The organism is Mesorhizobium sp. ANAO-SY3R2 (assembly GCF_042466635.1).
Taxonomy (GTDB): domain Bacteria; phylum Pseudomonadota; class Alphaproteobacteria; order Rhizobiales; family Rhizobiaceae; genus Aminobacter.
The window spans coordinates 3384488-3805000 of the sequence record NZ_CP159955.1 but is presented as its reverse complement, the minus strand read 5'-3'; the positions used below and the strand labels follow the sequence as shown (position 1 = coordinate 3805000).

Here is a 420513-nt window from a genome sequence, read left to right as displayed (position 1 = left end):
GGATAGGTGGTAGGCTTTGAAGCCAGGGCGCCAGCCTTGGTGGAGCCACCCTTGAAATACCACCCTTATCTCTATGGATGTCTAACCGCGGCCCGTTATCCGGGTCCGGGACAATGTATGGTGGGTAGTTTGACTGGGGCGGTCGCCTCCTAAAGAGTAACGGAGGCGCGCGATGGTGGGCTCAGAACGGTCGGAAATCGTTCGCTGAGTGCAATGGCATAAGCCTGCCTGACTGCGAGACTGACAAGTCGAGCAGAGACGAAAGTCGGTCATAGTGATCCGGTGGTCCCGTGTGGAAGGGCCATCGCTCAACGGATAAAAGGTACGCCGGGGATAACAGGCTGATGACCCCCAAGAGTCCATATCGACGGGGTTGTTTGGCACCTCGATGTCGACTCATCGCATCCTGGGGCTGGAGCAGGTCCCAAGGGTATGGCTGTTCGCCATTTAAAGCGGTACGTGAGTTGGGTTCAGAACGTCGTGAGACAGTTCGGTCCCTATCTGCCGTGGGTGTAGGAATATTGAAAGGATCTGTCCCTAGTACGAGAGGACCGGGATGGACGGATCTCTGGTGGACCTGTTGTGGCGCCAGCCGCATAGCAGGGTAGCTATATCCGGACGGGATAACCGCTGAAGGCATCTAAGCGGGAAACCCACCTTAAAACGAGTATTCCCTGAGAACCGTGGAAGACGACCACGTTGATAGGCCGGGTGTGGAAGCGCAGCAATGTGTGAAGCTTACCGGTACTAATAGTTCGATAGGCTTGATCGTTCTCATTCCTAATGTTCATCGCAGCGCGATCCGCAAGGATCGTCGCAAGTGAACGGCACAGACAAAGACCAGCGAATGGCCCGAGAGGCCCCGAATAGATCCCTATTCGCTACTCTCTATTCCCTATTCGCTCAAGAAAGCTTCTCGAAACAACGTGCGTTTTGCCGACCTGGTGGTTATGGCGGAGCGGCTGCACCCGATCCCATTCCGAACTCGGCCGTGAAACGCTCCAGCGCTGATGGTACTTCGTCTCAAGACGCGGGAGAGTAAGTCGCTGCCAGGTCTGCCAAGCGCACGTTGAAAATCTTCTCGGAACGAAACAAGGCCCGCCAGCGGGTTTGTGGGCCGCCAGTCTCGTCAAAGATTGGGCGGCTCTTTCAATTGGCGAAAACCTCGCAATCATGTGGGCAAATGCCTACATCAAAGCAGGCGAAAGCCGGCAGACTTCGCAGGCCAAAACCTGCACATCGGTGGCGCGGGGTGGAGCAGCCCGGTAGCTCGTCAGGCTCATAACCTGAAGGTCACAGGTTCAAATCCTGTCCCCGCAACCAAATCAACAAAAGGCCCGCAGCAAGCGGGCCTTTTGCGTTTCCGCCGACCGTTTGGGCTATCGGCCGACCGCTGGCGCTGCACCTCGATCCCCAGTCGCCGCCCCCAAGCAGCCCAAGCCGAAAAAGCCGGACAAAAAAGCCAAAGCCTGGCCCACCCAAACAAATACAAAAACAGCCCGTCGGCAGAAATGCCGACGGGCTGCTTGAGCTTTGGGCACACGGGCACGGCTGCGAATCCGGCCACTTCAGCCGCCAGCAACAAGGGACATTGAGCTGCCATGGCGGCGAATTCGCCCTCATGCGCCGAATTAAAGCTTGGTAACCCGGCTTCGTCCGTCTCGTCCTCGGCGCTCGGTTTCCCTACATGTCCATATGGGTCGCTTGTGTCTTGTTCGACGGGGCGCCCGAAGACGGGTGAATGCCGCGCGCTGCGGGCGCTCAGAAGCGGTGCCGGTCGTTGGCGTCGCTCGGCATGAAGCCATTTTGCCGCCGGGGTCGAACGGTGGTGGTTACGCGGCGACGTCTTGTTGCGTAGCACGGCGGGCAAAAAGTCCGTCCCGGTCTCGACATGGAGCAGCCGCATGAGGACGTTCCGGCCCGCTATATTGGTTCCAGTCGCGCTTGTCGCGGGAGCCGTGCTGTTTTTGGCTCCGGGCCTCGGCGACCGGGTCCGGCGCGAGGTCACCGAGGCGATGGCAAATGTCGGGGCTACGCCCGGCACGAGCCGCCGTTCGGGTGCCGGCCAAAGACCTGCAGCAGTGCCGATTGCAGTGTCCGTGGCGACGGTGCAGAGCGGCTCTTTCCCGGTGATCACCCGTATTTTCGGCAACGTCCTGTCCCCGGCGGTGGTCCAGGTCGGTGCGCGCATCTCCAGCCAGGTCACGTCCGTCCACGTCAATGACGGCCAGATGGTGCAGGCAGGCGATCTGTTGATTTCGCTTGACGACCGGGCCCTGCGCGCCCAGCTGGCCCGTGACCAGGCGATCCTGGCCAAGGACAGCGCCTTGGTTGTCAGCACGACTGCGGATCTCAATCGCGCCAGGGACTTGGTCACCAAGCAGGCCGGCACACGCCAGGCCTATGACGCAGCACTTGCCGCCATGCAGGGGGCGGAGGCTACAGTCGAAGGCGACAAGGCGACCATCGAAGCCGACGAGGTGCAACTCGGTTTCACCCAGATCGCAGCCCCCATCTCGGGCCGGCTGGGTGCGGTGCAGGTCGCTGTCGGCGACCTCGTCGGCGGTTCCGCCTTTGTTGCGGGCTCCGCAAACAGCCTGGTTTCGATCACCCAGGTCGATCCCATCGACGTGGTCTTCCGGCTGCCCGAGGCGGACCTTCCCATCTTCAAGCGCTTGCTCGACACCGGAAAACCGCCGACGGTGAGGGCACTGAACAGCTCGACCGCCGAGGTACTGGCCACCGGGGTGCTCAGCTTCATCGATTCCACCGTCGACACGACTTCCGGCACGATCGCCATGCGCGCCACCTTTGCCAACAGCGCGCTCGTCCTGTGGCCGGGGCAATATGTCGACGTCGAGATCGAGCAGAGCCCGTTGAATGGTGCTGCCATCATTCCCACCGTCGCGCTGCAGCCGGGTCAGGCCGGTCAGTTCGTCTATCTGGTTCGAGCGGACAATACGATCGAGGCGCGTCCGGTGAAGGTAGCCATGACCGAGGGTGCCAACGCGGCCATTGCCGAGGGGCTGGAGCCCGGAGATCGCGTGGTCACCGAAGGACAGCTGCAGCTCAAGCCCGGTATCGCGGTAAGGCCAACCCTGGCCGGTTCGGACGCGCAGGCAGCCTCAGCATCGCAACCGCCTTCCCTGAACATGCCTGGAAGTTCCGTGGAGAAGACCGGACCATAGCAGGACAACGGCGATGAACATCTCGGAATTCTGCATCCGCCGGCCCATCGCAACGCTATTGATGTCGCTGTCGTTGGTCATCGCCGGGCTCTTCGCCTACAGCCGCTTGCCGGTGGCGGCACTGCCGCGCGCCGATTTTCCCGTCATCACCGTTTCGGCGTCCTTGCCCGGTGCATCGCCCGACACGATGGCCACCTCCGTCGCCACCCCGCTGATCAAGCAGTTCGCCACCATCTCGGGCATCGACAGCATCGCCACCACCAACTCGCTTGGCACCACCTCGATCTCGATCCAGTTTGCGCTCGACCGCAACATCGACGCCGCTGCCGCAGACGTGCAGGCGGCGATCGCACGCTCGGCGCGCGCCTTGCCCAACGACCTGCCGTCGCCGCCGAGCTATCGCAAGGTCAACCCGGCCGATGCACCGATCCTGCTGCTGGCGCTGAAAAGCGACATTGTGCCGATGACCGACCTCGACGCCTTTGCCCAGCAGGTCATCTCACCGTCGCTGTCGACGCTCGACGGTGTCGCCCAGGTGATGATCTTCGGCACCCAGCAATTTGCCGTGCGCATCCAGATCGACGCCGATGCGCTGGCAGCGAAGGGCATTTCGACCGGCCAGCTCGCCGATGCGATTGCCGGCGCCAACGCCAATTCGCCGGTGGGCACCCTGCAGGGCAATCAGCAGCAGTTGACCATCGTCGCCAATACCCAGCTGAACAACGCCGCCGACTTCTCCAAGCTCATCATCTCCAGCAAGGGCGGCAAGCCGGTCCGGCTCGGCGACGTCACGCGGGTCATCGATTCGGTCGTCAACCTGCAGACGGCGAGTTGGTATGACGGCGCGCGCGCCATCATCCTCGCGATCCAGCGTCAGCCCGACGCCAACACGGTCGCCGTGGTCGACCGGGTGCAGGCAATGCTGCCGACTTTCCGCAGCGCCCTGCCGGCCGCGGCGTCGCTTGAGACGCTCAACGATCGCGCCGCCTCGGTCCGCTCGGCCCTGCATGATGTGCAGGTCACCCTCGCCCTGACGATCGCGCTCGTCATCCTGGTGATCTTCCTCTTCCTGCGCCGTGTGTGGGCGACGGTGATTCCGGGGCTGGCCGTGCCGATCTCGCTGATCGCCACCTTCGGTGTCATGTATCTGCTTGGCTTTTCCATCGACAACATCTCGCTGATGGCGCTGACCCTGTCTGTCGGCCTGGTGGTCGACGACGCCATCGTCATGCTCGAGAACATCGTTCGTCATATCGAGGAGGACGGCCTGAGCCCGTTCGAGGCGGCACTCAAGGGCTCGCGCGAGATCGGCTTCACCATCATTGCGATTTCGTTGTCGCTGGTCGCAGTCTTCATTCCCGTGCTGCTCATGGGCGGCGTGATCGGCAAGATTTTCTACGAGTTCGCCGTGGTCGTGGTCGTCGCCATCCTGGCGTCTACCTTCGTGTCGCTGACGCTGACGCCGATGCTCGCCTCGCGGCTTCCGATCGGCTCGCAAGCCGAGGGCGCTATGGGCCGCACACTCGAGCGCGGCTTTGACGCGGTGCTTCGGGGCTATGACCGGCTGCTCCGGCTATGCTTCCGCTTCCATGCGGTGATCTTCGCGATCTTCCTGGGCTCGATCGCCCTGACCGCCTACCAGCTCAGCACCATGCCCAAGGGCTTCTTCCCGCTCGAGGATATCGGCCAGCTGCAGGTGACCACGCTGGCCCGCCAGGACATTTCCTACGACGCGATGGTCGGTTTGCAGGCCAAGGTCGCTGATGTTTTCGCCAGGTCGCCCTATGTCGCCCATGTCGCGAGCACGGTGGGCAGCGGCGGCGGCGGATCGAGCGCCATGAACTCGGCTCGTCTCTTCGTCGAGCTGAAACCCAAGACCGCGAGGCCGCCCCTGCAGCAGGTTCTGGCGGAGCTGCGGCCGCAACTGGCCGCTGTCGCCGGCATCCAAACCTTCATGGCTCCGGTCCAGAACCTGACGGTCGGCGCCCGCGGGTCGGCCAGCCAATACCAGCTGGTCGTCCAGGGTCTCAACGAAGGCGAAATGAACCAGTGGGCGCAGAAGCTGTACGAGGCCATGTCCGCGGACAAGGCCTATTTCACCGACGTCAGCACCGACCTGCAGATCAACGCCCAGCAGGCGAACCTCGTCGTCGACCGCGACAAGGCGGCATCGCTAGGCGTCACCGCCGACGTGCTGCGCGCCACGCTTTATGGCGGCTTCGGCACCCAGCAGGTCTCGACCATCTTCACGCCGAGCGACAGCTACGAAGTGATCATGGAGCTCGACCCCAACATCGACTGGACGCCGGAGCGCCTGGCGCGGATCCAGGTTGCTGGGGCCAACGGCGCGCTGATCCCGCTGGGCGCGTTTGCCCATGTGGAAAGGAATGTCGGCGCGCTCACCGTCAACCAGCTCGGCCAGCTGCCGTCGGTGACGATTTCCTACAATTTGCCGGCCGGTGTGGCGCTTGGCGACACCATCACCCAGATCGACAGGCTCAAGGCCGAGATCGGCATGCCTGCAAACATTTCAACCAGGTTCTACGGCACGGCCAAGACCTTCCAGGACGCTGCCGCCAACCAGGGTCTGCTGATCCTGGCCGCCATCCTGACCATATATGTCGTGCTCGGCATGCTCTATGAGAGCCTCATCCACCCGCTGACGATCCTCTCGGGCCTGCCGGCGGCGGCGGTAGGCGCACTTCTGGCACTGTCGCTGCTCGGCTTCGACCTGTCGGTCATCGCCGTCATCGGGCTTCTGATGCTGATCGGCATCGTCAAGAAGAATGCCATCATGATGATCGACGTGGCGTTGACGCTGCAGCGCGACGGCATGGCCCCGGCACAGGCGATCCACAAGGCCTGTCTCATGCGCTTCCGCCCGATCATGATGACGACCTTGGCAGCCCTGATGAGCGCCTTGCCGATCGCGCTCGGATCGGGCGCCAGCGCCGAGCTGCGCCAGCCATTGGGTATCGCAGTCGTCGGCGGGCTTGTGGTGTCACAGACGCTGACGCTGTTCATCACGCCCGTGCTCTATATCTATCTGGATCGGCTGGGTGCAGGCCTGCGGCGGCTGTTTTTCGGCCGCCGCAAGAACGAAAAAGCGCCCGCCGAGGGCGGGCGCAAGCTCGAGGTCGTGAAGAAGGCCGCCGAATGACCCGAAGGTTCCGGCGACATGGTGCCTAGGCGTAGCGCGACAGCGCGAGGTCGGCGACGTCGATCTCCGGGCGGGTGCCGCCGATCATGTCGGCCAGCACGCGGCCCGAGCCGCAGGCCATGGTCCAGCCCAGCGTGCCGTGTCCGGTGTTGAGATAGAAGTTGTCGAAGTTGGCGCGGCCGACCACCGGCGTGCCATCCGGCGTCATCGGACGCAGTCCGCTCCAGAACGTCGCCCGGCTGTGGTCGGCGGCTCCGCCGAACAGGTCCTCGACGGAGAATTGCAGCGTTGCCTTGCGCGATTCCGGTAGGGCGGTGCTGAAGCCGGCGATCTCGGCCATGCCACCGACACGGATGCGGTCGCCGAGGCGGGTGATGGCGATCTTGTAGGTGTCGTCCATGATGGTGGAGACCGGCGCGCGCGTCTCGTCGACGATCGGCACGGTGATCGAGTAGCCCTTGACCGGGTAGACCGGCACCTTCAGACCGAGCGGCTTGACGAATTCAGGCATGAAGCTGCCGAGCGCGCCGACGAAGATGTCGGCCTCGACCTCGCCTTGCGAGGTGCGGACGGCGACGATGCGCTTGCCTTCCTGGCGCAGGCCTTCGAGCTTGACCCCGAAGCGGAACTCGACGCCCAGGCCCTCGGCGAGCTTTGCCAGTTCGTTGGTGAACTTGAAGCAGTCGCCGGTCTCGTCATTGGGCAGGCGCAGGCCGCCCGCGATCTTCTCGCGCACCGGCGCCAGGCCGGGCTCGGCAGCGATGCAGCCGGCAGCGTCGAGCACTTCATAGGCCACGCCGTCGCTCTGCAGCACCTCGATGTCCTTGGCCATGCCGTCGAGCTGCTTCTGGTAGCGGAACAGCTGCAGCGTGCCTTGCGTGCGGTGGTCGTACTGGATGCCGGTGTCGTCGCGCAGCGAAATCAGGCAGTCGCGGCTGTATTCGGCGAGCCGCACCATGCGGCTCTTGTTCAGCGCATAGCGCGCCGAGGTGCAGTTGCGCAGCATCGACGCCACCCAGCGCCAGGTCGCGATGTCGAGCATCGGCTGGATGATGAGGGGCGCGTGCTTCATGAACACCCACTTCATCGCCTTCTGCGGGATGCCGGGTGCGGCCCAGGGCGAGGCATAGCCGGGCGAGATCTCGCCGGCATTGGCGTAGCTGGTCTCCAGTGCCGGCCCCGACTGGCGGTCGAGCACGGTGACCTTGTGGCCGGCCTTGGCCAGGTAGTAGGCGGAAGTGACGCCGATGACGCCGGCACCGAGAATGACTATGCGCATGATGGCCTCTGTCAGGAATTGCGTGCTGCGGCTTCGGGGCGGCGGTACTGGCGATTGTAGCGCCGACCGAGGCTCGTCAGGATTTCGTAGGAGATCGTGCCGGCGTCGGCCGCGATCGTTTCAAGCGTCTGGTGCGGGCCGATCAGCTCGACCATGCTGCCGAGCTTGAGCGCGTCGGCGGGCAGGGCGCTGACGTCGAGGATGATGCTGTCCATCGATACGCGGCCGACGATCGGCAGGCGCACGCCGCCGAACCAGGCCGCGCCCGAATTGCTGAGATGGCGCGGCAGCCCGTCGGCATAGCCGGCGGCGATGGTGGCAAGCCGCATCTCCTGCGGGGCGACAAAGCTTGCGCCATATCCGATCTCGGCGCCAGCCGGCACGGTGCGGGTCTGCACTACGCCGACCTCGAGCTTGACCACTGCCTGCATCGGGTTGTCGCCGTCGGCCAGCGGCGCGCCGCCATAGAGCGCGATACCCGGCCGTGCCAGATCGCCGCGATACTCCTCGCCGAGAAAGATCCCGGCGGAATTGGCGAATGACAGCTTGGCGTCGGCGAAGCGCTCGCGGATGGCGACCATCCGCTCCAGCTGGCGTTCGTTGGCCGCATGCTCCGGCTCGTCGCCGCAGGCGAGGTGGCTCATGACAATGTCGACATGGACGCCGGTCAGCCGATCCGGCTCGGCCAGCAACGTGTCGATGTCCTCAGGCTGCAGGCCCAGGCGCGACATGCCGGTGTCGAACTGGATTGCCGCCGGCAGCGTGGCGTTGCGCGCCTTGGCGGTTGCCGACCAGTTGGCGACCTGTTCCAGCGAATTCAGCACCGGGACGACGCCGAGCTCGGCGCAGTCTGCCTCGCTGCCGGGCAGCAAGCCGTTGAGCACGAAGATGCGCGCGTCGGCGCCAAGGTGCGGCCTGAGCCGGATCGCCTCGATGAAATGTGCGACGAAGAAATCGCGGCATCCGGCGTCATAGAGTGCGGGCGCCACCTGTGCGGCACCGAGGCCGTAGGCGTCGGCCTTGACCACCGCGGCCGCCTTGGCCGGGGCGGTCCGCTGGCACAGCTGTTCGTAATTGGCGACGAGGGCCACAAGATCGATGGTGAGCGTCCCGCAAGCCACGCGGCTTTCGATCTCGTTTCGCACGTTAACGCCCATGTTCAGGACCCGTCCTTGCCAATTCCCTGAAGATATCGCAACGATTGACGAAAATCTTGCCAATCTTCGGTAGTTCGTGCGAACAACGGCAAGTTGGCAGAATTTTGAACGACATTTTGGAAGGATGTGCGATGTCCGCCCTGGACGCAATCGATCGTGCCATCGTCCGCGCCCTGCGCGCCAATGCCCGCGTCAGCAATGCCAAGCTGGCGGCAGAGGTCGGGCTGTCGCCTTCGGCCTGTCTGCGGCGGGTGCAATTGCTCGAGCAGCAGGGCGTCATCAGGGGCTACACGGCGATCGTCGGCAGCGCGGTTGCCGATGAGGGCATCGCCGTCATCGTCCAGATCACGCTGGAGCGGCAGACCGAGGAATATTTCAACCGCTTCGAACTGGCGGTGCGGCGCCACCCGGAAATCAAGGAATGCTACCTGATGACCGGCGGCTCGGACTATTTCCTGCGCGTCGAGGTCGAAAGTGCCGCCGATTTCGAGCGCGTCCACAAGGATATCCTGTCGGCGCTGCCGGGCCTTGCCCGCATCCATTCGAGCTTTTCGATCCGCAACGTGCTTCAGGCGCGCCGGCCCAAAGCATGATCCCGCAAAGTGGATGCCGCTTTTCGGAAAAGATCATGCTTCGACGACCAGATAGAGCGACTTGATTGGCGCTCAGGCCGGCTTCAGCGCTCGTTGGCTGCGCCAGCGCATGAAACCGACCAGCCCTGCGATGCAGAGCGTGCCGACGATCATCAGGAAAGCGGCGGCGGCGACCGCCGGGGAAATGTTCTCGCGGATCGAGGCAAACATCTGCCGCGCCAGCGTGCGCTGGTTCGGCCCGGCGACGAACAGCGTCAGCACCACCTCGTCGAGCGAGGTGGCGAAGGCGAACACCGCGCCCGTCAGCATGCCCGGCATGATGATCGGCAGGGTCACGCGGCGGAATACCCGGGTCGGCGTTGCCCCCAGGCTGCTGGCCGCCCTTTCCAGCCATGGATCCATGGCGGCGAGCGAGCCCGAGACGCTGACGATGACGAAGGGAATGCACAGCACCGAATGGGCGACCATCACGCCGAGATAGGAATTGGCGAGGCCGATCCGGCCGTAGAGCATCTGCATGCCGACGCCGAGCACCACCGCCGGCACCACCATCGGCATCAGGAAGGTGGTGCGGATGGCGTTGCCGAAGGGCAACTGGCTGTTGCGCAGTCCCAGTGCCGCCAGCGTGCCGAGCACGGTGGCGATGATGGTCGCACCCGAGCCGATGATCAGGCTGTTGATGATCGAGCGCCGCCAGACCTCGTTGGTCTGCAACTCGCTGAACCAGCGCGAGGAGAAGGATTCGATCGGGTAGTTGAGGAAGATGCTCGAATTGAAGGCGAGCGGCAGGATCGCTGCGATCGGCGCCAGCAGGAAGAACACCACCGCAGCCCCGAAGACGATCTGGGCGGTGCGCAGGGCAGGGCTGGGGCGGCTGCTCATGTCGACACCATGGTCGGCGACCGCGAAAGCCTGCCGTAGACGAGATAGAGCACGGTGGTGACGGCGAGCAGAATCAGGCCGAGCGCGCCGGCCATGCCCCAGTTCGCCGTGCCGGTGGCGAAGAAGGCGATGACCGAGCTGATCATCTGGTCGTTCGGACCGCCCACCAGTGCGGGCGTGATGTAGTAGCCAAGCGCTACCATGAAGACCAGCAGCGAGCCCGACATCAGGCCGGGGAAGGCGAGCGGCAGCAGCACGTGGCGGAACGCCTTGAGCCGCGAGGCGCCGAGCGAAGCCGCTGCCGGCATCAAATTGGCCGGAATGGTCAGCAACCCGCTGTAGATCGGCAGGACCATGAACGGCAAAAGCACGTGGGTCATGGCGATCACCACGCCGGTGCGGTTGAAGATCAGCGGCAGCGGCTGACTGATCAGGCCGATCCGCTGCAGCGCCTCGTTGATCAGGCCCTCGTTCTGCAACAGGATGAACCAGGCGGCGGTGCGCACCAGCAGCGACGTCCACAAGGGCAGCAGCACCGCAATCAGCAGCATCGCGCGCACCCAGCCCGAGGCCGAGGCGGCGATCAGCGCATAGGGCAGGCCGATCGCCGCGCACAGGATCGTCACCGAGGCTGCGATCATGAAGGTGCGCAGCATGATCTGGCGGTTGGCCGAGGCGGAGGCGTCGACGGCGGCGATCTCGCCCTTGGCGTCGCGCTCGAGGTCGGCGGCGGCAAGCAGGTAGCGGTCGGTGTAGAGCGGCATCGCCGCCTTCATCGCCTGCCAGTATCTGGCCTCGCCCCAGCGCGGGTCGATGGCCGCGAGTTCCACCGGCTGGCCCTCGGGCGCCGCCTTGACGGCGTTTGCCGTGCGCGACATCAGCGAGCGGAAGCCGGACAATTCGCTGTTGAGCCGCCGCACTGCGTCGCCGAAGGCAAGCTGGTCGACCGGCTGGCGCAGGTCGGCGACCAGTGCCGCCTGCATCTCCGGGGTCGGCGGGCTCGCCCCGTCCCAATGGGCCACTGCGGCCGCCGTCTCGGGCATGACGCCGCGCACCGTGCCGTCGGTCACCGATGCCATCATCATCGTTGCCAGCGGCCAGAAGAAGAAGATGACCAGGAAGGCGACCAGCGGCGTGATCAGCCCGAGGGCGGTCAGTCTTGCGCGCAGGGCCGAGGACATCATGGCTCCATCACCATGCATTCGTCGGGTTCGAAGGCGGCAAACGCTTCCGTCCCCACCGGCCAGGCACGCGTCCTGCGCTCAAGCTTGGCGACCATGTCGACGCCGCTGCCGGAGAGGCGCACGCGCAGATGGTCGCCCTGGTAGACCGTGTCGAGCACCTTGACCGGAATGGCATTCGCCGCATCGCCGGTGTCGGTGAGCCGCACGCGCTCGGGGCGCACGGAGGCCAGTACATCGTCGCCGGCGGCGAATTCGGCCGGCGCGCTGGCTTCGACGATCGGCCCGTGGGCGAGCTTGACCTTCGCCCTGGCCCCGTCGCGGGACTCCACCTTGCCGGCAAACAGGTTGGTTTCGCCGATGAACTCGGCGACGAAGCGCGTCTTCGGCTGGTCATAGATCGCCTCGGGCGCCGCCAGCTGCTCGATCCGGCCGGCATTGAACACGGCGATGCGGTTCGACATCGTCAGCGCCTCGCCCTGGTCGTGGGTGACGAAGACGATGGTCAGGCCGAGCCGGCGGTGGAGTTCGCGTAGCTCGAACTGCATGTGCTCGCGCAACTGCTTGTCGAGCGCGCCGAGCGGCTCGTCCATCAGCACCACGCTGGGCTCGAACACCAAAGCGCGCGTCAGCGCCACGCGCTGCTGCTGGCCGCCCGACAGCTGCGCCGGCTTGCGGTCCTTGATCTGGGCGAGCTTGACCATGTCGAGGGCACGCTTCACCCGCTCGGCTACATCGGCCTTCGGCACGCCGCGCATCGCCAGCGGAAAGGCGACGTTCTCGGCCACCGTCATGTGCGGAAACAGCGCGTAGTTCTGGAACACCACGCCCATGTTGCGCCGATGCGCGGGCAGGTGGTCGATGCGCTTGCCTTCGAGCTTGATTGCGCCGCTGGTCGGCTCGATGAAGCCGGCCAGCATCATCAGGATCGTGGTCTTGCCCGATCCCGACGGGCCGAGCAGGCTCATGAACTCGCCCTTTTCGATGATGAGATCGAGTTCGTCGACGACCTTCAGCAGGCCAAAGGATTTCGAGATGCGTTCGAGATTGATGAAAGCAGACAAATGTCCCTCGCGGCAGGCGTTGACCCTTCCATCGGCGGAAGCCGGGACGCACTAAAGCACGATCCGGAACAATGGGCACCGGGTTTTTGGCGGCAATCATGCCGCAGGCCTCGACCGATAGTCGCCGTCGGATCGGTGGTGCGGGTGTTGCGGGAGCCCACGGCTACGCGGGCCCCCGCTTGACGGATTACTGCGCCAGCCAGGCGTTGAACCGGCCGGTCAGTTCCTCGATATTGTCGACCCAGAATGCGCCGTCGAGCGCGACCGTGTCCACCATATTGGCTTCCGACGTCGGCAGGTCGGCGGCGAGGTTGGCGGGCACCGCCGCTGCGGCTTCCTTCTGCGGCAGGCCGTAGGCTATGTATTCCGGCAGCTTCGACTGGTTCTCGGGCGCGCTGGCAAAGGCGATGAAGTCCATCGCGTCGGCTTTGTTGGGGCTGTTGCGCAGCACCACCCAGCTGTCGATGGCGTAGATGCTGCCCGGCCAGACCACCTTGAAGTGCTTGCCTTCGGACTTGTTGATGCCGGAGATGCGGCCGTTATAGGCGGTCGTCATCACCACTTCGCCCGAGGCGAGCAGTTGTAGCGGCTGGGCGCCGGCTTCCCACCAGACGACGTCCTTCTTGATCTCGTCGAGCTTCTTGAAGGCGCGGTCGACGCCCTCGGGCGTGCGCAGCACGTTGTAGACTTCGGCCGGCTTGACGCCGTCGGCCATCAGCGCGAATTCGAGCGAATATTTCGGGCCGCGGCGCAGGCCGCGCTTGCCGGGGAATTTCTGGGTGTCCCAGAAATCGGCCCAGGATGTCGGCACGGTGTCCTTCAGCTTGTCGCCGTCATAGCTCAGCATCGTCGACCAGACGATGGCGCCGACGCCGCAGTCATGCGCGCCCGCCGCCAGGAACTTGTCCTTGCCGCCGAGCTTGTCCCAGTCGATCTTCTCGTAGAAGCCATCGGTGCAGCCGAGTTCCAACTCCTCCGTCTCGACCTGGACGACGTCCCAGTTCGGTTCGCCGGCCTTCACCTTGGCCGCGATCACGCCGATGCCGCCGTCCCAGCTCTCGTCGAGCACCGGCTTGCCCAGCTTCTTGGCGAAGGGCTCGAAATAGATTTTCTTCTGTGCGTCCTGGTAGTTGCCGCCCCAGGAAACGACGGTCAGGTCGCGCGCCGCAGCCGTTCCCACTGCCAGCGAGAGCGCCAGACCCGCTGCGCCGAGTGTGCTGATTGTCCTCTTGAAAGTCATGTTCTTATTCCTTGTTCCACCTCTGGACCGGATTAGAAGAGCACAACTGAGGTTGGGGCAACAGGGGTGATGCCGTTGGGGCAGGCGGCGGTTAATATATCGACCAGCCTGTCACGGCCGAGCGGCGCGCTCAGTAGGTCGGCGGCGTCACCGCGCTGATGATCTGGCTCGGCTCGTCGCTGACGCTTCGGAAGCGATGCGGAGCGCGGCTGTCGAAATAGTAGCCGTCGCCGGGCTTGAGCACGCGGCGTTCGTCGCCGACCGTGATCTCGACGGCGCCCGACATGACGAAGCCCGCCTCCTGTGCCTGGTGGCTGAAGGCCTCGCCGGTGTCGGCGCCCGGGGCATAGGTCTCGTGCAGCATCAGGATGGTGCGGTTGGGGAAGTTGACGCCCAGCATCCGGTAGGAAATCGAGTCGTAGTTGCCGATCTCGATGCAGTCGCGCGCCGTGTAGAAGGGCGACGATGGCACCAGCGACGTGAGCCCGGAGAAGAAGCCGGTCAGCGTCGTGCCGAGCGCGTCGAGGATGGCGCTCAGCGTGTCGACGGAGGGGCTGATGCGGTCGCGCTCGATCAGCGAAATGGTCGAATGCGAGATGCCCGACCGCGCCGCCAGTTCCCTGATGCCGAGATGGCGGCGGCGGCGGAGTTCGCGAAGATGTTCTCCGATTTGCGACATTATGGCTCCCTTTCGGTGGGGATGGTAGCACTCGCTGGTTAGAATACTAGACAGGCCCTGCCGCTTTGATTGTCTGGGGCAGCGCACTCCGCCACTCTCAGCTGGAATCCATCATTTAAAGCGGAAGCAAGATGACCCTTTCCCCCGAACTCGCCGCGCGCATCCATCACCTCAAGGCGCCGAGCCCCGCCGCCGTCGCCGACACCGGAGAGATCGAACGCACGGTCAAGGATGTTCTCGCCGGCGTGCGCGACTGCGGCGACGAAGCGCTGCGCGAATACAGCCGCATGTTCGACCGCGCCGAGGTCGAAAACTTCGAGGTCTCCATGGCCGAGCGAGAAGCCGCAGTCGCCGCACTCGACCCGCAGACCGCCGCCGACACGCGTTTTGCCATCGAGCGGGTGCGTGCCTTCGCCGAGGCGCAGCTGGCGACGATGCTGCCGCTCGAGGTCGAGCCTCTGCCGGGCCTGCATCTCGGCCACCGCGTCATCCCCATTGCCCGCATCGGCGCCTATGTGCCGGGCGGGCGCTATCCGCTGCTGTCGGCCCCGGTCATGACCATCGTGCCAGCCAAGGTCGCCGGCTGCGACGAGGTCATTGCCTGCCTGCCGCCGAATGCCCATCAGGCGATGATCGCCGGCTGCCATCTCTCGGGTGCCGACCGCATTTTCCGTGTCGGCGGCGCCCAGGCGATTGCCGCCATGGCTTATGGCACCGAGACCATCCCCGCCGTGGACAAGATCGTTGGGCCCGGAAATGCCTATGTCAACGAGGCCAAGCGCCAGGTGTTCGGCCCTGTTGGCATCGACCAGCTCGCAGGTCCAAGCGAGATCTTCGTCGTTGCGGATTCTTCCGGCGATGCCGCGATGATCGCCACCGATCTGCTCGCCCAGGCCGAGCACGACGTGCGCACCCGCGTCGGCCTGATCACCACCGACGCAAAACTCGCCCATGACACCCTGGTCGAGATCGAGCGCCAGCTCGCCGGCCTGCCCACCGCCAATGTCGCCGCTCCCGCCTGGCGCGACTATGGCCAGATCGTCGTCTGCGTGGATGAAGAGGCGATGATCGCCTATTCCGACTTCATCGCCGCCGAGCATCTGCAGGTCCACACCGTCGACCCGCAGGCAACGGCCAGGAAGCTGCGCAACTATGGCTCGCTGTTCATCGGCACCATGGCGAGCGTGGTCTATTCCGACAAATGCTGCGGCACCAACCACACTTTGCCGACCATGGGGGCTGGCCGCTACACCGGCGGGCTGTGGGTCGGCTCATACGTCAAGGTCTGCACCCACCAGTGGCTCGAACGTGCCGGCGTCGAGGCGGTCGCCCCGCCGGCGATCCGTCAGAGCGCCAGCGAAGGTCTTGAGGGGCACCGGCGCGCGGCGGCGTTGCGCATGGAGCGGATGCAGCTCGGCTGAACCTGGATAGGGGATGGGGACGGCAGAAGGGGCGCCACCGAGCGCCCCTTCTTGCGTTGTCAGTCTGTTCGGGCCCGGAATGTCAGCTCAGACGTGCTGGCCGCCATTGATGTGGATCTCGGCGCCGGTGACGTAGGACGCCTGGCCCGAGCACAGGAAATAGATGATGTCGGCGACCTCTGACGTCGATCCCAGCCGGCGCATCGGGATCTGCTCGACGATCTTGTCGGTGCCCGGCGACAGGATCGCCGTGTCGATCTCGCCGGGGGCAATGGCGTTGACGCGGATGCCGTGCGGCCCGAAGTCGGCCGCCATCTCGCGCGTCAGCGCGCCGAGTGCCGCCTTTGAGGTGGCATAGGCCGTGCCGGCGAAGGGATGGACGCGGGTACCGGCGATCGAGGTAACGTTGACCACCGAGCCCTTTGCCGCCGCCAGTTCCTTGAACAGGCCGCGCGCCAACATGATCGGGGCGAGGAAATTGACCTGGAACACGTCGCGCCACACATGCATCGGCGTGTCGATCGAGTTCATGCGGCCGCCGCCCTGGTGCTTGGGCGAAATGCCGGCATTGTTGACCAGCGCATGCAGCATGCCGCCGTCCTTTTCCAGGCGCTGGCGGATTTCCGAGACGGCGCTGCCGACGTCGCCCTGGTCGGCGAGGTCGACCTTGATGTGATCCTCGGGGCCGGCGGGCCAGGGGCAATCGTCGGAGAAGGCCTGGCGCGAGCAGGTGATGACGCGCCAGCCCTCGCGCGAGAAGCGCTTGACGGTCGCATGGCCGATGCCCCGGCTCGCGCCGGTCAGCACGATAGTCTTTCGCGGTTCGTTATTGTCGGCCATCGGATCCTCGCTCGGGTTGACCCGTATGTAGCGGATGCCTCCTCCCATTGCGAGGGGGCGCGACGAATGGCTCCGGCGCTCAGCCGCGCTCGGATGCTGCCTCGCGGATGGTCTTGAGCAGGATCGAGAACGGCGCCGAAGGCTGCGTGTCGGTACGCATCGTCAGCCCCACCGGCCCGCGCGTGTCGCTGGTGTCGATCGGCAACATCTTCAGCGTGCCGGCCGCAATCTCGTCGCTGACCACGCCATGCGAGATGATCCACACCGCATCGCTCTGGCGCACAAAGGCGCGGCCGAAGGAATCCGAAACGGTCTCGATCTCGGTCGGGATCGAGGCCACGCCGTTGGTGATGAAGAAGCGCTCGACGAAGGGCCGGATGATCGAGCCGCGCGTCGGCATGAGCAGCGGAAATTCGCTCAGCCGTTCGAACACGTCCTCTTGCGCCCCGAGCAGCGGGTGGCCTGGTCGCACCACGAAAACGACCTGCTCGGAATAGAGATGCTCGAAGAAGAATCCGGTCATCTTCTCAGGTGCGGCGAGTCGGCCGACGACGAGGTCGAGTTCACCCAAGCGCAACTGTTCGAGCAGAACGGCGTTCTCGCCGGTGACGATCTTGATCGTGCTGCCGGTGTCCTCTTCGAGAAACAGGCCCATGGCGCGTGGCATGATATGTGCTGAAACCGTCGGCAGCGCCCCGATGCGGATCGGCGGCCCGCTTTCGGCGCGCGCATTGGCGACCGAGTCGATGCCTTGGCGGAGTGCGGTGATCGCCATGCCGGCATGCTGCATGAAGATTTCGCCCGAACGCGTGATCTTGATGCCGCGTCCGTCGCGTTCGAACACGGTGACGCCGAGTGCTTCTTCCAGCTCGCGGATCGTCTTGGTCACCGCCGGCTGGCTGACGTTCAAAAGCCCGGCCGCCTTGACCACGCTTTTCTGGCGCGCGACTTCTAGGAAAGTCTGAAGATGGCGGAACCGGACGCGGCTTTCGATCATGCTTTCTCATAACCCAGCAGTTAAGAGAAAGCCACAAAATATCATTTTACCAAACCAAACATCTATTCCACTCTGACATCGAGGAGAAACACAGTGCAGTTCATCGACATCGGCGGCGTCACGCTGCACTACCAGCTTATCGGCGGCCCCGCAGACAAGCCGGTCATCGTCTTCGCCAATTCCCTCGGCACCGATTTCCGCATCTGGCGCGACGTGATCGTCCGGCTTGCCGGCGATTTTCCCGTCGTGACCTACGACAAGCGCGGTCACGGCCTGTCGGACGTGGGCGCGGCACCCTATTCGATGGACGACCATGTCGGCGATCTCGAAGGGCTGCTCGACCATCTCAAGGTCAAGAACGCCATCGTCTGTGGCCTGTCGGTTGGTGGGCTGATCGCGCAGGGGCTCTATGCCAGGCGTCCCGATCTGGTGCGCGGGCTCATCCTTTGCGACACCGCCCACAAAATCGGCACGACGGAATCCTGGAATGCCCGCATCGCCACCGTCGAGAAGGATGGCATCGCCTCGATTGCCGACGGCGTTCTCAAGCTGTGGTTCACGCCCGAATTCCACGCCAAGCGCGGGACCGATCTCGCCGGCTATCGCAACATGCTCGCGCGCCAGCCGGTCGAAGGTTACGCCGGCACCTGTGCTGCCCTACGCGACGCCGACTATACCGAGGCGGCGAAGGCAATCGCGGTCCCCACGCTTTGCGTCGTCGGCGACCAGGACGGCTCGACCCCGCTGGCGCTGGTGCGTTCCATGGCCGACCTCATCCCCGGCTCGCGTTTCAAGATCATCGACGGCGCCGGCCATATCCCTTGCGTCGAGCAGCCCGAAGCGCTGGTCGAACTTATCAGGCGCTTCATTGCCCGCCTTCCATCTGGAGTGAACTGACATGAATGCATCGGCGCCAGCCTCGTCCCGGTATCGCGAAGGTCTCGCCGTCCGGCGCTCCGTGCTCGGCGACGCTCATGTCGACCGTGCGCAGGGCGCCTCCACCGATTTCGACCAGCCGTTCCAGGAGCTGATCACCGAAGCCGCCTGGGGCACGGTGTGGGCGCGTCCGGGCTGGACCAAGCGCGAGCGCTCGATGGTGACGCTGGCGCTTCTGGCCGCTCTCGGCCACGACGAGGAGGTGGCGATGCATGTGCGCGCCACCGCCAATACAGGGGCAACGCGGGAGGACATCTGCGAGGCCTTCCTGCATGTGGCGATCTATGCCGGCGTGCCGGCGGCCAACCAGGCCATCAAGATTGCCAAGCAGGTCTTTGCGCAAATGGACGAGGAGGCAAGCAAGTCCGATGCCCGCTGATCTTTTCAACCGCAAGCCCGAGACCGGCGCCTTCTTCCAGCGCGACCGCGACTGGCATCCGCCGGCATTTACGCCGACCTACAAGACCTCGGTGCTGCGCTCGCCGCAGAAGGCGCTGCTGTCGCTCGACAACACGATCTCCGAGATCACCGGCCCGGTCTTCGGCCACAACATGCTGGGCGAGCTCGACAACGACCTGATCCACAATTTCGCCAAGCCGGGCGAGAGCGCTATCGGCGAGCGCATCATTGTCTACGGCCGTGTTCTCGACGAGCGCGGCAAGGGCGTGTCGGGCGCACTGCTCGAATTCTGGCAGGCCAATGCCGGCGGTCGCTACCGCCACAAGAAGGAAGGCTACATCGCCGCCCTCGACCCGAATTTCGGTGGCTGCGGCCGCACGATCACCGACGAGGACGGCAATTATGCCTTCCGCACCATCAAGCCGGGCCCCTATCCCTGGCCGAACGGCGTCAATGACTGGCGCCCCGCCCATATTCACTTCTCGGTCTTCGGCCACGGCTTCGCCCAGCGGCTGATTACCCAGATGTATTTCGAGGGCGACCCGCTGATCTGGAAGTGCCCGATCGTCAAGACCATCCCCGACAGGGCGGCCGTCGAGACGCTGGTTGCGGCCCTCGACATGCATTCGACGATCCCGATGGATTCGCTCGCCTACAAGTTCGACATCGTGCTGCGTGGCCGCCGCTCGTCGCTGTTCGAAAACCGCATGGAGGGCAACTGATGGTCCAGTCCCTGAACCGCCTCAAGGAAAGCCCATCGCAGACCGCGGGCCCCTACGTCCATATCGGCCTTACGCCCAATTTCTGCGGCATCCCCGGCGTCTACGACCGGGATCTCGGCACGGAAATGGTCAACGACAAGACCAAGGGCCAGCGCATCACCGTCAAGGCCCGGGTGCTCGACGGCACCGGCACGCCGCTCAAGGACGCGCTGATCGAGATCTGGCAGGCAGATAGCGACGGGCTCTACAATTCGCCGTCGGAACTGCGCGGTACCGCAGACCCCAACTTCACCGGCTGGGGGCGCAAGCCGACCGACATGGTTTCGGGCGAATGCGTCTTCGAGACGATCAAGCCGGGCCGCGCGCCGTTCAAGGACGGCCGGCTGATGGCGCCGCACATCACCTTCTGGATCGTCGCGCGCGGCATCAACCTCGGCCTGCAGACCCGCATGTATTTCGGCGACGAGGAACAGGCCAATGCCGAGGATCCGGTGCTCGCCCGCATCGAGCACCGCCTGCGCGTGCCGACCCTGATCGCCGAAGCCAGGGGGGATGGCACCTACCTCTTCGACATCCACCTCCAGGGTGAAAACGAAACGGTGTTTTTTGACATCTGAGCCATGACAGTTTCGCCATTCGATCACCCTTATCTGTCAGTCCTGCTCGGTGACGAGGAGACCGCGCGCCAGTTTTCCGTCGAGGCGGAAGTGGCGGCGATGCTTGCCTTCGAGTGCGCGCTCGCCGAGGCCGAGGCGGACGAGGGCGTGATCGCTGTCGACGCGGCACGGGCCATCGCTGCGGTACTGACCTCGTTTGAGCCCGACATGGCCGCACTCGCGGCGGGGGTCGCGCGCGACGGCGTCGTCGTGCCGGAACTGGTGCGCCAGCTGCGTGCCGCCGTCGGCGCGCTACATGGCGGGGCCGTGCATTTCGGTGCCACCAGCCAGGACGTCATCGACACGGCGCTGGTGCTGCGGCTGAGGCCCGTCCTCGACCGGCTCGACGTGCTGCTGGCACAGTTGGTCGCAGCACTGGCCGGTCTCGAAGACCGCTTCGGCGCCAATCCTCTGATGGGCCGCACACGTATGCAGGCGGCCATCGAAATCACCGTCGCCGATCGCATCTGCGCCTGGCGCGGACCGCTCGAACGGCACCGCGCCCGCCTTGCCGTGCTGCGGCCCGAGCTTCTGGTCGTGCAGTTCGGCGGTGCGGCCGGAACGCTGGAAAAGCTGGACGACAAGGCGGCAAGCGTGCGTAGCGCGTTGGCTGAAAAGCTCGGTTTGGGCGACGCACCACAATGGCAGAGCCAGCGCGACCGGCTCGCCGACTTCGCCAGCCTGCTTTCGCTGATTACCGGCAGCCTCGGAAAGTTCGGCCAGGACGTGGCACTGATGGCGCAGGACGGCTCCGAGATCGCGCTCGCCGGCGGTGGCGGTTCGTCGGCCATGCCGCACAAGCAGAACCCGGTGGCGGCCGAAGTGCTGGTCACGCTGGCGCGCTTCAACGCCACGCAACTCTCGGGAATGCACCAGGCGCTGGTCCACGAACAGGAACGTTCGGGCTCGGCCTGGACGCTCGAATGGCTGTTGCTGCCGCAAATGGCGGTGGCGGCAGCGGCATCACTCAGGCAGGCGAACGCGCTTGCCGCCCAGATCGCAAGCATAGGCGCTCGACCAGGCCTCTAGCCCGAGCGCAGACAACCAGGTGTCCAGACTGATTGCCGGCCAGGGATGGCCGCGCGACGACGTATGGGTATCGCGCCAAGAAGGATAAGAAATGCGCACGCAAGTGGTCATCATCGGCTCCGGCCCCTCGGGCCTGCTGCTCGGGCAGTTGCTCGCCAACAACGGCATCGACAACGTCATCCTCGAACGTGTCGACCGCGACTACGTGCTTGGCCGCGTCCGCGCCGGCGTGCTTGAGCAGGGCATGGTCGACCTTCTCGATGAAGCCGGCGCCGGCGCCCGCATGCATGCCGAGGGCCTGCCGCATGAAGGCATTTCGCTCGCCTTCGACGGTCGTCTTCACCGCATCGATCTTGCGGCCCTGACCGGCGGCAAGCGCGTCATGGTCTACGGCCAGACCGAAGTCACGCACGACCTGATGGACAAGCGCCAGGCGGCCGGCCTGACCACCGTCTACGAGGCCAAGAATGTACAGCCGCACGGCTTCGACCGTGACGCGCCCTATGTCACCTACGAGAAGGACGGCATTGCCCATCGCATCGATTGTGACTTCATCGCCGGTTGCGACGGTTTCCATGGCGTCAGCCGCAAGTCCGTGCCCGAGGGCGCGATCAAGACCTATGAGCGCGCCTATCCCTTCGGCTGGCTCGGCATCCTCGCCGAGGTGCCGCCGGCCGATCACGAGCTGATCTACGCCAACCACCCCCGCGGCTTCGCACTGTGCTCGATGCGCTCGACCCATCGCAGCCGCTACTACGTGCAGTGCCCGCTCGACGACAAGGTCGAGGACTGGAGCGACGAGCGCTTCTGGGATGAGTTGCGCCGCCGCCTGCCGCCGGAGGCCGCCGCACGGGTCGTCACCGGTCCGTCCTTCGAAAAGTCGATCGCGCCGTTGCGCTCCTTCGTCGCCGAACCGATGCGCTTCGGCCGCATGTTCCTTGTCGGCGACGCCGCCCACATCGTGCCGCCCACCGGCGCCAAGGGTCTCAATCTTGCCGCCAGCGACGTGCGCTATCTGTTCTGGGGCCTGCGCGAGTTCTACCAGGACAAGTCCAGGGTCGGCATCGATGCTTATTCGGCGCGCGCCCTTTCGCGCGTCTGGAAGGCGGTGCGGTTCTCGTGGTGGATGACCACCATGCTGCACCGCTTCCCCGACACCGACGATTTCGGCCAGCGCATCCAGGAGGCCGAACTCGACTATCTCGTCCACTCCGAGGCGGCATCGGCCTCGCTGGCAGAGAATTACGTCGGGTTGTCCTATTGATCAGGTAACAATCGCGCAAGGCGCATATCCGCTTGGTTATAGATTGCGCGATTCTTTTCATTTTACATTACCGTTTCGGGCATGACACTTGGCACAATACCGATAGACCGACGCGCTTTTGCCGCGCCGGTTCGGCCACACGGAGGAAACATGAAGAAGTCCCTTTTGACCGCGCTTGCGGTGCTCGCACTGTCCGGAACGGCCCTTGCCGATACCATCAAGGTCGGCGTCGTCGGCCCGTTCTCCGGCCCGTTCGCCATCCAGGGCAAGAATTTCAAGGCCGGCATCGACGCGTGGATGGCGCTGAACGGCTCGAAGGTCGGCGACAGCGACATCGAGATCGTCTACCGCGACGTGCCGCAGGCCGATCCGGCCCAGTCCAAGGCGCTGGCCCAGGAACTGGTGGTCAAGGAAGGCGTGCAGTATCTCGCCGGCTTCTACTTCACCCCCGACGCGATGGCCGTCACCCCGCTGCTCGAGCAGGCCAACGTGCCGCTGGTCGTCATGAACGCCGCCACCTCGGCCATCGTCACCAAGAGCCCGCTGGTCGTGCGCACCTCCTTCACCACCTGGCAGACGTCGGCCCCGATGGCCAAGGTCGCCAAGGAGCGCGGCATCAAGAAGGTCATCACCGTGGTCTCCGACTATGGTCCGGGCGTCGATTCCGAGAACGCCTTCAAGACCACCTTCGCAGCCGAAGGCGGCGAGGTCGTCGATTCCATCCGCATGCCGCTGTCGACCAACGACTTCAGCCCGATCATGCAGCGCGTCAAGGATTCCGGCGCCGATGCCGTCTTCGCCTTCCTGCCGTCCGGCCCGACGACGCTGGGCTTCGTCAAGGCCTACAACGACAACGGCCTGGCCAAAGCAGGCGTCCAGTTCCTGGCGCCCGGCGATCTGACCCAGGAATCCGACCTGCCCGCACTCGGCCAGGCGGCCGAAGGCCTGCTGACGACGTTCCACTATGCCGTCTCGCACGACTCGGCCGAGAACAAGAAGTTCGTCGAGGCTGCGCAGAAGGCGATCGGCAACCCGGCCGAACTGTCCTTCCCCTCGGTCGGCGCCTATGATGGCATGCACGTCATCTACAAGATGATCGAGGCGACCGGCGGCAAGCAGGACGCGCAGAAGGCGGTCGATGCGGTCAAGGGCCTTGCCTGGGAAAGCCCGCGCGGTCCCGTGTCCATCGATGCCGAAAGCCGCCACATGACGCAGAACATCTATCTGCGCGAGGTCGCAAAGGCCGCTGATGGCGCCTACTACAACAAGGAAATCGCTACCTTCGAGAAGCAGGGCGACCCCGGCCTTGCCGCAGTGAAGTAACAGCGCTACGCCAACGACAGAGCCCGGATGCCGCAAGGCATCCGGGCAACTGCTGGATAAAACGATGCAAACCGTTCTCAGTGTTGGGATCGACGCGCTTGCCTACGGCATGGTGCTGTTCGTCATCTCGATCGGCCTTTCGGTGACCATGGGCCTGATGCGCGTGGTCAACCTCGCCCATGGCGCCTTCGCCATGATCGGCGGCTATATCGCCTCCTATGCCGCGCAGACGCTTGGCCTCGGCTATGCCGTTGCCGTGCTGGTCGCGGTCGTCGGCACCATCCTGATCGCCATTCCGGTCGAGCGTTTCCTCTACCGCCGCATCTATGGCGCGCCGGAGCTGACGCAGGTACTGATGACCATCGGCATCACCTTCTGCGTTATCGGCATCGCCAACTATGTATTTGGCCCGACGCTGAAGACTATCCCGCTGCCCGATACGCTTCGCGGCCCGGTCGATCTCGGCTTCCGCTCGATCGCCGCCCACAAGCTGTTTGCCATCGCCTGCGGTGTCGTCGTTGCCGGAGCGCTCTGGTACCTGATCGAAAAGACCTCGTTCGGCGTCAAGCTGCGCGCCTCGGTCGACAATGCCGCCATGGCCGCCTCGCTCGGCGTGCGCACCAAGATCGTCTATGCGGTGAGCTTTGCGGTTGCTGTCGGCCTTGCCGCGTTCGGCGGCATCGTCGGCGCGGAACTGCTGCCGATCGAGCCTTATTACGCACTGCGCTACATGGTCACCTTCCTGGTCGTCGTCTCGGTCGGCGGGGCGGGCTCCATCCCCGGCGCGCTGCTCGCCTGCCTGCTGCTCGGCGCCATCGACACCACTGGCCGCTACCTGTTGCCGGAATATGGCGAGTTCTTCTTCTACCTCGCCGTCATCGCAATCGTCTGCGTCTTCCCGCGCGGCCTCCTGGGCAGGAGCAAGTAGATGGCTGCCATCGAACACACCTCCGTCGCCAGGCCGGCGACCGCGCGCCCCAACTGGCTCATGCGCGACCTGATCGGCCTCGTTGCGATCCTGGCGGTCGCGGCAATCGGCTACTTCCTGTTTCCCAACAACCTGGCGCTGCTGACGCGCATCCTCGGCGTAGCCCTTCTGGTGCTGTCGATCGACCTCGTGACCGGCTTCTGCGGCATAGCCACGCTCGGCCATGCGGCACTGTTCGGCGCTGGCGCCTATGCGGCCGGCATCGCGGCCGTCCACTTCGGCATCACAGATCCGCTGCTGATGGTCGTCATCGGTGCGGTCGGCGGCGCCGTCGCCGGCATCGTCTCGGGCGCCGTCATCCTGCGCGGCCACGGGCTTGCCCAGCTGGTGCTGTCCATTGCCGTCGTCCACCTGTTCCACGAGGCGGCCAACAAGGCTTCAGCTTATACCGGCGGCAGCGATGGTCTGTCGGGCATCTCGCCCGATCCGATCTTCGGCATCTTTGCCTTCGACCTGTGGGGCCGCACCGCCTACGGCTTTGCCGTGGCGCTGATCGTGGTCGTCTTCATCCTTTTGCGCCTGCTCACCCGCTCGCCCTTTGGCATGCTGTGCCGCGGCATCAAGGAAGACCCCATCCGCATCCGCGCCATGGGGGCTTCGGTGCAGGGCACGCTGCTCAAGATGTATGTCATCTCGGGTGCGGTCGCCGGCGTCGGTGGTGCGCTCAACGCCATCTCGACCCAGGTCGTCGGCCTCGACTCGCTCAGCTTCACGCTTTCGGCCGAGTCGCTGGTCATGCTCGTCCTCGGCGGCACGGGTTCGCTCTACGGCGCCCTCATCGGTACCGTCAGCTTCATGTGGTTCGAGGACTTCGTTTCGGCGGCCAATCCGTTCCATTGGCTAACCATCGTCGGTGCGCTGCTGATCGCCGTTGTGCTGTTTGCCCCGCGCGGCCTCTACGGCACGGCGCTTGTGCTTCTCGATCGTTTCAAGGGTGCCGGCAAATGAGCGCGGTCTTCCAGGTCGAAAACCTCAAAAAATCTTTCGGCGGCCTCGCCGTCACGCAGGACGTGTCGATCACCATGAGCCCGGGCGACCGCGTCGCCCTGATCGGGCCGAATGGCGCCGGCAAGACCACCTTCGTCAATCTGGTCACCGGCCATCTCGAGCCGGATTCCGGCAAGGTCATTCTCGGCGGCAACGACGTCACCGCGCTTGGGCCGACGCCGCGCGTCCGCCAGGGGCTGGTCCGCTCGTTCCAGGTGACGCGGCTGTTCCCCGACATGACGCCGGAAGAGCATCTGGCGCTGGCCGTCATGCAGCGCACCGGCCGCACCGGCCGCATCTTCGGCCACTACCAGGCGATGCCCGACGTCATGGCCGAGGTGGCCGAGCTCATGCACACGCTCGGCCTCGACCATATCGCTACGCGCAAGGTCTCGGAGATCGCCTATGGCCAGCAGCGCCTGCTGGAGATCGCGCTTGCGTTGGCGCTGAAGCCGAAAGTGCTGCTGCTCGACGAGCCGGCGGCCGGCGTGCCGCAGAGCGATACCCCGCGCATCGAGGCGGCCCTTGCCGGCCTGCCATCCGACCTCGCCGTGCTGATGATCGAGCACGACATGGATCTCGTTTTCCGCTTCGCCAAGCGCGTCATCGTGCTCGCCGCAGGCGCCATCATCTTCGACGGCTCGCCTGCCGATGTCACCAAGGACGCGCGTGTGCGTGAAGCCTATCTCGGAAGCTACGCCAATGACCGCAGCGCCGCTTGAAATCTCCGACCTGAGCGCCGGCTACGGGCCGACGCGCGTGCTGGAGAACGTCTCGCTCTCCGTGCCCGCCGGCTCGCGCCTCGCCGTGCTTGGCCGCAACGGCATGGGCAAGACGACGCTGCTCGCCACCATCGCCGGCCAGACCAAGCGCTATGGCGGTTCGATCCGCCTCGGCGGCACCGACATGAGCAGCATGGAAAGCTCGTCGCGCGCACGCAGCGGCCTCGGTTACGTGCCGCAGGCGCGCTGCATCTTTCCTTCGCTGACGGTCGAGGAAAACCTCTTCGTCGGCCTCAAGGACCGCGACCGCGCGGCGATCGAGGAAGCCTACGACATGTTCCCGCGCCTCAAGGAGCGCCGGAAGAATCTGGGTTCGCAGCTCTCGGGCGGCGAACAGCAGATGCTGTCAACCGCGCGCACCATTTTGGGCAAGCCGACCGTGCTTTTGCTCGACGAGCCGTTGGAGGGGCTGGCGCCTGTGATTTGCGAAGAGCTGATGGAGGTGTTCTCCAGGCTCGCCTCGGGCGGCGAGATGACCGTCGTGCTGGTCGAGCAGCGCATCCAGAGCGCGCTCGATTTCGCCGACCATGCGATCATCCTCGAACGCGGCCGCATTGCCTGGTCGGGCACGCCTGCGGAGCTTTCTGCCCAACCTGATGTGGTCGAAAAACTGCTCGGAGTTGGCGGCCTGCACTGAGGCCGCCCGGTCACGCGGCGACACGTTCGCGTGACCGGGCCTGACCACTTTCCCAACGGGCCTGCATAGACGCGTGACATCAAGCAGTTAGGAGCTCCGCCTTGGGCGTGCCATGCGTTGTCGGTCAGGGAACCTGTCCGATTCCCATGCGTTGTCTATGGTGGTCACAGTTGGGAGGACACCATGGAACGCATGCCTTTTGATACTGCAGTCATGATCCGCCTTGGTGCCGGAAGCACCAAGCGCGAGGTCACTTCGGTCAAGGGCGCATATGAGGCGCTGGTCGACTGGCCGCATGCCAAGCGCAGCGGGCCGCTATATCGCGAGGCCGTCAGCGTCGTTTCCGCAGCCCTTGCCGGCACCCGTTCGGCCGATGCGGCGCGCAAGGCATTGATCGCCGCCGCCGACGAGATCGGCATCCTGGCCAGCTGATTTTTCCCGATCCTTACCCTGGCTGATGTCGCGTCACTACCCCGCCAGCGCCTGTTCGAGATCGGCGATCAGGTCGTCGCCGTCCTCGATGCCGGCCGACAGCCGCACCAGCGCGTCCGAGATGCCGATCGACGTCCGCTTGGCCGGCGGGATCGAGCCATGCGTCATCAGTGCCGGATGCTCGATCAGGCTTTCGACGCCGCCAAGGCTCTCGGCCAGCGTGAACAGCTGCGTCCGCTCGAGGAAGCGTTTGGTGCCGGCGAGGTCGCGGTCGAGTTCGACTGAAATCATGCCGCCGAAGGCATGCATCTGCGCCTTGGCAATGGCATGCTGCGGATGGCTTTCCAACCCGGGATAGATCACCCGCAGCACATCCTTGCGCGCCTCCAGCCAGCGCGCGATCTTCAAGCCGTTCTGCGAATGCCGCTCCATCCTGAGGGCCAGCGTTTTCAGCCCGCGCAGGGCCAAAAAGCTGTCGAACGGCCCTGATATCGCGCCGATGGCGTTCTGCAGGAACTTCAGTCGGTCGGCGAGATCCTTGTCGTCGCCGACCACCACGCAACCCCCCACCATGTCCGAGTGGCCGTTGAGGTACTTGGTCGTCGAATGCACGACGAGGTCGATGCCAAGTTCCAGCGGCCGCTGGATATACGGGCTGCAGAAGGTGTTGTCGGCGACAGAAAGGATGCCCTTGCGCTGGGCAAGGGCTGCCACGGCTGCGAGATCGACGACCCGCAGCAGCGGGTTGGTCGGTGACTCGACCCACAGCATCCTGGTCTCGGGCCGGATCGCCGCTTCGACGGCCGCGAGATCGGTGAAGTCGACGAATGTCACGTGGAGCCCAGCCGAGCGCTTGCGTACCCGCTCGAGCAGCCGAAACGTGCCGCCATAGATGTCGTCGGTGGCGACGATATGGGCGCCGGCGTCGAGCAGTTCGAACACGGTTGCGATCGCCGCCAGCCCCGAGGCGAAGGCGAAGCCGGCGGAGCCGCTTTCGAGGTCGGCGATGGCTCGCTCGAAGGCAAAGCGCGTCGGGTTCTGGCTGCGGGCATATTCAAAGCCCTTGTGGACGCCTGGGCTCTGCTGGCCGTAGGTCGAGGTGGCGTAGATCGGCACCATCACGGCCCCGGTCGTCGGGTCGAGGCTCTGGCCGCCATGGATGGTGCGCGTCGAAAATGCCAGCCGGTTCGGGGAGGTATTGGTCATCTTGCCCTTCTCAGGTGGTTGATGAGGTCGACACGGGTGATCAGCCCGATGAACTCGTCGCCGTCGAAGATGATCGCCACCTCGTTGCGCTCGAAGACCGGCAGGAGCGCGTCGAGCGTCTGGCTGGCCTGCAGCGTGTGCAGGTCCCTGGCCATGGCTGTGGCCACCGGTGCGTTGAAGCGCTCCCAGCGCCCGTCATAGGGCCCTTCGACAACGGCCAGGATGTCGCTTTCGTCGACGATGCCGACCAGCCTGCCCTGGTCGAGCACCGGCAGCTGCGACAGGTCCCCGCGCCGCATCCGGCCATAGGCGGTGAGCAGGCTGTCGCCGGGCCCGACGAACACGGTCGCGCCTTCGCGGTGCGAGCGCGCCACAAGGTCGCTCAGGTCGCCGTGCTGCTCCTTCTCGGCCAGCCCCTGTTCGGCCAGCCAGTAGTCGTCGAACACTTTTGACAGGTACTTGTTGCCGCTGTCGCAGACGAAGGTCACGACCCGCTTCGGCACCTTCTGCTCGCGGCAGTAGCGCAGTGCGGCCGAAAGCAGCGTGCCTGACGAGGATCCGGCAAGGATGCCTTCCTTGGCGAGGAGATCGCGCACCGCCAGCATGCTCGCCTTGTCGTTGACCGAATAGGCCTTCTTGACCAGCGACAGGTCGCAATTCGGCGGCACGAAGTCCTCGCCGATGCCTTCAACGGTCCAGCTTCCGGCCTCTTCCATCTTGCCGGTCTTGACCAGCGGCGCCAGCACCGAGCCGACCGGATCGGCCAGCACCATCTCGGTCTTCGGCGAGACCCTGGCGAAGAAGCGCCCCAGTCCGGTCAGCGTCCCGCCCGAGCCGACGCCCACCACCACGGCATCGACGTCGCCACCAAGCTGCTCCCAGATCTCCGGCCCGGTCGTCATCTCGTGTGCGGCGGGGTTGGCCGGATTGGCGAACTGGTTGGCGTAGAACGAACCGGGGACTTCGTTGGCGATCCGCTCGGCCATGTCCTGATAGTATTCGGGGTGGCCCTTGCCGACGTCGGAGCGCGTCAGCCTCACCTCCGCGCCCAGCGCGCGAAGATGCTGGATCTTCTCGCGCGACATCTTGTCGGGCACCACCAGAATGATGTGGTAGCCCTTGGGGATACCGACCTGGGCCAGGCCGAGCCCGGTGTTGCCGGCAGTCGCCTCGACGATGGTGCCGCCCAGCTTGAGCTTGCCGTCGCGCTCGGCCGCCGCGATCATCGACAACGCGATGCGGTCCTTGATCGAGCCACCGGGATTCTGGCTCTCCAGCTTGATGAACAGTCGGCACGGCCCGGTGTCGAACTTGGTCAGCTCGACGACGGGCGTTTCGCCGATCAGGTCGAGCATCGATTTGAAGGGCGGGTTGAGGCGGGCCATGGCGGCGTCTCCCTTCGCTGTCAGCGAGCATATCCCATGACGGAGGAACAGGCACCTGCCTGCTCATTCCAGCGGCCAGCCGGGGGCGGCTGGCCATCGTCGCGGCATTTACCGGCGGCGAGCCGCCCGAACCAAGCACGGGCGTTCCAATTGGGGCGATGACACAGGAAGGAAATTCCCGGACGCATAAAATGGTTCCGCCCGCCGGATCGGCGGATCCGGCGGGCGGCAATTCTTTGCAATGGCGGGCGCGGGCGTCGCCGCGCGATGTCGCGTTATTCGAAGTCGCCGAGGTCGCGCACAGCGCCGCGGTCAGCCGAGGTGGCAAACGCCGCATAGGCCTTCAGCGCCTTGGTCACCTTGCGCTTGCGCAGTTCGGCTGGCTTCCAGCCCTTGGCGTCCTGTTCTGCACGGCGCGTGGCCAGTTCGGCCTCGTCGACGCGCAGGCTGATCGTGCGGTTGGGGATGTCGATGTCGATGATGTCGCCATCGCGCACCAGCCCGATCGTGCCGCCATTCGCCGCTTCCGGCGAAACGTGGCCGATCGACAGGCCCGAGGTGCCGCCCGAGAAGCGGCCGTCGGTCAGCAGCGCGCAGGCCTTGCCCAGACCCTTCGACTTCAGGTAGCTGGTCGGATAGAGCATTTCCTGCATGCCGGGGCCGCCCTTGGGGCCCTCATAGCGGATCACCACCACGTCGCCGGCCTTCACCTCGTTGGCGAGGATCGCCTTCACCGAGGCGTCCTGGCTCTCGAACACCTTGGCCGGACCGGAGAACTTCAGGATCGACTCGTCGACGCCGGCGGTCTTCACCACGCAGCCGTCGAGTGCGATGTTGCCCTTGAGCACGGCAAGGCCGCCGTCCTTGGAGAAGGGGTGCTCGGCCGAGCGGATGACGCCCTTTTCGCGGTCGAGGTCGAGTTCGTCCCAGCGCCGGTCCTGGCTGAAGGCAACCTGCGTCGGCACGCCGCCGGGGGCTGCGAGGAAGAAGTCGCGCACGGTCTGGCTCTTGGTGCGCGAGATGTCCCAATGGTCGAGCGCTTCGCCGAGCGTTGCGGTGTGCACGGTGGGCAGGTCGCGGTTGAGCAGGCCGGCCTTGTCGAGCTGGCCGAGGATTGCAAAGATGCCGCCGGCGCGGTGCACGTCTTCCATGTGCACGTCGGCCTTGGCGGGCGCCACCTTGCACAGCACCGGCACCTTGCGCGACAGCGCGTCGATGTCGTCCTGGTCGAAGTCGATCTCGCCTTCATGGGCGGAGGCCAGGATGTGCAGCACGGTGTTGGTCGACCCGCCCATGGCGATATCGAGCGCCATAGCGTTCTCGAACGCCCCCTTGCTGGCGATGTTGCGCGGCAGAACGCTTTCGTCGTCCTGCTCGTAGTAACGCTGGGCGAGGTCGACGATGAGATGGCCGGCCTCCACGAACAGCCGCTTGCGGTCGGCGTGGGTCGCCAGCGTCGAGCCGTTGCCGGGCAGCGACAGGCCGAGCGCCTCGGTCAGGCAGTTCATCGAGTTGGCGGTGAACATGCCCGAGCACGAGCCGCAGGTCGGGCAGGCCGAGCGCTCGATGATCTTGACGTCCTCGTCCGAAACCTTGTCGTCGGCCGCCGCCACCATGGCGTCGACCAGGTCGAGGGCGACGTTCTTGCCGCCGAGCACCACCTTGCCGGCTTCCATCGGGCCGCCCGAGACGAACACCGCGGGGATGTTGAGGCGCATCGCGGCCATCAGCATGCCGGGCGTGATCTTGTCGCAGTTGGAGATGCAGACCATGGCGTCGGCGCAGTGCGCGTTGACCATGTACTCGACGCTGTCGGCGATGATCTCGCGGCTCGGCAGCGAATAGAGCATGCCGTCATGGCCCATGGCGATGCCGTCGTCGACGGCGATGGTGTTGAACTCCTTGGCCACGCCGCCGGCCGCCTCGATCTCGCGGGCGACCAGCTGGCCGAGATCCTTGAGATGGACGTGTCCGGGCACGAACTGGGTGAAGGAGTTGACCACGGCGATGATCGGCTTGCCGAAGTCGGTGTCCTTCATGCCGGTGGCGCGCCAAAGGCCACGCGCGCCCGCCATGTTGCGGCCGTGGGTGGTGGTGCGCGAACGATAAGCAGGCATGGCGGCTCTCTCATACGATAGATGGCTAGGCAGATGGCTCGGTCAGGGATTGAGCCACTATCGCCCTTGCGTCAACCATTTTTCGCCCCAGTGGCCGGCTGGCATGCCGTTTAGGGAAGCCTGCCATGCGCTGAACGCAGCGCAAGCACCTTCCTAGCCCTTGGAGCTTGCGGCTTTCCTGGTCTTGCGCCCGCGCCTGAGTTCGGCGACGCCGACCGTCAGCCCCATAGCCAGAGCCATGGTGGCTGAGAGCGAACGGAAACCGCCGAAATCCGCTTCCGCCACCTCGAACCAGACCTTGGCGAACTGCGCCAGGGGCGAAAACGCGCTGTCGGTGATGGCGACGACCGGGACGTTGTTTGCCGAAAGTACCCGCGCCTCCTCGACCGTCGCCGAGGCATAGGGCGAAAAGCTGATGGCGATGACGGCGTCCTTCGGCGTGGCAAAGGAGATGATCTCCGGACTCAGCCCCGAGGCGGATTCGATCAACTGGCTGCGCACGCCGAGCTTGCCCAGCGCATAGGCGATGTAGCTGGCGACCGGATAGGAGCGGCGGCGGGCAAGGATATAGATCGTCTCGGCGCCATTGAGCAGTTCGACCGCCCTGTCGAGTGTCCCGTCGTCGAGATTGCGCGACATCACGTCCAGCGACTTGCTGGCGGCGGCCAGGAAGCCGTCGACAATGCGCCGGTTGCTGGTGCCTTCCTCGCCATCGCCGCGCACCACCGTCAGCCGCTCCTCATAGGAGGTCGTGCGCTCCCTGAGCCGTTCGCGGAACACCTGTTGCAGGCTGGTGAAGCCGTCATAGCCGAGATGCTGGGCAAAGCGGATCAGCGTCGAAGGCTGCACTCCGGCCGACGTCGCTATGCTGGCGGCGGTGCCGAAGGCGATCTCGTCGGGATTGTCGAGCGCATAGGCGGCGACCTGCGCGATGCGCTTGGGCAGGCTTTGGCGGCGATCGAGGATCAACGCCCGCAAGGCCTCGAAGTCGCGCGGCAAGTCCTCCGACATCGTCTCTGCCATCTGGTTCATTCCGTCTCCGCCTGATGCAACATATCGCTGCCGCGCCCGCCTGTCCAAATAAAATGAACTGAATGTTCCATTCTCGTGAAAATTCGACTATTCAGTCCGTCTGCGATGGTGCGGCTTATATAAACCGGGAGAGCGTGAAGTGACAGGTGTGGGACTTATCGGAACCGGTTTCATGGGCAAGTGCCATGCGCTCGCCTGGAACTCCGTCGCCACGGTGTTCGGCGATGTGCCGCGGCCGCGTCTCGTCCATCTTGGCGAAGCCAATGCCGATTTGGCCGCGCAGCGCGCATCGGAACTCGGCTTCGAGAAGGCGTCGGGCGACTGGCGTGCTGTTGTCGCCGACCCCGAGGTCGAGATCGTCTCGCTGACCACGCCCAACCAGTTCCATCCGGAGATGGCGATTGCCATCCTCGAGGCGGGAAAACACCTGTGGTGCGAAAAGCCGATGGCGCCGACGCTCGCCGAGGCGGAAGCCATGGCGGCTGCGGCGAGCCGGTCGGGCAAGGTCGCGGTGCTCGGCTACAACTACATCCAGAGCCCGGCGATCCGCCATATCCGCCAGTTGCTCGACGAAAAGATCATCGGCGAGGTCAACCATCTCCGTGTCGAGATGGACGAGGACTTCATGGCCGATCCCGACGCCCCCTTCTTCTGGAAGCACGAGACGACGTCGGGCTACGGCGCGCTCGACGATTTCGCGGTCCACCCGCTGTCGATGATTTCCGCCCTGTTCGGCCGCGTCGAGAGTGTCATGTGCGACATGGCAAAGCCCTATGCCGACCGGCAGGTAACGGGCGGCGGCCGCCGCGCGGTCGAGACCTGGGACATCGCCTCGAGCCTCATCCGCCTCGAAAACGGCGTCTCCGGCACGCTTCTGGTCAACCGCTCGGCCTGGGGCCGCAAGGGCCGCATCCAGGTCCAGATCTTCGGCTCCAAGGGCTCCATCGTCTTCGACCAGGAACGCTTCAACGAAATCCAGCTTTACGTCACCTCCGACCGGCCGACCGAACAGGGCTTTCGCACCATTTTGGCCGCGCCCCATCACAGCCCTTACGAAAAATTCATCCCCGCACCCGGCCACGGGCTGGGCTTCAACGACCTCAAGACCATCGAGTGCCGGGAACTGCTCGCCCGCATCGCCGGCGCGCCCGCCCGCGTCATCGACTTCGATGAGGGCCTCGAGATCGAGCGCACCGTGCATGCGATGGCAAGATCGTTTGCGGAACAGAAGTGGGTGAGGGTGAGGTAGGGGTCGCGTGCGGAGCCGATCGCGCTGGCGCGGCTCTGTCGCTGCGTCGGTGAACGCCGGATGCGCAAATTTTTCCATGGACCCCTCCTGTCGCAAAACCGCCAAGGAAGCATCACGTTAAGCTTCATTCCGGCGAAGCAAGGGCCGAGATGCTCGCACTTGGCGACCGAATGTGACAGGAAGCTTCATTCAATTGCGGCAGGTGCAAGCTGAACTGTACTACTTGTTGACACCTGAGATCGCAGCTGTATCCAGTCCAACTAAACAGATTCGACTTGCTTTCGTCTGAGGGGAAAACATGGAACATCTTGCCGTTGCCTCGGCTGTCATGGTCTTGGCTGCCGGGTCGGCTTTTGCGCAGGACGCAAGGCAGGCCGCTGTCGACTGGTCTGGCGCTTATGTCGGCGCCTTTGCTGGTGGCGCCAATGGCGATGCGACATATACCAACGTCCCCGTTGGCGTTCCCGATGTGGGCGCAATCGACGGCGGCCTTGCTGGCCTGAAAGCCGGCTATCGCTACCAGTACGGCGCGGCGGTCGTGGGCGTGTCGGTCGACGGAGCCTTGGGCAACGTCAAGGGTATGACGAGCGGCTTCAATCGCGGCCTGTTCAATGTGGATTGGCTGGCAACCGCCAACGCCCAGCTCGGATTGGCGTTCGGTCGTGCGCTGGTCTACGGCACTGCCGGCGGGGCGCTGGTCGGTATCCAGCATGACTACGACTCGGGCTCGTCCCTTGACGTCTCCTACCCCCGCCGCACGCACTCCGGTTATGCCATCGGCGGCGGCGCGGAATATGCGTTCGCGGAAAAGGCCTCGATCAGCTTCGAAGTCCGCCACTTTGTACTTGAGCCGCAGACCTTCCCGCATGTGGCCAACGTGCTGGCTCACACCGTCGATGCCGATTTCACGACCGGCACCATCGGGCTGAACGTCAGGTTCTAGAACGCCTGACCCGGAAGCTCTGTGCCGGCGGTCATGGCTCGCGCCATTTCGCCGGCAAATCGTTCCAATTTTAATCTTATCTTATTGTTAATACTTATCTTTCCTTCACTGCCCCTCTTCACGCTGATTCATGCCCCACCACTCATGATTCGCGAGGAGGCGTATGATGGAAAAGCGTTACGAACTGGTCCTGGACCCGTCCGATCTGTGGACTGTCTGGGATAGCAAGACCGAGGAACCGGCCATGCTCGGTTTTGCCCCGCTCATGGGCCTGACCAAGCCCGAGGCATCGATCGCCTGCGCCCTGCTCAACGACATCGACGAGAAAAGGACCAAGGCTAGGTCAGGTCGCGACCAGAGCGCGGCCTGACCGGCCGGGCTGCCGCCGTGATAGCGTGCAGCCCAGCATCGATATTGCCTCGGCCCGGCCGCGCCTGATATTGCGGCCGGGCCGCCCCCGCGGCGGAAAAGGCCCGGAACGACCTGATGACCAAGCTTCCCGACCTGCCGGTGACGGCGGTCCTGCCGCGACTCGCCGAGACCCTCATGTCGGGCAACAGCGCCGTGCTGGTCGCCCCGCCCGGTGCCGGCAAGACGACGCTGGTGCCGCTGGCCCTGCTCGACGCACCATGGCGCGGCGACGGCAGGATCATCCTGCTCGAGCCGCGTAGGCTTGCCGCCCGCGCCGCTGCCCGCCGCATGGCGTCCCTGCTCGGCGAGGAGCCGGGCGGTGTCGTCGGCTATGCCATGCGCATGGAAAACAAGGTCAGCGCGCGGACAAAAATCCTCGTCGTCACCGAGGGCGTGCTGGCCCGCATGATCCTCGACGACCCCGAACTGCCCGGCGTCGCTGCCGTGCTGTTCGACGAGTTCCATGAACGCTCGCTCGACGGCGACTTTGGGCTGGCGCTGGCGCTCGACGTGCAGGGCGCGTTGCGCCCGGATCTGCGGCTCGTGGTGATGTCGGCGACGCTCGACGGCGCGCGCGTCGCAAAACTGCTCGACGGGGCTGAAGTCATCGAAAGCCAAGGCCGCAGCTTCCCCGTCGACATCCGCTATGACGAACGCCCGGCCGGCATTGCCATCGAGGATGCCATGGCCAGGGCGATCCGCGCAGCCCTTGCCGACGAAACCGGCAGCGTGCTGGCCTTCCTGCCCGGCCAGCGCGAGATCGAGCGCACCGCCGAGCGCCTCGACGGGCGCGTTGGTGCAGATACCGACATCGTGCCGCTTTACGGCATGCTCGACGGCAAGGCGCAGGACGCCGCGATCAAGCCGGCGCCATCAGGCCGCCGCAAGGTCGTGCTGGCCACCTCCATCGCCGAGACCTCGATCACCATCGACGGCGTCCGCGTCGTCATCGATTCCGGCCTGTCGCGGCAGCCCAGGTACGAGCCGGCGAGCGGGTTGACCCGGCTGGAGACGGTGCGCGCCTCGCGCGCCGCCGCCGACCAGCGCGCCGGCCGTGCCGGCCGCACCAGCCCCGGCGTAGCCGTCCGCCTGTGGCGCGCCGAGCAGACGGCAGCCCTTCCCGCATTCTCGCCGCCCGAGATAACAGAGGCCGACCTGTCCGGCTTCGTGCTCGACTGCGCCGCCTTCGGCGTTGCCGACCCGACCACGCTTGCCTTCCTCGACCCGCCGCCCGCACCGGCTCTGGCCGAGGCGAAAGCACTTCTCGTTGAACTCGACGCCATCGATGCCGACGGCCGCCTGACCCCCTCCGGTCAGGCGATGCGCAAGCTCGCGCTGCCGGTCCGTCTCGCCCACATGGTCGCGGAAGCCGCGCGGCAGGGGGCGGCACTTGAGGCAGCGCAGCTCGCCGTGCTGATGACCGAGCGCGGTCTCGGCGGCGACAGCGCCGACCTCGAACGCCGGCTGCAGCGCTTCCGCTCGGAGCGCTCGCCGCGTGCCACTGCGGCGCGGCAACTGGCCGAGAGGCTGGCGCGGCAAGCCAGCAACGGCAGGCAAGCCGAGGCCGACCCGGCCACCCCCGGCGCGCTGCTGCTTCTCGCCTGGCCCGACCGTGTCGCCAAGGCGCGCGGCGAGCGTGGCCGTTTCGTGCTGGCCAATGGCAGCGGGGCAGCACTCGACGCCGCCGATCCGCTCGCCGGCGAACCGTTTCTCGTTGTGGCCGACCTGCAGGGCAAGGCGCAGAGCGCCCGCATCGCGTCCGCCGCCGCAGTCTCGGAGGCCGATATCCGCACTGCTCTCGCAAGCCACCTCGAGCGCCGGACCGAAGCGAGCTTCGACAGGGAAAAGCGCTCGGTGCGCGTGCGCGAAACCGTCCGGCTTGGTGCCATCACCCTGTCCGAGCGCATGCTGCCGGCGCCGAAGGGCGACGAGGCCGACCGCGCCATCATCGAAGCACTGCGCGCCCATGGACTCGGCCTGCTCGACTGGGGCAAGGAGGCGGAGACGCTGCGCCAGCGGCTCACTTGGCTGCATCGCGGCCTGGGCGAGCCCTGGCCCGACATGTCCGACGAGGCCTTGCTCGCCCACCTAGAGGACTGGCTGTTGCCGTTCCTGCGCGGCGAGGCGTCCTTCGCCCGCATCGACAATGGTGTGCTCCACGATGGCCTGATGTCGCTGGTGCCGCACGACCTGCAACGCAAGATCGGCTCGCTTGCGCCGACACATTTCACGGCACCCTCCGGCAGCCATGTACCGATCCGCTACGACGGCGAATGGCCGGTGCTGGCGGTCCGCGTGCAGGAGCTGTTCGGCATGGACAAGCATCCGTCCATTGCCGGTGGCACCGTGCCGCTCACCCTCGAATTGCTGTCGCCGGCGCACCGGCCGATCCAGACCACGCGCGACCTGCCCGGTTTCTGGCGCGGTTCTTGGGCCGACGTGCGCTCCGACATGCGCGGCCGCTACCCCCGGCATGTCTGGCCCGACAATCCGCTGGAAGCCCAGGCCACCGCCCGCGCCAAGCCGCGCGGCACTTAACGCTTGGCGCAGCGCCGCTTGCGGCGCATATAGCGAAAATGACCTCCTCGATGCGCATGCCCGACCTCCAGCACAGCCACCGGCTTCGTCTCAACACGCTGATCCGCCTGCGCTGGCTGGCCATCGTCGGCCAGAGCATCTCGGTGGTCGTGGTCGCCTACTGGCTGGAGTTCCCGATGCCGGTCGGCGTGTGTTTCGCGCTGATCGCCAGTTCGGCCTGGCTCAACCTGTTCCTTGCCTTCCGCTATCCGGCCACCCACCGGCTCAATCCCTTCGCCGCCTTCGGCATCCTCACCTTCGACAGCCTGCAGCTTGCCGGACTGTTGTTCATGACCGGCGGGCTCACCAATCCGTTCTCGCTGCTGATGACAGTTCCCGTTGTCATCTCGGCCACCTCGCTGCCCTTGCGGCTCACCGCGCTGCTCGCCGGCCTGGTCATCGTCATGGTCAGCCTGCTTGCCTTCTTCCACCTGCCGCTTCCCTGGTACAAGGGCATGGCGCTGGCGATGCCGTTCATCTACACATCGGGCATCTGGATCGCGGTATGCTGCTCAATCGCGTTCACCGCCATGTATGCCTTCCGTGTCGCCGACGAGGCGCGGCTGCTCGCCAACGCGCTCGCAGCCACCGAGCTGGTGCTGCAGCGCGAGCAGCATTTGTCGGCGCTCGACGGCCTTGCCGCCGCGGCCGCCCATGAGCTCGGCACGCCACTCGCCACCATCACCCTGGTCGCCAAGGAGATGGAGCGGGCGCTGGGCAGCGATCCCAGATTCGGCGAGGATGTCACCTTGCTGCGCAGCCAGAGCGAACGCTGCCGCGAGATCCTCAAGCGTCTCACCAGCCTATCGTCGGAAGGCGAGGAGCATCTCGCCCGCCTGCCGCTGACCTCGCTGATCGAGGAGGTCGTCGCGCCCCATCGCGATTTCGGCATTTCCATCAAGCTGGATCCGGGCGTGCGCATCGGCCCCGAGCCGGTCGGCCACCGCAATCCGGGCGTCATCTACGGTCTCGGCAACCTCGTCGAGAACGCCGTCGACTTCGCCCGCAGCAGCGTCTCCGTCCGCTGGAGCTGGGACGACGAAACCGTCGCCTTCAGCGTGCTCGACGATGGTCCCGGCTTCCCAGCCGATATCCTCGACCGCATCGGCGAGCCCTATATGTCTACACGGCAGGGCGCCGAGCCGGGTGGTGGTCTGGGCCTTGGCCTGTTCATCGCCAAGACGCTGCTCGAGCGCTCCGGCGCCGAGATCAGCTTCAGCAATGCCAGCGGACCGGGCGAGGGCGCCGTCGTCGAGATCACTTGGCCGCGCGCCATCTTCCTCAATCCGGTGCCCAGCGGCACGACGATGTTCGACACGGCATGAACAATTGAACGGCGTGCCCACGCTTGCGCCATTGGACATCGCCGCCGAGCACCTATATCTGCTTGGAAAACCACAAGAACGCTGGGCTCAACGATAAAAAGGATCGAACGATGACCACCCAGGACATGGCAGGCGGGCTGCCTGGCGAAGACCACTCACTGCTGCTCGTCGATGATGACAAGCCGTTCCTGACGCGCCTTGCGCGGGCCATGGAAACCCGCGGTTTCGTCGTCGATACCGCCGAGAGCGTCGAGGAGGCCGTCGCCAAGGTGCGTGCCAATCCGCCCGCCTACGCCGTGGTCGACATGCGCCTTGGCGACGGCAATGGCCTCGATGTCGTCTTGGCCATCCGCGAGCACCGCGAAGATACCCGCACCGTCATCCTCACCGGCTACGGCAACATCGCCACCGCCGTTACCGCAGTGAAGCTCGGCGCCATCGACTATCTGTCCAAGCCCGCCGACGCCGACGACGTCTATGCCGCCCTCACCAACTCGACCGGCGAGCGCGCAGCACCCCCGGAAAACCCGATGTCGGCCGATCGCGTCCGCTGGGAGCATATCCAGCGCGTCTACGAGATGTGCGAGCGCAACGTGTCGGAGACCGCGCGTCGCCTCAACATGCACCGCCGCACGCTGCAGCGCATCCTCGCCAAGCGGGCGCCGAGATAAGCGAATAGCGAGTAGTGAGTAGCGAATAGTGGGCGGCGCTTGATCTTCAGGCGCCGTTTCTCTTTCTACTATTCCCTATTCCCTATTCCCTATTCCCTATTCCCTATTCCCTATTCCCTATTCCCTATTCCCTTACTCACTCTCCCCCTCCAGCGCCGGCACCGAAACGCCGGCCAGTTCAGCCGCCAGCAGGCGGGCCGCACCCGCACGCGCGATGCGCAGCATCAGTGCCTTGCGCGTCGCCGCTGCCATCCGGTGCTCCGGCGCCTCGCGCATGATCTCCGCGCCATAGCCGTCCGAAAGGATGAAGCCGCATTCCTCTGGGAAGATTTCGGCGGGAACCTCCGGGTGCGTTGCAAAGAAAAAGCGGTCCGAATGCAGCCGGTAGTCAGGCCATTTGCGGTCGACGCGAAAATCCTCGATCGACGACTTGATCTCGATGATCCAGATGTCGCCCTGCCGCGTCAGCGCCACGAGGTCGGCCCGGCGCCCCGTCGCCAGCGACAGTTCGGGCAGAACATGGGCGCCCATCTGCATCAGCAGGCGCTGCACCCCGCGCCGCACCATCATGGCGCGATCGGACTGGCGACCGTCGACGAGCGGATTGGATTGAACAGGTGAAATGATCGGCATGGACCAATCATTGCATCATTTGTTCACGTTTTGAACCCGCAATCTGGCATTATTCCAGGCGGCCCTCGCGCCACCTCTCCGCGTTGAGCTTTGTCGCCTTTCCCGCGATGCGTGTTGCCAAAATGCCATACCCACCAGCCTATGTGGCCCGAGGCCGGCTTTGCGTCGCCCCGCCCCTTGGCAAGCAAAATGGCCGACCCGTAAACATGGTGGCGAAAATGAGGCCGAATCGGCCCGGACGTCGCTCTTGCTCGGGAACATCTCATGCGCTTGAAGTCCTATGCCATCGTCGCCGCGCTGGCGCTCACCACCGCACTGGCGGGCTGCTCGACGGACGGCGTGTCGCGCATGTTCTCCAACGACTACGGCACCCGCGCCGATGCCGGTTACCAGCTTCCGACCATTCCGATCAGCAAGGTCCCGCGCAAGTACCACCGGCAGCTGGTCCGCTACGAGACCAGCGAGAAGCCGGGCACGATCGTCGTCGATACCAAGGAAAAGTTCCTCTATCTCGTCGAGCCCGAGGGCAAGGCGATGCGCTACGGCATCGGCGTCGGCCGCGAGGGCTTCGAGTGGCAGGGCACGGCGCGCGTCGCGCTCAAGCGCGAGTGGCCGACCTGGACGCCTCCGGGCGAAATGATCAAGCGGCAGCCCGAGCTCGCCAAATATGCCAAGGGCATGGAACCGGGTCTGACCAACCCGCTCGGCGCCCGCGCCCTCTATCTGTTCAACAAGGGCGGCGACTCGGGCTATCGCCTGCACGGCACGCCGGAATGGAACTCCATCGGCAAGGCCATGTCGTCCGGCTGCATCCGGCTGATGAACCAGGACATCGTCGATCTGTACAACCGCGTCGAAGTCGGCGCCAAGGTCATCGTCCAATAGAGCGCCGTGCGTCCGAATGGACGCACAAAGGACGCTCTAACCATTGAATCTGCGCGAACCGTCCAGGCAACACGGACGTCGCAAACAAAAAACCGGGCGCTTTGGCCCGGTTTTTTGTTTTTTTAGTCCGACTATGAAGCGGAAAGCCGCGTCAGGTGGTCGTCGGTGTAGAGCCCGCGAAGAGCCTCAGGAAACCTGTTCGACCTGCTGCACTTCGGGCACGAAATGGCGCAAAAGGTTCTGGATGCCGTGCTTCAGCGTCGCCGTCGACGACGGGCAGCCGGCGCAGGCGCCCTTCATGTGCAGGAACACCGTGCCGTTCTCGTAGCCGCGGAAGGTGATGTCGCCGCCGTCCTGGGCAACGGCGGGACGAACGCGCGTGTCGAGCAGTTCCTTGATCGTCACGACGATTTCGGCGTCGGCCTGGTCGTAGAACTCGTCGGCGTCGTCATGATGGCCTTCCGAGCCCTTGCCTTCGGCCGCCATGACGGGCGCACCCGACATGAAATGTTCCATGATCGAGCCGAGAATCGCCGGCTTGAGGTGCTGCCAGTCCGGGCCGTCCTTGGACACGGTGATGAAGTCGTAGCCGAAGAACACGCCGGTCACGCCGGGAATGTCGAACAGCCGGCCGGCCAGCGGCGAGGCAGTACGCGCGCTGTCGGCGTCGCGGAAATCGGCGGTGCCTTCCCGCAGGACTTCCTTGCCGGGGAGGAATTTCAGCGTCGCCGGATTGGGGGTCGCTTCGGTCTGGATGAACATGGCATGTCTCCGCGCCCGTTCAAGGCGGGCGGATAGATTGGAATAATTCTAAGTAGGCTCAATTTCGGGTACATTCAAGCGAAAGCCCGCTTCCCGCAGTCCGCCTGGCGAATGAATTTTCTCAGGCCAGGCTGGCGATGTCCTCGTCGGACAGGTTCTGCGGCACCACCGTCACCGGGATCGGGAAAGCTGCTGCCTTGCCGGCGATCGAGGCGACCAGCGGGCCGGGGCCCTCCTTGCCGGCGCCTGCGGCCAGCACCAGGATGGCGATGTCCTGGTCGTCTTCGATCAGTTTGTGGATCTGGTCGGCAGGCCGGCCCTCGCGCACCACCAGCTCCGGCTCGATGCCGAGCGTCTCGCGCACCTTGGTCGCCTGGGTGTCGAGCGCGGCATTGGCAGTTGCGGTGGCTTCCTCGCGCATGATCTTCTCGACGCCGAGCCAGTGCTGGAAGTCGTCGGGCTCGATGACGTAGAGCAGCACCAGCACGCCATTGGTCGACTTGGCGCGCTTCGAGGCATAGGCGACGGCCCGCTCGCATTCGGGCGTTTCGTCGATGATCGCCAGGAACTTGCGCCGGTGCCCGGCTTCCTTGCTGAGGCGTTTGGAGACCATTTCCTACCCTGGTGCGTGTGGCATTTCAGTCTGCAATTTGCCACCGCCGCTTGCCGCCTGCAAGCAGGCCGGTAGCGAAGCCGGCGCAAGATTCGCCAAAGGCAATGACTTTGGCGAAGCCATCATGCGCCGGTGCAAGGGGCAGTCGCGCTCCAGTTCAGTCGCCCAGCAGGCCGATGATGTTGCGCACGTCCTTCATCGTGCCCTCGGCAATGGTACGGGCCCGGTCGCCGCCGTCGCGCAGCACGCTGTCGATGTAGCCGGGATCGGCCATCAGGCGGCGCATCTCGCCGGCGATCGGCGCGAGCTTGTCGACCGCGAGATCGGCAAGGGCCGGCTTGAACACCGAGAACTGCTGGCCGGCGAACTGGCGCAGCACCTCTTCCTTGGTGATGTCGGCGAGGCCGGCATAGATGCCGACGAGGTTTTCCGCCTCGGGACGCTCCGCGAGGCCGTCGAGTTCGCTCGGCAGCGGCGCCGGATCGGTCTTTGCCTTGCGGATCTTCTTCGAGATCGTGTCGGCGTCGTCGGTCAGGTTGATGCGCGACAGGTCGGATGGATCCGACTTCGACATCTTCTTCGAGCCGTCGCGCAGGCTCATGATGCGCGCCGCCGGCCCGCCGATCAGCGGCTCGGTGATCGGGAAATAGCCGTTGACCGTTTCCTCGCCCACCTGCATCTCCACGCCGATGCCGAGATCGGCGATGCGGGCGGAAAAGTCGTTGTTGAACTTCTGGGCAATGTCGCGCGTCAGTTCCAGATGCTGCTTCTGGTCGTCGCCGACGGGCACATGGGTGGCGCGGTAGAGCAGGATGTCGGCCGCCATCAGGCTCGGATAGGCAAGCAGGCCCAGCGAAGCGTTCTCGCGGTCCTTGCCGGCCTTGTCCTTGAACTGCGTCATGCGGTTCATCCAGCCGATGCGCGCCACGCAGTTGAAGATCCAGGCCAGCTCGGCATGCTGCAGCACGCGGGCCTGGTTGAAGACGATGTGCTTCTTGGGATCGATGCCGGCCGCCAGGAAGGTTGCGGTGATCGAGCGCGTCTGGCCCTCGAGGTCGTCATGGACGAGCTGGGCTGTCAGCGAATGCAGGTCGACGACGCAATAGATGCATTCGTTGGTTTCCTGCAGGGCGACGAACTTGCGGATGGCGCCGAGATAGTTGCCGAGGTGGAGATTGCCGGTCGGCTGGACGCCGGAGAAGACGAGAGGCTTGAAGGCGGTCATGATTGATCCCGTGGCTTGTGGAGGGCCGTTTCGCGCGCGGCGAAATGCGAGAGGCGCTTATGAACGAGGCCGCGGATCGTCGCAAGAGCCAATGAAAGGCACCTTTTGCCGGCCCCTCATTGAACCCTATAACGCTCTGCGTTATACGTTGGCCATGATCCTGGGCTTCGCCGATGCCGAGACCGAGAAGATTTGGCACGGCCAGCGAAGTCGCAAGCTGCCGTCCGATATCCAGGACAAATGCCTCGTCAAGCTGCGTATGCTCAACAGCGCACGCAAGCTTGACGACCTGAAGGTTCCGCCCGGCAACCGGCTGGAGGCATTGAAGGGAGAGCGGAAGGGGCAATTCTCGATCAGGATCAACGACCAGTGGCGCATTTTTTTCCGCTGGTCCGACGGAGCGGCAACCGATGTCGAAATTACAGATTACCACTGAAGAACTTCACAACCCGCATGCGGGTGAGATCATGGCCTCTGAGTTCATGGAGCCGCTTGGATTGAGCCAGAACGCCTTGGCGCGTGCCATCGGCGTGTCGCCGCGGCGCATCAACGAGATCGTGCTCGGCAAGCGCGCCATCACCGCCGACACGGACCTGCGGCTGGCGCGCTATTTCGGCGTGTCGGAGGGCTTTTTCCTCGGTCTCCAGATGGATTTCGAGCTGCTCGAGCGCAAGCGTGTATTGGGCGATGAACTGAACAAGATCGTTCCGCGCGCGGCCTGATCACTCCTCGACCGGCATCGGCGTGCCTTTCCGCCTGATGTTGCGCCTGATCATGCCGATGTCGGCGCCTCCGATAGCGAAGGCGACGGCGAAATAGACGACCACCGCACCGCTCACCAGCACGGCAAGTGCTGCTGCCTGGGTGTAGAAGGGGGCCGCCGAGCCGAGCCAGGGCTCGGCCTTGGCTGCGGCGAACCACAGCCCGCCGGCCATCACGGCGGAGGCGATCACCAGTCGCGGCGTGCGCTTGAGCAGCCCGGCGTCGCGGTCCCAGTGGCCGCGCCGGATCAGCGTTCCCAAAAGCAGGGCTGCGTTGATCCAGCCGGCGATCGCCGAAGCGGTGGCAATGCCGGGCGCGCCCATCGAGGGAAACAGCGTTAGCGCCACCGTGATGTTGACCGCCACCGAGGCTGCCGCAAAATACATCGGCGTGCGCGTGTCCTCGCGGGCGAAGAAGCCAGGGGTAAACGCCTTGATCAGCACGAAGGCCGGCAGGCCAAGGCCGAAGATCGACAGAATGGAGGCGACGACCACAGTGCTGTCAGCCGTGAACGCGCCGCGCTCATAGAGCACGCGGATGATCGGCTCCGAGATGACGAGCAGGGCGGCCGCTGCCGGCAGTGTCAAAAACAGCGTGAACTCGACCGAGCGGTTCTGCAAATTGGCGGCCTCGATCAGGTTGCCGGACTTCAGCGCCCGCGACAGTTCGGGCAGCAGCACGATGGCGACCGCGACGCCCACCACGCCCAGCGGCAGCTGGTAGATGCGGTCGGCCAGGTTGAGCGAGGAGACGGCACTTGCCTGGCCCGAGGCGATGGCCGTGCCGATCAGCGTGTTGATCTGGGTGATGCCGCCGGTGATCGCCGCGGGCAGGGCCAGCCACAAAAGTCGCTTGACGTTGGGCGTAAGCTTCGGCCGGCGGAAGCCGATCGCAATGCCGGCGTGGCGCACCGCGATCCAGACGATGCCGAGCTGCACCAGCCCCGCGGCCAGCACGCCCCAGGCCAGCGCATAGCCCACCGCCAGCCCGTCATGGCCACGGTACCAGGCATTGGCGAGCACTGCGACCAGGATGATGTTGAGGAACACGGGCGCGATCGCAGCCGCAAAATAGCGGCGCAGCGAGTTGAGCATGCCGCTCATCATCGCGGCCAGCGACATGCAGATCAGGTAGGGGAACATGATGGTGGCGAGCGCCACGGTCAGGTCGAATTTCTCGGGATCGGCGGCAAAGCCCGGTGCCACCACGAAGCGCACGATCAGCGGCATCGCCAGTTCCATGACGATGGTCAGCGCCAAAAGCGCGGTGAACAGGACGCCGAAAACCTCTTCCGAAAAGCGCTTGGCGCCTTCGACGCCGTTCGCTTCGATCTCCTTGGCAAACAGCGGCACGAAGGCGGCGTTGAACGCGCCTTCGGCGAACAGCCGGCGGAAGGTGTTGGGAAACTGGAACGCCGCATAGAAGGCGTCGGCGATCGGACCGGTGCCGAGGGCTGCGGCCATCAGCATCTCGCGGGCAAAGCCCAGCACCCGGCTCATCAGCGTGCCCGACGCGACCGTCGCGAATTTCTTGATCAGTGACATGGGGCGCGACAATGCCTTGGCGATTGGGACGAGATGATGGTCGGGCTCATTCCGCTGCCGCCGCCTTGGCCTTGCCGCGCTCGGGGACGGGGCCTTCGAGCGTGGCGATCAGCCGGGTGCGGATGCTGTCGAGCCGGGTGGGGTTTTCGATCTTCTGGCCGGTCAGGTCGGTCACGTAGAACGTATCGATGACCTTCTCGCCAAAGGTGGTGATATGCGCCGAGGCGATGTCGAGCGAAAGATCCGAAAGCGCGCCGGTGATCTCCGACAGCAGGCCTGGCCGGTCGAGGCCCTTGACCTCGACCACCGAGAAGCGGTTGGACAGCGTATTGCGGATTTCGGCGCGCGGCGGAATGCGGAAGGTCTTTTGGCCACGCTTGGGTTTGGTGCGCTTGGCGATCATTTCCGGCAGCCAGCTCCGCCCCGACAGCACGTCCTCGATCAGCCCGCCGACGCGTTCGGCCCGCCGGCGCTCATCCTCGTCGCGGTCGAATTCGCGGCCGATCAGGATGATGTCCAGCGCCCGCCCGTCGGAGGTGGTGAAGATCTGGGCGTCGACGATGTTGCCGCCGGCCGCGGCACATGCGCCGGCGATCACCGACAGCAGCCGCGGGTGGTCCTGCGCCAGCACGGTGATCTCGGTCACCGCCTCGAACTCGCGGGTGCGCACCATCGTCGCCAATGGCTTTTGGGCCTCGTCCGCGGCACGGATGAATTCGGCATGGCGCTTCTGGTCGTCGAGATCGACGGTCAGCAGGTAATTGTCATAATGCAGCTTGACGTACTGGCTGCGCGCCGCCTCCGGCCAGCTCGAAAGTGCCGCGACAAGCGTCTCGCGGGCCACCGCCGTGCGCTCGGCGCGCGACAGTTCCGAGAAGCCGCCGGTCAGCAGCAGCTCGGTCTCGAAGTAGAGCGTGCGTAGCAACTGGCCCTTCCAGCCGTTCCAGACGCCCGGCCCCACGCCGCGCGTGTCGCAGACCGTCAGGATCAGCAGAAGCTTCAGCCGTTCGACCGATTGCACCACGTCGGCAAAGTCGTCGATGGTCTTGCGGTCGTTGAGGTCGCGCGTCTGCGCCGTCATCGACATGACCAGATGGTTTTCCACCAGCCAGGCGACGGTTTCGGTATCGGCCGGCGAGAGCCCCATATGCGGGCAGATGCGGCGCGCGATCTTGGCGCCCGCTACCGAATGGTCCTCCGGACGCCCCTTGGCGATATCGTGCAGCAGCACCGCGACATAGAGCACCTCGCGCTGCTTCTTCAGGCTCCCGATCAGCGAGTGGCTGAGAGGATGGATCTTCTCGCCGTCGCCATGCTCGATCTCGGACAATACGCCGATGCACCGAAGCAGGTGCTCGTCCACCGTATAGTGGTGGTACATCGAGAACTGCATCATGGCGACGATCTTGCCGAAGTCGGGGATGAGCCGGCCGAGAAGCCCGGCCTCGTTCATGCGCCGCATGTTGAGTTCGGGATCGCGGTCCGAGGTCAGGATGTCGAGGAACAGCCGGTTGGCTTCCTGGTTGCGGCGCAGGCCCTTGTCGACCAGGCCGAGCGAGCGGGTCAAAAGCTTCAATGCATTGGGGTGCAGCTCCAGCCCGTGCAGGTCGGCGAACCAGAAGAAGCGCAGCATGTTCACCGGATCGCGCTCGAACACCTTGTCATCGGCGACGTTGATGCGCTGGTTGTCGATGATGAAGTCGCTGGTGCCGGCAAGCTTGCGCTTGCGCCGCGAAAAGCCCTGCAGCAGCCCGTGGAAGCCTGGCGCGTCCTTGGCCTGTTCCTCTTCAAGTGCTGCACAGAAGATGCGGGTCAGGTCGCCGACTTCCTTGGCGACCAGGAAGTAGTCCTTCATGAAGCGCTCGACCGCCGAAAGCCCGGGCTGGGTAGTGTAGCCCAGCCGCTCGGCGATTTCGCGCTGGATGTCGAAATGCAGCCGCTCCTCTGGCTTTCCAGTCAGGAAATGCATGTGGCAGCGCACTGCCCACAAGAAGTCCTCGGCCTCGACGAACTGGCCGTATTCACCCTCGGTGAACACGCCCTTGTCGATCAGCTCGGCGCCGGTGCGCACCCGGTAATAGTACTTGGCGATCCAGAACAGCGTGTGCAGGTCGCGCAGGCCGCCCTTGCCGTCCTTGATGTTGGGCTCGACCAGATAGCGGCTCTCGCCCGATTTGGCGTGGCGGGCGTCGCGCTCGGCCAGCTTGGCGTGGACATATTCGGGCCCGGTGTCCTTCACCAGCTCGTTGTCGAAGCGCTCGATCAGTTCGTCGCACAGCGTCTGCTCGCCCCAGATGAAGCGCGCCTCGAGGATCGCCGTGCGGATGGTGATGTCGGTGCGCGACAGCCTCAGGCACTCATCGATGTTGCGGGTGGCGTGGCCGACCTTCAGCCCCATGTCCCACAGCATGTAGAGCATGTATTCGACGATTTGCTCGCCCCAGGGCGTCTGCTTGTAGGGAAGCAGGAACAGAAGGTCGATGTCAGAGCCCGGCGCCAGCGTGCCGCGGCCATAGCCGCCGACGGCCACGACCGCCATACGCTCGGCCTGCGAGGGGTTCTTGGCCCGATAGACGTGGGTGACGGCGAAGTCGTAGAGGACCCGGATGATCTCGTCCATCAGGTGCGAAATCCGGGTGGCGCAGGCCGTGCCGCCCTCGTCCTCCATCAGCATTTTCTCGGCGATCTTCTTGCCGGCGGCGATGCGTTCCTTGAACAACTGCAGCGCCTTGGCGCGGATTTCCGGGTTGGAGCCGTCGCCGGTGTCTCCGGTCAGTGCCGTCAGTTCGCGGCGCAGTTCGTCTGCGTCGATCAGCATGTCGAGTTTGAGTGGAACGCTGTTCATGTGCCTCGGTCGGCCTCGCCCTTGAGGACGCGTCTATAGCGCGAAAAATTGGCCGTGGGTATGGCCGCGCGTTGCCCGAGTTGACGCTGATGCAGCGTGTTCGAGTCTCGATCCGGTGTACCCACAATGCTGGCTGCCTCTGGCCAGAAGCAGCCACCCTCTATAAAGGACTGCGAGCCTCTGGCTTGTCCGCGCACTGCATGGTGCCGCAGGCAAGTTGACCTGGATGCGGCAGGCCGCACAGGTCAGCAGCGGCATAGTGCATGACCCCGAAAATCAGAATCGCTTTTCGGAAAGGATCATGCACAAATCCAAAGTGTTACAGCGTCCTTTGCGCGTCCAAAAGGACGCGCGGCGCTGTAACGGTCGGTGCCTCCGCGTTAGCGGTCACTACTCCCCCAGCATGCCGGTAAGCGAGGCGCCTATGCAGTTGCAACAAGACGTGATCGAACAGGTGATCGCCGATATAGGCCGACTCGCCGCGCTTCGGGAGTTCGACATTCTCGATACGCCGCGCGAACTGGCTTTCGATCGCATATCGGAGCTGATCAAGCTCATTTTCGATGTCGAAATAGGCATCGTGTCCATGATCGATGCGCACCGGCAATGGTACAAGTCGGTGGTCGGTTTGCCGACTAGTGAAGCGTCGCTGGACGGAACGTTTTGTCGCTACACCCTGCAGCTTGGCCGCCCCGTGATCGTGCCCGACGCTGCCAAGGATCCCCGATTCTGCGACAACCCTCATGTTACCGACGGACCGCGTATTCGGTTTTATGCAGGTGCGCCAATAATCACAAACACCGGCGAGGTCATTGGCACGATTTGCGCGGTCGATGGGAGGGTCCGTGAGTTTGGGCCACGAGAAGAAGCAATCCTCGTCCATTTGGCTGCTCTGGTGATGCGCGAACTTGAACTGCGTCAGGAAACGGCCACTGACACACTAACCGGGGCGGGCAGCCGGAAGGCGTTCAAGGATGAAGCCAACAAACTTCTTGCGCTCGTGAGCCGCGACGGCATGCCCTTGAGTTGCATCGCCTTGGATGTAGATCACTTCAAGCGCATCAACGATACCTATGGACATGCGGCCGGAGATCAGGTGCTGACCGGCATCGTTCGCGGGCTCAAAGACGAATTGCGGCAGAGCGACTTTGTGGGCCGAGTAGGTGGCGAGGAGTTTGCCGTGCTGCTGCCGCAAACGGACCCGACAACTGCTGTTCTGGTCGCCGAGAAACTCCGTCAGCGCATCAAGGCGCTCCAGTTTCCAGGGAGCGATCTTCCCATAAAAGTCACCATCTCCCTAGGTGTCGCCAGCTACAATCAAGGCGACGATGTGGAGAGTCTTGTGGCGAGGGCAGACAAGGCACTCTATGAAGCCAAACGAACGGGCCGCGATCGCACATGCCGCTCTGACGGCCCGGCGGTTCCCATAAAGATCAACCGACGCAGGGTACTTCAGGCGGGTCAGATCATCTTCGACAATGGCAGGTCGGTGTACGACTGCACCATTCGGGCCTTCTGGGACAACGGAGCTGAAATCGCAGTGTCGCTTCCAACTGCTGTCCCGGATCAGTTCGAGCTGGTTATCAAAGATACCGCAGATCGACGCCATTGCAGATTGATTGGCCGCGCTGCCGGTTCCGTCGAGGCGGCTTTCTGAAAAGCCAGGAAGTGGATATGCGGTGATGTCGGTGGATCAGCAGCAGTCGTTGGTGGCGTTTGCGATGTAAAATCCGCGATTTTCCAGGCTATTGACCTTCCATGTACTGGAACCCCTAAGCTCGGCCGATCATGCAATTGCTGGATCCGGCCGATGAATGACCCGCACGATCCCCACGCCCATCACCACACCGCCACCCCGCCCGATGCCATGGAGCGCGACCCCGTCTGCGGCATGACGGTCGATCCCGCCGCCGGCAAGCCGCGGTTCGAACATGGCGGCCGCCTGTTCCATTTCTGCAGTGCCTCTTGCCGTGACAAGTTCAAGGCGGATCCGGAAAAGTACCTGGGCGACAGGCCCGCGGAAAAACCTGCGCCCAAGGGCACGCAATACACCTGCCCGATGCATCCCGAGATCATCCGCGATCAGCCGGGTTCATGCCCGATCTGCGGCATGGCGCTCGAACCGATGATGCCGACCGGCGAGGAAGGCCCCAGCCCCGAACTGGTCGATTTTGTCAGGCGCTTCTGGGTCAGCGCCGTCCTGTCCGTTCCGCTGCTGGTCCTCACCATGGGGCCGATGTTTGGTTTGCCGGTACGCGAGTGGATCGGCGAGCGCACCGCCGTCTGGCTCGAACTTGTGCTCGCCACGCCCGTCGTGCTGTGGGCGGCGCTACCGTTTTTCCGCCGTGGCTGGGAGTCGGTCCTCAACCGCAGCCCCAACATGTGGACGCTGATCTCGCTCGGCGTCGGCGCGGCCTATCTCTACTCCGTCGTCGCCACGCTGTTCCCGCATCTGTTTCCACACCAGTTTCGGGGGCATGGCGGTTCTGTGCCGGTCTACTTCGAAGCGGCAGCGGTCATCGTGGCGCTCGTCTTCCTCGGCCAGGTATTGGAACTGCGCGCCCGCGAGCGCACCGGCTCGGCCATCCGCGCGCTGCTCGACCTCGCGCCAAAAACCGCGCGCCGCATTGCCGCCGACGGGTCGGAGAGCGAAGTGCCGCTGGAGAGTGTGATCGCCGGCGACCGCCTGCGTATCCGTCCGGGCGACGCCGTGCCGGTTGATGGCATCGTCGAAGACGGCCGCTCTTCGGTCGATGAATCGCTGATCACAGGCGAGCCGGTGCCGGTCGAAAAGACCCAGGGCGACAAGCTTACCGGCGGCACGCTCAACAAGAACGGCACGCTCGTCATGCGCGCCGAAAGGGTGGGCGCTGACACCGTGCTGTCGCAGATCGTCGACATGGTCGCCAGGGCCCAGCGCAGCCGCGCGCCGATCCAGGGCCTCGCTGACCGCGTCTCGTTCTATTTCGTGCCGGCGGTGGTGCTGGTCGCCATTGTCGCCTTCATCGTCTGGGCGCTGGTCGGCCCCGAGCCGAGCATGGTCTTTGCCATCGTCTCGGCGGTGTCGGTGCTGATCATCGCCTGTCCCTGCGCGCTCGGCCTCGCCACCCCGATGTCGATCATGACCGCCACCGGCCGCGGTGCCCAGGCCGGCGTGCTGATCAAGGATGCCGAGGCGCTTGAGCGATTTTCCAAGGTCGGCACCCTGATCGTCGACAAGACCGGCACCCTGACCGAGGGCCGGCCGAAGCTGACCGACGTGGTCACCGCCGAAGGCATCGCCGAGAACGAGCTGCTGGCGCTCGCCGCCGGCCTCGAAAGGGGCTCGGAGCATCCGCTGGCCGAGGCAATCGTCGAAGGTGCCGCCGCCCGTGGCGTGACCGTGCCCGAGGTCGGCGATTTCGAGGCCGTCACCGGCAAGGGCGTCGCCGGCACTGTATCGGGGCGCAAGGTGGCGCTCGGCAACGCCGCCATGATGGTCGACCTCGGCCTCGACATCGCAGAGCTTTCCACCCGCGCCGACGCACTGCGCACCGACGGGAAGACGGCGATGTTCGTCGCCGTCGACGGCAAGCCGGCTGGCCTTGTCGCCGTCGCCGACCCGATCAAGGCTAACGCTGCCGAGGCGATCCGCGAGCTGCACGCGCATGGCCTGCGCATCGTCATGGCGACCGGCGACAACGAGCGCACCGCGCGTGCCGTCGCCCAGAAGCTCGGCATCGACGAGGTCCGCGCCGATATGCAGCCCGAGAGCAAGAAGATGCTGATCGACGAGCTCCGCGCCCGGGGCGAGGGTGTTGCCATGGCCGGCGACGGCGTCAACGACGCGCCCGCCCTTGCCGCCGCCGATGTCGGCATCGCCATGGGCACCGGCGCTGACGTCGCCATGGAAAGTGCCGGCATCACCCTGCTCAAGGGTGACCTCACCGGCATCGTGCGTGCCCGCAAGCTCGCCCAGGGGACCATGCGCAACATCAAGGAGAACCTGTTTTTCGCCTTCGTCTACAACGCGCTGGGTGTTCCGGTGGCAGCGGGCATCCTATATCCGGTCCTCGGCACGCTGTTGTCGCCGATGATTGCCGCCGCCGCGATGAGCCTGTCGTCGGTGTCGGTCATTGCCAATGCGCTGCGGCTCAGGACCATCAAGCTCTGAGCCGGAGCACGAGACTAGGAGTATCTGGATGAACCTGATGAAAAAGACCGTGCTGGCCCTGATGGCGGCGGGCATGCTCGTCGCCGTGCTGCTCGAAACCGCCCCGGCCCAGACCGACCACAGCGCCCACACCATGCCGGCACCGGCAGCCAGCGCCTCGGTCGAGGCCAACAAGGCGGCGATGGACAAGATGCATCAGGCGATGATGACGGTGGAATATTCCGGCGACGCCGACATCGACTTCGCCCGCGGCATGATCCCGCATCACCAGGCCGCCGTCGACATGGCCAAAATCGTGCTCAAGCACGGCAAGGATCCGGAAATGCGCAAGCTGGCCGAGGACGTGATCGCTGCCCAGGAAGCCGAGATCAACCAGATGGAAGCCTGGCTCGCCGCCCATCCGGCGAAGTGAGACAAACAGCCGTCAGGGAGAAAACCATGGCCGCATCGCCCGCAACGACCACGCTTCCCTCAGGCGAAGCCGTTCCGGTGCTCGGGCAGGGCACCTGGATGATGGGCGAGGATATCAGGCGTGCGGCCGACGAGGTCGCCGCCCTCCGGCTCGGTCTCGATCTTGGCGTCAGCCTGATCGACACCGCCGAAATGTATGGCGACGGCGGCGCCGAGCAGGTGGTGGCCGAGGCCATCACTGGGCGTCGCGACGAGGTTTTTTTGGTCTCCAAGGTGCTGCCCACCAACGCTACGCGCAGCGGCGTTCTCCGCGCCTGCGAGGCGAGCCTGAGACGGCTGCGCACCGACCGCATCGACCTCTATCTGCTGCATTGGCGCAGCAGTGTGCCCCTCGCCGAAACCATCGCCGCCTTCGAGGAGCTCCGCCAGGCCGGCAAGATCCGCCATTGGGGCGTCAGCAATTTCGACACCGACGACATGGACGAGCTCGCTGCCCTGCCGGCCGGCGCTGCCTGCCAGGCCAACCAGGTGCTCTACAATCTCACCCGCCGCGGCATCGAGTTCGACCTTTTGCCCTGGTGCCGGGCGCGAGGCATGCCGGTCATGGCCTATTCGCCGGTCGAGCAGGGGGCGTTGTCCAGCCACAAGGGCCTCGCCGCCATCGCCGCGCGCCACGATGCCACGCCGGCGCAAATCGCGCTCGCCTGGGTGCTGGCCCAGCGTGGTGTCATCGCCATCCCCAAGGCCACCAGCCTGGAGCATGTCCGCCAGAATGCCGCCGCGTGCGACATCCGCCTCGCTCCGGAAGACCTCGCCGAACTCGACCGCCTCTTCCCGCCGCCAGCGCGCAAACGCCCGCTGGAGACGACCTGAGCGCTAGTGCATGACCCCGAAAATCAGAACCGATTTTCGGAAAGGATCATGCACCAATTCAAAGTGCTACAGCGCTGCGCGTCCAAAAGGACGCGCAGCGCTGTAGCGAAGCGGCTCCCAGCTTTGCGGTCTCGCCTCAGAAGCGCTGGCTTGCGCCCAGCTTCGCCCCGACCGACTTGCCGCCCTCGCCCTCGAGGTTGAAGAGCAGCGCCGCGTCGATCGCCCAGCCATTGACGGCCTGCAGCGACAGGCCGCTCGACACCGAGCCGAACAGGCCCGCGCCGTCGAGGCCGGAGAAGCCGGCGGTTGCGCCCAGCTTTGGCGTGAGTGTCGAGCCGCTTTCCAGCGTGAACGACCGGGCGATCTCGGCGCCCAGGCTGACGCGCAGCTGCTCCTGCGCGAAGCCGTCGAGCTCGATCCGGTCGCCGGCGTCGTTCTCGACCGCGTAGTCCTCGACCTTCTCGGCGAAGTAGACCGCCCGCAGCCTTGGCGTCAGCACGGTAACGTCGTCGAGCTGCCATTGCCCGGTGATCGCGGTGTCGAAGAGTAAGCGCCTGGTGTCGAAGCTGCCGTCCCAGAATGGCGTGCCGATGTCGTTGGCAGAGCCGCCGTAGAGCAGGCTGGTGTCCCAGAACACGTGCCTACCGAGCTCGAACGAGGCGTAGGGGCCGACCAGCCAGCCATTGCCGGTCAGCTCGCCGTCCGCGTCGGTCGGGTCGGTCATGCGGTCATAGTGGAAGGACAGGCCGACCAGCGCCTTTTCGGAGACCAGATAGTCGGCGCCGACCGAGACCATGCCGAAGCTGCCCCACTTGCCGTCGCTGTCGTCGCGGCGATGCGCCAGAAACGCGCCGTCGACCCAGATGTTGAAGGGCGAAGCGGCTGCGCTCGCGTCGCCCGACTTGTCGCGGGCCGCCTGCATCTGCACCAGGCTGGTGGCGTAGCCAAGCGTCAGCCCGTCGGCCGACGGCGTCAGCCGGGCGCTGGCGGGCGCGGCGGACGTCGCCATGCGGCGGCGTTCCTTGAGGCTGGGCAGCGCGATGGTCGAGGCGATCATGTTCTGGCGCGATTGCACGAAGCCGCGCACCAGGCTGTCGGCGTCGTGGGCCACCCTGGCGGGGCCGAACGTGTAGGTGACGGCGCCGGTGCTGCTGCCCGCGGCGTTGATCAGGCGGAACCGGACACGGACCTGCCCGAAATAGGCCGGGTCGGGCGTGAACTTCAGATACCAACCGACCGGGGCGACCGGTCCGGCGGCGGCATAGTCGCCCTGGGTGATCTCGGCCCGGCCGGCATTGACCGGCTCCACCGAAACCAGCTCGGCATCATCGAACGGCCCGCCAGAGGCGCCGGCGTCGAGCCGCACGGGGGCCGGCGTCATTCCGCCGTCGGCCTCGATTTCCTGGTCCGGCACCACGGCTTGCCCGGCCGTCACCGCCAGCGTGTAGCCTGCAGCCACCGTATCGTTATTGGCGTCGGTGGCGGTGATGGTGAAGCTGGCGCTTTCGACCGTCGTCGGCGTGCCGGAAATTGCACCCGTCGCGGTATTCAGCGACAGGCCTGCCGGAAGCGTGCCGGTCACGGCGTAGCTGTAGGGCGCGGTGCCGCCGGAGGTGGAGACCGTCACGCCGGGATAGATGACACCTGTCGTGCCACCGGCCAGCGCGCCCGCTACAGGCGACAGCGTCAGAGCAGGCGCGGCGCGGGTGATCGTTAGCTGATAGGTTCTGGTGCTGCCGTCCTGGGCGGTCACGACGACCCATATCGTGTTGGCGCCGACAGCGAGCGAGATCGATCCCCCGACACCGGAAGCAGTAGCAGACCCGTTCACCGTGATCGTCGCGCTGGCGTCACTTAGTGTCGGCACGACAACGATGGCGGCAACGGTGTTTGCGACGGAAGTCGTATAGGCGAGCGTTCCGGGGGCGAAGGCTGGCGACAGCGTGCCGCTGCTTATGGTGAGGTTGGAAAGCGTGCCGTCAACATAGCGGTAGCCGGCCGACACCGTTGTGGTGCCTCCGCTGGTGGTCACGCTGACGCCGACCGCGCCGGCCAAGCCGGCCGGCGTGGTGGCGGTGATGGAGGTATCGCTGTTGACGATCACGCCGCTCGCGGGCTCGCTGCCGAACTGCACCGCCGTCGCGCCCGTGAAGTTGGTGCCCCCGATCGTGACGACTGTTCCGCCTGCGGCCGGCCCCATATGCGGATGGATTGCATTGATCATCGGCGGGCTGTTGACTGTCAGCGCGGCCGCGTCCGAGACGGCGCTGGACGTAGGCAAGCCGGTTCCGACACGATACACGACGACGCGGTACTGATAACCGTTCAATTCGATGGTCGCGCCGGTGATGCTCAGCGTCGCGCTGGTCGCGCCGGAATAGAGGGCGCCGTCACTGATGTTGATGAAGCCGGCGCCTTGGTCGACCTGCCACTGGTAGCCGGTGGCGTTTTCGGCCGTCACGCTGAAGCTGGCGGTGCCGCCGGCGGCAATGGTCGAGGAGGACGGCTGTGCGGTGATTGACGGCGGCGGCGGCGAGACGGTGATTGTCACCGTGGCGGGGGCCGATGTGCCGCCACCATTGGTCGCGGTGTAGGTGAAGCTGTCGGAGCCGGAATAGCCGGGATTCGGGGTATAGGTGATTGCCATGCCCGACAACACCGTAGCGCCATGGCCGGCGGCGCTGGCGACCGCGACCCAGGTCGGCGTCCCTCCGGAGATGTTGAGCGTGATCGCGTTGGCTGACGAGTTCGCCGCCACCGTCGCCGAGACATCGTTGGCCACCGGCGGCAGCGGCGCGGCGCGGGTGACTGTCAGCGTATAGATCCTGATGGTGGTGCCGTCCTGGGCGGTCACGGCGATCACGATCGTGTTGGCGCCGACATTCAAGGAGATCGTGCTGGCGTTGCCGGACGTGACTGCAGCGCCGTTCACCGTCATCGTCGCGCTGGCGTCATTTATTGTCGGCCTGACGTCGATGCTGGTCACGTTGCTTGCCACCGCAGCCGTGTAGCTTGTCGTGCCGGCTGCAAAACCAGGCGACAGCGTGCCGCTGCTTATCGTAAGATTGGCAAGCGTTGCGTCGCTTGCCAGCGTATAGGTGAAGCCGGACGTCAGCGTTGCACTGCCTCCGGGGGTGTTCACGCTGACATCGACACTTCCGGCGGCATGGGCGGGAATCGTGGCGGTGATGGTCGTGTCGTTGACAACGGTGAAGCTGCTCGCCGACGTTCCGCCAAAACGGACTGCACTAGCGCCTGTCAGGTTCGACCCCGAGAGCGTGACTGTCGTACCGCCGGCGGCATTGCCCGAGTTCGGGGCGGCGGACGTGAGCGTCGGCGCAGCCGCCGCGCGGGTCACCGTCACCGTATAGGTTTTGGTCGTCACACCGTCTGCGGCCTTTCCGATGATGGTGACCGTGTTGTCGCCGAAATTGAGAGAGGTGCTCCACGATGAGCCGCTTTTGCGTCCCCCCACGCCGCCAGCATGATAGGTCGCATCAGGATCCGAAGTGTCGGCGTTCATCCAGATGACGTTTGTCCCAGAGGGAACAGAAACGGAATACTCGGTTGTCTGCTTGTCAAAGGTTGGCGTCAGTGTGCCAACTCCGACCCAGATGTTGGAAAGCGTGGCGTCACTCGATAGCGCGGCATTGACCGTCAGCGCTGCCGAATTCGACGTGGCGTTGGGTGTAACTAAGCCGGTTGCGACGACGCGGTACAGATAGCCGTTCATGCCGGCGGTGGCGCCAGTGATGGTCAGGGTTGCCGTGGTCGCGCCGGAATAGGGGGCGCCGTTGCTGATGTCGATGAAGCCGGAGCCGGTATTCACCTGCCACTGGTAGCTGGTGGCGTTCGAGGCCGTCACGCTGAAGGTGGTGTTGGCGCCGGCGGCTGTCGTGGAATTCGATGGCTGCGCGGTGATCGAGGGGGGCGTGGCGGTGGCCGTGCAGGTGACGGTAGCGTGCACGGTTCCGCCAGTTGAACCGCTCCAGGCGTAGATGACGTAGCCGTCGTCATCCGCGGATACGACATGCGAGCCACTGAGGCTCAGTTCATCCCCCGGCACAGCCTTTTCTTCCAGTATGATGTCACTGGGATAGTTGGCGCCATTGTTTTTGTAGATTGCGAAGCCCGAGTTGTCGTTGGGGTTGGGGGCGCCGGCGCCAGACGTAGTAACCGTGTAGGTGATTTTCTCACCGGCCTGAACACTGATGCCGTCGAAAGGAGTGTCAGGGGCAGGGGCGGTATAGCGAAACTGGTTCCACAACTCGTCGCCATCCGTCAGCGTGACGCTGCCGCCCCACGTTGCATTGATTGCGCTGCACCCCGGGGATTGCGCCAGTGCCGGCTGGGTTTGCAATAGTGATCCGAGAGTAACAATCGCGCACAAGACCAGGAGGGTACTTGTTGCCCCGTAGCAAGCGCGCAGCCTGGCAGCCGCCTCACCCGCGCCACGGTACGCGAGCCAAAAGCCGTCGAGAATGGAATACATCGTTCCCCCTAAGCACCACGGGGAACGGTAGTCCCAATTGCATGCTGTACTGATTCTGCAGCGATTTCTGACTCGCTCTTGAGCAGTCCGCAAGTAGTCGGAGCGGTGTTTGGCCGAGCCGCTCGCGCTGGAACAAAGATACTTGCGGGGTTTTCCCGGACAGGTTGTCGCCCTTCCGGATCGTTCGCGTTTTTTCACGTGAGGAGAGGTGGGCGCAGTTGTGACCTGCCCCTTCTTTTGCGTTGCTGGTCAAGCCCGGCGCCCTCCCCGCGCGCGCGTCAGTCTTGCCGCCCGTTGCGGGCGGGCGAACGCCTCAGCCGCCGGCCAGCCCCTTCAGCCGGTAGAGCGCGTCGAGCGCCTCGCGCGGGCTCATCTCGTCGGGGCTGAGCCCCGCCAGCGCCTTGGCCAGCGCGTCGTTGGCCACGGGCTTTTCGGCCTCGCGCTTCACCGCGATCGAAAACAGCGGCAGGTCGTCGACCAGCCGGTCGGCCTTGCCCGAGGTCTCGCTTTCTTCCAGTTGGTGCAGCACTTCCTTCGCGCGCGCCACCACGGCGTCCGGCAGGCCGGCGAGGCGGGCCACCTGCACGCCATAGGAGCGGTCGGCGGCACCCTTGCCGACCTCGTGCAAAAACACCACTTCGCCTTCCCACTCCTTGACCCGCATCGTCACGTTGTGCAGCCGGCCGAGCTTTCCTGATAGCGCAGTGAGCTCGTGGAAGTGGGTGGCAAAAATCGCCCGGCAGCGGTTTTTCTCGTGCAGATATTCGACCGCCGCCCAGGCGATCGACAGGCCGTCGAAGGTCGCGGTGCCGCGGCCGATCTCGTCGAGGATGACCAGCGTCCGTTCGCCCGCCTGGTTGAGGATGGCGGCGGTCTCGACCATCTCGACCATGAAGGTCGAGCGCCCGCGGGCGAGGTCGTCGGAAGCGCCGACGCGGGAGAACAACCGGTCGACCACGCCGATATGGGCACTTTGGGCCGGTACGAAAGAACCCATCTGGGCGAGGATCGCAATCAGCGCGTTCTGGCGCAGGAAGGTCGACTTACCGCCCATGTTGGGGCCGGTCAGAAGCCAGATCGCGCCGTTCTTGTCGTTGCCGTCGGGCGACAGGTCGCAGTCGTTGGCGACGAAGGGCGCGGCCGCCGCGCGCCGCAGCGCCTGCTCGACAACGGGGTGGCGGCCTCCCGAAATCTCGAAGGCGAGGCTGGCGTCGACCTCAGGCCGGCACCAGGCCTCGTTCTGGGCCAGCACGCTAAGTGCTGCCGACACGTCGAGCACCGACAGCGCGTCCGCTCCCGCACGGATCGCCTGGGCATGGCTGACCGCCTCCGCCACCAGGGCTTCGAAGGCTGACAGTTCGATGGTCAGCGCCCGATCGGCGGCGTTGGCGATCTTGGTCTCGAGGCCTGCGAGTTCGGTGGTGGTGAAGCGCATCGCGCTCGCCATGGTCTGGCGATGGATGAAGCGCGCCTTGGCCTCGTCGGTGCCGTTCAGCACCGCCTGGTGGTTGGCCGTCACCTCGATGTAGTAGCCGAGCACGTTGTTGTGGCGGATCTTGAGCGAGCGGATGCCCGTCTCCTCGATGAGATCCCGTTCCATGCCGGCGATCACCCGGCGTGACTGGTCGCGCAGCGCCCGCATCTCGTCGAGCTCGCCATGGTAGCCCGTTCGGACAAAACCGCCGTCGCGCTTGAGCAGCGGCAGTTCTTCCCCGAGTGCTGTGTCGAGATGGTCGGCGAAGTCGGCAGGTAGCGCAGCGATCGCCGCCATGGCGGCACCCAGTTCCCTGGGCAGCGCCGCCCCGCCAAACAGCCCTGCAATGGTCCGCGCGGCGGCAAAGCCCGAGCGCAGCGCACCCAAGTCGCGCGGTCCGCCGCGGTTGAGCGCCAGCCGCGAAAGCGCCCGCGGCATGTCGGCGACGCCCTTGAGACTGAGCCTGAGCGCCTCGGTCAGCCTTGTCTCGCTCTGGAAGAACGACACCGCGTCGAGCCGGTTGGCAATCGCCTCCGGGTCGGTCAGCGGCGACATCAGCCGGTCGGCGAGCAGGCGCGCGCCGCCGCCGGTCACCGTGCGGTCGATGGCGCGGAACAGCGAGCCGTCGCGGCTACCCGAGAGCGTGCGCAAAAGTTCGAGATTGGCGCGCGTCGCCGGGTCGATGAACAGCGTCGCCCCTTCCTGCTCGCGCTCGGGATGGGCCAGCGGCGGCCGCTCGGCCTTCTGGGTCTTTTCGACATAGGCAATCGCCCCCGAAATCGCCGACAGCTCGGCGCGGGAAAACGCGCCAAAACTGTCCGGCGTCGCCACCTCGTAGAACCGGGCGATGCGCTGCGGGGCTGCGGTCGAGTCGAACAGGGAAGGCGGCTGCGGGCTGACGATGCGGCCGACCAGGTCGAAGGTCGGCCTGAGCTCCTCGTCATGGAAGGCCGGTTCGGCGACGATCAGCTCGCGCGGGTCGATGCGGAAGATGTCGGCGGCAAGCCGCTCGGGCGAAGTTTCCGCCACCCGGAACACGCCGGTCGAGATCTCGATCCAGGCGAGTGCCAGGGTCGCTTCGCCCGCGCCCTTGACCCGGCCCAGCGCCATCAGAAAATTCGATTCCTGCGGCGCCAGCAGCTTGTCTTCGGTGATCGTGCCGGGGGTGACGAGGCGCACCACGTCGCGCTTGACCACCGATTTCGAGCCGCGCTTCTTGGCCTCCGCCGGATCCTCGATCTGCTCGCACACCGCGACCCGATGGCCGAGGCCGATCAGCTTCTGCAGATAGTCGTCGGCCGCATGGATCGGCACGCCGCACATCGGGATGTCCTGGCCCTGATGCTTGCCGCGCTTGGTCAGCACGATGCCGAGCGCGCGGCTGGCGATCTCGGCGTCGTCGAAGAACAGCTCGTAGAAGTCGCCCATGCGGTAGAACAGCAGCGAATCCGGGTTCGCCGCCTTGATCTCGATATACTGCTCCATCATCGGCGTCGGCGCGGCCATGCCGGCCATGGCAACGGCGGCGCTGCGAGGGGTTTCGTCGTTCACAGGCTCTTCCGCTAAAAAGTGTTTCACCCCTGCTTGGCGGTTTACAGCGCCGATGTGTAGCCTTAATCCAAAACGCTCCACAAAAAGAAATTCTGATAGGGCAGGAACGCTTCTCATCATGGCCTCGAACAAGAAAACCGACAGCACCGGCCCCTCCGTCAGCGCCGAGGAAGCACTCGACTTCCACGCCATGGGCCGCCCGGGCAAGCTCGAGATCACACCGACCAAGCCGATGGCCACCCAGCGCGACCTGTCGCTTGCCTATTCGCCCGGCGTCGCCGTCCCCGTGCTGGCCATCGCCGAGGATCCTTCCCGCGCCTTCGACTACACCACGCGCGGCAACATGGTCGCCGTCATCTCCAACGGCACCGCGATCCTCGGCTTGGGCAATCTCGGCGCGCTCGCCTCCAAGCCCGTCATGGAAGGCAAGGCGGTGCTGTTCAAGCGCTTCGCCGACGTCGATTCCATCGACCTCGAGGTCGACACCGAGGACGCCGACGAGTTCATCAACTGCGTGCGCTTCCTGGGCCCCTCCTTCGGCGGCATCAATCTCGAGGACATCAAGGCGCCCGAATGTTTCATCATCGAGCAGAAGCTGCGCGAGCTGATGGACATCCCCGTCTTCCACGACGACCAGCACGGCACCGCCATCATCGCCGCCGCCGGCCTCATTAACGCGCTTGAAATCACCGGCCGCGACATGAAGACGACCAAGCTCGTCTGCAACGGCGCGGGCTCGGCCGGCATCGCCTGCATCGAGCTGATCAAGGCGATGGGTTTTTCGCCCGAGAACGTCACCCTGTGCGACACCAAGGGCGTGGTCTGGCAGGGCCGCACCGAGGGCATGAACCAGTGGAAGTCGGCGCACGCCGTCAAGACCGACGCCCGCAGCCTCGCCGACGCGATGGAAGGTGCCGACGTCTTCTTCGGCCTCTCCGCCAAGGGTGCGCTGACACCCGCCATGGTCCAGTCGATGGCCAAGAACCCGATCATCTTCGCCATGGCCAATCCCGATCCGGAGATCACGCCGGAGGAGGTCGCGGAGATCCGCACCGACGCCATCATGGCGACCGGCCGTTCGGACTATCCGAACCAGGTCAACAACGTGCTCGGCTTCCCCTACATTTTTCGCGGGGCGCTGGACGTCAGGGCGACAACCATCAATGACGACATGAAGATCGCCGCCGCCCACGCGCTGGCCGATCTCGCCCGCCAGGACGTGCCCGACGACGTCGCCGCCGCCTACCAGGGCAACCGGCCGAAATTCGGCCCCAACTACATCATCCCGGTGCCGTTCGACCCGCGCCTGATCGCGGCGATCCCGATCGCGGTGGCCAAGGCCGCGATGGAGAGCGGCGTCGCTCGCAAGCCGATCCTCGATCTCGACAAATACGCCAACGAGCTGTCGGCGCGACGCGACCCGCTGGCGTCCACGCTCCAGCGCATTTCCGATCGCGTGCGGCGCCAGCCCAAGCGCATCGTCTTCGCCGAGGGCGAGGAGGAGCAGGTCATGCGCGCCGCCGTCTCCTACGTCAACCAGAAGCTCGGCACCGCCATCCTGCTCGGCCGCGAGGAGCAGATCAAGGAGACCGCCCGCAACGCCGGCGTCGACCTCAACAAGCCGGGCATCGAGATCATCAATGCGCGCCTGTCGCGCCGCAACGCGATCTATGCCGACTATCTCTACGAGCGGCTGCAGCGCCAGGGCTTCCTCCAGCGCGACTGCCAGCGCCTGATCAACAACGACCGCAACCACTTCGCCGGCTGCATGGTGGCACTCGGCGACGCCGACGGCATGGTCACGGGCGTCACCCGCAACTATTCCACAGCACTCGAAGACGTCCGCCGCGTCATCGACGCCAAGCCCGGCCACCGCGTCATCGGCGTGTCGATCGTGCTGTCGCGCGGCCGCACCGTGATTGTCGCCGACACCGCCGTCCACGACATGCCGAACGCCGAGCAGATCGCCGACATCGCCGAGGAGGCCGCAGGCTATGCCCGCCGCATGGGCTACGAGCCGCGCGTGGCCATGCTCGCCTACTCGACCTTCGGCCACCCGGCCGGCGAGCGCTCCGAGCGTGTCCAGGAAGCGGTGAAAATCCTCGACAAGCGCCGTGTCGATTTCGAGTATGACGGCGAGATGGCGGCCGACGTCGCCCTCAACCCCAAGTTGATGGCGCGCTACCCGTTCTGCCGCCTCACCGGCCCGGCCAACGTGCTGGTCATGCCGGCCTTCCACTCGGCCTCGATCGCGACAAAGATGCTGCAGGAACTCGGCGGCTCCAACGTCATCGGGCCCCTCCTCGTCGGCCTCAACAAGTCGGTGCAGATCGTGCCGCTCAACGCCAAGGACTCCGACATCGTCAACATGGCGGCAATCGCGGCGTATAACGCGGGGACTTGAGAAGCGGTCGGCCTCGAGCTTGTCGAAGGGCCGATCAATCGACAACGATTTGTCGATTGAAGCTGCTCAAGGCCCGGAGCCATAGCGGAGGGCATAGCGCTGCCCTCGCTTCGGGAGTCGGCTAGGCGAAAGCGCCGAAGCTGCTGATCTCCCCCTTGTGGGGGAGATGCCCGGCAGGGCAGAGGGGGGTGGGAAGGAATGAGACGCCTCCGGCCCCTCCAATGAGCGCACCCGCTCCCGCGCGTCATCCCGGAAACCGGAGCGCAGCGCAGGTTATCCCGGACCCATTGGTCGGAAAATCGTCAGGCGCGGCCGGGTCCTCGCCTCGGCGCGCTTCATCGATGCCTTGCGAACCCGGACCCCGGCCGCGCCAGTCAATGGATCCCGGATAGGCTTCACTCCGCTCGCCTTCCGGGATGACGAAGGGCGGCGCCTGTCTGCTATGTGCAGGATTTGGCGTAGCGCCGAAGCTGCTCATCTCCACTGGTGGGGGGCGGCAGGACAGGTCATGCCGGCCGCGATCGCGACAAAGATGCTGCAGGAGCTCGACGGCGGCGCATGGCGCGGGAATGCGGTGGGGCGACGGACACCTCGGAGCTTAGCCGCAGTTCCTAAGATGAAGCCTATCTGACTTCACATCATTTTAAGGAAACGATCTAATTCGTCAATCGAAACTGCGCCGATGTATTTCTCGATCGCCTGCTTTCCATCATCGGTGGTCAAACCATGCTGCAAAATGAAGCTTTCCATCCGCTCGTCTAGAATCGTTATTGTGTTTGCTTCGATGTGGCAATTGAAGGTGTCAACTCCGGCAGTGGCAATCGCGATCTTATTTGGAGATAACGGAAACAATGCTATGTTGGCGGACTGCATTATGGCTTCCGACGCCTCTTCTAGGACATCCTTATGTTCGGCTGAGATCAGGATGTCATCCATATAGACGGACACAAGAAACCCCGCACCATTGAGCCTTTTCAGTTCGCTGCCGAGATGTGACTGCTCAAGTGAGAGCGTGGCAAGTACGGGGGACTGGCAGAAGCCGTACGGGAGCACTTTACCTGCGTTTCCCTCAACCACCACCGATTCCATTGCGATGTTGAATGCCCGTGGCGCTTTGAAGCCCACACTCCGCAAGCTGCGCGCGACGCGAGTTCGAGACACTTGACCAAAGAAATTGGTAATGTCGAATCGCGAGAAATATTTGCTTTTTTGGTGAAGCCTTAACGCGGCTACGTGGCCGCCTCTACGCTCCAAATGATAGAATATCTGATGCGGGTTGTACTTCTTAAGTACTTGCTTGATTATGGCTTTGCCGCGAATTGCCGAATTCTTCGTTTGAATATAGACGAACCGATCTGGCTTTAGTTCGTAGCGATATTCGTAGTTGTGAGTCGCCATGGGTAGAAGAGGACCTCATTCGCAAATTTCAGGACAGCGTACGAAATCATGATGATCCAGTAAACAGCCGGCCCAATCTTGCGAATGAGGCGAAGAACGTAAGTGGTAAGCATTGGCGCCTCCATTACATAGCTGACGGCCCTTCACTTGCGTGCAAGTCGTCTTCTAAGTCGATCCCCAGGGTTGCCCCAAGGTGCCGAAACATAAGGTCCCGCAAGATCCCATAAGGGGCCTCAAGGTGTTCCTACCGCCAGCTCACAGCCATATGGATGTCAGTAAGGATAGTTGCAAGTGCTGTAGCTGTGAGGGGAAGAAATTATTGCGCACCGCCTCAGTTTGAGGCCTGACAAGTGAAATATTCAAATATGCAAGCTTTCGTGCCCAACCTCACAGCGCCTATGTCACCATCTGTCAGCAATCCGCGTGGAGAAACCGCCCCGTTTTTCCACGCTTCCCAAACCTCCCGTATCATCATCCTCGCGATCTTCCACGGGACCCCGGCTGCGCACCGGGCATCGGGGGGAAGCGCCGGTGCCGGGCTGGCGGGAGGTCGGTTCTCCTGCTGGGTGTTTCACCCCCAAGCCCGGGCCTTGCGGCGGCTGGCGGCGGAAATGCCGAGGCGACTGAGCGGGGCAAGCAGCCGGGCGGGGCGCGAACGTCGCGCCACTAAAAGACTATCGGAAGGCACGGCCTCGCGCCCCGCTTCCCGGATTTTTTCACCACAATGGCCAGGCCGGAAACGGAGCGTGGCGATGGAGAAGCGCGCAGTTTTCCCTCGCGAGAAGGGCAGGTCGAGCGCTGCCGCATCGACCCCACCCGCGCCTTCGGCGCGACCTCCCCTCAAGGGGGAGGTGGGACGCCGCTTACAGCAACCCCGCCTGCTCGGCCTCGCGGCGCAGGTTCTGGCGCGGGCGCGGGCCGATCTGCTGGATCACGAGGCCTGCCGCCAGCGAGCCGAGGTCGCCGCACTCCTTGAGGGAGCGCCCCTGCGTGTAGCCGAAGAGAAAACCGGCGGCGTAGAGGTCGCCGGCACCGGTGGTGTCGACCAGCTCGGTTATCGCCGTCGCCTCGATCACCACGGTCTCGTCGCCGCGCACGATGACGGACCCCTTTTCCGAGCGGGTGACGGCGGCGAGCTTGCAATCCCTGCGGATCTGGGCCAGCGCCTCGTCGAATGACGAGGTTTCGTAGAGCGACTTGATCTCGTGGCTGTTGGCAAAGACGATGTCGACCGTGCCCGAGCGCATCAGCTCGAGGAATTCGGCGCGGTAGCGGTCGACGCAGAACGAGTCCGACAGCGTCATCGACACTTCGCGACCGGCGGCATGAGCATGGGAAGCCGTAAGCCGAATGGCTTCCTTGGCCAGCGGCGGGTCCCACAGATAGCCCTCGAAATAGGTGACCTTGGCGCCGCTCGCCTTGTCGGCTTCGACGTCGTCGGGCCCTAGCTCGACGCAGGCGCCGAGATAGGTGTTCATCGAGCGCTCGCCGTCGGGGGTGACGAAGATCATCGAGCGCGCCGTCGGCGGGGTGCTTTCGAGCGGCTTCGTGTCGAAGGCGACACCTTGCGCGCGGATGTCGTGGGTGAAGATTTTGCCAAGCTGGTCGCTGGAAACCTTGCCGAAATAGGCCGCACGGCCGCCGAAGGAGGCGATGCCCGCCGCCGTGTTGCCGGCCGAGCCGCCGGAGGCCTCGATCGCCGGGCCCATGCGCGAATAGAGCAGCTCGGCGCGCTCGGCGTCGATCAGGTTCATCGCGCCCTTGATGATGCCGTTGTCGGTCAAGAAGGCTTCATCGCATTGCGCGATGATGTCGACGATGGCGTTGCCGATGCACAGCACGTCATATTGGCTCATCAGGGTCTCCGCGGCGCATTGCCGTTACTGGTGCCGGTGGGGGCGGCAAAACCGTTTCGCTGTAGCGGCTCGCGCGGCATTTGCAAACCCGGCAATTTGTCTGGCCCTCCGCTTGAGGCCGCGTTGCGCGCTGCTTATCTCTTGGGTCGAACAGGATGGGAAAAAGATGATCATCGACGCCGCTCGCGCCGCCGCAAGCCAGCTCTTTTCGCCCGAGTTCCGGACGGTGTTCCTGAAAACGCTCGGGCTGACGCTGCTTGCGTTGATCGCCCTGTGGTTCGGCATCCGCGAGGTCTTCGACTGGCTGGCCATGCCGTGGATCGACGCTATGCTGCCCGGCCTGCCGGCCTGGACCGGCTGGCTCGGCCTGATTGCGGCCATCGTCGCCGGCGTCGGCCTGGCGCTTGGGCTTGCCTTGCTGATCGCGCCGGCCACGGCCATCGTCGCCGGCCTGTTTCTGGACGACGTCGCCGAGGTGGTCGAAAAGACCGGCTATCCCCATGACGAGCCGGGAAAGCCGGTGCCGGTGCTGCGCGCGATCGTTTTGGCCATAAAATTCTTCGGCATCGTGATCCTGGGCAACCTTTTGGCGCTGTTTTTGCTTTTGGTGCCGGGCGTCAACATCGCCGCCTTCTTCCTGGTCAACGGCTATCTGCTCGGCCGCGAGTTCTTCGAATTCGCCGCCATGCGCTTCCGCTCAGAACAGGCGGCGAAGGATTTGCGCCGCCGCAATGCCGGTACGGTCTTCCTCGCCGGGCTGGTCATTGCCGCCTTCCTCGCCGTGCCGATCCTCAACCTTCTGACCCCGCTCTTCGCCGCGGCGATGATGGTGCATCTGCACAAGGCGGTATCGGTGGCCGAATTGCGTCCGGCGGTGGCGCGGGCATGATTTCAGTGATGGGCGAGCGCCTGGTTCATTGGCTCCCAATACATTTTTGGCCAGCCGGCCTCGAGATCGGCCTGGGCTGATTTCGGATGGCCGTGCTGGTCGAAGCTGAGCCGGGTGCCGGTGCCGTCGGCTTCCAGTTCGAACCGGACAATCGAGTAGATGCCGGCCGGCCAGCTGCGCGCCCGCCATGCCTGGACGATGCGGCGGTTCGGCACCAGCTCGACGATGCGGGCCTCGATGTCGCCGCCGAACAGCGACGCCTCGCCGCCTTCATGCGGCGCGATATGGGCCGAGCGTCCGCCCGTCATGGCCTGAAAACGCGCCGCGTTGAGCAGCAGGTCGTAGATGTCCTTGGGCGTGCCCTTGAGATGCACTTGCTGGTGAATGGCCATGGTGACCTCCCTGGCGCGCGGTCCGCAGCATTCACCAATATTTTCGGCGCGTCCCGCCCGACCGTCAACGACAAGCTACGGCCTTGCTCCTGACAGACCGTTGTCAGAAGGCAGGAGTAGTCTGCCGCCTCGAATCGTCGGACATGCGGCGGGCACGAGACGAGGACGGACGACATGAACGACATGGCCACGCAGGCCGCACCGGCGCTCAAGGAGATTTTCGACAGGGCCCGGCTACAGCACATCGCCACCGAGATGGCGGCGATCTCGCCTGCCTTCGATGCTGGGCGGTTCATGGCGCTTGCCGCCGGAAACCTCGATGATCTCGGCATCATGCAGCGTCTGCGCCAGACGGCGGTGAGCCTGCACGGCGCGCTGCCCGAAAACTTCGAGAAGGCGATCGAGGCGCTGTATGAGCTCGCCCCGCGCATTGGCCATGGCTTCGCCTCGATCGTGCTGCCGGAATTCGTCGCGCTCTATGGCAAGGCGCACTTCGAGCTGTCGATGCAGGCGCTGAAGTTCTTCACCCGCTACGGCTCGGCGGAATTCGCCATCCGCCATTTCCTGGTCGAGGATTTCGAGCGCACGCTCGGTGTGATGCGCAGCTGGGCACATGACGACAACGAGCATGTGCGGCGGCTGGCGAGCGAGGGCTCGCGCCCGCGTCTGCCATGGTCGTTCCAGATGAAGCAACTGATCTTCGATCCCACACCGACGGCCCCGATCCTCGAGGCGCTTCGGAACGATCCGAGTCTTTATGTGCGCAAGTCGGTGGCCAACCACCTGAACGACATTTCCAAGGACCATCCCGAAAAGGTGGTCGACCGCATGTCATCCTGGAACCTCGACGACAAATACACTGCCTGGATCGTCAGGCATGCGCTGCGGACCCTGATCAAGAAGGGCGATGCAAGCGCGCTCGGGCTGATCGGCACGACCGGAAAACCGTTGGTGCGTGTCGAAGCCTTTGCCGTGACGCCGGCAGCCATAGTCCTCGGCGGCCAAATCACGCTCAAGGCGAGCATCGTCTCCACCGCCGAAGCGTCGCAAAAGCTGGTGGTCGACTACGCCGTTCACTACGTCAAGAAGGCCGGTGGCACGTCGAAGAAAGTCTTCAAGCTCAAGGAGATCACTTTGCCGCCCGGCGGTCAGAAGGAGCTTTCGATCAGCCAGGTGGTGCGCGACTTCACCACCCGCAAGCACTATCCCGGCCATCACCAGATCGAACTTATCGTTAATGGCGAGACCTTGGCCGGAGGCGGGTTCGAGTTGCGGGGGTAGCCGGGCGCTCAGCCTCTCCAATTCCTCGACAGGCGCGGCGTCGGCTGTTAGAAGCCCGCCATCAATAGGAATTCCTCCATGACCGAGACGATCCCCGAGGCGGTGGCGCGCCGCCGTACCTTCGCGATCATCGCGCACCCTGACGCCGGCAAGACGACGCTGACCGAAAAGCTGCTGTTGTTCGGCGGCGCGATCCAGCTTGCCGGCGAGGTCAAGGCCAAGAAGGACAAGATCCAGACGCGCTCCGACTGGATGAAGATCGAGCGCGAGCGCGGCATCTCGGTCGTCACCTCGGTGATGACCTTCGAATATGGCGACAACGTCTTCAACCTGCTCGATACGCCTGGTCACGAGGACTTTGCCGACGACACCTATCGGACGCTGTCGGCGGTCGACGCCGCCGTCATGGTCATCGACGCCGCCAAGGGTATCGAGCCGCGCACACTGAAGCTGTTCGAGGTCTGCCGCCTGCGCGACATCCCGATCATCACCTTCGTCAACAAGATGGACCGCGAGGCCCGCAACACCTTCGACATCCTCGACGAGATCGAGCAGAAGCTGGCGCTCGACACGGCTCCGATGACCTGGCCGATCGGCCAGGGCAAGACATTTGCCGGCACCTATCACCTCGCCCAGAACGCCGTGCGCCAAGGCGATGCGGAAAAGGAGCGCACGCCGGTCCACGGTCCCGACTCCAACCGCGCTGCGGGTCTTTTGCCCGACAACGACCGGCCGACCTTCATCGAGGAGCTGGAGCTGGCGCGCGAGGCCTGCCGGCCCTTCGATCTCGAAGCGTTCCGCGAAGGGCATCTCACGCCGGTCTATTTCGGCTCGGCGCTGCGGAACTTTGGTGTACGCGACCTGATCGAGGCGCTGGGCGATTTCGGTCCGGCGCCGCGCGCCCAGGAAGCGGACACCCGCAAGGTCGAGGCGACGGAAGAGAAGATGACGTCGTTCGTCTTCAAGATCCAGGCCAACATGGACCCCAACCACCGCGACCGAATCGCCTTCGTCCGCGTCTGTTCGGGCAAGCTCGAGCGCGGCATGAAGGTGAAGCTCGTGCGCACCGGCAAGCCGATGAGCCTGTCGGCGCCGCAGTTCTTCTTCGCCCGCTCGCGCATCACTGCCGACGAGGCCTTTGCCGGCGACGTGGTCGGCATCCCCAACCACGGCACGCTGCGCATTGGCGACACGCTGACCGAGGGCGAGGAGATCCTGTTCCGCGGCGTGCCCAATTTCGCGCCGGAAATCCTGCGCCGCGTCCGCCTCGGCGATGCGATGAAGGCCAAGAAGCTGAAAGAGGCCCTGCACCAGATGGCCGAAGAGGGCGTGGTCCAGCTGTTCCAACCGGAAGACGGCTCGCCGGCGATCGTCGGCGTTGTCGGCGCACTGCAGATCGACGTGCTCAAGGAGCGTCTGTCAGTCGAATACACGCTCCCGGTCGATTTCGAGATGTCACGCTTCTCGGTCTGCCGCTGGATCGATGCAGACGACAAGGCCGACCTGCAACGCTTCGTCGAGAGCCATCGCGGCGACATTGCCCGCGATCTCGACAACGACCCGGTGTTCCTCGCCCAGCACGAGTTCTCGCTGAACTACGAGGCTGAGCGCTGGAAGATGATCCGTTTCGCCGCGATCAAGGACTATCAGGTCCGCGACAAGGCCGCCTAGCAGCCCGACGCGACACTGTGGCAGCGCCTTTGCTGCCGACGGACCAGCAACTCGCCGGCATGGAGCTGGCGAGTTCGTGCATGACCCCGAACCGAAGGTCCGCGTGGCGAAAATCGGAAACGATTTTCGGAAAGGGACATGCACGAATACCAAGTGCTGCAGCGTTCCTGGCGCGTCCAAAAGAAAAGGCCGTGCGGCCGCCGTAGTTGCATGCGGCGCGGCCGGATTCTGCGCCGGCCTTCGGTGCCGATGGCGGCATGGCGCGGCAGTACAACGTCCATTGCTGACAACTCGTTTCTTACATTCGTTGGTTGCAATTCGCGCGAAACATGCCTAGCCCTTTTGGGGGAACGACTGTGCATTGTAGCGCGAGAATCGATTTGCGGCCTTCAGTTCGCCGTAGTGGAAATACTTGCGGCGGTGGAGGCGACGGGCGGAATTGGAAAGCAGGGGCACCCTTCCACTGGCAGAGGTGGAGGAGATTTGGTTGCGCGCGTGGGTCAATGAAGGGATCATCACGGCCCAGCAGTTCGAGGCGGATATGCGCCGGCGTCAAGAAGGCACTGCCGAGGAGCAATCCATGAATGCAACGAGTAAAGGCGCGAAACCACAGCCCACTTGATGGCCACGTCTTGCAGCTGTCGCAAGCCTATGCGGACCGGGTGACGCCGCTTCGCCGTTTTCGTTTCGTCATTCCGTCATGCAAATCGTTTATTTGCGTCCCGGTGGCGGCTGCCGGGGCCTTGCGCATCGACCCGAAAATCGGAATCGATTTTCGGTAGGCATGATGCGCAGATTCAAGAAGTTGGAGCGTCCTTCGTGCGTCCATTCGGACGCACGGCGCTCTAGCCTCTGCTATTGAGGAAATGACGACGCATGATGGTTTCAGCATTGATTGAGCGTGAATTGACCCTGACCGGCTCCCCCGTCCGCAACGGCGTGTTCGTCGCCGTGGTTGGCCCGAGCGGCGCCGGCAAGGACACGCTGATCGCTTACGTTCGCGAACGCCTCGGCGCTGGCGAGCATGTCGAGTTCGCTCGCCGCGTCATCACGCGAACCAGCGACGGCGCTACCGAGGACCATGACACGCTCGCCGACGCGGCCTTTGTCGAGGCCGAAGCTGCCGGTGCCTTTGCACTGTCATGGGAGGCGCATGGGCTGCGCTATGGTATTCCTGCCGCCGTCGACGACGCCATTTCGAACGGCCATGTCGTCGTTGCCAACACGTCGCGCGGCGTCATTCCCGCACTGCGCGAGCGTTATGCCAATGTCGCCGTGGTCGAAATCACCGCGGCGCCCGAGATTCTTGCCACCCGGCTTGCGGCGCGCGGCCGGGAATCGCGCGGCGAGGTGCTGGCGCGGTTGGCGCGCACTGCGCCGCAGGCGCTCAGCGGTCCCGGCCATGTCGTCATCGACAATAGCGGGGATGCGGAGGTTGCCGGCGAGCGCTTTCTGTCCGTCATCCGCAAGGCGATTGCCTATTCGGACGTCTCCGGCCTTGTTTGATCTTGCCTCGTAAGCGGTTGCTTACGCTCTTGTCGGGATGATGCGCAGCATGTGGTTGTCCCAGACATGCTGGGCATCTTCGGTTGCTGTGCCGTTGGGTACGACGATGCGGCCGGCGCCAGTGGAGGCGAGAAAGCCGCTATGGTCGGGTGCAAGCCCGCAGACCTCGACCAGTTCGTTCCTGGCTACCACCTTGCCGCTCTTCGCCTCGATCATCGCCCAGGCGTTGCCTTGCGGCGAGGAGACGGCGACCAGCCCGGCATCGCGGTTGGCTGCCACTGACCCGATATAGTTGCGGAAGCCGCCGAGGATGTCTTCGGGCATGTCGAGCAGTTCGAGCTCTTTGCCGCGCGCCGCACGGCCGACGAGCAGCGGCTTTTCCGTCGCCGGACCTTCGTGCTGGCAGCCGAACCAGACGGTTCCCTGGGCGTCGATATCCATGTGCCGGATCGACAGCTGGTGCAATTTTTCCGGCAGTTCGTGCTTTTCGATCAGATCGCCGGAAACGCGGTCGACCAGCACGAAGGACGGCTTCATGGTCGGCAGATTGAGCTTGGCGCGGCCGAAATCCGGGTGGGTTTCGATACCGCCATTGCAGATGGCCAGCGTTCTGCCGTCGCCGAGCAGGATCAGTTCGTGTGGGCCGACGCCGTGCGTCGGAAACTCGCCCACACGGCGAAAGCCGTCGCGGGCGTCATAGATGCCGACCATGCCGGCGGCATTGTCGAAATCGTTCTCGGTCGTATAGAGCAGCGTCCCGTCGGGCGAGAAGACGCCATGGCCGTAATAGTGCCGCCCGGCGATGCTCGGGATGGTGAGCGGCGCGTCCCTGCCGGTGTGATCGAAGACCAGCATGAAGGTGCCGGGCTGGCGGGCGAACACCACCGACTTGCGTGTGTTGGGATCGAAGGTGACGTCGTGGCCGCGCTCGGGCAATGCCACGCTGTGCAGGATCTTTCCCGCTTCGGACAGCACCGCCACGCCATATTCGCCCGTGCGCAATTGGTAAGCGGTAGCGAACATTGCGTCGGTGTCGAGCGCCAACGCGCGTTTGGCTGGCGCAAGCTGCATCAGGAAGGCAGCACCCGCGGCCTTGAGGAAATCGCGGCGGTCGAAAAGCGGCGTGCGCATGGCCGGGCCCTCAGTCGCCGTCCAAAGACGAAAAACCGGCGGTCAGGCCGAGCGCGCCGGCGAGCCGTGTGCCGAACAGTTCCGACAGGCTCGACGTGACGACGCCAAAATAGGAGAGCTTGCCGCGCTTGTCGGCGTCGGCCAGCGCGACGTCGATCGGGCCGGTGATCGCATTTGCGGTGTTCAGCGCGTTGGCGAATTCGAAGTCGATCGACTGGGCGATCCACTCGGAATCGGCCGGCAGCAGGGAGCCGAAATGCGAGGCGTCGAACAGCGCCTTCATGCCCGCAATGTTGCCGGCGAGCGAGGCGGCTGTGTCCTTTGAACGCCAGTAGAGAGCCTGCTTGGGCTTGTCGGAGGCGGCTTCCTTGCCGAGGAAGCCGTTGACGCGGACATCACGCACCAATTCGAGCCCGTTGACATAGACTTCCAGCAGTTCGGTTACCGCTTCGGTGGCATTGCGGTAGAGCGGGTTCTGCGAGCCGGGATGCTTCCACTGTTCCGCAAAGCCCTTGTCGCTATGCCACGCCGCATCGACCTCAGCGGCGATGATGCCGATGTTGCCGGAGATTGCCTTGCCATAGGCGCAGCGATAGGTGGCCGAGGCGTCTGCGAGTTCGTCGGCGCCGGCACCAAACAGCACGAACTCCAGGGCGCCCAGCCCTTGCATGGCGACGCTCTTTTCGGCGAGCTTCGTCGCATCGGTGGCCGTCGCGTCCTCGTCGGCGATGGCCGCCTGCACCTGCTTCAGGCCCGTGCCCTTTCGGTCTGGCCAAAACAGCATGCGCTCCAGCCGGTTGTGCTCGGTGATCGGCCCAAAGCGGATGATCTCGACCTCGGACCATGCCCTGGTTGTTTTCGCAAATGCCTCGCGAGCGGCTTCGAGATGCTCCGTCGACGGGGCAGCGCAGAGTTGGTCCATCGCTTCGCCCATCTCGCCAGATATCTCGACCATCTGGCGGTAGGCTGGGCGGATGAAACCGTCGATGGCGTTGGCGATGACCTTGTCCGAAGCCTCGTTGGCCGAGGCCGCCGATGCGGGCAGGGCCATGAAAAGCGCGAGAGATGCCGCAAGCACGGTTCTGGTCATCAGAGCGACTCCAGGAATTTGATCAAAGCATCGCGGTCGGAAGCTGGCAGCGCTGCGAAGCGGTCACGCGCGGCCAGCGCTTCGCCGCCGTGCCACAGGATGGCCTCGGTCAGGTTGCGCGCGCGGCCGTCATGCAGGAAGAAGGTGTGGCCGTTGACGGTCTGGGTCAGGCCTATGCCCCAGAGCGGCGGCGTACGCCATTCACGGCCGGTGGCGTCGCCGACCTGCTGGCCGTCGGCCAGTTCCTCGCCCATGTCGTGTAGCAGGAAGTCGGAGTAGGGCCAGATCAACTGGAAGGCCTGCGCCTTGTTGGGCGCGTCGCGGCGGGTGACGAATTTCGGCGTGTGGCAGAACGCGCAGCCGGCTTCATAGAACATCTGCTTGCCGTGCAGTACTTGCGGGTCATCGATGTCGCGGCGGGCGGGCACGGCGAGGTTCTGCGAGTAGAAGGTGACGAGATCCATGATCGGATCGGGCGCCTCGACCGGTCCGAGCCGCTCCTGCACGCCGTTGGGCATGGCGAGACAGTCGCCCTGCGCCTTGGTGCAATCGCCCCAGTGGTGCGGCACGTCGGGCGTCGAGATGCCGATGTCGCCGGCAAAGGCGTCGGCCGACTGCTGGCGGATCGAGGGCGTCTGGGCCTTCCAGCCGAAGCGGCCGAGGGTGAGTTCGCCGGTCTTGGCGTCGCGCACGATCGAAGCCTTGCCCGAAATGCCGTCGCCGTTCTTGTCGTCGGGGTCGGCGTTGGCGAGGATGTCGGCGGGATGGATCTGCTCGACCAGGCCGAGGCCGATCATCGGCGGCGTGACCCGCGGCGACAGCGTCATCTTCGGGTCCATCGGGCCGTAGCCAAGGTCGGCCACCGAATAGGATGGCCAGCGCAGCACCATGCCGGTTCCATCGGCCAGCTTGACGGGAACCTGCTGGTAGGAAATGACCATCCGGCCCTCGCCCCTGAGGCCGGGCACGGCGAGATCCTGGAACTGGCTGCCATAGACGGGGTCGGGGAAATTCAGCACTTTGCGGTCGGCAAGTGCTGCCTTTTCCTCGTCGGTTTCGGCCGGGCGCGCGAGCCTGAGGAACATCGAGGTTGCGTCGGCATTGCCTTCCGGCGGATGGCCGCGGCCGTCCTTGAGATGGCAGCTCTGGCAGGCTCGGGCGTTGAACAGCGGGCCAAGCCCGTCGGAGGCCTGGGTCGAGGACGGCGATGACACCCACAGCTTGCGGAACATGCCGTTGCCGAGCTTGAAGGTGCCTTCTTCTTCGAAGGTGATGTTGGCCGAGGATTGCGAGAACGCATCCTGGTTGACGCGCTTCTCCGAGGTTCCGGCGCCGCCCTGCATCAGTTCGAACTGCTCGGGCTTGCTGAAATCGGCGGTCGGCTTGACGATCCTTTCGACGCGCGCCTTGTCCTTGGGGATGAGGTCGGTGCGCTCGGTGGGCAGCGCAGGCGCATCGTTGGCCGCGGACGGGCCGGCCATGGCGAACAGCGCGAGATTTGCCAGAAGAAGTGCGCGAAGCGCCATGGCGCTTCGCGATGGTTTGCCTGGGGTATCGAGGGCGGGCCTACCCGCCAGGGCGCGGCGCGTCAGAAAAATGGTGCGCCGCATTCCGGCATGTCCTATTCGGCCTTGTCGGCTGCTTCGGCGTTGAGCTGGCCGTATTTCTCGTCGCCGATCTCTGCGAGCAATTGAAGCTGCGTCTCGAGGAAGTCGATATGGCCTTCCTCGTCGGCAAGCAATTCCTCGAAGAGCTTCATGGATACGTAGTCGCCGTGCTGCTGGCAGACCTCGCGCGACTTCTTGTAGGAAGTGCGCGCGTCATACTCGCCGGCGAGATCGCTTTCCAGCACTTCCTTGACGTTCTGGCCGATGCGCAGCGGGGCCAGCGACTGCAGGTTGGGATGGCCTTCGAGGAAGATGATGCGCGCCACCAGCTTGTCGGCGTGGCGCATTTCCTCGATCGATTCTTCGCGTTCCTTGCTGGCAAGCTTGCCGTAGCCCCAATCCTCGAGAAGGCGATAGTGCAGCCAATACTGGTTGACCGCGCCGAGTTCGAGGAAGAGGGCTTCGTTAAGCCGCTCGATGACCTGCTTTTCGCCTTTCATTGAATTTGCTCCCGAATTGGATTCGCAATTCCTTGACACGGTCCAAGTGTGAAACGAGATCGGCTTCGCTCGCCTCCGAACGAGCGTGATAGGCTTCGGTAACCCGAATGATCGTTTCGACCACATTTGGGAAGCAGCCGCAACAGCGCCCGCGCTTTTGAAGCGTATGATAGACCTTTGCCGGCACGATCAATGACCATGGATCCCGGTCGAGGAGTTCGATGATCGTGTCCTCGATCTCCTTTTGGGTAATCAAATTGCAGTGGCAGATCAGCATAGTTGGCTCAGAGGTGGCTGGCGGCGCGTTGCCCGCGCCGCGTGGCTGAGAATATCTAGGTGCGGCGCACCCTTACTGGAAGACTTTGTCGGGTGAATCGAGACTGTCCGAGCCTTCGAAGGCGATGGCGTCGAGCTTGAGCGCGGTAACGACACGCTCGATCGACTTGGTCTGGTCGACCAGCGCATCGATGGCAGCCTGGATGGCGGCGTTGCCTTCGGCATTGCCCTCGCCGATCTGCTGGTCATAGGCTTCGCCGCCGAGCGCGCGCGCCTGGATCGCCTCCAGCCTGGCGACTGTCGCGTCCAGTTTGCCGGAAAGCTCGGTGTCGAGCGCCGCGTCCGTTTCCTTGACCAGATCCGACACCGACGGGCCTTCGACGGTCGAACCGTCGATGCGCTTGTAGCTGCCGCGATAGGCGTTGCGGATGCCGACCGCGTCATTGAGGTGCGAGCTGTGGGTGTTGTCCGAGAAGCAGTCATGCTCCTCTTCCGGATCGTGCAGCAAAAGGCCGAGCTTCATGCGCTCGCCGGCCAGTTCGCCGTAAGACAGCGAGCCCATGCCGGTGAGGATGGTCGAGATGCCGGTCTTGGGATCACCGTCGACCAATGCCTTGCGAGCGGCGCCGTCCGCCTTCCAGTTGTTGACCATCTCCTCGAGGTCGGCGACCAGCAGGTCGGTTGCCGCATTGAGATACTGCCCGCGGCGGTCGCAATTGCCGCCGGTGCAGTTGGCGGTGTCGTAGTCGGTGTAGGGGCGGTTGCCGGCGCCCGGTCCGGTGCCGTTGAGGTCCTGGCCCCAGAGCAGGAATTCGATCGCATGGTAGCCGGTGGCGACGTTCGCCTCGATGCCGCCAGCCTCCTGCAGGGTGCCTGACAGGAACTCGGGGGTGATCTTCGAGGCATCGACCTTCTGGCCGTTGATCTCGATCGAGGGGTTGGCGATCACGTTGGCCGTGTAGAGCGCGTTCTCGTCGGATTCCGTGCCGTAGCTTTTGTCGACATAGTCGATCAGGCCTTCGTCGAGCGGCCAGGCATTCACGCGGCCTTCCCAGTCATCGACGATGGAATTGCCGAAGCGGTAGACTTCGGTCTGCTGGTAAGGGATGCGGGCAGCCTTCCAGGCTTCGCGGGCGGCAGCAAGCGTTTCCGCCGACGGCTTGGCAAGCAACGCCTCGACCGCCGCGTCGAGCGCCTTGGCCGTCGTCAGCGAGTCTTCATATTTGGCGAGTGCGATGTCGGCATAGGTGTAGATCACCGCCTTGGCGTCGGTCTCGGCCTTGGCCGGCAGCACGAAGGCCGCTGCGGTCAGCGCCGTCGTGGCGGCGATGGCGGCAAGCCTGTGCCGGGTAAGCGAGATGGATGCAGGCATTGATCGTCCCCTCAGTGGGTTGATAGGCGGCATGGCCGCGCCGAAAGCATGTGCGCCGTAAAGGATTTTCCGGGCCAGCGGCATAGGATCGAATGAAGGATCGTCGAGGCCTGGCCACCGCGCATGCGCGTCTTGCCGAGCCATTTGCGGCCCGAAGCGAAGATTTTGCGATTGTCCGCACCGTGGCGCGGCTTGGCAAAGGCAGGCACCCGGTAGGCTCCAATCGAAAGGGTTAAAGGCCCCGACATCAAAGACAGGCGCTGTGAAGCACGGGTCATAAAAGCGGTGCGATCCGAAAAGTCAACGCATTTCGAGTCAAAAACGTAGCGGGATCAATAGTTTAGAACTATTCTAAACTAGTTTTGTCCAGTTTAAGTCGCGCGATTCCGGCCAAGCCGTTGATTTGTCGAGGGGCGTTCAGGACATCGCCGGCAGGTCGCGCCATCGGGCTGCGACAAGCTGCGTCACCCAACGACCTGCGCTTTCCCGGCACGCTTGACAGGCCGGCCGCCGGCTGTCACCCAAAAATCCGGCCTTGGCCCCTTGTGGCCGAACGGACCAGCGGCCATTTCCCAAACACTTTCCAACAGCGAGGCGGGCATGAAGAACGGTGTGGTGATTGTCGGCGCGGGGCACGCCGGGGTGCAGGCGGCAGCCAGCCTGCGCGAGGAAGGCTATGACGGCCCGGTCATCCTGCTCGGCGACGAGAAGGAACTGCCCTATCACAAGCCGCCGCTGTCCAAGACCTTCATCAAGGACGTCGCCGCCCAGCCACAGCCGCTGCGCGGCGAAACCTTCTACACCGGCCATTCGATCGACTTCCGCCCGGGCTCGCTGGTCGAGAGCATCGACGTGCCGGCCCGGCGCCTGGCGCTGGCCGGCGGCGAAGACCTCGCCTACGACCACCTGATCCTCGCCACCGGCTCGCGCCCGCGCATCCTGCCGCTGCCGGGCACGGATCTGGCTGGCGTGCTGTCGCTGCGTTCAGTAGCCGACGCGCGCGCCATCCGCGAGCATAGTGCAGGGTGCGAGGATGTGGTGGTCATCGGTGGCGGCTTCATTGGCCTGGAGATCGCCGCCACGCTCGCAGCGGGCGGCCGGCGCGTGACGGTGGTCGAGGCACTCGACCGGCTTCTCGGGCGCGCAGTGGCGCCGCTGATCGCCGAACATGTGCGCAAGCGCCTGGAGGCGTCGGGCATCCGCATCCTGCTCAAGACGACGATCGAGCGCATCGAGGGGGACAACGGCCACGTCTCCGGCGCGCTGACGTCTGCGGGCGAAAGGCTGCCGGCGAAGATGGTCATCATCGGCATCGGCGTGGTGCCCAATGTCGAGCTGGCGCAAGCCGCTGACCTCGCCATCGCCAACGGCATCCGCGTCGACCAGCAGATGCGCAGCTCGGCGGCGGAAATCTTCGCCATCGGCGACAACGCCAGCTACCGCCATTGGCAGACCGGCGGCGACGTCAGGCTGGAATCGGTTCAGAACGCCACCGACCAGGCCAAGCTCGCCGCCCGCACCATTGTCGGTCGTGGCAGCGATTATGGCGCGGTGCCGTGGTTCTGGTCCGATATCGGCGACATGAAGCTGCAGATGGTAGGCCTCACTGCCGGCAGCGACCGCCAGATGCTGTCTGGCGACCCTGCTGACAACCGCTTCTCGGTCTATCACTTCATCGGCGAGCGGCTGGTGGCGATCGAATCCGTCAATCGCCCCGCCGACCACATGCTCGGCCGCAAGATGCTCGGCCTCGGCTTCTCGCCGACGCCGGAGCAGGTCGCCGGCGGCGCCGAGGCGCTGAAGGCGGCGCTGGCCGCCCTGCCGGCGGCTTAAGCCGCTCGCGCTTCGCGGATCGAGGCCTCGAGGATGTCGAGCGCCTCGGTCATGACGCTGTCCTGGATGGTGATCGGCGCCAGGAAGCGGATGACGTTGCCGTAGACGCCGCAGGTGAGCAGGATCAGGCCCTTGTCCAGCGCCTTGAGCCGCACGGCATTGGCGAAGTCCGCCGACGGCGCGTGGGTCTTGGCATCGTTGAACTCGACCGCGTTCATGAAGCCGGGGCCGCGGATGTCTGATATCTCCGGCACGTCGTCGCGCAGCGATTCCAGCCGCTGCTTGAGCCGGGCGCCTAGCTGGTTGGCGCGGTCGCACAGTTTTTCGTCCTCGATGACGTCGAGCACGGCGTGCGCCGCCGCCACGCCGATCGGGCTGCCGCCATAGGTGCCGCCGAGGCCGCCGGGATTGGGCGCATCCATGATCTCGGCGCGGCCAGTGACGGCGGCCAGCGGGAAGCCGCCGGCGAGGCTCTTGGCCATGGTGATCAGGTCGGGTGCGGCGTCGTGGTGGTCCATGGCAAACATCTTGCCGGTGCGGGCAAAGCCGGTCTGCACCTCGTCGGCGACGAGCAGGATGCCGTGCTGGTCGCAGATCTTGCGCAGCGCTGTCATGAAGTCGCGCGGCACCTCGTAGAAGCCGCCTTCGCCCTGCACCGGCTCGATGATGATCGCCGCAACCCGCGCCGGGTCGACATCGGCCTTGAACAGTCGGTCGAGGGCGGCCAGCGCATCGGCGGTGCTCACGCCATGCAGCGGCACCGGGAAGGGGGCGTGGAACACGTCGCCCGGCATCGCGCCGAAGCCCGCCTTGTAGGGCTGGACCTTGCCGGTCAGCGCCATGCCCATGAAGGTGCGGCCGTGGAAGCCGCCGGCAAAGGCGATCACCGCCTGGCGGCCGGTGGCGTGGCGGGCGATCTTGATGGCGTTTTCGACCGCCTCGGCGCCTGTCGTGACGAAGATCGTGCGCTTCTCGCCCTTCATCGGCGCAATCGCATTGAGCCGTTCGCCGAGCCGGACATAGCTCTCGTAGGGCACCACCTGGTGGCAGGTGTGGGTGAAGCGGTCGAGCTGGGCCTTCACCGCCTCGATGACGCGGGGGTGGCGATGGCCGGTGTTGACGACCGCGATGCCGGAGGAGAAGTCGATATAGCGCTTGCCCTCGACGTCCCAGATCTCGGAATTTTCGGCCCGCTCGGCATAGACCTGCGTCGTCATGCCGACGCCGCGGGCGATGGCGTGCATCTTGCGCTGTGAGAGTTCAGTGTTCTTCATCGGTGCTCCTCCTGTTGGGCAGGCCGGGACCTGGCGCCGCCGTTGCTTAATCTCTGCACCTCCCGAGCCATTTCACAAGCTGTCAGTAGCGTCGCAGGCTTTGGTCCTCGGAACGCGACAAAAAAATTGCGGTCGCGTGTCGGGGATGCACATATCTGCTCGTCCTAGTCATGAAGGAAACGACCGATGCTCTATGCGATCCTTTGCTACAACAACGAAGACGTGGTCTGCGCCTGGTCCAAGGAGCAGGACGACGAGGTGATGGCGCGTCTTGCCGTGGTCACCGACAAGCTTGCCAAGCAGGGCCGCCTCGGTCCGGTCGCCCGCCTGCTGCCGACGACGGCGGCCACCACCTTGCGCAAGAGCAAGGACGAGCCGCTGGTCATCGACGGCCCCTTCGCCGAAACCAAGGAGCAGTTTCTCGGTTTCTATGTCGTCGACTGCGCCTCGCTCGACGACGCGGTCAATGTCGCCAAAGAGCTGGCCGAGGCCAATCCCGGTGGCGGTTCCTACGAATTGCGCCCGATCGGCGCCTATTTTCCGTCGCGAGAAGTTGGATGACCGACCCGGCCTGGATGAACACGGCACTATCTTCGGCACGGCCTCAGGCCGTGGCGGCCCTGTTGCGCTATTTCCGCGACCTCGATACGGCGGAAGAAGCCTTCCAGGAGGCCTGCCTGCGGGCGCTGCGCAGCTGGCCGAAGAACGGACCGCCGCGTGATCCGGCCGCCTGGCTGATCTTTGTCGGCCGCAATTCCGGCATCGATGTCGCCCGCCGCCGGGCTAAGCAGGCGCCGATGCCGCCGGAGGAAATGGTTTCCGATCTCGAGGATATCGAGAGCGAGGTCGCCGAGCGGCTCGACGGCGCGCACTACCGCGACGATATCCTCAGGCTGCTGTTCATCTGCTGCCACCCCGACCTGCCGGCGACCCAGCAGATCGCACTTGCACTGCGCATCGTCTCGGGCATCCCGGTCAAGCAGATCGCGCGGGCCTTCCTGGTCGGCGAAAGCGCCATGGAACAGCGCATCACCCGCGCCAAGGCGCGCATCGCCAACGCCGACGTGCCGTTCGAGACGCCGGGCCCAGTCGAGCGGTCCGAACGGCTCGCCGCGGTGCTGGCCATGGTGTATCTCGTCTTCAACGAGGGCTATTCGGCAGGTGCGAAGGAGATATTGAACCGCGCGCCATTGTGCGAGGAGGCGATCCGGCTGGCGCGGCTCTTGCTGCGCCTGTTCCAGACCGAGCCGGAGGTGATGGGGCTGGCCGCACTGCTGCTGCTCCAGCATGCCCGCGCCGCCGCCCGCTTCGATGCCTTAGGCGAGATCGTGCTGATGGAGGATCAGGACCGCAGCCTGTGGAGCCAGCCGCTGATTGCGGAAGGGCTGGCGCTGATCGACAAGGCGATGCGCCATCGCCAGCCCGGTCCTTACCAGATCCAGGCGGCGATCGCCGCCCTCCATGCCCGTGCCGCCCGTCCCGAGGATACCGACTGGGCCGAGATCGACCTGCTTTATTCGGTGCTGGAATCGATGACGCCGTCGCCGGTGGTCACCCTCAACCGCGCCGTCGCCTTCGCCAAGCTGCGCGGGCCGGAAGCCGCACTCAAGCTGATCGAGCCGCTTGCGCCGAAGCTCGCGGGCTATTTCCACTTCTTCGGCGTCAAGGGTGGCCTCCTGATGCAACTCGGCCGCGACGAGGAGGCGCGCGAAGCCTTCGGCCGGGCGATTGCGCTCGCCAACACGGCGGCCGAGGCGGCCCATATCCGGATGCATCTCGACCGGCTCGGCGGCGAGCGCAGCGGCCTTTCGGCTTAGCTGCTCTCAGTCCGAGCAACGCCGCGGAAAGGTTCGGTTTGGCTTTGTCTGCTACCAGCGAAGCCAATATGGGAAGTGTCGATCGTCCCCCTCGCCGGTAGAAGGCGGCAGGGGCGTCTTCTTGTCGGCCGGCACGTCGACGACCTTGCGATAGAGGTGCCACGTCGCGTGGCCGAGCACCGGGATGACGATGGCGAGGCCCGCCAGGAACGGCAGCGACCCGATCAGCAGCGCGATCGCGACGATCAGGCCCCACAGCAGCATCGGCACCGGGTTGCTGCGTACTGCCCGCACCGAGGTCTCGATTGCGGCATAGGCACCGACATCGCAGTCGAGCAGCAGTGGAAAGGCGACGACAGTGGTGCAGAGCACCACCAGGGCGAACAGGAATCCGATCAGATTGCCGAGCACAATCAGCGTCCAGCCGCGCTGGGTGGTGAAGAGATCGCCGAAGAACGCTGCCGTCGACTGCGGGGCGCCCGGCCCGTAAAGCGAGGTGTAAAGCGCCTGCGCGACGAGGAGCCAGGCGACGAAAAGCACGAGCAGCATGATGCCGATGGCCACCATTGCCGGAATGGCCGGCGAATGCCTGACATCGAAGGCATGCCTCCAGGACGTGTCGAGGTTTTGCTCGCGCCGTCGGCTGATCTCGTACAGGCCGATGCCGGCGAATGGCCCTAGCAGGGCAAAGCCGGACATCAGCGGGAAAATGAGCTGCAGGGCGTTGCCGCCCGAAGTCCATGTTATCAGAAACACCCCCACGATCGGGTAGATCAGGCACAGGAAAACGTAATGCGACGGCTTGTCCCAAAAATCGTCGAAGCCACGTCGCAGGGCGTCAAACACATCCGCGACCGTTATCCGGCGGATGGCGGGATGCTCGAGCGTATTGGTGGCGCCTGCGTACACATGGAAGCTTGCCATGACCTCTCCTCCTTTGGAGTGGGTCGCGGTCCGGGCTTGGCATGAGTGGTCACGCCAAAACCGCGACCTTCACCACGCCAAATATAACGTGCTTCGAGCGATTTGACGACCCTGCCGAATGTGTTCGGGGGCCCACGCAAAGTCGTCGAACACTGTGGCCTTGCCCGTCGCGAAGCGCCGCATATCCGCATGCATCTCGACCGGCTCGGCGGCGAGGGCGCCGCGCGCAGCGGATTGTCGGCCTGATCAGTCGGAATAACGCCGCGGAAAAGTCGAGATCGCCCGGGCGGCGGTGACCGCACCGCGCGACAGGGCGCCGCCGAGCGTTCCGCCCTGGACCAGGGCGGCCAGGAAGGCTGCGTTGAAGGTGTCGCCGGCGCCGACGGTGTCGATCACCTCGACCTTCGGCGAGGAGGCGTGGAAGTGCTTGTCGGCGGTGTAGGCATGCGCGCCCTGCGCCCCGTCCTTGACCACCAGCGTATGGTCAGAGCCGACGCGCTCGACCAGCAGGGCGATGGCGGCCTCGAGATCGTCGGTGCCGGCGAGGCCGCGGGCCTCCTCGGCATTGATCAGCGAGATGTCGGCGGCACCAAGCCATTCGAACATCTGGCGCTTGTTGTCGTCGGTCCAGCCGACCGGAGGCCAGCCGGGATCGATGGCGGTGCGCCAGCCCTTCGCCGACAGGGTTTTTAGCAGCTTCACCGTTCCGGCTTCGATGCGAGGCAGCAGATGCCCGCCCGAGACGAGGGCGAAGGCGTTGTCGCCGGGCGCCGCCGGCAGGCGTTCGACCAGGTCTTCGAGGCTGGCCTTCTGCAGATGGCCGGGGGTGGTGAAGAAGACGCGGTCGCCACCCTTGTGCACAATGCCGACGGTCAGCGTCGTGTCGCAGGGCTCGACGATCCATTCGCTGGAACCCGCGTCGAACTGCCCGCTCAGCCATGCGCCGTTCGGGTCGTTGCCGACCGAGGCGATCATGCGGTGGGGCACGCCCATGCCGGTCAGCGCCAGCGCGGTGTTGCCGGCCGAGCCGCCGGGCCGCATTTCGGAACGGTCGACGACAACTTCGGTGCCGACGGCCGGCCAGCCATCGACTTCGCCGAGTACGAGGTCGACATTGACGTTGCCGAGGACGAGCAGTGTCGGAACGGTCATGAATTCTGCCTATACAATGGCAGCCGCTGCGACGATCGAAGCGGCTGCTTGTCAGTCTCTAGTGCATGCCCCCGAAAATCGGAAATCGATTTTCGGAAAGGATCATGCACAAAGTCAAAGTGTTACAGCGTCCTTAGCGCGTCCAAAAGGACGCGCGGCGCTGTATCAGGCGCTGACGCGCGCGACCACCGGCACATAGTTCTCGAGTTCCGGCGCCGGGAAGCTGACCGTGCCGTTGATCTCGGCCGAGCGATAGAGCCCCATCAGGATCTCGACCACCGCAAGCCCGTCGTCGAAAGTCTCGAGCGGACGTTCCCCCTTGCGGAAGCACTCCACCATGTGACGATTCTCGTCGGTATAGCCGTAGACGCCGGCTTCGTCTTCAAGAACCGGCATCAGACCTTGTTCGGCATTCTGCTTCTCGACCAGATCTTCGCCTTCCTCGCCCTTGACCTCGCGCGACATGAAGATCTTGAGGCCGGAGTTCAGCGAGTTGAACTCCATCGAATATTCCGGCCCGAGCAGTTCGAGCTGGATGCGCAGGCCCGCACCGACATAGGCCCAGGAGGTGGTGGCCTCGATCATCAGCTCGTTGCCGTCCTCGTCCTCCAGCAGCACGGTGCCGCGGGCAAAATCCTCTGACGGACGGTTGCGGTAGTCGACCTCGGCGCCGAAGCGCTTCTTCAATTGGTCGGCATAGTGGGGCCGCGTCCATTTGAGGTTGGCGACCGTGCCGTTGACCTGCTTGACGGTCAGTGACTTGCGGGCCGCACCTGGCTTGGTCAAAAGGTGGCGCGCTACCTCGACGCTGTGGCACATCATGTCGGAGAGCACGCCGCCACCCTGCTTGTCGCCCTGCCAGAACCACGGCTCGTGCGGGCCCGAATGCTCTTCCGCCGCGCGTGCCAGATAGGGCCGGCCGGTGGTCGAGGCGGCACGGCGCCAGATGATGTCCTTGCCGCGGATGACGGGCGTGCAGAACACCTGGTTTTCGAGATAGCCGTGGTTGAGCCCGGCGTCCTCGGCGAGGCTCAGCATCTCGCGCGCCTCGGCGATGGTGCGGGCAAGCGGCTTTTCGCAGGCGACCGCGATTACCTTGCTGCGCCCGGCCTTCACTTCGGCATGGATGGTGCGCATCACGTCGAGGCGGGTGTAGTTGGGCGAAAGAATCCAGATCGCGTCGACATCGTCGGCGTTGACGAGCGATTCCAGGCTGTCGTGGCTGGTGCATTGGCCGAGTTCGAACTCGGCAACGCGCGTGGCAAAGCGGGCGCGGTTTTCGGCTTTCCGGCTATAGACGCCCGTGACGTCGACGTTTCGCACGCCGAGCATGCCCTTGAGGTGAAATTCCGCGATGAAGCCGCTTCCGACGAAGCCGACGCGCAGCCGCTGTTTGGGCAATCCGGTCATGGTCGATCCCTCTCTCTTAGTCTTGAAGTTATTTCGGCGCTGGTGCGGTTGTGCCGCGAACCTTGAGCGTCGTCGGCATCATCACCGGCTGGCGCGGCGTGAGCCCGCCCGACATCATGTCGAGCAGCATGTTCATGGCGGCGCGGCCGATGTCTGTGCGCGGCTGGCTGACGGTGGTCAGCGGCGGGTAGAAGGCCTCGCTGAGAAACAGGTCGTCGAAGCCGACCACCGAGACCTGGCCCGGCACGTCGAGGCCGAGCCGGCGCAGTTCATGGATCACGCCGAAGGCCATCTCGTCGTTGGCGCAGAAGATCGCGGTCGGTGGTTCGGGCAGTGCGAACAGTGCCTGGCACAGGCGCTGGCCGGTGCGCAGCAAATAGTCACCGGTCTGCTCGTAGCCGTCGGGAATGGCGAGACCGGCAGCGGCCATCGCCTTGCGATAACCTTCACGGCGATGGATGCTCATGATCTCGGGCACCGGGCCGGAGATGTGGGCGATGCGGCTGTGGCCGAGACTGATCAGGTGCTCGATGGCATTGCGCGCAGCCCCCTCGTTGTCGATCATGACATGCGGGAAGCCGGCATTCTCGATCTCCTCCAGCGCGACCACGATCGGCGCGCCGCCGGCGATGGAGGCGAGGAAGCCCTCGCGCTCGGGCAGCTTGCCGGTCATCAGGATCATGCCGTCGGCATGGCCGTCGCGCAGCATGTCGAAATACTCGACCTCGCGGTCGGAGTCGTTTTCGGTGTTGCCCATCAGCACCGAGTAGCCGGCGGCGCGGGCGGTGGCTTCGACGCCCTTGAGGACCTCGAGATAGAACGGGTTGCCGACGTCGCGGACGACCATCAGCACGGCCATGGCGCGTTTGGTGCGCAGGTTCCGGGCGCTGACATTGGGCCGGTAGTTCAGTTCGCGCGCCACCTCGCGGATGCGGCTCAGCGTCGGCTCGGCCACCAGCCCGCTGTCGCTGAGCGCGCGCGATACCGTGGCCGCCGAAACGCCCAACCGCTCGGCGATGTCCTTGATCTTGGGACGCTCGTTCATCCGCGCATCGCCCGTCCGCGGCCGTAGAACAGCATCAGCAACAGCAGCGTGGCGCCGAACACCATCTGCCGCCCGGACTCGTCGATATGGACGGTGGTCAGGATGCCCTGCAGGATGACCAGCAGCAAAGCACCCGCCATGGTGCCGGTGTAGCCGCCCTTGCCGCCCGACAGCGGCGTGCCGCCGAACACCACGGCGATGATCGAGGCCAGCATGTATTGCTCGCCGACATTGGCGAAGGACGAGCCGGAATAGCCGAGCAGGCAGATGCCGGTGATCGACGCGAAGACGCCCGACAGCATGAACAGCGAGATGCGCATGCGCCTCACCGGTACGCCGGCCATGTAGGCGGCCTGCTCGTTGGAGCCGATGGCGTAGATGCGGTGACCGAATACGGTGCGGCGGAGCATGAAGGCCATGAGCAGGCCGATCGCCACCCACAGCCAGATGATGCCGGGCAGGCCGAACAGGAAGGGCTGGGTGACGAAGCGCGACAGGGCGGGGGCGGCGAAGCCCGAGGGAATGCCGTTGCGCACTACCACAAGAAGGCCCTGCAGCACGCCGAGCATGCCGAGTGTCATCACCAGCGGCGGGATGCGCAGAAGCGTGACGCCGAGGCCGTTGAACAGGCCGATCAAGGCACCCGCCGCCATGCTGGCGAGGATGGCGGGCAGGATGCCGCCGTCGGCGCCGTTCATGACGTTGCCGGCGATGATCGCCGACAGCGAGATCACGCCGCCGACCGACAGGTCGATGCCCTCGCGGCCGCCAAGGATGACGAGGTTCTGGCCTGCGGCGACGATGCCGAGCAGGGCGGCGACGATCAGCAGCCTGAGGATCTGCTGGGCCGAGGCGAAGCCCGGCGACAGCGCCTCGCCGAGCAGCAGCAGCGCAACGATCAGGATCAGCGCCACCACCAGCGGCTGCTTGAGGAAGGCGAGCAGGGGCGAGGGGGCGGCGGGGGTTGCCGGCGTCTGTGTCGTGGCGGTCATGCGCGGGCCCTCCGTCCGACCAGGACGCCGGCCATGAGCGCCACCAGGATGGCGAGGCCCTGGACCAGGTTCTGCCATTCCGACGGCGTGCCGACGAAGAAGACGAGCGAGTTGATGAGGCCGATGATCAGCGCGCCGATGACCGAGCCGACCACGGTGCCGAACCCGCCCGACAGTGCGCTGCCGCCGAGGACCACCGCGGCAATGGAGAACAGGGTCATCTTGCCGCCGACGAGTGGGTCGCCGCTGGCCGTGTCGCCGGTGATGCAGAAGGCGGCAAGGGCGGCAAACAAGCCGCACAGCGCATAGCCCTGGATGCGGATTTTTGTCACTGGGAGCCCGCTCTGGAACGCTGCCTGGGCGTCGTCGCCGACGGCGAGCAGTTGCGTGGAAAGCCTGATACGGGAGATGAGGTAGAGCACGATGGCGAGCAAGACGGCTGCATAGAAGACGAAGGGGATTTCGAAAAAGCGGCCGCCATAGGTGCGCCAGAAGGTGGCGGGCGCCGGCGTGCCGGCGACCGGCATGACGTAGAGCGCAACCCCGGTGAAGAAGATGCTGGTGGCAAAGGTCGCCACGATCGCCTGCAGCCTCAGTGCCGCGACCACGACGCCGTTGACGATGCCGCAGGCAAGGCCGGTGAGCAGGCCGACGCCGAGTGCGGCCACGACCGAGAAGCCGGTGCCGCCCATCTTCTCCATCATCACGACGATGACGACATTGACCAGCGACACGATGGTGCCGGCCGACAGGTCGATGTCGCCGGCATAGACGACATAGGTCTGGGCGATGGCGAGCAGCATCAGCGCGAGATAGGTCTTCACCAGGCCAGTGATGCCGACGAAGCTTACGCTGCGCGGCTGGTAGAAGCCGTTGAGCGCAAGCAGGATCAGCGCGATGACAAGTGCCGGCAGGAACGGATAGCGCTCGACGAGGCGCTTCAGCCCGCCGGGCTTAGGGGTGGAAAGGGTCGCGGCACTCATCACGCGGCCTCGTATGCTGCCTGGTAGAGATTGTAGCGCGTTCGGTCCGCGCCAGTGAGTTCGCGCCGCACCGAACCGCCGTTGAAGACGAGGATGCGGTCGGCATTGTTGAGCAGTTCGACGTCTTCCGAGGAATAGAGCACGATGCCCATGCCCTCGGCGGCGAGCTTGCGGATCAGCGCGAAGAGGTCGGCCTTGGCCGAGAGATCGATGCCCTTGGTCGGGTCGTCGAGCAACAGCACATCGGGACGGTCGATCAGCCAGCGCGCGATCACGATCTTCTGCTGGTTGCCGCCCGACAGCGAGTTGATCGGATGGGCAAGCCCGGCGAATTTGGTGTGCAGCGCCTCGAGCGCGGGCTTCACGCGTTCAGCCAATGCGGACGGGCGCGCCAGAAACAGCTTCTGCCTGAGATAGTGGATCGGGGTGACGTTCTCGAGGATCGGACGGCCGGAGATGACGCCGTCGCGGCCGCGGTCGCCCGAGACATAGGCAAGTCCGTGGCGGATTGCTGCGCGCGGGTTTTGGGCAGCGAAGGGTTTTCCGTTGAGGGTGATCGCGCCCGAGGCGAGCGGATTGACGCCGAAGATGGCGCGCAGCACCGCCGACTGGCCCTGTCCGTGCAGGCCGCCGAAACCGAGGATCTCGCCCTTGGCGACCTCGAAACCGACATTGGCGAAACCCTTGCCGGAGAGCCTGTCGACCGTGAGCACGGCGGCCCGGGCGCCGGTCGCAGCGAGCGGCGGCGCGCTGGAGGGGCCAGCAAGCTCGTCCTGTCCGCCGACCATCAGCCGGATGACGGCGGCGGGATCGGTGTCGGTGATGCGCCTGGTGCCGACCGTCTCGCCGTCGCGGATGACGGTGACGCGGTCGCCGATGGCAAAGATCTCGTCCATGCGGTGCGAGATGAAGATGATGCTGCGGCCCTCGGCCTTGAGGTCGCGGAGAATTTCGAAGAAGCGGTCGACCTGCGCCCGGTCGAGTGCCGAGGTCGGCTCGTCGAAGATGATCACCGGCGCCTCGGTGGCCAGCGCCTTCATGATCTCGACCAGCTGGCGCTGGTCGGCGCGCAGGTTCTCGACCGTGGTGTCGCCCGAAAAGCCTTCGCCGGCAACCTTGTCGAACAGGGAGATATAGCGCGTCGCATGGCGCTCCAGCGCCTGGCGGTCGACGAAGCCGCCGCGCGTCACCGGCATATCGGGCAGGCAGATGTTTTCGGCCACCGTGCGGTGTCCGGCGAGGCTGAGTTCCTGGTAGAAGATGCCGATGCCATGGTCGCGGGCCGAGCGCGGTCCGGTAATGGTGACGGGCTTGCCGTCGATCAATATCTCGCCGCCATCAGGGCGGACGGAGCCTGCCAGGATCTTGCACAGCGTGCTCTTGCCCGACCCGTTCGAGCCGATCAGCACATGCACCTCGCCGGCGTCGAACGAGAGGTCGCCGCGGCGTAGCGCTAGGGTGGCGCCGTAAGCCTTGCTTACGCCGCGGAGCTCAATTTTCGACATGGCGATGGCTTCCCTGGACTAGGTCGGTCCGGGGGCGCGGCCTGGTTCGGCACGCCCCCGGCTTGGGAAGAAGCTTACTTGAAGAGCTTCTGGGCGTCTTCGATGGAAAGCTGGCTGGTGTAGGAGAAGTAGCCCGGCTTGCCGTCCAGTTCCTTGGCGACCTGATCGACGTTCTTGGAGTCGATGAAGGGGATCGGCAGGTACATGGCGTTCTTGTACTGGCCCGCCGTTGCCGGCTCCTTCAGTTCCTTGCCCTCAAGCATCAGAACGGCGACGTTGAGGGCCGAGGCCATGACGCCGGGGGGGTTCACCGAAGCGCCCGAGTTCAGCTTGTCCTTGACCCAGATGTCGATGAAGTCCTTGCGGATTTCGCCGGTGGCGGCGATCGACGACTGCTTCTTGGCGTCGATGATCGACTTCCAGGCGCCGGCTGCCATGCCGTCCTGCACCCATACGCCGCTGATGTCGGGGTTGGTGGCCAGCAGGTTCTGCATTGCCTGCTGGCCCTGGGCCTGATCCCAGTTGGCGTTGACTTCGTTGACGATCTTGATGTCGGGATACTGGCCGAACACTTCCTTGTAGCCGGCGACGCGCATCTCGTTGGCCGGATGGCCGGCGACGCCGTTGATGGCAACGACATTGCCCTTGCCGCCGAGCGTCTCGGCCAGCCACTTGGCGCCTGCCGCACCCCATGCCTTCTGGTCGATACCGACATAGGTGGCGTCGGGCGAGGACACCTCGGCGTCGGTGGAGATCACCAGGATGCCGGCTTCCTTGGCCTGGGCGAAGACTGGATCGAAGGCGGTCGGGCTGTTGGGATTGATGATGATGGCGTTGACGCCTTCATTGATGAAGTTGCGGACATGCGCGATCTGGCCGGGCACGTCGACATTGGCGCTCTGCACCACGACCTCGACATTGACGCCCTTGTCCTTCCAGGCTGCCGCTGCGGCCTGCGCCTGCTCGATCATCTGCGTGCGCCACTCCGAGCCGACCCAACCGTTGGACAGGCCGATCTTGTAGTCGGCCGCCTGGGTCGAGAACGCCGACACGGCGAGCGCCGCGACGGTGGTGAGCGCCAATGCTGTAAACTTCCTCATGAATTCCTCCCGATGCAAAAACTGCTGCAACTGATGATAGGCAGAAGATGTAATCGATTTCAATCCGGATTTTTCAAGGGGTTGCGCAACACCGGAACACGTCAAGATGAGGTCCCCGATAGGGCCTGCGGCGTGAAGCTTCTCGACAATCGGGACGCTGCAGATTAGGCAGGCCGGAAAATCGCGCTGCCCCTGTTGAAAGGCCTGAACGTGAGCACCAAAACCCTGATCGCCCCGTCGGTCCTGTCGTCGGATTTCTCGAAGCTCGGCGAGGAGGTCGAGGCCATCGTCGCTGCCGGCGCCGACTGGATCCATCTCGACGTCATGGACGGCCATTTCGTCCCCAACATCACCTTCGGCCCGCCTGTCATCAAGGCGATCCGCGACCGCACCGACAAGGTGTTCGACTGCCACCTGATGATCGAGCCCGCCGATCCGTATCTCCAGGCGTTTGCAGATGCCGGCTGCGACATCATCACCGTGCATGCCGAGGCCGGCCCGCATCTCGACCGCTCGCTGCAGACGATCCGGAACCTTGGCAAGAAGGCCGGTGTGTCGCTCAACCCGTCGACGCCGGAATCGGTGATCGAATATGTGCTCGACCGTCTCGACCTGGTGCTGTTGATGACCGTCAACCCCGGCTTCGGCGGCCAGGCCTTCATCCCGGCTGTCATCGAGAAGGTGAAGCGCGTCAAGGCGATGATCGGCAATCGTCCGATCGACATCGAGATCGACGGCGGTGTGACGCCCGAGACGGCCCCGCTGGTCACCGCGGCCGGTGCCAATGTGCTGGTCGCCGGCAATGCCGTGTTCAAGGGCGGACCGTCGGCCTACGCCGCCAACATCGCAGCGATCCGGGCTGCTGCCGACAAGGCTGCGATCTGATCTAGAGAGAAAGCACCCCCACCCCTAACCCCTCCCCACAAGGGGGAGGGGGACTTTGTAGCGCTGTCGCCCAGCGCCGATCTTCGACGATTTTGGTGGCAACGACGGGGAAATCGTCCCCCTCCCCCTTGTGGGGAGGGGTAAGGGGTGGGGGTGCAAAGCTGGTTGAGCCCTGGGCCTGCCCCATAGCGGGCTAAGCGGAAAACACCCTGTTGCCGTCGATCCAGACGCCTGAAACGTCGAGCTTGTCCGTGAGCTGGACGATGTTGGCGACGGCGCCCTTTTGCAGGCGGCCGAGGCGATGGTCCTGGCCGACGGCTTCGGCAGGATAGAGCGAGGCCATGCGTAGCGCCTCGGCGAGCTCCAGCCCGATCTTCTCGTGCATGAAGCGCACCGCCGAGATCATGTCGAGATCGGCGCCGGCGAGCGTGCCGTCCTCCAGCGTCAGCCGGCCGTTCTCGCGCCTGATCGTGCGTCCGTTGAGCTGGAACGACTTGAGGTCGGTGCCGATCGTCGCCATGGCGTCGGTGACGAGGAAGATGCGCGCCGGTCCGGTCTTGGCCCTGAGCGCGATCGCCATCGTTGCCGGGTCGACATGGATGCCGTCGGCGATCAGCCCGGCCCATAGCGAGCTGGTGTCGACGGCAGCACCCGCCAGCCCCGGTTCGCGGTTGCCTATCTGGCTCATGGCATTGAACAGGTGGGTCGCCATCGACGCGCCGGCCTCGGCATATTCGCGCGCCACACGATAGCTGGCGTCGGTGTGGCCAAGGCTGACCACGATGCCGGCTTCCGAAAGCTTGCGGACCTGGGCCGGGGTGACAGATTCCGTCGCCACCGTCGTCAAAAGCACCGGCATCGCCTTGCGGGCTTCGATCAGCGCCGCCTCGTCGGCGTCGTCCATCGGCCGGATCAGCTTGGGGTCGTGCGCGCCCTTGCGGGCGAGCGCGAGATGCGGCCCCTCGAGATGCAGGCCGAGGAAGCCCGGAACCTTCCGCTTCGCAGCCTCGGCGCCGGCGGCGATGGTGGCGTGGGTGATCTCGCGCGTGTCGGTGATCAGCGTCGGCAGCACGGCGGTGGTGCCGAACGGCATCTGCGCCCGGCAGATCGTTTCCAGCGTCTCCACATCCGGTTTGTCGTTGAGCATCAGACCGCCGCCGCCATTGACCTGCAGGTCGATGAAGCCGGGGGCCAGGATGCCGCCGCCATCGGAGAGGCTGACGCCGGCCGGCACCGCCTTGCGCGCAACGATGCCCTCGACCAGCCCATCGGCGACGAGAAGGGCTGAATCCTCGTGCCACGCATCCCCGTCGAAGATCAGCGTGGCGGCTATGGCAAGACGGTCGCTCATATCGTTTCGGTCACTTTGCGCAGGTTGGGCGGGCTGTCGGGGTTGAGCCCTCGGTGGCGGGCGAAGGCCTCAACGAAGCCGTAGAAGGAGGCGATCAGCATCAGCGGGTCGGTCAGCGGATGGCCGGTGGCGACATGCGGAAGCATCTTGGCTTTCTTGGCCAGTGCCGAGGTGATGTGGATCGCCGCACCGCGCTCGGCCAGGCCGTCGGCGGCCTCTGCGATTGAGGGCTCGGAAGCGTCGCGGGCGGCAAGGGCCAGCACCGGGAAGCCGGGCCGCACCAGCGCCAGGGGCCCGTGCATGACTTCGGCAGCGCTATAGGATTCCGCGTGCATGGCGCAGGTTTCCTTGAACTTCAGCGCGGCCTCGTTGGCGATGGCGAAGGAGGGGCCACGGCCGAGGATGAACAGCGAGTTGCCGTCGGTCAGACTGTCGGCAATGCCCATCCAGTCGCAGTCGACCGCCTTGGCGAAATGACCGGGCAGCGCCTTGAGCGCGTCGAGCAGCTGGTCGTCGCCGGTCCAGTGGCCAAGCACGGCAAGGCCGGCCACCGCCGAGTTGACGAAGGTCTTGGTGGCGGCGACGCTCTTCTCCGCGCCGGCCAGGATGTCGATGGCGTGGTCTGAGGCGACCGCCAGCGGCGAGCCGGCGGTGTTGGTCAGCGCAATCGTCAGCGCGCCGCCTGATCGCGCGCCCTCGGCCATGGCGACGATGTCGGGGCTCTTGCCTGACTGCGAGATGGCGAGGCAGGCGGAATCGGCGAGCTTCAGCTTGGCGCCGTAGATCGATGAGATCGACGGGCCGATGGAGGCCACCGGAAGCCCGGCCGTCAGTTCGATCGCATATTTGAGGAAGGAGGCGGCGTGGTCGGAGGAGCCGCGGGCGACGGTGGTGACGAAACGCGGGGCAGCGCGCTTGAGATGCAGGCCGGTCTCGGCCAGTTCCTTGGCCGAGCCTTCGAGCAGGCGCGCCGCGGCTTCGGGGATTTCGGCGATTTCGCGCCGCATATGGGTAGTCGCGTTCAAGTATTCTCTCCTTCTTGCCCGTCCGGGCCGGGTAGTCTGAGTTCGGCGACGAAGTCATAGGCGTCGCCGCGATAGATCGACTTGGTGAACTCGATCACCTTGCCAGTGGCGAGGTACGAGATGCGCTCGATCTGCAGGCAGGCCGTGCCGAGCGGCACCTCGAGCAGCCGGGCGTCCGCCTCGCCGGGATTGATGGCGGAGATGCGCTGCACGGCCCGCACCGGCCGGTGGCCGGTCTCGCTCAAGGCCATATAGAGCGACGAGGTGACTTCGCGAGGGTCGGGCAGCACGGAAGCCGAAATTGTCGCGCGCTCGATGGCCAGCGGCGTGTCGTCGGCGATGCGCAGGCGGCTCAACCGCGAGACGAGTTCGCTCGAGGACAGCCCGAGGGCCATCATTTCGTCGGGGGAGGCGGTGTAGATGCCGCGGTCGAGCCATTGCGAACGGGCCGCCATGCCGCGCCGCGCCATGTCTTCGGTAAACGAGGTCAAGCGCGACAAGGATTGCTCGACGCGTTCGCGGCGCGGCGCAACGAAGGTGCCCGAGCCGTGCCGCTGCACCAGCACGCCCGATTTGACCAGGTCCTGTACGGCCTTGCGCACGGTGACGCGCGAGATATCGGCGCGAGCGGCGATCTCGCGCTCGGACGGCAGGGCGTCGCCGGGGCCGATCAGGCCGCGCCGGACCGCTTCCTCGATGTTCTTCTTGAGCTGGAGATAGAGCGGCGCGCCGGTCGGCGTGACGTCGCGCAGCGTCTCGAAAATGGCGCTGGCGGGGTCACTCATCGCCGCCCGCCTTGCCGAACCGCTTCGCCGCCATCATCACCGCGCCGCCGAGCGCGTCTTGCAGCGGGGCGTGGATGATTGTCCGATAACGCTCGGAAAGCAGCGGGGCGTAGAGGCCAGAAAGTCCGCCGAGCAGGCACAGCCACTCTGTCGCCGCCAGGTCGAAAACGCCAAGCGTTTCCTCGACATCGGCAACCGCCCGGTCGACGATCCTCCTGGCTACCGCATCGCCTCTCGCCGCGTGCTCGAAGACCAGAGGGGCGAAGGCACCGTAGTCGGCCGGCTTGGCGGTGGTGGTGAACTCGACCATCTCGCCTGGGTTGCCGTTGAAGCGTTCCAGCATGATACCGGCAAGCGGCGAGCCGGTGTGGATCTTGTCGTAGACGAGCAGCGTTTCCTGGAGCAGGTCGCGCCCGATGCGCGCGCCGCTGCCGAGATCGCCGATCTGGAAGCCCCAGCCGCCGATGTGCCGCAATTGCCCCTGCCGCCGCGCCAGATAGACGGAGCCTGTGCCGAGGGCGGCGATGGCGCCGTCATGCTCGCCGAGCGCGCCTTCGAGCGAGATCAGAGAATCGTTTTCGACTTCGCTCCGGGCGAAAGGCAGGGTGGCTTCCAGGCGCTGCTTGTAGTCGCCGACATTTGCACCCGCGAGGCCCAGCACAGCGGGCGTCGATGCCATCAGGGTTGGGTCGTGGCCGGCATCGATAAAGGCAAGGCGAGCCGCCTCGACAATGTTCTCGCTTGCGCCGGCAAGATCGGTGCGGATGTTGGCCGGTCCGCCACGGCCGCGGCCCAGTATCGCGCCGGTAGCGGTTGCCACTGCGGCCCGGCAACCAGTGCCGCCGCCATCTATCCCGAGCACAAGATCCACGACGTTTTCTCCTCGGCGGCGATAATACCAATAAAATACCAATAGCCAAGTGTTAAATTCCGGCCACTGGTATTGCGTGCTCGTTGAGTTGAATTTTAAGGATTTTTCGCAGCATCTTGCGTTGCGGTAGAGGAATTTGTTAACGGCGCTAGACAAGTGGTATTTTTTTGGTATCGTCAAAACAGGGAGAGATGGAATGGCGCCTAGGCGAACTGAAGCGGTGCACGAGGATGCCCAGGGCATTGATGCCAGGGCGCCGGAATCCGTTTTGCGCCTACTTGCCGACGCCCAGGTCGAGGCCGCCGGTGCCGTCCATGCCGCCATCCCCGAAATAGCCGAAGCCGCTGAGACGATTGCTGCCTGTCTCGCCGCGGGTGGGCGCCTCGCCTACGCCGCAGCCGGCAGTTCCGGCCTGATGGCGCTGGCCGACGCGCTCGAACTTCCCGGAACCTACGGCATTCCACGCGAGCGGGTGCATATCATGCTGGCGGGCGGTGCCGAGGCCCTGGTCAATCTGGCCGGTGCGCCGGAGGACGATGCCGGCCAGGCTGTGCGCGATGTCCAGGCTGCCGGGCTCGGCGCTGGTGATTGCCTGATCGCGATTTCCGCCAGCGGCTCGACGCCCTTTGCCATGGGTGCATTGGAAGAAGCCAGGCGCCGGGGCGCTGCCACCATTGCGATTGCCAACAATGCGGGTGCGCCGATGTTCGATATCGCCGATACTTCGGTGCTGCTGGCGACGCCGCCGGAGGTGGTTGCCGGCTCGACGCGCATGGGTGCCGGCACTGCGCAGAAGATCGCGCTCAACATGATGACGACCATGGCCGCGATCCATCTCGGCCATGTCCATGACGGCTACATGGTCAATCTTTTCGCCGACAACATCAAGCTGCGCGACCGCGCCGCGCGCATCGTCTCGGCCATCGCCGGCTGCGATGCGGCGACCGCCGAGGAGCTGCTCGAAAAGTGCGGCGGCGCAGTGAAGGTGGCGATCCTTTTGGCTGCAGGCGCAGCGAGCCCGGCGGCGGCAAATGAACTTCTAGAAGAGGCCGGCCAGAAATTGCGGCCGGCCCTTTCGAAGCTCGAGGGGAGCAGAGGCTCTCGTCAGTAGAGGCCCGAGAAGGTCAACAGGGAGAATGGAAATGAAACACAGGTTGCTTACTGGACTTCTGATGGCGTCCAGCATGCTCGGCACCGCCGGCATCGCGTTCGCCCAGGACGCCACGCTCACCATCGAGAGCTGGCGCAACGACGATCTCGCCATCTGGCAGGAAAAGCTGATCCCGGCGTTCGAAGCCAAGCACCCCGGCATCAAGGTGGTGTTCTCGCCGTCGGCGCCGACCGAATACAACGCCGCGCTCAACGCCAAGCTCGACGCAGGCTCGGCCGGCGACCTCATCACCTGCCGTCCGTTCGACGCCTCGCTTGAGCTCTACAAGAAGGGCCAGCTCGCCGACCTGACCAGCCTTTCCGGCATGGAGAACTTCTCCGACGTCGCCAAGTCGGCCTGGACGACCGACGACGGCAAGGCCAATTTCTGCGTGCCGATGGCTTCCGTCATCCATGGCTTCATCTACAACAAGGAAGCCTTCGAAAAGCTCAGCATCACGCCGCCGGCGACCGAAGAGGAGTTCTTCACCGCCCTCGACAAGATCAAGGCCGACGGCACCTACATCCCGATGGCGATGGGCACCAAGGACCTCTGGGAAGCCGCGACCATGGGTTACCAGAACATCGGGCCGACCTACTGGAAGGGCGAGGAAGGCCGTCTGGCGCTGATCAAGGGCGCGCAGAAGCTGACCGATGCCGACTGGGTTGCCCCGTTCGCCACACTCGCCAAGTGGAAGCCTTATCTCGGCGACGGCTTCGAGGCGCAGAGCTATCCGGACAGCCAGAACCTGTTCACGCTCGGCCGTGCGGCGATCTTCCCGGCCGGTTCGTGGGAAATCTCGGTGTTCAACACCCAGGCCCAGTTCAAGATGGGCGCCTTCCCGCCGCCGGTGCAGAAGGCCGGCGATACCTGCTACATCTCCGACCACAACGACATCGGCATCGGCCTCAATGCCAAGAGCAAGAACCCCGAGGCCGCCAAGACCTTCCTGACCTGGGTGGCTTCGCCCGAGTTCGCCTCCATCTACGCCAACGCGCTGCCGGGCTTCTTCAGCCTGAACTCGGCTGCGGTGAAGATGGAAGATCCGCTGGCGCAGGAGTTCGTCTCCTGGCGCGAGAAGTGCAAGCCGACGATCCGCTCGACCTACCAGATCCTGTCGCGCGGCACGCCGAACCTCGAAAACGAGACCTGGGTCAAGTCGGCCAACGTGATCAACGGCACGGAGACGCCGGAAGCCGCTGCGGCCGAGCTGCAGAAGGGCCTCGACAGCTGGTTCAAGCCGGCTAACTAAGACCTGACAAAGGGCGGCGGATCGGCTGTTGCGGCCGATCCGCCGCCCTTTGACTACCCGGCGATGTTCCGTCACCTTGCGGCATGGCCTTGCGGCTTGCGAAACCGGCTGCAGTGGTCGCGTGCGCGGCTATTCCGACAAGCACCGACAAGCCGACGTCAAACAGAAAAGAAGGTCGCGACCATGACCGCTGAGACCGACGACAAGAGACCGACGCGCTGGCACATCGCCGTTTTCCTGGCGCCGGCACTCTTGGTCTACACCGCAGTGATGATCCTGCCGCTGTTCGGCACGCTGCAGCTGTCGCTGTTCCGCAGCGTCGAAAACGTGCAGGTGTTCTCCGGCTTCGATAATTTCCGCACGCTGTTCGGTGATCCGCGCTGGGCGGCGTCGTTCTGGAACGCGCTCGGCAACAACACCTGGTTCTTCATCATCCACATGCTGGTGCAGAACCCCATCGGCATCCTGCTGGCCGCGCTGCTGTCGAGCCCCAAGCTGCGTTTCAGCGCGTTCTACCGCACGGCGATCTTCATTCCGACCATCCTGTCCTTCGTCATCGTCGGCTTCGCCTGGAAACTGATCCTGAGCCCGCTCTGGGGTGTTGCGCCCAACCTGCTCGACCTTGTCGGGCTGAAAAGCCTGTTCGTGCCCTGGCTCGGCAAGGAGGAATATGCGCTGACCACGCTCGGCCTGATCTCGGTCTGGCAGTTCGTCGGCATTCCGATGATGCTGATCTATGCGGCGATGCTGTCGATCCCCGACGAGGTCATCGAGGCGGCCGAATGCGACGGGGTGACCGGCATGTCGCAGTTCTGGAAGATCAAGCTGCCGCTGATCCTGCCGTCGATCGGCATCATTTCGGTCCTCACCTTCGTCGGCAACTTCAACGCCTTCGACCTGATCTATTCGGCGCAAGGCGCGCTAGCCGGCCCCAACTACGCCACCGACATCCTGGGCACGTTCCTCTATCGCACCTTCTTCGGCTTCCAGCTGCAGATCGGCGATCCCAACATGGGCGCCACCATCGCCTCGATGATGTTCTTCATCATCCTCGCCGGCGTCTGCGTCTACCTGTTCCTGATCCAGACGCGGCTGCGCCGCTACCAGTACTGAGGGTGTCATGAGCAAGGCCGCCTCCTCCCTGCCGCGCAGCATCGCCGCCCATGCGGTGCTTCTGACCTATACGGTCATCGCGCTGTTTCCGGTGATCCTGATCGTCGTCAACTCGTTCAAGTCGCGCAACGCCATCTTCCGTTCGCCGCTTGCGCTGCCGACGGCCGAGACCTTCGATCTCATCGGCTACAAGACGGTCATGGCCCAGGGCGACTTCATCCAGTATTTCCAGAACAGCCTGACCGTCACCGTCGTCTCGCTGTTTCTGGTGTTGCTGTTCGGCGCCATGGCGGCGTTTGCGCTGTCGGAGTACCGCTTCAAGGGCAACACCATGATGGGGCTCTACCTGGCGCTCGGCATCATGATCCCGATCCGCCTGGGCACCGTTGCCATCCTGCAGCTGATGGTGGCGTCGGGGCTGGTCAACACGCTGACGGCACTGATCCTGGTCTACACCGCGCAGGGCCTGCCGCTGGCGGTCTTCATCCTGTCCGAATTCATGAAGCAGGTGTCGGACGACCTCAAGAACGCCGGCCGCATCGACGGGCTCTCGGAATACCGCATCTTCTTCCGCCTGGTGCTGCCGCTGGTCCGCCCGGCCATGGCCACGGTTGCGGTGTTCACCATGATCCCGATCTGGAACGACTTGTGGTTCCCTCTCATCCTTGCGCCGTCGGAACAGACCAAGACGGTGACGCTCGGCGCCCAGGTGTTCATCGGCCAGTTCGTCACCAACTGGAACGCGGTGCTGGCAGCGCTTTCGCTCGCCATCCTGCCGGTTCTGGTCCTCTATCTCTTCTTCTCGCGGCAGCTCATCCGCGGCATCACTTCCGGAGCAGTCAAGTGACCACTGAAAAGCCCCTTCGCGTCGTCGTCGCCGGTCTCGGCAACATGGGCCGCAGCCATGCGCTGGCCTATCACAACAATCCCGGCTTCGAGATCGCGGCCCTCGTCAACCGCTCCGACGTGCCGCTGCCGGCGGAACTCGGCGGCTACGGCATCGGACGCTCGTTCGAGGACGCAATCCGCGAGCTCAAGCCCGACGTCGCCTCGATCAATACCTATTCCGACAGCCATGCCGACTTTGCGGTGATGGCGATGGAGGCCGGTTGCCACGTCTTCCTCGAAAAGCCGCTGGCGACCACGGTGGCGGACGCCGAGCGCGTCGTCGCCTGCGCCAAGGCCAACGGCCGCAAGCTGGTGATCGGCTACATCCTGCGCCATCACCCGTCCTGGATCAGGCTGATCGGCGAGTCTCGCGCACTCGGCGGGCCTTACGTCTTCCGCATGAACCTCAACCAGCAGTCGTCGGGCCACAAGTGGGAGACGCACAAGCAACTGATGAAGACGACCTCGCCGATCGTCGACTGCGGCGTGCATTATCTCGACGTGATGTGCCAGATCACGGACGCCGAGCCGGTCGAGGTGCGCGGCATGGGCTTGCGGCTCTCCGACGAGATCGACCCGGCGATGTACAATTACGGGCACCTGCAGGTGCTGTTCGCCGACGGATCGGTTGGCTGGTACGAGGCCGGCTGGGGCCCGATGATGTCGGAGACCGCCTTCTTCGTGAAGGACGTGATTTCGCCCAGGGGCAGCGTGTCGATCGTCGTCAACGAGGCGGCGACCAAATCCGACGACGTCGATGCCCACACCAAGACCAACATGATCCGCGTCCACCGCGCCGATACCGGGGCCGACGGCAATTTCCTTCACGCCGACGAGGATCTGTCGATGAAGGATGAGCCCGGCCATCAGGACCTCTGCGACCGCGAGCAGGCCTTCGTGCTGAAGGCGATCCGCGAGGACATCGACCTCGGCCGCCACATGGCGGATGCCGTCAAGTCGCTGCGCGTATGCCTGGCCGCCGACGAAAGCGTCCGCACTGGCCGCGCCGTCAAGCTCTAGGAGCATGATCCCGGAAGGTCGCGGACTTTCCGGCCAGGATCGTGCGTCAATGAAATCGAAGGGGAAGAGCCTGTGGGATCTCTCAAGATCGAAAACGTCAAGAAGTCCTTCGGCCCGGTCGAGGTGCTCAAGGGCATTGATCTCGACGTCAAGGACGGCGAATTCGTCGTTTTCGTCGGACCGTCCGGCTGCGGAAAGTCGACGCTTCTGCGCATCATCGCCGGCCTTGAGGACGCGAGCTCGGGCAATGTGCTGATCGACGGCCAAAGGGTCACCAATGCGCCGCCGGCCAAGCGCGGCATCGCCATGGTGTTCCAGACCTATGCGCTCTATCCGCATCTGACGGTGCGCGACAATATGGGCCTCGGCCTCAAGCAGGCTGGTGCGCCGGCCGCCGAGATCGACAAGCGCATCGCCGCCTCGTCGGCGATGCTGTCGCTGGAGCCCTATCTGAAGCGTCGTCCGGCTGAACTCTCCGGCGGCCAGCGCCAGCGCGTCGCCATCGGCCGTGCGCTGGTGCGCGAGCCGAAGCTTTTTCTTTTCGACGAGCCGTTGTCGAACCTCGACGCGGCACTGCGCGTCAATACAAGACTCGAGATCGCCCAACTGCATCACCGGCTGAAGGCGACAATGGTCTATGTCACCCACGACCAGGTCGAGGCGATGACGCTGGCCGACCGCATTGTGGTGCTGAACGGCGGCAAGGTCGAGCAGGTCGGCGCGCCGATGGAGCTCTACAACAAGCCGGCTAATCTTTTCGTTGCCGGCTTTATCGGCTCGCCCAAGATGAATTTCATCGATGGAGCCCGGCTCGGCGAAAGCGCAAAAACCGTCGGCGTGCGGCCCGAGCACATCTCGGTCAGCGACACCGCGGGCGCCTGGAAGGGCACGGTCATCCATGCCGAGCACCTTGGCGCCGACACCAACGTTTTCCTGGAGACGGAAAAGGCCGGACTGATCACCATCCGTTTGTTCGGCGAATACCAGACCGGGCCGGGTGCGACGCTTTTTGCGACGCCCGATCCGGCGCGCACCTACCGCTTCGGCGAGGATGGGCGAATTCTGCAGTAACACGGCAACGGAACTGCCCCCTCATCCGGCCGCTTCGCGACCACCTTCTCCCCGTGGGGGAGAAGAGGAAAGCGGCGACGCCCCAAATCTCCTCTCCCCTTGGGGAGAGGTCGGCCGAGCGAAGCGGAGGCCGGGTGAGGGGGTCATTTCTTCCTCAGCTGCGAGGTGGCAATCGCATCCACCCCACCATCTCCAATGACCACGCCGAACAACTCCGCCGCCTGCTCGCGTGAATAATAGCCCAGAGAAACATCGCGCAGCACCAGTTGCGGATCGCGTAAAAGCGGGTCGCCATAGCCGCCGCCGCCCGGTGTGCCGACCAGCACCCGGTCGCCGGCCTTCAGCGGGATGTCCTGTTCCTTCGACAGATGCGGTGGCACGTGCGGTTGCCCGTCGCGGAAGACGGTCACCGAGTTGACCGCGCCGTCGCGGCCGCCGAGCGCGCCTTGCGGGCCGAAGCGGCCGTGGTCCATGACGAAGGAGGCGCGGGCCTCGCCGCGCAAAAGCTCGATCTCGTAGGCGAGCCCAAAACCGCCGCGCTGTTTTCCTGCCCCGCCTGAGCCCTCGCGTAACGCATATTGGCGGTAGAGCACCGGAAACGCCTGCTCCATGATCTCGACCGGCGGCGATTTCGAGATGCCGATGGTCGAGCAGCCGTTGGAGAGCCCGTCATGGCCGGCGTTGCCGCCATAGCCGCCGCCGGAGATCTGGTACATGACGTAGTCGCGGCCGCGCACCGGATCGTTGCCGCCGAGCGCGAAATTGCCGCTCGAGCCGGCGGGTGCCGCCGTCACCTTGTCGGGTGCAGCCTGCACCATCGCGGCAAACACGGCTTCGGCGATGCGCTGCGACACCTCTGCGGCGCAGCCCGAGACGGGTCGCGGGTATTTTGCGTCGAGGAAGGTGCCTTCCGGTCGCCGGACCATCAGCGGCTCGAAGGCCCCTGCACTGATAGGCACGTCGGGAAAGATGTGGCGCATGGCGAGGTAGACGGCCGAGAGCGTCGTCGCCAGCACGCTGTTCATCGGCCCGGCGCAGGGTTTTGACGAACCGGAAAAATCGAAGGTCAGTGTATCTCCTGCCTTCTCCACCGACAGCGCGATCGTCAGCGGTTCGTCGACGACGCCGTCGGAATCGACGAAGGCCCGCGAGCGATAGACGCCGTCGGGCAGGGCGGCGATATGCGCCCGCATCTGCTCGGCCGCCCGCCGGCGCAGCTCGGCAATCGCGGCGACGACGGTTTCGTCTCCGTAACGATCCAGGATCTGGAACAGCCGGTCCTGCCCGACCTGCAGTGCCGCCGCCTGGGCGCGGATGTCGCCGATGCGCTGGTCGGCGACACGGATGTTCGAGCAGATGATGGCGTAGATCTCGGGGTCCATCACCCCTTTCTTGAAAAGTTTGACCGGGGGCAGCCGCAAGCCTTCCTGCTCGACCGCTGTCGCCGAGGCGGAAAAGCCACCCGGCACAGCGCCGCCGATGTCGGGCCAGTGGCCGGTGTTGGAGAGCCAGCAGAAGATTTTGCCATCCCGCCACACCGGCATGGCGAAGCGCACGTCCATCAGATGCGTGCCGCCGAGATAGGGGTCGTTGACGATGTAGATGTCGCCTGGCTCGGGCGACAGGCAGCGGCCATCCGCGATCATCTCGATGATCGTCCTGGTCGAATGCTGCATGACGCCGACGAAGACCGGCAGGCCTTGCGAGCCTTGCGCGATCAGCGCGCCGTCGACGGCGGAGTAGATGCCGTCCGAGCGGTCGTTGGCCTCGGCGATCACGGGCGAAAAGGCGGCGCGCGAGAAGGTCAGGTCCATCTCGTCGCAGGCTTGCTGCAGCGCGGCCTGGATGACGGAGAGGGTGATGGCGTCGAGGCTCATGGTGCGGCTCCTCTCCCTCCCCCTTGAGGGGAGGGAAGCCAGCCGCCAAAGGCGGATGGCAGGGTGGGGTCGCAAAGGCCGGGCTCGACGTTCCTACGGGCGTACCGCGCTGCAGAGGTTACCCCACGCGGCCGGGCCTTGCCCGGCCACCCTCCCCTCAAGGGGGAGGGGGACGTCGGCGCCTTGTTCATCTCCCCACCTCGATGATGATGTTGCCGTCGGCATCGCTCCGCGCGCGATCGCTGGGTTCGAGCACGGTGGTGGCGTCCATCTGCTCGAGGATGGCAGGGCCCTCGAGCGTGGCGTCGAGCGGCAGTTTTTCGCGCGCATAGACCGGTGTGTCGTGCCAGGTGCCGTCGAACCAGACCGGCCGGATTTCCGTCATGGCCTGTTCGAGCGTCGCTGCTCGCCCCGCCGGGTCGATCAGCCGGGAAAGGTCGATGTCGGGACGGACGCCGGTCACCGAGGTGTTGAGATTGACGAGGTTGGCCCTGATCTCCGGAAGTTGGACCTTGAAGCGGGCGAAATAGGCCTTTTCGAACAGCCCCTCCAGCGTGGTGCGGTCGATTTCGGGCGAAGGCAGCGGCACGTTGATGATGTGCGTCTGTCCGACAAACTGCATGTCGGCGGAATGGCTGACGCGGATGCTCTCGGGGCGGATCGCCTCCATGGCGATCAGCGCCTCGCCCTCCGCCTTGTGCCGGGCCAGAACCTCGCGGGCATTGTTTTCGTCCAGCGTCGCCACCGGCTGGTTGATGGTGTTGACGAAGTCGTGGCGCAGGTCGGCGACCACGCAGCCCAGCGCATTGGTGATGCCCGGCCGCGCCGGTACCAGCACCCGCGGCAGGCCGAGTTCGCGCGCCAGGGCCGAGGCGTGCAGCGGGCCGGCGCCGCCAAAGGCGAACAACGTGAAATCGCGCGGGTCGTGGCCGCGCGCCACCGAGACCATGCGGATGGCGCCGGCCATCCTGATGTTGCCGAGGCGCAGCACCGCACCGGCCGCAGCAGTGCCGTCAAGGCCCGTAGCCGCGCCGATCTTGTCCTGAAAGATCTTGCGCACGGCCTCGACGGTCACCGGATGGTCGACCGCCAGCAGCTTCTTCGGCGCAAGCCGGCCGAGCACCAGGTTGGCGTCGGTGATGGTCGGCTCTGTGCCGCCGCGGCCGTAGCAGATCGGCCCGGGATTGGCCCCGGCACTTTCCGGCCCGACCTGGATCAGCCCGGAGGCATCGACACGGGCGATCGAGCCGCCGCCGGCACCCACCGTGTGCACCGAGACCATCGGAACATGGATCGGCATCGCATATTCGATCTCGATCTCGTTCGACACTGCCGGCTGGGCATCGAGGATCAGCGCCACGTCGGTCGAGGTGCCGCCCATGTCGTAGGTGACGAGGTTTTCGAAGCCGGCGCGCCGGCCGGTATAGGCGGCGGCAATCACCCCCGAAGCCGGGCCCGACATCACCGTCTTGGCCGCCTCGCGGGTGACGAAACGCGCCGAGATCATGCCGCCATTGCCGTTCATCATCAGGAAGTCGCGGGCGTAGCCGCGCCGGGCCAGTTCCTCGCGCAGCCTGGCGACGTAGCGTTCGAGGATCGGTTGCACCGCGGCGTTGACCGAGGCCGTCACCCCGCGCTCGAACTCGCGCGCTTCAGACAACAGCGAGTGTCCGGTCGTGATGTACCCGTTTGGCCAGAGTTCGGCCGCGATCTCGGCCGCGCGGCGTTCATGCGCCGGGTTGGCGTAGGAATGCAGGAAATGGATGACGAGCGCTTCGCAACCTGCAGCGATCAGTTCGCGCAGCGCCTGGCGCATCCCGTCCTCGTCGAGCGGCTCGCGCACGCGGCCCGACGCCTCGACGCGCTCGGTGACCTCCAGCCTGAGATTGCGCGGAATGACGGGCACGAAGGTGCCGGTCATGCCATAGGGCTGCGGCCGCGTGCGACGGCCAAGTTCGATGATGTCGCGGAAGCCGCGCGTGGTGATCATGCCCGTTCTGGCGAGCCTGCGCTCCAGAACGGCATTTGTGGTGGTGGTGGTGCCATGCACGATGAGATCGATGTCGCCGATCGCAAAACCGGTGTCGGCAAGTGCTGCGATCACGCCATGCGCCTGGTTTTCGACCGTCGTCGGCGTCTTGGCGATGCGGACCGATCCGCCATCCGCGCCGTCGAGCAAAAGCAGGTCGGTGAACGTCCCGCCGACGTCGATACCTGCCACCACGTCTCCCCGCCTGGCGGGAATATTCTCGATCATGGACTAAACCCGATACGCGCGGACTACGTTCATGTCTCAGTTTGGAAAGGCGTTTTGCGCCGCAATCTTGACGCTGATATCATTTGTATACTAATTAATGTGGCCTACAAGGCCTCACAATTTGCCTGTTTTCCGCAGCGTGCCGGACCAGAATTCGCCGCTGTGCCGGGGCCTATGACTGCCGCCGCTGGCGAGAGGTTTGAACGATGAACACCCAAGCAGCGCTGAACACGGCCGAAACCAAGCCGCTTCAGTTCCCCATCCCGGCCAATGTCTATGCCGAGACCGTGGTGTCGGTGAAGCACTACACCGACCGGCTGTTCGCCTTCCGCATCACCAGGCCGCAGACGCTGCGCTTCCGCTCGGGCGAATTTGTCATGATCGGCCTGCCCAACGCCGAAAAGCCGGTTTTTCGCGCCTATTCGGTGGCGAGCCCGTCCTGGGACGAAGAGCTGGAATTTTTCTCGATCAAGGTGCCCGACGGCCCGCTGACCTCGCACCTGCAGAAGATCGAGCCGGGCGACACGGTGCTGATGCGCCAGAAGGCAACCGGAACTCTGGTGCTCGACGCGCTGACCCCCGGCAAGCGCCTGTTCATGATCTCGACCGGCACCGGCATTGCGCCCTTCGCCAGCCTGCTGCGCGATCCCGACACCTATGAGCGCTACGAGCAGGTCGTCCTCACCCACACCTGCCGCGACGTCGCCGAACTGGCCTATGGCCAGGAGCTCGTCGCCAATCTCGAAAACGATCCGCTGATCGGCGAACTGACCCACGGCCGAGTCACGCTCTACAATTCGACGACGCGCGAAGAGTCCGGGCGCATGGGCCGCATCACGGCGCTGATCTCGTCGGGCAAGTTCTATTCCGACCTCGGCATCGACAAGCTCGATCCTGCAACCGACCGCATCATGATCTGCGGCTCGATGCACATGCTGAAAGACGTCAAGGAACTCGCCGAAAGCCTCGGCTTCGAGGAAGGCTCGCTCAACGAGCCCGGCAGCTTCGTCGTCGAGCGCGCTTTCGTCGGCTGAATTTCGGCCGAACTATCGCTCGCCGTTTGAGCCGGTGGATTCAGCGGATCAATCTCCGGACTACGAAGAAAAAGATATTTGGGGTGGCATGGTTATCTTCCGGTGAGTATCTTCCCGGCGAAGGGGAAATGATTGACGGTTACATATCTCATTGCAGTGGGTTCCGAAACATGTGGGCCGTACCTGCGCCGTTGGCGGTAACTATAGAACGGAAATTTGAGGCGGTGACGCAGTGACTAATTTTGATGAAATACTTTTGATCAAAATAGTAATATTATTGCTTACTTTCAAGATTTCCGTATACAATTTTATTCGTGAGCTTAAATATGATAAGAACAAAACTCCTTACAATGAAAGGGGTGGTGTCTTATTTGCGGAAGAACTTTCTAATATTTACAAGCCGATGACAATTGGGCGGGCTAGGTATTGGCAAATTCTGATGTATCTAGTCGGGTTTGTTTCGGTTCTTATGTCCGTGTTTTAGATGGATTTGGGCGCGCAATGGGTGGGAACTCAGTTGCGCCACCAGGGTCTTTGACCGCCCGGTCAAAATAACGCTGCGCCGCCCCGAATTTTCGTCTATCTTCCGCCGCGAGCTATTCTTTGGTGCGCTGCGGACGAGTTTTCGCTGGCGCCTGAGTTGCAACGCCGAAGACAAGGCGTCGGGAGGAAGGGCGGTCACATGGCGGGCAAGTTGCGCGAAGCCGAAAATCATTCTCCAGCGACGATCACGCCGCTCGCCTCGCGCCAGCCGGCCAATGCCGCCGAGCCGCACGGCATCGTCCGCAATCCCGGCATGGCGCTCGATATCGGCTTCCTGGAATCGATGCGCAACGTCAACCGCTCGGCACTGGAGCGCCGCACCGGCACGCTGACCAAGCGGCGCTCGATCAAGGGCGACAACCAGGCGGCGTGGCTGCTCAGGGCCATCTCGCTGATGGACCTGACAACGCTCAATTCCAACGACACCGACGAGCGCGTGCGCCGGCTTTGCGCTAAGGCGATCAACCCGCTGCGCGCCGATCTGGTCGCGGCGCTGGGACTCGGCGATACGGTGATCCGCCCGGCCGCTGTCTGCGTCTACCATCCGTTTGTTGCGACCGCCGTAGAGGCGGTGAAGGGCACCGGCATCCATGTCGCGGCTGTGTCTACCGCCTTCCCGCATGGGCTGGCACCGCTCAGCACCCGCATCGCCGAGATCGAGGCGTCGGTCGCCGACGGCGCCGACGAGATCGACGTCGTCATTCCGCGCGGCCTAGTGTTCGGGGCGAGGTGGCAGGAGCTCTATGACGAGATCAAGGCGTTCCGCGCCGCCTGCGGCGAGGCCCATCTCAAGGTCATTTTGGGCACTGGCGACCTGGCGACGCTGCGCAACGTGACGCTGGCCTCGATGGTGGCGATGATGGCGGGTGCTGACTTCATCAAGACCTCGACCGGCAAGGAGAGCGTCAACGCGACGCTGCCTGTAGGCCTTGCCATGGTCAGGGCGATCCGCGCCTATCACGAGCAGACGGGATATCTCATCGGCTTCAAGCCGGCGGGCGGCATCTCGACGGCGAAAGTCGCGCTCGACTGGCTGGTGCTGATGAAGGAAGAGCTCGGCCGGCCGTGGCTGGAACCCGAGCTGTTCCGCTTCGGCGCCTCGAGCCTGCTGACCGACATCGAGCGCCAGCTCGAGCACCATGTCAGCGGCCGCTACTCGGCCAACCACCGCCACGCGATGGCGTGAGGTGAATCTTGGACACGCCGAGTTTTTTCGCGCCCCCCTCTGGCCTGCCGGCCATCTCCCCCACAAGGGGGGAGATCGGCAGTTCGGCAGTCGGCGGCCACTCGGCAACGCCGATCCTGATAAATCTGAACCGACTGCATCTCAATTTGGCGAAGGCCGCGATGACCGCTGATCTCCCCCCTTGTGGGGGAGATGGCCGGCAGGCCAGAGGGGGGCAACGTAGCGCGCTCCCCACTCCAACTTCGGGCCTCGTCAACGACCCCCACCCGGCCCTGCGGGCCGCCCTCCCCACAAGGGGGAGGGTAAGGGAGAGCCTCTCATGACCATCCTCGAACGATACCAAGCCATGGATTACGCCACCGCTCCCGAAGCCCGCAGCGAGGCCGATGCCTGGCTCGCGGCTCGCGATTTTTCGAAGTCGCTGTTCATCGCGGGCGACTGGCGCGCTGGCATCGACGCAAGGACCTTCGACACTGAAGATCCCTCTGATGGCAAGTTGCTGGCAAAAGTGTCCGAGGCGGGTGCTGCCGACATCGACGCGGCGGTTGCCGCCGCACGCAAGGCGCTGCCGAAATGGAGCGCCGCCTCGGGCTATGAGCGCGCAAAAGTGCTCTATGCCGTCGGCCGCGCCATGCAGCGCCACCAGCGCCTGTTTGCCGTGCTGGAAAGCCTCGACAACGGCAAGCCGATCCGCGAGAGCCGCGACATCGACGTGCCCTTGGCGATCCGCCACTTCATCCACCATGCCGGCTGGACCCAGTCGCTCGACAGGGAATTCCCCGGCCGCAAGGCCGCCGGCGTCGTCGGCCAGATCATCCCGTGGAATTTTCCGCTGCTGATGCTGGCCTGGAAGGTGGCGCCGGCGCTCGCCACTGGCTGCACGGTGGTGCTGAAGCCGGCCGAGTTCACGCCGCTGACGGCCATTCTTTTTGCCGAGATCTGCGAGCGCGCGGGCGTGCCCAAGGGCGTCGTCAACATCGTCCATGGCGGCCCCGAGGCGGGAGCGGCGATCGTCAACCATTCCGGCATCGACAAGATTGCCTTCACCGGCTCGTCGGAAGTGGGAAAAATCATCCGCAAGGCGACCGCGGGAAGTGGCAAAAAACTGTCGCTGGAGCTCGGCGGCAAGTCGGCCTTCATCGTCTTCGAGGATGCCGATCTCGACAGCGCGGTGGAAGGGCTGGTCGACGGCATCTGGTTCAACCAGGGCCAGGTCTGCTGCGCGGGTTCGCGCCTGCTGGTCCAGGAAAGCGTGGCCGACGCCTTCATCGCCAAGGTCAAGGTGCGTATGAGCCGGCTGCGTGTCGGCGCGCCCCTGGACAAGAACACCGACATCGGCCCGCTAGTGGACCGGACCCAGCTCGACCGCGTGAAGCGCCTGGTCGAGGAGGGTGCGAGGCAGGGCGCAGTCTGCTGGCAGCCGGACTGCGACGTGCCAACGATCGGCTACTATCACCTGCCGACACTGGCGACCGGTGTTGCACCCGCCAACATCCTCGCCCAGGAAGAGGTGTTCGGTCCGGTGCTCGCCACCATGAGCTTCCGCACCAACGAGGAGGCGGTCGAACTCGCCAACAACACCCGCTACGGCCTTGCCGCCTCAGTGTGGAGCGAGAACGTCAACCTGGCGCTGCATGTCGCCCCGCAGCTCAAGGCCGGCGTGGTTTGGATCAACGGCACCAACATGTTCGACGCCGCCTGCGGCTTCGGCGGCTATCGCGAGAGCGGTTTTGGCCGCGAGGGCGGCCGGGAAGGGCTGGAAGAATATCTAGCGCCGAGCGAACCGCACGGCCCGGTCATCAAGCCGGCGGCACCGAGGCCAGCCGCGCGCGACAACGGCGAGGGCCACGCCATCGACCGCACGGCAAAGCTGTTCATCGGCGGCAAGCAGGTTCGCCCCGACGGCAACTATTCCCTTCCCGTGCTGACGCCGAAGGGCAAGCTGGCAGGCGAAGTCGGTCTTGGCAGCCGCAAGGACATTCGCGACGCGGTCTCGGCCGCCCGCGCCTGCAAGGCCTGGCCCGACGCTACCGCCTACAACCGTGCCCAGGTTCTTTACTACCTTGCGGAAAATCTCTCGGGCCGGACGGAAGAATTCGCCAGCCGGCTCGTCGAGCTCACCGGCGCCAGTCACAAGGCGGCGAAGGCCGAGGTCGAGCAGTCGATCGAGCGGCTGTTCTACTATGCCGGCATGGCCGACAAGTTCGAGGGCCTGGTGCACCAGCCGCCAGTGCGGACGGTGACGCTTGCCCTGCACGAGCCGGTCGGCGTGGTCGGCATCGTGGCACCCGACGATGCGCCGCTGCTTGGCCTGATCTCGCTGATTGCCCCCGCACTTGCCATGGGCAACACGGTGGTTGCCATCCCGTCCGAGACGGCGCCGCTCGTCGCCACCGATCTCTACCAGGTGATCGAGTATTCCGACCTGCCGGCGGGCGCGATCAACATCGTCACCGGCAAGCGCGCGGAGCTTACGGCGGTGCTTGCCAGGCATGACGATGTCGATGGGCTTTGGGTGGTCGCCGAGGCCGAGACCTGCGCCATGGCGGAAGCGGAATCCACAGGCAACCTCAAGCGTGTGTGGACCGGGCATGGCCGCAGCCTCGACTGGGCGAGTGCTGAGGGTGAGCCCTTCCTGCGCCGTGCCGTCGAGATCAAGAACGTCTGGGTGCCGTACGGGGATTAGGGGAGTAGGGGAATAAGGCAGTAGGCAGTAGACTTCTTCGCCTTAGGCTATTCCCTACTGCCCTCAACTTATCTTCGCCAGCAGCGCCAGCAGGGTCGCCGCTTCCCTGGGTGAGAGCGGGGACAGGGTCTCTTCGCTGATTGCCTGCGCCAGCGGCACAAGTGCTTCCACCGTGCGCCGGCCTTCCTCGGTCAGGCTGACCAGCAGCCTCCGCTTGTCGACCTCATGCTTGGCCAGTTGCACCATCCCGCGCGCATGCAGTCTGTCGATGACGCCCTTGATGGTCGCCGCGTCCATGGCGACCAGTGCGCCGAGCTGGTTCTGCGAGGTTTCGCCGATGTCGCGCAGCTTGACGAGTGCCGCGAACTGCGGCGGCGTCAGGTCGGCGATGCGGGAGGCGAAGATCGCCACATGGCGCTGGTGCGCCTTGCGCAGGATGAAGCCGATCTGCTCTTGCAGCCGGTAGCCGTCGTCTGCCACAGGGCCAGCGCCGGCGTTCACCGCAGCCCGTCCCATGCCTTGATGTCGTCTGCCCTTAGTCCGCCCATGCGGTCATGGATGCGCGGGCCTGAGGTCATCACCAGCGCAAAGACGATCTCGTCGGGGCGCGGGCCGTCGGGCATACCGACCTCCATCGCATCGAAATGGCTGCGCACATAGGCGGCGTTGATGTGGCCGATCGGCACGTCGAGCCGGGCGCCGAAACCGCCCAGCTTCTTGGCCGAGGGCACGATCGCCTTAGCCTCGCCAAGGCGCTCGCGCATCGCATAGCCACCCGGCACATGCCACAGCGCGCCATGCTCGAGCTCGCCCGCGGCACCCACGATGGCGCCCTTGCCGTAGCCGTCGATGGCCTTGATGTCGCCGCCGAGTGCGGCGATCAGCCGATCCGACAGCAGCAGGCCGAGCGGCTTGAGGTCCTCCATGGCGGGCTGCAGGTCCTCGACATAGCGCCCAGCGAAGGGGTTTTTCACCACCGCAAGCGCTGCCGCGCGCCGCCGCGGCCTGTCTGTCGCCGGGCCGCCGTCATGAAAGATCTCCTCGACCGTCACCGCGACCTTGCGGATCGGAAATTCAGGCATGGGCAAATTCCTTGGTTGGGATCGATATGGTCGGGTGAGGGGGCAATGGCCCCGAGACGCGTGCTTCGTCGTTGAGGAACAACGCCGCGGAATGGATCAAACCGCGTCGGCGATAGTTTTCCGCGACCGCCAGCCCGGCGTCGAGGGCAGCAGTCACCTCATCGGGGCGAAGCGCTCCGACGGCCACCGTCACCAGCCGGTCGCCGAGGTCGCTGTCGGGGGCGAGTTCGCACGCCCGCCGGCGCTGGATGGCCGGGCGGCCGGGCAGGTCGACGGCATTGGCGATCAGCGTCGCCGCTGCGTCTGCCGCCGCAGCGCTTGTCGCCAGCACGGTGACCGCGTCGGCGATGCCGAGCGAAAAACTGCGGCCGCGCCAGCCGCTGGTGGCGACGCCGCGCACCGGATCCTCGGCGCGAATGGTTAGTCGGTCCGCCAAGCCATGGCCCGTGCCGGCAATCGCCACGTCGAGCCGGTGGTTGGGAGAGATGTGCAGCGTGATGTCGCCGCCATTGTTGATGTAGGCGCGGTCGAGCCGGCGCCCTGCAACCAACGCCGCCATCACCTCGTCGGCGACGGAACCGGCGACGGCGGCCATCGGCGTAATGAACTTTTCCGCCAGCGGAACGACTGCCGCCTCCATGCGCCGCGCGGTCGGGCCCGCGAAGGTCCTCGGCGTCGTGCCGGCTGGCTGGCGCAGCGCGGCGAGTTCTTCGACCAGTTCCGGCAGCATGGTCTGGAACCGCGCCACGCACTGCCGGTAGGCAGCCTGCACTTCGTCCGGAGTGCCAAAAGCCTCGACGATCAGGTCGATTGGCCCATGGTTGAGGTGCAGCCGCCGGCCGGCCGGCAGCCAGTTGGCCTGCGGCCCGTTCATCGCCGAAAATCCTGCTGGGCGCGGCGCAATTGCGCCAGTGGCGGCCACGGGTTGTCCGTCCCGGCCGGCCCGGTAGCCCGGTCGTTGAAATATTCGCCGCCGCGCGCAAGCACGTCGTCGACGGTCCTGATCTCGGCTTCGTAGCCGCCGAGTGCCAGATAGTGGTCGCGGCGCAGGGTGAATTCGATAGGCGCCACAAGCGCCGGGGTCGGCACGTAGCCGAAGGCGTTGTCGGGCACGCGTGTCACGTCGACCATCAGCGTGATGCCGCCGCCCGGCCAGACATAGACGGGCGCGCCGCCGACGGTGACATAGGTTTGCAGGCGCTGCACCGAGCGGGTGAGGTTAACAGGGTTCTCGGTCACGCCGGCGCGCAAGCTGCCGCCCGCACCTCCGACGAACAGCACGGTGCACAAAGCCGGCTCGCAGTTCTCCTCGATCAGGCCGACCGACTTCCTGAGCCGGTCGGGAAACGGTTTTTCCACGGGCCGCAGCGCCTCGTCGAGCTCATAATAGGCGAACTGCTCGCCCGTGGTGGAGACCATCAGGAGCGTCAGGCCGGGGCGCGCACCCTTTTTCGGGTTCCACTCGCCGAGGATGTCGAGCGGATCGGCAATGGTCGTGCCGCCCCAGCCGAGGCCGGGCTCCGAGACCTTGAAATAGCGCCCCGGCGTCGAGCGCCGGCCGAGGATTTTTATCCCGGTATCCTCCCAGCCCAACACCTTGCCGGCCTGGTGCTCGGACACGACGCCGGTGATGTGATCGTCGACCACCACCACCTCGTCGACCAGCCCGCGCCACTGGGCCGCGAACATGCCGATGGTGGCCGAGCCGCAGCCGACGCGCATGCGGTTCTCCAGCTTGCCGTCGATGACGGGCGGGCGGCCCGCTTCGACGATGACGACAGCACCACCGTCGATGGCAAGCTCCACCGGCTGGCGGTTGCAGAGCTTGAGCAGCGTATCGCAGGTCACCCGGCCTTCCGATTTCGAGCCGCCGGTCAGGTGATGCACGCCGCCCAGCGACAGCATCTGCGAACCGTATTCGCCCGTGGTCACATGGCCGACCGCCTCGCCCTCGGCGCGCACCACAGCCGCTTCGGGGCCGAGATGGCGGTCGGTGTCGATCTTCACCTTGACGCCGCAATAGGAAAAGATGCCCTCGGTGACCACGGTGACGAGGTCGACGCCCTCGACCTCCTGGCTTACGATGAAGGGGGCGGGTTTGAAGTCGGGATAGGTGGTGCCCGCGCCGATGGCGGTGACGAAACGCTTGGTGGTATTGACCAACTCGCCGTTCCAGGCCTCGCCTTCGAACGGCACGACGGCGCTGCCGCCTTCCACCGCATAGTCGAGCACGCGCACCGGGTCGCAGCGCACGATCCTGCCACCGAAATTGCCGTAGCGGTCGCAGGCGCCGGTGCGGCCCTCGGCGATGTAGCACATGACCGGGCAGGCATCGCAGCGCAGCTTTTCGCCGGTCTTCTTGTCGCCGGCCTCATGCGTTTCAAAACGTTCGGAGAGTTCGCTCATCGGTCGCGGCCCTCGCGGATTGCGGCCAGTATCCGCGTCGGCGTCGCCGGCACCTTGCGCACAGTAATCCCTGTCGCGTGGCGGATGGCGTTGAGGATGGCGGGCGCGGTCGGGATCAGCACATGCTCGCCCAACCCCTTGGCACCAAAGGGGCCTTCCGGGTCCGGAACTTCCACCAGTATCGTCTCGATCGGCGGCACGTCGCCGATCGTCGGGATCAGGTAGTCGTGCAAATTCTCGGTGCGGCCGGGGATGTACTCCTCCATCAGCGCCATGCCGATGCCCTGGGCGATTCCGCCTTCGATCTGGCCCTCGGCGAGCAGCGGATTGATCGCCTTGCCGACGTCGTGCGCCGCGGTGATCTTTATCAGTTGCACGGTGCCAAGCCCGAGATCGACCTCCAGTTCGGCGATCTGCGCGCCGTAGCCATAGACGGCATAGGGCTTTCCCTGGCCCTTGGCGTCGAGCGGCGAGGTCGGCGGATCGTAGCTTTCCTCGGCGGTGAACACCAGGCCGTCGCCGTCGGCCTCGAGCTTCGCCAAGTCGATGTGCCGTCTGATATCGCCTTCCCAGACGGCCAGCACGCCACCCTCGAGACGCAGCCGCGCTTCGGTCGAGACATTGGCGAAACGCAGGATTTTTCCACGCAAGGCGCAGGCTGCTTTCTGGGCCGCGTTGCCGCTGACAAAAGTCTGGCGCGAGGCCGAGGTTTTTCCGGCGTCGGGCGTGATCGAGGTATCGGCACTTCTCAAGACGAAATCCGAAAGCGGCAGGCCGAGCGCGTCGGCGGCGATCTGGGCGATGACCGTGTTCGAGCCCTGGCCGATGTCGACCGCGCCCTGATGCAGCACCACCTTGCCCGCGGGCGACAGACCGAGCTTGATGGTCGAGGGGTTGGGCAGCGAAGTGTTGCCGCAGCCATACCAGCACGAGGCGATGCCGACGCCGCGTTTCTTGTCCGCATTGGCGGCGTTGAATGCGTCGGCGTCGGCCAGCGCCCGCGTCCAACGTGGCTCCAGCCGCGCAAGGCACTCGCCGATGCCGACGCCCTCGGCGAGATGCTGGCCAGTGACCGTTTCGGAGCCGTTTCGAAGCATGTTTTGCCGTCGGAACCGGAGGCGGTCGATGCCGAGCCGGTCCGCCAGTTCGTCATAGAGGGTCTCCTGCATCAGCGTCGCCTGCGGCACGCCGAAGCCGCGGAAGGCACCCGAGACCGGCCCGTTGGTGTGGATGGCGCGGCTGGTGGCCCGGTAGTTCGGCGTGACATACGGTCCCGAGGCATGCACCGGCACGCGGTTGGCGACCGTCGGGCCGAAGCTCGCATAGGCGCCGGTGTTGAACTCGCCGTCGAAGACCATGCCGAGCACCTTGCCGTCGGTGTCGGCGGCAATGATCGCTTGCATCGAGGCAGGATGGCGCTTGGTGGTCGAGGACATGGATTCGCTGCGCGTATAGGCGAGCGCCGCCGGACGGCCGGTCTTCAGCGCGACCAGGCCGATCAGCGGCTGCAGTGAGATGTCGATCTTCGAGCCGAAGCCGCCGCCGGTCGCGGTGGGCACGATGCGGACTTTCTCCGGCGCGAGGCCAAGGATGGCGGCGGTGTCGTCGCGGTCCATGTGCGGCGCCTGGGTGCAGGCGACGATGGTCAGCGTGTCGACATCGACGAAGGCATGACCGGCTTCCGGCTCGATATAGGCGTGCTCGACATAGGATGTTTCGAGGCGGCCCGAGGCAACGACCGAAGCCTCCCGCATGGCCGCGTCCGGGTCGCCGCGTTCGACGAAGCCGCGCACCAGAAGGTTGCCGGGCCTGCCGGCATGGACAAGGGCGGCACCCTCGGCCTGCGCCTGCCGGGCCCCCAGCGCCGCAGGCAGTTCGGTCCATCGCACCGGGAAGTCGGCGAGGTCGAGCTCGCGCGCCGCCCAGCCCTCGCAGGCGACCAGCGCCACCGCCTCGCCACGGAAGCGCACCTCGCCTTCGGCCAGCGCCGGCTGGTCGGCAAAGGGCGGGATCACGCCGAAGCGGTTGATGCCGGGAACGTCGGCCGCGGTGAAAACGGCAACCACACCGGCGTTGTCGACGACATAGGCGCCGAGATCGCCGAAGCTGAAGGCGGCCCGGTGATGCGGCGAGCGCACGACCAGCACGCTGAGCGCATCCGCCGGAAATGCATCGCCGCCGAACATTTCGGTGCCCGTCACCTTGGGCACGCCGTCGAGCCTGACGGGCGAGGCGCCGACGGCCTGGCCTACGGGCGGGAGGCTGAAGTCCTGACGCGTGGAGCCTTTTCCTTCCGGCGGGATGGTCGGCAGACCGGTCAGTGACTGGGAAAAGCGATGCGCCGCCACCACCGCATCGATGATCTTGCGGTAGCCCGTGCAGCGGCACAGCACGCCGCCGAGCGCGTCTTGCACCTCTTGCTCGCCCGGGCGCGGGGTGCGTTCGATGAGAGCCGTCGCTGCGACCAGCATGCCCGGCGTGCAGATGCCGCACTGGGCGGCGCCATGCGCCAGGAACGAAGCCTGCAGCGCAGAAAGCTGGCCATCGCCGAGCCCCTCGACGGTCCGGATGTCGGCGCCTTCGACCGATGCCGCCGGCGTCAGGCAGGCGCACACAGGTTCGCCGCCAAGCAGGACCGTGCAGGCGCCGCAATCGCCGGCGTCACAGCCGACCTTGGTGCCGGTCAAGCCGAGTTCGTCACGCAGGACCGACGACAGCCGGCGCATCGGCGCGACCGAGACCGATGCCGGCGCGCCGTTGACGATGAAGCTGATCGGCGCGCGGTCGGGTCTCATGCGGCGGCCCGCCCCTGTGGATCGCCGGCCGCCTGGAGCATGGCGCGGGCGACGATCTCTCGCGCGGCCTCGTGGCGGTAGGCGGCGCTGCCTCTGATGTCATCGATGGGCGACAATTCCTCGAAGGCCGTGTCCCGCACGATCTGCCCGATGTCGTCCGGTCGCTGGCCTGCGAGTGCGGCCTCGAGCCCGCCGAGCCGCCGCGCCACCGGCGAGCAGGCGCCGACGGCAATGGCTGCCTCCGCGATGCGGCCATCGAGGGAGAGCACCAGGCGTGCCGCCGCCATGGCAATCGAGATGACGAGATAGCGCCGTGCTCCGAGCTTGACGAAGGCCGAGCGTCCCGCCGACAATGTCTTGGGAATGCGCACTGCAGTCATCAGTTCATCGGGGCGGCGCGTGGTTCTGCGGTTGCCGACGATGAATTCGCCGAGCTTCAGAAATCGCGTTCCATTTTGCGAGCGCAGTTCCACCTCGGCATCGAGCACCAGCAGCGCTGGCACGCCATCGGCCGCCGGCGAGGCGTTGCACAGATTGCCCGCCACCGTTGCGACGTTCTGGATCTGTACGGAGCCGACTTCTCGGGCGGCCTGCTTCACGACATCGAAGGCCGATGGCAGTTCCGCCCTGACCACATCGGTCCATGTCGTGCGGGCACCGAGGACGAAATGCGTTTCGGTTTGAGTAATGCCGCGCAGTTCGCCAATGGCGTTAATGTCGAGCACATCGTCCCGCAGCGGCCTGTTTCCGAGCGCTGGATAGAAATCCGTCGCCCCCGCAACGATGCGCCAGGCGCCGTCGCCTAGCAGGGCGAGGGCCTCATCGAGCGTTTCGGGTTTCGCGTAACGGGTCACGCAATGCCTCCCGGCGGAGCCGGTCAAAATCATTCGCATGCAAATGATAGCCGCCTGCGACCTTTTGTCAAAGGCGGCTTCGTAGATAAACAGGTACGCGCGAGAATTCCGAAAATGGTTGACGCAGCCACCCAACTGACCCAGTTTCGGCGGCCCAGACAATCACACCAGGAGGCTAAATGGCCGCGGACGCGCTCATCGTCATCGACCTGCAGAACGACTTTTGCCCGGGCGGCGCGCTCGCCGTTACAGGCGGCGACGAGATCATACCACTGGTCAACGATCTCATCCGTAACACCGAGCATGTGATTCTGACGCAGGACTGGCACCCGGCCGGCCATTCCAGCTTCGCCTCCAGCCATACCGGCAGGCAGGCTTTCGAGGCGATCGACATGCCCTATGGCCCGCAGACCTTGTGGCCGGATCACTGCATCCAGGGCAGCAAGGGCGCGGACTTCCACCCAGGCTTGGCCTGGCACAAGGCCGAACTCGTCATCCGCAAGGGCTTTCGCGCCGGTATCGACAGCTATTCCGCCTTTTTCGAGAACGACCGCGTGACATCGACCGGCCTGGCCGGCTTTCTGCGCGAGCGCGGCATCAACTCGATCACGCTCGTCGGCTTGGCGACCGACTTCTGCGTCGCCTATTCGGCGCTCGATGCCGTAGCGCAGGGCTTCGACGTCACCGTGCGGCTCGATGCCTGCCGGGCCATCGATCTCGGCGGCTCGCTGGACACGATGATCGCCAAGATGCGCGAGGCCGGCGTGAAGCTCGTCTGAACGGGCCGCCACGGACGCGCTTTCCGGACCAGGAATTGACAAGCGACACCGGCGACTCCGGTGTCTTTCCCGATTGTATGTAACGTTTGCGAGGGACAAGGTGCAGGTTTTGAGAATTCTGGCGATGACGATTGCCCTGATCGGGCTGGCGCTTGACCCGGCATTGGCCGCCGAGGGACTGCCGGGCGCCACCATGTCGCTGTGGTGGGTGCTGCCCTTTGCCGGGCTGCTGCTCTGCATCGCAACCGGGCCGCTGCTCTATCCGCACCTGTGGGAACATCACTACGGCAAGATCACCGCCGGCTGGGCGGCGCTCGCCGTCGTGCCGATGGCGATTGCGTTCGGCTCGTCCGTCTCCGTAGAGGCCGTGCTGCATGCGCTGCTGCTCGAATACATGTCCTTCATCATCCTGCTGTTCGGCCTGTTCACCATCGCCGGAGGCATCCTGGTCGCCGGCAACATCCAGGGCACGCCACTGGTCAATGGCGCGCTGCTTTTGATCGGCGCAGCCCTTGCCTCGGTGGTCGGCACGACCGGTGCGTCGATGATCCTGATCCGCCCGATCATCCGCGCCAACGACAACAGGCCGTTCAACGCCCATGTCGTCGTCTTCTTCATTTTCCTGGTGTCCAACATCGGCGGTTCGCTGACACCGCTCGGCGACCCGCCGCTGTTCGTCGGCTTCCTGCGCGGCGTCGACTTCTTCTGGACCACGGCCAATCTGTGGCGCGAGACGCTGTTCGTCGGCGGCATCGTGCTCGCCACTTTCCTTGCCCTCGACTGGTTCCTGCACATCCGCGAGCAGGGCCAACCGAAGATCAAGGATCCGACGCCGCATTCCAAGGTCCGCATCCGTGGGGTTGCCAACATCTTCCTGCTGGGGGGCGTCATCGGCGCCATCCTTTTGTCGGCCTCGTGGAAGCCGGGCGTCGCCTTCACTATCCAGGGCGTCCAGGTCGAACTGCAGAACCTCGTTCGCGACGCCATCATCGTGGTGCTCGCGCTCGTCTCGCTGCGCATCACCCGCAAGGAGTACCGCACCGCCAACGGCTTCAACTGGGCCCCAATCCTCGAAGTGGCCAAGCTCTTTGCCGGCATCTTCATCTGCATCGTGCCGGTCATCGCCATGCTGCACGCCGGGCTCGATGGCGCTTTGGCGCCGCTGGTGTCTCTGGTCACCACGCCATCGGGCGCGCCCAACGACCTCGCCTATTTCTGGCTCACCGGCCTGCTGTCGTCCTTCCTCGACAACGCGCCGACCTATCTCGTGTTTTTCGAGCTGGCCGGCGGCGATCCCAAGGAACTGATGACCACCTACGCTTCGACGCTGGCGGCGATATCGGCGGGTGCGGTGTTTATGGGCGCCAACACCTATATCGGCAACGCGCCCAACTTCATGGTCTACGCCATTGCCCGCGGCGCCGGCGTCAAGATGCCAGGCTTCTTCGGTTACATGCTGTGGTCGGGGGCGGTGCTGATCCCGACCTTCCTGATCGCCGGGTTCCTCTTCTTCGGTTGAGGGGTGGTTCCCCCTCATCCGGCCGCTTCGCGGCCACCTTCTCCCCGTTGGGGAGAAGAGGTCGGCGGCGACGTCTCACGCTTCCTCTTTCTATCGGGGAGAGGTCTGCCGAGCGAAGCGGAGGCAGGGGGGGCTACCCCACGCCGACGTAGCGGCGAACCAGCGCCGGATCATCCCGCAGCCGCGCGACCTCCACGGTCTCGCGGTTGCGGCCGTTTTCGATGAAGGCGACGCGATCGGCCACCGGCAGAACCGCGTCGACGCGCTGCTCGACCAGGATGGTGGAGACGCCGCGCTCGCGCAGGCCGGCCACCGTCTCGCGGATCTTCGCGATCATCGACGGCATCAGCCCTTCCGTCGGCTCGTCGAGCAACAGCACTTGCGGTTCCAGGCACAGCGCCCGCGCCATGGCCAGCATCTGCTGCTCGCCGCCCGACAGCGTGCCCGAGCGCTGCTTCAGGCGGGCGCGCAATAGTGGGAACAGGTCGAGCACGGCCTCGCGCACGGCATGCCCCTTGTTGCGCGCCATCAGCCCGATCTCGATGTTCTCCGCCACCGTCAGTTCGGCAAACAGCCGGCGGCCCTGCGGCACATAGGCGACGCCCGTTTTCGGTACTTCATGCGGCGGCAAGGCGGTGAGTTCCCGCCCGCCGAGCCGGATCGAGCCGTTGCGCGCCGGCACCAGTCCCATGATTGCCTTTAGCGTCGTTGTCTTGCCTGCGCCGTTGCGCCCGAGCAGGCACAGCACCTCGCCCTGCCTCAGTTCGAGGTCGAGGCCGTGCAGCACCTGCACTTCGCCATAGAAGCAATCGAGCTGCGAGATGGTCAGCGCCGCGCTCATGCCCCGGCTCCATGGGTAGTGCCGAGATAGGCGTCCTGCACCGCGACATTTGCGCGGATTTCGGCCGGGCTGCCCTCGGCAAGGATCCTGCCGGCATCGAAAACGGTGATGCGATGGGCAAGGTCCATGACGACAGGCATGTTGTGCTCGATCAGCAGCACCGTCGCATCGCGCGCGATCTCGCGCACTAGGCCGATGAAATTGTCGATCTCGCCGTCCGACAGCCCTTGCGTCGGTTCGTCCAGGATCAGGAGCCGCGGCTTCAGCGCCAGCCCCATCGCCACTTCGAGCAGGCGCTGGTGGCCGTAGGCGAGCGCGCCGGCCGGCACATCGGCGCGGTTCGCAAGTCCGACGCGCTCCAGCGCTTCCATGGCGCCGTGGCACACCGCCCCGCGCGATCGGCCGTCGGTCAGCGTGCGCTGCACCGGCAGCGCGACATTGTCGTAGACCGAGAGCTTGGCGAAGACGCTGGTGATCTGGAAGGTGTAGGCGATGCCGAGCCGGACGCGGAGATGCGCCGGCATCGCCGTGATGTCCTGCCCGTCGAAGCGGATGCTGCCTGAGGTCGGTGCAAAACGCCCGCAGACGAGGCTGACGAAGGTGGTCTTGCCGGCGCCGTTGGGGCCGATTACCGCCCTGATCTCGCCGGGGTCGAGCGAAAAGTCGACATTGTCGACGGCGCGCAGGCCGCCGAAATGGCGCGACAGGCCTTGCGTGGTCAGAAGCGGCGTCATGGCAGCCACCTCGCCCAGCGGTCGCGAATTGTCCCGACCACGCCCTTGCGGAAATAGAGCACCAAAAGGATCAGTGCTGCGCCGACGATCAGCATGTAGGCTGACGTGTAGCCGCTGGTGATGTCGACGACATAATACATGAACAGCGTGCCCAGAAGCGGCCCGAGCGTCGTCGCCGCACCGCCGAGCAGTACCCATAGCAGCGGCAGGATCGAATATTGTACCGAGGCGAAGGTCGAGCCGACATAGCCGAACAGCAGCGCATAGGCCGCACCCGCCGCAGCGCAGATCAGGCCCGACGTCACCACCGCGGCAAGCTTGTTGGCGAAGGTGTCGTAGCCGAGCATCCGGGTGCGCTCCTCGTTCTCGCGGATGGCGACGAGCACGCGGCCATGGCGCGACCTGACGATGGCGACGGTGGCGAACAGTGCTGCGGTAAACAGGGCGACTGCCAAAAGGTAACGCGTCGACGGATCGGTCAGGTCAAGTTGCCAGTCGCCGACAACCATCTGCCTTGCCTGCTGCGGCAGCACAAGCCCCTCGTCGCCACGGGTCCATTCGCCGAAATAGAGCGTGGTGAGATAAAAGACCTGGGCGAACATCATGGTGACGATCATGAAGGCGACGCCAGATGTCCGGAGCGCCAGGAACCCGATGGCAAGCGACACGACGAGCCCTGACGCGATGCCAGCGCCAAAGGCCGCGGGCACGCCCCAGCCGAGATGGTAGAGCGGCAGGCCGGCGCCGTAGAGCCCCGCAGCGAAGAACATCGCATGGCCGAGGCTGAGCAGCCCGACATAGCCGTAGAGCATGTTGTAGCCCATGGCGAAGACGGCGAGCACCAGCACGCGCGCCAGCACCGCATGGTGGTATTCTGGCAGCACGAAGTTGAGCCCGACGAGCAGGGCCACCACGGCCGCGTGGAGCACGTAAACCTTTGCCGTCGTCCCGCCCTCGGTCATTTCGCAACCGTTCCGAACAGGCCTTGCGGGCGGAACACCAGCACCATGGCAACAACGAGGGTGGCGATGATCTTGGCCAGCGTCGGCGAGAAGAACATCGAGATGATGCCGTCCGAAACGCCGATCAGCAGGGCGGCGACGACGGTGCCGCGCAGCGAGCCGAGGCCGCCGATGATGACGACGATGAAGGACAGGAGCAGCGGGTCGAGCCCCATCAGATAGTGGGCCTGCTGGATCGGCACGATGAGCACCGCAGCGACCGCTGCCAGCATCGCGCCGAGCGCGAACACCGCGCCATAGACGCGGCCGACCGGGATGCCGAAGGCCTGGGCGGTCTCGCGATCATATTGCGTCGCGCGCATCACCAGCCCGATCCTGGTGCGGGTCAGCACGAACCAGGTGGCAAGCAAAAGCAGCGCCGACGCTGCGATGATCGACAGCTTGTAGCCGGAATAGCCGAACCAGGGCAGCGAGATGCGGTAGCTGAAGGGCGGAGACACCGGCCGGGCTTCCGGGCCGTAGAAGGTCAGCGCCAGCTGCTGGATGATGTAGAGCAGGCCAATGGTCGCCACGATCGTGGCTTCCGGATCGTATTCGAGCCGTCGGAGCACGAGGCGCTCGGAAATCCAGGCAATGGCGCCGACGATCAGCGGTGACAGCACCAGTGCGGCCATGAAGCCGAGCGCCGGATGGCCGGTGACAGTTGTCGTGATCGCCCAGGCCAGCACCGCGCCGAGCATGAAGAACTCGCCATGCGCGACATTGACGATGCGCATGACGCCGAACACCAGCGACAGGCCAAGTGCCGTCAGCGCCAGCACTGCCGAGGTGACCAGCCCTTCGAGGGTGGCAAGCAGGAGATGGGGGAGGAAGGGCATCTAGCGGCGGCTTTCCGTGGGAGGTCGCAATTTGTCGCGCCCCCCTCTGGCCTGCCGGCCATCTCCCCCACAAGGGGGGAGATCAGATTTCATCAACGCTCCCCCCGATCGCCGACGTTGCAGGGCTGGCAAGGGGGCCAAGCTGCCAATCTCCCCCCTTGTGGGGGAGATGTCCGGCAGGACAGAGGGGGGCAACGTGGAGTGCACGGAGACCGATTCTATTGCTGAGCCCTCACAGCGGCTGCGTCGTATAGTCGGCCTCGGGCTTGTACATGCCGTCCTCGATCGAGGTGCGGTGGATGACCTTGAGCTTGCCGCCTTCGACCTTGGAGATGTTCTGGTGGCCGAAGACCTGGTGGAGCTTGCCGTTGAAGATCTTGTCGCCCTGCGGGTGCTCGGGGCCTTCCTTGAAGGTAGTCAGCGCCTCGGTCGCCTCGACCAGCTTGGCGCGGTCCTCGGGGCCCTTGTAGCCTGAATCTTCCATCGCCTTCTTGATGACGTAGAGCGTCTCCCAGCAGCCGAACATGTGGGCTGCGGTCGACACATCCTTGGGGTCGCTCACCGAGGCGCCGTTGTCGTCGATGCCGACGGCCTTGCGATAGGCTTTCTGGGCCTCGCTGTCGTTGTCCTGCGCATAGCGCGGCGAGCCTTCCCAGAAATGGGTGCCGTCGAGGAATTCGAGGCCGGGGCTGTTGATGTCCACCGCCTCGAGCGAGTCGATGAAGCCGAACAGCTGCGGCTTGTTCGAGCCGTAGAACTCGCCGAGCTCCTTGACGAAGGTCAGCACGCCGGGGCCGACCATGACGTGGTAAAGGACTTCCGTGTCGGAGGGGATCTGCGGCAGGTATTTGGTGAACGAGCTCTCGGTCGGCGGGATCGGGATCTGGGCGATGACATCGCCGCCCTGCGCCTTGATGGCAGGCGCGAAATAGTCGCGATGGTCGTGTCCGAAGGCATAGTCCGGATAGATCATCGTCACCTTCTTGCCGAGGTTGCCGGCGATCCACGGCGCCACCGAGGTGACCTGGGCGCGCACGTCGGTGATGCCGGGCTGGAAGACGTAGCGGTTCATCTTGCCGGAAGCGACGTGATAGCCCTCGCTGACCACATAGTAGGGAATCTTGAGCTCGCCGGCGGTCGGCGCCGAGCCGACCACGACATGGCTGAACAGCGTGCCGAAGACGATGTCGGTCTTGTGCTGGCTGGCGAACTTGCCGACGACTTCAGCGCCGCGCTTGGGATCGGTGCCGTCGTCCTCGACGATGATCTCGACCGGCCTGCCGTTGATGCCGCCGGCTTCGTTGATGAGCTTGACCGCCGCGTTGGTGGTCTTTTCGTACCAGCGGCCGTAGGCGGCGCCGATGCCGGTGCGATGGGCCTGGAAGCCGATCTTGATCGGTGCCGAAGACTGCGCCTGCGAGTAGCGCACGAAGCCGGGCGCTGCCATCAGGCCCGCACCTGCCGCCAGGCCCTTGAGCGCGCTGCGCCGCGTGATGCGGCCCTTGCCGAGGTCGAAGAAACCTTTGTTATCAGTCATGCCCTGTCCCTTTGTCGCGCGTTTTGACCGACTTTCGTGCGGACTGAAGACCCGTCCGCTGGGGCGGAAATGCAATCGCACAAGCTAGATCATCAATCCCGCAGAGTCGCAATAGCGCCTTCCCCAGGGTCAATACCACCCGCATTTGCACTATCCCGCCGTGGGTGTCGAGAGCAGCCAAAGCCCGAATACCGTATAGCCGATCATCAAAAGCGTGAGCGGCAACTGACTGAGCGAAGCGCCGGACGCCGAAGGGTGGAGCCGGAAGGCGAGCAGGTGCGCGACGAGCACCGCCAGCACATGGCCGGCTACGATTGCCACAGCCTGCAGGTTCCAGATCAGCCAGGCCGAACCCGCGCCCATGGCGATACCTGCCTCGACCGGCATGTGGGCGGTGCCGAACAGGTTCCAGCCGCGCGAAAACGGGTCGGATAGGGCGACCAGCGCATATTGGCCATTGACCAGCAACGCGGTCAGGTAGTGCGAAAAATGATAGGCGAGCGCGATCGGCACGATCGACCAGACCATCAGGCCAGCCGCATGATGCAAGGGCAGGGTGCTGCGCACCAGTTTTTCGCCGGCGAACACCGCCAGCAGCCCGATGCCGGCGAGCAGCGCGAACATGGCGGCCAGGCCGGCGCTGTTGATGCCCATCAGCGCCGAACGGCCGGGGAACTCGAGCGGGTTGATGCCGTTGAGGCCGAGCCAGAAGAAGGTCTTGGAAAAGCCGTCGAAGCTGACTGAGGCCAGCGTGGCGGTGAGGAACAGCGCGCCCGAGGGCGGCAGCGGCTCGACCTCGTTCAGCTTGGCGCCGGGCAGGCACAGCGCGAGATGCAGATGGTTCCTGCCGGTCTTGCCCTCGACTACCCCGAACCGCGCGATCATGGCGTAGAACAGGGAGAAAAATTCGCCCTGGCGGCTCCAGCGGTCGAAGCCGAAGGCCAGCATGGCAATGAAGGAGAACAGCCAGTAGACGCCTGCGGCCGCAGCCAGTCGCGCCGGATCGTCGGGCGCGGGATCGATCAGCTCGAACCAGGCGAAGGCGAAGAACAGCACGAGTGCCGGCCAGTGGCCGAGCCATGGCGGCAGTTGCAGCGGCGGGTCGTTGTCATGACCAGAAATCCGCCGGAACAATCGGTAGGGCCCATACCATGGATTGAGCCAGCGCCAGAGATTGCCGAACAGACCCTGCACGATCGTCAATCCGACCCAGACAAGCGTCCAGACCGTCAGCGGCAAGGGGTTGGAGAGCGGATCGCGGCTGCCGGTAAAGCCGGCGGCGACCAACGTGGCCAGGACAAGGAAGGAAAGCAGGCTGACCGGGAATCTGAGATCGGGGATAGACCCGATCGGCAGCCGTATGCGCCAGATGGCCACCAGCCGTTCTGGCGAAAGGACCGCCAGCACCAGGAAACTGGCGGCTACGGCAAAGGCAGCGCCGGCGAGATAGTGACCCGTTGGCAGCAAAAGCACATGGCCACGGTCGGAGGCATGGGCGAGGGCGGGGACTGTATCCCATGCGGACATGCCACCCGCCGTGGCTACTGTCGTCGCCTTGCGCCACATGGCTTTTCCGATGCTGGTTCGATGTCCCTGCGTGGGAGTGCCGGGCTTAGGTAGCGTTTCTTCGCGCCCCCCTCTGGCCTGCCGGCCATCTCCCCCACAGGTGGGGAGATCAGCCTTCACGTCCGCTTTCGCAAATCGGCAACGTATGCGGGAAGAATGGGGCGAGCGAAGCTGCCAATCTCCCCCCTTGTGGGGGAGATGTCCGGCAGGACAGAGGGGGGCGCCAAGGAATGAGACCGTGGACATGGCCCTACCTCGTGCCGGAGCCGTCGCCTAAACCTTCACCAGCTGTGCGACGCGATCCTTTTCGCCGAAGAGACGCAGATAGCGCGCGATTTCCTTCTCGTCGCCGGTGGCCTTGGCCGGGTTGTCGGACAGCTTGACCACTGGGCGGCCGTTTGCCTCGGTGACCTTGCAGACCAGCGAAATCGCGTTGAGCCGGTCGGTCTCCTTGGGCGCGCAGCCTTCGAAGTCGTTGGTCAAGTTCGTGCCCCAGCCGAAGGACATGCGCACCTTGCCCTCGAAATGCCTGTAGGTGTCGATGATGGTGTCGACGTCGAGCCCGTCGGAGAAGATCAGGAGCTTCGACCTCGGATCCTGGTCCTTCTTGCGCCACCAGTCGATGATCTTTTCGCCGCCTTCGATCGGCGGGGCGCTGTCGGGCCGGAAGCCGGTCCAGTCGGCCACCCAGTCCGGCGCATCGCGCAGGAAGGCGGCGGTGCCGAAGGCGTCGGGCAGGACGATCAGCAGGTTGCCGCCATAATAGCGCTGCCAGTCGCGCAGCACCTTGTAGGGCGACTGGCGCAGTTCTTCCTCGCTGTTGGCCAGCGCCGCATAGACCATCGGCAGTTCGTGGGCGTTGGTGCCGAGCGCTTCCAGATCGGTATCCATGGCCAAAAGCACGTTGGAGGTGCCGGTGAAGGCTTCGCCGATGCCTTCCTTGAGCGCTTCGACGCACCAGCGCTGCCACAGGAAGGAATGACGGCGCCGCGTGCCGAAGTCGGAGATCTTGATGCCGGGCAGCTTCTTCAGCCGCTCGGTCTTGTCCCACATCTTGGCCTTGGCGCGGGCATAGAGCACGTCGAGCGCGAACGGGCCGAAGGCCTTCATCGCCGAGCGCGAGCGTAGCTCGTTGATGATGGCAAGTGCGGGGATTTCCCACATCGACGTTTCCATCCACGGCCCGGCGAAGGTCAGCTCATACTGGCCGTCGCGCTTCTCGAGGTGGTACTCCGGGAGCTGGAACTTCTCGAGCCAGGCAAGGAACTCGGGGGCGAAGATCTGCTTGCGGCCATAGAAGTTATTGCCGGCCAGCCAGATCATCTCCTTCTTGGAGAAGCGCAGCGAACGCGCATGGTCGAGCTGTTCGCGCAACTCGCCTTCGTCGATCTCGTCGGCCAGCCGGACCGAGGTCGCCCGGTTGATCAGCGAGAAGGTGGCGTCGACCTTGGGATGCATGCCCCAGATCATCTGCAGCATCAGAAGCTTGTAGAAATCGGTGTCGAGCAGGGACCGCACGATCGGATCGAGCTTCCAGGTGTGGTTGTACACCCGCCTTGCAATATCGGTCCTGGGCATTCCGCTTTAGTCCTCCTCGCGCCATCCTGCCGCGCAGGCACGGACCGCACTCCTAGCTTTTAGATATAGCGCCCGCACGATCAAGCGCTGGCGATAAAAAAGCAGGCTCTGGCCTCATGGTTGCATCGGCTGGATGAGGTAGGCGCGGCCGCTCAGCCGCAAACCGCAGCTTTGTGCGTGCGGCGCTTGCGGATGCTGATCTGGCCGGTAGCGCCCTGTTCTGACCAGCCAGCATTCGGCCCAGTTGCTGTCGCCATAGAGCAGGCAGATGTCCGGGCTGCGGAAACAATTGCTATTTCAACGGCGCTGCCGGACACTGCCACCAAAACAACTACAGCATACGGGGAACGAGAAGCATCGAGGCACGCCGAAAAGGCAATCAACCGCTGGCGGCTGTCCCCGGATTGCTGTCGGGCGCATGAGGAGGCCATCATGGGGTTTGACGCAAAGAAGCTCGACGAACTGCGCAGCAAATATGGCGAGGGTCATGGCGGCGACCTGTTCGACCCAAAATTCCGCCGCGTCGCCGAAAAGATCTTCAACGAGAGCGGCACGCGGCTCGCTCCCTATTCGGGCGTGCCCACCTTCCTGACCGCGCCCTACATGCAGGTCGACAGCGACAATCCGGATTTCGGCGACCTGCAGGTGGCGATGGTCGGGGTTCCGATGGATCTCGGCGTCACCAACCGCCCCGGTTCGCGCTTCGGTCCGCGCGCGCTGCGCACCATCGAGCGGATCGGACCCTACAACCATGTCCTCGACTGCGCCCCGGTGCAGGAGCTCAGGGTCGCCGACATCGGCGACGTGCCGTTCCGCAGCCGCTACCGGCTCGAGCTCAGCCATGAGGACATCGAGCGTCGTGTCGGCCAGATCGTCGACGCCGGCGTGGTGCCGCTGTCGGTTGGCGGCGACCACTCGATCACCCACCCGATCCTGAAGGCCGTGGGCAAGAAGCGGCCCGTGGGGATGATCCACATCGACGCCCATTGCGACACCGGCGGGGCCTACGACCTGACCAAGTTCCACCATGGCGGGCCGTTCCGCAATGCGGTGCTCGACGGCGTGCTCGATCCCACACGCGTCATCCAGATCGGCATTCGCGGCTCGGCCGAGTATCTGTGGGAGTTCTCTTACGAGTCCGGCATGACCGTCATCCATGCCGAGGAGATCACCGGCCTAGGCATCCCCGTTGTCATCGAGAAGGCCAGGAAGATCGTCGGCGACGGCCCGACCTACCTGTCCTTCGACATCGACAGCCTGGATCCGGCCTTCGCACCGGGGACCGGCACGCCCGAGGTCGGCGGGCTGACCACACGCGAGGTTCTCGAGATCCTTCGCGGGCTGAAGGGTCTCAACCTCGTCGGAGGCGATGTCGTGGAGGTCGCGCCGCAATACGACTCGACCACCAACACGGCCCATGCGGGTGCGCAGGTGCTGTTCGAGATCCTGAGCCTGATGGTGTTCAGCCCCTTCGTGAAGGGCAACGCAGGTTGATCGTCGCCCGTTGCCGTGGCCTGGTTGTCAGGTTCGGGGACATCGCCGTTGGAGAGATGGGAGGAGCGGGACGTGCCCGCTCCTCGAACGTCAGATCACCGGACGGTCCATCAGGCCGAGCTTTTCGCGCCTGAGCCAGCGCCACAGCAGCAGCATCGAGACGGTGGCGAGGCCGGAGAACAGCCCAAGCCAGATGCCGCGGCCTTCGAAGCCGAAATGGAAGGCGAGAGCCGCGCCGAGCGGCAGGCCGATGCCCCAGTAGCCGATTGCCGCATAGATCATCGGGATGGTCGTGTCCTGAAGCCCGCGCAGCATGCCCGCCGAGACCGCTTGCGCTCCGTCGACGACCTGGAACAGCGCGGCGAAAAGCAGGAATGTGGCGGCAAGCCCGATGACCTCGGCATTGGCCTGGTCGCTGATGTCGATGAAGGCACTGATCAACAGGCGCGGCCAGAACACCATCACCAGCGCCATCAGTGCCATGAAGGTTACGCCGAGCACATAGGCCGTCCAGCCGGCGCGGGTGATACCGTCATGGTCCTTCGCACCATAGGCGAGGCCGACGCGTACGGTTGCGGCCTGGCCGAGCCCGAGCGGGATCATGAAGGTGACCGAGCAGATCTGGATGGCAATGGCGTGCGCGGCAAGCGAGGCCGAGTTGATCAGTCCCATCAGGAAGGCTGCGGCGTTGAAAATGGTGACTTCGAAGGCGAGGATGCCGGAGATCGGCGCGCCGAGCCAAAGCAGCGTCTTGAAGCGCGGCCAGTCGGGCCGCCAGAAGCGACCGAACAGACGGTAGCGGCGGAACTTCTTCTCAAACATCACGACTGCGGCCATGCCGAAAAACATCATCCAGCTGGCGACGCTGGTGGCCAGGCCAGAGCCCGCAATGCCCATCTGAGGGAAACCCCATTTGCCGAAGACCAACAGCCAGTTGCCGAACGCATTGGCCGCGACGGCGACGACCATGATGGCCAGCGCCCAGCCAGGCCGCTCGAGCGCCGAGATGAACGAGCGCAGCACGATGTAGCCGTAGAAAGGCAGCACCGCCCATTGCAGGTGGCGCACATAGATGCCGGCCTGTTCGGAAAGCTTGGGCTCCTGGCCCATGGCGAGCAGGATCGCTTCGGCGTTCCACAAGACGATCCAGATCGGGACGGCGACGATGGCGGCGAGCCACAGGCCCTGGCGCACCGTGCGGCGGACGTCGCGCACCGAATGGGCCTTGCGGCCGAGTTCGGCGGCCATCATCGGCGAGGTGGCATACATGAAGCCAAGGCCGAAGATCAGCGGCGCGAAATAGAGGTTCGAGCCAAGCGCCCCCGCGGCAAGCGCATCCGGGCCCAGCCGGCCGATGAAAATCACGTCGGTGGCGGTCATAGCCGTCTGCGCCAGATTGGTCAGGATCATCGGCCAGGCGAGCGCCAGCATCGCCCGAATTTCGTGACGCCAAGGGCTTGCCGGTGATTGCGCGCCGGTCTCGATCGCAGACATTTTTTCCGTCTTTCGGTGCCGATATCGCTAGAATTGGCGCTGATATCGGTGAACTCGGCCGCAAAATCCGTCGATTTGCCTCGCCGTTGCAGGGTTTTGCAGCAAAGCGTCGGGACTGGCAAGGCGACACGGACGCCAAACATTGAGCCAGGAAGCGCATCGGGCGGCACTCCTGACAATGCCGTTCAGGCCTCCGTGCAGCCCAGTTCAGCCAGGATCCAGTTGCGGAAGGCCCTGATGTTAGGCGCGTTGCGGCGCGATTCCGGATAGACAAGCCAGTAGCCTTGGCCGTCATAGCCCATCAGGTCGAAAGGCTGGATCAGCCGGCCTTCGGCGAGGTCGGTGGTGAAGAATGCGCGGGTGAGGATGGCCACGCCCTGACCTGCTATCGCTGCGTTTGCCTCATAGGCCTGGGAGCCCATGTTGGTGTCTGGCCGGCCTTCCAGGCTGTCGGCGGGCACATTCGCCAGAGCGAACCAGCGCCGCCACCATGGATCGGTCGGGTCGAGGACACGCAGCTTGAGCAGATCCGCCGGCTCGCGAATTCCGCCTATGCTGTCGGCCAGCCGAGGGTTCAGCATCGGCGTGTATTCGTTGCGGAACAGCAGGTGGCTGACCAGCCCCGGCCATTTGCCCTCGCCGGAGCGGATAGCGACATCGACGTCCTGCCGGGCGAAATCGACCAGGTCGCTCGACGTGTCAAGGCGCACCGCGATGCCCGGATGGCGAAGCTGGAACGATCCGATGTGGCGCGCCAGCCAGTTCGACGCGAAAGTCAGCATGGTCGAAATGCAGAGCGCACTGTCCGAACCGGCCCGCGCCGAGGCATAGGCGTCGCGGAGCAGGCCGAAGGCCTCGCTCACCTTGGGTGCCAGCCGCAGGCCTGTCTCGGTCAGCACGACCTGCCGAGGCTTTCTGAGGAAAAGCGGCGCGCCGACCCGCTCCTCCAGAAGCTTGATCTGGTAGCTCACGGCTGCCTGCGTCATGCCGAGTTCGGCAGCCGCCTTGGTGAAGCTCGAGAGCCGGGCGGCAGCTTCGAATACCCGCATCGCGGTCAGCGGCGGCAGTTGCAGGCTCATCTCGCGGGCGCCATGCGCATAAGGTGTCCTTATGGGTCGTGATCGACGTTCGATTGGAATTTCTTAGTTTCTCAGGCCAGTATCTACGTCAACACATCAGCAGGTTTCAAGCATCAGACCGGCGCGCGGCTATTCGGCTGCGCGAGCGATGCTTTGCCTGATGCGCTCACGGAGGTTGACGATCATGAATGCTGCACAGGCAAGTTTCACGCACAGCGAACCTGTTTCGCTTGCGTCCCGGTTGGCTTCAGCATTCGGTCTGCGCTCGCGCAAGCGTGTGCTCGATATCAGAGACCTGCCCGACCACCTCAAGCGCGACATGGGCTTTCTCGACGGCAAACGCCCCTACGGCCGGTGCCCCTGAGCTTTCAACTCGGCATGGCCACCGTGGCCCACCATCTGACCGGTTCATTTTCACCGCCAAAGGTCCTATGACCGAGGCAGCGAGGAAAGGTCGGTTTGATGGCTCCGAAGGCAGTCTACTGGGATATGGACGGCACGCTGATCGACAGCGAGCCGCTGCACGAGAGGTCGCTGGTGGCGGCATTGCGCAATGCCGGCATCGAGCCGCCCGCGGATCTGCATTCCCGCGTCGTCGGCCAGGCAGCGAGGCCGGTCTACGAGGTGCTGCGCGACCAGTTCGGGCTTGGTCTCGAATTCGACGAGTGGATCACCCTCAAATACGACTATTACATGAGCCACGCGCCGAGCCTTTTGCCGCGCGATGGTGCCATGGAAATCTTTCATGGTCTCAGGGCGCGCCGCGTGGTCCAGGCGATCGTGTCGAACTCCGACCGCATGGTGGTCGACGTCAACCTGCGCGCCGTCGGCATCCACGAGCCGACGATGAAGACGATCAGCCGCAATGACGTGCGCAACGGCAAGCCCGATCCCGAGCCCTATCTGCGTGCGGCGTATCTGACCGGCATCGACCCGGCAGACACGGTGGTGATGGAAGATAGCGTCACGGGCGCCATGGCCGGGCTTGCGGCGGGCATGCGGACCATCTTCTGGCCGCAGGATGACCTGGAAGGGCCCGCGGGCGCCCTTGTGGCCCGCAGTGCCGACGACGTGCGTGAGTTTCTCAAGTTCGACTGAGGCTCAGCCTCAGTTCCGGTAGACGGGTTCCTGCTCGTCGAGGATGGCCTTGAGTTCGGCGAGGTGCCGCTCGGCCTGTCCGGGATAGTCTTCCTGCTCGAGTGCTGCCTTTTCGGCGATTTCGTCGGAGAGTGTGCGCAGCGGCCGCCCTGTCCATAGCGCCTTGATGTAGGTCTCGGCGGCGCGCTCGAAATAGTAAAGCCGGTTGAAAGTGTCGGCTACGCTGTCGCCGATGACCAACACACCGTGATTGCCCATCACCATCACCTTGACCTTGGGGTCGTGGAGCAGTTGCGAGCAGCGCTCGCCCTCTTCCTCGAAGGCAAGTCCGCCATAGTGGCTGTCGACGACATGGCGGCGAAAGAAGATCGCCGTGTTCTGGTCGATCGGCGGCAGCGTCGAGTCGGCCAGCGAGGCGAGCACGGTGGCGTGGATCGAATGCACATGCATGACGCAGCGCGCATGGGCGCAATTTCGGTGGATCGCCCCGTGCAGGCCCCAGGCGGTCGGATCGGGTGCGTTCGGCCCGTTCATCGTATCGGGATCGTTGGCGTCGATCAGCAAAAGGTCGCTCGCCTTGATGCGCGAGAAGTGCACCTGGTTGGGGTTCATCAGGAATTTCGAGCCGTCGTCGTTGACGGCGAGCGAGAAGTGGTTGGCCACCGCCTCGTGCATGTTGAGCCGTGCGGTCCAGCGGAAGGCGCAGGCGAGGTCGACGCGCTCCTCATAGTGGGGCAGGTTGGTCTGCTTGAGTTGGGTGACGCTCATCGGGTTTCTCCCTCCAGGTGGCCGAGAATGCCGCGCCGGGGCCTGTACGGCAATCGCTGGTCCGGCGGATTTCCGCTGGTCCAGCCTGAGCCGTCCTCCACGAGCGCGGGTTTCCTGTTTCACGCATGAAAAAACCCCGGCGCGCGGGTGCGGCCGGGGTTTTCGATCAGCGCGACGCGGATGCCTTAGGCGGCTTCGGCGACGTCGTTCTTGAGTGCTTCAAGAATGTTCTGCGGCGACGAGACGCCGTAGGGATCGCTGTCGCAATTGTCGGAGAAGCCTTCCTCCTCGAACCACTTCTCGACGCGGCCGTTGTTGATGACGGCGGCGTAGCGCCACGAGCGCATGCCGAAGCCGAGGTTCTCCTTGGCGACGAGCATGCCCATCTTGCGGGTGAACTCGCCCGAGCCATCGGGGATGAGCTTGACGTTCTCGAGGTTCTGCGACTTGCCCCAAGCGTTCATGACGAAGGCGTCGTTGACCGAGATGCAGTAGATTTCGTCGATGCCCTGGGCCTGGAATTCGCCGTGCAGCTTCTCGAAGTCGGGCAGTTGGTAGGTCGAGCAGGTCGGCGTGAAGGCGCCCGGCAGCGAGAACAGGATCACGCGCTTGCCGTCGAAAAAGTCGGCCGAGGTCTTGTCTTCCCAACGGAAGGGGTTGGGACCGCCGACGGCCTCGTCGCGCACGCGCGTACGGAAGGTGACGGACGGAACTTTCTTCCCAATCATGTATTGCTCCATTTCCAAGATGACAGGAGACCGCGATCCTGGACGCGGGAAGTCCTGCAGAATTTTTAGCTAGCAACGGCAAGATAGGCATTGGCCGTGGGGTGTCCAGCGCGGCCCCCCGTGGCATCAGGTCGCGGGAACGGTCCCGGCGTCGAAGCGGAAAAGAGCGCTGCGCATGGACAAATAGGTTGCCGCCTCGCAGGCCAGGTGTTCGCCGGCGTCTCCCATTTTGGGGATCGACCTCCATCAGCGGCATCGCCACGTTGAGGGTCGTCGAGCGTCTGTTCCTGCCGCCGAATATGGGGGTGAAAACGGCTCGGCTGCGCCGTCGGGATCGAGACGTGGGCAGGGATGCACCGGTGGCGAGGGTGCCCGCCGCCTGGACCGGCCTGCATGTTTGTCGATATATAGCTTGTTGCCTGTCGGCATTTCGGTTTCTATAGAAGGGAAGCCATTTTGGCTCACTTCGGGGGCGGACAGTGCATTTGGGCCTGCAGCACGGCCCGCCAGAAGAATCGCGCGACACGTGCCCGACAAATGCAAGAGTTCTGGGGAAGGGTACCGATGGCTGATCAGCTGGCAACGGAAATCATCAACAAGATCAAGGCGCATGCCGAAACAGGCGGCGACGAGATCACGCTCGACACGGAGCTGACCGCGCTCGGCATCCATTCGCTGGAACTCACCGAAATCATCTTCGACCTGGAAGAGGAATTCGGCATCGAGATCGAGATGAACACGGTCGATGCCTGGGCCAATCTCAAGAATGTCGGCGATATGGTCGAAGCCGTTCGCGGCCTGATTGCGCAAAAAGTCTGACATGAATCGCAAGCGTATTGTCATCACCGGCATAGGCGGGCTGTGCGCGCTCGGCTCCGATGCCCCCGCCATCTGGGATGCCATGCGCAATGGCCGCTCCGCCATCGGCACGCTGGTCCACGCGCCGCTGCACGATCTCAAGACCCGCAACGGGGCGGAGATCGGGGAACTGCCCGAGCACGGCATCGACCGCAAGCAGCTCGTCTCGATGGATCGCTTCAGCCTGCTCGCAGTGATTGCGGCGCGCGAGGCGATGCGCCAGGCAGGCCTCGTGTCCGACGAGACCAACACCTACCGGATGGGAACGGTGGTGGGCGTCGGTGTCTGCGGCTGGGAGGCGATCGAGGAGAACTATCGCGCCCTTTTGCTGCACGGCAAGAACCGCGCCGGCATCTTCACCGTGCCCAAGGTCATGCCCGGTGCGGCAGCCGGCCAGGTCAGCATGAGCCTCGGCTTGCGCGGCCCGGTGTTTGGCGTCACCTCGGCCTGTTCGTCGTCTAATCACGCATTTGCATCGGCCATGGACCAGCTTCGCTCGGGCCGCGCCGACGTCATGGTCGCCGGCGGCACCGACGCACCGCTGGTCTGGGGTGTCGTCAAGGCGTGGGAAGCGCTGCGCGTGCTCGCACCCGACACCTGCCGGCCGTTTTCGGCCGACCGCCAGGGCCTTGTGCTCGGCGAGGGCGCCGGTATGGCGGTGCTTGAAACCTATGAGCATGCAGTTGCGCGTGGCGCGACGATTCTTGCCGAACTGGCCGGCGCCGGCATGTCCGGCGACGCCTCCGACATCGTGGCGCCAACTGTTGAAGGGCCGACGGCTGCGATGCGCGCATGCCTGCTCGACGCGGGCCTTGCGCCGGAAGAGGTCGACTACATCAACGCCCATGGCACCGGCACCAAGGCCAACGACCAGATCGAGACGGCGGCCATACGGCGTGTGTTCGGCGCCCATGCCTACAAGCTTTCGGTGTCCTCGACCAAGTCGATGCATGCCCATTGCCTTGGGGCGTCAGGCGCGCTGGAGATGATCGCCTGCGTCATGGCGGTGCGCGAGGGGCTGGTTCCGCCGACCGCGAACTATCGCGAGGCCGATGCCGACTGCGACCTCGACGTCACGCCCAACGTGGCGAAGAAGCGCGAGGTCCGCGTGGCGATCAGCAACGGCTTTGCCTTCGGCGGCACCAATGCCGTGGTGGCGGTCAAGGCGGCCTGACCGGGCCGCCTTTCAGCCGGCGAGCATACCCATCCCCAACATCGCGCTGGCATATTGATGCACCGCGCGGCGATGCCTAAGTCATGGGTGCCTAGCTTTCGGCTGACGTTTCCGCGCGGCCTCATCCCAAGGAATGCCTGATGAGCGATCTCACCCCGTTTCCCGTTGCTGCGCGCTGGCCGGCCCAGTACCCCGACCGCATCCAGCTCTATTCGTTCCCGACGCCGAACGGGGTGAAGGTGTCGATCGCGCTCGAGGAACTCGACCTGCCCTATGAGGCCCATGCCATCAACATCGGCAAGAACGAGAGTTGGACGCCGGAATTCCTCGCGCTCAACCCCAATGGCAAGATTCCGGCGATCATCGACCCCAACGGTCCCGGCGGCAAGCCGATCGCGCTGTTCGAATCCGGGGCGATCCTGCTCTATCTCGCCGACAAGACCGGGCGCCTGATCCCGAGCGACAGGACACGTTACTACGAGACCGTGCAGTGGGTGTTCTTCCAGATGGCCTCGGTCGGGCCGATGTTCGGCCAGCTCGGTTTCTTCCACAAATTCGCCGGCCGCGAGATCGCCGACAAGCGCCCGCTCGAGCGCTATCGCGACGAGTCGCGCCGTCTGCTCGGCGTGCTCGACCAGCGGCTTGCCGGCCGCAAGTGGATCATGGGCGACGACTACACCATCGCCGACATCTCGTTGCTCGGCTGGGTGCGCAACCTGATCGGCTTCTACGAGGCGCGCGACCTGGTCGGTTTCGACACCTTCGGCAATGTCGCGGCATGGCTGGAGCGTGGGCTTGCGCGGCCCGCGGTGCAGAAGGGGTTGAACATCCCACCGCGGCCCTGAGCGGCCCATTCATGCCGGAGCCTTAGGCCGGCTCCGGCTTTGACTGGAACGTCAGATCACCAGGTCGGCCTTGCGCCGCGAATGCAGCACGCGGTCTATGTTTGGCATGTCGTTGGTGTCGATCCAGTTGCGGGCGTCGTCGTCCGAGCGGCCATGCTCGCGCCAGCGCTCGACCAGCCGCCGCTCGAGTTCCTCGCGCGGGGCGTCGACGAAGATGGTAAAGTCGAACAGCAGTTCGAGCCGCCGCCAGGGATCTTCGTCGAGCAGCAGGTAGTTGCCTTCGACCAGGATGAACTTCACGTCCGCTTCGACAATGGCCGCCGCCGCCCGCGACAGCTCGATGCTGCGGTCGAAGACGGGAATCGCGACATCGGGTTCCCCGGCGCGGATCCGTTTCAGCAGCGCCTCGAAGCCGGCGAAGTCGAAGGTTTCGGGCGCGCCCTTGCGAGCGCTCAGGCCGCGCTGCTCAAGCACCGCATTGTCGAAGTGGAAGCCGTCCATCGATACCACGGCGGACGCGCCTTCGGGCAGGATGTCGTGCAGTTCCGCAGCAAGCGTGGACTTGCCGGCGCCGGGCGGCCCGGCAATGGCGACAAGGAAGCGATGCGCATGGTGAGCGCGCTTGAACAGCGTGGCGGCGACATGGGCTATCTCTGACATGGGCCCCTCCCGATCCATGAAGGTCGACTACGCGTAAGCATCCTGCCGCATCATCGGTCAAAATTGAGGCGGCCGCAGCGTCAGGTCAAGTCGATGTTCCGATTCGCAGGAACCCGTCATCGAAGGGAACCATGCGGCTGGTGCCATCGGCAAACGACAGCCGGAGCTTGCCCTCGGCGCCGGCGACCAGGCTCGGCGCCTCGCCGCTTTCCGAGGGCAGCGCTCCGATGATCTGGCGGAAGGTCACCGTGCCGCCCAGTGGAAAAGTTGTCTCGACGCCTTCGCGCTTCAGCCAGTTGTCGCCGAGCGAGGCGGCATGGCCGAGCACTGTGCGACCGTCCTCGATGCCGAGCACGCCGCTACGACCGTTCCACGGCGCGTAGTAGCGGCCGCCGTTGCTGATCCACAGCATGGTGACCGGAAACTCGCTGGGGTTCTTGAGCACCAGCACGACGTCCTGTTCGGCGGCCCGCGCGACAGCGGTCCAACCCATGCCGCCGTGGAAAGCTTCGACGAGCGTGACGAAATCCTCGTGCCGCAGAGAGGCGCTGTAGCAGGTCAGGTCGATTGTTCTGCCGTTGGCGGTCGGGAACCGGGTGAGATCTGTCGACCGCGCCGGATAGGCCAGCAGGCTTTCGCCGCGTACCGGATCGGGCTCGGGCGCGCCATCAGGCGTTGCGGCAAGGCGCTTCGGCGAGAATGCCAGTCGGCCGCCGTCGCGCATTTCGGTGATGGGGTGATGCGCCGCCGAGATCGCGCCCGCCCCGCCTGTGAATGAATGCTCCTGGTAGAGGAACGGGTGGCCGTCGCGCAGGACAAGCGTCTTTTTAACCGTGGCACCCATGACCTTGCGCTGCAGTCGGAAGCTCGCGCGCCGGCCGCCGTCAAACGGCTCGTCCGACAAAAGCTCCCAGGCGCTGTTGGCCGGCCAGCCGTGAAGCGGCGCTTCCTCGACGTCGCTGCTCGAAAACGGCGCGCAGAGGAAATCGCCCGACAGCCGCGCTTGGCCTGCCGGCAGTCCGGCCGGCAGATCCGGCGTGTCGATCCAGGGTGCGCGGTGCAGCGGCTGCAATGTCCGGCCATCGAGCGCGATGGTCAGGTCGGCGATGTGCCCGACCGCGAGGTCAAGCGTTGCGGAAATTCCCTCCGCCCGGAGGCTGTGTTCGGCCATTGCCACATCACCCGCTTGGTTTTGGGCGAGGGAGAACCAGTCCATGCCCGAGGCGCAATTTCGATAGTGTAACCATTGTTCAACACTGCCGGCGTTAGATGTGCAAGTTGTGCTGCGGCAAATGGACGACGTAGCGCGCCTTTTGTAGCTCTTCGGCTGCTGCTATCGACCGGCAGGTGATTCAGCCAGATATTTGGCGACCAACGACAGGTTTTCCTTTGTTTGCCCAAGTCTTTTCATCGTCGCTGCCTTTTGGCCGGTTCCGGCGCGCCGGGCTGTTTCGTGGCCTGGTCGCTGTGCTCATGGCGGTCGTCCTTGCCGGCTGCACCACGACCGAGGCGCTGAACACGGTCCAGGCCCCGGCTCCGGCGTCGGACAAATATGCCGCGATCGTTGTCGATGCGAGCAACGGGCGGACGCTCTACCAGGCCTATGCGACGGCGCCGCGCTATCCCGCGTCACTGACCAAGATGATGACGCTGTATATGCTGTTCGAGGCCATGCAGCAGGGCCGCGTGACACAGGCGACGCCGATCCCGGTTTCGGCGCATGCCGCTTCGCAGCCCCCATCCAAGCTTGGCTTCAGGCGCGGCGAGCAGATCGAGGCCGAAACAGCCATCCGGGCTCTGGCCACCAAGTCGGCCAATGACGTCGCTGCGGCGGTGGGCGAATATCTCGGCGGCTCCGAGGACGGCTTTGCCCGGATGATGACGGCCAAGGCGCGCCAGCTCGGCATGACGTCGACGGTCTTCCGCAACGCTTCGGGCTTGCCCGATGCCGAGCAGCGCACCACCGCGCGCGACATGGCCGTGCTCGGCATGGCGCTGCGCAAGCATTTTCCTGAGCATTACTACTATTTCTCGGCCACCGATTTCAGCTTCCGCGGCAAGCGCATTCGCGGCCACAACGACTTGCTCGGCCGCGTCAACGGCGTTGACGGCATCAAGACCGGCTATATCAGGGCGTCCGGCTTCAACATCGTCACCTCGGTCAATGCCGATGGCCGCAAGCTGGTCGTGGTGGTGATGGGTGGCGACACCGCGCGCAAGCGCAACGACCATGTCGAGGAACTGATCGCGCGCTATCTGCCGCAGGCATCGGGCGGCGGCATGGCATCGTCCCTGTTCCAGAGCGCGCCGGCCGCTCAGGCAGCGCCAATGGCGATGGCCGCGCAGCCTGAGCCGATGGCTGACGCCGCCGAGGCGCCGACGCCGATGGCCGAGGTCCGCTGACGAACTGTCGCCGTCGCGGGCGTCAAATCCCCGGCGGCTATGCCGTTGCCAGGTACTGCGCGTCCGTGACGTGCTCGAGCCAGTCCACCGCGCGGCCGTCGAGCGCTTCCTGGATGGCGATGTGCGACATGGCGGTCGTGGCGGTGGCGCCATGCCAGTGCTTCTCTTCGGGCGCGAACCACACGACGTCGCCGGCCCGGATTTCCTGTGCTTTCTCGCCCCAGACCTGCGCCCAGCCGCAGCCGGACGTGACGACAAGCGTCTGGCCGAGCGGGTGGGTATGCCATGCCGTCCGCGCGCCCGGTTCGAAGGTCACGGTGACGGCGCGGATGCGCGCTGGCGCCGGCGCCTCGATCACCGGATCCTGGCGGACGGCGCCGGTGAAATAGTCTGGCGACGGCGTCGCCGAGGGGCGCGATCCGCAACGCTTGATTTCCATCTTTTTTCTCCTTCCGGCAGCGGCCGGTAGCTTGAGCAGTTTGCCCACGAATGGCAGGCGCTGTCACCCCGCGCCGAGGTCTTGCAAGTGAGGTCAGTCTGGAAAAACGAGCTCGGTGCGGCCGCTGGTGAGGTCCGCGACCAGCCGCGCGATGTTTGCTGCCTCTGCCTCGGGCAGCGACACGACCAGATCGGCGCCGCTCTCATTGAAGCTCTCGCTGTCGATCCGCACGCCGGGCAGGGCGGCAAGCCGCGCCTTGACGATGGCGAGGTCGGCAAAGCCGCAGCCGAGCCTGGCCTCGGTCGTGGCGAGCAACTCGGTCTTCTCGGCGGCACGCAGGCAGGCGGCGGCCGTGCCGCCATAGGCCCGGACGAGGCCTCCCGTGCCCAACAGCACCCCGCCGAACCAGCGCGTGACGACGATGGTGACATTGTCGAACGCCTGGCCGTCGAGCGCCTGCAGGATCGGCTTGCCCGCCGTGCCGCTGGGCTCGCCGTCGTCGCTGAAGCGATAGGCCTGGCCGATGCGCCACGCCCAGCAATTGTGGTTGGCATTGGCGTCGGAATGCGTGGCGACGAATTCCTTGGCGGCCTCCGGGCTCGCCACCGGACCGGCGATGGCGAGGAAACGGCTGCGCTTGACTTCCTGGGCGAAGGTTTCGGTGCGGGCGAGGGTGAACATCTGCATGGCCGGCCATATGACCCTGCTGCGCTGCCGCCCGCAATCCCGCTTCGATCAGACGCCCTCAAGTTTCGGCTCAGGCCGCAGCACTATGCAACACTTCGCGCAACTGGCCGGTCACGCGGCGGTCGTATTCATCCGCCAGGGCGCGCAGCGCGGCACCGCCGTCGCCGGTAAAGGATGGCCCATGCATCAGCGCCAGCGTGCGCGGTGCAAGCTCCGAAAGGCCGCGGAGCGTCGTGCCCATGGTGGGATTGAGGCTCGAATATCTGAACAGGTCTTCCGCGGCGATCGCCGGTCCGACGACATCGCCGTCGGTCAGCGCCCGCTCGTTGCCGAGTTGGGTGAACAGGTCGCCGCACAGCAGCGTGCCGGTCTGTTCCTCATAGAGCACCCCCGCATCCCAGCCATGCGGCGTATGCGGGGTGTCGATGAAGCGGACGCGCTTGCCGCCGCCGAGGTCGACCACTTCGCCGTCGTTCAGTGGGCGCGGCGCGCGGTCGGCGAAGTCGTTGAGCGAGACCATGCAGCCGGTCTGGCCATGCGCGGGCGTTGCCTGTGGCGCGGCCGCCAGCCATTCGTTCATCGCCCCGCATTCGTCGGCCTCGAAATGGCCGAAGGCGATCCAGCGCAGGCGCTCGGGCGCAATGATGCGGCCGAGCGCCTCGTGGTTGAGCGCAAACATCTTCCTCAGGCCGGTGTGGAACATCAGCGGCTCGTCGCCGAGGACGAGAAACTGGTTGAAGGTGAAGCCGGCGGGAGGTGCTATGTCGGGCACATAGGTCGAGAGCCGGTAGATGCCGTCGGCGATTTCGCTGATCTTCGTTTCCATGGACTTCTCCTTGCGCTCGTGGGGGTGAGGGCTCGGTCGCCGCTGGCCGCGGCGGACGATGGACGGCAGTCGTTATTTCATGGTACGCATTTGTGTATTGAAATTTGGCGCGAATGTCAATAATGGGTGTACATCATTGTGTAGTCAAATTCAGATGACCCGAACCTACACCCTCAAGCGCCGCGCCGAGCAGCAGGCAGAAACCCGGCTCCGCATCGTCGAGGCCGCGATCGAGCTGCATGGCAGCATCGGCCCGGCGCAGACGACCTTCACCATGGTGGCGGAGCGCGCCGGCGTTCAGCGCCACACGCTCTATGCCCATTTCCCCGACGAGCGCAGCCTGAGCCTTGCCTGCTCAGGGCTGCACATCGAGCGCGATCCGCTGCCGGACGCCGATGCGTGGCGCGCGATCGCGGATCGCGACGAGCGCCTGCGTACCGGCCTTGCGGCGCTCTATGGCTGGTACGAGCGCAACGCGGACCTTGCGGCTTGCGTGCTGCGCGACGCCGAGCACCATGCGCTCACCAGGGAGGTCGTCGAGATGCGCTACGGCCAGCCCATGGCGGCCTGTCGCGATGTGCTCGGCGCGACCTTGAGCGAAAGCCAGCGTGCGGTCTTGCTACTGGCGCTGAGCTTCTTCACCTGGCGGACGCTGGTGCGCGAAAGCGGCCTGACCTCGGCTGCCGCCGTGGAAGCAATGATCGGAGCCATAGGCAGCGCCAGCTGGGCGCGAACCGCAATGCCATAGTCGGGGGAGAGGCTCGGAGCAGGTCCTAAAACAACTCGCAGTCGCCTGCCGCGGCGTCTTGCGCTGGTGTCAGAGTTGTGTTGCCGGCGAGGCGGGAGGCGAGGTCGGAGAGGGTGATGGCGGCAAGGGCTGGTTGGGCGTCGAGCTGCCAGTCGGGGGTCGCGGCGTGGGCGAGGTCGGCGAGGAAGCCGGCAAGGGCGCGCAGTTTCTGTTCGATGTGGTCGATGCCCTGCAGCGCCTGGATGTCGTCCGGGGTGAGGTTCTTCGGGGCGGGCGCGCCGGCGGTCGGTGTGGCTGGGGCGGCCTGCTGGGCGTGGGCGCTGACGAGGGGATGCAGTTGCTCGACGGCTGCGGCGAGGTCTGTGAGTTCGGCGCCGACGCGCCCGAGCAGGGCGGCGAGCGGGGTGAGGTTCAGATGTTGGCTGGCCTGCGGCTGCATGGTGGGGCGCCCTTTGGGGATCAGAAGAATTCGACGGAACCGCCTGCCGGCACCGGTGGCAGCTTGGGCGGCGGCGGGGCGGCAAGGGCCTTGTCACCGGAGAGCAGGAACTGGCGGGCGCGGCCGCTCAGCGGCCAGTATTCGACGCGGCGGCCGCGGTCGCCGCCGAGATCGCCGCCGACGATGGTGATGCCCTCGTTGCGCAGGAAGGTCTCGGCGAAGGCGCCGTTCATCGCGCCGATGTCGGACAGCCCGTCGATGGTGCGCGCGCCGCCGAACAGCTTGGCCTCGAGCCGGTGGCGATGGGCGCCGCGCTGCAAAAGCCCGTTGACGAGCAGCTCCATCAGATGGACGCCATAGCTCTGCGCATCGAGCGAGGAGGGGCCGTTGGCGCCCGGCAGCAGGAAGTGGTTCATGCCGCCGGTCTGGGCATAGGGGTCGCGGATGCAGGCGGCGACGCAGGAGCCCAAAATGGTTGTCAGCACGACGTCGCCCTCATGGACGACGTGATATTCGCCGCGCATGACGGTGATGCGCTGGCTGGGCGGGGCCTGCGTCACTTAAGGACCCCGACGATCGCCTCGATGGCCTTCTTCAGCTGGGCTGGGGCGAACGGCTTGGTGATGAAGTTGTTGACGCCGAGCGAGATGGCGCGCTGCAACAGCTCGCGGTCGCCCTTGCCGGTCAACAGGATGAACGGCGTCGTGCGGGTCGGGCCATAGGAGCGGATGGCCTTGAGCAGCTGCAGCCCGTCGAGCTTGGGCATGTTGAAGTCGGAGATGACCAGATGCGCGGGCTGGTCCATCATCATGCGCAGCGCCTGCTCGCCGTCCTTGGCGATGGCCAGCTTGCGGATGCCCATCTCCTGCAGCGCGTCGGTGATCAGCATGCGGCTGGTCGTGGTGTCGTCGACGACGAGGACCTTAAAGTGTTCGAGGAAGGCCATTTTTTACTCCATTGGAATTTGAGCGGGTGAGGGCAACGATATGGGCGGCGATCTTGTCCAGCGGCAGCTGGCGTTCGACCGCACCCGTCTCGAAGGCAGCCTTGGGCATGCCATAGACGAGGCTGGTGGCCTCGTCCTGCCCAAGCGTGCGGGCACCCGCCTGCCGCATTTGCAAAAGTCCTGCCGCGCCATCGCGGCCCATGCCGGTCAGGATGACGCCGACGGCCCTGGAGCCGACGGCCTTGGCGACCGAGGCAAACAGCACGTCGACGGAAGGGCGGTGGCCGTTGACCGGATCGGTGGGGCGCAGCCGGCAGCGCAGCTGGCCCGGCCCCGCGATCTCGAGATGGGTGGCGCCGCCGGGGGCGAGGTAGATCTGCCCGGTGGCCAGCGGCGCGCCGTCGACGGCCTCGCTGACCCGCGGCCGGCTCATCCGGTTGAGGCGCTCGGCGAAGCTCTTGGTGAAGGCGCCCGGCATGTGCTGGGTGATCACGGTCGGCGGACAGTTCTCGGGCAGCTGCGCCAGCACCTTGATCAGCGCCTCGACGCCGCCGGTCGACGAGCCGATCGCAAGGATGGAGCCATTGGCGACATAGTCGGCATTGGCCGCCGGCTGCTCGCGATGCCCGCTCGCCTGGTGCGCGGTGCCGGCGAGCGGCCGGATCTGGGCGCGGGCGGCGGCCTTCACCGTCGCCTGCAAGGCGGCGTAGGCCCCCTCGTCGGCGAACGAGGCCTTGGAGATGCAGTCGAAGGCGCCGATCTCGAGGGCTGTGATGGTGGCTGCGGCATCCCGGTTGGTCAGGCTCGACACCATGATCACAGGCATCGGCCTCAGCCGCATGATCTTTTCGAGGAAGTCGAGGCCGTTCATGTTGGGCATCTCGACGTCAAGGGTGATGACGTCGGGGTCGAGCACCTTGATCTTCTCGCGCGCCTCGAGCGGGTCGGCGGCATGGCCGACGACCTCGATGGCCGGATCAAGCCGCAGCACCGCCGACAGCAGCGAGCGCATGGTTGCCGAATCGTCGACGATCAGGACACGGACCTGCTTCATGATGCAGCCCCCGCGCGCAGCTTGTAGGTGGTGATGCCCTCGGGCTGGAAGCTCTCCGTCGCCGGCCCCGAGACCCGTTCGGAATGGCCGATATAGAGGTGGCCCTGCGACGTCAGCAGCGGCACGAAACGGCTCCAGATGCGCGCCTGGGTCGGCTCGTCGAAGTAGATGACGACGTTGCGGCAGAAGATCGCCTGGAAGCGGCCCTTCATCGGCCAGGCGCCGATCAGGTTGAGCTCGCGGAAGGCGACGATCTCGCGCAGCTCGTTGCCGGCGCCGAAGCTGGAGTTGTCGTCCGAACGCAGCGGCGTGAACCAGCGCCGCCTGAGTTCCGGCGGCACCGGGTGCAGGGCGGTGCCGGAATAGACGCCCTCGCGGCCGAAGGCGATCATGTTGGGATCGATGTCGGTGGCCAGCACCTTGATGTCGTAGTTGGCAGCGTCCGGCATCAACGACAGGATGGTGAGTGCGATCGAATAGGGCTCAGCACCGTTGGAGCAGGCCGCCGACCAGATCCGGATGCGGCCGCCGCGGCGCGCCTCGTCGAGCAGCGGCGGCAGCACCTGCTTGGCCAGATGGTCGAAGTGATGCTGTTCGCGGAAGAAGTTGGTGACGTTGGTGGTCAGTGCGGCCAGCATCTTCTGGCGTTCGTCGAGCCCCTCGCGCGAGGCGATGAGGGCGCAGTAGTCGCGGAAGCTCTCGAGCCCGAGCGCGCGCAGGCGCTTGGACAGCCTGGAATAGACCAGTGCTGCCTTCGCCTCGGTCAGGTGGATGCCGGCATCGGCATGGATGATCGCCGCGATCTGGCGCAGATCATCGCCGGTGAGCACGAACTCGCCCGCCACCAGGCTCTGGCGCTGGCCTCGCCCCGCTCCGCTGTTCGGCAGCTCGCTCATGCTGCGATCGGCTCGAGCGTGGGCAGGACGGCGTCGAGCGCGATCAGGCTGATCATGCGGCCCTCGATGGCGAGAACGCCGCGCACGAAGGTCTTGGCGACGTCGGAGGCGACATCGGGGGTCGGCTGGATCGCGTCGTCGGTCACCGACAGGATGTCGGAGACCGCGTCGACCAGAAGCCCGACCACCTGGGGGCCGACCTGGGCCACCATGATGACATGGCGCACGGTCGGCTCCGGCGGGGTGAAGCCGAGGCGGGCGGCGAGATCGACGATCGGCAAGATGGCGCCGCGCAAATTGATGACGCCGCGCACGAAGGGCGGCGACTTCGGCAGCACGGTCGCCGGCGTCCAGCCGCGGATCTCGCGCACCGACATGATGTCGACGCAGAATTCCTGCTCGCCGACGCGGAACGCGATGAGCTCGCGGGTGGAGTTGTCGTGTCTCAAGGTCTCGGTCATGGTCTTACCCTGCTGCTGCAAGAACGGGTTCAAGATTGGTTGCATCTAATTGCGAGTTGGCGATCACCGCATCGACGTCGAGGATCAGGGCGACGCGGCCGTCGCCGAGGATCGTGGCGGCGGCGATGCCGGGCACGTGGCGGTAATTCGATTCCAGGCTCTTGATGACGATCTGGCGCTGGCCCAGGATCGTATCGACGAGCAGGGCCGAGCGCCGGCCGCCCTCGGTCTCCACCAGGATGGCGACGGCGGCCATCGGATCGGTCGGCTGGCCGCGGAAGCCGAGCTCGCGGCCGATGTCGATCAGCGGGGTAAACGCGTCGCGGATGGCGATGACGCGGGCGGAGCCGCCAAGGCCGTGCACGTCGGCCGCCTTGGGCTGCAGCGTCTCGATGATCGCCGTCAGCGGCACCACCAGCGTCTGCTCGGCAACCGTCACCACCATGCCGTCGAGCACCGCAAGCGTCAGCGGCAGGCTCATGGTGAAGGTCGAGCCCTTGCCCGGCCGCGAGGTGATCGACAGCCGGCCGCCCAGGCCCTGGATCGAGCGCTTGACGACGTCCATGCCGACGCCGCGGCCGGAGATGTTGGAGACTTCCGAGGCGGTGGAGAAGCCCGGCAGGAAGATCAGATTGTCGATCTCCTCGTCGGACAGTGCCGCATCCGCCGCAATCAGCCCCTTTTCGGCGGCGATCGCCTTGACGCGCGCCCGGTTGATGCCAGCACCATCGTCGGCGACCTCGATGACGATGCGGCCCGAACGGTGCATCGCCGACAGGCGCACCACGCCTTCGGCCGGCTTGCCGTTGGCCACGCGGACCTCCGGCTTTTCCAGCCCGTGGTCGATCGCATTGCGGATCATGTGGGTCAAAGGATCGGTCAGCCGGTCGATCACCGTCTTGTCGACCTCGGTGCCCTCGCCATCGGTGATCAGGCGCACCTGCTTGCCGGTCATGCCGGCGACTTCGCGCACCAGGCGCGGCATGCGCTGGAACACCGACTTCACCGCCTGGGCGCGGATCGCCATGACGCATTCCTGGATTTCGCGGGTCAGATGCTCGAGCTCGTCGAGGCCGATGGCCACCGCCGAGCCCGGCACATGGCCCGCCTCCTGCACGCGCTGCGACAGCATCGCCTGGTTGATGACCAGCTCGCCGACGAGATCGATCAGCCGGTCGACCCGCTCGAGGTCGGCGCGGATCGTCTGGGGGGCCGCACCTGCGCTCGCCGCCGCCTCGCCGCGCTGTGCCCCCGCCTTGGGCGACGCCGCCGCCGTGTCCGCCTGGATCTCGGCGTCCGCGGGGGAGGGGGGCGCGACCGCTTCGGGGGCGGCAAAGGCGGCCGCCTCGTCGTCGGCCTGGATCGCCCGGATCAGGGCAAGGACATCGTCGTCGGAAGCTGCTGCATCCTCGGCTTCGATCTCCAGGGCGCAATCCCATTCGACGAACTCGAAGACCTCGCGCACTGCGTCCTTGTCCTTGTCGGTCGTCAGCCTGATCGTCCAGGCGAGATGGGCGCCATCAGGATCGAGCTCGCCCAAAAGCGGCAGCTCGCTTGTATCGCAGCTGACCTCGACCTGGCCGAGGCGCTCGAGTTCGCGCAGCACCAGTGCTGTCTCGTTGCCCTTGGCATAGAGTTCGGCCCTGGGCTTGAAGGAGATGACAAAGACGCGCTGAGCCGGGCCGGCGTCCGCGTCCTCGAGAAAGTCGAACGAGACGGCGATCGGGGTGAACTCGAAGTCGCTCATGTCGTCTTCGGCGTCATCGGCTATTTCCGCCCCTTCGGGGTTCAGCGCGTTCAGCTCGTTGACCAGAACGTCGCTGCGCTCGCCATCGACGGCGATGCCGTCGCGGGCGGCCGCCACCAGATCGGCCAGAAGGTCGGCGGCGCGCAGCATGACCATCAGCACGTCGGCCGACGGCGCCAGCGTTCCGGTGCGCAGATGGTCGAGGGTGGTTTCAAAGACATGGGCGAAGCGCACCAGATCGTCGAGGCTGAAGGCGCCGGCGCCGCCCTTGATCGAATGCACCGCGCGGAACACCGCGTTGACGGTGTCGGGTTCGGCTTCCCCGCGTTCGATTGCGAGGAGGCCCGCTTCCAGTTCTGCGAGTTGCTCCTCGCATTCCTGGAAGAAAGTCTGCTTGACCGTTGCCATTGCGTCCACGGGTCTGTTCCCCTTAATCAGTTCACGCCGCCACGCGGCGGATCGCGTCGATCAGCTTGGTCGGGTCGAAGGGCTTGACGATCCAGCCCGTCGCTCCGGCCCGCCTGGCCCGGTCCTTCTTGACCGCATCGCTCTCGGTCGTCAGCACCAGGATCGGAATGCCGCGATAGGCGTCGTCGGCACGCACCTGCTCGATGAAGCCGAAGCCGTCCATCCGGGGCATGTTGATGTCGGTGACGATGACCTGCGGGGTCTCTTGCCTCAGCACTTCGAGCCCGTGCACCCCGTCCTCGGCCTGGACCACCCGGTAACCGGCCTGGCTCAGTGCCATCTTGAGCATCTCGCGCATGGTCCGTGAATCGTCGACGGTCAAAATGGTCGTGCTCATTGGGCCATCTCCTCCCTTGCGAGGTCGGCTTCGGCAATGCCCATCAGCCGCAAGCCCTCGACCAGGGCCGGCGTCAGGTTGGTAAAGGAGAGCGCGGCATCATCCGCGCTCCAGGTTTTTTGCGCCGACAGCAGAACCTGCAGGCATTGGCCGCCGATCCGCTCCACGCGCGAGGCATCGATGGTCAGCGCGGTTCCGCGCAAGGCGAGCAAGGCTTCGGCCAGGGGCGTCGCCGCCCTGAAGTCGAGAACCGCGGGCAGTTCGAATATCCGTTGCGATGGATCGGACTGGGGTGTCATGGCTGCCTCAGAACTCCTGCCAGTCGTCGGCGGCCGGTGCGGCGGCGCGCACGGCGGAAGTGCCGTAGCTCGACGCCGTGACCTTCAGCTCGGGCCGCGCTGCGCGGGCCGCAGGCTTGGCAGCCGCAGGCCTGGCACTTGCCGGGCGGCCGTGATCGACCGCGGCGAGCTTGCCGAGCCTGAAGGTGCTGATCTGGCGCGACAACTCGTCGGTCTCTTGCGACAGCGAATGGCTGGCGGCCGTCGATTCCTCGACCATGGCGGCGTTCTGCTGGGTCACCTGGTCCATCTGGTTGACCGCGGTGTTGACCTGGTCGAGGCCGGTCGACTGCTCTTGCGCACTGGCGGCGATGTTGGTGACGACAGCGTTGATCTCGGCCACCTGGGTGACGATGCGCTCCAGCGCCTTGCCGGTCTCGGCGACCAGCTTGACACCTTCGCCGACCTGGGTCGTCGAGGTCGAGATCAGGCTCTTGATCTCGCGCGCCGCTTCCGCCGAGCGCTGGGCCAGCGCCCTGACCTCGGAGGCGACCACGGCAAAGCCGCGTCCCGCATCGCCAGCCCGTGCCGCCTCGACGCCTGCGTTCAGCGCCAGAAGGTTGGTCTGGAAGGCGATCTCGTCGATCACCCCGATGATCCGGCTGATCTGGTCGGACGACTTTTCGATCGTGCCCATGGCGTCCATCGCCTTGCGCACCACGACACCGGAGTTTTCGGCGTCGCCCTTGGCCTCCGAGACGACCTCGCGGGCATGGATGGCGCCTTCCGCCGTCTTCTTCACCGTCGCCGTGATCTGGTCAAGCGCGGCCGCCGTCTCTTCCAGGCTCGCCGCCTGCTGCTCGGTGCGGCGCGACAGGTCGTCGGCCGCCGTCGAGATCTCGCCGGTGCCGGCATGGATCGCCCGCACGCTCGAGGTGATCGACAGCATCGTCTCCTGCAGCTTTTCCACCGCCGCGTTGAAGTCGGTGCGCAGCTTGGCCACCTTGTCGGGGAAGGCGATGTCGATGCGGTACATCAGGTCGCCCTGCGACAGCTTGTCGAGGCCCTCGGCGAGGGCGGCGATGACGAGCTGGTCCTGGCGGTCCTCTTCGGCCTTGCGCGCGGCCTGGGCAGCGCGCTCGTCCTCGATGTGCTGGCGCGTCGCCTCGGCCTCGGCCTCGAGCCGGATCTTCTCGATCGCCGCGTCCTTGAAGGTCTGCACGGCGCTCGCCATCTGGCCGACCTCGTCCCGACGCCCGACCGCCGGGATCGCCACGTTGTGGTCGCCCGCCGCGAGATCGCGCATCGCCTGCGTCATCCGGTTCACCGGCTTGGCAATCTGGTTCGAAAGCCACCAGGCGATCAGCATCAGAATGGCGATCGTCAAGCCCGCGCTGCCAAGCTGCACGTACTGCGCCGTGGCAATGGCGTCGTCCTTGCGCGCGGTGACCTCCTGCTGCCAGCCGGAAATCTCCTCCCGCATCTCGGCGACCGCCGTGCGCACGGCAGCCATCAGCTCCGAAGCACGATCCCCGGCGGCAATCTCGCGCGCCTTGCCGTAGGTCTCGGGTACGTTGCCGAGTTCGACGGCAGGATTGGTGATCTCGTCGCGGAAATTGTTGGCCGCCGTCTCGAATTTGTCGATCGCAGCGATCACGCGCGTATTGTCGGCGACCAGGTTCCTGGCCGCGCCGATGGTCTCGGCGACGTTCTGCGACGTCTGGTGGTAGCGCTTGGCAACGCTTTCGCGGGGATTGATAACGTAGGCACGGGCGATATTGGAGCGGTCGAGATGCAGCGCCTCGGCCTTGCCGAGCGTGTTCAGCACCTCGCTCGCCGTCTCAAGTTCCTCGGACGTGGTCTTCATCGTGCTGAGCGCCTCCATCAGCAGCACGGCGACGACGACGCTGACCACCATGATCGCCGAGAAGCTGAGTGCCAGCTTGCGCACGATGCTCAGATTGGCGAGCGAAAAACCCCGTCCCTGCGGCGGCGCGCTGGAAGCGGATCTGGATGCTGCGGTGAAGGTAGAACTCATGGGGTGTTTCCTTGCCGTATAATAACTGGATCTGGTTGCCTTCCCCGGCGGCATCCGCCGCCGCCAGGAATGCATGGTGCAATATAAAATTCCCCTGGAAACCCGAGGGCTGCTCCCTTCAAAAGCAGGATCGCTACATCCTGGAGCCGGTTACCCATACGGCACACTGGTAATGGAAAGGTAACTCTCGACCTCCGCCCGTTCGATCGGCCTGGAGATGAGATAACCTTGTGCACAACCACAGCCGTGAGCCTTGAGAAACTCGAATTGCTGCTCGGTCTCGACGCCCTCGGCAACCACGCTCATTTTCAGATTCTGGGCGAGATTGATGATCGTTCGCGCGATGATTGCGTCATCGAAGTCGGACTGGATCTCCCGAACGAATGACTGGTCGATTTTCAGCCGGCTTACCGGATAGCGCTTGAGGTGCGATAGCGAAGCATAGCCGGTGCCGAAATCGTCGAGGGCAATGACCACGCCGGCTTGATGCAGGTCGTGCAGCGCCACAGATATCCGGTCGCTGGCGCGGTCGAGCAGCACGTTCTCTGTCAGTTCGATTTCCAGCGCCGAAGGCTGCAGGCCGAACTGGGCGAGCATCGACAGGACAGTTCTGGCAAAGTCGTCCTGCTTGAGCTGGGCTGCGGCGACATTGACGGCAATCGGTCCCGGATCATAGCCGCGATCGCGAAGCAAGCGCGACGTTGCCATGGATTTTTCCAGCACATAGAGCCCAAGCGGTACGATCAGCCCGGTTTCTTCGGCAACGGGGATGAATTCGCTCGGCGCGATGGGGTGGCCGTTCAGATTCCAGCGCGCCAAGGCCTCGAAGCCGACATGGGTTCGATCATCAAGGCGCACCTGCGGCTGGAGCGCAATGTCGATCTCGCCAGCAGCCAACGCAGCCCTGAGAGCGTCGCCCGTTGCCTGTCGCCTTTCCACCCCTTCGCGCAGAACCGGATCGAAGAAGCATGACATGCCACGCCCGTGCGCCTTGGCCTGATAGAGCGCGATGTCTGCGTGTTTGAGCAGTTCCTTGGGCGTGTCGCCATCGCTCGGAAACATGGCAACGCCGATGCTGCAACGCGGATTGAGGGTGCGATGCTCGATATCGGTTGGCCGCTCGACGCAAGCGAGGATCTTTTCGGCCACTCTGATTGCGTCCTCGGCCCCCGCCAGGTTGGGGACGATGATGGCAAATTCATCACCGCCGAGCCTGGCGATCGTATCGGATTTGCGCAGGACTTCGCGAAAGCGTTGTGCAATCGTGAGCAGCAGCACGTCGCCCGCGTCATGCCCGAGGGTATCGTTGACGCTCTTGAAATCATCAAGATCGACCAGCAACAGCGCCCCTTCGCGGCCGGAGCGTTCGCTCGCCGCAATGGCATCGGTCAGGCGGTCGAGCAACACGGCCCGGTTGAGCAGGCCGGTCAGCGGATCCTGCTCTGCCTGGCGCTTGATGACCAGTTCGGCCTGCTTCAGATCGGTGATGTCGGTGCGAACGCCCACCACATGGCCGGTACGCGACTGCCGCTCGCGCATCTGCAGCCAGCGTCCGTCGCTCAACTGCTGAAGCACCCGCTTGCCCGGGTTGCGATGTTCGCGCATGCGCGCCGCGATCCAGGCCTCGCGAGCATCGGGCGTCTTCCTGGCGATATTGAATTGCCCGATCTCGACACCGAAGCGCAGAATGCTTTCGAAGGAGATGCCCAGTTCTATGATTGGCGCGGAAGCGCTGTAGTAGCGTTTGAAGGTTTCATTGAACAAAACCAGGCGATCGTTTGCATCGAAGGCCGCCACCGCATCGGGAATGGCCTCGATGATGTCGCGCAGCAGAGCCTCCGCCTCGCGCCGCTTCTCGTTCTCAGCGCTCAGCGCTGCCTCGGCTGCTTTGCGCCGGGTAATGTCGTAGCGGATCGAGACGTAGCTTTGGATTTTTCCTGATGGCGCCAACAGCGGCACGATGGTGGTGTCGACCCAATACAACGCTCCACCCTTGGAGCGATTGCAGATTTCCCCGTGCCACAACCCGCCACCTGCGATCGTGCGCCACATGTCGGCAAAGAAGTGCCTTGGGTGCAGGCCGGAGTTGACCACATTGTGCTTTCGCCCGACCAACTCGCTGCGGCGATACCCGCTGATCTGGCAAAACAAGTCATTGACATAGGCTATGGTGCCGCTGCGATCGGTCATCGCCACAATGGCATGCTGATCGAGAGCCGCTTTATAGGCGCCGAACTCCGCCTGTATCTGCTTGACCTTGCTGCCGGCCCTGTCAAGATCAAGGTCTATTCCGACAGCCCCGGCTGACGGTTCCGCAACTGTTCGCCCCACGCCCCCCAATGACGTAGGTTGCTGATGCAATGACATGCTTCCCCCCTTCAGGCCGCAGCTTCCCCCCTCCGCGGCCAGCCCATCCACCACTACCCATGCATGAGACGGTTGCGCCTCTTCAAATCCCCGGCGCAAAATAAACCAAGCCTGGCGGTCAGTTGCTGGACGCCCTTGGGGTGCAGCATGTCTGTCCGTCCGAACCGGAAAGGTCATCATGTGTACGGTAACGAATGAACTATAACGTACACAGCGAGAGGTTAATTGGAGTTTAAGGGCAATTGGCTACGCAAAATACATTCGACACCGCAGCGGGAAATAGAGTCCAGTCGGCCCCGCATGCTGGATTTTCCGGAGAGACGCGCAACAAGGTGCTTCTGTCCCTACGGCCGGAAGCGCAGGTTTTCTTGCAAGAGCGCTTGGTCAGAAAGCCTATTGCCGTTGGCGACGTCATCTTCGCGGACGGCGCCCCCGTTACTCATGCGGTATTCCCGAACGACGGCGTGATTTCCTACATGGCCGAGATGGAAGATGGGCGAAGCGTTGAAAAGGCGTCGATAGGCTTTGAGGGGTTTGTCGGCGTGCCGTTGGTCATGGGTGGCGGCAATGCGGTTGGAAGAACCGTGGTCCAGGTGGCCGGCGATGCTTCATGGCTCTCGATCGACGATCTCAATGCCGCGCACGAACGCTTCGTGTGCGTCCGCGAAGCCATGCTGCGATACTCCAAATCCTTGATCGTGCAGCTCATGGAATCTGTTGCCTGCAACAGCCTGCACACCGCCGAGCAGCGCGTGACACGCTGGTTGCTGCAGACCCATGATCGCGTGCGCGGCGACACGTTCATACTGACGCAGGAAACCGTTTCGCAGGTACTGGGACTGCGCCGTGCCACCGTGAGCGGCATCTGCTCAGAACTGTTCATGGACGGCATCGTCAATTACCACCGCGGTCACATCGCCATTCGCGACCGCAGCGCGTTGCAGGGCCGCACCTGTGAATGCTATCGGCGGGTGCTGGACGCATCTTTGCTGGGGTGATCAGGGCAGCAACGTGCTTCGATTGCCGGCTTGCCAGTATATCCCGCGACGTTGCTGTGTTGATGGCATTGTCGTGGGAGACGCATATCAACGTGGCGGCGGTACCCGCTTTGGTGACGACTGTTCGCTAACGGTGCGCGAGTGACCCGTCAGTCTTTTGCCTTGTGAATGATGCCGAACCTGAGGCTACACAGTAGTGTCGGCAGTCGTCGGGCGTTGGCACGGATTAGCTTCGAAAATAGCCTGCACCAGGTGATGGATCGCAAGGTTTGCGGTCTTTCGAAGCAGAGATTTGAGCTTGGCGAAAGTAGCCCCAGATCATTGACCGATAGTCTGCGATCGCGATGTGCTGTCGCGGCCTAGGGTTTATTTTGCAGGCACAAATGCCTTTAAATATCAATTAACCTTTAGTTGTGTACGGTATAGTTCATTCGGCACCGTACACATTCTGACGACATTGCCGGTTCGGACTGACAGATAGTCTGAACCATTGCGGCGCGCCGCAAGACACAGTCAGGCTGGTTCGGTTTGCACACGGGTTGTGAAGAGGCGCAGGCGCTTCGCGCACGGCCAATGGTGAATGGGGCGGTCGTGGCTGGGGGGCGGCGACCTGAAGGGGAGGGCGCGATATTGCGTCAGGAGCCTACGGTGTTCGAAGGGGGCGGACACTAGGGTGCCAAGCGCCCACAAGGACGCACAAGGGACGTTCCAAATAGTCGAAACTGCGCATCGTGCTTTTGCGAAACTCGATTCCGATTTTCGCTTCGCGGACCTGTGGTTCGGGTCGATGCGCTGCCGGAGTGGTCTGCTTCAGCGGTCGACTTTGACAGCTAGGCAGCAAGGCCAAGCAGATGCGGGTGGAAATCAGCACGCTCAGCGCGATTTCGCTGGAGAGCCCGCACACGACGGCCGCCTAAGTATTTGAAGTTTATCGAAATATCTAGCGATGACGCCGTTCAGTGAGCTTCTTCATTGAAACGGGAACTACGAAATACTTCTTCAATTCAAGCATTATTGTTTGCCGACGTTCTTGGCGTGTCCACGTCATGACCGGTGGACGCAGCTAAGGGGGAATATCGTGAAGGCAGATTCGATACGCGGCCAGGTCTCTTTGAATGACCGTCTCGACTTTATTGGCATCGATCACAAGGCGCGCGCGACGCTGAGCGAGCTGCAGCCGCTCCTCAGTCAATCGCTTGGACCAGCCCTGGCGGCCTTCTACGACAAGGTGAAAGCCACCCCTGAGACGCGCAAATTCTTCGGCGACGACAAGCACATTGCAAGCGCAAAGGGCCGCCAGGAGCAGCATTGGGGCATCATTGCCGCCGCCGACTACAACGACGACTATGTGAGCGCGGTACTGAAGATCGGGCAAACCCACGCGCGAATTGGCCTGGAGCCGCGATGGTATATCGGCGGCTACGCGCTGGTCATGGAGCAGTTGATCCACGTCATCGTGAAGGAGCAGTGGCCGCGCCTCATGCGGATGGCCAAGCGGCGCCCCGAAGGGATGGCGGAGGCGTTGTCGTGCCTGGTCAAGGCGGCCATGCTGGACATGGATCTCGCCATCTCGGTTTACCTGGACACCCTCGAGGTGCAGCGCCGACAAGCCGAGGAAGCCGGGCAGGAGGCTATCAAGCAGGAGCGGGCGCTTGTTGCCAATTCGATTGGCGTCGGCTTGGCCAAACTGGCGGCCAAGGACTTGACCTATCGGATGGAAGAGGAGTTGCCCGAGGCCTACCGCAAGCTGCAGAGCGATTTCAACGCGGCCATCGAGCAGCTTGAAGGGGCGATGCAGAGCGTTGCCGGCGGCACGAATGCAATCCAGTCGGGAACGCAGGAAATGGCGGTGGCGGCGGACGATCTGTCGCGCCGCACCGAACAGCAGGCCGCAAGCCTCGAAGAGACGGCTGCGGCACTCGACCAGATCACGGCGACAGTCAAGAAATCGGCCGAGGGGGCGACCCACGCACGCCAAGTCGTCGTTGCCGCCGATGAGGATGCCAAGCAGAGCGCGCTTATCGTGCGCCAGGCGGTCGAGGCGATGGACGCGATCATGAATTCGGCGCGGCAGATCGGCCAGATCATCGGGGTCATCGACGAAATCGCCTTCCAGACCAATCTTCTCGCCCTGAACGCGGGCGTCGAGGCAGCGCGGGCCGGCGATGCAGGCCGGGGATTTGCGGTCGTCGCCTCCGAAGTGCGCGCGCTGGCACAGCGCTCAGCCGATGCGGCCAAGGAGATCAAGAGCCTGATTTCGGCTTCGACGACGCGCGTGGAAGGTGGCGTCGAACTCGTGGTCGAAACCGGCAAGTCGCTTGAAAGGATCCTGGTCCAGGTGGCCGACATCAACAATGTCGTCGCCGCGATCGCCTCGGGGGCACAGGAACAGGCCACGGGTCTGGACCAGGTCAATACCGCGATCAACCTGATGGATCAGGCGACCCAGCAAAATGCGGCGATGGTCGAGGAAACGACGGCCGCCGCTCATTCGCTGTCGCATGAGACCGTGCAGTTGGCGGAACTGATCGGCCAATTCGAGGTTCGTCGAGTGAATGGAAACGATACCCTGCGCCGCGAACTGAAGAAAGTTGCGCCGCACGCGTTTCGGCCGGGTGGCAAAGCCGCGACCGCAAGCATCGCCTGACTTCGATAGTCGAGGATGGTATGTGACCGCCATCCTCGACAATCGTACGGCTACGGTAGCCCGATGCTGACGCTAGAGCGCCGTGCGTCCGAATGGGCGCACAATGGACGCTCCAAGTTCTTGAATCTGCGCATCGTGCTTTCCGGAAATCGATTCCGATATTCGCTTCGCGGACCTTCGGTTCGGGCCGATGCGCTAGCCGGCAGCCGCGTAAGACACGGCGCCTGATCCCTTGGGGACAGGCGGCATGTGCGAGAGGACATAGGGAAGATGCGCAATGTTGCAGGCTTTGGCGAAGTGCCATCCCTGCAGGTAATCGCATCCGAGATCGCAAAGCAGCTCGATCTGCTCGGGCGTCTCTACCCCTTCGGCGGTCACCACCTTGCCCATGCCGTGAGCGATGTCGATCACGCCTCGGACGATGGCAAGGTCTTGCGCGCTGGTCGTCAGGTTCGACACGAAGCTCCGATCAATCTTGATGCGATCGATGGGCATGCGCCGCAGATGCGTAAGCGAGGCGAAGCCTGTGCCGAAATCGTCCAGGGCGATCTCGACTCCGGCATCATGCAGCCGGCGAATGCGACCTTCTAGTTGTTGATAGTCACGGCCGAGGAACACACCCTCGGTAACCTCAATGCAGAAATGGTCAGGCGTCAGGTCCGTTTCCCGGCACAGATCGAAGAATCTGTTGACGAATGCATCGGATCGGAAGTCTGCGTTCGTCACGTTGATTGCGATGCGTCCTACCTGCAACGCCATCTCCCTGATCGTCTTCATGTCGCCGAAGGCGCGTTGAAGAACGAACATGCCAATGGCGGCCTGGAGGCCCGGATCATTCATGTCCGTCAGGAAGGCGCCCGGGGCGATATGCCCTTGTTCGGGATGGTCCCATCGCAAGAGCCCCTCCAGCGACGGCGACTGGCGCTGATTTGTTGGTACGATCGGCTGATAGAGAAGTCGAAACTGGCCATGATCCAGGCCAACTTCCACGGCATGAATCAATTCGCTCTTGCGCAGCGCGAGCTCCCGCAGACGGGGGATGAAGAACTTCACGCGATCGCGCCCCAACCCCTTTGCATGGTAAAGTGCCAGATCAGCGGCCTTGAACAATTCATCGAGCGTAACTGCCTGCCGGGGGAACGAGGCCACCCCGATGCTTGCTGAGCACCTGCGGGTGAAAGAGCCGAGTTCCACCGGCTGCCTGAGGCTGGACAGCATCTGACTGGTAAGATCGAGCACCTGGGCGTCCGTCATATCGGTCATGACGATGCCGAACTCATCGCCGCCCAGGCGTGCGACGAATATGCTGGCCGTCACCAGCGTGCAGAGCCGCTCGCTGATAACCTTCAGAAGGCGATCCCCGACATCGTGCCCGAACGAGTCGTTGATTTCCTTGAACGCGTCGATATCGAGAAGGGCGAGATGCACGCTGCTGGGATCGGTGTCGTGCTGCCCCAGGACGTCTTCCAGGTGCTCCTGGAAGCGTCGGCGGTTGGCGATGCCGGTAAGCGCGTCGACATTGACGATGTCGCGAAGCTTCTCTTCGGCCTCGTGGCGTGCGCTGATGTCGAATCGGATGGCGGTGTAGCTGTCGACCTTCCCGGAATCGTTGATGTGGGGAACGATCGTGGTGTCCACCCAATAGTGCGAGCCGTCCTTTCTGCGATTGCAGATCTCTCCGTGCCACACCTTTCCAGCCGCGATTCGGCGATACATCTGCCGGAAGAACAGCGTGTCGTGGGCCCCAGAGTGCAGCATCCGGTGATTGGCGCCGAGAAGCTCACCGCGAGAGTATCCTGATATCTCGCAGAACTTGTTGTTGACGAAAGTGATGGTTCCGCGAACGTCAGTCATGGCAACGATTGCCGCGCTGTCCAGTGCATATCGAATGAACTCCATTTCTGATGGGAATGGAGGTAGAATAACGCTATTCATCTGCGCCTCTTGCCCAGCATTGTTCTTCTTCTTTGTTGACGCACGAAGGCATCCAGAAGCCCTCTCCTGTCGAGGGGCAAAAGGGCCGGTTGGCGGGCGCCCAAACCTGGCTGATCAACTGCGCGCGGTCCTAACAGCGAGGAGTTAACCGTTTCGCACCTCCGGTCACGACCGACCGCCGGTTGGGCACGGTGGGGCAGTTTGGCCGGTGTTGCATTTACGGATGCCATGGGCGTGCCACCTCTCAGTGGGACCTGCTTGGGACCGGCTGATGGAACGAGCATTTCCGATGGCCGGATGGCCGCGCGAAGACCGTGTTATCAAGGGAGTAAGCTGGCGCACCCGACAGGATTCGAACCTGTGACCTCTGCCTTCGGAGGGCAGCACTCTATCCAGCTGAGCTACGGGTGCTCGTCGGCGACTGCTCGCCGACCACGCCCGGCGCACCGGACGACGCAGCCGTCATAGCCGAAGCAGGGCCGCGCATCAACGGGGGAAATGGAGATGTGCTGACCTGCGAAGGCAGAGGTCACAGGTTCGAAGCCTGTCGGGAGTGCCGAGGCTGTGGCGCTGCGCCTTAAGTGCGCCGGTGTCAGCCTCGAGCTTGATCGCGCCGGGCCTCACGACGTTTCTTTGCAGCCTCGATCTTGCCGGGCTCGGTGTATATTCGCTCAAGGAGTTCGTAAGTGAAGTCGAGCAAGTCGAGCGCGTCGTGTTCAGTCAGCGAAGCGTCATGCACGCCGTCATTGCCGTCCTGCTGAACCGCGTCCGCTAGCTGCCGCAAATCGGCGGGTAGCCGGCCATTGTCGAACAACCATTCAAGGCGTAGCCCGAGTGAACGACGCACACGTATCGCTGGCTCTCCATCGGACGGAAGAAGGGACTTAGTAGCAAGATCTATTGCCGATCGGAACATTGCGCCAGCGGCATTCCAGCACCTTACTGAAACACAGGTAGTCGCCTCCAGAAAAGCGGCGGCAATTTCCTCTGGAATGAATTCGGGAGCTGGCTTAGGATCAGAATCTTTTAGAGTCACATAGCCCTGCAGCGTCATAAAGTCATTTACGTATCCAGTATATTTTACAAGACTATTTGTCTCATTTAGTTTTGAGCTCATTTCATACTTGCTATTGTCGCAATAGAATATTGTGCTTCGGTGGCAGTGCCTGCAAATTGAAAATAGTTCAAAGCGCTCGACCCAGCCTGAACTAACAATTCCCCTTGAGTTTTGTGCGCTCACATCGAATGTTGAGTTAATAGTTTCGCATCTTGGGCATTTGGCTCTAATTAACGACACATTTGTCTCCTGTTTCTTCCGTGTGATTGCACGTTTGAGCCTTCTGGCTGCATGGACGGCAGAATTGCCGCGGAATGACGAGGCGCTGGAATGGCTCAACCAGAGTTGATATCTTTCTGCAATAAGGGGGGCTCGTGATGAGAATATTTCTTGTAACTGTTACAATTGCCTTTTTTCCACCGCTGCTGAAGCCGCTTGTATTGGAAACTTAAGTCTTCAAACCTGCTGTGACGACAGCGGAAACACCTACACCGTTCAGTGGTTTGGCGATATGACCTACATGAGCGGATCGAATGCGCGAACCGGTGCATGCTGGTCACAGGGCAGCTACTGTATCGGCGACAGCACTGTCCACTCTGTGCGGGCTAGAAATCCATGTTGCCGATACGTTGCTGATGCATGTTCCAGGAATTACCGTCATGCCGTCGGAATCGCGACCGGGGGAGGAGGCGCCCGGCGAGATGTGGTCGCTTTATGTCGGCGAACGCGGGAAGCGCGTGACCGACCCTGAGCTCAGGCACGCTCAGAACCCCGTCCGGCTCTGGAAGTGCTGACGTCCGCCGCCCCTATGTCGCGGACGCTACGACGACGTCTATGAGCAACGACGCGGTCCCGTAGGTCTGCGTCATCGACGCATTCAGGTCTCGAGCCGGCTACAAGCGCTGCTGGTTGACTCAGAGGCGCTCGCTGGCGAGCTCCAGCATCGCCGATGAGGAAAAGTGCGTCCTGCGAGCGGACAGCGCTGGTGAGCGCCCTTGCGCTCGCTGCGCAACTTCAACTCGATCGGCGGCATTCGCAAGCAAGAGACGCCTGTCGCCACGCATCCGGCTGGTTGACTCTCAGCCGCTCACCAGCTCGCACCGCGCGATCCAACGTTGCCTCACAGCGTCCGACATGCCAAACGCGCCAGGCAGTCTCCCTAGTCGATTTGGGCGACAGTGCTTGACCGGGCATCGAAATGGCGAAGAAGCAGGCACGCGACAACGCGTATTACGAGGAGCGGCTAAGACGGGACCATCCGTCGATCTATGCTGATCTCAAAGCCGGAAGGCACCGCACGGTGACAGACGCCGCTATAGCCGCCGGGCTGAAGAAAGTGAGAACGCGCCTACTCGAACTGAAGAACGCCTGGGCAAAGGCAGATGCTGCCGAGCGAGCCGATTTTTTGAAGTGGTTGATGGCGTCGGGCGCCCTGTCGACGAGTCCGCCCACCTCGACAACCAGCACCGGCACCACTGGCATTGCAATCGATCAGCGATTGACGCCAGAAGCTAGCCGACGGATCGAGCTGATCATGTCGAAACGACGCTTGGCGATGGGAGATCTTATGATTGAGCTAGGATATCCTTCGCTCAACCCATCGGTTGGAATGGCATTGGCTCGAGGAACGCGTCTTCAGTTCGACGTAATCCTCGCCCTACAAAAGTGGCTTGCCGCAAACACCTCTGTGTGAAGTGTTCGCGATGTTGTCCTTCAATCCGCTTGTCGAGCAGCAACGAGCTCTTTCAGGTTCGCTATGCTCATTTGGTAGATGCTCTTGAGCGCTTTCAGATGCTCCGCATCCTGGTCGGCGTGGCACTCACGTCCTCGGGCGTGCAGTTCGATCTGATGGCTGCGAACCAGCAGGGTAACGACGTCGCTCATGGAGATCTCCGGCAACGGCCCAAGTGCTTCTAGGATACGCCCCTCCAGCATTGGGTCGACGGGGAACCTGCAGTTTTCGGAAATCACGCGGATCCGACCGGCGATCGACGCCAGAACACTGACGGATGTTTGTAGCTCATCCTCCGCCCGGGCAGGCAAAGGCGCCGCGAGCAGCAGGCTCAGGAAAAGACCGTATGCAGTTCTGAGTTTTCCGCAGTGGCGAGCTGCAGGAATGAGTTTTGATGGGGAAGACATCGTCGCGTTGCACCTTTGTCGTCGACAGACCCGGCGAAATGCCGGGCCTTCGCGACGCTCTTTGGACAGGTGCAGGTGAGGTGCAATGGCGGAGATGCCACAGAGGCGACCCATTCAGGCCGCAGGGCGCTCCTTCAAAGTGGCATGCACCCATCGCCCGCCGACAGGCGGCAGATGGCCATCCTCCGCTGCGAGCAACCTGCTCAGCAGACGAGCCACGTTGCCATAGGTGCGCTCTTCCCGGAACCAGGTCAGGTATTCGTGCCCGCAGAGCTTCTTCATGTCAGGGTCGTAGCGAGGCGGAAACGGCTCGAGGTCGTTAGCCAGGATCCGGCACAGATCCCGAAGCGTCAGAGGCGCGCCGCCGTGCACGCCCGTGCCGTGACTGTCCTTGTTGTCCATGTAGTATTCGAAGCGGTTGCGGAAGAACCGGCGGATATCGATGATTTCAAAATTCATGGTTGCCTCGGAAAGAATAGGGAGAGGTCAGCGCGCTGGGCGCGCTGCCCATCGAGATGAAGAAATGGAGGTGCGTAGCGACCACCCGGAGGTAGGACTTGGGGAAGAAGTGTAACGCCCCGCCAAATAGTTATTATATCTAATTAAGATATAAGACATATTTGGTCGACCGTTACACTGCTGACGTCCCGGGCGGTCAAATCGCTGCGGGCGATGACTTCAAAGGCGCTGCCTTCTTCCTCGCACGGCACCTAGCGGTCCGGCGCCGCTGCCCCGCCTTCCGCTTCTCGTCACGCTCGTCCTTTAGGCGCGACACACTACCGTGGCGCTTAATCATCTCAGCCGATGCGATCTTCGCCATATGCAGGCACTTCGCACCGAACGGACACGAAGTGCAGGGCGAGGAGTCTGCGTCATGGGCAGCCGTCAGCCCAAAGCAGGCGGACACAAACGCGATCTCGGGCAGCGCCTCCCTCGGCGCCTCGACCAGCAGTTCGCTATCCCGTTCGGCACGAAGTTCGGTCGTGACCCGCCACCTCTGGTCCTTCGGCACCAGCTTGATGGCCTTGAGAAGCGGGAGGTGGCGCTTTTCGATGCACGGACCGGCTAGCCTCGATGCCCACGGCTTGGTGGAGACCGCAATATGATCAGCGAGGTAGGTGCGGAACGCGTCCTGAACCGGCAGGTTGCGGTAATTCTCGACCCGATACTGCGGAAGACCTGCAAACTTATCTACAAACAGGGGCAGCCGATCATCCAGAAACCTTTCGATCTCAATCGGCCAGGCGATATCGGATTCGACGGAGCCGAAGAGCTGCATCGGCCTGGGCGCGTTCTTCCAGCCCCCCTTGCGGGCGAATTCAAAGCCAAACTCGATGAGCAGATCGTAGGGAAGACCGAGTTCATCTGCACGCTGACGAGCATGCCAAAGTTCAGTCAGGGAGCGGTTGGGCTTGTGGAAGATCTTTTGTCCCAGCCCCTGCCGAAGCTCGGCCTCGTCGCGATCCCGGTTAAACCGAATGTAGGCCTTGAACCCCTTGGTATACAACTCCGCGAACTGCTTCGTTGCAGCAAGCGGCGTCATGAAGCGATATGCAAACCACTTCTTTTCCGCAATCTCGCGTTCGCGTTCTAGAACGTCCGGCATGACCAAACACATGGTGTCCAGGGTATCGTCGAGCCACTGGGCTGACGAACTCATGAAAAATGACATGGGTGCTCCATGCGGGCGACAAAGTCGTCCGCTCGATGATGATGTTGAAGATGTGCAAGCGCTTGCTGACCGAGATATAGCAATCCGCGGTTCGGAGTGCATGTAACGCAAGGGAAAGTTTCAGACCAGTTGCACGCCGCTGACTCGAGGATTCACGCTGGCGCGGTCTGTGGCGTAAAATGTATGGAAAGTGTTCTTCGAAGTTCGCTCGTGCCCGTGCGCTTCCTTGTCTATTTCCGGCACAGGAGGTTTGAGCCTCGGGCTGTCGCCAGCACGGAAGGCACTCCCATCGCTCAGCTTGCACTTCCCTAGGACTTCGCTCTCCTGGTCGCCACGCTCCGTGGTTCAACGTGAGAGTGGCACGGGAGGCTCCAAGGCACCGGGCGGCAGCGAATAGAAGGGCGGCGCGCTGCGGGCAATCGTCGGCAGTAAGCTTGTCTATTGCCCGGCATGGCGCAGCCTGGCGCGACTCAACCCTATCCAGTCTAAGGAATGAACATGCGCTGCTCTACGGTAGATGGATCTACCGAGTATATTTGGTGGCGAGCGAATATGTTTTCGACGTTGGGGATCAAGAGTTTGAGAGCGAACTCAGGTCAGGAAAATGCCGCACCGTAGACAATGGCGCCTGGTGTTCAATTCTACGGGGTAGTGCTTAGCCTAAGCGCAAACGGAGATACAACCAACGCGGGCTTCCAAACCTTGACACTTTGGGCAAAACGTCGAAATCGCGCAGTTTTGTCAAGAAAACGCAAGCTAGCGTAAACGTTTGTCAGGTTTTGGCGTTCATTGCCAACGAAAATGCAATGGCGAGCACAACCACAGATTGGTATCTGTCAAGGATTTCGCCTGCAAACCTGACAAAACTTGCGCTCTTACCGGGAAAAGGTAAAGGTCGCACAGGGCTGCGCAATCCGTCGAAATCGTAGATTGATCTATCCAGGGCGCCAGTTGGGCTGTCAGCGCTCAAGTGTGTATGGCTTGAGCATCCGGAGGCTCTTTGTGACCCGAGATACTGCTGACCTCGATCATGTTCAACCCAGACGTTCGACTAGATCCTCAGCCCGGAGGTGGCTGTAGCGCTGTAGCATCCTCAACTCCTTGTGACCGGAGACGGTCGCCACTTCGATGACGTTCCATCCCCGCTCCAGCAGGCGGGTGACAGCTTCGTGTCGCAAATCATGAAAATTTAGATCAGCGGATCTCGCTCGGTCCCGTAGATGCAACCAGGCTTGTCCGACGGCGCTTTTGGTCGTCGCGATCACCTGATCACCGGCGCTGTCCACCTTGAGCTCCCTCAGCACCGCGATTGCGCGACTGGACAACGGCACGTTACGAGCATCACCGTTCTTCGTCAGCGGCAGATGCGCGATGCGCTTTTCGAGGTCGACATTCGACCAGGTGAGGCTCAGGAGCTCGCCCTGTCGCATTGCGGTCTCAATGGCGAGAATGATCAGCGGACGCATCCAAGGCGTTCGACCGCTGTCAGCAGCATCGAGCAGCTTCTGCTCTTCACCCAAAGCTAGACGACGGTCTCGTCCACGAGGTGGCTTTGGACGACGAATAAGACGACAGGGATTCTGCGGTAGGTGCACGCCCCACTCCTTGCGCGCGATGTCGATCGCGTGACCCAGTGAGTTGAGCTCCCGGATGACTGTCGAGGATGAGACGACAGCCAACCGCTCATCCCTATATTCAGCGACGTGCTGCGGCGTGAGCATCGCTAGCGTCCGGTGAGCGATCGACCGCTTCATCATTGCCTTGATACGATACGTCTCGCTCGACGCCGAGCGTTTCTCTGGCGTGATCTCGCGTAGGTAGCGCTCGAACATCAACTGGATGGTCATCTGCTCGGCTGGGCGCGTGTCTGGGAGATTGCCGCAGCGATCGAGCTCGGCTTCGAGGTTGCGCGCCCACTTTTCGGCGTCGGCCTTCTGATCGAAGGACTTGGCACGCGGGGCAATTCCTTTACGTCTGACCTGAGCTTGCCATCTGCCCCGCAATCGGCGGATCGTCGCCATGAAGCACCTCCTTGTTCTGTGCCTCATGACTCGTAGGACGCCCCCGGAGAGGGGCCAAGGAGCTTTCCCCGTCCAGTGTGATCAGATTGTGCCGCGGCACTCAGGGGCGCTATGTGGGGCTGCTGCGGGCGCTGGTGGACACCATAAGGATCAAGGACTTCCGGGCGTCTTTAGATCTGGAAGAGCGCTGCATTGTTACGGCAGCAATGAGCAAACGCTCCAGGGGGCAAGTCACGTGACCCGCAGTGAGCTGGGCGGCCAGCGTATTTTCCGCTGCGTCCGGCTCATCCGCTGGTATTTGATCCTTTGGAGCTCCTCCCTCGACCGCACGCTTAGCCGGTCGCGAGGCCGAGCGTCTAGTAAAGGCTCATGGGGTATAAGTGTAACCGCCCGAAGAGCCATTATCGAAAAGAGTCTCGATGATCTCCTCGTCGGTTAGGGCTCGGCTGATACTTTCTATGACAAGATTCTGAAAGCGTTCGTCCCGGCAGAGTGCCTTCGCCACGCGCATGATAGCATCGCGGTCTTCCTCGGTTAGCTCATGCATTCGATTTCCTCAGTCCAGCCTGTTGTAGGGGGTAGGGTAAGGGCCATAAATGCGATGGAACCAAGGATGTCGACTAGCAATCCTGTCAATCAGATGGTGCACGCACAACTTGTTGATAGTCTAAACAACGATGTCATAGGCAATAGGCTACCAGCCGATAAGGGTTAGCGATGCCAGTCAAACTTTATAGGGCTGCCCCTTATCTCCACACGCAGGAGAATGAGGCTTTCGAGAAACTCTGCCTTCTCGGGGATAGGCACCTCCGTGACAAAGGCGACGTGCGCATCCTCGGCAACGTCCGGTGCGGCGGTTACGAGATCGACGCGGTCGTAATGAGCGAGAGAGCGATCACGATCATCGACTTCAAAGATTACGGTGGGACAATCACGGCCTGTGAAAATGGCACTTGGGTCACGGACGGCGGTGTGACGGTAAAGGGTGGATCCTACCGCAATCCCTTCGAGCAGGTTCGCGTCTACAAGCGCGGCATGATGAATTGGCTAGAAAGCACTGTGGGTTGGAGTGATGCAAACGATGTGACGCACATTAGCGGTCTCGCCCTTTTCACGAGGCCTGTCACAATCGGGCTTTCCGACGTTCCGCCTACCGTTTCCAAGTGGTTCCGGGTGGCGGATTTCAAGGGTGGCCTTCGGTGGTTGCGAGATGTCTCGTCTCCCAAACTGGATCTCCAACACGACTATCTCGACCGGATCGTCGACCATCTCAAAGTGGAGCCATTCACGCCCGCGCAGATCGAGGATGAGACGTCCAACGCGCAGGCTAAACGCGCCGAGGTGTGGGAGATACTGCGTGACCTCGACGATCAGCGGATGGCTGACTGGGAATTGCAAAACAGAGACTGGTTGAAAGAACAAGCTGATCAGTTGAACGAAGCTGACCGAATCCGCTTCGAGAAAGAGGCTGAATTCCGGTGTCTTCTTGATCTAGATTTGCGCTAGCAAGCATTGGAGGCGATAGAAGCTTGATGCTGGAACAATGCTCGACGATGGTGGGCCCGATGTTCGCTCGTGATATCTGCGAGGGCTTCTTGCACCTAGCTTCAGTGGTCATGACGAGGGAGAGTTAATGCTGGCCAAACAGATGGTAGCTAAACCGTGGCTGGCACAAGCATTCCAGCGGGATCGGAACTCTCCCACCAAACTCATCGCTGAACTCGCTGGCGTCAGAAGCCGAGGCTTTGTAACAGCTGACGAGCTGACACAGATCGCTCGCATTAAGGTGGCCGGAAGTGGCGGTGTGAACCGAATCGAAGCCCTGATAAGAGGTAATACCGAGGAAGCAATTTACGTGGCTTCGGCGTCGGCGTTTCAACAAGACAATCCCGCCCTCGCGGTAGAAAATCTCCTGACGTTGAGAGGTATTCGCGTCCCGCTTGCTTCAGCCGTTTTGGCCTGGTGCCTTCCGTCCAAATGGGCGGTCATAGACGTTCATACGTGGAGCACCCTGAGGGAATTTGATGGGTGGCCGGAGGTGCCAACAGTTTTCACCAGAGATCATTTCGAACGATACATGCAAAGAGTCGACGAACTATCGACTGCGACGGGATGGGAGCCGCAGAAAGTAGACCGGTGGCTATTTGCATTTAGCAAATGCGGTTTTCGAATTTCGGATTTTGACTGAGCACGCCAGAGTGGCGGGATCGTGCCGTGTAAGCGCGGCGCAGAGGTTGTGGAATCGCGAGGTTATCGCGGACACCCTACCAGACAAAGGTCCCCGGTTTTGGGCGTCATTTGCGTTACGGACGCTTCGGAGGGCAGCGCTCTATCCAGCTGAGCTACGGGTGCCTGTCCGCGGGCAGGCCGCGAACCACGCCCGGCGCACCGGACGACGCGCGTTCATAGCTGATGCGGCGGCAAGCTTCAACGGGGGAAATGGAGTTGCGCTGACCTGCGAAGGCAGAGGTCACAGGTTTCGGGTGACGGCCTCGTCGCTGACGGCGAGTGGCGTAGCAACACGCACACGGCAGCGAGGCGGATAGCGGCATCGACCATCAAGTTTGCTCGCATCACCAGAAAGTCGCGATGCGCTCCCCCTCACGATGGCGCAGTGCCTTATCGTTTTGAATTGCGAGGCTAGGACGCCGTGAGCGGGGAGTGTCTTCTGCAAAACATCGGCGATGTTCGCGTCTTTGCTCATCGGAACGCGCTCGACGTTACGCCGTTTGAACCGATGAGGTTGTTTCTGCGATCCTGGCTTTGACGAAGACGTCGTAGCGAGTGCTCTTTCCCAGGATCTGATGGGACGGTTTGGGCAGGACTGACATCGGCTCCGCACGCAGGGGCCACTTCAATACCACGCGGTTGCGCGCAGTCTCCAAGGCGACCTGCATCAGTTGGGCTGCATCGGGATCGGTGCCGACGATCTCGCGGATCAGCCGCATCTCCTTCTTCACCAGGGCCGTGTTGTTACGTGGCGGGTGCATTGGATCGACCAACACCACTTGCGGCTTCAATTGAGGCAGAAGCGCGCTTGAGTCGCCATGGATCAGCGTCATCAGCGCAACCGTTTCGGCATATTTGCCTCCCTCCGCCCGGGCGCGCTCGAGCCCTTCGGCAAGGAGGTCATGCATCGTCGCCGAGCGCTCGATGAGGGTGACGCGTGCGCCAAGCGATGCAAGGAAAAACGCATCGCGGCCGAGGCCGGCAGTGGCGTCCACGATTTCCGGCACAATGCCGCGCGAAAACCCCACGGCTTTCGCCAGAGCCTGGCCGCGTCCCTCGCCAGAGCGAAAACGGTGACCGACCGCGCCACCGACGAAATCGACGACCAGGGAAGATGTGTCGAGGTCTTGCGCCATCGCCGCTCTCAGAAGGGTACGGGGGCGGTGAAGGTGACGTCCGAGCCACCAGGATGACGAAAGCTCAGTTCTTCGGCGTGGAGAAGCAGGCGGTCTGCGCCCTTCAAGGCCGCGCCGTCAGCATAGAATTCGTCGCCGAGGATCACGTGGCCCAACGCCTTCATGTGCACGCGCAACTGGTGTGTGCGTCCGGTCAGCGGAAAAAGGCGCAGGCGCGTGGTGTTCTCGCCATATCCGAGAACGCGCCAGCGCGTCTGCGCGGGCTTGCCGTGCTCGTGGTCGACGCGATGCCGGGGCTTGTTGTCGGGGTCGATGGCCAGAGGCAGGTCGACCAGTCCTTCCTCATCCTGGACCCTACCCCAGACCTCGGCCACATAGGATTTTCTGGCGGTGCGCGCCTCGAACTGCCTCGCCACCGCCGCATGAGCCTTGCGGTTGAGCGACATCAGCACAAGGCCGGACGTGTCCTTGTCCAGTCGATGAATGATCAGGGCTCGGGGGAATTTTCGCTGGACGCGCGTCGCCAGGCTGTCAGTGAGCGCAGGGTGGTGTCCGGGCACGGAAAGAAGGCCGCTCGGCTTGTCGAGCACGAGAAGATCCTCGTCCCGATGTAGGATCGAGACGTAGGGTTCCAGCGGCGGACTATAGACCGGAAAGGCATCTGACAACGAATTCATGGCGGCCATCTATCATGAATTCAGCCACGCGGAAAACAGCGGTGGCCTGCTGCCGATCGATCATTGCACGGGGTGAGAAAAGCCACGTGTGAAGAGCCGCGCAAGATGCGCAGGGCTGTATCATGGTCGGAGTGCTGGTTGCGGTATGTCGAGTTGCGACCAACGCCTGCAGGTGTCGCGTTCGTGCCGAGTTGATCGCGTCGATGGAGCGGCACAATGTGTGCCGGTGCCGCTCTATGATCCGCACAAGTCGAAGGTTCTCGCCAGGAGCTCATAGTTGCGCAGGCGCGATTCCGCGTCGTGGAGCACGTCCTGAACCATGATTTCGTCGGTGCCGGTGATCTCGGCCATCCGCTGCAGTGCCGATTTCACCCGTTCGGGCGAACCCACGACATAGGCGGGCCAGGTGGCGTCTTCCGTCGGCAGAAGACCGCCCATCATCGCAATGGCTTCGTCGGGCGTCGGCATCTTGTCGAGCATCAGATTGTCCTTGCGCCGCAGCTTGAACAGCGTGCGCATGGGCATGGCAAGCCGCTCGGCTTCCTCCTGGGTTTCGCCGATGATGAGGCGGACCGCAAGAAAGGCGGTCGGCTTGTCGACGCCGGCGGCAAAACGCGAGGGCTGGAAATTCTCGTGATAGGCCTTCCAGGCTCCGGGCGCGTTTTCCGGAACGTGGAAGGCGCTACAGGCCAAGGGCAGCCCGAGCCGAGCGGCGCGCAGCGCGCTCCCTTGCGTTGCGGCAAGCACCCAGGGCAACGGCCCCGCCGGTTCGTCCGGCATGATCGCGATGCCATGGAATGGCGAATCTGCCGGCAGGTCGTTGCCCAGCCAGCCCAGAAATTCTTCCGTCTGGGGGTCGTGGTCGTCTGGCGTTGGGATGTCGCGAAGCCGCTTCAGTGCCGTGTCTGCCTTCGGGCCCGCCGTGGCGCGGCCGATTCCGACATCGATGCGGCCGGGAAACAGTGCGCCGAGCGTTCTCATGGCCTCGGCCGACTTGTAGGGGCTGTAGTGGTTTAGCAGCAGGCCGCCGACCCCGATCCGGATCGTTGAGGTGGCGCCAGCCAGTGCTGTCGCCAGAACTTCCGGCGCGGGGTTGGCCTCGTAGGCAACGTCGTGATGCTCCACCAGCCAGTAGCGATGATAGCCGAGCCTCTCGGCTGCCTGCGCCAGCACGATGGATGCGCGCATGGAATCGCCAGAGGTCTGGCCGACGGTGATCTGGACCGGATCGAGGATCGAAAGTTTCATCGCACTGTCCGCTGAGGGGGCGTGCCTGGCACGCCCCCTGATGTATTGCTTGCGTGAGGTGATCTACTTGATCGTGAAGGCGGAAGGGGCGACCAGGTCTGCCTTGATGTCGATGACGTTGTCCTTGGGCATCATGCCGGATTCGACCATGAAGGTCTGGTCGGCGCCGAGATTGGCGATGTCGGCATCGGTCATTGCGGGCGCGAAATCGTAGAGCGGCATCTGCCTGGCGGCCTCTTCGACGGAGATCTTCTGTTCCTTGGCTGCGATCTCCAGCGCTTCCTGCGGATGCTCGGCGATGAAGCCGAGTGCCTTGCGATGCGCAGCGAAATACGCTTCGACGAGGTCGGGATGTTCTTCCAGGAACTTCGCGCGGGCAGCGATAACATTAGTCGGCTTGATAAAGCCTTCACCGCCGGTGAGAACCTTGCCGCCGGCCTGCTCGACCATCACCGCATTGTTTCCAGCAAGCGTGGCGACGTCGACCTGGCCTGCGAGAAGCGCTGCACGCGCGGTCGGCAAGTCCATGTTGATGTATTCGACGTCGTCGAGCGTCAGCCCCTGCGAGGCGAGGGCCGCCAACAGAAGCTGGTTCAGCACCGTTCCCTTCGGTCCGGCGATCTTCTTGCCCTTGAGATCGGCAATGGCTGCGGGACCATCGGCTCGCGTCATCAGGAAATAGGCCTTGGGCGAGCGCGCATAGGCTGAGATCACCTTGAGGTCGACGCCGTTCGCCCTGGCGAGAATGGCCGAGGTGCCGCCAAGAACGCTGGCGATGTCGATCTCGCCGGCGGCGATCGCCTGGGTCTGCTGCGCACCCGAGGTGATCTCGGGGCTTTCCACCTTGATGCCATGAGCCGCGAAGGCTTCGTCCAGATAGCCCTTCTCGCGCATGACGATCGAGGGAACGTTGAACGGCGCCGACACATAGGTGATGCGCACGGTGTCGGGCTTGTCGGCCGCGAGTGCTGGGGCGGCGACCAGTGAAAGGGCGAGGGCGAGGGTGGCGAGGGTTCTCATAGTGTTTCCTTGGTCAAGGTTGAGAGGGATGAAGTCGGCGAAGCCTGGGGGCCAAGCAGGCGGGCCAGGATGTCCCGGCGATGCCGTGCAACTGCTGGGTCGGTGGGATCGCGCGGATAGGCGCTTTCGATCGGCTCCTGCCCGACAAGCCGCCCTTGGTCGAGCTCGAGAACGTGCTGGCCGAGCAGCACCGCCTCCTCGACATCATGGGTGACGAAGACGATAGTCGGCCGCCGCTTTTGCCAGATGTCGATCAGCTCGTTCTGCATGGCGCGTCGAGTGAAGGCGTCGAGCGCCGCGAAGGGTTCGTCCAGCAAAAGCAGGTCCGGTTCCATGACAAGCGCACGGGCTATCGCCACGCGCTGTGCCATGCCCCCTGAAAGCTGCGACGGCATCGCGGCGTGGAAGTTTTCCAGGCCAACGAGTTCGAGTACCTCGAGACAGCGCGTCTCTACGACGCCCTGCTCGAACCGGCCCTTGAGCCCGAAGCCGACATTGTCGGAAACAGAAAGCCACGGCATCAGGCGCGCGTCCTGAAACACCACGCCGATCCGGGGCGACGCGTTGGCACCGTAGTCGAGCGTGCCTTCGCTCGGTGTCGTCAGGCCGGCAAGAATGCGCAAGAGCGTGGTCTTGCCGCAGCCGCTGCGGCCTACGACGGTGGTGAAGCTGCCCTGTGGCAAGGTCACGCTGATGTCCTCGAGCGCCACGACTTCGCGCTCGGCCACCCGATAGCGGCGGCCGATGTTGCTGAGTTCAAGCACGGGCCATCTCCAGGTCGGATGCGAGCCAGGGTGCTGCCCGCGCGATGCCCCATTTCAGCAACTGGTCGGCGACAAGGCCGATCACACCGATCACAAGGATGCCGGCAAGCACGATGTCGGTGCGCGCCAGGTTTTCGGCGTCCACGATCAGATAGCCGAGGCCGGCAGACGAGGCGATCAGCTCTGCACCGACGAGTGCGCGCCAGCTGTAGCCGAGCCCGATCCTGAGACCCACGACGATCGAGGGCAGCGACGACGGCAAGACGATGCGCCACATGATTTCTCCGTGGCTCAGTCCGCATACCTTGCCGACTTCGATCAGCTTGTGGTCGACCTGTGCAATCCCGCCGCGCATGCCGAGAAAGATCGGAAAGAAGCAGGCAAGCACGATGATGCCGACCTTCTGCAGTTCGCCGATCCCGAGCCACAGCATCAGGAGCGGCATGAGTGCGAGCGGCGGAATTTGCCGCATGAATTCAAGCAGCGGGTCGAGAAGGTTCCGGAGCGCAGCACTTCTGGAGAAGGTGACCGCGAGCAGGATCGCGGCCATCACCGCAAGCGCGTAGCCGAGGCCGACACGCTGCAGGCTGATCAGCGCATGGCGCGCCAGCGCGCCTGATTGCGCCAGGTCGATCAGCGTATTGAAGACCTTGCTGGGAGAAGGAAGAAGAAATGCGTTGACCCAGCCGAACGTGCTCGCTGCCCACCAAAGGCCGAGCACTGCCGCGAAAACGGCAATCGTCAGGATTGGGCGGGGAAGCTGCATTGATCTTCTGGTTTGGTTCGCGGATGTAGGCCGGGATAAACCATAAACATGATAATTCAAGTCATATTATCGGCCTGTGCGAAAATCAGCGCCGCGGTCCCCCGCGCATCGCTCAGCGTCAAGGGTGGTTTCGAACGGAGGGCTTCGCGACCAATGTGTCCACGGGCCCCGACGGTGAAATGGAGTAGCGCTGTCGTGCAAAGGCCGAGGCGCGGCTTGCCGCCCGGCCAATATGGCGGCTGCATCTGGAACGGGCACCGGCGCGCCCTATAACTCAGCTTCGTTTTCGGCAGTTCCGCTCATTCGCCGTTCTCTCACAGAGATCGCGTTGGAGGGTTTGATGAACCTGCTCCACGAAATTTTCCGACAATCTCCCGAAATCGCACTCTTTCTTTCGCTGGCTGGCGGCTATGCCATCGGCAAGATCCAGTTCGGCAAATTCCAGCTCGGCGGCGTGGCCGGATCGCTGCTGGTTGCGGTTCTGATCAGCCAGGTTGGCGTGTCGATCGACAATGGCGTGAAATCGGTCCTCTTCGCCCTGTTCATCTATGCCGTCGGCTTTGAAAGCGGGCCGCAGTTTTTCCGCTCGCTGGGGCGCCACTCGCTTCGCGAGATCGCCATGGCCGTGGTCCTCGCCGTCAGCGGCCTGCTTACCGTCGTGGTGCTGGCGCGCATGTTCGGCCTCGACAAGGGGCTGGCCGCCGGCATCGCTGCCGGCGGGCTTACCCAATCGGCCATAATCGGAACCGCGAGCGCCGCCCTGGGCAAGCTCGGCCTTGCCGCCGACGAGGTGCAGCGGCTGCAGGGCAACGTCGCGGTCGGCTATGCCGTCACCTACATCTTCGGTTCGTTTGGCGCGATTATTGTCTGCGTCAACCTGCTGCCGAAATTCATGGGCCGCAGCATCAGGGACGACGCGATCAAGGCCGAGGCGGAAATGCTTGCCGGCGTGCAGGTCTATGGTCCCGGCCAGCACCCGGCGGCACCGGATCTGGTCGGGCGAATCTATCGTGTCGGCGCCGCTGCCGGACGCACGGTCGCAGAGATCGAACAGACGGCATCCGAAGGCAGCGCCTTCACCATCGAGCGGGTCAAGCGGGCCGGCAAGCTGATTGGCGTGCAGCCGCAACTGAAACTCAGGGACGGCGACACCGTCCTGCTGGTCGGCAGGCGTGCCGGGGTCGTCGCCGCAGCGGGGAGCATCGGCACGGAGATGCAATCCTCCGCTGGCATGGATGTGGTGGTCGTGACCCGTGACGTGACCATCAACAGTCCGGAATTCACCGGCAAGATGGTGGCTGAGATCAAGGCAAGCGCGGGTGCCGACCTGCGCCACGGCATCTATGTCGTCGGCATCAAGCGCGCCGACAAGCCGTTGCCGCTTGCGCTCGACACCGTGATCGAGGCGGGCGACGTCGTAACCCTCTACGGCACGGATCAGGATCTGCAGCGTGCCGCCAAATCGATCGGCACCGTGATCGTGCCTAGCGACAAAACCGATTTCGTATTTCACGGGCTCGGCCTGGTTCTCGGCCTGCTGATCGGCCTGATCGTGGTGCGCATCGGCTCGATCCCGCTGACGCTGGGAAGCGGTGGCGGCGCGCTGCTCTCCGGCCTGCTGTTCGGCTGGTACCGCAGCCGCAACCTGGCCATCGGCAACATGCCGACTGCTGCCTCGACCCTGCTGCGCGACCTTGGCCTTGCCGGCTTCGTCGCCGTCGTCGGGCTGCAGTCGGGTCTGCAGGCTGTGCAGACGATTGCCACCAGCGGCCTGTCTATCTTCCTCATCGGCGTGGTCGTCACCATCCTGCCGCTGCTCATCACCATGCTGTTTGGCCGCTATGTCCTCAAATATGACAATTCGGCCATTTTCGCCGGCGCGCTTGCCGGTTCGCGCAGCGCCAACCCGGCCTTTGGCGAAGTTCTCGACAAGGCCGGCAACTCCATCCCGACCACGCCCTTTGCCATCACCTATGCGCTTGCCAACGTGTTCCTGACGCTGCTCGGCCCTTTGGTCGTTGCGTTCGCTTGAGGAGAAGGTCATGACCCGCATTGACTACAGTCAATACGCCAAGCTGAGCCCGTTCGAACTCAAGGATGCGCTGATCAAGGTCGCATCGAGCAGGGAAAACCGGCTGATCCTTAACGCCGGGCGCGGCAATCCGAATTTCCTCGCAACCCTGCCGCGCCGGGCATTCTTCCGGCTGGGGCTGTTTGCAGTGGCGGAAGCCGAGTTGTCCTTTTCCTACATGCAAAGCGGCATCGGCGGTCTGCCGAAAATCGAGGGCATCGAGGGGCGCTTCGAGCGCTTCGTCGCCGAGCAGCGCGAACATCCGGGCGTCGAGTTTCTCGGCCGCGCGTTGAGCTATGTCCGCGACCAGCTTGGCCTGTCCGCGTCCGATTTCCTGCATGAATCAGTCGAGGCCATTCTGGGCTGCAACTACCCGGTCCCGCCACGCATGCTGCAGATCAGCGAGGAGATCGTTAAGCACTACATCGTCAAGGAGATGGGCGGCGGCTTCATGACCACCAGCAACATCGATCTCTTTGCGGTGGAAGGCGGTACAGCCGCGATGACCTATATTTTCGATACGCTGAAGCAGAACAAGCTGATCGCGGCTGGCGATACTGTCGCCATCGGCATGCCGGCGTTCACGCCCTATATCGAGATCCCCGAGCTCAACAACTATCGCCTCAAGCAGGTGCATGTCGAAGCCGACCCGGCAGCCGGCTGGCAATATCCGGACAAGGAACTGGACAAGCTGCTCGACAAGGAGGTCAAGATCTTCTTCTGCATCAACCCGAGCAATCCGCCCTCGGTGAAGATGGACAACCGCAGCCTCGACAGGATCACCAAAATCGTCGTGGACAAACGGCCCGATTTGATGATCCTTACCGACGACGTTTATGGCACTTTCGCCGACCGTTTCCGGTCGCTTTTCGCCACCTGCCCTGCCAATACGCTGCTCGTGTACTCGTTCTCCAAATATTTCGGGGCGACCGGCTGGCGCCTCGGCGTGGTTGCCACGCAAAGGGACAACAACATCTTCGATCGGAAGCTCGAAGGCCTGCCCAAGGCAGACAAGAAGGAGATGGATGAGCGATATCAGTCCCTCGTTCCCGATGTTTCCAAGCTGAAGTTCCTCGACCGGCTGGTGGCCGACAGCCGCACGGTCGCGCTCAACCACACCGCTGGGCTGTCGACGCCGCAGCAGGTGCAGATGGTCCTGTTTTCGCTGTTTGCGCTGATGGACGAACACGACGGCTACAAGGCCGAATTGAAGAAACTTGTGCGTCGCCGCGAGGCCGCACTCTATCGCGAACTGGGCCTGCCGCCGCAGTCGGGCGAAAACGAAGTCGACTACTACACCTTGCTCGACATGGAAGACATCGCCCGCCGGCTCTACGGCATTGATTTCGCCGCCTGGGTGAAGAAGAACATCGCGCCGACGGAACTGTTGTTCCGGATCGCCAACGACACAGGGATCGTGCTTCTACCGGGGAGCGGATTTGGCACTCTGCAGCCGGCGGGCCGCGCGTCGCTGGCGAACCTCAACGAATATGAATACGCCAATATCGGCCGCTCGCTGCGCGCGATGGCCGACCAGGTGTTCGCTCACTACAAGGAGCTTCAGGCCAAGTCCCGGTCTTGACCAGGGAGTGAGCGCCTCGCCCTATTCCGCCGCCCCTTGTGTTTCGGCCAGCAGCGCGCGCTCGGCTGCGGTGCGTTCGGCGTAGCGCCGCGCCATCCAGGCGCAGACCATCAGCTGCATCTGGTGATAGAGCATCAGCGGCAAAACGATGGCGCCGATCTCCTGGCCGGCGAAGATGACATTGGCCATCGGCACGCCGGAGGCCAGGCTCTTGTGCGAGCCGCAAAAGGCGACGGTGATCTCGTCCTGCCTGGAGAAGCCGAAGAAGCGGCTGGCGAAGATGGTGATGGCGAGCACGCTTGAGAGCAGGAAGGCTGCAATGAGCAGCAGGACCAGCAGCGATTGCGCCGGCAGTTGCTGCCAGAGCCCTGCGACCATCGCCTTGGAGAAGGCGAGATAGATCACCATCAGGATCGAGCCGCGGTCGACCGTGGTCATAAGCCACTTGTGCCGGCCGAGCCAGCCGGCCAGCCATGGCTGGACGATCTGGCCGGCAATGAAGGGCGCCAGCAGCTGCAGCATGATGCCTTCGATCGCCGAAAGCGACACCCCGCCGCTGCCGGCATTGGTGAACAGCAGCCCAACCAGCAGCGGCGTCAGGAACATGCCGATGATGTTGGAGGCCGAGGCCGAGCAGACGGCCGCCGGGACATTGCCGCCGGCGAGTGCGGTGAAGGCGATCGACGACTGCACCGTCGAGGGCAGCACGCACAGGAACAAAACGCCGGCATAGAGTGCCGCCGGCAGCACGCTGGGCACCAGGAAGCCGAGCAACAGGCCGATGATCGGGAACAGCACGAAGGTCGACGAAAAGACCACAAGATGCAGGCGCCAATGGGTCATGCCGGCAAGCACCGTCGCGCGGGACAAACGTGCGCCGTGCAGGAAAAACAGCAGTGCGATCGCAAGGTTGGTCGCGGTGCCGAAATAACCGGCGAAGCTGCCTTGGGCCGGCAGCAGCGAGGCCAGCACGACGCAGGCGATCATCAGCAGGATGAAAGTGTCAGGACGAAATCGGGAGAACAAGCGCTTGATCCCTTGGCATGGAGCTAAATTGGTATACAGTATGCCAAATGCCTTTGGTATTGTGAATGGTGCATACAGGAATGATGCTCATTTCGTTTCGTGAACACCCGGAGGGGGCATGTTCGATCCGATACTCCTCAAGACGTTCGTAGCGGTCGCCACCGCACGCAGCTTCACAGGCGCCGCCGTCCATCTGCGCATCGGCCAGTCGACGGTGAGCCAGCACGTCCGGCGGCTCGAGGTCAGCACCGGCAGGCGGCTGCTGGTCCGCGACACCCACTCGGTGATGCTGACGCCCGATGGCGAGGCGATGCTGGGATTTGCCCGCTCCATCCTCGACGCCAACGATCGGGCGCGCAGCTACCTGCAGGGGGCGAGGCTGAGCGGGCGCATCAGGTTCGGCGCGTCGGAGGACTTCGTCACCACGCGGCTGGCCGATGTTCTGCACAAATTCACCGAGCGGCATCCTTCCGTCGAGCTTGAACTGACCGTTGCGCTGAGCAGCACCTTGTTCGACCTGCTCGACGAGGGCGCGCTCGATCTCGTCATCGCCAAGCGGCGCGTCGGCCTGAACCAGCAGCGGGAAGCGCGCACCGGCGTTGCCGTTCGCACCGAGCGGCTGGTCTGGGCGGCGCGGGAACCTTCGGTCGTCGAGCAGGGCAAGCCGCTTCCGCTCATTTTGTTCTCGCGGCCCGGCATCACCCGCGTGGCAGCGATCGAGGCGCTCGACCGCAAGGGCATTCCCTGGCGCATCGTCTGCACCAGCGGCAGCCTGAGTGGACTGCAGGCGGCAGCCAGGGCCGGACTCGGCGTCATGGTCCAGCCGCGCAGCATGGTCTCGTCGGGGCTTGTCGTGTTGCCGACCGGCCCGCAGTTGCCGCAGCTCGAGGAGGTCGAGTTCATCCTCACCAGCGCCGCAAGCGAGCCGACGGGGGTTGCAGCCGCCCTTGCCAAGGAAATCCTTGACCGCAATGCGCGCCAGGAGTTCGAGCTGCCGTTCCGGGAAGCCGTCTAAGCATTTCTGCGCGACGCCACAGAATAGCCTATTCGACCGCAAAAATAATCAGTATACTTCCTATATTGTATGGAGGGGCATATGGACGTGATGATCATCGGGGCTGGCATCGGCGGGCTGACACTTGCTCTGATGCTGAACAAAGCGGGCGTTCCGTTCCGCGTCTACGAGAGTGCGCAGGAGATCAGGCCGATCGGCGTCGGCATTTCCGTGCTGCCGCATGCCAGCCAGCAGCTGACCGAGCTTGGGCTGCAGGACGCGCTGGCCGAAGTCGCAGTCACGGCGCAGGAATCGTGCTTCTTCAACCGCTTCGGCCAACTGGTCTACAAGGAGCCGGTGGGCACCTTTGCCGGCTACGACTATGCGCAGTTCCAGATCCATCGCGGCGACCTGCAGCAGATCCTTTATCGTACGCTCATCGAGCGGGCCGGGCCGGACTGCGTCGTCACCGGCTGGAAATGCACCCGCGTCGAGCAGACCGACGACGCGGCAATCGCCCATTTCGTCGACAGCCGTACCGGCGAGGACAGGCCGCCCCAGCGCGGCGCGGCCATCGTCGGCTGCGACGGCATCCATTCCGTGGTGCGGCACCAGCTGGTGCCCGATGATGGCGGGCCGATCTATTCCGGCGTCAACATGTGGCGCGGCACGACCTGGTGGAAGCCCTATCTCACCGGCGCATCCTACGTCCGCGCCGGCTGGCTGACCCATGGCAAGATGGTGATCTACCCGATCCGCAAGAAGCTCGACGGCGAGGGGCGCCAGCTCATCAACTGGGTCGCTGAGATCGAGACGCCGCACTACCACCAGCAGGACTGGAACCGCCGCGGCAAGCTCGACGACTTCATCGGCGCCTTCGCCGACTGGACCTTCGACTTCCTCGACGTGCCCGGCCTGATCCGCGGCGCAGAAAGCATCCTCGAATATCCGATGGTCGACAAGGATCCGCTCGAGCGCTGGAGCTTTGGGCGCATCACCATGCTGGGCGATGCGGCGCATCCGATGTATCCGCGCGGCTCGAACGGGGCCGGCCAGGCGATCCTCGACGCGCGCGCGCTGGCCGACAGTTTTGCCGCCGGCGGCGACGTCGCGGCCATCCTCACGGCCTACGAGGACAAGCGGCTCGAAGCGACGGCCAACGTGGTGCGCACCAACCGCACGACGCCGCCCGACGTCATCCTCAAGGAAGTCTATGAGCGCACCGGCGACCGCCCCTTCGCCCGCCTCGACGACGTCATCAGCCAGGACGAGCTCGCCGCCATGTCGAACAGCTACAAGAAGGTGGCGGGCTACGACAAGGCGAGTGTGGCGGCCAAGCGGAGGGCGTGAGGCGATGGGGGCGCTTCGAGGTCGCCCATGGGTGGTTAGCAGACGCTTCGCAGGAGGCCGCCGCTTGCGCCATGCTCTTCGTTGAGATCGAGAAGAAAGTGACCGAAGACAGCACTTGCCCCTAATTCAACGACGATCACGAGAAGGGCGTTGAAGCGGCCAGTTCCTAAAAGAATCTGATCGAAGCGATCGTGAGCGTCGCGGTAAACATAATGAACGTCGTTGACATAGGGAATGCCAAGTTCATGCAGGTCGAGCGCATCAACATACGGCCAGATGTCTACGACTGCCTCTGCATGTTCCGTTATGTCGATCATCGGATGAGCAAAGCAGTCTTGGAACTCTTCCTCGGTCAGTCTTCGGCCGGATGTCATAGACGCACTTAGCCATGGGCTTTGAATGACCGCAATGGATGGTTTCCTGCCCGTCCCGTTCAGAAACCCTCTCAGGGGGCCGCCCCACTTAGACTGCGGCACCCCCTCACTCATACGGAGGCGCTTCTCCGCTGGCCTTCACCGCTGGATCTTTGCTAGATCGGCCTTCTGAATTTCAACGTTGATCCGAAAGAACCAGCACGGCAGCGACCGTGACAGGCTTTCATTCTTGCGACCAAGGTAGCGAAGATGAACAAGCCTTTTGTTTCGTTGCGTCCAGAAATCACTCGGACACACGCACTGATCCTGATGGATTGGTTAGAAGATGAACGCGTCACTCGCTACCTGAGCGATTCCCGCAGTGTGTCTCGATTCATCGCACAGGCCGTCGACCGAACTCAGATGCCGATCCTGACACATCTGTTCAATCAGGGCGGCCGCTTCTTTATGGCTTACGACCGAAACGATATCCCGGTCGGCTTCGTCCGTCTGGTCAAGACAGGCGCTGAGTGTGAAATAGTCCTGGTCGTCGGAGACCATGACAACTGGGGGCGCGGACTTGGCGCCAGCACCATCCGCGAAGGTTTGAAGCTCGCCTTCCTCGACATGCGAGCCGAGAGCGTCATCGCCAAAATTCACCCGAACAATACGCGCTCGCTGAAGGGTTTTGAACGCTGCGGTTTTCTTCTCAAACTCGAAACACCAACGCTCAATTCCCTGTCCATGACCTCTGGCCGGTATCTCCAACTCCTGCGCGAAGGCGCCATGGCAAAATCTACCGACATCTACGTCACGGAGATCGACAAAGCACGGCTCCAGAGCCTGATTGAGTTCGAGCAAGGGGTGGCAATTGTCGAGCTTGAACACGAGATCGAGAGAGCCATTGTCGTTGATCCTCAGCACGTCGCGCGCGATGTCGTGACAATGAATTCCAGGGTCGTGCTGCAGCTTGACGATGAACAAAAGGAAGTGGCTCTTGTCTATCCGCAAGACGCCGACGAACGCTCTGGTAAACTATCGGTCCTTTCCGACGTCGGCGCCGCGATCCTGGGCTATCAGGAAGGCGATGCCATCGACTGGAGGGTTACAGATCGTACGCAACGTATCCTGATCGAAAGGGTGATCTACCAACCGGAATCGTCCGGTGATTTTCATCTCTAGCTGCACTGTGGCAAGCCTGCTTGTCGAGTTCGTCAGCAGCCTGACGAGCAGGAGAGACGGGCGGGGCTTCCGGTTACGCAAAGCTCTTCGAAGGAGGAGCCGAACCCCGAAAGGCTTAAGGCCTGCCTGCGGCGGCCTCGATCGTTGATTCGACCAAGGTGTGTCCCCGTTTCCCAGCACTCCCCCGCAGCGGATTCGTTCACCGGCCCCACATCGGTCGCAGGCAATGATCTTCTGGTCACAGTAGGTCAAGCACCATTGCAGCGGGGCAAATAACGGTTTGTCGCTCACGGAGCGCTGAGCCGGGTCATCAGCCTCGGTGTCGTGACTTCGCGCGTGGCAGCTTTCAGCCGGGCGGCTTAGCGCTTCGATGTCTGAAATGGGTCGGAAGCCGACACTCGTGAGCCCGCAGTCCTGCGCCCTCTAAAACGCGTCCGCCTGTCGACTGGGATGCGCCGCTTCGAAGGCGGGCAGGGCGTCGGTGCGTCGGCACTTGCCCCCGACCGCGGGAATGGCGAAAGATCGCAGTCGAAGCAGCGGGCGTTGGCGGCCCCTCACGAACCTTTGACACCTTGGTCCGGCGCAATTTCGCGTCCGGACCTGATGGCGCCTCAGGACAATGTCGCAAAATTCAACTAAGCTTGGACGGTGCCAAGGTGCCCGGAGCATTGACCCGCCAAACGGTGCGCACAGTAGCGCCGTCCCATCCTTGGGTCTTGCCTGAGTTCTGTGGTTAGCCGCGTGTTCCCATGTCAAACGTACATGGCGCACGCGCTGCCAACACATGTTTGCCGGGCATGATTTGCCGGGGCGCTAACATCTGTGATGGAGGCAGGCCATGCAAGAAGCTCAGCTTTCCGACAGTCAGGATCACGATCGCAAGCTCCAAATAGACCGAAGAGTGGTGTTGGCAGGCCTGGGAATGATGCCTGTCCTGCCGGGGACGCTGCTAGCCACTATGGCCAGCGCACAAGGCGCGGCAACGGGAGAGGGGTTTTCATTTGCTACGGTCGGCGACACTCGACCGATGATGTACCTGCCGGACAAGGATGGCCAGCCGGACCTCGTGAGGCTGTTCGTCGAGATGTTCGGCCTGGTCATGCCTGAAAAAGTCGCGGAAGCCGTGGTCAAGCGGGATGTGAAGATGACCTTCGACCCGGTGACCGGCAAGCTCATCCAGGTCGTCATGCCTTTTGAAAGCCGCAGCGAGGTCATGACGCTGAGCGTCGATCAAGGCTGGGTCACGGAAGCGTCGGTCGAAGACGTCAAGCTGCTTCCCGGCGTGCATCGGACGATGTTCCGGCTGAGTGGCGGCGACTGGGTCAGCCGCGAGATTGTAAAGGACGTTCAATCAGGGCGCGCGCGATTCGTGATCAACAGCGGCGACGTTGTCTGGTGGGGAAACCAGGGGCTGACGCTCGAGCAGAGCCCCTATTGGCAGCGGGTCAACGATACGATGCTACGGCAATTGCCGCCGCCTGATGATGAGATGCGCGCGGCGGGTCTCGATGGGCGCTGGTTCATCAGCGTGGGCAATCATGAAGTGTGGGGCGATCCTGAGATTGCAGGCGTCCTGTCCGCCATGCCCTATCTGCAAAAACTGGGCGTGACGCCGGATCGGCTCATCTACAAGTTCGATTTCAAGGATGTTCGCTTCATCTTCCTGTGGAGCGGAAAGTACGACTATCGCTCTCCCTCGCTCTGGGATGCTGATCGGCCGAAATATGCCGAGCAGATGACCCAACTCCAGCAGTGGCTGGACGACGCCAAGGCCAAAGGTATCCGCAAGGCATTCATCGTCTTCCACTACCCGGTCTTCGCGCGCGCGGGCCTGGGCCCCATTCCGGAGCCCGACAATCCCCATAAGGTCATCGCGTCATACGCCAAGGATATCGAACTGGTCGTGTTCAACGGGCATGTCCACACGACCGAACTGTACGAGGTCGACGGGGTGAAATACCTGATGCTTGGCGGTGGTGGCGCGGAGCAGGACCCGATCCTGCCGGGGCGGACGAGTATCAAGGTGCCGGCGGACTATCCTCTCGACCTCTATTGGAAAGGCCAGCCACCCAAGGAGGAATACAACTACGTCCTGGTCGATGTTGAGCCCGGGCAGAAGACCAAATTCACGCTCAATCGCTTCCGACCGTGGGCTGCAGAACCGTTCGCCACCGTGGATCTGTTTACATAGCAAGTGACTTCACGAGTGGAGGTGCAGGTGGCGATCGCACTGATGATCATCCATGGCCTGGTGGCGGTGGCGCTGCTGGGGGCGGTCACGCACCAGACGCTGGCGGCCTGGGCTCCGGCGGTCCCTCGCCGAAAATCCTTTTTTGCGCGCTTCCGCTCCATCGCTCCCGCGTCCTTCGCCAATGCCATCGTCGCTTTGTACCTTGGCTCCGCTTTACTGGGAGCGAGCCTGTATCTGTATTTCCGTGTCGATGTCAGGCCAGCTCTGGAGCGAAGCGGGCATTGGCAGGCGCTCGGGTTGTTCGACCTCAAGGAGCACTTCATTTCGATCGGATTGGGAGTGCTGCCAGCCTATTGGGTCCTCTGGCGGCGGCCAGCCCCGGAAGAACCCCGCCGAATGCGTGCCATCCTGACTGCGATCCTTGCTTTCATCGTCTGGTGGGCGTTTCTGATCGGCCATGTGGTAAACAACATCATGGGCTTCGGCCAATGACGTCTGGCCTTGCCTTTCGCCGCTTCGTCCTGGCCTTTGGAACGGCGTTCCCGGTCCTTTACGTGATCGCGCTGGCAAAAGACGTGGCGTTGTTCACGGTATACCCGTCGCTTGGCATCGTCCTTTTCGGCACCCGCCATTCCCGGGATATCGCCGATCCTGCCGTCGGTTTCCTGGCGCTGGCAATCTACTGGTACGGCTGGACCGCTACGGCGGCGACTGGCGCGCTCATCATAGGCCTCCTTGCAATGGCGCTTCCCGACCGATCGACGCGGTTTTTTGGACCGGCATGGATTTGCGTGATGCCGGTGCTGGCGATTGTCGCCTGTGTCTACCTGACACTCCCGTTCTTTCGGCTCTAGCCCCGGTGGCGGAGCCCCTGCAGTAGCGCTTGATGCCGCTAGAACGCGTCCGCCTGCAGGCTGGGGTGCGCCGCCTCGAAGGCGGGCAGGGCGGCGGCACGGTCAGAGATCTCAACCGACAGCGGAAATGCCGAAAGATCGCAGTCGAAGCGCCGGGCATTTGCGACCTGCGGCACGAGGCAGATGTCGGCGATGGTGACGGTGTCGCCCAGGCAGTAGCGGGCGTGGCGGCCCGAGATCTTCAGCGTCTCTTCGAAGGAGCGAAAACCTTCGGCGATCCAGTGACGGTACCATTCGTTGGTGTCGTCGTCGGTGAGGTTCCAGCGCGACTTCAGGTATTTCAGCACCCTGACATTGTTGAGCGGATGGATGTCGCAGCCGATGACCTGCGCCAGGGCGCGCACATAGGCGCGGTCGGCCGCCGTCTTGGGCAGAAGCGGCGGTTCCGGATAGGTTTCGTCGAGATATTCAAGGACGGCGAGGCTCTGGGCGAATACCTGGCCGTCCTCGACCAGTGCGGGCACCAGCCCTTGCGGACTGAGCGCCATGTAGTCGGCCGCCCGATGCTCCATGCGGGGCAGGCTGACATGGTGGGGCTGCCAGTCGAGCCCCTTGAGGGCCAGGGCGATGCGCAGGCGATAGGAGGTCGACGACCTGAAGAATGTGTAGAGCGTGCGCATCGCTAGGCCTCACTGGGCGGCGGCGTTGAGGATCTCGTCGGGCGTCGAGGAGACGACCTCGACATATTTGGGCACGAATTTCTTCCCCTCGATCAGGCCGACGAAGGCCGGCTTGATCTCTTCGGCCAGCACCTTGCGGATCTTGGCGTGCTCGACGATGTCGGACCATTCGGCGATCAGGAAGAAGCGCTGCGGGTCCTCGGTGTCACGGCACAGCACGCCGTCCTTCACCTGGGCCCAGGACTTGTGCATCGGATTGCCGTCCGAATAGTCGAATTCCTCGAACAGGCGGACGAACTCGTCTTCGCGCCCGGTTTCGACGCGGAAGTCGTAGATGTGCAGAAAGTTGCCTTTTGTCGCCAGAGGTTCCTGGGCCATGATTTTCTCCCCTTCTTTAGGTCCCCGATATTCGTCAGTATACCGCGTTTTTATCCGTCCGCAACGCGAAACGACCTTTGGCTCCATGGCTTTCAGGTTCCTTCCAGCCTTGGCCCGGCCAGACAGGTGGCCAGAAATATGAGGCGGTACCGCCCTTTCTTGTGGCGGCCCGAGGCGCTAGAGAAAAGGCGAACGATTGCGGGGAAACGGGCATGGCCAGGGCACCGAAGGTGGAAGCGGCGAGCAAGCCAAAGACCGGGAAGAAGGTCCGGGCCGCGGCCGAAGCGCCCGCGGACAAGGTCGTCAATCCGGAACTGCAGCAACTGATCGAGCGGCTGCCGTTGTGGAAGCGGCCGGGCTATCTGATCCGCCGGCTGCATCAGGTCCACTACGCGCTGTTCTTCGAGGAGTGCCACGAGTTCGGCATCACGCCGGTGCAGTACGGGCTGCTGACCATCCTCTCCGGCAATCCGGATTCAGACCAGATCTCGCTGGCCCAGGCGCTGGGCATCGACCGCACCAATGTCGCCGACGTGCTGTCGCGACTGGCCCAGCGCGGCCTGATCGACCGCACGCGCAGCACCGAGGACAAGCGCATGGTGCTCGCCCGCTTGACATCAGAAGGTGAAAGGCTGGTCGCAGCCATGCACCCGGCGATGAGCCGCGCCCAGGAGCGGCTGCTCGACACGCTCGACGCCGAGGAGCGCGATGCCTTCCTGGCGACGCTGCTCAAGCTGCTCGAGGCCAACAACAAATATGGCCGCGCCGCACTCGCCACGTCGAAATTCGGCGACTGACCGATTTCCTGTCCTGGAATAGGCCTACCTGTTCCAGCAGGCGACGAGGTGGCCGGGCGTCCGCACGGTCAGCTTGGGTGCTTCCTGCCGGCATTGCGCGGTCGCCAGCGGGCAGCGGGTGGAAAAGCGGCAGCCGGGCGGCGGGTTGACGAGATCGGGGATCTCGCCGCCATAGATGATGCGCTTGCGCTGCCGCTGCGTCCGCGGATCGGGCACCGGAACGGCCGAAAGCAGCGCCTCGGTATAGGGATGAATGGGATGGTCGTAGAGCTCGTCGCGATTGGCGATCTCAACCATGCGCCCGGCATAGAGGATCGCCACGCGATGCGAGATGTGCCGGACCACCGACAGGTCGTGGGCGATGAACAAATAGCTGAGGCCAAGTTCCCGCTGCAGGTCCTGCATCAGGTTGACCACCTGTGCGCGCACCGAGACGTCGAGCGCCGAGACGGGCTCGTCGGCGACAATGAATTCGGGCTGCAGGGCGAGCGCGCGGGCGATGCCGATACGCTGGCGCTGGCCGCCCGAGAAGGCGTGGGGAAAGCGGTCGTGTGCGTCGGCCGGCAGGCCGACGAGGCGCAAGAGGTCGGTGATGCGGTCGCGCGCCTCGTCGATATGGCGGATCAGCCCATGCACCAGAAGCGGCTCGGCGACGATGTCGATGACCCGCATGCGCGGGTTGAGGCTGGCATAGGGGTCCTGGAACACAAGCTGCATGTTGCGCCGGAGCTTGCGCAGTGCCTCGCCCTTGACGTGGGTGATGTCGTTGCCCTTGAACAGGATCTTGCCGCCGGAGGTCTTGATGCGCCGGAGGATGGCGCGGCCGGTGGTGGTCTTGCCCGAGCCGGATTCACCGACGAGGCCCAGGGTCTCGCCCGGCCTGAGATCGAAGGAGATCGCCTCGAGTGCCTTGAACGCCTTTGGCTTGCCCCAAAAACCCTGGGCGCCGGTCTCGTAGGTGACGTCGAGGTCCCGCACGCTGAGAAGCGGAGGCGCTGGTACAGGATTGAGCATGGCGGAGTCCTAGGCGGAGATCGAAGGAGTATGCAGCGGCGTGGCCCAGGCCGGCACCGACGGCTGCCAGCACGCGGCCTCGGCATCGGGGCGGATATTGGCGAGCTGCGGCGCCTTCTTGCAGGCTTCGCCCGAAAGCGGACAGCGTTGCTGGAACGAGCAGCCTTCGGGCGGAGTGACCAGATTGGGCGGCATGCCTTCGATCGAGATCAGCCGGTCCGAGACCTCGTCGAGCCGCGGCGTCGAGCGCAGCAGCCCCTGCGTGTAGGGGTGCGCGGGCCGCTCGAAGACGTCTTCGGCAAGCCCCGTCTCGATGATCTGGCCGGCATACATTACCGCCACACGGTGGCAGAGGCCGGCGACGACACCGAGATCGTGGGTGATCAGCACCACCGACAGGCCAAGTGACTGCTGCAGCTCGGCCAAAAGCTCGAGGATCTGCGCCTGGATGGTGACATCGAGTGCTGTCGTCGGCTCGTCGGCGATCAGCAGTTGCGGCTCGCAGGCGATCGCCATCGCGATCATCACGCGTTGGCGCATGCCGCCGGAAAATTCGTGCGGATGCTGGTCGAGACGGCGGCGCGGGGCGCTGATGCCGACGGCGGCGAGCAGTTCTTCGGCGCGGTTTAGCGCCTGCTTGCGCGTCATGCCGAGATGGCGCTCCAAAACCTCGCCGATCTGCGTGCCGATCTTGAGCACCGGATTGAGCGAGGTCATCGGGTCCTGGAAGACCATCGCCACTTCTTTGCCGCGGATGTCGTTGGCGTAGCGTTCGCCTTCGCGGCCGAAAAGGGAGCGACCCTTCCAGCGGATGTCGCCCGAGGCAATGCGGCCGGGCAGGTCGATGAGGCCCATCACGGCCTGCGCCGTCACGCTCTTGCCCGAACCGGATTCGCCGACCACGCCGAGCGTTTCGCCGCGTCCGATCGACAAGCTCACGCCGCGCAGGCCGTGCACCAGCCCCCGCCTGGTGTCGAATTCGACCTTGAGCTGCTCGATTTCGAGCAGCGGCTCCTTGGAACTCATGGCACTGATGCTCATGGCTGGCCTCCATGGCTGCGGACAGGTGTTGCAGGTGTCGTCTGGCGGGTGCCGCGGCGCGCCGCGGCCTTGGCGCGCTGGTAGGCGAAACGCTTTTCGCGTTCCTGCGGGTCGGTGGTGACGCGCACCCAGCTGGCGAACAGGTTCACCGACAGCACTGTGGTTGCAATCGACAGGCCGGGGAAGGTGATCAGCCACCAGGCGACGAAGATGTAATCGCGGCCGTTGGCGACATCGAGGCCCCAGCTCGTCGCGGGAGGCTGCACGCCCAGCCCGAGGAACGACAGCGCGGCTTCCGCCAGCACGATGTTGGTGAACTCGAGGATGCCGAGCGTCAGAAGCGGCGAGATCAGGTTAGGCAGGATGTGTCTGAAGACGACTCGTGAAGTGCGGCAGCCGATCATCTCGGCGGCTTCGACATAGGGCGTCTGCCTGACCGACAGCACGATGCCGCGCACGACGCGCGCATAGACCATCCAGTTGGTGATCACCAGGACGATGATCATGGTGGTCATGCTCGGCCCGATCACCGAGATGACGAGCAGGATCAGCAGCAGCCCGGGGAAGGCGACCTGGACGTCGACGATGCGCATCAGGATGGCATCGGTGCGGCCGCCCTTGAAGCCGGCCCATAGGCCGATGACCACGCCGAAGGTGCCAGCGGCCAAAACGACGACGACGCCGACCAAAAGCGAGGCACGCGCACCATAGATGACGCGCGAGAGCACGTCGCGGCCGAGGTGATCGGTGCCGAGCAGATGCTCCCACGTCCCCTTGGGCAGCCATGCCGGGGGCTTCAGCCGCGAAACGACCGACTGTGCTGCGGGGTCATAGGGCGCCAGCAGCGGCGCGAAGATTGCCATCAGCACCAGCGCCACGATGACCACGAAGCCGAGCGTGCCAAGCTTGTCCTGCCAGAGCTCGCGACCGAGTTCGTCGAGCTTGGCGAGGAGCGAGGGGCCGCGCCTGGCGCTTTGCGAGGGCGCTGCCGGTGTCGTCACAGGCATGGGAACAGCCATATCAAGACAACCTTATCCGCGGGTCGATGAGCTTGTAGATGACGTCGAGACCGACATTGATAACCACGATCAGGATCGCCACCGTGAAGACGATGGCCTGGAGCAGGAACAGATCGCTCTTCTGGATCGCCTGCATTGCCGTCAGGCCAAGGCCGGGCCAGGCGAAGACGCTCTCGACCACCACCGTGTAGCCGGCCAGCGCGCTGATCAGTTCCCACCCAGCCAGTGTGACGAATGGCACGAGCGTATTGCGCATGGCATGCACCATCACCACGCGCGGGAAGCGCAGGCCCTTGGCGCGGGCGGTGCGCACATATTGCTGGTTGAGCTCGTCGATCATCGATGATCGCACAAGCATGATCAATCGGGCGAGCGACGGCATGGCGAGCGTGATCGCCGGAAGGATGAAGTAGGCCCATCCGCCCATCCCCGATGTCGGCAGCCACCTGAGCGTGACGGCGAAGAACACGATCAGCAGCAGGCCGAACCAGAATTGCGGCAACGAGAGGCCGAACAGCCCGACAAACACCGTCGTCCGATCGACCCAGCCACCGGGCCTGAGCGCAGCGATGGCGCCAAGCGGCAAGGCAAGCACGATTGCCAGCCCCAGTCCGGCGCCGATCAGCTTCAGCGTATTGGGCAAGCGTTCGAGCACGACGTCGAGTGCCGGCCGGCGCTGCCACAGGCTCTCGCCGAAATCGAGCCTGACCAGGTCGCCGAGGAAGTTGACAAATTGCGTGCCGATGGGCCGGTCAAGGCCGACCTGGTGGGCGAAGGCCGCGCGCTGCGCGTCGGTTGCCGAAAGCGGCAACATGACATTCACCGGGTCGCCGACCATCCGGGTGGCAATGAAAACGATCAGAGTCACACCGATGACGACAAGAAGGCCTTGTCCGATGCGGCGGAGCAGAAAACCACCCATGTACCTCTCCATTGCCTGAAGCCGGCTCCCCTTTTTCGAGCCGGCTTCAGATCGTTTGGGGTTCGTTCAGTCGCTTGTTGCGAACCCGATGTCCGGAACGATCATTCCGTGACCTTCATCTCCTTGACGAGCAGCTTGGAGTCGACGCGGGGCTGCCATTCCAGACGCTTGGAGAAGCCGTAGATGTCCTGCTGGTTGAGCAGCGGGACGAGGTACGACAGGTCGTACGACTTCTTCGTGATAGCGTCATACATGGCCTGGCGCTTCTCGACGTCGGTCTCGGTCCTGGCGGCGCTGATCTGGTCCGACATTTCCTGGTCGCTGTTGGACGCGGAACTCGCCTTGCTCTGCAGCACGGCGGTCATTTCGCGGTCGGCGTCGAGCAGTTCGTTGGAGTTCGAGAGGAAGACCGCATCCGGCCGCGTGTTCTTGTCGAACAGCTGGTTCAGGTATTCGCCGAAGTCCTCGATCTTGATGTCGACATTGAGGCCTGCGTCCTTCCAGTAGGCGCCGACGGCCTCGATCAGTTCGCGGTCCTTGAGCCAGCGGCCGGCCTCGCCGACGAGCTTGATGGTCTTGCCCTCGGCGCCCGCTTCCTTGATCAGGGCCTTCGCCTTGTCGAGGTCGAACACGTAGTCGGGCAGCGCCTTGTTGTAGCCGTAGGCCTTGGGGTTGACGACCTGCCCCTTGGCCGGCGTGGCGTAGCCCCCAAACAGGCTCTCTGCCAGCGCCTTGCGGTCGACCGACAGGTTCATGGCCTCGCGGACACGCGGATCCTTGGTCACCTCGTTGTCGGTCGAAACGATCATGAGGGTCGTTTCCATGCCGCTGACGGCCGCGAATTTCGGCGCCTGCTCGGCAAACTCCGGCAACAGGTTGGTGATGACGTCGAGTTCGCCTGCCATTAGGCCTGAAAGGCGCGTGCCGGATTCACCGACGAAGCGATAGGTCACCTTGTCGATCGACGCAGCGTCGCCCCAATAGTCGGCGTTCTTCTCCAGCACGATGTCCTGGCCGCGATTCCAGCTCGCGAACTTGTAAGGACCGGTCCCGACGGGGGCTTCGGCGAACTTGGCGTCGGCCGAATAGGATGCCGGGATCATCTTCATCCAGTACATGCGCGACGGCAGGATCGGATCCGGACCCGAAGTATTGATGCGCACGGTCAGGTCGTCGACCTTCTCTGCGCCGGTGATGGTGCCGAAATAGGCTGCCTGCTCGGATTTCAACGCCGGGTCGATGACACGCTTGACGCTGCCGACCACTGCGTCGGCATTGAAGGCCTCGCCATTGTGGAACTTGACACCCGGCCGCAGTTTGAATTCCCAGGTCTTCGCATCGACCTGGGTCGGTGCCGCGGCCGCCAGCCCCGGCACAAGCTCGCCGTCTGGAGTGCGCGCCATCAGCGTCTCATAGACGTTGTCGTTGATCGCGCGCTCGCCGCCGTCGTCGCGTACCTGCGGGTCGAGCGTCGAGGGCTCGGAGCCGATCGCGATCGTGATGTCCGCCGCCTCCGCCGCAAGCGGCGAAAGAGCCATGATTGCCGCAATCGCGGCGCTACCTGCCAGTTTCGTCAGTAAGTTCATCGGTCCACCCATTAGCCATGACAACAAAAACAAGCGTGCGTGCGCAGTCTTGATGCTGCGCTGGTATCGCGGGCCGCCACATCCCTCGATCGGAAGAGTGGATTGTATGCAATTGAGTGTCAAGTGATAGTTTATCAACTTTGTACCTAGGGCGCCCGCGTTGCACGGGTGATGAAAAAATAGGCACATAAAGCATTGAAAATAAACAGATTTTGCAGCGTGATTGCTGAAATCGCGTTCATGAATGCACGCGCCTCGAGCGAGGCATGACTGGTCTCTGGCTATTTCTTGAATATTGTATACCGAAATGCATCAGGGTTGGAAGTGCCGAGCCTATGCCTTTGGCATTGGCCCGCACTGGCTGACTACAGTGTTTTCCAGTCTAACTACCTGACGCTCAAGAGTTTCGCGCTTTGAGTGTCGAATATTTTCTCAAATCGCCAACGTGACGACTTGAGTCAGGCGAGGTGCATTCAAGCACGAATTCACTGAGGGGAATATACGCTTGAGTGAATACGGCAAGAATTCCAGATCAACTACCAGTTGATCGGGGGTTGCCATGCAGTCCCCTGGACCGGATCGCGCCTCTCTGGCTGCCCGTACTGCCGGGAACGCTGATTGATTGACCAGATCCTGAATTTTAATCAGTATACAGATCAATTAGCGGCGGAATGGCGAATTCGTGATGACCGGGATTGAAAACGACAGACAAGACGTTCCGAAAGACGGCCGATCGGGCACGGTGATCCGCTCACCCGCCATGGGCGATTGGGCGTCAAGCGGGGATCTGACGCATGCCAAGCGCACCGACCTCGTCATTGCGGCAGCGACAGAGGTGCAGGCCCGCTTCAATGCCTTCTCGGAAATCGATGTCGAGGGCGCACGGGCCACGGCTCGGCAACTCGATGCTGCGGGTGCTGGCGGAACGGCTTCAGGGCCACTGGCCGGCGTGGCGGTGTCGGTCAAGGATATTCTCGACGTCGCTGGCCTGCCGACGCGATGGGGTTCCGAGCTGTTCCGTAACGCAGCGCCGGCAAAGGCCGACCTTGCGGCTGTTGCCCGGCTGCGGCAGGCCGGGGCGGTCGTGCTCGCCAAGACCACGACCACCGAGTTCGCCCACGCGCCGCTCGGCTATTCGCCGTTGACGGGGCTGACCAAAAATCCCTGGAATGAGGATGTTACCGCTGGCGGTTCGTCGTCAGGTGCCGGCGTGGCGGTGGCGACGGGGGCGACGCCGATTGCGCTGGCGACGGATGCGGGTTGCTCGACCCGGCTGCCTGCCGCCTGCACTGCAACCTTCGGGCTCAAGCCGACGCTTGGGCTCATCCCGCATGAGCGCGTTCCGGAAGCCTTCGGCAATTTCATCCATCTTGGCCTGCTTGCGCGGACGGTCGGCGAGTTGGCGCAGACCCTGCCGATCGTTGCCGGCGCCCATCCCGCCGACCCGCAGGGCCTGGGCCGCGCCGAACCGGTTCGACCGACGGGCAACGTGCTCGAAGGAACTCGCGTCGTTCGGTGGCGCACGGTCGGCAACCGCATGGTTTCCGGCGAGGTCGACGCCGCGCTGGAAAGGTCTGTCGCGGCGTTGCGCGGATTGGGGGCGACCGTGATACCAGAGGCGTGTCCGCTGCCAAATCCGGATCCGACCTGGATCACCTTGCAGCAGGCGAACTGGGCGGCGCGCTTCGCCAATCTCAGCGAAGAGGAGCGCACCAGGATCTCGCCGACGCTTCGCGCCGGCATCGATCGTGGCCTCGCAGCCTCGGCCGTCGATCTGCAGCGGGCGCTGATCCGGCGAACCGCGATTTTCCGCGAGGTACAGTCGGTGTTTCTGGATCGTGCTGATTTCATCCTGACGCCCGCCTTCTCGGCGCGTCCCGTCGCCGCCTTGCACGGGATCGACGAGCCGCTGGTGATCGATGGCGTCGAACTCGGCAATCTGCGCAGCGAATGGGTGCCCTACCTGTCGCTCTTCGACCTGTCGGGTCATCCGGCCATCGCCATGCCGGCGGGGCTGACCGATGATGGCGTGCCGCTCGGTGTCCAGCTCGTCGCCCCTTGGCACGGCGACTTCGCGCTGCTGGCAGCGGCAAGCGCCTTCGAGGCTGCCTTGCCGCCGCCGCGTCTCGCTTAACCGCAATAGCGCTGCGGCAGCCGCAACGGGTCGGTGTTGAGCTGCTCGAACACCGACGCCATGTCGAACAGCCGGTTCTCCGAGCCGCTGGCACCCAGGATCTGCAGGCCGAGCGGCATGCCGCTGGTGGCCTTGCCGAAGGGAAAGGCGAGCGAGGGGTGGCCGGTGAGGTTGGCGAGGATGTTGGGGATCGGGTCCTCGAGGAAGTAGAACTTGTCGACGGTCCGGAGCGGTCCGGCCGAAGCCAGCGCTCCGGGCAAGATGATGGCGTCGACAGACAAGAGCGCTTTGTCGACCTGCTGCCTGAGCGCGATGCGCAGCTTTTCGGCGCTGGCTAGATCGGCCGCTTCCAGGCATTCGCCCACCAGCGCGCGACTGCGGAATATCTCGCCGAAGGCAGAAAAATTGCCGCGTACCTCGCTGCCATATTGCGCGGCGACTTCGGCCATCATCACCACCGCCCCCGGTGCGTGGAACGTCTCCAGCGGCGGCAGGTCGAGTTCGACGATGGTGCCGCCATTGTTTTCGAACAGATCGAGCGCAGCGCGCATGGCTGAGGCCATTTTGGGGTTCAGCCGATCCCCAAGCCCCCAGCCGCAGGCGGAGACGCCAAGCCGCATGCCGGCGAAGGATGACGGGTCGGGAGCGCGCATGGCAGTCGTGCCAGTCATGGCAGCGAAGAACTGCCGGCAGTCCCCAACAGTTGCGGCGATCGGCCCGCAATGGTCCATCGAGCGGGCAAGCGGATCCACCCCATCCAGCGATACGACGCCGAAGCCGGGCTTCAGGCCGACCATGCCGCACATGGTTGCTGGCAGCCGGATCGAGCCCGCCGTGTCGGTCGCCACCGAGCCCTTGCACAGGCCTGCAGCGACGGTGACGCCGGAACCGCTCGACGAGCCGCCGGGAAACATCTCCGGGTTCCAGGGATTGCGCGCCGGCGGAAATGGCAGGTCGAAGGATGGCCCGCCAAAGGCAAGCTCATGGCAATTGGCCTTGCCGAGAATGACGGCACCTGCCTCGACAAGCCGGCTCACGACAGGCGCGTGCCTGCCGGGCATCCTGCCGACCCGCGAATAGGAGGCGCCGGTGTTCGGCATGCCGGCGACTTCGACGATATCCTTGACCGAGGTTGGTACGCCGCCGAGCGGGCCGATTGCCTCGCCTGCCGCGAGGCGCTGGTCGAGCGTGCGTGCTTGCGTCATCGCAGCGTCGATGGCGACATGGGCGTAGCCCGACAGTTCGCCGTCGAAGCGTTCGATACGGTCAAGGAAGTAGCCTGTAACCTCCACTACCGCGATGTCGCGGTGGGCAATTGTCTCGGCGAGTTCCGAGACAGAAAGCTGTTCGAGCGCGGTCATTGGTCGGTTTCCTTGCCATTTTCGCTGGCAAGCTCGGCCGTCCGCCTTGCAAGTCTTTCGAGGATTGCGACGCCACGCGTGAAATCGGCGACCTCTTCTGCGCTGGCCTCTGGCGGCAAGACGACGGCGGGGCGGATCGGCGTGGGTGGGGTCACTTCGCGCATGGTCTCTCCACGATAGTCGCAAGTTTGAATTTGATCAGTATACGTCTGTTATGCATTGTTGGAATCGGTAAATATTCGGGTGGAGCCTATGACAAGAATCGAAAACCGCTTCGACGTGGTCGTGGTCGGGGGTGGCATCGTGGGGCTCTCGACCGCGCTGGAGGCGCAGAGGCGTGGGCTTTCGGTTGCCGTTGTCGATCCCGGCATGGTGCAGGCGCGCGCCTCGTTCGGAAATGCCGGTGTGCTCAGCCGCGGCTCGATCTTCCCGATGGCTGCCCCCGGCATCCGCTCCCGCCTGCCGCGCTATGCGCTTGGCCGGGATATTTCGGTGCGCGTGCGCATGGGTTCTTTGCCCTTCCTGCTGCCTTGGGTGAGGCGCTTCCTGATGGCTGCGGAGGAGGGCGCGTGGCGCCGGGCGGCGGCGGCACTCAATCCCATGGTGGCCGCGGCATTCGACCATCATGTTGCCATGGCCGAACTGGTCGGCGGTCGGCACCTGATCAGGCGTAACGGCTGGCTGCGGCTCTATCGTAGCGGCGAGGCCTTTGCCGGCAGCGTGCTGGAGCGCTCGGTGCTTCAGGAGAATGGCGTCCGCATCGACTGCCTCGGCGAGGATGAGATCCGCCAGCTCGAGCCGCATCTCGCCCATCGTTTCAGCCATGGCATCTTCTTTCCCGATACGGGCTCGGTCGAAAGCCCGGGCGAACTGGTTGAGCTCTACCGGATCGCCGCCGAGGGCAGGGGAGCGACATTCGTGACGGGCACGGCCGACGCCATTGTCGCCGCTGCCGATGGCATGGCGGTGATGTCTGCCGGACGCCGGATCGAGGGTCGCCATGTCGTGCTCGCCGCCGGCGCCCATTCGGCAAAGCTCGCCAAGCCTCTCGGTTATCGTTTTCCGCTCGCCGCCGAGCGCGGCTACCATCGCCATTTCGAACTCGCCGACGGCGTCGAGCTGCGCCGCCCGGTCTACGATGCCGCCGGCGGCTATGTGTTGTCGCCGATGAACGGCAAGGTCAGGCTGCTCTCTGGAGTCGAGCTGGCGCGGCCCGACGATGCGCCCGATACCGCCCAGATCGAAGGCGTCGAACCCGATGCGCGCAAGACGCTTGGCTTCACCGCACCTGTCGAGGACAAGCCGTGGATGGGCAGCCGTCCCTCGACGCCGGACGGTATGCCGGTGATCGGGCGCGCGGCCCGTCACCCACATCTCATCTTCGCCTTCGGCCACGGTCACATCGGCTTCGCCAACGGCCCGGTCACAGGTGCCGCCGTGGCGAGCCTGCTCATGGGCGAACAGCCACCGGTGCCGATCGCAGCCTTCGCGCCGCAGCGCTTCGGCGGCTGAGCGGTAGCTGGCGGCTGGCGCTCTCACGGCAGGGTCAGGCCGCCATCGACATGCAGCGACTGGCCAGTGATCTGGCTGGCATCACGCGACAGCAGGAACTGGATCGCGGCGGCGACATCGGCGGGCAGGGTCAGCCTGCCGGTGGGCGTCACGGCAATTGCCTTTTCCAGCGCCGAGGTGGTGGCTGCGAAATGCCCGGTCGGATCCTTGCGGGTGAAGCCGGGGACGACGCAGTTGACCGTCACACCTTGCGGGGCAAGCTGAACAGCCATCGACTTCGCCAGCGCCTCGAGTGCGCCCTTGGCGGCGGAGGTGGCGGGAAAATGAATGCCGGCCGTGCCGAAGATATGGGCGACGAAGGAGCTCACCACCACCACGCGGCCCCAGCTTGAAGCGACGAGGTCGGACATTGCCGCGTCGACGAGCCTAAGCAGGGCCGTCGGCATGGTGTCGAAGGCCTGGCCGAGATCTTCCGGCCGCAACTCGCCGAGCGTCGAACGTGCCGCTTGCGCCGCATTGCTGACGATCTGGTCGACGCGGCCGAAGCGCTGCCGCGCCGCTTCGATCATCGCTTGCGGCACCGCCGGATCGGCGAGATCGCCGAGCACGATCTCGGTCGCTGCACCGGAGGCTTCGCAGACGTCCGCCACTCCCTTCAACCCGTCGGCGTTCTTGCGCGTGTGCAGCACCAGGGCGGTTCCGGGGGCTGCCAGCCGCCGCGCCGCTTCGGCGCCGATGCCGCTGCCGGCACCAGTGATGAGCACGATGCGATCAAATGTCTTGGTCAAGATAAGGTCCCCATTTTCTGCATGAAATTGATTGCCTGACGGCTCAGGCGCCCAGCGCCAGTCCGTCCTTGCGTTTGTCCGAGGCGCCGATGAGGCCGCCCGATTTGTCGCGCAGGACGAATTGCGCTCCGCCGAAATCGCTGCGGCCGCCCAGTTCGCCGGCGCCGACCGGGTCGGTGTAGCCGGCTTCCCGCAATGCCTTGGATATGAAATCCGGCGTGCCGGGTTCGATGGCCAGCGCCTTGGCGCCCTCCAGCCGCCAGCGCGGCGCGTCGATGGCAGCCTGCAGTTCTTCGCCCCACGCGGCGAGGCGGACGAGCATCTGCACGTGGCCTTGCGGCTGCATCGCGCCGCCGACGACGCCGAAGCCGGCGTGGAATCGACCATCCTTGAGCGCCGCTGCCGGCACGACCGTGTGATAGGCACGCTTGGCCGGCCCAGGGCCGTTGATATGGCCCGGCTCGGCAAAGCCGAAGCCGCGGTTCTGCAGCACGAAGCCGCAGCCGGGTACCGCAATGCCGGAGCCGAAGCGCTTGAAGATGCTGCTCATCAGGGTCACCGCCAGGCCGTCGGAGTCGACGACCACCGTGCAGACCGTGTTGCCGGCGGGATCGGCGACAGTTTCCTTGGCCCGCGCCAGCGCCCGCCCGATGGCCTCGACCATCGCAATCGTCGTCTTGGGGTCGTCGCGGTCGAGTGCGAGCGCGTCCAGTTCTTCCAGCGCATCGAGCACGGCGACCCCGTGCGTGTTGGGCGGACATTCGAGCACGGTCAGGCCACGGAAGTTTCGCCGCAGCGGTTCGGCGAAGTCGCCGCGGTGGGCGGCGAAGTCTTCTGCGGCCAGAACGCCGCCTCGGGCCTGGTTGGCAGCGGAAGCCTGCTGGGCAGGTCCGCCCAGATAAAATGCGTCGGGCCCTTCGGCTGCGATCGCGCGCAGCACTGCCGCCAGTTCGGGATTGGCGAAGCGCTCGCCGTCCTGCGGCACATTGCCGGCGCGGTAGAGTTTGGCGCAAGCGGGATCGACCTTGATCACCGGCTCGAACAGCGCCCATTCGCGCGCCGCAACCGGTGCGACGGCAAAGCCCTCGGCGGCCAGCGCAATCGCCGGTGCAAGCAGTTGGCTGAAAGGCAGGCGGCCGTAGCGGGCGTGCAGGTCGAACCAGCCGCGCACCGCACCGGGCACGGTGGCGGCGAGCGGATGCCGCTCGGGGATGCGCCGGTTGGGCAGCTTCTCCACGATTTCGACGTGAAGTGCCGATGGCGCGCGGCCGGTGCCGTTGTAGCTTCGTGCCGTACCGTCGGGCTCGACCAGCATGGCCAGCACGTCGCCGCCGATGCCGGTCGCCATCGGCTCGACCACGCCGAGAATGGCGTCGGCGGCAATCGCCGCATCGATCGCCGAACCGCCGGCGGCCAGCATGTCCTGTGCGGACCGTGCGGCCAGCGGATGGCCGGTGGCAACCATCGCCGTCGCACTGCGAACGCCCGCGCTCCCACTGGAGATGTTCATCGCCGTCGTCCCCTCGTTACCCGTGGTCTTCGTCACTGTGACATACTGTATGCGCGGTTCGTAGTCGTCCACTTCGGTGACAGTAGAATGCGGCTTGCGTCAATGTCAATTTGGTATACAGTATTCCAAAATGAGTTTTGAGAATGCGTTGAGCCGATAGGGGAACCCAGATGACTGCGCCTATGAATCCGGACGAATTCCGTACTGCGCTTGAGAACGCCATAAAGGGCAAGAGTGCCAACAAGTCGCCCTTCAGCCTCGCTTGGGCAGGCGGCAAGCTGAGCCGCGATCATCTCTCGCGCTGGGCCGAAAACCATTATCACTATGTCGGGCCGTTCGCCGACTATCTCGGCTACATCTATTCCCGCATGCCCGAGCAATACACCGAGGCGAAGGACTTCCTGCTCGCCAACATGTACGAGGAAGAGATCGGCGGCGACCGCCACACCGACCTTCTGATCCGTTTCGGCGAGGCCTGCGGCACCACGGGTGATCGCATGCGCGACCCCGAAAACATGTCGGCGACGACGCGCGGCCTGCAGAGCTGGTGCTATTCGGTGGCGATGCGCGAGGACCCGATCGTCGCCGTTGCCGGCCTCGTCGTCGGCCTGGAATCGCAGGTGCCGTCGATCTACCGCAAGCAGACGCCGACCCTGCGCGAAGTCTATCACTTCACTGACGAGGAGGTCGAGTTCTTCGACCTGCACATCGTCTCCGATGAGATCCACGGCGAGCGTGGCTACCAGATCGTGCTGGAACATGCGCGCACGGTGGAGATGCAGCAGCGCTGCCTGAAGATCTGCGAGATCGGCGCCCAGATGCGCCTGCTCTACACCACCGCACTCTACAACGACTATGTCGCTGGTGACGTCAAGCTGGGCAAGGTCCCGGCGATGGAGCCGGAACTCGCTGGCATCGGCGGCGTCTGAAATTGCACAGCGAAAGATGATCCATGCCGACAGTCGTCATTCATAAAAACGGCGAGGCCTATACCGGCGAGGTCAAGGAGGACACCAATCTCGTCGTCCGCGCCGGTATCAGGCAGTTTCCCTTCCCGCATCTGGCCTACAAATGCGGGATGGGCAAATGCGGCACCTGCGCCAGCCGCATCCTCGCCGGCGCCGAGAATCTGCCTCCGCCCAACTGGAAGGAGAAGAAGGTGCTCGGCGACAAGCTGGACGAGGGCTTCCGCCTGGTCTGCCAGCTCTGGATCAAGCACGACATCGAGCTTCGCCAGGAAAAGGTGACGGTGCCGCAGGCTTAGGTGCCTTGTCGGTGAGAACAATGCCGTGCCGCCCGGGAGTGGCGGCGCGATCAGCAACAACGGCCGCGAAGCATTCGGCCGACCGAGCAAGAATCAGGAATGAGGTGACGCAATGTATGTCGTTCTGACGACCAAGCCGGGCGAGTTCCGGACCGAAATGAGCCCCGGCGTGCAGCCGGTCGAGACCTATGATTACATCTTCTATGGTCGCAAGCGCGCCAGCTTCACCATTGCCAAGCTGGCCGATGACGAGCAGGCTCGGATCCGCATCGTCGAGGACGAGCCGCCGCAGATCGAAAACAACGTGCCGTGCAAGCTGTTCGAGAAGTTCTCGTCGGTCGAGGACGCACGTCACGAGCTCAAGTCGCTGACCTCCTACGGCAGCATGGACATCCAGCTGAAGCGCGTCTGACGCGCTGTCGGCCGGTCGATTTTCAACACTGTGTCGAATGCACCGATGATCACCATCACTTTCATCACCAATGACGGCAAGCAGGCGACCGCGCCCGACAACAGCAACCTGCTGCGCGTGTCGCTGCGCGAGAAGGGGGGCATTCCCTTCAAGTGCGGCGGCGGGCTCTGTGGCACGTGCCGGTGCAAGATCGAGACGGGCATCGAGAATACCGACGCCGTCAAGCCGAAGGAACGCAACCACCTGACAGCAGAGGATCTGGCTGCCGGCTTCCGCATGGCCTGCCAGACCTTCGTGCTCGGCGACATCAGCGTCTCCTGGGTGCCGAAGGCGCGCTGAGCGCACGGCATCCCGAAGCACCCAAGCAAGCAGAACGGACCGATGACAGAACGACACCTGAACTACATCGCCGGTGAATGGCAGCCCGCACGCAGCGGCGCGACCTTCGAGGACCGCAATCCGGCCGACGAGCGCGACCTTATCGGGCTGTTTCCGGACTCCGACGCGGCCGATGTCGCTGACGCGGTCGCCAGCGTTGCCCAGGCCTGGCCGGCCTGGGCGGCGCAGTCGCCCGAGGTGCGGGCCGACGTGCTGTTCAAGGCCGCCGACCTGATGTCGCAGCGCGCCGATTCCATTGCCGCCGAACTCACCCGTGAAGAAGGCAAGACGCTGACCGAGGCGCGCAACGAGGCAAGGCGCATCGCCGCCAATTTCCGCCTCTATGCCGGCGAAGCCTTGCGGCTCAACGGCGAGACCTATCCGAGCGACAGCGCCCAGCTGGTGCTTTCGGTGCGCCAGCCGGTCGGCGTGGTCGCCGTTATCACGCCGTGGAACTTTCCGCTGTCGATGGCGGCGCGCAAGCTTGGGCCAGCCCTTGCCGCCGGCAATGGCGTCGTCTTCAAGCCGTCCGAAATCACCCCGCTGATGGGCCAGCGCCTCGTCGAGGTGCTGCTCGATGCCGGCCTGCCGCCCAAGCTCGTCGCGCTGGTGCAGGGCAAGGGCGCCAAGGTCGGTCAGGCGATCACTTCGACCCGCGGCGTCGACGCGCTGACCTTCACCGGCTCCTACAGTGTGGGCAAGCAGATCGCCGCCTCGCTTTCCACCGACACACGCGTCCAGCTTGAAATGGGTGGCAAGAACGCGACAGTGGTTCTCGGTGACGCCAGCCTCGACAAGGCTGTCGCAACAATCGAGCGCGGCGCCTTCGGCCTCACCGGCCAGGCCTGCACCGGTACTTCCCGCGTGTTGGTCGCCCGCCCGCTTTACGCCGAGCTTGTGGCTCGTCTCGAAAAATCCGCCAGCGCGATCAAGGTCGGCCCGGGCACCTCGGACGGCGTGCAGATGGGGCCGCTCGCCACGCGCGCGCAGTATGACAAGGTGCTCGCCTATGTCGGCATCGCCCGTGAGGAAGGCGGCAAGGTCGTCGGCGGCGAAGCGCTGCGCGAGAGCAATGACGCGCTGGCGCATGGCTATTTCGTCCGGCCAGCCGTGGTCTCCGATCTGCCTGACAACAGCCGGCTGTGGCGCGAGGAAATTTTTGGGCCGGTGGTCGCCATTCGCCCGATCGACAGCCTCGACGAGGCCATTGCACTGGCTGACGACACCGAATACGGCCTCGCCGTCTCGCTGGTCACCGGCGACCTGGGCGCGGTGCTGCGCTTTGCCCGCGAAACCCAGCACGGCATCGTCAAGGTCAACAGCCCGACCACTGGTGTTTCGCTCAACGCGCCGTTCGGCGGCCTCAAGCATTCGAGCAACCAGGCGGCCAAGGAGCAGGGCGGCGCCAACGTGATGGACTTCTACAGCCGCATCAAGAGCATCTACCTTGGGGCATGACATGCTGGAGAGCCTCATGTCGCTGATGCCTGGCGAGTTCGTGCCCGGGAATCTGCTTGGCATGGGGCTGATGGTCTTTGTCGCAGCCCTTCTCCAGGGCATCGGCGGGCTCGGCTTTGCTATGTTCTCGGCGCCAATCGCGGTGCTGTTCTTTCCGGAGATGGCGCCGGGGCCGCTGCTGGTGCTCGGCGCGGGGCTTGCCCTGATGGGGCTGCTGCGCGACTTCGACGCCGTCGACTGGGCCTCCGTCACCACGCTGATGGCCGGCCGGGTAGGCGGCACGCTGCTCGCCGGCGCCACGCTCGCGGCCCTTCCCACCAATGCCTTCTCGATCATCTTTGCCGTGCTGATCCTGATCGGTGTCGGGCTGAGCTTCGCCGGCTGGAAGGTCGAGGCCTCGCATCCCAACATGGCGGTTGCCGGCTTCGCCTCGGGGCTGATGGGCACGATCACCTCGTCCGGCGCGCCGCCATTCGCCATCGTCATGCAATATGTGCCGCCGCGTCAGATGCGGGCGACGATCGGCTGCGTCTTCTTTGCCGGCGCCATCCTGTCGCTGTTGATGCTGGCCTATGTCGACCGCTTCACGCTGCCGCAGTTGTGGCTCGGCATCCTGCTGTTTCCGCTGATGATCGGCGGCTTCTTCGTTTCCAACCGTCTCAACCGCTATTTCTCGGCGCACGGTGTGCGTGTAATGCTGCTGACCATGTCGGGGCTTGGTGCCCTCGGAATTCTGGCCCGGACGCTGGTGCAGTGATGATACATATTACCGATGAGATGGTCGAAGCCGCCGTCAGCCCTGTCGACGCCCAGCAGGTGCTGACCGACGCCTTTCGGAGCTTCGGCCAGGACGAGGCAGCCATGCAGGAGCGCATCCGCAGCGAGGCGGGCGGCGTCAAGCTGTCGACGCTGGGCGCGGTCATCCCCGGCCAGGAGGTCGTCGGCGCGAAGGTCTACACGACGATCAAGGGCCAGTTCTCCTTCATCATCTTGCTGTTCTCCTCGGTTGATGGAAGCGCGCTGGCGACCTTCGACGCCGGTGCCATCACCAAGCTTCGGACGGCCGGCTGCTCGGTGATCGCCGCCAGGCATCTCGCTCGTAGCGATGCGGCGACACTGTCGATCTTCGGTTCCGGCCCGCTCGGCCGCGCCCATGCGGTGCAGATGGCCGAGGCCTTTCCGATCAGGCGCGTCCTGCTTGCCAGCCGCTCTTCGGATCCCGCGCTTGCCGCCGAACTGGAGGCCGCCTGCGGCGTGTCGACGAGAATGGCAACCGCCGAGGAGGCAGCCGCGGAAGGCGACATCGTGGTCACGGCCTCGCGCTCGCCCACCGCGCTGTTCTCAGGCGATCTGCTCAGGCCGGGCAGCTTCGTTGCCGCCGTTGGCTCCAGCCTGCCGACGACGCGCGAACTGGACGATTCCGCCATGGCCCGAGCATCACTCGTTGCCGTCGAGTGGCGCCGGCAGAGCCTGCGAGAAGCAGGCGACATGGTCCTGGCCGATCCGGCTGCTTTGCCGGCGGAGAAGATCGTCGAACTGGGCGAGATACTTGCGGGCAAGGCGAGGGGCCGCGCGGACGCTGACGAGATCACGATCTACAAGTCGGTCGGGGTCGGCCTGCAGGACATCGCCCTGGCGGGGCTGGCTTATCGGCGGATCTTTGGCGGATAGCTGCTAGCGGTCCAGGCCGGCTGCTGCGGACAGCCGCTCCAGGCGCTCGGCGCGCGTACCGCGGATCTCGATGAGCCGGGGCTTGTCCCCGAACAGCCCAAGTTCGTCGTCTCTCAGGATCGACTTCAATAGCTGATCCACGCGAGCGCGTAGTTTCGGGTATTCGATCGTAACTTCGATCTCGTCCGGCCGGGAAAGTGGAAGGAAAACCAGCAGGTCAAGTGAGCGAATGGCCCTTTCGATGCGTGGAAGTAGCTTCGCGTGCGGGGACCATTCGAAACCTTCCGCCGCACTCACGACGTCGAGATAGGCAATGAAATCGAGGGGGCACCTGTCAAAGACGACATCAGGCTGATCTGAGGCGAGGAACATGGAGCAGCTCGCCTCGAGTTGTGTCTCGAGGTCGGCAACCGTCGGGGCATCCGCGAACGGCGTGCCCTGCTGCACCAGAGCCCAATAGGGCTCCGCTTCCTGGACGTAGTGTTGATGCGCCCCGGTGAAATCCTCGACGAGCGTTGTCTTGCCGCTGCCATGTGTGCCAGTTACCGCGATCCGCATTCCCATCCTCCGACCTGCCATGAAGCTTTTGCCCCGGCATCAGTCAAGAGCGGGATGCCGCCATCATCTCGGCACGCCGGCGCGGTCCAGTCGAGTAAATATCGCCAAGGCCAAGGGGCTATTTGCGCCTGGTTGGCCGAGCGTCAGGATGCCGTTTCAGGAGGTAGCCGGGTTCGGCACTGTCGCCGGGCTCGCTTGGTTCCTCGCTGATCGTTCCCGGAGGGTTCTGTCCTTCGGAGTGGCGGACCTTCTCCTCGTCTTCGCCCACCGGCCCGGTATTCCCGTATTTGTCAGCCGGCTTCTTGTTCCCGGCGGCGTCCTGGGAAAATGCGTCGATCGGGTCCGGCCATGTGCGTGCCACGGGTGCGCGAGCCCCCGTCTCATAAGCCGTCGGGCCGTCGTCGTCCTGATCGTCGGGAGGTACTGGCCGCTTGTTGGTCATCGCTTGAGCCTTTGTGTTCGAGCGCTACTGCAGCCTGTATCGAACGCGCAGAGTCTAAGATGGTTCAGGCGTTTTCCGTTCTTGCACCACGCGGGGTCGTGCAAGAACGGAGAGGTCTCGAGCGAGCGGTGGCGTGCGTCGCCCGCCACCGCGGCTTCGCTCTTACAGAGCTGCACCAGCCAGTTTGGCCTGGAGCGCGTTACGATCGTCGACGGACTTGAGACGGATCGTCAGGGCCTCGCTCTTGACCGGAACCTGAGGCGGCAGGCTAACCTCTATGTCCGCAGCGTGCTGCGCGGCCCAGTTCTTGAAACGTGGCAGCTTGTTGGGGCCGCTGATGGGGAAGGTGAAGCTGTATTTGAAGGACATTTCGGTACGATCCAATGGCACGCGGCCAGTCCTGCGGGGCGCGCAAACCAAGCGCAGCCACTCGCACCAACCGGTCCGCGACTGATTCTGATGGGGAATGGGGTGCCTATCCTGGTGCCGCTCTTGCTCTCGCAGGTAGAGGCACCAGGCAATTAGCCTATGAGAAGGCTACCTTTGCAGATGACGATGAAGGCAAAGGAAATGGTCATGGTCGCAGTAGTCGGCCAAGCGGCCGCAATTGTCAAATTTCACCAGCGGCAGTGAGCCAGCTTGGTAGCTTTTCTACGGGTCGGGTGCAGCGATGCTGAGACCTGGCCGCCTAGTCCTGTGGCAGTTCGGCCGCATTGTAGACGTGACGGGCGGCGAGCAGGGCGGCGAGCTCGCTGTCGCCAGCGATCACGGCGCGCAGGATGGCGGCGTGTTCTTCCCAGTTCTGCTTGCCCCTGCGCCGGCTGATCGGCGCAAACAGCATCACGGTGCGGTCGCGTAGCGAGCGGATCAGGTCCTGCAGCACGGAATTCGCCGCGACTGTCGCAAGTGCTTCGTGGAACTCGGTATTCTGGCGCGACAGGAGCACAGGATCCTCGCAGTCCGCGAGCTTGGCGCCCTCGTCGAGGATGCGCTGCAGTGCTGCGATCTGTTCGGGGTCATGACGCTTGGCGGCAAGTTTAGCGTTCAGCGCTTCAAGGGTGGCGCGCACTTCGACGAGCTCGCGCTTCTGGTCCTCGGTGAAAACCGTGACAGAGGCGCCGCGGCGCGGCTCGATGGTGACGATGCCCTCGGCGGCGAGTTCGCGCAGCGCCTCGCGAACCGGCATGCGCGACACGCCCATCTCCTCGGACAGGCGACCCTCGACCAGCCTCTCGCCGACGGCGATCTCGCCGCTGACGATCCGCTCGCGCAGTGCGGCGGTGATCAGCTTGGTCAGCGGAGCGTGGATTTCTCCAAGTGCGACGGTCATTGTCCTACAGTTCCTGACGAGAGGGCGAATCGGCCTGCGGAAGCAATTCCTCGTGGCCGAAGATATAGCTTCGGCCATTTGGATTACAATATGCAATCCGCGTCTCAACCATCCGCGTTCCGCCGCCTGGCGGCGGCGCCAAGAGGCGGCGCCGGTCCAGCCATCTTTCGTTTCAGGCGGGCGCCAGCGTGTGCTGGAAGTTGAAGGCGTCGGAATAGATGAAGCCCGGGTTCGCGCCATGCTCGACGAACAGGTTCCTGGCGCTGGCGATCATGTTGGGCGAGCCGCACATATAGATGGCGTGCTCGGAGAAGTCGCCGATGTCCTCGGTCGCGACCTCCTGCACATAGCCCTGCCGCCCGGTCCATGACGGGCTCGGCTGTGACAGCACCGGCACATACTGGAAGTCGCAAAGCCGTTCGCCCCACGACAGGATCTCGTCGTGCAGGTAGAGGTCGGCTTCCGTCCGCATGCCCCAGTAGAGCGATACGGGCGGGCAATCGGGGTCGTCCATCAGCGATTCCAGGATGCTCTTGATCGGCGCGAGCCCGGTGCCGGTCGCCACCATCAGCAGCGGCCGGAAATCCTCTTTGCTGCAACAGAACAGGCCGTGCGGCAGTTCGACGTCGAGCTTGTCGCCCGGCCGCAGGCGCGTCAGCTGTCCGTCGGTGAAGTGGCCACCGCGCACGCGGCGGATATGCAGGTCGACGCTCTTCCCGTTCGGCACCGAGGCCATCGAGAAGCTGCGGCGGTTGCCGTCGTCGAGAAGCACGTTGAGATATTGTCCGGGACGGTAGACCAGCCCATCGGCGCCGGGAAGCGCGAGCGTCAGGTGCACGACGTCGCGGCCGAGCAGACGGACTGCCTCGACCTCGGCCGTATACCGCTCAGGATCGGAGCAGGGCGCCAGCGGCCTTTCTGTGCTGATGACGAGGTTGCCCTGCGGCCGCGCCTGGCAGGCGAGCGCAAAGCCCTCTTCCTCCAGCTCCGGCGTCAGCGCCAGCGGATGTTCCTCATAGTTGACGCAGCCTTCGACCAACTTGACGCGGCAGGTGCCGCACCAACCTTCGGTGCAGTCGTGCGGCAGCGGGATCCCCTGCCGGAGCGCCGCCGTCAGGACGGATTCCTCGGAATCGACGGTGAATGTGTCCTCGGTCTCGAGGACACGCACGACGTGGCTCATTCATGTCTCCACTGAAGAACTCGCATAAGGCGGCGTGAGCCGCCCGCATCGTCACTTCTTGATGTCGGCCTGGACCATGACCTTGTGGCCCTTGGGCTCCAGCAAAGCCTGCAGGGCGGCGAGTGCGGCAACACCGCAGGCGATGTCCTGCTCGCCATTGCCGCCGCTGAGGCCGACGCCGCCAATAACTTCACCGTCTACGACAATGGGAAAGCCGCCGACAAAGGCTGCAAAACGGCCCTCAAAGCTGAGCTGGATGCCAAATGCCTCGTTGCCCGGCAGTGCGGGACCGTTCGGCGGGGTGGTGAAGAGATGGGTCGAGCGCTTGTGGCCGGCCGCGGTGAAGGCCTTGTTCCAGGCAATCTGCGGGCCGGTCACCCGAGCGCCGTTCATCCGTTCCAGGGCGATGGGGTAGCCGCCGTCATCGGCGATGCAGACGGTTTCGGGAACGTTGAGTTCCTGGGCCTTGGCAACGGCCGCCGCAACCATGATGCGGGCTTCTTCGATTTCGAGCTTCAGAATCTGTTTCACGTCTTCCGTCCGACACAAGATTTGCGTTTGACTGGCCGGAGCAGCGCACGAGGCGGGCAATCCCGCCCCGCGCGCTCCCCCAATGCGGCTGCGGCCCGTTCAGGCGGCGAGGTTCAGTTCCTCGATCGGCAGCTCGTGCGCGACATAGTCGTGGTAGAGCGCGGTGGTGTAGAGCAGGCGCATCTGGGCGCCGACCTCGCAGATCTTGAGGCAGCGCTGCTGCATCTCGACGGTGCGGGCATGTTCCAGCACGATCTGGTAGCCGCGCTCGCCGTGGATCTCGTCGGAGACGATGTGCAGGTCGAAGAACTCGACCTCTTCGTCGGTGAAGCCGTACTTGTCGCGCAGCGTCGGCGTCTGCTTGCGGTAGATCGACGGCACCTGCGATTCCAGGCCTACGACGAGGCCGGCGACGGCAACGATCGGGTCCTCGCGCATCGCCACCGCATAGCACCAGCTCTGCAAGGCGCGGGTCGTCGGCGACATGTTGTCGGGGTCGCGCATGCGGTCACCCGTGGTGCCGCAGGCCTCGCCGAAACGGATCAGGAGGTCGGTGTGGCGGTCGCCGCCAATCTCTTCCTCATACATGTTGGCGAGCAGGAAGTCCTTGGCCTCGGTATACTGTTCGGGCATGCGAGCATAGATGTAGCCGAGATAGTCGGCGAACGGACCGACATAGTGATAGTGGTTCTCGGCCCAGCGGGCGAGGTGGGCACGGCTCAGCTTGCCGCTCGCCCAGCCAACACTGAACGGCGATTTGTTGGCGCTCTTGCCCTTGATGGCGTTTTCAAGCGCCGTGCGGAATTCGTCCGGATTCATCGCGACAGTCATTCATTGCTCCCTTCATGCGGAATCGCTGCGTTCGGTCAATTTAGAATACTGTATACCAAATCGAATTTGACGCAAGAGCCTGATCTTGGACGTGCCGTGTGCGCCCCGTCGACGTCAGGCGGTCCGTGCGCGGCTCCTGCCAGCTTTGGACCGAGCCTCGGAGGTATGCGCCGCAGTCTTCGGATTGGATCGCGCCGAAACACTTCGCTTTGCTTTGGGGATTGTGCGCTGCACCACAAATCACGGTCGTTTGCTGCAATGCCGAACGTTCGTCTGTGTGTCGATTTTGGTTCGGGTGCTTTCGTTTCTGACGTTGACTCTCGAAAGTCACTTCACTACGACACATCCTGCATTCTATAGAATGTAGAACATAGCATCGGCACGTCGGTCGGGTCGCTCCGTGACATTGAAGTCATGCGCCCAGTCGGCCGCGGCCATTACGGGAGGCTTATGTGAAGCAGACGAGTACGGGCAAATTCTCCATGTCGCGCCGCGCGGTTTTCGCGGCCGGCCTGTCGGCGGTTGCCGCAATTTCCATCTTGGCCACGGGCGCCAGCCATGCCGAGGGCGTTGGCACGGCCGACCAGCCGGTCGAGATCCGGATGATCGCCAACGAGGCGTTCGCCAACCAGTGGCAGACCAGCATGGTGCCCGAGTTCAACAAGGTGTTCCCGAACATCAAGGTGACCATCGACGGCGTGCCCTACACCGAGCTGCTGGCCAAGAGCCTGCTCGATGCCACCGGTCCGACGCCGACCTACGATATCATCATCGCCGACGACAACTGGATTCCCCAGATCGCCAATACCGGCGTCCTGCTCGACCTGAAGAAGGACGCGGCCGAGTGGACCTCGGCTGACTACGACTGGGCCGATTTCAATGCAGCCCCCCTCGCCGCCGGTGAGTGGAACGGCGTGCAGTATGGCGTGCCGCTGCGCTCCAACATGCTGTTGATGTTTGCCAACAAGGCTCTCTACGAGAAGGCCGGCTTGCCTGCGCCGACGCCGGAGCTGACCTGGGAACAGTTCTTCCAGCAGGCCGAGAAGCTGGTTCAGGACACGAATGGCGACGGCAAGGTCGACGCCTGGGCGATCGACACCTACTTCATGCGCGAGCCGCTGACCCCGACCATCTGGCAGACCATCCTCAACTCGAACGGCGGCGCACTGCTCGACGAGAACAACAAGCCTGCCTTCAACAATGAGGCTGGCGTCAAGGCGCTGCAGATGCACATGGATCTGCTGAAATACGCCCCGACCGGTGCGGTCAGCCATGGCTTCAACGAGTCGCTGCAGGCGTTCCGTCAGGGGCAGACCGCGAACATGTTCATGTGGGGCAGCGTGTTCAAGGGCACGGCCGTCGATCCGAAGACCACGACGCTGAAGCCTGAACAGGTCGGCATCCAGGTGATGCCGGTGGGATCCAAGAGTGCAGGCGCCCATCGCGGCATCTGGAGCGGCGCCATCAACAACAAGAGCGAGAACAAGCAGGCCGCCTGGGCGCTGCTGCAGTGGCTGAGCTCGAAGGAAGGCGAAGTCTGGCAGTCGAATGCGCTCGGCGTCTTCCCGGCGCGCAAGTCGACGCTGGCGAGCACCCCGGAGCATGAGTGGCTGAAGCCGGTGTTCGTCGCGCTGCAGCAGGGCTACGACGCTGCCGAGGCCGGCAAGATGTGGCGCCCGCGCCATCCGAAGTCGGACGCTGTCCAGCAGGTTCTGGCCGACGAGGTCGCCCGCGCGATGGCCGGTCAGGCAACGCCGCAGGAAGTCCTGCAGGCTGCTGCCGAGAAGATCGAGAAGCTGCTCAAGTAATGTGGCTCTGCGGCGCCGCGCGTCCGAAAGGATGCGCGGCGCAGTGGCACTTTGAAACCTGTGCATGATCCATTCCGGGGATCGAATCCGATTCTGGGGGTCGTGCGTGAGCATCGAGGAGCGCCTGGCATATGGCGACTATGGGACGTAGCCGCTCGCGCGGCGCTGCAAAGCTGGCGGATTTGATGAGCCGCTGGGCGTTCATGGCGCCCGCGACCATCATCCTGCTGGCCATGCTTGCCTACCCAATTCTCTACACGATCGAGATTTCGTTCTCGGAGCTCGATCTCGCGACCTTCACCGCAACGGAGTGGGTCGGTTGGGATAACTACGTCGAGGTGCTCAACGACGCCCGTTTCTGGGAATCGCTCAGGGTCACTGGCATCTATCTGGTGCTGGCGTTGCCCTTGCAGATGATCCTTGGCTTCGGCATCGCGTTTCTCATCAACGCGAACTGGAAGGGCCGCGTCCTCGTCCGCGCCCTGTTCATCATCCCCATGGTAGTCGCCCCCGTCGTTGCAGGCGGTGTCTGGCGCATGATCCTCGATCCGCTTTGGGGACTCGCCAACTACGTCATCGGCCTGGCCGGCTTCGAGCCGCTCGACTGGCTTGGCAACCCGAGCCTCGCCATGCTCACCGTCGTCATCATCGACACCTGGCGCTGGACCCCCTTCGTCACCCTGATCGCCACCGCGGCCCTGATGTCGCTGCCCAAGGACGTGTTCGAGGCGGCCGAGATCGACGGCGCCAACTGGTGGACCATGTTCTGGTCGATCACCCTGCCGCTTCTGCTCCCGATCATTGCCGCTACCTTCGTCGTGCGCTGGTTGGGCGCGGTAAAGATGTTCGACATCGCACTTGCCGCGACCAATGGTGGCCCGGGTGCTGCGACCAAGGTCATCAACCTGTTCATCTACGAAGAAGCGTTCCGCTCGCTCAAATTCGCCGAGTCGGCCGCGATGGCAGTCGTCATCCTGGTGCTGACCATGGTGCTGACGGCGCTGTTCCTGCGCGGCAGCCGCAAGCTGGAGGAAATGTATTGAGCGCCGCCGTCTCCACCCGCCGCCGCAAGATCCCGGTCGGCCACTATGTCCGTATCACCAGCGGCGTCGTCGCGTGCGCGCTGTTCCTGTTCCCGGTGTTCTGGATGGTGCTGACCTCCTTCAAGATGCCGCGCGACATCTTCACCACGCCGCCGACGCTGTTCTTCACGCCGACGCTCGAGACCTACATCAGCTACATGTCGCGTGCCGACATTCCGCACCGCATGCTCAACACCGTCATCGTCGCCTTCGGTTCGGGCCTTGTCTCGATCGTCGCCGGCGCCATGGCCGGCTATGCGTTGGCCCGCATCCGCTTGCGCGGTGCCGGCATGCTCGGCGCCATGATCCTCTTGTCGCGCGGCGTGCCGCCGATCGCACTTGCCGTGCCGATGTTCCTCGTTGCCCGCAGCCTCGGCCTCACCGACAAACACATCACGCTGATCCTCGCCTATTGCACCTTCCTCATCCCTTACGTGATGTGGCTGATGCGCGGCTTCTTCATGGCCCTGCCGAAGGAGCTGGAAGAGTCGGCGATGCTCGATGGCTGCACCCGCTTCGGTGCCTTCTTCCGCATCATCGTGCCGATCTCGCTGCCCGGCCTGCTGTCTACCATGATCTTCAGCGTCATCCTTGCCTGGGAAGAGCTGCTTTTCGCCCTGGTGCTCACCAACCGCAACGCCTCGACCATTCCGGTGTCGATCGCAGGCATCGCCGGCGACTCGGTCAACGGGGCCAACTGGGGAGCGCTCACCGCGGTCGGTACGCTGACCGTCGTGCCTGTGGTCATCTTCGCCCTGCTCGTCCAGAAATGGCTGATCCAGGGACTGGCCGACGGCGCGACGAAGGGGTGACGCCAATGGCCTGTTTGCACATTCGAAGGCGGGGAGGACAGCGATGAAACCGAAGGCGGTCTATCAGACCAAGGCGGAACTGGCGCGCCAGTACATCCAGGAGATGATCGTCTCCGGTGCGGTGCGCGCCGGTGCACGCATCACCACGCGTGAAATGTCCGAAGCGCTCGGCATGAGCGAGACGCCGATCCGCGAGGCGCTGCGCAGCCTTTCTGCCGAAGGCTGGCTCGATTTCCACGCTCATCTCGGCGTCGTCGTCGCCTCCTTCAACAGTGAACACGTGCATGAGGTTTATGCCCTGCGCGGCACGCTCGGCGCGCTCGCCATCGAGCTTGGAGCGCCAAGCTACACGGAAGAGCGGCTGGCCGAGATCGACCGCAACATCGCCGAGAGCGAGGCCGCGGTTTCATCCGGAGACGCCGGCCTCTATGCGCGGCTGAACCACGACTTCCACGTCCTGCTCTGCGACACGCCGCACTCGCAGTGGAGCCTCAAGCTGCTCGTCAACCTGCGGGCCCAGACCATGGCCATGCATCGCGGCTTCGAGGCGGTGCCGCAGCGCATGCGCGCCTCGCTCGATGAGCACCGCGTCATCAGGCAAGCGCTCGGCAAGCGCGACTTTGCCCTGGCCGCGGACCTGGTCCGGCAGCATGAGCGCGCCGCCGGCGATGCGCTGATCGTCGAGCTCGATCGCTCGCGGGTCGTGCAGGCTGCGAAGTGACGGCAAAGCTTGATCCATTGGGCGTTGCGACCGCTGCGCGGCAGAACGCGAACTGACTGAGGAGGTTCACCGCAAATGGTAGGTGGCGTAATGAAGACTGAACGCGAGATCACCGAACCGGTCGATCTGTGCTTGCCGAACGGACGGCTGAACCCGGCCGCCGTGGGCTGGACCCGGCAGCCGTTGCATACGGCCAACCTCAAGGGCTGGGGCCGCAACAAGCGCTTCGAATATTGGTGCATCACCACGCCCGATCTCACGGTGGCGATCAACATCTCGCACTCCGATTACCGCGTCACGCTGGCCACCTTCTTCCTCGACATGAAGACGCTGGAAACCTTTTCCCAGGCCGAGATCCATTGGCTGCCGCGCGACCGCGTCACGCCGATGCCGGAGCGCTCGGGCGACGGTTCGCTGGTCGGCAAGGGCAACGACATGAAGATCGAGATGCTCGAGGTGGAGAACGGCACGTTGCTGCGCGTCGCCACCAAGCGCCTCGACCTCGAGATCTCGGCCATCAAGGAGCCCGGGCACGAGGCCATGGGCGTCGTGGTTCCCTGGGACAACAAGCGCTTCCAGTACACCCTCAAGGACAATTGCATCCCGGCCAGTGGCTGGGTGAGGGCGGACGGCAAGAGCTACGAACTGTCAGCCGACACTGCCTTCGCGACCCTCGACCACGGTCGCGGCCGCTGGCCCTATTCGATCGTCTGGAACTGGGGCGCGGGCAGCGGCCGCACTCCTGAGGGCGAGGTCATCGGCCTGCAGTTCGGCGCCAAGTGGACCGACGGCACGCCCTCGACCGAGAACTGCCTGCGCATCGACGGCCGCATCCAGAAGATCAGCCAGGAACTGGAATGGATCTACGACCGCAACGACTGGATGGCGCCGTGGCGCATCCTGGGCGACCGCGTCGACCTGACCTTCACCCCGGTCTACGACCGCTACTCCTGCTTCGACCGCCTGGTGGTGCTGTCGCGCGAGCACCAGGTCTTCGGCTGGTACGACGGCACCGTGGTCAGCGAGGACGGCCGCCGCATCAAGGTCGAGAAGATTTTCGGCTGGGCCGAAGAGGTCAAGCGGCGTTGGTAGCACAGCCCCGCAACATCCGCGCCAGTGACAAGAATCCCAGGAAGCAGACATGAGCAACGTTGAAATCAGGGACATCCGCAAGGCCTATGCCGGCCATGCCGTCATCCATGGCATCTCGATCGATATTCCCGATGGCGAGTTCGTCGCTCTCGTCGGCCCCTCCGGCTGCGGCAAGTCGACCCTGCTGCGCATGATCGCCGGTCTTGAGGAGATCACCGACGGCGACATCGCCATTGGCGGCCGTGTCGTCAACGATGTCGCGCCGAAGGACCGCGACATCGCCATGGTGTTCCAGAACTATGCGCTCTATCCGCACAAAACGGTGCGCGAGAACATGGGCTTTGCACTGCGCATGCGCCGCACGCCCAAGGCCGAGATCGAAAAGCGCGTCAACGAGGCTGCCCGCATCCTCGGCCTCGAAGCGTTGCTCGACCGCAAGCCGCGCGCGCTTTCCGGCGGCCAGCGCCAGCGCGTCGCCATGGGTCGCGCCATCGTCCGCAACCCCAACGTCTTTTTGTTCGACGAGCCGCTGTCCAACCTCGACGCCAAGCTGCGCGGCGAGATGCGCTCGGAACTCAAGGAACTGCACCAGCGCCTGGGCACCACCACGGTCTATGTCACCCACGACCAGATCGAGGCGATGACGCTGGCCGACCGCGTCGTGGTCATGAATGGCGGCCGCGTCGAGCAGTCCGGCCCGCCGCTCGAACTCTACGATCGCCCGCAGAGCCTGTTTGTCGCCGCCTTCATCGGCTCGCCGCCGATGAACTTCCTCGAAGGCAAGATCGACGGTGCTGGCAAGCTGGCGCTCGAAAGCGGTGAAGCGCTCGATCTTCCCGCGCTTGGCCATGCGGCCGGCACGGCGGTGACCATCGGCGTGCGTCCAGAGCATTTTTTGCTTGCCGACAAGGGCTGGCCGGCGACCGTGTCGGTGGTCGAACCGACTGGTTCCGAAACCCAGATCACCGCGCGCCTCGCCGGCAGGGTGATCCGCGTGCTGATCCGCGGCCGCACCGATGTCGGCCCCGGCGACACCATTCACCTGCATGCCGCGCCGAAGGATGTCCACGCCTTCGACACCAAGACCGGTAAGCGGATCTAGCATCAGGTCGGGAAGCCTGGCGGCAGCAATTCCCGGCCCCTTCGACGGCGGCGGACTTACCGGTCCCGCCGCCGCTGCCGTTTCTGCCTATTGCTTCACGCCGGCAATGGACCCACGCACCACGAGGTCGACCGGCCAGACCTCGCCGCGCGCGCCATCTTCCAGCCCCGAAATGCGTGCTGCCAGCCGCTCGGCGACGCGCGCGCCAGCCGCCCGGATCGAGGAGCGGGTCGTCGTCAGCGGCACCGAAAAATGCTCCGGCTTCAGCCAGGGAAAGACGTCGTCATGGCTGACCAGCGACAGGTCGGTGGGGATCGTCAGGTTGAGGTCGCGCGCTGCCCTGACCACGCCGAGCGCCATGATCAGGCTCGAACAGACGATGGCCGTCGGCGCATCGGACGCCTCCAGCAGGCTGCGCGCGGCGCGATAGCCGTTTTCCTCGGTCATGATTTCCGAGCGGATGTTCATGGGCTCCAGCATCAGCCCGCTTTCCGCCAGCGCTCGGCGGGTGCCGCGCTCGCGGAAGATGGCGAAGGTCTGTGTGTCTTCGCCGTTGATCAGGGCGATGCGGCGATGGCCGAGTTGCACGAGCAGCCGGGTCGCGTCGTGGAAGGCGCCTTCATTGTCGATGTCGATGAAGGGATAGTCGAAATCGAGCCCTTCGCTGCGGCCATGGACGATGAAGGGGATGCCGAGCTGGTGGGCAAGTGCCACGCGTTTGTCCGAACTGCGTGGCGCCGAGATATAGAGCGCGTCGACCTGCTTGTTGGCGACAATGCGCCGGTAAGTGGTCTCCTCGTCGGCGGCGTCCGCCGGGCTCAGCACCAGATCGAGCTCGTGGCCGCGCGCATAGTCGCCGAGGCCCGACAGGAACTCGACGAAATGCGGGTCGATGTCGACGGCGGCACCCGTCGGCATGACGTAGCCGATCATGCCGGCTTTGCCGGTCGCCAGCCGCCGCGCGCTCGGGTTGGGTCGGTAGCCATGGCGCTTGGCGGCGTCCATGACGCGGCGGCGCGTATCCTCGCTGACCTCCGGATAGCCGTTCAGCGCGCGGCTCACCGTCGTCTGCGACAGCTCCAGCATCAATGACAGTTGTTTGAGGTTCACCTCGTTCAAATCCTCAAAGCGCTTTGAATATCGGCGCCCCCTCGGGTCTGCGCCGGTGTCCGGGGAGGATGCCAAGATAGGCTGCCGCAGCCGTCCTTTGAAGCAATATTTGCTTTTGCACCGCCAAATACCATGCTGCAACGCACATTTCATGGAGTTCTTTACTCGACCAGTCCGGCGAAGCTCTTGACTCTTTTCGCGTTCAATGGCGTGATTGCTGAAGCCAAAGCGCTTTGAAATGCCGTGGCATCACGCGAATTGCAGGCTGCGCGATACCGGGGAGAGTTCGGGGCGGTGCAGGCGGGCGGAATGGAGGTTCCGTCCGGGATTTTGATCCACTGGGAGGACAACCATGAGGAAGACCCTGTTGTTGGGCGTGGCGCTTGGCGCCATCGCCCTGAGCGCGCCCGCGTCGGCGGAACTGAAGTTCAAGCCGGGCGAGGACGCCCGCTTTACCTGGTCCAATTTCGACGACCTCAAGAAGGTCGACCTCAAGGGCGAGACGCTGACGATCTTCGGACCGTGGCGCGGCGAGGACGAAGCCTTGGCGCGCTCGGTGCTCGACTATTTCAGCGAAGCCACCGGCGCCGAGGTCAAATACTCCTCGTCCGAAAACTACGAGCAGCAGATCGTCATCGACACGCAGGCGGGCAGCCCGCCGAACATCGCCATCCTGCCGCAGCCCGGCCTGATCCAGGATCTTGCCTCGAAGGGCCTGCTCAGCCCGCTCGACGATGCCGCTGCCAATTTCGTCAAGGAGAACTATGGTGCTGGCCAGTCATGGGTCGATCTCGGCACCTTCAAGGACAAGGAAGGCAAGCCCGGCTTCTATGGCTTCCCCTTCAAGGCCGACCTGAAGTCGCTGGTCTGGTACGTGCCCGAGAATTTTGAAGAAGCCGGCTATGAAGTTCCCAAGACCTGGGAGGAGCTGCAGGCCCTGACCGACAAGATCGTGGCTGACGGCGGCGTGCCGTGGTGTATCGGTCTTGGCTCCGGCGGCGCCACCGGCTGGCCGGCCACGGACTGGGTCGAAGACATCATGCTGCGCACGCAGTCGCCCGAGACCTACGACAAGTGGACCAAGAACGAGATTCCGTTCAATGATCCGGCGGTCGTTGGCGCGCTCGACGTCTTCGCCAAGATCGCCACCAACGACAAATATGTCGATGGCGGCAAGGCGGCGGTGGCGGCGACCGATTTCCGCGACAGCCCCAAGGGCATGTTTGCCGTTCCGCCCAAGTGCTACATGCACCGCCAGGCGTCGTTCATCTCGTCGTTCTTCCCCGAGGGCACCAAGCTCGGCGAGGATGCCGACTTCTTCTACCTGCCGCCGATGGCCGCCAAGCCCGAACTCGGCAACCCCGTGCTCGGTGGTGGCACGCTGTTCACCATCACCAAGGACTCCAAGGCCGCGCGCGCCTTCATCGACTTTTTGAAGATGCCGCTCGCCCATGAGGTCTGGATGGCGCAGTCGGGCTTCCTGACTCCGCTGAAGACGGCCAACAACAAGGCCTATGGCAATGAAGCTCTGAAGAAGCAGGGCGACATCCTGGTCAACGCCTCGACCTTCCGCTTCGACGGCTCCGATCTGATGCCCGGCAAGATCGGCGCTGGTGCCTTCTGGACCGGCATGATCGATCTAGTAGGCGGCAAGGCTCCGGCAGATGTCGCAGGCGACATCCAGAAGAGCTGGGACGCGATCAAGTAGCGGTTGCGTTGCGGCGGGCTTCGAGGGGTCACTCCCTCACCCGCCCTCCGCTTCGCTCGGGCACCCTCTCCCCGTTGGGGAGAGGAGGCAGTCGAGGGCACCGCCTTCTTCTTCTCCCCAATGGGGAGAAGGTGGCCGCGTAGCGGCCGGATGAGGGGGCTTGATCCCTTGAGGTAGCCCGAGCTCGAACCAGCGTTGCAAAGGGATTGATCCCATGGCGGCACAGATATTCTCGGCAATCTTCACGGTCGTTGTCGGCGTCGGCGGCTGCGTCGTCTATTTCTGGGGCGCCAACAAGCTGCTCGACTTGATCTTTCCCTCGCGCGGCGTCTCGGGCACTGCCGTGGTGGACAATCTCCGCCGCCAGGGCCTGATCCGGCCGTGGCTGTTCGTCGGCCCGGCGATGCTGATCCTGGTCGTCTACCTGATCTATCCGGTGATTGACACGCTCAGGCTCTCCCTGATGGATCGCAACGGCGAGAACTTCGTCGGCCTTGCCAATTACAGCTGGGCCTTCGGCGACCGCGAGTTCCGCAACTCGATCTTCAACAATTTGCTCTGGCTCGCCGTGGTGCCGGCCGCCTGCACCTTCTTCGGCCTGGTCATCGCCGTGCTCACCGACAAGATCTGGTGGGGCAACATCGCCAAGAGCCTGGTCTTCATGCCGCTCGCCATCTCGTTTGTCGGCGCCAGCGTCATCTGGAAATTCGTCTATGAATACCGCGCCGAGGGCCAGACCCAGATCGGCATCCTCAATGCCGTGGTGCAGTACCTCGGCGGCAATCCGCAGGTATGGATCTCGACGCCATTCTGGAACAATTTTTTCCTGATGGTCATCCTGATCTGGATCCAGACGGGCTTTGCCATGGTTATCCTGGCGTCGGCGCTGCGCGGTATTCCCGAGGAGACCATCGAGGCGGCCGTCATCGACGGCGCCAATCCGTTCCAGATCTTCTGGAAGATCATGGTGCCGCAGATCTGGGGCACCATCGCCGTCGTCTGGACCACCATCACCATCCTGGTACTGAAGGTCTTCGACATCGTGCTGACCATGACCAATGGCCAGTGGAACAGCCAGGTGCTGGCCAATCTGATGTTTGACTGGATGTTCCGCGGCGGCGGCGACTTCGGTCGGGGGGCGGCGATTGCCGTGGTCATCATGCTGGCGGTGGTGCCGATCATGATCTGGAACATCCGCCAGGCCAACCGCGAAGGCGGGGGAGGGCACTGACATGGCCAGCGCTACCGGAAAGTCCTTCCTCGGCCGTTTCGGCGTCCACATCGCGGTGTTCGTCTTCGTCGCGATCTGGACCATCCCGACGCTCGGCATCCTGGTCAGCTCGTTGCGCGACAAGGAGCAACTCATCGTCTCGGGCTGGTGGACGGCGCTAGCCACTTCCTCCGGAACCCAGGCCGGCCGCACCGGCGCTGCCGAAAACCAGGTCGAGAAGGACGGCAAATTCCACATCATGGGCAATTTGTTCGAGGCCGGCGATGCCCGCACGCTCACGGCCTTCGGCACCAAGGCGCAGCAGCCGACGCAATTCGAGGCGGGTGCGGTTGCCGATCTTGGCGACGGCTTGACCTTGCAGGTCAATGACGACGGCTCCTACACGCTGTCGTCGCCCAAGGCCTTCGATGGCGGCCGCGGCCAGCGCATCTATTTCTCGGCCTCCATGCCACCGCGCTTCACCATGGACAACTACCGCACGGTGCTGTTTTCGGAAGGAATCGGCCGTTCCTTCATCAACTCGCTGACGGTGACGATCCCGGCCACCATCATCCCGATCCTGATCGCCGCCTATGCCGCCTATGCGCTCGCCTGGATGCGCTTTCCCGGCCGCGCGCTGCTGATTGCGGTGGTCATCGGGCTGCTGGTCGTGCCGCTGCAGATGTCGCTGATCCCGCTGCTCAAGCTCTACAATGGCGTCGGCCTGTTCTTCGGCGTACCGGCCAAGACCTATCTCGGCATCTGGCTGGCGCATACCGGATTCGGCCTGCCCTTCGCCATCTACCTGCTGCGCAGCTACATCGCCGGCCTGCCGCGCGAGATCATGGAGTCGGCGCGCATCGACGGCGCCAGCGACTTCGAGATCTTCGTCAAGATCGTGCTGCCGCTGTCCTTCCCGGTGCTCGCCTCCTTCGCCATCTTCCAGTTCCTCTGGGTCTGGAACGATCTTTTGGTGGCGATGGTCTTCCTCGGCAGCGGCTCCGACCAGCTGGTGCTGACCGGCAAGCTCAATGCCCTGCTCGGCTCGCGCGGCGGCGACTGGGAAATCCTCACCACATCGGCCTTCGTCACCATCCTGGTGCCGCTGTTCGTGTTCTTCTCGCTTCAACGTTATTTCGTCCGCGGACTGCTCGCGGGCTCAGTCAAGGGAGGCTAGCTCGATGCAGGCCGCAATGCGCAGAATCGAAAACCCTGAAACCGCTGTCGACCGCGACTGGTGGCGCGGGGCTGTGATCTACCAGATCTACCCGCGCAGCTTCCAGGATTCGAACGGAGACGGCGTCGGTGACCTCCAGGGCATCATTGAGCGGCTGCCGCATATCGCGGCGCTCGGCGCCGATGCCGTCTGGATCTCGCCCTTCTTCAAGTCGCCGATGAAGGATTTCGGCTACGACATCTCCGACTACCTCGACATCGACCCGATGTTCGGCACGCTTGATGATTTCGACGCCATGATCGCGGAAGCCCATCGCCTCGGCCTCAAGGTGATGGTCGACGGCGTCATCTCGCACACCTCCGACCTGCATGCGTGGTTCAAGGAAAGCCGGTCGAGCCGCGACAATGCCAAGGCCGACTGGTATGTCTGGGCCGACGCTCGGTCGGACGGCAGTCCGCCCAACAACTGGCTGTCGATCTTCGGCGGTTCGGCCTGGCAGTGGGACACCAGGCGCATGCAGTACTATCTGCACAACTTCCTCGCCGAGCAGCCCGACCTCAACTTCCACAACCGCGACGTCCAGGACGCGCTTCTCGACGTCACCCGCTTCTGGCTCGACCGCGGCGTCGACGGCTTCCGGCTCGACACGATCAATTTCTACTTCCACTCGGCCGGCCTCGAGGACAATCCGGCGCTGCCGCCGGAAGAGCGCAACGACCAGACTGCGCCGGCGGTGAACCCTTACAATTTCCAGGACCACATCTACGACAAGAACCGGCCCGAAAACCTCGAATTCCTCGCCCGCTTCCGCGCCGTGCTCGACGAATATCCGGCGGCGGCTGCGGTCGGCGAGGTCGGCGACTCGCAGCGTGGCCTGGAGGTCGTTGCGTCCTACACCGGCGGCGGCGACAAGGTGCAGATGTGCTACGCCTTCGATTTTCTTGCCCCTGAGAAGATAACCGCCGCCAGGGTCCGCTCGGTGCTGGAAGACTTCGGCAGGGTGGCGGCCGACGGCTGGTCCTGCTGGGCCTTCTCCAACCATGACGTCGTCCGACACGCCTCTCGCTGGGGCATGGGCGAGGCCGACCGCACCGCCTATCTCAAGGTCGTCTCGGCGCTGCTGATGTCGCTGCGCGGCTCGGTCTGCATCTACCAGGGTGAGGAACTCGGCCTTACCGAGGCCAGCCTTACCTTCGAGGACCTGCAGGATCCCTACGGCATTCGCTTCTGGCCGGAATTCAAGGGCCGCGACGGCTGCCGCACGCCGATGGTGTGGAGCAAGGATGCCGCCCATGGCGGTTTTTCCCCGGCTAAGCCATGGCTTCCGGTGCCGGCGGAGCATCTTGGCAAGGCCGTCGACACGCAGGAAGGCGACCCGGCCTCGCTGCTCGAGCACTATCGCCGCTTCCTCGCCTTCCGCCGGGCGCATCCGGCGCTGGCCAAGGGCGACATCTCGTTCCTGGCGGCCGATGGCGACGTGGTTGCGTTTACGCGGCGTGAGGGCAACGAGGAAATCATTTGCGTCTTCAATCTCGGCAGCGCAGCGGCTACGCTCGATCTCGGAGGGCGGGCTCTGCAGCCCCTGGCTGGGCATGGGCTCGACGGGAACGCAAACGTCGGTGGCGTGCGGCTCGGTGGTTACGGCGCCTGGTTCGGGCGCTTCGCCTGACGGGCGTAGATAAAAATCTAGGAGGACACCATGGCCGATTTAACGCTCAGGGACGTCAAGAAATCCTACGGCAACGTCAACATCCTTCACGGCATCGACCTCGACATCAAATCGGGCGAGTTCATCGTCTTCGTCGGCCCGTCGGGTTGTGGGAAGTCGACGCTCCTGCGCTCCATCGCCGGGCTCGAGGAGATTACCGGCGGCACGCTCGAGATCGCCGGCGAGAAGGTCAACGACGTGCCGCCATCCAAGCGCGGCATCGCCATGGTCTTCCAGTCCTACGCGCTCTATCCGCACATGACCGTCTACGACAACATGGCCTTCGGCATGAAGATCGCCAAGGAAAGCAAGGCCGAGATCGACAAGCGGGTGCGCGCCGCAGCCGAGATCCTGCAACTGACCAAATATCTCGACCGCCTGCCCAAGGCGATGTCAGGCGGGCAGCGCCAGCGCGTCGCCATCGGCCGCGCCATCGTGCGCAACCCAAAAGTCTTCCTGTTCGACGAGCCGCTGTCCAATCTTGACGCAGCACTTCGCGTCGCCACCCGCATCGAGATCGCCAAGCTCAAGGAATCGATGCCCGAGACCACGATGATCTACGTCACCCACGACCAGGTCGAGGCGATGACGCTGGCCGACCGCATCGTCGTGCTCAAGGACGGCCGCATCGAGCAGGTCGGCACGCCGATGGAGCTGTACAAGCACCCCGGCAATCTGTTCGTTGCCCAGTTCATCGGCTCGCCAGCGATGAACATCGTCGCCGCCGCCATCGACAGGACGGGGGAGACCAGCCTGGTGTCCCACATCGGCGGGCGCAAGACGCCGGTGCCGGTGGCGACACCGGCCGAGGTGCAGGGCAAACCGGTGAGCTTCGGCGTGCGGCCCGAGGATCTCTATGTCGCCACCGGTGCTGACTATCTGTTCGAAGGGCTGGTCGACTATGTCGAGCAGCTCGGCGAGGTCCAGCTCGTCTATGTCGACATCGGCCGGCCCGACCAGCCGCTGACAGCCAAGCTGCCCGGCAATGTCGAGGTCAAGCGCGGCAAGGCGCTTCGGCTCGCCGCCAGTCCCGACGACCTGCATATCTTCGATGGTAACGGCCGCTCCTTCGCCCGCCGCCGTACGGCGGTGGCGGCGTAGGTAGCGCGCACCCTTTCCAGTCATTGCGTTTGATGGCACCCCCACCCCCTAACCCCTCCCCACAAGGGGGAGGGGGACCTTGTGGCATGCGCGCGTCCAGCGCTGACCTCTGACGATTTTGGTGGCAGCGACGAACGCGGCCCCCTCCCCCTTGTGGGGAGGGGTTAGGGGTGGGGGTATGAGGTCAGCGCGATGCCAAGAGGCATCAGCACGTGATAGCGCCTCACTCCACCGTCACCTGCCGCTCTCGAAGTTCCGTCCGGCGTTTCGAGACGAAGAAGGCCGCGACAAAGGTCAGGGTCATCAAGAGCACGATGGTCGGCGCCGGCGCGCTGTCGATGAAGAAGCTGAGATAGACGCCGAAGAAAGACGCCAGCACAGCCACCAGGACCGAGACCATCAGCATCCGCTCGAAGCGGTCGGTGAGCAGGTAGGCAATGGCCCCCGGCGCGATCAGCATGGCAATGGCGATGATGATGCCCACCGCCTTCAGCGCGCCGACGATGGTCAGCGACAGGATCGACAGCAGCCCGTAGTGCAGCAGTCTCACCGGCAGGCCGATCGCTCGCGCGTGCTGCGGGTCGAAAGCATGCAGCAAAAGGTCCCTGCGGAACAGGCCGATCGCACCGGTGACCACCAGCGCGATCACTCCGGTTTCGGCAACGTCGCGCCAGCTCACGCCCAGCATGTCGCCGAACAGGATATGGTCGAGATGCACGTCGGTCTCGATCTTGGTGTAGAGCACGATACCGAGGCCGAACATGCCGGAGAAGACGATGCCCATCACGGTGTCTTCCTTGATCCGGCTGTTTTCCTTGAGATAACCGGTCGCCAGCGCGCAGGTCATGCCGGCGGCAAAGGCGCCGACGGCGAGCGGCAGGCCGGCGATATAGGCAAGCACGACGCCAGGCAGCACCGCATGGCTGATGGCGTCGCCCATCAGCGACCAGCCCTTGAGCACCAGGAAGCACGACAGCAGCGCCATCGGCACCGCCACCAGAAGTGCTATGGCGAATGCCTGCTGCATGAACGGGAAGGCGAAGGGAAGGGTGAGGGTTTCGATCATAGCCCCGCCTCCAGCGCTTCGCGTGCCCGCCGCCGCGCGGCAAGCTTTCCATGCTTGGGCGCGAAGACGAAGGCGAGCAGGAAGATCAGGGTCTGGGCAACGACGATGATGCCCCCCGTCGCGCCGTCGAGAAAATAGCTGGCATAGGCGCCGACGAAGCTGGTCACCGTGCCGATGGCGACGCTGATGGCGATCAGTCGCGGAAAACGGTCGGTCAGCAGATAGGCCGTTGCTCCCGGCGTCACCACCATGGCGATGACCAGGAAGGCGCCGACGGTCTGCAATGCCGCTACTGTCGAGGCGCTCAGCAGGGTGAAAAACAGCACCTTGAGAAGATCAGGATTGAGGCCGATCGAACGGGCATGGTTCTCGTCGAAGAAGGCGACCATCAGGTCCTTCCACTTCGCGAGCAGGATGGCAAGCGAGATGCCGCCGATCAGGACGAGCTGGAGCGTGTCGGCTGGCGTGATCGCCAGGATGTTTCCGAGCACGATGGTCTGGATGTTCACCGAGGCCGGCGACAGCGAGATCATGAACAGGCCGAGCCCGAAGAAGGAGGTGAAGATCAGCCCGATGATGGCGTCTTCCTTGAGCTTGGTGCGCTGGTTGAGGAACAGCATCGCACCCGCCGCCAGCCCGCCCGACAGGAAGGCGCCGAGCGAGAACGGCAGGCCCAGCATGTAGGCGCCGGCGACGCCCGGCACGATGGAATGCGAGAGCGCGTCGCCGATCAGCGACCAGCCCTTGAGCATCAGATAGGCGGAGAGGAAGGCGCAGACGCCGCCGACGAGTGCGGACACCCACATGGCGTTGATCATGTAGCCGTAGCCGAACGGCTCGGTGAGGGTGGCGATCATTTCTTGCGCTTGCCCTTGCCGGTCTTGCCGTTGCCTTCGTCGTAAATGACGAAAGGCCGCTCGTCGTCGGTCAGCACCGTCACCTGACGCGTGTCGGCGTCCTGGTGCAGTTCGGCGCCGCCGAGGATGAACTGGCGCAGCACGCCGCCGAAGGCCTTTTCGAGATTGGCTTTGGTGAAGGTCTCGGCCGTCGGGCCGGCGGCAAGGATGGTGCGGTTGATCAGCACGGCGCGGTCGCAGAAGCGTGGCACCGAACCGAGATTGTGGGTCGACACCAGCATCACCCGGCCCTCGTCGCGCAGGCCTTGCAGCAGCGCGATGATCGCTTCTTCGGTGCGCACGTCGACACCGGTGAACGGCTCGTCGAGCAGGATGAGTTCGCCCTCCTGGGCCAGCGCCCGGGCGAGGAACACGCGCTTCTTCTGGCCGCCGGAAAGCTCGCCGATCTGGCGCTTGCGGAAATCGGCCATGCCGACGCGCTCGAGTGCCGCATCGACCGCCTCGCGGTCGATGGCGCGGGTCATGCGCAGGAAGTTCATATGGCCGTAGCGGCCCATCATGACGACGTCCTCGACCAGAACGGGGAAGTTCCAGTCGACATCCTCGCTCTGCGGCACATAGGCAACGCGATTTTTCTTCAAGGCTTCCCGCGCGGGCTCGCCAAAGATTGAGACACTGCCAGTGGCGAGCGGCACGAAGCCCATGATCGACTTGAACAGCGTCGACTTGCCGCTGCCGTTGACACCGACCAGTGCGGTGATGGTGCCGCGTGGAATGGCGAAGGAGGCATTGCGCAGGGCGGTGTGGCCGTTGCGATAGGTCACCGAGATGTTGTCGACGTGCAGACCTTCGTCGACCAGTGCCGCCGCATGCCTGGATTTCAGGGGCAGGGTCATTGGGCGAGCCCCTTGACGATGGTTTCGGTGGTCACGCGCAGAAGGTCGAGATAGGTCGGAACCGGACCGCCCTCGTCGCTGAGGGAGTCGACGTAGAGCACGCCGCCATATTTGGCGCCGGTCTCACGAGCCACCTGCTCGGCAGGCTTGGACGACACCGTGCTTTCGCTGAACACGGCCGGGATGTGGTGGGCGTTGACGAGGTCGATCACCTTGCGCACCTGCTGGGGCGTGCCTTGCTGGTCGGCGTTGATCGGCCAAAGATAGACTTCCTTCAGGCCGAAGTCGCGTGCCAGGTAGGAGAACGCGCCTTCGCTGGTGGCGAGCCAACGGCGCTCCTCGGGAATGGCGTCGATCGCCGCGTGGATCGGGGCCACGGTTGCCTTGATCTTTTCCGAGTAGGCGGCGGCGTTTTTCGCGTAGATTTCGGCGTTCTTGGGGTCCTTTTCGGCAAAGGCCTTGCGGATGTTCTCGACATAGATGAGCGCCGCCTGCGGCGACATCCATGCATGCGGGTTGGGCTTGCCGGTGTAGGGTCCCTCGGCGATGCCCATGGGGGCGACGCCGTCGGTCACCACCGCCTGGGTCACGCCGTCGAGATTTTCGAAGAACTTCTCGAACCAGCGCTCGAGGTTGAGGCCGTTCCACAGGATCAGGTCGGCCTTCTGGGCGCGCATGATGTCGCCCGGCGTCGGCTGGTAGTTGTGGATCTCGGCGTTGGGCTTGGTGATCGAGTCCACGTCCGCCGCATCACCTGCGACGTTGCGGGCGATGTCGGCGATGACGGTGAAGGTTGTGACCACCTTCATCTTTCCGCCGGCGTCGCTCTGTTCGGTGCAGGCCGATAGGCCAAGCAAGGCCCCCAGCATCGCAATGACGACGAAGGCGGTGCGCAAGGCTGTCATGGATATCCCGTTCGATATGCCGCACCGAACGGGCGGCTCGTATGCTGCCAGACTTAATGGGCCGTCGCACGCTTGTCAATGCAATTGCAAATCGTTTGCAAGTGGGTCATCCGCAAGTTGCGGAACAAATCCCTTTGAGCGCGGGTGCGGTGCATCCAATCCGGGGCTGATGCGTTGTCGGTACTGCCAATCAAGCCAAGGAGAACGATCGTGGCAGGCACCAGCGGAATTCGCGAGCGCATGGAAGTCATCGGTGCTGATGGCGTTCACATCGGTACGGTCGAGGCAGTCGAGAACGGGCGCATCAAACTGACCAAACAAGACAGCGGCGAGGGCAGCCATAGGGGTCACAACCACTATATTCCAACTGCCCTTGTCGCCGAGACGGAAGGCAACAAGGTGCGGCTGTCGGCGAATGCCGATGTCGCGGTGACATTCGAGGAAGAAGGCAAGCCGAGCTAGTTTGTGGCTCCTGGAGACCCCGTGGGATGGCTTATCTGGGGATTGGCGCGCGCGGAATCTTTTGCAACTGAGTGTCATCTGGCACATAGTCGCGCCATGACCAAGCCAACATCCAGGCAGGCTCCCAAGAAGCCCGACTACGAAAAAGCGCTGCGAAAGGCGGGCATCCGCATCACCCGGCCGCGCAAGGTGATTCTTGGTGTCCTGGGCGAGACGGAAGACCATCCCGATGCGCTCGAGATCTTTCGTCGTGCCGAGAGCATCGACAAGAGCATTTCATTGTCCACCGTCTACCGGACGATGAAGCTTCTGGAGGAGATGGGGGCCATCCATCGCCATGCCTTCGAGGGTGGTCCGTCGCGTTTCGAGCAGGCCGGCGGCGATCATCACGACCATCTCATCGACATCGATACCGGCGATGTGATCGAGTTCCGCTCGGACCGCATCGAGCAGTTGCAGCAGGAAATCGCCCGCGAGCTCGGTTACGATATCGTCCATCACCGGCTGGAGCTCTACGGTCGCCGGCGTTCCGGTTGACGGGGCTATTCCGGGCAGGACGAGTGGCTGCGGCCAAGTTGACCTCGGCGGACGGGCGGTCAATCATCCGTTTCGAACCGTATTCGTCATCAGCAGGGACAGGTGCCATGGAACAAGCCGAAATCGGACTGATCGGGCTAGGCGTGATGGGCTCGAATCTGGCCCTGAACATCGCCGAGAAGGGCCATCGCATCGCCGTCTTCAACCGGACGCCGGCGCGCACCCAGGCCTTCGTCGAATCCGCCGGCGACCTCAGGGACATGATCGTGCCCTGCGCCACCATCGAGGAACTGGTGGCAGCGATTCGGCCGCCGCGGCCGATCATCATCATGGTGGTAGCGGGCGATCCCGTCGATCAGCAGATCGCGGCGTTGCGCCCGGTGCTGGCGGTCAATGACATCGTCATCGACGCCGGCAATGCCAACTTCCGCGACACCATGCGGCGGTTCAAGGAACTCGAGGGTTCAGGGCTGACTTTCATAGGCATGGGCGTGTCGGGCGGCGAGGAAGGGGCCCGCTACGGCCCCTCGATCATGGTCGGCGGCACGCCGGAATCCTGGACCCGCGTCGAGGCCGTGCTCACCGCGATTTCAGCCAAATACAAGGGCGAGCCTTGCGCCGCCTGGCTCGGCACCGACGGGGCTGGGCATTTCGTCAAGACCATCCACAACGGCATCGAATATGCCGACATGCAGATGATCGCCGAGATCTACGGCATCCTGCGTGACGGGCTCGGCATGGGCCCAAAGGAGATCGCGCCGGTCTTTGCCGGCTGGAACAGGGGCCGGCTCGAATCCTACCTGATCGAAATCACCGCAACCGTTCTTGCTGCCGACGACCCCAAGACCGGGCGGCCGGTGGTCGATATCATCCTCGACCGCGCCGGCCAGAAGGGCACGGGCAAATGGTCGGTCATCGAGGCGCAGCAACTGGGCATTCCGGCCACCGCCATCGAGGCGGCGGTTGCGGCGCGAGTGCTGTCGTCGATGAGGGACGAGCGGCTGGCAGCAGAATTGGCCTATGGCGCCATTCCGCTGAAATTTGCAGGCCCAAGGCATGAAGTGCTCGGCGATCTGGAGCTGGCGTTGTTTGCCGGCAAGATCGCCGCCTATGCGCAGGGCTTCGCGGTGATGGCGGCGGCGTCGAAGCAGTTCGACTGGAACCTGCCCTTGCCGACGATCGCGAAAATCTGGCGCGCCGGCTGCATCATCCGCTCGCAGTTCCTCGACACCATCGCCGAGGCCTTCGGCAAGGCCGATGCGCCGGCCAATCTCCTGATGGCGCCGGCCTTTGTCGAGATGATGGGCAAGTCGCAGCTGGCGCTCAGGCGCACCGTGGCGCGCGCCGTGGAGGCCGGCCTGCCGGTGCCGGCGCTGTCGTCGGCGCTCGCCTATTTCGATGGCTATCGCCAGGGGCGCGGCACGTCCGACCTCATCCAGGCGCAGCGCGACTTCTTCGGCGCGCACGGGTTCGAGCGCATCGATGCGCCGGGCGCGCATCACGGTCCGTGGGGCGGCGGAGATTAAGCCTCGTAGGCCTCGACGGCGCTCGGTTTGCTGAGGCTCTGCAGCGAGGCGATGTCGCGCCCGGCGATGCGACCGAGCAGGGCGGTCGCCAGTTCGTGGCCGGCCAGCCGCACGTCCTCGTTGACGACGTAGATTTGCGGCCGGAGCAGGTGCAGCAGCTTCGACGCCTGCTTCGACACGATGTCGACGTCCTGGCCGAGCGTGAAACCGGCGTCCTCGACGCCCGCGACCAGCGCAAAGGTGCCGGCACCCGCGCCGCTGACGAAGCCGTCGGGCCGGTTCGGCCGTTGCATCAGGTCCGAAGTGAACTTGCGGATGTCTTCGATCGAGTGGTCCACCGTGGCGGTGGGGAAGGGCACTTCGGACAGTCCATGCTCCATGATCGCATCGGCAAATCCGTCGCGCATGTGGTGGTAGTAGCTGAGGTTTGACGGCGGCGCGAGCAGCGCCAGCCGCCTGCGGCCGAGGGCCGCGAGCTTCTTCACCGCCTCGGTCGCATAGGCGTAGTTGTCAAAGTCGTGGAAGGGATGGTCGATGCCCATATGGGTGCGGCCGTGGGTGGCGAAGGGAAAGCCGCGCTCGCTCATGTAGCGCACGCGCTTGTCGTCGGGCTCCGTGCGCGAGATGATGACGCCGTCGGCGGATGCTGTGTCGACGACATAGCGCACCGGCTCGAGCGGATCGTTGTTGCGCGAATAGGGCGTGACGACGAGGTGATAGGGCGTCTGCGCCAGCGCTTCCGAGATGCCGTAGATGAGATCGGAGACGAAGCCGCCGATCTGCTCCTCGGTGTCGAGCACCAGGCTGATGACGTTGGTCTTGCCGGTGCGCAGGCGCACCCCGGCGCGGTTAGGGCGGTAGCCGATCTGGCGTGCCACGAGTTGCACGCGCCGCTTCGTTTCGGCGCCGATTTCGGGCGCGTCCTTCAGTGCGCGAGAAACGGTCGTCACGCCAAGCCCGGTCATGAAGGCGATGGTCTTCAGTGTTGGCGGGTGCGTGCCGTCGCCCGCAGCCTGCTCGGCATTCACATCCGGCGGAACCGTGTCGCTCATTGTCGTTGCCGCCATCCTTTCCGATGGGTGCATATCGCACTCGCATATTGGACCTTGCAAGTGTTTCCTGTAAAGGCTGTAACGTTACAGATTGCCAATGTTCAGGGCAGCTTCAAGCGGTCTCCGCGGGGTGCTGCGGCCTGGAGCGTTGCGCCGCAGCATGATCGCTTGTCATTGAGTTGCCACGCAATTCTCCGCGATAATGCTGCATTGCAGCGGGAATATTGGGAAAACACCCCCATTTTCTGCCAGATTGCGTTTGTTCGGGGATCAAAAAAATTGCCGTGCGCCCATTGCACCAGCTTCGCCCTTCACATAACGTTCAATCTGTAACGTTTCAGATTCAGGGAGGAGCACGATGCGTTATAGGCTGATGACTGCCGCGTTCGCAGCGGGAGTTGCACTGGGGGCCGCCGCGCCGGCCTCGGCGACCGACCTCGAAGTGACGCACTGGTGGACTTCCGGTGGCGAGGCGGCGGCGGTAGCCGAACTTGCCAAGGCGTTCGACGCCACCGGTAACAAATGGGTCGACGGCGCCATTGCCGGTTCGGGAGGCACTGCGCGGCCGATCATGATCAGCCGCATCACCGGCGGTGACCCGATGGCTGCCACCCAGTTCAACCACGGCCGCCAGGCGGAGGAGCTTGTGCAGGCCGGTCTGATGCGAGATTTCACCGACCTCGCCGCCAAGGAAAAATGGACCGAGATCGTCCGCCCCAAGAGCCTGCTCGACAGCTGCACGCTGGACGGCAAGATCTATTGCGTACCGGTCAATATCCATTCCTGGCAATGGCTCTGGCTGTCCAACAAGGCATTTGAGGATGCCGGCGTCGCCGTGCCGAAGAACTGGGACGAGTTCGTCGCAGCCGCACCGGCGCTGGAAGCGAAAGGCATCGTTCCGCTCGCCGTGGGCGGCCAGCCCTGGCAGACATCCGGAGCTTTCGACGTGCTCCTGCTGTCGGTGGGCGGCACCGACACTTTCCTGAAGGTCTACAAGGACAAGAACGCCGAATTCGCGGCCGGACCGGAGGTTGCCAAGGTGTTCAAGGCGGCCGATGACGCCCGCAAGATGGCGAAGAACACCAATGTGCAGGACTGGAACCAGGCGACCAACATGGTCATCACCGGCAAGGCCGGCGGCCAGATCATGGGCGATTGGGCGCAGGGCGAGTTTCAGGTCGCCGGCAAGGTCGCCGGCAAGGACTACAGCTGTCTGCCCGGTCTCGGCCTCAACGAGGCCATCGCCACCGGTGGCGATGCCTTCTACTTCCCGCTGCTGAAGGACGCCGAAAAGTCCCAGGCGCAGGAAGCGCTCGCAACGACGCTGCTCGATCCGAAGACCCAGGTTGCCTTCAACCTGAAGAAGGGTTCGCTGCCGGTCCGCGGCGATGTCGACCTCAACACGGCCAACGACTGCATGAAGAAGGGTCTCGACATCCTTGCCAAGGGCAACATCGTTCCCTGGACCGACCAGCTGCTGACCCAGGATTCGCAGAAGCAGAAGGAAGACCTGTTCTCCGAATTCTTCGCCAATCCAAACCTGACACTGGAGGACGCCCAGAAGCGCTTCGCCGAGATCATCGCAACAGCCGACTGATCGATCCGTCAGAAGGTGCTGGCCGGCCTCGTCATGGACGGGCCGGCTCGCCCTTGAGCCGGGTTCGAGGGGATCGCCATGAGCGCAAGCGAACTAAAGCGTCCGAGCCAGCTGTTCCGGAACCTGAGCGCAAAATTCGCCTCGGTGCCGATGATCCTGACCGCAGTCGTCATCTTCGTTGGCGGGACGGCCTGGACCGTCCTCTATTCCTTCACCAATTCCAAGCTTCTGCCGCGCCTTACCTTCGCCGGTGTCAGCCAGTACGAAAGGCTCTGGGCAGCGCCCCGCTGGCAGGTTGCGGTCGAAAACCTTGCGATCTATGGTCTGCTATCTCTCGTCTTTTCGCTGGCGGTCGGGTTCCTGCTCGCCGCGCTCATGGATCAGAAGATCCGCTTCGAAGACACGTTCCGCACCATCTTTCTCTACCCCTTCGCGCTGTCCTTCATCGTAACGGGGCTGGTCTGGCAGTGGCTGCTCAATCCCGATTTCGGCGTTCAGGCAGTGGTGCGCGGGCTCGGATGGGAGAGTTTTTCGTTCGATCCGCTCTACAATGCCGAGATCGTCATCTACGGCATCCTGATCGCCAGCCTCTGGCAGGGGACAGGCCTTGTCATGTGCCTCATGCTGGCCGGACTGCGCGGCATCGACGCCGAAATCTGGAAGGCGGCGCGCATCGACGGCATCCCGACCTGGAAGACCTATCTGTTCATCGTCATCCCGATGATGCGGCCGGTCTTCGTCACCACCCTCGTCATCATCGCCGCCAGCATCGTCAAGGTCTACGACCTGGTCGTGGCGCAGACCAGCGGCGGCCCCGGCATCGCCTCGGAAGTGCCGGCCAAATACGTCTACGACTACATGTTCCACGCCCAGAACCTGGGTCAGGGTTTTGCCGCCTCGACCATGATGCTGCTGTCGGTGGTCATCGTCATCGTGCCGTGGGCCTATCTCGAATTCGGCAGGAGGCGCCGGCATGGCTGAGCATCTTCTGCGTACCATGCCCGACCTGTCCGTCAGCCCTGCCTCGGTAGGCCATGTGGATGCCTTTGTCGGCCCCCATGGTCCGAAACCACGCCGCGCCTTCTCGCGCCGCAACATCTTCATCTACGGCACGCTGGCCGTGGTCGCGGTCTACTATCTCCTGCCGCTCTACGTGATGGTGGTGACCTCGCTGAAGGGCATGCCGGAAATCCGGCTCGGCAACATCTTCTCGCCGCCGGTCGAGATCACCTTCGAACCGTGGGTGAAGGCCTGGTCCAGCGCCTGCACCGGGCTCAACTGCGATGGGCTGTCGCGCGGCTTCTGGAACTCGGTGCGCATCACTGTGCCCTCGGTGATCCTGTCGATCGCCATTGCCTCGGTCAACGGCTACGCGCTTGCCAACTGGCGCTTCAAGGGCGCCGAGATCTTCTTCACCATCCTCATCGTCGGCGCCTTCATTCCCTACCAGGTGATGCTCTATCCGATCGTCATCGTGCTGCGTGAGATCGGGCTCTACGGCTCGCTGTGGGGGCTGGTGCTGGTGCACACGATCTTCGGCATGCCGATCCTGACGCTGCTGTTCCGCAACTACTTCGCCTCGTTGCCGGAGGAGTTGTTCAAGGCCGCGCGCGTCGACGGCGCCGGCTTCTGGACGATCTATCTGCGCATCATGCTGCCGATGTCGCTGCCGATCTTTGTCGTTGCCATCATCCTGCAGGTGACCGGCATCTGGAACGATTTCCTGTTCGGCGTCGTCTACACCAAGCCCGACACCTATCCGATGACGGTTCAGCTCAACAACATCGTCAACGCGGTCCAGGGCGTGAAGGAATACAACGTCAACATGGCGGCAACGCTGCTGACCGGGCTGGTCCCGCTCGTCGTCTACTTCGTCTCCGGCAAGCTTTTCGTCCGCGGCATAGCCGCCGGAGCGGTGAAGGGATAGGGTCATGACCAGTGTTGTTGTCCGCGACGTCTCGCTCAGCTTCGGCGTTTATGACGTTCTGAAGCAGCTCAATCTCGACGTGCCCGAAGGCGAGTTTCTGGTCTTGCTCGGTCCCTCCGGCTGCGGCAAGTCCACCCTGCTCAACTGCATCGCCGGCCTGCTCGATGTCTCTGAAGGGCAGATATTGATCAAGGGCAAGAATGTCACCTGGGAGGAGCCGAAGGACCGCGGCATCGGCATGGTGTTCCAGTCCTACGCGCTCTACCCGCAGATGACGGTGGAAGGAAACCTGTCCTTCGGCCTGAGAACGGCGGGCATGCCGCGCGACGAGATCGCAAGGCGCGTGGCGCGAGCCGCCGAGATCCTGCAGATCGAGCCGCTGCTCAAGCGCAAGCCGGCGGCACTGTCAGGCGGCCAGCGCCAGCGCGTGGCAATCGGCCGGGCGCTGGTGCGCGACGTCGACGTGTTCCTGTTCGATGAGCCGTTGTCCAATCTCGACGCCAAGCTCCGCTCGGAACTGCGCGTCGAGATCAAGCGGCTGCACCAGAAGCTCGCCAATACGATGATCTATGTCACCCACGACCAGATCGAGGCGATGACGCTGGCCGACCGCATCGCGGTGATGAAGGGCGGCGTGATCCAGCAGCTCGACGCGCCGCAGGTCATCTACAACCGCCCGGTCAACCGCTTCGTCGCCGGCTTCCTTGGCTCGCCCGGCATGAACTTTCTGGATGGCGAGATCGAGGGTGGCGCCGAGCCGGCTTTCGCGGCAACGGGGGCAACGATCCCGCTCGGCCGCTATGGCTTCGGTAGTAGCCCCGGCCACGGCAAGGCCGTGCTCGGCATCCGCCCCGAACACATTGCACTTGGCGCAGCGGCCAAGGCCATGCCGTTCTCGTGCGATGCGAGCGTCGAGCTCGTCGAGCCGATGGGCTCGGACACTTTGGTCTGGACGAAACTTGGCGGTCAGAGCTTTGCCTTCCGCGTCGAAGCCGAACGCCATCTCCACACCGGCGACCAGCTCTACATCGGCTTCGATCCGGCGCGCGCCTCGCTGTTCGACGGCCAAAGCGGCAACCGCATCTGACTTTTTCCTTCCTCCAAACCGGACAACAAAGATGGACTGGTCATTCCAACTCTACAGTGCCCGCAACTACCAACCCTGGGACAAGGTGCTGAAGGCGCTCGCCAGTGTCGGCTACAAAGAGGTCGAAGGCTATGGCGGGGTCTACGAGGACCCGCAGGCGTTTCGCGCCCTGCTCGACCATAACGGTCTTTCCATGCCGAGCGGCCATTTCGGCATCGACCTGCTTGAAAACGATTTCCCGAAGGCCGCCGACATTGCCGCCACCCTGGGCATGAAGCTAATCGCATGCCCCTACCTTGAAGCCGCGGATCGTCCTGTTGATGCCGAGGGCTGGCGCGCCTTCGGCCGACGCCTCGCTCGGATCGGAGAAAAGGCAAAGGCGGCTGGTTTTGATTTTGCCTGGCACAACCACGATTTCGAGTTCGTGGCTCTTCCCGGCGGGCTGGTGCCGCAGCGTCTCATCCTGGAAGCTGCACCCGATATCGGCTGGGAGATGGACGTCGCCTGGGTGATCCGGGGCGGCGCCGATCCGCTGCCCTGGATCGATGAATTCGGGGCGCGCATCATGGCCGCCCACGTCAAGGATATCGCGCCGCAAGGGCAAGCGACCAACGAGGACGGCTGGTCGGATGTCGGCCACGGCACGGTCGACTGGGCTGGGCTGGTGGCTACGCTGCGCAAGCGCACGCCGGCCAAATATTTCATCATGGAACACGACAACCCCGCCGATTTCGAGCGCTTCGCGCGCCGTTCGATCGCAGCCGCCAAGACCTTCTAGGAGCAATAAATGGCAAGGAAACTCGGAGTCGGGGTGATCGGCTGCGGCAACATCTCGAAGACCTATTTTGCCCGCGCGCCTGAGTTCAAGGGCATCGAGATGCGCGCCTGCGCCGACATCAACATGGATGCGGCCAAGGGGCGGGCAAAGGAGTTCAATCTCCGCGCCGAGACGGTCGAGGGGCTGCTGGCGTCAAGGGACATCGACATCGTCGTCAACCTGACGGTGCCGGCGGTCCACTACGAGGTGTCGAAACAGGCAATCGACGCCGGCAAGCATGTCTATTCGGAAAAGCCCTTCGTGCTGGCGATCAAGGACGGGCTCGACCTCAAGAAGCGGGCCGAAAAGAAGGGCCTGCGCATCGGCTCGGCGCCCGACACCTTCCTCGGTGGCTCGCACCAGCTGGCGCGCCACCTGGTGGACAGCGGCAAGCTCGGCAAGATCACCTCGGGCACCTGCCATGTGATGAGCCACGGCATGGAACACTGGCACCCCAATCCCGACTTCTTCTTCCAGCCGGGTGGCGGGCCGATCCTCGATCTCGGACCGTACTACATCGCCAATCTGGTGCAACTGATCGGGCCGGTTTCCCGCGTGGCGGCGCTGTCGTCTATCCCGGCCAGGGAGCGCACCATCTCGTCCAAGCCGCGGGCCGGCGAAAAGATCCCGGTGACCACGCCGACCACCATCCATGCGCTGATGGAGTTCGAGAACGGTGCCGTCTTCACCTTCAATTCGAGCTGGGACGTCTGGGACCATGACCATGCGCCGATGGAGCTCTATGGCGAGGCCGGTTCGCTGCACATGCCCGATCCCAATTTCTTCGGCGGCGAGCTGCGCTACACCAAGGGCGACAAGCCGGTGAAGAGCCTGCCGAAATGGGACCACCCCTTCGGCGTGCCCAACGAGAAGCACAGCCATGGCATGATGGCCAACTACCGTACGGCGGGCCTCGCCGACATGGCGCTGGCGATCATGCAGGGCCGGCCGCACCGCTGCTCGCTCGAACTCGCCAACCATGTCATCGACATCATGACCGGCATCCTGAAGTCGGGCGAGACGAAGAAGTTCGTGGAAATGCAGACCACCTGCGAGCGGCCGGAGCCGCTGGGACCCGCTGCCGCAAGGGGGCTGATGGCGAAGGTCTAGCGCGGCAGGGGTAGTGACAGGTGATGGTACAACCAAGTATTGAGGGGCGAAGCACCATTGCCGGGCACCCCCACCCCGTTTTGCATGTCGCGTGGCGACATGCTTCACGACCCTCCCCACAAGGGGGGAGGGTGATGCGGCGGCGGCGCCACGCCTAATTCTGAAGGACCTGATATGTCTTACGCGCCCGCCCCAAACCGTTACGAAAACATGGTCTACAACCGCTGCGGCAGGTCGGGCCTCAAGCTGCCAGCCATTTCGCTCGGCCTGTGGCACAATTTCGGCGACGACACCCCGCACAAGACCAAGCGCGCCATCTGCCAAAGGGCTTTCGACCTCGGCATCACCCATTTCGATCTGGCCAACAACTACGGCCCGCCGCCCGGCTCGGCCGAGACGGCTTTCGGTGAAATCCTGCGCACCGACTTCGCCGGCCTGCGCGACGAGATGATCATTTCGACCAAGGCCGGCTACGACATGTGGCCCGGACCCTATGGCGAGTGGGGCAGCCGCAAATATGTGCTGGCGAGCCTCGACCAGAGCCTCAAGCGCATGGGGCTCGACTATGTCGACATCTTCTACTCGCACCGCTTTGATCCCGACACGCCGCTGGAAGAGACGATGGGCGCGCTCGACCACGCCGTGCGTTCCGGCAAGGCGCTCTATGCCGGCATTTCCTCCTACAACGCCCAGCGCACGCGTGAGGCAGCCGACATCCTGCGTCAGCTCGGCACGCCCTGCCTGATCCACCAGCCGAGCTATTCGCTGATCAATCGCTGGGTCGAGGATGACGGATTGCTCGACGCGCTGGACGGCCTCGGCATCGGCTCGATCGTCTTCTCGCCGCTGGCCCAGGGCATGCTGACCGGCAAGTATCTCGGCGGCGTGCCGGAAGGTAGCCGTGCGTCGCAGGGCAAGTCGCTGCGCCCGGCCTTCCTCAACGACAAGAACCTCGCCAATATCCGTGCGCTGAACGCCATCGCCGAGCGGCGCGGCCAGACGCTCGCCCAGATGGCGCTGGCCTGGGTGCTGCGCGGCGGCCGCGTCACCTCGGCGCTGATCGGTGCCAGCCGTCCCGAGCAGGTCGAGGATTGCGTCGGCGCGATCAAGAACCTCGCCTTTAGCGATGCCGAACTGGCCGAGATCGATCAGCATGCCCGGGACGCAGATATCAACCTCTGGGCCCGCTCGTCCGAGCGCGAGGGTCCGGCACGGCAGAAGAAGTAGGCGGTTGCCTGCTCCCCATTTGCAGCGGGGAAACCGTCGATCAGGATACCCCCACCCCTGACCCCTCCCCACAAGGGGGAGGGAGACCAAAGTGGCGGGGCCATCTGGCGCTGATCTTCAGTGAAATTGGGCGGCGAAATCGTCCCCCTCCCCCTTGTGGGGAGGGGTTAGGGGTGGGGGTAGAGGACCCAATCCCGGGGGCTCCTGCCGGGCCACCGCCGACATTGTCTTTGTCGGCGGTACGCGCTAGCAAATCGCTGGGCCAATCGCCATCTTGAGGCGATGTGCTATCGCCGGAGGCTTCTGGCGGGAAAGGTGAAGGCGCAAGGATGGCGGCGCGGGCTACGCTGACAAAGAACCAGCAGAAGGTTCTGGACAAACTCGAAGCGGCGAGCGGGCCGCTCAGCGCCTACATGCTGCTCGACCAGCTGCGCGACGACGGTTTTCGCGCGCCGCTGCAGGTCTATCGCGCGCTCGAAGCACTGATGAAGGATGGTTTCGTCCACCGCCTCGAGAGCCTGAACGCCTTCGTTGCCTGTTGCGAACCGCACGACCACAGCCACCACAACCATCGCATGACCGCATTCGCCATCTGCGACACCTGCGGCCAGGTCACTGAGATTTCCGACGAGCTGATCGGCAAGCGTCTCGACGACTGGGTCGGCGCGACCGGCTTCGTCGCCAAGAAGGCGGTCATCGAGTTCCGCGGCACCTGCGCGAAATGCTCAGCACTCGCCGCCTAAAGCATTTTGCAGCCAGACGGAATCGTCTGGCGTCGCACAAACGCGGCTAGGAAAACGAGTAGAGCGGTGGAATTGCATTCGTCAGAATGCCCGCCGCTCTAGCGCGCCGTCGAGAACGCGAACCAGATCGCGACCGCTGCCAGCAGTGCCGACAGCGCGCGCCGCGTTACCTTCTCGATGCGCGCGTCGTTGAGCAGCGGTTCGAGCCGGCTGGCGAGCACCACGATCAGCGCGTGGATGGCGGTTGCCACGGCCACATAGACGGCGGTGAGCGCCGTCGTCTGCGGCAGCATGGGCTGGCCGGTCACGACGAAGGTCGGCAGCACCGCGACATAGAAGATCGCGGCCTTCGGATTGAGCAGGTTCGTCAGCAGCCCGCGCGTGAAGTAGCGGCGGTCGGCATCCTTGGCCGTGGCCGCAACATCCGCTTCGCCCCTCCAGCCCTCGAAGGCAAGGAACAGCAGGAACAGCACGCCGGCCCAGCGCAGGAGTTCGTAAAGCAGGTCCGAGGCCTGGATCAGTTCGGCGACGCCGAGGGCTGCGACCACGCCCAGGACGGCGAGGCCGAGCGCAATGCCGGCCACCGTGGCGAAGCCGGCGCGACGGCCTTCGCCGGCCGATACCAGGGCCAGATAGGTCATGTTCGGCCCCGGGGTCAGTTCGATGATCAGCGCGGTGAACGCAAACGTGATGAGCGCCGGCATGTCCGACGATGTCGGCAGCTCCATTTCAGTGCGCTTCGTCCCAATTGTCGGCGGCGTGCGCATCGACATGTAGCGGCACCGACATCGAAACCGCCGGCATCGCTGCATTCTCCATGACGTGGCGCACGACCGGAATGGTCGCCTCGACTTCGCTTTCTGCGGTTTCGAAGATCAGTTCGTCGTGGACTTGCAGCAGCATGCGCGCCGAAAGCTTCGCCTCGGCGAGTGCACCCTCCATGCGGATCATGGCGCGGCGGATGATGTCGGCGGCCGTGCCCTGCAGGCGGGCATTGATCGAGGCGCGTTCGTTGAAGGCCCGCACCGACGCGTTTGGCGAGCGGATCTCCGGATAGTGGATGCGCCGGCCGAAGATGGTCTCGACGTAGCCGTTGTCGCGGCAGAACGCCTTGGTCTCCTCCATATAGGCGCGGATGCCGGGGAAGCGTTCGAGGTACTTCTTGATGTAGTCCGAGGCCTCCTCGCGCGGGATCGACAGCTGGTTGGCGAGCCCGAAGGCCGAGATGCCGTAGATGATGCCGAAATTGATCGCCTTGGCGCGGCGGCGTATCTCCGACGGCATGCCTTCCACCGGCACCGAAAACATCTCGGACGCCGTCATGGCGTGAATGTCCACGCCATCGGCGAAGGCCTGCTTGAGTTGGGCGATGTCGGCGACATGGGCAAGCACGCGCAGTTCGATCTGGCTGTAGTCGGCCGAGATCAGCTTGTTGCCCTTGTCGGCGACGAAGGCGGTGCGGATCTTGCGGCCTTCCGATGTGCGGATCGGAATATTCTGCAGGTTGGGGTCGGACGACGACAGCCGCCCGGTGGTGGTGGCGGCCATCGCGTAGGAGGTGTGGACCCGCTTGGTCTCCGGATTGATGAAGCCGGGCAGCGCGTCGGTATAGGTGGACTTGAGCTTGGTCAGCTGACGCCAGTCGACGATCTTGCGCGGCAGTTCGTGGCCGGCGGCTGCGAGGTCTTCCAGCACCTGCGCCGAGGTCGACCACTGTCCGGTCTTGGTCTTGGTGCCGCCGGGCAGGCCCATGCGGCCGAACAATATGTCGCCGAGCTGCTTGGGCGAGCCGATGTTGAATTTTTCGCCGGCCAGGGTGTTGATCTCGTCCTCGAGTCTGGCTGCACCTTGGGCAAGCTCGCCCGACAGACGCGAAAGGATCTGCCGGTCGACGGAGATGCCGCGCTGTTCCATGCGGGCGAGCACCGGCACAAGCGGCCGCTCCAGCCGCTCGTAGACGGAGACCATGCCCTTTGCCGCGAGGCGTGGCTTGAGCACGCGCCACAGCCTCAGCGTCACGTCGGCATCTTCGGCGGCATAGGCGGTGGCCCTGTCGATATCGACCTGGTCGAAGCCGACGAAATTCTTGCCGGAGCCGGCGACGTCCTTGAAGGCGATCGGCGTGTGGCTGAGCCACTTCTCCGACAGCGGATCCATGCCGTGGCCGCCATTGGTGCCGCCGTCGAGCACGTAGGACAACAGCATGGTGTCGTCGAACGACTTCACCTCGACGCCATAGCGGTTCATCACCACCATGTCGTATTTCAGGTTTTGTGCGATCTTGAGCACGGAGGCGTCTTCGAGCAGCGGCTTGAGCGCGGCAATCGCCTCGCGCACCGGGATCTGGTTATCCACCAGACCGCCGCCGAGCAGGTCGTCGCGGCCGCTCTTGTGGCCAAGTGGCACATAGGCGGCGCGGCCCGGCGCCGTGGCGAGCGAGAAGCCGACCAGTTCGGCCTGCATCGGGTCGAGCGAGGTGGTTTCGGTGTCGAAGGCAACGACGCCTGCCTCGGCGGCCTCATTCACCCAGGCCTTCAGCGTCGCGAGGTCGCGGATGGCGATGTAGGCGCTGGTGTCGATCTTCTCCGCCACCGCCGCTTCGGCGCGCTGGGCGGCGAGGGCGGCGGGGGTGTCGCCTTCCGACGCGGCCACTGCTACCACCGCGCTTGCCGCGACGTCGCTTGCCTGTGCGCCTGTCTTTGCTGCCGCCGCAGCATCTGGCGTCGCCGATGGAGCTGCACCCGCGCCGACATCAGGACCATGGGCAAAGATGCCATGTTCGACGGTCACCGATGCCGGCTCAATCTCGCCGGCGTCGGTACCGGTTGCCTCGGCCACGCGGCGCGTCAGCGTGGTGAATTCCATCGCCTTGAGGAAGGAGATCAGTCGGGGGCCGTTCGGCGGCTGCAACTCGAACTGGTCGAGGCCTTCCGCCACCACGACGTCGTTCTTGAGCCGTACCAGCTCGCGCGAGATGCGCGCCTTGTCGGCATTATCGATGATGGTCTGGCGGCGCTTGTCCTGCTTGATCTCGGACGCCCGTGCCAGCAGCGTATCGAGATCGCCGAACTGTTCGAGCAACTGCGCAGCCGTCTTCGGCCCGATGCCGGGAACGCCGGGCACGTTGTCGACCGAGTCGCCGGTCAGCGCCTGCAGGTCGATCATCTTCTCGGGCGGCACGCCCCACTTTTCGATGACCTCGGGAATGTTGATCTCGCGGTCCTTCATCGGGTCGTACATCGACACGGTCTCGCCGACGAGCTGCATCAGGTCCTTGTCGGACGAGATGATCGTGGTGTCGGCGCCGGCCTCACGGGCGAGGCGGGCATAGGTGGCGATCAGGTCGTCGGCCTCAAAACCTTCCATCTCGATGCAGGGGAGGTCGAATGCCTTGGTGGCATGGCGGATCAGCCCGAACTGCGGGACGAGGTCCTCCGGCGGGGCCGAGCGGTTGGCCTTGTATTCGGGGTAGAGCTCGTTGCGGAAGGTCTTCGAAGAATAGTCGAAGATGACAGCGAAATGGGTGGGCGTGACCCCGACATCGGTGTTGCGCGCGTCCTGCATCAGCTTCCACACCATGTTGCAGAAGCCGAGCACGGCATTTGTCGGCAGCCCGTCTGATTTGCGGGTCAGCGGCGGCAGCGCGTGATAGGCGCGGAAGATGTAGCCGGAGCCGTCGACAAGGAAGAGATGATCGCCTTTTTTCATGGTGATACGGGTAGCGCGGAGCCGATAAACTGTCCATGGCGAAGGTCCGGCTTGAGGCCGCTCGCCCCCAGCCAACTGACAATTCCAGCCGTTCACGCCCATGTTACAAAACTGTAATGTTCGTGCCCTTGAATCGCCACGTTCCCCGCTACAAATAACGGTCATCGGCAGTTTTTGCCGAAGTCCGGTCTCAGGCCCGTCCCCCGCCTATCCGGACCCTGCGGCAGCCTCATCCCCCTCTCCGGGCTGCCGCACCGTTTGAAGATGTGCCGCCGTGGCTACCCCTCCACCACGGCGGCACTTTTTTTGTCGGCAGCATCGCTGTCTGGACCCTCGGGTTGGCCGCTGGCCCAATCTTGCCGGCTTTTCGTTTTGCCTTTCGGCCACTAGTTTGCGCCTCAGAAGAATCGAAAGGCACCCAAATGTCCGCTGTTGCACCCGTTCTCGATCGTCTCGACAAGAATCTCGACCAGTCCCTGGAGCGCCTGTTCGGCCTGCTCCGCATCAAGTCGATCTCCACCGACCCGGCCTTCGCCGCCGACTGCCGCAAGACCGCCGAATGGCTGGTCGCCGATCTCAAGTCGATCGGCTTCGAGGCGAGCGTCCGCGACACGCCGGGCCATCCGATGGTCGTCGCCCATCACGAGGGGCCTGCCGGCACGCCGCATGTGCTGTTTTACGGCCACTACGACGTGCAGCCGGTCGATCCGCTGAACCTGTGGGAAGACGATCCCTTCGATCCCAAGATCAAGGAGATCGAGCCGGGCCGCAAGGTCATCACCGGCCGCGGTTCCTCCGACGACAAGGGGCAGCTGATGCTGTTCGTCGAGGCGTGCCGCGCCTGGAAGGAAGTGCATGGCACGCTGCCGTGCGAGATCACGCTGCTGTTCGAGGGCGAGGAGGAGTCCGGCTCGCCGTCGCTCAAGCCCTTCCTCGAGGCCAATGCCGAAGAGCTCAAGGCCGACTTCGCCATGGTCTGCGATACTGGCATGTGGGACCGCGAAACGCCTGCCATCTGCGTCGGTCTGCGCGGGCTGGTGGGCGAGGAAATCACCGTCAAGGCGGCCAGCCGCGACCTGCATTCGGGCGAATATGGCGGTGCGGCCGCCAATCCGGTCCGCATCCTCGCCAAGGTGCTCGCCGACATCCACGACGAAAATGGCCGCGTCACCATTCCTGGCTTCTATGACGGCGTCGAGGAGACCCCGTCCCAGGTCCTGAAGTCGTGGGAAGCGCTGGGCGAGACGGCGGAAAACTTCCTCGGCGAGATCGGCCTATCGATCCCCTCGGGCGAGAAGGGCCGCACGGTGCTCGAACTGGTCTGGGCGCGCCCGACTGCCGAGTTCAACGGCATCATCGGCGGCTATACCGGCCAGGGCTTCAAAACGGTGATTGCGGCGGAAGCTTCCGCGAAGGTGTCGTTCCGCCTGGTCCACAAGCAGGACCCGGACAAGGTCCGCGCCGCTTTCCGCGAGTTCGTCAAGGCGCGCATTCCGGCTGACTGCAGTGTCGAATTCCACGAGCATGGCGGCTCGCCGGCAATCCAGCTATCCTATGACTCGCCGTTCCTGTCCAAGGCCAAGGACGCGCTGTCCGATGAGTGGAGCAAGCAGGCCGTGATGCTCGCCATGGGCGGCTCGATCCCGATCGTCGGCGATTTCCAGACCTTCCTCGGCATGGAATCGCTGCTGGTCGGCTTTGCCCTGCCTGACGACCGCATCCATTCGCCGAACGAGAAGTATGACCTCACCTCGTTCCACAAGGGCCAGCGCTCCTGGGCGCGGATCCTCGACGCCCTGACCCGCAAATAGTCAGGTTTCTATTGATTTTTGCTCCGATCGCGGCGAGTGAGAGGCACGCCGCGATCGGAGAAGACCATGACCATCCGCTTCCACAAGCACGACCTGCCCGACCTCCAGCACTATGATGTCGAGGCCGTTGCCATCGACACCGAGACGCTCGGGTTGAACCCGCATCGCGACCGGCTCTGCGTCGTCCAGATTTCACCCGGCGACGGCACCGCCGATGTCATCCAGATCGCGCCCGGGCAGAAGAAGGCGCCGAATCTCACCGCTCTGCTGAAAAACCGCAAGGTGACGAAGCTGTTCCATTTCGGCCGCTTCGACATCGCCGTGCTCTACAACGCCTTTGGCGTCATGGCTGAGCCGGTGTTCTGCACCAAGATCGCCTCGCGTCTGACCCGCACCTACACCGACCGCCACGGCCTCAAGGACATCTGCAACGAGCTTCTGGGCGTCAGCCTTTCCAAGCAGCAGCAGTCGTCCGACTGGGCCGCCGAAACGCTGTCTCCCGAGCAGCTCGAATACGCGGCCTCCGACGTGCTCTACCTGCATCGGTTGCGTGACGTTCTGGCCGGCCGGCTGGAACGCGAGGGTCGCACCAGGGAGGCCGAAGCCTGCTTCCGCTTCCTGCCGACGCGCGCCAAGCTTGACCTGATGGGCTGGGACGAAGAAGACATTTTCGCCCACAGCTGAGGCTTGGCCCTTGCCCTGATGATGGAACGATAGGGTCGGCTGGCCGTTTTGGGTGCATTGCTTGAAGAAAGGATGCACCTGATGGCTTCGACCCGCGATGAGATCAAAACCGAACTCGAAGATCAGGTTGCCCATCTGACCAGGCAGGTGGCGTCGCTGACCAAGGCGATGTCGAAGCGCAGCGCAAATGCACTTGCCGACGGGCGCGAAAGCGCTGCAGAACTCTACGAAGAATTTCACGACCGCATTGCAGAGGCGATGCCGGCTGTGCGCAGGCAGGCGCGTGTCGCGCGCAAGGCCGCTCACGACAATCCGGTCGCCACTGCGCTTGTCGGCGTGGCGCTGCTGGGGCTGCTTGTCAGCCTGATTGCCCGGCGTTGACCCGATTGCGCCGTTCGGCGTTGCCTGTCGGGCCGGACTGTATTTGCAGCTCAATAGGGGAACTGGATGGCTACCAAGCGACCCATCGCCACCGCGCCGAAGGACGGCTCCAAGGTCATGGTCTTCTGGACTGATCGTGACGGGCAGGAAAACGAGTCGATCGCCCAATATCGTTCGCTCGCGCGCCTCAAGGCGGCCGGTGGGCAGTGGGACGAAACCGACGAGGGCTGGTGGGCCTATGTCGACAGCGACACCCAGAAGCGCATCGACCCGCACTCCTGGTCTGCCCCCGGCGATGACGACGACGAGGACGAATAGCCCGGCGACATGGCGTTGGCGGCGGGCTTTGTGGCTCGTTTCGGCAGCGCAACATACTCCCAACGGACAATTGCAATCTACGCGAGAAGTCGGCTTAGAGTGCAACGAAGGGCGGATTGATTCGTGGCATAGCGTTTCGCAGAGGCCGGCCGTCCCGACCGAGAGGGCAGGGTGGATCTGGAGAGCGCGGGCGATCGGGACTATGCTGGCGCAGTGGCCGTCAAGGGCGACGGATTCGGGCAAAGTGCAGCTCTCGCCACCTCGATTCCATCCTTGCGGTTCGACACCCGGGACTTGCCGGTCGAACATCAGTTCGAGGCCTGGCGAGCATTCCACGCCTCGGTGCTCGATGCCACGCTGAGCCCGGAGGCCAGGCAGGGCTTCGTCTTCGAGCAGAAGGTGTGGAACCTCGGCAGCTTGGCCTTCACGTCGGCACGCATGCCGGGACGGCCGGTGCCGCGCCAATGGCGGCACATCCGCAAGGATCCGCTTGACCACTGGTGCCTGGTGCTACCCGAAAGCGCCATGCATGCGGCGCAAGCCGCCGGTGCTCCGCCGCGTCAGGTTCATATCCGCTCCCTTGGCCGCCCCTATGAAGGGGCAGCAGCCGATTCCAGCGTTTCGACGGTGTTCATTCCGCGTGATCTCTTGCGCCCCATTGCCGGAGTGCTCGACGCGCATCCCGGCACGCTGGAGCCGACGGGCATGGGCGGCCTGCTTGCCGATTTTTTGATCTCATTCGAACGGCGCCTGTCGACCGTCTCGGCCGACGAAATGCCGAGCTATGTCGAGGCGATGCGGGCAATGCTCTCGGCCTGCCTGGCGCCGACCTCCGATCGTGTCGCCGAGGCGCAGGGGCAGATCGCTGCGACCATGCTCGAACGCGTGCGGCAGTTGGTCCATCAGGAACTCTATTGCCCCGAACTCGGGCCGGATATGATTTGCCGGCGGCTGGGGCTGTCGCGTTCCAGGCTGTATGTCCTGTTCGAGCCCCTGCACGGCGTGGCGCGTTACATCCAGCGCCAGCGACTTCTTGCCGCCCACAAGGAACTGTCGGATCCGGCCATGGCGCGCAGCATCGGACAGATTGCCGAACGGCTGTGCTTTTCCGATTCTGCGACCTTCAGCCGGGCATTCCGCAACGAGTTCGGCTGCTCGCCGAGCGACGTCAGGGCCACCGCGGCCGGAGGCACCATGCCGACGCCGGCGCGGTTGATGCTGCCGATGATGAACCAGACGGCACATCTAGGCGAGATCCTCCAACATTTGCAGATTTGATCGCCAACGGCGCTGCAGGCGGCGACGATCCGCGGGAATGGGCGTATTGTCGGGGGTTCTAGCCAGGGAGCGAGACCATGGCCGAGAAATCCGACAAAGATACGCATGAATTCATGGTCACGGCGGTCGAGCCGGCCCGCGACGACAAGCTGGATGGCGTTGCGCTGACACTGGTCGATGTGCGCGGAGGGCGCGTGCGCCTGCACATGCACACCGACATCGCCAAGATGTTGCGCTCGCGCATTTCAACCGAACTCAGCAAGACGATGGGGCCGTGAGCTTCGGGCGGCGGCTTCTGCAATCGCACTCTGTTCCAGATTTACCGGGGAACACAAAGGGTTGCACTTAACGCCCCCTTAAATCGCCGCATTTACTGTCCAACCGGAACGCCATTGGCATGGGGGCCGGACAGACGGATATGGCGAACCGGAGAGACAGACGCATCGAGCCCAGTTTCGATGGACCGCAGGACCATGCGGAGGACGACGTCTTTTCGGTGTGCGATGAAGATCGCGTCGTGCCCAGCCGCCGCAAATCGACTGCGAAGCGCAAATCGTCCAAGGCCCGCGCGCCGGAGCGCAGCCGGGGCCGGGGCAAGAAACGTCGCGGCATGTTCGGCATGTTCGGCCGGCTGGTCTATTGGTGCTTCGTTCTGGCCATCTGGGGCGGTATCGCCGCTGCCGGCATCGTCATCTATTACGGCGCCAAGATGCCGAGCGCCACGACCTGGGCAATCCCGGACCGCTCGCCGAACATCAAGGTCGTCGGCGTCGACGGCCGGTTGATCGCCAATCGCGGCATGACCGGTGGCGAAGCAGTCGGCCTGCACGAGATGTCGCCCTATATTCCCCAGGCGGTCATGGCGATCGAGGACCGTCGCTTCTATTCGCATTTCGGCGTCGATCCGATCGGTCTCACCCGCGCGCTGTTGCAACGCGTGCTGAGCGGGCGCTTCACCCAGGGCGGCTCGACGCTGACCCAGCAGCTCGCCAAGAACCTGTTCCTCAAGCCCGACCGGACGCTCGAGCGCAAGGTGCAGGAAGTGCTCTTGGCCTTCTGGCTGGAGCAGAAGCACACCAAGGACCAGATCCTCGAAATGTATCTCAACCGGGTCTATTTCGGCTCGGGCTCCTACGGCGTGGAAGCGGCCTCCAGACGCTATTTCGGCAAGTCCGCGCGCGACGTCTCACTGGCCGAGGCGGCACTGCTGGCGGGTCTGCTCAAGGCGCCGTCGCGGCTGTCGCCGGCGCGTGATCCCAAGGCGGCGGAGGCCCGCGCCCAGCTGGTGCTCGGCGCCATGCGCGGGGAAGGCATGATCGGCGAGAAGGAACTGGCGAGCGCGATGAGCGCGCCGGCGACCCGCGCCGCCGCCTTCTGGACCGGGTCCGAAAACTACGTCGCCGACCGCGTCATGGAGGAACTGCCCGGCCTGATTGGCGAGGTGCGCTCCGACATCATCGTCGACACGACCGTTGACATGACCTTGCAGGACCTGGCCGAAAAGTCGATCCGTCGCCTGATCGACGAGAACGGCCAGAAGCTTAATGTCAGCCAGGGCGCGCTGGTGTCGATCGACAATTCAGGCGCGGTACGTGCCATGGTCGGCGGCTACGACTATTCGACCAGCCAGTTCGACCGCGCCTCCGAGGCGCGGCGCCAGCCGGGCTCGGCCTTCAAGCCCTTCGTCTTCCTGGCCGCCATGGAGCAGGGCCGCACGCCCGATAGCATGCGCAACGACGCACCGATCAAGATCGGCAAATGGACACCGGAGAACTACAACGGCAAGTATTTCGGCCGTGTCACGCTCAAGACCGCACTGGCCAAGTCGCTGAACTCGGTCGCGGCCCAGCTAGCCATGGAGGTCGGTCCCGATGCGGTCGTCGAGGCGGCGCACCGCATGGGCATCGAGTCCGATCTGCAGCCAAATGTCAGCATCTCGCTCGGCACCTCCGAGGTGACGCCGCTTGAACTGACGGCAGCCTATGTGCCTTTCGCCAATGGCGGCTACCGGCCCGAAGTGCACATGATCCGGCGGGTGACATCAGCTGATGGCAAGGTGCTCTACGAAAGCACGGCCGGGGGCGGCCCGCGCGTGATCAGCCCCGAAGTCGTCGGCATGATGAATGCCATGATGACCGGCGCGGTCGAGGAGGGCACAGCCAAGAAAGCCGCTTTCGCCTGGCCGGCTGCCGGCAAGACTGGCACCAGCCAGAATTCGCGCGATGCATGGTTCGTCGGCTATACTGCCAACCTTACCACCGGCGTGTGGTTCGGCAACGACGATGGCAAGCCGATGAAGAAGGTCACCGGCGGTGCGCTGCCAGCACTTGCCTGGCACGAGTTCATGGTCGCAGCCCATGAGGGCGTGCCGGTGGCGGCACTGCCCGGCTCCTGGACGTCGCAGCCCGCAGCACCCGAAATTGCCGTCGAAAACCAGCCACTCGGCGAGAACGCCTTTCCCCAAGCACCGCAGCCGGCCGGCCAGGCTCGCCCGGCCGTCCCACTGGGCAATGGTGGTGTCTTACCGCGTCAGGAATCGCCGACCGCCTCGATCCGCCGGCCGGTGCCGCCGGCCGATGTCGGCGGGCCGGTCCAGCGACGCGAAACGTCGATCCTCGACGTGATTCTGGGCAGGTAGGGCTTTTCGCTTCCAGCGCCACTTGATGGAGAACGCTGCCGCCGGTTCAGCCGGCAGTCAGGATTTCTTCGATTTCGGAGATGGTGTGTTTGGTCAGCGTCTTTGGAATTTCGGCAGTAATCCTGCTGTCGACTTCCTTGTGCAGCTTCTTGCGCAATTCGCCGAGCACCAGCGGCGGCGCCACGAGCACGAGCTCGCTGAACGCGTCGGCGTGGGCGTATTTGTAGAGAAGTGCCGCGATCTCGTCGGCAAAGCGCTCCTTGGCGATCCGGTGCCAGTCGGTTTCCTCCACTGCGCTACGGCGGACCGACATGCCCTCGCCGTAGCGGCCGGGCCGGTCGGTGCCCTGTTCGTGGGTGGGCGGGTTCTCCTGCTCCAGTTCGCGCACCACCTCGAGGTTGGGGAATTTGGTGTCGCCCTGGTTCTTCAGGAACAGTGCCTTTTCGCCATCCGCCACCATCACCCAGATATCATGCTTCAGCCTGATCTCGGTCATCTCGGTCTCCTGTCATGGCCGGTTGGCGTCGCCGCCGACTGACGGCACATGGAAGAACGCGGCCTGTGCTCCGATTGTTCCCGGATGAGCCGGAACCGCGTTTCCTTTAATTTCTATAAAATTAGTAGAAATTAGAATGTTGTCGCGAAAGGCCCTCAGGGCACCAGGCGGCGGTCTCCCTTGCCCGCTTCGGATCGGTTGCCGAGATCGGGACTTCCTAACTGGCTTTCGCCCGCGAATTTCATGATGTCTGGGTGGTGCCGGGTCCAATCTGGCAGGTCCTCGTTCAGGCAAGGCCCGAACGGCGCGGAAAAGTGGTTTCGAGCCGGAGGAAGAAAATTTTTCCCTGGCCGCAAAAGCCAGGCGAAAACCGATTGCCTGCCATCTTTGCCGGCGCGAGTGCGTTCCTTCTGAGGCGCGGCAACGGGGGATAGAAATGGCGGGTGTTCCGGAGCCCGCGTGCCATGACCGATACCCAGCCCAAGCTGAACGCCTTTCCCATCTTCCTTCGGGTCGAGGGCGAAGCCGTGGCCATTGTCGGCGGCGGCGACGAAGCGCTCGCCAAGGCGCGCCTGCTCGGCCAATCGAGTGCCGAAATACGGATCATTGCCGATAATGCCGAACCGGCGCTTCGCGACTGGATCGCCGCTCATGGTGCTGTCCGCATCCATGCCGCCTATGAAGCATCGTTGATCGAAGGTGCGGTGCTGGTGTTTGCCGCTACTGGAGACGTAGAACTCGACCGCCGCATCGCCGGGGACGCCCGTCGGCTCAGCGTCGCCGTCAACGCGGTCGACCGGCCCGAATTGTGCGATTTCTTCACCCCGGCACTGGTTAACCGTGCGCCGGTGGCCGTCGCCATCGGCACCGAAGGTGCGGGGCCGGTGCTCGCCCAGATGATCCGCGCCCGCATCGATCAGATGCTGTCGCCGCAGATTGGGGCATTGGCAACGCTTAGCGCCAGCTTCCGCAGTGCGGTCGAGCGGCTCTTGCCCAGGGGCGAGGTGCGCCGCGGCTTTTGGCGCGAATTTTTCGAGGGTGTTCCGGCACGTGCGCTGGCGAGAGGCCGGCTTGCCGAGGCGCATGATGCGGCGACGGAGCTGCTGCTGAACGGCGGCGCTGTCAGGGGCCACGTCGCGCTGGTCGGCGCCGGCCCCGGTGCCGAGGATCTCTTGACGCTGCGCGCCCATCGCCTGCTGATGGAAGCCGATGTCATCGTCCATGATGCACTGGTGCCCGAGGCGGTCATATCAATGGGCCGCCGCGACGCCAAGCGCCTGTCGGTCGGCAAGCGCAAGGGCTGCCACTCCAAGACGCAGTCCGAGATCAATGACCTGCTGGTGCAACTGGCGCAGGCCGGCAAGCGCGTCGTGCGCCTCAAGTCGGGCGACCCGCTGGTCTTCGGCCGTGCCGGCGAAGAGATGCAGGCGATGCGCGATGCCGGCGTCTCCTACGAAGTAGTGCCGGGCGTGACCTCCGCCTTTGCCGCCGCCGCCGATTTCGAGCTGCCGCTGACGTTGCGCGGCGTGAGCTCTTCGATGGTCTTCACGACAGGCCATGACCTCAAGGGCGGCTCGCTACCGGACTGGGCCAGGCTTGCCATCTCGGGCGCGACGGTTGCCGTCTACATGGGCCGTTCGGTCGCCGCCGATGTCGCTGGTCGCCTCATCGATGCGGGGCTCTCGCCCGATACGGCGGTTGCCGTCGTCGAGAACGCCAGCCTGAAAAACCGCCGCCGTTTCCATGGAACGCTCGCTGACCTGCCGTCGCTCGAAGCGCGCGGCGACCTGACCGGCCCAGTGATGACGATCATCGGCGATGCGGTGGCGGGGGCCAATTTCGAACTTTCCGAGCCGCTTGCGGCGCTTAGGCATCACGAGGCGGCGATCGCCGCCATGGAAGGACAAGGGGCATGAAGATCCTGACCGCCAACCGGCTGATCGACGGCGAGGCCGTGTGGTTCTCCGCTGCCAGCACCTGGGCCGAGACCATCGACGGCGCCGACATCGTCTCCGACAAGCTCGGCGAGGCGCGGCTCGAAGCCATCGGCAAGGCCGCGCATGACAACAACGAAGTGGTCGACGTCAACCTGATCGACGTCGCCGTCGTCGGGGGCGTCATCCAGCCGTTGCGTCTGCGCGAGGTGATCCGCGCAGCCGGCCCGACAAACCGCCTCGACCTCGGCAAGCAGGCCCGGCCTGCCGCCGGCGCCGCCTGAAGACAGACCGGAAGACGACCATGTACCGCTACGACGAGTTCGACCATGATTTCGTGAAGGCCCGCGTCGCCGAGTTCAGCGACCAGGTGGAGCGCCGCCTTGCCGGCGAGATCACCGAGGACCAGTTCCGCCCGCTGCGCCTGATGAACGGCGTCTACCTGCAACTGCACGCCTACATGCTGCGCATCGCCGTGCCCTACGGCACGCTGAATTCGCGCCAGCTGCGCATGCTCGGCCACATCGCCCGCAAATACGACAAGGGCTACGGCCACTTCACCACGCGCCAGAACATCCAGTTCAACTGGCCGGCCCTGTCGGACATTCCGGCGATCCTCGCCGACCTGGCCTCGGTCGAGATGCACGCCATCCAGACCTCGGGCAACTGCATCCGCAATGTCACGGCCGACCATTTCGCCGGGGCTGCCGCCGACGAGGTCGCCGACCCCAGGCCCTATGCCGAGATCCTGCGCCAGTGGTCGTCGGTGCATCCGGAGTTTTCGTACTTGCCGCGCAAGTTCAAGATCGCGGTGACCGGTGCGGCGCGTGACCGCGCCGCCATCCAGACCCACGACATCGGCCTGCATCTCAAGAAGAACGACAAGGGCGAGCTCGGCTTTGCCGTCTATATCGGCGGCGGGCAGGGGCGCACGCCGATGGTCGCCAAGAAGATCCGCGACTTCCTGCCGGAAGAGCACCTGCTGTCCTACACCACGGCGATCCTGCGCGTGTACAATCTCCATGGCCGCCGCGACAACAAGTACAAGGCGCGCATCAAGATTCTGGTCCACGAGACTGGCGTCGAGGAAATTGCCCGCCAGGTCGAGGCCGAGTGGCAGGCACTGAAGGACGGCGAGCTCAAGCTGCCGGGGGCCGATGTCGCCGCGATCCAGGCCTATTTCGCGCCCCCTGCACTCGCTGCCCGGCAGGAAGGCGACGAGGTCCTCAAGCTTGCGCGGCTCGATTCCAAGAGCTTCGGCGAATGGCTCGACCAGAACGTCTTCACCCATCGCAATCCTGACTATGCGGCGGTGACGATCTCGCTCAAGGCCATCGGCGAGGCGCCGGGCGACGCCAGTGACAGCCAGATGGAGGCCGTGGCCGACATCGCCGAAAAGTACGGCTTCGACGAAATCCGGGTCAGCCACGAGCAGAACCTGATCCTGCCGCATGTCGCTCGCGCCGACCTCAAGGCCGTCTACGACGCGCTGGTGGCGATCGATCTGGCGACGGCCAACTCCAACCTGATATCAGACATCATCGCCTGCCCGGGGCTTGACTACTGCGCGCTCGCCAACGCCCGTTCGATTTCGGTGGCGCAGGAGATTTCGCACCGCTTCGCCTCCCTCGAGCGCCAGCGCGACATTGGCGAACTCAAGCTCAAGATCTCCGGCTGCATCAACGCCTGCGGCCACCACCATGTCGGCCACATCGGCATTCTCGGCGTCGAGAAGAAGGGGGCCGAACTATACCAGGTGACGCTCGGCGGCTCGGCCGACGAACACACCTCGGTCGGCGAGATCATCGGCCGCGGCTTCGGCCCGGAAGAGATCACCGACGCCATCGAGACCATTGTGGAGACATACCTGCAGATCAGGCGCGATCCTTCGGAGAAATTCCTCGACGCTTATCGCCGCGTCGGCCCCGCTCCGTTCAAGGAGGCGCTCTATGCTAGCGAAGCCAAGGCAGCCTGACGCTGACGGCGAAGCGCAGGTTCTGGCCGAGGCCGCCGCTCTCGATGCGCTCTACGGGCACCTGACGCCTCAGGAGATCATTGCACGTGCGGCGACCGAGCGCTTTGCAGGCGAAGTTGCTGCTGTCTCCTCTTTCGGCGCGGATTCGGCGGTATTGTTGCACATGATCGCCAAGGTCGACGGCAAGCTGCCGGTGATCTTTCTCGACACCGGCAAGCATTTCAGCGAGACGCTTGACTATCGGGATGCGCTGGCGGCCGACTTCGGCTTGACCAACATCCGCGTCATTGCGCCAAACGAGGCTGCGCTCGCCCGGATCGACCCGTCGGGCGACCTGCACCAGACCGACACCGACGCCTGCTGCGACGTGCGCAAGGTCGAACCGATGGCCCGTGGCGTCGAGCCGTTCCGTGCCTGGTTCACCGGCCGCAAGCGCTTCCAGGCGGCGACCCGTGCCGCCTTGCCGGTGTTCGAGCAGGTCGGCCCGCGCTTTCGCATCAATCCGCTCGCCCGCTGGACGACGTCTGATCTCGCCGACTACATGCGCAGGCATGCCCTGCGGGAGAACCCGCTGGTGGCCTACGGCTACTTGTCGATCGGCTGTTTCCCCTGCACGCAAGCCGTCAAGCCGGGCGAGGACGCCCGCAGCGGTCGCTGGGCCGGGCAGTCCAAGACCGAATGCGGCATCCATCTTTCCGGCCTTGAGCAGTCGCTGACCGACGCATCCCTCTAGGAATTTTGCAAATGACCCACGCGACCAACGACAAAGCCGTGCGCCTGTGGACACCGGGAGGTTTCAGCGAAGACGAATGGACGCACGCCGAGAGCGCCGATGCACTGTCGGGTAACGGCCGTTTCATCCTGCCGTTGCATACCTTCCTTGAACTCGATCCCGAGCAGCGCAAGTCGGCACGCGAGCGCCTTGGCGTGCTGCTGCAGCCGGGCGACCAACTCGATGCCATCACAGGCCTGCTGGATCAGCTATCGCTGGTGGCGCTCGCCTTCCCGGCTTTCAACGATGGCCGATCCTTCTCCAAGGCTGAACTACTGCGTAGCCGGCACGGTTTCACCGGTGCCGTGAGGGCGACGGGGCAGGTCCTGGTCGACCAACTGCCGCACATGCTGCGCGTCGGCTTCGACGAGTTCGAAGTGTCGCATCCGGTCCTGCTGAAGCGCCTGGAGGCCGGGCAGGCGGGTGGCTTGCCGCTCTACTATCAGCCGTCGGCAAAGGCTGCCGCGTCCAACGGCAGAGGCGCCAGATATGCTTGGCGGCGTGCCGCGGGAGCGTAAATGTCAGTTCGATTTTTGCGATTGCGACGGCTGCTCGCTGTCGTCGAGCCGATCGAGCAGGTTGAGCAGCTTATCGGGTAGCGAGCTTTCGACGCCAAAGGCCGGGAACGCGTGCAGCAGGCGCATGTTGGTTTCCGACATGAGCTTGCGCTGGACGTCAGCGGTCGTGCCCGATATCGGCCTGTGCTTGTTTCGACTCGTCATGTCGAGGATCCTTTCCCATAAAAACGCTCGCCACGCGGGGATGGTTCCGCCAGGTCGCCGTGCAGCCGTGGCCCGCAGTCAGGATAAGGACAGGGGTGGAAGCTGCCACTTCCCTAGGGATTCGGCCGCCCCTTGATTTTTGAACCCCAAACCTCGATATCGGACGGAACTTCAAACCGTACAGAACAACGGGAATTTGTGATGAGCGACCAGGCAAAAGACGAACGCACGCCCGACGAGACGGCGACTGTCGAGGCCCAGGCCGAAAAGATCGAAGGCGGCGTCGAAGGTGACTATGAAGCCCTCGTTCGGCTGCTGAAGGAAAACGAAGAACTGAAAGATCGCGCCTTGCGCGCTGCGGCCGAGATGGAAAACCTCCGCCGCCGCACCGCGCGCGACGTGCAGGATGCGCGCGCCTATTCGATGGCGAATTTCGCCCGCGACATGCTTTCGGTGTCCGACAATCTGCGTCGCGCCATCGAGGCGGTAACCGACGAGGCCAAGGCTGCGGGCGGCGCGGGGCTGGCAAGCCTCCTTGAAGGAGTCGAGGTAACCGAGCGCGCGATGCTTACGGCTCTCGAGCGCCACGGCGTGCGCAAGCTCGAGCCGCAGGGCGAAAAGTTCGATCCGAACTTCCATCAGGCCATGTTCGAAGTGCCGAACCCCGATGTTCCGGCCAACACCGTCGTGCAGGTCGTGCAGTCCGGCTACACCATCGGCGACCGCGTCCTGCGCCCGGCCATGGTCGGCGTCGCCAAGGGCGGCCCCAAGCATGTGGCCGATGCGCCCACGGAGCCGGGCCCGGTCAACGTGCAGGCTGAGAAGGACGCCTGAGCAGCGAATGGTGAATGACAGCGAATAGGGAGTAGCTGATAGCGAGTAGGGAATAGAAATTTGGCTGCTCTGGCTTTGACGCCGGACGCTGCTATGTTCCGTCTCTATTCGCTACTCACTATTCCCTATTCGCTCGCTCCATGAATCCTTTGCAATATCTCGACTATGCCGGCGTGGCGGTGTTTGCCGCGACGGGCGCGCTTGCCGCCTCGCGCAAGCAGCTTGACGTCATCGGCTTCCTGTTCCTGGCCAGTTTCACTGGCATCGGCGGCGGCACCGTTCGCGACGTCGTCCTTGGACTGCCGGTATTCTGGGTGGTCAACCCTGATTATGTCCTGGTTTGCGCCGCCATTGCGGTGCTCGTCTTCTTCACCGCTCACCTGGTTGAATCCCGCTACAAACTGCTGCTCTGGCTCGATGCACTTGGGATGTCGGCCTATGCGGTGCTCGGTGCCGCCAAGGGCCTTGCCGCCACCGGCTCGCCGACGGTCGCCGTCGTCATGGGCCTGCTAACCGCCACGTTCGGCGGCATCCTGCGGGATCTGCTCGCGGGCGAGCCTTCGGTGCTGCTGAAGCCGGAAATCTATGTCTCGGCGGCGATGACGGGCGCCGGGGTCTACACCCTCGCCGAGTTTGCCGACCTGCCGCCGGAGGTCGCGGCCATCGTCGCTTTCATTTCCGCCTTCATGGTGCGCGGCGGGGCGCTAAAGTTCGGCTGGACATTTCCCGCTTACCGCAGCCGACCGGGCAGGCGGCCTGAGGATATTCCGTGACAAGGGATGTAACTGTCGTGGGTAGCAGCGCTCGCCGTTTCAGGCGGCGAAGCGCTGCGCTTCCCCGCCGTAATAGTTGATGTAGCGGGCGCCGATCTCCTTGACCGGCATGACCACGAAAACGTCAACCGTGCCGAAATTGTCGTCGATGACGCAGCCGTCGCCGATCCTGGCGCCGACGCGCAGATAGCCTTTCACCAGGGGCGGCATTGCCCCGATCGCCGCCTTGGGGTTGACCGCCTCGATCGGCATCAGGTCCATCTGGCGATAGCGTCCCGCCACCGCACGTACGTCCCAGTCGGCGCTGGTGCGGCAATGATGGGCGAGATAGGTCAGGGCCTCGGCATGGGCGGCCGGAACCGTACCGTGGAACGAGGCGCAGCCGGTCATGACGTCGATGTCGTAGCGGTTGAGATAGGCCCAGATGCCCTGCCACAAGGCCTCGATCGTCCGCTTGGAGCGGTATTCGGGCAGAACACAGGAGCGGCCGAGTTCGAGGAAGCGCTGGCCCGGATGGCGGGCGATGAGCTTCTTGAGCTCGAATTCGTCGTCGGAATAGAAGCCGCCTGCTTCCGTCGCACGCTCCTGGCGCAGCAACCGGTATGTGCCGACGATGCGGCGGTGTTCGGGGCCGTCAAGGGATGTGTCGAATACCAGAAGATGGTCGCAGATGTCGTCGAAACTGTCGGCATCGCGCTGATCGATGGAATGCAGCGCCTGCTTCCTGGCGCCCAGTTCATTGAAGAATACGCGGTAGCGTACTTCCTGGGCGGCAGCGATCTCCGACTCGTTGCGAGCAAGGCGGACTTCCAGAGAACCGATCCGCCCGAGCGGTATTTCCGACAACAACGGCATGGACGGCAACCTCACCTTGGCGCCACTTGCATTCTGAGTGTCACGATCCGGCAATGCTGTATGCACGGATGTTTCTCCTTCAAGCCATCCCTCCAGGCCGGCATACGGGACCGGTGCTACAGGATTGTGACACTATAGCGATCGACCGGTCCGGGCAAGGCAGGACGGGCAAACAGCGCCCCTAGCCGGCTAGGGAATGTAGGTGCATCGGCAACCTGCGCGGCCAATCGGACGCGTAAGGGACGATCTAAGTCTTTGAATCTACGTATTGTGCATTCCGAAAATCAATTCCAGCTCCCAGGAATCACGAGGCTGCAGGGTTCAGGCGGCGGCGCGCTGTTCGACCAGATTGATCAGGATGTCGGGGTCGAGCGGCTTGGTCACGAAGCCGCTTGCGCCATGCGCAAGCACGGCATGGCGGGTCTTTTCCTGGCTGTCGGCCGACAGGACGACGATTGGAAGCGCGGCGAGGCCATGCTGTTCTTCGTGGCGCCGGATGGCTGAAATGGCATCCAGCCCGTCCATCACCGGCATGTGCATGTCCATCAAGACGAGGTCATACAGTCGCCTGCTCGCGGCATTTGTCAGCGCTTCGACGGCGGCCTTGCCGTTGCTGACGACCTCGACCCGATGCCCGGCCTTGGTCAGCGCACTACGCGCGAGCATGGCGTTGATGTCGTTGTCCTCGGCGATGAGCACTGAGAGCCCCGACAAGCGACGACCCGGATCCTGCTTTGCGGGCTTGCGCTTCGCCGTCTGCGGCTGTCCGAGCACACCGCCATGATCCGACAGCAGCACGCGCAGCAGTGTTTCGCCGCGCACGGGCCGGGCAAGGAATGTCGCGTAGCCACTGGCGCGCAATTCGCCCAGCAGCCCCCGATCTGTCGGCGCAATCAGTGTCACGGCCTCGCTCGCAGCAAAGCTGCTCTCGCGCAATTGCCTCAGCACTCGCCCGTCATTCTCTTCCATCGCCGCGTCGACCAGCAACGTATCGCACTTTTCGCCATAGGCCGCGGCCTGCTCGGGCGTGGTGGCGATATCGGCGCGGCCGCCGTGCGCGCGGATGGTGTCGGCAATCGCCGCCGCTTCGGTGACGTTTCTTGACAGGATCACTGCGCGGCGACCGGCGAGCACCTCATTGCTGATCTCGGCATTTTCCGCCGCGCCATGGGCGGGGATCTCGAAAGAGAATTCAGAGCCTTGGCCCAGCGTGCTCGCGACATCGATGGTCCCGCCCATCGATGTGGCCAGACGCCTGGAAATGGCCAGCCCGAGGCCGGCACCGCCATGCGAACGGGTCGATGTTCCGTCGGCCTGCTCGAATTCGTCGAAGATGCGCCGCATGTCGTCGGCATGCAGGCCAGGTCCGGTATCGGCTACTGTGAAGCGGATTTTGCCCGGGGCCTCGTCACCAATGCGTTCGACGGTCAACCGTACGCCACCGGCGTCGGTGAACTTGACGGCGTTGCCGATCAGGTTGAGCAGCACCTGGCGCACGCGGCCGGGATCGGCTGATATCATCTGCGGGACGTCGGGGGCGACATGGCAGCCGAGGCCGATGCCCTTGCCGAAGGCGCGCGAGGCGAGCAGTTCCACCACATTGTCGGCGATTTCGCGCGGCGACATCGGCTGAGGTTCGGGGTCGAAGCGCCCGGCCTCGATCTTGGAATAGTCGAGCAGGTCTTCGATCAGCGCCAGCAGTGCGCTCGCCGAGGTCGAGATCGCACCGACATAGGTGCGCTGCTCTGCCGACAGCTCGGTGTCGTGCAGCAGCTTGGCCATGCCCATGATGCCGTTCATCGGCGTACGGATTTCGTGGCTGACGGTTGCTAGGAAACGCGACTTGGCTTGGCTTGCATATTCGGCGCGTTCTCGCGCGTTGATGAGCGCTGTTTCGGCACGCTTGCGGGCGGTGATGTCGCGCGCGATGGCCCGGTGGGACACTGCCTGGCTTTCCTTGTCGCGGACCGAAAGCTCGATCCACGAGAACCAGCGCACCATGCCGGCCGTGCGGATTCCGACATCGGTCGAGCTCAGGCATTCGCCATCGGAGAAGGCGGCATCGGGCACGACGCCGACATCGACGCCGAGTTCCGCCAAGGTTCGGCCGGCGAGGTCGCGATGGTCCTGGCCGATGAGGTCGGCGAACACCTTGTTGGCGTAAACGATCCGGCCGTCGCGGTCGCGATGCACGACCAGGTCGCCGAGGGCGTCGATGAGGCCGCGGAATCGCTCTTCGCTTTCCTGCAGCTCCCACATGCGGTCGGCGAGCGTTTCCATCTCCGCACGGCTACGCGAGGCGCTTTCGGTAATGGAGCTGGCTGCGCGTTCGCGCTCGCTGAGGCTGCGGGCGGCCAGAACGAGCCCGGTTGTGCCCGTGAGCAAAAGGCCGACGCTGATAAATATGGGCGCGCCGGTAAGGTGGGCGAGGCCGCCCAGCACGAACACGGCTACCAGGGTGGCGAAGTATAGTCCGTGCGGCGGCTCTTTCGGCAGTTCCGGTTCGATCGGCGGTGGCGCGACCATGCGCCGCAGCGAATGCGCATCGGTCTTCCGGGCATCTGCGCGTTGCCTTGCTTCCCTTGTTGTGAACCCGGATTCCGTCATCATGGCGGAACCCTAGCAGCGAGAGCTTAGGGAAGATTTTGGCGGATCGTTCGAATTTTAGCGGTTGGCCCAGTCCGCCGGCTACTTGATGTAGCTCTTGGCGACATATCCGCGTTTGTCCTTGTAGATCACCTCGCACCAGCTGGTGCAGGAAACCAGTTCGACGGCGGTCTTGGCAGGAATGACGGCCAGTACCGCGCCGTTTGGCTTGGAGCGCATGTTCACCGAACGCTTGATGGTGGCCTCGCGCGTCTCCTTGTCCGGTGCGTCCGCTTTCGCCTTGCTGTCCATAGCCTTGATGGCCGCCGTCGCCGCCGGATCGGTTTGGGCTTCTTCTGTCTGGGTGAGCGCCAGCACCTCGGGCTCGATGGGGCCCGTGGCGATTACCTTTTCGGCCCCGGGAACGGCAGGTATCGCTTCCAGCGGCTTGTTTGCGCTTGCCGCGACGACCTGGGACCAGCGTGGATCCGCCGCCAAGGGCGTTTCGGTGGCTTCCTCTGCATTGGCTTCGGAAACCAGGATCGACGCAGCTGACGGCGCCAGCCGGTTCTTTCTGCCGGTAGGCTCGGCGGTGATGGTGGTGATCTTGTCCCTGGCCGGCTCGACGAACTGCTGCGCGTCGGCTTGGCGCGCATCCTGGGCGATTTCGTGCTTGCCCATATGGGGCAGGACGAACAGGGCGGAAACGGCGGTCACGCTCATCAGCGCGGTCATCGCCGCCACACCGAAGACCAGACCGCGACTCGGCGCGTGCTCGCACCAGGATGCCGTCCCCGTCTTCATGAACATCGTCGTGGGGCGCGGCCGGCTGGCAGCGCCCAACTTGAAGGGCATAGTCACAAACAACTCTCCGCTCAGGCCCGTTCGCTCGAAAAATCGAGCGTCCCCGCCTGTCGTCTCAGCCCGCGGATCTTCGCCGCATCGCCGATCGACAGATAAGATAGTGCCTTGTTGGCTCGTCCACCCGCCGCAATCTGACGGTTGATTGTGGCAGAGCTTGGACCCGATTGCGACCTTTCCGAAAACTTTGTTAACCGCAAAAACAAATCGGTGAGTAAGCCATGGCTAACCTGTTGGCGGAGATCAGTTGCCTGACTTGCCGGCCTTACTGTCGCCGCGCCGCCAGGCGAGGAACTCGTCGAGCACCACCAGTGCGGCTCCGACCGAAATGAACGCGTCGGCGAGATTGAAGATGGCGAACGACCACACCGGCGTGTGGAACAATATGTAGTCGATGACGTGGCCGTGGACCGTCCGGTCGATCAGATTGCCGAGCGCGCCGCCGACGATCAGCGCGAAGCCGAAACGCGAGATCGCCTGCGCCGGTGTCGTGCGGCTGGCCAGATAGGCGACGAAGGCCACGACGACGGCAGTCATCACGATCAGGCCGGTGTCACCGACATTGGAGAACATCGAAAACGCAATGCCGGTGTTGTAGGTACGGTAGAGCGCCAGAAAGGGCAGCACGTCGACCTTCTCGTGCATTACGAGCGTCGTCTCGACCAGATACTTGATCCACTGGTCGAGGGCGACTGCAATGGCGGTTACGAGCCCATAGAATACAGCTGGCTTCATGGGGCCTCTAAAGCTTCAGCGCGTTGCGCCGGATCTCGAACAGCATGACGCCGGTGGCGACTGCAAGATTGAGCGAATCGGCGCGGCCAGCCTGCGGAATGCGCAGCAAACGGTCGCAGGCATTGGCCAGATTGTCGGGCAGGCCCTGCTGCTCGTTGCCCATCATCAGCAGGACCGGACGGCTGCCGAAATCTACCGAGCGATAGTCGACCGCGCCCTTGAGGTGAGTGCCGGCGACGATGCCGTGAAAATCCTTGCGCCAGGCGAGGAAGGCTTCAGGATTGGTCTTGGCGACAGGCACCGCGAAGATCGAACCCATGGTGGCGCGCACGGTTTCGAGCGAGAACGGATCGGTGGTCTCGCCGACCAGGATCACCCCCTTGGCGCCGACGGCGTCGACGGTGCGTATGACGGTGCCGAGATTGCCGGGGTCGCGGACCCGGTCGAGCGCCACCCAGACGTCGCCGTCGCGCGGGCGGATGTCCTTGAGCAGCACGAAACGCTGGCTGAATACGCCGACCACGGCTTGCGGATTGTCGCGCCGGGTGATGGCGGTGATCACCTTCTCGGAGACTTCGAGCACGTCGCCGCCAGAGGCTCTGGTGCGCGCCGCGACCTTCTCGATGGCCGGATTGCCGAGGCCGGATTTGGCGAAGATCAGCGTCTTGATCGTCCAGCCGAGGTCGAGCGCGTCGATGACCAGTTTCAGCCCTTCGGCGATGAAGGCATTCTGCTGGTCGCGGAATTTCTTCTGCGCCAGCGCCTTGATATCCTTGACCAGCGGATTGGCGAGGCTGGTCACTTCCTTGACGCGGCCGGGGGCGCCGGTGCGGTGTTCGCTCATTGGGCTATCCAGCGCGAGAAGAGGGAGGTCGAAAGCGCCCGGCCAGCCGATTTCTCACGGATTACCAGTTCGCCCGATTCGATGGTGCCGCCCATGCCGGCGAAGGTGTCGCGCATCAGGGCGTGGATGGCGAAGAACGAGGCGCGGATCGAATAGGCGGTCAGCACCACGGCGAGCGGCTTCGGCGTCAGGATCGAGCGGCAGATGTCGGTCATGGCGGGCAGGCTCTCGAACAACTGCCAAACCTCGCCCTTGGGGCCGCGGCCATAGGCCGGCGGGTCGAACAGGATGATGTCGTAGCGGCTGCCGCGACGTTCCTCGCGCTCGACGAATTTCATCGCGTCCTCGCAGATCCAGCGGATCGGCTTGTTGGCGAGGCCGGCCATTTCCTGATTCTCGCGGGCCCAGCCAATCGCCTTCTTGGATGCGTCGACATGGGTGACCTCGGCGCCGGCGCGGGCTGCGACCAGCGAGGCAAGGCCGGTATAGCCGAACAGGTTGAGCACCTTGACCGGGCGCTTCGCGTTCTCGATCAGGCTGGCCATGTGGTCCCAGTGCGTCGCCTGTTCGGGAAAGACGCCGACATGGCGGAACGAGGTGAAGCGACCCTGATAAGATAGCCCGTCATGGCGCATTGGCCAGGTCTCGCCGAGCGGCGTCTTGGGGAAGCGCCAGCGGCCCAGGCCTTCCTCGTCGGTGTCGCCGGTGAATATGGCGTCGGCCTTTTCCCATTCCCTGGCCGGCAGCGCCCGCTGCCAGATCGCCTGCCCCTCGGGCCGGACGATGCGGTAGGGGCCATATTGTTCGAGTTTCTGGCCAGCGCCGCTGTCGAGCAGGGCGTAGTCGTCATTGGGGGCGACCTCAAGGATCAGCGGTAGGCGTTCGGCGGGAAGCGCGCCTTCGCGGCGGACCAGCTTGCGCGGTTCGGCTTTGGCCTCGGAGAGATGCTCCTGCCGTGGGGCAGGGCGCTGCTCCGGCTGGCGTTCTTGTTGCCGCTCCTGGCGGTCGCGCGCGGGCATGGGTGCCGCGGCACCCATGCGGGGCGGCTGGGGGCGGCTGTCGCGGCGCTTGTCACGCGGGTGCTTCAAGAAACTTCGTCTCCGGGCGGTTTGGCCGCTTTTGACATACGGCCCCGCACTCCGCAACCGCAGGGGATGCCGCTGATCGTCGAAGCGTCGGTGTCGAAGCCGCATTCAGGCTTTCGGCTTGAGCGCCTCGTAGACGGCAATCCCGGCAGCGAGGTCCTCGAGTGCCGCGCCCACCGACTTGAACAGCGTGATCTCGTCCGGCGACTGGCGGCCCGGCTTCTGGTCGTGGGCGAGTTCATGCAGGTCGGCGACGATGTCATCGGCCCGCAGCACGCCGGCGGCGATCGGCTGGACGATGTCGCCGGCTTCCTTGGTCGCGCCTGCACGCGTGTCTACATAGACACGCGCCCTGGTGATCGCCGCGTCATCCGCCTCGCGCATTCCCGGCGTGAAGCCACCGACGAGATCGACATGGGTGCCGGGTTTGATTTTTTCCCCTCTCACCAGCGGCGTCGTGGAAATCGTGCCGGCTGTTACGATGTCGGCCCAGCCGAGTTCGGCGTCGAGGTCGGAAACGGCGGTGGCCGCGAAACCCTCAGTGCGCAGCGAGGCGGCAAGTGCCTCCGCATTGGCAGCCGTTCGATTCCAGATGCGGATTTCCTTGATCGGACGCACGGCGGCATGGGCGCGTGCGAGGAACTGGCACTGCGCGCCGGCACCGATCACCAGGAGCTTCGAGGCATCGGGGCGCGCCAGATAGGAGGCGGCGAGCGCGGACGCGCAGGCCGTGCGCCATTGCGTCAGGCGCGGCCCGTCCATCAGCGCCTGCGGCTCGCCGGTGACGCCGTCGAGCAAAAGGTAGAGCCCGACCACGGCCGGCTTGGCGATGGCGTTGTTGTCGGGCGAGACGGTGACGATCTTGACGCCGATATGGCCCTCGGTTTTTGCCCCCGCCGCCTTGAAGTCGGTCCAGGCCGGCATCAGCAGCAGGGTCGAATCGGTGCCCTCAGTGCGTTCGATGGTGTGGTGGTGACGCACCGGCTGCACCGCGCCCTCGCGGAAGGCGGTCCGCAAGGTTTCGATCAGGTCGGAAAAGGTCAGCGCCCGGTCGATGTCAGCGGCCGAAAATTGCAGCATTGCAGTCTCCCTGCTGGGCATCGTCGGCCCGAAAAGGTCAATGCGGGCGCGGCAGTGCAGGGCCTTGTGGTGCTGCCGGCGGGCGCTGGCTTGCCGCCTGGCGCAGGCTCTCGGCCTCGAGGCCGCGCTGGCGCGCGATCTTGCGATAGCGTCCCTGCTTGAACCATGTGATGGCGCCGCCGAGGATCAAGCCGAGCCCGAGCGCCAGAAACAGCAGCACGAACAGCGGAGCCTGCACGGTCAGCGCCGGATTGCCCGGATTGAAGGGATCGAGCGTGAATGCGGTCGGCGCGCGGTTGGCCACGGCGAGCGCGATCAAAATGATCGCCAGCGGCACCAGGACCACGATGAGCATGACGCGGTTGAACATGTATTTCCCTGTTTGAGGCTCCGCTGCGGCCGGTCGCTGGTTACTTCGCCGCGTTCAGCCGCTCGCGCAGTTCCTTGCCGGTCTTGAAGAACGGAACCCACTTCTCTTCGACCTCAACCGATTCGCCGGTGCGCGGGTTGCGGCCAGTGCGTGCCGGGCGGTTCTTGACCGAAAACGCGCCAAAGCCGCGCAGTTCGACGCGATTGCCGTCGGCCAGCGCATCGGTGATCTCGTCGAATATGGCGCTGACGATGTTCTCGACATCCCGCAGGAACAGATGCGGATTGCGTGTGGCGATGATTTGCACGAGTTCGGACTTGATCATGCGCGGTCCCCGTCGAGATGATGATGATGATTTTATTTGTTTTTCAGTCGCCTGACACGGCATTTTCAGGGTGCCAGAGCGACAGCATACCGTCAAGGAACAAGCGTTCGGCACCCAGCTCCCTGATCAGGTCCGTCGAGAGGTCGCCTACGCCGAGCGCACGTCCGAGTGCCATCGCCATGGATGTCGGCAGGAAGAAAGCGCTGCCGCGGGCCGGCTTCCACTCGACCACCGACAGCTTCGCGTCGACCCCCTTGGTGCCGAGCCAGGCGATGGCCTGATCCTCGCCGCCGACCTCGTCGATCAGCTTGTTGGCGAGCGCCTGGCGGCCGGTGAACACCCGTCCGTCGGCAAGCGCTGTGGCTTCGGCCCTGGACATTGCGCGGCGCTCGGCGACGATGCCGACGAACCAGTCGTAGCTGTCCATGATCATGTTGCGCACCATCGCGCGCTCTTCGTCCGTAGTCGGCTTGAACGGCGAAGGTGCTGCTTTCAGCGGCGACGACTTCACCTCCTCGAGCTTGATGCCGAGCTTGTCCATCAGTCCGGTCAGGTCGGGATATTGCACCAGCACGCCGATGGAGCCGACGATCGAGGACTTGCGCGCCACGATATGGTCGGTGGCCGAGGCGATCATGTAGCCGGCCGAAGCGGCAAGCGTGCCGACCTGCGCCACGACGGGCTTTGCGGCGGAGAGCTTGCGCACGGCGTCGTAGATCGCTTCGCCGCCGGCGGTCGTGCCGCCGGGCGAATCGATCGACAGGATCACGCCCTTGACTGCGTTGGACTTTCGGACCTGGTCGAGGCGACGAAGCAGGTCTTCGTCTTCGGTGATCGTGCCATCGATCTTGATCCTGGCGATGTGGTCGCTGGCAATGCCGGGGATGCGTTCTCCGGCAAGCCACGTCGACAGGGCGACCACGGCAAGGGCGGCGATCACGAAAGCTGCGACACGCCAGAAGGTCAATTTACGCCGCAACCGGCGTCGGTCGATCAGATCGTCGGCTCTCATGGTCATGACGTGCCTCAAGTGCTGCAGAGGCAAATCTTTTAAAGCAAGGCTTCGCCGAGAGCCACCGCTTTCCTCATCCGGCTGCCGTTGCGGGAACTTGGTATTCTGCGGTAAATAGCCATATTACAGGTTGAAATTTGGCAGCATGGCGCGGGGGCTCGCGCATTGGGCTGCAACTCCTTGACCTTATGGTCATACTTTCGTGGCTTTCATCCGCTTGACCGGGACGAATCGGAATCGGTACGGCATTTCGAAGAAGGGCTTTGGGCGTTGGCGCGACCAATCGAGACGAGTGGCGGCGGTGGCGGCGTTGCGGTGGAATCCGCAATCGCGCTTGCGTCCTCGCGCGCCCATGCCTTCGATCAGGCAGCACGCCACTCGCGGCTCGTCCGCGTCTTGAAGCTCGCCTTGCCCGTGACGGCCATAGCGCTTGCAGCGCTGTTCGGCGGCTATACTTATCTTGCTGCGCCGCCCGCCTTGCAGGTCAAGGCGGAGGGCGCTGCCTTCTCCGAGGGCAAGCTGGTCATGGCCAAGCCGCAGCTCAGCGGGTTCACCCGCGAAAACCTGTCCTATTCGATGACCGCCGACCGCGCCGTCCAGGATCCGGCAAATCAGGGCGTCGTCGAACTTCTGGGCATCGACGCCAATCTGCCGATCACCGCCGACAACGTCGCCAAGGTCGATGCTGGGCGGGGCGTCTACGATCGCGAGGGCAATACGCTCAATCTGACCGAACAGGTCACCGTAAAGACCAGCGACGGGATGGTCGCACGGCTCAAATCCGCGTATCTCGATATGGGAAGCGGCACGATGAAGACCAGCGAGCCGATTGAAATTAGCCTTGACGGTTCGAAGATCACGTCGGATTCGATGTCGATGCGCGAGAACGGCAAGGTCGTGGTCTTCGAGAATCGGGTACGCGTCGACATCGATCCGACGCGTTTGAAGGCGTCGCAAAAGGGCAGCGGAGGCGAAAGTGCGGCAAATTAGGTCTTGGCGGTCATTTGCCGCCCTAGCGTGCATGGGGATGGCGTTTTGCGCTACCGGGGCACTCGCCCAGGACAGCCAGAGCCGGCTCTCGGGTCTCAAGCTCTCCGGCGACCAGCCGATCCAGATCGAGAGCGACAAGCTCGAGGTCCGCGAAGCCGAGAACCTTGCGATCTTCACCGGCAATGTCAGTGTCACCCAGGGGCCGACGGTATTGAAGTCCGGCAAGATGACGGTCTTCTATCTCAAGGACGGCAAGGGCTCGGCCGCCACCGGTTCGGCCGGGATCGATCGGCTCGAAGTCGATGACAAGGTCTATGTGAAGTCCGACAAGCAGGTTGCCACCGGCGATCGCGGCACCTTCGACATGAAGACCGAGGTGCTGGTGCTCTCGGGCAACGAAGTTGTGCTGTCCGAGGGCGACAACGTCTTGGTTGGCTGCAAGCTGACGGTGCAGATGAAGAGCGGCCTGGCTCAGGTCGATGGCTGCAGCAAGGGCACCAAGGGCAACGGCCGCGTGATGATGTCGATAACGCCGGGTTCGCAGAAGAAATAATGTCCGATGCATCCTCGCTGTTGTCGCGTCTGACGCCGGGTTCTGCGCGCAAGCCTGCTGCACCTGCAGTCGCTACCGGTGCCAAGAGCGGCAAGTTCAAGGGCACGCTGATCGCCAAGGGCCTGACCAAGAGCTACAAGGGCAGGCAGGTGGTCAGCGGCGTGACGCTCGGAGTGCGCGCCGGCGAAGCGGTCGGGCTGCTCGGTCCCAACGGCGCCGGCAAGACGACGTGCTTCTACATGGTCACAGGGCTGGTGCCGGTCGACCAGGGCACCATCGAGATCGACGGCTTCGACGTCACCCAAATGCCGATGTATCGCCGTGCTCGTCTGGGCATCGGCTATCTGCCGCAGGAAGCTTCGATTTTCCGCGGGCTGTCGGTCGAAAACAACATCCGCGCCATTCTCGAGGTGGTCGAGAAGAGCCGCAAGGAGCGCGAGAAGTCGCTTGATTCGCTGCTCGAGGAATTTCACATCAGCCATCTGCGCAAGGCGCCGTCGATCGCCCTTTCGGGCGGTGAGCGCCGCCGTCTCGAGATCGCCCGGGCACTAGCCAGCCGTCCTAACTACATGCTGCTCGACGAGCCTTTTGCCGGCATCGACCCGATTGCGGTTGCCGATATCCAGCAGCTCGTCAGGCACCTGACCAAGCGCGGCATCGGCGTCCTGATCACCGACCACAATGTGCGCGAGACGCTTGGCCTGATCGACCGCGCCTACATCATCCATGCCGGCGAGGTGCTGACCCATGGACGCGCCGAAGAGGTCGTCGCAAACCCCGATGTGCGCCGCCTCTATCTCGGCGAGGGTTTTACCCTCTGAGCGGTTCTGCGCTGTATCGATAGTACGCGGCCTGCGCACCGCGTTGCCGAATTTGCGCGCGGCTTCGGTGACCAAAACCCCAATCTGCTTGACATGCAAAAGCCGGGCCAGTTTTATCGGCGCGAGCATGTGAGCCGGTTTTCGGCCGCGCTGGAACGGGATCGGGTCAGAATCGGCAATGGCGCTGTCGGCGAAATTACAGCTACGGCAGTCGCAATCGCTGGTGATGACACCGCAACTGATGCAGTCCATCAGGCTGCTGCAGTTCACCCACACTGAGCTTGAGCACTTCATCGACGACGAAGTCGAGCGCAATCCGCTGCTCGAGCGGGCGGAAGCGTCCGACGACGGCCCGGGCGATCCGTTCCCCAAGGTCGAGACGCCTGGCGATACGTCTCCATCCGCAAGCGACGACTGGTTCGATGGCGAGGCTGGCTGGAGCGCGGAGGCGATATCCGAGAAGCTCGACACCTCGCTAGAAAACCTGTTTCCCGACGATCCGGGCGCCATAGAGCGCATCGGCCCTGATCTTGCCATGCAGTGGAAGTCCGCCTCCGGTTCGGGCTCGGGCACCTCTTCCGACGGCTTCGACATGGAGGACATGGCGGCGGCGGCCGTCACGTTGCGCGATCATGTCGGCGAGCAGGCTTCCTTTGCCTTCACCGACCCGGTTGAACGGCTGGTGGCGGCGGAACTGGCCGACTGGCTCGACGAGGCCGGCTATTTCCGGGGCGATGGGGGCGACATCGCCGAGCGGTTCGGCGTCGATCCCTCCTTTGTCCTAGATGTGCTTTCCCGCTGCCAGACGTTCGACCCGCCCGGCCTGTTTGCCCGCGACCTTGCCGAATGCCTGCGCATCCAGCTTGCCCGCCTTGACCGCCTGGATCCCGCCATGGCGGCCCTGGTGGACAATCTCGAATTGCTTGCCCGGCGCGATTTTCAGACCCTCAAGCGCATCTGCGGGGTCGACGAAGAGGATCTGCTGGCCATGCTGGCCGAGATCCGGGCGCTCGATCCGCGGCCGGGTGGTGCCTTTGCGGGCGGTAGTGCCGACACCATCGTTCCCGATGTCGAGGTGCGCCAGGCGGCCGACGGTAGCTGGGCGGTGGAACTGAACCCCGAGACCTTGCCCCGCGTGCTGGTCGATCAGGTCTACTTCGCTCAGGTGACCGGACGCGCCAAGGATGCGACGGAGCGCAACTTCCTCGCCGAGTGCCTGCAGAACGCCAACTGGCTGACGCGCAGCCTCGACCAGCGCGCCAAGACCATCCTCAAGGTCGCCTCCGAGATCGTGCGTCAGCAGGATGCCTTCCTGGTCCACGGCGTGCGCCATCTCAGGCCGCTCAATCTGCGCACCGTCGCCGAGGCCATCGGCATGCACGAATCTACCGTCAGCCGCGTCACCGCCAACAAATACATACTGACGCCGCGCGGCGTCTTCGAACTGCGCTATTTCTTCACCGCGGCAATCGCCTCGGCCGGTGGAGGCGACGCCCACTCCTCGGAGGCCGTCCGTGATCGCATCCGCCAGATGATCGACGAGGAGAGCCCCTCCGACGTGCTCTCCGACGATGCCATTGTGGATATCCTCAAGAAGGACGGCGTCGACATCGCCCGCCGCACGGTCGCCAAATACCGGGAAGGAATGAACATCGCGTCGTCGGTGCAGCGCCGGCGAGAGAAGCGGGCGATCGCCGGAATTGCCGGATAGTCCTAAAGGCGCAATAGCCGCGTTGATTGACAACCCTTAATGAAGTGTCTAGAAGCCCGCCCGCATGAAGGGGGCTCAACCCGCGAACGGATGACGTGTGTTTTGGCTGGCTAGGGATGCCCGCCATGGGGTGCATGAGGTGGCCCCGCGATCAACCGGTATGTTCGGACTTAATTTCGGTGTGCCAAGCGAGCAATGCTTGTTTGCACCGGCCACGGGTATAAACTCGGACCAGTTTGAAGTCTGAACAGAAAAGGTCAGTTTTCAGATGAGCCTGCGCATTTCTGGAAAACATATGGACATCGGCGATGCGTTTCGTACGCGCATCGAAGGTCGTATCGGCGAAGCGATCGACAAGTATTTCGATCGCGGGTTCTCCGGACACGTCAACGTGATGAAGTCCGGGTCGCGCTTCACCGCCGATTGCATGGTGAGGCTGGACTCGGGCATGTCGCTTCAGGCGACCGGTGAAGCCCAGGAACCGACTGCCGCGTTCGACGCGGCGGCCGACAAGCTCGAAAGTCGCTTGAGGCGTTACAAGAGCCGTCTCAAGTCGCACAATTTGGGCGCCGGCAATGGCGAGGCCGTGGATGTCGCTTATTCCGTGGTCGCAGCACTTGCCGACGACGACGCAGAGGTTCCGGCGGACTTCGCTCCCGCCATCGTCGCCGAATCGAGCATGGTTCTGAAAACCATGTCCGTCGCCTCCGCAGTCATCGAGCTCGATACCAAGGAAAGTCCCGTTGTCGTCTTCCGCAACGTTCGTAACGAGCAACTCAATATCGTCTACCGCCGGCCGGATGGAAACATCGGCTGGATAGATCCCTCGACCGCAAAGGTCACCCAGGGATAGTCGCCGCCGCCGCATGCGGGGAGTAGGGCAATGCGGCGGTGCGCACAGCAAGGGATATTTTAGAATGGATCTGAACGATCTGATCGAGGTACCGGCAATCATGCCGGCCTTGAAGGCGAACTCGAAGAAGCAGCTTCTGCAACTTCTCGCCGAACGGGCCGCTGCGATTTCCGGGATCCCGGAGCGGGAGGTGTTCGACACCATCCTTCAGCGCGAGCGTCTTGGCTCGACGGGTGTCGGCAACGGCATCGCGATCCCTCATGGAAAGATCGCCGGCGTCAAGCGCATAACGGGCGTGTTCGCCAGGCTGGAGACGCCGGTCGACTTCGAAGCGCTGGACGACCAGCCGGTCGATCTGGTGTTCCTGCTCCTGGCACCTGAAGGGGCCGGCGCAGATCATCTCAAGGCGCTTTCGCGCATCGCACGGGTGCTGCGCGACGCCGACACGGTAGCCAAGATCCGCGGTACGCGTGACGCGACTGCCATCCATGCCTTGCTGTCGGAAACGTCGGCCTCGCACGCGGCCTGATCGGATTTTTTGGAAGAGCTTGGGAAGGGCCGCCTGCGCGGCCCTTTTCCGTTTCGTCTATCCGTTGAGCGCATGCATCCGAACGGACGTGCAATACACGCTCGCCTTTGCGCTAGTGGATCGCGACGGTTGTCAGGTCGTTCTCCATCGCACCGGCAAGGGCGCGGTCACGAGCATCGGACAACAGGATCGGCTCGCCATTGGCGGCAAACAGTGCCCACAACTCAAGACCGGGATCGATCTGTGTCAGGCCGGGGAAGCGGCCGCGCAGGTCGTCGCTCGACACCTTCCTGAGATAGGCGACGCTACCTTCGCCGAGATGGGCGAGTTCGCCAGTCGTCATGGTGGGTCTTTGGGTCGTATTGGGCATTTCAGCCTCCTTCTAGCCAGGATGCCAAACGTGGCCATCCTGCATGAGAGCTTTCAGTCGATTCCTAGTCTGCTACCGATATGTTTATTTTCCGTACCAGTCGTTCGGCTTCCGGTCGGTCGAGGTCGATCGAGAGCAGTCCGTTCTTCAGTTCGGCCGCGATCACCCGCATTCCGTCCGCCAGTACGAAGCAGCGTTGAAACTGTCGTGAGGCGATACCGCGATGCAGGAACTCGCGCTCCTTGTCGTCGCTCTGTCGGCCACGCACGATGAGTTGGTTCTCTTCGACGGTGACATCGAGATCGCATTCGGCGAACCCGGCCACCGCCAACGTGATCCGCAGCCTCTCGCCCCGTTCGTCGGCATCCCGGATGCGTTCGATGTTGTAGGGCGGATAGCTGTCGCCCGACTTGGCAAGGCGCTCCAGCGTCTTTTCCATCGTGTCGAAGCCCAGAAGAAGCGGGCTTGAGAAGGGCGTCATACGGCTCATGTTACAGCGTGTCCTCCGAGAGCGACATAAAGCGGAAAAACCCAGATGGCATTTTTCCGTGTGTTGCTGATATGGTCCGCCGCTTCGGCAACTTCAAGACTGCAAAAATCTGCCCAACAAGGAAAGAAAATGCCCGAACTGCGCAAGATTATCATCGACACCGACCCCGGTCAGGACGATGCCGTCGCCATATTGCTGGCGCTCGGAAGTCCCGAACTCGAAATCCTGGGGATCACCGCCGTTGCCGGTAACGTTCCCCTGAAGTTGACCGAGAAGAACGCTCGCAAGATCTGTGAACTGGCCGGGCGTCCCGATATCAAGGTTTATTCCGGCGCCATCCGCCCCATGGTGCGTGAACTGGTCACAGCCGAGGAAGTGCACGGCAAGACCGGACTGAACGGTCCGGACCTGCCAGAACCCACCATGAAGCTCGAGGAGCAGCATGCGGTCGACTATCTGGTCGAGACGCTGATGCGTGAGGAAGCCGGCACCATCACGCTGTGCCCGCTCGGTCCGCTCACCAACATCGCGCTTGCCATGATCCGCGAGCCCAGGATCGCGCCGCGCATCAAGGAGATCGTGCTGATGGGCGGCGGCTTCTTCGAAGGCGGCAATGTCACGCCTTCGGCCGAGTTCAACATCTATGTCGACCCGCATGCCGCGGACGTCGTCCTCCGCTCCGGCGTGCCGATCGTCATGATGCCGCTCGACGTCACCCACAAGGCGCTGACCACGACCAAGCGCATCGAGGCCTTCCGCGCGCTTGGCACCAGGGTCGGCCTCGCCACTGCGCAGATGCTGGAGTTCTTTGAGCGCTACGACGAAGGCAAGTACGGCACCGACGGCGGTCCGCTGCACGATCCGTGCGTCATTGCTTACCTTCTCAAGCCGGAGCTGTTCAAGGGCAGGCATTGCAACGTCGCCGTCGAGATTTCCTCCGAACTGACCATGGGCATGACGGTGATCGACTGGTGGGGCGTCACCAAGCGCGAGAAAAACGCAACGGTCATGCGCGACATCGACCATGACGGCTTCTTCGAACTGCTGGTCGAGCGTCTCGGCAGGCTGTGAGGCCGTTCCCGTAGCGACAACGAAAACAGGGGCGGTTATGTGCCGCCCCTGTTTTTATGCAGTGAGTTCAGTTCATGAGATACGCCGACCGGCGGCCTGTCCAGAAATGTCAGGTGGCGCTCAGCCTTTAAGCGCCGCATCCACTTCGGCAGCCAGCGGAATGGATGGCTGAGCTCCTGACTTGAGGCAGGCGAGGGAACCAGCGGCTGCTGCGCGCTTCAGCGCCTCCTTGAGATCGAGCCCCGCCGCCAGCCCCGCCGCCAGATAGCCGCAGAAGGTATCGCCGGCACCCACGGTGTCGACCGGCTTGATCTTGAGCGCCTCGACATGGATCAGGTCGCCGCCTTTCGCCGCCAGAACCCCGTCGGCCCCGAGCGTCACGATGACGGTGGCATGCGTGCGGCGGGCGAATTCGCGCATGCGATCCGGCCGCTCGCCGACGGGCAATGCCAGTGCATCGGCGTAGAGGTCGAACTCCGTCTCGTTGGCGACGACATAGTCGGCCTTGCCGAGAAAGCGCGCGGCCTCGGCACGGAACGGAGCCGTGTTCAGCATGGTCACGGCGCCCGCCTTGCGCGCCGCCTCGAGTGCTGCATCCACCGTGGCGAGCGGAATCTCGTGCTGGAGGAGGACGACGTCGCCCTTTGCAAACCGGGCCTTGGCGAGGTCGCCCGGCACCACCGAACCGTTGGCGCCCGGAACCACGGCGATCATGTTCTCGCCGTCGCTGCCGACCAGTATCAGCGCGATGCCGGTTGCGGCATGGACTTCCGCGACGCCCGAGAGGTCGACGCCGCCATCCTTGAGATAGGCTATCGCCTCTCCGGCGAAGGCATCCTTGCCCACGGCGCCGACCATACGCACTTCGGCACCCGCGCGTGCGGCCGCAAGCGCCTGGTTGGCGCCCTTGCCACCGGGGGCCGAGTTGAAGTCGCCGCCAGGCACCGTCTCGCCGGGCCCGGGAAGGCGTCCGACGGTGGCGATGAGGTCGAGGTTGATGGATCCGACAACGGTGATCACGGCAATCTCCTGGAAAACTGGGCGGAAACTAGCCTGTGTCGCCAGGACTTGCCAGATGCCATCGGGTCATTCGCGGCTGGCGATCACCCGTTCGTCCTTGCGGCCAGTTGCCCGGCTTCCCAACCGAGGATGGCGCGCTTGCGCGTCAGGCCCCAGTGATAGCCGGTGAGGGCTCCCGATTTGCCGAGCGCGCGATGGCACGGCACGACGAAGGACAGTGGGTTGGCGCCGACGGCGGCCCCCACGGCGCGGCTCGCTTTCGGGGCGCCGATCTCGCTGGCGATCGACGAATAGGTGCATGCCCGCCCAAGCGGGATCTTCAGCAGCGCCTCCCAGACCCGAACCTGGAAGTCGGTGCCGATCATCACTACGCGCAATGGCTGGTCGGCGCGCCAGCGGCCCGGATCGAAGATGCGAGCGGCGTAGGGCGCCGTTGCGCTCATGTCTTCGACGTAGGTGGCGTTGGGCCAGCGGCCCGACATGTCGGCAAAGGCCGCGCGTTCCTCGCCGGCGTCGTTGAATGATAGGCCAGCCAGGCCGCGGTCGGTGACCATGACCAGCGCCACGCCGAAGGGCGAGATATGGTAGCCGTAGCGGATGGTCAGGCCAGCGCCCCGCGTCTTGTAATCGCCGGGCGACATCGCCTCATGGGTGACGAACAGGTCGTGCAGCCGTCCCGGCCCGGACATGCCGAGTTCGAAGGAGGTCTCGAGCAGTGGCAACCCGTCGTCGAGCAGCCTGCGCGCGTGATCGAGCGTCACCGCCTGCAGGAAGGCCTTCGGCGACAGCCCGGCCCAGCGGCTGAACAGCTTCTGCAGGGCGGTGGGCGTTTCGCCGACCTCTGTTGCCAGTGTTTCGAGCGAGGGCTGGTCGCGGTAGTCGAGGCTGATCTTCTCGATCACCCGGCGCACGATCTCGTATTCCGAGCCTTCGGGCGTAATGTCGCGGTCAAGAGTGGCGGCAAGGCTCTTCTTTGTCCGGGCGTTCATGGCAGCATCTCCTTGAACGTCAATATCGCTTGCGCCGATTGTGTTTCCCACCCGATTCCTGCCTTGTTCAACCGGCTTTGGCCGTCGCCAGCGCCCGCGAGAAGGCGATGGCAAAACTCTCGCGATCGTCGGGGTTCAGGAAGCTGCCGAGGGGCACGTTTTTGTCCCGTGAGATGACTGCCATGCCGGTGATGCCGATTTCAGTATGTCGCGCGACCGAGAACTGCGCCCAGAACGGATTGAAATGGAATTGCTCCGATTTGCCAGAGGGGGCGGTCTTCAAGATGTCGAGGCTGGTGCGCGAGACGCTGACTTCCTCGCGCGCGCGGGCAGCGCGGTAGTTCAGGCGGAAGGCAACATAGAGGCCGATCACGTCGAGGCCGAAGAAGCCGAAGATCGGCCAGGCGCCGTGGCTCAGAAATATCACTCCTGTCACGATCCAGCCGAACAGCAGTGCGCCCATCAGGATCATGAACCCGGTGCGGCCGAGCGAGCGGTGCGGCAACAGCAGCGCCTTGAAGAACGGCTCGTCGGCGGCGAAGGTGGCGTTTGTCTCGCTCATGTCGGTCAATTATAGAGAGGCCATGAAAAACCCCAAGCCCAAAGATGCCGGCAACGCCGCGCCGGCTGGCCGCATCGCCAACGCAATCGCCAAGCCCAAAGCGCGCGCGGTGCGTCGCCGCTCGGTCTATTCCCAGGAGGAAGTGCGCGAAATCTTCCGTCGCTTCGCCGTGCAGCGGCCAGAACCGAAGGGCGAACTCGAGCACGTCAACGCATTTACGCTGCTGGTCGCGGTGGTCCTGTCCGCGCAGGCGACGGATGCCGGCGTCAACAAGGCGACGCGGGCGCTGTTTGCCATCGCCGACACGCCGCAGAAGATGCTGGCCCTCGGCGAGGATGTGGTCGGCCAGCACATCCGCACCATCGGGCTGTGGCGCAACAAGGCCAAGAACGTGATTGCGCTGTCCGAGGCGCTGATCCGCGACCATGGCGGCGAGGTGCCCGACGATCGCGATCTCTTGACCAAGCTGCCCGGCGTCGGCCGCAAGACCGCAAATGTCGTGCTCAACATGGCGTTTGGTCACCACACCATGGCCGTCGATACGCATATCCTGCGGATCGGCAACCGGATCGGCCTTGCCCCCGGCAAGACGCCTGAGCAGATCGAGGCGATCCTGGAGAAGATCATTCCCGACGAGTTCATGCTGCACGCCCATCACTGGCTGATCCTGCATGGCCGCTATGTCTGCAAGGCGCGCAAGCCCGATTGCTGGCGCTGTGTCATCGCCGACATCTGCAAATCGCCGGAAAAGTCGACAAGCGAGCCCGCGCCGCTGGTCCCGCTGGACGATCTCGATCCGATCGAGGTCGCCGAGGCCGAGGTCGCGGCTCAGTAGCCGCGCGCCATTGCGGCCGCGAAAATCGGGATCAGCGCGAAGACCGCCACCTCCGCCACGATGAAACTGCGCACGTGCCGGATCTCGGCGTCCGGCACGACGTCGCCACCCGCTGCCCGCCAGCGCAGGTCGGATGGTCGGCACGATCGACAGCAGCCCGACTGCAGCGAAGGCAGCAATCTTGGCCCAGAAGGTTGGATTGTAGGCGTAGAACTCCCAGCCCTTGAGGCCGAGATAGACGCGGGAAACGCCGATGACGACCAGAAGGACGGCAAGAAGCCCGTAGGCCGCGTCGATCCGGGCGAGCAGGGCAAGGGACCGGCCGCCAAGGCCGGGGCGTGTCAGCACGACCTCCGCGGCGATGACGCCCGCAAGCGAAAAGGCGAGCAGGTGGTGGAAGACGGTCAGGATGAGGTCGATCATTTGCCCCCCCCCCCATGCGAGCGGTTCGCGTGACCATAGCAAAGGTCGGCCGCCAGCGACATGGCCGTGCCCCCGCTCCTGTCAGCAGGGTTGGGGGCGCCGGTTGGGTCGCGAAGAACGCGGCGGCGTCGGCATCTTGGTGCCTGGAGCGCATGATAGGGATGGCTGCCGTGGAACATGCAATTTCGTCTGCACTCACGATCCGTGAGATGTTACAGCACAGCCAAGGAAAACCACGGAGCGGAACATGACGGCCTTTTCCCTCGCCGACATCCCGGTGATCGAAACCGAGCGCACGATCCTGCGGCCGCACAGGCTGACCGATTTCGACGCCTATGCCGAGATGTGGGCTGATCCTGATGTCACCCGTTTCATCGGCGGGAAGCCACGCAGTCGCGAGGAAAGCTGGCAGCGCTTTCTGCGCCATCCCGGCTTGTGGTCGTTCATCGGCTACGGCTTCTGGGCCATCGAGGACAAGGCCACGGGCCGCTTCATCGGCGAAGGCGGCTTCCACGACCTCAAGCGCCAGATCGTGCCGTCACTCGAGGGCATCCCGGAAGCCGGCTGGGCACTGGCCCCCGAAACGCATGGCAAGGGGCTGGCGACCGAGATTGTCGGCGCTTTCGTGGCCTGGGCCGACCGCCGGTTGGGCGCCCGCACCGTCTGCATCATCGATCCAGGCAATGGCGCTTCGCTTCGCGTGGCCGCAAAGAACGGCTATCGCGAGGTCGGACGCACCACCTATCACGATGCGCCGACGATCCTTCTCGAACGCTGCCCCTGAATTTCCGCCGGGCTGGCCGGCAGGCTCGGCCCGGCGCAGGACATCAGTATTCCGACGCGGTTGCCTGGACCGGCATGGCGCCGCCGATGCGTTCCCAGTTTTTTCCGCTGCCCTGGGCCTGGCGGGCGAAATACTGATAGGGGGTCTTCGACCAGTCGCGTACGGTGCTGGTCAGATTGTCGAGAATGAGGTCACCCTTGCTGGTGCGGACGGTCAGCACCGTGTGACCTTCGCCGCGGTTGCGCACGACGGTCAAAAGCAATGCCGAAGCGGGCCAGCCACGCTTTATCAGCTCTTTCTTCTTGAGAATGGCGAAATCCTCGCAGTCGCCAGCGGTGGTGGGAACGCGCCAGTCGTCCGCCTTTCCGGTGGTGGTCATGTCACTCACTTCCTTGATCCGCGCGTTGACCGAGCGGTTCACCTGCTGCAGTTCGGCCTCACGCTTGGGGTTCAGCGCGACGACCTTGCTGCGGCCGGAAGTGCTGCAAAGGCCTGGTTCACGGCTGCAGAAAGGGCTGAAAGCGGGCGGGGCGAAGGCCGGGCCCCTGGTTTCCATGGTGGTTCCAGCGTGCCCGGGAAGCGTGGAGCCGAACGACATCAAAAGCGCAGCGAGCGCAACAAAACGTTTCAAACTGAGGGTCCCCGATGGGTGGTTCTGCCGGTGGGCGGTGATAGTCAATAAGGGTCTGCTAATATGGAGATTTGGCCAACCCGGGGCGTTTTAGTTAACAAATTGTAACTTGCTTAAACAATCCTTGAGGCGGCTTCATAGGCCGGTTGCGGCATTCCTCCCAAGGAGTCATACAATGACTACGTTTAGGGAATCGTTGGCAAAAACGCTGTTTGTGGCGTTCTCCGTGTCCTCTGCGGCCCTATATACGACAGGGAATGCAAGCGCGCAGAACACCACCTACATGGCAGCATCGCAGTGCAGCCGGTTGACCAATTCCAACTATCAAAGCTGCTGCCTTGCCCTGAACAGGTCGTCGATCATGTCGCCGGGACAGATCGACCAATGTCCGCCCTGGACGACGGCAGCGATCAGGGACGCCCTCTCGAACGACTTCACGAACGATAACAACGACAACAACAACAATTTCTTCCGTGGCAATCACAACCATCGTCATCACCACCATGATGGCGGCCGCGATCACCACGGCGGCGGCAACCATCATCATGGCGGCAAGGGCGGCCACGGTGGCGGCAACCATCACAGCGGCGGCAGTCACCATGGTGGCGGTGATGGCGGCAGCAAGGGTGGGCATGATGGTGGCGGCTGGGGCAGCGGCGGCAAGGGCGGCGGCTGGGGCGGCGGCGGCAGCAGGGGTGGGCATGACGGTGGGGGCTGGGGCGGCGGAGGCAAGGGCGGCGGCCATGACGGTGGCGGCAAGGGCGGCGGCCATGACGGTGGCGGCAAGGGCGGCGGCAGGAGCGGCGGCGGCCATGGCGACGGCGGTGGCAACCGTGGCGGTCATGGTCACCATTGATTCTGGGTGATTGGCAACCTGAAATTGCTACGCGCCGAAAGTCCAGTTTATGGGCCTCTGTCGCGAGTGTCTAAATGGGCTGGAAACAGGCGCTATATGCGACAGGTGCAAGCGCGCAGACCTCCGCAAGGGCGGTGGCAGGAGCGGCGATGACGGCTATGCCAGCGTGCCCGGGAAGCGTGGAGCCAAGCGACATCAATAGCGCGGTGAGCGCTTCCCCAATGCGTGTTTCTGACGAGGGATAGTTGGTAAGCGATTGTAAATGTTGTGATTTGGCCAATCCGGAGCATTTTAGTAAACAAATTGTAACTTGATTTAACATTCCTTGAGGCGGTTTCATTGGCCGGATGCGGCATTCCTCCCAAGGAGTCAGAGCATGACTAGGTTTAGGGAATCGCTGGCAAAAACGCTGTTGGTCGCGTTCTCTGTATCGTCGGCGACCTTGTATATGGCAGGTTATGCCAGCGCGCAAAACGGCATGTACATGAGCCGAGCGCAATGCGGCCGGTTGACCAGCTCCAACTATCAGAGCTGCTGCCTCGCTTTGAACAGGTCGTCGATCATGACGCCAGGACAGGTCGAGCAATGCCCGCCTTGGACGACTGAAGCGATAAATCAGTCGTATCTGGACGAAGGTTGGGGCGAGACCGGCAACGTCACCAATGCACATCATAGCCATCACCATCATGGTGATCCCGGCGGCGGGCACCACGGCGGTGGCCACCATGGCGGCGGCGGTGGTAATAGCCATGGCGGCCATGGCCACCATTGATCCTGTGCTACGAGCGACTTGAAGATGCTATGTGCTGAGAGTCCAAATGCTGGAACTCAGGTGCGTGTGCCCAAATGAACCGGCACAGTGTCTGCTTTTCCGCTGAAATGCATATGCCGGGCGTCCCGCTATCTTGGGAGACGCCCGGTTCAGGTCGCATTTCTGGGCAAATTCTGGCCGGCGCCTGGCTACGCGCCGACCACGAAGGACAACAGCAACTCCGGTGCCTTGATCGGCGCGCGGACGATGTTGAGTTGACCCCTATAACGCCGCTCGGCGGCGCCGATGACGAAACCGCTGCTGATGGGCACCCCGTCATTGACCTCAAGGCGGGCAAATATGTCGGCGACATTGAGGTCAAGCGAAAGCCTGAGGTCGCGATGGGTGGTTTCGCCGTAGCCGACCGGCAATTGCCGCCTGACGAGATGCTGGAAGGCCGGGTTGAATGTCAGGATCTTCTTGGCCGACGACAGTGCGAAAGCCGGGGCCGGGCAGGCGCCGAGAATGGCGTTGATGGTGCGGAGCGAAGCGAGTTTGCCAAGCGCGTTCCTCTGATCGGCCATCCAGCGCAGGCACGCGACACGGATCGCCGAGGCGAGATTGCTGGTTTCGCCATTGGTCCGCGCAATTTCCTCGACCATCTCGCCGATCGTCAATCGATGGTGCTCGGCCATCTGCTTCAGCGTCGACCAGAACAGCCGCTCCAGCCTGATGCCGCGGCGTGTGCCTTGTCGCACGACGACACGAAAATCGGTCGTCAGATCGTCAGGCGAGAAAACCTCGATCTGGATGTCGTTTGGTGAGGTCGCGCTATCGCTCACGCAATGCCTCGTTCCGCGCCTTGTTGATGGGTTTGAGCAGATAGCTGAGGATGGTCTTGCGGCCGGTGATGATCTCCACGGTGCTGATCATGCCGGGGATGATCGAGTAGGTTTGGCCGTCCTTCTCCAGTGCCGAGCGGTCGGTGGACACGCGCACCTGGTAGTAAGGCTCCCCGGTGTTCTGGTCGACCAGGCTGTCTGCAGTGATGTTCTGGACCTTGCCGTCGAGGCCGCCGTAGATCGAAAAATCATAGGCCGAAACCTTGATCAGCGCCTTCTGGTTCGGACGGATGAAGGCGACATCGCGTGGCGACACGCGCGCCTCGACCAGAAGCGTCTCCGATGTCGGGACAATGCCCGCCACGACGGTGCCAGGCTGGACAAAGGCGCCCAGCGTGTTGACGTCGAGCGTATTGACGATGCCGTCGACCGGCGAGCGTATGTCGGTGCGGGCGACGCGGTCGCTGGCGCCGCGGATGGTTTCGTCGACGACCGACAACTCGGCGAGCGCCTGGGTCAGTTCGTCCAGCGCTTCCTGCTGCAATTGCAGCCCGAACTCGTCGACCTGCAGCTTGGCCTCGACGATCGCCGACTCGGTCCGCTTGATGGTCTCCTGGGCCATATTGAGTTGGCCCCTGAGTTCGGTCTGTTCGCGATCGACGCGGATCTGGTCGGTTTGGGCCATAAGCTTGCGCTTGACCATGGAGGTGACGAGTTCGGTCTCCCGATCGCTGACGGCAAGGCTCTCCGTCAGCCGCTGGACGTTGACCTTGGCTTCCTCGAGCTCCTTTTCGCGCTGGTCGAGGCGTGACTTGAGGACTGACAGCTTGGTGTCGAAGTTCTGTCGACGCGCCACCAGCAGCTTCTGCTCGTTCTCGCAGATCTGGGGTGCCGTCTCGATGAGCGCATCCGGGCAGGTGAGCGGTTCGCCAATCCGGCCTTCCTGCTCCTGCTTGAGTCGGGCGATGCGGGCGCCGAGCGTGCGTGCCTTGGCCTGCTGTTCGCCCAGGCTGGATTCGTTGAGCGTGTCGTCGAGCCGGATGATGAGATCGTTCTTCTTGACCGTCTGACCGATCTTGACGGCGATGTCCTCGACGATTCCGGCCTCGCTCGCCTGCACGATCTGGGTCTTGGAGGCGGGGATCACCTTGCCTTCGCCGCGCGCAATCTCATCGACTTCGGCAAGCGATGCCCAGACGACGAACGCCGCAAAAAGTGCGCCGATGATCAGCACGGCGGCCGACGCGAAGAGCGGCGGTCTATCTTCTTTAGCTAGCATCGTTGCCCCATTATATTGAACGCGTTCAATATAATTTCCCTCTGCGGGTGCTGCACTCAGCCGTTAGGCTTCTGCAGCGCCTGAATGACTTTTTCCTTCGGCCCATCGGCAACTATGCGCCCCTGTTCGACCACAATAAGTCGGTCGACAATCTCAAGCATGCTGTAGCGGTGGGTCGAGATGATCAGTGTGGTCTTGTCGTCGAACGCCGTCTTGAGCTGCTTGATGAGCTGGCGCTCGGAGGCCAGATCCATCGATCCCGACGGCTCGTCGAGAAACACGATCTTGGGTTTCGTCATCAACAGCCGGGCGATTGCCACTGCCTGTCTCTGACCGCCGGAAAGATTGGTGCCGCGTTCGCCGACATTCATGTCGTAGCCGCGCGGATGGCGCGACACGAAGTCGTCGACGCCGGCGGCCTTGGCGGCGGCGACGATGTCCTCGTCGCTCGCTTCCGGCCGCGCCATCAGCAGGTTTTCCTTGATCGTGCCGGAGAACAGGTCGCCGGCCTGGGCGACGATGCCGACGGCGGCGCGGACCTCGGACGGGTGGTACTGGCGAACGTCGATACCGTCGAGCAGCAGCTCGCCCGTCGTCGGCAGATACAGGCGCCCGACCAGCCGGCCGAACGTCGTCTTGCCCGAGCCGATGCGGCCGATGATTCCAACCCGTTCGCCGGGATTGATCGACAGGTTGATGCCCGTCAGGACCTCGGTTTCCGTTCCAGGATAGACAAAGCCGACATTGCGCATGGCAAGCGCGCCGACGCGGATCGGACGATTGACGAAACCGACGGTGTCGGGCCGGTCTTCCGGCTGCTCCATGATGGAGTTCAGCACCTTCAGCGACAGCATCGCCTGGCGGAAGCGCGAAATGGTCATCGCCAGCTGGCCGAGCGGCGCAACTGCGCGCCCCGAGAGCATGACCGCGGCGATGATGGCGCCGGTCGAGACCGCGCCGGCGTCGAATGCATAGGCACCCGCCACGACCAGCGCCACCGTCACCAGTTGCTGGATGAACTGGGTCATGTTGGCGGCGGCGGCGGAAAGCTCCTTGATCTTTTCGGAGGTATTGGCCGCATTCTTCGAATGCTCGCGCCATTTGCGCAGCAGAAAGGCCTCTGCGCGGAGCGACTTGATGGTCTCGACCGTCGAAATCGACTCGACCAGCAGCGACTGGCGCTGCGACGCCTCGTTCAACGACGCGGCAACCCGCTTGCCGATACGTTGCTGCGCAACGAACCCGATAGCGACGGCTGCGAGGAAAGCGATGACGGGCACGATCACCAGCCAGCCCGAAATCGCATAGATCACCAGCAGGAAGACGAAGACGAATGCGGTGTCGATGAATGTGCTGACGGTGTTCGAGGTGAAGAACTCGCGCACGAACTCATATTGCGTGACACGGTTCGCGTATTCGCCTGTCGAAGCCGGGCGCGCGCTGAGCGAGGTATTCAGCACCTTTTCGAACAGCATGTAGGAAATGCGGAGATCCGCCTTGCGTCCGGCGTGGTCGATGAGCGCGGCGCGCGCGGTCTTGAGCAGCAGGTCGAACAGGATCGCGGTCGATACGCCGAGTGCCAGCACCCAAAGCGACGAGATCGACTTGTTGGGCAAGATGCGATCGTAGACGTTCATCGTGAAGATGGGCGAGGCGATGGCCAGCAGATTGATGAAGATGGCAGCCAGCGCGACGCGCGAGTAGGAGCGCCAGAATGCTCCAATCGTCCCGTAGAGCCAGTGCGGCCGCTCGATGGTCGCGGCCTGGCCGACATTCATGCCTTCGGCGGTGTTGGCGTAGGTGATCGAGAATCCGACACCGCCGGAAATCGGGGTGGCCATCAGCTCGGCGCGCGAAATCGAGGTGCGGCCGTCTTCCTGCGGCCCCGTCAAAAACTCGGCGCCGTCCTGCTGCTCGCCCAGGATGGCGATCGGCAGGCGATTGGCGCGGAAGACGATGGCCGGCAGGTCGAAACGCCCCCGCTCGAAATCGCGATGGTCGAATCCCTGGGTCTCGAGGCCGATGCGCTCGGCGAGATGCCGGATTTCCTGCATCTCGATCCGGGTCTCCGAGATCGGTACGCCTGAAAACAGCACGGTCTGCGCGCTGGGGCGGCCGAGATAGGCCGCCACCGCGGAAAAACAGGACTTGAACGCCTCGACCGGGGTCTGGATGTGTGTCTGCTGGTTCATGACGGGCGGGGGCTGCCCTCAGGCAGACACCCTAGTTCTTTCTGACCGGCGCGAGCAGATCAAAGGGCAGGTTGTTGACCTGCTCGGACGGCATCCGCGCGTAGGTATCGGTATCGGCCGTCGGAGGCACGTTGAACTCGCTGCGCGCATAGGCGGTCGCCTGTTTTGCCGGCGTCAGGTTCATCGTGCTCAGCAACTGGCCGGTGGCGGCGAGCAGCCGATATTCGGCAAACAGCGACGCGAAGGCGGAGATGTTGGCGAGGTTTTCGGTGTTGAAGCGCGTGTTCTGCGCATCGAGCACATCAAGCAGGGAGCGCTGTCCGACATTGTACTGTTCGCGATAGGTGACAACGAGGCGGTCGCTCGCTGCCGCCTGCTGGCGGAGGGTCTTGGCAATCTCGGCCTGTCGGAAGCGGCGTTCCCACGAAATGCGCACGGCCTCGTCGACCTCGCGCTGCACCTGGTGAAGGGCGAGCCGCTGCTCGCTGACGCGCCGGATCTGCTCCTGCTCGTTGGCCTGGTCGATGCCGCCGCGATAGAGGTTCCAGCGCAGTACCAGGCGGGCCTGCAGGTCGCTGGTCCGATCCTCGGTGCCGTCAATGTCGTGGCCGACGCGGGCGCGACCTTCGGCGACGACCTCAGGGCCGTAGCTGGCGCGCGCAGCGTCGACCAGCGCGGCGGCCGCGTCGATGTCGCTGCTGGCCATGTGGACGCGCGGGTTGTTGCGGCGGGCAAGCCCGATCGCATCGTCGAGCGAACGCGGCAGGGCCTTGGCCACGGAGGCCGGCTTGGATGGGCTGGTGAGCGGCTTGCCGACGGTCTTGTAGAACCTGATCTTGGCGGTTTCGAGCTCTTCGTTTGCTTCCTGCAGACGGGCCCTGGCGGCATAGAGCCGCTCTTCCGCCTGAAGGCGGTCGGCGTCGGTCAGGGCGCCGCCCTGGACGCCATCCCGGATGTCGCCGAGAATCGACTGGTGGAAGGCCACGTTGTTCTTGGCGTCGACGACGATCTGCGCCTGCAGGATATATTCGAGATAGTCCTGAACCACGGCCAAGCCGATGAATTCCGAGCGCTCGAGCACCCGGAACGAGGCGCCGTCGACGCGCGACGCCTGACGGTCGACTTCCGCGCGGCGGGCGCCGTTGTCGAACAGCGTCTGCCTAATCACCAAGCCGGCTTCGTTTGGAGAGAGGGCTTCCTCGTCGCTGCCATTGAAGCGGCGCGACGGTGTGTCGAGCCTGCGCACGCCGGTTGAGCCCTCCAGGTCGATGCTCGGCAGATAAAGGCCCTTGGCCTGGCGCAGTTCGAATTCGATGGCTTCGCGGTTCTGGATGGCTTGGCCGATCTCGGGGTTGGACTCGACGGCCACCGCCATCGCTTCCTTCAGCGACATCGCGCTCGCACTGTTGGCCGACAGCATGGTCGCCGCCAAAAGGATAGCGGCATACTTTGCCAGCCGTCCGAATTTCACCGCCATGGCTACTCCCCCCTGCATGTCCCAGCGCCCCCGCGCTAAATGGGACACATTCAATCGCGTCCACCAAGTCCAATTATCCAGTCGCGCACGAAAATCGACAGTGTTTTGACTGCCATGGTCTTGATTCACATCGATTCGTCTCATTTGACTCAAGCACTGTAGCAAAAATGCTACATTTTCGGGCGCTTAATTACTTTTGCGTGTGCTTTCAGGTTGTGTCCGGCGGAGACTGGGCTGCCCAAACGGCAGTTCGCGCGTGCCAGCTCCGGATTGCGCCCGATGTGCTGCGACCATTGCGAGCATTTATATGGATGAGTCGCGGTTCGTCGGTGCCTGTTATTGCTGCAGCGGTCCCTCGCCAGGCGCTATGGCGGCAAAATTGCCGTTTGCAGTGGCGATCTGAGGTGAACCTGATCGTGCGCCATGGATCCAGGCACGGTCGGTGCTGAAGGAGTAGAGCGGCACATAGCTCCGGTACGCGCCATCGCGCGCGACCGTGTTGCTGAGATTGTCGAGGATGAAGGTGCCACTCTGGGTAGCGACCGACAGCACGGCATGGAAGACGTTTCTGCTGCGATCCTGGAGCACAACCAGCGACATGCTCTGTGCCGGTATGCCCACCTCGATCAGCGCTGCCATCTTGAGAATGGCAAAGTCTTCGCAGTCGCCAACGCCGCGTGTAAGTATCTCCGCGGGCTTCGCCCAGTAATCGAGGTTGCCGTAGACCGCCTCGTCCTTGCGGTAGGTGATCAGCCGGTTGACGGTGCGGTTGACGGCGTCGAGCTTGTCGAGGAACTTCTTGTCGCGTGCGCTCCCGGTCAGTTCCGCCAATGCGCTGCCGTTCTTGCCGCAATCTGCCGCGCCGCTGCAGGCGCCGAGCTCGCCATAGACCGCGGCCCAGCGTCCGGCCACCGGAAAATTGCGCATCGGAATGGCAACCGAGCCGAAAACACCCGGAATGATTGCCGCCGTCTTGATCGGATCGATGCCGGGTGCTTCGCTCTTGTCCTCGGAAGCAATCCGCAGGGCGAGACCGTAACCGTCCAAATTGCCGTTGAACTGGAAGACCGTTGCGGCGGGGGCATATTCCTGGAAGTCTGCCAGCTTCAGGCCGCCGAGGAACGGTTCGGCAGGAAGTTGTCGGGCTGTGGTGTCCGATGCTTTGGTCGCTGCGCTGGCGCCTGCGCCCTGCACGCCCGCAACCACCAATGCGGTTGCCGCAAAGCTCTTCAGCCAGACTTTCCAGAAATGGTTCGAAGTTGCTTTCATGCCGGCCACCTATTTTGGTGAACCCTAGCAACATCATCTCAAATTATCGGAAACGAACGCGGGTAATCGAAGTATAACTTTAAAACTATACTTTGCATCGAATTTTATTCAATTTTTGACTTCATGGCGTCGTCGATGCCGGGGCTAGCGCTGACGGGCAATCGATGTCTCTGTTGTACTTGCGCGGCCTGGCCGCGACCCTAGTTTCTAAGCGGTGGCAAGTTCCGGGCACATTTGAGGTGGTGGCGTCGGTGAACATGCGGCGTTCGGCTCTGGTCAATCTCGGGGCGGTTGCGGCGATCGGTGCTGTCGCGCTGGTGGTGATGGCGGCCGGCCCTGTGCATGCTCCCTCGCAGCAGGTCTTCGACGCCGCCCGTCCGGACGCTTCTCCCGCTATCTCGGCAGTATCTCATGCCACCTCCGCAACCCTGCCGGCATCGGCGGCCACACCGGCCCGGATCGTCGCGCCGGAAGTGGTCGCGCCCCCGGATGTTACCGCACAGACATTGGAGCGTGTCGAAGCCCGGCCGCCGCTCGGCGACCTTGGGCAGGCACCGCCTCCGAACTACGCCGCCAAGGGGCACTGGCCAGGCAGGCTGCTCTACCGCCCGGTCGTCACGTCCTCGGCCTCTTTCGAGGCGATGGGCTACACCATATTGATAGCCGGCACAGAGGCTGTCGGTCCCCGCGACTACTGCCGCTTCAGGGACGTGGAATGGAATTGCGGCGAGCGCGCCATGCTTGCTTTCAGATACTGGCTGCGCTGGCGCGCGCCTTCGTGCCGGCTGTCTTCACCTGCTGGGCCCCAGCCGGTTGCAGCCGCCTGCCGGCTGGGCAAGCAGGACATCGGCGCCTGGCTGGTTTCGAACGGCTGGGCCCTGGCGCGGCCCGGCGAAGGCTACGAGAAGGCCGAAGAGGTGGCGCGGAAGGCTGGGATGGGCATCTTCGGGCCGCCGGACTGAGCGGTTGGTTCATTGCTTTGGCGACGCCAACCACCGGCTTGCGGCGATTTTCGCGCAATTCCTCAAACTGTTCGTATTCACACAAGGAATGTTTCATTCTCGCGCTGTAGATCAGATCGTCAAAGGGCACGGAGGGATCTGGCGTGGACAACAGGGCTTCGGGAAATTCGGGTCGCAACTGGGTGCCGGTCGCCCGCTATGCGCTTCTCGGCAGTGCCGCTTGTGCTGCTGTCGCGACCGCGAACGCGGCGATCCTGCTCCAGGGGCAGCCCGGCGGAATCTTCTGGAGCGGCGTCATCGGTGCCGGCGCCATTGCATCGCTGGTTGCGGCTCCGCTGCTTGCTCTGGTCGCCAGCGAACGGCACAAGTTCGCTGCGTTGAAGTCCGAAGTCAGCCGGCTTGCTTCGACCGACCCTTTGACCTCCTGCCTCAATAGCGGGGTTTTCGCCAATCTGATCGATGCCTTCCGCGGCAACTCGTCGGCCGGCGGCCGCAGACAGGGCGCGTTGCTGGTCGTCGAGATCGACGACTTCAGGGCCATCAACGCGAAGTTTGGCCATGCCTGGGGCGACGAAGTGCTGAAAATCGTCGCCGGCACGATCAAGTCGTCCGTGCGCGCCGGCGATCTCGTTGGCCGTATCGGCGGCGAGGAATTCGGCATCTTCCTGCCCGGCACCAGCCGTGAGAACGCCGAGCTTGTTGCCGAGCGCATCCGCGGAACGGTCTCCGAAACGATCCTCGAGCCGGGCGGGCGCAATTGCCCACTGTCGGTCAGCGTGGGCGCCGTCCTGTTCGAAAATCAGCTCGAATTCGATGACCTGTTTCGCAACGCCGACGAACGCCTCACGGAAGCCAAGGCACGTGGCCGCAACCGTATCGAGTTCGCGGAGCTGTCTGGCGCCGGCAACCAGCGGCCCAGCCTCAACGCCTGAGGCATCTCGGCGTCAGGCGGACCTCGCTGGCGCCGTTTCGCCCGGACTGTCAGGGCTTGTCGCTGAGATTCCTGGTCGAGACCTCGTAGAGCGTGCGCCCGGTGACGGCATCGACGCCGGCCAGGCTGACCTCGTGGCCCCATAGTCTCTGGACATAGCGCAGGGTCTGGTCGCGGCTGTCTTCGATCAGCGTGCCGCCATTGCGGACGGTGTGCCTCAGCCTGAGCTTGCGGTCACCCTTGAGATCGGCATCCACCGCCTGGATGTCGGGCTGGTTGACGCCGACGTCATAGCTGTCGGCGAGGCGCGACCTGATCCGCTCGTAGCCGCGCTCGTCATGGATGGCGGTCACTTCATAATATGGGTCGGATGCATCCTCCCGCAGCGCAAACAGTCGCATCTCGCGGATCAGCGCAGGGCTCAGGAACTGGCGTATGAAGGATTCGTCGCGGTGATTGGCCCAGGCATCGAGCAACGTGCCGCGCCAGTCGCCATTGCCGGCGAAATCCGGGAACCAGTCGCGGTCCTCGGCAGTCGGATGGGAACAGATGCGCTGGATGTCGCGCATCATGTTGAAGCCGAGCGTGTAGGGGTTGAGGCCGCTATAGCGTGGGTCGTCGTAGCCGGGCTGGAACACCACGTTGGAGTGGTTTTGAAGCACTTCCAGCATCGAGCCCTCGCCGATCATCCCCTTGTCGTAGAGGCTGTTCATGATCGTGTAGTGGACGAAGGTGGCGCAGCCTTCGTTCATCACCTTGGTCTGCCGCTGCGGGTAGAAATACTGCGCGATCACCCGGACGATGCGCAGGATCTCCCTCTGCCAGGATTTGAGCACGGGGCTGTATTTCTCAAGGAAATACAGAAGGTTCTCTTCCGGATATTCGATCGCCTGTTGGCGCTCGGACTGGTCGTTCTCGGTGCCACGCGGCGCTTTTGTCTCCGCCGCTTGCGGCAGCGTGCGCCAGAGGTCGGAGAAGGTGCGCTCCTCATGCTCCAGCCGCTCGCGGATGCGCGCCTGCTCGCGTTCGACCGATAGCCGGGGGCGGCGGCGATAGCGGAACACCGCCTGCGGCATCAATGCATGCGCGGCATCGAGCACCGCCTCCACCGCGGACGGGCCATAGCGCTCCTCGCAGCGGGCGATGTAGCTCTTGGCGAACTCCATATAGGCAAGGATGGCGCCGGCATCCGTCCATTGCTGGAACAGGTAGTTGTTCTTGAAGAAGTGGTTGTGGCCGAACGAGGCGTGCGCGATCACCAGCGTCTGCAGCGCCATGGTGTTTTCTTCCATGAGATAGGTGATGCAGGGGTTGGAATTAATCACCAGCTCATAGGCCAGGCCGAGCCGACCCCGGCGATAGAGATTGGCTTCGTGGAGGAAATGCTTGCCGAAGGACCAGTGCTGGTACATCAGCGGCATGCCGATCGACGAATAGGCGTCCAGCATCTGTTCCGAAGAGATGACCTCGATCTGGTTGGGGTAGAAGTCGAGGCGGAGATCGTTGACCGCGATCTCCCTGATCGCTTCATAGACACGTGCGAGATCGTCGAAGTTCCAGTCGGAACCGGTGAACAGCAGCGGCGACGTCTTTTCCATCTTGTCCCCTCAGCGGCGCTTGGCCGGCCCCGGCTGCTTGGCAAACAGTTCGTGAAAGACGGGATAGATGTCAGCCGGCTTGGCGATCCGGGTCATCGCGAAGTTGGGCCACGCCTCCTTGACCTGCCGGTAGGCGTTCCACAGCGAGGTGCCGTTGTCGGCATGGCGGAACATCTCGCTTTCGCGTTCGTCGATGATCTCGACATAGGCGTAGTACTGGCACAACTGCATCAGCGTGTCGTTGAGGATCGAAACGCAGCGTTCGGAATCGTTGGGTATGTTGTCGCCATCGGAGGCCTGCGCGGCGTAGATGTTCCACTCCTTACTGGGATAGCGCTCGCGAATGACACGCAGCATCTCCTCGAGCGCGGTCGACACGACGGTGCCGCCGCTCTGGGTGCTGTAGAAGAAGGTGTCCTCATCGACCTCCGACGCCTCGTGCGTATGGCGGATGAAGACGATATCCGTCCGCTCATAGCGCCGCTTGAGGAACAGGTGCAGCAGCACGAAGAAGCGTTTGGCGAGGTCCTTTTCGCGTTCGCCCATCGAGCCGGATACGTCCATCAGGCAAAACATCACCGCGTTGGCGTTCGGCTCGGGCTGGGGCTCGAAGCGCTTGAAGCGGATATCGATCGGGTCGATGTAGGGAATGAACTTCCGTCGCCGCATGAGTGCCGCCAGCTCTTCGCGCAGATGCTCGATGCGCCGCAAGGAGGCCGCATTCGGCCGCGCGCCCTCCAGTTTCCTGAGCTCATCGTTGAGGGCATCGATCTCGGACTGTTTCGGGCGTTTCAGGGCGATGCGGCGGCCGAAACTGTTGAACATCGTGCGGGCAACGCTGATGCTGGTCGGGTTGCCGCTCATCGTATAGCCGGCCCGGCGCGGGTGGAACGTCACCACCTCCTTGAGGTTGAGCTTCACCAGATCGGGAAGCTCGAGATCCTCGAAGAACAGGTCGAGCACTTCCTCTCGGGTCAGCGCGAACTGGAAGTCGTCTTCGCTCTCGCCCGACGCCGACGGCTGGGAGCCCTTGCCCGTGCCGGCTGCGGGCCTGGGAATGCGGTCGCCCGAGCCGAACACCTTGTTGCCGGGAAGGACCTCCTCGCGGCGGCCGGCATGGGGCGCGCGCTGGAATGTCGGCTCGCCGATGCCCTTCTTGGGGATTGCGATCACCTGGTCGGAATCAGCCGTTTCGATCTTGCCGGACTTGACCCGCTCGTTGATGGCTCGTTTCAACTCGCTGCGGGCGCGCCGCAGGAATCGCTGCCGGTTTCCGAGGCTCTTGTCCTTGGGATTGAGGCGCCGATCGATGAAATTCGGCATTGAGGTTCCCGCCCGGTCAGCCCGCCTTGTTCACGCGCATGTACCAGTCGACCAGACGCCGCACCTGCCGTTGGGTATAACCGCGCTCGGTCATGCGCTCGACGAATTCGGCGTGCTGCTTCTCGGTCGTGCTGTCCCGCTTGGCCCCGAAGCTGATCACCGGCAACAGATCCTCGACCTGGCCGAACATGCGCTTCTCGATCACCTCGCGCAGCTTTTCGTAGCTGGTCCAGGACGGGTTGCGGCCATGGTTCTTGGCCCTGGCCCTCAGCGTGAACTTCACCACCTCGTTGCGGAAGTCCTTCGGGTTGGCGATCCCGGCCGGCTTCTCGATCTGCGACAACTCGGAATCGAGGATGTTCCGATTGAGGATCTGGCCGGTGTCGGGATCCTTGTAGTCCTGGTCCTCGATCCACGCGTCGGCATAGGCGATGTAGCGGTCGAACAGGTTCTGGCCGTATTCGCTGTAGGATTCGAGATAGGCCTTCTGGATCTCGTGGCCGATGAATTCGGCATAGCGCGTGGCCAGTTCCGACTTGATGAAATCGAGATAGGAAGCCTCGATCTCGCTGGGGAACTGCTCGCGCTTGATCGCCTGCTCCATCACATACATCAGATGCACGGGGTCGGCTGCGATCTCCTTGGTGTCGTAGTTGAAGGTCTCCGAAAGCACCTTGAAGGCAAAACGCGTGCTGACACCGGTCATGCCCTCGTCGACGCCGGCGGCGTCGCGATATTCCTGCATCGACTTGGCCTTGGGGTCGACGTCCTTCAGGTTCTCGCCGTCATAGACGCGCATCTTGGTGTAGAGCGGCGAGTTCTCGTGTTCGGTCAGCCGGGTCGAGACGGTGAAGCGGCTGAGGATGTCGAGCACCTCCGGTGCGCAAGGGTTGTTCACCAACTCGCTCTCGCGCAGCAGCTTCTCGTAGATCTGCCGCTCCTCGGTGACGCGCAGGCAATAGGGCACCTTCACGACCAGGATGCGGTCGAGGAAGGCCTCGTTGTTGCGGTTGCTCTTGAACTGCAGCCATTCCGACTCGTTGGAGTGCGCCAGCACGATGCCCTGATAGGGGAAGGCCCCAAAGCTCTCTGTGCCGTTGTAATTGCCCTCCTGGGTAGCGGTCAGGAGCGGATGCAGCACCTTGATCGGCGCCTTGAACATTTCGACGAATTCGAGCAGCCCTTGCGTCGTCCGGTTGAGGCCGCCGCTGTAGGAATAGGCATCGGGATCGGCCTGGCTGAAATTCTCGAGCTTGCGGATGTCGACCTTGCCGACGAGGGCGGAAACGTCCTGGTTGTTCTCGTCGCCGGGTTCGGTCTTGGAGATGCAGATCTGGCGCAGCCGCGACGGCATCAGCTTGACGACGCTGAACTTGGAGACGTCGCCGCCGACCTCCTCAAGCCGCTTGGCCGCCCATGGCGAAATCAATCCGGTAAGCCTTCGCCGGGCGATGCCGTATTTGTCTTCGAGCAGGCTGCCCATGCGTTCGGGCTGGAACAGTCCCAGCGGCGACTCGAAGATCGGACTGATCTGGCCGCCCACCTTGAGCGTGTAGATGGGCCGTTCCTCCATCAGCTTCTTCAGCCGCTCGGCCAGCGACGACTTGCCGCCGCCGACGGGACCGAGCAGGTAGAGGATCTGCTTGCGTTCCTCCAGCCCCTGCGCGGCGTAGCGGAAATAGCCGACGATGCGCTCGATGGTGTCTTCCATGCCGTAGAATTCGGCGAAGGCCGGATAGATCTTGATGGTCCGGTTGGCAAAGATGCGCCCGAGCCGGGCATCGGCGCTGGTGTCGACCAGGGTTGGGGCGCCGATGGCGTCCACCATCCGCTCGGCCGCCGTCGCATACATCGCCGGCTGCTCGCGACAGGCCAGGAGGTATTGCTGCAGGCTCATCTCCTCGGTGGTCTGACTTCCGTAGATTTCCGAGAAGAGACTGAAGACATCGTTATCGCGCGTTTGCATGGCACCCTCACTTCGCCGAAGTCGGTTGGCCGACCACCTCGGCTCTTTGCCTTCTTCTCAACTTCCCTAGGCAGGCAAAGTTCCCTCACAGAGTGTTGCGTGCAAACATTTGCCGCAGGCGAAGCTGGGGGGAGTACGCGCAAGGTTCCGAACGGTCCGATTTCGCGGGGCCGTGACTTGCCGCAGAGGGCGGTAGCGCGGCATTTTTGGCGGCCAGGGCTGGGCGTAGATGAATGAAATGAGAGTGGCGGGCAATTTCCGGCCCAATTGGCTTCAGGCCGACAGGCCGTGCCATGGCCAAAATCGGCTCTGAATAAATGATATATGAGTGAGCAATTGCGCGACGTCGCAAATGCTGCAAAACTAGGCGCACATATGGCAGGTGAGACATTCGCATGAGCGCCCGGCAGGACAGCGGCAACCCTAGGCTCGATGATGCCGCCCGTGCGGGCTGGCTTTATTACGTTGCCGGCAACACCCAGGACCAGATTGCAGGCAAGCTCGGCATTTCGCGCCAGACGGCCCAGCGCCTCGTGTCGCTCGCCATGTCCGAGGGCTTGATCAAGGTGCGGGTCGATCATCCGATCGCCAATTGCCTCGACCTCGCAGCAAGGCTGAGGTCCCGCTTCGCGCTCGACCTGGTCGAAGTGACGCCGAGTGACCCGGATTCGTCGTCGACGACGATCGGCATCGCCCAGGCGGCGGCCGCCGAGATAGAGAAATGGTTGCGCTCGCCCGCACCGATCGTCATGGCGATCGGCACCGGCCGCACCCTGAAGGCGGCGATCGAGCAACTGCCGCCGATGGAGTGCCCGCAGCACAAGGTGGTTTCGCTGACGGGCAATATCTCGCCGGACGGCTCGGCCGCCTTCTACAACGTTATCTTTACCATGGCCGACACCATCAAGGCGCGCAGCTTTCCCATGCCCTTGCCGGCAATTGCCTCCTCGTCGGAGGAGCGTCGAATGCTCCACAGCCAGCCGCTGATCCAGCCGACGCTGGCGCTTGCGGCACAAGCCGACGTCACCTTCGTCGGTGTTGGCGACATGGGTCCCCATGCGCCGCTTTACGAGGACGGTTTCATCTCCGAAGCCGAGCTCAAGGCGCTGCAGAAGGCCGGTGCGGTCGGCGAGATCGTCGGCTGGGCGTTCGATCGCGACGGCCGACTGATCGACGGCATCACCAATGACCGGGTCGCCTCGGCACCCCTGCCTTCGCGCGAGCGCTCGCTGGTGGTGGCGCTTGCGATGGGCGAGCGCAAGCTGCCCGGCATCCTGGCGGCCGTCACCCGCCGCCTCGTCAACGGCCTCATCACCGACGAGCGCACCGCCGCCGCTCTGCTCGCCGGCTAGGCAAAAAACCCAACTCGTTGTGATCTGCCCGTGCCATGTGCGCGGGGGCGAGGAACTCGCGGCTCATTCGATCGTTCTTGTGTCGGTCGGCGGCTTTGCTCGCCGGCCGACACTTGTTCATCGCGTCCAGAATCCAGCTTGACATAAATCACGTCGAGTGAATAATTGCTCACAACTGAGGCAAATGCTCACCTTGGTTTATGGGAGGAATTCGATGAAACTGACCACGCTCATTTTGGGCTTGTGCGGTGCGAGCGCGCTGGCGTTCGCCGCCCATGCCGAGACGATCACCATCGCCACCGTGAACAATGGCGACATGATCCGGATGCAGAAGCTGACGGATGACTTCAAGGCCAAGAACCCCGGCATCGACCTGCAATGGGTGACGCTCGAAGAGAACGTGCTGCGCGAGCGCGTCACCACCGATATCGCCACCAAGGGCGGGCAGTACGACGTCATGACCATCGGCACCTACGAGGTTCCGATCTGGGCCAAGCAGCAGTGGCTTCTGCCGCTCGACCATCTCGGCGCCGACTACGACGCGGCCGACATCATCCCGGCCATTGCTGGCGGCCTGTCCGAGGGTGGCAAGCTGTACGCAGCGCCCTTCTACGGCGAAAGCTCCTTCGTCATGTACCGCAAGGACCTGATGGAGAAGGCCGGGCTGACCATGCCCGAGGCGCCGACCTGGGAGTTCATCGGCGAGGCGGCACGCAAGATGACCGACCGCGCCAATGACATCAACGGCATCTGCCTGCGCGGCAAGGCCGGCTGGGGCGAGAACATGGCCTTCCTGACCGCCATGTCGAACTCGTTCGGCGCGCGCTGGTTCGACGAAAAATGGCAGCCGCAGTTCGACCAGCCGGAATGGAAGGCGACGCTCGACTTCTACACCAAGCTGATGGCCGACGCGGGCCCGCAGGGTGCCTCGTCCAACGGCTTCAACGAGAACCTGGCGCTGTTCCAGCAGGGCAAGTGCGGCATGTGGATCGACGCCACCGTCGCCGCCTCCTTCGTCTCCGACCCGAAGAACTCGACGGTCGCCGACAAGGTCGGCTACGCGCTCGCGCCCGACAACGGGCTCGGCAAGCGCGGCAACTGGCTGTGGGCCTGGTCGCTCGGCATCCCCGCCGGCACGCAGAAGGCGGAGGCGGCGCAAAAGTTCGTCGCCTGGGCAACGAGCAAGGGCTATCTCGATCTCGTCGCTTCGAAGGAGGGTTGGGCCAATGTGCCGCCCGGCACACGCTCCTCGCTCTATGCCAATCCCGAGTACCAGAAGGCCGCACCCTTCGCCAAGATGACGCTGGACTCGATCAACTCTGCTGACCCGACCAAGCCGACGGTCAAGCCGGTGCCTTATGTCGGCGTGCAGTTCGTCGCCATTCCCGAATTCCAGGGCCTCGGCACGACGGTCGGCCAGCTGTTTTCGGCGGCACTCGCCGGCCAGATGTCGGTCGACGATGCCCTGGCCCAGGCCCAGCAGGTGTCGGTCCGTGAAATGACCCGCGCGGGCTATATCAAGTAGCAGAACCTCCCTGAGCCTCGGTCGCCCGTTCCCAGTCGGGCGACCGCCTTTTCCGATCCGTTCGGCTGATGGGGTGCTCACATGGCCACACGACAGACCCGCACGCTTGCCCGCCTGATGATGGCGCCCTCGGTCATCCTGCTGTTCATCTGGATGATCGTGCCGCTGGCGATGACGCTCTGGTTCTCATTCCTGAACTACAATTTGCTGAATCCAGCCAACGTCAATTTCGCCGGCCTGTTCAACTACAAGTTCTTCCTGACCGACCCGGCCTTCATCAAGTCGATCTGGAACACGCTGGTCATCGTCGGCGGCGTGCTGCTCATCACCGTGGTCGGCGGCGTCCTGCTGGCATTGCTGATCGACCAGCCGATCTTCGGCCAGGGCATCGTGCGCATCCTGGTGATCTCGCCCTTCTTCGTCATGCCGCCGGTGGCCGCACTGGTCTGGAAGAACATGATCATGCACCCCGGCTATGGCGTGCTCGCCGACATCAACAAGTTCTTCGGCCTACGGCCGGTCGACTGGTTCGCGCAATATCCGTTGCTGTCGATCGTCATCATCGTCGCTTGGCAGTGGCTGCCCTTCGCGACGCTGATCCTGCTTACGGCGCTGCAGTCGCTCGACGAGGAGCAGAAGGAAGCCGCCGAGATGGACGGCGCCAATTTCCTCAACCGCTTCTGGTATCTGACGCTGCCGCACCTCGCGCGCGCCATCACCGTCGTCATCCTGATCCAGACGATCTTCCTGCTCGGCGTCTACGCGGAGATCCTCGTCACCACCAATGGCGGTCCCGGCTACGCCACGACAAACCTGGCCTTCCTGATCTACCGCACGGCACTGCTCGGCTACGACATCGGCGGCGCATCCGCCGGCGGCGTCATCGCTGTCATCCTCGCCAACATCGTCGCCGTCTTCCTGATGCGCGCCGTTGGCAAGAACCTCGACAAGTAGGAGCGCACCATGGCACGCGCAGTCTCCACCAGGCGCAAAATAGTCTTCACCATCGTGGCGTGGGCCGTCGCCTTCGTGATCTTCTTCCCGATCCTCTACACCATCATCACAAGCTTCAAGACCGAGCCCGAGGCAATCGCCGGCATCAGCCTGGTCCCGTCGGGCACCTTCGAGAACTATGTCGAGGTGCAGACGCAACGCGATTATTTCAGGCCGTTCATGAATTCGGTGGTGATCTCGGTTGGATCGACGCTGGTCGCGCTGCTGATCGCCATTCCGTCGGCCTGGTCGATGGCGTTTTCACCCGCCAAGCGCACCAAGGACGTGCTGATGTGGATGCTGTCGACCAAGATGATGCCGGCCGTCGGCGTCCTGGTGCCGATGTATCTCATCTTCCGCGACACAGGCCTGCTCGACACCCGGCTTGGCCTGACCATCATCTTGACGCTGATCAACCTGCCGATCGTCATCTGGATGCTCTACACTTATTTCCGCGAGATCCCGGGCGAGATCCTCGAAGCGGCACGGATGGACGGCGCCTCGCTGTTCAAGGAGATCGTTTACGTACTGACGCCGATGGCCGTGCCCGGCATCGCCTCGACCATGCTGCTCAATATCATCCTCGCCTGGAACGAGTCGTTCTGGTCGATCCGACTGTCGGCCGCCAACGCCGCCCCGCTCACCGCCTTCATCGCTTCCTTCTCCAGTCCGCAGGGGCTGTTCTGGGCGAAGCTCTCGGCGGCGTCGACGCTGGCGATCGCGCCGATCCTCATCATGGGCTGGTTCTCGCAGCGCCAGCTGGTTCGCGGCCTGACCTTCGGCGCCGTCAAATAGTCGATCCCGGGAGGACACGATGGGCAAGATAGCACTCAACAAGGTCAGCAAGTCCTTCGGGGCGACGATGATCATCCCGCAGATCGACCTCGACATCGAAGACGGCGAGTTCGTCGTCTTCGTCGGCCCCTCCGGCTGCGGCAAGTCTACCTTGCTGCGCCTGATCGCCGGGCTCGAGGACACCACATCAGGCACCATCCGCATCGACGGCCGCGACGTCACCGGCGAGGCCCCGGCCAAGCGCAAGCTGGCCATGGTGTTCCAGTCTTACGCGCTCTATCCGCACATGACGGTGCGCAACAACATCGCTTTCCCGCTCAAGATGGCCGGCGAGGACAAGGTGGTGATGGATCGCAAGGTCACCGAAGCCGCGCGCATCCTGAACCTGACCAACTATCTCGACCGTCGCCCCGGCCAGCTGTCGGGCGGACAGCGCCAGCGTGTCGCCATCGGCCGCGCCATCGTGCGCCAGCCCTCCGCCTTCCTGTTCGACGAGCCTCTGTCCAACCTCGACGCTGCCCTGCGCGGCACGATGCGGCTGGAGATCAGCGAACTGCACCACCAGCTCAAGACGACGATGATCTACGTCACCCACGACCAGATCGAGGCGATGACCATGGCCGACAAGATCGTCGTGCTGAATGCCGGCAACATCGAGCAGGTCGGCTCGCCGCTGGATCTCTACCGCTCGCCGAAGAACCTGTTCGTTGCCGGCTTCATCGGCTCGCCGAAGATGAATTTCCTCGAGGGCGAGACGGCCGCCCGATATGGTGCTGCGACCATCGGCATCCGCCCCGAGCATGTCCGCATTTCGACCAGCGCCGGCGACTGGAAAGGCACGGTGGGCGTGGCCGAACATTTGGGCGCCGACACTTTCCTGCATGTCCACACCGATGTCGGCACCATCAACGTACGGGCCGGCGGCGAGGTCGATGTTCATCACGGCGACACCGTCTATCTGACGCCGGATCCGACGAAGGTGCACCGCTTCGGCGCCGACGGGAGGGCGCTATGAGCGGCCGGCTTGAGGGCAAGTCGGCACTGATCACAGGTGCCGCCAGGGGCATTGGCCGGGCCTTCGCCGCCGCCTATGTGCGCGAGGGCGCGACAGTGGCCATCGGCGACATCAATCTCGCGGCCGCCGAACAGACCGCGTCCGAGATCGGCGCCGGCGCCTATGCGGTCAGCCTCGACGTCACCGACCAAACCTCGATCGAAGCTGCCGTGCTGGCGGTTGAGGCGAGGGCAGGCGGTATCGACATCCTCGTCAACAACGCAGCTCTCCTCGACCTCGCCCCGATCGTCGAGATAAGCAGGTCGAGCTTCGACCGGCTTTTCGCCGTCAATGTCGCCGGCACGCTGTTCGCGCTTCAGGCCGTCGCGAAGTCGATGATCGCGAGGGGTAAGGGCGGCAGGATCATCAACATGGCGAGCCAGGCCGGCCGTCGTGGCGAGCCGCTGGTCGCAGTCTACTGCGCCACCAAGGCTGCCGTCATCAGTCTGACCCAGTCGGCCGGGCTCGACCTGATCAAGCACCGCATCAACGTCAACGCCATCGCCCCCGGCGTTGTCGAGGGCGAGCACTGGGACCAGGTCGATGCGCTTTTCGCCAGATACGAGAACCGGCCGCTTGGTGAGAAGAAGCGGATCGTCGGCGAAAGCGTGCCTTACGGGCGCATGGGCCGACCCGAAGACCTCACCGGCATGGCGGTCTTCCTCGCCAGCGATGAGGCCGAATACATCGTCGCCCAGACCTACAATGTCGACGGCGGCCAATGGATGAGCTGAGGATGGAGGGCGTCGGCTTGTATTTGAAGCACCCCCTCACCGGCCCTGCGGACCACCTCTCCCCCTGCCCGTGGGAGAGGAACCACTGCCGCGATGGCGGCGCCGTGAATCCAGCCTGGGTTCCTCGCCCCCACGAAGTGGGGGAGAGGTGGTTCGCGAAGCGAACCGGTGAGGGGGAATCCACTGCAAAGGGCGAAATCGGAAGGGGCGGAACGCCATGACCACGAAACTCTCGCTCACCAGTCTCCCAAACCTTCCCGCTGATGTCGCGCGCCCCAGCTATGACCGCGGCGCGCTGAAGGCCGGCATCCTGCATTTCGGCGTCGGCAACTTCCACCGCTCCCACCAGGCGGTCTATCTCGACGAGCTGTTCAATGCCGGGCGCGACCACGACTGGGCCATCGTCGGCGCCGGCGTCTTTGCCGCCGAGGAGGCCGGCCGCCGGAAGCTGGCCGAGCAGGACTGGCTGACGACCGTCGTCGAGCAGGACAGCGGCCACATGAGCGCCCGCGTCACTGGCGCCATGGTCGATTTCCTCAAGCCGGGCGACGCCGAAGCCATCATCGCGCGGCTGGCCGATCCGGCGATCCGCATCGTCTCGCTGACCATCACCGAGGGTGGCTACTTCATCGACCCTGCGTCGGGCATCTTCAATCCGGCGCACCCTGAGATGAAGGCGGACGCTGAAAACATCGCCGCGCCAAAGACCGTCTTCGGCCTCATCCTCGCCGGCCTGCTGCGCCGCCGCGACGAGGGAATGGCGCCGTTCACGGTCATGTCCTGCGACAACATCCCCCACAATGGCCGCGTGACCGCCGACGCCGTGGTCGGGCTGGCGCGACTGGTCGACGACAAGTTGGCTGATTGGGTCACCCAAAACGTCGCCTTTCCCAATTCCATGGTCGACCGTATCACGCCCGCCACCACCGACCGTGAGCGAGCCATCCTCGCCGAGCAATTCGGCGTCGAGGACAGCTGGCCGGTGTTTTGCGAGCCGTTCCGGCAATGGGTGCTGGAGGAACGCTTTCCTCAGGGCCGGCCCGCGCTCGAAAGGGTTGGCGCGCAGTTCGTCGCCGATGTCGCTCCCTTCGAATTGATGAAGATCAGGATCCTCAATGGCGGGCACGCCGCAATCGCTTATCCGGCCGGCCTGATGGACGTCCATTTCGTCCATGAGGCGATGCAGGATCCGCTGGTCGCAGCCTTTCTCGCCCGGCTGGAGCGCGAGGAGATCATGCCGACCGTGCCGCCGGTGCCGGGCGTGGTGCTAGAGGATTATTGCCAGCTCATCGAGAGGCGGTTCGCCAATCCGAAGATCGGCGACACGGTGCGGCGCCTGTGCCTCGACGGTTCCAACCGCCAGCCGAAATTCATCATTCCCACCATCGCCGACCGGCTGGAGGCAGGGGCCGGCATCAAAGGCCTGGCGCTGGAATCCGCCTTGTGGTGCCGCTACTGCTTCGGCATCACCGATTCCGGCGCGGTGATCGAGCCCAACGACCCGAACTGGGACCGGCTGCAGCAAACCGCCATGACCGCACGGGACGATCCGAAGGCCTGGCTCGCCATGGAGGATATCTATGGCGAGGTCGGCCGCTCCCAGGTGTTTGCCGAGGCCTTCGGCCACAGCCTGGCCGTCCTGTGGCAGGTCGGCACAAGGGAGACGCTGGTGCGCTATCTGGATGGAGTGCTCTGAGCCAATTTTCAGCCGACGCTGACTGGTGGAATTGCCTGGGGCACGCGTATAGATTGCGGGCCATGGTTTCGACAGCTGTCTACCCAGCGACCACTGATTGTCCTGCGGCAACGCCTCATTGCATGATGGCGGCCGCACCTCTGGGCGTGCTCCACTGGGCGCGGCCCTGCTGATGGCGGCGCTGCTCTGCGCCGTCGATGTCGGCACCAGCAGCGCCCGCGCCGGCATCTTCGACCGCACCGGCCGCCAGCTTGGCCGGGCCGAATGCGCCATCGCCATGAACCGCGCGACACCTGACCATGCCGAGCACGATTCCGAGGACATCTGGCGGGCGGTGTGCCGCGCCGTGCGTTCGGCACGTGAGGCCGCAGGCGCGGTAGCCCGCGACATCGTCGGTATCAGCTTCGACGCCACCTGTTCCACCGTCTTCCGGAGCAGTCGCGGCGAGCAGGTCGGCATCTCGGCTGCCGGCGGCGACCGCTGGGATACCATCGTCTGGCTCGATCACCGCGCGCTCGCCGAGGCCGACGAATGCTCGGCCACCGGCCATGAGGTGCTGGGCTATGTCGGTGGCGTCATGTCGCCGGAAATGGCGACGCCCAAGCTGATGTGGGTCAAACGCAACCTGCCCGAAAGCTGGGCGCGCACCGGCCAGTTGTTCGATCTCGCCGACTACCTCACGCACAGGGCATCCGGTTCGCTCGCCCGCTCGCAATGCACGCTGACGGCGAAATGGACCTATCTCGCCCATGAGTGCGAGGGCTGGCGGCACGACTTCTTCGCCAGGGTCGGGCTCGCCGACATCTTCGAGCATGCCGCCCTGCCGCAGCGCGCCAGCCCGGTCGGCACCGACCTTGGTCCATTGACCCCGGCTGCGGCCGAGGCCCTCGGCCTGACCATCGGCTGTCGCGTCGGCGCCGGTCTGATCGACGCCTTTGCCGGTGCGCTCGGCGTTATCGGTGGGCTTAGCGGCATCGAGCGCCATCTCGCCCTAATCGCCGGCACGTCGAGCTGTGTAATGGCCATGTCGGCCGAGCCGCGCGCCTTTGCCGGCGTCTGGGGGCCGTATTTTGGCGCGGCCCTTCCCTGCCTCTGGCTGAGCGAGGGCGGCCAGTCGGCCACCGGCGCGTTGCTCGACCACGTCATCCGCTGGCATGGCGCCGGCGGCGAGCCGGATGCCGCGATGCACCGGCGCATCTGCGAGCGGATTGTTGAGCTGCGCGCCGCCGAGGGCCTCGACCTTGCCGGGCGCCTGCATGTGCTGCCCGACTTCCACGGTAACCGCTCACCGCTGGCGGACCCGCACGCGCTCGGCGTCATCAGCGGGCTGACGCTGGATGCGTCATTCGACAGCCTGTGTCGGCTCTACTGGCGCACCGCAGTCGCCATCGCGCTCGGCGTTCGACATGTGCTCGATGCGCTCAACGCCAACGGCTATGTCATCGACACGCTGCATGTCACTGGCGGCCACACCCGCAACCCGCTGCTGATGGAGCTTTACGCCGACGCCACCGGCTGCACGGTCATCGAGCCGTCAGGCGGCGATGCCGTGCTCCTGGGCACCGCCATGGTCGCCGCCGCGGCCGCCGGGCTCTATTCGAACCTCGCCGCGGCGTGTTCCGCCATGCACCAACACGGCCATGCCCGGCACCCGAATCCCGCAGCGAGAACCCGTTTCGACTGCGATTATCGCGTCTTCCTGGAAATGCACCGCCAGCGCCAGGCGCTCGACGCGATCACCTGATTGGGCAGGGCGATCGGGCATCGGCGGCAGAACTGCGACCCACCGGGCAATTCCGTGGCGCAACGAGACATGCTGCGAGCAACGCGTTGATGGGTGGAAGAAAATCTGGCGGAGAGAGCGTCCGCCAAACTAGCGTCCGTCGACGGTCGCTGGCGTCCAGACAGTACAATAATTACAAGGGGTTTGATTGCCTCATTGTCTATCATTGATCGCCGGCATTCGCTAAATCCCCAACTTGAGTTAGGGATGAAGTTGGGGATGGATGATGGCGAGGCTGCTCAACAAGCTGAACGACACCAAGTGTAGAAGCGCGTCGAAGCCGGGCCGACATGGTGACGGCGGTGGGCTCTATCTCGCGTGGGTTGGGGAAAGCCACGCATCGTACCGAGCAATGCGCTCCGTGCGAGGCGTAGCCGATCGCTGGCAGACAGTATCTGGCACCCCGAGGCCATTGCGGTTTGCCCGACGTTTGTCACAAACGCCCGCCTCAATCGTCAATACAGGTGACGGACAGATCGTCTCGACCAACGCAGCCACGTGCTGTCAAGCGAATGCGCCTGCGGAAGCAGGCGATGCGCTCTGCAACCATATCTACCTGCCACTGGTTCGCCCCATAGGGCGATCCGCATGGAATGATAGTGCACGCTGGGGTGTAACGCGACTCGCGCTCGCTGGCCGCATCGAGACGAAGATCACGGTGATCCCATTCATATGCCGCGCGACGGGCCGTGTTCCAACAGGTGGTGTAGATGTGGCGAGCAAGCTAATTCCGTGGCACGGGATGCATTTTGCCACTTCACATTCTGGTGATCATCGTTCTCACGTCGAGACGAATCGTGTAGTGCATAGTCGGATATGTAGAAATTGCATTTCTGGAAGTGGCATGAACTGGATTTGAAATAGTTCCGCGCAAATGCGGTGTGTTGCCAGTTAGAAAATTCGTCTAGACTATTTCTAGCTTACCAAGTGCTAATATTAGCACTTTCGCATTGGAGTCTAGGATTTCAGATTTCCAGTGGTTGCTTTAGGTAATTTAAGTGCTCCCCATCTCCAAGGCTGCAGTCAACTGCCTGTTCAGGGCAGCTAGCGCTTTCGCGCTCGTCTCGCTTTTTGCTATTTCCGCGGCCAGTGCCAAGACCGATGGCGGCTGGACGTTGAATCTCGACAATACCGGCTACAACCCGCTGCCTGCAGGCGGTCTGCTGCCCTATACGGTCCGGATCGACAACAACGACAACGTGTCGACCCCGGCGACGACGATCGATATCACCATCCCGGCGACCACGGTGTTCGTCGGTGTCGATGGATTGCAGAACTGCTCGCCGCTGCCGACTGGGGCCGAGCAGGCTGCGCCGCTGGTGGTGACGTGCGATGTTCCCACGCTGGCGCCGGGGGCCGTCCTCAACGCCACCGTCAATCTGCGCCCGATGCAAATGGGCAACGTGACGCTTGCGGCCAAGATTCCCAATCCCGGGCCGAGCTTCAACCGCATGACCACGCTGGCGCCGGGGGCCGTCCTCAACGCCACCGTCAATCTGCGCCCGATGCAAATGGGCAACGTGACGCTTGCGGCCAAGATTCCCAATCCCGGGCCGAGCTTCAACCGCATGACCACGGTGGAGCAGGGCGCCGATCTCGCGGTTGCGCTCGCGGTCAACCCGGCGACCGTGCAGGCGGGGTCGAATGCCAGCTTCAAGGCCACGGTGACCAACAACGGTCCGTATGCCGCGAGCGGCGCGACGCTGACCATTCCGCTGCCGACCGGTATGTCGTCCAACGTCACGCTTCCGGCCGGCTGTTCCTATACCGCCCCCAATATCAGCTGCGACATTGCTGGCCCGATCGCGTCAGGCGCATCGATCGTCCTCGATTTCGCAAGCCAGGTGACAACGGAGAATGCCTCGACGATCACGGTGGCCGCCCAGATCACGAGCAACGGGCCGCGTGATCCGATCCATACCAACAACGATGCCACCGCCGACATCACGATCCAGCCGGGAACCGATGTCAGCATCGGCAAGACTCGCGCGCCGCAGGGCCTGATCCTGGTCGGCGACGAGGTCACCTTCACGCTGCAGCCGCGCCATGCCGGCGTGAAGCCGACGCAGGCGGCGATCAGCGATGTCTTGCCGGCCAATTACCAGTTCGTCGGCGTCAACGCCGTTGCCGGCAGCGGCTGGTCTTGCTCGGCGTCTGGCCAGACGGTCGACTGCAATTACGTCGCCGCCGCAGGGACCGACTACGCCAAGCCGATCACGATCACGGCGCGCGCGATTGCCGCGACGGCGGCCGGCGTCGGCGTCACCAACGTCGCGACGATCAGCTCACCCAACGAGAACGCCGACGCGAGCGCCAACAACACCGGCAATGACGGTGCAGCCTTCATCGCCGAGCCGACCATCGATCTCGTCGCCCAGAAGTCCGGACCGCCCCGCGGCTTGGTCACGGTCGACAATTTCTACGACTTCACCCTGAGCGCCCGCAATGACGGCAATGCCCCCTTTCACGGGCCGCTGACGATCACGGATCATCTGCCGGCTGGCCTGACGGTGGACACGATTACGACGCCGCCCGGCTGGACTTGCTCGCCCGTCCAGATCGCCGGCCCCGCAGATATCGTCTGCACCACTTCCAAGTATACGCCAGGCGCGCCGCTCGGCTCGACGCAGCGGACAGAAAACATCGTGTTGAAGACGAAGGTGACGGCGCCCGGCACGATCACTAACGGCATGACCGTATCGTTCCCGAAATACGATCAGGGTGATGATGTCGAGCCCGGCAACAATACGACCACGTCAGGCGTGAAGAGCGCCGACGATCTCAATTGGGCCGATGTCAGCGTCATCAAGACGCTCAACCCTGTCCCTGCCCAGATTTTTGCCGGCGACCCGGTTACCTTCAAGATCGAAATCGTGAACGCCGGACCCGCCACCGCCGACAATGTCGTGCTCGACGACCGTCTCGACGACATCGTCGCGGCAGCCGGCGGCGGTACGCCCGGACCCGGCGATGTCGGCATCAGCGTTGTCCAGGGATTTGCGGCAGGAATGAGCTGCAGTACCCCGACCAGCAGCGGCTACTCGCGCGACCTCCAGTGCATCCTGCCGTCGCTGCCCGTCTGCGTGGCCGGCAGCGGCAACTGCCCGGTGGTGTCCGTGACGGTCCGACCCGGCAGCCAGGGCGCCAAGCAGAACACGGCAGTCGCCTTCTCGACGACCGTGCCGGACAACGACACCGCCAACAACAGCAGCAGCGTCAACTACACTGTCGATCAGCGCACCGACGTGACGGTCACCAAGGTCAGCCCTGCCTCGGCTGCAGGTGCGGCCGCAGGCCAGGAACTGGTCTACGTGCTGACCGCCAGCGTTCCGCTCAACGGCCTCAGCGATGCGGACAACGTCACCCTCACCGATACGCTCCCGCTTGGCTTGCGTTTCATCGATGCCGCTCCAAGCTCCGGCGCTTGCTCGACGAAACCTGCAGCAGGCACCACTACGGCAGCGGGCAACCAGACGCTGATCTGCAACCTCGGCAAGATCAACAACGGCTCGCAGCAGACCGTGACCGTCCGCGTCATTCCCACGACGCCGCTGACCAACACGTCGATCAAGAACGTAGTCGCCGTCTCGACCACGACGCCTGAAACCAACAGCGGCAACAACAACGCCGAACTGACGATCTTGATCCTGCCTCCCGTACTGGACCTCATCGTCACCAAGACCGACGGTCCTGATCCAGTCCTCATCGGCACCGACACGCGTTACACGGTCGCGGTCCGCAACAGCGGCCCGTCGGATGCGACGAATGTCAAAATCGTCGACACGTTGCCCCTGTCTGGGTTGGCAGACCCGCGTATCGTGGCATTGCCGGGCGGCGGCACCTGCACGCTGAACGGCACCAGCCCCACCATTTCAGGAGGGACTGTCACCTGCGACATTCCCCATCTGCCCGCCAACAGCACGGCAACCCTTACGGTTGACATGAAGGGAACCGCACGGGGCCGACACACCAACAATGTCTCCATCACATCTGACGAAACGACGCTCGGCTATGAAACGCCGACCGACAACAACGTGTCCTATGAAGACACCACGGTGCGGGTGAAGGCAGACCTGGAAGTCAAGAAGGTTCCGAGCGTCTCAACCGTCGACCTGCGCAAGGAATTTTCCTGGACCATCACAGTCACCAACAAGTCGGGACCGGGCCTCGATGTGGCCGAATGGGTCACCCTGGTCGACGTCCTGCCGGACGGCATGGAACTGACTGACGAGCCTGAAACGACGGCCGGCACCTGCACGGGCACCATCGGTCAGCGCAACATCAGTTGTGAGCTGGGCGATATCGCCCAGGGCGACACGGTGACGGTCACCCTGAAGACGAAGATCACCAAGATGTCGGCGCAGGCCGCGGAGAATTCGGCAGCGGCCACCACCTTGTCCTTCGACCAGGACCCGTCCAACAACACCGGCACCGGCAAAGTGGATCTTGTCCAGGGCAGCAGCATCAAAGGCACGCTCTATCGCGATTTCGACGCCGACGACGCCATGGATGCGGTCGATACCGGAATAGCCGGCATCACCATCCATGTGGAGGGCACGGCGCTCCACGACGGCGCTTCGATCACGCGCTCGATGGTCACCGACGCGGACGGCAACTACAGCTTCGATGAACTGCCCCCCGGCACCTATAGTGTCTACTACGGCACCATTTCCGAACAGCATCTGATCGACGGCAAGGCATTGCCGGGCTTGAGCGCGGGAACGGCGACCGCAAGCGGCGTCGACCGGATCAACAACATCGTCATCACCAATGCCGTCAGCGGCACCAAGCACGACTTCACCCGCGTACCGACCGCGCGCATCGGCGTTGGCAAGGTGGCGGGAGCCCCGGTTATCCTGGCCGATGGCAGCTACACCATCAACTACTCGCTGACGGTCAAGAATTTCAGCCTGGAGCCCCTGACGGGCATCACTGTCATCGACATCCTCAATGGGGCGTCGCAGAATTTCGGCACCTTCAGCGGCGGCACGCCCCCGACCGAGGGGCAGTACCGGGTTAATTCGGTTTCCTCGAATTTCGGCTCGCTCAATTCGGGTTTCGACGGGGCAACCAACACCACTCTTGTGTCGGCGGGAACGCTGGCCGCCGGGGCAACCGGCACGGTGAGCTTCACCGTTCACGTGAACCCTGTGGTTCCGCGCGTCGTTCCGGCACTTGTCCATACCAACCAGGCAACGGTTACGGGAACCGGCCAGAATTCGGGCCAGACGCCCACCGATAAGTCGCACAACAATGCCAACCCCGATCCTGACGGCAACGGCATTGCCAACGAGCCTGCCAATGACACGCCGACCACGGTGACGCCGACGCCTTCGCCAGCCGTAACAGTGGTCAAGACGGCAACGCCCCGCCGAGTGGCAGGCGACGCCATCCCGGGCGACATCATCGACTACACGTTTACGGTTACCAATACCGGCAACACGCCGCTGATCAACGTGACGGTGGCTGACCCGCTGGTCGGTCTGATCTGGGTTGCCAACACGCCCATCGCCCGGCTGAATCCGACTGCGGTGGACAACACGTCCTATAGGGCGACCTATGCGCTGACGCAGGCCGATATCGATCGCGGCTCGCTGCCCAATACGGCAACGGTCACCGGTCAATGGGGCATCAACGGCGCAACGCCGGTCAATGTGACCGATACGGACACTGCTACCGTTCCCGCGCTCAGCCGGCCGGGCCTGACCATTGTCAAGACGCTGGAATCGGCCGCTGGAATTGGCAATCCGCGGACCTTGGTGGGCGACATTGCGCGGTATCGCTTTGTCGTCACCAATACCGGCAATACCACGCTCAACAACGTGACGGTGACCGACGCCCTGAGCGGCGTTGCCGCCGATCCGGCGGGTTCGTTCGTCATCGGCACCCTTGCACCGGGCGCGACGAAGACGGTCTATGCCAACTATCCGGTCAAGCAGGTCGATATCGACGCGGGTTCGGTCAGCAATAGTGCTACCGCCAGCGCCACGCATGGTCCGGTCAATTCGCCGATCACCACGCCGCCAAGCACGGTCGCTGTCCCGCTCTATCGGTCGCCGAGCCTGACCCTGGTCAAGGCGCTGAGCAGCGCCATTCCGTCCGTGCCGCGCGCGGGCACGCCCGTCGAATGGACTGTCACCGCGACCAATACCGGCAACGTGACCCTGAACACCCTTGTCGTCACCGATGGCTATCCGGGCGCCGTCGTCACCCCGGCGTCGCTTGCAAGCCTTGCACCGGGCGCGAGCTACGACTTCACTGTCAGGGCGCCCCTGCAACAGGCTGACATCGACCGGGGCCAGCTCGATAACACTGCGACGATCAACTATCGCGACCCTGTCGGCCCGCAGCCGCCCAAGACGGCAACCCACAACGAGCCGATGCCGGCGCAGACACCCGCCATCGCGCTGAAGAAGACCGGTGACGTCTCCGGCCTGAGCACGAACCCCGTAGCAGGCGAGGTGATCACCTATACGATCGTCATCCGCAACACCGGCAACGTCCCGCTGAACAACATCACTCTGGCCGACCTGCTGGCTGACGTCGTGCTCAATCCGGCCGACGTTCTTGCGATGCAGGCCGCTGTGCTCAAGCCGCAGAATGCGACGGGCACCGTGCCGGCGAGCGAAAACGAGATCACCGTCCGGGCCACCTATGCGCTGAAGACGGTCGATATCGATCGTGGTTCCGTCATCAACACTGCCGTGACTACCGGCCAGTCGGTTCCCGATCCTGCCACGACAGTTACCGATCGCGGCGGCACGACCTTTGAAACCGACGATCCAACCGATACCCCGCTGGCTCAGGCGCCGGCCATCGGGCTGGTCAAGTCCATCACCTCGGTTGCGCTCAGCACGCCGCCGCAGGTTGGCGATGTCATCACCTATGGTTTTGTCATCACCAATACCGGCAACGTGACGCTCAACGATATCGCCCTGACCGATGCGGTCGCTGGCGTCGTGATCAAGAACGACACCAACTGGACGGGCCCGTTGTTGCCGGACGCTGTCAACTCGACGGCTTTCACGGCGACCTACGCTCTGACGCAGGCCGATATCGATGCCGGAACCTTCGTGAACACCGCGACGGTTGAAGGCACTGGTGCGGGTCCCGGTGGCGTGCCGACCGCGGTGACCGCGAACTCCAGTGCTACGCAGCCCGTAGGCCGCACCTCGTCGCTGACGCTGGTGAAGTCGGCCAGCCCGACGCTGACCTCGCCTTCGGCCGTTGGCGATGTGATCGACTACACGTTCGTGGTGACCAATACGGGCAATACGACGCTGACCAATGTGGTGTTCACCGATCCGCTTGCTGATCTGGTGATGAATACGCCGACGACGATCGCGACCCTGCTGCCCGGGGCTGCCAACGCGGTCACCCTCAGCGGGACCTACATCCTCAAACAGTCCGATATCCAGAAGGGCGATGTGACCAACAAGGCGTCGGTCAGCTTCAACGATCCGGTTGGTCCGCAACCAGCGGTTCCATCAAACCAGGTCGTCGTGCCGCTCGAGCGGTCGCCTTCGATTGCGCTGGTCAAGACGGCATCAACGGAGCACGTCGAGCCGGCCATCCCAGGCCAGACCATCACCTATACCTTCGTGGTGACCAACACCGGCAATCTCGACCTCACCGGGGTCAGGATCGACGATCCGCTGGACGGTATCACGCCATCGTTCTTCGTTGTCGGCGACCTGGCACCGGGAGATTCGCAAAGCTTCGAGGCGGAATACGACATCCTTCAAAGCGACATCGATGCCGGCAAGGTCGAGAACCAGGCGACGGTGACCGGCAACTATACCGATGGCTCGACACCGGTACCGGTGTCGGATCTTTCGGGCCCGACCGACGATTCGGATGAGTCAGTCGTCGTGACGCTGGTGCCGCCGATGCCGGCGCTGGCAATCGTCAAGTCGGGAACCTATGACGATACCGACGGCAGCGGCAGCCCGACTGTCGGGGACAGGCTTGTCTACAGCTTCGTCGTCACCAACACCGGCAACATCCCGCTCGACAGCGTCGAGCCGGTCGATGCCGGCCCGACCTTCAATGGCCTGCCTGCAGGGGCTAGCCTGTCGGCGATGACGCCGGCGGCGCTGACGCTGGCGCCAGGTGCGGCCGCGACCTTCACCGCCACCTATCCGCTGACCCAGGACGACATCGACAATGCCGCCGGTATTGTGGGCGGCGTAAGCAACACCGCCCAGGCACACGGTTACCGCGACGGTGTCGTGATTCCGTCCAACCGGGTGGATGCCGATCCAAGCGATGCACTGATTGACCTGCCGGCGGTGCCGCCGTCGGATATCAGCCTGACCAAGCAGGCCGGCCTGCGCGCCATCCGCATCGGCGAAAAGGTGCCCTACACGATCACCGTGACCAACAATTCGGTCGCCAGGATCCGCGGGCTGACCGTCACCGATGTGATGCCCGCAGGTTTCCGCTTCGTCGAGGGCTCGGCGACGATCGACGATGTGGCGGTGACGCCAGCCGTCGGTGGCCGCAACATCGTCTTCGACAACCTGACGCTGACAGGTGGCGGTACAATGGTCATTCGTCTGCAGCTGACGGCCCTGAGCACGGCCGGACCGGGCAAGCACGTCAACACGGCGATAGCCACCAATGAGGATGGCGACAAGGTCGCGCCCGATGCAAAGGCCACGGTCGAGATCCTCGCCGAGCCGGTCTTCGACTGCGGCGAGATCATCGGCAAGGTTTTTGACGACAAGAACCGCAACGGCTACCAGGACGAGGGCGAAGCCGGTCTCCCCGGCGTCAGGGTCGCCACTGTCAACGGTGTGCTAGTGACCACGGATGCGCATGGCCGCTTCCACGTCGCCTGCGCCGACCTGCCCGACCAGCGCATCGGCTCGAACTTCATCATGAAGCTCGACACCCGCACGCTGCCGACCGGCTACCGCCTGACCAGTGAGAACCCGCGCGTCGTGCGGCTCACCGCCGGCAAGATGACCAAGCTCAACTTCGGGGCTGCGATCGGCCGTGTCGTGCGTCTGGACCTCACCGACGATGCCTTCGAGGCTGGCGATGTGGCCCTGCAGCCGCGCTGGTCCAAGGGGATCGACCAGCTGGTCGACGTGCTGCGCCAGGAGGAGTCGGTGCTGCGGTTGAGTTACGTCGATACGGGCGCCGACCGGGCGCTTGCGAATGACAGGCTGCGCCACGTGAGCGATCTCATCAGGAAACGCTGGCGCGAACGGAAAGGGCAATACCGGCTGGAAATCGAGACGCGAGTGGAGGTCGGCCAATGAGCACTCGGGCGAACCTTCTCGAACAAGGCGGAACGGCCATGACGACTTCGCGACATCACTTCCTGCGGTTGGGCAGTGCCCTTGCCCTGGTCATGCTGACCGCGGGCGAGGCGCAGGCCCAGACCTCGCCCGAGGCCGGCGTCTGCACCGCCGACGACTGCCGGACACAGATCCGCGGCAAGGTGCTCGACAACAGTGCATCCAGCATCGTGGCGACGGGCGAGAACACCGAGCGCGAGACGCCCGCCGACGCCAGGAGCGTTCCGTTCGCCATCAGCGTCGACGGCGAGGCGGTAGCGGAAAGTGTGCGGAGCGGTAAAGCCGGCCGGTCCGGGGCCGAGACGCAGAAGCCGGTCGACGGACAGCGCAGGACCGATGTCGACCTCGCCGCGGTCGACATCCAGGTCAAGTTCGACGGGCTGGAAGCCAAGCCGATCCTCAACGTCTCGACCATGCCGATCAAGCGCAGCTACCGGGCCGGCGACACGGTCGAGTTTCTTGCGACCTCCAACTACCCGGCCTTCATCGAGCGGGCCGAGATCCGCATCTCTCCGGCTGCGGGCCCGGACACTGACACCCCGGTGGCCGTGGTCCCGGTGGCGGTCAACGACAAGGCGGCATGGACGATGCCGGCCAACGTCGAAGGCGAGTACGGGGACGAGTTCAACTATGTGCTGCGCGTCTATGACTCCAAGGGCCGCTACGACGAGACAGTGCCGCTAACGATCGTGCGCACGACGCGTGAATACACCCCGGCCGCCGGCAAGGAAGCGATCGCGCCCGGCATGGGCGAGGACCGCACGGCAAAGCGCAACATTGCGATCAGCGGCGGCGCCGTCACCGTCTACGGCCGCAACGTGCCTGAAGGCCACCGCGTCAGCGCATTGGGCGAGACCATCCCGCTCGACGGCGACCGCGCCTTCGTCGTGCAGCGCATCCTGCCGCCGGGCGACCACGCGGTCGATGTCGGCGTCCAGGGGCTGGACAAGGCGAGCGCGCTCGACTTCACCCGCCAGGTCAACATCCCCGACAATGACTGGTTCTATGTCGCGCTCGCCGATCTCACGGTGGGCAAGCGTATGGGCGACGCCGACATCGATAGCGTGCGCCCTGGCGAATATGACGACATCTATACCAACGGCCGCCTTGCCTTTTATGTGAAGGGCAAGGTCAAGGGCCAATATCTGCTCACCGCCGCCGCCGACACCGGCGAGGACAAGATCGAGAACATTTTTCGCGGCCTCGATTCCAAGGACCCGCGGCAATTGCTGCGGCGTCTCGATCCCGACGACTACTATCCGGTCTATGGCGACGATTCGACGATGGTCGAGGATGCGCCGACCAACGGCAAGTTCTTCGTCCGGCTCGAACGCGGCGACAGCCATGTCATGTGGGGCAACTACAAGACCCAGATCACCGGCACCGAGTTCATGCGTTCCGATCGCGCGCTCTATGGCGCCAGTGCGGTCCATCGCTCGGAGGAGACAACCTCGTTCGGCGAGCGCCGGAGCGAGGTCACCCTCTATGCCGCCCAGCCCGACACGCTGCCGCAGCGTGACGAGTTCCTGGGCACCGGCGGCTCGGCCTATTTCCTCAAGCGGCAGGACATCACCGTCGGCTCCGAGACGGTGACCATCGAGATCCGCGACGCCGTCAGCCGCCGCGTCATCGAACGGCGCACGCTCGCCTATGGCGAGGACTATTCGTTCGACCACATGCAGGGCGTGATGATCCTGAAGCGGCCGCTGCCGTCGGCGACCGGGACCGACGGGCCGGTGCGCGACGGCGCGCTCGGCGGCAACAAGGTCTATGTCGTCGCCCAGTACGAATACACTCCAGTGGTGACCGACGTCGACGGCTACGTCTATGGCGGCCGCGGCCAGCAATGGCTGAACGACAAGGTCCGTGTCGGCGTCACCGGCATGAGCGAGACCACGGGCGAGGCCGACCAGCGTGCCTATGGCGCCGACATCCAGCTGCGCCATTCCGAAAAAACCTTCCTCGAGGCCGAGGTCTCGCATTCCAAGGGGCCGGGCTTTTCCACGGCGCGCTCCTATGACGGCGGCCTGACGATGACCGAGGTCGGCAGCGCCGGCCGCCGCGACCAGGCGGCGAATGCCTGGCGCGTGCGCGGCCAGGTCGATCTCGAGGATCTTGCCAGGGCCGGGCCCAAGGGAACGGTCGGCGGCTACTACCAGGAAATGCAGGCGGGCTTTGCCACGCTGTCCGAGCAGACCCTGGTCGACCAGCGCATCTGGGGCGCTCATGCCGATGTCGAGCTCACCGACCGCACCGAGGTCAAGCTCGTCTATGACTCTTTCGAGGACGATGACGGCCAGGCCAAGCGCGAGGGAACAGCCAGCCTGAGCTACCAGTTCGACCAGTACTGCAAGGCCTCCTTCGGCGTCAGCTACACCAAGATCATGTCGCCCAGGGCCATCGCCTCGGGCAAGCGCGGCTATGACGGCTCGCGGCTCGATGGCGGCGTCCGCCTCGAATATGAGCCGAACGACGACTGGAACGCCTATGCCTTCGGCCAGGGCACGCTCGGCCGCTCCGGCGACATCCGGCGCAACGACCGCGCCGGCGTCGGCGGCGAGCGGAAGCTGACCGACAAGGTCGGCGTCACCGGCGAGGTCTCCTACGGCACCGGCGGTATCGGCGCGCTCGCCGCCGTCACCTACGACCCGACCGCCGACGACCATTATTATGTCGGCTATCGCCTCGATCCGGATCGCGCCTTCGATCTCGACCGCAGCTACGATCTTGTCGGCACCGATCGCGGCGCCATCGTCGGCGGCACCCGGCGCAAGCTCGGCGAGACGGCATCCGCCTACGCCGAAAACAGCTACGACATGTTCGGCCAGCGCCAGTCGCTGACCCAGACCTATGGCGTGGTCTACACGCCCAATGCGCTTTGGACGGTCGACACCGGCCTCGAGGTCGGCACCGTCCGCGACCACACCGTCGATCCGGCGACCGGCAAGGAGCGGGCGGACTTCGACCGCAAGGCTGCATCCGTGTCGGTCGGCTACAATGACGAGGAGGCCGGCATCACCGCCCGCATTCGCGCTGAGGCACGCTTCGACGATTCCGAGGACGGCAGCCGCGACGCCCGGTCCTATCTGTTCGCCACCGGCCTGTCGTGGAAGACCAACCAGGACTGGCGGCTCCTCGCCAATGTCGATGCGGTGCTATCGGATTCCAGCAACGGCGCGTTCCACGACGGCGACTATGTCGAGGCATCGCTCGGCTATGCCTATCGTCCGGTCGACAACGACAGGCTCAATGCGCTGTTCAAATATACCTGGCTCTACGACCTGCCGGGCATCGACCAGGTCGGCATCAACGGTGATCTGTTTGCCCCCAAGCAGCGCAGCCACATCCTGTCGGCGGACCTGATCTACGACCTGTTCCCGTGGCTGTCGGTCGGCGGCAAATACGGCTTCCGCATCGGCGACGTCCAGCAACGGGTGACCGACGGTTCCGAGAGCTTCGCCGGGTGGCAACGCTCGTCGGCGCATCTCGGCATCCTCCGGGCCGATCTGCACATCGTCAAGGAATGGGACCTGCTGCTCGAAGGTCGGGCGCTCTACATGCCCACGGCGGAGACGACTGACTTCGGCGTGCTCGCTGCCGTCTATCGCCACGTTGGCCAAAACTTCAAGGTCGGCGTCGGCTACAATTTCGGCCGCTTCTCCGACGATCTGCGCGACCTCACCCTCGACGACAAGGGCGCCTTCCTCAACGTCGTCGGCAAGTTCTGACTTTGGTTTTGCATTTAACCTTGCGGCGAGGCCGCTCGGAGCGGCCTCGCTGAGAGGGTGTTTGCTAGTCAACCTGCAGCGGCCGACTGAACATGAGGCGAACGGCTGCAATGTCGAACATCGGCACTGACGCCGATTGACGATCTGCAGCTACCAGCCTTGCGGCTGTTCCAGCGCTAAGGGGTAGGCCACGGGGCTCATCGACCATTGACGCAATCGTTGCCTGACGACAGCTTTTGCTTAGTTGGACACAAAAGCCGCCGGTCCGCTATCGGCCCCCAAACTGCCAGTCAGCCTTGCGCCCCATTCGAGACATTCCACGCGCGATCGCCATTGCCGAAAGCGGACATCTGAACTGTAGCGCGTGGCCGCCATCGCTGGGCGGCGAGCAGAGCGGGCCCTCGATTTAGTCACGTTCGCCTCCCTGACGGTTGTGCGCTAAAAAAGCGGACACTGGTCGAGTTAAGGGTCCCGCCTCAAGCAAAGGCGCCTTCGCACTCACGATTTTCGCTTGCGTGAAGAGGCGGCGGCCTCGCGAACCGCGACCTCGGTATCGCCTTCCGTATCCTTGAGGCTTACGGCGAACAAACTGACATTCCGCTTCTTCGTTCTCTAATGTCGTCGAAAGACTTTGCCTTCCACGCGATTCCGCCTTGGCTCGCCTGGAGCGGCCTAGCGCCGCCTAGCCGGAACGACGGGGCGGCGAGCGCTCAGTCAATCCAAACCGATGACTGTGGGCTATCTTCTCAATGCTGTTGCAGTCGTCTCCGGCAGACCTATGATTTGTGTTTTATGGTGCGCCTAAAGTATTCTGGCTCAAGCAGTAGTGGTTCATGCCGACAGTTGATGATAGTGATGAAATTGACACCGTACGGGCTTCGCGGGCTGGCCATGCATTTCACGAGCGTTGGGCGGCACGAAGGGCACTCCAACTCGTATTCCCCAAAGACAAGCTTTTCGCGATAGCCGTCGAGGGTCTTTCCTCGACCGAGACCGCGAAGCCCGGCGACAAGGCTGAGGAAGTTGCGGACCTCGTGCTGTACTACGGCAGTGGCGACAACTTCACCGCGAGCGATCGGCTTGAGACGGTGCAGTTCAAGTACAAGCTGCGCCCCGATGAGGTGACCGCCTCCTTCCTCCGCAAAACAATCGAGAAATTCTGCGCGACGATCGTCGGCTATGAGAAGGACTTCACGGCCGCGGACGTCGATGCCAAGGCTGCCTTCATCTTCGTGACAAACGCCTCGTTTGACTCCGATCTGTGGGAGGCGCTTTCTCTCCAGAGCGGTGTTCCTGCGCCAAGCCGCAGCGGAGTTCGGCAGGTAAAGTACCTTACTGCAATCTGTACGAAGAGTGGCGTTCCCGATCCAAAGCGCTTGTTCTCCCGCGTGGAGTTCCGTGCGGCCGAGAAGAACCTTGTGGCTCAAAGCAACGCTCTGCGCCGAACGCTTACGGATTGGTCCGCCGGTGCGGACTCCCAGGCCAAACTGCGCCTCCACGATCTGCAAGACCTCGTCCTCAAGAAGGCCGGCCCCAGCGGTCAGGGAAAGAACCTGGTCCGCCGCGAGGATGTTCTCGACGCGCTCGATTGCGAGCCGGAGGATCTGTTCCCCGCTGACACCCGCTTCATCGATGTCGGAGCGGTGGTCGAGCGGACTGAACTGGACACGGTCGGCGAGAAGGTCGCGCAGCTGTCCGTTCCCGTCTTCGTGCATGCTGAAGGAGGGGTGGGGAAGACGGTCTTTGTCCAGAGCCTCGCCGCCCGCCTGAGCACCGAGTTCGAGGTGATTGTCTTTGATTGCTTTGGCGGAGGCGCCTACCGATCAGAAGAGCACTCTCGCCATCTGCCGAGCGTGGGGATCGTTCAGATCGTCAACGAGCTCGCATCGAGAGGGCTCTGCGATCTCCTTCTTCCCTCGGAAAACAACAACCGAGGGATTCTGAAAGCAGCTCGAAAGAGGTTTAGCCAGGCCGCCAGCGCCATCGTCACTCAGTCCAAGAAGCATGGACTACTCATCATCATTGACGCTGCCGACAACGCCCAGCTCGAGGCTGACTATCGGCATGAGGACGCGTTTCCCAAGCTGCTCTTGTCGATGCTCGACCATGAGCCGATTGATGGGGTGAAGTTGGTGCTCACGGCGCGCACGCACCGCAAGGACACCGTGATTGACCGCGCGACGGTGGAGCCATTCGAGCTGGGCCCCTTCACCGAGCCCGAAGCGCGTCAGTTTCAGGAAGCACGACGATCGAACATCTCGGAGGTGGAGCTTGCGACTGCGCTCTCCCGGTCGGGCCGAAACGCGCGCGTGCTCGACTATTTGGTGATTACTTGGGACACAAACGTTGCCAGCACGGCGCCTTCCACCCCGACCACCGTCAGGGAGATTATCGCTCAGCAGTGCGCGAAGATCGTCAACGACACATCGCCGGTTGGCCCGAGAACGAGGTTCGTGAGTTCTTTGTAGCGCTGTCTCTTCTGCCACCGCCCATTCCCCTTGACGACCTAGCGGGAGCTTTGGGCTGGTCGGCATCTCAGGTGAACACCGCCGCATCGGACTTGGCGCCGATGCTGGAGCCCACGCCTCATGGAGCCATATTCCGCGACGAGCCTACCGAGACCTACGTCCGCGAGACCTACTCAAGCGAAGCTAATGCGCAGCGGGCGATCGCCGACAGACTGATGGCGAGCCAGGCGTCATTGTCGTACGCCGCCGAGGCGCTCCCGCACTTTCTCGTCGTCATTAATGACAGTGACCGTGCCTTCGCTCTGGCTGACTCTTGCATCGCCAAGGCCAAGGCCGACGGCAAGTACGAGGGCAGAGCGCCCACAGCACAACGGAAGGCAGCGGACGTTCTGGCCCTCAAGGCGCAAGGGAAGTCCGCTGACGCCATCGCTGAGCAACTGGAGGTGAGCCGGTCAAGCGTCTTCCGCATTCTCAGGAGTGCGTGAGGTAATCTGGTGCGTGTGTCCGACCCCACATTTTTTTGTTGGGTCGCTCTCTACCGCTCCTATACCGTTTCGGTCTAAAGCGGGGGTAACCCTTGGCGCAGGAAAATGAGATCCGCCCAACTGGTGCGCCTTGCTTTTATTGCGAACGTTGCGTTGTTTGACATCGGCTTCTTGATGCCGGATGACAATTAGTACTTTGCTGGAGCAGTGGGTTGCGAAACTGCTACAACATCTCTTTGGGGGGCAAATGGATATAGTTGGTGGAAAAGTCGGGATAAGAGGCACTGTGCGTTACTCGCTCGCTTGAGACCATGCCAGTGGTGGGGACGTAGTCTACGGCTTTGTCTCTCGGGACCCAGACGGCTTTGTCAATCCGGACCGAATGACACTGAGGACAAGCGCCCAATCGGATCGCGATCTTCAGATCGAAATTCGCGGCCTCACAAGTTTACCGGATCTGATTGCATCTTTAGTGCTTGAACAGCCGGACGGGGACGAATCTCCAAAAGGGTTCGCGGACCGGCTGAAAAGACGCGATGATATTGCTGAGGCTTTTTACCAAGCCGCACTCCGCATTAAGCAAGCGCCTCGCGAATAGCGTTGTTGAGGGTCGACAATTTGTTTTGGGGGTAGTGCCGTCGGCGGCGCAGTTGGAGCGTAGTCGGCGACGACAGACCAGTTGCCGATGCGGCGGAGCGCCCTCAAGTCTGAGCACGCCAAGAGGATGGGGAGATGCACTCTACTGACGCGCACTGCTTTTCGTGCGGTTACGATACTGATTTGATGATCGGCAGCCTGATGTCGAACCATCAGGCGTACTCGGCCGGAGCCGCTCAAGCGTCTTCCGCATCCTTAGGAGCGCGTACTGCAACGCTTGCAGAAATGGGCATCACGTTCCACCACAATGGCAAGACGGGCTGGGGCGCGGGCGGCTAGCTGGTCAAGGAAATGGTGGGTGGTCCCTATACTGGAAGATGAGCGCCCACCAAAGCCAGTGTGCTGGCACCGTTGCCGGGAAGGCAGAGGGTTTCGTCGCCTTGTGCCTTCCCACATTTTTCTTCGCCGGGCGACAGAGACATCGCGACCAAAAAGATCATGCTTTTAGCGCCCGTTGAAGATGCGAAAGGTCAATTTCAGGGTAGGATACCTTCCGCAGCCATTCATCCAAGGTCCGCAATACGTGTCCCTTTCCGTATCGGGCAGCCATACCATCCTCGCCATGCCCTTGGAGGGCGTTCATCACATCAACAGGAACACCGGCCTCGCGGCAAGCGTCCTCAAAATTGTGTCGAAAGCTGTGAAAGGAGGTCTTGGCCGTCTTGGCATCTACCAACCCCAGGAACCGGCTGAAGTGCTTCGAGAACGGCGATGAATAGTAACCGTCTTTGCCCATAGCCAGATCTGGAAACAGACGCGTAGAACCCTGCTCGACCCGCCGTTGCAACAACTTGTCGAAGCCAAGCTCCATGAGCATGGGATGGACCGGGATACGTCTCCGGGAGTTCTCGTTCTTGAGGCGTTGGTCCTCACCTTCGTCGACCATCGCGAATTGTAGTATGCCTTGCTCCTCTCGCACATCGCTCGTGCGCAGTTGGACGATCTCACCCAGTCGCGCTCCCGAGAACAGGCTGATAAGCGGAACCCAGAAACGACCGCTATCTGTCGGCACGAGCGTTCCGGCCTTTTGCCATGCTCGCGTCGAGTGACATCCATTGTAGATCGGGGCGTTGAAGATCGACTTGAGTTGCTCCGCCGTGAAAGGGTTTCTCTCGTCACGCGCGCGTTGCCTGATGTCGATCTGGAGAGCCTTGAATGGGCTGCCTGTGACTTCGTCGTACTGACGCTCCGCCCATAGCCACATCGAGCTTACGAAGTTCATGATTTTGTTTATGTTCTTGTTCGACATGGCCTCAAGCCCGAGCGCAGAGGCTCGGCTGGCCGCCTCTGTGAATCTGAAGCCACGCAGGGACTTGTGCTTATTCCAGTTCGCCGGGAGGCCCTGTAGTGCCCGCTTGAAGGCTCTCGCGTCGGCCTTGGTATAGGTGTGGATTGCCTTGTCCCCTACGAGGTCCAAGAAGTGCTGGGACCAAACGGAATGCTCGTGACAGGTTTTCGGAACCCAGACGGTTTTCGATTTTTCCGCGATCCATTCTTGCCTGACGACGGAAGCCAAATGAGCGCCAGTGACAGCGGCAACTCGAGGAATTTCCACGTCGGGCGTCTCGACAACATCGCCCCTGTTGCGGCTTGCGATGTCAGTCTGAGCGCGGACGATGGCTTTGGTGATGGCCTTTGCAGCGAGTTTCCAGTCTGGCGAGTCGGGTGCCAGCTGTACGCCCAGCCCCTCCCAGCTCAGGACTTCTTCGACTTCTGCCTGCATGAACGGATCCATCTTGCCGCGGGCGAGCAAGAATCGCGCATCCTCACCAAAGGCTTCGGACGTTTCGACGTAATCGTCGAATGAGGGAATAGGGAAGGCAGGAGCTGGGTCCTCGGGCTCGAAGAATCCGTCCAGACGCAACTGATCGTCCTCGTCTAGGAGGTGGGCGTAATACCGGTCTTCCATGAACTGAAGCTGTGCTTTTGAGAGTTCGGCAACAGGGGGCTCACCTGCGCGACGAAGCAACTTCCGGTGCGCTTCAAAGCGCGCATCGACTTCGGCAGCGGCCTTACGAATGCGGATCAGGGCGTCGCGAGGATCCTTGGTGCGGAGCGAAAAGGTCCCCTCGCTTTTGGGATAGGTGGACCGGATGTCTACGGGTATCGCCGCACGATGCCAGAACGTGGTTCCACGTCGTGTCAGTCGCGGGTGCTTGGGCATATCTTCCATGACTCCAATGTAACAATCGAGTGGAGCAGCGGGAAGTTCAAACCTTTGATATTGCGATATTTCCCAGATTTACGGGCTAGGAAAAGAATCTGGCGGAGAGAGCGGGATTCGAACCCGCGATACGGTTCCCCGTATACACACTTTCCAGGCGTGCGCCTTCAACCACTCGGCCACCTCTCCACATGTGCGCCTTGCGCCGGCCGGTTTCGCCGGGCAGGTTGGGAGTGCGCGCATCTCCTCGGCGTGGCTTGCGGCTCCTGGAGCCGGCAATCGGGCGCAGTCAACCTGCCTTGCACCCACCCTGCCTGCCGCCGAAACACCTAAGATGCATCCGGCTGCGGGGCTCATCTAGTCGATCCGGACGCACTTGCCAAGCGCTGACGTTGCAAATGTTGCCTGGCGAAGCGATGCCGGCAGCGATTTTTGTTTTGCTGCGCGCCAGGTGCCCGGTTGCCTGGGCAAAAATGCCGCGCCGGTGGCATCCTTGCGATGTGGCGCGCAACGCGCCGCTGGGCGGTCGGATACACATTCGCTTGTCAATTCGCCGTGTCCGCGATTGCGCGTGCCTGCCGCACGTCTTATCTCTCGTTGCGATACTGGTTCAGGGCCTCTCATGATCCGCTTCGTGTTCCGTCTCGCCGCAGCAATCGCACTTTCGGTGGCCGTCATCATGGCGGTGCTGGATGCCACGCGCACGGTTGCGATGTCGCGGCTCGTGCTGACTCCGCTCGACACGAGCTGGTCGACGGCCTCGCCCGGCACACTTGCCGCGACCGAAGCCTTCGTTCGGGAGAAGGCGAGCCCGGCGTTCTGGGATACCGTCGTCGTGCCGGTGCTGAACCTGCCGGGTTTTGCTGTCTTTGCCGTCCTCGCCTTCCTGCTCTACGCGGTCGGCCACCGGCGGCGTCCGGGCCGCTTCACCGCCGAAGTCTGACGGCGCGGCCGCCGCCCGCGGCGCGGCGAACAAGGGAGAAGAGACATGTTTTTCCTGAGCGACATGCTGAACAAGAAGCTGAAGATGCCGGCCCCCGGCGAGGCGCTGCCCGGTCGCGACCGGCCCATTCCCACCGCATCGAAACATCACGTCTCCAAGCGCCCGCTCAAGGGGCCGTATCCCGAAGGGCTTGAAAAAGCGATGTTCGGGCTCGGTTGCTTCTGGGGTGCCGAGCGGCTGTTCTGGCAGGTGCCGGGTGTCTGGGTGACGGCGGTCGGCTACGCCGGCGGCCTGACGCCGAACCCGACCTATCAGGAGACCTGCACCGGCCTGACCGGCCATGCCGAGGTGGTGCTGGTCGTGTTCGACCCCACGCAGGTCTCCTATGCGGAACTGCTCAAGATCTTCTGGGAGGCGCATGACCCGACGCAAGGCATGCGCCAGGGCAACGACATCGGCACCACCTACCGTTCGGCAATCTACACCTTCGGCGATGCCCAGCAGGTGGAAGCGATCGCCTCGCGCGATGCCTATCAGGCGGCGTTGAAGGGTGCCGGCCGCGACAAGATCACCACCGAGATTGCGCCGGCGCCCGAGTTCTATTTCGCCGAAGAGGATCACCAGCAGTATCTGGCCAAGAATCCCTATGGTTATTGCGGGTTGCAAGGAACCGGCGTTGCTTGCGCGATCCCGCGGCAGGCGCCAGCCTGAGCGCACTTTCTACTGCGCACTGTGCCGGCCACAGCATTTTTCCAAGAGGTCAAGATTCCACGTGAATTTTGTTTTGGCCCGTGCAAGATATGGCCATGCGCGGGGGGATAAGGCTCCGCCATGCGCCGCGCGCAGTCCGCAAGAACGGCACGTGCGGTGATCGCGAAAAGACAACCGACAGGGTGTGGATCACATGAAACGTATCGTTCTCGGCCTTCTGGCGGCCACCGCCATGTGCCTTCCGGCGCTTGCAGCCGATGTCCAGCCGGCGCTGCTCTATGACCTCGGCGGCAAGTTCGACAAGTCGTTCAATGAGGCGTCGTACAATGGCGCCGAGAAGTTCAAGGCCGAGACCGGCATTCCTTACGTGGAATTCGAGGTCTCCAACGCTTCGCAGCGCGAGCAGGCGCTTCGCCGCTTCGCCGAAGACGGCCGCAATCCGATCGTCATGGCTGGCTTCTCGTGGTCCGAGGCGCTCGAAAAGGTCGCGGCCGACTATCCGGACCTGAAGTTCGCCATCATCGACATGGTCGTCGACAAGCCCAACGTCCGCTCGGTGGTCTTCAAGGACAATGAAGGCTCCTACATCGTCGGCATGCTGGCAGCCATGGCCTCCAAGTCCAAGAAGGTCGGCTTTGTCGGCGGCATGGACGTTCCGCTGATCCGCAAGTTTGGTTGCGGCTACGTTGGCGGCGCCAAGGCTGGTGGCGCGACCGAGGTGCTTTACAACATGACCGGCGACACGCCTGCGGCCTGGAACGATCCGACGAAGGGCGGCGAAATCGCCAAGACCCAGATCTCGCAGGGCGCGGACGTTATTTACCATGCCGCTGGCGGCACCGGCGTCGGCGTGCTTCAGGCTGCGGCTGACGCCGGCAAGCTCGGCATCGGCGTCGATTCCAACCAGAATGGCCTGCAGCCCGGCAAGGTGCTGACCTCGATGCTCAAGCGCGTCGATGTCGCCGTCTACAACGCCTTCATGGACACCAAGAACGACAAGTTCACCCCTGGCTTCAACAATCTCGGCCTCAAGGAAGGCGGTGTCGACTACGCCATGGACGACAACAACAAGGCGCTCGTCACCGACGAGATGAAGGCCGCTGTCGAGAAGGCCAAGGCCGACATCATCGCTGGCACCATCCAGGTGCATGACTACACCTCGGACGACAAGTGCCCCTATTGATCCTTGTCTGAACAAGAAGCGCCGCCGGACCCTGGTCTGGCGGCGTTTTCTTTATCGGCGCCTACCAATGCGGCGGCTTGGTCACCGGCGTGTCCGGCAGGGTCTGCTCCTCAAGGGTCAGGAAGCGTTCGGTCAGCACTTCGAGTTTCTTCTGCATCCGCTCGATGGTCTTCCACTGCTCTGCGATCTCTGCGGAAAGCTCCTCGATCACATGCTCCTGTTCGGCGGCGCGGATTTCGAGCGTCGTCAGCCGGTCCTCGGGCTTGTTCATGTTCTATCCTCTTCGGTCCGGAAAATGGCAGGTGTTGGCGAAGTTGGGCGTGCCGCGGTCGTTTGTCGAGAGCTGCCGACCGAGCCGATTGGCAGGGCATGATCGGCGTGCTAGCTCTTCCGGCAAGCCATAACAAGAACATAAGAACCTGAGTGGGACGGTGGCATGGCGGAAGCTGCAATCGAACTGATCGGCATCAACAAGAGTTTCGGCGCGGTGCGCGCCAACCGTGACATCGCGCTCGAGATCCAGCGCGGCACCATCCACGGCATCATCGGTGAGAACGGTGCGGGCAAGTCGACGCTGATGTCGATCCTCTACGGCTTCTACCACGCCGACAGTGGCGAAATCCAGGTCAACGGCAAACCGGCAACCATCAAGACGCCGAACGACGCCATCGCCGCCGGCATCGGCATGGTCCATCAGCACTTCATGCTGGTCGAGAACTTCTCGGTGCTGGAAAACGTCATCCTCGGAGCGGAAGGCGAAGCGCTGCTCAACAAGTCGATCGCCAAGGCGCGTTCGGAACTGCGGCGGCTCGAGCAGGAATACGGCCTTGAGGTCGACCCTGATGCCATCATCGAGGAACTGCCCGTCGGGCTGCAGCAGCGCGTCGAAATCCTCAAGGCGCTCTACCGCGGCGCCGAGATCCTGATCCTCGACGAACCCACCGGCGTGCTGACGCCGGCCGAGGCCGACCACCTGTTCCGGATCCTCCAGCAGCTCAAGGACCAGGGCAAGACGGTGGTGCTGATCACCCACAAGCTGCGCGAGATCATGGCGATTACCGACAATGTCTCTGTCATGCGCCAGGGCACGATGGTTGCCACCCGCAGGACCAGGGACACCACCGTCGAGGAACTGGCCGAATTGATGGTCGGCCGCCGCGTGCTGCTGCGCGTCGAAAAGGGCGAGGCCCAGCCCGGCGACGTCAAGCTCCGGGTCCAGAACCTGACCGTCAAGGATTCCCGTGGCGTCACCATGGTCGACAACGTCTCGTTCGACGTCCGTGCCGGCGAGATCGTCGGCATCGCCGGGGTTGCCGGCAACGGCCAGTCGGAACTGATGGAGGCCGTCTCCGGCATCCGCAAGGCGGTGTCGGGCACCGTGCTGCTCGACGGCAGGCCGATCGACGTCACCGGCAATGTCGACCCCGGCGAGTTGCGCGACCGCGGCCTCGCCCATGTGCCGGAGGACCGGCATCATGTCGGGCTGGTGCTCGCCTTTGACGAAAGCGAGAACTCGATCCTCGGCTACCACGACAAGCCGCAATATCTGAACGGCCCTTTGCTGAACCTCGACGCGATCCAGAAGGACGCCCAGGAAAAGATCGCCAAATACGACATCCGTCCGGCCAATCCGCGGCTCAAGACTGCCAATTTCTCCGGCGGCAACCAGCAGAAGATCGTGCTCGCGCGTGAAATTGAACAAGACCCCGGCGTGCTGATCGTCGGGCAGCCGACGCGCGGCGTTGATGTCGGGGCCATCGAATTCATCCACAAGCGGCTGATCGCCATGCGCGACCAGGGCAAGGCGGTGCTTTTGATCTCGGTCGAGCTCGACGAGATCCGCTCGCTGTCCGACCGTATCCTGGTGATGTTCGCCGGCCGCGTCGTCGGCGAGCGCGGGCCCGAAACCGGCGAAGGCGAGCTTGGTCTCCTGATGGCTGGCGTCGAACACAAGGAGGCCGCCGAATGAGCACGCCTTACGCAAAACTCCCCGCCTGGGCCGATTACGGGCTGATCCCGCTGGTTAACCTGCTGGTCGCATTCTTCGTGGCTGGCCTGGTCGTGCTGCTGGTCGGCGAGAATCCACTGCGCGCCGCCGTCATCCTCGTCGAAGGTGCGTTCGGCAGCGGGCAGGGCATCGCCTACACGCTGTTTTACGCCACCAACTTCATATTCACCGGGCTTGCAGTTGCGGTCGCCTTCCATTGCGGCCTGTTCAACATCGGCGGTGAGGGCCAGGCCTATATCGCCGGCCTTGGCGTCGCTGCAGTGGCACTGACCTTCGATAGTGTGCTGCCGTGGTGGGTGGTCTTTCCGCTGGCGATCATTGCTTCGGCATTGGTTGGTGCCTTGTGGGCGCTGATCCCTGCCTATCTGCAGGCCAAGCGCGGATCGCACATCGTCATTACCACCATCATGTTCAACTTCATCGCCGCTAGCGCGATGGTCTACATGCTGGTCAACGTGCTGAAGCCGGTCGGCGCCATGGCACCGCAGACGCGCCAGTTCCTCGAAGGCGCGCAACTGCCCAAGCTCGGCTGGCTGCTGACCGAGCTCGGCATGAAGGTGCGCCCCTCGGTTCCGCTCAACATCTCGTTCATTCTGGCGCTGGTCATGGCCTTCGTGGTCTGGGTGCTGATCTGGCGCACCAGGCTTGGCTACGAGATCCGCACCATGGGCTTCAGCCCGAAGGCTGCGCGCTACGCCGGCATTTCCGAATCCCGCATCATCATCGTCACCATGCTGATTTCGGGCGCGCTCGCCGGCATGATGGCGCTCAACCCGCTGATGGGCGACCAGCACAACGTGCCGCTCGACTTCGTCGGCGGCGCCGGTTTCGTCGGCATCGCGGTGGCGCTGATGGGCCGTTCGCATCCTGCCGGCATCGTCCCGGCGGCGATCCTGTTCGGCATGCTCTACCAGGGCGGCGCCGAGCTTGCCTTCGAGATGCCCAACATCAGCCGCGACATGATCGTCATCATTCAGGGTCTGGTGATCCTGTTTGCCGGCGCGCTCGAACACATGTTCCGTCCGGCCATCCAGGGCCTCTTCGCAAGCTTCAGCCCACGATCGGTCGGCCTTGTCGCCGCCAAAGAGGAGCGTGCCTGACATGGAATTCGTCGACACGCTCATCAACCTGTTGAACTCCACCGTCCGCCTGTCGGTGCCGCTGCTGCTCGCCTGTCTCGCCGGGCTTTATTCGGAACGCTCGGGCGTCTTCGACATCGGCCTCGAAGGCAAGATGCTGGCCGGCGCCTTTGCCGGGGCCGCGGCAGCCGCCGTATTCGCCTCGGCGTGGATCGGCCTTGCTGTCGCCATCCTCGTTTCGGTTGGAATGTCGATGGTCCACGGCTTCGCCTCGATCACTCATCGCGGCAACCAGATCGTCTCGGGCGTGGCGATCAACTTCATCGCCGCCGGCTCCACCATCATCCTCGGCCAGGCCTGGTTCCAGCAGGGTGGCCGCACGCCGTCGCTGCCGCCGGAAGGCCGCTTCGGCGCAATCAACTTGCCGGGCGCCGATGCGCTGCGTGACGTGCCCGTCATCGGCCAGCTCTATTCGGGTCTGCTGTCGGGCCACTCGCTTTTGACCTACGTCGCCTTCCTCGCCGTGCCGTTCACTTGGTGGGTGCTGTTCCGCACCCGCTTCGGCCTGCGCCTGCGCGCCGTCGGCGAAAATCCGGCTGCCGTCGACACTGCCGGCATTTCGGTGGCCTGGCTGCGCTACCGTGCCCTCATCTGCACCGGCATCCTCACCGGGCTCGCCGGCTCCTACATGGCGCTCGCCCAGAATGCCGGATTCGTCAAGGACATGACCGCCGGCCGCGGCTACATCGCGCTGGCCGCGTTGATCTTCGCCAAGTGGAAGCCGGTGCCGGCAATGTTTGCCTGCCTGCTGTTCGGCTTCCTCGACGCCCTGTCGATCCGCCTGCAGGGCTCGCCGCTGCCTGTCATCGGCCAGGTCCCGGTCCAGTTCATGCAGGCGCTGCCCTATGTGCTCACCGTCATCCTGCTCGCCGGCTTCATTGGCAAGGCTATCCCGCCGCGTGCCGGCGGAGTGCCTTATGTGAAGGAGCGTTAGAAAATGTCGCACGATCTCTTCGAAGCGGCGAAGTCCGCCATGGCCAAGGCCCATGCGCCCTACTCGAAATTCCCCGTGGGCGCGGCGATCCGCTGCGACGACGGCCGCGTGTTCGCTGGCGCCAATATCGAGGTGATCTCCTTTCCGGAGGGCTGGTGCGCCGAGACCACAGCACTTGGCCACTACGTCATGGCCGGTGGCGGCAACATCACCGAGATCGCCGTGATCGCCGAGAAAAAGGCCAAGTGTACGCCTTGCGGCGGCTGCCGCCAGCGCCTGGCCGAGTTTGCAAGCCCCGACACGCCGCTTCATCTCTGCGACGACACCGGCGTCGTCGAGACCGTCCGTCTGAAAGACATCTTTCCCTACGGCTTCGAAGCGGAGGCGCTGAAATGAAGGAAGCCATTGACGTGCTCGTCGAGCGGCTCGACGGGCTCGCGCCGACAACCGCGCTGGTGCTCGGCTCCGGTCTCGGCGGCCTTGTCGAGGAGGTCGAGAACGCCGTTCGCGTTCCCTATGCCGATCTGCCCGGCTTTCCGCGCAGTGGCGTGACCGGCCACGCCGGCGAGATCGTTGCCGGCCTGTTCGCCGGCCAACCGGTGATCATGCTGGCCGGCCGCGCCCATTATTACGAGCACGGCGACGCGTCCGCGATGCGTCCGGCGCTCGAGACGTTGGCTGGCATCGGGATCACCCGCCTGGTGCTCACCAACGCCGCCGGCTCCGTCGACACCGAGATGCTGCCCGGCTCGATCATGCTGATCGAGGACCACATCAATTTCGCCGGCACCAATCCGCTGTTCGGCGAGCCGACGGATCGCCGTTTCGTCGGCATGACCGAGGCTTACGATGCGCGTCTTCGCAAGGCGTTCGAGGCAGCGGCCGGCCAGGCCGGCATCGACCTCCACAAGGGCGTCTATATGTGGTTCTCCGGCCCGTCCTTCGAGACGCCGGCCGAGATCCGCATGGCCCGCATTCTGGGCGCCAATGCTGTGGGCATGTCGACCGTGCCCGAAGCGATCATCGCTCGTTTTCTCGGCCTCAAGGTGCTGGCATGCTCGGTCGTCACCAATCTCGCCGCCGGCATGACCGGGTTGGAACTTTCCCACAGCGATACCAAGGACATGGCCCCGATAGGCGGCGCTCGCCTCGCGGCGGTGCTGCGCGAGATGTTCGAAAAGGACATGTTCGATGCGTGAGGCGGACGGCCGCTAGATGCTCCCGCAGGAGATCATCCGCCGCAAGCGCGACGGCAAGGGCCTGAGCGGCGTCGAGATCGCCGCTTTCGTCAAGGGCATCGCTACCGGCTTGGTCTCCGAGGGCCAGATCGCCGCCTTCGGAATGGCGGTGTTCTTCAACGGTATGAGCCGCAGCGAGGCGGTGGCGCTGACATCAGCCATGCGCGATTCGGGCGACGTGCTCGACTGGTCGGACCTGCCTGGTCCCGTCACCGACAAGCACTCCACCGGCGGCGTGGGCGACAATGTCTCCTTGATGCTGGCGCCCATCGTCGCTGCCTGCGGTGCCTATGTGCCGATGATCTCCGGTCGCGGCCTCGGCCACACCGGCGGCACGCTCGACAAGATGGATTCGATCCCCGGCTATGTCAGCCAGCCCGGCCTCGAGCTGTTCCGCCGCACCGTGGCCGAGACCGGCTGCGCCATCATCGGTCAGACCGCCGATCTCGCTCCCGCCGACAAGCGCTTTTATGCCGTGCGCGATGTCACTGCGACAGTCGAATCCGTGCCGCTGATCACCGCCTCGATCCTGTCGAAGAAGCTCGCCGCCGGCCTCGGTTCGCTGGTGCTCGACGTCAAGCTCGGCAACGGCGCCTTCATGGAAAAGACGCGAGATGCCGCAGCGCTCGCCACCAGCTTGGTCGAGGTCGCCAACGGCGCGGACCTGAAGACCACGGCGCTAATCACCGACATGAGCCAGCCGCTGGCGTCTGCCGCCGGCAATGCGGTCGAGGTGACGAACGCTGTCGACTTCCTCACCGGTCGTTTTCGCGACCCGAGGCTGGAAGAGGTGACGCTGGCGCTTGCCGCCGAGATGCTGCTGTCCGCTGGGCTTGCCGGCTCGCACCGCGAGGCCGCAGCGCGTGCGCGCTCCGTGCTCGATAATGGCCGCGCCGCCGAAGTCTTCGGTCGCATGGTCGCTGCGCTGGGCGGCCCCAGCGACTTCGTCTCATATCCGGCGAAATACCTACCCAGGGCGGATGTCGAGTTCGCGGTGAAGGCTAAGCGCGACGGCTTCGTCAAGGGCATTGCCACCCGTGATGTCGGCCTGGCTGTCGTAGCGCTCGGCGGCGGTCGGACGCGTCCGGATGACAAGGTCGACCACGCCGTCGGCCTCTCGGGGTTGCTGCCGGTCGGTGCTGAGGTGCGGGCCGGCGAGCCGCTGGCTCTGGTCCATGCACGCAGCGCTTCGGACGCCGAGGCCGCCGCAGCTGCCGTGCTTGCCGCCTATGGCATCGGAGAGGCCAAGCCCGTCGCGCAGAAGGCAGTCGTTCGAAGAATCGTGCCGCAGGATTGAGGTGCGTCCTTCGAGGCTCGCCCTTTCCAATCCGCCCTGGCCCGTCGCCGTCGCGAGGGCTCGCTCCTCAGGATGAGGGGCGTTTGCGCCGACTTCCCTCATCCTGAGGAGCGAGCCCTCGCAAAATCTTCCTGAACTGGGCGCGAGCGTGTTGGGGCGAGCCTCGAAGGACGCGCTACTGCACCAGAAGCAGTGTCCCGTTCTCGACTTGGTATTTCTTCAACCGCGACAGAAAGCTCATGCCGACCAGCGTGGTGGAGAGCGCCTTGTCCTCGAGCACCGCCACCGGCACGTCTTCGACCGTAATCCTGCCGATCTCCAGTCGGTCGATCCGTGCCAGCGCAGCCTTGGCGATGCCGTTGGCGGTGTTGGCTTCGCGGGTGAAGTCACTGGCCGACACCTTCACGCCGGCACGTCGCGCCGTCGAAAGGTTGATCGCCACCAGCGTGGCCCCAGTGTCGACCATGGCGTCGACCGCGCGGCCGTTGATCTTGAACGGTGCGGTGAAATGCCCGCGCGTGTCGGCATCGATCACTACGCGGCGACCGCTGGCTGGCGTCGAGGCGGCAGCGATCTCGATCGGCCGCTGCGTGGGCGCGTCGCTGCCGGTGCTGGTGCCGAGCATGGCCTGCAGCGTATCGCCGTGCTTTTCGTAGAGCGTCGGCACCGAGGCCGAGGCCCCGGCGCAAACGCCGAAGATGATCAGTTTGCGCAGCATGTGACGCCTCTTGTTTGGCGTCACGATATCAGGCCGTGGTGAGTGCAGCCTTAACGGCCGCAAACCCGCCGCAAAGTCGGTAAACCCCGGGTTAACCGACTATTTGGTGCCGTACATGCGGTCGCCGGCGTCGCCGAGGCCCGGCACGATGTAGCCCTTCTCGTTGAGCGCGCGGTCGATCGAGGCGGTGAACACCGGTACATCCGGATGCGCCTTGGTGAAGCGCTCGATGCCCTCGGGCGAGGCCAGCAGGCACAGGAAGCGGATGTTGGTGGCGCCGCGGCTCTTGAGCTTGTCGATCGCTGCGATCGCCGAATTGGCGGTGGCCAGCATCGGGTCGACGACGATCACCAGCCGGTCGGCAAGGTCGCTCGGCGCCTTGAAGAAATACTCGACCGCTTCGAGCGTCTCGTGGTCGCGGTAGAGCCCGACATGGGCAACGCGCGCCGCCGGCACCAGGTCGAGCAGGCCTTCCAGCAGGCCGTTGCCGGCGCGCAGAACCGAGGCGAACACCAGTTTCTTGCCCTCGAGCGTCGGCGCCACCATCGTTTCGATCGGCGTTTCGATGGTCTTGGTGGTCAGTTCGAGGTCGCGCGTCACCTCGTAGCCGAGCAACAGCGAGATCTCGCGCAGCAGACGGCGGAACCCGGCCGTCGAGGTTTCCTTGTCCCGCATGATGGTCAGCTTGTGCTGCACCAGCGGATGGTCGACGACGGTCACGGTCATGGCTTACGCTCCTGGAACTCGGAAGTTTGACGGCATTCTATCGGCTGGCGCGCCGCCAACCAACGACCAGCCCGCCTTGAACCACAGTTTTGTCGGCACAATTTCAGCGTTTGTGGCCGTCGAGACGTGCAAGGAGCGCTGCTTTCGTCTTCCTGTCGACGAACGCCGCCTCGATCGCGATGCGCGTGGTTGCCAAAAGCGCCTTCTGGTCCATCCCGAAATGCTCGGCGGCGATGTCGTATTCGCGCTTCAGATTGGTCCAGAAATAGGGCGGGTCGTCGGAATTCAGCGTCACCTTGCAGCCGGCGTCGCGCAGCCTGCGGAAGGGATGCTCGGCAAAACTGTTGAACACTTTCAGCGCGATGTTCGAGCCGGGGCAGACTTCCAGCACCACGCCCTCGTCGGCGATGCGCTTGACCAGGTCGGGATTCTCGATGGCGCGCACGCCATGGCCGATGCGTGAGGGGCGGATGTGGTCGAGCGCAGCCGCCACGCTTTCCCAGCCCAACAGCTCGCCGGCATGGATGGTGATGCCGAGGCCTGCCTCCCGCGCAATCTCGAAGGCGCGCACATAGTCCTCGAAGTCGCCCATGCGCTCGTCTCCGGCCACGCCGAAGCCGGTCACCAGCGGGTGGTCGCATCTGGCGGCGAAGCGGGCGGCGGCCTCGATCGATTCTATCCCGACATGGCGAACGCCGGTGACGATCATCCGGCCCTCGATGCCGGTCTTGGCCCTGGCCCGTTCGATGCCCTCGCCGAGCGCGCGGGTGTAGGCCATCGGCGACAGCCCGGCCTTGATGGCGTGGTCGGGCGAGGTGAACACTTCCGAATAGATCGCGCCGTCGCGCGCGAGGCTGGTGAGGTAGTGCTCGGCGAGCCGCGCATAGTCCTCCTCGGTGCGGAAGAGGTCGGCGGCGAAGTCGTAGGCAGCCAGGAACGAGGTGAAGTCGTTCCAGACGAAGGAGCCATTCTGAATGTAGGGCGAAGCGTCCTTGCCGTATTTGTCTGCCTGGCGGATGACGAGTTCGGGTGCTGCTGCACCTTCGATGTGGCAGTGCAGCTCGGCTTTCAAAGGCATTCGATGTTCCTCGTCGTCTCGGCACAGGCGCGGCCGAAAACCGCGTTTCAAACAATAGCGCCCGCTGGTGTGATCGGCTATGGTCCCGCCGGATTTGATTGGACAAGAAAATGTCAGAACAACGGACGACCGCCGACGGAGGCATGGAAACTTCATATGGTTTCCGCAATGTCGGCGCGGGCGACAAGCAGAGCTTGGTCAACGAGGTCTTCCACAAGGTCGCCAACCGCTACGACCTGATGAACGACCTGATGTCCGGCGGCCTGCACCGGTTGTGGAAGGACGCCATGGTCGCAGCCCTCAACCCGCCGCGCCGTCCCGGCTGGAAGGTGCTCGACGTGGCCGGCGGCACCGGCGACATCTCCTTCCGAATCATCGACGCCTCGCATGGCAACGCCCATGCCACTGTTCTCGACATCAACGGCTCGATGCTCGGCGTGGGTCGTGAACGCGCCGAAAAGCGCGGCCTCGCCGACAAGACCGATTTCGTCGAGGCCAATGCCGAGGAGTTGCCCTTCGCCGACGAAACCTTCGACGCATACACGATCGCCTTCGGCATCCGGAACGTGCCGCGCATCGATGTCGCACTTTCCGAGGCTTATCGCGTCCTCAAGCCGGGGGGGCGCCTCCTCGTTCTCGAATTCTCCGAGGTCGACATGCCGCTGCTCGACCGCGTTTACGAGGCATGGTCGTTCAATGCGATTCCACGCATCGGTCAGCTCGTCACCGGCGACGGCGAACCTTACGCCTATCTCGTCGAATCGATCCGCAAATTCCCCAACCAGAAGAATTTTGCGGCGATGATCGAGCGCGCCGGTTTTGAACGGGTCAACTTCCGCAACTATTCGGGCGGCATCGCGGCCCTGCATTCGGGCTGGAAGCTTTGACGGAAGGCGCGCGATGAGCAGTATCGGAGCGTCGTTCCGGCTCGCCCGAGCCGGCTGGATCATGGTGCGCGAGGGGGTGGTGGCGGCACTGCCAGGCGACCAGCTCGACGGGCTGCCGAAACTCGGCTGGCGTGTCGCCAAGATTTTCACGCGCCGCCGCGCCCGGACCAAGCAGCGCAGCGACCGCCTTGCCAATGCGATTGCCCGGCTGGGGCCGTCCTATGTCAAGCTTGGCCAGTTCCTGGCCACCCGCCCCGACGTCGTCGGCGACGAGATCGCGCTCGACCTGGCCCTGCTGCAAGACTCGATGGCGACCTTCCCGGTGTCCGAAGCCGTCGACGCGATCGAAGGCTCGCTCGGACGCAGCGTTTCCGACCTCTATGTCAAATTCGGCGATCCGGTCGCGGCAGCGTCCATCGCCCAGGTTCATCCGGCCGAGGTCGCGACTCCGGACGGCGTTCGCAAGGTCGCGGTCAAGGTCATCCGCCCCGGCGTGCGCAAACGCTTCTTCCAGGATCTCGAAAGCTACTTCCTCGCCGCCCGGCTGCAGGAGCGCTACATCCCCTCGAGCCGCCGCCTGCGCCCGGTCCAGGTCACCGAGACGTTGGCGCAGACCACCAAGGTCGAGATGGATTTCCGCCTCGAGGCGGCCGCCTATTCCGAGCTCGGCGAGAACACCAAGGACGATCCCGGCTTCCGCGTGCCATCAGTCGACTGGGAACGCACCGGCCGCGACGTGCTCACCATGGAGTGGATCGACGGCGTCAAGCTCAATGACATCGAAGGCCTGCGCGCTGCCGGCCACGATCTCAAGGCGATCGCCGCAACCCTGATCCAGTCGTTCCTGCGCCACACGTTGCGCGACGGTTTCTTCCATGCCGACATGCATCCGGGCAACATGTTCGTCGACGCCAAGGGCGACATCGTCGCTGTCGACCTCGGCATCTCCGGCCGTCTCGGCAAGAAGGAGCGTCGCTTCCTCGCCGAGATCCTCTACGGCTTCATCACCCGCGACTATACCCGAGTCGCCGAAGTGCATTTTGAGGCCGGCTACGTGCCGCGCAAGCACGACGTCGCGGCCTTCGCGCAGGCCATCCGCGCCATCGGCGAACCGATCCATGGCCAGCCGGCCGAAACCATCTCGATGGCCAAGCTTTTGACCCTGCTATTCGAGGTCACCGAACTGTTCGACATGGAGACGCGGCCGGAACTGGTGCTGCTGCAGAAGACCATGGTCGTCGTCGAGGGCGTCGCCCGCTCGCTCGATCCGGCCTTCAACATGTGGAAGACCGCCGAGCCTGTGGTCGGCAACTGGATCGCGGGCAATCTTGGCCCGCGCGGCCTGCTGGTCGATGCACGCGATGGCCTTGGCGCCTTGCTGTCGCTAGCCCGCCAAGCGCCCGATCTTTCGGCCCGCGCCGAGCGCCTGTCGCGCGAGATCGACGCCATGGCCGAGAACGGCCTGCGTTTCGACGATGCGACGGCGCATGCCATCGGCAAGGCCGAGGCGCGCCACACGCGCTCCGGCCGCATCGCGCTCTGGGTCATCGCGCTGACGCTTGTTTACATCGCCTGGAAGCTGCTCTGACCGTCGTTTGACGCAAGTGCTGTCAATGACTACATTGCAGTCATTGACAGCACGGAGGCGCCCATGGCCACCCTCACCATTAGGAACGTGCCCGATCATGTGAAGCAGGCGCTACGCGTGAAAGCGGCGCAAAGCGGCAACTCGCTGGAGGAAGCCCTCCGACAGCTCCTGTCGGACGAGGTGGAACAGCACATGCCCGCGTCCCGCATCAGCGCCGATGAGATCTTGCGCCGGGCTGCAGAGCTCGAAGCAGATGAGCCGACCGACAGTCGCTACAAATTCTTCTCGCAGAAGGAATTGAGCGATGCGATCAGCGGCGAGTTCGAGGGTCTGTGATGGTCGTTGACACCTCGGCCATCGTGGCAATCGCCCGCCGTGAGCCGGAGGCGCTGGCGTTTAGCAGGAAGTTGGAACAGACGCCCGGCAAGCTGATGGCTGCTCCGACCTACCTCGAATGCGCGTTCGTGCTGGCCGGAGTTGCGCCGACGAAAGGGCTGTCGTTTCTCCAAGGGCTGGTTTCCGACACGCTGATAACACTGGTCCCGTTTGGCGAGCAGGAACTCGAGGCTGCCATAGCGGCACGGGTAAGATACAGCAGGGGTTCCGGGCACGCCGCGAAGCTCAACTTCGGCGACTGCTTCGCCTACGCGCTCGCCAGGACCCGGAACCTGCCGCTGCTTTTCAAGGGCGACGATTTCATCCATACCGACATCGAGCCGGCGCTGAAGCCGGCCTGAGGGCCCAGCATGATCCTTTCCGGCAAGCGCATTCTGCTCATCATCGGCGGCGGCATCGCGGCCTACAAGTCGCTTGACCTGATCCGCCGGCTGCGCGAGCGCGGCGCATCTGTGCGGGCGGTCATGACGTCTGCCGCGCAGGAATTCGTCACCCCGCTGTCGGTCGGCGCGCTGACGGCCGACCATGTCTTCTCCGACCTGTTCGACCGCCAGGATGAGCACGACGTCGGCCACATCAGGCTGTCGCGCGAGGCCGACCTGCTGGTCGTCGCCCCCGCCACCGCCGACCTCATGGCCAAGCTCGCCAATGGCCATGCCAACGACCTTGCCTCGACCGTTCTGCTCGCCACCGACAAGAAGGTGCTGATCGCACCCGCCATGAACCCCAGGATGTGGTCGCACGCCGCGACGCGGCGCAACCGGGCGACGCTGGAGAAGGACGGCATTGCCTTCGTCGGTCCGATGAAGGGCGAGATGGCCGAAAGCGGCGAGGCGGGCGAGGGCCGCATGGCCGAGCCGCTGGAGATCGTCGCCGCCATCGAGGCGCTGCTGGATAGCCGCCCAAAACCTTTGGCCGGGAGAAAGATAATCATCACCTCCGGGCCGACGCATGAGCCGATCGACCCGGTGCGCTACATTGCCAATCGCTCGTCGGGCAAGCAGGGCCATGCCATCGCCGCCGCCCTGGCCAGGCTGGGCGCCGATGTCCGCCTTGTTTCCGGACCGGTCAATATCGCCGATCCGGCAGGGGTGAACACGCTGCACGTCGAGAGCGCGCGAGAGATGCGCGATGCCGTCGAGCAGCTTCTGCCCGCCGATGCCGCCGTCTTCGTCGCTGCCGTGGCCGACTGGCGCACCGACAATGCCTCTGGCGAGAAGATCAAGAAGGTCGCGGGCGAGGGACCTCCCGCACTGCAGATGGTCGAGAACCCCGACATCCTCGCCGGCGTCGGGCATCACGCCAAGCGGCCCTTTCTGGTCGTCGGCTTTGCCGCCGAGACCCAGGACGTGCTGAAGAACGCCCAGGCCAAGCTGGCCAAGAAGGGGGCCGATTTCATCGTCGCCAACGATGTCAGCCACGAGGGCGGCGTCATGGGCGGCGACCGCAACCGCGTCAGGATCGTCAGCAAGAGCGGCGTCGATGAATGGCCGGACCTGCCCAAGGAAGAGGTGGCTGCCCGGCTCGCAGGCCTCATTGCCGAGAAGCTCAAGACAATCACGGTGTGAGCCGCTGGCATTCGAGGCCGCACCGGCGTCACGCAGGTAACATAGTGTTCACCGAATGGGTGCTTGGCCGCTTCGCGCGCGCGTGCGAAATCCAAGCTCCACTCATTCGGAGACATTTCTGGAAATGAAGCTCTTCTACATGCCCGGCGCCTGCTCGCTGGCCCCGCACATCGTCGCCAACGAAGTCGGCATCGATCTCGATCTCGTCAAGGTCGACGGCAAGACCAAGACCACCGAAGCCCAGCAGGATTTCCTCGCCACCAACCCCAACGGCTATGTACCCGCACTTGTCCTGCCCGACGGCGAACTGATGACCGAAGCCTCGGTGCTGGTTCAGTATCTCGCCGACCAGAAGCCTGAGAGCGGCCTGATGCCCAAGGCCGGCGAAATGGCCCGCTACCGCGTCCAGCAGTGGCTCGCCTTCGTCGCCACCGAGTTGCACAAGGTCTTCGGCGCCTTCTTCAAGCCCAACACGCCCGAGGCCACCAAGGAGATCAACCGCGAGCTCCTCGCCAAGCGCCTCGCCTATGTCGACGGCAAGCTCGAAGGCCGCTCCTACCTGATGGGCGATGCCTTCACCGCTGCTGACGCCTATCTCTGGACGATCCTCGGCTGGGCCAAGCACGTCGGCATCGACCTGTCGTCCTTCGTCAACATCCAGCGCTACCTCGGCACCGTGGCCACCCGCCCGGCGGTGCAGAAGGCGCTGCGCGCGGAAGGCCTCGCCTGATCTTCAGGTAGCCTGTCCTCGGCAGTAGAGCTGCCGGTATTGCAGTTTTCGACGGCCCGCATGCAAGCGCCTGCGGGCCGTTTCTTTATGGAATTCCTATTTCTTTCACTGCCCCGCTCACTCGAACCTTAATGCGGTTCGCGAGCATAGTTTTCCTGAAAATCAAAGCCCGACCGACGTCGCCGGCATAGCAGGCGCCGTTGTTGTCGTGCGCCATCAATGATCTCGGTGCGCCCAGGCGCCGGGACAATCTCAGGAAAGGGAGTTCCGAAGGTGGACATCTTCGTTCTCGCGATAGGCCTCGTCTTCTTCGCCATGTGCTTTGCCTACGTCAAAGCCTGCGACATCCTCTGAAGGAACGCCAAATGCTGTTCGACTACATCCTCGGCGGGGCAGTGACCGTGTTCCTGCTTGCCTACCTGACCTACGCGCTCATTCGCCCGGAACGGTTCTGAACCTCCAGCGCACGCTCGGAAAGCTCTTCAAATGACCATCAATGGCTGGATACAGATCCTCGTCTTCTGCGGGATCATCATTCTGCTCGTGAAGCCGCTCGGCGGCTACATGACCCGCGTCTTCAACGGCGAACGCACGTTGCTATCGCCTGTGCTTGGGCCTGTCGAGCGCCTGCTCTACGCGCTTGCCGGCACCAGCGAACGCGAGGACCAGCATTGGACCGGCTATGCCGCGGCCATGTTGGCCTTCAACATCGCCGGCTTCCTGCTGCTCTATCTGCTGCAACGTGTCCAGGGTTCGCTGCCCTTCAACCCCATGGACATGGGGGCGGTGCCGCCTGAACTCTCGTTCAACACCGCAGTCAGCTTCGTCACCAACACCAACTGGCAGAACTACGGCGGCGAAAGCACCATGTCCTACCTCGTCCAGATGGCCGGGCTGACGGTGCAGAACTTCGTCTCCGCCGCCACCGGCATCGCGGTCGGCATGGCACTGATCCGTGGCTTTGCCCGCGCCTCGGGCAAGGCGGTCGGCAATTTCTGGGTCGACCTGACGCGCTCCACGCTCTACGTGCTGCTGCCTCTCTGCATCGTTTTGACGCTCGCCTATGTCTGGCTCGGCGTGCCGCAAACCATCGGCGCATATGTCACGGCAACCACGGTGGAAGGCGCCAATCAGACGATCGCGCTTGGACCGGTCGCCTCGCAGCTCGCCATCAAGATGCTCGGCACCAATGGCGGCGGCTTCTTCAACGCCAATTCGGCGCACCCCTTCGAGAACCCCGATGCGATCGCGAACTTCATCCAGATGGTCTCGATCTTCGCCATCGGCGCAGCATTCACCAACGTATTCGGTCGTATGGTCGGCAACCAGCGCCAGGGCTGGGCGATCTTCGCCACCATGGGCATCCTGTTCGTTGCCGGCGTCGCCGTTACCTACTGGGCCGAGGCCGCCGGTAACCCGCTGTTCCATGCGCTCGGCATCGAGGGCGGCAACATGGAAGGCAAGGAAGTGCGCTTCGGCATCACCCTATCTTCGCTTTTCGCCGTCATCACCACCGCGGCGTCCTGCGGCGCGGTCAACGCCATGCATGGCTCCTTCACCGCGCTCGGCGGGCTCATCCCGCTCATCAACATGGAGCTTGGCGAGGTCATCGTCGGCGGTGTTGGTGCCGGCTTCTACGGCATCCTGATGTTCGTCGTCATCGCTATCTTCGTCGCTGGCCTGATGGTCGGGCGCACGCCGGAATATCTCGGCAAGAAGATCGAGGCCAAGGAGATCAAGATGGCCGTGCTTGCCATCCTGTGCCTTCCGCTGTCGATGCTCGGCTTCACGGCAATCGCGGTGCTGCTGCCCTCGGCCGTCGCTTCGGTCGGCACGCCTGGGCCGCACGGTTTCTCCGAGATCCTCTATGCCTATACCTCGGGCACGGCCAACAACGGCTCGGCCTTCGGCGGCCTCACCGGCAATACGCCCTGGTACAACATCACCATCGGCCTCGCCATGCTGATGGGCCGCTTCCTGGTCATCATCCCGGCACTTGCCATTGCCGGTTCGCTGGTCACCAAGAAGACGGTTCCCGCATCCGCCGGCACCTTCCCGACCGATAGTGCGCTGTTCGTCGGCCTGCTTGCCGGCGTGGTGCTGATCGTCGGCGGCCTGACCTTCTTCCCGGCCCTCGCCGTCGGCCCGATCGTCGAGCACCTCGCGATGATCGTCGGCCAGACGTTCTGACGCAGCGCCGCAATACAATCGAATTGGAGTCTCTCGAATGAGTACCCACAAACCCGCGAGCCTGCTCGACGCTCGCATCATCGTCCCCGCCATAGGCGATGCGTTCAAGAAGCTCGACCCGCGCAGCCTGGCCAGGAACCCGGTGATGTTCGTCGTCGCCGTCGTCTCGCTGCTGACTTCGGTCCTGTTCGTCAGGGACCTCGTCACCGGCACAGGTAACCTCGGCTTCTCCTTCCAGATCATCCTGTGGCTGTGGTTCACCGTCCTGTTCGCCAATTTCGCCGAGGCGGTCGCCGAAGGCCGCGGCAAGGCCCAGGCCGACTCGCTGCGCAAGGCGCGCACCGAAACCCAGGCCAAGCTGCTCGAGGGCGACAGCCGCACCGCCTGGAAGCTGGTACCAGGCACCAGCCTCAAGGTCGGCCAGATCGTGCTGGTCGAGGCCGGTGACATTATCCCTTCCGACGGCGAGGTCATCGAGGGCGTCGCCTCGGTCAACGAGGCGGCGATCACAGGCGAATCCGCGCCCGTCATCCGCGAGTCCGGTGGCGACCGCTCGGCCGTCACCGGCGGCACGCAGGTCCTGTCCGACTGGATCCGCGTGCGCATCACTGCCGCTGCCGGCTCGACCTTCCTCGACCGCATGATCTCGCTGGTCGAGGGCGCCGAGCGGCAGAAGACGCCGAACGAGATCGCGCTCAACATCCTGCTTGCCGGCATGACGCTGATCTTCGTCTTCGCCGTCGCCACGATCCCGAGCTTCGCCTCGTATGCCGGCGGCTACATCCCGGTCATCGTACTGGTCGCGCTGTTCGTCACGCTGATCCCAACCACCATCGGCGCGCTGCTGTCGGCCATCGGCATCGCCGGCATGGACCGCCTGGTGCGTTTCAACGTGCTCGCCATGTCGGGTCGTGCCGTGGAAGCTGCCGGCGACGTCGACACGCTGCTGCTCGACAAGACCGGCACCATCACCCTCGGTAACCGCCAGGCCACCGAGTTCCGTCCGGTCAAGGGTGTCACCGAGCAGGAACTGGCCGATGCCGCCCAGCTTGCCTCGCTTGCCGACGAGACGCCTGAGGGACGCTCCATCGTCGTGCTGGCCAAGGAACGCTACGGCATCCGCGCCCGCGACATGGGCTCGCTGCACGCCCATTTCGTGCCCTTCACCGCCCAGAGCCGGATGAGTGGCGTCGATTTCGACGGCTCCTCGATCCGCAAGGGAGCGGTGGATTCGGTGATCGCCCACGTCAATGCCTGCTCATCCTCGGCCTCCGGCACGCGCGTCGACGTCGCAGCGGTGCGCGACGTCCAGGCCATGTCCGACGAGATCGCCAGGCTTGGCGGCACGCCGCTTGCCGTCGTCCGCGACGGGCGGCTGCTCGGCGTCATCTACCTCAAGGACATCATCAAGGGCGGCATCCGCGAGCGTTTCACCGAGCTGCGCCGCATGGGCATCCGCACGGTGATGATAACAGGCGACAACCCGATGACCGCGGCAGCCATCGCCGCCGAGGCCGGCGTCGATGACTTCCTCGCCCAGGCGACGCCCGAGAACAAGCTCACCCTGATCCGCGAGGAGCAGGCCAAGGGCAAGCTGGTCGCCATGTGCGGCGACGGTACCAATGATGCTCCGGCACTCGCCCAAGCCGATGTCGGCGTGGCCATGAACACAGGCACTGTCGCCGCTCGCGAGGCCGGCAACATGGTTGATCTCGACAGCGACCCGACCAAGCTCATCGAGATCGTCGAGATCGGCAAGCAGTTGCTGATGACGCGCGGTGCGTTGACCACCTTCTCAATCGCCAACGACATCGCCAAGTATTTCGCCATCATCCCGGCGATGTTCCTGGCCTTCTACCCGCAGCTTGGCGCGCTCAACGTCATGGGGCTTGCCACGCCTGAGAGTGCCATCCTGTCGGCGATCATCTTCAACGCGCTGATCATCGTGGCGTTGATCCCGCTGTCGCTGAAAGGCGTCAAATACCGGCCGATCGGCGCCGGCGCGCTGCTGCGCCAGAACCTGCTCATCTACGGCCTCGGCGGCATCATTGTGCCCTTCTTAGGCATCAAGGCCATCGACATGGCGATCAACGCCATCGGCCTCGTGTAAAGGACTATCTCCATGTTGAAGCAACTCAGACCCGCACTGGTCATGATCGTCGCCCTGACGGCCATCACCGGCCTTGCCTACCCGCTCGGCATGACCGGCATCGCCCAGGCGCTGTTCCCCAGACAGGCAAACGGCAGCCTGATCGTCAAGGACGGTCAGGTGGTCGGCTCCGAGCTGATCGGCCAGGCCTTCACCGGCGAACGCTATTTCCACGGTCGTCCTTCCGCGGCCGGCAGTGGCTACGATGCCGCCGCTTCCGGTGGCTCGAACCTCGGGCCGACCAGCGCCAAGCTGATCGACCGCGTCAAGACCGAGGCGGAAAAGCTCAGGCAGACCGACCCCGGCTCGCCGGTGCCTGTCGAACTGGTTACCGCCTCCGGCAGCGGGCTCGATCCGCACATTTCGCCGGAAGCCGCCTATTTCCAGGTCGCGCGGGTGGCCAAGGCGCGCGGCGCCGACGAGGCCACGGTTCGCAAGCTCGTCGACCAGCACGTCGAGGGCCGCGAACTCGGCTTCATGGGCGAGCCGGTCGTCAACGTGCTGAAATTGAACATGGCGCTCGACACGGCGATTGCCCCCTGACAAGTCGGCGCCGGGGTTCTAACACTGTTGCGAACCCCGGCGCCCTCCATCGATGCAAGAGTAGATGCCAGAAGATATCCGCGAACAGGAAGGCAGACCTTCGCCCGACGCGCTGCTCGAGACCGCCGAGCGGGAAGGGCGCGGCCGTCTGAAGATCTTCCTGGGTGCTGCCCCCGGCGTCGGCAAGACCTACGAGATGCTGATGTCGGGGCGCGGGCGGCTCGCCGATGGCGTCGATGTTGTCATCGGCGTCGTCGAGACCCACGGCCGCCGCGAAACCCAGGCGCTGGTCGAGGGCTTCGAGGTCATCCCGCGCAAGGTGATCGACTACAAGGGCCGCAAGCTCGAGGAGATGGACCTCGACGCCATCATTCTCAGGCGGCCCGCGCTGGTCCTGGTCGACGAGCTGGCGCATACGAACGCGCCCGGCAGCCGCCACCCCAAGCGCTACCTCGACGCCCAGGAGCTTTTGAGCCAGGGCATCGACGTCTACACCACGCTCAACATCCAGCATGTCGAGAGCCTCAACGACATCGTCGCCCAGATCACCCGCATCACCGTCCGCGAGACGGTGCCGGACTCGATCATCGACCGCGCCGACGACGTCGAGATCATCGACCTCACGCCCGACGACCTGATCAAGCGGCTGCATGAGGGCAAGGTCTATGTGCCCAGCACCGCGCGGCGGGCGATCGAGAACTATTTTTCGCCCGGCAACCTGACCGCCCTGCGCGAACTGGCACTGCGCCGCACCGCCCAGCGGGTTGACGAGCAACTGCTGACGCACATGCAGGCCCACGCCATCGAGGGGCCGTGGGCGGCGGGCGACCGCGTGCTGGTGGCGGTCGACGAGCATTCTCGCGGGGCGGCACTGGTCCGCTACGCTCGCCGCCAGGCCGATCGCCTGCGCGCGCCATGGGCGGCGATCCACATTGAGACCTCGCGCTCGGCCAACATGTCGGACGCCGACAAGGACAGGCTCGCCGCCACCATGCGTCTTGCCGAGCAACTCGGCGGCGACGCGGTCACCATTCCCGGCCAGTCGGTGGCCGAGGATATCGTGCGCCATGCCGCCTCGCACAATTTCACCCACATCATCGTCGGGCGGGCCGGCAAGTCGCGCTGGCGCGAATATTTCGAAGGTTCGGTCACCCACGACCTGATCCGCCAGGCCGGCAATATCAGCATTCATGTCATTTCGGGCACCGAGCAGGATGCGGCACCCGCCTCGCACGGGGTGAAGACCGCGCCGGCGCGCCGCGGTTTCGAGCCTTGGCCCTATGTGGTGGCCACGCTCCATGTGTTCGGCGCATTGGTCGTTGGCTTCGGCCTCAACCAGTTCCTCGACGTGCGCTCCATCGCGCTGGTCTTCCTGATGGCGGTGTTGACCTCGGCGGTCACGCTTGGCTTGTGGCCGGCACTGTTTGCGTCAGTACTCAGCGCGCTCGCCTACAATTTCTTCTTTCTGCCGCCGCTCTACACGCTCGACATTTCCGATCCTGAGAGCGTCGTCGCGTTCCTGTTCTTCCTTGTCGTTGCGGTCATCGCCTCCAACCTGACCGGCCGCGTCCAGCGCCAGGCGGAGGCCGCGCGCAATCGGGCGCGCATGACCGAGGACCTCTATCTCTTCGCCAAGAAGCTCGCCGGCACCGGCACGCTCGACGATGTCCTGTGGGCAACCGCCTTCCAGATCGCCTCGATGCTCAAGGTCCGGGTCGTTCTGCTCCTGCCCGAGGATGGCACCATTGCGGTCAAGGCGGGCTACCCGCCCGACGACACGCTCGTCGATGCCGACATCGCCGCCGCGCGCTGGGCGTGGGAGCACAATCGCGCCGCTGGCCGCGGCGCCGATACATTGCCGGGCGCCAAGCGCCTTTATCTGCCGCTGCGCACCGGACGCATGGCGGTTGGTGTCGTCGGCCTCGACAATGATCGCCAGGGTCCGCTTCTGACGCCCGAACAGCAGCGTCTGTTCGATGCCCTGGCCGACCAGGCCGCCGTTGCCATCGAGCGCATCCAGCTCGTCGCCGATGTCGACCGCGCCCGGCTCGCCGTCGAGTCCGACAGGCTACGCTCGGCGCTGCTGACGTCGATCTCGCACGACCTCAAGACGCCGCTCTCCGGCATCATGGGTGCGGCCGGTGCGCTCAACGATCTGGGCGTCTCGTTGACCGACGAGGGGAGGGCAGAGTTGGTCTCGACGGTGCTCGAGGAATCCGAGCGTCTCAACCGCTTCATCGCCAATCTGCTCGACATGACGAAGATTGAGTCTGGTGCCATGGAACCCAACTCGGCCCTGCATTACGTCGGCGACATCGTCGGAAGCGCGCTGCGTCGCGCTGCCAAGATCACCATGCACCACAAGACCGAAGTCAGTATCCCGAACGATCTGCCGATGCTGAAGCTCGATCCCGTGCTGTTCGAGCAGGTTTTGTTCAATCTTCTCGACAATGCCGCCAAATATGCGCCCGAAGGCTCCACGATCCGCATTCGGGGGTGGGCCGATCGCGATAGCGTCGTCATCCAGGTCATGGACGAGGGCCCGGGCATTCCGCCGGCCGATTTTGAGCGCATCTTCAATATCTTCTACCGGGTGCGCAAGGGCGACCATGTCCGCGCCGGCACCGGGCTTGGCCTGTCGATCTGCCGCGGCTTCGTCGAGGCGATGGGCGGCACCATTGTCGCGTCCAACCGGGCCGACAGGTCGGGCGCGGTGTTTGCCATCACGATGCCGTTGCCGGCCGAGCGGCCCAATGTGAACGGAATTGCATGACCAACGCTGCGGTAAAGATCCTCATCGTCGACGACGAGCCCCCGATCCGCAAGCTGTTGCGCGTCGGGCTCGGCACCCAAGGCTACGCCATCAGCGAAGCACCCTCCGGCAAGGTGGCGATGGCGCTGGTGAAGGAAGACAGGCCGGACCTGATCCTGCTCGACCTTGGCCTGCCCGATGTCGCCGGCCACGACCTGCTCGCCGCATGGCGACAAGAGGGGATGCAAGTGCCGGTCATCATCCTGTCTAGCCGTACCGACGAGGCTGGTATCGTCGGGGCGCTCGAACTCGGCGCGGACGATTACGTGACGAAACCCTTCGGCATGAACGAGCTTGCCGCGCGCATCCGCACGGCACTTCGGCATCGGCTGCAGCAGCAGGGCGAAAAGCCGGTGTTCCAGACCGGCGAATTGTCGGTCGACCTGGTCAAGCGCATCGTCAGGGTCGGAGATCGCGAGATAAAACTCTCGCCCAAGGAATACGACATCCTGCGCGTGCTGGTGCAGCATGCAGGCAAGGTGCTGACCCACCGCTTCCTGCTCAAGCACGTCTGGGGAGGCTCGGCCGACGTGCAGTATCTGCGCGTCTATGTCCGCCAGTTGCGGCAGAAGATCGAAAAGACCCCCGACGAGCCGCAATACATCACCACCGAAACCGGCGTCGGCTACCGGCTGCGCGAGGCGGATTGATGGGGTAGGCGTGGTGCGTCCTTCGAGGCTCGCCCATTCGACTTCGAGCTGACTCGTGGCCGTGATGCGGGCTCGCACCTCAGGATGAGGGAAGTCGGCCGCAAACGCCCCTCATCCTGAGGTGCGAGCCCGCGAGAATCTTCCCGAACTGGACGCGAAGGTCTGCGGGCGAGCCTCGAAGGACGCACTCCCTATGAGCGCGCCCCAGATAGCCTGCCTCAAACGTCCAGGTTTGCCACGCTGAGCGCGTTTTCCTGGATGAAGTCGCGACGCGGCTCGACCTCGTCGCCCATCAGGCGCGAGAACAGCGCGTCGGCGTCGGTGGCGTCGTTGACCTTGACCTGCAGCAGCGAGCGCACGTTCGGATCGAGCGTCGTTTCCCACAGCTGCTCGGCGTTCATCTCGCCGAGGCCCTTGTAGCGCTGCATCGTCAGGCCCTTGCGGCCCGAGGCGAAGATGACGTTGAGCAAAGCCAGAGGCCCGGCGATGGTCTCCGAGACGTCCTTGCGGCGCAGCACCGGAGGCTGCGAATAGACCTCGCCGAGCCGGCCGGCAAAGCGGTCGAGCGCGCGTGCGTCTGCCGAGTTGATGAGCCCCATGTCGAGGTGAACATATTCCTTCACGCCGCGCACCGTGCGTTCGAAGACATAGCCGCCCGGTCCTTCGTTCGAGGTCGAGACCTGGCCGGTCCAGCCGCGCTCGATGTCTTCCGAGATCAGGTCGAGCCGTGCGGCCACAGTCTGTGCCATGGCGTCGGCGCGGCCAAGATCGGCGAAGATGTCGGGGTTCAGCGCACCGGCAATCGCCGCCTGCTCGACCGCGGTGCGCGAATAGCGCGTGTGCAGGCCGTCGACCAGCGTGCGCACGCCGAGCGCATCCGTCACCGCCGCGCGCAGGTCCTGACTGGTGCGCACCTCGCCGGAGGCCAGCGTCAGCGAGGCCTCGTCGGTGCCGACGTCGATCAGATATTCCTCGAAGGCGCTTTCGTCCTTGAGGTACTGCGAGCTCTTGCCGCGCGTCACCTTGTAGAGCGGCGGCTGGGCGATATAGAGGTGCCCGCGCTCGATCAGGACCGGCATCTGCCGGAAGAAGAAGGTCAAAAGTAGCGTGCGGATGTGGGCGCCGTCGACGTCGGCGTCGGTCATGATGATGATCTTGTGGTAGCGCAGCTTGTCGGCGTTGAACTCGTCCTTGCCGATCGAGGTGCCGAGCGCGGTGATCAGCGTGCCGATCATGTCCGACGACAGCATCCGGTCGAAGCGCGCGCGCTCGACGTTGAGGATCTTGCCGCGCAGCGGCAGGATCGCCTGGTTCTGGCGCGACCGACCGCTCTTGGCCGAGCCACCTGCCGAGTCACCCTCGACGATGAAGATTTCGGACTTGGCCGGATCGCGCTCCTGGCAGTCGGCGAGCTTGCCGGGCAGGGAGGTGATGTCGAGCACGCCCTTGCGGCGGGTCAGTTCGCGCGCCTTGCGCGCTGCTTCGCGCGCGGCGGCCGCTTCCACCACCTTGCCGACCAGCATCTTGCCTTCGGCCGGATGCTCCTCGAGCCAGGTGCCGAGCGCCTCGTTGACCAGGCTTTCCACCACCGGGCGGACTTCCGAGGAAACCAGCTTGTCCTTGGTCTGCGACGAGAATTTCGGATCGGGAACCTTGACCGAAAGCACCGCCGTCAGGCCCTCGCGGGTGTCGTCGGCGGTGATCGAAACCTTTTCCTTCTTGGCGATGCCGGACGTTTCTGCATAGCCAGTCACCTGGCGCGTCAGCGCGCCGCGGAAGCCGGCGAGGTGCGTGCCGCCGTCGCGCTGGGGGATGTTGTTGGTGAAGGCCAGCACGTTCTCGTGGTAACTGTCGTTCCACCACATCGCCACTTCGACGGTGATGCCGTCGCGCTCGGCGCGGATGGCGATCGGCTTGTCGATCAGCGGCTTCTTGGCGCGGTCGAGGTATCTGACGAATTCGATCAAGCCGCCGTCGTAGAGCAGTTCCTGCACTTTGACGTCGGCATGGCGCTTGTCCGACAGCACGATGCGCACGCCCGAGTTCAGGAAGGCGAGTTCGCGCAGGCGGTGTTCGAGCGTGCCGTAGTCGAAATCGACCATGGTGAAGGTGTCGGACGAGGGCAGGAAGGTCACTTCCGTGCCGGTCTCGTCACCGGCGTCGCCGACTACCTTCAGCGGCGCAACGGCGTTGCCGTGGTTGAAGGTCATCTCATGGATCTGGCCCTTGCGGCGGATCCTGAGCTTGAGCCACACCGACAGCGCATTGACCACCGACACGCCGACGCCGTGCAGACCGCCCGAAACCTTGTAGGAATTCTGGTCGAACTTGCCGCCGGCATGCAGCTGCGTCATGATGACTTCTGCCGCCGAGACGCCTTCGGAAGGGTGGATGTCGGTCGGAATGCCGCGGCCGTTGTCGGTCACCGTGCACGAGCCGTCCGGATTGAGCGAAACAGTCACCAGCGTCGCGTGCCCGGCCAGCGCCTCGTCGATGGCGTTATCGACCACCTCGTAGACCATGTGGTGCAGGCCCGAGCCGTCGTCGGTGTCGCCGATATACATGCCGGGGCGCTTGCGGACGGCGTCCAAGCCCTTCAAAACCTTGATGGAATCTGCACCGTATTCGGCATCGGCGCCGGGAAGGTTCTCGGACTGGTCGCTCATGAAAAACTTTCGTCTGACTGCCGCAGGAGGACGCAGCTAAATCGGCCCCGAATCGCACGTCCATTCGTCATCGAGATATAGGGGTTAAGTGTGGTTTTTCCAAGTTTTACGGGGCTTTTGGCTGGGGATCGGCACTGGCGCGCGAAGCGGGCTGCAAGCCTTGCCGCCAAGCGGCTGGCGGCAAGGCCGGCCGTTCACGAGAACCGGAAAATTTCGGTCGCTCGGTAGTGCCATCGCCGGCCGATACAGCGGCCGACGATGCAGTTTCTCGCTGGGGTCCGTACCCCGACGGTCACGCAGCCCTGAGCGGCTTCAGTGCTTCGCTCCAGCGGTGCAACTCGTCGAGCATCGTCCTGGCGCTGTCCTTGACCAGTTCGTTGGCCTTGAACTCGCCATCCTCGTCAAGGTGCTGCGCAAAGGCCGGGATCGCCACCGCTTCCGGTATCGGCATGATCTTTAGCGTTGTCAGAAGCATTTTTTCCGACTGTACGGCCCGCAGGCCGGCGGACACGCCGCCATAGCTGAGAAAACCGGCCGGCTTGTAGTTCCATTCGCGCGACAGATAGTTGACGGCGTTGACCAGTGCCGGCGGCGCGAAGAAGTTGTATTCGGGCGTCACGAACACGAAGGCGTCGGCGGGCTTGATCGCCTCGGACCATTTCTTGGTGTGGTCGTTCTCGTACTGTCCGAGGCGCGGGTGCCTGGGTTCGTCGAAAATCGGCAGGTCAAACGCCTCGATGTCGGTGATCACGGGTTCGAATTTGCCGTGTTCGCGCGCATAGGCTTCGAGCCAGCGGGCGAAAACGGGACCGACGCGGCCGGGGCGGGTGCTGGCCACGACGATATTGAGCTGGTGTTTCAAAATTTCAGTCCTTGGTAGGCAGGTATCCAATGGTGACTGGGCGGAGATAGCCCCCGGCACCCTCCGGTGACAAGAAGGCACCCCCTGGTAACCGGGTCACATTCCGGTAACCAAGGCCCGTCTTTCCGTGATCGTTGCGGCGAGCACCTCGCCCACGGTGCGGATCAACGGGTCGTTGCGCCGGCTCTCGTGCCAGCACAGCCAGAACGGGCTCGCAAAGTTGCCCAACGCCTCGCAGCGTATCAGCTGGCTCGAGCCGTGAACGGCAATCGCGGGCAGGGCAGCGAGGCCAAGTCCCGCTTCCGCGGCGGCAAGAAGTCCGGGCAGCGAATTCGAGCGCAGCGCGATCCGTGCCGGATCGGCGCGTTGCTCCAGCAGCGCCACGGGCCCGGCCGCCGCGATCGCGCCTTCGCCGGCGATGACTGGGAACCGGGCGATCGCCGCCTCGTCCTCCGGCAGTCCGGCGGTCTCGGCAAGCGACCTGGCGATGTAGATTGCCCACACCGAGCCCGGCAGGCGCCGGCGCACGATGTCGGGCTGCTCATTGGCGCCGCCGGCGCGCAGCGCGATGTCGGCCTCGCCCTTGCCGAGATCGAGCCTGTGGTCGGTGACGATGATTTCGGCGGCGATCTCGGGATAGTCGGCGCGCAGCCGCGACACCGCGGGCGCCAGCAGCAGGCGCGCGGTCAGTTCCGTCCCGGTGATGCGCACCTTGCCCGACAGCGCGCGCTTCCGCGCCTGCACACGGGCCTCCAGCTTGGCTGCGACCTCTTCGGCCGCGCTTGCAAGCTCGAGCACGTCGCGCCCCTCGTCGGTAACGCTGTAGCCCGATTGGCGGCGGTGGAAGAGCTTCGTGCCGAGCGCGTCTTCCAGCGCCTTGATGCGTCGTGCAACCGTCGTCTGGTTGACGCCGAGTGCGCCCGCCGCCTTGAGCGTCGAGCCGTGGCGGGCGGTGGCAAGCAGATAGCGAAGGTCATTCCAGTCGAACATTTCAGTATTCTGCACTTATGCAGAATGGTTCTGCAAGTGGCGCAACTGCCGCGTGCCGGGCTGTCGCGATACACCGCCGGCCGAACCGCAATCCCCGACCGCGGAGGCCGTGATGCCATCCTGCCCATGGAGACCAGAACATGCTGAACCAGACCTCCGCCAAGAACGTCGTCCGCGCCTATATCGAGGCTATGAATTCAGGCGATTTCGCTTCCTTGCCCTCTTTGTTTGCGCCCGATGCCGTCATCCATGGGGTGCTTGGGCATGGTACGGTTGAGTTCGCCCTACCGATCTGGCGCGAGTTGCACGAGTGCCTGGTCATGCGCCTCGCGGTGCTGGACATGGCCGAGGAGGGCGAAAATGTCGTCGTCCGCTTCCGTGAGACCGGCAAGGCGACAGCCCCGTTTCGCGGCATGCCGGCCACCGGCAACAGCTTCGAGTTGACGGCGATCGAGTGGTTCACCGTCCGGGACGGCCGCATCACCCAACGCTGGGGCGTGCGCGACAGCGGCCATCAGGCCCGCCAGCTCGGCTGGACCGCCTGACGAACCGCCGGCGGCCTTCGCCCGGATGGACGCCTGCCTCGCCTGCGCCTACATATGGCGGGTGAGGCAGAGCAACTGATGGATACCAGGCCAGAACCTTTCGTCCCGCCCGCGCCGACGCCGCGGGCCACGCCGCCTTCGACGCTGGAGATGATGCGGATCGTCTACCGCAACCCGCTCGAGCTGTGGGGCGAGCCGTCCTACAACGAGCCGTGGATTTCGGTCTCCGGCATTGGCGGCCCGCTGGTCATCGCCAACGATCCCGGCCTCATCCGCCATGTCCTGGTCGACAACGCCAAGAACTACAAGATGGCGACTGTCCGCCAGATGATCCTCAGGCCGATCCTGCGCGACGGGCTCTTGACCGCCGAGGGTGACGTCTGGAAGCGCTCGCGCAAGGCCATGGCGCCGGTCTTTACGCCGCGCCATATCTTCGGCTTCGCCCAGCCGATGCTCGCCCGCACGCTGGATTTCGTCAAACGCTACGACGGCGTCACCGCCCCGGTCGATGTCGCCCATGACATGACCATGCTGACCTACGAGATCCTCGCCGAAACGCTGTTTTCGGGCGAGATCGCGGGCGAGCCGGGCAGTTTCGGCCACGAGATCGACCGGCTGTTCGAGACTATGGGCCGCGTCGATCCGTTCGACCTGTTGCGCGCACCCGCCTGGATCCCCCGCTTCACCCGCCTCCGTGGCCGCAAGACCATGGCCTATTTCCGTCAGATCGTCACCGACACGGTGGCGATGCGCAGCGAAAGGCTCGCCCGCGATCCCGCTGGCGCGCCGCAGGATTTTCTGACCCTGCTGCTGCGCGCTGAGGGCCCGGACGGGCTGTCCCGCCAGGAGATCGAGGACAACATCATCACCTTCATCGGCGCCGGCCACGAGACCACGGCGCGGGCGCTCGGCTGGACCATCTACTGCCTCGCCGAAGCCACCTGGGAGCGCGACCGTGTCGAGCGCGAGATCGATGAGGTGCTGGCGCGCGAACCCGACCCGGTCAAATGGCTCGACGCAATGCCCTTTACCCGCGCCGCCTTCGAGGAGGCGCTGCGCCTCTATCCGCCGGCTCCCTCGATCAACCGCGAGCCCATTGCTGAAGACAGCTACAAGGATCTGAAGATTCCGCTGAAGGCGCAGGTGCTGGTGATGCCCTGGACGGTCCATCGCCACCGAAAGCTGTGGGACCGGCCCGACGCCTTCATGCCCGAACGCTTCCATCCCGAAAACCGCGACAAGATCGACCGCTTCCAGTATCTGCCCTTCGGTGCCGGCCCGCGTGTCTGCATCGGCGCGAGTTTCGCCATGCAGGAGGCGATCATCGCGCTCGCCATCCTCTTGTCGCGCTTCCGTTTCGACGTGACTTCCGAAACCAGGCCGTGGCCGGTGCAGAAGCTCACCACCCAGCCGCAGGGCGGCCTGCCGATGCGGGTGACACGGCGGTGAGGTAGCTAGTGCAGCGACCGTTGGAGGCCTCAATGACCGACATCTCTCGCACAGTTCTCGTCCGCATATCAGGCCGCGTCCAGGGCGTCGGCTATCGTGCCTGGGCGCAGCGCGCGGCCCTGCGTCTCGGCCTGTGCGGATGGGTTCGCAACGAGCGCGACGGCTCCGTCGCCGCCCTGATCTCAGGCTCGGACGAGGCCGTGGCCTCAATGCTGGATGCGTTCTGGCAGGGACCGCGCGGCGCCGATGTCCGCAGCGTCGTTCCCGAGACGGTCGATCAGGCCGATGCGCCGGTGGGCTTTAACATCACCGGTTGACACAGGTCTCCAGAAACGAACTGTACGTTTCAGCCGCCTTACGGCTTCGGAAAAGGCTCGACCGTGCCCTTGAGCTTGATAGTGATCGGCTGGCCGAAGCGGTCCTTGGACTTGCCGGCCGGCACGCGGATCCAGCCCTCGCTGACGCAGTATTCGCTGACGTCCTCGCGCTCGCTGCCGTTGAACAGGATGCCGACGCCGTGCTGCAGCACCTCGCCGTCGAAGAAGGGGCTGCGCGGGTCGATGCTCAGCCGGTCGGGAAGGGTCATTGTCGTCTCCAGGAATTCAGGCGCACATGCGGCTAGGCATGGACGTGCATCATTTGCTTCGTGGGCACGCAAATAAGTGCATTGCCCGGCCGGGTAAAGGCCTCAGTTCCGCCCCTGGAAAGCATTCTCGACATGCACCGGCCATCGCCTCGGCAGTACCGCCACCATGTCGAAGCGCACCGACAGCCGGCCGTAGTCCGGTTGTCTTGCCAGCCATAGGTCGGCGGCCGCCTCGATCCGCCGCTCCGAGCCGTAGGCCACCGCTTCCATCGCCTCGACCAGCGTCTTCCGCGCCTTGACCTCGACGATCAGCACGAGATCGCCGCGCCGGGCGATCAGGTCGATCTCGCCGAGCTTGGTCTTGTAGCGTCGGGCGACGATCCGGAACCCCTTGAGCATCAACGCCAGCGCCGCCAGCCATTCGCCGCGATGGCCGCGGGCATAGGCTTTGCGGCGGTCGCGCGGCTCAGCCATCCGACCCTTCCCTGAGCTCCAGCAGGCGGCGATAGAGCGCCGGCTTCGGCTGACCGGTCATGCGCGCGGCTTCGGCCGCAGCCTTCGACGCCGGCATTTCCTTGGCCAGAGACAGCAGAAGCTTGTCGACGTCCTCGGGCGCGTCGGTCCGCTCCTCGGGCGGTGCGACACAGATCACGATCTCGCCCTTGGGCGTGTCGGCCTCGGCATAGTGGGCCGCAAGTTCCACCAGCGTGCCGGTGCGGATCTCCTCGAAGGCCTTGGTCAGCTCGCGCCCGATTGCCGCCGGCCGCGCGCCCAGTACGTCAGCCATCGCGACCAGCGTGTCGGCCAGCCGGCGCGGCGATTCGAACAGGATCAGCGTGCCGGGCACGGCCCTCAGCTCGTCCAGACGCGTCCGCTTCTGGCCGTCCTTCACCGGCAGGAAACCGCCGAAGAAGAAGGCGTCCGACGGCAGGCCGGAGGCGGTGAGTGCTGCAAGCACTGCCGACGCGCCGGGGATCGGCACGACCCGGATGCCGCGCTCCTGCGCCTGTCCGACCAGCCGGAAACCGGGGTCGGAGACCAGCGGCGTGCCAGCGTCCGAAACCAGGGCTACGCTGCGGCCGTTCTCCAGCGCTTCGATCAGCCGCGGTCCGGCCTCATTGGCATTGTGCTCGTGATAGGCGGTCGGCCGCTGGCGGATGCCGTAGCGGTCGAGCAGCACGCGGGTAACACGCGTGTCCTCGCATGCGACATGGTCGGCCCCAGCGAGCGTTTCGAGCGCCCTCAGCGTGATGTCGCCGAGATTGCCGATCGGTGTTGCCACCAGATACAGCGCCGGATCGAGCGGCCTCGCCGCGATCTCGGTCTGGCCGATGACATAGACCCGCTTGTTTTCGTCTTTCTGCACTGAACCCCGCTCGCCGTCCGGTTACGCGATGGACGACTTTCGCCCTGTTTGGCACGGCACGGCCCGGCTTGCAAAACTTGTGATGGTTCGTGCCTTGGCTTTGCCACAGTGCAGGGCAGAAATCGCGGCTGCGGATCGGAACAGAGATTCGCGAAACAAGGGCACTCGTACCCGCCATGCCTCATCGATTCGACGCCTACATTTCACGCCTCGACGCAGCTTCAAAGGCGGCTCCGCGCTCACGCCTTGTAGGCGACCAGCACCGCGCCGGCCGCGATCAGGGCGATTCCGAGCCAGTTCGCCGCGCTCAGCCGCTCGCCAAGAAAAATGACGCCAAACACCGCGACAAGAACGACGCTTAGCTTGTCGATCGGCGCCACCTGCGCCGCATTGCCGAGCTTCAGCGCGCGGAAATAGCACAGCCACGATGCGCCGGTGGCCAGCCCCGACAGGATCAGGAAGGTATAGGTCTTGGTCGAGATCGTGCCGAGCGCCTGCATCTGGCCAGTCGCCGTCACGATGGCGGCCAACACCAGCAAAATCACCACCGTGCGGATCAGCGTGGCGAAGTCGGAATTGACGTTCTCGACGCCAACCTTGGCGAAGATCGCCGTCAGTGCGGCAAAGACGGCCGAAAGCACCGCCCAGAACTGCCAGGATTCGAGGGTCATGTCTGGCTCCGTGAATGTAGTCTGTTGGCTGCTGGATAGTTGCTTGTTCACCTTGTACCAGTCGCCGGCTGATCAGAAGTCCCAATCTAACGGCAAGCATCATGACGAACGCCCAGAGCCAGACCTATGCCATCTCCGACCTTTGCGACAGGCCCGAATTCGCCGGCGAAGTCGCCGACCGCATCTGGAACGCCTGGTGGCGCGCTGATGGCCATGAACTCGCGTTCATCAGGGGCCTGGTGGACGAGAACTTCACTTCCACCAGCCTGCCCATGGCGCTTGTCGCTCATGACGGCGACGCCTTCCTTGGTACCGCCCACCTGATCGACAACGATCTCGAATCCCGGCCGCAATACTCGCCTTGGGTGGCTGCGGTCTGGGTCGACGAGGCGCATCGCAAGTCCGGCATCGGCGCAGCCCTTGTGCGCGCCGCCGCAGATGCAGCCTTCGCCAAGGAGTTCGACACGGTCTATCTCTGCGCCAAGCCTGCGGTTTCCGCCTTCTACGAGCAGATGGGCTGGCAGCGCATCGAAGAGGGTGTCGAGGGGCTTAACGTCTTTGCGATGAAAAGGCGGGCCTGATCAGCGCTGGCTGGTAGTCGGATCGGCGTTGTTGGCTCACCGGTGCTGGCCCGGCGTTGTAGGCATCGCTCTGGCTAGAAAAGCATTCTGGACCGTCGAGGCCGGCCGTTTAGTCACGGCATGGATCCCCGGGTCTCCGCGACGGCGCTTGCGCGCCTGCTCCGCCCGAGGATGACGACGGGAAAGTAGTGCGCCGCTAATCGCAGACGCCGCGCCAATAAAATCCTAGAACCAGCGGAAATGTCGGCACCTGCGCTGCCGTACGCGATTGGCGGCAGGCCCCACAGCTTCGTCATCCTCGGGCGGAGCAGGAGCAAAGCGAACTGCGCAGACCCGGGGATCCATGCCGTGACTTCGAAGCTGGCACCGTGGTCAAATGCTACCACAGTTGCCGCCACGCTAAGCCGACGCCAACACCAACCGTTACCACGCCAGATCGGCGACGACTGCGTCGAGCACGATCATGCCCTCGGGCGTGGCGCGCAGCCGCGAATTGCCGATCGGCGCCACCAGCCCTTCGCCCTGCAGGATCGACAGCCGTGCCGAGGACAGCGACTTGCCGGAAAGCATCTCGTAGCGGGCGAGGTCGATGCCCTCGACGAGCCTGAGGCCCATCAGCAGGAACTCGTCGGCCTCTTCCGAGCGCGTCAGGATCTCCCCACCGGTGATGCCATGGCCGCGCTGTTCGACCAGTTCGGCCCAGCGCTCCGGCAGCTTCTCGGCCATCGTCACCATGCGCCTGCCGCCCTCGAGGAAGCGGCCATGCGCGCCGGGTCCGACGCCGACATATTCGCCATAGCGCCAGTAGGTCAGGTTGTGGCGGCTTTCAGCGCCGGGCCTGGCGTGATTGGAAATCTCGTATGCTGGCAGGCCGTGCGCCGCCGTCACTTCCTGGGTGATGGCATAGAGATCGGCGGCGTGATCGCCGTCGGGGATCTGGAACTTGCCGGCCGAGTAAAGCTGGTGGAAGCGCGTGCCTTCCTCGATGGTCAGCTGGTAGAGCGACAGATGGTCGACGGCATAGCCGATCGCCTGTTTGAGTTCGGCCGCCCAGGCTTCCGGCGTCTGGCCGGGGCGGGCATAGATCAGGTCGAAGGACAGGCGGGGGAAGATTTCGCGCGCAAGCCCGATGGCGTGCAGCGCCTCCTCGACATTGTGCAGCCGCCCGAGGAATCGCAGGTCCGGGTCGTTCAGCGCCTGCACGCCCAGCGAAACGCGGTTGACGCCGGCTGCGCGATAGCCGCGAAAACGCTCGGCCTCCACCGAGGAGGGGTTGGCCTCCAGCGTCACTTCGGCGTTTGCTGCAATCGTCCAGTTGGCGGCAATCGCCTCGAGCACGGCGCCCACAGTCTCCGGCTTCATCAGCGACGGCGTGCCGCCGCCGAGGAAGATGCTGGTCACCTCGCGCGGCCCGGTGCGGCCGCGCATCGTTGCCAGTTCCGTGGCAAATGCCGTGGCAAAGCGCTCCTGATCCACCGGCTGATGGCGGACATGGCTGTTGAAGTCGCAATAGGGGCATTTGGCCGCGCAGAACGGCCAATGCACGTAGACGCCGAAGCCGGGGTCGCGGCTGAGCGACGTAACGCCCATCAGGCCGATCCGAGCTTGGCGCGGGCGAATTTCTGGAACGCGCGCGCGCGGTGGGAGAGCGCATCGGCCTGGCCGGGCTTCCAGCCATGCTTTTCCTCGGCACTCATCTCTCCAAAAGTCTTGTCAAAACCTTCGGGCAGGAACACCGGATCGTAGCCAAAGCCCTTCTCGCCGCGCGGCGGCCAGACCAGCGTGCCCTCGGCCTCGCCACGGAAATATTCGGCGTGGCCGTCGGGCCAGGCCAGGCAGATGACGGCGACGAAGCGGCCGCCGCGCTGGTCCGGCGAACTGGCGCCGCGCTCCTGCATGGCGTCCTCGGTGCGCTGCATGGCCATGGCGAAGTCGCGCGTGCCGTCGGGCTTCTCGGCCCAGTTGGCGGTGTAGACGCCGGGCGCGCCGTCGAGCGCGTCGACCACCAGCCCGGAATCGTCCGACAGTGCGGGCAGGCCGGTCTTTTCGGCGGCCGCATGCGCCTTGATGTAGGCGTTCTGCTCGAAGGTCGTGCCAGTCTCGTCGGGCTCGGGCAGGCCGTATTCCTTGGCGGATTTCGCCTCGAAACCGAACGGCGCCATCAGGTCGGCGAACTCGCGCAGCTTGCCCGCATTGTGGCTGGCGATCACGATCTTCTTGTCGGCGAGTTCACGCATCAAAGTCCCCATATTTTCGGCTCGGCGAATTCGATCGAATTGCCCGAGGGGTCGCGGACATAGATCGAGCGGCCGCCTTGCGACCACTCGAAATCCGCCTCGATTGCTATGCCCATGCCGTCGAGCCTGGACTTCCATTGGTCGAGTTCCGCCGGCGTCGCAGCGAAGCAAACATGTCCCGGTCCGGTCGTGCCATGCGGCGGCACCGGGAGTTTCGCGTCCGGTTTCGGCGCATGGCGCGTAGCCTCGGCATTGAACAACAAAAGCACGCCCTGGCCGCAGCGAAAGAACACGTGCCGGCCAAGCACCTTGGCGATCCGCTCCAGGCCGATCACATCGGCATAAAATGCCTCGGCCGCGTCTAGATCGGTGACGTAGAGCGCGGTTTCAAGGATCGCCGAGGGTTGCATGGCGCGCCTCAGGCCACCGCCATCTGCTGCAGGCTGACCAGCCGGGTGATGCCCTTGCGGGCGAGGCCCATGAGCTGCAGGAACTCTTCTTCCGAGAACGGCACGCCTTCGGCGGTGCCCTGGATCTCGACGATGCCGCCCTTGCCGGTCAGGACGAAATTGGCGTCGGTGCCGGCGGACGAGTCTTCGAGATAGTCGAGGTCGAGCACCGGCTGGCCGTCATGGATGCCGCAGGAGATCGCCGCGACGTGGTCCTTCAGCACCTTTTCGACGCTGACCATCTGGCGCGCTTCCATCCAGCGCAGGCAGTCGTAAAGCGCCACCCAGGCGCCGGTGATCGAGGCAGTGCGGGTGCCGCCATCGGCCTGGATCACGTCGCAGTCGACAGTGATCTGGCGCTCGCCCAGCGCGCCCATATCGACCACGGCGCGCAACGAACGGCCGATCAGGCGCTGGATCTCCAGCGTGCGGCCGCCCTGCTTGCCCGAGGAGGCCTCGCGGCGCATGCGCTCGCCGGTGGAGCGCGGCAGCATGCCGTATTCGGCCGTCACCCAGCCCTTGCCGGAATTGCGCATCCAGCCCGGCACCTTCTCTTCGAGGCTCGCCGTGCACAGCACATGGGTGTCGCCGAACTTGACCAGGCACGAGCCTTCGGCGTGCTTGGACACATTGCGCTCGAAGGATACGGCGCGCATTTCGTCGAACTGGCGTTTGGAGGGGCGCATTCAGGCTTCTTTCTGTGGCGAAATCGGATTTGTTGCCGGCTTGTAGCTCCATGCCACCACCAGCGCAAAGGAAAACAGGTTCACAGTCGCGCCGACCGCGTGGCCGGCGGTTGTGTTCGGGCCGGCGCTGTCTATATCACTTTAGACGGAGACCATGAAGCAGATGACCAAAGCGGTTACCGATCCCAGCCTGCAATCCCTCGACATGCGCTCGCGCGACATCTTCCGGCGCATCGTCGATTCCTACCTCAGGGATGGCGAGCCGGTGGGCTCGCGCAACCTGTCGCGCATGCTGCCGTCGTCGCTGTCGCCGGCGACCGTGCGCAACGTCATGAGCGACCTCGAGCACCTCGGGCTCGTCTACGCGCCGCATATTTCCGCCGGCCGGCTGCCGACGCAGAAGGGTCTGCGCTTCTTCGTCGATGCCTTCATGGAGCTCGGCGACCTCTCCGACGAGGAGCGCCGCACCATCGACGCCCAGGTCAAAGCCTCGGGCCAGGGCGCCACGCTGGAGCACATGCTCACCGAGGCAAGCCAGATGCTGTCGGGCATGTCGCGCGGCGCGGGCCTCGTGCTTGCCGCCAAGAACGAGGTTGCCCTCAAGCATATCGAGTTCATCCAGCTCGAACCGACCAAGGCGCTCGCCGTTCTGGTGTCGCAGAATGGCGATGTCGAGAACCGGGTCATCGAGCTGCCGCTGGGCGTCACCGTCTCGCAGCTTCACGAGGCGTCGAACTTCCTCAACGCCCATATCCGTGGCCGCACCCTGGCCGAGGCGCGCATCGAGATCGCCCGTATCAAGGAAGAGACCAGGGCCGCCCTCGACACGCTGTCGCAGCAATTGGTCGAGAAGGGCCTTGCCGTCTGGGCCGGGGCCGACAGCGGCCTGCCAGCGCGGCTGATCGTGCGCGGGCGCGCCAATCTGCTCGAAAACGTCACCGCCCAGGCCGACATCGAGCTGCTCAAGCACCTGTTCGAGGACATGGAGACCCAGGATGGGTTGATCCAGTTGCTCGACCTTGCCGAGGAAGGCTCGGGTGTACGCATCTTCATCGGATCGGAAAATCGGCTGTTTTCGCTGTCCGGCTCGTCGCTGGTGGTCGCACCCTATCGCGACAAGGACGCCCGCGTCGTCGGCGCGCTCGGCGTCATTGGCCCGACCCGGCTGAATTACGCCCGCATCGTGCCGATGGTCGACTATACTGCGCAGCTGATATCGCGCATGCTCAGATAGCAGACAGGCTGCTCAGCCAAGGAGGTGTCCATGGCGCTCGAACAGATCAAGGCCCAGATCGAGTTGCTCGTCCAGCAGATGATCAATCAGCCCGCAGATCAGCGCGAATTGCAGGAAATGCTACGCGAGAAGTTCAGGGAACTGCGCGCGCAGGGGTTGACCGTACCTGACGACCTGCTGGAGCTCGAAAGACGCCTCGACGAGGATTTCTACAACTCGGGCAACTGAGGAGGGAAGGTTCAGCTGTTCGCGGGGCCGATCAAAAGGCTGCCGTTCTCAACCTTTGCGACGATTTCGCGGCCTGCCATTGCCCCGGTGAACTTGACTGTGACGCTGTCGTTGCTGCCTTCGAACCTGACCGTGACCGTGCCGTCGTCATTGCGCGCCAGCATGGCCTTGGCAGGATCGAGGCGCGTCGCGCCTTCGCCGCTGTAGCGTGCGATGTTCAGTGGCGCATTCGTCTCTACCACATCGTTGCCGTCGCCTTCCGCCATCCTTAGGGTCGCGGCATGGCCAGAAGTACTATCGAGCTTGATCCGGTCGTTGCCGGTCCCGCCCGATGCCCAAATCTCGCGGCCAGCCAACTGCAGCACGTCATTGCCGTCGCCGCCACTGGCATTTGCACCCCATTTGGCTGTCACGCGAATGGCGTCATCGCCATCGCCACCGTCGATCGAGTTGGTGTCGTCGGCGGTGATGTTGATGACATCGTCGCCGTCGCCGCCATACAGGCCGGACACGCTGCCTCTGGTGGAAACGGCAATCGCGTCGCGCCCATCTCCTCCGTAGATACGATCAACGTCGCCGCCGGCGGTAATCGCAATGGCGTCGTTTCCGTCTCCGCCTTCGAGACGATCAACGCGGCCGGTCGTGGAAATGGCGATGGCGTCATTGCCATCCCCGCCGCTGGTGACATCCACCAGGCCCCGGGCTGTAATGGCGATGGCATCGTTGCCGTCGCCGCCGCTGGTGCGACTCACTCCGCCCTGGCTTGCGATTGCGATTGTGTCATTGCCGTCACCCCCATCGACAACATCGACAGTCGGGTCATAGTAAGCGCTCGGCCTGTCGCTTGCGAGGCCAATGACCGAGATATGGTCGTTGCCGTTTTGACCGGTAACGCCGATCATCCGGTGCCCAACGACCTGAATCGTATCGTTGCCGCCCGCCGCACCAGCGGAGATGTAGTCCTTGCTCGAGGATATGACCGACAGGTCAAGGTCGCCTGAACCCGACGCCCTGACCTGCGTGATGTGCTCCATGTGGTAGCCTGTGTCGAACTCAAAGCGTTCGACCTCCATACCAAGTGCGTTGCCGGTCGAACTCAGCGATGCTTTGAAGCCTTCCGACTCCACGAGGATACGCATGATCGCGGATACCGCTGCGCTGGGGGAGGATTGCAGGCCGGGTAGAGACTGGTTTTTGGCGTAGTTGCTGGTCGCCTGCGTGCCAGCCGTATTCAACTGCCGAAGAAGATTGACCGAGACCGAGCTGTAGGAAATGGAGGGCGTGTGGATTTTCAGCACGGGTGCATTTCCAAGCCGGAGTTGAAGCTGCGCGAAGTTTTTGGCAACTTTTACGTGAAAACACTAAAAAACAATAAAGCAATCTGTTCTTTAGAATGCTTTCATGTAGCTGCGGTTATTGTCGCTTTAAACTTCAACTTCCTTCTGGTCGCCCCAGCTCACCTGCCTGTAGTCGAAGCCATATTCCAGCGTCGGCTTGACGATGCGGAAGTAGGGCGACAGGTCGAAGTCGCGGGGCGTGTATAGCGAATGATGCCGGATGTGCATGATCTCGCGCCGCATGTATTTCGACTGCGCCGAGGCGCGGCCCGGTGCGCGCGTGATTTCAGGCAGGATCGGATAGCGGATCTGGCCATAGGCCTCGGCGATCAAAGACGAACAGATGGCGCGCGTCGGGTCGCCCGAGCCGAAGGCGATCATGCGGCGGCGCCAGCGCACCGGCACCGGCGGCGTCGGCAGGAAATAGCGCAGCATGTCGAAGATGTTCTTCAGGTCGTATTTCAGGCCGAGCCTGTCCACCATGAACCTGACGACACGCTGGCGGTCCTCTGGCGACAGGCCGTTGGCCCGGCAGATACGGGTGTTGTAGGTGCGGTATTTCGACAGCGGCTTGGCAACGCAGCCTTCGCCGAGATTGACCTCGATGAGGCGCGGCCGTTCCGAGCCGTCGGCCGGTTGGGGCAACGCATCGCCGACATACAGCGCCGAATGCGACCAGGTCGATTGGGTCAGGTACTTGATCGCCGCCGAAATGTGCTGGTTGCCCTCGACGAGCAGGATGTCGCCAGGCTCGAGCGTGCGTCGCAGGGTTTCGGGATCGGACGGTGTGTAGGGCTCGTAGCCGGAGGATTCCACTTGCAGCCGGCTGGCGAGCCAGCGGCCGAGGCGATCGAGCAATGTGTCGGCGGTCTGCGTCATGACGCAGAGCAGGTAACATGAGGTCGAGCGAAGATTCCAGCCCAGCAGCTACTTGTCTCCGTGGGCGGGCTCCGGTGCCGCAATCCCCGTCCTGAGCCGGGCGCGGCACGCTTCAGCAAGGTTGCGCGCCACCTGCCTGGGCTTTTCCTCGAACAATTCCTCCGCGCGAGCGAGGCTGACCCTGCGCAGCGCCTTTTCCGAACGCTTGAGCAGTCTGCTCATGCGCTTCGGCTCGATTCCGTCGAAAGGCGCATGGCGGCCAGCGATCAGGGCCCGCATGACGAAGACGTCATGCAGGTTGCCGAGGCTTTCGCCTAGCGCGTCGGCACGTTCGCGGCGCTCATCGACCGGGTCCGGCCACAACTTGTCCAGTAGCGCCAGATGTTCCGCATGCGTCTTTGTGGCCTTGCGCAATTCGTGAAAATCTTCGGCCAGGCCGCGCTTGCGCGCGCGCTTCATCGCCTTTCGTGCCCGTCGCAGTGTCACTCGCAAACCCTCGGCCAGTACATCGGCGACCTCGTCCGGGGTGTCCGTCAACGTCAGCTTTCCAAGCTGGGTCGCGCCCTCCCGGCACGCGGCAATGGCGGCGTCGAGCACTGCGCCCAGGTCGCTTCCGCCATAGGCGACTTCAGTGCGATGACGGACCAGCATCGCCCGGACGGCCGCAAGGCCGGCAGCGTCTGCTTCGTCGGGGAAGTCGTCGACCAGCCGATCGACGGTCTCGATCAGGGCGCTCGCCTGGCGCGGAGCGGAGATTGAACTGGATATGTCCCCAAATCGATCGCTTTCGGCACGGCAGATCGCTTCATCGCCCGGCCGTACCAGGGTGAGTAGCGCCCTGAGCGCCTTGATGCGCTTGCGGGCATCGTGAAGACCGGTGTCGGGGGTTTTGCGGGCGCTCTTGAGGCGGGCGGCAATCTTGTTGGTTTCTTCGCTGGCGATCCGTCGCACCTCGCTGTTCAGCGGCCGGCGCGGATCGAAGCGAAAGCTCATGCCACGGCCCCGGTGGCGTCGCTGAGCGCAAGGGTCGCGTTGTAGTAGTGCGGATCACCGGTGACCTCCCGGCCGATCCACGACGGCAGTTCCGAATCTGCGACATGTTCCGGCGTCTCGAGTTCGGCGATCACCAGCCCGCTTAGCTCGCCGCCGAAGACATCGATCTCGTAGAGGTAGCCGCCATGATGGACATGGTGGCGCGTCTTCTCGATGACGCGGCCGATGGCGAACTGGCGCATTTCCTCCGCGTCGGCCAGCGGCACCTTGTATTCGAATTCGTCGCGCTCGCGGCCCCTGGAGCCGAATTTCAGCGTCAGCTTGGCCCGCTTTCCGTCGGAAATGCGCAGGCGCACCGAGCGGCCGGGATTGGAGGCGAGGTAGAATTGCTGGATATTGATCGTGTCTTCGACCAGGCTACGCCACGCCTGCCCGTCCACCAGGAACTTGCGTTCGACTTCCTTCGCCATTGCGTCAGTAAAGCGCGGTGCGGCGTGCAGCGCAACATGATTGACGTTAATCAATCGATTGATTAAAATCTTTCTCATGAACAGAACAGGCACGCCCCAACCGCCTGCCTCCGCACCCGAGGCCACCCGCACGGCGCTGGTCATGGCGGCGCTGCAACTGTTCGGCAGGCAGGGATTCGACGCCACCTCGACGCGCGAGATCGCCGCCGCCGCCGGCGCCAATATCGGCTCGATCGCCTATCATTTCGGCGGCAAGGAAGGCCTTAGGCTGGCCGCCGCCGACTATATCGTCGACACCATCCAGTCGGTCGCCAGCCAGGCGCTTGGCAGCACCACCCTGGCCCAGCCGGAGCCGGCGACGCCAGCCGAAGCCGAGGCGCAGATCGCGGCCGCCGTCGAGCGCATGGTTGGCTTCATCGTCGCCCGTCCCGAGGCCGGCGAGATCGTGCAGTTCGTGCTGCGTGAACTGTCGACGCCCACCGATGCGCTTGATCGTATCTACACAGGCGTGTTCGAGCCGTTGCACGTGCGTCTGTGCCAGCTCTGGGCCGCAGCCACCGGCGAGGAGGCGGAGAGCGAGCGCACCCGCATGACCGTCTTCATGATGATCGGCCAGGTGGTCTATTTCCGCATCGCCCGCGCCGCCGTCATCAGGCGCATGGGCTGGCCCGACATCGGACCGGGCGAGGCCGCCAAGGTCGCCGGCCTCGCCAGGGAGAACGTTGCGGCCATCATCGCCGCGCGCAAGGCAGGAAAGCCATGAGCATCCTTTGTTCCATTCCCTTCGCCGCGTCGCTGTTTTCGGCTTGCGCCGGCCCGGCCCCGCTCGCTGTCGGCTATGTCGAGGGCGACTACGTCCAGCTCGCGCCGATCGAGGTGACGCAGGTCAGTTCGATCGCGGTCAAGCGCGGCGACCGGGTCGAGACAGGCACTCCGGTCGCGCTGATGGAGGAGGCGGATACCAACATTGCCGTCGCACAGGCCGAGGCTGCTCTGGCTCAGGCCCAGGCGCTGCTCGCCGATCTGGAGATCGGAAAGCGGCCGGAGGAGATCGCCGTTCTTGAAGCCACGGTGCGTTCGACCAAGGCTCAGGGCGACCAGGCGCAGCGCACGTTGATACGAACGCAGGACCTCACCAGGCGCGGCGTGGCGACCCAGGCCCAGCTTGACGACGCCACGATGCAGCTCGAGGTTGCCCAGGCGGCCATCGGCCAGGCAACGGCCAATCTGGCGGTTGGCCGTCTGCCGGCGCGCGCCGAGTCGATCAAGGCCGCCGAGAATGCCGTCAAGGTCGCCCAGGCACAGCTCGAGCAGGCGCGCTGGCGCCTGTCGCAGCGCTCCATCGCAGCACCCGCACCCGGCCGCATCACCGACGTCATCCGCAATCCCGGCGATCTTGCCGGCCCGTCGGCGCCGGTGCTCGAAATGCTGCCCGACGACGCCGTCAAGCTGGTGGTCTACATCCCGGAAACGGACTTCTCCAAGGTCAAGATCGGCACGCTGCTTTCGGTGAATTGCGACGGCTGCGGCCCAGGTATCAAGGCCAAGGTCAGCTATGTCTCGCCCGATCCCGAATTCACCCCGCCGGTGATCTACTCGCTCGAAACCCGGCAGAAGCTGGTCTACCTCGTCGAGGCGCGGCCGGTGGATCCGTCCTCGCCGCTGCAGCCGGGGCAGATCGTCGATGTGGCGCTGGAAAAGAGCGAATAGCGAGTAGCGAATAGCAAGGCACGTCATGACCCGCGCGCTCACAACCACTCCCTACTCACTACTCGCTATTCCCTATTCGCTCCTTTCGGGCCAGCCACAATGAACGCCATCGACGTCAAGAACCTCGTCAAGCGCTACGGCGGCAGGGCTGTCGTTGACCATGTCACGATGACGGTTGCCGCGGGCGAGATCGTCGGCTTCCTCGGTCCCAACGGCTCCGGCAAGACCACCACCATCCGCATCATGTGCGGGCTTCTGACCCCTGATGAGGGCGAGGGCCACGTGCTGGGTTACGACCTGCGCACAGAGAGCCTGCTGATCAAGCGCGAGGTCGGCTACATGACGCAGCGGTTCTCGTTCTACGAGGACCTGACGATCGGCGAAAATCTCGAATTCGTCGCCCGCCTCTACAAGCTGCGGCCGGTCGAGGAACATGTTGCGACGACGCTGGAGGATCTGGGCCTAGCCAGCCGGCGCGACCAGCTTGCCGGCACGCTGTCGGGCGGCTGGAAGCAGCGCCTGGCGCTCGCCGCCTGCATCATGCACAAGCCGAAACTGCTCTTGCTCGACGAGCCGACCGCCGGCGTCGACCCCAAGGCGCGGCGCGAGTTCTGGGACGAGATCCACCGGCTGGCGCGCGGCGGGCTGACGGTGCTGGTCTCGACCCACTACATGGACGAGGCCGAGCGCTGCCACCGCATCAGCTACATCTCCTATGGCAAGCTGCTCGCCACAGGCACTGTCGAGGAGGTGGTGCGCAATGCCGGGCTTACCACCTTCGTCGTCTCGGGCGCGGGCCTTGATCAAGTGGCGGAAGCTCTCGAGGGCCGGTCCGGCGTCGACCAGGTCGCCCCCTTTGGTGCGACGCTGCATGTCGTCGGCTCCGACCAGGCCGCGCTGGAAGCGGCGCTGACCGACATCCGCGACCGCCCCGGCGTGACGGTCGAGCCCGGCGAGACCAGCCTGGAAGACGTGTTCATCCAGTTCATGGCGGGCTCCAGGGACAACATGTCATGAAGCGCGTCACAGACAGCTTGTTCTCTTTTGCCCGGCTCGGGGCGCTGCTCATCAAGGAGTTCATCCAGATGCGGCGCGACCGCATCACCTTCGCCATGATGCTCGGCGTGCCGCTGATGCAGCTCATCCTGTTCGGCTTCGCCATCAACAGCGATCCCAAGACGCTGCCCGCCGCGCTGCTGGCGATGAGCAACGACCAGTACACGCGCGCCATCGTTTCGGCGCTACAGAACACCGACTACTACCGCTTCGACCATGTGGCTACCACCGCCGCCGAGGCCGAGGAGCTGATGGCGAGCGGCAAGGTCGCCTTCGTAGTCACCATTCCATCCGATTTCGGTCGTCGCGTGGCGAGTGGCAACCAGCCGCAGATCCTGATCGAGGCCGACGCCACCGACCCGTCCGCCTCGAGCGGCGCGATCTCGACGCTCGGCACCATCGCCAACCGGGCGCTGCTTCGGGCGCAGGGCATGCAGGCCGCCGCCGCCGAGGCGGCCAAGGGCCAGCTCCAGGTCGTCGTCCACCAGCGCTACAATCCCGAAGCCATCTCGCAATACAACATCGTGCCCGGCCTGCTCGGCGTCATCCTGCAGATGACCATGGTGATGATGACGGCCATGGCGCTGACGCGCGAGACCGAGCGCGGCACGATGGAAAACCTGCTCGCAATGCCGGCCAGCCCCGCCGAGATCATGCTCGGCAAGGTGCTGCCCTACCTCGGCGTCGGCGCGGTGCAGGTCGTGGTGGTGCTGGGTGCGGCCAAGCTCCTGTTCGGCGTGCCCTTCGTCGGCTCTCTGTCGCTGCTCTTGTCGGCGATCCTGGTCTTCGTCATGGCGCTGGTGCTGCTCGGCTACACTATCTCGACCACCGCGCGGACCCAGATGCAGGCGATGCAGCTGACCTTCTTCTTCTTCCTTCCGTCGATCCTGCTCTCCGGTTTCATGTTCCCCTATCGCGGCATGCCCGGCTGGGCGCAGGCATTTGGCGAGATCCTGCCGCTAACGCATTTCCTGCGCATCATCCGCGCCGTCATGCTCAAGGGCGCCGAGTTTCCCGCCATCGCTCATGAGATCGGCATCCTGGGGCTGTTCGTCGTGTTCTTCGCCGCGCTGGCGCTGTTCAGGTTCCGCCGCACGCTGGACTGAGCTTTTTTCCCGAATGCGCCTCTGCTAGCCTCTGGACGGCCTTCGGGGGAGCGGCGACCATGGCGCGCAGGGCAACGCATGGCTGGCTTTGGGCTCTTGTAGTTGCTGCCGCTTTGCCGGCCGGCGCGCCTGCCAACGCGTCCGATCTCTACACCATGCGGACCGTCACCAGCGGCACCGCCGAACCGCGCCGCGCCATCGGTTTTGCCCAGTGCTTCCGCGACGTTCTGGTCAGGGTCTCGGGCGACCAGCGCCTGCTCGACGAACCGCTCGTCGCCGAACAGGCAAGCCACGCCGGCGACCTCGTCGCGAGCTACAGCTTCCGCGACCGCCTCGCCGGCATCCCTATCCATGACGAGCAGGGCAGCTACGACCGCCCGCACGACCTCGCTTGCGTCTTCGATCCGGCCAAGCTGGATGCGTTCCTGGAAAGGCTCGGCCGCAAGCCTTGGCTGGTGCGCCCGCGTCTTGTCGCCGCCATCGCCATCCGCGACATGAAGGGCGCTGAATACCTCCTTGCAAGCGACAGCCGGGGCGGTCGCGACGAGGACATGCGCGCGGCCCTTGCCGCCGCTGCCGACAGGCTGGCGCTGCCGCTCGTCCTGCCCAGCTTGCAACAATTGTCTCGCGCCGGCATCGTCGCCGACGGTACAGCTAGCGACGGCCGACTTGGAGCGCTGGCGACCTCGGCCGGCACCGATCTGGCGCTGTCGGGGAAAATGGTCTGGAGTGATGCGGCGCTGGGCTGGGTCGCCGATTGGCGCCTAGCATCTTCCGGTACGGTGCGGCACTGGGAGATCCGCGGGGTCGGCTTCGACGATGCCTTCCGCGATGGCGTCGCCGGCGCGGCGCAGGTGCTGTCGGGCAATGGCGAGCCCTAGCAGGTGGAGAGGAAGAGGGTGCCCTTCGCTCGAACGCACCCCGGCCCTCCGCTATGGCTACGGGCGTTCGGAACTCAAAAAGTCAAATCGTTGGCTTTTTGCCGGCCTTTGGCCGGACGTTCCTCACCCCATCAAGGACCTTACCCGCTTTTCACCGCCGGCCTTGCGCCAGGCGTTGAAGCGGTGGGTGGCGGCGGCGAACGAGATCTTCATCGCCCGGGAAACCGAATAGCGCGACTTGCCCTCATCGAACATGCGGTAGCAGCATTCGACACCCTGCTCGGTCAGCTTGCCGTCGCAGCTCTTGTTGTGCGGATTGGCCGGATCGAACTCTTCCGCCGGCGGCTCCAGCATTCCCTTGAGGCGCAAAAGGTCCGCCTCGATGCTGGCGATCAGCTCGAGCACGGGCTTGGGGTCGATGTGGTGCGCTTGCCGATGGGCCGCCATGGCTGTGGTCCTGTCTATTGGCTCAGGTTAGCCTATATAGGTGAACATTTGGCTATAACAAGGAATGCCGTTTCACCGCGCGAAATTTGTCTCCGGTCGGCCAAGTGGATTGACCAGCCATCGTGCGGCTTATAGTTTAGAATAATTCTAAACTAGGAATTTCCACTCATGTTGTCCCGTGTCTTCGGCCTTGGCCGCCGCGCCTTCGATTCTCTGTCCGAACAGGAGATCCTGGCGCTCGCCATCTCGTCCGAGGAAGATGATGCCCGCATCTACCGCGCCTATGCCGACGGCCTGCGCGAGGAGTTTCCGCAATCGGCCAAGGTCTTCGACGCCATGGCCGAGGAAGAGGACGGCCACCGCGCCGCCCTGATCGAACTGCACCGCGCCCGCTTCGGCGAGCGCATCCCGCTGATCCGCCGCGAGCATGTCCGCGGCTACTACGAGCGCAAGCCGGACTGGCTGGTGCGGCCGCTCGGCATCGACAAGGTGCGAGATCAGGCCGAGGCGATGGAGCGGCAGGCCTATCGTTTCTACGTCGAGGCCATCAAGCGCACCAGCGACGCCTCGACGCGCAAGCTGTTGGGCGACCTCGCCGCCGCCGAGCAGGGCCACGAGTCGCTGGCCCACTTGCTCGGCGACAAGCATGTGCCCGAGGATGTGAAGGAAGAGGAGGCGGCAGGCGAAAGGCGCCAGTTTATCCTTACCTATGTCCAGCCGGGCCTCGCCGGACTGATGGACGGCTCGGTCTCCACGCTGGCGCCGATCTTCGCCGCGGCATTCGCCACCCAGGACACCTGGCAGACCTTCCTGATCGGCCTGTCGGCCTCGGTCGGTGCCGGCATCTCCATGGGCTTCACCGAGGCGGCCCATGACGACGGCAAGCTGTCGGGCCGCGGCTCGCCGCTCAAGCGCGGGCTTGCCTCCGGCATCATGACGACGGTCGGCGGCCTCGGCCACGCGCTGCCCTATCTCATCCCGCATTTCTGGACGGCGACGACGATCGCCGTCATCGTGGTGTTCTTCGAGCTCTGGGCCATCGCCTTCATCCAGAACCGCTACATGGAAACGCCGTTCCTGCGCGCCACTTTCCAGGTCGTGCTCGGTGGCGCGCTGGTCCTTGCCGCAGGCGTGTTGATCGGCAACGCCTGAGTGACCTCAGATCGCCTCTCCCCACCGGGGAGAGGTCGGTCGAGCGTGGCCGGGTGAGGTCGCCCGCTGTCCGCCTCGTCTACACCCCCTCCAGCTGCGCGTGCGGGCCGGATGCCAGCTTGAGGAAAATGCGGTCCTCGCGTCTGATGAACTTCTCTCTCCTGGCGAATTCATAGTTCTCGCGGCCGAGCGGGTCGGCGGCGAGCCGCGACCGATAGGCCTCGTAGGCGGCGAGGTTTTCGACGTTGTAGACGCCGTAGGCGGTCGTTGCCGATCCCTCATGCGGGGCGAAGTAGCCGATCAGGTCGGCTCCGCAGCGCGGGATCGCCCGGCCCCAGTTGCGGGCGTACTCCTCGAAGGCCGCCTTGCCGAACGGGTCGATCTGGTAGCGGATGAAGCAGGTGATGGTCATTTTCCGTCTCCGTGAATTTCGGGAATGGTTCGGCCGGCATCGAAACATCAGGCCGGGATGCGTGGCAGGCTGCGCCTCAGCGCCAGAAGGGCTGTGAGCATTCGCGGGTCACGTCGCGGCGGGTGAGGCCGATGTCGTCCAGCGCCTCGTCGCTCAGTTCCGACAGGTCGAGCCGCTGCTGGTAGCGGTTGTAGCAGCGGGAGAGGAAGCGGAAGGCGCGGAACAATGTCCGCGTCGGCCGCAGCAGCGATGCACCGTTCGCGGTGGTCGTGGTCATGGTGATCTCCTTTCTGGCCGGAGACTACGCCTTGCCCGACGGATATGCTTCGACTAGCATCGAACGATGGAGGTGGTATCGCCATGAAGGAAGGCCCCGACATCGCCCGCATCGCCAGCCTGGTCGGCGACCCGGCCCGCGCCAACATGCTGACCGCGCTGATGGACGGCGGCGCGCTCACCGCCAGCGAACTGGCGCTGGAGGCCGGCGTCGGCCTGCCCACGGCAAGCTCGCATCTCGCCAAGCTGGTCGAGGGCGGCCTGCTCAAGCTCGCCAGCCAGGGCCGCCACCGCTATTTCGGGCTCGCCGGGCCGCAGGTCGCGACGATGCTGGAATCGATCATGGGCGTGGCGGCGCAGGCCGGCCCTATCAGGACGAGGCCCGGGCCCAGGGACGCCGGGATGCGGCAGGCGCGCGTCTGCTACGACCATCTCGCCGGCGAGCACGCGGTGGCGATGCTTGAACGCTTCGTCGCCGAGGAAATCGTGGTCCGCGACGCCGACGCTCTCCGCCTCGGCCCGGCGGGGCAATCGTTCTTCTCGGCGATCGGCATCGACACCGAGCGCCTCGGCAATGCCCGCCGGCCGATGTGCCGCGCCTGCCTCGACTGGAGCGTGCGCCGTTCGCACCTCGCCGGTTCGCTCGGGGCTGCGATCCTCGACAAGATCCTCGCCGAGAAATGGGCACGGCGGCCGGCCGGCAGCCGCACCGTGGAGTTCACCCCGCCGGGGCGCAAGGCGTTCGAAAAGACCTTCCTCGGCTGAAGGTGGTGCCGCCGTCCACGGACGACCCTGAATTGTAACCACAGGTGGAAACCTGTGGATAGTTCGCCGGCAATCGGCGGTTACTTCTGTGGTGCAAAAGTCACACGTTAACCAATGCCGCCCGATCCCGCCTAAATGCCTAGAAAAGAACGCATTTCAGACACGATCGGAGGCATTTTCACACGAAGATTAAGATCGCGTTCACCGAAGATTCACAACCGGCGACTATGGTTGCGTCCACATTCGGAACGAGCTTCCGAACGGACAGGGATAAGAACAATGGCTATCTGGAACCAACTCACTCACGCCGCTGTGGCGTTTCGCGAATTCATCGCCCCGACCTATCGTCCCGAACGTCACTACATGCGCGGCCCGGGCCCGGCCTGTGCGCGCCGCGAGCATTCGCTCCACACCCGCGTGACGTTCCACTGACATGACCGTCACCGGACGCCACCAGAGCCGGATCTGCCGGCCCGTCGGCGATCACCGCAGCACCACCTTGCGCGGCGAACGCCGGGCAATCGCCTCGACCCGCCGCTAAGGCGCCTCCGCTTGCCGGCGGCGCAAGCCCGGCACATCCAAGCTCCCTCCCAGGACAACCGCACGCTTCGCCCCCGAGGACCGCAACGGTTCTTCGGCAAGGGCGAAGCATCGGACGCGCGGCACTGTAGCGCCTCACCACAATTCGTGGCGGACGTTGAGATCCTTGAGGACAGGGACGTCCCGCAACATGGCGCACACTCGCGCGATGTTGGGCCATGCAGATTCCGCCTTGCGCGGCTCGGGATGCCAGTGCGCGAGCATCAACAGGTAGATATCGGCAATCGACATGTGCTCGCCGGCGAGCCATTGCTTCGTTTCGAGCGCCGCGTCGAGGATGCCGAAGCCACGGTCGACTTCCGCGATCGCCGCAGCCTTGACCGCCTCGGCGCCTTCCGCATGAGTTGTGTATCGCTGGGCGTAGTAGATGCGCAGCACTGCCGGGTACATCACCGAGGTCATGAATGCCGACCAGCGCAGGAACTCGGCACGCCCTGAGGCATCCGGGACGGGCGCCAGCCGCGCATGGGAATGGCGTTCGGCTATCAATTGGCAGATGGCGGCTGACTCCGTCATCGAGTTGCCGTCCGGCAGCACCAAAGTCGGCACCTGGCCGAGCGGACTGATCTTGCGGAATTGTTCGTCGGGATCGATGCCCTTGACCACATCGATGCGTTCGAAGGGCGCGCCTGCGAGTTCGAGTGCAGCCTCGACGACGAAGCCGCCGCTGCCGGCGCGCGAATAAAGCTTGTACATGGTCTTGTCCCCCCAGCCGGCCCGAGGCCGCAGCGCGGGATTTGACATGCACGAGCCCGGCTTCTCAAGCGCCGTACCCGCCCGCCAGTGCAGTATTTTCACCGGTCCAGGCGCCTCTCGCCGCCCGGTGAATCTTCTTGAAGTTGCGCCCACCCCTAACCCCTCCCCACAAGGGGGAGGGGGGTAAGGACGGTGGAAGGGCTCCTCTAGCCCCCCAGGCCTTCGAACAGCACGGTGGACAGATAGCGTTCGGCGAAGGAGGGGATGATGACGACGATGTTCTTGCCCGCATTCTCCGGCCGCGAACCGGCGACCACCGCCGCCTGCAGGGCGGCACCCGAGGAGATGCCGACCGGCACGCCTTCGAGGCGGGCGACGAGGCGGGCATTGGCCACCGCGTCTTCGTTGGAGACCTTGATGATCTCGTCATAGATCGAGGTGTCCAGCACCTTGGGCGCGAAGCCAGCGCCGATGCCCTGGATCTTGTGCGGGCCGGGTTGGCCACCCGACAGCACCGGCGATCCCTCGGGCTCGACCGCCACCACATGCAGCGACGGTTTGCGGCTCTTGATCACCTGGCCGACGCCGGTGATCGTGCCCCCCGTGCCGATGCCGGCGACGAGGATGTCGATGCCGCCTTGCGTGTCGTTCCAGATTTCTTCCGCCGTCGTCTCGCGATGGATTTCCGGGTTGGCCGGGTTTTCGAACTGCTGCGGGATGATGGAGTTGGGGATGGTCTGCACCAGTTCCTCGGCCTTGGCGATGGCGCCCTTCATGCCCTTGGCGCCTTCGGTCAGCACCAGTTCGGCGCCGAGCAGCGCCAGCATCTTGCGGCGCTCGAGCGACATCGTCTCGGGCATGGTCAGGATCAGCTTGTATCCCTTGGCAGCGGCGGCGAAGGCCAGCGCGATGCCGGTATTGCCCGAGGTCGGCTCGACCAGCGTGCTCTTGCCCGGGGTGATGCGGCCTTCCGCCTCCAGCGCCTCGATCATCGCGACGCCGATGCGGTCCTTGACGCTGGCGATGGGATTGAAAAATTCGAGCTTGGCGAGGATGTTCGCCACCACGCCCTTTTCCTTGGCGAACTTGTCGAGCCGCACCAGCGGCGTGTCGCCGATGGTCTCGGTGATCGAGCCGTAGATCCGGCCGCGGCCGGGTGCGCGCTTGGAGGTGACGGGTTTGTTCATGAGCTTCGCTTCCTGCCGGAATCATATGTTGCCGGGAACGAAGATAGGGTGCCGAAGGGCAATTTCCGAGTGGCCGCCATGCTGATCAGCGGCATTTCATGGAAGCAAGTTGCCGTGTAGGCCGGATTGGTAGAATAGAATTCCCCAGCCAGCCTTATTGGCGGGCGGCGATGGCGGCCGCAGCACCGATCATGAAAGCGGCGGCGGTGCGGTTCAGCGCCTTGAGTGCGCGCGGTGTCTTCAGGAACCAGCGAGCCTGCGAAGCCAGCGCCAAGTAAGGCACCAGCACGAGCAGCAGCACGACAATGGTGATGGCGACGAGGATGCCGTAGTCGGCCAGCGTGATGGTCCTTAGGTCGATCACCGTCGGCGTGATCGCCACATAGAAGACCATCGTCTTCGGATTGCCGAGCGTCAGCGTCAGCCCCGCCAGCATGCTCGCGAAAAACCCGTCCTTGCCCTTCTTGGCCTCGATCGTCTCGGGCGTGATCCCGGTCTTCCAGAAGCACCAGCCGAGCCATGCGAGATAGGCGACGCCGAGCCACTTGATCACCAGGAACACCATGCCGAAGGTCTGGGCCACCATGGCGAGCCCCAGTACCACCGCGGTGAGATAGGTGAGGTCGCCGAGCACCAGGCCCAGCGACATGGCGAGCGAGGAGCGGAAGCCCGAGCCCAGCGCGCGTGCCACAAGTGCCGTCACACCCGGCCCGGGGATGGCGGCCGCCACGGCAAGCGTGCCGCTATAGGCGAGGAATCCGGCAAGGGTCATGCAAAAGCTCACGGTCGGAAAGACGCGGTTCTATCGCATGGTTGCGCCTTGCTGTGAATGTCGCGAGCACTGGGCCAGTGATCACATTTTCTGAGAAAATACCTTCCGGACATCGACATTCGTGCCCCCGTCGTGTAGGCGCACGGTCCCGTTGCGGCCCATGTGGAAATTTCTGGGTCGCCCTCCCACGCAGAAAATTCAGGACGATGCGATGCGACCGGCGTTCGGCGGCATAGACTTTGGTACTTCCAACTCAACCGTCGGTGTGATCGAGAACGGCCGCCCGCGTCTTGTCGCGCTGGAAGGCGAAAGTGTTACGCTGCCCTCAGCGATCTTCTTCAATTTCGAGGACGACAACACAGCACTCGGCCGCCGGGCCATCGGCGAATACACCGACGGCGCCGAAGGCCGGCTGATGCGGGCGCTGAAAAGCGTGCTCGGTTCGTCGCTCGTGCATGAGAAGACCCGTATCAAGGCGCGCCAGATCGCGTTCACCGACATCATCGGCATGTTCGTAGGCCACCTCAAGGACAAGCTCGAGGGCCATGTCGGCGCGCCGGTCGAAAACGTCGTGCTCGGCCGTCCGGTCCAGTTCGTCGACGACGACGCCAAGGCCGACGCCGACGCACAGGGTGAGCTGGAAAAGGCCGCCCGTGCGCAAGGCTTCCAGCACATCGACTTCCAGTTCGAACCGATCGCGGCGGCACTTGATTACGAGCGCACCGTCACCGGCGAGGAACTGGCGCTGATCGTCGACATGGGCGGCGGCACCTCGGACTTTTCCATCGTGCGTGTTTCGCCCGAGCGCGCGGCGTCGAACGACCGCAAGGCCGACATCCTGGCCAACCGCGGCGTGCACATCGGCGGCACCGATTTCGACCGGTTGCTCTCCATCGCCAATGTCATGCCCGAGCTCGGCTATCTGACGCCGACCAAGGACGGCAAGCGCAACCTGCCGGCCGGCTATTTCATCGACCTCGCCACCTGGCAGCGTATCAACCTGCTCTACACACCCAAGGCCAAGCTCGACCTGCGTCAGATCCGCTTCGAGGCGCAGCGCCCCGACCTCGTCGACCGCATGATCGAGGTGGTCGAGGAGCGCTTCGGCCATGCGCTCGCGACCAAGGTGGAAAAGGCCAAGATCGAGCTGACCGATGCCGAAGCGACGACGATCGACGTTTCGCTGCCGGCGGCGAAGTTCACCGCGTCGATGACCCGCCAGGGACTGGAAGACACGATCCGCGCCGAGGTTGGCCGAGTGACGGCGACGGTTGCCGACACACTCGCCGAGGCGCAGGTGCAAGCCTCTGATATCACCGCCGTCTTCCTCACCGGCGGTTCGACCGCCATTCCGCTGGCGCGCCAGAGCATCCTTTCGCTGGTGCCGGGAGCCCGGATCGTCCAGGGCGATGCCTTCGGCTCCGTTGGTCTGGGCCTCGCGCTCGACGCCCAGCGCAAGTTTGGGTGACTACGAGGCATCCGTAGCGTTTCCAGCGTCGGTGCCGCGGCAATGTCGCGGCATGGATTCCCGACACTCTCCGCTCCCTGCGGTCGCTCACGAGGTCGGGAATGACGAGCTTCATGTAGCGGTCCCGCCAATCGCCGACGCTGGAGATGGCGGCAGGACCCCGGCAACCTGTCATTCCTGCCAATCACCAACATCGGAGATTGGCGGCAGGCCCCCGGCAATCCGTCATTCCCGATCTCGTGAGCGAGTGAAACGAGCGGAGAGTGTCGGGAATCTATGCCGTGACCGTCATGACGTCGCCGACGGTTCAGGAGGCAGTAGCGCTTCGGCCCTGAGCGTCTCCTGCGCATCCTCCACCGAGGCGGCGTAGGTGACATGGGGCGGCCGCACGCCGTGGGTGATCAGCATCCGCCGCATCTGGGGCGTGGTCCCGGTGATGAAGAATTTCACGCCTGCCCGCTCCGCCTTGCGCGCTGCCCCCTCCAGCACGTTGGCGGCGGTCGAGTCGAGGAACGGCACGGCCGTGCAGTCCAAGATGAAGTTGCGGCGCTGGTCGGCGATGCGGTCGAGCACCGCCCCCACCGTCGAGGCCGCGCCGAAGAAGAACGCGCCCGAAATCCGGTAGATCACCGTGTCGGCGTCACCGGCATCGCCCGCCTCATAGGCATGGCGGCCGCCGTTTGTGGTGTCGGCCACGTCCTCCGGCACCAGCGGCCGGTCGGTCTCGACCGCGATGCTCTTGGACATGCGGTCGATGAACAACACCGACCCCAGCGCGAAGCCGACGACGATGCCCTCGGTCAGGTCGCGGAACACGACCAGCAGGAAGGTCACCATCAGCACCAGCGCATCGCCCCATGACGAGCGCATCAGCGCCGCGAAGGCCTGCTTCTCGACCATGTTCCAGGCGACCACGGCGAGCACGCCGGCAAGGGCGGCAAGCGGGATGTAGGAGGCAAGCGGTGCTGCCACCAGCATGAAGGCGAGCAGGAAGGCCGAGTGCAGCATGCCCGAGACCGGCCCGCGCGCACCGGCCCGCACATTGGTTGCGGTGCGCGCGATCGTGCCGGTCACGCAGATGCCGCCGAACAGCGCCGAGCCGATATTGGCGAAACCCTGCGCCACCAGCTCGCAGTTCGAGCGGTGCCGCCGTCCGGTCATGCCGTCGGCGACGACCGCCGACAGCAGCGACTCGATGGCGCCGAGCAGCGTGAACGCCACGGCATCCGGTAGCACTGATATCGCCTTGTCGACGCTCAATGAGGGCAAGGCGGGCATCGGCAGGCTGCGCGGGATGCCGCCGAAACGTGTGCCGATGGTCTCCACCGGCAGCGCCAGCAGGGCCGGGGCGATTGAGCCCAGGCCGACCGCGATCAGCATGCCCGGCCAGTGCGGCCGCCCGCGCTTGAGCACCACGATCGTGCCGATGGTCAGCGCCGTCACCGCTACCGACGACGGGTTGAGCGTGCCGGCCGCTTCCGCCAGCGCCAGCAACTTCGGCAGGAAAGCCCCCGGCTCCTTGCCGTTGAGCGTCAGCCCGAACATTTCGCTCAACTGGCTGGAAAAGATGATGACGGCGATGCCCGCCGTGAAACCGACGGTGACGGGGTAGGGGATGAACTTGATGTAGGTGCCGAGGCGAAGATAGCCGACGGCAACCAGCATGACGCCGGACATCGCGGTCGCCAGCAGCAGCCCTTCGACGCCCTCGCGGGCCACCGTCGCCGCCACCAGCACGATGAAGGCCCCCGCCGGTCCGCCGATCTGAAAGCGGCTGCCGCCGAGTGCGGAGACGATGAAGCCGCCGACGATCGCCGTGAACAGGCCCCGGTCCGGCGACACGCCCGACGCAATCGCGATCGCCATGGACAGCGGCAGCGCCACGATCGCCACCGTCAGGCCGGCAATCGCATCGGCCCTGAGCTGGCCGGCGCCGTATCCTTCGCGGAAAACCGTCACCAGCTTGGGGGTGAACAGCTCCCAGAAGGTCGGCTGCTTGTGTTTCAATCCGGTGTTGCTGTCTGCCGCGTTCATCATCCACATCCACGTCGAAACGCGGCGGATCGTCGGCATGGCTGTCGGCGGTCGCGTCGCGACTTTTCTGCGGAACGTCTGGGCCCGGAGTCAGCCGGCCTGCTTTTTCAGGCGCACGCCCCGGCCACCCGTTTCGTTCTCGCCGATCAGCTCCACGCCCGCGTTCTCGAGCGCCTGTATGACCTTGGTCAGCGTGTCGACCACGCCGCGCACCACGCCCTCGCTCGCTTCCATGCGCTGGATCGTCGGCACCGACACGCCCGCCATTTCGGCGAGCGTCTTCTGGTCGATACCTGCCAGCGCCCGTGCGGCGCGCATCTGTGCGGCTGTGATCACTTCAGGTGTTCCCGTCTCAATCCGCAGGATGAATGTATCATACATTCATGTTGATGTTTCAACCATCAATGTCGATGTTCAACGCATGTCCTGGTCGGCTTCTTCGCCGGGGCGCAAGAAGTAGCGGCTGACCAGCCAGCATAAGGTTGCCCAGGCAAATCCGGCGCACCAGCCGGCAAGCACGTCAGAGGGCCAGTGTACGCCGAGATACACCCGGCTGATGCCGACCATCAGCGTCGTCAGCACGGCGACGCCGAAGACGAAGAGCGTCGTCGCGCGCCCTGGCAGGAACCGCGCAAGCAGCGCGCCGAGCGTCAGGTAGGTCACCGCCGAAAGCATCGCATGTCCGCTCGGAAAGCTCATCGTGTGCACCTGCGCCAGATGCGAGACGAGGTCCGGCCGCGGCCGGTCGATGCCGAGCTTGAGCAGGCTCGACAGTACCTGCCCGCCGGCCACCGAGACGAACACGAACAGCGCTGCCCCCCAGCGCCTGATCATGCACAGATAGATGATTGTGATCGCGGTGATGTAGATCAGCACTGCCGCACTGCCGAGCGCGGTGATGTCGCGCATCGCCTCTTCCAGCCAGGATGGCCCGATCGGGTTGTTGGGCTCGCCGGCCACGCGGAAGGCCAGCAATATGTCGGTGTCGAAGGCGTGCGGGGCGGCGTCGCGGGCGATTTCGGACAGTTCGACGAAGCCCCACAGCGCGCCGGCGATGATGATGCCCGCCGCCAAAAGCGAGAATTCGATTCTATTCCACAACGTCTGGGGCATCGCTTGGCTGTCCTTGGTGTCTCCAGGAGCCTCTATAACCACGGCCGATTTCCGGCGAAACTGTCACGTTGCCGGCAGAGCGCAGCGAAGCGAGATTTCCACACCGGCCTGTGGCGGCTCAATTGCTGTGTGAGTGACTGAAGATCCGAAACGCGAGCGGCCGCCGGCCGTGGCCGTATTCACTTCCCGGCGATGGCAGGCCCCAGCGTGATCAGCGCCACGGCCACCACCGCAAGGCCTACGCCGATGCCCTGGATGCCGCTCAGCTTCTCGCCGAAATAGATGATGGCGACGAGGTTGACGGCGATCAGCTGGATCACCGCCGACAGGGAGAACGACACCGACATGCCGAAGTCGCGCACCAGGCGCAGCATCACCAGGTTGCCGAGCGAATAGAGGATCAGCGTCACCACCAGCTTGCCGATGGTGGGCTCTAGCCCCCAAGTCTTGGCAACCATTGCCGCGATCAGAAAGATGACGGTCGAAAAACCAAGCAGCGACAGGCCGATCACAGACATTTTGGGCAATGCTCCGGAAGAGTAGCCTGCGATGTGCCTTGAATACCGAGGGGCGTCAAGCGGGCCTCGCTTCGGGGCCGCCGCCAACCGGAATCGACGTTACGATCCGCCCTGACAGCGCCAGGTCGTCGTTCGTCGCTTGGATCGCCAGCGACCCAATCGCCAGCGTGGCCAGCGTGCTCTCGCGCCACCGCTCTATCAGCCCGGCCAGTTCTTCCGTCTCGGCAACGGTGAGGGGCGCGGAAAAGTGGTAGTAGCCGACACCATAGAAGCGGGATTGCCGGGTGCCACAGGCCGCCTGGACCAGGCCCAATATGTCTTTTCCTTCGTGGCATTCCGGGTACACGGGCAGGTATATGCGGCCGGTGTTCATGGTTCCGAGAAACGGTCCGCCGAGCCGGATCGAGAGCGCCCCGAACGGTGCCAACGCTGCAGCGGCGGCCCTTGCGCAAGGTTCTATGTCCGCCTCGCTCAGGCCCCCGATCACAGTTGCGTGGAGCTTCTCTGCACGCTCGCGGCCGATCTCCCAGTTGATCTTGGCGCTGAAAGAAAGCCGGCGCAGCTCTTGCTCGAATGCCTGGAATTCGCCCGACCGGCCAAGTTCGCCGGCGTCGATGGGCAGGGTCAGCGAGTAGCGCGTCGCCGCATATCGGCCGCTGAAATAATCCTTACCTTCTTCGCTTTCGATCACGTCTGGATGATCGGGAGCGACCAGCGGCAGATGGGCGAGCCGGTAGGCCCTGTCGAAAGTCAGCGCCTCGCCGGGAAAGAAGTCCCGGCGTGCAGCGGCATAGGCCAGCATGGCATCGTCGCAATAGCGTGTGTCGGGGCGGGGGATGGGCGAGTTCCGGTTCACGGCTTGACCATCAGCACCCAGTTTTGGCCCGGATTGACCCAGTCTTCCTTGACCATCGGTCGGCTGGCGATCTCGCGGTAGCCTGTCTCGTCATAGAGCCGGCGCGCCGTGACGTTCGCGTCCGAGACGATCAGGCTTGTGCCCTGGCATGCCGTCGTCTCGGCGATCTCCTCGGCCATGCCGAGCAGCCGCGTGCCAAAACCCTGGCCGCGCGCCTCTGGCAGGGTGGCGATCACGTTCACATACCAGCTGCCGACGGCCATCGCCTCGAGTTCGTTCATCGGCACGAACATTGCCGGCGTGGCTGGATCGGGTGTCGCCGGCACGATCGGGTAGCCGATCAGGCAGGCCAGCACCCGGCCGCGCTCCAGCACCACCGCGTTGCGATAGGAAAAGCTGCCCTCCTCGCGGCGCGCCCGCTGCCGGCCCACTTCCCAGGGGTCGCCGCCTTCGGCCATCTTGGTCCACAGGTGCAGCGGCAGGCCGTCGCCGGCCATGTTGACCAGCTTGGCCAGTATCGCGGCGTCACTCTTTGTCGCGGGGCGGGCATGAGCGGCAAGCCCGCCGTCGCTCTGCCAAGCTTCGTCCGACATTGCCGCGCTCCCTCCTGGCTGCCACTACGGCGCCGCGCCATGCGCAATGAACCCTTTCCCGCATATTGGAGCGCGTGCAGGGGCCCGCGTCAACTGGCGGCTGTCGCAAGCGGCGGGACCCGCCGTCCCGCCATTGGTTTGGTCAGTAAAGCTGCGGTGCCCACTCAGGCCGGCAGGCAGGCCTCGCACACCGCCGCGATGTGGCGATGGTCGGTGCCGCAGCAGCCGCCGAGGATGCGCATCGTCGGAAATGCGCGCGTGAGTGCGCCGTAGCGCTGACCGAAATCATCAGGGTCGCCCGCGTCGAGCGTTTCGGATTCGTCGAGCTCGGCATGGCTTTGGGCCGAGGCGTTGGCCTTGACCCCATAAACCCTTGCCAGCCATGGCTCGCCGGCGGCCAGCGCATGGGCAAAGTGGCTCGGGTGGGCGCAGTTGATCATGTAGTAGAGCGGATAGGCGTCGGTTGCCTGATCGGTCGTCTCGATCGCCTCTTTCAGCGTGCTGCCCGTCACCAGCCGCCCGTCGGTCTCGACCGTGAACGAGATCGCGCAAGGTATGCCGATTCGCTTGGCCGCTCGGGCGATGCCGATCGCCTCGTCGATCGTGTTCATCGTAAAGGCCGCCACCATGTCGGCGCCGGCCTCGGCGAAAGTCTCGACCTGCGCCAGATGGTAGGCCTCGGCCTCTGCAGCCGTCATCCGGCCCGCCTTGTAGCCGTCCCCGCGCGGGCCGATCGCGCCGCTGACCACCAGCGGCATCGTCTCGGTCTCCCACTCCGCGCGCAATTCCTCGAGCAGGCGGATGGCATTGATGTTGATCGCCTTCAGCGCGGCCGCGTCATAGCCGAGCTTGACGCCCCAGTCGGAACTGGCCCGCCAGGTGGCGCTGTCGAGCACGAAGCCCGTGCCGCGCGCCCGCGCGATGCCGAGATATCTTTCGTAGTAGCGCTTGAGCCGGGCCCGGCCTTCGTCCGTGTCGAGTAGCACGAAGGCGGCGAAATGCGGCAGGTCCAAGCCGTCGTGGAAGATCAGCGTCGTCTCGATGCCGCCGTCGCTGAGGAAAGTGCCGCCCTTCATCTGCGGCAGGTCGTTGCGATATCTGGCCATGACTGTCTCCGGTGAAGCTCGCCGCCGGCGCCCGATGGCACCGGTTCGGCAATGGCCAAGTATCGGGGCAGGCCCCCGCCAGAACTAGAAAACGCGCGGTGCGGTCGCGGAGATTTTCCGCTTTGTCTTTTCGTTTCAATTAGTTGGCCTGCGCGGTGGCCGCAAAGTTGCCTTTGGTGCTATGCTACGTCGGCCGAAAACCGTACCGCAGGTGCAGTGTTCTGGAGCCCGTGCATGGGCAAAGGCGTGGAAACCCGCGAGCGCATCCTGGCGATCGCCGAGGCCTCGGTGCTCGCCAAGGGTTTTGGCGCCACCTCGATCGACGAGGTCATCGCCGAGGCCGGCATCACCAAGAGCGGCTTCTTCTACCATTTCCGCGACAAGAACGAGCTCGCCCGCGCCATGCTGTTGCGCTACGTCGAGACCAACGACCGGCTCTTCGACAACGTCTTCGGCCGCGGCCGCCAGCTCTCCGACGATCCGCTCCAGGCGTTCCTCATCGGCCTCAAGCTGCTGGCCGAGGTCTTGGCCGACCTGCCCAGCGGCCATCCTGGCTGCCTCATTGCCTCGGTCTGCTACCAGGAGCGCCTGTTCGACCGCGAGGTCCGCGCCATCGCCGCCCAGTCGGTCCAGCGCTGGAACGCCCGCTTCCGCGCCACGCTCGACGACATTGTGGCGGTCCATGCGCCGCGCGAAGCGATCGACCTCGACACCGTCGCCGCCATGATGTCCTGCGTCGTCGACGGCGGCATCATCATGTCCCGGCTGCTCGACGACCCCAGCCGGCTCGAACGGCAGGTGTTGGCCTTCCGCGCCTTCGTCAAGCTGCTGTTTGCGCCCGCCGAGATCGCGCGTCCGGTGCAAGTGGCCACGGCTTGAGCCTTTCGCCACGCAAAGCCGCGCTTGTGAAGCCTTTCCGCCCCTGCTAAAGCGCGCGCATGACCACACCGCTCGACCACATCCGCAATTTCTCCATCGTTGCCCACATCGATCACGGCAAGTCGACGCTTGCCGACCGGCTGATCCAGTCCACCGGCGGGCTGGAGCAGCGCGAGATGACCGAGCAGGTCCTCGACAACATGGACATCGAGCGCGAGCGCGGCATCACCATCAAGGCCCAGACCGTTCGCCTCAACTACAAGGCCAAGAACGGCGAGGACTACGTCCTCAACCTGATCGACACGCCCGGCCACGTCGACTTCGCCTATGAAGTGTCGCGTTCGCTGTCGGCCTGCGAGGGCTCGCTGCTCGTCGTTGACGCTTCCCAGGGCGTTGAGGCCCAGACGCTCGCCAACGTCTACCAGGCCATCGACAACAACCACGAGATCGTCGTGGTCCTGAACAAGATCGACCTGCCAGCCGCCGAGCCCGAGCGCATCAAGGAGCAGGTCGAGGAAGTCATCGGCATCGACGCTTCGCAGGCCGTCTACATCTCGGCCAAGACCGGTCTCGGCATCCCTGATGTGCTGGAGGCGATCGTCACCCAGCTGCCGCCGCCGCGCGAGGGCGACGCCGACGCGCCGCTGAAAGCCATGCTGGTCGACAGCTGGTATGACACCTATCTCGGCGTCATCGTTCTGGTGCGCATCATCGATGGCAAGCTCAAGAAGGGCCAGACCATCCGCATGATGGAGACCAACGCCAAATATCTGGTCGAGCGCACCGGCGTCTTCACGCCAAAGATGATCCAGGTCGACGAGCTCGGCCCTGGCGAGTTCGGCTTCTTCACCGGCTCGATCAAGGAAGTGGCCGACACCCGCGTCGGCGACACCATCACCGAGGACAAACGCCCGACCGCAAAAGCCCTGCCGGGCTTCAAGCCGGCCCAGCCGGTGGTGTTCTGCGGCCTGTTCCCGGTCGACGCCGCCGACTTCGAGGATTTGCGCGCGGCGATGGGCAAGCTGCGCCTCAACGACGCCTCTTTCTCCTATGAAATGGAAACCTCGGCCGCCCTCGGCTTCGGCTTCCGCTGCGGCTTCCTCGGCCTTCTGCACCTCGAGATCATCCAGGAGCGGCTCGAGCGCGAGTTCAACCTCGACCTCATCGCCACCGCCCCTAGCGTTGTCTACCGCATGAACCTCAACGACGGTTCGACCAAGGAACTGCACAACCCCGCCGACATGCCCGACGTGGTCAAGATCGCCGCGATCGAGGAGCCGTGGATCCGCGCCACCATCCTCACCCCCGACGACTATCTTGGCTCGATCCTGAAACTCTGCCAGGAGCGCCGCGGCATCCAGGCCGACCTCTCCTATGTCGGCAAACGCGCCATGCTGGTCTACGACCTGCCGCTCAACGAGGTCGTGTTCGACTTCTACGACCGGCTGAAGTCGATCTCCAAGGGCTACGCCTCCTTCGACTACCACCTCACCGACTACCGCGAGGGCGACCTGGTCAAGATGTCGATCCTGGTCAACGAGGAGCCGGTCGACGCGCTTAGCATGCTGGTCCACCGCACGGCTGCCGAAAAGCGCGGCCGCGTCATGGTCGAGAAGCTGAAGGAATTGATCCCGCAGCACATGTTCAAGATCCCGATCCAGGCGGCCATCGGCGGCAAGGTTATTGCCCGCGAAACCATCTCCGCCCTGCGCAAGGACGTTACCGCCAAGTGCTACGGCGGCGACGTCTCCCGCAAGCGCAAGCTGCTCGAGAAGCAGAAAGAGGGCAAGAAGCGCATGCGCCAGTTCGGCAAGGTCGACATCCCGCAGGAAGCGTTCATCCAGGCGCTGAAGATGGGCGATAGCTGAGGCGAGCCTTCTAGCCCATGGCAACGCTCTTCCTCCTTCACGGTGCACCCGGCGACGGCACGCTCTGGCGGCCAGTGGTGGAGGCGTTGCCCGCAGGCCTTCAGGTCGCCACGCCCACCATGCGCTGGTTCGGATCCGGCGCGTGGGACGACGACGGTAGTGCCTTCTCTACCGAGATTCACGCCGATCAGCTCATCGCACTGGTCGGGGCCGAGGCGACACTTCCTGTGGCAGTCGCGGCCTGGTCTTGGTCGAGCCATGTCGCCCTGCTTGCCCTGATCAAGCGGCCGGATCTCTTTGCCAAGGCCTTCCTCTACGAGCCGGGCCTGCACACGTACCTCGCCTCCGACGAATTGCCGGCCTATGGTGCGGACGCCGGCGCCGCCTTCGGTCCGGTGGCCGCAGCGCTTGCCGACCATGGGCCGCAGGCTGCGGTTGAAGCGCTCTTCGAAAGCTCCGGCGGCGAAGGTTGTTATGGCGCGCTCGACCCGGAACGTCGTGCCCGCTACCTCGAAAGCGTGCGCATGATGCCGCTCCTCATGGGCGGCGGCCGGCCGCCGGCCGACATCACGGCCGCCGACCTTGCCACCATTTCCGTGCCGCTCACCGTCGCATATGGCAGCCGCACCCGGCCGCTCTTTGCGATTGCCTCGCAGGCCGTCGCCCGCGCCGTGCCCGACGCGAAAGAGTTGCCGGTCGAAGGCGCCGACCACATGCTGCCTGAGAAGGATCCGGCGCGCTTCGCAGCCCTTCTCGGCGCCTGGCTCTGAATCGGGCTTTGGGCTGTCGGGCGCTGCCGAAGACAGCCAGGGGGAAGGACATTCATGCGCGCACTTGTTCAACGCGTCTCCCAGGCCGGCGTCACCGTCGACGGCGCGGTCACCGGCGAGGTCGGCCCCGGTCTGTTGGTGCTCGTCTGCGCCATGCAAGGCGACACAGAAGCCCAGTCCGAGCGGCTTGCCCGCAAGGTGGTCAACCTGCGCATCTTCCGTGACGAGCAGGACCGCATGAACCGTTCGCTCCTCGACACCGGTGGACAGGCCCTCATCGTCAGCCAATTCACTCTGGCCGCCGAAGCCAAGGGCAATCGCCCGGGCTTCTCGACCGCGGCGAAGCCGGAGGATGGCCGCCGCCTCTACGAGCATTTTTCTGCCCAGATTGCCTCGCACGGCGTCATGGTCGCCAACGGCATCTTCGGCGCGGACATGAAGGTCGCGCTTGTCAATGACGGCCCAGTGACGATCTGGCTCGATACGGAAGCGCTTTAGCGACGTTTGGTCCGCTGGGCTATCGGTGGCCGGGCGGGGTTTTCCCAAACCGCATCACCCAGTTCACCTCCCAAGTCTCTCCACCATCCCTAGACATCGCCTGCTCCCAGCGCGGGCTTTCCCCCGGCGTCCAGAGAAACCGCACGCGCACCGGCACACCACCCTCGACATCATCGCCAAAAAACTCACCGCGACCCTCCTCAAACCGCCCCACCATCGGCGGGAACAGCCGGTGGCTTTTTGTGTCGCTCCAGTAGATCGACCACAGTCCTGTCCCGGGATTGTAGAGCCTGAGCGTCATGCCGGTGAAACCGCGCTCGGGCACCGCCATCTGGTCGAGATTGCCGCCAAAGGTCCCGTCGGGCGCCTGCATCACCTTTTCCACGCGGGAGAAGGCGTCAAACGTCTCCCACTCGCTTGAACCCACCAGACGCTCGCGCAGGCGTTGGTTGGTCACCGTCCAGTCGCCGATCAGGAAATCGAAATCGTCAAAGCCACTCATGCCATCTTCCTCCTTGTTGGAGGGGAGAATAGCCGATCCCTCCTGACAGGCTCCTGTCAGGAACGCCTTGACCTTGGCAGCACCCCGCGCTCATCTGCCGCCGCGATTGTGCCACACCTCCCACCTAACGCCGCTCCATGAAATCGCTCCCCGTCTTCGTTGCCCTGGCAACCCTCTGTGCCTGCGCCAGCCCAAAACCGGTGCCGCCGGCGCCCGTTGCCGCGCCGCATCAGGTGGTCGAGCCGCTGCATGAAGAGATAAAACCGCTGACCGTCGAGCAGGATGAGCAGATTTCGCCGCCGATGGGCTGAGGGCTGAGCCGGTCGATTGCGGTGGCTGGCCAATTTTCCTTTGGTCGGCATATCGGCTAAGCGGGACGGAGATCGTGAATTCCGGAATATCCGCATGAACAACAGACCGCGCCAGCACCCGCTCTTCCTCGGCATCGACACCGGCGGCACCTACACCGACGCGGTGCTGTGGTCGGAAGAACATGGCCCCAAGGGGACAGTGGCGGCAAAGGCCAAGGCGCTGACCACCCGCCACGATCTCGCCGAAGGCATTTCGGGCGCGGTCGACGCGGTGCTGGAAAAGGCCCGGGTCGATCCCGCTGACATCAAGCTGGTGTCGATGTCGACGACGCTCGCCACCAATGCCCTGGTCGAGGGCCAGGGCGGACGGGTGGCACTGGTTATGGTCGGCTTTGCCGAGGCCGACCTAACGCGCGACGGGCTGAAGACCGCGCTCGGCACCGACCCGCTGGTGCTGTGCGAGGGCGGCCATGATGTCCACGGCAATGCCCGGTCGCTCGATCTTTCTGCGCTGGAGACGGCGTTGCCAGAGCTGACGAAATCGGTCTCGGGCTTTGCCGTCTGCGCCTATTTCGCCACCCGCAACCCGGCCCACGAAATCGCCGCCCGCGATCTCATCCGCGAAATGACCGGCCTGCCCGTCACCGCCAGTCACGAGCTGTCGTCCAAGCTCGGTGGCCCGCGCCGCGCGTTGACCACGCTGCTCAATGCGCGGCTGATCTCGATGATCGACCGCCTCGTCGCCGCCACCGAAAGCTTTCTGGAGGCGCGCGGGATAAAAGCCCCGCTGATGGTGGTGCGTGGCGATGGTGCGCTGGTGTCGGCCGAATTCGCCCGCCAGCGGCCGATCGAGACGATTTTGTCCGGTCCCGCTGCCAGCCTCGTCGGCGCTCGCCACATGACCGGGCTCGACAATGCCGTCGTCTCCGATATCGGCGGCACCACCACCGATGTCGCGGTGCTCGATCACGGCCGTCCGCGGCTCGACCCGGAGGGCGCCACCGTAGGCGGTTTCCGCACCATGGTCGAGGCGGTTGCCATGCGCACCTTCGGCCTAGGCGGGGATTCGGAAGTCTCGCTCGAGGACGGCGGGCTTGCGCCGAAGATCATGCTTGGGCCGCGCCGCCTCGTACCGCTGGCGCTCGCCGGCATGGTGCATGGCGAGGCGGTGACGGGCGAACTGGAACGCCAGCTGCGCGCGCCCAATCCCGGTCGCATGGATGGCCGCTTCGCTGTCCGCACCGGCGTGCCCGACAGGCTTGCCGCCGGGCTGACGCTGCCGGAGGCCAAGCTCTACGAGGCGATCACATCGGTACCGCTTCCGATCGACCGGGTGCTTTTGACCTCGAATGCCCAGAGCGCCACCCTCAATCGGCTCGTTTCGCGCGGATTGGTCCATGTCATCGGCTTCACGCCGTCGGATGCCGCGCATGTGCTGGGACGCCAGGCCAATTGGGACGAGGCTGCCGCCCGCCTCGGTGCCGAACTGTTCGCTCGCAAGCGCGATGGTCGCGGCCAGCCGATCGCGGCGACGCCGGAAGCGCTGGCCGAGCGCGTGCTCGTGGCACTCACGCGGCTCTCGGCTGAGGTCATCCTTGAAACCGCCTTCGCCGAGGACGGACTCGACGGTGCCGCCACCGTGGCGCACGCGCTGGTGCAGCGGGCCGTCGATGGCCATGAGGGCATCGCCCGGCTTTCCGTTGCGCTCGACCGGCCCGTCATCGGCCTGGGCGCATCGGCACCGCTGCACTATGCCGGCCTGCCGCCTTTGGTTGGCAACGAATGCGTGGTTCCCGAGGATACCGATGTTGCCAATGCGCTTGGGGCGGTGGTCGGTCAGGTCAGGGTGACGGCGGAAGCGCGGGTCAGCCAGCCCAAGGAAGGGCTGTTCAGGGTCTCGGTCGGCGAGTTGTTGCGCGACTTCACCGACGAGGACGCCGCCATGGCGCTGGCCGAGGCCGAGGCACGCGCAATCGTCGCTGCGCGGGCCCGCGAGGCGGGCTCCGATGCCGCCGAGATCGAACTCGTCACCGACATCAACGTGTCGACAGTCGAAGGGCAGCGGATGTTCATCGAGGCGCATCTGGTGGCGACGGCCAGCGGCCGTCCGCGCATTGCTGTTTGACGGCCACCGTGCTGGAAGTTGCCGAAATCGGGGCCTGCGAGGCCGTATGAATTGACCCTGCCGGGTTTGCGTGCCAAACGCCCCATGCCCAATCTTTGCCGCCTCCGCGGTGCGGGAATTCTGGAGGATATGTCATGACCGATACCATCGAGCTTTTCGGCCTTCGCGTTGCGCGCGAGCTTCACGACTTCGTAGTCGGCGAGGCGCTGCCTGGCACCGGGGTGGATGCGCAGAAGTTCTGGGAAGGTTTTTCGGCGATCGTCCATGATCTTGCACCGAAGAACCGGGCGCTGCTTGTCAAACGCGACTATTTCCAGGTGAAGCTCGACGAGTGGTATCGCGACAACGGCGCGCCGCACGACATGGGCGCCTACAAGGCGTTTTTGGCCGAGATCGGCTATCTCGTGCCCGAGGGCCCGGCCTTTGCGGTGACGACCGAGAATGTCGACGCCGAAATCGCTTCAGTTGCCGGTCCGCAGCTGGTGGTGCCGGTCATGAACGCGCGTTATGCGCTCAACGCGGCGAACGCCCGCTGGGGCTCGCTTTACGACGCGCTCTACGGCACCGACGCGATCCCGGAGACCGATGGCGCCGAGAAAGGCAAGGGTTACAATCCCAAGCGCGGCGAAAAGGTCATCGCCTGGGCCAAGGCATTTCTGGATGAATCGGCACCGTTGGCGTCCGGCAGCTGGGCCGATGTCACCGGCCTTGCCGTCGAGGGCGGGGCGCTGCAGCTTGCAACGGCTTCCGGTGTGGTTGCCTTGCGCGAACCAAAGCAGTTCGCAGGCTATCGCGGTGCCACGGCAAGCCCCGAGGCGGTGCTGCTTGAGAAAAACGGCCTGCATGTCGAGGTGGTGGTGAACCGCGACAGCGCCATCGGCAAGACCGATCCGGCCGGCATTGCCGACATGGTGCTGGAATCGGCGCTGACGACCATCCAGGACTGCGAGGATTCGGTCGCAGCCGTCGATGCCGAAGACAAGGTCGCGGTCTACCGCAACTGGCTCGGCCTGATGAAGGGCGACCTGTCGGAAACCTTCGACAAGGGCGGCAAGCCCGTCACCCGCCGGCTCAACGGCGACCGCAGCTACGTTGCCCCCGATGGCGGTACCGTGACGCTGCCCGGCCGTTCGCTGATGTTGGTGCGCAATGTCGGCCACCTGATGACCAATCCAGCGATCCACGACCGCGACGGCAACGAGGTGCCGGAAGGCATCATGGATGCGGCGATCACCGCGCTGATCGCCCTGCACGACGTCGGCGCCAATGGCCGCCGCATGAATAGCCGTGCCGGCTCGATGTATGTCGTCAAGCCGAAGATGCACGGCCCCGAGGAAGCGGCCTTCGCCGTCGAGATCTTCGACCGGGTCGAGCAACTCGTGGGCATGCCCAAAAACACCATCAAGATGGGCATCATGGACGAGGAGCGGCGCACCACCGTCAACCTCAAGGAGAGTATCCGCGCCGCCAAGGAGCGGGTGGTGTTCATCAACACCGGCTTCCTCGACCGTACCGGCGACGAGATCCACACCTCGATGGAAGCTGGACCCATGGTGCGCAAGGGCGACATGAAGCAGGCGTCGTGGATTTCAGCCTACGAGGCCTGGAACGTCGACACCGGGCTCGAATGCGGCCTCGCCGGCCATGCCCAGATCGGCAAGGGCATGTGGGCGATGCCCGACCTGATGGCGGCGATGCTGGAACAGAAGATCGCCCACCCGAAGGCGGGCGCCAACACTGCCTGGGTGCCGTCGCCGACGGCGGCGACACTGCACGCCACCCACTACCACAAGGTCGACGTGCATGCGGTGCAGGCGCAATTGAAGTCGCGCCCCAAGGCGAAGCTCGACGACATCCTGTCGGTGCCGGTGGCGGTGCGCCCGAACTGGACGCCTGAGGAAATCCAGCACGAGCTCGACAACAACGCGCAAGGAATCCTGGGCTATGTCGTGCGCTGGATCGACCAGGGCGTCGGCTGCTCCAAGGTTCCCGACATCAACGACATCGGCCTGATGGAGGACCGTGCGACGCTGCGCATCTCCTCCCAGCACATCGCCAACTGGCTGCGCCACAATGTCTGCTCGCGCGACCAGGTGATGGATTCGATGCAGCGCATGGCGGCCATCGTCGACCGCCAGAACGCCGACGACCCGCTCTATCGCCCGATGGCGCCTGATTTCGACAAGTCGATCGCCTTCCAGGCGGCCTGCGACCTCGTCTTCGAGGGCTGCGCCCAACCCAATGGCTACACCGAGCCGGTCCTGCACAGGCGCCGGCTGGAGCTGAAGGCGAAGGACAGGGGCTGAGCATTGCCAACGGAATGCTAAGCAGTCCGTGGTAGCTTAACATCTATGTTGGCGTCCTTTCGCACTCCCCTCTGGCCTGCCGGCCATCTCCCCCTCAAGGGGGGAGATCAGGCCTGCAAGCGCGTCTCGGCCAACCACCTGAGACGCAAAGGGTATTTCTTGGGACCTTGGAGGACGGGCGCTAGGCCGCGTCTGCTGATCTCCCCCCTTGAGGGGGAGACGGCCGGCAGGCCAGAGGGGGGTGCTACGAAGCGCTACCCCGTCACAGGACTTGCATCATGATCCTTCTCGCCATCGATTGCGCCGCAAGCCTCTGCGCTGCCAGTGTCTACGATGCTGGCGCGGGCAGGGAGCTTGGGCGCTCGGTGCGCGATCTTGGCAAGGGCCATGCCGAGCACCTGATGGCGGTCATCGACGAGGCGCTGGCTGAGGCCGGCGTTGGCTATGCCGAACTCGGGCTGGTGGCGGTTTCCACCGGGCCGGGCTCGTTCACCGGCGTTCGCGTCGGTGTATCGGCGGTGCGCGGCCTGTCGCTGGCGCTGAAAATCCCGGCTGTCGGCGTGACGACGCTGGAGGCGTTGGCCGCCGAGACACGCGCGGCACTTGGGCCCCGCACAGTACTTGCGGCACTCGATGCGGGCCGCGGAGAAATCCATGCGGCACTCTACGACGAGAACGGTGCCGCGCTGCGCGAGCCGGCGGTGCTGACGCTAGCCGAGTCGGCTGCTCTTGCAGTGCCAGGGCAGGTCGCCCTTGCGGGCACGGCGGCCCAACTGATCGCCGACGCCGTTGGCGTCGCCAAACCATTCGAATTCGGCCCGATGGTGGCCACCGCCGACATCGGAACCTATGCGATGCTCGCCGCCGCCAAGGAGCCCGGCGAAAGGCCAAAGCCCGTCTATCTGCGCGCGCCTGACGCCAAGCCGCAGGCCGGTTTCGTGCTGCCGAGGGAAGAGCGGAAATGAAGGTCCCATTCTGGCCGCTTAAACGGGACTATGCGCTCGAGGCCCTGACGGTTGCAGACAGCGCCGCCATCGCTCCGTTGCATCACGAGGACTTCGTGCGTCCCTGGTCGGGCGAGGAGTTCTCGTCGCTGCTCGAACAGGACACGGTGTTCGGCTTTGCCGCCCGCGAAGTGGGCCAGGGTGGAGCTGCCCCCGCCGGCTTCGTGCTGGCGCGGCTGGCGGCGGGCGAGGCGGAAATCCTGACCATTGCGGTCGCGCGCGCCCACCGCCGCCATGGTCTCGGCTGGCGGCTGATGGACGCCGTGCTGCGCGAACTGCACGCCCAGCGCGCCGAGGCGCTGTTCCTCGAGGTCGACGAGACCAATGCGCCGGCAATCGGCCTCTACCGCAAGTTCGGCTTCCATGAAGTCGGCAAGCGTCCCAACTACTACCAGTCGGCGCAGGGCGCGACGGGCGCGCTTGTCATGCGGCTCGATCTTCGTTAGCCAGATGCCCGATCTGAACAGGATGTCGCGCGCTACATGATCGGAAAGATCCGCACGGGGCTCGCCCTTTCCTGGATGGTCGCCGCCTCGGCTGTCCTTGTGCCGCTGCAGGTCGTCTCGATGAAGACCGGCCTGTGGCCCGAAACCGTGATCCTGAAGATCTGGCACCGCGTCATGCTGCAGGCACTCGGCATGCGCGTGCGGGTGGTCGGCAAGATGGTCGAGTCGCGACCGCTGCTGATTGCCGCCAACCACATATCCTGGACCGACATCATGGCGCTCGGCTCGCGCGTCGACGTCACTTTCATTGCCAAGTCGGAGCTTGCCGGCTGGCCGCTGTTCGGCTTCCTGTCGCGGCTGCAGCGCACCGTGTTCATCGAGCGTGAGCGCAAGCGCAAGTCGGGCGACCAGGCGAGCGAGATTGCCCGGCGCCTGGCTGCCGGCAACGCCATGGTACTCTTTGCCGAGGGCAGCACCGGCGACGGCAACCTGCTCTTGCCGTTCAAGAGCACGCTGTTCGGCGCGGCCTCCATGGCGATTGCCGAGGGTGCCGCCGATCATGTGGTGATCCAGCCCGTGTCGATCGCCTATACGCATATCCATGGCCTGCCGATGGGCCGCCGGCACCGGCCTATCGCCAGCTGGATCGGCGATATGGATCTGGTGCCGCATGTCGGCCAGTTGCTGGCCGAGGGCGGGCTCGATGTCGAGATCCGCTTCGGCGAGCCGATCGAGTTTTCGGCGAAATCCAACCGCAAGGAAGTGACGCGGCTGATGGAAGAACGGGTCCGCGAGCTGATGCTGGCCTCGCTCAGCGAGCCGACGCCTGCGCGGAAGGCTTAAACCGTCTGTTTTTTGCCTTGGAAAGGCGCTATTAGGCGCCGCATGGAACTCGAAATCTCTACAGTCGTCGCCGAGACTGCGGCGGAAGTGGCCACCGCAGGGGCCGGAGCAGTCAAGAAGGTCTTCATCAAGACCTATGGCTGCCAGATGAACGTCTACGACTCGCAGCGCATGACCGATGCGCTCGCCGCGGACGGCTATTCGGCGACCGAGACCATCGACGACGCCGACCTCGTGCTGCTCAACACCTGCCATATCCGCGAAAAGGCTGCCGAAAAGGTCTATTCGCAGCTCGGGCGCCTGGGTAAGCTCAAGGCCGAACGGGCAGAAAACGGCCGCGAGTTGATCGTCGGCGTCACCGGCTGCGTCGCCCAGGCGGAAGGCCGCGAGATCCTGCGCCGCGCCGCGGCGGTCGACCTGGTGGTCGGTCCGCAGACCTATCATCGCTTGCCCGAAGTGGTGAAGAAGGCGCGCGGCGGGCAGAAGGTCATTGAGACCGAATATGCGCTCGAGGACAAGTTCGAGCACCTGCCGCAGCCCAAGAAGGCAGAGGTCGCCAAGCGTGGCGTCACCGCCTTCCTTACCGTGCAGGAAGGCTGCGACAAGTTCTGCACATTCTGCGTGGTGCCCTATACGCGCGGTTCGGAAGTGTCGCGCTCCGTGGCCCAGATCGTCGCCGAGGCCGAGAGGCTTGCGGAGGCCGGCGTGCGCGAGGTCACCCTGCTTGGCCAGAACGTCAACGCCTGGCACGGCGAGGGCGCCGACGGCAAGGAATGGGGCCTGGGGCGGCTGCTCTATCGCCTGGCCGAGATTCCGGGGCTGGCGCGGCTGCGCTACACCACCAGCCATCCGCGTGACATGGACGACGAGTTGATCGAGGCCCATCGCGATCTGGCCGCGCTGATGCCTTATCTGCACCTGCCGGTTCAGTCGGGCTCCGACCGCATCCTGAAGGCCATGAACCGCAGGCACACGGCGGCCGACTATCTCAAGCTGATCGATCGCATCCGCATTGCGCGCCCCGACATCGCCATGTCGGGCGACTTCATCGTCGGCTTCCCCGGTGAGACCGACGCGGACTTCGAGGCGACGATGGAAATCGTGCGCGCCACCAACTACGCCTCGGCCTATTCGTTCAAATATTCGCCGCGCCCCGGCACGCCTGGCGCCGAAATGGACGGCCACATCGAGGAAGCGGTGAAGGACGAACGGCTGCAGCGGCTGCAGGCGCTGATCACCGCCCAGCAGCATGCCTTTGCCGACGGGCTGGTCGGCAAGACCATTTCGACGCTGGTCGAGAAGCCCGGCCGCGAGCCCGGCCAGATCGTCGGGCGCTCGCCCTGGTTGCAGCCGGTGATTGTTGATGAAAAGGCCGGCGAAATCGGTGACATTATCGATGTACGAATCACGAAGACAGGCACCAACAGCCTGTTCGCTGAAGCGGTCTGATAGGCCCGCGCGGCAGATGAGGAGAGACGGTTGAGCGCTGCTGAACTCAAGAACCTGCCCTCCGGGGCATCTGACATGGCGCACATCGTACTGACCTTCGACAACAACAAGCTTGCCAGTGCGCTATATGGCCAGTTCGACGAGAACCTGGCGCGGCTCGAGCAGAAGCTCGGCGTCGACATCCGCTCGCGCGGCAACCAGCTGACCATCAAGGGCAGCGCGCACGCCGCCGAACAGGCGCGCCGGGCGCTCGACCATCTCTATGCCATCCTGCAGAAAGGCGGCGAATTGGCCCAATCTGACGTAGACGGCGCCGTCCGCATGGCCGTCGCTCCCGACGACCAACTGACGCTGCCGACGCTTGAGCGCAAGGGCAAGATGGCGGCCGCGCAGATTTCGACGCGCAAGCGCACCATCTATGCCCGCTCGCCCAACCAGGACGCCTATATGCGCGCCCTGGAACGCGCCGAGCTGGTCTTCGGCATCGGCCCGGCCGGCACCGGCAAGACCTATCTGGCGGTCGCGCATGCAGCCATGCTGCTCGAACGCGGCATGGTCGAGCGCATCATCCTGTCGCGCCCGGCGGTGGAGGCTGGCGAGCGCCTCGGCTTCCTGCCCGGCGACATGAAGGAGAAGGTCGATCCCTATCTCCGGCCGCTCTACGATGCGCTGTACGACATGATGCCGGCCGACAAGGTCGAACGCGCGATTGCCGCCGAAGTGATCGAGATCGCGCCGCTCGCCTTCATGCGCGGCCGCACGCTGGCCCATTCCGCCGTCATCCTCGACGAGGCGCAGAACACCACCTCGATGCAGATGAAGATGTTCCTGACCCGCTTGGGCGAGAACTCGCGCATGATCATAACAGGCGATCCGACCCAGATCGACCTGCCGCCGAACACCAAGTCGGGGCTGGTCGAGGCACTTCGCATCCTCGACGGCATTCCAGGCGCAGTCACGGTGCGTTTCAACGACGCCGACGTGGTTCGCCATCCGCTCGTTGCCGAGATCGTCAGGGCCTACGACCGCGACGGCAAGATGGCCCGCGGTCTCGCCACAGAAGACTGAACGGATCAGACAGATGCTTAGCAAGGAAACGCCGGCCACAGCGGGCGTCGAACTCGACATCGACCTGATGATCGAAGCCGGCGCCTGGTCGGATGAGGCAGCACTCAGGGCGCTGGTCGACCGCGCCGTGCCCGCAGCCTTCACTGAGGCCGAGGTAGAGGGTGGTGGTCCGGCCGAACTCAGCCTCGTCTTCACCGACGACGACAGCATCCAGAAGCTCAATGCCGAATGGCGCGGCAAGGACAAGCCGACCAACGTGCTATCGTTTCCGGCGTTTCCGATCGCACCGGGCGACCCGCTGCCGCCGATGCTCGGCGACATCGTGCTGGCTTACGAGACGGTGGTGCGCGAGGCTGAGCTTGAAGGAAAGCCGCTCGAAAACCACATCACCCACCTCATTATCCACGGACTCCTGCACCTTTTGGGGTATGATCACGAGACCGACGACGAGGCTGAGGAAATGGAAGCGCTGGAGCGCCAGGCGCTTGCAAGGCTTGCCATTCCCGATCCCTACGCGTAACAGGGACGATCAATCGACCGGAACACGATGAACGACAAAATCGAGACTGCCGCCACGCCCGACACGGGAACCGCGGCAAAAGCCTCCGAACAGACCGAGGACGGTCCTAGTACGAGTGCGCCGTTACCTGCGACGCACGACGCCCAGGCTGACAGGCCATCCTTCATCGAGCGGCTGACCAGGTATTTCCGGCACCGCAGCGGCACCAACATCCGTGAGGAAATCGTCGACGCGCTGGCCGATACCGACAGCGACGCCGACTCGTTCTCGCCGGGTGAACGGGCCATGCTCAACAACATCCTCAGGCTCCGCGAAGTGCGGGTCGAGGACGTCATGGTGCCGCGAGCCGACATCGAGGCGATCGAACTGAGCGCCAAGCTCGGCGAGGTGCTCAGTGTTTTCGAGCAGTCGGGTCACTCGCGCATGCCGGTCTATGTCGAGACCCTCGACGATCCGCGCGGCATGGTCCATATCCGCGACATCCTCGCCCACATCACCCGCGCCGGCCGCGTCAAGAAGGGCAGGGCGCGCAAGACGCAGTCGCCGGCCGATATCCAGCTCGACCTTGCGCAGGTCGATCTCCAGCGCAGCATCGGCGAACTAAACCTGATCCGGACCGTATTGTTCGTGCCGCCCTCCATGCTGGCATCGGACCTGATGGCGCGCATGCAGGCCACGCGCACCCAGATGGCGCTGGTCATCGACGAATATGGCGGCACCGACGGCCTGGTCTCGCTCGAGGACATCGTCGAGATGGTCGTCGGCGACATCGAGGACGAGCACGACGACGAAGAGCCGATGATCACCCAGGCCGGCGACGGCGTCTATCTGGTCGACGGCAAGGCCGAGATCGAGGACGTCGCCAAGGTTCTTGGCGATGAATTCTCGCCCGGCGAGCACAGCGAGTATGTCGATACCATCGGCGGCATGATCTTCAATTCGCTCGGACGGGTGCCGGCGCGCGGCGAAGTCGTTCAGGCTATCCCCGGCTTCGAGTTCCACGTTCTCGACGCCGATCCGCGCCGGGTCAAGCGCGTCCGCATCGTCCATATCCAGAAGGGCGAGCGCCGCCGCCGTACCAAGGCCGAGCAGGCCTGATCCTTGGCGGCAAAGGTACGATATTTGGTGCCGCCTTGCGGCCCTGCTACAACTTCGATCCGTGATTCTGATGACGAGGGGCATGGATGGAGCGCCTAGCTGGGCGGGCAATTCTGCTGTGGGGATGGAAACGGGCGCTGCTGGCCTTCATGGCCGGTGCGATCGCCGTTCTCGGGCAGGCGCCCTATGACTTCTTCGCGGCCTGTTTCGTGGCGTTTCCAGTCCTGGTGTGGCTGCTTGACGGGGCGGTGGCCGATGCGCCCGCCGGTTTCCTTCGCCGTCTGAAACCTGCCTTTGCCACCGGCTGGTGGTTCGGTTTCGGCTATTTCCTGGCCGGACTGTGGTGGATCGGCGGGGCGCTGCTGGTCGAGGCCGAGAGCTTTGCCTGGGCACTGCCGCTCGCCGTCGTCGGCATCCCGCTGATCCTTGCCTTCTTTTACGGCTTTGCTGCCGCGGTGGCCCGGCTGCTCTGGAGCGACGGCATCGGCCGCATCGTGGCGCTCGCCTTCGCCTTTGGCCTCGCCGAATGGCTGCGCACCTTCCTGTTCACCGGTTTTCCCTGGAACCCGATCGGCTTTGCCGCCATGCCGGTGCCGCTGTTGATGCAGAGCGTGGCGGTGGTCGGCGTCGCCGGCATGAACGTGCTGGCGGTCTTCGTCTTCTCGGTCCCGGCGCTGCTTGCCGAGCGCCGCAACCGCAAGCTGGGTTTCTCGCTGGCTGCGGTTCTGGTGGCGGCGCATGCCGCCTATGGCTATTTCCGGCTGGCGGTGCCCGCCACGCCGTCGGAACGCTCGATCAATGTCCGCATCGTCCAGCCCAACATCGACCTGGCCGAAAAATGGGATGGCACCGTCCGCGATCGCATCTTTGCCAGCCTGCTAGAGCTTTCGAGCGCGCCGCCCAAGGCTGGGGCGGAGAAGCCGGACCTGATCATATGGCCCGAAACATCGGTGCCGTTCCTGTTCACAGAGCGGCCAGACGCCCTGGTAGCGATCGGCGAGACACTGGCCGAGGGCCAGATGCTGCTGGCGGGCGCGGTACGTTTGGAAGGCGGGGCATCGGCGGGGCAGGCGGGGATCTATTACAACTCCGTCGTCAGCATCAACGACAAGGGCGAAATCGTCGAGGCGGTCGACAAGGTCCATCTCGTGCCGTTTGGGGAGTACATCCCGTTCGCCGACGTGATGGCGCGCGTCGGACTGTCGCAATTGGTTGCGGGACCGATGAACTTTGCCGCGGGAACCAACCGGAGGCCGCTCGCGTTACCCGGTGGACTGAAGTCGGTGGCTTTCATCTGCTACGAAATGATCTTTCCGGGTCTCGTTTCAGTTGACGCAGCGTCAACTCAGATTATGGTAAACGTTACCAACGACGCATGGTTTGGCGATACGCCTGGCCCCTACCAGCATTTCCGGCAGTCGCAGGTCCGCGCGGTCGAAAATGGTTTGCCGGTACTGCGCGCGGCCAACACGGGAATTTCCGGCATTGTCGACCCCCGCGGACGGGTTGTGGATGCGCTTGCGATGAATGTGCGCGGCATCATTGATGTCTCTGTCCCTGTGGCTGTCTCAAGCGCTGCCAGGGGGCCAGTTTGGCAGCTTGGCGGTTTCCTCATTTTGTTCCTTTTCGCCGTCGCAGCAGGTGGATTGAAGCTCCGACAGAAGCTCAGGGCGAATTGACACTATGGTTGTTAGAAATTCATATGCTCGCGCGCGGCCAGAGGTCGTGCTTGGTGGTGCTCATGCCCGGGTGCCATCAACTGTCCAACTGGGCTGACTGATAAATAATACAGCTGGAAGAATCCGGCGAGGAAAGACAGTGGAAAAAGAAAACAAGAAAAAACCAAATCCGACCGACGTCCACGTCGGCGGGAGAATTCGCCTGCGACGAAACATGTTGGGAATGAGCCAGGAAAAGCTGGGCGAAAGCTTAGGTATAACTTTTCAGCAAATTCAAAAATATGAAAAAGGAACGAATCGGGTTGGGGCGAGCCGCCTGCAAGCCATATCCCAGATCCTGAGTGTTCCGGTTGCGTTCTTCTTCGAGGACGCGCCCGGACAAGACGGCAGTGAGCATAAAGGGCTGGCTGAGGACTCTTCGGCCAGTTTTGTGGTCGATTTTCTCAGCAGCGCCGAAGGCCTGCAGCTCAATCGCGCCTTTGCCCGGATTTCCAATCCCAAGGTCCGGCGCAAGGTCATCGAGTTGGCCAAGGTTCTGGCCGACGACGAAGAGCAGTGAGCAACGCGCGGCGGCGGTGCGCCGTCGCCACTCCGCTCCACTAACAGACTGACGCGACGAAAGCCTGCTTGACGAGCTCTGGCAGGCTTCGCTAACACGTGTCGCGCCAAATAGATCGGCATCCGCGCCGATCGCTTTCCAAGAGGGGACATCCCGTGTCGCGGCAGAATTATCTCTTCACCTCCGAATCCGTATCCGAAGGCCACCCCGACAAGGTGTGTGACCGCATCTCCGACGAGATCGTCGATCTCGTCTACCGTGAAGCCAAGAAGACCGGCATGGATCCGTGGAAGGTCCGCGTTGCCTGCGAGACGCTGGCGACCACCAACCGGCTGGTGATCGCGGGCGAGGTTCGCGTGCCCGACACGCTGCTCAAGAAGGACAAGAACGGCGAGATCGTGAAGGATGCCGCCGGTCACCCGGTGGTCAATCCGTCGAAGTTCAAGGCGGTGGCGCGCAAGGCCATCCGCGCGATCGGCTATGAGCAGGCCGGCTTCCACTGGAAGACCGCCAGGATCGACGTGCTGCTGCACGGCCAGTCGCCTGACATCGGCCAGGGCGTCGACAACGCCGCCGACCGCCAGGGCGAAGAAGGTGCCGGCGACCAGGGCATCATGTTCGGCTATGCCTGCCGCGAAACGCCGGACCTGATGCCGGCGCCGATCTACTACAGCCACAAGATTCTCGAACTGCTTGCCGCCGCCCGCCACGAAGGCAAGGGCGAGGCGGGCAAGCTCGGTCCTGACGCCAAGAGCCAGGTCACCGTGCGCTACCAGGACGGCAAAGCGCGCGAAGTCACCCAGATCGTGCTTTCCACCCAGCACCTCGACGAGACCTGGGATTCCAAGAAGGTCCGCAGCGTCGTGGAGCCCTACATCCGCGAAGCGCTGGGCGATCTCCAGATCGCCAAGGATTGCAACTGGTACATCAACCCGACCGGCAAGTTCGTGATTGGCGGTCCTGACGGCGATGCGGGTCTCACCGGCCGCAAGATCATCGTCGACACCTACGGCGGTGCTGCCCCCCATGGCGGCGGCGCGTTCTCGGGCAAGGACACCACCAAGGTCGATCGCTCGGCGGCTTACGCGGCGCGCTACCTCGCCAAGAACGTGGTGGCGGCCAAGCTTGCGGAACGCTGCACCATCCAGCTGTCCTACGCCATCGGCGTGGCCCAGCCGCTGTCGGTCTATGTCGACCTGCATGGCACCGGCAAGGTCGACGAGGCGGTGCTGGAAGAGGCGCTGCGCGAGGTCATGGACCTGTCGCCCTCGGGCATCCGTCGTCACCTCGACCTCAACAAGCCGATCTATGCCAAGACCTCGTCCTATGGCCATTTCGGCCGCAAGCCCGGCCGTGACGGCTCCTTCTCGTGGGAGAAGACCGACCTGGTGAAGGCGATCAAGGACGCCGTAGACGCGAAGGAAGCGGTCGCCGCCTGAGGCGACCGTCAGTTTCATGGAACAGGAACCGCGCCGCAGCCGCACGAGCGAAGCCTTCTTCGGGCGGCGGCGCGGCAAGCCCATCCGTCCGCATCAGGCGGAAGCGCTTGAAAGCGGGTTGGCCCGCTGGGGCATCGACCTCGGCACGCCGGCGCCCGCCGACCTGCGCACGCTGTTCGAGGCGCCCGTCTCGAAGGTCAGGCTCGAGATCGGCTTCGGCGGCGGCGAGCATCTTCGCCACATCGCCGCCAACAATCCCGACGCCGGCTTCATCGGTGTCGAGCCCTTCGTCAACGGCATGGCCAAGATGACGACGGCGCTCGAGGCCGCACCCCTCGCCAACATCCGCCTCTATGACGAGGATGCCACCCAGCTGCTCGACTGGCTGCCGGACGCATCGCTCGACGGCATCGACCTGTTCTATCCCGACCCGTGGCGCAAGAAGAAGCACTGGAAGCGCCGCTTCGTCAGCCCGGTCAATCTCGGCCGCTTCGCCCGCGTGCTGAAGAGCGGCGCGAAATTCCGCTTCGCCTCCGACATCGATACCTACGTCAACTGGACGCTGCAGCACTGCCGCGTGCATGGTGGCTTCGAATGGCAGGCGGCCGAGGCTGCCGACTGGCACACGCCCTACGCGGGCTGGACCCGCACGCGCTACGAGGCCAAGGCGATCCGCGAAAACCGCACGCCGGCGTATCTGACGTTTGTGCGCGTGTGAACTTGACGTCGGGTGGCTTGTCCACTCCGCATGGTGCCGGCTCCGTAGTCTTTGCGTCACGGCATGGATTCCCGACACTCTCCGCTCGTTCCACTCGCTCACGAGGTCGGGAATGACGAGCTTCATTTGCTGTCATCGCCAGCCGCCAACGCTTGCGTTTCGCCGAACGCAACCGTTGGGCATACACCATCGCTGATGTGTCTATGCCAAACGCAGACGTTGAAGGTTTTCTGAGACGCTATCTGCAATCCGTCATTCCCGACCTCGTGAGCGAGTGGAACGAGCGGAGAGTGTCGGGAATCCATGCCGTTGCGGCTTCATGGCAGTCGCTTGCCATACATCAGCATGCATCGCGACCGAGACAAGCGGTTCAGCCCTCGACCGCCGGCAACACCGCCCGCACCCTGAGCCCGCGCCCGTCGGTCCCGGCCGAAAGTTCCAGCCGCCCGCCGAACAGGGCGGCGATTTCCTCGACGATCGGCAGGCCGAGGCCGGCGCCCGGCTTTTCGCCCGCCTTGCCGCGCACGAAGCGCTGGCGCACGCTTTCCAGCTCGGCCGTCGGGATGCCCGGCCCGGTGTCCTCGACCTCGAGCAGGACTTCGGCCCCGTCCGCGATCACCTTGACGGTGGCTTCGGTGTCGGGCCCGGCATAGGCGAGCGCGTTCTCGATCAGGTTGCGGATCATCTCGGCGAGCAGCATCGGCTCGCCGCGCACGAAAAGCGCCTCCTCGCCCTCGAAGCCGAGGTCGATGCCGGCGGCGTGGGCCTGGGTGACGCGGTCGGCGGTGAGCGCCTGGGCGAGTTCGGTGAGGTTCACCGCGCCAAGGCTTTTCAGCTGCTCGGATGCCGCCTCGTCGACCTTGGCAAGCAGCAGGAGCTGGGCGATCACGCGCTCGGCCTGCGCCACCGCCTCGTCGCCCATGCGTGCCGCCTGCCGCGCCTCGTCGAGCGAATGCGCCCGGGAGGCGAGTGCCAGCTGGGTGCGGATGATGGTGAGTGGCGTGCGCAACTGGTGGCTGGCGTTGCCGGTGAAGTGGCGCATCGCTCCCAACGCCGAGCCCAGCCGACCCATGAAGGAGTTGACGGTGTCGACCAGTCCGCGCACCTCCTTGGGCACCGATTGCTCGATCGGATGCAGGTCGTCGGGGTTGCGTTCGGCGATGGCGTCGCGCAATCGGTAGAGCGGCCGGAGCGAGAAAGTGACGGCGAGCCAGACGATGGCCGCGGCACTGCCGATCAGGATGGCCAGGCGCAGCGCCGAGCGCAGCAGGATCGTCTGCGCCAGTTGCGTGCGGGCGATGGTCGTCTCGGCGATGGTGACGACGAAGGGAATCGAGGTCGCCCCGGTCGAGGCGGCGCGGGAGAGCGAGCTCAGCCGGATCGGCTCGCCGCGGAAGGTCGCGTCGGAATAGCCGCTTTCCTCGCGGGCGAGGCCCCCGATGACGGGTAGCGTCTGGTAGCCGGTGATGAAGCCGTGCGGACCGTCGACCCGGTAGAACACGCGGTCCTGGGCAGCGGAGGTCAGCATTTCCAGCGCGACATAGGGGATGTCGACCTCAAGCGCGCCGTTTTCGGCGACCACGACGCGTTCGGCAATCGCCAGCGCCGAGCCGGCGAGCACGCGGTCGGAAACGGCATTCGCCGTGTCGACGGCTTCGTAGTAGGTGTCGGCCAGCGCGATAAGACCGATCGCCACCAGCGGCACCAAAAGCCACAGCAGCAGCCTGCTGCGCAGGGAATAGGGTCTCGTTCTCGCCATCAGGGGAGGGGCAGCTTTTCGAGATAATAGCCGATGCCGCGCGCCGTTCGGACGGTCAGGCCGTAGGGCGCGAGCCGCTTGCGCAGCCGGCTGACATATTGCTCGATGGCGTTGGCGCTCAGATCCTCGTCGAAGCCGGCGAGCGACTCGATGATCGCCTGCTTGGCGACGACCTTGCCGGCGCGCATGAACAGGGTTTCGAGCAGCGCGAGTTCCCGCGCGGGGATGTCGATGGCTGCCCCCCTCGCGGAAAAGCTGCGCGTGTTGAGGTCGAGCGCCACCTCGCCGAAGGAGACGGTGGAGGCCTTCAGCCCGGCACGGCGGCGCAGCAGCGTGCGCACCCGCGCTTCCAGTTCGCTGACGTCGAAGGGCTTGACCATGTAGTCATCGGCGCCGAGATCGAGCCCCTTCACCCGCTCGTCGAGCGAATGCCGGGCCGACAGGATCAGCACGGCAGCGTCGTGCTGGCGGCCGCGCATGGTGCGCAACACGTCGAGCCCGTCCATCTCCGGCAAATTGAGGTCGAGGATGACGAGGTCGAAGCGCTCGGTGGCCAGCACGGCGACCGCCGACGCTCCGTCGCCGACGACATCGACGGCATAGCCGCTGCCCCTGAGCACCGCGGCGAGGCCGCCGGCCAGCGTCGCGTTGTCCTCCACCACCAGAATGCGCAACCGAAATCTCCTTGCCCGCCCAACCGGACGATGCCCATTCGACGAGCAAAGGTCCAGTGCCGCATTTTGCGCTTCGCCGTTGTGCGGCAGCCCCGGCTGATGCATGGTCTGGCGATCATGCGCCTGGCCGTTATCATCATCCTTGTTTGTCTTGCCGCTCCGGCGCGCGCCGACCTTACCATCTTTCCGGCGTTGAACGGCGATGCGGCCGCCCGAACGCTGGTGGTCTATTCGTCGCTCGATGCGCCTTTGGCCAAGCCGATGATCGACGGCTTCCAGAAAGCCAATCCCGACGTCGCCGTGCGCTACGAGGATCTGCTGACGACTGACATCTACGACCGTGTCGTTGCAGAGACGGACGAGGGCACCGGTACCGCCGACATCGCCTTTTCCTCGGCCATGGACCTGCAGGTCAAGCTCGCCAATGACGGCTACGCCCAGGAAAGCCGGCTGCCGCTGTCGGACCGCTGGCCGCGCTGGGCCAACTGGCGCGACACCGCCTATGCGCTGACCTTCGAGCCGGCGGTGTTCGTCTATCACAAGCCGAGTTTCAAGGACGCGCCGCCGCCGGCGACGCGCGGCCAGTTCGTCGACTTCCTCAAGGCCAGGGGCGACGAGGTCTATGGCCGCATCGCCACCTACGACATCGAGCGCTCGGGCGTCGGCTTCATGTTCATGGCGCGCGACCAGGAACAATACCCTGATATCTGGTCGGTGATCCGCACCATGGGCGCGGCCGGCGTGAAGCTCTATTCGACCAGCGGGGCCATCCTCGAACGCATCGCCGATGGCCGTTTCGTGCTTGGCTACAACATTCTGGGCTCCTATGCCGCCGACTGGGCGGCGCGCAATCCCGATGTCGGCATCGTCCTGCCCAAGGACTACACGGTGGTGATGTCGCGCATCGGGCTGGTGCCGGCTGCCGCCAAGTCGCCCGACCTCGGCCGCCGCTATCTCGAATATTTCATGTCGGACGAAGGCCAGACGGTGATGGCGCGCGAACTCCAGATCGCGGCCGTGCATCCCGATGTGTCTGGCGAAAATACCGCCAACCGGATGCAGGAAGTTCTTGGCGGCCAACTGCGCCCCGTACCGGTCAGTCCCGGCCTGATGGTCTATCTCGATCAGGTCAAGCGTTCCCGCGTCATCGAACGCTGGAACGAGGCGTTGCGCAGCCCCTGACCCCGGTGCAGCCAACCTGTCGCATCGGTGTCAGTTAGATGTCAGGTTGCTGCGCTAGGGAGGTTCTGGCCCGTCCGTTGGAGGCGGCGAGGCTCGGAAAGTTCGGGAGGACTTCGAACAGGTTTCCAAAAAATGCTGCCCGACGGCGACATTATCGCTGAGCGGAGGGGCGGGAAACGCTGCGCATCAAGCCGGCTGAAGGTCCGGCAGGCTCCTTCCCCCGATGTTCCGAGACGCTGCCTGGAAGGCGGGCCTCGAAACTGAAAAGCATTTGCCCCGCATATGCGGGTTGCAAGGGAGGGACAGCAATGAAGCAGTTCGTATTGGCATCCATCATCGCGGGCGCGCTCGCCCTGCCGGCCGCTGCGGCCGACTACAAGATCATGGCCCCGGCAGCCCCCGGCGGCGGCTGGGACCAGACCGCGCGTTCGATGCAGACCGCGCTCCAGGACGAGAAGATCTCGGGCTCCGTGCAGGTCAACAACGTTCCGGGCGCCGGCGGCACCATCGGCCTCGCCCAGTTCGTCAACCAGGCCAATGGCGATCCGAGCCAGCTCATCGTCGGCGGCTATGTCATGGTCGGCGCGATCCTGACCAATGCTTCGCCTGTCACGCTCGACCAGGTCACTCCGATCGCCCGTCTGACCGGCGAGTACGAGGCGCTCGTCGTGCCTGCCAGCTCCGACATCAAGGACATGGCCGGCCTCGTCGAGAAGCTGAAGGCCAATCCGGGTGCGGTTTCCTGGGGCGGCGGTTCGGCCGGCGGCACCGACCACATCACCGCAGGCCTGATTGCCAAGGCCGTCGGCGTCGACCCGACCAAGGTCAACTACATCGCCTATTCGGGCGGCGGTGAAGCGCTTGCCGCCATCCTCGGCAACCAGGTGACTGTCGGTATCTCCGGCTACGGCGAATTCGCCGAGCAGATCAAGGCTGGCACGCTGCGTATCATCGGCATCTCCGCCGACGCCAAGGTCGATGGCATCGATGCGCCGACCTTCAAGGACGGCGGCGTCGATGTCGCGATCCAGAACTGGCGCATGGTCGCCGCTGCTCCCGGCATCTCGGCCGAGCAGAAGGCCGCCGTGCTCGCCGACGTCGAAAAGATGGTCACCTCGGCTTCGTGGCAGAAGATCCTCGCCGACAAGGGCTGGGCCAACACCTATCTCGCCGGCGACGACTTCGCAGCCCAGCTGAAGAAGGACAACGAGGCGACTTCGGCGATCCTGAAAGACATCGGCCTGGTGAAATGAGCCAGGACGCTCGCAACGAAGCGAAGCGCCGCCCCGACTGGGCGGCGCTTGTCATCGCCGCCGGCCTTGCCGCTCTGGCCGCGCTGATCGCCTGGAGCACTGCCAGCCATGGCACTGCCGCCAATTATGCCCGCGTCGGCCCGACCACCTTTCCCTATGTGATCTCGGTGGCGTTCTTCGGCCTGTCGATCTGGACGGCCTTCGAGGCCTTCCGCGGCGATTTTCCCGAGCGCGAGCACCAGGAAATCAGTCCGATCCTGTGGATCGTCGGCGGTCTCGCCGCACAGATGCTGCTGCTCAAGGCGGCAGGCTTCGCGATCGCGACTGGCCTGCTGTTCGCCGCGACCGCGCGTGCATTCGGGCGCGGACCGCTGTGGAAGACGATCCCCATCGGCATCGTCCTGTCTTTCGTCATCTGGGTCATCTTCGCCAAGGGACTGCAGCTCTCGCTGCCCGCCGGCCCGCTCGAACACCTGCTGTTCTGAGCGATTTTTAAGGGAGCTCGGCTCTAAATGGATACGTTCGGTCTGCTGGCGCAGGGACTGCTCACGGCTCTCGAGCCGATGAACATGCTCTATGCGCTCATCGGCGTCACGCTCGGCACCGCTGTCGGTGTTCTTCCCGGCATCGGACCGGCGCTGACTGTCGCGCTGCTCCTGCCCGTCACCTACAAGCTCGATCCCGCGGGGTCGCTAATCATGTTCGCCGGCATCTATTATGGCGGCATGTATGGCGGTTCGACGACGTCGATCCTGCTCAACACGCCGGGCGAAAGCGCCTCGATCGTTACTGCCCTCGAAGGCAACAAGATGGCGCGCGCCGGGCGCGGCGGGCCAGCGCTGGCGACCGCTGCGATCGGCTCCTTCGTCGCCGGCCTGATTGCCACCATCGGCCTGGCCTTCATTGCGCCGACGGTCGTCAAGATGGCGCTGTCCTTTGGTCCGGCTGAATATTTCGCGCTGATGATCCTCGCCTTCATGACCGTGTCGGCCGCCTTCGGCGATTCGACGCTGCGCGGGCTGACCGCACTCTTCATCGGCCTGGCGCTTGGCCTGATCGGCATAGACCTGCAGACTGGGCAGGCGCGCCTTTCCTTTGGCGTTCCCGACCTGCTTGACGGCATCGAGGTGACGACGCTGGCGGTGGCGCTGTTTGCCGTCGGTGAGGCACTGAGCGTTGCGGCCTCCAAGGGCGGCGATTCGACCATCCAGGCAATCAAGGGATCGGTGTGGATGACACGCGAGGACTGGCGGCGTTCGTGGAAGCCGTGGCTGCGCGGCACCGCCGTGGGCTTCCCGATCGGCGCGATGCCGGCCGGAGGTGCCGAGATCGGCACCTTTCTGTCCTATTCGATGGAAAAGCATCTGGCTGAAAAGCCGGAAGAATTCGGCCATGGCGCCATTGAGGGTGTTGCGGGTCCGGAGGCAGCCAACAATGCGTCTGCCGCCGGCACGCTGGTGCCGCTCCTGACGCTCGGCCTTCCGACGACGGCAACGGCAGCCATCATGCTCGCCGGCTTCCAGCAGTTCGGCCTGCAGCCCGGCCCGCTGCTGTTCGTGACCAATTCCCAGCTCGTGTGGGGTCTGATTGCTTCCCTGCTCGTCGCCAACCTGATGCTGCTGGTGCTCAACCTGCCGCTGATCGGCGTCTGGATCCGTTTGCTGACCATCCCGACACCCTGGCTCTATGCCGGCATCCTGTCGTTTGCGACGCTTGGCACCATCGGCGCCAATCCGTCGACCTTCGAGCTCGGCATGCTGCTTGCATTCGGCCTGCTCGGCTATGGCCTGCGCCGCTTCGGCTATCCGA

The 420513-nt window shown here is 64.2% G+C and carries 381 protein-coding genes, 3 tRNA genes, 2 rRNA genes and 2 pseudogenes (2 of these 388 only partly in view); 204 read left to right on the top strand and 184 right to left on the bottom strand.

All coding sequences use genetic code 11. The features are described 5' to 3' along the window. The 5 genes from ABSY17_RS23150 to ABSY17_RS23130 all read left to right on the top strand — a co-directional run. A 23S ribosomal RNA gene (locus tag ABSY17_RS23150) occupies positions 1-772 on the top strand; it begins 2041 nt to the left of the window's first position. 168 nt (positions 773-940) lie between these two features. Continuing rightward, a 5S ribosomal RNA gene (rrf, locus tag ABSY17_RS23145) occupies positions 941-1055 on the top strand. A 191-nt stretch (positions 1056-1246) separates the two neighbouring features. Continuing rightward, positions 1247-1323 (top strand) — tRNA-Met (locus ABSY17_RS23140). Positions 1324-1904: 581 nt separating this feature from the next. Beyond that, positions 1905-3188 carry an efflux RND transporter periplasmic adaptor subunit gene (locus ABSY17_RS23135; protein WP_378946083.1) on the top strand — a complete coding sequence of 428 codons (1284 nt, stop codon included), beginning with the start codon at positions 1905-1907 and terminating at the stop codon, positions 3186-3188. A 13-nt stretch (positions 3189-3201) separates the two neighbouring features. Beyond that, positions 3202-6348 (top strand): efflux RND transporter permease subunit, encoded by a 3147-nt coding sequence (locus tag ABSY17_RS23130; protein ID WP_378946081.1) that lies wholly within the window; start codon positions 3202-3204, stop codon positions 6346-6348. 25 nt (positions 6349-6373) lie between these two features. Here ABSY17_RS23130 and ABSY17_RS23125 read toward each other — a convergent pair whose 3' ends face one another. Both ABSY17_RS23125 and alr read right to left on the bottom strand, forming a co-directional pair. Beyond that, entirely contained in the window at positions 6374-7627 is a 1254-nt protein-coding gene (locus tag ABSY17_RS23125) for a D-amino acid dehydrogenase (protein WP_378946078.1), read from the bottom strand. A gap of 11 nt (positions 7628-7638) precedes the next feature. Next, complete coding sequence (gene alr, locus ABSY17_RS23120) at positions 7639-8784, bottom strand: alanine racemase (RefSeq protein ID WP_378946076.1); 1146 nt, start codon at positions 8782-8784, stop codon at positions 7639-7641. A 131-nt stretch (positions 8785-8915) separates the two neighbouring features. Between alr and ABSY17_RS23115 the strand changes: the two genes are divergently transcribed. Further along, positions 8916-9377: an Lrp/AsnC family transcriptional regulator gene (locus ABSY17_RS23115; RefSeq protein ID WP_378946073.1), complete on the top strand. Its 462-nt coding sequence runs from the start codon at positions 8916-8918 to the stop codon at positions 9375-9377. Positions 9378-9449: 72 nt separating this feature from the next. Here the strand turns inward: ABSY17_RS23115 and ABSY17_RS23110 are convergent, their stop codons facing one another. From ABSY17_RS23110 to ABSY17_RS23090, 5 genes are all read right to left on the bottom strand, one after another. Then, positions 9450-10259, bottom strand: a complete 810-nt coding sequence (locus tag ABSY17_RS23110; protein ID WP_378946070.1) for an ABC transporter permease — start codon at positions 10257-10259, stop codon at positions 9450-9452. Further along, positions 10256-11443 carry an ABC transporter permease gene (locus tag ABSY17_RS23105; protein WP_378946067.1) on the bottom strand — a complete coding sequence of 396 codons (1188 nt, stop codon included), beginning with the start codon at positions 11441-11443 and terminating at the stop codon, positions 10256-10258. Before ABSY17_RS23105 ends, ABSY17_RS23110 begins: the two co-directional genes overlap by 4 nt. After that, a complete protein-coding gene (locus tag ABSY17_RS23100; RefSeq protein WP_378946064.1) occupies positions 11440-12504 on the bottom strand; it encodes an ABC transporter ATP-binding protein in 1065 nt (354 codons plus the stop codon). The genes ABSY17_RS23105 and ABSY17_RS23100 overlap by 4 nt, the downstream gene beginning before the upstream one ends. Before the next feature lie 187 nt (positions 12505-12691). Then, positions 12692-13744, bottom strand: coding sequence for an ABC transporter substrate-binding protein (locus ABSY17_RS23095; protein WP_378946062.1), 1053 nt, complete (start codon positions 13742-13744; stop codon positions 12692-12694). Positions 13745-13874: 130 nt separating this feature from the next. Continuing rightward, positions 13875-14423 carry a cupin domain-containing protein gene (locus ABSY17_RS23090; protein ID WP_378946059.1) on the bottom strand — a complete coding sequence of 183 codons (549 nt, stop codon included), beginning with the start codon at positions 14421-14423 and terminating at the stop codon, positions 13875-13877. A 131-nt stretch (positions 14424-14554) separates the two neighbouring features. Here ABSY17_RS23090 and hisD point away from each other — a divergent pair, with 131 nt between their 5' ends. Beyond that, positions 14555-15844 (top strand): histidinol dehydrogenase, encoded by a 1290-nt coding sequence (gene hisD / locus ABSY17_RS23085; protein WP_378946056.1) that lies wholly within the window; start codon positions 14555-14557, stop codon positions 15842-15844. 87 nt (positions 15845-15931) lie between these two features. Here hisD and ABSY17_RS23080 read toward each other — a convergent pair whose 3' ends face one another. Both ABSY17_RS23080 and pcaQ read right to left on the bottom strand, forming a co-directional pair. After that, entirely contained in the window at positions 15932-16684 is a 753-nt protein-coding gene (locus ABSY17_RS23080) for an SDR family NAD(P)-dependent oxidoreductase (RefSeq protein ID WP_378946053.1), read from the bottom strand. Between the two features lie 79 nt (positions 16685-16763). Next, positions 16764-17681, bottom strand: coding sequence for a pca operon transcription factor PcaQ (gene pcaQ / locus ABSY17_RS23075; protein ID WP_378946050.1), 918 nt, complete (start codon positions 17679-17681; stop codon positions 16764-16766). 93 nt (positions 17682-17774) lie between these two features. Here pcaQ and pcaD point away from each other — a divergent pair, with 93 nt between their 5' ends. The 12 genes from pcaD to ABSY17_RS23015 all read left to right on the top strand — a co-directional run bounded on the left by pcaD (position 17775) and on the right by ABSY17_RS23015 (position 27836). Then, positions 17775-18578 (top strand): 3-oxoadipate enol-lactonase, encoded by an 804-nt coding sequence (gene pcaD / locus ABSY17_RS23070; RefSeq protein ID WP_378946047.1) that lies wholly within the window; start codon positions 17775-17777, stop codon positions 18576-18578. Between the two features lies 1 nt (position 18579). After that, positions 18580-18996 carry a 4-carboxymuconolactone decarboxylase gene (gene pcaC / locus ABSY17_RS23065; protein WP_378946045.1) on the top strand — a complete coding sequence of 139 codons (417 nt, stop codon included), beginning with the start codon at positions 18580-18582 and terminating at the stop codon, positions 18994-18996. Further along, positions 18986-19738, top strand: a complete 753-nt coding sequence (gene pcaH / locus ABSY17_RS23060; protein ID WP_378946042.1) for a protocatechuate 3,4-dioxygenase subunit beta — start codon at positions 18986-18988, stop codon at positions 19736-19738. The genes pcaC and pcaH overlap by 11 nt, the downstream gene beginning before the upstream one ends. Next, complete coding sequence (gene pcaG, locus ABSY17_RS23055) at positions 19738-20355, top strand: protocatechuate 3,4-dioxygenase subunit alpha (protein ID WP_378946039.1); 618 nt, start codon at positions 19738-19740, stop codon at positions 20353-20355. The genes pcaH and pcaG overlap by 1 nt, the downstream gene beginning before the upstream one ends. 3 nt (positions 20356-20358) lie before the next feature. Beyond that, the gene (locus tag ABSY17_RS23050; RefSeq protein ID WP_378946036.1) at positions 20359-21423 is read left to right on the top strand and encodes a 3-carboxy-cis,cis-muconate cycloisomerase; all 1065 of its coding nucleotides are present in this window, start codon (positions 20359-20361) and stop codon (positions 21421-21423) included. A 91-nt stretch (positions 21424-21514) separates the two neighbouring features. Then, entirely contained in the window at positions 21515-22687 is a 1173-nt protein-coding gene (gene pobA, locus ABSY17_RS23045; protein WP_378946033.1) for a 4-hydroxybenzoate 3-monooxygenase, read from the top strand. Positions 22688-22837: 150 nt separating this feature from the next. Continuing rightward, positions 22838-24010 (top strand): ABC transporter substrate-binding protein, encoded by a 1173-nt coding sequence (locus ABSY17_RS23040; RefSeq protein ID WP_378946030.1) that lies wholly within the window; start codon positions 22838-22840, stop codon positions 24008-24010. A gap of 64 nt (positions 24011-24074) precedes the next feature. Further along, complete coding sequence (locus tag ABSY17_RS23035; protein WP_378946028.1) at positions 24075-24938, top strand: branched-chain amino acid ABC transporter permease; 864 nt, start codon at positions 24075-24077, stop codon at positions 24936-24938. Continuing rightward, complete coding sequence (locus ABSY17_RS23030; RefSeq protein ID WP_378946026.1) at positions 24939-25946, top strand: branched-chain amino acid ABC transporter permease; 1008 nt, start codon at positions 24939-24941, stop codon at positions 25944-25946. Further along, positions 25943-26707 carry an ABC transporter ATP-binding protein gene (locus tag ABSY17_RS23025; protein ID WP_378946023.1) on the top strand — a complete coding sequence of 255 codons (765 nt, stop codon included), beginning with the start codon at positions 25943-25945 and terminating at the stop codon, positions 26705-26707. The genes ABSY17_RS23030 and ABSY17_RS23025 overlap by 4 nt, the downstream gene beginning before the upstream one ends. Further along, entirely contained in the window at positions 26688-27404 is a 717-nt protein-coding gene (locus ABSY17_RS23020; RefSeq protein ID WP_378946020.1) for an ABC transporter ATP-binding protein, read from the top strand. Before ABSY17_RS23025 ends, ABSY17_RS23020 begins: the two co-directional genes overlap by 20 nt. Before the next feature lie 183 nt (positions 27405-27587). Next, positions 27588-27836: a DUF982 domain-containing protein gene (locus tag ABSY17_RS23015; RefSeq protein WP_378946017.1), complete on the top strand. Its 249-nt coding sequence runs from the start codon at positions 27588-27590 to the stop codon at positions 27834-27836. Positions 27837-27872: 36 nt separating this feature from the next. Here the strand turns inward: ABSY17_RS23015 and ABSY17_RS23010 are convergent, their stop codons facing one another. From ABSY17_RS23010 to ABSY17_RS22995, 4 genes are all read right to left on the bottom strand, one after another. Further along, positions 27873-29042, bottom strand: a complete 1170-nt coding sequence (locus ABSY17_RS23010; protein ID WP_378946015.1) for a cystathionine gamma-synthase — start codon at positions 29040-29042, stop codon at positions 27873-27875. Beyond that, the gene (locus tag ABSY17_RS23005; RefSeq protein WP_378946012.1) at positions 29039-30427 is read right to left on the bottom strand and encodes a pyridoxal-phosphate dependent enzyme; all 1389 of its coding nucleotides are present in this window, start codon (positions 30425-30427) and stop codon (positions 29039-29041) included. The genes ABSY17_RS23010 and ABSY17_RS23005 overlap by 4 nt, the downstream gene beginning before the upstream one ends. Before the next feature lie 275 nt (positions 30428-30702). After that, the gene (ilvD, locus tag ABSY17_RS23000) at positions 30703-32544 is read right to left on the bottom strand and encodes a dihydroxy-acid dehydratase (RefSeq protein ID WP_378946009.1); all 1842 of its coding nucleotides are present in this window, start codon (positions 32542-32544) and stop codon (positions 30703-30705) included. 153 nt (positions 32545-32697) lie between these two features. Continuing rightward, a complete protein-coding gene (locus ABSY17_RS22995; protein ID WP_378952979.1) occupies positions 32698-33555 on the bottom strand; it encodes a MurR/RpiR family transcriptional regulator in 858 nt (285 codons plus the stop codon). Positions 33556-33715: 160 nt separating this feature from the next. On the opposite strand from ABSY17_RS22995, the gene ABSY17_RS22990 reads away from it, so the two are divergent. From ABSY17_RS22990 to ABSY17_RS22965, 6 genes are all read left to right on the top strand, one after another. Next, positions 33716-34825, top strand: coding sequence for a Gfo/Idh/MocA family protein (locus ABSY17_RS22990; RefSeq protein WP_378946006.1), 1110 nt, complete (start codon positions 33716-33718; stop codon positions 34823-34825). Between the two features lie 298 nt (positions 34826-35123). Further along, complete coding sequence (locus ABSY17_RS22985; protein ID WP_378946004.1) at positions 35124-35768, top strand: outer membrane protein; 645 nt, start codon at positions 35124-35126, stop codon at positions 35766-35768. A 166-nt stretch (positions 35769-35934) separates the two neighbouring features. Next, positions 35935-36138: a hypothetical protein gene (locus ABSY17_RS22980; RefSeq protein ID WP_378946001.1), complete on the top strand. Its 204-nt coding sequence runs from the start codon at positions 35935-35937 to the stop codon at positions 36136-36138. A gap of 116 nt (positions 36139-36254) precedes the next feature. Next, positions 36255-38717: an ATP-dependent helicase HrpB gene (hrpB, locus tag ABSY17_RS22975; protein WP_378945999.1), complete on the top strand. Its 2463-nt coding sequence runs from the start codon at positions 36255-36257 to the stop codon at positions 38715-38717. Positions 38718-38755: 38 nt separating this feature from the next. Continuing rightward, entirely contained in the window at positions 38756-40081 is a 1326-nt protein-coding gene (locus tag ABSY17_RS22970; RefSeq protein ID WP_378945996.1) for an ActS/PrrB/RegB family redox-sensitive histidine kinase, read from the top strand. 110 nt (positions 40082-40191) lie between these two features. Then, positions 40192-40752 (top strand): ActR/PrrA/RegA family redox response regulator transcription factor, encoded by a 561-nt coding sequence (locus ABSY17_RS22965; protein ID WP_378945993.1) that lies wholly within the window; start codon positions 40192-40194, stop codon positions 40750-40752. Positions 40753-40884: 132 nt separating this feature from the next. Here the strand turns inward: ABSY17_RS22965 and ABSY17_RS22960 are convergent, their stop codons facing one another. Continuing rightward, entirely contained in the window at positions 40885-41385 is a 501-nt protein-coding gene (locus ABSY17_RS22960) for an MmcB family DNA repair protein (RefSeq protein ID WP_378945990.1), read from the bottom strand. Positions 41386-41649: 264 nt separating this feature from the next. On the opposite strand from ABSY17_RS22960, the gene ABSY17_RS22955 reads away from it, so the two are divergent. After that, positions 41650-42270 carry a L,D-transpeptidase gene (locus tag ABSY17_RS22955; protein ID WP_378945987.1) on the top strand — a complete coding sequence of 207 codons (621 nt, stop codon included), beginning with the start codon at positions 41650-41652 and terminating at the stop codon, positions 42268-42270. Between the two features lie 186 nt (positions 42271-42456). On the opposite strand, the gene ABSY17_RS22950 is transcribed toward ABSY17_RS22955, so the two are convergent. From ABSY17_RS22950 to trpS, 3 genes are all read right to left on the bottom strand, one after another. Continuing rightward, complete coding sequence (locus ABSY17_RS22950; protein WP_378945984.1) at positions 42457-43032, bottom strand: NifU family protein; 576 nt, start codon at positions 43030-43032, stop codon at positions 42457-42459. A gap of 121 nt (positions 43033-43153) precedes the next feature. Then, positions 43154-43645, bottom strand: coding sequence for a universal stress protein (locus tag ABSY17_RS22945; RefSeq protein WP_378945981.1), 492 nt, complete (start codon positions 43643-43645; stop codon positions 43154-43156). 157 nt (positions 43646-43802) lie between these two features. Further along, a complete protein-coding gene (gene trpS, locus ABSY17_RS22940) occupies positions 43803-44870 on the bottom strand; it encodes a tryptophan--tRNA ligase (protein ID WP_378945979.1) in 1068 nt (355 codons plus the stop codon). 154 nt (positions 44871-45024) lie between these two features. On the opposite strand from trpS, the gene ABSY17_RS22935 reads away from it, so the two are divergent. Further along, on the top strand, positions 45025-45306 hold the full coding sequence (locus tag ABSY17_RS22935) for a type II toxin-antitoxin system RelE/ParE family toxin (protein WP_378952976.1): 282 nt from the start codon (positions 45025-45027) through the stop codon (positions 45304-45306). After that, positions 45281-45592, top strand: a complete 312-nt coding sequence (locus tag ABSY17_RS22930) for a HigA family addiction module antitoxin (protein WP_378945976.1) — start codon at positions 45281-45283, stop codon at positions 45590-45592. Before ABSY17_RS22935 ends, ABSY17_RS22930 begins: the two co-directional genes overlap by 26 nt. Here ABSY17_RS22930 and murJ read toward each other — a convergent pair whose 3' ends face one another. Next, positions 45593-47176, bottom strand: a complete 1584-nt coding sequence (gene murJ, locus ABSY17_RS22925; RefSeq protein WP_378945973.1) for a murein biosynthesis integral membrane protein MurJ — start codon at positions 47174-47176, stop codon at positions 45593-45595. A gap of 46 nt (positions 47177-47222) precedes the next feature. After that, complete coding sequence (locus ABSY17_RS22920; RefSeq protein WP_378945970.1) at positions 47223-50021, bottom strand: [protein-PII] uridylyltransferase; 2799 nt, start codon at positions 50019-50021, stop codon at positions 47223-47225. A gap of 424 nt (positions 50022-50445) precedes the next feature. Between ABSY17_RS22920 and ABSY17_RS22915 the strand changes: the two genes are divergently transcribed. The 4 genes from ABSY17_RS22915 to ABSY17_RS22900 all read left to right on the top strand — a co-directional run bounded on the left by ABSY17_RS22915 (position 50446) and on the right by ABSY17_RS22900 (position 55458). After that, positions 50446-51678 (top strand): GGDEF domain-containing protein, encoded by a 1233-nt coding sequence (locus ABSY17_RS22915; protein ID WP_378945967.1) that lies wholly within the window; start codon positions 50446-50448, stop codon positions 51676-51678. Between the two features lie 153 nt (positions 51679-51831). Next, entirely contained in the window at positions 51832-54174 is a 2343-nt protein-coding gene (locus tag ABSY17_RS22910; protein WP_378945964.1) for a heavy metal translocating P-type ATPase, read from the top strand. A gap of 28 nt (positions 54175-54202) precedes the next feature. Continuing rightward, a complete protein-coding gene (locus ABSY17_RS22905) occupies positions 54203-54586 on the top strand; it encodes a DUF305 domain-containing protein (RefSeq protein WP_378945961.1) in 384 nt (127 codons plus the stop codon). 26 nt (positions 54587-54612) lie between these two features. Further along, a complete protein-coding gene (locus tag ABSY17_RS22900) occupies positions 54613-55458 on the top strand; it encodes an aldo/keto reductase (RefSeq protein ID WP_378945958.1) in 846 nt (281 codons plus the stop codon). A gap of 136 nt (positions 55459-55594) precedes the next feature. Here the strand turns inward: ABSY17_RS22900 and ABSY17_RS22895 are convergent, their stop codons facing one another. Both ABSY17_RS22895 and mutS read right to left on the bottom strand, forming a co-directional pair. Continuing rightward, positions 55595-59818, bottom strand: coding sequence for a cadherin-like beta sandwich domain-containing protein (locus ABSY17_RS22895; RefSeq protein ID WP_378945955.1), 4224 nt, complete (start codon positions 59816-59818; stop codon positions 55595-55597). A 445-nt stretch (positions 59819-60263) separates the two neighbouring features. After that, positions 60264-62939, bottom strand: coding sequence for a DNA mismatch repair protein MutS (gene mutS, locus ABSY17_RS22890; protein WP_378952974.1), 2676 nt, complete (start codon positions 62937-62939; stop codon positions 60264-60266). A gap of 154 nt (positions 62940-63093) precedes the next feature. Here mutS and ABSY17_RS22885 point away from each other — a divergent pair, with 154 nt between their 5' ends. Then, a complete protein-coding gene (locus ABSY17_RS22885) occupies positions 63094-65379 on the top strand; it encodes an NADP-dependent malic enzyme (RefSeq protein WP_378945953.1) in 2286 nt (761 codons plus the stop codon). A 633-nt stretch (positions 65380-66012) separates the two neighbouring features. On the opposite strand, the gene ABSY17_RS22880 is transcribed toward ABSY17_RS22885, so the two are convergent. Both ABSY17_RS22880 and ABSY17_RS22875 read right to left on the bottom strand, forming a co-directional pair. Then, on the bottom strand, positions 66013-66777 hold the full coding sequence (locus ABSY17_RS22880; RefSeq protein ID WP_378945950.1) for a reverse transcriptase domain-containing protein: 765 nt from the start codon (positions 66775-66777) through the stop codon (positions 66013-66015). Positions 66778-67640: 863 nt separating this feature from the next. Continuing rightward, a complete protein-coding gene (locus tag ABSY17_RS22875; protein ID WP_378945947.1) occupies positions 67641-68633 on the bottom strand; it encodes an adenosine kinase in 993 nt (330 codons plus the stop codon). A 166-nt stretch (positions 68634-68799) separates the two neighbouring features. Between ABSY17_RS22875 and ABSY17_RS22870 the strand changes: the two genes are divergently transcribed. Continuing rightward, positions 68800-69522, top strand: a complete 723-nt coding sequence (locus ABSY17_RS22870) for a sulfate transporter family protein (protein WP_378945944.1) — start codon at positions 68800-68802, stop codon at positions 69520-69522. Positions 69523-69524: 2 nt separating this feature from the next. On the opposite strand, the gene ABSY17_RS22865 is transcribed toward ABSY17_RS22870, so the two are convergent. Next, positions 69525-69914, bottom strand: coding sequence for an SRPBCC domain-containing protein (locus tag ABSY17_RS22865; protein WP_378945942.1), 390 nt, complete (start codon positions 69912-69914; stop codon positions 69525-69527). Positions 69915-70097: 183 nt separating this feature from the next. On the opposite strand from ABSY17_RS22865, the gene ABSY17_RS22860 reads away from it, so the two are divergent. The 4 genes from ABSY17_RS22860 to phnN all read left to right on the top strand — a co-directional run bounded on the left by ABSY17_RS22860 (position 70098) and on the right by phnN (position 74372). Then, entirely contained in the window at positions 70098-71195 is a 1098-nt protein-coding gene (locus ABSY17_RS22860; RefSeq protein WP_378952971.1) for a DNA alkylation repair protein, read from the top strand. A 78-nt stretch (positions 71196-71273) separates the two neighbouring features. Then, positions 71274-72866: a peptide chain release factor 3 gene (locus tag ABSY17_RS22855; RefSeq protein WP_378945939.1), complete on the top strand. Its 1593-nt coding sequence runs from the start codon at positions 71274-71276 to the stop codon at positions 72864-72866. A 584-nt stretch (positions 72867-73450) separates the two neighbouring features. Next, entirely contained in the window at positions 73451-73648 is a 198-nt protein-coding gene (locus ABSY17_RS22850; RefSeq protein ID WP_378945936.1) for a hypothetical protein, read from the top strand. Positions 73649-73742: 94 nt separating this feature from the next. Next, positions 73743-74372, top strand: coding sequence for a phosphonate metabolism protein/1,5-bisphosphokinase (PRPP-forming) PhnN (gene phnN / locus ABSY17_RS22845; protein WP_378945933.1), 630 nt, complete (start codon positions 73743-73745; stop codon positions 74370-74372). Positions 74373-74393: 21 nt separating this feature from the next. Here the strand turns inward: phnN and ABSY17_RS22840 are convergent, their stop codons facing one another. The 6 genes from ABSY17_RS22840 to ABSY17_RS22815 all read right to left on the bottom strand — a co-directional run bounded on the left by ABSY17_RS22840 (position 74394) and on the right by ABSY17_RS22815 (position 80348). Continuing rightward, on the bottom strand, positions 74394-75503 hold the full coding sequence (locus ABSY17_RS22840) for a DUF1513 domain-containing protein (protein WP_378945930.1): 1110 nt from the start codon (positions 75501-75503) through the stop codon (positions 74394-74396). A gap of 10 nt (positions 75504-75513) precedes the next feature. Next, entirely contained in the window at positions 75514-76593 is a 1080-nt protein-coding gene (locus ABSY17_RS22835; RefSeq protein WP_378945927.1) for an imelysin family protein, read from the bottom strand. Further along, positions 76593-78203: a di-heme oxidoredictase family protein gene (locus ABSY17_RS22830; RefSeq protein ID WP_378945924.1), complete on the bottom strand. Its 1611-nt coding sequence runs from the start codon at positions 78201-78203 to the stop codon at positions 76593-76595. The genes ABSY17_RS22835 and ABSY17_RS22830 overlap by 1 nt, the downstream gene beginning before the upstream one ends. Positions 78204-78214: 11 nt before the next feature. After that, positions 78215-78700, bottom strand: coding sequence for a bacterioferritin (gene bfr, locus ABSY17_RS22825; protein WP_378945921.1), 486 nt, complete (start codon positions 78698-78700; stop codon positions 78215-78217). Further along, positions 78666-78977 (bottom strand): (2Fe-2S)-binding protein, encoded by a 312-nt coding sequence (locus ABSY17_RS22820; protein ID WP_378945918.1) that lies wholly within the window; start codon positions 78975-78977, stop codon positions 78666-78668. Before ABSY17_RS22820 ends, bfr begins: the two co-directional genes overlap by 35 nt. A gap of 72 nt (positions 78978-79049) precedes the next feature. After that, positions 79050-80348, bottom strand: coding sequence for an imelysin family protein (locus ABSY17_RS22815; protein ID WP_378945915.1), 1299 nt, complete (start codon positions 80346-80348; stop codon positions 79050-79052). Positions 80349-80948: 600 nt separating this feature from the next. Between ABSY17_RS22815 and ABSY17_RS22810 the strand changes: the two genes are divergently transcribed. Next, positions 80949-82181 (top strand): NAD(P)/FAD-dependent oxidoreductase, encoded by a 1233-nt coding sequence (locus ABSY17_RS22810; protein ID WP_378945913.1) that lies wholly within the window; start codon positions 80949-80951, stop codon positions 82179-82181. Here ABSY17_RS22810 and ABSY17_RS22805 read toward each other — a convergent pair. Beyond that, positions 82178-83455 (bottom strand): 4-aminobutyrate--2-oxoglutarate transaminase, encoded by a 1278-nt coding sequence (locus ABSY17_RS22805; RefSeq protein ID WP_378945911.1) that lies wholly within the window; start codon positions 83453-83455, stop codon positions 82178-82180. The two genes, ABSY17_RS22810 and ABSY17_RS22805, sit on opposite strands and share 4 nt — an antisense overlap. A gap of 186 nt (positions 83456-83641) precedes the next feature. Here ABSY17_RS22805 and ABSY17_RS22800 point away from each other — a divergent pair, with 186 nt between their 5' ends. Then, the gene (locus tag ABSY17_RS22800) at positions 83642-84016 is read left to right on the top strand and encodes a YciI family protein (protein WP_378945909.1); all 375 of its coding nucleotides are present in this window, start codon (positions 83642-83644) and stop codon (positions 84014-84016) included. After that, the gene (locus tag ABSY17_RS22795; protein ID WP_378945907.1) at positions 84013-85272 is read left to right on the top strand and encodes an RNA polymerase sigma factor; all 1260 of its coding nucleotides are present in this window, start codon (positions 84013-84015) and stop codon (positions 85270-85272) included. The genes ABSY17_RS22800 and ABSY17_RS22795 overlap by 4 nt, the downstream gene beginning before the upstream one ends. A 51-nt stretch (positions 85273-85323) precedes the next feature. Here ABSY17_RS22795 and ABSY17_RS22790 read toward each other — a convergent pair whose 3' ends face one another. The 8 genes from ABSY17_RS22790 to ABSY17_RS22755 form a co-directional block, all read right to left on the bottom strand. Beyond that, a complete protein-coding gene (locus ABSY17_RS22790) occupies positions 85324-86196 on the bottom strand; it encodes a DUF2189 domain-containing protein (RefSeq protein WP_378945905.1) in 873 nt (290 codons plus the stop codon). A 246-nt stretch (positions 86197-86442) separates the two neighbouring features. Continuing rightward, positions 86443-87348 carry a carbohydrate kinase family protein gene (locus tag ABSY17_RS22785; protein ID WP_378945902.1) on the bottom strand — a complete coding sequence of 302 codons (906 nt, stop codon included), beginning with the start codon at positions 87346-87348 and terminating at the stop codon, positions 86443-86445. Positions 87349-87513: 165 nt separating this feature from the next. Continuing rightward, a complete protein-coding gene (locus ABSY17_RS22780) occupies positions 87514-88758 on the bottom strand; it encodes a Gfo/Idh/MocA family protein (protein WP_378945899.1) in 1245 nt (414 codons plus the stop codon). A gap of 28 nt (positions 88759-88786) precedes the next feature. Then, positions 88787-89803, bottom strand: coding sequence for a LacI family DNA-binding transcriptional regulator (locus tag ABSY17_RS22775; RefSeq protein ID WP_378945896.1), 1017 nt, complete (start codon positions 89801-89803; stop codon positions 88787-88789). Then, positions 89800-90795, bottom strand: coding sequence for an ABC transporter permease (locus ABSY17_RS22770; protein WP_378945894.1), 996 nt, complete (start codon positions 90793-90795; stop codon positions 89800-89802). Before ABSY17_RS22770 ends, ABSY17_RS22775 begins: the two co-directional genes overlap by 4 nt. Next, on the bottom strand, positions 90792-91778 hold the full coding sequence (locus ABSY17_RS22765) for an ABC transporter permease (RefSeq protein ID WP_378945891.1): 987 nt from the start codon (positions 91776-91778) through the stop codon (positions 90792-90794). The genes ABSY17_RS22770 and ABSY17_RS22765 overlap by 4 nt, the downstream gene beginning before the upstream one ends. After that, positions 91778-93283 (bottom strand): sugar ABC transporter ATP-binding protein, encoded by a 1506-nt coding sequence (locus ABSY17_RS22760; RefSeq protein ID WP_378945888.1) that lies wholly within the window; start codon positions 93281-93283, stop codon positions 91778-91780. Before ABSY17_RS22760 ends, ABSY17_RS22765 begins: the two co-directional genes overlap by 1 nt. A 74-nt stretch (positions 93284-93357) precedes the next feature. After that, positions 93358-94383, bottom strand: coding sequence for an ABC transporter substrate-binding protein (locus ABSY17_RS22755; RefSeq protein WP_378945885.1), 1026 nt, complete (start codon positions 94381-94383; stop codon positions 93358-93360). Positions 94384-94593: 210 nt separating this feature from the next. Here ABSY17_RS22755 and rpe point away from each other — a divergent pair, with 210 nt between their 5' ends. Further along, entirely contained in the window at positions 94594-95268 is a 675-nt protein-coding gene (gene rpe, locus ABSY17_RS22750) for a ribulose-phosphate 3-epimerase (RefSeq protein ID WP_378945882.1), read from the top strand. A gap of 193 nt (positions 95269-95461) precedes the next feature. Here rpe and nagA read toward each other — a convergent pair whose 3' ends face one another. From nagA to ABSY17_RS22730, 4 genes are read right to left on the bottom strand one after another with little or no spacing between them, the layout of a single operon-like run. Beyond that, complete coding sequence (gene nagA / locus ABSY17_RS22745) at positions 95462-96619, bottom strand: N-acetylglucosamine-6-phosphate deacetylase (protein ID WP_378945880.1); 1158 nt, start codon at positions 96617-96619, stop codon at positions 95462-95464. Beyond that, the gene (locus tag ABSY17_RS22740) at positions 96616-97626 is read right to left on the bottom strand and encodes an SIS domain-containing protein (protein ID WP_378952968.1); all 1011 of its coding nucleotides are present in this window, start codon (positions 97624-97626) and stop codon (positions 96616-96618) included. Before ABSY17_RS22740 ends, nagA begins: the two co-directional genes overlap by 4 nt. Positions 97627-97640: 14 nt before the next feature. Further along, positions 97641-98429 carry a GntR family transcriptional regulator gene (locus ABSY17_RS22735; protein WP_378945877.1) on the bottom strand — a complete coding sequence of 263 codons (789 nt, stop codon included), beginning with the start codon at positions 98427-98429 and terminating at the stop codon, positions 97641-97643. Beyond that, the gene (locus ABSY17_RS22730; RefSeq protein WP_378945875.1) at positions 98422-99300 is read right to left on the bottom strand and encodes a BadF/BadG/BcrA/BcrD ATPase family protein; all 879 of its coding nucleotides are present in this window, start codon (positions 99298-99300) and stop codon (positions 98422-98424) included. The genes ABSY17_RS22735 and ABSY17_RS22730 overlap by 8 nt, the downstream gene beginning before the upstream one ends. 196 nt (positions 99301-99496) lie before the next feature. On the opposite strand from ABSY17_RS22730, the gene ABSY17_RS22725 reads away from it, so the two are divergent. The 6 genes from ABSY17_RS22725 (at position 99497) to ABSY17_RS22700 (ending at position 105794) form a co-directional block, all read left to right on the top strand. Next, positions 99497-100411, top strand: coding sequence for an N-acetylmuramic acid 6-phosphate etherase (locus ABSY17_RS22725; RefSeq protein ID WP_378945872.1), 915 nt, complete (start codon positions 99497-99499; stop codon positions 100409-100411). Between the two features lie 31 nt (positions 100412-100442). Further along, positions 100443-101702: an ABC transporter substrate-binding protein gene (locus ABSY17_RS22720; protein ID WP_378945869.1), complete on the top strand. Its 1260-nt coding sequence runs from the start codon at positions 100443-100445 to the stop codon at positions 101700-101702. 183 nt (positions 101703-101885) lie between these two features. Continuing rightward, a complete protein-coding gene (locus tag ABSY17_RS22715) occupies positions 101886-102815 on the top strand; it encodes a carbohydrate ABC transporter permease (RefSeq protein ID WP_378945866.1) in 930 nt (309 codons plus the stop codon). 7 nt (positions 102816-102822) lie between these two features. After that, positions 102823-103662 carry a carbohydrate ABC transporter permease gene (locus ABSY17_RS22710; protein WP_378945863.1) on the top strand — a complete coding sequence of 280 codons (840 nt, stop codon included), beginning with the start codon at positions 102823-102825 and terminating at the stop codon, positions 103660-103662. Next, positions 103659-104723: a Gfo/Idh/MocA family protein gene (locus ABSY17_RS22705; RefSeq protein ID WP_378945860.1), complete on the top strand. Its 1065-nt coding sequence runs from the start codon at positions 103659-103661 to the stop codon at positions 104721-104723. The genes ABSY17_RS22710 and ABSY17_RS22705 overlap by 4 nt, the downstream gene beginning before the upstream one ends. A gap of 72 nt (positions 104724-104795) precedes the next feature. Further along, the gene (locus ABSY17_RS22700; protein ID WP_378945857.1) at positions 104796-105794 is read left to right on the top strand and encodes an ABC transporter ATP-binding protein; all 999 of its coding nucleotides are present in this window, start codon (positions 104796-104798) and stop codon (positions 105792-105794) included. Between the two features lie 143 nt (positions 105795-105937). Here ABSY17_RS22700 and ABSY17_RS22695 read toward each other — a convergent pair whose 3' ends face one another. Together ABSY17_RS22695 and ABSY17_RS22690 are read right to left on the bottom strand one after the other, a co-directional pair. Then, complete coding sequence (locus ABSY17_RS22695) at positions 105938-107671, bottom strand: hydantoinase B/oxoprolinase family protein (protein WP_378945855.1); 1734 nt, start codon at positions 107669-107671, stop codon at positions 105938-105940. A gap of 187 nt (positions 107672-107858) precedes the next feature. After that, on the bottom strand, positions 107859-109928 hold the full coding sequence (locus ABSY17_RS22690; protein WP_378945852.1) for a hydantoinase/oxoprolinase family protein: 2070 nt from the start codon (positions 109926-109928) through the stop codon (positions 107859-107861). Between the two features lie 206 nt (positions 109929-110134). Between ABSY17_RS22690 and ABSY17_RS22685 the strand changes: the two genes are divergently transcribed. The 3 genes from ABSY17_RS22685 (at position 110135) to ABSY17_RS22675 (ending at position 115377) form a co-directional block, all read left to right on the top strand. After that, complete coding sequence (locus tag ABSY17_RS22685; protein WP_378945849.1) at positions 110135-110962, top strand: ferredoxin--NADP reductase; 828 nt, start codon at positions 110135-110137, stop codon at positions 110960-110962. 682 nt (positions 110963-111644) lie between these two features. Beyond that, complete coding sequence (gene deoC / locus ABSY17_RS22680; RefSeq protein WP_378945846.1) at positions 111645-112691, top strand: deoxyribose-phosphate aldolase; 1047 nt, start codon at positions 111645-111647, stop codon at positions 112689-112691. A gap of 319 nt (positions 112692-113010) precedes the next feature. After that, complete coding sequence (locus ABSY17_RS22675) at positions 113011-115377, top strand: aldehyde dehydrogenase family protein (protein ID WP_378945843.1); 2367 nt, start codon at positions 113011-113013, stop codon at positions 115375-115377. Positions 115378-115440: 63 nt separating this feature from the next. Here the strand turns inward: ABSY17_RS22675 and ABSY17_RS22670 are convergent, their stop codons facing one another. Genes ABSY17_RS22670 through ABSY17_RS22645 form a run of 6 tightly spaced genes read right to left on the bottom strand, consistent with a single transcriptional unit; the run spans position 115441 to position 122514 of the window. Further along, entirely contained in the window at positions 115441-115893 is a 453-nt protein-coding gene (locus tag ABSY17_RS22670) for a MarR family winged helix-turn-helix transcriptional regulator (RefSeq protein WP_378945840.1), read from the bottom strand. Then, a complete protein-coding gene (locus ABSY17_RS22665) occupies positions 115875-116459 on the bottom strand; it encodes an amino acid synthesis family protein (protein ID WP_378945838.1) in 585 nt (194 codons plus the stop codon). The genes ABSY17_RS22670 and ABSY17_RS22665 overlap by 19 nt, the downstream gene beginning before the upstream one ends. Next, entirely contained in the window at positions 116452-117333 is an 882-nt protein-coding gene (locus ABSY17_RS22660) for a UPF0280 family protein (protein ID WP_378945835.1), read from the bottom strand. The genes ABSY17_RS22665 and ABSY17_RS22660 overlap by 8 nt, the downstream gene beginning before the upstream one ends. Beyond that, a complete protein-coding gene (locus ABSY17_RS22655; RefSeq protein WP_378945832.1) occupies positions 117330-118865 on the bottom strand; it encodes a 6-hydroxynicotinate reductase in 1536 nt (511 codons plus the stop codon). Before ABSY17_RS22655 ends, ABSY17_RS22660 begins: the two co-directional genes overlap by 4 nt. Next, a complete protein-coding gene (locus ABSY17_RS22650) occupies positions 118862-121660 on the bottom strand; it encodes a molybdopterin-dependent oxidoreductase (protein WP_378945829.1) in 2799 nt (932 codons plus the stop codon). Before ABSY17_RS22650 ends, ABSY17_RS22655 begins: the two co-directional genes overlap by 4 nt. Beyond that, positions 121657-122514 (bottom strand): FAD binding domain-containing protein, encoded by an 858-nt coding sequence (locus tag ABSY17_RS22645; protein ID WP_378945827.1) that lies wholly within the window; start codon positions 122512-122514, stop codon positions 121657-121659. Before ABSY17_RS22645 ends, ABSY17_RS22650 begins: the two co-directional genes overlap by 4 nt. A 179-nt stretch (positions 122515-122693) precedes the next feature. Between ABSY17_RS22645 and pncA the strand changes: the two genes are divergently transcribed. Further along, positions 122694-123293 (top strand): bifunctional nicotinamidase/pyrazinamidase, encoded by a 600-nt coding sequence (gene pncA / locus ABSY17_RS22640; protein ID WP_378945824.1) that lies wholly within the window; start codon positions 122694-122696, stop codon positions 123291-123293. A gap of 124 nt (positions 123294-123417) precedes the next feature. Beyond that, positions 123418-124812, top strand: a complete 1395-nt coding sequence (locus tag ABSY17_RS22635) for a sodium:proton antiporter (RefSeq protein WP_378952965.1) — start codon at positions 123418-123420, stop codon at positions 124810-124812. A 133-nt stretch (positions 124813-124945) separates the two neighbouring features. Here the strand turns inward: ABSY17_RS22635 and ABSY17_RS22630 are convergent, their stop codons facing one another. The 7 genes from ABSY17_RS22630 to pncB all read right to left on the bottom strand — a co-directional run bounded on the left by ABSY17_RS22630 (position 124946) and on the right by pncB (position 132908). Next, the gene (locus ABSY17_RS22630) at positions 124946-125653 is read right to left on the bottom strand and encodes an ABC transporter ATP-binding protein (RefSeq protein WP_378945822.1); all 708 of its coding nucleotides are present in this window, start codon (positions 125651-125653) and stop codon (positions 124946-124948) included. Then, on the bottom strand, positions 125650-126387 hold the full coding sequence (locus ABSY17_RS22625) for an ABC transporter ATP-binding protein (protein WP_378945819.1): 738 nt from the start codon (positions 126385-126387) through the stop codon (positions 125650-125652). Before ABSY17_RS22625 ends, ABSY17_RS22630 begins: the two co-directional genes overlap by 4 nt. Beyond that, a complete protein-coding gene (locus ABSY17_RS22620) occupies positions 126384-127349 on the bottom strand; it encodes a branched-chain amino acid ABC transporter permease (protein ID WP_378945817.1) in 966 nt (321 codons plus the stop codon). The genes ABSY17_RS22625 and ABSY17_RS22620 overlap by 4 nt, the downstream gene beginning before the upstream one ends. Then, on the bottom strand, positions 127346-128227 hold the full coding sequence (locus tag ABSY17_RS22615; protein WP_378945814.1) for a branched-chain amino acid ABC transporter permease: 882 nt from the start codon (positions 128225-128227) through the stop codon (positions 127346-127348). Before ABSY17_RS22615 ends, ABSY17_RS22620 begins: the two co-directional genes overlap by 4 nt. A gap of 232 nt (positions 128228-128459) precedes the next feature. After that, the gene (locus ABSY17_RS22610; RefSeq protein WP_378945811.1) at positions 128460-129764 is read right to left on the bottom strand and encodes an ABC transporter substrate-binding protein; all 1305 of its coding nucleotides are present in this window, start codon (positions 129762-129764) and stop codon (positions 128460-128462) included. A gap of 150 nt (positions 129765-129914) precedes the next feature. Continuing rightward, positions 129915-131291, bottom strand: coding sequence for a hypothetical protein (locus tag ABSY17_RS22605; RefSeq protein WP_378945808.1), 1377 nt, complete (start codon positions 131289-131291; stop codon positions 129915-129917). 312 nt (positions 131292-131603) lie between these two features. After that, positions 131604-132908 carry a nicotinate phosphoribosyltransferase gene (gene pncB, locus ABSY17_RS22600; protein ID WP_378945805.1) on the bottom strand — a complete coding sequence of 435 codons (1305 nt, stop codon included), beginning with the start codon at positions 132906-132908 and terminating at the stop codon, positions 131604-131606. A 432-nt stretch (positions 132909-133340) separates the two neighbouring features. Here pncB and speB point away from each other — a divergent pair, with 432 nt between their 5' ends. Next, positions 133341-134402, top strand: coding sequence for an agmatinase (speB, locus tag ABSY17_RS22595; RefSeq protein ID WP_378945802.1), 1062 nt, complete (start codon positions 133341-133343; stop codon positions 134400-134402). A gap of 90 nt (positions 134403-134492) precedes the next feature. Here the strand turns inward: speB and ABSY17_RS22590 are convergent, their stop codons facing one another. Both ABSY17_RS22590 and ABSY17_RS22585 read right to left on the bottom strand, forming a co-directional pair. Further along, entirely contained in the window at positions 134493-135896 is a 1404-nt protein-coding gene (locus tag ABSY17_RS22590; protein ID WP_378945799.1) for an MATE family efflux transporter, read from the bottom strand. 185 nt (positions 135897-136081) lie between these two features. After that, entirely contained in the window at positions 136082-136975 is an 894-nt protein-coding gene (locus tag ABSY17_RS22585; RefSeq protein ID WP_378945796.1) for a LysR substrate-binding domain-containing protein, read from the bottom strand. 184 nt (positions 136976-137159) lie between these two features. Here ABSY17_RS22585 and ABSY17_RS22580 point away from each other — a divergent pair, with 184 nt between their 5' ends. Next, on the top strand, positions 137160-137339 hold the full coding sequence (locus tag ABSY17_RS22580) for a hypothetical protein (protein ID WP_378945793.1): 180 nt from the start codon (positions 137160-137162) through the stop codon (positions 137337-137339). Between the two features lie 98 nt (positions 137340-137437). Then, the gene (locus ABSY17_RS22575) at positions 137438-138073 is read left to right on the top strand and encodes an HAD family hydrolase (protein ID WP_378945790.1); all 636 of its coding nucleotides are present in this window, start codon (positions 137438-137440) and stop codon (positions 138071-138073) included. A gap of 9 nt (positions 138074-138082) precedes the next feature. Here ABSY17_RS22575 and ABSY17_RS22570 read toward each other — a convergent pair whose 3' ends face one another. Both ABSY17_RS22570 and ABSY17_RS22565 read right to left on the bottom strand, forming a co-directional pair. Beyond that, a complete protein-coding gene (locus ABSY17_RS22570) occupies positions 138083-138841 on the bottom strand; it encodes a class II aldolase and adducin N-terminal domain-containing protein (RefSeq protein WP_378945787.1) in 759 nt (252 codons plus the stop codon). A gap of 185 nt (positions 138842-139026) precedes the next feature. Then, positions 139027-139569: a peroxiredoxin gene (locus ABSY17_RS22565; RefSeq protein ID WP_378945784.1), complete on the bottom strand. Its 543-nt coding sequence runs from the start codon at positions 139567-139569 to the stop codon at positions 139027-139029. A gap of 564 nt (positions 139570-140133) precedes the next feature. On the opposite strand from ABSY17_RS22565, the gene ABSY17_RS22560 reads away from it, so the two are divergent. The 3 genes from ABSY17_RS22560 to ABSY17_RS22550 all read left to right on the top strand — a co-directional run bounded on the left by ABSY17_RS22560 (position 140134) and on the right by ABSY17_RS22550 (position 142446). Next, positions 140134-140388: an acyl carrier protein gene (locus ABSY17_RS22560; protein ID WP_378945781.1), complete on the top strand. Its 255-nt coding sequence runs from the start codon at positions 140134-140136 to the stop codon at positions 140386-140388. Between the two features lies 1 nt (position 140389). Further along, a complete protein-coding gene (locus ABSY17_RS22555; RefSeq protein WP_378945778.1) occupies positions 140390-141601 on the top strand; it encodes a beta-ketoacyl-[acyl-carrier-protein] synthase family protein in 1212 nt (403 codons plus the stop codon). 140 nt (positions 141602-141741) lie between these two features. Continuing rightward, positions 141742-142446 (top strand): glutathione S-transferase family protein, encoded by a 705-nt coding sequence (locus tag ABSY17_RS22550; RefSeq protein WP_378945775.1) that lies wholly within the window; start codon positions 141742-141744, stop codon positions 142444-142446. Positions 142447-142497: 51 nt separating this feature from the next. Here ABSY17_RS22550 and ABSY17_RS22545 read toward each other — a convergent pair whose 3' ends face one another. Both ABSY17_RS22545 and ABSY17_RS22540 read right to left on the bottom strand, forming a co-directional pair. Next, complete coding sequence (locus ABSY17_RS22545; RefSeq protein ID WP_378945773.1) at positions 142498-143106, bottom strand: nucleoside triphosphate hydrolase; 609 nt, start codon at positions 143104-143106, stop codon at positions 142498-142500. Between the two features lie 85 nt (positions 143107-143191). Further along, positions 143192-144277 carry a hypothetical protein gene (locus ABSY17_RS22540; RefSeq protein ID WP_378945770.1) on the bottom strand — a complete coding sequence of 362 codons (1086 nt, stop codon included), beginning with the start codon at positions 144275-144277 and terminating at the stop codon, positions 143192-143194. Positions 144278-144579: 302 nt separating this feature from the next. Between ABSY17_RS22540 and ABSY17_RS22535 the strand changes: the two genes are divergently transcribed. Continuing rightward, positions 144580-145509: a D-alanyl-D-alanine carboxypeptidase family protein gene (locus tag ABSY17_RS22535; RefSeq protein WP_378945767.1), complete on the top strand. Its 930-nt coding sequence runs from the start codon at positions 144580-144582 to the stop codon at positions 145507-145509. A gap of 37 nt (positions 145510-145546) precedes the next feature. Here ABSY17_RS22535 and ABSY17_RS22530 read toward each other — a convergent pair whose 3' ends face one another. The 3 genes from ABSY17_RS22530 to ABSY17_RS22520 all read right to left on the bottom strand — a co-directional run bounded on the left by ABSY17_RS22530 (position 145547) and on the right by ABSY17_RS22520 (position 147461). After that, a complete protein-coding gene (locus ABSY17_RS22530) occupies positions 145547-145948 on the bottom strand; it encodes a cupin domain-containing protein (protein ID WP_378945764.1) in 402 nt (133 codons plus the stop codon). Between the two features lie 93 nt (positions 145949-146041). Next, positions 146042-146629 (bottom strand): IMPACT family protein, encoded by a 588-nt coding sequence (locus ABSY17_RS22525; protein WP_378952962.1) that lies wholly within the window; start codon positions 146627-146629, stop codon positions 146042-146044. 76 nt (positions 146630-146705) lie between these two features. Beyond that, positions 146706-147461 carry an MBL fold metallo-hydrolase gene (locus ABSY17_RS22520; protein ID WP_378945761.1) on the bottom strand — a complete coding sequence of 252 codons (756 nt, stop codon included), beginning with the start codon at positions 147459-147461 and terminating at the stop codon, positions 146706-146708. Positions 147462-147615: 154 nt separating this feature from the next. Between ABSY17_RS22520 and ABSY17_RS22515 the strand changes: the two genes are divergently transcribed. Continuing rightward, entirely contained in the window at positions 147616-148209 is a 594-nt protein-coding gene (locus ABSY17_RS22515; RefSeq protein WP_378945758.1) for a TetR/AcrR family transcriptional regulator, read from the top strand. 25 nt (positions 148210-148234) lie between these two features. Here ABSY17_RS22515 and ABSY17_RS22510 read toward each other — a convergent pair whose 3' ends face one another. From ABSY17_RS22510 to ABSY17_RS22460, 11 genes are all read right to left on the bottom strand, one after another. Beyond that, complete coding sequence (locus tag ABSY17_RS22510; protein WP_378945756.1) at positions 148235-148648, bottom strand: hypothetical protein; 414 nt, start codon at positions 148646-148648, stop codon at positions 148235-148237. Positions 148649-148668: 20 nt separating this feature from the next. Next, positions 148669-149172, bottom strand: coding sequence for a chemotaxis protein CheD (locus ABSY17_RS22505; RefSeq protein ID WP_378952920.1), 504 nt, complete (start codon positions 149170-149172; stop codon positions 148669-148671). Positions 149173-149204: 32 nt separating this feature from the next. Continuing rightward, positions 149205-149594 (bottom strand): response regulator, encoded by a 390-nt coding sequence (locus tag ABSY17_RS22500; protein ID WP_378944792.1) that lies wholly within the window; start codon positions 149592-149594, stop codon positions 149205-149207. Then, positions 149572-150648 (bottom strand): chemotaxis response regulator protein-glutamate methylesterase, encoded by a 1077-nt coding sequence (locus tag ABSY17_RS22495; RefSeq protein ID WP_378944789.1) that lies wholly within the window; start codon positions 150646-150648, stop codon positions 149572-149574. Before ABSY17_RS22495 ends, ABSY17_RS22500 begins: the two co-directional genes overlap by 23 nt. Further along, the gene (locus ABSY17_RS22490; RefSeq protein WP_378945753.1) at positions 150645-151544 is read right to left on the bottom strand and encodes a protein-glutamate O-methyltransferase; all 900 of its coding nucleotides are present in this window, start codon (positions 151542-151544) and stop codon (positions 150645-150647) included. Before ABSY17_RS22490 ends, ABSY17_RS22495 begins: the two co-directional genes overlap by 4 nt. Further along, complete coding sequence (locus tag ABSY17_RS22485; RefSeq protein WP_378944784.1) at positions 151541-152005, bottom strand: chemotaxis protein CheW; 465 nt, start codon at positions 152003-152005, stop codon at positions 151541-151543. Before ABSY17_RS22485 ends, ABSY17_RS22490 begins: the two co-directional genes overlap by 4 nt. 4 nt (positions 152006-152009) lie before the next feature. Beyond that, positions 152010-154160, bottom strand: coding sequence for a chemotaxis protein CheA (locus ABSY17_RS22480; RefSeq protein WP_378952917.1), 2151 nt, complete (start codon positions 154158-154160; stop codon positions 152010-152012). 31 nt (positions 154161-154191) lie between these two features. Then, on the bottom strand, positions 154192-154557 hold the full coding sequence (locus tag ABSY17_RS22475) for a response regulator (protein ID WP_378944781.1): 366 nt from the start codon (positions 154555-154557) through the stop codon (positions 154192-154194). Then, positions 154554-154856 carry an STAS domain-containing protein gene (locus ABSY17_RS22470; protein WP_378944778.1) on the bottom strand — a complete coding sequence of 101 codons (303 nt, stop codon included), beginning with the start codon at positions 154854-154856 and terminating at the stop codon, positions 154554-154556. Before ABSY17_RS22470 ends, ABSY17_RS22475 begins: the two co-directional genes overlap by 4 nt. A 7-nt stretch (positions 154857-154863) precedes the next feature. Continuing rightward, positions 154864-156873 (bottom strand): methyl-accepting chemotaxis protein, encoded by a 2010-nt coding sequence (locus ABSY17_RS22465; protein ID WP_378945751.1) that lies wholly within the window; start codon positions 156871-156873, stop codon positions 154864-154866. Between the two features lie 150 nt (positions 156874-157023). Then, on the bottom strand, positions 157024-159420 hold the full coding sequence (locus tag ABSY17_RS22460; RefSeq protein ID WP_378945748.1) for a putative bifunctional diguanylate cyclase/phosphodiesterase: 2397 nt from the start codon (positions 159418-159420) through the stop codon (positions 157024-157026). Positions 159421-159482: 62 nt separating this feature from the next. Here ABSY17_RS22460 and ABSY17_RS22455 point away from each other — a divergent pair, with 62 nt between their 5' ends. Both ABSY17_RS22455 and ABSY17_RS22450 read left to right on the top strand, forming a co-directional pair. Next, positions 159483-160238: a Crp/Fnr family transcriptional regulator gene (locus ABSY17_RS22455; RefSeq protein ID WP_378945746.1), complete on the top strand. Its 756-nt coding sequence runs from the start codon at positions 159483-159485 to the stop codon at positions 160236-160238. A gap of 1078 nt (positions 160239-161316) precedes the next feature. Continuing rightward, the gene (locus ABSY17_RS22450; RefSeq protein ID WP_378945743.1) at positions 161317-162885 is read left to right on the top strand and encodes a methyl-accepting chemotaxis protein; all 1569 of its coding nucleotides are present in this window, start codon (positions 161317-161319) and stop codon (positions 162883-162885) included. Between the two features lie 195 nt (positions 162886-163080). Here the strand turns inward: ABSY17_RS22450 and ABSY17_RS22445 are convergent, their stop codons facing one another. The 3 genes from ABSY17_RS22445 to ABSY17_RS22435 all read right to left on the bottom strand — a co-directional run bounded on the left by ABSY17_RS22445 (position 163081) and on the right by ABSY17_RS22435 (position 165937). After that, entirely contained in the window at positions 163081-164820 is a 1740-nt protein-coding gene (locus ABSY17_RS22445) for a putative bifunctional diguanylate cyclase/phosphodiesterase (RefSeq protein ID WP_378945741.1), read from the bottom strand. Between the two features lie 334 nt (positions 164821-165154). Beyond that, positions 165155-165231: transfer RNA gene (locus tag ABSY17_RS22440), tRNA-Arg, on the bottom strand. Positions 165232-165412: 181 nt separating this feature from the next. Next, positions 165413-165937 carry a DUF4145 domain-containing protein gene (locus tag ABSY17_RS22435; protein WP_378945738.1) on the bottom strand — a complete coding sequence of 175 codons (525 nt, stop codon included), beginning with the start codon at positions 165935-165937 and terminating at the stop codon, positions 165413-165415. 1138 nt (positions 165938-167075) lie between these two features. Between ABSY17_RS22435 and ABSY17_RS22430 the strand changes: the two genes are divergently transcribed. Beyond that, on the top strand, positions 167076-167570 hold the full coding sequence (locus ABSY17_RS22430; protein ID WP_378945735.1) for a hypothetical protein: 495 nt from the start codon (positions 167076-167078) through the stop codon (positions 167568-167570). A gap of 20 nt (positions 167571-167590) precedes the next feature. Here the strand turns inward: ABSY17_RS22430 and ABSY17_RS22425 are convergent, their stop codons facing one another. From ABSY17_RS22425 to ABSY17_RS22405, 5 genes are all read right to left on the bottom strand, one after another. After that, entirely contained in the window at positions 167591-168016 is a 426-nt protein-coding gene (locus ABSY17_RS22425) for a hypothetical protein (RefSeq protein WP_378945733.1), read from the bottom strand. Positions 168017-168130: 114 nt separating this feature from the next. Beyond that, complete coding sequence (locus ABSY17_RS22420; protein ID WP_378945730.1) at positions 168131-168475, bottom strand: hypothetical protein; 345 nt, start codon at positions 168473-168475, stop codon at positions 168131-168133. Positions 168476-168671: 196 nt separating this feature from the next. Further along, on the bottom strand, positions 168672-169688 hold the full coding sequence (locus ABSY17_RS22415) for a hypothetical protein (protein ID WP_378945728.1): 1017 nt from the start codon (positions 169686-169688) through the stop codon (positions 168672-168674). Positions 169689-170722: 1034 nt separating this feature from the next. Next, positions 170723-171709: a tyrosine-type recombinase/integrase gene (locus ABSY17_RS22410; RefSeq protein WP_378945725.1), complete on the bottom strand. Its 987-nt coding sequence runs from the start codon at positions 171707-171709 to the stop codon at positions 170723-170725. Between the two features lie 367 nt (positions 171710-172076). After that, entirely contained in the window at positions 172077-172256 is a 180-nt protein-coding gene (locus ABSY17_RS22405; RefSeq protein ID WP_378945722.1) for a hypothetical protein, read from the bottom strand. Between the two features lie 170 nt (positions 172257-172426). Between ABSY17_RS22405 and ABSY17_RS22400 the strand changes: the two genes are divergently transcribed. Together ABSY17_RS22400 and ABSY17_RS22395 are read left to right on the top strand one after the other, a co-directional pair. Then, positions 172427-173215, top strand: a complete 789-nt coding sequence (locus ABSY17_RS22400) for a nuclease-related domain-containing protein (RefSeq protein WP_378945720.1) — start codon at positions 172427-172429, stop codon at positions 173213-173215. A gap of 127 nt (positions 173216-173342) precedes the next feature. Beyond that, a complete protein-coding gene (locus ABSY17_RS22395) occupies positions 173343-173897 on the top strand; it encodes a hypothetical protein (protein ID WP_378945717.1) in 555 nt (184 codons plus the stop codon). 532 nt (positions 173898-174429) lie between these two features. Here the strand turns inward: ABSY17_RS22395 and ABSY17_RS22390 are convergent. From ABSY17_RS22390 to ABSY17_RS22365, 6 genes are all read right to left on the bottom strand, one after another. After that, positions 174430-175074: a class I SAM-dependent methyltransferase gene (locus tag ABSY17_RS22390; protein ID WP_378945715.1), complete on the bottom strand. Its 645-nt coding sequence runs from the start codon at positions 175072-175074 to the stop codon at positions 174430-174432. Between the two features lie 8 nt (positions 175075-175082). Further along, entirely contained in the window at positions 175083-175751 is a 669-nt protein-coding gene (locus tag ABSY17_RS22385) for a pseudouridine synthase (protein ID WP_378945712.1), read from the bottom strand. A 234-nt stretch (positions 175752-175985) separates the two neighbouring features. After that, a complete protein-coding gene (locus ABSY17_RS22380) occupies positions 175986-176999 on the bottom strand; it encodes an MsnO8 family LLM class oxidoreductase (protein WP_378945710.1) in 1014 nt (337 codons plus the stop codon). A gap of 63 nt (positions 177000-177062) precedes the next feature. Then, on the bottom strand, positions 177063-178019 hold the full coding sequence (locus ABSY17_RS22375; protein WP_378945708.1) for an ABC transporter substrate-binding protein: 957 nt from the start codon (positions 178017-178019) through the stop codon (positions 177063-177065). Beyond that, entirely contained in the window at positions 178016-178783 is a 768-nt protein-coding gene (locus ABSY17_RS22370) for an ABC transporter ATP-binding protein (RefSeq protein WP_378945705.1), read from the bottom strand. The genes ABSY17_RS22375 and ABSY17_RS22370 overlap by 4 nt, the downstream gene beginning before the upstream one ends. After that, positions 178776-179549 (bottom strand): ABC transporter permease, encoded by a 774-nt coding sequence (locus ABSY17_RS22365; RefSeq protein ID WP_378945702.1) that lies wholly within the window; start codon positions 179547-179549, stop codon positions 178776-178778. Before ABSY17_RS22365 ends, ABSY17_RS22370 begins: the two co-directional genes overlap by 8 nt. 340 nt (positions 179550-179889) lie before the next feature. On the opposite strand from ABSY17_RS22365, the gene aspT reads away from it, so the two are divergent. Continuing rightward, positions 179890-181581 (top strand): aspartate-alanine antiporter, encoded by a 1692-nt coding sequence (gene aspT, locus ABSY17_RS22360; protein WP_378945700.1) that lies wholly within the window; start codon positions 179890-179892, stop codon positions 181579-181581. 10 nt (positions 181582-181591) lie between these two features. Further along, a complete protein-coding gene (locus ABSY17_RS22355; protein ID WP_378945697.1) occupies positions 181592-183202 on the top strand; it encodes a bifunctional aspartate transaminase/aspartate 4-decarboxylase in 1611 nt (536 codons plus the stop codon). Between the two features lie 21 nt (positions 183203-183223). Here ABSY17_RS22355 and ABSY17_RS22350 read toward each other — a convergent pair whose 3' ends face one another. Further along, positions 183224-184228: a bile acid:sodium symporter family protein gene (locus ABSY17_RS22350; protein WP_378945694.1), complete on the bottom strand. Its 1005-nt coding sequence runs from the start codon at positions 184226-184228 to the stop codon at positions 183224-183226. Between the two features lie 118 nt (positions 184229-184346). Between ABSY17_RS22350 and ABSY17_RS22345 the strand changes: the two genes are divergently transcribed. Together ABSY17_RS22345 and ABSY17_RS22340 are read left to right on the top strand one after the other, a co-directional pair. Further along, positions 184347-185243 (top strand): LysR substrate-binding domain-containing protein, encoded by an 897-nt coding sequence (locus ABSY17_RS22345; RefSeq protein WP_378945691.1) that lies wholly within the window; start codon positions 184347-184349, stop codon positions 185241-185243. Between the two features lie 81 nt (positions 185244-185324). After that, positions 185325-186572: a flavin-dependent oxidoreductase gene (locus ABSY17_RS22340; RefSeq protein ID WP_378945689.1), complete on the top strand. Its 1248-nt coding sequence runs from the start codon at positions 185325-185327 to the stop codon at positions 186570-186572. Positions 186573-186607: 35 nt separating this feature from the next. Here the strand turns inward: ABSY17_RS22340 and ABSY17_RS22335 are convergent, their stop codons facing one another. Then, a complete protein-coding gene (locus ABSY17_RS22335; RefSeq protein ID WP_378945686.1) occupies positions 186608-187060 on the bottom strand; it encodes a hypothetical protein in 453 nt (150 codons plus the stop codon). A gap of 135 nt (positions 187061-187195) precedes the next feature. Between ABSY17_RS22335 and ABSY17_RS22330 the strand changes: the two genes are divergently transcribed. The 4 genes from ABSY17_RS22330 to ABSY17_RS22315 all read left to right on the top strand — a co-directional run bounded on the left by ABSY17_RS22330 (position 187196) and on the right by ABSY17_RS22315 (position 191152). Beyond that, on the top strand, positions 187196-188107 hold the full coding sequence (locus tag ABSY17_RS22330) for a GNAT family N-acetyltransferase (protein WP_378945684.1): 912 nt from the start codon (positions 187196-187198) through the stop codon (positions 188105-188107). An 838-nt stretch (positions 188108-188945) separates the two neighbouring features. Then, complete coding sequence (locus tag ABSY17_RS22325) at positions 188946-190298, top strand: metallophosphoesterase family protein (RefSeq protein WP_378945682.1); 1353 nt, start codon at positions 188946-188948, stop codon at positions 190296-190298. Positions 190299-190325: 27 nt separating this feature from the next. Continuing rightward, entirely contained in the window at positions 190326-190790 is a 465-nt protein-coding gene (locus ABSY17_RS22320; RefSeq protein WP_378945679.1) for a hypothetical protein, read from the top strand. Continuing rightward, positions 190787-191152, top strand: a complete 366-nt coding sequence (locus tag ABSY17_RS22315) for a hypothetical protein (RefSeq protein ID WP_378945677.1) — start codon at positions 190787-190789, stop codon at positions 191150-191152. Before ABSY17_RS22320 ends, ABSY17_RS22315 begins: the two co-directional genes overlap by 4 nt. Positions 191153-191190: 38 nt before the next feature. On the opposite strand, the gene maiA is transcribed toward ABSY17_RS22315, so the two are convergent. Both maiA and ABSY17_RS22305 read right to left on the bottom strand, forming a co-directional pair. Beyond that, positions 191191-191832, bottom strand: a complete 642-nt coding sequence (maiA, locus tag ABSY17_RS22310) for a maleylacetoacetate isomerase (protein WP_378945674.1) — start codon at positions 191830-191832, stop codon at positions 191191-191193. A 9-nt stretch (positions 191833-191841) separates the two neighbouring features. Further along, positions 191842-192210 carry a hypothetical protein gene (locus ABSY17_RS22305; protein ID WP_378945671.1) on the bottom strand — a complete coding sequence of 123 codons (369 nt, stop codon included), beginning with the start codon at positions 192208-192210 and terminating at the stop codon, positions 191842-191844. A 212-nt stretch (positions 192211-192422) separates the two neighbouring features. Between ABSY17_RS22305 and ABSY17_RS22300 the strand changes: the two genes are divergently transcribed. Continuing rightward, a complete protein-coding gene (locus ABSY17_RS22300) occupies positions 192423-193007 on the top strand; it encodes a MarR family winged helix-turn-helix transcriptional regulator (RefSeq protein ID WP_378945669.1) in 585 nt (194 codons plus the stop codon). Between the two features lie 24 nt (positions 193008-193031). Here the strand turns inward: ABSY17_RS22300 and ABSY17_RS22295 are convergent, their stop codons facing one another. The 5 genes from ABSY17_RS22295 to ABSY17_RS22275 form a co-directional block, all read right to left on the bottom strand. Continuing rightward, complete coding sequence (locus ABSY17_RS22295; protein ID WP_378945666.1) at positions 193032-194021, bottom strand: ABC transporter ATP-binding protein; 990 nt, start codon at positions 194019-194021, stop codon at positions 193032-193034. A gap of 9 nt (positions 194022-194030) precedes the next feature. After that, positions 194031-195062 carry an ABC transporter ATP-binding protein gene (locus ABSY17_RS22290; protein WP_378945663.1) on the bottom strand — a complete coding sequence of 344 codons (1032 nt, stop codon included), beginning with the start codon at positions 195060-195062 and terminating at the stop codon, positions 194031-194033. Next, positions 195059-196081 (bottom strand): ABC transporter permease, encoded by a 1023-nt coding sequence (locus ABSY17_RS22285; protein WP_378945660.1) that lies wholly within the window; start codon positions 196079-196081, stop codon positions 195059-195061. Before ABSY17_RS22285 ends, ABSY17_RS22290 begins: the two co-directional genes overlap by 4 nt. Before the next feature lies 1 nt (position 196082). Then, positions 196083-197003: an ABC transporter permease gene (locus ABSY17_RS22280; RefSeq protein WP_378945657.1), complete on the bottom strand. Its 921-nt coding sequence runs from the start codon at positions 197001-197003 to the stop codon at positions 196083-196085. Positions 197004-197104: 101 nt separating this feature from the next. Beyond that, entirely contained in the window at positions 197105-198589 is a 1485-nt protein-coding gene (locus ABSY17_RS22275) for an ABC transporter substrate-binding protein (RefSeq protein WP_378945654.1), read from the bottom strand. Between the two features lie 685 nt (positions 198590-199274). On the opposite strand from ABSY17_RS22275, the gene ABSY17_RS22270 reads away from it, so the two are divergent. Beyond that, the gene (locus tag ABSY17_RS22270; RefSeq protein WP_378945651.1) at positions 199275-200723 is read left to right on the top strand and encodes an amidase; all 1449 of its coding nucleotides are present in this window, start codon (positions 199275-199277) and stop codon (positions 200721-200723) included. Here the strand turns inward: ABSY17_RS22270 and ABSY17_RS22265 are convergent. Next, complete coding sequence (locus ABSY17_RS22265; protein ID WP_378945648.1) at positions 200720-202084, bottom strand: amidase; 1365 nt, start codon at positions 202082-202084, stop codon at positions 200720-200722. The two genes, ABSY17_RS22270 and ABSY17_RS22265, sit on opposite strands and share 4 nt — an antisense overlap. After that, complete coding sequence (locus ABSY17_RS22260; RefSeq protein WP_378945646.1) at positions 202081-202248, bottom strand: hypothetical protein; 168 nt, start codon at positions 202246-202248, stop codon at positions 202081-202083. Before ABSY17_RS22260 ends, ABSY17_RS22265 begins: the two co-directional genes overlap by 4 nt. A gap of 88 nt (positions 202249-202336) precedes the next feature. On the opposite strand from ABSY17_RS22260, the gene ABSY17_RS22255 reads away from it, so the two are divergent. Next, positions 202337-203596 carry an NAD(P)/FAD-dependent oxidoreductase gene (locus ABSY17_RS22255; RefSeq protein ID WP_378945643.1) on the top strand — a complete coding sequence of 420 codons (1260 nt, stop codon included), beginning with the start codon at positions 202337-202339 and terminating at the stop codon, positions 203594-203596. A gap of 23 nt (positions 203597-203619) precedes the next feature. On the opposite strand, the gene ABSY17_RS22250 is transcribed toward ABSY17_RS22255, so the two are convergent. Further along, positions 203620-204384 carry an SDR family NAD(P)-dependent oxidoreductase gene (locus tag ABSY17_RS22250; protein WP_378945640.1) on the bottom strand — a complete coding sequence of 255 codons (765 nt, stop codon included), beginning with the start codon at positions 204382-204384 and terminating at the stop codon, positions 203620-203622. 43 nt (positions 204385-204427) lie between these two features. Beyond that, on the bottom strand, positions 204428-205894 hold the full coding sequence (locus ABSY17_RS22245; protein WP_378945637.1) for a gamma-glutamyltransferase family protein: 1467 nt from the start codon (positions 205892-205894) through the stop codon (positions 204428-204430). 170 nt (positions 205895-206064) lie between these two features. Here ABSY17_RS22245 and ABSY17_RS22240 point away from each other — a divergent pair, with 170 nt between their 5' ends. From ABSY17_RS22240 to ABSY17_RS22210, 7 genes are all read left to right on the top strand, one after another. Then, on the top strand, positions 206065-206823 hold the full coding sequence (locus ABSY17_RS22240) for a TenA family transcriptional regulator (RefSeq protein WP_378945634.1): 759 nt from the start codon (positions 206065-206067) through the stop codon (positions 206821-206823). 23 nt (positions 206824-206846) lie between these two features. Then, positions 206847-207158, top strand: coding sequence for a 2Fe-2S iron-sulfur cluster-binding protein (locus ABSY17_RS22235; RefSeq protein ID WP_378945631.1), 312 nt, complete (start codon positions 206847-206849; stop codon positions 207156-207158). Positions 207159-207270: 112 nt separating this feature from the next. After that, positions 207271-207570 (top strand): ferredoxin, encoded by a 300-nt coding sequence (locus ABSY17_RS22230; protein ID WP_378945628.1) that lies wholly within the window; start codon positions 207271-207273, stop codon positions 207568-207570. 45 nt (positions 207571-207615) lie between these two features. Further along, positions 207616-207909 (top strand): 2Fe-2S iron-sulfur cluster-binding protein, encoded by a 294-nt coding sequence (locus ABSY17_RS22225; protein WP_378945625.1) that lies wholly within the window; start codon positions 207616-207618, stop codon positions 207907-207909. 42 nt (positions 207910-207951) lie between these two features. Next, a complete protein-coding gene (locus ABSY17_RS22220; protein ID WP_378945622.1) occupies positions 207952-209406 on the top strand; it encodes an aldehyde dehydrogenase family protein in 1455 nt (484 codons plus the stop codon). A 16-nt stretch (positions 209407-209422) separates the two neighbouring features. Beyond that, positions 209423-210163, top strand: a complete 741-nt coding sequence (locus ABSY17_RS22215) for a sulfite exporter TauE/SafE family protein (RefSeq protein WP_378945620.1) — start codon at positions 209423-209425, stop codon at positions 210161-210163. Then, positions 210163-211077 (top strand): ornithine cyclodeaminase family protein, encoded by a 915-nt coding sequence (locus ABSY17_RS22210; RefSeq protein ID WP_378952959.1) that lies wholly within the window; start codon positions 210163-210165, stop codon positions 211075-211077. Before ABSY17_RS22215 ends, ABSY17_RS22210 begins: the two co-directional genes overlap by 1 nt. 3 nt (positions 211078-211080) lie before the next feature. Here ABSY17_RS22210 and ABSY17_RS22205 read toward each other — a convergent pair whose 3' ends face one another. The 7 genes from ABSY17_RS22205 to ABSY17_RS22175 all read right to left on the bottom strand — a co-directional run bounded on the left by ABSY17_RS22205 (position 211081) and on the right by ABSY17_RS22175 (position 215952). Then, on the bottom strand, positions 211081-211635 hold the full coding sequence (locus ABSY17_RS22205) for an AAA family ATPase (RefSeq protein ID WP_378945617.1): 555 nt from the start codon (positions 211633-211635) through the stop codon (positions 211081-211083). Positions 211636-211753: 118 nt separating this feature from the next. Continuing rightward, positions 211754-212077 (bottom strand): hypothetical protein, encoded by a 324-nt coding sequence (locus ABSY17_RS22200; protein ID WP_378945614.1) that lies wholly within the window; start codon positions 212075-212077, stop codon positions 211754-211756. Between the two features lie 162 nt (positions 212078-212239). Next, on the bottom strand, positions 212240-212446 hold the full coding sequence (locus tag ABSY17_RS22195) for a hypothetical protein (protein WP_378945612.1): 207 nt from the start codon (positions 212444-212446) through the stop codon (positions 212240-212242). A gap of 319 nt (positions 212447-212765) precedes the next feature. Then, the gene (locus ABSY17_RS22190; RefSeq protein WP_378945609.1) at positions 212766-213407 is read right to left on the bottom strand and encodes a GntR family transcriptional regulator; all 642 of its coding nucleotides are present in this window, start codon (positions 213405-213407) and stop codon (positions 212766-212768) included. A gap of 172 nt (positions 213408-213579) precedes the next feature. Continuing rightward, positions 213580-214590, bottom strand: coding sequence for a 2Fe-2S iron-sulfur cluster-binding protein (locus ABSY17_RS22185; protein WP_378945607.1), 1011 nt, complete (start codon positions 214588-214590; stop codon positions 213580-213582). A gap of 51 nt (positions 214591-214641) precedes the next feature. Continuing rightward, entirely contained in the window at positions 214642-215121 is a 480-nt protein-coding gene (locus ABSY17_RS22180) for a heme-binding protein (protein ID WP_378945605.1), read from the bottom strand. 99 nt (positions 215122-215220) lie between these two features. Beyond that, positions 215221-215952 (bottom strand): TenA family transcriptional regulator, encoded by a 732-nt coding sequence (locus tag ABSY17_RS22175; protein WP_378945602.1) that lies wholly within the window; start codon positions 215950-215952, stop codon positions 215221-215223. Between the two features lie 452 nt (positions 215953-216404). Here ABSY17_RS22175 and ABSY17_RS22170 point away from each other — a divergent pair, with 452 nt between their 5' ends. From ABSY17_RS22170 to ABSY17_RS22145, 6 genes are all read left to right on the top strand, one after another. After that, positions 216405-217760: an ABC transporter substrate-binding protein gene (locus ABSY17_RS22170; RefSeq protein WP_378945599.1), complete on the top strand. Its 1356-nt coding sequence runs from the start codon at positions 216405-216407 to the stop codon at positions 217758-217760. A 131-nt stretch (positions 217761-217891) separates the two neighbouring features. Continuing rightward, a complete protein-coding gene (locus ABSY17_RS22165; RefSeq protein WP_378945596.1) occupies positions 217892-218803 on the top strand; it encodes a carbohydrate ABC transporter permease in 912 nt (303 codons plus the stop codon). Beyond that, entirely contained in the window at positions 218800-219654 is an 855-nt protein-coding gene (locus tag ABSY17_RS22160; protein WP_378945593.1) for a carbohydrate ABC transporter permease, read from the top strand. Before ABSY17_RS22165 ends, ABSY17_RS22160 begins: the two co-directional genes overlap by 4 nt. A 43-nt stretch (positions 219655-219697) precedes the next feature. After that, positions 219698-220375: a GntR family transcriptional regulator gene (locus ABSY17_RS22155; protein ID WP_378945591.1), complete on the top strand. Its 678-nt coding sequence runs from the start codon at positions 219698-219700 to the stop codon at positions 220373-220375. A 90-nt stretch (positions 220376-220465) separates the two neighbouring features. Continuing rightward, positions 220466-221467, top strand: a complete 1002-nt coding sequence (locus ABSY17_RS22150) for a DUF2804 domain-containing protein (RefSeq protein ID WP_378945588.1) — start codon at positions 220466-220468, stop codon at positions 221465-221467. Between the two features lie 49 nt (positions 221468-221516). Beyond that, entirely contained in the window at positions 221517-222569 is a 1053-nt protein-coding gene (locus tag ABSY17_RS22145) for an ABC transporter ATP-binding protein (protein ID WP_378945586.1), read from the top strand. Positions 222570-222656: 87 nt separating this feature from the next. Here ABSY17_RS22145 and ABSY17_RS22140 read toward each other — a convergent pair whose 3' ends face one another. Next, complete coding sequence (locus ABSY17_RS22140) at positions 222657-223679, bottom strand: substrate-binding domain-containing protein (protein ID WP_378945584.1); 1023 nt, start codon at positions 223677-223679, stop codon at positions 222657-222659. A gap of 352 nt (positions 223680-224031) precedes the next feature. On the opposite strand from ABSY17_RS22140, the gene ABSY17_RS22135 reads away from it, so the two are divergent. The 5 genes from ABSY17_RS22135 (at position 224032) to ABSY17_RS22115 (ending at position 230583) form a co-directional block, all read left to right on the top strand. Continuing rightward, entirely contained in the window at positions 224032-225387 is a 1356-nt protein-coding gene (locus tag ABSY17_RS22135; protein WP_378945581.1) for an ABC transporter substrate-binding protein, read from the top strand. Between the two features lie 214 nt (positions 225388-225601). Next, positions 225602-226618 carry a carbohydrate ABC transporter permease gene (locus ABSY17_RS22130; protein ID WP_378945578.1) on the top strand — a complete coding sequence of 339 codons (1017 nt, stop codon included), beginning with the start codon at positions 225602-225604 and terminating at the stop codon, positions 226616-226618. A gap of 1 nt (position 226619) precedes the next feature. Next, a complete protein-coding gene (locus ABSY17_RS22125; protein WP_378945575.1) occupies positions 226620-227774 on the top strand; it encodes a carbohydrate ABC transporter permease in 1155 nt (384 codons plus the stop codon). A gap of 16 nt (positions 227775-227790) precedes the next feature. After that, positions 227791-229443 (top strand): alpha-glucosidase, encoded by a 1653-nt coding sequence (locus ABSY17_RS22120; RefSeq protein ID WP_378945573.1) that lies wholly within the window; start codon positions 227791-227793, stop codon positions 229441-229443. Positions 229444-229473: 30 nt separating this feature from the next. Continuing rightward, positions 229474-230583: an ABC transporter ATP-binding protein gene (locus ABSY17_RS22115; RefSeq protein ID WP_378945570.1), complete on the top strand. Its 1110-nt coding sequence runs from the start codon at positions 229474-229476 to the stop codon at positions 230581-230583. A 223-nt stretch (positions 230584-230806) separates the two neighbouring features. On the opposite strand, the gene ABSY17_RS22110 is transcribed toward ABSY17_RS22115, so the two are convergent. The 4 genes from ABSY17_RS22110 to ABSY17_RS22095 are packed head-to-tail and all read right to left on the bottom strand — an operon-like array spanning position 230807 to position 234271. Beyond that, a complete protein-coding gene (locus ABSY17_RS22110) occupies positions 230807-231649 on the bottom strand; it encodes a metal ABC transporter permease (protein ID WP_378945565.1) in 843 nt (280 codons plus the stop codon). Then, a complete protein-coding gene (sitC, locus tag ABSY17_RS22105; RefSeq protein ID WP_378945563.1) occupies positions 231646-232506 on the bottom strand; it encodes an iron/manganese ABC transporter permease subunit SitC in 861 nt (286 codons plus the stop codon). The genes ABSY17_RS22110 and sitC overlap by 4 nt, the downstream gene beginning before the upstream one ends. Further along, positions 232503-233402 (bottom strand): manganese/iron ABC transporter ATP-binding protein, encoded by a 900-nt coding sequence (locus ABSY17_RS22100; protein WP_378945560.1) that lies wholly within the window; start codon positions 233400-233402, stop codon positions 232503-232505. The genes sitC and ABSY17_RS22100 overlap by 4 nt, the downstream gene beginning before the upstream one ends. After that, entirely contained in the window at positions 233399-234271 is an 873-nt protein-coding gene (locus ABSY17_RS22095) for a metal ABC transporter substrate-binding protein (protein WP_378952956.1), read from the bottom strand. The genes ABSY17_RS22100 and ABSY17_RS22095 overlap by 4 nt, the downstream gene beginning before the upstream one ends. Positions 234272-234517: 246 nt before the next feature. On the opposite strand from ABSY17_RS22095, the gene ABSY17_RS22090 reads away from it, so the two are divergent. The 3 genes from ABSY17_RS22090 (at position 234518) to gndA (ending at position 236832) form a co-directional block, all read left to right on the top strand. Then, entirely contained in the window at positions 234518-234769 is a 252-nt protein-coding gene (locus ABSY17_RS22090; protein WP_378945557.1) for a DUF2171 domain-containing protein, read from the top strand. A gap of 96 nt (positions 234770-234865) precedes the next feature. Next, entirely contained in the window at positions 234866-235306 is a 441-nt protein-coding gene (locus ABSY17_RS22085; protein ID WP_378945555.1) for a Fur family transcriptional regulator, read from the top strand. Positions 235307-235413: 107 nt separating this feature from the next. After that, complete coding sequence (gene gndA / locus ABSY17_RS22080) at positions 235414-236832, top strand: NADP-dependent phosphogluconate dehydrogenase (protein WP_378945552.1); 1419 nt, start codon at positions 235414-235416, stop codon at positions 236830-236832. Here the strand turns inward: gndA and ABSY17_RS22075 are convergent. After that, the gene (locus tag ABSY17_RS22075) at positions 236829-237884 is read right to left on the bottom strand and encodes a LacI family transcriptional regulator (RefSeq protein ID WP_378945549.1); all 1056 of its coding nucleotides are present in this window, start codon (positions 237882-237884) and stop codon (positions 236829-236831) included. The two genes, gndA and ABSY17_RS22075, sit on opposite strands and share 4 nt — an antisense overlap. Before the next feature lie 358 nt (positions 237885-238242). Here ABSY17_RS22075 and ABSY17_RS22070 point away from each other — a divergent pair, with 358 nt between their 5' ends. From ABSY17_RS22070 to ABSY17_RS22035, 8 genes are all read left to right on the top strand, one after another. Continuing rightward, positions 238243-239481, top strand: coding sequence for an ABC transporter substrate-binding protein (locus ABSY17_RS22070; RefSeq protein WP_378945547.1), 1239 nt, complete (start codon positions 238243-238245; stop codon positions 239479-239481). Between the two features lie 78 nt (positions 239482-239559). Next, a complete protein-coding gene (locus ABSY17_RS22065; RefSeq protein WP_378945544.1) occupies positions 239560-240462 on the top strand; it encodes a carbohydrate ABC transporter permease in 903 nt (300 codons plus the stop codon). A 16-nt stretch (positions 240463-240478) separates the two neighbouring features. Beyond that, positions 240479-241408 (top strand): carbohydrate ABC transporter permease, encoded by a 930-nt coding sequence (locus ABSY17_RS22060; protein WP_378952953.1) that lies wholly within the window; start codon positions 240479-240481, stop codon positions 241406-241408. A 4-nt stretch (positions 241409-241412) separates the two neighbouring features. Continuing rightward, on the top strand, positions 241413-242495 hold the full coding sequence (locus ABSY17_RS22055) for an ABC transporter ATP-binding protein (protein WP_378945541.1): 1083 nt from the start codon (positions 241413-241415) through the stop codon (positions 242493-242495). 31 nt (positions 242496-242526) lie between these two features. Beyond that, positions 242527-243273 (top strand): sugar phosphate isomerase/epimerase family protein, encoded by a 747-nt coding sequence (locus ABSY17_RS22050; RefSeq protein ID WP_378945538.1) that lies wholly within the window; start codon positions 242527-242529, stop codon positions 243271-243273. A gap of 9 nt (positions 243274-243282) precedes the next feature. Beyond that, positions 243283-244422 carry a Gfo/Idh/MocA family protein gene (locus ABSY17_RS22045; RefSeq protein WP_378945535.1) on the top strand — a complete coding sequence of 380 codons (1140 nt, stop codon included), beginning with the start codon at positions 243283-243285 and terminating at the stop codon, positions 244420-244422. Positions 244423-244596: 174 nt separating this feature from the next. Next, positions 244597-245649 carry an L-glyceraldehyde 3-phosphate reductase gene (mgrA, locus tag ABSY17_RS22040; RefSeq protein WP_378945532.1) on the top strand — a complete coding sequence of 351 codons (1053 nt, stop codon included), beginning with the start codon at positions 244597-244599 and terminating at the stop codon, positions 245647-245649. A gap of 329 nt (positions 245650-245978) precedes the next feature. Continuing rightward, positions 245979-246392, top strand: a complete 414-nt coding sequence (locus ABSY17_RS22035) for a Fur family transcriptional regulator (protein WP_378945529.1) — start codon at positions 245979-245981, stop codon at positions 246390-246392. Positions 246393-246490: 98 nt separating this feature from the next. Here ABSY17_RS22035 and ABSY17_RS22030 read toward each other — a convergent pair whose 3' ends face one another. Continuing rightward, positions 246491-247120 (bottom strand): LysE family translocator, encoded by a 630-nt coding sequence (locus tag ABSY17_RS22030; protein ID WP_378945527.1) that lies wholly within the window; start codon positions 247118-247120, stop codon positions 246491-246493. 1 nt (position 247121) lies between these two features. Further along, on the bottom strand, positions 247122-250100 hold the full coding sequence (gene polA / locus ABSY17_RS22025; protein ID WP_378945525.1) for a DNA polymerase I: 2979 nt from the start codon (positions 250098-250100) through the stop codon (positions 247122-247124). Between the two features lie 422 nt (positions 250101-250522). On the opposite strand from polA, the gene ABSY17_RS22020 reads away from it, so the two are divergent. The 7 genes from ABSY17_RS22020 (at position 250523) to ABSY17_RS21990 (ending at position 257210) form a co-directional block, all read left to right on the top strand. Next, positions 250523-251911, top strand: coding sequence for a dipeptidase (locus ABSY17_RS22020; RefSeq protein WP_378945522.1), 1389 nt, complete (start codon positions 250523-250525; stop codon positions 251909-251911). A gap of 66 nt (positions 251912-251977) precedes the next feature. Further along, positions 251978-252595 carry a ribonuclease D gene (locus tag ABSY17_RS22015; RefSeq protein ID WP_378945519.1) on the top strand — a complete coding sequence of 206 codons (618 nt, stop codon included), beginning with the start codon at positions 251978-251980 and terminating at the stop codon, positions 252593-252595. Positions 252596-252676: 81 nt separating this feature from the next. Next, positions 252677-252976 carry a hypothetical protein gene (locus ABSY17_RS22010; RefSeq protein WP_378945517.1) on the top strand — a complete coding sequence of 100 codons (300 nt, stop codon included), beginning with the start codon at positions 252677-252679 and terminating at the stop codon, positions 252974-252976. Between the two features lie 66 nt (positions 252977-253042). Further along, a complete protein-coding gene (locus tag ABSY17_RS22005; protein WP_378945514.1) occupies positions 253043-253294 on the top strand; it encodes a hypothetical protein in 252 nt (83 codons plus the stop codon). A gap of 171 nt (positions 253295-253465) precedes the next feature. Beyond that, positions 253466-254572 (top strand): helix-turn-helix domain-containing protein, encoded by a 1107-nt coding sequence (locus ABSY17_RS22000; RefSeq protein ID WP_378945511.1) that lies wholly within the window; start codon positions 253466-253468, stop codon positions 254570-254572. A gap of 77 nt (positions 254573-254649) precedes the next feature. Further along, positions 254650-254850: a hypothetical protein gene (locus tag ABSY17_RS21995; protein WP_378945509.1), complete on the top strand. Its 201-nt coding sequence runs from the start codon at positions 254650-254652 to the stop codon at positions 254848-254850. A 140-nt stretch (positions 254851-254990) separates the two neighbouring features. Continuing rightward, positions 254991-257210 carry a transglycosylase domain-containing protein gene (locus ABSY17_RS21990; RefSeq protein ID WP_378945506.1) on the top strand — a complete coding sequence of 740 codons (2220 nt, stop codon included), beginning with the start codon at positions 254991-254993 and terminating at the stop codon, positions 257208-257210. Positions 257211-257256: 46 nt separating this feature from the next. Here the strand turns inward: ABSY17_RS21990 and ABSY17_RS21985 are convergent, their stop codons facing one another. After that, positions 257257-257706 carry a host attachment protein gene (locus ABSY17_RS21985; protein ID WP_378945503.1) on the bottom strand — a complete coding sequence of 150 codons (450 nt, stop codon included), beginning with the start codon at positions 257704-257706 and terminating at the stop codon, positions 257257-257259. 464 nt (positions 257707-258170) lie between these two features. Here ABSY17_RS21985 and cysG point away from each other — a divergent pair, with 464 nt between their 5' ends. From cysG to ABSY17_RS21960, 5 genes are read left to right on the top strand one after another with little or no spacing between them, the layout of a single operon-like run. Beyond that, a complete protein-coding gene (cysG, locus tag ABSY17_RS21980; RefSeq protein ID WP_378945500.1) occupies positions 258171-259622 on the top strand; it encodes a siroheme synthase CysG in 1452 nt (483 codons plus the stop codon). Next, the gene (locus tag ABSY17_RS21975) at positions 259619-259924 is read left to right on the top strand and encodes a DUF2849 domain-containing protein (RefSeq protein ID WP_378945498.1); all 306 of its coding nucleotides are present in this window, start codon (positions 259619-259621) and stop codon (positions 259922-259924) included. Before cysG ends, ABSY17_RS21975 begins: the two co-directional genes overlap by 4 nt. A 20-nt stretch (positions 259925-259944) precedes the next feature. After that, a complete protein-coding gene (locus ABSY17_RS21970) occupies positions 259945-261615 on the top strand; it encodes a nitrite/sulfite reductase (RefSeq protein WP_378945495.1) in 1671 nt (556 codons plus the stop codon). Continuing rightward, positions 261590-262348 (top strand): phosphoadenylyl-sulfate reductase, encoded by a 759-nt coding sequence (locus tag ABSY17_RS21965; protein WP_378945492.1) that lies wholly within the window; start codon positions 261590-261592, stop codon positions 262346-262348. Before ABSY17_RS21970 ends, ABSY17_RS21965 begins: the two co-directional genes overlap by 26 nt. 11 nt (positions 262349-262359) lie before the next feature. Continuing rightward, positions 262360-262905, top strand: a complete 546-nt coding sequence (locus ABSY17_RS21960; RefSeq protein WP_378945490.1) for a DUF934 domain-containing protein — start codon at positions 262360-262362, stop codon at positions 262903-262905. A 3-nt stretch (positions 262906-262908) separates the two neighbouring features. Here the strand turns inward: ABSY17_RS21960 and ABSY17_RS21955 are convergent, their stop codons facing one another. Next, positions 262909-263109, bottom strand: coding sequence for a hypothetical protein (locus tag ABSY17_RS21955; RefSeq protein WP_378945487.1), 201 nt, complete (start codon positions 263107-263109; stop codon positions 262909-262911). A gap of 201 nt (positions 263110-263310) precedes the next feature. Here ABSY17_RS21955 and grpE point away from each other — a divergent pair, with 201 nt between their 5' ends. Then, the gene (grpE, locus tag ABSY17_RS21950) at positions 263311-263943 is read left to right on the top strand and encodes a nucleotide exchange factor GrpE (protein WP_378945484.1); all 633 of its coding nucleotides are present in this window, start codon (positions 263311-263313) and stop codon (positions 263941-263943) included. A 140-nt stretch (positions 263944-264083) separates the two neighbouring features. Continuing rightward, a complete protein-coding gene (locus ABSY17_RS21945; protein ID WP_378945481.1) occupies positions 264084-264716 on the top strand; it encodes a trimeric intracellular cation channel family protein in 633 nt (210 codons plus the stop codon). Positions 264717-265205: 489 nt separating this feature from the next. Here the strand turns inward: ABSY17_RS21945 and ABSY17_RS21940 are convergent. The 10 genes and pseudogenes from ABSY17_RS21940 to sppA form a co-directional block, all read right to left on the bottom strand. Then, positions 265206-265571: pseudogene (locus ABSY17_RS21940) on the bottom strand (GNAT family N-acetyltransferase); the annotation flags it as partial. 321 nt (positions 265572-265892) lie between these two features. Continuing rightward, complete coding sequence (locus tag ABSY17_RS21935; RefSeq protein WP_378945478.1) at positions 265893-268181, bottom strand: ATP-binding protein; 2289 nt, start codon at positions 268179-268181, stop codon at positions 265893-265895. Positions 268182-268259: 78 nt separating this feature from the next. Beyond that, positions 268260-269012 carry an SH3 domain-containing protein gene (locus ABSY17_RS21930; RefSeq protein WP_378952950.1) on the bottom strand — a complete coding sequence of 251 codons (753 nt, stop codon included), beginning with the start codon at positions 269010-269012 and terminating at the stop codon, positions 268260-268262. A gap of 249 nt (positions 269013-269261) precedes the next feature. Then, positions 269262-269753, bottom strand: coding sequence for a signal peptidase II (gene lspA / locus ABSY17_RS21925; protein ID WP_378945475.1), 492 nt, complete (start codon positions 269751-269753; stop codon positions 269262-269264). A gap of 7 nt (positions 269754-269760) precedes the next feature. Beyond that, the gene (locus ABSY17_RS21920) at positions 269761-270597 is read right to left on the bottom strand and encodes a TrmH family RNA methyltransferase (protein WP_378945472.1); all 837 of its coding nucleotides are present in this window, start codon (positions 270595-270597) and stop codon (positions 269761-269763) included. Continuing rightward, positions 270594-271685 carry a class I SAM-dependent methyltransferase gene (locus ABSY17_RS21915; protein WP_378945469.1) on the bottom strand — a complete coding sequence of 364 codons (1092 nt, stop codon included), beginning with the start codon at positions 271683-271685 and terminating at the stop codon, positions 270594-270596. Before ABSY17_RS21915 ends, ABSY17_RS21920 begins: the two co-directional genes overlap by 4 nt. Positions 271686-271790: 105 nt before the next feature. Next, a complete protein-coding gene (locus ABSY17_RS21910; RefSeq protein ID WP_378945467.1) occupies positions 271791-272762 on the bottom strand; it encodes an ornithine cyclodeaminase family protein in 972 nt (323 codons plus the stop codon). A 37-nt stretch (positions 272763-272799) separates the two neighbouring features. Then, positions 272800-273132 (bottom strand): DUF1049 domain-containing protein, encoded by a 333-nt coding sequence (locus ABSY17_RS21905; RefSeq protein WP_378945464.1) that lies wholly within the window; start codon positions 273130-273132, stop codon positions 272800-272802. A gap of 40 nt (positions 273133-273172) precedes the next feature. Then, entirely contained in the window at positions 273173-273457 is a 285-nt protein-coding gene (locus ABSY17_RS21900; RefSeq protein WP_378945462.1) for an integration host factor subunit beta, read from the bottom strand. A gap of 43 nt (positions 273458-273500) precedes the next feature. Then, on the bottom strand, positions 273501-274475 hold the full coding sequence (sppA, locus tag ABSY17_RS21895) for a signal peptide peptidase SppA (protein WP_378945459.1): 975 nt from the start codon (positions 274473-274475) through the stop codon (positions 273501-273503). A 264-nt stretch (positions 274476-274739) separates the two neighbouring features. Here sppA and lptC point away from each other — a divergent pair, with 264 nt between their 5' ends. From lptC to ptsN, 6 genes are all read left to right on the top strand, one after another. Continuing rightward, positions 274740-275459, top strand: coding sequence for an LPS export ABC transporter periplasmic protein LptC (lptC, locus tag ABSY17_RS21890; RefSeq protein WP_378945457.1), 720 nt, complete (start codon positions 274740-274742; stop codon positions 275457-275459). Positions 275460-275490: 31 nt separating this feature from the next. After that, positions 275491-276012, top strand: a complete 522-nt coding sequence (locus tag ABSY17_RS21885) for an LptA/OstA family protein (RefSeq protein ID WP_378945454.1) — start codon at positions 275491-275493, stop codon at positions 276010-276012. Continuing rightward, positions 276012-276833, top strand: coding sequence for an LPS export ABC transporter ATP-binding protein (lptB, locus tag ABSY17_RS21880; RefSeq protein WP_378945452.1), 822 nt, complete (start codon positions 276012-276014; stop codon positions 276831-276833). Before ABSY17_RS21885 ends, lptB begins: the two co-directional genes overlap by 1 nt. Positions 276834-277011: 178 nt before the next feature. Then, entirely contained in the window at positions 277012-278544 is a 1533-nt protein-coding gene (gene rpoN, locus ABSY17_RS21875; RefSeq protein ID WP_378945449.1) for an RNA polymerase factor sigma-54, read from the top strand. 268 nt (positions 278545-278812) lie between these two features. Next, on the top strand, positions 278813-279397 hold the full coding sequence (gene hpf, locus ABSY17_RS21870) for a ribosome hibernation-promoting factor, HPF/YfiA family (protein WP_378945446.1): 585 nt from the start codon (positions 278813-278815) through the stop codon (positions 279395-279397). A 64-nt stretch (positions 279398-279461) separates the two neighbouring features. Continuing rightward, positions 279462-279926 carry a PTS IIA-like nitrogen regulatory protein PtsN gene (ptsN, locus tag ABSY17_RS21865; RefSeq protein ID WP_378945443.1) on the top strand — a complete coding sequence of 155 codons (465 nt, stop codon included), beginning with the start codon at positions 279462-279464 and terminating at the stop codon, positions 279924-279926. 112 nt (positions 279927-280038) lie between these two features. Here the strand turns inward: ptsN and ABSY17_RS21860 are convergent, their stop codons facing one another. Together ABSY17_RS21860 and ABSY17_RS21855 are read right to left on the bottom strand one after the other, a co-directional pair. After that, positions 280039-280296 (bottom strand): DUF1150 family protein, encoded by a 258-nt coding sequence (locus tag ABSY17_RS21860; protein WP_378945440.1) that lies wholly within the window; start codon positions 280294-280296, stop codon positions 280039-280041. Between the two features lie 64 nt (positions 280297-280360). Next, the gene (locus ABSY17_RS21855) at positions 280361-280786 is read right to left on the bottom strand and encodes an Hsp20 family protein (protein ID WP_378945438.1); all 426 of its coding nucleotides are present in this window, start codon (positions 280784-280786) and stop codon (positions 280361-280363) included. A 129-nt stretch (positions 280787-280915) separates the two neighbouring features. On the opposite strand from ABSY17_RS21855, the gene ABSY17_RS21850 reads away from it, so the two are divergent. Next, positions 280916-281857, top strand: coding sequence for a nucleoside hydrolase (locus ABSY17_RS21850; RefSeq protein ID WP_378945435.1), 942 nt, complete (start codon positions 280916-280918; stop codon positions 281855-281857). 120 nt (positions 281858-281977) lie between these two features. Here ABSY17_RS21850 and ABSY17_RS21845 read toward each other — a convergent pair whose 3' ends face one another. From ABSY17_RS21845 to ABSY17_RS21835, 3 genes are all read right to left on the bottom strand, one after another. Further along, positions 281978-282877 (bottom strand): ribokinase, encoded by a 900-nt coding sequence (locus ABSY17_RS21845; RefSeq protein WP_378945434.1) that lies wholly within the window; start codon positions 282875-282877, stop codon positions 281978-281980. 83 nt (positions 282878-282960) lie between these two features. Continuing rightward, positions 282961-283866, bottom strand: coding sequence for a methylated-DNA--[protein]-cysteine S-methyltransferase (locus tag ABSY17_RS21840; protein WP_378945431.1), 906 nt, complete (start codon positions 283864-283866; stop codon positions 282961-282963). Positions 283867-283933: 67 nt separating this feature from the next. Continuing rightward, positions 283934-284428 (bottom strand): DUF2244 domain-containing protein, encoded by a 495-nt coding sequence (locus tag ABSY17_RS21835; protein ID WP_378945429.1) that lies wholly within the window; start codon positions 284426-284428, stop codon positions 283934-283936. A gap of 22 nt (positions 284429-284450) precedes the next feature. Here ABSY17_RS21835 and nth point away from each other — a divergent pair, with 22 nt between their 5' ends. Then, complete coding sequence (gene nth / locus ABSY17_RS21830; protein WP_378945426.1) at positions 284451-285263, top strand: endonuclease III; 813 nt, start codon at positions 284451-284453, stop codon at positions 285261-285263. 186 nt (positions 285264-285449) lie between these two features. Here the strand turns inward: nth and ABSY17_RS21825 are convergent. Continuing rightward, a pseudogene (locus tag ABSY17_RS21825) lies at positions 285450-285686 on the bottom strand (DUF2214 family protein); the annotation flags it as partial. A 247-nt stretch (positions 285687-285933) separates the two neighbouring features. On the opposite strand from ABSY17_RS21825, the gene ABSY17_RS21820 reads away from it, so the two are divergent. Further along, positions 285934-286470 (top strand): GNAT family N-acetyltransferase, encoded by a 537-nt coding sequence (locus ABSY17_RS21820; protein WP_378945423.1) that lies wholly within the window; start codon positions 285934-285936, stop codon positions 286468-286470. A 43-nt stretch (positions 286471-286513) separates the two neighbouring features. On the opposite strand, the gene ABSY17_RS21815 is transcribed toward ABSY17_RS21820, so the two are convergent. Then, a complete protein-coding gene (locus ABSY17_RS21815) occupies positions 286514-287068 on the bottom strand; it encodes a transglutaminase-like cysteine peptidase (RefSeq protein WP_378952947.1) in 555 nt (184 codons plus the stop codon). Positions 287069-287574: 506 nt separating this feature from the next. Between ABSY17_RS21815 and ABSY17_RS21810 the strand changes: the two genes are divergently transcribed. After that, on the top strand, positions 287575-287967 hold the full coding sequence (locus ABSY17_RS21810) for a hypothetical protein (protein ID WP_378945420.1): 393 nt from the start codon (positions 287575-287577) through the stop codon (positions 287965-287967). 366 nt (positions 287968-288333) lie between these two features. After that, positions 288334-288729, top strand: coding sequence for a hypothetical protein (locus ABSY17_RS21805; protein WP_378945417.1), 396 nt, complete (start codon positions 288334-288336; stop codon positions 288727-288729). 188 nt (positions 288730-288917) lie between these two features. Here ABSY17_RS21805 and ABSY17_RS21800 read toward each other — a convergent pair whose 3' ends face one another. The 5 genes from ABSY17_RS21800 to ABSY17_RS21780 form a co-directional block, all read right to left on the bottom strand. Then, on the bottom strand, positions 288918-289550 hold the full coding sequence (locus tag ABSY17_RS21800; RefSeq protein WP_378945414.1) for a ribbon-helix-helix domain-containing protein: 633 nt from the start codon (positions 289548-289550) through the stop codon (positions 288918-288920). Then, entirely contained in the window at positions 289540-290829 is a 1290-nt protein-coding gene (locus ABSY17_RS21795) for an HlyD family type I secretion periplasmic adaptor subunit (protein WP_378945411.1), read from the bottom strand. The genes ABSY17_RS21800 and ABSY17_RS21795 overlap by 11 nt, the downstream gene beginning before the upstream one ends. Positions 290830-290885: 56 nt before the next feature. Continuing rightward, the gene (locus tag ABSY17_RS21790; RefSeq protein WP_378945408.1) at positions 290886-293021 is read right to left on the bottom strand and encodes a type I secretion system permease/ATPase; all 2136 of its coding nucleotides are present in this window, start codon (positions 293019-293021) and stop codon (positions 290886-290888) included. A 31-nt stretch (positions 293022-293052) separates the two neighbouring features. After that, a complete protein-coding gene (locus ABSY17_RS21785) occupies positions 293053-294498 on the bottom strand; it encodes a TolC family protein (protein WP_378945405.1) in 1446 nt (481 codons plus the stop codon). 336 nt (positions 294499-294834) lie between these two features. Next, the gene (locus ABSY17_RS21780) at positions 294835-295767 is read right to left on the bottom strand and encodes a transglutaminase-like cysteine peptidase (RefSeq protein ID WP_378945402.1); all 933 of its coding nucleotides are present in this window, start codon (positions 295765-295767) and stop codon (positions 294835-294837) included. A gap of 257 nt (positions 295768-296024) precedes the next feature. Here ABSY17_RS21780 and ABSY17_RS21775 point away from each other — a divergent pair, with 257 nt between their 5' ends. Both ABSY17_RS21775 and ABSY17_RS21770 read left to right on the top strand, forming a co-directional pair. Continuing rightward, positions 296025-296729, top strand: coding sequence for a thermonuclease family protein (locus tag ABSY17_RS21775; RefSeq protein ID WP_378945399.1), 705 nt, complete (start codon positions 296025-296027; stop codon positions 296727-296729). Positions 296730-296872: 143 nt separating this feature from the next. After that, on the top strand, positions 296873-297661 hold the full coding sequence (locus ABSY17_RS21770; RefSeq protein WP_378945396.1) for a GGDEF domain-containing protein: 789 nt from the start codon (positions 296873-296875) through the stop codon (positions 297659-297661). 49 nt (positions 297662-297710) lie between these two features. Here the strand turns inward: ABSY17_RS21770 and ABSY17_RS21765 are convergent, their stop codons facing one another. From ABSY17_RS21765 to ABSY17_RS21755, 3 genes are read right to left on the bottom strand one after another with little or no spacing between them, the layout of a single operon-like run. After that, a complete protein-coding gene (locus tag ABSY17_RS21765; protein ID WP_378945394.1) occupies positions 297711-299258 on the bottom strand; it encodes a SpoVR family protein in 1548 nt (515 codons plus the stop codon). 9 nt (positions 299259-299267) lie between these two features. Next, the gene (locus tag ABSY17_RS21760; protein ID WP_378945391.1) at positions 299268-300581 is read right to left on the bottom strand and encodes a YeaH/YhbH family protein; all 1314 of its coding nucleotides are present in this window, start codon (positions 300579-300581) and stop codon (positions 299268-299270) included. 16 nt (positions 300582-300597) lie between these two features. Then, positions 300598-302547, bottom strand: coding sequence for a PrkA family serine protein kinase (locus ABSY17_RS21755; protein ID WP_378945389.1), 1950 nt, complete (start codon positions 302545-302547; stop codon positions 300598-300600). 395 nt (positions 302548-302942) lie between these two features. Here ABSY17_RS21755 and ABSY17_RS21750 point away from each other — a divergent pair, with 395 nt between their 5' ends. From ABSY17_RS21750 to ABSY17_RS21690, 13 genes are all read left to right on the top strand, one after another. After that, a complete protein-coding gene (locus tag ABSY17_RS21750) occupies positions 302943-303899 on the top strand; it encodes a sugar-binding transcriptional regulator (protein WP_378945386.1) in 957 nt (318 codons plus the stop codon). A 214-nt stretch (positions 303900-304113) separates the two neighbouring features. Then, positions 304114-305424, top strand: coding sequence for an ABC transporter substrate-binding protein (locus tag ABSY17_RS21745; protein ID WP_378945384.1), 1311 nt, complete (start codon positions 304114-304116; stop codon positions 305422-305424). Positions 305425-305505: 81 nt separating this feature from the next. Then, entirely contained in the window at positions 305506-306378 is an 873-nt protein-coding gene (locus ABSY17_RS21740) for a carbohydrate ABC transporter permease (RefSeq protein WP_378945381.1), read from the top strand. Positions 306379-306387: 9 nt separating this feature from the next. Next, a complete protein-coding gene (locus tag ABSY17_RS21735; protein ID WP_378945378.1) occupies positions 306388-307212 on the top strand; it encodes a carbohydrate ABC transporter permease in 825 nt (274 codons plus the stop codon). Between the two features lie 19 nt (positions 307213-307231). After that, the gene (locus ABSY17_RS21730) at positions 307232-308227 is read left to right on the top strand and encodes an ABC transporter ATP-binding protein (RefSeq protein ID WP_378945374.1); all 996 of its coding nucleotides are present in this window, start codon (positions 307232-307234) and stop codon (positions 308225-308227) included. Then, positions 308224-309000 carry an L-iditol 2-dehydrogenase gene (locus tag ABSY17_RS21725; RefSeq protein ID WP_378945371.1) on the top strand — a complete coding sequence of 259 codons (777 nt, stop codon included), beginning with the start codon at positions 308224-308226 and terminating at the stop codon, positions 308998-309000. The genes ABSY17_RS21730 and ABSY17_RS21725 overlap by 4 nt, the downstream gene beginning before the upstream one ends. 217 nt (positions 309001-309217) lie before the next feature. After that, on the top strand, positions 309218-310696 hold the full coding sequence (locus tag ABSY17_RS21720; RefSeq protein ID WP_378945368.1) for a mannitol dehydrogenase family protein: 1479 nt from the start codon (positions 309218-309220) through the stop codon (positions 310694-310696). Positions 310697-310868: 172 nt separating this feature from the next. Next, the gene (locus ABSY17_RS21715) at positions 310869-312440 is read left to right on the top strand and encodes an FGGY-family carbohydrate kinase (RefSeq protein WP_378945365.1); all 1572 of its coding nucleotides are present in this window, start codon (positions 310869-310871) and stop codon (positions 312438-312440) included. 1037 nt (positions 312441-313477) lie between these two features. Next, on the top strand, positions 313478-321748 hold the full coding sequence (locus tag ABSY17_RS21710) for an SdrD B-like domain-containing protein (RefSeq protein ID WP_378945362.1): 8271 nt from the start codon (positions 313478-313480) through the stop codon (positions 321746-321748). 38 nt (positions 321749-321786) lie between these two features. Then, entirely contained in the window at positions 321787-325515 is a 3729-nt protein-coding gene (locus tag ABSY17_RS21705) for a TonB-dependent receptor (protein WP_378945359.1), read from the top strand. Positions 325516-326348: 833 nt separating this feature from the next. Next, complete coding sequence (locus ABSY17_RS21700; RefSeq protein ID WP_378945356.1) at positions 326349-327983, top strand: hypothetical protein; 1635 nt, start codon at positions 326349-326351, stop codon at positions 327981-327983. Between the two features lie 71 nt (positions 327984-328054). Further along, on the top strand, positions 328055-328468 hold the full coding sequence (locus ABSY17_RS21695) for a helix-turn-helix domain-containing protein (protein ID WP_378945353.1): 414 nt from the start codon (positions 328055-328057) through the stop codon (positions 328466-328468). A gap of 732 nt (positions 328469-329200) precedes the next feature. After that, entirely contained in the window at positions 329201-329404 is a 204-nt protein-coding gene (locus ABSY17_RS21690) for a hypothetical protein (protein WP_378945350.1), read from the top strand. Positions 329405-329561: 157 nt separating this feature from the next. On the opposite strand, the gene ABSY17_RS21685 is transcribed toward ABSY17_RS21690, so the two are convergent. Together ABSY17_RS21685 and ABSY17_RS21680 are read right to left on the bottom strand one after the other, a co-directional pair. Next, on the bottom strand, positions 329562-331289 hold the full coding sequence (locus tag ABSY17_RS21685; protein WP_378945348.1) for a DUF6538 domain-containing protein: 1728 nt from the start codon (positions 331287-331289) through the stop codon (positions 329562-329564). Between the two features lie 99 nt (positions 331290-331388). Then, positions 331389-331478, bottom strand: a tRNA-Ser gene (locus ABSY17_RS21680). Between the two features lie 433 nt (positions 331479-331911). Between ABSY17_RS21680 and ABSY17_RS21675 the strand changes: the two genes are divergently transcribed. From ABSY17_RS21675 to ABSY17_RS21665, 3 genes are all read left to right on the top strand, one after another. Beyond that, positions 331912-332232, top strand: a complete 321-nt coding sequence (locus tag ABSY17_RS21675; RefSeq protein WP_378945345.1) for a hypothetical protein — start codon at positions 331912-331914, stop codon at positions 332230-332232. A 45-nt stretch (positions 332233-332277) separates the two neighbouring features. Continuing rightward, positions 332278-332943 carry a peptide-methionine (S)-S-oxide reductase MsrA gene (gene msrA, locus ABSY17_RS21670; protein WP_378945343.1) on the top strand — a complete coding sequence of 222 codons (666 nt, stop codon included), beginning with the start codon at positions 332278-332280 and terminating at the stop codon, positions 332941-332943. Between the two features lie 193 nt (positions 332944-333136). After that, a complete protein-coding gene (locus ABSY17_RS21665; RefSeq protein WP_378945340.1) occupies positions 333137-334126 on the top strand; it encodes a BMP family protein in 990 nt (329 codons plus the stop codon). Between the two features lie 61 nt (positions 334127-334187). On the opposite strand, the gene ABSY17_RS21660 is transcribed toward ABSY17_RS21665, so the two are convergent. Then, positions 334188-334397, bottom strand: a complete 210-nt coding sequence (locus ABSY17_RS21660) for a SlyX family protein (RefSeq protein WP_378945338.1) — start codon at positions 334395-334397, stop codon at positions 334188-334190. Between the two features lie 165 nt (positions 334398-334562). Between ABSY17_RS21660 and ABSY17_RS21655 the strand changes: the two genes are divergently transcribed. Genes ABSY17_RS21655 through deoA form a run of 6 tightly spaced genes read left to right on the top strand, consistent with a single transcriptional unit; the run spans position 334563 to position 340742 of the window. Then, positions 334563-336095: an ABC transporter ATP-binding protein gene (locus ABSY17_RS21655; protein WP_378945335.1), complete on the top strand. Its 1533-nt coding sequence runs from the start codon at positions 334563-334565 to the stop codon at positions 336093-336095. Then, a complete protein-coding gene (locus tag ABSY17_RS21650) occupies positions 336092-337234 on the top strand; it encodes an ABC transporter permease (protein WP_378945332.1) in 1143 nt (380 codons plus the stop codon). Before ABSY17_RS21655 ends, ABSY17_RS21650 begins: the two co-directional genes overlap by 4 nt. A gap of 1 nt (position 337235) precedes the next feature. Beyond that, positions 337236-338207, top strand: a complete 972-nt coding sequence (locus ABSY17_RS21645; RefSeq protein ID WP_378945329.1) for an ABC transporter permease — start codon at positions 337236-337238, stop codon at positions 338205-338207. 3 nt (positions 338208-338210) lie between these two features. After that, positions 338211-338603, top strand: a complete 393-nt coding sequence (locus ABSY17_RS21640; protein ID WP_378945327.1) for a cytidine deaminase — start codon at positions 338211-338213, stop codon at positions 338601-338603. Next, a complete protein-coding gene (locus ABSY17_RS21635; RefSeq protein WP_378945324.1) occupies positions 338600-339406 on the top strand; it encodes a purine-nucleoside phosphorylase in 807 nt (268 codons plus the stop codon). Before ABSY17_RS21640 ends, ABSY17_RS21635 begins: the two co-directional genes overlap by 4 nt. A 16-nt stretch (positions 339407-339422) precedes the next feature. Beyond that, positions 339423-340742: a thymidine phosphorylase gene (gene deoA, locus ABSY17_RS21630; RefSeq protein WP_378945321.1), complete on the top strand. Its 1320-nt coding sequence runs from the start codon at positions 339423-339425 to the stop codon at positions 340740-340742. Positions 340743-340917: 175 nt separating this feature from the next. Here the strand turns inward: deoA and ABSY17_RS21625 are convergent, their stop codons facing one another. The 3 genes from ABSY17_RS21625 to ABSY17_RS21615 form a co-directional block, all read right to left on the bottom strand. Further along, entirely contained in the window at positions 340918-341460 is a 543-nt protein-coding gene (locus ABSY17_RS21625) for a TIGR02281 family clan AA aspartic protease (RefSeq protein WP_378945318.1), read from the bottom strand. Positions 341461-341559: 99 nt separating this feature from the next. Then, a complete protein-coding gene (gene upp, locus ABSY17_RS21620) occupies positions 341560-342186 on the bottom strand; it encodes a uracil phosphoribosyltransferase (RefSeq protein WP_378945315.1) in 627 nt (208 codons plus the stop codon). Between the two features lie 103 nt (positions 342187-342289). Continuing rightward, positions 342290-343264: an adenosine deaminase gene (locus ABSY17_RS21615; protein WP_378945312.1), complete on the bottom strand. Its 975-nt coding sequence runs from the start codon at positions 343262-343264 to the stop codon at positions 342290-342292. A 110-nt stretch (positions 343265-343374) separates the two neighbouring features. On the opposite strand from ABSY17_RS21615, the gene ubiE reads away from it, so the two are divergent. From ubiE to ABSY17_RS21555, 12 genes are all read left to right on the top strand, one after another. After that, the gene (gene ubiE / locus ABSY17_RS21610) at positions 343375-344151 is read left to right on the top strand and encodes a bifunctional demethylmenaquinone methyltransferase/2-methoxy-6-polyprenyl-1,4-benzoquinol methylase UbiE (protein WP_378945309.1); all 777 of its coding nucleotides are present in this window, start codon (positions 343375-343377) and stop codon (positions 344149-344151) included. A 13-nt stretch (positions 344152-344164) separates the two neighbouring features. Beyond that, positions 344165-345739, top strand: a complete 1575-nt coding sequence (gene ubiB, locus ABSY17_RS21605; protein ID WP_378945307.1) for a 2-polyprenylphenol 6-hydroxylase — start codon at positions 344165-344167, stop codon at positions 345737-345739. A gap of 63 nt (positions 345740-345802) precedes the next feature. After that, positions 345803-346075: a hypothetical protein gene (locus ABSY17_RS21600; RefSeq protein WP_378945304.1), complete on the top strand. Its 273-nt coding sequence runs from the start codon at positions 345803-345805 to the stop codon at positions 346073-346075. Continuing rightward, positions 346075-346476, top strand: a complete 402-nt coding sequence (locus tag ABSY17_RS21595; RefSeq protein WP_378945301.1) for a type II toxin-antitoxin system VapC family toxin — start codon at positions 346075-346077, stop codon at positions 346474-346476. The genes ABSY17_RS21600 and ABSY17_RS21595 overlap by 1 nt, the downstream gene beginning before the upstream one ends. A gap of 9 nt (positions 346477-346485) precedes the next feature. Continuing rightward, entirely contained in the window at positions 346486-347703 is a 1218-nt protein-coding gene (coaBC, locus tag ABSY17_RS21590; RefSeq protein WP_378945298.1) for a bifunctional phosphopantothenoylcysteine decarboxylase/phosphopantothenate--cysteine ligase CoaBC, read from the top strand. A 124-nt stretch (positions 347704-347827) separates the two neighbouring features. Continuing rightward, positions 347828-348433: a glutathione transferase GstA gene (gene gstA, locus ABSY17_RS21585; RefSeq protein WP_378945294.1), complete on the top strand. Its 606-nt coding sequence runs from the start codon at positions 347828-347830 to the stop codon at positions 348431-348433. A 365-nt stretch (positions 348434-348798) separates the two neighbouring features. Continuing rightward, positions 348799-348888, top strand: a complete 90-nt coding sequence (locus ABSY17_RS21580; protein WP_040456474.1) for a K(+)-transporting ATPase subunit F — start codon at positions 348799-348801, stop codon at positions 348886-348888. A gap of 31 nt (positions 348889-348919) precedes the next feature. Further along, the gene (gene kdpA, locus ABSY17_RS21575) at positions 348920-350623 is read left to right on the top strand and encodes a potassium-transporting ATPase subunit KdpA (RefSeq protein WP_378945290.1); all 1704 of its coding nucleotides are present in this window, start codon (positions 348920-348922) and stop codon (positions 350621-350623) included. Between the two features lie 37 nt (positions 350624-350660). Further along, on the top strand, positions 350661-352733 hold the full coding sequence (gene kdpB / locus ABSY17_RS21570) for a potassium-transporting ATPase subunit KdpB (RefSeq protein WP_378945287.1): 2073 nt from the start codon (positions 350661-350663) through the stop codon (positions 352731-352733). 12 nt (positions 352734-352745) lie between these two features. After that, positions 352746-353315 (top strand): potassium-transporting ATPase subunit KdpC, encoded by a 570-nt coding sequence (gene kdpC / locus ABSY17_RS21565; RefSeq protein ID WP_378945284.1) that lies wholly within the window; start codon positions 352746-352748, stop codon positions 353313-353315. 64 nt (positions 353316-353379) lie between these two features. Then, entirely contained in the window at positions 353380-356088 is a 2709-nt protein-coding gene (locus tag ABSY17_RS21560) for a DUF4118 domain-containing protein (RefSeq protein WP_378945282.1), read from the top strand. Next, positions 356085-356777: a response regulator transcription factor gene (locus ABSY17_RS21555; protein WP_378945280.1), complete on the top strand. Its 693-nt coding sequence runs from the start codon at positions 356085-356087 to the stop codon at positions 356775-356777. The genes ABSY17_RS21560 and ABSY17_RS21555 overlap by 4 nt, the downstream gene beginning before the upstream one ends. Before the next feature lie 218 nt (positions 356778-356995). Here the strand turns inward: ABSY17_RS21555 and gyrB are convergent, their stop codons facing one another. The 3 genes from gyrB to ABSY17_RS21540 form a co-directional block, all read right to left on the bottom strand. After that, entirely contained in the window at positions 356996-359443 is a 2448-nt protein-coding gene (gene gyrB, locus ABSY17_RS21550) for a DNA topoisomerase (ATP-hydrolyzing) subunit B (protein ID WP_378945277.1), read from the bottom strand. Between the two features lie 292 nt (positions 359444-359735). Continuing rightward, positions 359736-360305 carry an NADPH-dependent FMN reductase gene (locus tag ABSY17_RS21545; protein WP_378945274.1) on the bottom strand — a complete coding sequence of 190 codons (570 nt, stop codon included), beginning with the start codon at positions 360303-360305 and terminating at the stop codon, positions 359736-359738. A 96-nt stretch (positions 360306-360401) separates the two neighbouring features. After that, entirely contained in the window at positions 360402-361295 is an 894-nt protein-coding gene (locus ABSY17_RS21540) for a LysR substrate-binding domain-containing protein (RefSeq protein ID WP_378945272.1), read from the bottom strand. Between the two features lie 140 nt (positions 361296-361435). Here ABSY17_RS21540 and ABSY17_RS21535 point away from each other — a divergent pair, with 140 nt between their 5' ends. From ABSY17_RS21535 to ABSY17_RS21525, 3 genes are all read left to right on the top strand, one after another. Further along, positions 361436-361840 (top strand): ester cyclase, encoded by a 405-nt coding sequence (locus ABSY17_RS21535; RefSeq protein WP_378945269.1) that lies wholly within the window; start codon positions 361436-361438, stop codon positions 361838-361840. A 78-nt stretch (positions 361841-361918) separates the two neighbouring features. Next, positions 361919-363289 (top strand): cytochrome P450, encoded by a 1371-nt coding sequence (locus ABSY17_RS21530; RefSeq protein WP_378945266.1) that lies wholly within the window; start codon positions 361919-361921, stop codon positions 363287-363289. 32 nt (positions 363290-363321) lie between these two features. After that, on the top strand, positions 363322-363606 hold the full coding sequence (locus ABSY17_RS21525; RefSeq protein WP_378945263.1) for an acylphosphatase: 285 nt from the start codon (positions 363322-363324) through the stop codon (positions 363604-363606). Between the two features lie 38 nt (positions 363607-363644). Here ABSY17_RS21525 and ABSY17_RS21520 read toward each other — a convergent pair whose 3' ends face one another. The 4 genes from ABSY17_RS21520 to ABSY17_RS21505 form a co-directional block, all read right to left on the bottom strand. Beyond that, positions 363645-363875, bottom strand: a complete 231-nt coding sequence (locus tag ABSY17_RS21520; RefSeq protein WP_378945261.1) for a DUF3297 family protein — start codon at positions 363873-363875, stop codon at positions 363645-363647. A 102-nt stretch (positions 363876-363977) separates the two neighbouring features. Beyond that, a complete protein-coding gene (locus ABSY17_RS21515; RefSeq protein ID WP_378945258.1) occupies positions 363978-364349 on the bottom strand; it encodes a YraN family protein in 372 nt (123 codons plus the stop codon). Further along, positions 364342-365241: a 16S rRNA (cytidine(1402)-2'-O)-methyltransferase gene (gene rsmI, locus ABSY17_RS21510; protein WP_378945255.1), complete on the bottom strand. Its 900-nt coding sequence runs from the start codon at positions 365239-365241 to the stop codon at positions 364342-364344. The genes ABSY17_RS21515 and rsmI overlap by 8 nt, the downstream gene beginning before the upstream one ends. A 239-nt stretch (positions 365242-365480) precedes the next feature. Further along, entirely contained in the window at positions 365481-365912 is a 432-nt protein-coding gene (locus tag ABSY17_RS21505; RefSeq protein WP_378945253.1) for an EamA family transporter, read from the bottom strand. A gap of 101 nt (positions 365913-366013) precedes the next feature. Between ABSY17_RS21505 and ABSY17_RS21500 the strand changes: the two genes are divergently transcribed. Next, positions 366014-366493, top strand: coding sequence for a GNAT family N-acetyltransferase (locus tag ABSY17_RS21500; protein WP_378945250.1), 480 nt, complete (start codon positions 366014-366016; stop codon positions 366491-366493). Positions 366494-366916: 423 nt separating this feature from the next. Here the strand turns inward: ABSY17_RS21500 and hemW are convergent, their stop codons facing one another. The 4 genes from hemW to rph are packed head-to-tail and all read right to left on the bottom strand — an operon-like array spanning position 366917 to position 369865. Next, on the bottom strand, positions 366917-368083 hold the full coding sequence (gene hemW / locus ABSY17_RS21495) for a radical SAM family heme chaperone HemW (protein ID WP_378945247.1): 1167 nt from the start codon (positions 368081-368083) through the stop codon (positions 366917-366919). Further along, positions 368083-368730, bottom strand: a complete 648-nt coding sequence (gene rdgB, locus ABSY17_RS21490; protein ID WP_378945245.1) for an RdgB/HAM1 family non-canonical purine NTP pyrophosphatase — start codon at positions 368728-368730, stop codon at positions 368083-368085. The genes hemW and rdgB overlap by 1 nt, the downstream gene beginning before the upstream one ends. Beyond that, positions 368730-369140 carry a VOC family protein gene (locus ABSY17_RS21485; RefSeq protein WP_378945242.1) on the bottom strand — a complete coding sequence of 137 codons (411 nt, stop codon included), beginning with the start codon at positions 369138-369140 and terminating at the stop codon, positions 368730-368732. Before ABSY17_RS21485 ends, rdgB begins: the two co-directional genes overlap by 1 nt. An 8-nt stretch (positions 369141-369148) precedes the next feature. Further along, positions 369149-369865, bottom strand: a complete 717-nt coding sequence (gene rph / locus ABSY17_RS21480) for a ribonuclease PH (protein WP_378945239.1) — start codon at positions 369863-369865, stop codon at positions 369149-369151. A gap of 163 nt (positions 369866-370028) precedes the next feature. On the opposite strand from rph, the gene hrcA reads away from it, so the two are divergent. Together hrcA and ABSY17_RS21470 are read left to right on the top strand one after the other, a co-directional pair. Further along, positions 370029-371099, top strand: a complete 1071-nt coding sequence (gene hrcA / locus ABSY17_RS21475) for a heat-inducible transcriptional repressor HrcA (RefSeq protein WP_378945237.1) — start codon at positions 370029-370031, stop codon at positions 371097-371099. A 30-nt stretch (positions 371100-371129) separates the two neighbouring features. Then, a complete protein-coding gene (locus ABSY17_RS21470; RefSeq protein WP_378945234.1) occupies positions 371130-371327 on the top strand; it encodes a hypothetical protein in 198 nt (65 codons plus the stop codon). A gap of 11 nt (positions 371328-371338) precedes the next feature. Here the strand turns inward: ABSY17_RS21470 and ABSY17_RS21465 are convergent, their stop codons facing one another. From ABSY17_RS21465 to ABSY17_RS21450, 4 genes are all read right to left on the bottom strand, one after another. Further along, the gene (locus tag ABSY17_RS21465) at positions 371339-372625 is read right to left on the bottom strand and encodes a calcium-binding protein (protein WP_378945231.1); all 1287 of its coding nucleotides are present in this window, start codon (positions 372623-372625) and stop codon (positions 371339-371341) included. A 126-nt stretch (positions 372626-372751) separates the two neighbouring features. Further along, complete coding sequence (locus ABSY17_RS21460) at positions 372752-373543, bottom strand: YiiX/YebB-like N1pC/P60 family cysteine hydrolase (protein ID WP_378945229.1); 792 nt, start codon at positions 373541-373543, stop codon at positions 372752-372754. A 48-nt stretch (positions 373544-373591) separates the two neighbouring features. Continuing rightward, complete coding sequence (locus tag ABSY17_RS21455) at positions 373592-374536, bottom strand: CHAD domain-containing protein (protein WP_378945226.1); 945 nt, start codon at positions 374534-374536, stop codon at positions 373592-373594. Then, complete coding sequence (locus ABSY17_RS21450) at positions 374533-375006, bottom strand: CYTH domain-containing protein (RefSeq protein ID WP_378945223.1); 474 nt, start codon at positions 375004-375006, stop codon at positions 374533-374535. Before ABSY17_RS21450 ends, ABSY17_RS21455 begins: the two co-directional genes overlap by 4 nt. Positions 375007-375082: 76 nt before the next feature. Here ABSY17_RS21450 and ABSY17_RS21445 point away from each other — a divergent pair, with 76 nt between their 5' ends. The 5 genes from ABSY17_RS21445 (at position 375083) to ABSY17_RS21425 (ending at position 379759) form a co-directional block, all read left to right on the top strand. Continuing rightward, positions 375083-375769 carry a CerR family C-terminal domain-containing protein gene (locus ABSY17_RS21445; RefSeq protein WP_378945221.1) on the top strand — a complete coding sequence of 229 codons (687 nt, stop codon included), beginning with the start codon at positions 375083-375085 and terminating at the stop codon, positions 375767-375769. Then, the gene (locus ABSY17_RS21440; RefSeq protein WP_378945218.1) at positions 375766-376716 is read left to right on the top strand and encodes an HlyD family secretion protein; all 951 of its coding nucleotides are present in this window, start codon (positions 375766-375768) and stop codon (positions 376714-376716) included. Before ABSY17_RS21445 ends, ABSY17_RS21440 begins: the two co-directional genes overlap by 4 nt. Before the next feature lie 99 nt (positions 376717-376815). Beyond that, positions 376816-377733 (top strand): ATP-binding cassette domain-containing protein, encoded by a 918-nt coding sequence (locus ABSY17_RS21435; RefSeq protein WP_378945215.1) that lies wholly within the window; start codon positions 376816-376818, stop codon positions 377731-377733. After that, complete coding sequence (locus ABSY17_RS21430) at positions 377730-378878, top strand: ABC transporter permease (RefSeq protein ID WP_378945213.1); 1149 nt, start codon at positions 377730-377732, stop codon at positions 378876-378878. The genes ABSY17_RS21435 and ABSY17_RS21430 overlap by 4 nt, the downstream gene beginning before the upstream one ends. Before the next feature lie 59 nt (positions 378879-378937). Continuing rightward, the gene (locus tag ABSY17_RS21425) at positions 378938-379759 is read left to right on the top strand and encodes a DUF2066 domain-containing protein (protein ID WP_378945211.1); all 822 of its coding nucleotides are present in this window, start codon (positions 378938-378940) and stop codon (positions 379757-379759) included. A gap of 123 nt (positions 379760-379882) precedes the next feature. On the opposite strand, the gene ABSY17_RS21420 is transcribed toward ABSY17_RS21425, so the two are convergent. Further along, positions 379883-380206: a hypothetical protein gene (locus tag ABSY17_RS21420; RefSeq protein WP_378945208.1), complete on the bottom strand. Its 324-nt coding sequence runs from the start codon at positions 380204-380206 to the stop codon at positions 379883-379885. A 168-nt stretch (positions 380207-380374) separates the two neighbouring features. Between ABSY17_RS21420 and mbfA the strand changes: the two genes are divergently transcribed. Then, positions 380375-381358 (top strand): iron exporter MbfA, encoded by a 984-nt coding sequence (gene mbfA, locus ABSY17_RS21415; protein ID WP_378945205.1) that lies wholly within the window; start codon positions 380375-380377, stop codon positions 381356-381358. Positions 381359-381437: 79 nt separating this feature from the next. On the opposite strand, the gene ABSY17_RS21410 is transcribed toward mbfA, so the two are convergent. Further along, the gene (locus tag ABSY17_RS21410) at positions 381438-381770 is read right to left on the bottom strand and encodes an NIPSNAP family protein (protein WP_378945202.1); all 333 of its coding nucleotides are present in this window, start codon (positions 381768-381770) and stop codon (positions 381438-381440) included. Between the two features lie 76 nt (positions 381771-381846). Then, positions 381847-382047, bottom strand: coding sequence for a DUF1127 domain-containing protein (locus ABSY17_RS21405; protein WP_378945199.1), 201 nt, complete (start codon positions 382045-382047; stop codon positions 381847-381849). An 83-nt stretch (positions 382048-382130) separates the two neighbouring features. Between ABSY17_RS21405 and ABSY17_RS21400 the strand changes: the two genes are divergently transcribed. Then, the gene (locus ABSY17_RS21400) at positions 382131-382811 is read left to right on the top strand and encodes an ArsR/SmtB family transcription factor (protein ID WP_378945197.1); all 681 of its coding nucleotides are present in this window, start codon (positions 382131-382133) and stop codon (positions 382809-382811) included. 279 nt (positions 382812-383090) lie between these two features. Further along, positions 383091-383243 (top strand): hypothetical protein, encoded by a 153-nt coding sequence (locus ABSY17_RS21395; protein ID WP_378945194.1) that lies wholly within the window; start codon positions 383091-383093, stop codon positions 383241-383243. A 243-nt stretch (positions 383244-383486) separates the two neighbouring features. On the opposite strand, the gene ABSY17_RS21390 is transcribed toward ABSY17_RS21395, so the two are convergent. The 3 genes from ABSY17_RS21390 to ABSY17_RS21380 all read right to left on the bottom strand — a co-directional run bounded on the left by ABSY17_RS21390 (position 383487) and on the right by ABSY17_RS21380 (position 386066). Then, entirely contained in the window at positions 383487-384107 is a 621-nt protein-coding gene (locus tag ABSY17_RS21390; RefSeq protein ID WP_378945191.1) for a glutathione S-transferase family protein, read from the bottom strand. A gap of 206 nt (positions 384108-384313) precedes the next feature. Continuing rightward, entirely contained in the window at positions 384314-385294 is a 981-nt protein-coding gene (cysK, locus tag ABSY17_RS21385) for a cysteine synthase A (protein ID WP_378945189.1), read from the bottom strand. Positions 385295-385448: 154 nt separating this feature from the next. Then, on the bottom strand, positions 385449-386066 hold the full coding sequence (locus ABSY17_RS21380) for a LysE family translocator (protein WP_378945186.1): 618 nt from the start codon (positions 386064-386066) through the stop codon (positions 385449-385451). Between the two features lie 211 nt (positions 386067-386277). On the opposite strand from ABSY17_RS21380, the gene ABSY17_RS21375 reads away from it, so the two are divergent. Continuing rightward, positions 386278-387534 carry an Hsp70 family protein gene (locus ABSY17_RS21375; RefSeq protein ID WP_378945183.1) on the top strand — a complete coding sequence of 419 codons (1257 nt, stop codon included), beginning with the start codon at positions 386278-386280 and terminating at the stop codon, positions 387532-387534. A gap of 288 nt (positions 387535-387822) precedes the next feature. Here ABSY17_RS21375 and ABSY17_RS21370 read toward each other — a convergent pair whose 3' ends face one another. The 7 genes from ABSY17_RS21370 to ABSY17_RS21340 form a co-directional block, all read right to left on the bottom strand. After that, entirely contained in the window at positions 387823-389577 is a 1755-nt protein-coding gene (locus ABSY17_RS21370) for a SulP family inorganic anion transporter (RefSeq protein WP_378952944.1), read from the bottom strand. A gap of 81 nt (positions 389578-389658) precedes the next feature. Next, on the bottom strand, positions 389659-389904 hold the full coding sequence (locus tag ABSY17_RS21365; RefSeq protein ID WP_378945181.1) for a helix-turn-helix domain-containing protein: 246 nt from the start codon (positions 389902-389904) through the stop codon (positions 389659-389661). A gap of 78 nt (positions 389905-389982) precedes the next feature. After that, complete coding sequence (locus ABSY17_RS21360; RefSeq protein ID WP_378945178.1) at positions 389983-390681, bottom strand: phosphatase PAP2 family protein; 699 nt, start codon at positions 390679-390681, stop codon at positions 389983-389985. 179 nt (positions 390682-390860) lie between these two features. Next, positions 390861-391199 carry a hypothetical protein gene (locus ABSY17_RS21355; RefSeq protein ID WP_378945175.1) on the bottom strand — a complete coding sequence of 113 codons (339 nt, stop codon included), beginning with the start codon at positions 391197-391199 and terminating at the stop codon, positions 390861-390863. A 55-nt stretch (positions 391200-391254) separates the two neighbouring features. After that, on the bottom strand, positions 391255-392001 hold the full coding sequence (locus tag ABSY17_RS21350) for a hypothetical protein (protein WP_378945172.1): 747 nt from the start codon (positions 391999-392001) through the stop codon (positions 391255-391257). Between the two features lie 50 nt (positions 392002-392051). Then, the gene (locus ABSY17_RS21345; RefSeq protein WP_378945169.1) at positions 392052-392648 is read right to left on the bottom strand and encodes a GNAT family N-acetyltransferase; all 597 of its coding nucleotides are present in this window, start codon (positions 392646-392648) and stop codon (positions 392052-392054) included. 164 nt (positions 392649-392812) lie between these two features. Next, entirely contained in the window at positions 392813-393754 is a 942-nt protein-coding gene (locus ABSY17_RS21340) for a homocysteine S-methyltransferase family protein (protein WP_378945168.1), read from the bottom strand. A gap of 234 nt (positions 393755-393988) precedes the next feature. Between ABSY17_RS21340 and ABSY17_RS21335 the strand changes: the two genes are divergently transcribed. Genes ABSY17_RS21335 through dtd form a run of 4 tightly spaced genes read left to right on the top strand, consistent with a single transcriptional unit; the run spans position 393989 to position 397769 of the window. Next, complete coding sequence (locus tag ABSY17_RS21335; RefSeq protein WP_378945165.1) at positions 393989-394633, top strand: TetR/AcrR family transcriptional regulator; 645 nt, start codon at positions 393989-393991, stop codon at positions 394631-394633. Between the two features lie 59 nt (positions 394634-394692). After that, positions 394693-396501 carry a translation elongation factor 4 gene (gene lepA, locus ABSY17_RS21330; protein ID WP_378945162.1) on the top strand — a complete coding sequence of 603 codons (1809 nt, stop codon included), beginning with the start codon at positions 394693-394695 and terminating at the stop codon, positions 396499-396501. Between the two features lie 17 nt (positions 396502-396518). Beyond that, positions 396519-397271 (top strand): alpha/beta fold hydrolase, encoded by a 753-nt coding sequence (locus ABSY17_RS21325; protein WP_378945160.1) that lies wholly within the window; start codon positions 396519-396521, stop codon positions 397269-397271. A gap of 54 nt (positions 397272-397325) precedes the next feature. Next, positions 397326-397769 (top strand): D-aminoacyl-tRNA deacylase, encoded by a 444-nt coding sequence (gene dtd, locus ABSY17_RS21320; protein WP_378945157.1) that lies wholly within the window; start codon positions 397326-397328, stop codon positions 397767-397769. 19 nt (positions 397770-397788) lie between these two features. On the opposite strand, the gene ABSY17_RS21315 is transcribed toward dtd, so the two are convergent. Then, positions 397789-398271, bottom strand: coding sequence for a hypothetical protein (locus ABSY17_RS21315; RefSeq protein ID WP_378945154.1), 483 nt, complete (start codon positions 398269-398271; stop codon positions 397789-397791). A 137-nt stretch (positions 398272-398408) separates the two neighbouring features. Between ABSY17_RS21315 and ABSY17_RS21310 the strand changes: the two genes are divergently transcribed. The 14 genes from ABSY17_RS21310 (at position 398409) to ABSY17_RS21245 (ending at position 413836) form a co-directional block, all read left to right on the top strand. Continuing rightward, a complete protein-coding gene (locus ABSY17_RS21310; protein WP_378945152.1) occupies positions 398409-398582 on the top strand; it encodes a hypothetical protein in 174 nt (57 codons plus the stop codon). A 94-nt stretch (positions 398583-398676) separates the two neighbouring features. Then, positions 398677-400707, top strand: coding sequence for a hydantoinase/oxoprolinase N-terminal domain-containing protein (locus ABSY17_RS21305; protein WP_378945149.1), 2031 nt, complete (start codon positions 398677-398679; stop codon positions 400705-400707). Between the two features lie 134 nt (positions 400708-400841). Further along, a complete protein-coding gene (locus tag ABSY17_RS21300) occupies positions 400842-403013 on the top strand; it encodes a malate synthase G (RefSeq protein WP_378945146.1) in 2172 nt (723 codons plus the stop codon). A 278-nt stretch (positions 403014-403291) separates the two neighbouring features. Then, positions 403292-403978, top strand: a complete 687-nt coding sequence (tsaB, locus tag ABSY17_RS21295) for a tRNA (adenosine(37)-N6)-threonylcarbamoyltransferase complex dimerization subunit type 1 TsaB (protein ID WP_378945143.1) — start codon at positions 403292-403294, stop codon at positions 403976-403978. Then, entirely contained in the window at positions 403975-404463 is a 489-nt protein-coding gene (locus tag ABSY17_RS21290; RefSeq protein WP_378945140.1) for a GNAT family N-acetyltransferase, read from the top strand. The genes tsaB and ABSY17_RS21290 overlap by 4 nt, the downstream gene beginning before the upstream one ends. 36 nt (positions 404464-404499) lie before the next feature. Further along, positions 404500-405306, top strand: coding sequence for a lysophospholipid acyltransferase family protein (locus tag ABSY17_RS21285; RefSeq protein ID WP_378945137.1), 807 nt, complete (start codon positions 404500-404502; stop codon positions 405304-405306). 42 nt (positions 405307-405348) lie between these two features. Further along, positions 405349-406755: a tRNA (N6-isopentenyl adenosine(37)-C2)-methylthiotransferase MiaB gene (gene miaB / locus ABSY17_RS21280; RefSeq protein WP_378945135.1), complete on the top strand. Its 1407-nt coding sequence runs from the start codon at positions 405349-405351 to the stop codon at positions 406753-406755. A gap of 75 nt (positions 406756-406830) precedes the next feature. Next, positions 406831-407823: a PhoH family protein gene (locus ABSY17_RS21275; protein WP_378952941.1), complete on the top strand. Its 993-nt coding sequence runs from the start codon at positions 406831-406833 to the stop codon at positions 407821-407823. A 13-nt stretch (positions 407824-407836) separates the two neighbouring features. Further along, entirely contained in the window at positions 407837-408343 is a 507-nt protein-coding gene (gene ybeY, locus ABSY17_RS21270) for an rRNA maturation RNase YbeY (RefSeq protein ID WP_378945133.1), read from the top strand. 27 nt (positions 408344-408370) lie between these two features. Further along, entirely contained in the window at positions 408371-409441 is a 1071-nt protein-coding gene (locus tag ABSY17_RS21265; RefSeq protein ID WP_378945131.1) for a hemolysin family protein, read from the top strand. An 86-nt stretch (positions 409442-409527) separates the two neighbouring features. Continuing rightward, positions 409528-411120: an apolipoprotein N-acyltransferase gene (gene lnt, locus ABSY17_RS21260; protein WP_378945129.1), complete on the top strand. Its 1593-nt coding sequence runs from the start codon at positions 409528-409530 to the stop codon at positions 411118-411120. A 139-nt stretch (positions 411121-411259) separates the two neighbouring features. Then, a complete protein-coding gene (locus tag ABSY17_RS21255; RefSeq protein ID WP_378945126.1) occupies positions 411260-411679 on the top strand; it encodes a helix-turn-helix domain-containing protein in 420 nt (139 codons plus the stop codon). Between the two features lie 155 nt (positions 411680-411834). After that, positions 411835-413118 carry a methionine adenosyltransferase gene (gene metK / locus ABSY17_RS21250; protein WP_378945123.1) on the top strand — a complete coding sequence of 428 codons (1284 nt, stop codon included), beginning with the start codon at positions 411835-411837 and terminating at the stop codon, positions 413116-413118. Positions 413119-413134: 16 nt separating this feature from the next. Then, positions 413135-413836 carry a tRNA (guanine(46)-N(7))-methyltransferase TrmB gene (locus tag ABSY17_RS21245; protein ID WP_378945120.1) on the top strand — a complete coding sequence of 234 codons (702 nt, stop codon included), beginning with the start codon at positions 413135-413137 and terminating at the stop codon, positions 413834-413836. 370 nt (positions 413837-414206) lie between these two features. On the opposite strand, the gene ABSY17_RS21240 is transcribed toward ABSY17_RS21245, so the two are convergent. Both ABSY17_RS21240 and ABSY17_RS21235 read right to left on the bottom strand, forming a co-directional pair. After that, positions 414207-415595: a sensor histidine kinase N-terminal domain-containing protein gene (locus ABSY17_RS21240; protein WP_378945118.1), complete on the bottom strand. Its 1389-nt coding sequence runs from the start codon at positions 415593-415595 to the stop codon at positions 414207-414209. Then, positions 415595-416269 (bottom strand): response regulator, encoded by a 675-nt coding sequence (locus ABSY17_RS21235; protein ID WP_378945116.1) that lies wholly within the window; start codon positions 416267-416269, stop codon positions 415595-415597. Before ABSY17_RS21235 ends, ABSY17_RS21240 begins: the two co-directional genes overlap by 1 nt. 117 nt (positions 416270-416386) lie before the next feature. On the opposite strand from ABSY17_RS21235, the gene ABSY17_RS21230 reads away from it, so the two are divergent. From ABSY17_RS21230 to ABSY17_RS21215, 4 genes are all read left to right on the top strand, one after another. Then, positions 416387-417451 (top strand): ABC transporter substrate-binding protein, encoded by a 1065-nt coding sequence (locus ABSY17_RS21230; protein WP_378945114.1) that lies wholly within the window; start codon positions 416387-416389, stop codon positions 417449-417451. A 308-nt stretch (positions 417452-417759) separates the two neighbouring features. After that, entirely contained in the window at positions 417760-418704 is a 945-nt protein-coding gene (locus ABSY17_RS21225) for a Bug family tripartite tricarboxylate transporter substrate binding protein (RefSeq protein ID WP_378945112.1), read from the top strand. After that, a complete protein-coding gene (locus ABSY17_RS21220; RefSeq protein WP_378945109.1) occupies positions 418701-419189 on the top strand; it encodes a tripartite tricarboxylate transporter TctB family protein in 489 nt (162 codons plus the stop codon). The genes ABSY17_RS21225 and ABSY17_RS21220 overlap by 4 nt, the downstream gene beginning before the upstream one ends. Positions 419190-419216: 27 nt before the next feature. Beyond that, positions 419217-420513 carry the 5' portion of a tripartite tricarboxylate transporter permease gene (locus ABSY17_RS21215; protein WP_378945107.1) on the top strand. The gene runs 218 nt beyond the window's last position, so 1297 of the gene's 1515 nt are visible here — the first part of the coding sequence; it begins with the start codon at positions 419217-419219; the stop codon falls past the right edge of the window.

Bases quoted from the DNA above. Each gene is read 5' to 3' on its own strand.
- ABSY17_RS23135 (WP_378946083.1), top strand. From the start codon at position 1,905: ATGAGGACGTTCCGGCCCGCTATATTGGTTCCAGTCGCGCTTGTCGCG.
- ABSY17_RS23130 (WP_378946081.1), top strand. From the start codon at position 3,202: ATGAACATCTCGGAATTCTGCATCCGCCGGCCCATCGCAACGCTATTG.
- ABSY17_RS23125 (WP_378946078.1), bottom strand. From the start codon at position 7,627: ATGCGCATAGTCATTCTCGGTGCCGGCGTCATCGGCGTCACTTCCGCC.
- alr (WP_378946076.1), bottom strand. From the start codon at position 8,784: ATGGGCGTTAACGTGCGAAACGAGATCGAAAGCCGCGTGGCTTGCGGG.
- ABSY17_RS23115 (WP_378946073.1), top strand. From the start codon at position 8,916: ATGTCCGCCCTGGACGCAATCGATCGTGCCATCGTCCGCGCCCTGCGC.
- ABSY17_RS23110 (WP_378946070.1), bottom strand. From the start codon at position 10,259: ATGAGCAGCCGCCCCAGCCCTGCCCTGCGCACCGCCCAGATCGTCTTC.
- ABSY17_RS23105 (WP_378946067.1), bottom strand. From the start codon at position 11,443: ATGATGTCCTCGGCCCTGCGCGCAAGACTGACCGCCCTCGGGCTGATC.
- ABSY17_RS23095 (WP_378946062.1), bottom strand. From the start codon at position 13,744: ATGACTTTCAAGAGGACAATCAGCACACTCGGCGCAGCGGGTCTGGCG.
- ABSY17_RS23090 (WP_378946059.1), bottom strand. From the start codon at position 14,423: ATGTCGCAAATCGGAGAACATCTTCGCGAACTCCGCCGCCGCCGCCAT.
- hisD (WP_378946056.1), top strand. From the start codon at position 14,555: ATGACCCTTTCCCCCGAACTCGCCGCGCGCATCCATCACCTCAAGGCG.
- ABSY17_RS23080 (WP_378946053.1), bottom strand. From the start codon at position 16,684: ATGGCCGACAATAACGAACCGCGAAAGACTATCGTGCTGACCGGCGCG.
- pcaQ (WP_378946050.1), bottom strand. From the start codon at position 17,681: ATGATCGAAAGCCGCGTCCGGTTCCGCCATCTTCAGACTTTCCTAGAA.
- pcaC (WP_378946045.1), top strand. From the start codon at position 18,580: ATGAATGCATCGGCGCCAGCCTCGTCCCGGTATCGCGAAGGTCTCGCC.
- pcaH (WP_378946042.1), top strand. From the start codon at position 18,986: ATGCCCGCTGATCTTTTCAACCGCAAGCCCGAGACCGGCGCCTTCTTC.
- pcaG (WP_378946039.1), top strand. From the start codon at position 19,738: ATGGTCCAGTCCCTGAACCGCCTCAAGGAAAGCCCATCGCAGACCGCG.
- ABSY17_RS23050 (WP_378946036.1), top strand. From the start codon at position 20,359: ATGACAGTTTCGCCATTCGATCACCCTTATCTGTCAGTCCTGCTCGGT.
- pobA (WP_378946033.1), top strand. From the start codon at position 21,515: ATGCGCACGCAAGTGGTCATCATCGGCTCCGGCCCCTCGGGCCTGCTG.
- ABSY17_RS23040 (WP_378946030.1), top strand. From the start codon at position 22,838: ATGAAGAAGTCCCTTTTGACCGCGCTTGCGGTGCTCGCACTGTCCGGA.
- ABSY17_RS23035 (WP_378946028.1), top strand. From the start codon at position 24,075: ATGCAAACCGTTCTCAGTGTTGGGATCGACGCGCTTGCCTACGGCATG.
- ABSY17_RS23030 (WP_378946026.1), top strand. From the start codon at position 24,939: ATGGCTGCCATCGAACACACCTCCGTCGCCAGGCCGGCGACCGCGCGC.
- ABSY17_RS23025 (WP_378946023.1), top strand. From the start codon at position 25,943: ATGAGCGCGGTCTTCCAGGTCGAAAACCTCAAAAAATCTTTCGGCGGC.
- ABSY17_RS23020 (WP_378946020.1), top strand. From the start codon at position 26,688: ATGACCGCAGCGCCGCTTGAAATCTCCGACCTGAGCGCCGGCTACGGG.
- ABSY17_RS23015 (WP_378946017.1), top strand. From the start codon at position 27,588: ATGGAACGCATGCCTTTTGATACTGCAGTCATGATCCGCCTTGGTGCC.
- ABSY17_RS23010 (WP_378946015.1), bottom strand. From the start codon at position 29,042: ATGACCAATACCTCCCCGAACCGGCTGGCATTTTCGACGCGCACCATC.
- ABSY17_RS23005 (WP_378946012.1), bottom strand. From the start codon at position 30,427: ATGGCCCGCCTCAACCCGCCCTTCAAATCGATGCTCGACCTGATCGGC.
- ilvD (WP_378946009.1), bottom strand. From the start codon at position 32,544: ATGCCTGCTTATCGTTCGCGCACCACCACCCACGGCCGCAACATGGCG.
- ABSY17_RS22995 (WP_378952979.1), bottom strand. From the start codon at position 33,555: ATGTCGGAGGACTTGCCGCGCGACTTCGAGGCCTTGCGGGCGTTGATC.
- ABSY17_RS22985 (WP_378946004.1), top strand. From the start codon at position 35,124: ATGGAACATCTTGCCGTTGCCTCGGCTGTCATGGTCTTGGCTGCCGGG.
- ABSY17_RS22980 (WP_378946001.1), top strand. From the start codon at position 35,935: ATGGAAAAGCGTTACGAACTGGTCCTGGACCCGTCCGATCTGTGGACT.
- hrpB (WP_378945999.1), top strand. From the start codon at position 36,255: ATGACCAAGCTTCCCGACCTGCCGGTGACGGCGGTCCTGCCGCGACTC.
- ABSY17_RS22970 (WP_378945996.1), top strand. From the start codon at position 38,756: ATGACCTCCTCGATGCGCATGCCCGACCTCCAGCACAGCCACCGGCTT.
- ABSY17_RS22965 (WP_378945993.1), top strand. From the start codon at position 40,192: ATGACCACCCAGGACATGGCAGGCGGGCTGCCTGGCGAAGACCACTCA.
- ABSY17_RS22960 (WP_378945990.1), bottom strand. From the start codon at position 41,385: ATGCCGATCATTTCACCTGTTCAATCCAATCCGCTCGTCGACGGTCGC.
- ABSY17_RS22955 (WP_378945987.1), top strand. From the start codon at position 41,650: ATGCGCTTGAAGTCCTATGCCATCGTCGCCGCGCTGGCGCTCACCACC.
- ABSY17_RS22950 (WP_378945984.1), bottom strand. From the start codon at position 43,032: ATGTTCATCCAGACCGAAGCGACCCCCAATCCGGCGACGCTGAAATTC.
- ABSY17_RS22945 (WP_378945981.1), bottom strand. From the start codon at position 43,645: ATGGTCTCCAAACGCCTCAGCAAGGAAGCCGGGCACCGGCGCAAGTTC.
- trpS (WP_378945979.1), bottom strand. From the start codon at position 44,870: ATGACCGCCTTCAAGCCTCTCGTCTTCTCCGGCGTCCAGCCGACCGGC.
- ABSY17_RS22935 (WP_378952976.1), top strand. From the start codon at position 45,025: ATGATCCTGGGCTTCGCCGATGCCGAGACCGAGAAGATTTGGCACGGC.
- ABSY17_RS22930 (WP_378945976.1), top strand. From the start codon at position 45,281: ATGTCGAAATTACAGATTACCACTGAAGAACTTCACAACCCGCATGCG.
- murJ (WP_378945973.1), bottom strand. From the start codon at position 47,176: ATGTCACTGATCAAGAAATTCGCGACGGTCGCGTCGGGCACGCTGATG.
- ABSY17_RS22920 (WP_378945970.1), bottom strand. From the start codon at position 50,021: ATGAACAGCGTTCCACTCAAACTCGACATGCTGATCGACGCAGACGAA.
- ABSY17_RS22915 (WP_378945967.1), top strand. From the start codon at position 50,446: ATGCAGTTGCAACAAGACGTGATCGAACAGGTGATCGCCGATATAGGC.
- ABSY17_RS22910 (WP_378945964.1), top strand. From the start codon at position 51,832: ATGAATGACCCGCACGATCCCCACGCCCATCACCACACCGCCACCCCG.
- ABSY17_RS22905 (WP_378945961.1), top strand. From the start codon at position 54,203: ATGAACCTGATGAAAAAGACCGTGCTGGCCCTGATGGCGGCGGGCATG.
- ABSY17_RS22900 (WP_378945958.1), top strand. From the start codon at position 54,613: ATGGCCGCATCGCCCGCAACGACCACGCTTCCCTCAGGCGAAGCCGTT.
- mutS (WP_378952974.1), bottom strand. From the start codon at position 62,939: ATGGCCGGCATGGCCGCGCCGACGCCGATGATGGAGCAGTATATCGAG.
- ABSY17_RS22885 (WP_378945953.1), top strand. From the start codon at position 63,094: ATGGCCTCGAACAAGAAAACCGACAGCACCGGCCCCTCCGTCAGCGCC.
- ABSY17_RS22880 (WP_378945950.1), bottom strand. From the start codon at position 66,777: ATGGCGACTCACAACTACGAATATCGCTACGAACTAAAGCCAGATCGG.
- ABSY17_RS22875 (WP_378945947.1), bottom strand. From the start codon at position 68,633: ATGAGCCAATATGACGTGCTGTGCATCGGCAACGCCATCGTCGACATC.
- ABSY17_RS22870 (WP_378945944.1), top strand. From the start codon at position 68,800: ATGATCATCGACGCCGCTCGCGCCGCCGCAAGCCAGCTCTTTTCGCCC.
- ABSY17_RS22865 (WP_378945942.1), bottom strand. From the start codon at position 69,914: ATGGCCATTCACCAGCAAGTGCATCTCAAGGGCACGCCCAAGGACATC.
- ABSY17_RS22860 (WP_378952971.1), top strand. From the start codon at position 70,098: ATGGCCACGCAGGCCGCACCGGCGCTCAAGGAGATTTTCGACAGGGCC.
- ABSY17_RS22855 (WP_378945939.1), top strand. From the start codon at position 71,274: ATGACCGAGACGATCCCCGAGGCGGTGGCGCGCCGCCGTACCTTCGCG.
- ABSY17_RS22850 (WP_378945936.1), top strand. From the start codon at position 73,451: ATGCAACGAGTAAAGGCGCGAAACCACAGCCCACTTGATGGCCACGTC.
- phnN (WP_378945933.1), top strand. From the start codon at position 73,743: ATGATGGTTTCAGCATTGATTGAGCGTGAATTGACCCTGACCGGCTCC.
- ABSY17_RS22840 (WP_378945930.1), bottom strand. From the start codon at position 75,503: ATGCGCACGCCGCTTTTCGACCGCCGCGATTTCCTCAAGGCCGCGGGT.
- ABSY17_RS22835 (WP_378945927.1), bottom strand. From the start codon at position 76,593: ATGACCAGAACCGTGCTTGCGGCATCTCTCGCGCTTTTCATGGCCCTG.
- ABSY17_RS22830 (WP_378945924.1), bottom strand. From the start codon at position 78,203: ATGCGGCGCACCATTTTTCTGACGCGCCGCGCCCTGGCGGGTAGGCCC.
- bfr (WP_378945921.1), bottom strand. From the start codon at position 78,700: ATGAAAGGCGAAAAGCAGGTCATCGAGCGGCTTAACGAAGCCCTCTTC.
- ABSY17_RS22820 (WP_378945918.1), bottom strand. From the start codon at position 78,977: ATGCTGATCTGCCACTGCAATTTGATTACCCAAAAGGAGATCGAGGAC.
- ABSY17_RS22815 (WP_378945915.1), bottom strand. From the start codon at position 80,348: ATGCCTGCATCCATCTCGCTTACCCGGCACAGGCTTGCCGCCATCGCC.
- ABSY17_RS22810 (WP_378945913.1), top strand. From the start codon at position 80,949: ATGAAGAACGGTGTGGTGATTGTCGGCGCGGGGCACGCCGGGGTGCAG.
- ABSY17_RS22805 (WP_378945911.1), bottom strand. From the start codon at position 83,455: ATGAAGAACACTGAACTCTCACAGCGCAAGATGCACGCCATCGCCCGC.
- ABSY17_RS22800 (WP_378945909.1), top strand. From the start codon at position 83,642: ATGCTCTATGCGATCCTTTGCTACAACAACGAAGACGTGGTCTGCGCC.
- ABSY17_RS22795 (WP_378945907.1), top strand. From the start codon at position 84,013: ATGACCGACCCGGCCTGGATGAACACGGCACTATCTTCGGCACGGCCT.
- ABSY17_RS22790 (WP_378945905.1), bottom strand. From the start codon at position 86,196: ATGGCAAGCTTCCATGTGTACGCAGGCGCCACCAATACGCTCGAGCAT.
- ABSY17_RS22785 (WP_378945902.1), bottom strand. From the start codon at position 87,348: ATGACCGTTCCGACACTGCTCGTCCTCGGCAACGTCAATGTCGACCTC.
- ABSY17_RS22780 (WP_378945899.1), bottom strand. From the start codon at position 88,758: ATGACCGGATTGCCCAAACAGCGGCTGCGCGTCGGCTTCGTCGGAAGC.
- ABSY17_RS22775 (WP_378945896.1), bottom strand. From the start codon at position 89,803: ATGAACGAGCGTCCCAAGATCAAGGACATCGCCGAGCGGTTGGGCGTT.
- ABSY17_RS22770 (WP_378945894.1), bottom strand. From the start codon at position 90,795: ATGACCGCCACGACACAGACGCCGGCAACCCCCGCCGCCCCCTCGCCC.
- ABSY17_RS22765 (WP_378945891.1), bottom strand. From the start codon at position 91,778: ATGAGTGCCGCGACCCTTTCCACCCCTAAGCCCGGCGGGCTGAAGCGC.
- ABSY17_RS22760 (WP_378945888.1), bottom strand. From the start codon at position 93,283: ATGTCGAAAATTGAGCTCCGCGGCGTAAGCAAGGCTTACGGCGCCACC.
- ABSY17_RS22755 (WP_378945885.1), bottom strand. From the start codon at position 94,383: ATGAGGAAGTTTACAGCATTGGCGCTCACCACCGTCGCGGCGCTCGCC.
- nagA (WP_378945880.1), bottom strand. From the start codon at position 96,619: ATGAGCGACCGTCTTGCCATAGCCGCCACGCTGATCTTCGACGGGGAT.
- ABSY17_RS22740 (WP_378952968.1), bottom strand. From the start codon at position 97,626: ATGCGGCGCGAAATCGCCGAAATCCCCGAAGCCGCGGCGCGCCTGCTC.
- ABSY17_RS22735 (WP_378945877.1), bottom strand. From the start codon at position 98,429: ATGAGTGACCCCGCCAGCGCCATTTTCGAGACGCTGCGCGACGTCACG.
- ABSY17_RS22725 (WP_378945872.1), top strand. From the start codon at position 99,497: ATGGCGCCTAGGCGAACTGAAGCGGTGCACGAGGATGCCCAGGGCATT.
- ABSY17_RS22720 (WP_378945869.1), top strand. From the start codon at position 100,443: ATGAAACACAGGTTGCTTACTGGACTTCTGATGGCGTCCAGCATGCTC.
- ABSY17_RS22715 (WP_378945866.1), top strand. From the start codon at position 101,886: ATGACCGCTGAGACCGACGACAAGAGACCGACGCGCTGGCACATCGCC.
- ABSY17_RS22710 (WP_378945863.1), top strand. From the start codon at position 102,823: ATGAGCAAGGCCGCCTCCTCCCTGCCGCGCAGCATCGCCGCCCATGCG.
- ABSY17_RS22695 (WP_378945855.1), bottom strand. From the start codon at position 107,671: ATGAGCCTCGACGCCATCACCCTCTCCGTCATCCAGGCCGCGCTGCAG.
- ABSY17_RS22690 (WP_378945852.1), bottom strand. From the start codon at position 109,928: ATGATCGAGAATATTCCCGCCAGGCGGGGAGACGTGGTGGCAGGTATC.
- ABSY17_RS22685 (WP_378945849.1), top strand. From the start codon at position 110,135: ATGAACACCCAAGCAGCGCTGAACACGGCCGAAACCAAGCCGCTTCAG.
- deoC (WP_378945846.1), top strand. From the start codon at position 111,645: ATGGCGGGCAAGTTGCGCGAAGCCGAAAATCATTCTCCAGCGACGATC.
- ABSY17_RS22675 (WP_378945843.1), top strand. From the start codon at position 113,011: ATGACCATCCTCGAACGATACCAAGCCATGGATTACGCCACCGCTCCC.
- ABSY17_RS22670 (WP_378945840.1), bottom strand. From the start codon at position 115,893: ATGGGACGGGCTGCGGTGAACGCCGGCGCTGGCCCTGTGGCAGACGAC.
- ABSY17_RS22665 (WP_378945838.1), bottom strand. From the start codon at position 116,459: ATGCCTGAATTTCCGATCCGCAAGGTCGCGGTGACGGTCGAGGAGATC.
- ABSY17_RS22660 (WP_378945835.1), bottom strand. From the start codon at position 117,333: ATGAACGGGCCGCAGGCCAACTGGCTGCCGGCCGGCCGGCGGCTGCAC.
- ABSY17_RS22655 (WP_378945832.1), bottom strand. From the start codon at position 118,865: ATGAGCGAACTCTCCGAACGTTTTGAAACGCATGAGGCCGGCGACAAG.
- ABSY17_RS22650 (WP_378945829.1), bottom strand. From the start codon at position 121,660: ATGAGACCCGACCGCGCGCCGATCAGCTTCATCGTCAACGGCGCGCCG.
- pncA (WP_378945824.1), top strand. From the start codon at position 122,694: ATGGCCGCGGACGCGCTCATCGTCATCGACCTGCAGAACGACTTTTGC.
- ABSY17_RS22635 (WP_378952965.1), top strand. From the start codon at position 123,418: ATGACGATTGCCCTGATCGGGCTGGCGCTTGACCCGGCATTGGCCGCC.
- ABSY17_RS22630 (WP_378945822.1), bottom strand. From the start codon at position 125,653: ATGAGCGCGGCGCTGACCATCTCGCAGCTCGATTGCTTCTATGGCGAA.
- ABSY17_RS22625 (WP_378945819.1), bottom strand. From the start codon at position 126,387: ATGACGCCGCTTCTGACCACGCAAGGCCTGTCGCGCCATTTCGGCGGC.
- ABSY17_RS22620 (WP_378945817.1), bottom strand. From the start codon at position 127,349: ATGACCGAGGGCGGGACGACGGCAAAGGTTTACGTGCTCCACGCGGCC.
- ABSY17_RS22615 (WP_378945814.1), bottom strand. From the start codon at position 128,227: ATGCCCTTCCTCCCCCATCTCCTGCTTGCCACCCTCGAAGGGCTGGTC.
- ABSY17_RS22610 (WP_378945811.1), bottom strand. From the start codon at position 129,764: ATGACTGATAACAAAGGTTTCTTCGACCTCGGCAAGGGCCGCATCACG.
- ABSY17_RS22605 (WP_378945808.1), bottom strand. From the start codon at position 131,291: ATGTCCGCATGGGATACAGTCCCCGCCCTCGCCCATGCCTCCGACCGT.
- pncB (WP_378945805.1), bottom strand. From the start codon at position 132,908: ATGCCCAGGACCGATATTGCAAGGCGGGTGTACAACCACACCTGGAAG.
- speB (WP_378945802.1), top strand. From the start codon at position 133,341: ATGGGGTTTGACGCAAAGAAGCTCGACGAACTGCGCAGCAAATATGGC.
- ABSY17_RS22590 (WP_378945799.1), bottom strand. From the start codon at position 135,896: ATGTCTGCGATCGAGACCGGCGCGCAATCACCGGCAAGCCCTTGGCGT.
- ABSY17_RS22585 (WP_378945796.1), bottom strand. From the start codon at position 136,975: ATGAGCCTGCAACTGCCGCCGCTGACCGCGATGCGGGTATTCGAAGCT.
- ABSY17_RS22580 (WP_378945793.1), top strand. From the start codon at position 137,160: ATGAATGCTGCACAGGCAAGTTTCACGCACAGCGAACCTGTTTCGCTT.
- ABSY17_RS22575 (WP_378945790.1), top strand. From the start codon at position 137,438: ATGGCTCCGAAGGCAGTCTACTGGGATATGGACGGCACGCTGATCGAC.
- ABSY17_RS22570 (WP_378945787.1), bottom strand. From the start codon at position 138,841: ATGAGCGTCACCCAACTCAAGCAGACCAACCTGCCCCACTATGAGGAG.
- ABSY17_RS22565 (WP_378945784.1), bottom strand. From the start codon at position 139,569: ATGATTGGGAAGAAAGTTCCGTCCGTCACCTTCCGTACGCGCGTGCGC.
- ABSY17_RS22560 (WP_378945781.1), top strand. From the start codon at position 140,134: ATGGCTGATCAGCTGGCAACGGAAATCATCAACAAGATCAAGGCGCAT.
- ABSY17_RS22555 (WP_378945778.1), top strand. From the start codon at position 140,390: ATGAATCGCAAGCGTATTGTCATCACCGGCATAGGCGGGCTGTGCGCG.
- ABSY17_RS22550 (WP_378945775.1), top strand. From the start codon at position 141,742: ATGAGCGATCTCACCCCGTTTCCCGTTGCTGCGCGCTGGCCGGCCCAG.
- ABSY17_RS22545 (WP_378945773.1), bottom strand. From the start codon at position 143,106: ATGTCAGAGATAGCCCATGTCGCCGCCACGCTGTTCAAGCGCGCTCAC.
- ABSY17_RS22540 (WP_378945770.1), bottom strand. From the start codon at position 144,277: ATGGCCGAACACAGCCTCCGGGCGGAGGGAATTTCCGCAACGCTTGAC.
- ABSY17_RS22535 (WP_378945767.1), top strand. From the start codon at position 144,580: ATGGCGGTCGTCCTTGCCGGCTGCACCACGACCGAGGCGCTGAACACG.
- ABSY17_RS22530 (WP_378945764.1), bottom strand. From the start codon at position 145,948: ATGGAAATCAAGCGTTGCGGATCGCGCCCCTCGGCGACGCCGTCGCCA.
- ABSY17_RS22525 (WP_378952962.1), bottom strand. From the start codon at position 146,629: ATGTTCACCCTCGCCCGCACCGAAACCTTCGCCCAGGAAGTCAAGCGC.
- ABSY17_RS22520 (WP_378945761.1), bottom strand. From the start codon at position 147,461: ATGGAAACGAAGATCAGCGAAATCGCCGACGGCATCTACCGGCTCTCG.
- ABSY17_RS22515 (WP_378945758.1), top strand. From the start codon at position 147,616: ATGACCCGAACCTACACCCTCAAGCGCCGCGCCGAGCAGCAGGCAGAA.
- ABSY17_RS22510 (WP_378945756.1), bottom strand. From the start codon at position 148,648: ATGCAGCCGCAGGCCAGCCAACATCTGAACCTCACCCCGCTCGCCGCC.
- ABSY17_RS22505 (WP_378952920.1), bottom strand. From the start codon at position 149,172: ATGCGCGGCGAATATCACGTCGTCCATGAGGGCGACGTCGTGCTGACA.
- ABSY17_RS22500 (WP_378944792.1), bottom strand. From the start codon at position 149,594: ATGGCCTTCCTCGAACACTTTAAGGTCCTCGTCGTCGACGACACCACG.
- ABSY17_RS22495 (WP_378944789.1), bottom strand. From the start codon at position 150,648: ATGAAGCAGGTCCGTGTCCTGATCGTCGACGATTCGGCAACCATGCGC.
- ABSY17_RS22490 (WP_378945753.1), bottom strand. From the start codon at position 151,544: ATGAGCGAGCTGCCGAACAGCGGAGCGGGGCGAGGCCAGCGCCAGAGC.
- ABSY17_RS22485 (WP_378944784.1), bottom strand. From the start codon at position 152,005: ATGACCGAGACCTTGAGACACGACAACTCCACCCGCGAGCTCATCGCG.
- ABSY17_RS22480 (WP_378952917.1), bottom strand. From the start codon at position 154,160: ATGGCAACGGTCAAGCAGACTTTCTTCCAGGAATGCGAGGAGCAACTC.
- ABSY17_RS22475 (WP_378944781.1), bottom strand. From the start codon at position 154,557: ATGAGCACGACCATTTTGACCGTCGACGATTCACGGACCATGCGCGAG.
- ABSY17_RS22470 (WP_378944778.1), bottom strand. From the start codon at position 154,856: ATGACACCCCAGTCCGATCCATCGCAACGGATATTCGAACTGCCCGCG.
- ABSY17_RS22465 (WP_378945751.1), bottom strand. From the start codon at position 156,873: ATGAGTTCTACCTTCACCGCAGCATCCAGATCCGCTTCCAGCGCGCCG.
- ABSY17_RS22460 (WP_378945748.1), bottom strand. From the start codon at position 159,420: ATGATGACCTTTCCGGTTCGGACGGACAGACATGCTGCACCCCAAGGG.
- ABSY17_RS22445 (WP_378945741.1), bottom strand. From the start codon at position 164,820: ATGAATAGCGTTATTCTACCTCCATTCCCATCAGAAATGGAGTTCATT.
- ABSY17_RS22435 (WP_378945738.1), bottom strand. From the start codon at position 165,937: ATGAGCTCAAAACTAAATGAGACAAATAGTCTTGTAAAATATACTGGA.
- ABSY17_RS22430 (WP_378945735.1), top strand. From the start codon at position 167,076: ATGGCGAAGAAGCAGGCACGCGACAACGCGTATTACGAGGAGCGGCTA.
- ABSY17_RS22425 (WP_378945733.1), bottom strand. From the start codon at position 168,016: ATGTCTTCCCCATCAAAACTCATTCCTGCAGCTCGCCACTGCGGAAAA.
- ABSY17_RS22420 (WP_378945730.1), bottom strand. From the start codon at position 168,475: ATGAATTTTGAAATCATCGATATCCGCCGGTTCTTCCGCAACCGCTTC.
- ABSY17_RS22415 (WP_378945728.1), bottom strand. From the start codon at position 169,688: ATGTCATTTTTCATGAGTTCGTCAGCCCAGTGGCTCGACGATACCCTG.
- ABSY17_RS22410 (WP_378945725.1), bottom strand. From the start codon at position 171,709: ATGGCGACGATCCGCCGATTGCGGGGCAGATGGCAAGCTCAGGTCAGA.
- ABSY17_RS22405 (WP_378945722.1), bottom strand. From the start codon at position 172,256: ATGCATGAGCTAACCGAGGAAGACCGCGATGCTATCATGCGCGTGGCG.
- ABSY17_RS22400 (WP_378945720.1), top strand. From the start codon at position 172,427: ATGCCAGTCAAACTTTATAGGGCTGCCCCTTATCTCCACACGCAGGAG.
- ABSY17_RS22395 (WP_378945717.1), top strand. From the start codon at position 173,343: ATGCTGGCCAAACAGATGGTAGCTAAACCGTGGCTGGCACAAGCATTC.
- ABSY17_RS22390 (WP_378945715.1), bottom strand. From the start codon at position 175,074: ATGGCGCAAGACCTCGACACATCTTCCCTGGTCGTCGATTTCGTCGGT.
- ABSY17_RS22385 (WP_378945712.1), bottom strand. From the start codon at position 175,751: ATGAATTCGTTGTCAGATGCCTTTCCGGTCTATAGTCCGCCGCTGGAA.
- ABSY17_RS22380 (WP_378945710.1), bottom strand. From the start codon at position 176,999: ATGAAACTTTCGATCCTCGATCCGGTCCAGATCACCGTCGGCCAGACC.
- ABSY17_RS22375 (WP_378945708.1), bottom strand. From the start codon at position 178,019: ATGAGAACCCTCGCCACCCTCGCCCTCGCCCTTTCACTGGTCGCCGCC.
- ABSY17_RS22365 (WP_378945702.1), bottom strand. From the start codon at position 179,549: ATGCAGCTTCCCCGCCCAATCCTGACGATTGCCGTTTTCGCGGCAGTG.
- aspT (WP_378945700.1), top strand. From the start codon at position 179,890: ATGAACCTGCTCCACGAAATTTTCCGACAATCTCCCGAAATCGCACTC.
- ABSY17_RS22355 (WP_378945697.1), top strand. From the start codon at position 181,592: ATGACCCGCATTGACTACAGTCAATACGCCAAGCTGAGCCCGTTCGAA.
- ABSY17_RS22345 (WP_378945691.1), top strand. From the start codon at position 184,347: ATGTTCGATCCGATACTCCTCAAGACGTTCGTAGCGGTCGCCACCGCA.
- ABSY17_RS22340 (WP_378945689.1), top strand. From the start codon at position 185,325: ATGGACGTGATGATCATCGGGGCTGGCATCGGCGGGCTGACACTTGCT.
- ABSY17_RS22335 (WP_378945686.1), bottom strand. From the start codon at position 187,060: ATGAGTGAGGGGGTGCCGCAGTCTAAGTGGGGCGGCCCCCTGAGAGGG.
- ABSY17_RS22330 (WP_378945684.1), top strand. From the start codon at position 187,196: ATGAACAAGCCTTTTGTTTCGTTGCGTCCAGAAATCACTCGGACACAC.
- ABSY17_RS22325 (WP_378945682.1), top strand. From the start codon at position 188,946: ATGCAAGAAGCTCAGCTTTCCGACAGTCAGGATCACGATCGCAAGCTC.
- ABSY17_RS22315 (WP_378945677.1), top strand. From the start codon at position 190,787: ATGACGTCTGGCCTTGCCTTTCGCCGCTTCGTCCTGGCCTTTGGAACG.
- maiA (WP_378945674.1), bottom strand. From the start codon at position 191,832: ATGCGCACGCTCTACACATTCTTCAGGTCGTCGACCTCCTATCGCCTG.
- ABSY17_RS22305 (WP_378945671.1), bottom strand. From the start codon at position 192,210: ATGGCCCAGGAACCTCTGGCGACAAAAGGCAACTTTCTGCACATCTAC.
- ABSY17_RS22300 (WP_378945669.1), top strand. From the start codon at position 192,423: ATGGCCAGGGCACCGAAGGTGGAAGCGGCGAGCAAGCCAAAGACCGGG.
- ABSY17_RS22295 (WP_378945666.1), bottom strand. From the start codon at position 194,021: ATGCTCAATCCTGTACCAGCGCCTCCGCTTCTCAGCGTGCGGGACCTC.
- ABSY17_RS22290 (WP_378945663.1), bottom strand. From the start codon at position 195,062: ATGAGCATCAGTGCCATGAGTTCCAAGGAGCCGCTGCTCGAAATCGAG.
- ABSY17_RS22285 (WP_378945660.1), bottom strand. From the start codon at position 196,081: ATGGCTGTTCCCATGCCTGTGACGACACCGGCAGCGCCCTCGCAAAGC.
- ABSY17_RS22280 (WP_378945657.1), bottom strand. From the start codon at position 197,003: ATGGGTGGTTTTCTGCTCCGCCGCATCGGACAAGGCCTTCTTGTCGTC.
- ABSY17_RS22275 (WP_378945654.1), bottom strand. From the start codon at position 198,589: ATGAACTTACTGACGAAACTGGCAGGTAGCGCCGCGATTGCGGCAATC.
- ABSY17_RS22270 (WP_378945651.1), top strand. From the start codon at position 199,275: ATGACCGGGATTGAAAACGACAGACAAGACGTTCCGAAAGACGGCCGA.
- ABSY17_RS22265 (WP_378945648.1), bottom strand. From the start codon at position 202,084: ATGACCGCGCTCGAACAGCTTTCTGTCTCGGAACTCGCCGAGACAATT.
- ABSY17_RS22260 (WP_378945646.1), bottom strand. From the start codon at position 202,248: ATGCGCGAAGTGACCCCACCCACGCCGATCCGCCCCGCCGTCGTCTTG.
- ABSY17_RS22255 (WP_378945643.1), top strand. From the start codon at position 202,337: ATGACAAGAATCGAAAACCGCTTCGACGTGGTCGTGGTCGGGGGTGGC.
- ABSY17_RS22245 (WP_378945637.1), bottom strand. From the start codon at position 205,894: ATGAACATCTCCAGTGGGAGCGCGGGCGTTCGCAGTGCGACGGCGATG.
- ABSY17_RS22240 (WP_378945634.1), top strand. From the start codon at position 206,065: ATGACTGCGCCTATGAATCCGGACGAATTCCGTACTGCGCTTGAGAAC.
- ABSY17_RS22235 (WP_378945631.1), top strand. From the start codon at position 206,847: ATGCCGACAGTCGTCATTCATAAAAACGGCGAGGCCTATACCGGCGAG.
- ABSY17_RS22230 (WP_378945628.1), top strand. From the start codon at position 207,271: ATGTATGTCGTTCTGACGACCAAGCCGGGCGAGTTCCGGACCGAAATG.
- ABSY17_RS22225 (WP_378945625.1), top strand. From the start codon at position 207,616: ATGATCACCATCACTTTCATCACCAATGACGGCAAGCAGGCGACCGCG.
- ABSY17_RS22220 (WP_378945622.1), top strand. From the start codon at position 207,952: ATGACAGAACGACACCTGAACTACATCGCCGGTGAATGGCAGCCCGCA.
- ABSY17_RS22215 (WP_378945620.1), top strand. From the start codon at position 209,423: ATGTCGCTGATGCCTGGCGAGTTCGTGCCCGGGAATCTGCTTGGCATG.
- ABSY17_RS22210 (WP_378952959.1), top strand. From the start codon at position 210,163: ATGATACATATTACCGATGAGATGGTCGAAGCCGCCGTCAGCCCTGTC.
- ABSY17_RS22205 (WP_378945617.1), bottom strand. From the start codon at position 211,635: ATGCGGATCGCGGTAACTGGCACACATGGCAGCGGCAAGACAACGCTC.
- ABSY17_RS22200 (WP_378945614.1), bottom strand. From the start codon at position 212,077: ATGACCAACAAGCGGCCAGTACCTCCCGACGATCAGGACGACGACGGC.
- ABSY17_RS22195 (WP_378945612.1), bottom strand. From the start codon at position 212,446: ATGTCCTTCAAATACAGCTTCACCTTCCCCATCAGCGGCCCCAACAAG.
- ABSY17_RS22190 (WP_378945609.1), bottom strand. From the start codon at position 213,407: ATGACCGTCGCACTTGGAGAAATCCACGCTCCGCTGACCAAGCTGATC.
- ABSY17_RS22185 (WP_378945607.1), bottom strand. From the start codon at position 214,590: ATGAGCCACGTCGTGCGTGTCCTCGAGACCGAGGACACATTCACCGTC.
- ABSY17_RS22175 (WP_378945602.1), bottom strand. From the start codon at position 215,952: ATGACTGTCGCGATGAATCCGGACGAATTCCGCACGGCGCTTGAAAAC.
- ABSY17_RS22165 (WP_378945596.1), top strand. From the start codon at position 217,892: ATGGCGACTATGGGACGTAGCCGCTCGCGCGGCGCTGCAAAGCTGGCG.
- ABSY17_RS22155 (WP_378945591.1), top strand. From the start codon at position 219,698: ATGAAACCGAAGGCGGTCTATCAGACCAAGGCGGAACTGGCGCGCCAG.
- ABSY17_RS22150 (WP_378945588.1), top strand. From the start codon at position 220,466: ATGAAGACTGAACGCGAGATCACCGAACCGGTCGATCTGTGCTTGCCG.
- ABSY17_RS22145 (WP_378945586.1), top strand. From the start codon at position 221,517: ATGAGCAACGTTGAAATCAGGGACATCCGCAAGGCCTATGCCGGCCAT.
- ABSY17_RS22135 (WP_378945581.1), top strand. From the start codon at position 224,032: ATGAGGAAGACCCTGTTGTTGGGCGTGGCGCTTGGCGCCATCGCCCTG.
- ABSY17_RS22130 (WP_378945578.1), top strand. From the start codon at position 225,602: ATGGCGGCACAGATATTCTCGGCAATCTTCACGGTCGTTGTCGGCGTC.
- ABSY17_RS22125 (WP_378945575.1), top strand. From the start codon at position 226,620: ATGGCCAGCGCTACCGGAAAGTCCTTCCTCGGCCGTTTCGGCGTCCAC.
- ABSY17_RS22120 (WP_378945573.1), top strand. From the start codon at position 227,791: ATGCGCAGAATCGAAAACCCTGAAACCGCTGTCGACCGCGACTGGTGG.
- ABSY17_RS22115 (WP_378945570.1), top strand. From the start codon at position 229,474: ATGGCCGATTTAACGCTCAGGGACGTCAAGAAATCCTACGGCAACGTC.
- ABSY17_RS22110 (WP_378945565.1), bottom strand. From the start codon at position 231,649: ATGATCGAAACCCTCACCCTTCCCTTCGCCTTCCCGTTCATGCAGCAG.
- sitC (WP_378945563.1), bottom strand. From the start codon at position 232,506: ATGATCGCCACCCTCACCGAGCCGTTCGGCTACGGCTACATGATCAAC.
- ABSY17_RS22100 (WP_378945560.1), bottom strand. From the start codon at position 233,402: ATGACCCTGCCCCTGAAATCCAGGCATGCGGCGGCACTGGTCGACGAA.
- ABSY17_RS22095 (WP_378952956.1), bottom strand. From the start codon at position 234,271: ATGCTGGGGGCCTTGCTTGGCCTATCGGCCTGCACCGAACAGAGCGAC.
- ABSY17_RS22085 (WP_378945555.1), top strand. From the start codon at position 234,866: ATGACCAAGCCAACATCCAGGCAGGCTCCCAAGAAGCCCGACTACGAA.
- gndA (WP_378945552.1), top strand. From the start codon at position 235,414: ATGGAACAAGCCGAAATCGGACTGATCGGGCTAGGCGTGATGGGCTCG.
- ABSY17_RS22075 (WP_378945549.1), bottom strand. From the start codon at position 237,884: ATGAGCGACACGGTTCCGCCGGATGTGAATGCCGAGCAGGCTGCGGGC.
- ABSY17_RS22070 (WP_378945547.1), top strand. From the start codon at position 238,243: ATGCGTTATAGGCTGATGACTGCCGCGTTCGCAGCGGGAGTTGCACTG.
- ABSY17_RS22065 (WP_378945544.1), top strand. From the start codon at position 239,560: ATGAGCGCAAGCGAACTAAAGCGTCCGAGCCAGCTGTTCCGGAACCTG.
- ABSY17_RS22060 (WP_378952953.1), top strand. From the start codon at position 240,479: ATGCCCGACCTGTCCGTCAGCCCTGCCTCGGTAGGCCATGTGGATGCC.
- ABSY17_RS22055 (WP_378945541.1), top strand. From the start codon at position 241,413: ATGACCAGTGTTGTTGTCCGCGACGTCTCGCTCAGCTTCGGCGTTTAT.
- ABSY17_RS22050 (WP_378945538.1), top strand. From the start codon at position 242,527: ATGGACTGGTCATTCCAACTCTACAGTGCCCGCAACTACCAACCCTGG.
- ABSY17_RS22045 (WP_378945535.1), top strand. From the start codon at position 243,283: ATGGCAAGGAAACTCGGAGTCGGGGTGATCGGCTGCGGCAACATCTCG.
- mgrA (WP_378945532.1), top strand. From the start codon at position 244,597: ATGTCTTACGCGCCCGCCCCAAACCGTTACGAAAACATGGTCTACAAC.
- ABSY17_RS22035 (WP_378945529.1), top strand. From the start codon at position 245,979: ATGGCGGCGCGGGCTACGCTGACAAAGAACCAGCAGAAGGTTCTGGAC.
- ABSY17_RS22030 (WP_378945527.1), bottom strand. From the start codon at position 247,120: ATGGAGCTGCCGACATCGTCGGACATGCCGGCGCTCATCACGTTTGCG.
- polA (WP_378945525.1), bottom strand. From the start codon at position 250,100: ATGAAAAAAGGCGATCATCTCTTCCTTGTCGACGGCTCCGGCTACATC.
- ABSY17_RS22020 (WP_378945522.1), top strand. From the start codon at position 250,523: ATGTCCGCTGTTGCACCCGTTCTCGATCGTCTCGACAAGAATCTCGAC.
- ABSY17_RS22015 (WP_378945519.1), top strand. From the start codon at position 251,978: ATGACCATCCGCTTCCACAAGCACGACCTGCCCGACCTCCAGCACTAT.
- ABSY17_RS22010 (WP_378945517.1), top strand. From the start codon at position 252,677: ATGGCTTCGACCCGCGATGAGATCAAAACCGAACTCGAAGATCAGGTT.
- ABSY17_RS22005 (WP_378945514.1), top strand. From the start codon at position 253,043: ATGGCTACCAAGCGACCCATCGCCACCGCGCCGAAGGACGGCTCCAAG.
- ABSY17_RS21995 (WP_378945509.1), top strand. From the start codon at position 254,650: ATGGCCGAGAAATCCGACAAAGATACGCATGAATTCATGGTCACGGCG.
- ABSY17_RS21990 (WP_378945506.1), top strand. From the start codon at position 254,991: ATGGCGAACCGGAGAGACAGACGCATCGAGCCCAGTTTCGATGGACCG.
- ABSY17_RS21985 (WP_378945503.1), bottom strand. From the start codon at position 257,706: ATGACCGAGATCAGGCTGAAGCATGATATCTGGGTGATGGTGGCGGAT.
- cysG (WP_378945500.1), top strand. From the start codon at position 258,171: ATGACCGATACCCAGCCCAAGCTGAACGCCTTTCCCATCTTCCTTCGG.
- ABSY17_RS21975 (WP_378945498.1), top strand. From the start codon at position 259,619: ATGAAGATCCTGACCGCCAACCGGCTGATCGACGGCGAGGCCGTGTGG.
- ABSY17_RS21970 (WP_378945495.1), top strand. From the start codon at position 259,945: ATGTACCGCTACGACGAGTTCGACCATGATTTCGTGAAGGCCCGCGTC.
- ABSY17_RS21965 (WP_378945492.1), top strand. From the start codon at position 261,590: ATGCTAGCGAAGCCAAGGCAGCCTGACGCTGACGGCGAAGCGCAGGTT.
- ABSY17_RS21960 (WP_378945490.1), top strand. From the start codon at position 262,360: ATGACCCACGCGACCAACGACAAAGCCGTGCGCCTGTGGACACCGGGA.
- ABSY17_RS21955 (WP_378945487.1), bottom strand. From the start codon at position 263,109: ATGACGAGTCGAAACAAGCACAGGCCGATATCGGGCACGACCGCTGAC.
- grpE (WP_378945484.1), top strand. From the start codon at position 263,311: ATGAGCGACCAGGCAAAAGACGAACGCACGCCCGACGAGACGGCGACT.
- ABSY17_RS21945 (WP_378945481.1), top strand. From the start codon at position 264,084: ATGAATCCTTTGCAATATCTCGACTATGCCGGCGTGGCGGTGTTTGCC.
- ABSY17_RS21935 (WP_378945478.1), bottom strand. From the start codon at position 268,181: ATGATGACGGAATCCGGGTTCACAACAAGGGAAGCAAGGCAACGCGCA.
- ABSY17_RS21930 (WP_378952950.1), bottom strand. From the start codon at position 269,012: ATGCCCTTCAAGTTGGGCGCTGCCAGCCGGCCGCGCCCCACGACGATG.
- lspA (WP_378945475.1), bottom strand. From the start codon at position 269,753: ATGAAGCCAGCTGTATTCTATGGGCTCGTAACCGCCATTGCAGTCGCC.
- ABSY17_RS21920 (WP_378945472.1), bottom strand. From the start codon at position 270,597: ATGAGCGAACACCGCACCGGCGCCCCCGGCCGCGTCAAGGAAGTGACC.
- ABSY17_RS21910 (WP_378945467.1), bottom strand. From the start codon at position 272,762: ATGCTGCAATTTTCGGCCGCTGACATCGACCGGGCGCTGACCTTTTCC.
- ABSY17_RS21905 (WP_378945464.1), bottom strand. From the start codon at position 273,132: ATGTTCAACCGCGTCATGCTCATCGTGGTCCTGGTGCCGCTGGCGATC.
- ABSY17_RS21900 (WP_378945462.1), bottom strand. From the start codon at position 273,457: ATGATCAAGTCCGAACTCGTGCAAATCATCGCCACACGCAATCCGCAT.
- sppA (WP_378945459.1), bottom strand. From the start codon at position 274,475: ATGACCATGAGAGCCGACGATCTGATCGACCGACGCCGGTTGCGGCGT.
- ABSY17_RS21885 (WP_378945454.1), top strand. From the start codon at position 275,491: ATGGGGATGGCGTTTTGCGCTACCGGGGCACTCGCCCAGGACAGCCAG.
- lptB (WP_378945452.1), top strand. From the start codon at position 276,012: ATGTCCGATGCATCCTCGCTGTTGTCGCGTCTGACGCCGGGTTCTGCG.
- rpoN (WP_378945449.1), top strand. From the start codon at position 277,012: ATGGCGCTGTCGGCGAAATTACAGCTACGGCAGTCGCAATCGCTGGTG.
- hpf (WP_378945446.1), top strand. From the start codon at position 278,813: ATGAGCCTGCGCATTTCTGGAAAACATATGGACATCGGCGATGCGTTT.
- ptsN (WP_378945443.1), top strand. From the start codon at position 279,462: ATGGATCTGAACGATCTGATCGAGGTACCGGCAATCATGCCGGCCTTG.
- ABSY17_RS21860 (WP_378945440.1), bottom strand. From the start codon at position 280,296: ATGCCCAATACGACCCAAAGACCCACCATGACGACTGGCGAACTCGCC.
- ABSY17_RS21855 (WP_378945438.1), bottom strand. From the start codon at position 280,786: ATGAGCCGTATGACGCCCTTCTCAAGCCCGCTTCTTCTGGGCTTCGAC.
- ABSY17_RS21850 (WP_378945435.1), top strand. From the start codon at position 280,916: ATGCCCGAACTGCGCAAGATTATCATCGACACCGACCCCGGTCAGGAC.
- ABSY17_RS21840 (WP_378945431.1), bottom strand. From the start codon at position 283,866: ATGAACGCCCGGACAAAGAAGAGCCTTGCCGCCACTCTTGACCGCGAC.
- ABSY17_RS21835 (WP_378945429.1), bottom strand. From the start codon at position 284,428: ATGAGCGAGACAAACGCCACCTTCGCCGCCGACGAGCCGTTCTTCAAG.
- nth (WP_378945426.1), top strand. From the start codon at position 284,451: ATGAAAAACCCCAAGCCCAAAGATGCCGGCAACGCCGCGCCGGCTGGC.
- ABSY17_RS21820 (WP_378945423.1), top strand. From the start codon at position 285,934: ATGACGGCCTTTTCCCTCGCCGACATCCCGGTGATCGAAACCGAGCGC.
- ABSY17_RS21815 (WP_378952947.1), bottom strand. From the start codon at position 287,068: ATGTCGTTCGGCTCCACGCTTCCCGGGCACGCTGGAACCACCATGGAA.
- ABSY17_RS21805 (WP_378945417.1), top strand. From the start codon at position 288,334: ATGACTAGGTTTAGGGAATCGCTGGCAAAAACGCTGTTGGTCGCGTTC.
- ABSY17_RS21795 (WP_378945411.1), bottom strand. From the start codon at position 290,829: ATGCTAGCTAAAGAAGATAGACCGCCGCTCTTCGCGTCGGCCGCCGTG.
- ABSY17_RS21790 (WP_378945408.1), bottom strand. From the start codon at position 293,021: ATGAACCAGCAGACACACATCCAGACCCCGGTCGAGGCGTTCAAGTCC.
- ABSY17_RS21785 (WP_378945405.1), bottom strand. From the start codon at position 294,498: ATGGCGGTGAAATTCGGACGGCTGGCAAAGTATGCCGCTATCCTTTTG.
- ABSY17_RS21780 (WP_378945402.1), bottom strand. From the start codon at position 295,767: ATGAAAGCAACTTCGAACCATTTCTGGAAAGTCTGGCTGAAGAGCTTT.
- ABSY17_RS21775 (WP_378945399.1), top strand. From the start codon at position 296,025: ATGCGGCGTTCGGCTCTGGTCAATCTCGGGGCGGTTGCGGCGATCGGT.
- ABSY17_RS21765 (WP_378945394.1), bottom strand. From the start codon at position 299,258: ATGGAAAAGACGTCGCCGCTGCTGTTCACCGGTTCCGACTGGAACTTC.
- ABSY17_RS21760 (WP_378945391.1), bottom strand. From the start codon at position 300,581: ATGCCGAATTTCATCGATCGGCGCCTCAATCCCAAGGACAAGAGCCTC.
- ABSY17_RS21755 (WP_378945389.1), bottom strand. From the start codon at position 302,547: ATGCAAACGCGCGATAACGATGTCTTCAGTCTCTTCTCGGAAATCTAC.
- ABSY17_RS21750 (WP_378945386.1), top strand. From the start codon at position 302,943: ATGAGCGCCCGGCAGGACAGCGGCAACCCTAGGCTCGATGATGCCGCC.
- ABSY17_RS21745 (WP_378945384.1), top strand. From the start codon at position 304,114: ATGAAACTGACCACGCTCATTTTGGGCTTGTGCGGTGCGAGCGCGCTG.
- ABSY17_RS21740 (WP_378945381.1), top strand. From the start codon at position 305,506: ATGGCCACACGACAGACCCGCACGCTTGCCCGCCTGATGATGGCGCCC.
- ABSY17_RS21735 (WP_378945378.1), top strand. From the start codon at position 306,388: ATGGCACGCGCAGTCTCCACCAGGCGCAAAATAGTCTTCACCATCGTG.
- ABSY17_RS21730 (WP_378945374.1), top strand. From the start codon at position 307,232: ATGGGCAAGATAGCACTCAACAAGGTCAGCAAGTCCTTCGGGGCGACG.
- ABSY17_RS21725 (WP_378945371.1), top strand. From the start codon at position 308,224: ATGAGCGGCCGGCTTGAGGGCAAGTCGGCACTGATCACAGGTGCCGCC.
- ABSY17_RS21720 (WP_378945368.1), top strand. From the start codon at position 309,218: ATGACCACGAAACTCTCGCTCACCAGTCTCCCAAACCTTCCCGCTGAT.
- ABSY17_RS21715 (WP_378945365.1), top strand. From the start codon at position 310,869: ATGGCGGCGCTGCTCTGCGCCGTCGATGTCGGCACCAGCAGCGCCCGC.
- ABSY17_RS21705 (WP_378945359.1), top strand. From the start codon at position 321,787: ATGACGACTTCGCGACATCACTTCCTGCGGTTGGGCAGTGCCCTTGCC.
- ABSY17_RS21700 (WP_378945356.1), top strand. From the start codon at position 326,349: ATGCCGACAGTTGATGATAGTGATGAAATTGACACCGTACGGGCTTCG.
- ABSY17_RS21690 (WP_378945350.1), top strand. From the start codon at position 329,201: ATGCACTCTACTGACGCGCACTGCTTTTCGTGCGGTTACGATACTGAT.
- ABSY17_RS21685 (WP_378945348.1), bottom strand. From the start codon at position 331,289: ATGCCCAAGCACCCGCGACTGACACGACGTGGAACCACGTTCTGGCAT.
- ABSY17_RS21675 (WP_378945345.1), top strand. From the start codon at position 331,912: ATGATCCGCTTCGTGTTCCGTCTCGCCGCAGCAATCGCACTTTCGGTG.
- msrA (WP_378945343.1), top strand. From the start codon at position 332,278: ATGTTTTTCCTGAGCGACATGCTGAACAAGAAGCTGAAGATGCCGGCC.
- ABSY17_RS21665 (WP_378945340.1), top strand. From the start codon at position 333,137: ATGAAACGTATCGTTCTCGGCCTTCTGGCGGCCACCGCCATGTGCCTT.
- ABSY17_RS21660 (WP_378945338.1), bottom strand. From the start codon at position 334,397: ATGAACAAGCCCGAGGACCGGCTGACGACGCTCGAAATCCGCGCCGCC.
- ABSY17_RS21655 (WP_378945335.1), top strand. From the start codon at position 334,563: ATGGCGGAAGCTGCAATCGAACTGATCGGCATCAACAAGAGTTTCGGC.
- ABSY17_RS21650 (WP_378945332.1), top strand. From the start codon at position 336,092: ATGAGCACGCCTTACGCAAAACTCCCCGCCTGGGCCGATTACGGGCTG.
- ABSY17_RS21645 (WP_378945329.1), top strand. From the start codon at position 337,236: ATGGAATTCGTCGACACGCTCATCAACCTGTTGAACTCCACCGTCCGC.
- ABSY17_RS21640 (WP_378945327.1), top strand. From the start codon at position 338,211: ATGTCGCACGATCTCTTCGAAGCGGCGAAGTCCGCCATGGCCAAGGCC.
- ABSY17_RS21635 (WP_378945324.1), top strand. From the start codon at position 338,600: ATGAAGGAAGCCATTGACGTGCTCGTCGAGCGGCTCGACGGGCTCGCG.
- deoA (WP_378945321.1), top strand. From the start codon at position 339,423: ATGCTCCCGCAGGAGATCATCCGCCGCAAGCGCGACGGCAAGGGCCTG.
- ABSY17_RS21625 (WP_378945318.1), bottom strand. From the start codon at position 341,460: ATGCTGCGCAAACTGATCATCTTCGGCGTTTGCGCCGGGGCCTCGGCC.
- upp (WP_378945315.1), bottom strand. From the start codon at position 342,186: ATGACCGTGACCGTCGTCGACCATCCGCTGGTGCAGCACAAGCTGACC.
- ABSY17_RS21615 (WP_378945312.1), bottom strand. From the start codon at position 343,264: ATGCCTTTGAAAGCCGAGCTGCACTGCCACATCGAAGGTGCAGCAGCA.
- ubiE (WP_378945309.1), top strand. From the start codon at position 343,375: ATGTCAGAACAACGGACGACCGCCGACGGAGGCATGGAAACTTCATAT.
- ubiB (WP_378945307.1), top strand. From the start codon at position 344,165: ATGAGCAGTATCGGAGCGTCGTTCCGGCTCGCCCGAGCCGGCTGGATC.
- ABSY17_RS21600 (WP_378945304.1), top strand. From the start codon at position 345,803: ATGGCCACCCTCACCATTAGGAACGTGCCCGATCATGTGAAGCAGGCG.
- ABSY17_RS21595 (WP_378945301.1), top strand. From the start codon at position 346,075: ATGGTCGTTGACACCTCGGCCATCGTGGCAATCGCCCGCCGTGAGCCG.
- coaBC (WP_378945298.1), top strand. From the start codon at position 346,486: ATGATCCTTTCCGGCAAGCGCATTCTGCTCATCATCGGCGGCGGCATC.
- gstA (WP_378945294.1), top strand. From the start codon at position 347,828: ATGAAGCTCTTCTACATGCCCGGCGCCTGCTCGCTGGCCCCGCACATC.
- ABSY17_RS21580 (WP_040456474.1), top strand. From the start codon at position 348,799: ATGCTGTTCGACTACATCCTCGGCGGGGCAGTGACCGTGTTCCTGCTT.
- kdpA (WP_378945290.1), top strand. From the start codon at position 348,920: ATGACCATCAATGGCTGGATACAGATCCTCGTCTTCTGCGGGATCATC.
- kdpB (WP_378945287.1), top strand. From the start codon at position 350,661: ATGAGTACCCACAAACCCGCGAGCCTGCTCGACGCTCGCATCATCGTC.
- kdpC (WP_378945284.1), top strand. From the start codon at position 352,746: ATGTTGAAGCAACTCAGACCCGCACTGGTCATGATCGTCGCCCTGACG.
- ABSY17_RS21560 (WP_378945282.1), top strand. From the start codon at position 353,380: ATGCCAGAAGATATCCGCGAACAGGAAGGCAGACCTTCGCCCGACGCG.
- ABSY17_RS21555 (WP_378945280.1), top strand. From the start codon at position 356,085: ATGACCAACGCTGCGGTAAAGATCCTCATCGTCGACGACGAGCCCCCG.
- gyrB (WP_378945277.1), bottom strand. From the start codon at position 359,443: ATGAGCGACCAGTCCGAGAACCTTCCCGGCGCCGATGCCGAATACGGT.
- ABSY17_RS21540 (WP_378945272.1), bottom strand. From the start codon at position 361,295: ATGTTCGACTGGAATGACCTTCGCTATCTGCTTGCCACCGCCCGCCAC.
- ABSY17_RS21535 (WP_378945269.1), top strand. From the start codon at position 361,436: ATGCTGAACCAGACCTCCGCCAAGAACGTCGTCCGCGCCTATATCGAG.
- ABSY17_RS21530 (WP_378945266.1), top strand. From the start codon at position 361,919: ATGGATACCAGGCCAGAACCTTTCGTCCCGCCCGCGCCGACGCCGCGG.
- ABSY17_RS21525 (WP_378945263.1), top strand. From the start codon at position 363,322: ATGACCGACATCTCTCGCACAGTTCTCGTCCGCATATCAGGCCGCGTC.
- ABSY17_RS21520 (WP_378945261.1), bottom strand. From the start codon at position 363,875: ATGACCCTTCCCGACCGGCTGAGCATCGACCCGCGCAGCCCCTTCTTC.
- ABSY17_RS21515 (WP_378945258.1), bottom strand. From the start codon at position 364,349: ATGGCTGAGCCGCGCGACCGCCGCAAAGCCTATGCCCGCGGCCATCGC.
- ABSY17_RS21505 (WP_378945253.1), bottom strand. From the start codon at position 365,912: ATGACCCTCGAATCCTGGCAGTTCTGGGCGGTGCTTTCGGCCGTCTTT.
- ABSY17_RS21500 (WP_378945250.1), top strand. From the start codon at position 366,014: ATGACGAACGCCCAGAGCCAGACCTATGCCATCTCCGACCTTTGCGAC.
- hemW (WP_378945247.1), bottom strand. From the start codon at position 368,083: ATGGGCGTTACGTCGCTCAGCCGCGACCCCGGCTTCGGCGTCTACGTG.
- rdgB (WP_378945245.1), bottom strand. From the start codon at position 368,730: ATGCGTGAACTCGCCGACAAGAAGATCGTGATCGCCAGCCACAATGCG.
- ABSY17_RS21485 (WP_378945242.1), bottom strand. From the start codon at position 369,140: ATGCAACCCTCGGCGATCCTTGAAACCGCGCTCTACGTCACCGATCTA.
- rph (WP_378945239.1), bottom strand. From the start codon at position 369,865: ATGCGCCCCTCCAAACGCCAGTTCGACGAAATGCGCGCCGTATCCTTC.
- hrcA (WP_378945237.1), top strand. From the start codon at position 370,029: ATGACCAAAGCGGTTACCGATCCCAGCCTGCAATCCCTCGACATGCGC.
- ABSY17_RS21470 (WP_378945234.1), top strand. From the start codon at position 371,130: ATGGCGCTCGAACAGATCAAGGCCCAGATCGAGTTGCTCGTCCAGCAG.
- ABSY17_RS21460 (WP_378945229.1), bottom strand. From the start codon at position 373,543: ATGACGCAGACCGCCGACACATTGCTCGATCGCCTCGGCCGCTGGCTC.
- ABSY17_RS21455 (WP_378945226.1), bottom strand. From the start codon at position 374,536: ATGAGCTTTCGCTTCGATCCGCGCCGGCCGCTGAACAGCGAGGTGCGA.
- ABSY17_RS21450 (WP_378945223.1), bottom strand. From the start codon at position 375,006: ATGGCGAAGGAAGTCGAACGCAAGTTCCTGGTGGACGGGCAGGCGTGG.
- ABSY17_RS21445 (WP_378945221.1), top strand. From the start codon at position 375,083: ATGAACAGAACAGGCACGCCCCAACCGCCTGCCTCCGCACCCGAGGCC.
- ABSY17_RS21440 (WP_378945218.1), top strand. From the start codon at position 375,766: ATGAGCATCCTTTGTTCCATTCCCTTCGCCGCGTCGCTGTTTTCGGCT.
- ABSY17_RS21435 (WP_378945215.1), top strand. From the start codon at position 376,816: ATGAACGCCATCGACGTCAAGAACCTCGTCAAGCGCTACGGCGGCAGG.
- ABSY17_RS21430 (WP_378945213.1), top strand. From the start codon at position 377,730: ATGAAGCGCGTCACAGACAGCTTGTTCTCTTTTGCCCGGCTCGGGGCG.
- ABSY17_RS21425 (WP_378945211.1), top strand. From the start codon at position 378,938: ATGGCGCGCAGGGCAACGCATGGCTGGCTTTGGGCTCTTGTAGTTGCT.
- ABSY17_RS21420 (WP_378945208.1), bottom strand. From the start codon at position 380,206: ATGGCGGCCCATCGGCAAGCGCACCACATCGACCCCAAGCCCGTGCTC.
- mbfA (WP_378945205.1), top strand. From the start codon at position 380,375: ATGTTGTCCCGTGTCTTCGGCCTTGGCCGCCGCGCCTTCGATTCTCTG.
- ABSY17_RS21410 (WP_378945202.1), bottom strand. From the start codon at position 381,770: ATGACCATCACCTGCTTCATCCGCTACCAGATCGACCCGTTCGGCAAG.
- ABSY17_RS21405 (WP_378945199.1), bottom strand. From the start codon at position 382,047: ATGACCACGACCACCGCGAACGGTGCATCGCTGCTGCGGCCGACGCGG.
- ABSY17_RS21400 (WP_378945197.1), top strand. From the start codon at position 382,131: ATGAAGGAAGGCCCCGACATCGCCCGCATCGCCAGCCTGGTCGGCGAC.
- ABSY17_RS21395 (WP_378945194.1), top strand. From the start codon at position 383,091: ATGGCTATCTGGAACCAACTCACTCACGCCGCTGTGGCGTTTCGCGAA.
- ABSY17_RS21390 (WP_378945191.1), bottom strand. From the start codon at position 384,107: ATGTACAAGCTTTATTCGCGCGCCGGCAGCGGCGGCTTCGTCGTCGAG.
- cysK (WP_378945189.1), bottom strand. From the start codon at position 385,294: ATGAACAAACCCGTCACCTCCAAGCGCGCACCCGGCCGCGGCCGGATC.
- ABSY17_RS21380 (WP_378945186.1), bottom strand. From the start codon at position 386,066: ATGACCCTTGCCGGATTCCTCGCCTATAGCGGCACGCTTGCCGTGGCG.
- ABSY17_RS21375 (WP_378945183.1), top strand. From the start codon at position 386,278: ATGCGACCGGCGTTCGGCGGCATAGACTTTGGTACTTCCAACTCAACC.
- ABSY17_RS21370 (WP_378952944.1), bottom strand. From the start codon at position 389,577: ATGTGGATGATGAACGCGGCAGACAGCAACACCGGATTGAAACACAAG.
- ABSY17_RS21360 (WP_378945178.1), bottom strand. From the start codon at position 390,681: ATGCCCCAGACGTTGTGGAATAGAATCGAATTCTCGCTTTTGGCGGCG.
- ABSY17_RS21355 (WP_378945175.1), bottom strand. From the start codon at position 391,199: ATGTCTGTGATCGGCCTGTCGCTGCTTGGTTTTTCGACCGTCATCTTT.
- ABSY17_RS21350 (WP_378945172.1), bottom strand. From the start codon at position 392,001: ATGCTGGCCTATGCCGCTGCACGCCGGGACTTCTTTCCCGGCGAGGCG.
- ABSY17_RS21345 (WP_378945169.1), bottom strand. From the start codon at position 392,648: ATGTCGGACGAAGCTTGGCAGAGCGACGGCGGGCTTGCCGCTCATGCC.
- ABSY17_RS21340 (WP_378945168.1), bottom strand. From the start codon at position 393,754: ATGGCCAGATATCGCAACGACCTGCCGCAGATGAAGGGCGGCACTTTC.
- ABSY17_RS21335 (WP_378945165.1), top strand. From the start codon at position 393,989: ATGGGCAAAGGCGTGGAAACCCGCGAGCGCATCCTGGCGATCGCCGAG.
- lepA (WP_378945162.1), top strand. From the start codon at position 394,693: ATGACCACACCGCTCGACCACATCCGCAATTTCTCCATCGTTGCCCAC.
- ABSY17_RS21325 (WP_378945160.1), top strand. From the start codon at position 396,519: ATGGCAACGCTCTTCCTCCTTCACGGTGCACCCGGCGACGGCACGCTC.
- dtd (WP_378945157.1), top strand. From the start codon at position 397,326: ATGCGCGCACTTGTTCAACGCGTCTCCCAGGCCGGCGTCACCGTCGAC.
- ABSY17_RS21315 (WP_378945154.1), bottom strand. From the start codon at position 398,271: ATGAGTGGCTTTGACGATTTCGATTTCCTGATCGGCGACTGGACGGTG.
- ABSY17_RS21310 (WP_378945152.1), top strand. From the start codon at position 398,409: ATGAAATCGCTCCCCGTCTTCGTTGCCCTGGCAACCCTCTGTGCCTGC.
- ABSY17_RS21305 (WP_378945149.1), top strand. From the start codon at position 398,677: ATGAACAACAGACCGCGCCAGCACCCGCTCTTCCTCGGCATCGACACC.
- ABSY17_RS21300 (WP_378945146.1), top strand. From the start codon at position 400,842: ATGACCGATACCATCGAGCTTTTCGGCCTTCGCGTTGCGCGCGAGCTT.
- tsaB (WP_378945143.1), top strand. From the start codon at position 403,292: ATGATCCTTCTCGCCATCGATTGCGCCGCAAGCCTCTGCGCTGCCAGT.
- ABSY17_RS21290 (WP_378945140.1), top strand. From the start codon at position 403,975: ATGAAGGTCCCATTCTGGCCGCTTAAACGGGACTATGCGCTCGAGGCC.
- ABSY17_RS21285 (WP_378945137.1), top strand. From the start codon at position 404,500: ATGATCGGAAAGATCCGCACGGGGCTCGCCCTTTCCTGGATGGTCGCC.
- miaB (WP_378945135.1), top strand. From the start codon at position 405,349: ATGGAACTCGAAATCTCTACAGTCGTCGCCGAGACTGCGGCGGAAGTG.
- ABSY17_RS21275 (WP_378952941.1), top strand. From the start codon at position 406,831: ATGGCGCACATCGTACTGACCTTCGACAACAACAAGCTTGCCAGTGCG.
- ybeY (WP_378945133.1), top strand. From the start codon at position 407,837: ATGCTTAGCAAGGAAACGCCGGCCACAGCGGGCGTCGAACTCGACATC.
- ABSY17_RS21265 (WP_378945131.1), top strand. From the start codon at position 408,371: ATGAACGACAAAATCGAGACTGCCGCCACGCCCGACACGGGAACCGCG.
- lnt (WP_378945129.1), top strand. From the start codon at position 409,528: ATGGAGCGCCTAGCTGGGCGGGCAATTCTGCTGTGGGGATGGAAACGG.
- ABSY17_RS21245 (WP_378945120.1), top strand. From the start codon at position 413,135: ATGGAACAGGAACCGCGCCGCAGCCGCACGAGCGAAGCCTTCTTCGGG.
- ABSY17_RS21240 (WP_378945118.1), bottom strand. From the start codon at position 415,595: ATGGCGAGAACGAGACCCTATTCCCTGCGCAGCAGGCTGCTGCTGTGG.
- ABSY17_RS21230 (WP_378945114.1), top strand. From the start codon at position 416,387: ATGCGCCTGGCCGTTATCATCATCCTTGTTTGTCTTGCCGCTCCGGCG.
- ABSY17_RS21225 (WP_378945112.1), top strand. From the start codon at position 417,760: ATGAAGCAGTTCGTATTGGCATCCATCATCGCGGGCGCGCTCGCCCTG.
- ABSY17_RS21220 (WP_378945109.1), top strand. From the start codon at position 418,701: ATGAGCCAGGACGCTCGCAACGAAGCGAAGCGCCGCCCCGACTGGGCG.